Genomic DNA, 461,373 nt, shown 5'->3' on the forward strand with positions numbered 1-461,373 from the left:
TATTATCGTATCCCGGCTAACAGGACTGTCGAAGTACAAGAGAATATAATGATCTGAATTGACAAGCTATTTTATCAAATAACTGACGAGCTTATGAAACTCACCTTAGAGTATAGAGAGAAATAGTTAAAACATGCTGATCATACCAGCCTGCTTCCTTTACGGCTAATATGGAAGCAGGCTGTAGGCCGAGGAACCCCTAAATATCTAATTAGAAAGCACAAAGATATTCAGGAGCTCCCTACCCCATAATCAGTTCGCTTCACTCTTAAGTATAGAGGCCATATCACCGGACCAACGGCCGATTACTTGTGTTAGAGCTTTATTTAGCCCTGCCATTGAAGAGGAGTTGAATTTTTTAGCTTCTGGTTGGCTCAAGAACTCCTCATATTTCGCTAGGCTTGCATCGTCGAATCCTTGATAAGTTTGCACGAAAGAGAGAGTTACAAATTGCTCAACATTTTGACGCATCTGGGGCTTCATTGCCTCCATTTGTGCCTTATAAGCATCTAGATTGATCTCTTGGCCGGGAGCCATCACTGCCATCACTGCGGAATAGACAGCAATACCCGTAGAGACCTGCATCTCCATCGCTATATCGGTAGCACCAACAAGCTGATCAATACGAGTTGCCATTTCAACGCGCTTTGTGTCAGCCATCAACTGCTGTGCATTAGCCATCAAATTCTGGAATGCCTCTTCAGAGCTTCCTTCCTCTTCAGCCTTAGTAATTTTCTTACCGATATCTGACTCATACCAAGCCAATAAGACCTCAACATCTTTATCGGTCAGAGAAGTACTCAGTGACGAGCGCACTTCTTCCATAATGATGGACGGTAAAATTGTATTATCTGCACTTTCAAGAATCTTTTGCAGTTTATCCTGAGGAATTGGTGCACCTTGCTGTACGCCTTCCGCAAATCCAGATTTTACTAGCTCAGGAAACCCCTCAACCTGCTTGGTGAAACCCGATACAAGCAGAAGCTTATCCAAATTGTCTGCTTTATCGGCAGCCAGGCATAATGAGCAAAAGGTGCTGATGAATAAAGCAAATATAACTTTTACAGCTTGAGTTCCCATAGGAAGCCCCATATGAAAGTGAATTTGATCGCCATTATGCCGATTGACTCACAACAATCAATCAAAAAGCCCTAACCATTGCAAAACAGACGTACCACAGCTTTGCTATAAAGAGCCTAAATAACCCCCAACTCAGATAGTTTCTTTCTGGCAATTTCAATTCTTTTCTTTTGTACTTCCCGAAAACTGCTGCCATCTATGTTAATCGCAAAATAATGAATATTGTTATTGGACTCTACAATTCCAATATACCAGCCTAAAGCCTTATTTTTAGCTATTGGCCCTCCTCCTGTTTTTGCATATAACTTATAGGTATCAGTCTCCTCTACCAGCATCACTTCTTTAATTTTATCTATAGCTGACTGCGATACAGGTAATTGACCAGTAAATAAACGTTCCAGGAAGTCTACCTGCTCCAACGCGGATATTTTGATACTCTCATTGAGCCAGAAGGTATCAATACCAGACGAAGCATCCCGATTACCATAATTAAAACCTGCCAAATACTGATTCATTCTCTTAGCGCCAATCTCCGTTGCTAATTGCTGATAGATCGGAACCGCTGAATTTTGAAATGCTTCGCGAATTGTCAAAGGTCTTTCTGACCAGATTGTAGGCCACCACCCTTTAGCCGGGTATTTGTCATGATTATAGGTTAGCTCTTGTAACAGGTTCTCAACTAAACCCAAGTCAAGTGCAATAAGGGTATTTGGAACCTTAAAAGTAGAGAATGGTGTGAACTGCCTGGCTGCCCTCTCCCTATTAATTACCGTATATTCTGAGGTCCGACTATTCTTGAGCACAAAAGTACATAACTTGCTACATGAGCCCCCATCTTCTGCAATCACCGAGTTGCTGACACCAAAAACCAATATTGCAGCAGTGATAAACCATATAAAGTGTTTCAACCGGAATCTCCTTGATTTAGAGTGCGTGATACCCGAGGAACATCAATAAATTTAATCCGGATAAACTGGGTAATTAGCACACCGAAAAGTACCTTTCGGATATTGGGAGGAGTTACTTGGCAAGTCAAGTAACTAAGAGACTAACAAACAGTCCTTATTAAGTAATAACTGTACCATCATTTAGAATTTAGGAAATACTGCCAACTGAACAAACTAGGCTTGGCGTTTCCTATTGATAAACGCCAAACCTTTTGTGTAAAAAGCGAGCAAAATCTAGCTTTGGGCCATCTTAATTTCTGCGGTCTGAGTTATTCCCCATATCCCACAGAATTGGCTGATCGCCACCCATAATCGTTGAAGGCATTTGACCATTCCATTGCTGCGCGCGGGTATATTCAACCAAGGTATGGTTTCTGGCAATCGCATCAGCTTTTGCTTTAATCGCTGCGGCTTCCGCTTCCCCTTTCTCCAGAATCGCAAAAGCTTCCGCCTCGGCCTCTACACGAATCTTATGGGCTTCACCATCTGCTTTAGCTTTGGTGGCATCACGGCGCGCATTAGCAGTATTCACCTCACGTTGCGCTTCCAGTTTTTGACGTTCCAATTTATGCTTTTCGGCAGCCGCCAGGTTCAACTCTGTCTGCTTGGTTTCAATAGATTGGATGTACTTGGGAGGCAAGCTGATGCTCTCAATCTGTACATCTCCCAATTCCATAGGCAACCCCTTGGTTTCCTCCTCCAAGAGTTCCTCAATACGTCGAATTGCTGCATTCCGGTTCTGGATAATCTGCTCTGCCTTGAATTCAGCCAAACCAGCTTTACTGGCGCTTCTCAGCCTGGGATCGAGAATCCGCTGTTCAAATTGTTCTAAACCGCCATATTGCTTATACAAATCAATGGCTGCACTGCGAGTTACCGTCCAGTTCACCGCAGTCACTGCTTTTAACGGCATTTGTTCTGCAGTGGCGGCATTCATCGTCTCAACATTTTTCCGGGTTCTTACTTCGATTTCGACCACATTGTCCATAAATGGGACTTTCGTATGAATTCCAGGATCAACCTGTGAGATTGCCTTACCAAATCGCTTTACAATTCCTACGTGCCCCTCGTCAACCGTGAAAACAGTCCCCATGGCGATAGGAATAATCAGTAATGCAACACCAGCGAAAATTCCCTTCTTAAGATTTTCCACAAACTTTCCTTTAACTACTTACATCCAAAAACGGTTCTTAACTTCAAAGATGAATACATAAGCGGATATTCTTTAATCCCTATATTTCTAAACCAGAAGGGAGTACCAAATAAGCCCCACTAAAATTCACTCAAAATGACCCGCAGGATAATATAGATAATTTTTCAATAAAAAAAGTGTGACGTTTCACTTCCACATATCAGTGGAACGAACTCTTTGAACCGAAATATAGAAGTAAGCTTCAACTATCCAACCGTGATCTTGTTTGTAGATATTTAGCGCAAAATAAAATCGCACTCGAAATTTCATATGCTAGATATACGAATAAAGGCGGCCTTTTAAATTTGATCAAATAGTTGAAGAGAAACGAATACACAAAATATATGTCGCAATGTTTTGGCCTTTCATGAACAAAAGATATAGGAGAGATACGCCTAAACCCACTACCAGATGAGCATTCATTACTTATGTGGATTCGGTCATACCTCACCTAAGCAAGAATTGTGCGCCCAATAAAGTCTTACCAATCAATCAAGCTCTCAATCAACGCTATTATCCATTGGCAATCACTTTCTCTATCAATAAGTAGAGGCCTTGACAATGAGCACTTCAGATTCATCGGACAAAAATGGCCCTGTCGAGGCCACCCCATACAAGTGGCCATATAATGGGGATCTCAGGCCAGAAAACACCACTCTCGTGGTTATTGACATGCAGGTGGACTTTTGCAGCCCCGGCGGCTATGTCGACAAGATGGGATATGATCTGGAGGCAATGCGCAAGCCCATCGAACCCATCCAGCAAGTATTGAATGCGATGCGGGCAGAAAACTATCACATTATGTACACCCGGGAGGGGCATCGCCCCGACCTTTCTGACCTCCCTCCAAACAAACGCTGGCGCTCACGACAAATTGCTGCGGGTATCGGCGACCCGGGACCATGTGGACGTATTTTAGTCAGAGGGGAACCTGGTTGGGACGTGATCCCTGAACTAGCGCCCAAAGCTGGTGAGGTCATTATTGATAAGCCAGGCAAAGGTACCTTCTTTTCTACAGACTTCGGGCTAATACTCAAGCTTAAAGGGATCGATAACTTGATTCTCGTGGGCGTTACAACCGACGTATGCGTACACACCACCATGAGGGAAGCAAATGATCGAGGATTCGAGTGCCTGCTTCTATCAGACTGCACTGGGGCTACCGACATCGGCAACCATGAGTCGGCTCTCAAGATGATTACTATGCAGGGAGGTGTCTTTGGCGCTTATACAGATAGTCAGAAACTCCTGAAGGGACTAGCGGAAGCCTCTAATACCAGGTAAGTAAATCATGTATTGTTGTTGGGGAAGAGCTTGTTACTGAGATCGCTCTTCCCTAATGGCATTTTAAATCAAGCGGGCTCCGTAATTTTCAGATCGCCAGCATATGATAAAATGAACCCCACTAAAAACATGTGCACACTGACACTGAACTGATACTGCCCTTCACTCTCTGTTTCATAAGCCTTGACTTTGGGCCAAAGAAATTTTGGCAAAGCTATACCTAATAGCTTCGTTTTCGAAAACTGATATTCAAGTGCTCCGTTGACATTATGAGCGGTAAACTGCATTTCCAAAGGGCCGAGCCTTTCCACCAGATAATTTTTTTCTGAATAAAATGATGAGCTCATCTTGAACCCATCGAAATCTCTCACCCAATCCATCCGATCGGAAAAGTGTCCACAATCAACAACTAACTGCGAACTTGAACTCGCCTTCGGGAATCTAAATATTGAACAAATAGTATTCGCAATAACCCCACCTCGTTTGACGACAACAGAACCCTCATACCTCTTCATCCCAGTGTGTGCAAATTGCAACAGTGGAGATAATTCATTGAATGAGGACCCCATATGAGCGGAAAGTATGTTCAATATTCACTCCTATTCCTATTCACTTCCTTTACCCACAGTACCATCTATACAGGTAACTGGCAGGCTGCAAATATTCAACCTGCCAGCGCACTCTCATTCAACTCGATGACTAAATCAAGCTTATTTGCTATTCGCTCTCAGAATAGCGCTCATAGCCCGGTGGGCGTCAACGAACCCAAGCCCGGTGTTGTGATCACCTAGCCAACTGCGGCGAGCATTATCTTTCAATGACTTGCTCACTAGTTGAGCAGCTTCTACCCTGCTAAGGCCGTAGTAGTCTGCCATTTCAAGGAGCAATAGGCTGACAGCCGCTAGTTGAGGAGCGGCAAAAGAGCTACCAGACTCAAAGTTTTGACTGGAAGCTGAATATACTGCATCGCCGGCAATAGCAAAGCTCTGCTTAATAGCCAAGGGGTTGTAACCCGGAACCGTCGCCGTAAGTGAGATCTCATTTGAGAATGGCTGGAGGTTGATTGCAAAAAACAAATTCTCAGCACCGGCCTGCCCTTCATTCTGAGCAAGGAATGCCCTGATTAAATCCAGGTCATAGGTAAAGAAGCTGCCGAGTGGTGGTAGCTCCAAGCGCTCTCTGACATCGGTGTTGTTATGCTCAAGATCTGTACCTGTATTCCCCAGTGACTTGGTAAAAATCTTACTTTGTAAAATAGCGGAAAGATGCTCTGCAAACTCTGGGTCGAGTTGGTCATTGGTGATATGAAATGCACGGCTCATATTGATCACACTAATGTCATCTCGATACCGCATATAGGCCATTGCATCATTATAAGTTTTGCTCTCGGCACTAACGGGTACAATAGTCGCCTTCGGAGCAATATCCAAAATGATATCAATTACGGTGTTACCATGAAGGAAAGTGATGGGATCACCAAAGGCAACTTCCGCTTCAATATTGGGATACTGTTCGCGCTGCTCTTGTAAGCGTGTCGGATCAAACAAATCAAAAACAGCAATTACCATACCCTCGCCATCAAAGCGCTTAGTCAAAATTTGCTGTTTCAGTTTATAACCGGGCACATGGGGAAGCAGTAACTCATTAATCGCCAACCTGAATAGATTCAGGTCGGCAATAGCGGCATCAAATTCCGGCCTATATTGCTTCTGGTAATCTTCTGGCTGAAACGTGTATAGAAGCTCAGCTAATACAATAAATTCTGTGATTGACTGCCCCCACTTGTGCATCAGTAATTCTTCAACCATGTAGTGGGATTTTGCCATTCCCGAATATTGATCAAAATCAGCTGCCAGATACTCTTCAATAATTGGAGTTACCGGCTCTTCCCAAGGCCAGGGGGTTAATTCTTTCACAATCTCTAAGGAATCTCTGGCCTGCTCAATATCTGGGGTTGAAGCAAATATATTGAGGCTACCCAGCAACATTAAGATTGTTAGTATTATCCTATTCAAAACTATTTCCTTGTCATGAAAAATTATTAGATAGTGTTTGTAGGCTGCTACAAGCCACGGGATATAAATAGTCCCAGTGACAGGAAAAGCTCGCAGCCTGGAAATAGGATCACGAATGGTGTGGAAAGGCAACAAAGCAAATATATATAGAAATTACAAAGCTAATATCGCCCATAAAATAAAAGATATTCGGTTACCTCTGACATCAAAATCTAGAGAAAGTCTTACTCTGAATTTGGCTCCGCCTCATCTTCTAGTCAATGCAGAAGATCACTATCCCCCAAAGACTGGCGGCATGCACTTATAGCGGGAATAGCAGCTACAATTAATGTGCTTACCAGTACTAAAGCTAAAAGCACAATCGTATGTTCGCCTATAACAACGCCGTCCAAATAGATTCCAAATTTATCTGTCAGAATTGGCTCAACCAGCCAGCCTCCCATTATCAATCCAGAAACAGCAATTGTCGCACCTAAAAGTAAAACCAAAAATGCCTCAGTCTGGATCAATAGGAATAAAAACAAAGGGCCAGAACCTACAGTTCTCAGTAGTGCTATCTCCAGTCTGCGCTCGCGCATCGTGGAAAGTAGTAAGATACATAAGCCAAGTAATGCAGCCAAAACCACCATAGCTGAGACAAAAAATAATACCTTTTCTATACCACCGGATATCTGCCAAAGCTCCGATAGTGCAATGCCCGGCAATATTGCCAGCAGCGGCTCCTTCGAATATTCGTTTATTTTTCTCTGTACCTGAAATGTAGCTATAGGGGAATTAAGCCCGAGTAAGAAGGCAGTAATGTTATTAGGCACCAGATCATCGTGCTCCGCATCAGCACCATGAACGGCTTCCAGTCCCGCCAAGCTTACATAGAGTGCTCGATCTACTGGTGTACCAGTAGGCTTGAGTATGCCACTAACGATAAAGGGGTTTTCACCATGCTCTGTGAAGAGCGTTCCAACCAAACCGTGCGCCAATGTGAGAGTGTCATCAAGTTGGTAGTTGAGTTCCCGAGCGACCTCCGCCCCCAATATGACACTAAAAGTATCGATAAAATTCTGGCCGGTTGATAGCTCCAATGGCCTCTTATTCCCATACCGATAGTGATCGAGAAATCCCGTTGAGGTTCCCACCACCCTGTAACCTTGGTGCGAATCCCCCAGGGATAGGGGTATCGCCCAACGTACCTGGGGTAAGTGAGTAAGTTCCTGGTAGCTATCCCATGAAATATGATTGCTGGCATTCCCAATATGGAATACGCTGTATAACAAGAGATTCAATTGTCCCGTAGGTGCCCCAACAATAAGGTCTACCCCTGACACAGTTCGACTAAAGCTGTTTTTAGTATGGCTTCGCAACTGCTCGATCCCCAACATTAGAATCAAACTGATTGCTACAGACAATACGGCCAGTGACACACTACCCTTACGCTGCATCAGGCTTTGCCAAGCAAGTTTAAAAAACATCGGCTAAAGCCTCCGGTGCAGTGTCCCACTCGGGCCTAAGTTTCCAGGCAATATTTATTTCGCGCATATCCATAACCAGAGGGAAGTGTCGTTCCAAAGAGCTATCGTGGCTGACAAAGATCAGAGTGCATTTCTTTTGCTGACATGCAGTCATCAACAACTGGACAAAAGCATCTCTCGCTTCAGGGTCCAAAGCAGATGTAGGCTCATCAACCAGCAATAACTGCGGTTCATTGATCAATGCCCGCACGATTGCCACCCTCTGTTGCTGTCCGACACTCAAGCTGGCCACTTTCTTGGGTAAAATTTCCTCTCCTAAACAGAGTCCCGTTAGCAGCTCATTAACCCTGCCGCGAAAATCGCCACGGAAACCAGAAAAGTGGGTAGCGACACGAATATTGTCCTCCACACTCAAATAGGGAATTAGGTTAAAGCGCTGAAATACAACGCCAATATGTCTCGCCCTGAAGCGATCCCGCTTGCGCTCACTCAGTGTACCCAGTGGTTGACCCAGAACCTTAAGGCTTCCAACTTTTGTCGACAGAATACCGGCCAGGAGGTTCAGCAGTGTTGATTTACCACTACCGGAGCGGCCACGTAAAAATACCTGCTCACCGACAGGTACTGACCAATAAGGGACCTCTAAAACCGAAGGACCTGTACGATAGGCGAAGCGCAGCTGCTCCACTTCAACCGCTAGTTTCAATTTCGTAGTGAAAGCATTCATCTTGCACCTCATTTGCAGCATGGATTTTTGCAAACAGATATATAATGATATATCAAATCATTTAATACGATAAATAAACCCCAGCCATGAACAGATATCTCTTCTCATCAGCCTGCACCCTGGCAATCGTACTACTCGTAGCTGGCTGTGATAGCCCAGTTGAAACCAATCAAGTTTCAGCGCCAGTCGCTGAAGATACTCAAGTCAAACAGGTAAGTATCAGTTATCGTGAAGTCAGCTGGGAAGAGTTAATCCCAAAAGATGATCTGGATGCGTTACTCAACCCACCAGAATACATAGATGATATTGTTGAAGGCTCCACTGCCGACTCAATGCCTAACTCATCAGCTATTGCCACTACGAGCGAAAATGAAAGCCGCTACCAAGCCGCTTTGACTTCCACCCGAATAAAACCAGAGTTCGACAACCAACAGATACGTATTGCTGGGTTTATAGTTCCAATTGAATTCAATGACGAATTAACAATTTCCAATTTCCTTTTTGTTCCCTACTTCGGAGCCTGTATCCACCTGCCGCCCCCACCCCCAAATCAGGTTATCCATGGCAGTTTTCCTGAGGGAGTTCAAGTTGACGCTCTGTATGAACCTTTCTCTATAGAAGGGAAACTGAGAACATTGAAAATAGAAAGCGAGTTCGGAACTGCGGCTTACAGTATGGAAGTGGATAACATTCAACCTTACACAGAATAATGTCCCAGGCGAGCGCTGCTCACCCGAGGACACTACTTCATCGATTGCCGGCTATTGGCCCATCTCCCGAACCAGGTATCCGGCACCGTCGATATTCTCCATTACCCAGAGAATGTAAGCGATGTCGACATGAATCGCCCGGGTGCTATCGGTGAAGTCCCAATCAGCATTGATACTATCGTAGGTTCCGTCAAATACGACTCCCACCAGCTCGCCGCGACCATTCATTGTCGGAGATCCTGAGTTACCGCCCGTAATATCTACGGTACTTAAGAAATTAACCGGCACCGAATCCAGCTGCTTTTCATAGTAACGGCCATAGCTCTTCTTATCGATAGCTTCCATCAAAGCCTTAGGGGCATCAAAGGGAGCCTCACCTGTGTACTTGGCCTTAATGCCACGCAAAGTTGTAAAGGGTACAAAACCTTGCTTACCGTCATTGCCGTCAGCGGCCTTCTTAATCGTACCTGGTGGTGGCTCATAGCCTTTGACCAAACCATAGGTCACGCGGAGGGAGCTATTTGCATCAGGATAAACCGGCTTACCCAGTGAGTGGTAATAATCAATCAGCATTTCCATATACTGTGGGCGCAACTGAGCAAAGCGACCTTTCATGGACTCCTCATGCTCTTCACGCGTAAGCATGTCTTCGTACATGGCCACTGCCAGCTGGATAAACGGGTCTTTGCTCTCTATAAAGTCTTCAGGCTTTTTACCTATCCATGCTTCACGTACCTCGACATCGGAAAGCTCTGTTTCCTTATACATTTTGTCGAGTGTTGCCTCTAAGTCTGTATTGCCTTTGCCGATGTTCAAGAAACGATCAAAGCTGGCTATACGCTGCTCCTTCGGGAGTGCCTGGTAACGGTCCAGGAAGTAGAGCCAGATCTGTTTGTCGACTGATGGATGATAGCTGCGTTCAATACGACGCATGCCCTCTGTGAATCGGGTCAGATCCCTTTCCTGATAACCCGGCTTGCGCTTAGCATCAGGTTTTTCGTTCTCTTTAGCCAAACGATACAGTTTGCTCGCGGCACCCAGCATAGCTGAACGATCCATATAATCGATGGCGAGATCCTGTTCACGGGTTGATTCTTTTTCTACAACCAGTGCCTCAAGGTCATCAATAGTAGACTGGTATTTTTTCTGGCGGGCTTTGTCTGAATCCACCCAGGCCTGCAAATCTTTTTCCAGCTTTTCTTTACGCTGCAATAGATCGCTACGCTGGTATCCCTCCATCATGCCGGTAAAGTTTTTAGAGTAATTATTCAAGCCTGCCACGAGACTGGCATACTTTAACTCTGCATCTTTATTGTCGGCGGTAGCCGTACCAATCGTTTCTGACCACTCACCCAATACCCGCTGCATGTTTGGGTAATACCAATTGAAGTTACTTTCCACTTCCTGGGCGGTGCGATAGCGATTAGTGCGGCCAGGGTAACCGGCAACCATCACAAAATCGCCTTCCTTAGGGCCTTTTGCCGCTACGGGCAGGTAGTGCTTGGGCTCGTAAGGGACATTATCTTTAGAGTAATCGGCCGGTTTACCATCTTTACCCACATAGGCACGGTAGAAGGCGTAATCGCCGGTATGGCGAGGCCACATCCAGTTATCGATATCGCCACCGAACTTTCCGATCGAAGATGCCGGCGCATGGACCAAACGCACATCGCGGATTTCCAGTTGCTTGACCAGGTAGTAATTCAAACCGCCGTAGTAGCTATAAACCTCACAGCGATGCCCCGGCTCTTTCTCACACTCGGAAACCAGCGCTTTCTCTGCTTCTTCGATTGCGGCAAAACGTGCAGCACCATCCATCTCATCAGTCAGGCGCTCATTAACCTTATCCGTCACTTCGTTCATTGCAACGGTGACATAGACACGGGAGCCAGGTGCAGCAGGCAACTCTTCCGCTAAATCCCCGGCCAGGAAACCTTCCGCCAGTAAATCCTTGGATTCAGTTGAATTGTATGAAATTGAACCGTAGGCGCAGTGGTGGTTGGTAATCACCAATCCCGTGGGAGAGACAAAGGAAGCGGAACACCCCCCCAGGCTAATCACCGCATTCATAGGGAATTCAGTAAGCTTGGTCATGCTGGCTGGGTCCAGCTCGAGGCCATGACTGCGAAGCTCCTTGGACAATTCAGGCAACTGGTGAGGCTGCCACATCCCCTCGGTCGAAACACTTTCTTTCTCTGCAGCAAGGCTGGAGTAACTGGCTCCAGCGAGTAGTGCAGCAGTTGCAACCCCGTAAACAATAGAATTATTTATTTTCATATTTACTCAGCAATATTTAAATAATAACAGGTGAGCTTTGGATGTTTCCCAACACTAACCCTGTTTTTTGCGGCATAAACACCGAAAATTCACCTACAAACACAGCAAGCTGACAGAGTAACATACCCTCTTCGGCTGTAGACCAACACGAATCTGAGACCTTACTTGAAGCCGGCCAATCATCGCCATTATTTTCCTGGCTCTTCCACCCAATTTGGATAAACCACAAAGATACGATTGATACACTATATCATTTTAGATCCACCAGATCTGAGTAAAATGTAAGTTGCGCCGACAACAAGAAAGATATTTGCGATAAACAGTATGACCCTCTGTGAGATATCGCGAAGTAACTCACTACCCGTAAGCACATACCCGCACACCTCAGAAAGCCTATTCCTGTTACAACATCCACCGTCTCATCCCAACGACCGACATCAGCTCGATCATTTTGACTCCAAAACCCCTCTTCCTCTTCAATACCTGGAGGTTGCCTAATCTCACCAACCCAAATATGATACGTTATATCATCTCCACAACTGAAGATTGAACGCTTTCAGCCAGGAACCTCACTAACACCCTGCTCTCGCTCATTAAGAGCAAAGCAAATAAACAATGCGGAAAACATTTTCGCTAGCCGAATTTACTTAAGAGGAGCATATCTTGAGCCTGATTTACTCTAACGAAAGAAGCCGTGAGCCACTGATTACACAGGTAAATAATGCGGAGCTGGTTCCACTTGGAAAAGGAGTATCTGAGGTAAAGGAGCCAAATACCCGCCGGTCTGTGTCTGCAGATACCGGAGAAATTTTGGCAGATATTTTCCAAACTGATATCAATATGGCTATCTGGCAAAGAGAACTGCCCAAAGACATAGCCTATAATTGCCAATCTCTTCTAAATAGCGCTGTGCATCCCAACCGCCGGATTCTGCTTCCCACCACCAAGATTGACCGTCTCGCTGAAGTATTACCGGAGCTTAAGCCCTACCCGCACCTATGTGCTGATATCCAGCTACTGGCAGATATGTTCAGTTACCTGTTTGAGTTAAGCGGAGTCGGCATTCGCTTAACAACCTTAAGCGGTGCAATGTGCCCCAAATTTCACGTAGACCGAGTGCCTTGCCGATTGATTACAACCTATTTGGGCACCGGGACAGAGTGGCTGACACCAGACTCTATTGACCCTCATACACTCGACTTGAAGGCCAACCAGGAATTTCCTTCAACTTCCATCAATCACCTGGCATGCGGCTCGGTTGCCCTACTCAAAGGTGAACTCTGGGAAGGCAATGAAGGATTCGGCCTAATCCATCGCTCACCCAGTGTCGATCCCGGCCAACTGCGACTACTGCTCACTTTCGATTTCGGGTCCGCCAACGAGTAACTAGCGTGCACTTGGACGTAAAAATCTTATAAGGAATAACTCATGAAACTTACTGCGAACCTTTTCGCACTGATGACCCTATCTAACCTGGCCCATGGGATTTCCGGCCAGGTATTAGATTCTTCTGGAGAGCCCATCTATGGCGCTAGTATTGAAGTCGCGGGAAGTAGACAGCAGGCACAAACAGATGCGCAGGGCCGATTTTCACTTGAGGTGAATACTTCACAGCTCCGCGAGATCCATATCAATGCCCCGGGGCACAGCCATAAGACAGTAATTTTACAAGCTGGTCAGGATGAGCCCCTGAAGGTTACCTTGCAACACACTGTTATCGAACAAATTGACGTAACAGCCACACCATTACATGCTTCCACCATTGAATCAGCACAACCAGTAACAGTGGTAGCCGGCGAAGAGCTGCGTCGAAAACAAGCCTCCACTTTGGGAGAAACCCTCAAGAATGAAGTAGGGGTTCATTCCAGCTACTTTGGACCAGTAGCCAGTAGCCCCATTATCCGTGGACTCAACGGCCCCCGCGTTCTGATTACCCAAAATGGGCTCGATAGCGCCGATGCCTCCCGAGTTGGCCCAGACCATGTCGTCGCCACTGAGACCATTACTGCAGAGCAGATAGAAATCCTGCGGGGGCCTGCCACTTTATTTTATGGTTCAGGAGCCATCGGTGGCGTAGTCAATGTGGTAGATGAGCGGATCCCTACCTCTAGTGAAAACAGGACTGCTTATTCGCTGGGAAGCAATACCGTGGCAGATGAGCGCGAAGCCTCGCTGGCTCATACCGGCGGCAATGATCAGCTGGCGTATCACGTGGACAGCTTCTGGCGCAAAGGTGACGACTATGAAATTCCCACCTCAAGCGACTATGGCGAAGAATCCAGTGGGGTATTAGAGAACAGTGACTCAAAAAGCAAAGGGTTCAACATCGGTGGCAACTGGTTTTTAGATAATGGTTCAATCGGCCTTGCCTATGGACGCCTGGAGCGAATTAACGGTATTCCCGGGCACAGCCATTCGCACGCTGAAGAACATGAGGAACACGAGGAAGATGAGTCAGAGCATCATGACGAGCATGAAGAAGAGTTAGAAGTAGTCTCTGACTTGAAACAGGACCGCTGGCAATTGGCTAGCGAAATGTCACTGGATAACCCATGGTTGAGCGGCCTGGATGCCAGAATTGGCTACACAGACTACGAACATTCTGAGATCGAAAACAACGCTATCGGTACGACATTCAGTAATCAAACACTGCAAGCACGGGTCAACCTGCTGCTGCAAGATATGGCCGGCTGGCGTGGTGCAATAACCCTGGAAAGCAAAACCACCGATTTTGAAGCAATAGGCGAAGAGGCGTTCACTCCGCCGAGCACAACGGAAAGCTCAGCGATTGGGCTAATACAGGAAAAGCACACGGGAGAGTTCCTATGGCAGTTAGGAGCCCGAATCGAAAGAGTCACTATCGAAGCCACCGATGATGACTGGGAGGGGGGAAATCTCGATAAGTTAGCTTTCACACCCTTTAGCTTTTCTGCCGGCTTGGTCTGGGACATTGCCGCTAATTACAATGCCGGCATCTCTTTTACCCACGCCCAACGAGCACCCAGTGCCGCTGAACTTTTTTCTTATGGTCCCCATATTGGCACCAGCACCTTCGAAGTCGGCGCACTATTTAGACTGGATGACACAGAAGAGCCCTATTTTTACTACGAGAACAATGTTGAGGAAGAGGTTTCCAACAACATTGACCTCAGTTTTCGCCGGCATTCCGGAAATATCGGCTGGGTGCTGAATCTATTCTACAACCAGGTTGATAATTTCTACTACGAGCGAAATACGGGCTACACCAGCGAAGATATTGAAGAGCATGGTCACGATGAGGAAGAAGAGAGTCACAATCATGGCGAATTACCCGTTTATGTCTTCGATCAAGCTGATTCGACACTCTACGGGCTAGAAGCTGAATTTGCCTGGCAAATATCCAAGCCACTCACATTAACACTGTGGGGAGACACTGTTCGTGGAAAGTTAGATGACGGAGGTAACCTGCCTCGCACTCCACCTGCACGATTGGGCGGTATGTTAAGTTATAGCTCCAATGGATGGGATGCAGGAATTGAGATTACGCACGCGTTTGAGCAAAACAAAGTATCAGAACTGGAAACCAGCACCGCTGCTTACACACTTTTGAATACTGAGCTTGCATACACTTTTCAAGGAAGCCAACACGACCTCACCGTTTATCTGAAGGCTAACAATCTAACTGACGAGTTAGCTTACGTGCATTCATCCTTCCTAAAGGAACTTGCTCCACTGCCGGGGCGGAACTTTAATGTTGGATTGCGAGGCATGTTTTAGTCAGGGAAAGGCTTTAGTCAATCAATGAAACCACCAGCAGTAATCATTGCCGGTGGTTTTTCCATTTTATAAATTGCCCTCAATAAGAACTTAGAAAAATCCCTGCGTTTTCACAAGAACTTCCCTTAGGGCCCGTAGGCACCAAGAAAATAATTAGGAGTTATTATGACCCAGCCAGTAGTGCCAGAGAATTTCAATGCTTGGCTATATTGCATTACGGTAGAGTGCGGCATCGAACTAACACCAGAATTTGTTGATGAGCGCATCAATGCACTGCAGGACAACAAGAACTACCACACCCGTAATTTTATTCTCTTATACGGGCAAGAACACCACCAGAAAGTACTCAGCTGGTTTAAACAAGTACGTGAAGAAATATGACCCCGGAGACAACTAAAAACCACCAAAACCAATGGACACAATAGCCTCGACTGGCATTATGTGACTCCAGATTAATAGTTTTATAAGGAAACCCAAACACCCTACCCATCGATGCGGATAATTTAAGAAAGATTTACATCTAGCTATTACTCCAACCTAAAACAACCATAGCGACCTCAACTCAATTGCCTTTACAAGTAACAAGAAGCCGTTAATAACATCCAGAAATTGATACCAGAGATCACAGTTACTCAAACTAAAGATCTGAAACGGAAATTACGAAAATGAAACCCCTGATACCAAGTAGGGTTTTACGACTTGCTGCCCACAAAGCGCGGCCATTTAATCAAAAAATATAAAATAAAGAGTCGCATCTAGAGATTGCCATTAGCCGACTAAAACATAGTATTACAAATAGCACTTTTTTCTAACAGTTAGGTCCGCCATTCATTTATCATGGCTTCAATGCGATTCATTTAGTGCATTAACATTTAGAAAACAACTTCTAAGCATAAAAATAAGGAACAAAAATGCCACTAATGACCTTAATCCCTGAGGGGCAAACACCGGGTAGAAGAACACGTCTGTTAGCTGAAGCGATGGGGAATGCGAAACCCGCTTTCATGAACGGCACTCTGACAGGACCAGAGCTTTCCCTTTATACAAAACTAAGCAGTTTGCAATGCTGGGACGCTGCGCTCTACTGTGCCTGGAGCGCCAAGGGTGTAAACTGCCCTAGTGTAACCATGGACAACAAAAACTATAATGTTACTGGTAACAATAACTACAATAGAATTTTTGGAGCCACCCCCAGAACCCGATCAGTTAATACTCTGCACGATTTGATGACCTTGCCGGAGGGCTGCTTCGTTGGTTTTCTATCAAATTTAGGAGTTATGAGACATGTAATGATTCATACCTCAAATGGTCATGGAGCAGGCAATAAAAGTGACTGTGTTTTTACTGATGGAAATACAGGCGGTTGGGAGCTACTAGATATGGCTCATTTTTTTGGTAAAGATAGTAATCATAACGGCAATTCCCATACAACCATGATATATATGCCGGTAACGGGGCAAGTAATTTAACTTTTCTCAAGAGTGACGTATAGCCTATTGAGCTATTCTGCTCTTGACTGCATCAGTTCAGATTTGATCTGACAGTTACCGGTTTTCAAAAGGTCTTCTGTCAGGTCAACCCTGAACGATCAACTACAGAATTAGATACTATCTGACAAGTTTCCAGCTCATAAAGTGAACCCTACCTTACTCTCACCGGGCTTTAAGGTGTAGCTTTGAGTTCCCCTGCCATTATTGACATTCAATGTGTTCACTTGGTCCCGCTCTATCTCCATCAGCATTGATTGTTTAACGTTCAATTTTTTACTGGAAATATCTACCATAGGCACTTCCTGATATATCCAAATGTCATGAACGTCGGCTTCCATACCTACCCAATTAAGCTTCACCACCTCACCATTTTCCTGGCTAATCTGAAATCTTGAATTGACATAGCTCTCCATCTGTCTTTGTGCTTCATTCAACTCTTTACTGGCACTTATTGATAAGGCCTTTTCAATGTCAGCAACAAAAAAACGATGGGAAACCTCCAGCGTTTGAGTACGCCCGTTTACGGAGAGGTTGGTCAAACCAAAATGATAGCGATGTGCATTTGCCTGGAATGAAAATACCGAGGTTGTGACTATCACTAAAAAGGAAAGTAAAACTTTCATCAAATACTACCACTACACAATGAATGTTTCAGATGGATATTTTTAGTAAAAAGGACAAAAGTGCAGCCTCCAGGCCGACCGCCTGCGTGCTGCACTTTTTCCAAGACCTAATCTTCCTCTTTAAGCTCCTCATCCCAATCTTTCATCAAGTTACGCTGCTTTTCATCCTTAAATAGTTCCAGGCGTGACTTGATAATTCGACGTGGATAGAAGTTGTTCTCCACATTGACATCCGCTGTTTCCCAATGGGGATCGAGCACTACAGACTTAAGCACCTTGCTCTTATCCCTCACCAGCATTTTGGAGGTCTTCTTGGCATTGCGAGTCCAGATTTCAGCGGGGATACGCAAATCCTCAACACTCCCATCTTCATATTCCAGCCGCAGGAACAGTGGCATCACCAAGCCACCAATATTGCTAAAGTCCAGCACGTAGACATTACTCTCAACCTTGAGCATGTCTTTTTCCCAGTCCTCTAGATTTTCTAGTTTACTTTGGTAGCTATTGCGATCCGCATTAGAAACGTCAAACTCATCGTGAGTATTATAGAAGTCTTCCAACTCCGGCTTAGCATCGACGATTCGAGTCAACTTTTTCGCGCGATTTTCAATAACAGTGATAGTCTCGGGTTCCCGTTTATGCTGGGCGCGCTTCCAAGGCCCTTCCACTTCAGGATTTTGTGTACCAACGGTGTAATGATGTACGGCATCAAGGCTGATATCGACATTATCAGTGGTGTAGAACCATCCGCGCCAGAACCAATCCAGGTCCATACCTGATGCATCTTCCATAGTGCGGAAAAAGTCCGCAGGCATAGGGCGTTTGAACTTCCAACGCTGGGCATATTCCCGGAAAGCAAAATCGAACAACTCACGCCCCATAATGGATTCACGCAGGATATTCAGTGCAGCTGCAGGCTTACCGTAGGCATTGTTACCAAGCTGAAGCACAGATTCCGAGTTCGTCATAATCGGAACCTGGTTTTCACTCTTCATATACTCGACAATTTTTCGTGCATCGCCACGGCGGGATGGATACTTCTCTTCCCATTCCTGTTCAGCCAAGAACTGTACGAAGGTATTCAGGCCCTCATCCATCCAGGTCCACTGACGCTCATCAGAGTTGATGATCATAGGGTAATAATTGTGCCCCACCTCATGAATGATCACAGAGATAAGCCCATACTTGGTGCGGCGAGAGTAAGTACGCTTGCTGCGGTCCTCCTCATCAATTTCAGGGCGCGGACCATTGAAGGTGATCATGGGGTATTCCATTCCCCCCACAGGGCCATTGACGGAAATAGAGACCGGATAGGGATAGTCAAAACTGTAGCGGTTATAGATATCTATTGTATGAATAATGGACTCTGTTGAGTACTTGTCCCACAGTGGAGTGCCCTCTTCCGGGTAGAAGGACATAGCCATCGTATCGGTTCCACCCTTCTTGTAACCCTGTGCGTCCCACAGGAATTTACGTGACGAAGCCCAAGAAAAGTCACGTACATTCTCAGCTTCAAATACCCAGGTTTTACGCTTATTTGAACGACTTTTTTCGTTCTCCAGCGCTTCATTCTTAGTGACAATCATCACAGGCTTACTGGCTACTCGAGCCTTTCGCAAGCGCTCACGCTGCTTGGAGGTCAATACATCCTTGGGATTTTGAAGAACACCGGTTGCAGCAACGATATGATCTGCTGGCACTTCAATAGCAACGCGATAATCCCCAAACTCCAGCGCAAATTCGCCGCGTCCCAGGAACTGCTTGTTTTGCCACCCGCTAACATCGTTATATGCAGCCATACGAGGGAACCATTGGGCTATCTCGTATAAGTAGTTATCGTCGCGCTCAAAATATTCATAACCGGAACGCCCACCCAGTGCTTTCTGCTCAATAACCTTGTAAGCCCAGTCAATCTGGAAACTCACGCTGGAACCTGAGGCCAGAGGCTGGGGCAAGTCAATTCGCATGCCGGTATCGACAATAGTATGGCGAAGCTCCCTACCCCGAGTGTCGGCCACCTTGGTAATCTGGTATCCGCCTGGAAATTCGTCGGATACGACGGCACGACGAAAGCTTTTGAATGGAATGGTATCTGGAGCAATCGCCTCCATATCAACTGGCGTGGCCAAATTACCAGAGGAATTCGGCTTGAAACGGTTTTGATCCAGTTGCACCCACAAATAACGCAGGGTATCTGGTGAGTTATTAGTGTAAGTGATGGTCTCTGAAGCAGTTATCAGTTGTTTATCATCGTCTAGTGAAACTTTGATATCGTAGTCCGCTTGCTGCTGCCAATAGGCATGGCCCGGAGCGCCCGACGCTGTTCGGTAACTATTCGGTGTCGGCAGCAGTTCCTCCAGCTGGCGGAACTTATCACCGGTTACATTTAGGGGATCTGCGGCAAAGCTGCCCGAGGTTCCGGACATAGCAAGCCATGCCACAGTTAAGCGGCCGAGTAATTTTATATTCATTGGTTTACTTCAGAGATTTACGTCAGATTAAAACTTTACGGAATACGGCCGCGAAAAAATGACCGAATTTATGCAAAAATTTCTAATAAGCCAGGCCAGATTTGAATACCTGGCCATATAGCTATTTGGATTCGTAAAACACTTTTGTTTCGGTACCCTGGTTATCCGCCAGGGCAGCGATCCAGGAGCTCTCCATTGCATCCCAATCCAAACGCGCTTGGTTAATCGCCTCTACCCGGCTTTCCAATATGTCATCCAGCTCTAAAACTGTAAGCACTTTGTCAGCCTTATTAAATCCAAATACACCTTGCTCGGTAATAAATACCCCCTTGATTCTCTCAGCGTCAGTGCCACTGAATAGTGAAAAGAGCGCATCATAATCAAATATAAATTCAGGGCTAAAACGCCAGCCACAGCTGTAGTATCCCTCTCCGCTATTCTCTGAGCGGAGATAGCCACACTCCGGTAATAGCTCAACCTCATCCACCGCCTGGGTTACTGAGTGGTGGTGGTCACTCCCTGACGAGACCTGAAAACTGCAGGGCAGCTGGAGCCAATCCAATTCGATACGCCCTTGCTCCACCACTTGCAGCGGTTTTTCAGCGCCCTCACCTAAGAACGAGAGAAATCGCTGAAGGTTTTGCAAGTCTTCGGGGCCGTAGAGATCAGACTTATTAGCCACTACCAGATCAGCAACTTCTAATTGCTGCCGAAAAGTCTCACTACGTAAGTAGCGATTATCTTCAATACAGCGAGCATCGACCAAAGTTAGCGTACCGCGAAGGTCCAACACACCGCCGCGCACTGCATCAGACAAAGCCGCCAGCACCTCTCTAGGGTGCCCCAGGCCCGTCGGCTCAATTATTAATCGATGGGGCCTGGCCTTAGCCAATAACTGGTTTAAAGCGACCTGCATCGGCAAACCAGCAGCACAGCACATACAGCCGCCAGGTACCTCTCGAATATAAATATTGCCTTCCTGTTCTGGTTCAAAAAGTGCGCCATCAACGCCCACTTCTCCAAACTCATTGACCAGAACAGCCCAGCGCTCATCAGCGGGCTTACTTTCCAGGAGATGCCGGATAGCCGTTGTCTTGCCGACGCCCAAAAAACCAGTGATAACGTTGGCAGGTACCCCGCGTATTAACTGACTAGCTGCCACTAAGCTGCATCCCGGCTGCACTCATCACAAACACAATCCAGCTCCAATTGGGATGTCTGGAGATGATATCCAGCACTTTCAACCGTATCCCGCAATGCATCAATGACTTCGGGCCTAATGCCAATTTCCCGCACTTTGCTACAGCGATTGCAGATTAAAAACTGTGGAGTCTGGTGGCTGTGGTCACAGGCAATATGAGCACAGGCCAGGTACTTGTTTTCTGAATTGAGTTTGTGAACCAGGTTCTCTGCCGCCAGAAAGTCCAGCATTCGATAGACTGACATGGCGGGAATTGAGTCGCCAAAGTCACCATTGTAATGCTCCGCTATTTCATAGGCAGAGAGCGGAGTTTTTGACCGCAACAACACGGTAAGAACGTTCTTACGCTTTTCAGTCAGGCGGGCACCTGAACTGCGACAGGTTTGTTCCGCCACACTCAGGGTCTGTTTGATTTGGGATGCTTTCATAGCCTATTTCATTTGCAATTTGTTGTCTTTACCAGTGAGCAGTTCAGCCCCCTGACGACCGGAGCTGATCCATTGCACTGCAATCCCATGAATACCGGGAAACCTCTCAAACAGGGTAACAATGACACTGTTGAACTGTGCCAGATTATCACACTTGAATTGGTAACTAGCACGGAAACCACTGTGCACCGAGTTGTCACTGGTAACTTCTGCGCTATATGGCGCCTTAACTTCCACATTTAAGGGTTTGCACTGGGCACCGACAAACTCAAGAAAATGATCTGGCTTGGATAGTTCGTGAGCAACCTGCTCTAACCGCTGCTTTTGGGCATCGCTACGTGGCGCATGCTCAAATCCCACTAGATCAACTGTGGGTGACTCCAGCTCGATGATGATTTTGTCTGCTTCGGCCACCAGGTACATCATCGCCTTACCGTGAACATGATTTCCCATTTCCCCAGCGACTGGGCCGGCCCAAAACAACGCAACAAACAATGCTCCTGCAAGTTTCATGACCCTCACCTACTCGACTAAAGCATCCCGATAAATCAAGCGCAGGTTTACCCAGTGGGCAACAATCAATAAGCCTGCACCAAGAACACTGGCAACTAGCTCCCATACCCCCTCGAGATATAGCGCACCAACCAACAGCAATGCCCCGGAGAAACCAACAATCATTACCGCGTAGCGCTGATGGCGTCGGCAAGAGGCTGGGAAGCTGGCCAAGGCCAGAATTACCACGGGTACAAGCAACAGCAAGTGGAGAAACTGGTCCTCTTGTAAAGCACCCAATATCCCCAAACCTCCCAATAGCGGTAACAAAGGAGTCAAAAGACAGTGCAGCAAGCAAAGCCCAGAAGCCAAAATTCCTAAAGTATCTCTCACAACAATCCTTTTAATCTACGAGAACCCAAGACAACCACATACACTTCAATCAACTTAATGATATGTTATATCATAAATTTAATATTTCAAGTCAACACGAGCTATGCAACAGGGGATTCATGGAATGCCAAAAATCGGTGAACAAGAACTGCTGGGGATGCCTGCATCAGACTATATGAACGAAAAGCAATTACTCTTCTTCAAACAGCTTCTGATGGAATTGAGAAATGACCTGCTAGCCGAGCTTGCACACGGGCAACAGGCTATTGCTACCACGAAACTTGCCTTAGCTGATGACCTGGACCGGGCGACCGCAGAGCAAGAGAACCAGCAACATCTGCGCTTTACCGGTCGAAAGAACCTGCTGTTGAGAAAGATCCAGCGGGCTCTGGAGAAAATAAAAGATGGCAGCTACGGTTACTGCGAAATCAGCGGTGACCCTATCGGGCTGCAGCGACTATTGATAAGACTCACCGCAGAGCTTTCCTTTGAAGAGAAAGCTCGCCAGGAAATACTGGAGCGTAACTACAGTAAGCGAAGATAAGGGTCACCTTCTAAGAGACCACTAATATTTCTTTCATACAGCCCGATAGTTAAGCATTGTACCAAGGTGGGACAATCCACTGACCAAAGTGCCAGTCGCGGGGTACAAACCTTCCGTAGCCTTGCCCCAATCGGTCTGGCTTATTATTGGTAGGGTTCATTGCCCAGCCCTCTGCCAGAGTGACATTGACACCATTTATTCTGCACATTGCTATAAGCTCTCTGAAAGCCTGCAAAGTTTGAATGACCACTTCACTGCGAGCAGGAGTAAATGCAATAAGGGGTAAATCTATGTCATTCACATATGGGCGTGCGGCTTCATCACTGTGCCATAGCACATTTCTTCTCGGGAATGGCCCCCACTGCCCAGCTCCAGCTCTCGGGCTGCGGATACCACCGATAGTGGAATTGAGTGTCTGGCTTACTTCATAAATCCGATTAGTTATATTACCCAGCTTGGTGCCTTGCCTTTGGGTAGTGAAATTTCTCTCTAATTGGGTTTCGATATGCTGACGCTGCGACCAAGCTTGAGCAGTGCCGAGAATACGGCGATCATCTCCATATCGATCAAACTTCTTTGCGCCCCGCTTAAATGGCCAGATAGCAAACAGATCATAATCTCCAGTAATTGCATTAAGGGGGTGCTCATTACGAAAATGACGATGCTCCACGGGGTTGGTCATTGCCAGTAGCGGCTCATACATATCCTTGTACTTAGTGTCATACTGAACAACAATGTTGCCACGCTCCTGAATAAAGCCTGACTGCCTACTTTTTTCCTTATCGACATAGACACCCCACATGTCTCCCAAGCATGTGTTAACCCTGATAAGAGAGTAATGAAAAGTAATGCCACTGAGGTGGCTGGCTACACCTTCGTAACGATCTTGAGTTTTTCTTGTAACATTGATCTTTCCTGATTGAATAAGCCAATCAACCCGTTCCTGATGTAATCGAAGAGGTGTTGTTGATGCAGTCCAACCTGCACCAGACTGTAGATCAGTAAAGGCTTCTCGATGTTGATCACGGTTATAGGCCGCTTTTCTCATCCCGTGTTTATTTAACCGGGGGTCTCGTAATACAAAGCCTGCCATCGGCCCCCAATCACATGACTTCCCATGAATCCTAAAGCCCTTTGTGTCATATCCCTGCTCAAGTAATTGGGTACATGTTGGCCCTGTTGCGCGAACGATGATAACGCAACGGTGAGATGCTGCGGTGGTTTTAAATGCGTCTGCATGAGAAGCCGGGCAGCCTATAAGGTTTTGACGCAATGCAGCATTGTTAAATATAAGGTCCATGTATTAACTTCCTGTTTCGGGGCAGCCTACATATAAATTTCGATTAGCTAAATAAATGCTATTTATAGAAATTTATTACGATGAATGTAAAACTACTAAATCTATATTTTGTGCCTCTAAAAATAAGCACTAGTCCAATTACTATTATCAAACACGCCAAGGTAGAGATCTTGCCCATCGCCCTGACTTATTTATAGGTCTGTATCTGTGAACACAAACTGAATTAGTCTTTTGAATCCAATTAATAAAGCCAAATTCTTAGGAAGCTTGGCTTGAAAAATGCCCTACCCCAAATTCATACGCAAAGGAAAGGCTACCAAAATACCAAAGTCCGTGGATCGTATCACTTAAAGCATCCAAAGGATTTCCAGTTTGCTCTAAAACTTAAGCCTACACGCAGTTCGAACCCCAGCCTTTAGGTTTTGGACATATTTTTTTAGATTTTGGCCTTTTGAATTGAGAAGGGTCGGTTTAAACAACTGAAGCATCAGTACTAGACATATATGATATCCTGTAGATGAATATATTCTTGATAGATATAGTATTTACCAGATTAGAGAAGGGTGGCCACATCAGATCACGAATTATAACCTAAAGAAAAAAGACCCCTAGCTAGCCTCCGAGATCTTTTCCTAAAGGAGCGCAATTAATCTACCTATCTGAGTCAGAACAGAGCCTGTTATACACAAGAGGAATCGTTGGACTTTACGACATTAAACACCCCCGGACCCACCAAAATTTGAACACTAAGAAAATTGAGATTTATCAGACTATATCAATTACATTGCCGACTACCTGTCACCGTCTAAAATTCCAGATTCTGTTTTATCTCTATTGATGAGTACTTGTTGCTTTACACATCTAACTGACACCCAAAGTATAGCGATGGCTCCAATAAATGTAGTGGCTGCCATTGACAACTCTAGAGCAATCAACGTTAAAGAAATGACACTTATCGATAACAGCTTTAAATTTTTGATATGAAATTGAAGATAATCTTGCCTTAGAAGATCTTCAATTAAAAACAATATGAGAACCGCCAAACCAAAAGCAATTACTATAAATTCAAAGCTTCCTGTCGACACCCCTCGATAAAACGATATATAACATGACAAGCCAGTGACTGGGATAGCTGCAACACTTTGCATTGTATAATAGTCTGCGGAAGCCAGCCTCCAGAAGGTTGACCACTGACTACTTTCATCTTGTTCAAGCATGGTTAGTTTAATCGCCAAATATGGGACTGCAAGCAGCCCTCCGACAAAGAGAATAACAAAAAATATTCCCATAAAAATATCTAGCCAGCAAATTCAATTTCGATAGTTGATCTACAAAATAATACGCTGCGACTGAGTCTTCCTGCTGATAAGCAGAAAAACTAACCGCTTCTTCTCACCCGATTCAAATCATCACAAACCATCTCCATACCATCCAGCACCCGAAAAGTATGTCGCTGGATGATATCCGGTGGTACATGAAACAGGTTTCCCTCTTTAACTGCATTAATTCTTGGGTATGCTTCCCAGGCATCCAACCAATCTGGCCGCTCTTCTCCCATGCCGCTGGCGATAATTACTCTCGGGTCTCTATCGAGTACAGACTCAATACTAATCTTCGGTGCTAATACCAATGCACCGGCAAATATATTACGGCCGCCACAGGTTTCAATAACATCGCTAATCAGGTGGTCGCCATTAAGTGTTTGCAGTGGCTCATTCCAAACTTGATAAAAAACACTGACCGAATCCAGATCCTTATGGCTAAGCTGTATTTGATTCAGTCGCTCAAGCCACTCTCCGGCAGATTTATCTGCATAGTCACTTGTGCCTGCAAGTGTACCGAAGCGCTTTACATTCACAGCGATATCTTCAAGAGTGTGAGATTCAGATACGAAAACTGTAAAACCGAGATCCTCCAGTTTATTAATCATCTGATCGCCATTTCCCGATCCCCAGGCAACAATCAAGTCGGGATTTAGCAATAGTAAACTTTCATAATTTACCGCCTTATAGTTACCTATCTCCGGTAATTGCTTAGCCTGCTCGGGGTAGTCACTGTAGCTTACTGCAGCAATTAGCTTATCCCCGGCCCCGGCACTGTAAAAGTTCTCCACGATATTTGGCGCTAGCGCAACAATACGCTCTGCGGGTGCAGGCAGTTCAACCCATTGGCCACGGGCATCTTTTACCCGCACGGAATCATCCGCCCAAGTATTACTAACCAATAACAGATTCAAGGCTAAAACAACACGGACAATACTGCTTCGAGACATCTCTTTAACTCGACTATAACTAAGGAGCTTCTAAACAGCCCCGTAATTCACATTGGCAACCACTGCCACCCATAATATCAATATCGACAATTCACTTATCTCGACCAAACCGCCCAAACAATCGCCGGTATAACCACCAATAGTCTTATCCCACAGGCGACGCCAGAATAAGACCAGGGCAATCAAACTACAGACGATGCCTATGGCAATGGGAGTTGGCGCCGCTAAACATCCAATAGCAACTACGATTGCAACTACCGGCAATAGGTCCCATCGGCGCTCGGAGCCAGCGGGCGGTACATGGCCTTCAACACGTGCGTATTGTGAAACTCCTATTAAAGCCAGGGCCGCAGCCCTGGCTAACATAGGTGAGAGCACTAACGGCAGATAGACCCAAGCATCTTTTGTTACCGGGTTTATTAGCTCTAGCAGGATTGCTATTGCAGCAAACTTTATCAGTAGGAAAACAACAACAGCTGCTACCGCAATAGAGCCGCAGTGGGGATCGTGCATTACTCTCAGAATATGCTGACGTTGTTCTTCAGGATCGGCACACTTATGTCCAGCAAAGTAGGCATCAGTACAGTCAGCAAGGCCGTCGAGGTGTAGTGCACCTGTCAGGACCACCCAGAAACCTAATAGTATTGCGGCTTGTAACTGAGTACCTAAAGGAGTCAGAAGGTAGGCGGCCCCGGATAACAGTACACCAATCACCACTCCAACCAGGGGATAAAAATATATCGACCGCTTCACCGTTTCCTTGTCCACCTCCCGCAGCAAGCCCGCCACCGGCAGCCGGGTAAGAAATACCAGCGCATACAGAAATGCTTGGGATAGGTTGTACAACTTACGGGCAATAAACATAAGCTGACTGCTCTGGGTAGGAAACGGTAAAGGACTTATTGTCCGAATCGTATCTCAGCGATGCGGCAAACCCGTAATTAACTTGCAGTGAAATCATTTTCACTGGAAGCCAGTTATTCGCATATGCGAGCAACAATTTGATAACGCCACCGTGAGTAATGAGCAGCGGGGACTCTCCCGAATATTGCTGGGCTAGATTATCAACAGCTTGAAGAACTCTGGATCGAAATACGGGAAAGGGCTCACCTCCCGGCGGTGCGTGCTTTTCTGGGTCACGCCCCCAGGCTTCACACTGTGCTCGTTGCTCAGTCCAGATTTTATCGATTGACTGCCCCTCCCAATCCCCGAAACCAATTTCCCGGATATCAGGAACTTCAGTTATCGGCAGTTTTTTCTCTCGGGCAAGCTGGGCAGCAAAGCGTTGGCAGCGCTGTAAGGGTGAAGTAATAATCCGGTCCCAGGAGTCATCGAGCTCGGCAAGCCCTCGCAACATCTGCTCCCTACCCTCACTGGTTAGGGGCACATCGATCTGCCCGCGAAAAATATTTCCACCTTCGCAGGCACCGTGTCGTAAAAGATCAATCCGCAACTGGCACTCCTGCCTCACTGAAAGTGAACATTTTGTTATGCAGGTTCAGCGCTTGCTTGATAATACTGATGGCCAACACTGCACCTGTGCCTTCGCCAAGGCGCATATTGAAGCTCAGCAATGGCTTCACCCCCAGGCACTCGAGGGCCAGTTTGTGACCAGACTCATCAGAGAGATGGGCGTAGAGCAACCAGGGTTTCACTGACGGATTAATAGCACCGGCAATAGCTGCTGCGGCAGTCGCCATAAAACCATCAACCAATACAGGGACACCTCGCTGGGCACTGGCGACAAACGCTCCCGTTAAGGCTGCAATCTCAAAGCCACCAAAAGTTTGCAGAATAGCAAGTGGCGAGCCCAGCGCTGCCCGGTGCTGCTCCAAAGCAAATTCGATCAGTTCCACCTTGCGGGCGAGCACTGCATCGTCGATACCTGTTCCTCGCCCCGTAATGCTGCCAACCTCTAGCTCAAAAAGGGCGGCAAACATGGCAGCGGCGGAAGTGGTATTGCCAATACCCATGTCTCCGCCAATAAAACAATCTGCATCGGTAGACTGGCGGCGACCGGCATCAAGAGCAAGAGCCAGCTGCGCTTGGGTCATAGCTGGGTTACCTTGGGAGAAATCCGCAGTAGAGGGAGCTATAACTTCATCAATCAGGTCGGGGTGTTCAGCGGGGACCACACAACCCAGATTAATTGCGGCAAAATCAGCATTCTGCTCGCGGCTCAACACATTAATAGCCGCCCCACCCTCGCAAAACAGTTTCAGCATTACAGAAGTGACGGCCTGAGGAAATCGGGAAGTTCCCTGGGCTGCAACACCGTGATCAGCACCGAATACGCGCACCGACAAATTATTCAGTAGGGGTTGCTCCCTCCCCTGGAATCCGGCGAAATCCACGGCAATGCTCTCGAGCCGACCGAGCGCGCCTTGCGGCTTAATCAATTGCTCCTGGCGGGCAATCGCGGCATTGCGAGCACTCTGGTCCGGGGTTGGTGCAGGCTTATCGAGCCAACTGAGTTCATCTGTCATCATTATCAGTTTCAGGTAATTTTACTTTACAGTGAGCGGCAAACCTGCAATTGCCAAGGTGACGCTATCAGCTCGCTCGGCTAGTGCCTGATGAAGCCAACCTGCCGCATCCACAAATTCCCGCGATAACTGCCCAAGGGGCACAATACCCGAACCGACTTCATTACTGACAAAAATCCAAGGTGGGGTATTACCGTTAGCGAGAGTACGCTTCTGATCGATACATTGCAGAAGCGCCTCTTGCTCACACTCCCAGACGCCCTGATGAAGACAGTTGCTCAACCACAAAGTGAGGCAGTCCACCAGTACACAATGGGACTCAGGAGCGGTAACCAGAGCCTCGGCCAGTGCAGTAGGTTCTTCCAGAGTCTGCCAGCGATGATCGCGGTCTTCCCGATGTCGAGCAATACGGGTAGACATTTCTTGATCGCCCGCAGTAGCCGTTGCCAGGTAGCTAAGTCCACCATCGCTACTGCTGCTTAGCCACTGCTCCGCGCGCTGTTGCGCGAGCCGGCTTTTTCCACTGCGTGCGCCTCCTAGTACCAGATGCACACCACTGGCGCTAGACATCGGCAATCACCAGGGATTGACCGGTTACCGGGTGTGGCATCACCGTGACACTGTAGCCGTAAAGCTGCTGCATATTCTCCCCAGTCAATACATCCTCTGGATTTCCGTAGGCCATACTGCGCCCCTGCTTTAAGGCGAGGATTCTGTCGCTATAGCCGCTGGCATGGGCCAGATCATGGACCGTCATTACCACAGCTACGCCACTTCGCGCGAAGTCTCTAACCGCTCTCATCATTCCATATTGGTGTGCAATATCCAGGCTGGCAGCAGGCTCATCTAATAAGAGGAGCCGCTTTCCACCATCCTCTGCCCGCCAGACCTGGGCCATCACCCGAGCCAATTGCAAGCGCTGCTGCTCGCCGCCGGATAATGTTGGGTACAGGCGCTCAGACAAATGACTAACATCCAGCGCTGCCATGGCTTCCAGGCAGATTTCTCGGTCCCGGTCAGTGCCAGTGGAATGCGGAGTTCGACTGAGGGCGACCAATTCCAGCCCGGTAAAGGCAAATGTCAGTGGGTTATTTTGCGGCAGGACGGCAACTTGCCTGGCTCGATTGCGGGCGGACAACTTTGCAAAAGGACTGCCTTTAAAGTGGACCTGCCCGGAATCCATCCTGACTTCGCCGCACAGGGCACGCAACAGGGTCGACTTACCCGCGCCATTGGGGCCAATCACACAAATCAGCTCGCCGACATCTACCTCCAGGTTGATATCTTGCAACAGCGGCCGACTATCGACACTAACCGCAACTCCCTCCACCTGTAGCAGGGCCATTAAATTGCCCCCCTGCTTTTACGCAACAAGGAAACAAAGAAAGGCACTCCAATTAGTGCGGTGATCAGTCCTACCGGGATCTCCACCGGGGCAATAATGGTTCGCGCCAGGGTATCGGAAACTAGCAATAAACTGGCTCCAGCCAGGGCAGAAAGCGGCAGCAGCTGCCGGTGATCAGGTCCCACCCACAAACGCACTATATGGGGCACTACCAGCCCCACAAAAGCAATACTGCCGGCTACAGCAACCGAAGTGCCCACTCCAGCCGCAACAAGCACTATCAAACGGGTTTTTACCCGCTCCACATCAATACCGAGATGGCGCGCCTGGGATTCCCCCAATAAAAGAACATTTAGTGAGGTGCCGAAACGGGACATACTGGCAAGCAAAGCGCCCAGCACGGCCAAAACCAGAAAAGCGCGAGGATAGCTCGCTGCATCCAGCCCTCCCATAAGCCACAGGCTCATACGGCGCAGGGTGTCATTATCAGCAAAGTACTCCATTAACCCAATCAGGCTTGCGGAAAAAGCGGTAACCGCAATCCCCATTAGCAACATGGTGGCCACGGAAGTGCCATTAATACTTTTCGCCACTTTGTAGACCAGTGTCACCGCTAAAAGGCCGCTGAAAAAAGCAGCTATGGATACAACGGGCAAACTCCCAAACGCAGCGGCAACCTCCGCTCCTAGCAGAATGGCCAAACAAGCACCGAGAGAAGCCCCTGCGGTAACACCAATCAGGGATGGGTCAGCTAGAGGGTTTCGAAATAAGCCTTGTAACATTGCCCCGCAGATGGCGAGCACAGCACCCACTCCAGCCGCCAACAACGCCCTTGGCAATCGTATTACCTGAACAATATCCCCAGCGAGTCCACCATCGCCCTGGCCACTGATCGCGGCAATTAATTGTGAGGGTGAGAGATACACTGCACCTATAGCAACGGCAGCAGAAAAACTAAGGACAAGTGCTGTGGGCAGTAACCACCAGGCAATATTTAATGCTTTGATACGGGCAACAGTCACTGGGTATCCTCTTGCAGCACTGCCGTCTCCTTAGCTCCCTCAAATTGCTCGAGCCAGTTTCCCTGGATATTCTCGGCAATAGTCTCAGCCAGCCTGTCCAATTGTTGCTGTCGCTGTTCACCCACATCCAGCGGCGTAGAGTCTTTCAACCCACCCCAGGCAAAAAGTGCGCTCAGCGCTTCGGGTGAATCGAACAGCCCATGCACGTAGGTTGCGAATACCTGTCCATCAGCACTTATTGCGCCATCAGGCCTGGAGTCTCCGTCTTTATCACAGATATATACCGCTGGAGTTTGCAGAGCTACACCTTCTGTTATACCACAGTGGATTTCATAGCCATGAACAGGAGTAGCTTCTTTTACTTCATTTTCCAAAGCTAAAAAGCCGGTAATATTTTTCAGTGCTTTGACTGGCTGCAAGCGAGTTGTAAAATCCAGATAACCCAAGCCCGGTTCGTTACCCGGGGTATCCTCTACCCCATCCGGGTCCTGTACCTCGCTCCCCAGCATTTGCAAACCACCGCAAATACCCACGAGTTTGCCGCCGTAACGCAGATGCCGATCCAACTGTGCAGGCCAATCGTTTTCTTTTAAGTAGGCCAAGTCTGCCCGTACATTTTTACTGCCAGGAAGAATAATCCAGTCGCACTGAGGGACTGGTTCGCGGACACTGACAAATTGCAGATCGATATCCGGATGCAACCTCAATACATCGAAATCGGTATGGTTACTAATGCGCGGCAATACCGGCACTACCACTTTCAATCGAGCATCAGCGCCGCTCTGTTGGGTGCTAATGGCATCCTCCGCGTCAAGGTAGAGGTCATGGAGATAAGGTAAGACTCCGAGAACTGGCTTGCCGGTATATTCCTCTAACCAGTCGAGCCCGGGCTGAAGTAATTGCAGCTCGCCACGAAAGCGGTTGATCACAAAACCGACGACACGCTCTCGCTCTGAGGAAGACAGCAATTCGAGGGTGCCTACCAAGTGGGCGAACACACCTCCGCGATCGATATCAGCAATCAGTACAACCGGGCAATCAACGGCCTCGGCAAAGCCCATATTGGCAATATCGTTTTCCCGCAGGTTAATTTCTGCCGGGCTGCCAGCCCCTTCAACTAACACCAGCTCATATTGATCTTCGAGCCGTGCGAAGGAGTCCAGCACTGCATTTTGCGCGGTAGCTTTATAGTGGTGGTAATCCAGCGCCTGCATATTCCCCAACACTTTACCCTGGATAATAACCTGAGCCCCGGTATCTGAAGCGGGCTTAAGTAACACCGGGTTCATATCGCTGTGGGGGTCGATCCCACAGGCCTGGGCTTGCAGCGCTTGTGCCCGCCCTATCTCACCACCATCCACCGAAACGGCACTATTGAGTGCCATATTTTGCGGCTTAAAAGGTGCGGCACTGACTCCGCGCTGGGAAAAGTAACGAGCGAGCCCGGCCACCAAAGTACTCTTGCCAGCATCGGAAGTCGTGCCCTGAACCATCAACACGGACATAGTGAAAACAACCTAGTAATCTACGCCTTTGCGGGCTTTGATGCCCGCTTTAAAAGCATGCTTAACATCTTTCACTTCAGATACCGTATCCACTAGCTCCTGTAGCGCACTACCACCACCTCGACCAGTCACCACCAAACTCTGTTCCTGTGGCCGCTGGGCCAGAGTCTCCAATACTTTGGACTCATCTAAGTATTTGTAAGCGAGCATATAAGTGAGTTCGTCCAACACCACTAAGTCATAGGTGGTATCGGTGAGCATTTTTTCTGCCTCTGCCCAGGTTCTCTCTGCAGCAGCAATATCACTGGTGCGATCCTGAGTATTCCAGGTAAAGCCAGTACCCATTTGATAGAGAGTAACTTCCGGGCAATGGTTTTTAAGGAAAAGCTCTTCCCCAGATTGCTGTGCGCCTTTAATAAATTGCACAACGCCCACTTTCTGCCCGTAACCCAGTGCGCGTATCACCATGCCGAAAGCTGAGCTCGACTTCCCTTTGCCATTTCCAGTGAGAAGGACAGCAACTCCACGCTGGATATCGGCTGCTGCAATGTTGGCATCAACCTTCTCCTTGTGTTTTTGCATTACCTGCTTGTGCTTGGCATTTCGTTTTTGCTCGTCTTCCGACATGGCCACCTCAGTTCAAGAACCTATAAAAAAAGTGTTTTAGAAGCTGAATTCCACACCAGCATAACCGGCGAGGCCCGCAGTGTTATAGCCAGTGACTTCCACATAATCTTCATCGGTGAGGTTTTCACCCCGAACAAATACCGTCGTGGAGTTGTTCAGCTGATAACGGACACTGGCATCTAGCACTTGATAATCATCCAGCGAGGTGCCATCGCTATCTACCACATCCGCACTGGAACGCAGGTTCATAACAAGGCTCAAGTCACTGGTAGGCTTATAAGTGAAGCCGAGATTCGCCAAGTGCTTGGGACTGCGGGCTCGGGGAGAATCATCGGCTTCTTCAGCATCGGTGTAGGTGTAGTTGGCAGAAAGCAACAAACTATCAGTCAATTGCGCTTCGACAACAAACTCAGCGCCTTGGGACACGCTTTCTCCACTGCTTTGCAGGTAACCTGTGTAGTCGACCATATCGAATCCGATTTCATTCTCAATGACCTGTTTAAACAGTACGAACTCCAGGTAGAGAGAGTTTTCACCAAAGTATTCAACACCAAGATCCAGGCCTCGGCTCTCTTCCGGATTAAGAGACGGCAACTCTAATGGAGTAAAAGTTAACCAGTCGAATGCGGTAGCGTTGTAGTCAACTTCATATAAGCTCGGGGCACGGAAGCCAGTGCCGTAACTACTTTTTATTTTTACCGTACCGTTGGCAACATCCTCAAATAAATAGGCTGAGCTGGCGCGGAAGCTGTTGTAGCTGCCAAAATCAGAGTTATTGTCATGGCGAAGGCCAAGGGTGATATAAGCCTGATCGGCATAGCTTCCCTGATATTCGGAATAAACTGCCCACTGATCCCGATCCAGGTCTCCCGAAGTATCTTCACGATGCTCTACCCCGTAGACCATTCCATATTCGCGACTAAACCCGTAGGAACCGGTGAAGTTCAACTTTTCGATATCACCTTCCGCTTCATAAAAGGGCACGCCTTCACTGATATAGGTACGCTGCAAATCAGAACGTGCATAAGCCAACTCCTGCTGACCATCTTCGCCTTTATGAGCTAAGCTGACACGAACACTTTCCTGGCTGAAATCAAAGTTACAATCATCCTGAGAGGGCCAACCGCAGCGATCATACTCACCTGAAGCATCGGTATCCCGCGCCACAGCCTCAAGTCGCCACTGCTCAGAAATATTCCAACCTACACGGCCATGCAAGGTTTCATTATCGTAACCATCGTCATCTCTCAATTCCGTGTCATAACTACTGGTATTAAAACCATCGGTTTCTGCCGCCGCTGCAGAAACAAAATAATCCAGTGCTTCATTGGCTCCGCTAGCACTGGCATTGTAGCGTTCAGTATCGAAGCTACCGCCCTCAGCTGACACCTCAAAGCGCTGCCCTTCTCCCTCGCGACGAGTCGAGATATCCAGTACACCACCGGCATCGGCTCCGTAGAGCATACCTTGTGGACCGCGTAATAATTCCACGCGCTGCAAGTTGCTGCTCATAATATGTTCAATATGAGCCCCCGCCTGGGTACCGGTTGGGTCAGAAATGTCGATACCGTCTATCTGGACCAAGGTTCTGAAACCGGACTCTCCACGTACCCTCAAGGAGGTTGTCTTGCCCATACCACCTGTATTGGTAACAGACACGGAAGGCACACTGCGCAAAACATCGGCAAGGGACACCAATCCCCGCTCTTTTAGCTGCTCTTCATCCAATACAGTTACTGAAGTAGCTACCTGGCGCAGCGGCTCGCCCTGACGGGAGCTCACAACAACCACGGTTTCCAGGTCTGGAATTGAAGATTCGGTAACAGTGGATTCAGCAAAAGACGGCGCGCTCACGGCTGACAGTACAGCCAGGCTCAATATAGATTTTTTCAAGTTTCAACCCCTAAGACAAAAGCACATGGGATCGAGGGAGGAATAGCAATGCGGCACGCCGAAGCGCGAAAGATCGTATTGCAAGATGGTAGCCCTCCGCTCCATCGTGTTTAGAAAAGAGGCCGGTATCGGGCTTACCACTTAGAATACAGGTGGATCACCGTTGCGGGGGCAGCGCCGGATTTCCGGACTTCCCGTTTAACCTTCTCAGCCAATTCAGGGCAGAAGGCACCTCTAATCGTGGTCGCGAAACTAGTGGAAAGGTACCGGAAAGTCAACAGAAGCCAAAAAATGTGAGGGAAGCTTGTTCGTGAGTTGGGTATTCCCTCATTACATATGTACTAGTTATTCATGAGCAAGATTTCAAAAGCGCTTAGCAAGGTACCTTCACATAAACTGAGATCAACCTTGAGTTGCAGCCATAATAAAGAATTTATCAATAAATCATTCCGCTAACTATTATCAAATACTGCAAGCCAATCTGTGTAATATTTATCCGCATATTGACGAAAGAATGGAAACAACCAAGATGCACTTCTTTCATGAAGATTAAACCCACATCCATCATCAACAAGTACATCTTTGCCAACTATTCCGGAGAGCGCATGATGTAGAGCTGAAGCGCATAGTAGAAATTGCCCTATTGAATCGGCGATAGACCTAAAATCCCACCCCCCAACCCCATGCATGGCACGATATACCTTTGAATTTCGGTTGCTTTCGGCCAAGTCAACAATGATTGGATCTGCCCCCTCATCGGCGAATAAAAACCAAGTTTTATCCCAACCGGGTATTGGCTGATTATCAACCGGGTTGTAGTTATATCCATTCATCACCCATGACAAGCGCCTGGCACTATAAAGATCAATTGGATTGCCCACGCCATCAAGATATTGGCTGTGGGCAGGCGCATAGCGAACTATATACTCTTGAAACTCTTTCGGAAAAACAAAATCCCTTTCCTCTTGCAATCGAAAACAGATAGAGTTTCCACCTCCATGAAGTTCAAAATCTGTCTTTGAAAAACTATGGATCAACTCAATATAATCTTTAATATCCATACTACGTAACTCGCGAAACTACTTGCTGTATTTTTTTTGGGGGGGGGGACATATTAAGCAAAGGGTGCGGCTTACCCTATTCATCTAGCTGCTACCTACTTACCACCTTGCTTCTGACTGCATAAGGAATACTGTATATTTTACAGAAGCACCCAAAATAGATTTTTGTATATTCTTACATACATATTCCTATTTTGATGTGCCAACTAAAATACAACCAGCACCAACAATAGTGGAACCAAATATCCGACCGAGAAATCGACTTGAAGCCATACTCCTTGACCATTTCTTGGTACCGAAAGCTAACAAGGCATAACAAAATAAACAACTAAAAGATAATGCCATAAAAGTGAAGACCAGTAAGGAAAATTGAGGTAATAGTGGGTCGGATAACGAAATAAATTGTGGGAAAAGCGCGGTTGTAAATATTATCGCTTTAGGGTTCGTTAAGGCAATTAAGCCCCCTTGAATATACAAACTCAATGCACCTCGCCTAGCATTACAAGTTACATCAGAAGAATCCACTCTTCCTATTCCATTTTTCCAAAGCTTAACTCCCATATAAATCAGATATCCAGCCCCAACCACCTTTACCACAGTAAACGCCAAAGAAGAGTTAAGGACAAGTACACTCAATCCAATAACTGAAAGCCCGGACATAACAAACAAACCAGATATATTGCCCAATGCCGTGAACACACCTCCTCTAACACCATTCGATAGAGTATTGATAGAGACCAGTAGTGCCGCTGGGCCAGGGGTAGCAGTTGCCAAGAGTGCGATTGCGCAAAAGGCCAACCAATTTTCAAACGCCATTTAACTCACCCTAGCAACTATTACTATCTCAAGGAAATGGAAATCACTGACAGGGCTAACCTTACCTACCATATGCTATATAAACAACCAAGAGAGACCGAAGGAGCTAGCTATTTTAAACCAGTCTAAATTACCCCATCTCCAAAACTGAAAAGATAAAGAGCACTAACTTTATAGGAAACAATAGAGATCACTCAATTATCCTTACCCGGCCACTAAAAGCTCTCTTTATATACCCTTCAAATTTTATCAGCCATTTTTCGTCTGGCGGCGCACTATTCTTTATACGGCCGGTATTTACCAATGCAACCATCAGAAATTGGCAGAAAATATCTACAAACCTAACAACCAGCCACAAATTGGAACCTACGTACAACCTGAATAACAAAATATTTACCAGCAGTACTCTACAAGCCCTTAAATATATAAACGCCATCACATAACAAGGAAAACCATCAAACAAAATACTTGTATATTGAAAAATTATGCGTATACCATTCAATCGTGGTAAGTAATGTGGAATACCCTCACAAAATTAAGAAATCATTTATAGGGAACATTTATGAAAAGATTACTGGGCACAGGAATCATAGCAGCCCTCTTTTTTATCAGCTCTCACACAACAGCTGCAACAATGGAGTGCTATGTCGACACCATTAAGTTTGATACATACAGACCAAATGTTTGTTTCGCATTAGTATGGGGTGCGAATACAGCAACTGCGGCATTTAGAATAGAAGAAGATACGAGCAAAGTAATTAGTTCCGTAATTTGGTCAGATGATGCTCATAGTTGTGGAACCACTTCTGACAGGTATTGTTCTTTTACGATTCGTGCATTTAGGGCATATACCGCTAAGGCAACAATACTTTATCAAGATGGTTCATGGGACACAGCATCTGCTATCGCCTCATTTGAAGATGGAAGCTAAGTAATAATTTAAAATTAACAAAAAAGGGCATACTTGAACTATGCCCTTTTTATAGTTGTAGAAGAAAGAAAGTACACATTACTAACCAATACTACCTTTCCCCGACATGACCACCCAGCCTTAAAAGCATCCTCAATATAATCTGACTCCGTACTTATATAGGGTCAAAGTTCAACAAACAGTCCTTATCGACACACAATCAAACTATAGATAAACTTTATTTATCAAGAATAATATTAAAGCCACCATAGATTAACCTCTTACCATCAAATGGCATGGGGTTTTGATCTGGATTCATCCTCGGATCATCCATAACCGCCTGCCATCCAGAGTCTCGAACCTCTTTAGAAGGCCAGAGGACCCAGGAGAACACTACAGTTTCATTGCCAGCACACTTTACAGCCAAAGGAAAAGAGGTTAATTCGCCTTCTGGAACATCATCACCCCAAGTTTCAACAACCTTTAGGGCCCCCTGCTCTTTAAATACCTCTGCAGCAATTTTTGCATGCTTAATATATTCTTCTTTGTTATCTGAGGGTACAGCTGCTACAAATCCATCTGCATAAGACATTTTTAACTCCCCGACATTTTCTAATTTGATAAGTTACTATTTAAATTAAATACAGATTTGCAAAGCACTTCTACTGCCCTGATCTAGTGATAGCGATACCTCTCTATCACCAATTTTTCTTACGCCCTACATAGAGCACAAAATCAAATGCTATCACTCTTCTCTCTTGTGGTATTTTCCAAACCTCCCTGGCCTTACGGTAGGTCCGCTCCATAAATTCACCACCCGTGTCATCTATACATCTCCGCACAGCCGAAAAAGTATGTATAAAATTAAAAACTCATTCAGGTCCCAGACTGCCTCCATAGTTGGCTTCGAAATCTGTATAGCACTAAAAGGAAAGTCTATATCCTTAAAATGATTCCAGAGCAACTTGTTTTGTGGAGCCCAGTACGTCTCTATTGGACCCAAAACAAGTTCATTGAATATTTGAGCCAGATCTCCAACTAAGACTGGCCAGTTATAGCCCCAAGCTGAAAAAATACCTTTTGGTTTCAAAAGCCTTAGAACTTCGGGCCAAAAATCATCAAGGTTAAGCCAATGCAACGCCTGGGCTACACAAACCAAATCACAACTCTCATTTGCCAGGTCACACTGCTCAGCAGGTCCTACTTGATAGTGAATATTAGGGTGAACTTTAGCCGCTTTTATTGGCTCGGCGCTAATATCAGTTGCGTACACACTACCAAATAGTTTAGCCAATCCTATCGCTGCCTGACCACTACCGCATGCACAATCCCAGGCAAGTTTATTTGATGGAGCCAAGCTTGAGAGACACTTATAAAGCTCTGGAGGATAGGTTGGCCTAGCAGTCTTATAAAGCTCACTCTTGTCACTGAATAATTTGTGATGGTGCATTTCTGCCCCCGACAAATAAGGTTCTTTAAGCAGCCGCGGCAAGATAATATATATGAGCTACTATAGCTGCACCTCTTACCCTAGCTCTTAGGTCAAAATCAAAAAAACCATATTATTCTTATTTATTAGCAGCTGGGACCCCCTCCAAGCATTACCCTACCAATAACTTCTTGAGATGCAACAATTCATGTGAGACCAATACTGGCGCGATAGTGGACATCAATACTCCTGCCCAATACCAACAAACTACAAAATAGCGATACCTTGCCCTTCCGAGACATAATACGAGCATCATCTTCCAGGTAAAAACTTGACAGCTTCGATATCACGTATAATTTTCCGCCACTAGCTATGCAGACCAAATACACACTAGGAGTCATAATAGAACTTCGAAACAGCAATAGCACAAAATACTCTAAGAGCTTTGCTTCAACGGCCTTCTAAACAGGCGAAACATAGTCCTCCATCCAGGGCCAAAAATAAGCCAAAAAAATAAGAGTGCTTTGAAAATATCATCCCACATATAAAGTGCAAATGATTTATCTAGATTACCGATCATTCATGTCATTGCTCGAATGAGAGCTAGGGTGATTACGCAGGCTAACAGTGTTTTTATAAATACAATCAATTCATACCTTAACTTGGGCCAACCATAGTCGGGACTAGCCGGCTTGGACTCGCCGGTAAAATGCCTAGCAAAGATCATATCGGCCCATTGACTCAAATTACGACCAAAGACAACTGATAAAGCAATATAAGCAGCGCCAGGAGCATGAAAAATGTTGTAGTTGTACCACTTAGAATATCAAGTACTGTAGCGCTGAGCAGTACGACATCAACTATCGGAGTAAAGTACTATCAAGATACCCCGAAGCTACCAAAGGATAAGCCCATAGGCTTACCCCTCGGATGACCTTACTAGACAGGCTCGGGCTCTCTCAGCGGCCGTTGTTTTGCTACCGCAGCCGACTTATCAGGTAACGGCAAAGCGACTGGTACTTGCTGCGCCTGGCTGGTAGCCATTACCACAGTACTACCGTGACGTGCAGCGGTTACCAGCGCATCATTATCTGCAATGGCAGTCATAAAGCGCAACGCTTCGTCTGCACTGGTACCAGCGCTGGTGAGAACCTTAATAGCCTCGGCTGCACTTTGTGCATATACCCGTCGTGCCTCCCCCATTTTCTCCATACGAATCTTTACGGACTCGCCATCAGCTTTAGCCTTACCCACTTCGCGCTCCCGGATCGCCTCAGCCTCGTAGGTAGCGGCCTGCTTCTCCCGCTGCATTTCCATAACTTTGTTAGCCTGAACTTCTACCGACTTGGGAAGCCGCGGCTCATCTGATAATACATCGACAATCTCTACACCAAAGTCGTGGAAAAATTGGCGAAGGCGCTCCTTAGCCTTGTCAGCTATATGTTCTTTTTTGTTATAAACGTCTTCCAGCTCAATGCCATTGGCAACAGGAATAGCTGCATCTGTTGCAAACGACTTCAGCTGTGCCTGGTAATTCTCTAGATCATAGAGAGCTTTGTATGCAAGCTGCACATCCGACGACACCTGATGCTGAACCTTTAGAATCAAGCCAAATGTGACATGATTACTGGTCTTTAGACTCAACTCAACAGGGGTTTCGTGTAGAGCCGTTGAGGCTTTTTTGTCTACCCAGGAAAGGTAGGGAATAATCAAGTTGAAACCAGGGGTGGCAGTTTTCCAGTACTTACCAAGAAATAGCACGAAGTGGTACTGCTTTGGCTCCACTATCACGATGGATTTAGCTAGCAAAAAAAGTACTACAGCTCCAAGTATCGCAGGCCAAAAAGGTAAAAGTGTAAAGAGTTGTTCCGGCATATTTAAAAGCCCAGTCAGAATAAATTATATAAGATGTGCAAATTATCTTACTCAGCAAGGGGCAACCAATGGATAAGCAAATATCCCCCCTACTAAGAGCACTCACCCACAGCTTACATCAACTACAACATGCTGGCCACAAAGCTACTGTCCAAAACCCAACTGTAAGTCTACTACCCCCCCCCAGCAGGGTAAAAGCAAATGTAAAGAACTTCACTAAACCCGCTACAGACCAATAAACAACAATTTTCCTGGAAAAACCCTTAAATTAAAACCCGCACCAATAAAACTATTGTTAGTACAACTTACCATCACTTAACTATTCTTCTGCAACAAAGTATCCAAAATCAAATCTACAGTCATTTATCTTTAAGCAATTGTTTTTTGCGATTCAAGCCTATTCAAGTTACTTTACATGATATGGATGGGCTTTAAAAAGGAGGTACTTTGTGCCGGCTACAGAGCTCTCCAGAGTATTAGGTGCAGAGGAGGCTATGTTCACCGAGTTGGCAAGGCGAACTTGCGGGGGGACATTAGTAATCTCCTTTATCAAAGTACTCACCCCTCTTAGCGTTGAAAAATTGATAAGTGGTTTCGCATCGGCACATAAAATCTACCCACTTTTACAGGCAAGAGTTGAGTCCGGCAACAAGCTTCGATGGCGCTGCGACGTACCATTCGAGTCAATCCCAATTGAGGTTCGAAAATTGAAGGAGCCTCTTGATTTCGAGGCTGAATTCAATCGCCGGGGGAAGACGGGCCTTGATGTTGAAAAATGCACATATACACTTTCTTTCTATATCAATTCCCATGACGAAGTTGAATGGATCTCACTAGTCAGCAGCCACGCAGCTTTGGATGGCCGATCAGTGATGACTTTATTCTGTATTTTGGACATATTCTTTAAAGATGAAGGAACATTCAGGTTGGGCGGACAACCACTTTACGAAGCTGTCGAAAGCTACTTTAGCTCCTCTAAATACTTTGCCCATGAAAAACCATCTTCTCAAAAAGATGAACTTTTTAATTGGCCCGTAGAGGAACCTGCTTTTGTATCAGAACGTGAAGGTCATGCTATATATCGGCAATTTACGATTGCAGAAATTTCACAACTTGTAAAAATAGGGAAAAGTCACAAGGTAAGGCCAAGCGCCCTGTTTTGCGCCATTGCGATTCAAGCATCCAAAATATTACCCAACCATAAAGATTGGATAAAAATTTTACTACCCATGGATGTTCGTGAACTCTGCGGCACTGAAATTGGATTAAGTGCAGTAGGTGCTTTTTCATCAGCAACCACTCTTGAAATCATGCCCAATATAGATATAGAAGATACTTGGCAACTAGCGCGCCACTTACAGATTGAGCTTGATAAACAGGCGGAAGAAGGAGAACCATTCAAGTTCATGTTCCCCAAGAAATATAAACTCGAGGATATTATTGAATGGGCTCAGGATTATGAGGAAAAGAAATCTGTCTTTTCTGAAGGAATGTGTATATCTAATGTAGGCAGCATGAAAGCGCTTGGCACGGCAATGAAGTACTTTGAAATCATCACGGCAATTCCATTTCAAACACATGGGGCTCACCCTATCTCACTACTAACCTATTCAACGGTACGTAATTCTGTATTTATATTTTCGTACTGTGATCCACTCACAAAACGAGATAGTGTTTTGAACTTTGCAGAAAAATTCATCAACACTATCAAGAGGCTTTTAGAACCTGAGAACTAACCCTTGACTTGAAAAAACGAACAAAAGCAAAAGTAAAGCAAAGGCGCCCACTACTCCCTAATCAGCTGAGGCTACCCCAAAATAATTTCACCTTATGTACGATTCTCCAACAAAGAATCAATTGGTCACTGCAAGTGACCACCAAAAATCAATGTAAGGAAATATTGGCAACGCCAACCAAGTACAGTCAGTCATATCATATACATCTCACAGATTTCACCAAACATCAACCTTAAGCCAATAAACCATATAAAATTCAGTACTTGATTTTTAATGTAACCTACCAAAAGGAGGCGACATTACTAGCTTTATTGAAAGGCATACATGTATTCCAAAGGAGCTATTGCCCCATACCCCCACTCAAGTAATGCACCTCAAACCAGTCAACATTAGATCAAGCCACGACAAATCTTAGCCAACACTTATGTACTCCGAACATGTATATATAGATAAGCAAGTAATATTTAGGCATCAATATCTTTGCATCTTAACTTCTATTTTATTAAGTTTGACATTAAGTCAATCTGTTCTTGGAAAGAGCACCTATGTCCAGCCGAGAGCTCTCCAGGGTGCTGGGGCCTGAAGAAGCATTATTTACCGAGCTAGCCAGGAGAACTTGCGGGGGAACCTTGCTAGTTTCCTTTTATAGAGTTCTAATTCCACTGAGTGTTGAGCAACTTAAAACTGCCTTTTCTTTAATCCATAAAATTTACCCCCTTCTACAGGCTCGTGTTGAGTCAGGTGAGCAACTGCGCTGGTATTGCGACGTACCCTTTGAGGATATCCTTTTAGAGATAAGGGAGCTTTCAAAACCCATTAATATTGAATACGAATATACTCGCAGAGGTAAAACAGGACTCAATGTTGAAGCATGTACATATACTCTTTCCTTCTATCTAAATTCACTCGGTAAAGTCGACTACATATCTATGGTCAGTAATCATGCTGCATTGGACGGCCGGTCTGCCGGGATAATATTCTATATTTTAGATTTGTATTTTTTGGATCAAGGAAGATTCAGGTTAGATAGACAGCCGTTATACGACCCTGTTGAGACCTACTTTGATTCAAGCAAGCATTTCTCCAACCAGCAAACATCTGGAATTAAAGAAAATTTATTTAAACGGCCAGTAGAAGAAGCCGCTTTTGTTACTGAACGGGAGGGCCATATTTTATATCGCAAATTTCCTTTGGAGGAACTCTCTCACGTTGCAACTATTGGCAGAAAACACAAAGTAAGACCTAGTGCGCTTTTTTGTGCTATTGCCATCCAGGCATCAAACATACTGCCAAATCACAGAGAATGGATCAAAATATTATTACCCATGGATGTCCGCGACCTATGCGGCACCGGAATCGAGTTAAGCGTTATTGGTACCTTTTCTGCAGTTACTACTCTTGAGGTTACACCAGATATCGATATCGAGAACACCTGGGAGCTGGCAAAGCACTTACAGATTGAACTTGATCGGCAGGCAGAGTCCGGCGAATATTGTAAGTTTAACTTTCACAAGAACTATGATTTAGGGAATATTATTGAGTGGGTTGAAAAATACGAAACCAACAATCCCTACTTTCTTGAAGGATTATGCGTATCCAACTTGGGTAACCTGGAATCCCTGGGTGTGCACATGAATTTTTTTGAACCTATCATAGGTACCTCACTCCAAACTCACGGAGCCCATCCAATATCATTGAGCACTTATTCAACAGAAAAAAGTTCCGTTTTTGTCTTTTCATACTGTGAGCCACTGACAAAAAGAAATAACGCTTTAAATTTTGCTGAAAAATATATCAACAATCTAAAGAATTTGATATGAATCAGCTGCACATAAACTAGGCGTCTCAAGCTATCGAGTCACTTTCGGCATGTACCACTCTCAAAAACACAGCGCCATAAAAGCAATGCATTTAAACCATACGCAGTCTGTATATTAAACACTAAGATTATCTTACAGACTTATAGGGGAGTTTATTAGGACGCCGAACGACCTGCACTCATACCTTTTGTTTAGAGCGTCACTAGGAGTCAATAAATTAACTGAATCTTGCCTCATTGGTTCTACACCTACTTCACCTCTTTTGTGAGGTGAAGTAGGCAGAAACATCTACTTAATAGAGTTTTTAGCCATCTCGTTTCCTCCCCTGCCATGCACAATCCGATAAAGTAACGGAAGTACAAACAGAGTTAGAAGTGTGGAAGAAATAATCCCCCCAATCACAACCGTGGCCAGGGGCCTTTGTACCTCTGCGCCGGTACCCACATTCAATGCCATAGGCACGAACCCCAAGCTGGCGACCAGAGCAGTCATCAGTACAGGACGAAGACGAATCATTGCTCCGTCAATAATCGAAACCAAAAGCTCACCGCCCTGTTGCCGCAGCTGACGAATAAATGACAGCATTACCAGGCCGTTTAAAACCGCAACACCAGAAAGGGCAATAAACCCAACCCCTGCAGAAATCGATAGAGGCATACCGCGCAGCCATAGAGCTAGCACCCCGCCAGTTAGCGCTAAGGGAACTCCTGTAAAAATGATCAAGGCATCTTTGAATGAGCCGAAAGCCATTACTAGAAGACCGAGGATTACCAAAAGCGTCAGCGGGACAACGATAGAAAGACGCGTACTTGCAGATTCCAGTTGTTCAAATGTACCTCCATATACCAACCAGTAACCGGCAGGCAAAGACACCTGTTGTTGGATTCGGGCTTTTGCCTCCTCTACAAAAGATCCTAAATCGCGATCGCGTACATTCGCGGTTACCACTACACGGCGCTTGCCATTTTCACGACTGACTTGATTGGGAGCCGGTGTCATTTCAAGATTGGCTACTTCAGACAAGGGCACATAGCTACCTAGCGGGCTACCAGCGGGTAAAGGTACAGGTAAGTCACCAAGGTTTTCATAGTCCCGGCGCAGCCCTTCCGGCAGCCTTACTACCAATTGGAAGCGACGGTCACCCTCATAAATCAGCCCTGCAGATTCCCCACCAATTGCGGTTGATACCAAGTCCTGTAGGGTTTTCAGGTCGATACCATAGCGGGCAAGCGCTATACGCTTGGGGACTACAGAGAGAACTGGCAGACCTTCAACCTGCTCTACTCGAGCATCGGCTACACCCTCAATCCTATTTAACACACCCAGGATTTGATTAGACGAAGCGACCAGCTGGTCCAGGTCATCACCAAATACTTTGATGCCCAGATCTGCACGCACACCAGAAATCAACTCGTTGAAACGCATCTGGATTGGCTGGGTAAATTCGTAGTTGTTACCTGGAAGCTCTCGAACGGCTGCTTCGATTTCTGCCACCAATTGCTCCTGAGGCAGTTTTGGATCGGGCCATTGATTTCTGGGTTTCAGGATCACAAAGTTATCAGCCACATTCGGAGGCATTGGATCTGTAGCTACCTCTGAAGTACCAATTTTTGCAAATACCTTGTCTACCTGGGGGAACTCCTTAATGCGCTGCTCCAGTAGACGCTGCATTTCCACCGACTGCTCGAGGCCAGTCCCCGGAATACGTAAAGCGTGTAGTGCAATATCGCCCTCATTAAGCTGAGGGATAAACTCAGAACCGAGAGTAGTAGCTAGCCAACTACAAAACAGTACTAAAGCAAGAGCCCCTGATAGTACCAGCCAACGCACTTTCATTGCGGCAATTAAAAGCGGCTTGTACAGTGACTTAGTAGCAACAATCACCTTATTTTCTTTTTCACTGACTTTCCCGGTGAGAAAAACAGCAACTGCTGCAGGTACTACGGTGAGAGAAAGAACCAATGCAGCCAATAACGCCATAACCACAGTAGCGGCCATAGGGTGAAACATCTTTCCTTCGACACCAGTCAGTGTGAACAAAGGAATATACACCACCGTGATAATCAACACTCCAAAAAGGCTCGGGCGAATCACTTCATTGGTGGCCTGGAATACCAGCTCCAGTCGCTCTTGCAGAGGTAACTTACCGCCCTTGCGCTGTTGGGCTTCGGCGAGCCTGCGAATCGCATTTTCTACGATAATTACAGCCCCATCGACAATCAGACCGAAATCGAGCGCACCGAGACTCATCAGGTTGGCAGAAACACCGGTTTGCACCATACCAAATATAGTGGCAAGCATGGACAGCGGGATCACAGCGGCCGTAATAAAGGCAGCCCGAATATTTCCAAGCAGCAAGAACAGCACGACGACTACCAGCAACGCACCTTCAATAAGGTTTTTCTGTACTGTAGCGATGGCTTTGTCCACGAGCGTCGTGCGATCGTAAACCGCTTCCACCTTTACACCTTCAGGTACAGTGGATTTTACTTGCTCCAAAGCTTCCGCAACATTGCGCGCCACCTCGCGGGAGTTTTCCCCCACCAGCATCATAGCGGTGCCCAATACGGTTTCTTCACCATCTCGCGTAGCCGCACCGGTACGCAGCTCTTTACCAATAGCGACTTCAGCAACATCAGAAATTTTAACCGGCACCCCGGATCGGCTGGTAATTACTACGTCTTCAATTTCTCCGATATTCTGTAGTTGTCCCGGTGAACGCACTAACAGTTGGCGTCCATTATTTTCCAGATATCCAGCACCTCGACTTTCGTTGTTGCGACGCAAAGCCTCGGCAATGTCCTCCATAGATACGCCGAAGTTAAGCATCTGGCGGGGGTCCGGTGTTACGTGATACTGCTTGTTATAGCCACCGATAGTATTTAGTTCCGTAACCCCCGGAACGAGAGACAATTGCGGTTTAATAATCCAATCCTGAATCTCCCGCAGTGCAGTGGCGTCGTAGGGCTGGCCATTGGGCTGGGTTGCTCCGGGCAGAGCCTCCACGGTATACATAAAGATCTCACCGAGCCCGGTGGCAATGGGCCCCATTTCCGGCTCCAACCCAGGGGGCAGATTGCTCTCGATGGTACCCAGACGACTGTTTATCAAGTTTCGCGCAAAATAGAGATCTGTCCCCTCTTTGAAAACCACGGTCACTTGGGATAGCCCGTAGCGCGAAATCGAACGGGTGTACTCCAAGTTGGGAAGTCCGGCAAGTGCCGCCTCTACCGGATAGGTGATTCTCTGTTCAGCTTCTAAAGGCGAGTAACCAGGTGCTTCAGTATTAATCTGCACCTGAACATTGGTGATATCGGGGACCGCATCAATAGGGAGTTTCTGGTAACTCCAAACCCCTAGCCCCACCAGAATAAAAATTAGGGACAATACGAAATAACGCCGCTCAATGGAGAAGCGCAGGATGCTTTCAATCATCTTCTGGCCTCAATTAATGGTGGTGAGCAGCGCCGGGTTTCTCTATATCCGCCTTGATTAAGTAACTGTTTTCAGTGACGTAGCGGTCTCCAGAGTTGAGTCCACTTAATACCTCTGTAACCCTGCCATCGGTCCGCCCAAGTTCCAGTGGGCGAATCTCATAAGCATCCCCTACTTTTACAAACACAACGGTCCAATTGCGGAAGGGTTGTAGCGCTTGATTTTCCACCACTAAAGGCGCGGGACTCTCATTGGTGACAACATCAGCTTGAACCATCAGGTCTGTTGTCCAAATTTCCTCTGGATTCTCAATCATCGCGCGGGCTATTGCGAAAGGCGTGCCATTGCCCCCCGGTGCCAAGCTGACAATTGTCGAATCAAATGAGAGCCCATCGGCGGTAATAGAAACTTTTTGTCCGCGAGCAATTTGTCCCCGGCGAGTGGGGAATACTTGAAGCTCTGCCCATATTTGCTTGTAGTTCGCAATCGTAAACAGTACCCGGTCACCGCTAAACTCCCCTCGACTGGCCTGCTTATCGATAATCTGACCGCTGATAGGCGCTATCAAGGAGTAAGTTTGCAAGCTGTCATTGGACTCAATTGTTGCAAGCTTTTCTCCTTTCTGTATTGAATCTCCCAACGCTTTCTCAATCGTGACAACGGTGCCTGGATAACGAGCACGAACATGACTGAGGCTGCGATGATCGATAGTAGTTTTACCGTAAAGGGTAATACGCTCTTGAATAACTCCCGGTGCGGCTATCGCAGTTTTAATGCCGGCCTTTTCCGCCGTGCTTTCATCTATCTTTACTCTTCCTTCATGTGATTCAAACTGCCATTTGGCACGGCCTCGCTTGTGAATCAAAGAGAGCTCAATGTCGAATGAATGGGGTTCAGCCAGATGTTCTTGGCTGCGCCAGTAATCAATATTTGCATCACGGTATAAGGCAATATGTTGCGATTCACCCCCAAGTCGAACCAGAGTTAGGGTCAATTCTGCATTGTCCAGCGCTTTTCCGTCTTCCTGAATCCATGCGCGAAACTCAGCCTTACCACTCCGCTCTACCAGAGCCAGCTCAACCACAAGATCCCCCTGCTCTAAGAGGCGACCCCCATGTGGCCCTTTACTTTCTTCTTGATGATGCTCTCCACCGTGGGAGCCACTGGCATAACTAAAATTTGCCACCCACCCTTGAGGTACCAAAAGGATTAGGAACAGCATCGCTAGCTTAAAAGTTCTATTTAATCTGCTCATTTTTAAACTCAACTTCATCTACTGCTCTCGACAACCACGACACCCAATGGCCGGGCAGTTAACCTCTCAATTTCCGCTCCATACACATGAACAGAGCGTGCCGCCACAATTCTCGAGCGCTCAGCATCGAGCAATTCCTCGCGGGCAGAGATCAACTCAACATAGGAATAGCGCCCCCGGCGATAGGCCCGGTCAACCTCAGAAAGCGCCTTACGCAATGTGGGAATAACGGTATTTTGCATTTCGTCAACAATGGCCAGCGCTTGTTCACGGCTCGTTACCGCCAAGAAAAGCTGGGGATAGAGCTTCAGCAATGCCGCCTCTCTATCCAACTGAACCTGTTCCAGCTCAGCCATTGCAGAAATCTCTTTACCCCGGTTACGTCGCCCGGTAAAAAGCGGCACGTTAAAGCCAACAACAACAGCATTCTCATCATCTTCTTTGTCGTTCCGATAGCCTGCATACCAACCAATATCAGGTGTCGACTTCGCTTGTGTCAGATGCAGGTGAGATGCGCGCAAGCGCTCTTCAGAGGCAAAACGGGCAATAGAAGGGTTTTCCTGAGCCCGCTCGTACAGAACATCAAAGCTGGCATTTGGCTCAAATCGGAAGAGCACGCTGGAGTCAACTGCAAAGTCCTGGGTAGGTTGCCCCCACAGCGCGGATAGTGCGTACTTGTAGTAGCTCAGCATTCGCTCCTGTGCCTCGGCGGCCAAAATGGCATTCGCCAGTGCAGACTCAGCCCGCATGCGTTCAGCTATGGGGGACGCAGCAGCATTGACCCTTGTAGTTACAGCGTCCAACGCTTCTTGCGCCAGCGAGACCTTCTCTTTTTCCAGAATCAGTAATTCTGCGGCAGCGAGTACTTGCGCATAGCCACGAACCACCTCGGCCAAGACATCCAGTGCTGTCGCTTGCTCATCGGCAATTAAGAGGTCCCGCTGAGCATTGACAACATCGATTCGAGCCTGGCGTTTGCCCCCCAACTCAATAACTGATGACAAAGAAGCAGTCAGCTCAAGTTCCTTGTCATCATCATCATCGTCGTCACTTGGCGGACCGGGCCGGCCGGGGGAGCCTGAGCTTGAGCTTGAGCTTGAGCTTGATGAACCATCATCTCCGTATACCGCATACTCAGCTTCGAAACCAAAATCCCATGCAGGACGTAGGCCGGCTGTGAACTCAGCACCATCCAATGCCCATTGCTGGAGTGGAAAAACTGCAATCTGGGGATTTTGTGCCAGAGTTTTCTGTATTGCCTCTGGCAACGTCAATACTTCTCCCCTCTGCGCAGAGGTAGCTTGCGCAGACATAAGTAGAGCGGTCGTCAACAAAAATCTAAAGGATGTACGACCAATCACGCTCAGCGAGAGCGTGGAAAAAAAATCCATGGAATTCTCCCAAGTCACAACTCGATCATCGTGTGCGAGCAAAAGCTACATACTTCTATAGCGGCACACGCAGTATTTAACTAATCAGACTTGGGTTATAGGTGGGCGTAAAAGTGGAGAAAAATAACCTGAGGGCACAGCTGCACTGATTGTGTCACTGTAACTGATAGTGCCCCGAAGAAGAGGTTGATAAGACTGCCCCAAAAGCCCGGTTGCATTAATTCCGTGACAATGGCAACAGTGATTACAGAAATCCAACGTCGGTGTAGATTGCTCTTCACCGGAGGAAGGCAGCGAGAAAGTGACGGAACCCCCATCAGGCTCGTCAGTAGGAGCTACCCCCGGGAGTTGATCTGTATGATTTGAAGAGAAGTGGATGGTGATATCTTCTAGCTCATCATGACTGTCATAGAAGGCGCCAGCTGTCTGGAAAATCAGCAGCGCAATCAGTAAAAATGACAGACGAACCACATTCATAGGAGCAGGCTAGTATCAATAATGGATCGACTCTAGCAAACATAACCCAGAGCCTCAATTGAATACGGCAAAAGTTTTGTAAAACAACAGCTTATTGACCAGCAATTCTGGATAGCCAGTCTCGTTTCAATACTCGTTTTTACGCAACAGCAGGCGCGAAGGTTCTCCTCTACACTGATTCAGATGCCACAACTATGGCTATGTATTGGGAGGTACCGGTAAATGCTTGCTTTTCAACCCTTTGGTGGCTTGGCTAGGGCGCTGATTCTTGCAGCGACGGTGGCATTAGCCCCTGCGATTGTCGCTCAAAACCCGACACCACCCCCGCAATCCGATAGCACTGGCTCCCAAGGCCAAACCCCGCCACCAGGGCACCCCACTCAATCGACCGATGACAGCAATCCCCCCCAGCCACCAGGGCAAATGCAGCAAGGCAAACCTCCTCAAGGCCAAATGGGGGCCATGGAATCAAACGAGCCCCTAGACCCCAAGGCGATGGCAACCTTGAAACGAATGGGTGACTACCTCGCCAGCCTCAAAATGATGATGTTTAACGCCGATATATTCACTGAGGTCGTTCTGGAGAATCAGGAAAAGCTCCTGATTGGCGGTACCGTCAAATACATGGCAATGCCACCCAAGCAACTGCGTGTAGACCTGAAAACAGATTCTATTACCCGTCAATTCATTCACAATGGCGACAAGTTCACCGTGATTGCTCCCCGCGATGGTTACTTCGCAGAAATGGAAGCACCCCAGCCTACAGCGGAAGTTTTAACCAAAGCCGCCAAGGATTACGGCATTGAGATTCCTTTTGCCGACCTCCTCGAATGGGGAAGGAAGGAAAATGTTTGGTCCGGTATCAAAGAAGGCTTTCTGGTAAACCGGCCTATGGTTGACGGCCAAAAAACCGAGCACTGGGCATTTCGCTCTGAAAACCTGGACTGGGAAATCTGGATCAAGGCTGGTGACAAGCCTCTGCCCCTGCGTATTTCAACAGTAAACACCCGCGACCCCGCCAAGCCGCGCTTTATTGCCACCTTGAAATGGATGGAAGCCAAACCTGGTGCCGCCGGGCAATTTACCCCTTCCATCGACAAGCTCAAGCAGATTCAGTTTAAGAAGGCGGAACCCAATAAGGAGGCCACACCATGATGCATCGCAACGGTCAAAAGACGGGTTTCCTTGCACAACTGGTTGTGCCTGCTCTGGTCACGGGGGCACTACTGACTGCATTGGCCAGTCCCTCAGCCGAAGCCTTTGGTCGGTTTGGTGGTGGTGGGGCTCATTTCAATATTGGGGGACATTTTAATGGGATGCGTCCGATGGGTGGAGGCTTCCACGGTGGCTATGCCCCGGGGGAGTTTGCAAGGCGCTTTCCCAATCACCCCCCATTTCACCCCCATCATCCACCCTACCCACCGCCCCCTTGGCGCCCCCACTACTGGCCCTACCCGGGACCAGCATTTTGGGGTACGGCAGCAGCCGTAGGTGTCGGCGGGTGGTTATATACGTTGCCTCGCAGCTGTGTTGCAGTAACTGTTGGTAACGTTACCTATGAGCACTGCGGGTCCTACTGGTATGAACCGCACTTTGTCGGTGGCCATATCGCCTACCGCCCGGTTCGCCCTCCCCGCTAGGAACGCCAATATTGGATAAGTGGCCCCAAGTGCGAAATGCTATTTTTCGTTGTCAGCTTTCTCGGGGCCACCCTGAGCATAAGATTTGGTGATATGCCTGAGGGTCTTCATCTGCTTGCCGAAATTGCGGCAAGGTGTGCAAACCGCCAGATGTAACTTCAGGCTCGCCTTCTCGGAAATGAGCAGGTCCCTCTCCTGGGACTCAGACATCAGCTTCGTGGCTTCCCGGCAGGTCTTCATCATTGTCACTTCTCCACACCAAACCAGTTATCTTCCAGACACTCGCGCAAGCGAAGGCGCGCCCTGTGCAATGTGACATTTAAATTGCTAACGGTAATCTCCATGGCAGCACAGATCTCATGGCTTTCCAGCTCAATAAATTCCCTCATCATAAAGATCTGCGCTTGGCGCGAGGGAAGATGGCTGAGACAGGCCTCAAAGATCCGCCAGAAATGCTTATCGTGAATTGCCGACTCAGGATCAGCCCAGCGTTTGGGCTTTTCATCCTTCTGCCAGTGCCCCGTCTGATCAAACAGCTCATCGTGATCATATTCTTCCCTGTCCCCACGAACCAATTGATCCGCATCTACGAAGCGCTGCCTCTGTCGCAATATGTCGGCAATCTTGTTCTTGAGAATGGCGAAGACCCAGGTCTTCAAAGCCGAGCGACCGGAAAAGCTGCGCGAGTTCTTTAGGGCACCCATCAATGCTTCCTGAACAGCATCCTCAGCCAGCTGTGTATCCTGCAACTGCAAACTGGCAAAACGCAGCATCTGCTGGCGCAAATCCACCAGGAACTGCGAATTCTGTAAGGAATCCTCGGCGGAGGCTGTCGAAGCACTGGGAGCTAGGTGATCGCTCAATTACGTTCCCTCATAATATCGAAGCGGAGAGAGTCGATATTAACGAAAATAATGCGATTCTCTACAAACCAATTCCCACTGGCGCCAAAAGGCAATTTTGCTGATTCTGAAATATCTAGTGCATCATGCTGGTATTTTTGTGCCAATTGAGACTTTTCTGCTTTACCCCGCCTCTCGAGCCAGAATGAGTGAAATATCATGCCAGTATAGAGCTCTGCATCAGTTTCGAAAGCGGAAACCTTTGGCCAGAAGAACCTCTAACTCCTCAACTCTTCCGTGATTCCTCTGGTTTTTAGTCGAGGGAACCGCAGACTTGTTACACTTCCACAGCAAAATTACAAAGAGCGCCAATACCGGCGCAACTGCGCCTTTTTGGTTAACCCCCGCAATAGGTAAAGAGCCAATGCACGATTTAGTACAGGACTACTACGGACGCCAACTAAAGAACTCTTCAGACCTGAAGACCAATGCCTGTTGTGATCCCAGCGATATGCCAGAGTGGCTAAAACCATTGCTGTCCAATATTCATCCCGATGTCCTATCCCGCTATTACGGCTGTGGACTTGTCTGCCCTCCACTTTTGGAAGGCTGCCGGGTACTGGATCTTGGCTGTGGCTCAGGCCGGGATATTTACTTGCTCTCCCAGTTGGTAGGTCCAAAAGGTGAAGTAGTTGGTGTCGATATGACGGAAGAGCAGTTGGCTGTGGCCAGGCAGCACCAAGCCCATCACGCCGACAAGTTTGGCTATGACAATGTCCGCTTCCTGCACGGCTACATCGAAAAGCTGGAGGAACTGGAATTAGAGCCTGAAAGCTTTGATGTGATCATTTCCAATTGTGTGGTTAACCTCTCCACAGACAAAGATGCTGTTCTCAAAGGCTTGTTCCGGCTGCTGAAACAAGGGGGAGAATTTTACTTCTCCGATGTCTATGCCGACCGCCGCATTCCCCCCGCAATTAGCTCTGACCCCGAACTGTTTGGCGAGTGTCTTGGGGGCGCACTCTACTGGAATGACTTTCTGGAAATTGCTCAGGGCAGCGGCTTCCGCGATCCACGCCTGGTGGAGAGTCGGCCATTACTTATCACCAACCCAACCCTGGCCCAGCGCTGTGGATCAATTCGATTTTTTTCCGCCACTTATCGATTGTTCAAATTAGCGCAACTGGAAAAAGACTGTGAGGATTACGGCCAAGCAGTGATTTACAAAGGCACACTACCGGGCTCTGCCGATCAATTCGTTCTCGATGGACACCACATTATTGAGACCGGACGAGTATTCCCTGTGTGCGGTAATACTTGGAGAATGCTCGCAGAGACCCGTCTCGCACCCCACTTCGAGTTTATTGGCGATTTTTCGCGGCACTTTGGCCTGTTTCCCGGCTGCGGCAAGGAAATGCCATTTGCCAGCGACACTCCCGAAGCGGATCAATCGAGTACCCAGTGCTGTTAACCCTGAGCCTGGAAATGGGAGCCCCCTAACGGGCTCCCTTTGGAAACCCAACGACTGCCCCCAAAAAGTAGGGTATTTTTTTCTCCAGCCAATAACTGGGGCTCCATACCGTCCCATCTATAAACCCTACATGCCCCCCTCGATCACTCACCGCCAAATCGACAGCAGAACTAACTTCGCTGGTTACAGGTATCGCTGATGGACAAATAAAAGGATCATCAACGGCGTTGATAATCAAAGTCGGCGTGCGAATATCTTTGAGTAAAGGCTTACTGGATGCCTGGGTGTAATACTCATCCACATCACGAAAACCATGTAACGGCGCAGTGAAAGCATTGTCGAAATGCCTGAAATCGACAAAGTCCTCACTGCAATTGAGATCGGGTAAGGCCGCAGCCAACTGTGGGTCTTTCGCCTTATGAAGCAGGCTCAAACGAAGCCCGCTAATCAGGTGGCGCTCATAAAGGTGGGATATACCAGTGTTGATGTAGCGACTACAGGCATGGAGGTCCATTGGCGCCGAGACAGCAATCCCAGCGGCTACCTGCCCGCGGCCACCATCTTCACCTAACATTTTCAGAACAACATTTCCGCCCAATGAGAAGCCAACCACGGCAATCGTCATTAATGGAAACTGTTTCTTAAGTTCACTAACCAGCCAGCGAGGATCTTCAGTGTCACCACTGTGATAGGCCCTCGGCAACTTGTTAGGCACACCACCACAACCTCGAAAATGCATTACAGCGACCTGATAATGGTATGCCAGAAGGGTTTCCATCAGCCCCTGCACATAGGGCGACTCTACCGAACCTCCCAAACCGTGAAGTATCAATACCAGAGGATAATCGGGATCATTGCGTAGCGGCCTGGGAAAATGCAAAGAAAGGCGATCGCCATCAGGCGTTTCGTACCAGCGGCAATCTGTCTCAATCCAGGGGGTGGCGCGGTGAAAACGACTGAATACGGTCTGAATATGTCGATTGCCAAGGCCTGGGGCTGGAGAAAAAGAATTAACCATAGATTTCTATCAATAGTCGAAACAACCGGGGCTATCAGTTTCCTGCTGATGGTTTAGGGATTGTTGCCCCTTTCGTTTCTGGGACAAAAATCAGAAAAAATGTACCGGCGATCAGAGCAATAGCTCCCAAAGTAAGAAAAGCAACGCCATAGCCAAAATACTGAACAATATATTCCGCAGAAAAATTACTACATGCCGAACCAATTCCCACCAAGGCGGCCATAGCGCCCTGAGTAACATTGAAACGGCCCGTACCACGTGTCAGGTCGGCACACATTAAAATAATAATGACGCCAAATATACCATTAGCCACGCCATCCAGGGATTGAATTGCTACCAGGAAGTACGGATTGTCCGTAGACATAAACAACAGCGCCCGTACCGGATTGATAAAAAAACCGATAAGGAAGATTAGCTTGCGCCCCCAGGTATCCGCTTTGGCCGCACACAGAAAGGACATCAGCATCATCATAAACTGGGCGGCGATGATACAAGCTGATGTAAAGGCAATAGCTATATCGGCATTCGAGTTAATCGACAGTTTCTGACTCACCAAGGGCAACATCGCGGCATTGCCAAAGTGGAATAGAAACACGCTGACAGCCAAAGCGACCAGGCGCCTGTCAGACAGCAGTGACTTGAAGCCCGACGGCTGTGCTTTGCCCTCTAGATCCTTGTGCTCTCCGCCCCGAGCACGGATATGATCGATAGATTTTCCCGGAATAAAGGCTACCGAGATCGCCATAAGGGCACCCATAACCGCCATCAACCAGAACACCCCCTGCCCGGAAATAGTCAGGGCAAGAATCGCTGCAAGCCCAGCAGCAAAGACATTGCCCGCATGATTAGAGGCCTGGTTGGCACTGGTTTGATAGGTAAAGTTCTTATCGCTGGTAACCCCGAGTGTGATTGCCGCAATAGAAGGAGCCACGAAAGCAATTGCGCCTCCCATCAAAACCTGAGAGAGATAAATCAATGGCTTGTGGCTGGTAAATTCCACAATAGTGATAGAAACAATACCGATAATGATCCCGCAAGTGGCAATAAGCCCTCTCTTAAAGCGAGTACTATCGATAAATGCGCCAGCAGGTGTCTGCAGCAGTACAGTGGTTACCCCGCCAATTGCCAGGACAACCCCAATATCTCCCGGCTTCCAGTGCATGGCTGAGAGCAGGTAAATAGCCAGGTATGGTCCCAAACCCGCAACCACATCTCCAGCAAAGAAATTCGTAAAGAGAAGAGGTTTGTTTAAACTCTTATGAATGGCCTTGTTGGCACTCTGCTGCACTGGATAGAGCCTCAGAAAAATAGCAATGCTGAAAACCAGAGTAGCAGTTGGGACTAGCGACACTCGGATAACGATAGATGTCTATCAGCTTAACCGTTTCGGCAATCATCTTTATCCTAATAGCCGTGCGCCAATGGCTACCATCTGCCGTTCGTATCTGGCACATCATGACCCTTGGCGCAGTAGCACTTTTGGCCTTGAGGCAAATCACACTTAAAGATGCATTCTTTGCAGTGGATTGGGACTTAATCCTCTACTTATTCTCTGTATTTTCGATTGCATCCGCTCTGTACGACACAGGGATTTCAGCACAAATCAGCAGGCGAATACTCTCCCGTAAAAACCCCAATACCATACTGGCAAGCTATGTCCTGATCATGGCCGTCTGCGCCGCCCTTCTCACCAATGATGCTGCAGCAGTGATTGGTGTACCCATCGCTCTATTGATGGCTCGGGATATGAACTGGGGTGTTGTACCCCTACTTATTTTACTTTGTGCCACCGTAACGATCGGCAGCATGATCTCCCCAGTCGGCAACCCACAAAATATCTTGATTGCCAACGCAGGGCAGTTTGACAATATGTTTCTGGTATTTGCCGAGTGGATCTTTATCCCGGCAGCAATCACCATGCTGCTGTCGATTCTTTGGTTAAAAAGGTTTCTTAAAGTTGACGAACCCAGTCACAATGTAGGCATTCAGCATCGAGAGGACAATGAGATAGCACAAAAATGGCCACCTCTATTGTCGGCAGCCCTTCTGGTAATTCTAATTGCATTAGGCAGTGTACTTCATAACGTAGAAGGTATTTACCACCCAACCTTGGGTCAAATAGGCTTGGTCGCCTGCTCACCCATTTATCTGGCGAGTCATGAAAGAAGAAGAATACTGAGAGAAGTAGACTGGCCCACCCTCTTTTTCTTTATTTCTATGTTTATTGTGACCGGCTCACTACTCAAGTCCGGATCACTACAGTTTTTTCTGCACAAGAGCGGGATTAATCTGGCTGAACCTGAAACCGTAACTTTTGTCAGTTTTTTTGCCAGCCAACTGTTTTCCAATGTTCCCGTAGTGGAAATCTACCTGAATCTGCTACATGAACACGACACTCAAACACTTATGATGCTATCAGCCATATCTACAGTTGCTGGTAACCTATTTATAATCAGCGCAGCCAGCAATGTAATAGTGCTGCAGCAGGCGGAAAAATTTGGTGTGCAACCATTTAACTTCTGGCAGTTCTTTTTATTGATGTTGCCGGTAAGTGTTATCAGTGTGGCAGCGAGTTATCTCTATATTATTTGGTACAGCTCGCTACAGACCTAAAAACAAGAGCTAACTCTGGGGCTTCTCGACTCGGACAAAGGGGCGATAGTCTCCCCCTTCCAGCAGCAGATAAATATTGTAAGGTTCAAACTTTCCATCCACTTCCATTCCTGGGCTACCAACGGGCATCCCGGGTACTAATAGACCGATTCCATCCTCTGGAGGAGAGGAAATAAATTGCAGGATATGTTTGACGGGAACATGGCCTTCAAAAACATATTTGTTGTGCCACACCGCCGTATGGCAACCCTCCATCCCCCGAGGAACACCCCATTGCTGCCGAATTTTGGCCATATTCAGCTCAGAACTGGTAGATACGGCAATGTCGTTACCCCGTAGATAATCCACCCATTTGTTACAACAGAAGCAAAGCGGATGTTTATACACAATAAAACTATCGGCATCCCACTGTTTTTTTTCCTCCGCACCAGCAAAACTTGCTGGTGCGGCCAATATCACCAGTGAGAAAAGGAGACCTAAAACCTCCCTAGATAGCCTGGGCATAGTGAATAGCATAAGATTCAGAGGAATCAGTCCAGTGGCGAACAGGTTTAAAGCCGCCTTTCATCAACAGGGTATTAAAACTACTCACTTTATATTTATGGCTATTCTCGGTATGAATAGTCTCCCCTTCCGAAAAGACGATTTGTTCCCCAGCGATTGCGACGCTTTGATCCCGGAGGCTAACTAAATGCATTTCTACGCGTTGTCGCAATGGCTGATAGAAGGCGCGATGAGAGAAAGATGACAAATCAAAGTTGCCTCCCAACTCACTGTTAATTCGTTGCAGGAGGTTCTTGTTAAACTGCTCCGTAATATGCTCACTATCGTGATACGCCCTCTCCAGCACAACTGAATCTTTAACTAAATCAGTTCCGATAAGCAGGCCGTCTCCCGCTCTCAAATTTGCCGCAAACGTCTCCAGCAATTGCTCCGCCCTATCCGGCTCAAAGTTTCCAATTGTCGAACCAGGAAAAAACACCACACGTTTTTTTGACTCAATATTCGACAGATTGTCCCATACTTCGGCTTGAGTAAAGTCACCCACTTCCGGCCAGATAGAAATATGAGGTAAGCCTTTTTTAATTCGTTGCCCCGCCAGATAGAGAATCTCCGGGGAAATATCGATGGGATAGTATCCGCTAGGGCTTTTTAATAGATGCAGTAGGCCCTCTACTTTTTCGCAGTTGCCTGCACCGGGCTCCACCAGTAGCGCCCCTGGGCCAATTTCCTCAGCAATATCCGGTAGATACTGACTGAATATCTTCGCCTCAGTACGGGTTAAATAATAATCGTCTACATCACATATTTTCTCGAATAACTGAGAGCCAAGTTCGTCGTATAGGTATTTACACGGTAGTGTTTTCTGATCTCCGGCCAACCCCCGTAACACATCATTGAGAAATTCATGGTCTTGTTGTGAACTTTCCTGCATCGATGATACGGCTGCTTTCACATTTAGTCTCCTGCCAAACGGATACCGGTAAATTGCCACGACTGGTGTGGATAAAAGAAGTTGCGGTAACTGATCCGGATATGGTCAGCCGGGGTTGCAAAAGATCCACCGCGAAGAACCTTTTGGTTACACATAAACTTTCCGTTGTACTCCCCTACTGCATCCTCCCGGGCTCTGAAGCCCCGATAAGGTAAGTAAGCGCTGGAAGTCCACTCCCACAAATCCCCTAAGAACTGCGTTTGCCCCCGCTGCGCCTGCAATGGCCTAAAGTGACGTTTTTCCAGGAAATTAGCTGATGCCATCTGATTCGGCTGGCGTAAATGGCAAGCAGCTGCCTCCCATTCAAATTCAGTAGGCAATCGTTTTCCAGCCCAGGTTGCGAAAGCATCTGCCTCATAGAAAGAAAGATGGCAGACAGGCTCAGCTGGATTTAAGGGTAGCAACCCATAGAGGGAGTACTGATGCCAACCATCACTGTTCAGCCGCCAATAGGATGGGTGCTTTTGCTGATTTTTCTGCAAATGCAGCCAACCATCCGAAAGCCACAGCCGATGCTGTTCATAGCCACCATCCTCTATAAATTCAAGATACTCGCCATTGGTAACCAATCGGGAGGCAATCACAAAGTCATCGATAAACTGCTGATGCTCAGGGCCTTCATTATCAAAGCAGAAAGCATCCCCATCACTCCCTATCCCATAGAGGTCCTTGGGTATGCTCAACCATCGCAAAGGTTCCAGCGCCCCGTCTTCATCTTCAGGAAACATATCCCTGTATGCCGGTGCCATGGGGTTAGTTGACAGCGCATGCTTGATATCGGTCAATATCAATTCCTGGTGCTGCTGCTCATGATTCAACCCCAGCTGGACCAACGCGGCCAAATTTTCAGGAATCGGGTACTCACTGAGCATCCGGTGCATGGAGTCATCGATAAACTTTCGATATTCATAAACCTGGGCACTATCCGGACGCGAAATTAGCCCCCTGTTAGGGCGTGCAAAGGGGGTACCCAAACTGTTGTAGTAAGAGTTGAACAGGTGGTTGAAGTGTGGGTTAAATGTTTGATATCCCCGCAACCGGTTGGCAAGGATAAAGGTCTCAAAGAACCAGCTCGTATGTGCTAAATGCCATTTGGTAGGACTGGCATCCGGCATAGACTGTAGCTGCATATCCTCCGGGGATAACGGCAACGCAAGATCCTCTGTCTCTGCACGAACTTTCTGGTAATCACTGAGAAGTTGATGTTGTACTTCCTCTAAAGTTACTTCACCGACGTGTATTGCCATATTAGTAATCAACTGCGACACATTTCTTCTCTATTGAAATCATCATACGCAGTTTTAGGTGTAAACCTAGAGGCTAGCTATTCAACAGAAGGGTATATGCGCCAGTTTATTTTTCTCTTGAAGGGTCAATAAAAAAAAGGGCCGGATAAACCGGCCCACTCTCTCGTCATGCTGACAGGAATAACTTAATAAAATAGAGCAAAAATTGTTTTATGTAATATTTCTTTCAAAATTTAGACGCAATTTTCTCAATCTAAACGTTTTTTATAGGCTACTGCCGGAATAAGGGACTCTAAATAATCCCACAATACTCTTGTGGCCTTTAAATGCCCTCCCAAGGTCGACAACAGCACATCCCTGTGCCGTATTAACCCATGGGTTAATTAAAATCGGACAGTTAAATCCGCACCGTACATTCTCGGCATAAAGCGCCAAGCGGGACTGGCACCAATGGCTGCACCGGTACCACCATAACCGCCAGCAATTTCTTCATCCGTCAAATTTTGTATCCAGAGCGCTAAAGAATAACTATCTGAAGGGCTGTTCCAGGCCGCCCGCAGGTTGAACAACTGATAGTCTTCCACGATACGTGTCCGATCAGTAATCGAACCAATTCGCTCATCTGTCCAGTTATAATCGCCACGGAAAATAAACTCCCCGCCAGATGCAAGGTCCACTGTGTATTCAGCCATTAGGTTGAATTTATTCTCTGGCGTTGATACCCGAGACTGACCTACTTTCGAGTCCTCTTCAGTCTCACCAATGGCTTCGATGATCTGGTAGTCAGTAAACTCTGTATCCAGGTAGGAGTAATTACCGGCAATAAACAAGCTCTCTGTTACTGCCCACTGCACTTCGATCTCCGCCCCAGTACCCTCTGCATCCGAATTCCGCAGGTTATAACTAGGAATAGGAGTACCCACCAGATCCAACTCCTGCAAATTGTTGTATTCGTAGGTGTAAATAGAGGTATTCAAGCGTACTCGGTTGTCGAACAGGCTGCTCTTAAGACCAACCTCCAGGTTAACGACATCTTCCTGATCGAAAGACGACTCAACCCCGGGACCAAAGTTCAGGCTATTGAATCCACCGGCTTTAAAACCATCCGCCAGGGAGACATAGGTCATCACATCGTCATTCCAGCGGTAATCCAGCACTATACGACCGGAAAGGTCGCTCCAGCTATCACTCAATTTGGAGTCCAAAACCGGCTGGCCATTGTTGAAAAACACAATGCCAAACAACTGGGACCCCAAATCGACCTCAGGCAGGGTTACAGTGCCGATTACGTTGCCATCTCCGTCAACCAAGCGCACATCTCCGCCGGATAGTGACAGAGGAATACTGTTGCCATAAGCCGTCTGGATGGTGAAATCTTTTTGATCGTAGGTATAACGAGCACCGACAGTCAGGTCCATCTTATCGGTAAGGCTCCAGGTCATGTCGCCGTAAATAGCACTGGAACGGTAATCACCTGTGTTGCGAACGCTCTCCCCCCAATGTGCATCCGAGGCTATCCAGGGATTGAAGCCCGCCATCATCTGTCCGACTACATCTTCCGCATAGAGCATATCGCCGGTTATACCAGTGGCCCCTAACTGAGCGAGTAACGCATCCACCTGGCCTGTTTGCAGCATTAGGTCATAGACAAAGGAAGCGCTGGCAATTCCCTCCAACCCCGCCTGCTGCAGCTGCGCACGGGTGATAACCGCTAAGTCCTCTTGCTCGGTTTGGGTCAGGTCCGGATAGGCAGCCTTTACCCCTTCATAGACGGCGAAGGATTCCACCGATCCGGTAGTGAAATTGGCATAAGTGGTGTGATCCACCTCTTCTTCGGAGTAAGAAGCTCCCAGAGTCCATTTGATAGTATCTGTAGCACCATTGAGTCGGAACTCTTGAGAGAACTGGCTTTGATCATCAGTATTAGCTGACCCAAACATATAGTCCGGGTTGGCGGTACCATCCTCATCCTGCTGCAGGTGGGCATCGAATTCGCTGTAGGCAGTAATCGAAGTAAAAGTGAAATTATCGAAATCTTTGGTAATTGTCAGTGATGTGCCGAAGGAATCACGATCCTCAATAGTCGGGGTATCCAAGGCGTAGTCGCCAAAAACATCCGTTTCATCTTTAAGGCTGGGCACTATGGTTGTTCGCAAAGCGCTGCCTTGATCCATAATCCCGTAATTGGCGCGCCACAGCACCTCGGTATCCGTCGCCGGCTCCCACAACACAGAGGCGCGGTAGGTCTGAGTATCCTGATCCCCTACAGAGAATCCATTTGCTAAATTATCGGCAAATGGATCGCGACGATTTGTCGACGCCGAAAAACGGCCATATAGGTTGTCACTAATCTGGCGATTAACCAAAAGATCCGACGACTGGCGCCCATAATTACCGGCAGTTAGATTTAATTCCGTAGAGTCATCCGCCTGCGGTTTGGTGGTAATAATATGGATCGCACCTCCGGTGGCATTGCGACCGAATAGTGTACCCTGAGGCCCTTTTAGGACTTCAACCCTCTCAATATCGGTCAGCGGTATCTCGGCACCTGCACTGCGGCCGGTATAAACCCCATCCACATAGACCGCCACAGCTGGATCAGAGCCTATGGTCCAGTCATTAGTTTGCACGCCGCGAATACTGTACGTTGGCTGCAGGGCGGTATCATTGTGCATTTCCACGCCCGGCGTATATTTCCCCAAGTCAGTCAAATTTTTGACACCGGCTTCTTTTATATTTTCCCCGGTGAAGGCGGAAATCGCGATAGGTACGTCCTGTAGGTTTTCCGCTCGCTTCTGCGCAGTAACGACAACCTCCTCAATTTCCGCAGCGTGAACGTGAGAGCCGACAGCGGTGAGGAAAGCAATGGTTCCAGAAAGAATGGAAAGATTGAATCTACGGTTTGTTACATCTCTACCAACATCGTGCATCATCGCGTCCTCGCGTTTATTGTTATACAGCCTGATGTTTTCGATTTATTGTTGTTTTTGTTATTGCACGCCATCTTACGGTTGCGTTTTCATATTGAAAACCCTGCGATGACTTTTTTCTTGTGACCAGTCAGTTCTTCGAGAAATAGCAGCGAATGACAGGAAAATCCTATAATTTAAAGCTTGGGTTTTGTCACTAAAAGTTACTCCTTGTATCGCTTAGTAACTTTGCGAGTGAAATTAAAATTGCACAATAAAGTGCTACCGACATTAACTCAGAGATTTTGCGGCCACCACAATGACAACATTTCCATTTCTCAAGCGGTATATGACAGCACTAATTATCAGCCTATTGGGTTTGATAATTATATTTTTAATTGGCTCCTGGATCTGGCTCCGACAGAGCTTGCCTATTCTCGATGGAACCATTACCACGGGTAAATTAAAAGACCCAGTTGTTATCGAGCGCGATTCACAGGGAGTGCCATTAATTCATTCTGAAAACCGAAACAGTTCGGCCTTCGCATTGGGCTTTTTACACGCGCAGGAACGTTTTTTTCAAATGGATCTGTTGCGGAGAAGTTCTGCTGGGGAATTATCAGAATTACTGGGCGCGTCCACTATAAAACACGATCAAAAGGTACGTTTGCATCAATTTCGCCAGCGAGCAGAGCGAAACATTGCTGCGATGCCGGCGGAACAAAAGGCCCTTCTGGATCAATATATCAACGGTATTAATTTTGGCCTCAACCAGCTTCCCGCAAAACCCTGGGAGTATTTGTTATTGGGTCAGGAGCCGCGCCCCTGGAATTCTGCCGACAGCCTGTTAACTATCTACAGCATGTACCTGACGCTACAAAGTGAACGCGGTAGTTATGAACTTCGCGACACCGCTTTAGCCGAATTGCTTCCAGCAGATCTCTACGCTTTCTATTTTCCCCAAGGCGGGCGGTGGGACGCACCACTATTTGGAGAAGCACGAGAAAAGGTCAGCCTCCCAGAAACACCGATTTCTGCACTTTTAGATGAACAGGACACTATCGTTTATCAGGCGATGGAGAGTGATGACAAGATTTACGGCAGTAATAACTGGGTGGTCGGCGGTAATTTAACAGCGCACGGTGGAGCCATTCTTGCCAACGATATGCACCTCGGGCTGAGTGTTCCCAATATCTGGTTCCGAGCAGGCTGGAGCATACCAGGCACCAACCGATTTGTTCGTGGCGTAACCCTTCCAGGCGGCCCAATTATGGTTGCCGGAAGCAACGAATTAGTTGCCTGGGGATTTACCAACACCGGTGGCGACTGGAGTGACCTGATTCCACTGGAACTCAGCGAAGACGGCAATCAATATAAAACGCCTGAAGGCTGGAGGAATTTTGCCTATGAAACAGAATCTATCGCCGTCAAAGGCAGCGACCCAAAAACCATAGAAGTTCGCACAACTATCTGGGGTCCCGTTATCGGTACAAACCACGATGGCGTTCCTCTCGCATTCCGCTGGGTTGCTCACGACACTCTGGGCGGCAATATGAACTTGATTGATATGGAAGTTGTTCGCACCGCCGAAGAAGCTCTGGAGCTTGGCCCCACCATAGGCATCCCTCATCAGAACCTAGTGGTTGGCGATAGTAACGGCAATATTGGTTGGACTGTGGCTGGCGCTATTCCCAAGCGAGTCGGGTTTGATGGCAGTCGATCAATCAGCTGGGCAGATGGTAGTGCCTATTGGGACGGCTATTTAAGCCCCCAGGAGCACCCCCGCCTGTATAACCCGGAGTCCGGCCGAATCTGGAGTGCCAACGCTCGTATCGTTGATGGGGACTATCTCAAACTCATGGGCAACCACGGCTATGCGCTCGGCGCACGTCAGCAACAAATTCGCGAACGGCTTTTCGCTCAAGAAAAATTCAATGAGCAGGACCTTTTAAATATCCAGCTCGACGATCAGGCAGTTTTTCTCGAGCGGTGGCAGCAACACCTCCTCACCTTACTTGAAGATCAGCAAGACTACCGCGAGGTATATACACAGATTCAAAATTGGGGAGGCCGAGCCGCCATCGACTCCGTAGGCTATCGCATCGTTCGCAACTATCGCCTGAAGTTGATGGAGCTTACGACAGCGCCCATTTTGACTTACATGCGCCGCTATCAGCCTAAGTTTTCTTTCGGCCAACTCAAGCGCCAATTTGAATACCCACTTTGGGAAATGGCTCAGCAAGAGCCAAAACAGCTTCTCAACCCGGATTTTGAATCCTGGAACGCGATAAAGCTCGCCGCTCTGGATCAAGTACTGGAAAAAATGAATCGCAGCAATCAACCCCTTAAGCGTCAATCCTGGGGTGCTGAAAATACGGCAAAGATCCAGCATCCACTGGGCAAAGCAATACCACCGCTGAATTGGTTCCTGGCAATGCCTGCGGAGCCTCTCGCTGGAGATACCCATATGCCCCGCTTCCAGTCTCCCACTCATGGCGCATCCCAGCGCTTAGTGGTTTCACCGGGCCGGGATGCAGACGGTATTTTCCATATGGCCACAGGTCAGAGTGCTCATCCACTCTCACCATTTTTCGGCAACGGCCATCAGGATTGGGTAAAGGGAAACACTTCATCATTTATTGAACGCGAGCCTCGCTACCGACTCACGTTAAATTAGAGGTACCGCAGGGACGCTAAAGTCAGGCAGTCTCATCGAGAATTGCAAAAGACAGAAACGTGGTGAAGAAGGCAAGACTCACAACGAAAGGCAGCACTGGAAAGCACAACATCAGTGCCGCCGATATAATCCAGAGGTTTCTCACCCAACTCTTCTTTTGCTGGTAGTGGTAGGTGTAGCGCCGGGTGTGACTGTCTAGCTGTGCAGGAATTGCTATTTCACGGACCGGTGGGAGAAAAAAGCGCACAGCATTGGTGCAATAAAAGCGAATAAATGCAAGCAGCATATTGAACACCACTCTGAGAGTACCTTTTCAGTATAGGTACTCTCGGCGTCATTGGGTCCCTGCCTTAATCTTCTCGATTTGGCTGATACCACTGAAGCTTTTCATGCAAGCTCACTACCCCACCAATGATGGTGAGTGTTGGCGCTCGAACTTCACTGTTTTCAGCAAGGGCCGGCAAGCTGCTCAAGTCACCGACAACTACTCGCTGGTCTCGCGTAGTGCCCTTTTCAACCAAGGCCGCCGGCGTATTCGCATCGAGCCCGTGTTTAATCAATTCAGCACAAATAGTTTGTAACCCCGTAAGCCCCATATAGAAAACCAGGGTTTGTGCTGGGCCCGCAAGTTCTTGCCAAGGGAGGTCCAACTCACCCTCTTTCAGGTGCCCGGTAATAAAGCGCACAGATTGAGCGTGATCCCGGTGAGTCAGTGGGATACCGGCGTAACTGGCGCAACCAGAGGCCGCAGTGATTCCCGGCACTACCTGAAAGGGGATCCCCGCCTCTGACAACTTGTCTATTTCCTCACCGCCTCGACCAAAAATAAAGGGATCGCCTCCCTTAAGCCGCAAAACCTTTTTACCTTGGCTGGCCAGATCTACCAACAGCTGATTGATATCGTCCTGTGGCACCGCGTGGAAAGCCTTGCGCTTACCCACATAGATCCGCTCTGCATCCCGGCGCACCAACTCCATCACTTCCGGTGAAACCAGCCGATCGTAGAGAACCACATCTGCCTGCTGCATCAAGCGCAGTGCGCGAAAAGTCAGCAGGTCTGGATCTCCCGGACCTCCACCCACCAGGTAAACCTCACCCACCGGATTGGGGCTCCCCTGCCAGTCTTGGAGCGCATCCACCAGAGCCTGCTCGGCATCTGCCGGTTGCCCGGCCTCCATGCGGTTGGCAACGGGGCCGGCAAAAACCCACTCCCAAAAATTCTTGCGGCGAGACTCTGGCAGCGCTGCCTTAACCCTATCGCGCATTCGCGCCGCCAAAGTTACCAGCGGTCCCAGACCCGGCGACAGCAGAGCTTCGAGCTGGGCCCTGATTCTGCGTGCCAGTACTGGAGCCGCGCCACCACTACTGATACCGATCGATAGATCTCCCCGCTCCACAATGGCCGGAAAAGTAAACGTGCACAACTCTGGCGCGTCCACCGCATTGACCGGCAGGCGCTGAGCCTGGGCATCGGCTGAAACCTGTGCATTCACGGACTCGCTATCGGATGCAGCAACGACCAGCCCCGCTTTCTGTAAATGCTCGCTCGCATAAACTGATTGAAACCATTCCCCACCAGAATCAGTCACCATTTGCTGAAGCTCATCGGTAATTTCCGGGGATACCACCAATATCCGTGCACCCGCTTTGTGCAATAAACGAGCTTTACGGGTGGCAATGGAGCCGCCTCCAACAATCAAACAGGGATGATCTTTGACATCAAATGCGAGGGGTAAATAACGCAACTTCTTATTCCATCAAATAGCGGGCAAAGTGAAACTCATGACTACAAACAAAAAAGGGCGAACTCTACGCTCGCCCTTTTGGAGTGCTACGCTCAGGAAGCTGAGATCACTTCCTGGCCTCGCATATAGGGCCGCAATACTTCCGGCACCTCTATACTGCCATCCTCGCGCTGGTAATTTTCCAGAACAGCGATAAGGGTACGACCCACGGCAAGGCCGGAGCCATTCAGCGTATGCACCAATTCGGGCTTATTGGTTTCCGGGTTGCGCCAGCGCGCCTTCATTCGGCGCGCCTGGAAGTCACCTACCAGGGAGCAAGAGGATATCTCGCGGTACTTATCCTGGGACGGAATCCAAACTTCAATATCGTATGTCTTTCGAGCAGAGAAACCGATATCGCCACCGCAGAGAATCACTGTGCGGTATGGCAGGTTCAGCTTCTGCAAAATGGTCTCAGCATTTTGCGTCAGGGTTTCCAATGCCTCTTCAGACTGATCCGGGCGCGCCACCCAAACCAGTTCTACCTTTTCAAACTGGTGCTGGCGAATCATGCCCCGAGTGTCGCGGCCGTGAGAGCCAGCTTCAGAGCGGAAGCAGGTAGTGTGAGCAACCAATTTATGCGGCAGGCTAGCACTGTCTTCAACAATATGATCGCGATACATATTGGTGAGGGGCACTTCCGCAGTCGGGATCAGGTAGAAACCACGATCATCTTCGAGCTTAAACAGGTCTTCCTCAAATTTAGGCAGCTGGGAAGTGCCGTACAGGGAATCAGCATTCACAACAACCGGCACATTGGTTTCCTGGTAACCATGCTCTTCGGTGTGAGTATCCAGCATAAACTGTGCCAACGCGCGATGCAGACGCGCAACATCACCGCTCATTACCGCAAAGCGGGAGCCGGTTAGCTTCACTGCCATCTCGAAGTCGAGACCACCAAGGTGTGTGCCCAGGTCTACGTGGTCTTTAACTTCAAAGTCAAAAGTACGCGGCTGGCCCCAGCGGCGAACCTCTACATTATCGTCTTCACTCTCGCCTTCGGGCACTGAGGCATCCGGCAAGTTGGGAATCGCAGACAAGATTGCATCCAGCTCTCCCTGCAATTCTGTCAGTGCATGTTTGGCATCTTGCAACTCACCACCGAGGGACTCCACTTCTTTCAAAAGCGGGGCAATATCTTCACCATTCGCCTTGGCACGGCCGATATTTTTCGACTTGCTATTGCGCTCGTTTTGCAAACTCTCGGTGCGCACCTGCAATTCTTTGCGGCGTTCTTCAAGGGCTTCAAGTTTGGCAGTATCCAGTTCTACACCGCGCTTTTTCAGGGCAGCGGCCACCTGGTCCATATCCGTGCGAATCAGTTTGGGATCGAGCATCGTTTCCAGTTCGCCTGTTATCAGGCTCCTACAACAGAGAAGTTAAATTAAAAATACCGTGTCGCCAAAGCGACAGCAGCAGCGGTGGCCAACAAACAACCAACAAGGCTGCCGACAATATAGCCAAGGGCCACCAGCGGCTGGCCATTGTGCCACAGTATCAGGCTTTCGAGGGAGAAAGTGGAAAAGGTTGTCAGTGCGCCGAACATACCGGTCATCAACAGAAGACGCCATTCCTCCCCCAACATGGCGCGGTGAGCGATCAGTACATAAACAATACCGATCAAAAAAGAGCCTGTTAAATTGACAATGATGGTTCCTAGCGGAAACCGACCCTCAAATACCGGAAAGCTCCAGATACTCACCAGGTGGCGAAGAACTGCCCCAAGTGCGCCGCCCAAGGCGACTGCCAGCCACTGCATTTAGCTGCTTCCTCTCTATCTATTTAGAGTTTCTGTAACGCTGCCTGTCACTCTCGCGATTTAGTCGGCGCAGAGTCTGCAATTTTTCTGAAATTTTTAACTCCAACCCTCGGGGAACCGGCTGGTAGTACTCGCGCTCAGCAATCTCTTCGGGGAAGTAATTCTCTCCCGCAGCAAAAGCATCGGGTTCGTCGTGGGCGTAGCGATACTCCGCACCGTGGGACAGGCTTTTTGCCAGTTTGGTAGGGGCATTGCGCAAATGCACTGGCACTTCGTAACTGGGCTCGCGACGAACATCCGCCACGGCACGATTGTAAGCGGAGTAAACCGCATTGCTTTTTGCCGCAACCGCCAGGTAAGTAATGGCTTGGGCAATTGCCAGCTCGCCCTCGGGGCTCCCCAGTCGTTCCTGCACATCCCAGGCATTCAGCGACAACTGCAAAGCCCTCGGGTCCGCATTGCCGATATCTTCACTAGCCATACGCACGACACGGCGAGCGATATATAGCGGGTCGCAGCCTCCATCCAGCATCCGCACAAACCAGTAGAGCGCCGCATCCGGGTCAGACCCCCGCACTGATTTATGCATGGCGGAAATCTGATCGTAAAAATAATCGCCGCCTTTATCAAAACGGCGAACATCGGCACTGAGCACCTCGGCGAGCACGTCTTCATCGACAATCAGTCGCCCGGCCTCCTCTTTGGCCAGATCGCATGCCACTTCCAGCAAGTTCAAAGCACTGCGGGCATCCCCATCGGCAGCCCGGGCAATCTTGCCCAACACTTCTTCGGGAATGTTGACGCTCCGCTCGCGCAACTGCTGGTCAGTTTGCAGGGCGTAGCGCAGCAACCCCAACAATTCCTCTTCGGGAATACTGCGCAAAAGATAGACCCGGCACCGGGATAGAAGCGCATTGTTCAACTCAAAAGCCGGGTTCTCCGTAGTCGCCCCGACAAAAGTCACAGTGCCCTCCTCCACGTAGGGAAGGAAGGCATCCTGCTGAGCCTTATTAAATCGATGCACTTCATCGACAAATAAAATAGTGTGTCGGCCCGACTGTATCCGGTGCTGTTCAGCTTCGGCCACCGCCTGGCGAATATCTTTCACTCCGGCGAGTACCGCAGACAGAGTGGCAAATCGAGCATCGCACTCTTCAGCTAGCAACCGCGCAAAAGTGGTTTTGCCAACACCGGGTGGCCCCCACAAAATCATTGAGTGCAGTTGGCCGCGCTCTACGGCCTCCCGCAGAGGTTTGCCCTCCCCCAATAAATGCGACTGGCCCACATAGTGGGCCAGGGAATTCGGCCGCATACGGGCCGCGAGGGGTTGGTGGGTTTTGGGAGTATCGAACAGATCACTCATCTTTAATAATGTCAGTACCGGCCGGGGGCTTAAAATCAAATATAGAAGCGGATAGTTTTGGGTTCGCCTCCATACCACTGAACTGAATTTCAGTGGTTTGTCCCATACCATCGCGCACGGTCATTGCCGACGGCAAGCCATTTTTGGCAAATCGAATTTCCATGGCTTTAAAAGGGGCCGAGGGGTTCTTGGGGGTCAGCTGATAAACCCCTTCTTTCTGGCTCACATTAAACGAGCCTCGAATTTCCTCTACTTTGCCCCCCAGTAATAGGGCTGGGGTATCCTTAATACGGGCATCCACCGGGCGAACTGTCACCTGCTCCAGGTCCGGATCGTACAGCCAGAGCGTCTTGTTGTTTGTCACCAGTAACTGGGGGTAAGGCTCACCGGTTTTCCAGCGCAATTTGCCCGGGCGCTGCACAGAAAAGCTACCATTGCTCTTCTGTGTGACCTCACCGCGCTCGTCGATCAATGTCTGTTTGAAATTACCCGAAATCGCCTCCAACGGCTTGAGTAAATCGCTCAGGTCATCGGTGGCATCAGCCCAGGCCGCGCTGGCGGTAACACTGATTGAAAGCAGCAGACCCTGCAGAATTCTTTTCATAGTGGAGTCCCAACGTATTGATTTCCTTAAAGATTAACCCCGACTAAGTGAACAGTGGCTTAACCCGCCACTGCTCCAAGGGCCAAACTCGTATCAGGCTGGCGGCGGTGCCAGCACCTCTCGATTGCCGTTGTGGCCCGCCGCAGATATCACCCCGGCAGCCTCCATGGCGTCAATAATTCGAGCCGCGCGATTGTAACCAATCCGCAGCTGACGCTGCACAGAGGAAATTGACGCCTTGCGGGATTTAGTGACGAAAGCTACGGCTTCGTCGTAGAGCGCATCGGCCTCAGGGTCTTCATCCTCACCGCCTTCAGACTGTAATCCAGGCACGGGAATACTGTTATTACTATCGTCGACAATACCATCGATATAATCAGGCTCACCGCGACGGCCCCAATCCGCGACAACTTTATGCACTTCGTGATCGTCGACAAAAGCGCCGTGGACACGAACGGGAACACCACTTCCAGGCGGTAAGTACAACATGTCACCATGACCGAGCAGCTGCTCCGCGCCGCCCTGGTCGAGGATTGTGCGGGAATCCACCTTGGACGAAACCTGGAAACCGATTCGAGTAGGTACGTTGGCTTTAATCAAGCCGGTAATAACATCCACCGACGGACGCTGGGTTGCAAGCAGTAAGTGGATGCCAGCTGCACGGGCTTTTTGTGCGATTCGAGCGATCAGCTGTTCGACCTTTTTACCGACGATCATCATCATGTCGGCAAATTCATCAATCACGACAACAATGGCAGGCAGTGCTTTCAGGGCCGGTGCGGTTTGTTCATCTTCCGGCACGCTGGAGGCGGGATCTGGCTGCCAGATAGGATCGATCAGCGGCTCCCCGGCCTCTTCAGCTTCTTTCACTTTGCGGTTAAAGCCTGCGAGGTTTCTCACCCCCATTGCCGCCATCAACTTGTAGCGGCGCTCCATTTCTCCAACACACCAACGCAAACCATTGGCGGCATCGTTCATATCGGTGATGACCGGGGTCAACAAATGCGGAATGCCCTCGTACACCGAGAGCTCCAGCATTTTGGGGTCCACCAGGATCAGGCGGACCTCATCGGGCGTGGATTTGTACAGCAGGCTCAACAACATAACGTTGATACCCACGGATTTACCCGAACCGGTGGTACCCGCTACCAGCAAGTGAGGCATCTTGGCCAGATCGGCCACCACCGGCTGACCGGAAATATCGTGACCGAGCGCCAGAGTCAGCGGCGATTTGGCATTATCGTAGACATCTGCCGACAACACTTCACTGAGGCGTACCATCTGTCGATTTTCGTTAGGGATTTCGATACCCACAACCGACTTGCCTGGGATTACCTCGACCACACGCACACTGATCACCGCCAGTGAGCGCGCCAGGTCTTTTGCCAGATTGGAAATCTTGCTCACCTTTACACCGGGAGCTGGCTGAATTTCAAAGCGGGTTACTACCGGTCCCGGCAGCACAGATACCACTTCGGCAACAACGCCGAAGTCTTTCAGCTTAAGTTCCAACAGGCGTGACAGCGCTTCCAGGGATTCCCGGGAGAAGCCGGCCTTCTTGTTTTGATCTGCTGGATCGAGTAGACCCAACGGCGGCAGGGTTCCAGTAACCGGGCCACTCTTGAAAAGCTCTCGCTGTTTTTCCTTTGCTGCCCGAGGACTCTGCTTCGGCTTGGGGGCAGTGGGCTCAATCTTCGGGGGAATTCGTTTGGCAACTCGCTGTTTCTCTTCCTCCACAGCCGCCTTGCGCACGACAATCGCCTCTCTGGCCACCCTCCGCTCATTGCGCTTTTGGCGCCAGCGTTGATAGAAACTGCCCAGTAAGGCAAAAAAGCCGAGCACATTCTTGCCGATTGCCTCTGCCAATTTGAGCCACGACAAACCTGTAAAAACAGTGACACCGATAGCAAATATCGCCAGCAGTAAAATGGTTGCCCCTACATAGCCGAGGCTAGAACCCAGGGCAGACGCCATCGCACTGCCGATGATGCCTCCGTTGGTAAACGGCAATGGGTTTTCTGCGGGATCAAAACAAAGAGTCGCCATTGCCGCCCCGCTGACAAGAACAAGCAGCAAGCCAAATACTCTCAAAGCAAATAGCGGCAAATGGAAGCGGGCATTGCGATCGCGAAGAATGTGATAGGCCCGCAGACCAATCAGCAAGGGGAACAGGTAAGCCATCCATCCGAGCAAAGACAAACACACATCTGCCAGCCAAGCACCGGCTGGCCCAATGGCATTGTGCACTTGTTGGGTACTGCCAGTTTGCGACCAGCCCGGATCTTCTGCGCTAAAGCTTAACAGGCTAATGGCGAGCAACAGGGCACCAGCCAGCAAACTGATCAGGGCCCCCTCGCGAACGAGTCGGGCGATCAATGAGTCTGGCAATGCATTGCTCTCTGCAGGGCTTTTTTCAGTTGCGCTTTCGGCCTTCAATGGCTTACCTCAATAATGCTGTACTTTTTATGTCCACATGAACTTGGCGGTGTCTACCTGGGACCTGAATCCCCATGCCGCCCGACAAAATTCTGTATTGCTTACAGAAGAAAGCAACTCAATCAGGCTATTTTACAATCTACGCTTTCAGATTGCGCCTTACGATCCCTGACACCAAGTAGTTTTTTGTTGTTTGGCGGCAGTATCGAAAAACCTGGAGCGCTTCCTAGCCAGTATTCTCTTCTAAATTTATCGGTTTGTACGTGCGATAGATGCAATTTGGAATCATCATCGAGATATCCTGCCCTGAATCCTCCCAGCAAACCTCATCAATAATCGCCTGGGTAACTCTCTCGCGGAGGTAACTATTCAGAATTTCCAATTTGTATTGATCCCCGCCCAACTCTGTTTTTAATTTGTCTTGAGTACTATCCCGGTAATAGGTTCTGGATACCCGCTCTGCTTGCGAAAAGCCTGCATCGCTGAGCAATTGTAACAACTGGTCTTCCCGCAAAAAGAACCGATCCAAGAGCAACGATTCACGGTGTGTCAGCGCTGACAATTTTCGCTTTTGGGCACACAGTAAATCTTGGACCCCGGCAGACGCCGGCATCAAGTCCCAAACCAACAGCGGACCTCCCGGCTTCAAAACCCGATAACACTCCTGGAGAACCAGGGGCTGATCTTTATAAGGCACTTCGTGCAGGCCCATTCTGATTGCCACAGCATCAAATAATTCACTGGGATATGGCAAGTTTCTTCCGTCACCTATAGTGATATCGGCAGCTAGCAATTGAATATTTGGGTCAAGGTTTTCAAGCTGCGAAGGGTGGGAATCGCACAAGCTACATTGAATAATAACCCCATGAGCTTTGGCAAACTTAAGCAGGTAGCTACTCAGGACTCCCCTGCCACACATCAAGTCGAGAACTCGACAACCATTGCTGAGGCCCAGCGCCATAGCAAACTTCTCGAGTTCTTCTGGCTCACCCGCGCAAGTAACCGCCCCACCTCCTGTATCACCATATCCATCAGAGACAATTTCACAGCGTATTTGCAAGTTAAGCGCGGTAAATAGATCCAGCAGGTGGGGTGGGCCATGTAAGCTCGCCCGGTGATCGCCATCGGGCTCCAGATCAATGGAAAAACGCAACGAATAACTATCGTCGATAATTTCGGCTACGAAAGCCTGGGCCTCCTCACTAAGGGTCAGAAAAGTTTTAGGATGCCCCAACTGCTCTCGCTTCAGGTTTAAGGGTATGAACTTTCTTTTATAGCGCATAACGATCCTCAACCCACTAGGGTTTGGGCACTTACTCGAAGTCACTGGCCTCTATGACGCTCACACACTCAATACATCTAACAATCCGTAATTCTAATTTGTGACACTCCATTCTCCCCCTATCAAAGCCAGCAGCAGTTACCTCAGATTGGAACTTTTTTACATTTTTCCAGCTCTTACGGCCAGCTTTGGCGCAAACTCCGATTTGAGCCAAAGCTCTAGCAAGGTCAAAGAGAGTTGAATAGGTAGGATCAATCGAACAAATTAAGGCAAACTATTTCGCCGGATGGTAAATATCGCCTATTATATCGCCCAATTTAATAGTCTCGCCTGATCAAAAAATGGACGGGCATATGGACTCCCAGCCCATTGGGTAAACTTCGCAAATTGAGAGTTTTAAAGAGTACTTCATGAGCAATAACCATCATCGACTGATCATCCTCGGCTCAGGCCCTGCCGGCTACACCGCGGCTATCTACGCTGCACGGGCAAACCTGAACCCGGTTGTTATCACGGGTATGCAACAGGGTGGGCAGCTGACCACCACCACTGAAGTCGAGAACTGGCCGGGCGGTATTCCGGAGCTTCAAGGTCCGGACCTGATGGTGCAAATGCAGCAGCACGCAGAGCGCTTCGAGACAGAAATCATCTTCGATCACATCGAATCTGTTGATCTGAAACAGCGCCCTTTCACCTTGAAAGGCAACGAAACTTACACCTGTGACTCGCTGATTATCGCCACTGGCGCCTCAGCTCAGTACCTGGGCCTACCTTCTGAGGAAGCCTTCCAGGGACGCGGTGTCAGCGCCTGTGCGACCTGTGACGGATTCTTCTATCGCGACCAGAAAGTTGCTGTTGTCGGTGGTGGCAACACCGCCGTAGAAGAGGCCCTGTACCTCTCCAATATCGCCAGTGAAGTGACCCTGATTCACCGCCGCGACGAGCTTCGCGCAGAAAAAATCCTTCAGGACCGCCTGATGGATAAAGTGGAAAACGGCAATATCAATGTCTGCTGGCACAACACCCTGGACGAAGTGCTCGGTGACGACAACGGTGTAACTGGGCTGCGCCTGCGCAACACCCAGGACGACACCACTACAGAGCTGGACGTTTCCGGTGTATTTATTGCTATCGGTCACAAACCGAATACCGGTATCTTTGAAGGCCAGCTTGAAATGAATGGTGGTTACCTCATTGTGGAGAGCGGCCTGAACGGCAATGCCACTCAGACTTCTGTTCCCGGTGTATTTGCCGCAGGTGACGTATCCGACCATATTTACCGCCAGGCGGTAACTTCTGCGGGTACCGGCTGTATGGCCGCCCTGGACGCCGAGCGCTTCCTCGACGCCGAGAAGTAAGTCAAATCCCCGGGCAGAGCTTTTCTGCCCGGTATCCCCCCTCTACCGACAGGAGTCAGATCGTGGCAGGGAACACCCAAAGCCGCCTGATGTGGCTCGACCACACCGTTGTTGATTTTCCCCCAACTGAATTCGCACTGGATGACCCCAATGGCTTGCTGGCGGCCGGAGGAGACCTGACTCCCGAGTGGCTGGTTGAAGCCTATCAAAGAGGGGTCTTCCCCTGGTATTCAGATGACCAGCCGATCTTGTGGTGGAGCCCCTCCCCTCGCTGCGTGGTTATCCCGCAAAACTTTCGTATTGGCCGCACTTTGCGCAAAGTATTGCGCCGAGGAACCTTTTCGGTCACCTTCGACCAAGCCTTTCCCGAGGTAATTGAGGCCTGCCGTGCCCCCCGGGCGGATGAAACCGGCACATGGATCACCGATGAGATGTGCGACGCCTATATCGACATGCACCATCAGGGGTTTGCCCACTCAGTGGAGGTTTGGCGCGACGGTCAACTCGTTGGCGGACTCTATGGTATTGCGCTGGGGCGAGTGTTCTTTGGGGAGTCGATGTTTCACCGGGAGACAGACGCTTCAAAAGTCGCTTTTGTCCACCTCGTTCGGCAATTAGAATTGTGGGGCTGCCCACTGATCGACTGCCAGGTGAGCAATCCTCATCTCAGCAGCCTTGGGGCGGTGGAAATGTGTCGTAAGGATTTCGAACAACTGCTGGCAGACGGCGTTAAGCAGCCGCCTTTCCCGCAGCCCTGGAAGCTTTCGTGGACTTATGGGTAAATACTCTCAGCTGGATTCAGTGCGCCTATTGGCCACCCTGCCCCACCCCTGCGGTTACCTGCCGGATCGGGAGGCAACAACGGTGTTTGTCGATCCGCAAACAGAAGTGGATCAGCGTCTGTACAACCGCCTGTCAGAGCTGGGGTTCCGGCGCAGTGGTGCCTACCTCTATCGCCCCCAGTGCGCGACCTGTCGCGCCTGTATACCGGCTCGCGTGCCTGTGAGCCTGTTTGTCCCTGACCGCAACCAGAGACGCTGTTGGAAGCGCAACAAGGACCTGGACATATTCCATATCGAGTCCATCGATACAGATGAGCATTACGAACTCTACGCCCGCTATATCGAGCAGCGCCACGCCGATGGGGAGATGTATCCACCCAGCCGGGAACAATACCGCAGCTTCCTAAGCCAGGCTTGGGGGTCTACTCGCTATATTGAGCTGAGAGCCCGCGGCAAGTTGGTGGCAGTGGCGGTAACAGATATCCTGACTGCCGGGTTATCGGCCATCTATACTTTCTTCGATCCCGATGAGGACAAACGGAGCCTGGGCAGTTACTGCATCCTCTACCAGATCGAATGGGCCCGGCGCTTGGGACTACCTAATCTCTACCTGGGGTACTGGATTGAGAAGTGCCACAAAATGGCCTATAAAAGCCAATTTCGCCCCATCGAAATGTTAAAAGAAAACCGCTGGAGCCTTAAATCGCTCTAGTTCAACACACTCTCCCTTTGCTCTATCTTGCCTTTTCGTGCAAAATGCTCGCCCGTCAAGCCGCGGCTAGGCCAAAGAGCCTCCGGGGTAAAGGTCTGATCAAGTTATTGTAAGGTTGCTGCCGCATGGCAAAAGACGATTATATTGAAATGGAAGGCGAGGTGATCGACACCCTGCCGAACACCACTTTCCGCGTAAAGCTGGAAAACGGACACGTGGTAATTGCGCATATCTCTGGAAAGATGCGTAAAAACTACATTCGCATTCTCACCGGCGACAAGGTGAAAGTGGAGCTGACTCCATACGACCTGAGCAAGGGCCGCATTACGTACCGCGCGCGCTAATTCGCTCAGAGGTCAAATTCCGCAAGGCAATTTGACCTGAAATAAAAAAGCCACCTCTCGGTGGCTTTTTTATTGCCTGGCTGAAGCTAATTAACTTTAGGCGGGCACCGCCGTTTTAATCGCCAGCTCATCATCTTCAATAGTGACGCAAACACGCCCACCCTCTTCTGCCAACTCACCAAAGAGCACGGCTTCTGCCAAAGGCTTGCGCAGCTTGTCGCGAATCAGGCGGGACATAGGCCTCGCACCCATCTTCTCGTCATAACCCCGCACCGCCAGCCACTCTCGAGCCTCATCATCAACGACCAGTGTCACCTTGGAGTCATCCAACTGGGCCTGCAACTCAACGATAAACTTATCCACCACCGTCTTCACGACATCCAGAGGCAGAGAACGGAATTGAATAATATTATCGAGGCGATTGCGGAACTCCGGGGTAAACATCTTCTTGATCTCCTCCATTCCATCGGTGGAGTGATCTTGATGGGAGAAACCGATTGAACGACGGCTCATCACCTCAGCGCCCGCATTGGTTGTCATAATCAGGATGACATTGCGGAAGTCCGCTTTGCGGCCGTTGTTATCAGTTAGGGTACCGTGATCCATCACCTGCAAAAGCAGATTGAATACTTCGGGGTGTGCTTTCTCAATTTCATCGAGCAGCACAACACTGTGAGGGTGCTTGGTTACCGAGTCTGTCAGTAAACCACCCTGGTCAAAACCTACATACCCAGGGGGCGCGCCGATCAGGCGGGAAACCGTATGGCGCTCCATATACTCAGACATATCGAAGCGAATCAGCTCGATACCCATCACCTTCGCCAACTGGCGGCAGAGCTCTGTCTTGCCGACTCCGGTGGGGCCCGAAAATAGGAAGGAGCCGATGGGTTTCTCTTCAGAACCCAGGCCGGCGCGACTCAGCTTAATCGCAGTACCCAGGGCATCAATCGCGCTGTCCTGCCCAAACACCACCATTTTGAGGTTGTCATCCAGGCGTGATAACTGCTCCTTGTCAGAAGCAGACACGCTCTTGGCAGGTATTCTCGCCATCTTGGCGATAACCATCTCAATCTCACAAACCCCAATAACCTCTTTGCGGTCCTCTTCAGGCAGCAAAGATTGGTAGGCTCCCGCTTCATCGATTACATCAATGGCCTTATCTGGGAGGAATCGCTCGGTGATGTGACGACTGGATAGCTGCGCAGCAGCATCCAAAGCTCCATCGGTAAAGCGGACCTTGTGGTGATCCTCAAAGCAGCTTCTGAGCCCCTGCAATATTTGCACGGTCTCTTCCACTGAGGGCTCACTGACATCGATCTTTTGAAAACGGCGCGACAGCGCGCGATCTTTTTCAAAGATACCGCGATATTCAGTAAAAGTAGTGGAGCCTATGCAGCGCAATTGACCGCTGGAAAGTAGCGGCTTAAGCAGGTTGGAGGCATCCATGACGCCTCCTGAAGCGGCGCCGGCCCCGATGATGGTGTGGATCTCATCAATAAACAGTACCGCGTGCTCACGCTTCTTGAGTTCCGCCAGCAGCGCCTTAAAGCGCTTCTCAAAATCACCGCGATACTTGGTCCCAGCCAGTAGGGAGCCAAGATCCAGAGAGTAAATAGTGCTCTCTTTCAAAGGTTCGGGGATATCCTCATCGACAATACGCCGTGCCAAGCCCTCAGCAATTGCCGTCTTGCCGACACCGGACTCACCCACCAACAGTGGATTGTTCTTGCGGCGACGAGCGAGAACCTGCGTGACACGCTCCACCTCAGGTGCACGTCCCACAAGCGGATCAATACGGCCAAGAATTGCCTCTTGATTGAGGTTGGTGGCGTAGCTTTCCAGGGGGTCGGAACCACCTGGCTCAGCGCCCCCGCTAATTTCCTCATCTACCTGCTCAGGTGCAGTATCGGAACCGTGATGGTGATTGTTACCGCTGGAGCCAACTCGGGAAATTCCGTGGGTGATGTAGTTAACGACGTCTATCCGGGCAACACTCTGCTGCTTCAAGTAGTAAACAGCCTGGCTCTCCTGCTCACAAAAAATGGCGACCAGGACATTTGCCCCTGTAACTTCCTTTTTACCGGATGACTGGACATGGAATACGGCCCTCTGCAGGACCCTCTGGAAACCCAATGTCGGCTGGGTTTCTCGATCTGTATCGGCCTCCGGGATCAACGGTGTTGTGGAGTCCACAAACTCCAGGAGTTCACGGCGCAATGCACTTAAATCCGCCCCGCACGCATGTAGAACATCTGCTGCGGATTCGTTATCCAAGAGCGCCAGCAATAGGTGCTCAACGGTCATGAATTCATGCCGTTTCGCTCGAGCACCTTTGAACGCTAGATTAAGCGTTACCTCTAAGTCCTTGCTGAGCATCTAAACCTCAAACCCTAATCGCCAATATTTCCCGCCGACTCCGCTGGTAGGCGCGCACCCTTCGCCGGCGTTTATATCCTGGCTGATTCCCTTCAGGTGACGGGACCCTTTGTTCAAAGCAGTTTTTGTCAGAATCAATCCTCTTTGCTTTCGTCCGCTTCAATTTCACATAACAGGGGATGCTCATTCTCTTGAGCGAACTGATTGACCTGTGCGGCCTTTGTCTCCGCTATATCCCGAGTATAGACACCACACACTGCTTTTCCCCGTGTGTGAACCTGCAACATTAACTGTGTGGCGCGCTCCCGGTTTACTGAAAAAAACAACTCCAAAGTCTCAACAACAAAATCCATGGGGGTGTAGTCATCATTGAGCATAATGACTTTATACATCGGCGGCCGCTTCAGCTGCGGCGGCGCCTCCTCAAGGGCCAACCCACCATCGAAATCATCGAAGTACGGGTTGTCTCCATCGGAGTCACTGGAGCTTAGTTTAATGATTCGCGAAGTACTCATAACAATTATCAATGAATTCTATCGAGCCTGAAAATTGCACCCAATGCAACCTTCAATGACGTGACATTGTAACCTTATTTGACCTTTGACACAGCGGTCAGCGGGGAACCTTGACAATCCCCCTGCTGTTGACTACAAGAGGTAGTGACCGCTACATCAAACGTTAGTCGCAGATAGGATCGCAGCCGACTAACCAGCAGGTCAAATAAATATAAAAACTCTGTAAGGTGGCCAGGGGCCACTCAGGCAATTAGAGGGAATCGTTATGCCTACCGGTACTGTAAAGTGGTTCAACAACGCTAAGGGATATGGGTTTATTCTTGCAGATGAGGGAGGGGAGGATCTGTTCGCGCACTATTCCGCAATTCAGATGGAAGGCTACCGAACCCTGAAGGCCGGCCAGCAAGTCACCTTCGATATTATTCGGGGAGACAAGGGCTACCACGCTGCAAATATCTCCGCATTGACCTCCGAAACCACTTCACCCAACACTTCGAGCAAAAGCGAATCTGATGCAGTACACACAGAAAAGTCGAGGGAGAAGGAAGCGGAAGCTGTCGGCTAAGCGAGCCCAGCAAACAGACAATAAAAAAGCCCTTCACCAATGTGAAGGGCTTTTTTCATGGGGCTCGGACCAACTTAAAGCCAGCCCGGCCTCACGGATGTAGCTTAAGCCATGTGCTTGATAACTTCGTCACCAAACGCAGAACAGGACTTCAGCTCAGCACCGTCCATCAGACGCTCGAAATCGTAGGTTACGGTTTTGGCTTCGATAGCCCCTTCCATACCCTTGATTACCAGGTCAGCAGCTTCGTTCCAGCCCAGGTGACGCAGCATCATCTCAGCGGAAAGAATCAGGGAGCCCGGGTTAACCTTGTCCTGGCCAGCGTACTTAGGCGCAGTACCGTGGGTTGCTTCGAACAGGGCAACGTCGTCGGACAGGTTTGCGCCCGGAGCGATACCGATACCACCAACCTGTGCAGCCAGTGCGTCAGACAGGTAGTCGCCGTTCAGGTTCAGGGTAGCAATTACGTCGTACTCAGCCGGACGCAGCAGGATCTGCTGCAGCATAGCGTCAGCAATTACGTCCTTAACAACGATTTCCTTGCCAGTCTTCGGGTTCTTGAAACTGTGCCAAGGACCGCCGTCCAGCGGCTGAGCGCCAAACTCGTCGCGAGCCAGCTCGTAACCCCAATCAGCGAAGGCACCTTCTGTGAACTTCATGATGTTGCCTTTGTGTACCAGGGTTACAGAATCGCGATCCTGGTCCACAGCGTACTGGATAGCCTTGCGCACGAGACGCTTGGTACCTTCTGCAGAAACCGGCTTAACACCGATACCACAGTTCTCAGGGAAACGGATCTTCTTAACACCCATCTCGTCCTGCAGGAACTTGATAACTTTCTTAGCTTCGTCAGTGTCAGCTTTCCACTCGATACCAGCGTAGATATCTTCGGAGTTTTCACGGAAGATAACCATGTCTACCTTGTTCGGCTCTTTAACCGGAGAAGGTACACCGCTGAACCAGCGCACCGGGCGCTGACATACGTACAGATCCAGCTCCTGACGCAGGGCTACGTTCAGGGAACGGAAGCCGCCGCCTACTGGAGTGGTCAGGGGGCCTTTGATGCTAACAACGTAGTCTTTGATCGCTTCCAGAGTTTCGGCCGGGAACCAGTCGCCAGCGTAAGTCTCTGCCGCTTTCTCACCGCAGTAGATTTCCATCCACTCGATTTTCTTTTCGCCGCCGAAAGCTTTTTCTACAGACGCGTCGATCACCTTGCGCATTACCGGGGTGATATCCACACCGATGCCGTCACCCTCGATGAAAGGAATAACCGGGCGATTCGGAACATTCAGCGAACCGTCGGAATTGACTGTAACTTTTTCGCCGTCTGCCGGCACTTGGATATGACCCATATTGCGTAAACTCCCAAAATTCTATGACTTTTTAGGTCCAGCGTTGCTTGCACCGCTCCCCCGGGACCTTAGGGCGGGGATGAAAAACGGCGGGATTATAGCAGCCTCGGCTAATTTTTGTAGTTGGATTACAATACTCAATTTTTCTTATGGCAAAGATTATTCTCCTCAACAAGCCTTTTGGCGTATTAAGCCAATTTACAGATGATCTGGATCGCGCCACTCTGGCTAACTTTATCCAGCACAAGGGATTCTATGCGGCGGGCCGCCTGGACTACGATTCTGAAGGATTACTACTTCTGACTGATGATGGAGCGCTACAACATCAAATCAGTCACCCCAAGCGGAAGATGCCCAAGACCTATTGGGCCCAGGTGGAGGGTGACATTACTGATGATGCCCTTTATATGCTCAAGCAAGGGGTCGACCTGAAGGATGGCCGAACCGCACCTGCCAAGGCCAAGCGCCTACCTGATATGGAGCCCTGGCCCCGCACGCCGCCAATTCGCGAACGCAAATCGATCCCAACCAGCTGGCTGGAGCTGACTATCTCCGAGGGGCGGAATCGCCAGGTAAGGCGGATGACTGCGGCGGTAGGCTTCCCTACCCTGCGGCTAATCCGGGTGGCGATAGGCAGCTGGAAGCTCGACTCATTAAAGCCTGGCGAGTATCGAACGGAGGAGGTTTTTAGCGCTCCCAAGCCCCGAACAAAGCCGGCAAACAACCGCAATCGACCGCGCCGAAAGCGATAATCTATAACGGAAGATCAAAGCGGTCTTGGTCAAATGGGGCGTTCGCAGGTAAAATTCGCCCCCCTTTCATACCAGTGAAGTAGTGACTGTCCTTCTTATGCCTGATTCCACCCACAACAAACAGCCAAAGCGCGTCATCGTCGGTATGTCCGGCGGTGTGGATTCCTCTGTAGCCGCACATCTGCTGATCCAGCAGGGCTATCAAGTGGAAGGCCTGTTTATGAAAAACTGGGATGAAGACGACGGCACAGAATACTGTACCGCCAAGGCAGACCTGGCTGATGCCCAGGCAGTTTGTGAGAAATTGGGCATCAAGTTGCACACCGCCAACTTTGCTGCGGAGTACTGGGATCACGTATTTGAGTACTTCCTGGCAGAGTATAAAGCCGGGCGCACTCCCAATCCGGACATCCTGTGTAACCGGGAAATAAAATTTAAGGTCTTTCTTGAGTACGCCGAAGTGCTGGGTGCCGATGCAATAGCCACCGGGCACTATACCCGCCGCCGCGATATCGATGGCCGCACCTATTTATTGAAGGGCCTCGACGGCAACAAGGACCAGAGCTACTTCCTACATGCGGTGGGAGAAGCCGAATTTGCCCGCTCGCTCTTTCCTCTAGGAGAGCTGGAGAAGCCCGAGGTTCGCCGTATCGCTGAAGAAAACGGCTTTATCACCCACAACAAGAAAGACAGCACCGGCATCTGCTTTATCGGCGAGCGCCGCTTCAAGGATTTCCTCGAGCAGTACCTGCCCGCCCAGCCCGGCGATATGGAAACCCCAGAGGGTGAAGTCATGGGGCGCCACGCGGGCCTGATGTACCACACCATTGGCCAGCGCCAGGGGCTCGGTATTGGTGGCGTCAAAGGTGCAGGCGAACAGCCCTGGTACGTTGTCGGAAAAAACCTGGAGCGCAATGTATTGATTGTGGCCCAGGGTGCACACCACCCCCTGCTTTATGCAACGGGGCTGGAAGCAACACAAACCCACTGGATTAATGGCGCAGCACCGGGCAAAACTTTCCGCTGCCAGGCCAAGACCCGCTATCGCCAACCAGATCAGGATTGCACCGTGCACCTGCAGGACAATGGCGATTTGGTTGTAGAGTTCGACGAGCCACAACGCGCAATCACACCGGGACAATCTCTGGTACTGTACGATGGAGAAACCTGTCTAGGTGGTGCGGTGATCGAGAAAGCCACGGGAGTTGGCGCCGTAGTACCGGAAAAATACAAGAAAGATTAAGGAGTAATTTTGAATAACTGGCGGGATCAGGCACTGGCACTGGCAGGAATATTCCAATCCGCAACACTGGTGGAGCGCCTGGCCAAAACAGGCTCTGCACCGCAGGAACAGCTGGAAACCGGGGTATATAGCCTCTTCCAGCTCAACCCTGATCGCACTGAAGATATATTCGCCGGTGCAGACAAGCTGCTGCCCGGCTTAAAAGTATCGCAGCAAATACTAAAGACCCGGCAACACCCGGAATATACCGACGGCCTACGCTACGCCCTCTCGGTGATCTACCTGCAGCGACAACTCAGCAAGAATAATGACCTGCTATCAATCATTGGCAGCCGATTGGATAAGGCCAAGACTCAAGCAGAGCACTTCGAACTGACTCACGAGAATGTATTTTCCAACCTCGCCAGCATCTACAGCGATACGCTAGGTACCTTCCGCTTCCGGATTCAAGTACTGGGTGACTTCAATTACCTGCAACAGCAGCGTATTGCCAATCAAATTCGCTCCATGCTATTTGCCGGCATCCGCTCGGCAACCCTATGGCGGCAGCTGGGTGGGCGTCGCCTGCACCTTCTGTTCCAGCGCAAAAAGCTTTTGAATGCGACCAACGAATTGATCGCACATATCGAATCTATAGAACACTAATCCCGGAGATTTACTATGACAGTTGAGCTTTCCGCACTCACAGCGGTATCCCCTATTGATGGTCGCTACGAGAGCAAGACTGCCCCCCTGCGTGAAATTTTCAGTGAATACGGCCTGATCCGCGCCCGCGTTGAAGTGGAAGTACGCTGGCTGCAAAAACTTTCCGCACATAAAGAGATCGCCGAAGTTGAGCAGTTCGACGAAGCTGCCAACAAGCTGCTCGACAGCATTGTGGCCGACTTCTCCCTGGAAGATGCTGAGCGCATCAAGGAAATCGAGCGCACCACGAACCACGATGTAAAAGCGGTTGAATACTTCCTCAAGGATAAAATCAGCAGCAATGCCCAGCTGGCAAAAGTGAGTGAATTCGTACACTTTGCCTGCACCTCTGAGGACATCAATAACCTGTCCCACGCCCTGATGCTTCGCGCCGGCCGCGACAACGTCATGTTGCCTGCGATGGAAGCCCTGATTGACGCTATCGTAGGCCTGGCCCAGGACTTTGCCGACGTCCCCATGCTGTCCCGTACTCACGGCCAGACTGCCAGCCCGTCTACTGTTGGTAAAGAACTTGCCAACGTGGCCGCGCGCCTACGCCGCCAGGTAGCCCAGATTAAAGCGGTACCGCTGCTGGGTAAAATTAACGGTGCGGTAGGTAATTACAACGCTCACCTGTCCGCCTATCCCAATATTGATTGGGAGCAAAATGCTGAAGAATTCATTTCTTCTCTGGGCCTTAGCTGGAACCCCTACACCACCCAGATCGAGCCCCACGACTACATTGCTGAGCTGTTCGACGCTGTTGCCCGCTTTAACACCATCCTGATCGATTTTGACCGCGATGTATGGGGCTACATCTCCCTGGGTTACTTCAAGCAAAAAGTCGTAGCCGGTGAAGTTGGCTCCTCCACCATGCCGCACAAAGTTAACCCCATTGACTTCGAAAACTCCGAAGGCAATCTGGGTATCGCCAACGCCGTATTCCAGCACCTGGCAGCCAAACTTCCAGTATCCCGCTGGCAGCGCGACCTGACAGACTCCACCGTGCTGCGCAATATGGGGGTGGGTGCGGGCTACTCTGCCATTGCCTATGCCGCCACCATGAAAGGCCTGGGCAAACTGGAAATCAACCGCGAGCGCCTAGCGGAAGACCTGGATAATTCATGGGAAGTGTTGGCAGAACCGATCCAAACGGTTATGCGTCGCTACAACATTGAAGAGCCTTACGAAAAACTGAAGGCCCTTACCCGTGGCCAGGGCATCACCCGTGAAACCCTGAAAGTATTTATCGAGAACCTGGAGATTCCCGCAGAAGCCAAGAGCGATCTGCTGGAAATGACTCCGGCATCCTATATCGGTAACGCCGTAGAACAAGCTCGCAAAATTTAACCGAGCCCAGCTACCAGCCGCACCCAGTGCGGCTGGTCATCTTTTAAAAAATACAAAAGTACGCTGGATAGTTTCCGAACCTCAGAATATCCAGATACAAACCCCAGCCTTCTGACAGTGAGAGTTACCGTGGCCAGCCCCCTTACCCATCTTGGCGACATGCCCATCGAAGTTTTTATGCGTGACTACTGGCAGCAGAAACCCCTGCTGATACGCAATGCTTTCGCCAACTTTGAATCACCCATCTCGGGTGAAGAACTCGCTGGTATGGCCCTGGAGGAAGCGGTCGAGTCTCGCTTGGTATTGGAAAATGGTGAGAGCGGCCCCTGGGAGCTGCGCACCGGTCCATTCACTGAAGAGGATTTTCTCTCCCTCCCTAAAACCCACTGGACCCTGCTGGTACAAGCTGTCGATCAGTGGATGTCAGAAATTGCTGAACTAAAAGATTTCTTCCGCTTTATCCCCGACTGGCGGCTGGATGATGTGATGATCAGTTACGCCGCCGATAAGGGCAGCGTTGGTCCCCACTACGATCACTACGATGTGTTTCTTCTCCAGGCCGAAGGCAAGCGTTTGTGGCAACAAGGCCCCAAGGTGGATGAAAGCAATCCCCGCCTGGAAGGAACGCGCCTCAATATCCTGAAAGAATTCGAAGCAGAAAACAGCTGGGTACTAGAGCCCGGCGATATGCTTTACTTGCCGCCCCAATACAGCCATTGGGGAATAGCCGAAGGTGGGTGCACCACGATCTCTATTGGTTTCCGCGCGCCTTCCGCCGCGGCGATCCTCGAAGATCTCGCCGCTGAAATCGCTATGGATTTGCCGGACAGCCAGCGTTACACCGATGCCGGTGCTGAAGTGGCGAAAAACCCAGCGGAAATTGACCCCGCCTCTGTTGCCCGCCTGCAACAACAACTCGGCGAATGGCTGCAGCAGCCGGAGAAAATCGCCCAGTGGTTTGGTGCGGTTATGACCGAAGCAAAATACCCGGATACTGTCGCCCTGGATGCTGACGATGCTGCAGACTGGCGCGAACAAATGCCCCGGGGAGCACAACTGGTTTTAAATCCCGCTTCCCGCACCGCCTTTTGCCGCGAGCCAGCCACTTTGTTTGTTGATGGTGAAGCCTTCCCCTGCCCCCTGGCGTTTGCCGAGCAGTTTGCTGAATCCCATGAAATTTCCTGGGATGATATCGAAGCCTTCCCGGAAATAGCCGAAGACAGCGCCCTTCTCGATCAGCTGGTTGCACAGGGCACCTTGATCTACCCTCCTGAGGATTTCTGAGATGCCAGTAGCTATACGCCTAGCGGATTGGAACACTGACCGGGACGCAATTCGTTCAATTCGCGAAGCAGTTTTTGTACAGGAACAACAGGTACCTGCGGACCTGGAATGGGATGATCAAGAGGAGACATCCCAGCACTTCCTCGCCTACCGCGAGACAACTCCGGTTGCCACCGGACGCCTCACCCAAGGCGGAAAAATTGGTCGTATGGCTGTGCAAAAGTCTTCACGTGGGTGCGGCATCGGGGCCCAGCTATTACAAGCCATCTGCGAGCAGGCGAAGGAACAAAACTTTCAGCAAGTCCATTTACATGCACAGCAACATGCCGAGGGGTTTTACTTGCAGGCTGGGTTTGAGGTGGAAGGCGACGTGTTTTACGAAGCGGGAATTCCCCATATCAAAATGGTGCGCAGCCTGATTTGACCATTTTGAGGCCTGCCACCAGCAACCATATGGCAGGCCCGGCCCCACCTCAACTCTCTACTGGGGCATAGCGCTTCTCGACAAAGTGAGCCAAAGGCGCTATCCCCAACACATACACTATCCAAAGCCCGAGCCCCCAATAGGGATTGAAAAGGGTCAACAAGCACGCCAGGATACTGGTACACAACATCACCATGCTGACCACTAGTACACGGTGCGCGGATACGTTCGTTCGATTCGCAGCGACACACCACATACCCGCAATTGCTATAGCGGCCACCGCATAGCTTGCTGATAATAAGATCACTGACCAAACCTGGTCAGGATATTCCCCCATCAAACTTGCTGGAAAAGGAATAAACGCCACCGCCCCCAATAGCAAAAAGTTAAAACTGGTAAAGGCTACCGATTTAAATTGATGGTCCGACATCAGATGATTGTGGGTAAGCCACAGCCGGCAGAGAATTGCAAAGCTCAGTATCCAGGAAAAAAAATGGGGCAACTGCTGAAGAATATTGCTGTGGAAATCCTCGCCCGGCTTTATATCCTCCAGATCGGGAATCTGGATATTAAAAACCAACAGCGTCATAGCAATGGCAAAAACGCCATCACTGACGGCATTAATACGGCTAGCCAAGAAAGACTTTCGACGCATGGGCCACCATCGATTGCCAAGGTTGCATACTCATTAAAGCCCAGTCCCGAAGCAGGATCTCACCTCCAGTATCAAGATGCCAACAGCGTTCACACCACTCACATCCCTTCCACCTGATAACGAGCCACGGAATGTTTCTATTGGGGGGATAAAATTATATGATAACGACTTTTTAAGTGTATTCTTTTAAATAAAGGGTCTATTGAAGCTCCTCAATACGGCACCGCCTAGCAAATAGCATTCAACTTCAACAGCCGTTGGCGATACTTTGATCAAACCTAGCTGCCCGATCGATTTCAATCCTGCTTACTATCAACTACTTGTGTTCGGGCTACGGCTCCTAATTGCTCTAAGATCTATCTAATGCGACTTGTTTCATACCCATTTAAAACCCTAGCGCTTTATCCCTATTGGTCGCTGCAATCATAAGCAGGAGCTGAGGAGTGAAGCCCAAGGCCGAGACGTGGCAATAGACACCGATAAAGAAAAGCCTATGGGGCAGAAACACTTCCGCTACGCGTCTTGGACAGTTGCAGTCATATTTTTCAGCGCCAGCGTAACCAACTCAATCCTATTTGCCCTACTATCACCTAGCCTCACTCAAGAACTCAATCTCAACCATCAAAGCTTAGGGATGCTGGGAGGATATTACTTTGTCGCCTATTCTATTGGTCAACTGACACTTGGCTCACTATTGGGCCCTATAAGTCCACGGTATTTACTGAGTATCTCAGCCGCCCTCGCCGCTAGCGGCTGTGTAATTTTTGCCAGCAGTCATTCTTTCGGAACAGCCCTTACAGGGCAGCTCTTAGTCGCACTTGGATTATCCAGTAGCTTCTTGGGAGTTATCTATGTTATCGGACGGGATTTACCTAATAAGTTTTCACTAATGGCCGCTGTTAGCCAAGGACTAGCTAATTTCGCAGCAGCTTCACTCTCATTACTTATCGGTTTGTTAGATATCGAAGTCTCATTCCGGGAGCCCTACTTCATCGCAGCGCTATTTTTTATTTGCCTTGCTGTGCTGCTATTTATTTTTATTGGCAGCAATCAAAACTCTTCCCATGAACTCTCCGTAAAAAAAGCTACTCAATTTGAAAAGCTAAATTCATGCTTCAAATCAAGAGCTTTTTGGCTGGCCCTCACCTTCTACTCCTGCCTTTTCGGCGTAGTTATCGCCTATTCTGATTTATGGAATATACAGTTCCAAGTTGATTTTTTTCGTGAAACATCCAGGGAAAGTGCCCTACTCAATGCGATGATTTCAACGGGCATCATTATCGGCAGCTTTATTGTCGGTGCTTGGTCTCATTACCGGGGAGATTATGTAATTCCAGCGAGAACTTTTAGTTTCCTCTCAATTATTGCTGTCACAGCTTTACTGAGTATTCACTTGTCGGACTCCTGGACTTTGGCGGCAAATTTTCTCTTAGGGTTTGGCCTCAGCAGCTCAATTCTATCTCTCTCGATAGTGCAATCTGAACTTCCTGAAAAGGCGCACGCCATTGCCTCTGCCCTTATTGTAACTGGGGGCTTTGTCTTAGGAGGGGTAATTCAAACCCTCATAGGGCTCTCACTCGATCAAGATATAGAGTTCGCTTATATCCGCGCCCTCAGCGATTTATTAGCCAGACTTTTTGACTTTGCTCCACAACCCACACAGAAATTCTACAATTACCAAGCGGGATTTCAGCTAATCGGGATTGTCGTCCTCGTAGGCTGCATCAGCAGCCTACTCTTGAATAGCAAAAAGCTAGTCAAGAAATGAGGTCCTAAAATCGGAAGTTCGTAGTGCTAAGCCTGCGATTCGACGTCCTAAATGTACGGCTGTAAGTCGGTCCAACTTATGAATTTCACCAGCTCCCTCAGCGACAGCTACCAAGCCCGACTGACAACCACCCCGGTTTCTACCAAGGGAATCTTGACTCGGTAGAATATCCAGGGGAACCCACAACATGCCCATTTGTGCAGCAAAGACCTGTAGAGTCCTGATGGTACCTAGCTGATCACCGCTAAAATTACTACCAACAGTAAATCCTGCAGATAACTTATCCAGCCAGCACCGATCTCCATAGCGCTCACTTGCTGCATCCATAAATGCTTTGAATTGAGCGGAGACAGTACCCATAAAGGTCGGCGAACCCATTACTATGGCTTCACATTGATCCAACTGAGCTAATAATGACTGGTCTTCATAACGTCCGTGAAGAATGCTCTCTCCCTGAATCTCAAGGGCAACACCAATACACTTCTCTAGCGTGTTAACCCCCTCCACCACGGACTCCGCAAGAACTTTACTGCAACCAGATACAGAATGGTAAACAACCCCTACCCTCTTCATATGACTCGCTCCGCTATGCCGTCTGACTCAAATATCCGGCCTAACCTTTGATCAATTTCTCTGCCAGACGGCACTTCTATCCCAAAGATATCCAGTAAAGTAGCCCGAAGCTCATCAACATCCGCTAACATGACAACACTCTTGGAGCCTAAAAGTGGTTGATAGCTTAACTGTCTATTGAAAAGTGTATGCCGCCCCTCTGGGAAAGACCGAGCAACAATCAAGTGCTCTACAAACCTGGATTTAGGGTGCGTTGAACAATACCAACTACCAATTTTATAATCGCCATGAGTTTTAGGTTTCAAGTCAAAGCTGTACATAGGTTGCCAACCACTATCGGTTGTAACCTCTAACAGGTACTCATCATCTATTAAAGTAAAGCGGTAAACACCATGCGGTGTGCTCTGACGATCACTGGAGTCTAAATTGAGTGGTGCAGTCAAAGTGTTACTTCCAAATCCCGCATCTATCAGGAAGCGTGTACCCTCAAGCTCCACCATCAGAATCATATGCGACTGAGCGGGTTGATGCCCTATCGGCATTTGCCACAGTATCCGTGCGGCGAGGTTCGTAACTTTAAAACCGATTTGCCCTAACACTGCCCCTAATAAGGCATTTTGCTCGTAACAATAACCTCCACGTTTTTGTTGTACCAACTTGGCCTCAATAGATTCCAACTCAATATCCACGGGGCTTCCCAAAAATGAAGTGACGTTCTCGAATGGAATCGTACGGACGTGCTGGGTCAACAACTGCTGTAGACACTGCAAGTTAGCACCCGGGGCTCCATCAAAATTAATACGGTCTAAATATTGCTGCAAGTTAATACCAGGGGTACCCATCTCGATTGTCTCCTCAAAATCCGGGCTCATAAACAATAGACGGGAGCTTAATACCTAAACCTAACTTGAGGTCAATAGCTTTTTTTCATCTTCTACACTGCTTATCAATCAGAAATCAATCACAGCCAAAGCTCAGGAAGACCCCTAGCCAGCGTAATCTTCAATATTGCTAAACAATCAGGTAGCGACTAAGTGGAAATACTGTTTTTGGGGACATCATCAGGCACTCCGACCAAGCAGAGGAATGTTTCTGGTATTGGGCTATTAGAAAGCCTGGGAAAGAACTGGTATTTGATCGACTGTGGGGAAGGTACCCAGCAGCAGATTCTACATACTAACTTATCACTAAACAGGCTAAGTGCAATCTTTATCACCCATAAGCATGGCGATCACTGCTACGGACTCCCTGGTCTACTTGGTAGCTCAGGAATGCAACGAAGGACAAAACCACTGACACTTGTTGCTCCTGGGGCCGTCTATGATTGGCTTCTATCAACTCAAACAATCACAGAACTCTATCTTCCATTTGAACTCAACTTCATTCCTGTTGAAAATTCACCCCAAATAGAAATAGGACAGTTCACCACAACCACTATACAACTTTCCCACAGGGTCCCCTCTTATGCGTACAGTTTTACAGAAAGATATGTTGAGGTTACATTAGATACACAAAGTTTACTTACCACCGGTATCCCTAAAGGACCGCAATGGGGGAAGATAAAGAACGGTATCGATGTCGTTCATCACGGTAAAATATACACTGCAACGGACTTTATTCTAAAGCCGAGGCCTCCACGTAATATTATAATTTGCGGAGACAATGATAACCCTGAGCTTTTAAAAGATACCTGTGCCAACTGCAATGTCTTAGTGCATGAATCGACTTATGCAAAAGATTTGGCTCAGAAAGCGGGGCATGTAGGGCACAGCTATTCCACCCAAATAGCCTCTTTTGCCGAAGGCCTTTCAATTCCCAACCTGGTTCTCACACATTTCAGTACACGCTACCAAAAAGATAGCAAGGCGAGCTGCTCAATTGATACTATCAGAAAGGAAGCGCAGTTGATTTATAAGGGACAACTATATTTAGCTGAGGATTTTATGCATCTTTTTCTAGAAAAATCTGGGCAACTCGTCCAAAAACAGTAGGCAACTATACCCAAAGAACAGATAGCATTCATAAACGGATTCTTTGAGAGCATATTTCATTTTTTTACATAGTATATGTACTCAGATCAGACGAATAGACTATTAAACACTAGAGGAGATAACAGGGTTCACTTGATTAACACCTTTAACCATATCGCCAGAACAATTATTTTACCACAGTGCCATCGGTCCAAAATCCTGGCATAAAGGTCTTATCTTGATAACTCCATTTAAAAGGCAGAAGCTCATCACTATCTAAAATAACCTAAAGCCACACTTCCATATTTTTAATAGTACGTTTAATATTTGCCTCCATCTCCTCGCTAAGACTTTTAGGTATATCTTGCTTATCTATCCACTCATGGTAGCCATAAGTTTCGATAATGTCGGGCCACCAGACATTAGTGAGAAATTTATGCTCTGGAAAATTGAGGTAACGCCCCTGAGGCAAAATTGGTATTTCACGTAAAGCAATTTCCTTTTCATCTTCAGTATCAATGAAGTCATGCTGCCAAAACATTGAAAGGTCATCACTATCATCCGCAATGCGGGGATCTCGAAACCTGAGAGTAGAATCCTTAGGAAGAACAACAATAACACCAAACAAAGTGATTGCCGGAACCGTCTTCGATGTATTTAACATATATATAAACGAAGATCCAAAGGACCTATCGTAATACTGATAATCTCTATGATCTTTATTCCAAACTAATTTTCCAAATGCGAAAGGAGAATCAGAGTTAATACCTACTCTTATTTCATGAGATGCCAACCCTACACGATTGAGTAAATACTGTTTGATTTTTGAACTGCCGCTTTTAACCGTACGCAGGAAACCTTCCGCTAGCTTATCATTCCCTATAGAATAATGCGTTTTCATAGTAATTTCCTGGGGTTTATTAGAAGGGGAGCTACCCTACTCCACTGAAGCTAGCTTGAAATTATAGCTCCTCCAAAATTCAGAAAATCAATATAGTGACTAATAATACACCAGGCACTATTTGATTGAGAAACTGCCATTTTCTCGCACCGATTATAGTTATATGCCCTTCACTATACAGCTTGGCATATATTAAATATAAGACTATACCCCACAAACTGTTTAACCAGGCAATATTTAGTTATCCACTTTTACTATCACCTTCCCCAACATGTTCCAGTAAAATAGATTTACTCATACAGAATTCCTATATCTCCCTTCAGCTTGCAAGGGAACATCTGTATACTTATTAATTAATAAGTAGGACTAAGCCAATGGTTTCCCTAAGTGACCTTCCCAGAAAAAAAGATACCGAACCAGATCGAAAATTTATTGAGGCTTTAGCTCGTGGGTTGGATGTACTCCGAGCTTTTCAACCTGGTGATGGCTTCCTGGGTAATTTGGAGATCGCCCAGCGCACTGGCCTGCCCCGCTCCAGTGTTTCCAGGCTGACTTATACCCTGACGAAATTAGGCTATCTGACCTACTCTGATCGAATGGAAAAATATCAGCTGGGTAGTGGCGTTCTGGCTCTTGGTTATGCTTTTGTCTCAAATCTCACAGTCAGACAGGTAGCCAAGCCTTTAATGCAGGATCTGGCCAACTCTACCGGCACCGCTGTTGGTCTCTCTGATCGGGATCGGCTGGATATGATTTTTGTCGAATTCTGTGCTCCAGCAAATGTCACAACCTTTCGCCATGAAATCGGTAATCGCGTACCTATAGCTTCCACCGGCTCCGGGCGAGCCTTTTTGGCAGCACTCCCTCAAGAAGAACGGGAATATTTTTATGGCTACTTGGAGAAAAAAGCTGGTGATCAATGGCCAACGATCAAAGCCGGTATTGAAGAAGCGGTCAACAGCTACCAGCAGCGCGGCTTCTGCTGCTCTTTTGGCGAGTGGAATCGCGATGTCAACGGTATCGCGGTACCTCTCTCTTTAAGCCAAGGTCATATTTACACTTTTAATGCTGGCGGACCTGCTTTTAGGCTTAACCCGGAATTTTTAGAAAATGAGGTAGCTCCTCTATTGAAAAATTTGGTAGGCAATGTCGAAGCTATGTTAATTCGATATTAGTTGACTCAAACTCCAGATCTTCTTAACCAGTACAGCTACAGCTTGAAACGCAGTAGAAAGTTGAAAACTTTATCAAATCTTTGGCCATAAGGTGGTCGTAAAGGCACCGCCGCTGATTTTTTGGCTTGTGTAAAGATCGGTCGTAACTTTGAGAATTCCAAAAAACCCTCATAAGCGTGATATTGCCCCATGCCACTCGCCCCAATACCACCAAAAGGCAAATCTGCCTGGGAGACATGCATCGCGCAGTCATTGATACAAACACCTCCAGACATTGTGCTTTTGATAATCTTTTCCTGAACTTCCCCGCTAGAACTAAAAATATATAATGCTAAAGGCCTATCTTTACTATTTATGAAATTTATCGTATCAGACAGATTCCTATACGTAAGAATAGGTAAAATAGGGCCAAATATCTCCTCACGTAGCAGGCTCATGTCTTCTGTCGGGTTTAACACTAAGGTGGGAGCAATTTTTTGCAAACCTTTATTGTTTTCAACATCTAATAACGGCAGAACTGTAGCTCCTTTCTCCAGAGCATCCTTTAGACAAGTAGTCAGCCTATTAAACGCCTTTTCATCAACAATCGAAGTATAATCTTCTGAATTTAAAGATGGATACCATTTGGGTACAAGTCTCTTGGACGATTCCAAGAATCCTGAAAGTTTCTCTTCAGGAATCAATAAATAATCTGGAGCTACACAAGTTTGGCCCGCATTAAAGAATTTTGAGCTCAAAATACGTTCCGCAGCAATATTTTCATCAAAGTCGCCACATATTATGGCTGGCGACTTGCCCCCCAACTCTAATGTCACAGGAGTTAGGTGATCCGCAGCCCTCCGCATTACCACTTTTCCTACTTTGCCAGATCCAGTAAAGATCATGTGATCATATGCCTGGGCTGTAAACTCCGTGGCGCTTACTTCCGGAATAATAGCTACCAGATCCTCTGAAAAGAACCTATTAAATAGCTGATGTAATAATGCAGAAAGAGCGCGCGAGTTAGCAGCCATCTTGATCATACAGCGATTCCCTGCGGATATCGCACTCACCAAGGGCCCAACAGATAGAAGTAGTGGGTAATTCCAGGGGGTAACAATAGCAACCACCCCTTTTGGTTGAGGTAATACGCGATTTTTTACTCCTCGAAGTAGCAAAGGCACATGGCGCTTCTGAATTTTCATCCACTTTTTTAAGCGCTTACGAGTGTAACGAATCTCCTCGATACACCCATAGATCTCTGCAATTTTAGTTTCCTGGATGGCACGATTAGCAAAATCCTCGCTTATTGCCTTTGCTATGGATTTCTGGTTTTCCAGGATCAATTGTTCTAATTTTTTTAAACTTTCCAGGCGTTCCTGAAGACTCGGGTAGGAGTTCCTATTAAATGCATCCTTTTGAAGTTTAAAAACACTCTCTACTTTACCTATGCTCACAGATCTGGTGTGCTCGACAACTTTTTCCATGTGTGTGCCCTCGCAAAGTGGCAAGTAGAGAGTGAGTTTGGCCGTATAGTCAGTGCTTTATGATTTACAGCTTGGCAAATCGTAAAGTGTGGTAATCAGTACTGCCAAATAGGTACTGAGTTGTTGTTAGACGCTTAAAGTAGTGACTTACATCCAACTCCTCAGTAACCCCTATACCGCCATGTAACTGTATCGCCTCTTGACCGATAAACCGCGCAGCTTTACCAATACGGCTTTTTGCAGCGGATATCGCCTTAGGCGCAACTCCGTTATTGCTATCAAGCTGTAGCGCAGCCATCAACAATATTGAGCGCGCTTGCTCATACTCAGTAAACATATCCACCATGCGGTGCTGTAGTGCCTGGAACTTGCCAATAGGAACACCAAACTGCTCCCGCGTCTTAGTGTACTCAACTGTCTTCTTATAGATCCTTTCCATAGCTCCAACAGCTTCTGCACACAATGCCAACGTCGCTCTATCAACAGCCTTTTCTATAGCTCCTAAAGCCGCCCCCTCTTCCCCTATCAGATTAGCTATGGGTACTTTCACGTTATTGAATTTAATTTCGGCGGCACGGTGTGCATCCACAGTGGCATATCCATGCCGCTGAAGCCCTTCTGTATTAGGATCGACAAGTAGTAAGGTGATCCCCTCACGATCTCGCTGTGCACCGCTCGTCCGCACAGCAACTAAGAATTTATCTGCTACGTCACCATTTAGAACGACAGCTTTATGTCCATTCAGGAGGTAATTGTCTCCATCCTTTACCGCAGTCATGGCTATATCAGTAAGGTTATAGCGACTCTGTGACTCAGTAAAAGCAAATGCCAATTGCAATTGGCCTTCCATTAACATTCCCAGGAGTTCTCGCTTTTGCACCTCACTAGCGCAGTCAGCGATAAGACCACCACTGAGAACAACACTGGCTAGGAAAGGCTCAACCACTAAACCTCGGCCGAACTCCTCCATAACTACCATCAAGTCTACGGCGGAGCCTCCTAGGCCCCCATCATCCTTTCCAAATGGCACCATTAACCAGCCGAGTTCCGCAAATAGCTTCCAATTTTCCTTACTGAAGCCAATATCGTTACTCACTATTTTACAACGACGGTCAAAGTCATAATCCTGCTGGATAAACTTGCTCACACTGCTTTGCAGCATCCGCTGCTCTTCGCTGTAGGAAAAATCCATCGCTCAAGTCCTCTTTAGATGCTGCACTTACAGGCCAAGTACCCATTTACTGATAATATTTTTCTGAATCTCATTACTTCCGCCATAAATTGAGGATTTACGGTTGTTTAAGTAACGAGGCACACTGCTGGCAATAACACCGGGACCCACCCATTCTCCGTCAAACCCGCTCCTAAACTGCTCTCTCACAAACGGCATTCCGTAGTAACCCGCCGTCTCCATATACAGTTCATCGATAAGTTGAGCGACTTCGGTTCCTTTGATTTTAAGGATGGAAGATTCCGCTCCTGGGGCACCACCTGTACTTACCGCCGCAAGCGTACGTAGTTCAGTAAACTCCAGGGCCAAGAGATCAATTTCAACTTCGGCCAGTTTTTGGGCAAAAGCCGGGTTCTCAAGCAGACTACTTTCTCCATCGCAGGTCTCTTTGGCTAAATCCTTTAACGTTTGTAAGCGTTTCTTGGATTTTGCCACCCGCGCAATACCGGTGCGTTCGTGGGTTAGCAAAACCTTGGCGTAAGTCCACCCTTGCCCCTCCTCGCCAATACGGTTTTCTACCGGTACCCTCACATTATTGAAATGGACTTCATTTACTTCATGGTGACCACCCAAGGTCATAATTGGCGAAACCGTAATACCGGGGTGTTTCATATCAATTAGCAAGAAGCTGATAGCAGCCTGGTTCTTTACTTGAGGCCCACCAGTACGAACCAAACAAAATATCCAGTCTGCAAAGTGACCCAAGGTATTCCAGGTCTTGGTGCCGTTGACAATATACTCATCGCCATCACGGACAGCTGTTGTTTTTAAGGAAGCTAAATCTGAGCCAGCATTTGGTTCTGAATACCCCTGACACCACCAGACATTACTTGCCAGGATGTCAGGCAGAAATCGTTGCTTTTGTTCTTCACTACCGTAGGTAAAGATCACTGGAGCAACCATTTTTAAGCCGAAAGGAATCAACTCTGGTACACCATAGTTAGCACATTCGTCTGCCCAAATGTGTTTCTGAGTAGGTGTCCAACCGGTACCTCCATATTCAACCGGCCAATTCGTAGCTGCCCACCCTTGCTCATAGAGTATTTTTTGCCAGCGAACAAAATCCTCTTTCTCCAGGGGGATTTCCTTCAGGGTTTTCTCTCTAATATCTTCAGGAAGTTTCTCTTGGAGAAACTGCTGGACCTCCTGCTGAAAAGCTAACTCTTCGGGAGAAAAATCTATATTCATTCGCCTGCTCCTTTATTAGTCGGCGCATTGAACAGCAGCTCCTACAAACTGCTTCTATCACAATCTTGCGCAGCAAAAATACGCAATCTTTTGAAAGATCCCCGGTACAGGCGGAACTAGTGTTTAACAGATTCACCTCGACAAGTTACTTAATTGCCTTTGAATCGATCCCAACGATTTAAATTATTGGCGCAAAATACCTTTATCGAAATAAAAAACCGAGCATTTCTAGCGCCAATCAACTCCAGATAGACACACAAATCAACCGCTCGAAAAATAAAACAGGAAAAACCTCAACAGCATGGCGCCTTTTTATTTTTTATAAGTTTTTTTGCGCCATTTTCTATTAAAAAATGCATTAGGCACTTCTTAATAGGTAAAACACTAACACCTTATTCCGCAGAGTGGAATGCTGTATTCACTTTTGCTATGGTCGTCACCATAATAACCAAAGTGAGAGAAGCCCCCATGTCGATCACGCCCATTCAATCCTCCGATACAATGTTGCAGTCACTTGCTGAAATTCAGGAGTATGAAAAAGTCCCCCTTTCGCAGCGATACCCCTGGGAAAGCACTTTTGATTTAATCCGGCAATCTGCCCGCCTCTACCAACATGACTCGGCCATCGAATTCCTGCCAACGGCCGCACCTGACGAAGACACGGTTAAAGTAAGTTTCTCCGAGTTATCCCAGCGAGTGCACCAGACTGCCAATCTTCTTCACTCCATCGGTGTTGAGCCAACCGATACAGTGACTTTATTACTACCCAATTTGCCAGAAACCCATTTTGCACTTTGGGGAGGCCAGGCAGCAGGTATTACCAGCCCTATTAATCCGTTGCTGGAACCCGAACATATAATCGAAATTATGAATACCACCAAGGCTAAAGTCCTGGTAACTCTTGGCCAAGATCTTAGCGAGGAAATATGGGATAAAGTAACGCAAATTCTCGAGCAAGTTCCCACATTAAAAACTCTGTTACTAATCAGTAAAAAGCCAATTAGCAATACTCCAGTCCCAGCGGGTATTCACGCAGATAATTTTGTCTCAGCTATATCCCAACAGCCGGACGATCATCTAAAGAGTGAACGTTATATCCAGGGGAGTGAAACCGCTAGTTATTTCCACACCGGGGGCACTACTGGAAGACCTAAAATAGCCCGCTTAATTCACAGCAATATTGCCTTCGTCGCTCAATTAAGTGCTGATACGTCATCCAGTAAAGGGCGCTTCGCTACCCTAAGCGGACTTCCGCTGTTTCATATTTTCGGTACGGTTGTTGCGGGTATTGGCACCCTATTGGCCGGACGCACAATTGTTATCATGACACCCTCTGGTTTTCGCTCACCCAATGTCCTGCCAAATTGGTGGCATCATGTTGCGCGTTTTCAGGTGAAGGGCTTTGCCGCCGTCCCCACCATCCTCGGTGTATTGATGCAAATTCCAGTGGGTGACAATGACATCAGCTGTCTGACAGACATTGGCTGTGGAGCCTCCACCCTGCCAACGGGGTTGAAGAATGCCTTTGAGAAGAAGTTCAACGTCCTTGTCAGTAATGGCTATGGCATGACAGAGTCCAGCTGCCTTTTAGCTCGCCCTCCTACCGATATGCAAGCCTCTGAAGGCAGCGTCGGCCGGCGATTGCCTTATATGGAAATGAAAATTGCCGAAGTAGACGGTACCCGACTGGTTAGAACCTGCAATACAGGAGAGGTGGGCATAGTACTCGCGCGCGGGCCACATATTTTTTCTGGCTACTTATCAGAAGAGGATAATGCTAAAGCCTGGGTCGATAAGTCCTGGTTTAATACCGGCGATATGGGATATCTCGATGGAGATGGTAACCTGTTCTTAACCGGACGGGCCAAGGATTTAATTATTCGCGGCGGCCACAATATAGATCCGGCTCTGATCGAAGAACCATTATCCCGTCACCCTGCCGTTGCTATTGCCGTTGCAGTGGGTCAACCAGATGCTTATGCCGGAGAAGTTCCAGTAGCTTACGTTACCCTGTTCCCATCCACTAACCCGCCCACAGAAGAACAACTCATTGACTATTGCCGCAGCCAAATTTCTGAGCGTGCAGCCATTCCTAAGCGCGTGGAAATTATTGATGAGATTCCACTCACTGCTGTAGCCAAAGTATTCAAACCGGCTCTGCGCAATCGCGCTACCGAATATGTCGTAGGCCAGGCATTAGAGGAAAAAAGTATTACCGCTAAGTTTTCCGCCCACTTCGATACATCCCTTGGCCAGGTAGCAAAAGTTCAACTTGAACAAGCCTCCAGTAAAGCCGATGTAGAGGAAGCCCTGGAAAATTTACCCGTGGCTTTGGAGTTTGAATAAAAGAAATTACCGCATGACTCAATGCATTTAGAACTCCAATATCGGAAATTTCACTATGTCACATGCCTATATTTATGACGGCGGCCGCAGTGTTTTTGGTCGCCACGGGGGCAGTCTTTCCTGTATCCGGCCCGACAATCTGCTTGCCCATGTCATCAGGACCCTGACTGAAAGAAACAATTTTAACCCTCAACATTTTGAGGACGTTATTGCGGGCAATACCAATCAGGCGGGAGAAGACAGTCGCAACGTTGCCCGATTTTCAGGCCTGCTAGCAGGCCTGCCCATATCCACTGGCGGCATAACGGTAAATCGCCTTTGTGGTTCCGGCTTATCCGCTATAGCAGATGCCGCTCGCTGCATTCGCGCCTCGGAAGGAGAGCTATTTATCGCGGGAGGTGTCGAATCAATGAGTCGCGCCCCCCTGGTTCTCTCCAAAGCCAACAGTGCTTTTGATCGCAATCAGGTATTGGCAGATACGACCCTAGGCCCGCGCTTCACCAACCCAGACATTGTTACTGAGTATGGAAACCACAGCATGCCTCAGACCGCAGACAATATTGCATCAGACCTGAATATTTGCCGGGAAGAGTGCGATACATTTGCATTGGCATCACAAACTAAATACGAGTCGGCACGTACCGATGGCTTCTTTGTCGATGAAATTATTCCCATCGAAGTACCCCAAGGCCGCAAGAAGCCAGCGCTTCTTATCGATACAGATGAACATCCCCGTCCCAATGCAACATTGGAGCGACTTCAAGCCCTACCCGCACTTTTCGAAGATGGAGTGGTTACTGCCGGCAACGCTTCCGGCATCAACGATGGCGCGGCGGCACTCATTATTGGTAACACCGAAGCCGGCCAAGCAGCGGATCTAAAACCTAGGGCACGAATTCTCGCCAGCGCCATTGCAGGAGTAGAGCCACGGGTGATGGGGTTGGGCCCGGTACCGGCTACCCGTAAAGCCCTTGCCCGGGCGGGCTTGGAGCTTGGGGATATGGATGTAATGGAGTTCAACGAAGCTTTTGCAGTACAGGCTATGGGCTGCCTCAAAATGCTCGAAATTGATTATGCGGACCCACGGGTAAATCCCAATGGTGGTGCCATCGCCGTTGGTCACCCCCTGGGGGCCAGTGGTGCCCGTATTTTGCTGACAGCATTGCGCCAGCTGGAACGTACCGGCGGGCGCTATGCACTGGCCACCATGTGTATCGGGATTGGCCAGGGCATCGCCGTAATCATAGAACGCATATGAACCTGATTAGATGTAAATAAAACCGAGACCGAACAGTTGTCACTTAAGATCTGGAGATAGCAATGTCTAGTGTAAGTTATGAACTCATTGGCGATATCGGTGTAATTCGATTGAACAATCCCCCTGTGAACGCCCTTTCTCACGGCTTGCGTGAGGGTATTTGGGGAGCGATTAAGAACGCTCAAGGTGATGCATCAAAAGCCCTGGTGCTAGTGTGTGAAGGCCGAACTTTTATCGCTGGTGCCGACATTACGGAATTTGGCAAGCCACCACAGGCGCCCGCCCTATCAGAAGTGATTGAGGAAATAGAAAACTCCTGTAAACCAGTGATCGCCGCCATTCACGGCACGGCACTCGGCGGTGGATTCGAAGTGGCTCTAGCCTGCCATTACCGCTGTGCAATAGCATCGGCCAAAGTGGGACTGCCAGAAGTCAAACTGGGATTACTGCCAGGAGCCGGTGGCACCCAGCGCACCCCACGCTTGGCTGGTGTTGCCGCTGCACTGGAGTTAATCACAAGAGGCAGCCCAATACCGGCCTCTAAAGCCAAAAGTCTGAAGTTAATAGACCGGGTTATCGATGATGACTTGTTAGAGGGAGCCCTCGCCTTTACCCGTGAATTGATAACAAATGAAGCTCCTCTGCGCCGAGTCAGAGACATCGCAATAGATCCTGACAGCATTCCTGAGGGGTTATTTGATGATTTCCGCAAGCGCCTTGAAAAGAGATCACGAGGTCAGCTTGCACCGCAACATATTGTTACCTGTATAGAGGCCGCAGTTCACCAGCCTTTTGATCAAGGGCTTGCTAAAGAGCTCGACTTGTTTATCGAATGCCTGCTCTCCAGCCAATCGGCCGCCCTCAGGCATTTATTTTTTGCCGAGCGCACTGCAAGCAAAGTCACAGGCTTACCAAAAGACCTACCCACCAGGGAGATAAAGAGCGTAGGCATTATCGGTGGAGGCACTATGGGCGGAGGCATCGCCATGAACTTTGCCAATGTCGGTATTCCAGTCAAGCTGGTAGAAGTCGATCAAACTGCGATAAATCGAGGGCTAGCAGTGATCGACAAGAATTACACCATCAGCATGCAGAAAGGGAAACTCACAGAAGGTCAAAAAACTCATTGTCTCTCGTTGATTTCCGGCACAACTGACTACGCAGACCTAGCTGATGTAGACCTGGTCATTGAGGCCGTATTTGAAAATATGGAGCTCAAACAGGAAATTTTTGCCAAATTGGATCACTCCTGCAAACCCGGTACCATCCTTGCAACCAACACTTCCTACCAGGATATTGATCAAATCGCATCTGCAACCAACAGGCCTCAAGATGTTATAGGGATGCATTTTTTCAGCCCTGCCAATGTAATGAAACTACTCGAAGTGGTTCGCGGCTCGCAAAGTGCTGACGATGTAATTGCCACTGCCATGCAACTCGCTAAAACGATCAGGAAAGTACCCGTACTAGCGGGAAACTGTTACGGCTTTATTGGCAATCGCATGTTGCGCCCCTATGGCAGAGAGTCGCAGCTGTGTTTAATCGAGGGCTCAACCCCGGAGCAGATTGATTCGGTTATGCAGTCTTGGGGGATGGCTATGGGCCCTATGGCCGTTGGAGATCTAGCGGGACTGGATATCGGCTACAAGGCGCGCCAGGGCCTGAGCGAATCAGAAAGAGGAGGCCCCAAAACCTACTGTATTGCAGATGCCCTGGTTGAAATGGGCCGCCTGGGCCAGAAAAGTGGAGCCGGCTACTATCGCTACGATCCCGAAACTCGCGCTCGCAGCAGCGACCCGGAAGTGCTGGAAGTCATTGAGGCCCAAGCTAAAAGCCAAGGGGTAGTGAGGCGGGAAATTTCCGACGAGGAGATTCTAAACCGCCTAACTTTCGCGCTGATTAATGAAGGAGCCAAAATCCTGGAGGAAGGCATAGCCCAACGTCCGAGTGATATAGACGTTGTATATGTTTACGGTTATGGCTTTCCGCCCCATCGTGGAGGACCTATGCACTATGCCGACAGTATCGGCTTGAAGGAAATCTACGAAAAAATATGTACTTTCCGCCAGCAGCATGGAGATACCTACTGGACTCCAGCCCCTTTACTGGAACGGCTAGCCCAAGAGGGAAAAACATTTGCGCAATGGGCTGATGGCAAAATCTAAGCTTGTAAACTATAGGGGAAGTCAGCATGACTACTGGCTTCCCACTTTACCCGCTGCAGCCAAATAAAGAAGTTGTGTCACCATGAGTAGGCCTGATGCCTTAGTCGAAGTACAATCCCCACCAAGTCAGCCACTCCGAACGGATATCCAAAACTGGAAGGGCATTGGTTTTGCATTGGCTACCGCGCTGGTAGCAAGTACAGCGGCCGCAGCCAGCAAATGGGTGTCTACCGCTGTCCCCGTGCCATTAATTACACTCAGCCAATACAGTATCTGCCTGATACTGCTAACCCCATGGCTAGTGCGACAAACACCTCGACACCTTACCACCCAACACTGGAGAACCCACCTAATACGCGGTTTTGCTGGGTGGTTATGCTTTTTCACATATTTTTCTGCCCTAAGCAAAATTTCACTAATGGAAGCGGGACTATTGCGTAATGCAGCTCCCATTTTTGTTCCCCTTATTGCCTGGCTTTGGTCTCGAGCAAAAATCCCCATAGCCCACTGGCTACCAATCTTACTGGGCTTACTGGGGATCACCTTGATTCTTCAACCCAACGTGGACGGTATTAGTAGCGGCCATGCCTTCGGCCTGATTTCAGGGCTTACCCTGGCTGCCTCTATGGTCGGAACACGAATTTTGTCCCGTACCGACCGGCCCAGCCTTATATTGTTTTACTACGTATTAATCTCGTTCGCGTGCAGCCTGCCCCTGGGTATCTATTATTGGGAAACAATACCTTTATGGACACTCCCCTATCTTTTTTTTAACGGTGTCTCTGTACTCTTGGCTATCTGGCTGTACACCAAAGCATATAGCTATGCAAAACCCAGTGTGGTGTCGCCAATCAGTTACTTTGGTGTGGTTATTGCCGGACTTCTAGGTTGGCTCATTTGGCAGCACTTACCTAATACTATTGCACTGGTGGGGACGCTGATCGTTATCAGTGCAGGATTGCTCACAGTCTACCTTTCAACTCAGAAAACAAATTGTAGCGACCCATCATAAACTTACTTTCTAAGGTGAAATTGGATGAATTGGCAGAACAAGAAACAACCCCCGTTCAATGACCATCTAGGTATAACCATAGAAAATTGGCAGGAAGGCCATGTTGCAATCAGCGTAGAAGTACAACCGGAACACCTGAATACCCACGGTGTACCCCACGGTGGTTTTATTACAACATTAATCGATATCGCTGGCTCTTACTGCGGCCTCTACTGCCCCCACCCCAACCGCCGTCGTAGAGCCTTTACACTGTCTTTAACAGCAAATTTCACCGGTCAGGCCAAGACTAATCAACTCACTGCGATAGGTAAGCTAACGAGTACTGGACGAAAGATATTCTATTCATATACAGAGGTATACGACAGTGAAGGAACTTTAATTGCTACCGGCCAAATGACCATGCGCTATCGTGGTGGCAGTGAAACATTGGATGGTGAGCTGATTGATGAAAACGCTTTCGAAGTTTCTGAGTAGGTATTGAAAGCATTGTTGCGATCAAATCTAATTTCACACCACTCTCTTCTTGATTTAACTCTATTCTTCAGCGTCACCGATATTTACAGCGGCTTTTACGGCCTGTGCGGCTAAAGCAATGAATGGTGATCTATTTCAGGCTATCGTTCAGTAGGTAGATTTTGCCCCAATCAGGCCTCTGTTCTACAGGGAGCTCCAATTGCTATAGTTGAAGGCGTAACCTATCCCAGCTGCCCAAAAACCTGATGGTGATACACTGCAATTTGTCGAGGATTAAGAAGACCTTGGACACTTTAATTGTCGTTAGCAGTAAAGCCTGAATGGGCATTCATTAACCGCAGCTGTGCATCCCGTGCAGAAACTTCAACAACGTTAATAAGAGCCCTTCCATGTAAGCCAAAATTAGCTAAAGCCATTACACTTTTGTCTAGCTCCTCCGCTGAACAACATCCATACTCATTTTGTACAGCATTAACACTCTGGCTGCATAGGCGGCAGCAGCTCGTGCTTTGTAGTAACGCTCAACATCACCAGCCAAACGAAGCTCTCTCTGTGCTTCTATTTCTCTTAAATTTCCCTTTTTTGCACGTTATTCGAATTAAAGCCCAATCAAGAATCTCCATGCTCTTTAAGATCTCCCAATCGTCCTTTAAAATTTTTTTTTGCTTTGAAGTACTCCTCGCAATCGATTCGGTATTCTAAAGCGATCAACTTCATCGCAGAAATAGCGGATTTATGTGCGTAAGAAACCATTTGTATCGGATATACGCCTTTGGGGGAATTCAATAACTTTGGATACGTCACATCCATCAGCTGAGCCATTTCGCACACTCTGCGAGGTGTTAGCATATCTGATTTAATGTTGTATTTAACAGCAACCGATGAAAAAGTAACCCAACCAACCAGTAAGTTAGTGTATAACTGAGCCTCTCTATTTGGATCTATTCCTTTTTCAAGCAGGTCGTACATAAAAGCGAGATTGTTTTCATGTGAGGTTATCAAATCTCGAAACTCCTTATCTTCTGCATAAACTGGCCCAATCAAAACCAACATTGCCATTAAAAACAAAGAATATTTCATAAGTTAATTGCCTTTATACGTCATAACATAGGGACCACCAGAATTCTCTATTCTCATCCCAATTTGTGCTGCAATAGTCATCAAATTAGCTCCATCCTTAATTGTTCTGGTCATTTCCATCCCTTAAGATATCGTTGACACTACGAGTCGCTCAGTATTCCTTAGAAACGCCCGGATCAGTGTGCAATTATTAATCTGACCACGAGGCTCTATGAATTGTTAGATATGCAACTTAGGTAGAGGAAGGTTTTCTTCACCGACCAATACATATACAAATTTTTATTTTCCCTAATACTATGAAAATATTGATAGATATCTACACTATCAATTCAAGTTTTTCTTGTGTGCAGAAAGTACCTGTTGTATCTGCCATCCACCTCCGAGCGATAGATATACCTGCACCAGATTCGCTGCCACGGCACCAGTCGCCAAGGGAGATACTTGTGCCTCATCTCGCCCCCTACTCTTATCTATGGATATCCTGAATAATAAAATACTGCGTTAGTAGTGAGATTTACCTCACAACTAATATCCTCTAACTTTTACGATACTTATCCATACGATCTAAACTCCAACCAAGAAGAGAAGATTTTTCTTGCGCCAACAATGGCAGATCAGCCTCAATAAAACGCTTATATAATATTTGCACTCCCAAGATATGATTGAGCATGGCATCCAATTGAACCTTTTTTGATCGATGTAGGGCCGGTAACTTATACTCTTCAATTAAAGTATCTATTTCCGAGTATCGCAGCAATCCAGCTAAATTAACCTCCTTTGGGCTGAGAAATTTCTCAATAACTCGTTGCACCCAAGTCCAAGCTCCGGTAACGGTCTCTACCGGAGGAGCCATGAATGCAAACTTTTGCTTTTTATATAGAACATCCGGAAGAACTCCCTTCATCGCTTCGCGAAGAACATACTTTTCTGTAGTTCCGCTAATCCTGACCGATGGTGGGATTTGTATAGCAAACGCAGTCAAGTGATGATCGAGAAAGGCCGGACGGGTTTCAATGGAGTGTGCCATATCCACTCGATCACTTACCCAGCCCAATATCTGGGTCTCAAACATAGTTTTAATCCAAACATACTGAGCAACATCCAGCGGATGTCTACCTTCAAGCTGTGATAAATCTAGCGTATCAACAATTGCCTTCCCAGCATCATAACCAGATATTTCTTTACGCCACTCTCTGTTAAGCAGTTTTACTGCTTGATGATGACAGCTTAACCAAGATTGCAAGCATGTAGGGGTGAATCCTAAAATCCGATCCATTCCCTCTGATCGATAACTATCAATTGGCAACATAGCTCCCTTAAATAAGCTATTGCTCCTTTCTAGATGTTGCTGCCAGGTTCTTCGTTTGTTCAACTCAGTTTCAGATGTGCCATACAAGTAAAAATCTTTTTTAAATGCAGGATACCCAGAAAATAGCTCATCTGCCCCTTCCCCAGTTATTGCAACCTTGTAGCCATTAGACCTTACAGCTTTACTGAGCAAAAATTTAGCTACTGATAATGTATTGTAAAAGGTCCTTTCGGTATGCCAGATGGTTTCTGAATAATTTTCATATATTTCTTCATCAGTTACCTTTACTATGAATTGATTGACACCAATCTCACTCGCGGCTTCTTTTGCGATATGAGATTCATCGTAATCCGGATTTTCAAACGCTATCGTAAAGGCGGTGAGATCCTGCTGCGAAAACGACTGCCCTACCCCAAGCAAACTACCCGAATCAACACCACCTGAAAGATAATAGGTTACTGGGACATCAGCTTGAAGCCTCAAAGACACAGAGTCTATAATTTGTTCCCGCAGACCCTCAGTATAATACTCATCAGGCTTGTCACGAGCATACTCATCTGAAACCAAAAAATCGATATCCCAATATTTATGTTGAGTAACAGCCAGTTCAGTGTTGTCTCGCTTAACTTTTGTAATGCACCCAGGTTCAACCTGGAAAACCCCTTCAAAAGCGGTTGTTCCAGGAATCGATACCTGAATGAGCTGGTGATACACTCCATGCGCTGTCAGTCTTCTGTAGACATCAGGGTGGGCAAACAAACTTTTAATTTCAGAACCAAATACTAAACCTTTTTTGATTCTTGCCCAATAAAGTGGCTTCACTCCAAACCGATCTCTAACCAAGTAGAGGCAGTCCTCCATTTGATCGTAAACGGCAAATGCAAATTCTCCTCGAAGATGTTTAATAGCCCGAATAAGACCTAACTCTGCAATAAGATGTAAGATAATTTCGGAATCGCTTTTACTTAAAAAAGAAACTCCAGAGGCCCTCAGTCTGGCTCTTATTCGCTGATAATCATAGATTTCACCATTATGAACCAAATAGTAGCGACCATCTTCTGATACATAAGGCTGAGAAGCACGCTCTTCATTCAGGTCATTGATCGATAAACGCACATGACTCATCCCAAACCCTAGACCTGGAGGGTTTGTGAAACCTACACCATCCGGGCCACGGTGGAACTGGATAGCAGCCATATTCAGAAGGAGTTGACCATCCACAGGCATTGTACGCGCACTATGAAGAATTCCAGCTATTCCGCACATAGACGACACCCTTTATTGGGATCATTTCGAAACTGGAGAGGCTAGGCAATATCTACAATCTCACCAGGACGACCACAAATAGCCATTGCCAGGGCCATCCTGACGTATACACCACCTTTTGCCTGTATAAAATACCAATTATGGGAGGTATCATCCAGATCACTATCAAGCTCCGCCATTCGGGGTAAAGGGTGCAGCACAATGGTTTGTTTTTTCAAAGGAGAATTATTATCTATAAAATATTCAGACCCAAAATCTCGATGCCCCGCCGTTTTTAGGGATATAGCATTCATATAGACCACATCGAGTCTAGGAAGAATATCTCCCACCTTATCCGTTAACCTTATTTTTAGACCTTTTTCCTGAAGCATTGATAATTGAGCTTGCCGAAACGGTTCTTGTTCTTCCTCATCACAAATCACAAAAACCTCTGAGAAAAAATCAGGAAAATAGCTCATCATTATCAACAGACTTCTCGCCGCTCGCATTCGGGCTGGCGCACCAATTAAACCAATGGAGAATTTTCGTCCTTTTCCTGATAGAATATTGGGATTCCACTTTAGAAGTGCATATAGATCGATAAGGGATTGTGTGGGGTGTTCATCTACCCCATTGCCAGCATTGATAATTGGTATACTTAAATTATTGGACATAATTTTTACTGAATCTTCAGAAGAATCCCTTAAAACAACACAGTCACCATAATTACTTACCATCTCTGCAACGTCTCTTAAGCTCTCTCCGACACCAATACGTGTTGTTCCCTTATCTGTAATTGAAACAGTACTCCCTCCAAGTCGCAGCCAGGCGCTTTCAAAAGATAGCCTCGTCCTGGTGCTCGACTCAAAGAATGCGCTGATTAAGATTTTATTATTTAAATGACATGAGAACTTTCTGTTATCCAGCTCACAGCGAGCAGCAAGTCTGAGTAATTGCAATATTCCATCTCTATTAAGCTGACTGCTCGATATAAGACTTTTACCAGTTAGGGACTTTAAGTATCTACCCTGCTCCGGTATAGCCTCTACCAGAGCTTTTGCCATCAGACTTGTATCTTTGTCGAACGGAGCGCTAGTCACCATAACCAAAACCTAAATAGAATTTGACGGGACAATTATCGCTTGAATGATCTGTGTGTAGATAAAGCACTTACAATACGGTTACTTAAATTCATATATCTAGTACCACCATCAAACTAAGAAGCTTCAACCAATTTTATTGAACCTTGTTCCAATAGGGTGTTCTTTCTAGCATTTCCCGCTGAATGTCTTCCGGAAGAAGTTGAAATGGTGGAATTCCCTGCTGTATCTGCCATCCACCTCCGAGCGATAGATATACCTGCACCAGATTCGCTGCCACGGCGCCTCGCGCTACCGCCAAAATATCCTGCTGTTGAACATCTGATACCAGAGTAGTTATCACAGTATCAAATTCAACCTGACCATTGGTATATTGAGACAGGGAAATATCGACAGATCTCTGGGAGGCCTGGGCAGCCACCTCATAGTGAACTAATTGCCTTTGAGATTTTATATAAGCGACAATAGCGTTCTCCACATCAGCTTGTGCTAACAGTACAATTTGCTGATAGTCAGACACCAACTGCTGAAAAATCGCATCCTGTAGCCTGACATTGCTCCGAAGTCTTCCGTAGTTAAAGAGATTCCAATCAAATTCAATAAAAAGATCCCAGGCACTACTGCTGCCATTAAGTTGGCCGCCATTGATATCGATAGCCCCTATCTCCCCACCGATACTAAAATTTGGATAGAGTTCCGCCCTCGCAACGCCTATTAACTCACCTTGAGCTGCCAGCCGTCGCTCTGCTGCACGAATATCGGGTCGCTGCCTTAATAGATCCTGGGGCATACCAACAGTAACGACTTTGGGAATCATAGGTATGGATGAGGGAAAAGAGACTATGTACCTCAAACTATTAGGAGGTATTCCCAGAAGGACTGCCAGGGCATTTTCAAACTGCTGTAAGCTTATCTCCAGTCCCGGCACGCTGGCTTCTGTGTTACTGAGCAAAGCCTGCGCTTGCTCCGCATCCAGTGCACTGACCTCTCCTGCACGAAATTTGACTCTCGCGATCCTTAAACCCTCACGTTGTACGCGAATGTTTTCCCTGGCAACTTCTAGCCTGCGTTTCGTTGTGCGAATATTGATATAGGTTTGCGCCACCTGGGCAATAATAGAAACCAGCACACCATCATAGTCAGCTATGCTGGCTTCAAAATCTGCTGCGGCCGAATTAACCAGCCTTCTTAACTGCCCCCAGGTATCTAACTCCCAGGTTAAATTAAAGTTCGGGTAATATTCAGTCTGCAGATTGCCAGTGATCCCCGATCGAACATACTTTGAACGATCAATAAGTCCCTCAAGCTGCTGTGTTTGGGGATACTGGTTACCTATTGCAATAGCTAGCTGTTGCTGGGCCTGGAGAGCCCTGAGAGCCGCAGAACGCAGCTCCAGGTTATTCTCAATCGCAAGTGAGACTAATTCGTCCAGCGTCACATCTGAAAATGCCCACTGCCACCACAATGGGTTAACGGCTTCCAAGGTATCCAGTTTTGAGCTGGTTTGATAGATCCACTCACTTTCGACCTCTACCGGCGGGGGATGGTAATCTGGCCCCAGCATACAACTACTGCCGAAGATGAGCAGCAATGCCAACAGACACCCCTGTAGGCTCCGTATTAACCCTTTCCTGAAACTATTGAGATTGCACCGGTTCATCTTGCTCGGTGCCCGCAGAATTGCTCATTACTAGCACTGAGCTGGTAAATCCAACACGAAGCTTCACAGATTCGGGGACTTCTGTCAGATGAATCCTGACAGGAATACGCTGTGCAAGGCGAATCCAGTCAAATGTGGGATCTACCATTGGCAATAAGTCATTACCTGCAGTTCCATCTTTGCGGGCAATACCCCAGCCAATACTTTCAACATATCCTTCCAATTCTAGATGAGGATAAGCCATCAACTTCATAAACGCTTTATCCCCCGGAGCGATCCGACGAACAAAAGTTTCGCGAAAAAAACCATCAATGCGAAAAGTGCTTATATCAACTACAGAAAGTGCAGGTTGGTTGGCGACAGCCTGATCACCGTAACGAAAATCTATATTGGTAACATAACCAGTAACCGGAGCAACAACTGTTGTGTATTCGAGATTAAGCCGCGCCTGCTCCAGCAGCGCAAAAGCCGCACGAACGCCCGGGTTATCGGCTCCAAGCGCTCCCAATTGTGCTCTAACCTGCTCCAGCTCCGCTTGGGATTGCTCCAAAGCAGCCATAGATTCCACCAAGCTGGCTTCTGCACCCGCTCGATACTCAATTGTGGATTCATACTCAGCCTGAGCCGCTTGCAATGCCCTTACTGATGTCGCTCTCTGGGGTAGCAGTTCTCTCTGCCGATCATATTCAGCTTTGGTTCTTGCAATTTCCGCATCAAGCGCGCCGATATTACTTTTTGCCAGATCAATATTTGCTATTGACTCCCTAATCCTAGCCTCATAAGCGAGAACATTCTTGTTTTGCGCTCGGTATGTATCGAGAGCTTCCTCGTACTCTGCCTTGGCCTCTTCCAAGGCTGCTTCATATATTCTCGGATCAATCTGAAACAGTAGTTCCCCTGCTTTAATAAACTGATTATTCTTAATAGGCAACTCAACTACCTGTCCAGTTACCCTGGGAGTCACTTGAATAATGTCCGCCTGCACTTTTCCATCCCTGGTCCAGGGATTATTGAGATATCTCCAGAACTGGATAATAAGTAACAGCAGTGCTACAAGCACTATTGTTCCAGTAAAAATATATTTTCTATACCTAGCCACTACTATATTCCCAAGAATATCCTTCCTATAAAAATTGAATAAATTACACTGAGGGAGATAATAACAACCGGTGGATTGGCAAAATATCGGGATAAACGATACCGATCCAAGAGCCTAGCGGTTAACAAGGCCGCAACAACACCAAACAAAGCTATCACCAATATTGGTGATAGATAGAAACTGCCTATTGATATATCGTGCGGTACTCTTTCCATTTAAAACCCTACAGACATTAAAGACACCTTTCCTCACAGAAAGCCTTCCAATCCACAGTTTCTGAAATGCGACGAAACTCTACCAGATAGTTATTGATGCAGTGGGTAACACCCAAGAAATAAAGAAAGTTTGTTACACCCTCTCTGGATTTTTCACTACACTCCCTTAGCTCCATCAACTCACCGACATCAATATTTGCCCTTTCAAATATCCTCCTATAACCTCTTCGCAGGGATTCAATATCAACCTTTTGGTTGCCACCAGAAAAATAGATAAGTATTTTGCTTGCAAGCCGCCTCCATATAAATGCCTCGCGAAGTAATCTTTTAGGAGCCACAAAATTGATTTTTTTCTTATCTATCTTATATAACAGTTTAACCTGGTTGGATATCAACATAGCCAAACCTATAAGGCTTTGCATCTGGCTTCTGGTCATACCCCGCATTTTTTTATCAGAAATACCCTCCACCCAATAGAACACTCTCTTCCTTGAGATCATAATAATATTCAGGTGGTACAATATATATAACCGGAAAAACAATGACCTCCTCTTCTTTTTCGGAATATCTCCCTCCACCACTAGCCATGCGGCGCTATTGAGAATTCTATCAATACTTCTCTTCAGGTTTATTTCTGGGTGGGCAGTGAAGGGAATATTTCTTGAAACGGCCAAAATACAAAAAATTATTGCCAACACAAATAGATAATTTGTGTAAACCACAAAACTATACTCTTGGGAGTTGTTAAAATTAAAAATAATCTGGGGAAAGATAAGAACCAGGGTTCGAATCATCGACTGGGGCCCAAAGACCTTATTTGAGGAAAAGCTTACTACAAACGTCCATGCAAAAATCACGACAGCCAACGAATAAAATCCGTGCAATTTCGGCATTAGAAAGAAATATATAGGTGCCGACAATATGCACACTAAAATCGTGAAAACACAGGTTTCAAACAATTGAATTTTGGGGGTCATTGAGGCGAGAATACCTATTACCGTTATCAGTAATATAACCAGCAACCCACCAATCATGTCAGGGATAAAAAGATATGCCAGATAAGCGATCCACATTCCCATCTGAACACGGACAATATTAGTCAACCTGTCCGGGTCGGGCATCAAAGCTCCAAGCCAGCCTATGCCATCACTACTTACCTGTCTCGAATAGGAGTCACCCCGTGTTTGTATATCATTTACTGAATCAATTAGAGATCGGGTTTCAACCTCCAAGTCATTTAAGGATTTTCTAGTAACGGCTAAAGCAGCGGTTTCAAAGGTTGACAACCTCTTTACTTCTTCAATATTTCCTCGAACCACTCTCCCATTGGCACTATCTACAGGCCTTTCCCCTGAAAGGGCGCTTTCCACTTGCGCGAGACGTCCCTCAATGTCGGGCATGTATTCGTCGACACCAATAAGGTATTTCGATATACCCAGATCACCAGAGAGGGCTAAGCTTTCTTCCAACTTCAAGAGGGATTGCGTGACGGCTGTCGCAGATTGACCAAAGTGACCCCACTGCTTTCGACATTCCCACACCTCATAACTATCTGAACTCGCATCGCCAATAGCTGTTTGTAAGCGCGTATCAAGCTCTAAAAGAGCAACACGCTTTTTACGCCTAATCTTTATTTTCTCGCCACTTCTAACCCGGGAAAAACAATTGTCCGCAAATCGACGATGTTCTCTCAATAAATCCAAAGATGCTCTTCTTAACTCACCACGACTACAGTTAGGCCAGATCAAAACGGCTACCAATCCGTAGACAATTATTCCGAGCAGGGACTCCTGAATACGTAATACCCCAGCCTTGTAGGAGATAGAAAAGTCACCACCGGTCACATCCCACAATAAAAAGATGACATAACCACTTGTAAGCCAAAAGTACTGGTAGTTCGATCTCTGTAAAAAATAGACACAGATAGACACCCAAATAGATAGGGCGATCATAAACAACCAGCGATCCTGTGGAAATAACGCGACGATTAACCAGCCAGCTAGCAAGGCAAATAGCGTCCCTAAAATCCACAAAATAGCTCGATTTAGCGACTGCCCAAGATTTGCCTGACTGCAAACAATAACAGCAAATCCACCCCAAAAAGGTTTTTCCCAATTCAGGCCTAAAGCGATGGCATAAACGATTACTAAAGCTGTTGCTAGCTTAATCGACTCTTTAATATTGCGAGACAACTGCAAAGCTTTCTCCGGCCATTTCTACATGCTATTGCTTCACCATTTTGATCTTTGGCACAGCAACATTTATCTACCCTATATACAAACTGGATAACCAAAAGGGAGTATGGCATATAAAGAGGTAGAGAAATCCAAGACCTGGGGGCTTAGCTAAAACGTTCCGAGGCCTAACAATCCTCCCATTGGCACGAAATACAAATGCTGCAGCTAATAAAAATAAACGCCTAAAATACCAAAATGATTAGGTATATCTTCCAAGCTCTCTTATCGCAATCCTGAAGACCAATCCTTCCCCCATCTTCGCCCCACAACTTTAAATACAATAATTATAAATCCTTAAGGCATGAGGGAAATGAAGTATTTGCAGTGTTGCCAGACCAAACATTGGTGCCAGAGCTACAATCCGAAGCTTCATTGTCATCCAAAAGGTCGTCAAAACCACTGCCAGTCACAGTATTCCCACTAACCACATTATCCATATTTGGGATTACATAGGGACCATCAATAGCAATCCCTAAAACTTCGTTATTCTCAACAACATTACTGGCTATAACACAAAAAGAAGCACCTACAGTCTGCCCGTCAATTATTCTTGCCCCTAAGTTTATGGCTACCCCATTGCCCTCTAAATAGTTGTTTCCAATATAGGAAAAGAAACCAAAGACACCTATTCCATTTTCGAAAAACCCTGAGACACTATTTCCAATCGCAACATTCGCCACTCCCTCCAGTACAACACCCGAAGCCTGGACATTAGTGGTATTTAACAGGGTATTCTGTCGGATAAGATTACTATCAGTTTCCGCCAAAATGCCTGCACCACTGGATTCCTCGACGGTTACGCTGATTACTTTATGTAGGCCGCTCCCCGCCAATTCCAATCCGGTTTCACAATTACTGATAACTCCACCCGTCACAACTCCTGAGGTCCCCAGCATAAGTACCCCAACCCCATCAGTTGTGCATTCAATTGCGCCGTCACCAGACATTGCGAGATTGCCATCAGGACCCTCAATGGTAATTGCTGGGTCTTCACTGCAAGATAGCGGGTCAGTGAGCGCCTGCGAGTCAGTAATCGTATCTCCACATTGAACATCTGCTATTGCATAGGAGGAAAAAGCCGAAATCAACATTATCAGCCCCGCCAAATATCGCTTATTCGGAGAATTAGACATAGCTGGAGCCTCGACGTGAAGTTAAAATTAAGCTTCAGTGTCGGACTCCAAAAAGTAGCTTGCCATAAGAATATCTTCTCATTCTAACTTAAACGATAGAGATATATCTTATGACTAAAATCATAAAATCAATGACAATGCATCGACAATCGCCCTTATATACAAACCTAAAAACTAACCCAGCCTATTAATCAGCAACCACCCGCATAGCGGGTGGTATGGTGAAAGCCCCCAGAGGGGGCTAGTTACAACCCTGCCAGTCGCATCTGCTCTTGGCGGCGCTCTTCAACCTCTTGATTTTTGATGTACTCACACAGTAGCCCCGAGCCCAAAAGTGTCTTCCTGTGAAATTTCTCTGTACATGCTTGTACTTCCGAAATATCTGGATCGCAGATTTCCCTTTCAGAAACCCAATCGTATTGGAAACACTGAACTTCGGAAGAATCATTAACAACATATGGATGTGATCCTTCATTGCGTACTCCTCGACCAACTCAATGCCCTTTTGACGACATAAGTCTCGACATATTGCTCCAATCTCCCGCCTTAATGTCCCAAATAACGCTTTCTTTCGATACTTGGGCACAAACACCACGTGGTACCTGCAATAATGTTTCACGTAAGCTTGGCACTGCCAATCTCGCATATGGCCCCCTTATAGAACTTGCCGGTTCATGGAGGCCATATTTTTACTCTGCACGCCGGAACGGCAGAGCCCTGTCAAGTCTCACCGCCAGAGGCGGTGGTTTACCTAACTGTTAATTAACATACAACCAAAGAGCATATCCAGATTAAAAACTTAGTTAATCACGATTTGCTTTTTAGGAAACCGTATAACACCGTCGCTTTCCCATCGATAACTGCCTTCCACCTCCAGATTCTTTAGCTGAACCCCGTCAGGCATATTGATTCCTTTAATAAATCTGCCCGAATAATCCCAAAACCCCATATGACAAGGGTCAAATAAACCTTGCAACGATATATCTCCCGCAAATCCTGAAGAATCGTGTAGAAAACACCCTTTATGGGTACTCAGCGGATAATAAACAAAAAAGTCTGGAATACTCCCTTCACTATAGTAGGGACCAGTTGTCAATTTATTATTAGCAACAAGCTCCTTCAAATATTCTTCTGTAGGCCGATAAATTGCTAAAGGCCTACCCTCATATTCATAGATTTGCATCTTGCCTTTAGGGATTGAATAAACACTAACAGTCAAAGGCCCATCCGTTGCAGCAGATGGTTTCAAGCTTTCAACAAAGGGGTATAAAGAAAATAGTAAGCCGACACAAACCAACCCCCAGACACACCGAACAAGAATTTTCCTTTTGCTCATCGCAATTCCCTAAGATGCACTACCTAATTTTGCCTCAGCCACCCAGCTCAATAATGAACATTAAAGGTGGCAAGTTACGCAAGCCGAAGCCCCATAATACAACTTAAGAGTCAGGAGAGAACTAACAAAATTACCTGCGACAATCTGGATTAGCGCAGGGTAACAGAGCTAAAACCGATTAATAGCTGATGCAGATACCCCAAAATAAAAAAAGGCCCCAAATGGAGCCTTCTCGAACTCAACAAGCTCAGCAATTATGCATTTAGAGCTTTAAACTCGCGTCTACGGCGGTGCAGAACCGGCTCGGTATAACCATTCGGCTGGGCACAACCTTCGAATACCAGCTCACAAGCAGCCTGGAAGGCAACGCTCTTATCAAAGTTCGGTGCCATATCGTTATAATTGAAGTCGCCGGCATTCTGGCGGTCTACCACAGCAGCCATACGCTCCATGGTTTCACGCACTTGCTTTTCGCTAACGATACCGTGCTTGAGCCAGTTGGCGATATGCTGAGAGGAAATTCTCAGGGTTGCACGGTCTTCCATCAGGCCGACATCATTGATATCCGGCACCTTGGAGCAACCCACGCCCTGCTCTACCCAGCGTACTACATAGCCGAGAATACCTTGGGCATTGTTGTCCAACTCAAGCTGGATATCTTTAGCACTCCAGTTAGTTTCAGCCGCTACCGGAACCGTTAAAATATCTTCCAGCTTAGCGTGATGGCGATGTTGAATCTCTTCCTGGCGGCGATTCACATCCACTTTGTGGTAGTGCAAGGCGTGCAAGGTAGCAGCCGTGGGCGACGGTACCCACGCCGTATTGGCACCGGCCATTGGGTGGGCCAACTTAGCGTGCATCATGGCTGACATCTGGTCTGGAATTGGCCACATGCCTTTACCAATTTGCGCTCTGCCCTTCAGGCCACTGTTCAGGCCAACATCCACATTCCATTCTTCGTAGGCGTTAATCCATGTGGATTGCTTCATATCACCCTTGCGAATCATGGGGCCCGCAAGCATGGAAGTATGGATCTCGTCACCGGTGCGATCGAGGAAGCCAGTATTAATAAAGACTACACGCTCTTTCGCTTCGGCAATACAGGCTTTGAGGTTCACAGTGGTGCGACGCTCTTCGTCCATAATGCCCATTTTTACTGTGTAACGGGGCAGATCGAGCGCATCTTCGATTCGGTTAAACAGAGTATTGGCGAAAGCCACTTCCTCTGGGCCGTGCATCTTCGGTTTTACGATATAGATGCTGCCTTCACGGGAATTCTTGATCGGGCTCTCACCACGGAGGTCATGCAAAGCGATCAAGCTGGTGATCATGCCGTCGAGAATCCCTTCGGGGATTTCCTGGCCATCGCCGAACAGCACTGCATCGTTGGTCATCAGGTGGCCGACGTTGCGCACAAACATCAGGCTGCGCCCCGGTAAGGTAACCTGGTTGCCGTTCGGGGAGGTGTACTCACGATCTGCATTGAGCTTGCGCTCAAAGGACTTACCGCCTTTGCTAATGGTTTCCTTCAGGTCGCCTTTCATCAGACCGAGCCAGTTGCGGTAAACCACTACCTTATCTTCAGCATCGACAGCCGCTACCGAATCCTCGCAATCCATAATGGTGGTCAGCGCGGATTCCATTAGCACATCTTTAACACCGGCATCATCGGTTTTGCCGATGGGGCTCTCGCGATCCACCTGGATCTCAAAGTGCAAACCGTGCTGCTTCAGCAGGATGCTGGAAGGCTCTTCGCTGTCACCCAAATAACCAACAAACTGCTTGGCATCTTTCAAGGTGGCGATGTCGCCATTAGCCTGTACCACTTCCAGCAGCGAGCCATTGATGCGGTATTGCACCGCCTCAGCGTGACTGCCACAGGTAAGCGGGGCAGACTGATCGAGGAAGTTGCGTGCATATTCGATCACTTTAGCGCCGCGAACCGGGTTGTATTCCGTACTTTTTTCCGCGCCACCCTCTTCACTGATCACATCTGTACCGTACAGTGCGTCGTAAAGGCTGCCCCAGCGCGCGTTTGCCGCATTGAGCGCATAGCGTGCATTCATTACCGGCACTACCAGCTGAGGTCCCGCCAGGATGGCGATCTCTTCATCGACATTTTCGGTAGTTGCGCTGAATTCAGCAGGCTCGTCGGCGAGGTAGCCGATCTCTCGCAGGAAAGTCTGGTAGCCTTCCAGATCGCGGAAACCTTCAGGGTTGTCCGTGTGCCAGCGATCCAGGGTCTCCTGCAGTTCATCGCGTTTTTCCAGCAAGGCGCGGTTTACCGGAGCCAGATCGTGGACAATAGATTCCAATTTGGCCCAGAAAGCTTCGGCGCTAACTCCAGTTCCTGGAATCACCTCCTCGCAAACCAGGTTGTAAAGTTCTGGTGCGATTTGCAGATCGCCGATTTGGACTCGTTCCGTCATACCCAGGGCCTCTCATCAGATTGTTGGAATAGCGGCATTCTAAACAGCCATTTCCACATACCGCTAATTTATAGACACAATTCCCACTATTCATAGATCGAATTTTTATGACAAAGCAGTTGATGTGTGTTTGCCCGGACAGAACCGCGCAGACACAGCGCCCACCGGCAACATCGTTACAAAGCGCGGCCAATATCGAGAATTAAACGGCGCAGCCAGCGGTGCGGGGCGCTCTGCTGCAACAGCGGGCTCCAAGCCATTTTTAACTCCAAGTTGGGAATATCCAGGGGCGGATCACGCCTCACCACACGGGGATTATCACTGGCCAATTGGGCCAAGCGAGTGGGCACCGTTACGATTAGATCGCTCTGTTCAGCCAGCAGCATAGCTACCTGGTAGTGACGGGTGAAAACGGAGATATCCCGCTTCTCCCCCAAACGACCTATGGCCTCATCCACCCAGCCCAAGCGCTGTACATCTTCCGGGTTAACCCCGACACCCACCCCCATACCGGTCTTGCTCACCCAGATATGCTGGGCTTCCAGATAACTCTGCAGATTGTAATCCCGGAGTATCGGGTTATCGGCGCGCATCACACAGGAGAAGCTATCGCGCCATACGGTGGCCTGGTGAAAGCTCTGCGGCATACTGTCAAAGCGGTTGATCACCATATCCACCTTGCCCTGCTCTACATCCACAAAGCTCACATCACTGGGCGTCATGATATCCAAGCTGATACCCGGGGCGTCATCCCGCAGTTGCTTTAGCAGCGGCGGAATCAAAGTGGACTCGGCGTAGTCACTGGCCATGATGCGGAAAGTGCGGCGGGTATTGGCGGGGTCAAAATCCCGATTTGGCTGGATAACCCGATCAATGGAAGAGAGTGCTTCGCGCACCATCGGCTGCAATTCCAAAGCCCTTTCCGTGGGCATCATGCCCTCACGGGTGCGCACCAGCAACGGATCGTCAAACAGTTCCCGCAGGCGCTTCAGGCCATTACTCATGGCCGGCTGGGACAGCCCCAGGTAATTGGCTGCACGGGTCACATTGCGTTCGCGCAGCAGCACATCGAGGTAAACCAGCAGGTTCAGGTCAGCTCTTTCCAGTTGCATACATCTATTCGCCAAATCGATAGTGAAAATAAAATCAATAAATTAGGCAAATTATGCCACTCCTCCTAAGATACTCAACACCTAATCGCAGTCACCGTTTAAGGATTTACAGTCATGTCCACTTACACTCAAGACATCGACGCGGTAGCAAAGCTCCGTGAAAGTCATGGCAGCTCCTGGGACGCCATCGATCCCGAATCTGTTGCCCGTATGCGTGCCCAGAACAAATTCAAGCACGGCCTGGATATCGCCAAGTACACCGCTGATATCATGCGCGCCGACATGGAAAACTACGACAAGGACACGTCCAAGTACACCCAGTCCCTGGGTTGCTGGCACGGTTTCATCGGTCAGCAGAAGATGATTTCTATTAAGAAGCACTTCGAAGGCAACACTGACCGCCGCTACCTGTACCTGTCCGGCTGGATGGTTGCCGCTCTGCGCAGCGAATTCGGTCCTCTGCCCGACCAGTCCATGCACGAAAAAACTTCCGTAGCTGCTCTGATCGAAGAGCTCTACACCTTCCTGCGCCAGGCTGATGCCCGCGAACTGAACGACCTGTTCCGCGAAGTGGACGCCGCTCGCGAAGCTGGCGATAAAGAAGCTGAGAAAGCTGCCCAGGACAAGATCGACAACCACAAGACTCACATTGTACCGATCATCGCCGACATCGATGCAGGTTTTGGTAACGCCGAAGCAACTTACCTGCTGGCCAAGAAAATGATCGAAGCGGGTGCTTGCTGTATCCAAATCGAAAACCAGGTTTCTGACGAGAAGCAGTGTGGTCACCAGGACGGTAAAGTAACCGTTCCTCACGAAGACTTCCTGGCCAAGATCCGCGCAGTTCGCTACGCGTTCCTGGAACTGGGCGTAGACAACGGCGTTATCGTTGCCCGTACCGACTCCCTGGGCGCTGGCCTGACCAAGCAAATCGCTGTAACCAATAAGCCGGGTGACCTGGGTGACCAGTACAACTCCTTCCTGGATTGCGAAGAAATCGATGCTTCCGAGCTGGCCAACGGCGACGTAATCATCAACCGCGAAGGCAAGCTGCTGCGTCCTAAGCGTCTGGCTTCCAACCTGTTCCAGTTCCGCAAGGGCACTGGCGAAGCGCGCTGCATCCTGGACAGCATCACCTCTTTGCAGAACGGTGCAGACCTGATCTGGATCGAAACCGAGAAGCCTCACGTTCGCCAGATCGGCGGCATGATGGACGAAATCCGCAAAGTCGTTCCCGATGCGAAGCTGGTTTACAACAACAGCCCGTCCTTCAACTGGACCCTGAACTTCCGTCAGCAGGTATTCGATGCTTGGTCCGAAGAAGGTAAAGACGTATCCGCATACGACCGCGCCAACCTGATGAGCGCCGAGTACGACGACTCTGAGCTGTCTGCAGCGGCCGACGAGAAGATCCGTACCTTCCAGGCCGACGCGGCTCGCGAAGCTGGTATCTTCCACCACCTGATCACTCTGCCGACTTACCACACTGCGGCCCTGTCTACCGACAACCTGGCCAAAGAGTACTTCGGTGAGCAAGGTATGCTGGGCTATGTGAAAGGCGTACAGCGCAAAGAGATCCGCCAGAGCATCGCCTGTGTTAAGCACCAGAACATGGCTGGTTCCGACATCGGCGACGACCACAAAGAATACTTTGCTGGTGACGCTGCCCTGAAGGCTGGTGGTAAAGACAACACCATGAACCAGTTCGGTTAATCGACCGGTACGGTTTCAGTAAATTTGAGGCGGCACTTGCCGCCTCTTTTTTTGAACCCATTGGGTTCATCTCAAAGCACCGCAAGTTTGCCTACGCTTTGATCTCTGCAATTTTTATTACTTGGGCCGCTACTGCGGCCCTTTTTTATTTCGAAACTGAACTACCCCGGTTCTTTCCCTCGCAAAGACAACTCCTCGGCTAGCCTTAAAGCACCCTCGTTGAAATTCGCGCATCATGAGCGATCAAAATTTAATTCTGATATTCAATTGCGGCAGCTCGTCAGTGAAGTTTTCCGTGCTGGACCCAGATTCGGGTGCAGAACATCTTGCCGGTATCGCGGAAGCCCTTGGCACCCCCAAAGCCAAACTGAAGTGGCACTATCAAGGAACAGAAGACTCCCATAGGCTCGCGCTGGATAGCGATCACGCGGCGGTAATTAATGAGCTGGTAACACAGTTTGACCAGGCCTGGTCAGAGTTACAGGACGGGTTAAAAGCAATAGGTCACCGAGTTGTCCATGGCGGCGAACATTTCTCCAGCTCCGTTCTGATCAATCAGAAGGTGATGGCCTGTATCGAAGAGTGCTGTGATTTGGCCCCTTTGCATAACCCCGCTGCTCTCAAGGGGATCTACGCCGCCCTCGATGCATTCCCCCAACTCCCCCAAGTCGCCGTTTTTGATACCGCCTTTCATCAGCAAATGCCGAAGTATGCGTATCTATACGGGCTCCCCTACCCACTGTACGAAGAGCACAAGATCCGCCGCTATGGTATGCATGGCAGTAGCTATCAGTACGTTAGCCAACGGTGCGCCGAGCTAATGGGAAAACAGACGACTGAACTCAATATCATTGCTGCCCACCTCGGTGGCGGCGCCTCTATTTGCGCCATCAAACAGGGGCGCAGTGTTGATACGAGCATGGGGCTTACACCTCTTGAAGGACTGGTAATGGGGAGTCGCTGCGGCGATCTGGACCCGGGAATACTCCTCTACTTACAGCAAGCGCTGGGATATACCCAAGCCTCACTAGAGCAGCTACTAAATAGAGAAAGCGGTATGTTGGGCATATCCACCCTGAGCAGTGATTGCCGCGCACTGGAGCAAGCTGCCGAGAAAGATCATCAGGGAGCCAAACTCGCCCTGGAAATATTCTGTTACCGCCTGGCCAAATATATTGCTGCTTACATCATCCCCTTGGGTAGCGTCGATGCTTTGGTATTCACAGGCGGTATCGGGGAGAACTCCTCCGGGGTGCGAAGCCGGACCATCGAATGGCTCAAACCCTTAGGCTACCAGCTCAACCCCGAAGCCAATCAGAAAACCAAGTCGCAAGTAGAGGGCTTAATCTCTGCGCAGGAAACTCCCAACATCCTGGTAATCCCCACTAAGGAAGACTGGATTATTGCTCGGGATACATCGCGCTTGGTGCAGTCTTAAACATGCTGCGACACAGCAATGCCAGAACCCTAATGCTGGTTCCTCTGGAAGCGGGAGCCGGCATCACCTCTGTAAGCCTGGGTTTAATTCGGGCGCTAGACCGAAAAAGTATTGAGCTTCAATTTTTTAAGCCCGTCGCCGAGCCCCCGCCACCAGACGGCACTATAGAGCGCACCACTGAAATCTTGCGACAAACATCCAACCTAGCCATCCCCAGCTCACTGAGTGCCGAATATGCGGACTCGATGGTATCTACCGGAAAAATGGCGGATTTACTGGAAGAGATTCTCGCCCGTTTCAGACGAATCTCGGCGAAGGCTGAGGTTAACGTGATCGAAGGCGTGCTACCCAGCCGCGACAACCCCGTGACTAACCAACTGAATTATCAAATTGCCAAAACCCTTGATGCGGAAGTGGTACTCGTCGCCTGCCCATCTCCCGGTGCCAGCGATTCAGTCAAGCAACTTCGCGAGAGACTGGAATTTGCCGTTCGTCTTTATGGCGGCGAGGATGCAAAGCGCGTAGTGGGCTGCATCATCAATAAAGTGGGTCTGCCCGCGGAAATTATGGATACTCCCGGAGCTCATTTAATTGGACTGCATTCACAACTGGAATCTAGCAAAGAAAGCCCCCCTAGCCTGACCCCTGAGATACTTTCAAAGCAGATTCCACTGCGTATTGTCGGTTTTATTCCCTGGAATGCAGAACTGCTTTCCCCCCGTGCACTCGACCTGGCGCGGCACTTTAATGCAAAGGTACTCAATAAAGGGGAGCTGGAAACTCGCAGGTTGCATACCGTCACTTTCTGCTCCCGCTCACTGCCCAATATGTTGAGAAGATTTAAGCCCGGGGCCATGCTGGTAACTTCTGCCGATAGGCCCGATGTGGTTGTGGGCGCATGTTTGGCCGTGATGAATGGAGTCAAAATTGGATGCCTGCTATTAACCGGCGGCTACCATTTGGACAAAGCCATTTTGAAACTGTGCACCCCGGCCATGGAAACAGGCCTACCCATTTTACTGGTGCCTTCCAATACCTGGCACACGGTGATGTCACTGCAGACTTTTAATTTGCGCACCCCATCAGATGACAGAAATCGCGTGGACCGGGTGCAGGAATTTTTCGCCAGTCGCCTGGATGAGGAGTGGGTGGAATCACTGAGCCAACAAAGTGAAATCCCCAAACGCCTTTCACCCCCGGCATTCCGCTACCACCTCACGGAACTGGCCCGGCGCCGCACTATGCGGATTGTCCTACCCGAAGGAACCGAACCCCGCACCATTCGCGCCGCCCAGCTCTGCCTGGAGAGAGAGATTGCACACCCGGTTTTACTGGGCGAAGAAAAAGATATTTTCAAAATTGCTGAGCAGCAGGGGTTAAAGCTCAATAAAAAGTTGGAAATTGTCGATCCCAAGGCGGTGAGGGCACACTATGTGGAGCCCATGGTTGCCCTGCGTAAAAACAAGGGACTTACTCAAGTAGTGGCACTTGAGCAGCTACAGGATAATGTGGTTCTCGGAACCATGATGTTGGCATTGGGTGAAGTGGATGGACTGGTGTCCGGAGCTATTCACACAACAGCCAATACCATTCGGCCCGCCCTGCAACTGATCAAAACCGCCCCGGATGAAGAGCTGGTTTCCTCGATATTTTTTATGCTGCTCCCTGAACAGGTACTGGTCTACGGAGATTGCGCGATCAATCCCGATCCCGATGCACAGCAACTCGCCGCTATAGCCATTCAATCAGCAGATTCCGCAGCGGCATTTGGTATAGAACCCCGAGTCGCAATGATCAGTTACTCCACCGGCACATCCGGCAGCGGCAGCGATGTCGATAAAGTCCGCGAGGCCACCCAGCTGGCCAAACAGAAGAGACCGCAGCTAATTATTGACGGCCCCCTTCAATACGACGCCGCCTTAATCCGCAATGTCGCGGCCCAAAAAGCCCCGCACAGTCCCGTGGCCGGCAGGGCCACAGTTTTTATCTTTCCCGACCTAAATACCGGCAACACTACCTACAAAGCGGTTCAACGCAGCGCTGACTTAGTGAGTATTGGGCCAATGTTACAGGGGTTGCGCAAGCCGGTTAACGACCTATCACGGGGCGCACTCGTGGATGATATTGTGTATACCATTGCCCTCACCGCCATCCAGGCCCAGGGCAAACTTCACTAATTTTATTTACTCCCGGCGCAGGGGCCTGCGCTGGTCGATATACTCTTGTAACGCGGCCGCAACGGTATAGGCTTCCAGCCTGTGCTCATAGGTCTCTGTATGATCGTACCCCATTCGCTGTAAGCAGCGCTGGATATAGTCGGCACTTGAGGATTTATCGTGCCAGACCCGACGACCTTTAAAAATATTGGCCAACACTTTCCACCAACTTTTATCGGCGGAGCGCAAGTGCTGTAAGGCTACCGCTAGCAGGGCTTCCTCATCAGAGAAATCGGTACCCAGTGGATAGTGAGGCAGTTCCGCCAGGCATTTTTCGTCATTGAATACACTGGCGAGGTGTTCAGGTGTGTTTTTATTAAAACTCTCGGGAATCGAAAAGCTTTTTTCTATCTTCCCCGCGTGCTTGGCCTGCTCTAGCAATACAGCTTGAAAGCGGGTATCACAGATACTGAGCATGGCCACCATTACATCCCGGTCTGTTTTACCACGCAAATCGACTGCGCCATATTCCGTCACAACCACATCGCGCAAATGCCGGGGAATGGTCGTGTGAGGATATTCCCACACAATATTACTCTCGCAGATACCATCGCGCATTCGCACACTGGGGAGCGCAATAATGGATCGGGCCCCAGGCAAGTCCCAAGCCTGGGCGACAAAGTTATATTGCCCTCCCACCCCACTCACCACGTGGTTATCCACCAAGGCATCCGAGACAACCGCTCCCCCAAGAGTCACCATCATGGCCGAATTTACAAAGCGCGCATGCTGTCGCTGCGCCAGCTTTAGGTCTCTTTGGGATTGGAGGTCATTGGTAAAACTGATGTCAATCATATCGAGACCTGCACCCTCCTTAGGGTCTAGATCCCGCAACTCTCGATACATAAGTTCCGGCCCCAGATAGAAGCCGCCATGTAACCAGATCCCCCCAGCGATCTTTTTATTCAGGCAACTACCAATTAGACGGCGGCGCCCATGTTCGCTGTGAAGATCACACTCCTCTTCTTCACCATCAGGAGTCAGCAACTTATGGCCCCGCCAACTGTAGCTGGGGTCCACAATGCCAAGCTGCTGTAAAAAATCTGTATCTGCCACGGTTAAAGGGCAACTGATACGGCCAGCATTCTTTAATGCAAGCAGCGTTTCTTCCTGCACAGTATCAGTAATCTGATCGCTATCGAGCAGATGTTGAATTGTCACATCAGCGTAGACTTTGCGGGTCAGAACCCCCGCTCTGCGCAAATGGAGAAAACCGTGGGGCACCATTTCACTGGCCCCATAAAGGCCCCGCTTAAAGGTGCCAGTACATAGAGGCAGTTCCTCTCGGTAGCGCTTAGCATCCTCTTCCACCAAGTCATCCAGAATCCGGCAAAAGAGGGCGTTTTCCTTATGCCTCAAGCGCAGTACATGGCAAACCGCATCTCCCAGGGCGCCGATACCTACTTGAAGGGTTCCTCCATCTTCAACCAGGCTGGCGATATGGTAGGCGATGCTGTATTCGGTAAAGGTTACTGGCAGGGCCGGAGCCGCAAACAGCGGCGTATCAAAAGTTTCGCCTTTCAGCAAAAAGTCAAAAGCACTGGCCGGTAGCTCACTGCTTCCATGGATATAGGGCAGCTGTGTATTTACTTCACCCAATAAAAACAGGGGGTAGTCCTTGCGCTGAGCTGCCAGTTTTAGAACAGGCAGTGTCAGGTCTGGGTTGCAACTTAAACTGTACTTGTCTCCACACTCTGAAGGCGCCACCATTTGCGCAATAACATTAACCCCCCGACTGATCAACTCACCGGGTACCTGGGTATAATTTGCACTTACGTAGTGTTGCTGCGCATAGTTGTTGCCGAGCAGAGAACCGGGCTCCATAAAGAATTCAATAACCTTAATATTACCTGGCAGGTGCCCCTTTCTTCTCGCGGGAACATAGGCAAGATCTTGGTATTGACTGTAATGGGAGTCCAGGAGTGGCTGGATAAAGCGCCGGGAAATGTCGCTGTCACCATGGGGGCGCTCCAGCGTCAGGGCCGTAAATATGGTCAGTGAAATCGTATGATCTTCTGCCGCTCGAGCGTATAGTGTATTGGCGAAGTGGTTTGCCTTACCAAGCCCCAGCGGTAATGCCAGAACAATTTTCTTGCCCACAACTTCTAAGAGCTTATCGACACACTCCTCGGCACTGGTAAAGTTCTCGGGAGAATTCTTGTGCGCAGATTCCATCGGAGGTAGCTTTCCTCAAACCCTATTGGACTGTGCCCGCACACCCGCCCAAGTGCTCAAAGTGATCCACCTGAATTGCCTTCTCCACAGCATCTGCTGCGTCGTAGAGTATCTCGGCCTCTTCATCGCTGATTAGATTTTTCTTTAACCCTTCTTCCACGCTATCCCTGCTCAGCTTACGAATACCGCCTTTTTTTAATTTTTCACGAGCCCGTTCAGATGCGCATACCCGATCAAATGCCTGCTCAACAATATCCACTCCATCCCCGGGAGTTCCTAGAAAGACCCCACTGGTCAGCCGGTCGCGAGTCGCCGACGGTGTCAACAGTAATTCCGCGCAGGCCTTGGCTTGTCGATCCGATGCGGTATGAACACTGTGGCCCCAAGGCATGGTGAGGAAGTGCATTATTTGTCCAATAAATGGCCGGGGGAAATTTTGAAACACCTCCAATAAATTAACTTCGATCTTATGTAACCCATCTCGCATGGCAAATTCCAGCAGGGGGAGGTCATCCTTAGGGTGGCCATCATCATAAAAGCGCTTCAGGGTGCAGCTGAGCAGATACAGCTGACTCAAGACATCGCCCAACCGGGAAGAGATCAATTCTTTTCGCTTGAGTTCTCCCCCCAGGGTCATCAAGGAAAATTCCGTAACCAGAGATAGCACCGCCGAATACCGATTCAGTTGCCGGTAGTACTTGGCAGCGTGCCCTACGTTGCGGGGGCTGCTGGCAAACAAGCCCACCGTCCAGCCGTGAAAAATACCCCGACAGAGGGTTTTGAATTGAAACCACATATGCTTGGGCAGCAACTTATCCAGTTCGTCCAAACCCGCTTCATGATCCGGGTTTTCTGCCGCCAACATTTCCTTCAAAATATAGGGGTGGCAGCGAATTGCGCCCTGACCAAAGATCATCAGGCTGCGAGTGAGAAGATTGGCCCCTTCTACGGTAATTGCTACCGGTATGGCTCGATAGACATTACCCAGATAATTTAATGGGCCGTCCATAATGGCCTTTCCTGCATGAATATCCATTGCATCAATTATGGCCTGGCGTAGACCGCAAGTAGCATTGGCTTTCATAATCGCGGTGATCACCGCTGGCTTTCGCCCCTCATCCAGGGCACGGGTAGTCGTTTTGTGGGCGCTATCCAACACAAAAGCAATAGAAGCAATTTCAGCCAAGCGACGCTGCACACCTTCAAAACGGCCAACAGGTACATTAAATTGCTCTCTAATTCGCGCATAAGCACCGGTCAAACGCGCCGCCATTTTGGCCCCACCGGTAGATAGGGATGGCAGTGAAATTCCTCGGCCTGCGGCAAGGGCACTCATCAGCATCTCCCAACCTTTGCCGACATTCTCCTCCCCGCCAATAATCCAATCCATCGGCATAAAAACATCTTTTCCCCAGTTGGGCCCATTCTGAAATGCCTGCAGGGCTGGGAGATGCCTCTGACCAATGGAAACCCCCGGTGTATCCGTGGGCACCAGGGCAACCGTAATACCCAGCTCTTCTTCATCGCCGAGAATATGGTCGGGATCATAGAGCTTGAAAGCCAAACCTAGCACCGTAGCTATCGGGCCCAAGGTGATATAGCGCTTGTGCCAATTAACGCGCATACCGAGGACCTTTTCGCCTTGATACTCGCCGTAACAGACTACGCCATTGTCAATCATGGATGCCGCATCAGATCCGGCCTCCGGACTGGTCAGCGCAAAGCAGGGAATATCAGTGCCATCTGCCAGACGCGGCAAGTAGTAATCTTTTTGCTCTTGCGTACCGTGAGCCAGTAGCAGCTCTCCCGGGCCCAATGAGTTAGGCACCATTACTGTGACACCCACACAGGTACTGCGGGTGGTAATTTTGGTCACTATCTCCGCATGAGCTGTCGGAGAAAAGCCAAGGCCGCCATATTTCTTGGGAATAATAATGCCAAAAAAGCGATTTTTCCGAAGGAAATCCCAAACATGCTCCGGAATATTGCGATCCACATAGCTAATTTGCCAATCGTTGATCATTCGGCACAGCTCTTCGACTGGCCCCTCCAGGAAAGCCTGCTCCTCTTCATTGAGCGCAGGTGGACCCATCCCCAACAATTGATCCCAATGTGGTTTACCTGACAATAACTCAGCGTCCCACCAAACCTCACCCGCTTCCATCGCCTCCCTTTCTGTTTCAGAAATTGGCGGAAGTACTCGTTTAATAATTTTTAAAAGAGGCGCGGTAAAGAATTTTTTGCGCAATTCGCTCATTTTCACCTTCCATAGCGGCAGCCGTTGCAACAAACGCTGCCAATTCCCGCAGGGTCGAGAGAGTCATCAATGCACAATAATAGGAGACGTTTGATTGCAGGTAAGAATTCACAGAAGAAATCCATGCCCCTACCCGGATAGACATTTTATTTTTCAACAAAACCGGCGTTGTTTTTTTTAGGGCCATTGAAAAGTTATTGAGATTAGCTTTTTCTCACTCCGTCCACAGCAATTCGTATTGTGAGACTCCCTCACCCCCTTTCAATTAAATAACCATTTTTCCAGAGACTTAGCCTTATAACTTTTTGAAAGGGAAAGAAAAATAAACAAGGATTTTGACATGAAGCGATTAACGGCAATATCTCTCACCAGCATCAGCCTGATGCTCTCTTCATTAATTTACGCCGATCTTATCGGCGAAGAACCACGCTTAGACCCTGCAGATAGGATTAGCCAGGATGAAATTTCCCAAGGACAGCTTCACCTAGACGAAATACGTGAAGCGGGGATGATTATTTTCAGCACGCCTTTCAATCGTTACGACGGTTTTGGTGATGGCCCCCACGATTTTTCTGAACCGGACAACCACTCCCCCACCGGAGGTAACAGGCCCACCCTGCAAGGGAATGGCACATTTTTGCGGGTCAATGGCCTCGATGCGCAAAACTGCCTGGAGTGCCATACCGTCATCAGCAATCGAACAACGCCTCCCAGATTGGGCATTGGCGGAGGTGGAGGGTTCGGAACCAGCGTATTATTCCGCCCCGCCAATATCGATGTTATCGATGAAAACTTTGACGGTATCGCAGAGTTTGATGGGCGGCTGATTAATCCGGTATTTTTATTTGGCGCCGGGGGGATTGAATTGGTTGGCCGTGAGATGACCCATGAATTACAAAATCTTAAACAACACGCCCTCAATAACCCCGGCACCATCGTTGAATTGGAAACAAAATCAGTCAGTTTTGGGAGCATCATTGCCGACGAGTACGGCAATTTGGATACAACCAATGTCGAAGGCGTCGAGCACGATTTGGTTGTCAGGCCATTTGGTCGAAAAGGTGACAACGCCTCAGTCAGGGAGTTCGATGTCTCCGCCCTGGCATTTCATATGGGGATGCAGGCCTCGGAAGCCTTTGGCGGAGCAACAGCAGATGCTGATAATGACGGAGTCGTCAATGAAATCACCGTTGGGGACTTATCCGCACTGAGTATCTTTATTACCACCCTGGAACCACCATTCGATGTCGATGACAGAGAACACCGTGACGGCCGGAGGCTTTTCTCCGATATTGGCTGCGCCGACTGCCACCGCCCAACGATGGTCACCCAGAGAAGGACCCTCCCTTATAAACTTACCGGCTCTCCAGAAACTCCCTTTGAAGACATTTTTTACGAAGTGGACCTCACCAAGCAACCGACAAATTTTCGCCAAACCCGCAATGGCGGAATAGAGGTCGCAATGTTCTCTGATCTCAAGCGCCACGATATGGGCGAGGGGCTGGCTGAGAACGCCTTCTTCCAAACGGACCAGCAAAACCGTGAGTTTATTACCGCACGCCTTTGGGGAGTGGCCGATACCGCGCCCTATTTACACGACGGCAGAGCCACTACGTTGGCAGAAGCCATTTTTCTCCACGACAACCCCGGAAGCGAGGCCAGTAACGCAGCACAGAATTTCAAGTATTTAAGTGAAAATGATCAGAATAAGATCTTGGCATTTTTGATGTCCCTGAGAATGCCGGAGAACCCCGCTGATGATCTAATTGATCCCCGCTGAGTTGATTCTCAACAACTGGCAGCGCTTTTGGGCTGCCAGTTTCCAGACCTAATGGACTTACTGGCGTTTTTAGGTCAGTGCCTTACCCGCCACAATTACACCGTTGTTATCCGCGTAGAGGTACTCCCCCGGGCGGAAATCCACACCGGCAAAGCTAACCGCCAGGCCTCTTTCACCAATTCCCTTTTTTTCTGTTTTCATTGGATGGCTACCAAGTGCCTGCACCCCCAGATCCAGTTCCGCGATTTCATCTACATCGCGAATGCAGCCATACATCAGGATACCTTCCCAACCGTTGGCAACCGCCTTTTCTGCCAGCATATCGCCAAGACAAGCCCGCCGCATAGATCCACCGGCATCCACTACCAAAACCTTGCCCTGCCCCGGTTCAGCCACCAGTTCTCGCACCAGGGAGTTATCTTCAAAACATTTGATAGTGACAATCTGCCCACCAAAACGATCTCGGCCACCGTAATTGATAAACATAGGATCAACTACTCGCACCTCATCAGGGTAGGCATCACATAAATCGGGGGTTGACTTGAGCATCAATATTCTCGCAGCAATCTATGGAAGAGAAGGATAATAGCGGGAAAAAAGTAGAAGAGCTAAGAGGCAAATAAATACCGGGTATCACCACGATGGATAATACCCGGCCAAGCCTTCGCTGCCACGAAATTGAAACTAGTGTGTTACACGAACCGGCGTGCCTACACGCACATGCTGATAGAACTTTCTCGCCATATGTGGGGGCATACGCACACAGCCATGAGAAGCGGGGTAGCCGGGCACGTGGCCAGAGGCATGCAGACCGATACCGCCATTAAAACGAATGTAGTTATTCATTTTTGCTCCACGATACACAGTACCCGCAGGGCGACGATGCTTTCGAGTATTTACATTCGATCTCACGACTCTGCCAGTGCGTCTATCAACAAAACTGCCATAAATAGACGAGCGGTGATAAGGGTGTTTGGACAACACACGAAAATGTCCGGGGCGTGTGCTATAACCGCGCTTCCCCGAAGAAATACGGGAGACACCAACTAATTTCCCACCTTTATACAGATATGCGCGCTGCTCACTTAAATCAATTCTAATTGATGGACTACCACCCCTGGCTGCGGCGCGATCATCAAACCAATTAGATGCGCGTGGCTTTGCATCTGCCGGTGGCGATGCCATTAAAGCCATAAGGCACATCATCAAAAAGACATGAAGTATGGGGATTTGAAACTGTCTACTCGTTTGCATAGCTCACCTCACCGAGTCTGGGTACCCTGCCCTGAATCCAACAGATAAACAGTCTGTCGGTAATTTTCAGGTGCGCGCCAGTGGGGCCAGGGCCCACGGCGAACATTTTTACGGAGCACATTGCGCAATCTGTTTTTCGATTTACACGCAACCTTAAGACTCTTCCGATTCTATTGAGGCGAGCGGAAAGATTTAGAATGAATTCTTCTGTGTGGATCAGCTGATAGAGGTTTGTATTTTTTGGGTAATGTGTCGTTTAAATTTTTCAAACACAATTAGCAGAACAAAATCAGGTGTTTCCGGATTTAACTGCAACAACGGACTCATTTTCCACCAAGGCAAACACCGCTTCAGCAGAAAAATTACAGTTAAATATAGCGGGGGAATAATTGGGAAAGCGGCCCACAGTTGGGCCGCTTTAGGAGGAAAATTAACCTTCCTCGTTGGCCAGGAATAGCCAGGTATCTACTGCGGTATCCGGGTTCAGGGACACACTGTCGATCCCCTCATCCATCAACCAGCGGGCGAAGTCTTTATGGTCAGAAGGACCCTGACCACAAATACCTACATATTTACCCGCTTTCTTACAGGCTTGGATCGCCCTGGAAAGCAGTGCCTTGACCGCTGGGTTGCGCTCATCAAACAAATCAGCAACCAGGCCGGAGTCGCGGTCCAGACCAAGCGTTAGCTGGGTCAGGTCATTGGAACCGATGGAGAAACCATCAAAGTGCTGCAGGAAGTCTTCCGCCAGCAAAGCGTTGGACGGCAGTTCGCACATCATAATGACCTTGAGGCCACCTTCTCCACGGCGCAGGCCGTTTTCAGCCAGCAGACCGACTACTTCCTCAGCTTCTTCCGGGGTGCGGACGAAGGGCACCATGATTTCCACATTGGTCAGTCCCATTTCATCGCGGACTTTCTTCAGTGCACGGCACTCCAGGGCAAAGCACTGGCGGAAATCTTCAGAGCGGTAGCGAGCTGCACCACGGAAGCCAAGCATTGGATTTTCTTCGCTTGGCTCGTACAACTGGCCACCCACAAGGTGCGCATACTCATTAGATTTAAAGTCGGACAAGCGTACGATGACGCGATTCGGTGCGAAGGCCGCAGCCAAGGTAGCGATACCTTCCACCAGTTTTTCGACAATAAAGTCTTCTGGAGAATCGTATCCACCAATACGCTCGCGAATATTCTGCTGCAGATCTTCCGGCAGGTTATCCAGTTCAAGCAGTGCTTTCGGGTGAATACCGATCATGCGGTTGAGGATAAACTCGAGGCGTGCAAGGCCAACGCCCTGGTTCGGCAGATGGCTGAAAGCGAATGCTCGATCCGGGTTGCCCACGTTCAACATAATTTTGAACGGCAGCTCCGGCATTTCTGCAACTTCAGTTTCCTCGCGCTGGAATTCCAGTTCACCAGCCATTACAAAACCGGTATCGCCTTCCGCACAGGAAACTGTCACCGGTGTGCCGGTTTCCAGCAGCTCGGTTGCATTACCACAACCTACAACTGCGGGGATGCCCAGCTCACGAGCGATAATTGCTGCGTGACAAGTACGGCCGCCGCGATTGGTAACAATAGCACTCGCTTTCTTCAGGACCGGCTCCCAATCCGGGTCGGTCATATCGGTAACCAGGACTTCACCATCCTGCATCAGCGCCATATCTTCTACGGATTCAAGCTTGCGAACGGGGCCCGCGCCAATGCGCTGGCCGATTGCGCGACCTTCACACAATACGTCACTGCGCTCCTGCAAGCTGTAGCGCTCGATGCTGGTTCCCTGATCGCGGGAGCGTACAGTTTCCGGACGCGCCTGTACGATAAACAACTTACCGCTATCGCCGTCTTTAGCCCACTCGATATCCATCGGGCGTCCGTAGTGCTCTTCAATCTTGCGGGCCTGGATTGCCAGGTCTGTCAGCTCCGCATCGTTGAGGGCAAAGCGCTGGCGGTCTTCGTCTGCCACCGGGATAGTTTTTACGGAACGACCACATTCACCGCTCTCGTCGTAAACCATCTTGATCGCTTTACTGCCGCGATTGCGGCGCAGAATCGCAGGACGGCCCGCATCCAGGGCTGGCTTGTAGAGGTAAAATTCGTCCGGGTTAACCGCACCTTGAACAACTGTTTCGCCCAAACCAAAGGCTGCGGTGATAAAGATCACATCGCGGAAGCCACTCTCTGTGTCCAGGGTAAACATCACACCCGCTGCGCCAGTCTCACTGCGCACCATGTGCTGGATACCGGCAGACAGGGCAACGCCCACATCCGCATAACCGGTATGCACGCGGTAGGCGATAGCACGGTCGTTGTAGAGGGAAGCAAAAACCTCTTTTACTGCCTTCAATACAGCGTCGATACCGCGGATATTCAGGAAGGTCTCCTGCTGACCGGCGAAGGACGCATCCGGCAAGTCTTCGGCGGTTGCAGAGGAGCGAACTGCAACAGCAGTTTCCGCACCACCCAGGGCCTCATAGCCCTCGCGAATCTCTTTTTCCAGCTGCTCGGGGAACGGAGTCTGTAAAATCCAGTTGCGGATTTCATCTCCCGCCTGGGCCAGCTCGGTGACATTACCAACATCCAATCCTTGCAAACGCTCGGCTATACGCTGCTCCAGCTGTTCGTGAGCCAGGAAAGCCCTAAAGGCTTCTGCGGTGGTAGCGAATCCACCGGGTACGCTCACGCCGGCACCGGCGAGAGAGGAGATCATCTCGCCCAGTGATGCGTTCTTGCCGCCGACTTTGTCGACATCGGCCATGCCCAGTTTTGCGAAGTCGATCGTGAAGTTCGTCAAGTGAAGGCCCTCTAAAATTCAGGTTGAGTGGCGGCAGATTATAAGGATGAGTTTTGTAAAAAATAGCCCGTAAAAATTGGCCAAAATGTTGTAAATTTTCTACAAAAATTGCAAATCGCCAGAATAAAAGACCTTTGCCCCATTCCTCCCCTACAATAGCCCCCTCACGCCGACAAACTGAGAACAAACATGGCAAAAGACAAGCGCACGGCTTTTTTTATCTCCGACGGAACCGGTCTCACCGTCGAAGCGATTGGCCACAGCCTACTCGCACAGTTCCGCGATCAACAAGTTGAGCAGGTCACGCTTCCCTATATCGACTCCACCGAAAAAGTTAAACAGGCCCTGCAACGCATAGAAAAAGCAGCCGATGAATCCGGTTTACAGCCGATCATTATTACCAGCATTGTTTCTGACAAGATCCGGGAACAGCTGCACCAAAGCTCTGCGTTGATGCTCGATATCTTCGAGAACTACCTCACGCCACTGGCCAATCTGTTTAACCGGGATCCAGCGCAGATGGTCAACGTCTCTCACGGCATTGACGACAACCGTCGCTACACCGACCGGATTGAAGCAGTGCACTTCGCCATGGACAATGACGATGGCCGCAGAGTCAGCGAATTCCAGCAAGCCGATGTAATCCTGTTGGGCGTTTCCCGCTCCGGCAAAACGCCTACCTGCTTGTACCTGGCACTTCAGTTTGGCCTGCGCGCGGCAAACTACCCCATCACCGAAGAGGATATGGACTCCACCACCCTGCCCAAGATCCTGCGCCCGTTTCGCAACAAGCTGTTTGGCCTGACAATCGAGCCCGAGCGTCTGATGCAAATTAGACAGGAAAGGCGCGCCAACAGCCGCTACGCTTCTAAGGAACAATGTGAATTCGAGGTGCGCCAAGTTGAGCAAATGCTGAGGCGGGCCCAGGTGCCTTTCCTCAATGCAACCCAACTTTCGGTGGAGGAACTCGCCACCCGCCTGATGTCTCAGGCCGGTATTGAGCGCAGGATTGACTAAAGAGCCACACACCCTTTAATTGCCGCCGCAAAATGTGTAGTGTGCGCCGTCTTCCGGACTGCTGTAGCTTGATATGCAAATTGTCTCTCTGCCCTACTCATTAAACACGCCCGCCGCATTTGCGGCGATAGCGGATTTACCTATCCCCGTTTGGCTCGACAGCGGTCGACCTCTCGCGGAGGGTGGGCGCTATGACATCATTAGTGCCGACCCGATAAATACCCTCGAGTTAAGTGCCGACACGCCCGAGCCATTTGCCCGGCTGGATGACCTCGTGTGCGAACTCTGCCCTCAGGACAGGGACTCACAACTGCCTTTTTGCGGCGGGGTTATTGGTTACGCTGGCTATGAACTCGGTGTAGAGGGCAATTATCTACCGGCAGATATGCGCCCTACGGACTTGCCCGCAGGCTTTTTTGGTCTCTACACATGGGCCTTTATTGCCGACCACCAACTGGGCAGCAACCACCTGGTTTTCCACCCCGCCTGCCCCCCCCAGCAAGTTCGCGAATTGATACAGCGATTTAAAGCTATCAACTGGGAGACCACGCTTACGCCTGGGGACTTCCGGCTGCATTCACCATTTGAGCACGAACTGAGTGCAGATGATTATCGGGCACAAATTGAGCAGATACTGGAATATATCGCCGCTGGCGATATCTATCAGGCAAACTTTACCCAGCGTTTCAGGGCCCCTTATAGCGGCGATCTGCTAACCGCTTACCTGGCATTGCGCTCTCAAGCTGCCGGTCCCTTTTCTGCTTATATGGCCCTGCCCCATGGCAGCCTGCTCAGTATGTCGCCGGAGCGATTTATCCGAGCTGACGGCGCCAGTTTGCGCACGGAACCGATTAAAGGCACTGCAGCAAGACACGCTGATAAGATGGCCGATCAGCGTGCCGCTTTCTCATTGCAGAGAAGCCCGAAGGACCGGGCGGAAAACCTGATGATCGTCGATCTACTGCGCAACGATTTGAGCAAGCTGTGTCGCAGTGGCACCGTACGTGTTCCCGAGCTATTCCAATTGGCGAGTTTTGCCAATGTCCACCACTTGGTCAGCGTAGTAACTGGTGAGCTACCCGAAGAGTCAGTCTATAGCGAATTACTCGAAGCTTGTTTCCCTGGCGGGTCTATCACAGGTGCTCCAAAGCGACGCTCGATGGAAGTGATCAGGGAACTGGAATCCAGTCCCAGGGGGATTTATTGCGGCAGTATTGGCTACATCAGCAGCTGTGGCCGCGCTGACACCAATATCGCCATCCGGACCTTCAGTGCCAACGATGGACATCTAACCTGCGCGGCAGGTGGTGGGATCGTTGCAGATTCCGATCCCACTTCAGAGCATCAAGAGTGCTTGGCCAAGGTGCGCTTACTACTGGAAACAACTGAACAATTTTTGCAGTAGGCATCAAATCGCCGAAAAACGACTAAAAATTGGCCTATTTTGGCGCCTTTTGTAGCATCACTACAAATTTCAGTTATAAAGGTATCGGCGATTGATATTTCAAAGTTATTAGGGGTTCTGATAGATTCAGTCCATCTTGCCTTTAATGGCATTGCACTGGATCAAGGAAATTATCGTGAAGATCACACTGGTCAAGAAAATTCTCGCCGACGGCTCGCCCTGCGCCAAGTGTCGCGACGTTGAAGAAAAGCTGGAAGAAAATGGCCAAATGCAATTTATCGACCAGACACTTATCGCCGACGTGCGTGACCCGCAAAGCCCGGGCTTACAGCTGGCTCAGCAGTACAAGGTAGAGCGAGCGCCCTTCTTTGTCGTAGAGCGCGAAGGTAAGGAAGCAGAGATTTTCACTGTTTACTTCAAGTTCGCCAAAGAAGTGCTGCGCCCCCTGATCGAGATGGAGGCTTCATAGCCTTCATCCCTTAGCTTTATCGGCACTTCCATTCAGCAGCACCTCTAGTAAACCGGCAACTCCATATCGGCGAACAGCGCATCGACCTCAGAACGGGATGTCGCCTGTGCCGCCTGGTCAATCAGCTCACGGCTGAGATGGGGGGCAAATTGCTGGATAAACTCATACATAAAGCCCCGCAGGAAAATTCCCTTACGGAAGCCAATTTTCGTAACACTCGATTCAAATAGATCACTGGCATCGAGAGCCACAAGGTCCTCATCTTCGCCATCAACGGCCATATCGGCCACAATGCCAATTCCCAACCCCAGACGCACGTATGTTTTGATTACATCAGCATCGGCGGCGGTAAAGACTACCTTAGGTGACAACCCTTTCTCCAAGAAAGCTTCATCTAATTTGGAGCGGCCGGTAAACCCAAATACATAAGTGACTATCGGGTACTTCGCCACGTCCTCAAGGGATAGCTTGCTCACTTGGCAAAGCGGGTGATCTTTCGGTACCAGAATGCAGCGGTTCCAGCGGTAGACAGGCATCATCACCAAGTCGCTGAAAAGCTCCAGAGCTTCGGTAGCGATAGCAAAGTCTGCAGTGCCATCTGCCGCCATCTCAGAAATTTGCATAGGGGTTCCCTGGTGCATATGCAGGGAAACCTCCGGATAACGGCCTATAAAAAGCTTAATAATCGGGGGCAAGGCATAGCGCGCCTGAGTGTGAGTGGTAGCTACAGCGAGACTACCTTTTTTATCATTGCTGAACTCTTGCGCAACCTGTTTGATATTCTCCACTTTGCGCATAATTTCGCCGGCAGTCTTTAAGATTGCCTCCCCTGCCGGGGTTACCCTTGTGAGATGCTTGCCGCTGCGCGCGAAGATTTCTACGCCAAGCTCATCCTCCAAAAGTCGGATTTGCTTACTGATTCCCGGCTGGGAGGTATAGAGGCTCTGCGCTGTAGCAGAAACATTGAGGTCGTGATGTGCCACTTCCCAGATATATCTCAACTGCTGCAGCTTCATAGATCCTCCCTTTCATTAAGTTCGCTCATGGCCGAGAGCGAGTAATACCATTTTTTGATCGATAGTTATAAAAACTATCTTGAGTTATACGAGAAAAGAATAGCAGTGAATCAAAGCCAGGGCCAATGGACGGTTGAATATCCGTGGTAGAGACGAAAGTGTCAATCAACTTTGGCGGATCCCGGACTTTCTGTCGGCTTTATTTTCTAATAATTAGAGCTAAGCCTCTCGGATGAGGGCCGGGAAAAGTTCAAACATTATCGGCATAGAGAGCACTGAGTGATAACGTACACCTTTATCACTTTTGAACTTTTTATACCTCTGCATTTGCGATTCCATGAGGAACATGGCCCGTAGCCACATGCTCACCTGCAGAAACACAGTGACTAGGCTGATCATCAAAGAAGACATCGGCGCCAAAAGCCCGCAGGAACTCACCTTTAGGAAGCCCGCCGAGAAAAACTGACTCATCCACTCTAATATCCCAGGCGCGCAATGTCCTGATGACCCGCTCATGGGCCGGTGCGGAACGTGCCGTTACCAAAGCCGTTCGTATCGGGCAGGTATCCATCTCAAATTCAGCCTGCAACCTCTGCAAAGCCTCAAGGAATCCCTTAAAGGGCCCTCCCCCCAGTGGCTTCTGTGCTGAGGCACGCTCCGCCTCAGTAAAAGCAGCCAGGCCTTCCGTTTTGTAGACTCGCTCAGCCTCATCAGAGAAGATTACCGCATCGCCGTCAAAGGCAAATCGCAACACATCATCACGATATTCGCGGTTTCCTCCGGCAACCAAGGTTGCCGCAGCAACCCCCTGCTCCAACGCTTGGCGGACATCTACACCATCAGCAGACAAAAACAGGTTGCATCCAAATGGGCCAATATAACGGTAAGGGCTTCCACCATTGCAAAAGGCCGCACGAGTAATATTGAGTCCATAGTGCTCTATCGAGTTAAATACCCTTAATCCGGTATCGGCACTATTCCTTGATAGCAGGATCACCTCCACCCGTGGCTCACCGCCAAGAAGCTCATTGATCTTTAGAAACTTCTCAACCAGAGGGAATGCGTCCCCTTTTTCCAGAACATCGTTCTCACGCTCAACTTGATAATGAGAAAAGGCGTGCAATCCCTGCTCCTCAAATACCTTGTGGCTATCGCTAAGGTTAAACAGAGCGCGAGAGGAAATAGCGATTACTAACTTATCTGGACGCACAGCCATTAGAGAGCCTCTACATCGTTAATCCACCGACACCGCAGCTTCACTGAGGGCAGTGAGAGTCTACGACAAATCTCAAACTTATATTCCACAAATTGAGCGATATGTACAGATAAGAATGCCAGCCCTTCCCGATGTTACCTACAGAGCGCTGCACAAGTGTCCAGGGAGTCAAAGTTGCTTTGACTGCGGGATTAAGACGATGGAGCAAAACATTTCAAAATTCGAAATTGAAACCGCTCCAAACTACCGCGTGCATTTTTCTACAGTAAAGTTTTGGTAGAGTTAATATCCACCCCCATCAAGCTCAGAAAGGATTAATACTTTAATCCTTTAGTTTGACACCCCCTTAAAGAACCCAGATTAATACACCCCTTCAAACTTAACAAACATATAGCACCCCACTCATGCAAATTGAATTAAATTGAAGAATTTCGCACCGGAAATAAACAAAAATAACAAAACCACAGAAAGCTTTACCGTTTAAATACAACTCAAAAAAAGTTTGCCATTCAGAAAAAAGCTATAAACTAACCAATTAAAACCCCTCAAATAACCAAAGTTGCAAATATCTGAATTCGTGACATACACATCAAAAAAACAATTTGATCTTTCAAGTTTACATCCACTACAAAAAAATTATTGTCAGGAATAACAACAAGGGATATCGTTATTTCGCCTGACAACGGCAAACAACCCCCAAGAAAATTTTGCACATAAACTCCATACAGCTCTCAGCTCATAGCGCGAGATATTCTTGGGGTGTGATTCAATTGGCCGCTTAACCAGACAGCATTAACCACTGAGCGTTTATTTTATGCTCCCGGTTAACTATGGCCATTAAATTATAATCATAAAGAGAATTACTTAATGAAATATTTGTTAGGAGCCGCTAGCACACTCGCACTCGCTATTAGCGCCCAAGCGGCGGAGCGTATTAATGTCACACCAGAGTTACTTTCCAATCAGTCCCTAGCCTCAATCGCTGGCTCAGATATGAAGCTGGAAAAGGTTCGCGAGCGCACGCTCGCCAACGGGAGAACGGTTGCCCGATATCGGCAAACTCACAAAGGCATACCCGTTTGGGGGAGAACCATAACCAGTTCCAGGCAAGGCTTAACTGAAAAAGTGAGAGGCCACGTACTCTCAGGCCTAGAGCTGGAGGTACCTACCGCCCGCGCAACAATTGATGCCGATAATGCTATTGATCGAGCCATGAATCATCAGTTGAATCTACGTACTCAGGATGGTGATAGTAAAAAAGCCCTCTCAATGTCGTCCATGCGCTTCAACGCACAAAACCAGAAAAAAGAGCTCTATGTCTATGTCGATGAAAACGACCAGGCGCGATTAGCTTATTTGGTTAACTGGGTCGAATACGGAGATGAGCCGAGCAGACCGTTCTATTTTGTAGACGCACTTACTGGCGAAGTTATCAAGCAATGGGACGGCCTTGCCTTCCAGGATGCCACAGGCCCCGGTGGCAATGAAAAAACCGGGCGTTATGAATATGGAACGGACTTCCCTGCCCTCGAAGTTGACAATAACTGCTCCATGAACACTGCTAACGTAGAGACTGTGGATTTGAATCACGGTACAAGCGGAGGTAGCGTTTTCTCCTTCACCTGTCCGGAAAATGATTACAAAGAAATCAATGGTGCTTATTCCCCGTTGAATGATGCCCACTTCTTCGGCAACGTCGTTTTCAATATGTACAGTGACTGGTATGGAACATCGCCGCTCACACAAAAATTAAGAATGCGAGTTCACTACAGCAACAACTACGAGAACGCCTTCTGGGATGGCAGCCAAATGACATTTGGTGATGGCTTCACAACCTTCCACCCTCTTGTCAGCTTGGATGTATCCTCTCATGAGGTGAGCCATGGCTTTACTGAACAAAACTCCAATCTGACCTACGCCAACCAATCCGGCGGCATCAACGAAGCCTTCTCTGACATGGCCGGTGAAGCTGCCGAGTTCTACATGAAGGGCACTAACGACTGGATGGTGGGGGCCGATATATACAAGGCTGATGGCGCTCTTCGCTATATGGATGACCCCACCAAAGATGGCAGATCCATTGGCCATGCCTCCGACTACTATAGCGGCATGGACGTACACTACAGCTCCGGCGTATTCAACCGGGCTTTCTACCTGATCGCCAACTCAAGCGGCTGGAACACCCAAACTGCTTTCGATATTTTTGTGCTTGCTAACCAAACTTATTGGAATCAAAGCACTGATTATATTGAAGGTGCTTGCGGAGCCCTGTCGGCTACTGAAGATCTCGGATACGATACTGCAACAGTAATCGCAGCGTTCGACACCGTAGGTGTATCTACCAGCAACTGTGGCGATGATGGTGGTTCAAACTCAGAAGGCTGGGAAGAAACCAACTTATCAGGCCGCCGAAATAGCTGGCAGCACTTCACTCTGGATGTACCATCAGGCTCATCATCTTTGACCGTCGAAATGCTCGGCGGCAATGGCGATGCCGATTTGTACGTCCGTTATGGTGCCACCCCAACCAGCGACAGCTGGGATTGTCGCCCTTACGTAGACGGCAATAATGAATTCTGTAGCTTTAGCAATCCAGCTGCAGGCACCTGGCACATCAGTGTGCAAGGCTATATTTCATACAGAGGGGTAACTCTTTCCGCCCAGAGCCAATAATATTTAAGGCCGGTGCCGACACATTAGTGTGTCGGCACTCTCTATCACATCATTCAAAGACTAGCTTCCAAACCTATCTAACAAACTGTGGTAAAGCATCCCCAACACCAACCCCGGCCACCTCAATAAAGTGCCACCTGGAAACTCTACTTTAGGAAGAGAAGAAAACACGTTGTAACCCTCACTCTCCCCATAAATTGCATCAGCCAGAAGCTTGCCGGCAAAAGTCGCCGTAGGCACTCCATGTCCAGAATACCCCTGACTGTAATATAGGCCCGACTGCAACTGTCCTATACAGGGCATCCGATTCATAGTAATGGCCAGCGTACCCCCCCAGCCGAAATCAACAGCAGTATTTTCCAGCTGCGGGTAAACCCTCAACATATACTTGCGGACGAAACTGCGAATATCTTTAGGGAAACGCCTGGTGTAATTTTCCCCTCCCCCAAAAATTAAACGGTTATCGCCAGATAATTTCCAATAATTTATAACAAATAGAGTATCTTGCAGTGCGAAGTCATTGGCTATGATTTCCCTAGCGAGCCCCTCCGGTAAGGGCTCTGTTGCCAGCACAAAATTATTTATTGGCATTATGTGCCCCGCTAAGCGGGGCTCAAGATCTTTCAAGTAACCATTGCAAGCTAAAATCAACTTTTCGGCCTTCACCTTTCCTCGTGCAGTTTTCACCGTAAAGGGAGAAGAGCTCGAATACCCTTGCACACCACTACACTCAAAAAACCTGGCACCAGCAGAAACTGCTGCGCGGGCAAGACCTAATGCAAAATTGAGAGGATGAAGATGTAGCGAACCAAAATCCAGCTGTGCGCCGAGATATCGTTTGCTACTTACAAGCTCTCGAACTTCTTCTTTCTCTATATACTCAACTTGCCTGTAATCATATTTCTCTCTGAGTTCTTCAGTTTCATCCTGCAGATATTTATCGTGACTGGATTTTGCTGCAAGATGCATGATCCCGCGTTTTAAATCACATTGAATCTGATTCCTGACTATAAGACTTTCCACCAGTTGAACAGCGTTGATACTCAAATCCCAGAGCTGCTTAGCGGTGTCGAATCCGAACATGGCTTCCAGATCACCCTGACTTCGCCTTTGTCCAACACCGACATGTCCTCCATTCCTTCCTGATGCGCCCCAACCAATCCTATTAACCTCCAGAAGCACCACACGGTAGCCGCGCTCTGCCAAGTGCAAAGCACTGGAAAGTCCCGTATAACCACCACCAATAACGCAGACATCTGCCTCCACGTTACCTTCCAGGCATGGATACTCCTGAAGGTCGTTAGCTGTAGCGGCATAATAGGATTCCGTGTGCTCATCCAACCTATTCATCACCTTCATATTTCTACCAGATACCCTCAATGCCATTTAAATAAACGGCCCTGTTCCAATCGGCAGTATATAGTTCCTTTACACAGGAGGAATTATTTTCAGCGCAACGCTTTCCGGCACTGATCATAGAATTTCACTCAGGAAGAAAAAGTAAGCAATGGCTATCCAATGGATAAAATTACAAACTGGCTGGCAAATCACAATATTGCAGAAGTTGAATGCCTTGTTCCCGACATGTCAGGTAACGCCAGAGGAAAGTTCACCCCCACCGATAAGTTCTTAACTCAAGACAGCCGTTTACCGGAAAGCATTTTGGTGCAAACTGTCACGGGGGATTATGTCGACGAACACAATGAGCTTGTTGATCCAGCAGACACCGACATACTCCTAATCCCTGACCCCAACTCAGTGCGCCTAAACCCTTGGGCCAATGATCCGACAGCACAAATCATTCATGACTGCCATTCTCGAGATGGGGACCCTCACCCTATCAGCACCCGTAATATTTTAAAATTTGTCCTCGAAAAATATGCAGACAGAGGATGGAAGCCTATTGTCGCCCCTGAGGTAGAGTTTTATCTTGTAAAAAGAAACCTGGACCCGGATGAAAAGCTATCCGCGCCTGTGGGAAGATCGGGACGCACAGAAAAAACCCGACAATCCTATAGCATTGATGCGGCCAATGAATACGAGCCCATCATTGAAGACATGTATGATTTTTGTGAAGCTCAGGGGCTTGATGTCGACACACTGATCCACGAATCAGGCACTGCCCAGATGGAAATTAACTTTCTACATGGAGATCCACTTCATTTAGCTGACCAGGTCTTTACCTTTAAACGCACAGTGCGCGAAACGGCTCTGCGCCACGGCATTTATGCAACCTTCATGGCAAAACCGATGGAAGACGAACCTGGAAGCGCGCTGCACTTACACCAGAGTGTGGCGGATAGAAAAACCGGTGAAAATATTTTTGTCGATAATACAGGAAAAGAGAGCAATAATTTCTTGCATTTTATTGGCGGCATGCAGAAATACACTCCCGGTTTTATTAGTTTTTTTGCTCCAAATGTAAACTCCTATCGCCGCTTTACACCTGAAATGGCCGCACCCACCAGTCTCCACTGGGGTTACGACAACCGAACAACAGGCCTTCGGGTTCCCGACAGCTCGCCACAAAGTAAACGTCTTGAAAATCGTTTTCCCGGAGCAGACTGCAATCCCTACCTTGCCATAGCAGCTTCTCTTGCCTGCGGGTATTTAGGAATGACCAATAAAGTCGCACCGAGCGCACCTTATCAGGGCGACTGCTCCAAAGAGTCAATTACACTTCCCCGCACCCAGGAACATGCCCTGACACTCCTATCAGATTGTGATGAAGCAACAGAAATGTTTGGCAGTAAATTCGTAAAAGCCTGGAGCGCAATCAAGAGAAATGAATATGAAGAGTTTAATCGTGTGATCAGTTCGTGGGAGAGGGAATTTCTATTATTAAATGTATAAATAACCGTTCCACTAAAAGCTAACAGAAATAATAAACTGTTATCGCCAAATTTATTTTTTCGGAAAAAACAACTCATCTTTTCCACCTCACAGGCAGAACATCACTTCCTAATTTGTGACGATCCGAGCAAAAATATCGAAAACAATTCAAATATATTAGTTTGCCATCACCTTTTTGTTGCCTAGATGCGTATGCAGGGTAATCTCAAGTTGCCCAATTAATTAGGGCAACCGGTTTGAGAAAGCGAACGCCACTGCCGCTACCGCGGTCCCTTCCTGGCGACGGTTATCTTCTGCTGTCTTACCACATAAAAATCCAGCCTGTATTGGCCAACCAGATTTAATACGGTCCCCACAAGGGAAATACGGCTGTATACCGGCGGATTCATATATAAAAAAGCTATAAAAGGGAAAGCTAGCAATGAAGCATTTTGTAGGACTAAGCTGCACTTTAGCCTTGGCTATTAGTGCACATGCTGTTGAGCGCGTCCCCGCCACGGCGGACATGCTCTCACCACAAACTTTAGCTGCCACCGGCGGATCGGATATGGCGCTCGAAAAAGTTCGTGAGCGCACTCTCGTCAACGGCAAAACCGTAGCCCGCTACCAACAGACTCACAAAGGCATTCCTGTCTACGGCCAAACAGTAACCAGCTCCGGGCAGGGTCTGATTACTGAGGTTCGCGGCAATGTCATCACTGGGCTGGAACTGGAAGTACCCAATATCAAAGCATTTATCAATGAAGATAATGCTATTGAGCGGGCAATGGACCACCAGATCAACTGGCGCACGCAGCAGGGCGTTATCCAGGGAGCTTTGTCAGTTCAGGCTTTGAAGCTGGAAGCACATAACCCCAAAAAGAAACTCTACGTCTATATCGATGAGCAAGACAATGCCCGCTTGGCTTACCTGGTCAACTGGGTTGAGTACGGCGATGAACCCACACGCCCCTTCTACTTTATCGATGCAATGACTGGCGAAGTTCTCAAGCATTGGGACGGCTTGAACTTTGCACAAAATGCGACAGGCCCAGGGGGCAATTCAAAGACCGGGCGCTACGAGTACGGTACTGACTACCCCCACATGATTGTTGACGACAGCTGTGCCATGGATACGGACAATGTAGAAACCGTTGATATGAACCACAGCACGAATGGCGGTAGCATCCACTCGTTCACTTGCCCGGACAATGACTATAAGTCAATCAACGGCGCTTACTCACCACTCAATGACGCACACTTCTTTGGCGGTGTGGTCTTTGATCTCTATAGCGACTGGTACAACACATCACCTCTCACACAAAAACTGAGAATGCGGGTGCACTACAGCAACAACTACGAGAATGCCTTCTGGGATGGCAGCCAGATGACATTTGGTGATGGCCAGAGCTACTTCTATCCACTGGTTAGCCTCGATGTTTCCGCTCACGAAGTCAGCCACGGCTTTACCGAGCAAAATTCGGACTTGAATTACTACAATCAGTCCGGCGGTATCAATGAAGCCTTCTCTGATATTGCCGGTGAAGCTGCCGAGTACTATATGCGCGGCAGCAATGACTGGTTGGTAGGGGCCGAAATCTTTAAGTCCAGCGGAGCACTCCGCTACTTTGAAGATCCAACTGACGATGGCAGCTCCATCGGTCATGCCGATGATTACTACAACGGCATGGACGTGCACTACAGCTCCGGCGTCTTTAACCGGGCCTTCTACCTACTGGCGAATACCAGTGGCTGGAATACCCGCACAGCATTCGACCCCTTCGTTCTTGCCAACCAGATGTATTGGAGTGCCAATACTGATTTTGAAGATGGTGCCTGTGGTGTTTTCTCTGCAGCATCAGATTTAGGCTACGACACTGATGATGTTGTTGCCGCATTCTCCACGGTAGGCGTTTCCACCAGCAGTTGCGGTGGCGGCGGTGGTGGTGGCGGTGGTGGTAATGAAGGCGGAGAACTCGAAAACGGGGTTACCGAGACCGACATCGAGGGCAGCAGTGGTGATGAAGTTCACTTCACCCTGGATGTACCCGCAGATGCCACAGGCCTGTCTTTTGCAATGTCAGGCGGAAGCGGTGATGCCGACCTCTATGTTCGCTTCGGCAATGCTCCAACCACCAGCACTTATGATTGCCGTCCGTACACTTCAGGCAACAATGAAACTTGTGATATCGCTGACGCTGACCTACAGGGCGGAACCTATTACGTCATGGTGCGCGGCTACTCCTCCTTCTCCGATGTCACCCTGGTAGGCAGTTACACCGGTGGTGGTGGTGGCGGTGGCGGTAGCGACAGCTGGGAAGAAACCAACCTTTCTGGTTCTCGCAACAGCTGGCAGCACTTCACCATTGAGGTTGACGCTGGAGCTTCTACCCTGAGCGCCGTAATGGAAGGTGGCAGCGGAGATGCAGATCTCTATGTTCGCCACAGCCAAGAGCCTACCCGTACAGCGTACGACTGCCGTCCCTACCAGTGGGGCAATGACGAAAGCTGCACCATCAGTAATCCGGATGCTGGAACCTGGTATATCAGTATCCGCGCTTACTCTGCCTACTCTGGCGTTACCCTGAGTGCAAGCACTGAGTAATTGAGCTGATTTCCACCCAGCAGGTCTCTGCTGGGTGGTGGGCAAGCTCTAGACCGATCAAAGGATCGGCGGTGCACAAACAAAAAAGGCGGCCATATTGGCCGCCTTTTTTAATCAAACCCAGACAAATTATTTATGGCTTGGGTCTTTCCAGTAGTCCTTCACGGTATCTTTCATCTCCTTGGCCAACACAGTAATACCAAACAGGTTGGGCAAGGTCATTATCACAATGGCCACCGCAGAGAGGTTCCAAATAACTGTGGTGTCCTCAATCGCAGCCCAGAAGAATGCAATAACGTAAACTATTCGGTAAGGCATTACTGCCTTGGGGCCGAAAAGGTAAATCATTGAGCGGTCGCCGTAGTATGACCAGGCAATTGCTGTAGAGAAAGCAAACAGCAGAATTCCCAGAGTAACAATCAGACCACCGTATTCACCAAAGTAACCGCGCTGGAAGGCAAGATTGGTCAGGGCCACAGAGTGCACCAGGGACTTACCCCAAATATCCACATCTTCATTGGCAAACTTACCATCTTTCACATCCAGAACACCGCTGAAGCTGTCATCCCCCACACGGAAGTCCAGGTCTTCAGCAATAGAACGGGCATGGATGAGGGTAAAGTCCTGGCTGTTCAGCGGGTGGCCGTCAGTCACAACAATGGAGCCGTTATAGGCTTTAACATCACTCTCCTGACCGCTCAAATACTTGAACAGCTGCTCAACATCCTGGGTATTCTTCTCATCGTAGCTACCCGCTACAACGTAGGTATCTGCACCTTCAAACAGGTTCTCGTGTTTCTCAGTCCAAACACCAGAAGAAAGAATCACAAGTCCGGTTAAGGTACAGATGATAATGGTGTCGATAAAGGGTTCCAGCAGGGAAACCATACCTTCAGAAACCGGTTCGTCCGCGCGAGCGGCGGCGTGAGCAATAGGTGCAGAGCCCTGACCCGCTTCGTTGGAGAAAAGGCCGCGGTTCACGCCACGGTTAAAGGCATAGGCAAAGCTCGCACCCAGGAATCCACCTACGGCCGCACTGCCGGTGAAGGCATCGCGGAAAACAGCCCCAAAGGACGGCAGAATATTTTCGTAGTTGTAGATAATAACGCCCAAGGCACCTATTACATAGATAACTGCCATGGTGGGAACAATGGTGGAGGTCACTTTAGCGATTCGGGTAATACCGCCAATAATCACCATGCCCAGCAAAATCGCCAGGATGCCACCAGTCAGAGCCTTCTCGACACCGAAAGAATCGTGCATTGCCTGGGCAATATTGTTCACCTGGGGCAAGCTGCCGGTACCGAATGAACAGATAACGGTCGCGATTGCAAAGAGAACCGCAAGCCATTTCATATTCAAGCGACGCTCCATGTAAAACATGGGGCCACCCGCGTAGTAACCATCCGCTGCTTTAATACGGTATTTGTGTGACAGGGTCACTTCCACAAACTTTGTGGTCATACCCAGGAATGCGGTCATCCACATCCAAAACAGCGCAGCGGGACCACCGAGGAAAATAGCCAAGCCAACGCCACCGATATTACCGGTACCTACGGTACCCGACAGTGCTGTGGCCAATGCCTGGAAGTGGGAGGTATCACCCGGGTCTCCGGGCTTGTCGTACTTACCGCGTACAATCTTGATCGCATGCCCAAAATAACGAAGCTGCGGAAAACCAAGATAAATGGTGAAAAAGAAACCGACTCCAAGTAACACCCAGGGGAACCAAGGTGCTGAGCCGAGCATGCCGTCTATTAACAACAGCAGATTGTTAAAGGAATCCAAACTAACCCCCCACTACTCTGACTTATTTCTGTTTGTTTTATATACAGATACAACTGTAATTTGTTGCGCAGGTTAGCAGCTTACGCGGCACGAGAACAGTAATGTCGTATTATTCGGCCACTGGGAAGAAGTGAGTTCGGTGGGGGAAGAGGCCAAATTGCCCTCCGGTATGAATAAAAACCAGGTTATCTGAGCCCTGGTAATTTCCTTTTTTTAACTCCTGTAACAGACCATGAAATGCTTTGCCGGTGTAGACAGGATCGAGAAGAATCCCCTCCAGGCAAGCCAACTCTTTAATAGTTTGGTAAACCTCTGGCTCCGCCACCCCGTAAGCGGGACCTTTATAGTCGGCATTAACCAAAATCTTGAGGGACTCCAAATCAAGCGATACGCCAGACTGTGCCATCCACTGCGAAATATCCTCACGCACTTTCACTTGGAAATAATTTGCACTGTCGCAAACGGCGAAACCCGTAACATTCGTACCGGCTTCCAGCAAGTGGCACCCCAAGGTCAAACCCGCTTGGGTCCCACCGCTGCCAGTAGCGCATAAAATATGATCAGGCGAGAAGCCCCTATCTGCACAGTCTGCCAATAATTCCTGAGAGGCCGAAATATAACCCCAGATGCCTAAACCGTCGCTGGCGCCAGTGGGGATACAGAAAGACCTCTGCCCTCTGGACAGATACTCAGCAGCCCAGCTGTCAAAGAGGCTTTGTAAATTCCGGGAGTATTCCTCCGGTGAGTAAACCGCAATTTCAGCGCCTGCCAACTCATCCAGTAAAAGGTTGCCATCGGGATTTGCAGTGCACTCGCCACGTAAAATCAACTGAACCTTAAACCCCAAGCGAGCCCCCACCAAAGCAGTGGTACGGCAATGATTGGATTGAATTCCACCGCAGGTTATCAAGACCTCCGCTCCCACAGCCCGCGCCTTTGCTGAAACAAATTCGAGCTTGCGCAGCTTATTTCCGGACATTGCGGATTCGGTAAGATCGTCTCTTTTTATCCAGATTCTCGGCCCATTAAAAGGCAAGGAATAACGCTCAGTGATACGGTCCAGCGGCTGTAGTGGCGTTGGCAGATTTGCAAGGCGAACGCGATCGGGCAGCTTGATAGGCAAACTCTTCGGCAATGTGAGCACCATGTTAGCAATCTAAAAATGCGAGCAACTAAAAGCTGGCACCAACATAGGTGTACAGCTGGGGGATCAAGGGTCGTTATAAATCAAGGATACTTCAGCCGGAACTGAATTTATTGCCGTTTGCAGCCCCATACAGGCAGTCCGACAGGCGGCCACCATCCTCTCAATAGACTGCCTTGGTTCTTCTGATTCCACAAACACAAAGATATCTATGCCCTCGCAAAGCCCCTTATGAGGCTGGTCATCCGTGGAGTTTTGCAAGTTGTAAATTTCAGCTTTAAAGCGCATCTGCTGCTCCAGGCGCACACTATCAACCTTGAGCTTGACTGAATTAATGTATATAGAAATATGACTGAGAAAGCAAAATGCAATTCCTGCTGACAGATAATCTAGCGGAGCTGGGGCACTATCCGCACCACCTATAATACTGCCCTCGTCACATCGTAATTCAAACGCACTACAACCTGGCACACTAGCCTGAACAACCCCTGTTTTCAGAAACCCATCTCCAACAGAAGTTTTAGCGGAAAGATTTACCTGAAAATAGAAGCTTCCATCATCCTTCTGCGGCTCCTTTACCTGGACTTCCTGTAAAGTGGGCAATGATCGGACTTTTCTAACAATACTGATTTTTTCTTCTTTTTCACCCGTAAACGACATAGCACTCACCTGAGACTATCTATCAACAAGGTAAAATTAGACCAAGCCCTCAAAACATAAAGCTGGCAGCAATAAAAAAGCCCGGCAATTGCCAGGCTTTTTTAGTTACGACATTCAAAGATAAACCCTGAATAGGATTAGATCTTTTTAATCGTACCTTTGGGTAATACTGCGTGCACAGCTACTTTTTGGAACTTCAAAGACATGCTGTCTGCAACTTCCAATACGATGTAGTCCTCATCGACCTTGTCGACGCGGCCCAGCATCCCGCTGCTCATTACAACTTCGTCACCCTTTTTCAGAGCGCCAACCAGCTCTTGGTGCTCTTTCTGGCGCTTGCGCTGTGGGCGAATAATAAAAAACCACATGAATGCAAACAAACCCGCAAACATCAGCAGGGTTATCATCGGATTACCCTGTGCTGCCGGCGCCGCTTCCTGTGCCATGGCGGAGGGGATAAAAAAGCTCATGCAAAACCTCAAAGAGTCAGCCTATTAAATTGCCGCCAACTCTAACGGGTTTGCCCCGCCGAGGCAACGGATTGGGCCGATCCCGTAGAGACCGGCCAAACCAATCCACACTCAGAACCTCTGGCGGACCTGCCGGCGGTAGCCAGTAGGAGACATCCCGGTCCAGCGTTTGAACGCGCTGGTAAAACTGGTTCGATCAGAGAAATCGAGAATTCGTGAGATTCCATCAACGCTCAGCGCAGTATCTTTGAGGAAATGCACCGCGTGACGAAAACGAACATGGTCACGTAAAGATGCAAAACTGAGGTTGTGTTCCTGCAACCGGCGTTGCAGAGTCCGGGTGGACATACTTAGGTCGGACGCTACCGGGCGAATAGCGAGAGAGGCCTTACCGATACGCTGCTCCAGCACATCTATTACCCGTGCGGCAATACCAAAACTGGTTGCTTCGGGGGGGGCCAGCAGCTGGTCGAGAATATTCGGGTCTCCGGATATTCTGGCCTGCTGAAGTGATTTGTCTTCAGAGAGCGAAGTCTGGTCGGGCTGAGTATGGTTCATCGAGCTGCTCCTATTGAGTTCCGTGAGCCGCAGTTATTTTTCTATGTCCGCATCCAGCGAATCCCGGTTGCCCCTGCCCACACCAACACAACATCAACTTCGGCGGACGACTACGTGATGCGGGATGCACCAAAAAACAGACATCGAATCCTTCACAGAGATGTACAATTTTTAAACTAACCGCTCCGGCAATTCCCGCAGAGAGACTCTCTCTAGCCGGCGCACCTTTCCTTTACAACTGCCAGTATAGACCAAGAATTAAGAAAGCAAGGGGCGACAGTGCTTTTTTTCATCTTATTGTATACCAAGGGCCAAAAATACTTACTTTCGGTACCCACGTGTCGCCTTTGAGTCCGAAAGGTAGGGGCTACAGCAGACCAAGCACCAGTCCAGCCCCGCCCCTCAGAGTCTGGCAATTAATCCAGGTTCTCGCCAATCCAATTCAAAACATCAGTGTCATGGGTCTTGGTTTTAACTTTGTCGATAATATGGCGAAGGCGCCCACTCTTATCGATAATAAAAGTTGTTCGCAGAAGCCCCATGTACTCCTTGCCCATAAATTTCTTCAAGCCCCAGCAACCATATTTATCAGCAATCTTGTGTTCTTCATCAGACAGCAAATCAAAATTCAGTTCGTGCTTGTCGATAAAGCGCTGCAACTTTGCTTCTGGATCCGGGCTCACCCCCAACACAACAGTATTGGCTTTTTTAAATTCAGCCGCACTATCGCGAATCCCACATGCCTGAGTGGTACAACCGGGGGTAAGTGCTTTCGGGTAAAAGTAGAGGACGACATTACTTTTGTCACGAAAATCCTTAAGTGACACTTTCTCGCCACTTTGGTTGGTCAGCGTAAAAGCCGGAGCCAAATTACCGATCTTCGGAAAAGCCATCTGATATCCCCTGTGGAACAGTTAAGAGTAAAGCGGGGATTATAGCGAAAAGAAACAAACGAGACGCCAGTTCTATAGAGAAATCAGAACTGCTGCAGGCGAAACTCTTTCTCTTTCCTGGCACAAATGCCAAAACGACCTAACTTCTGCACCAGCTCCGCCTTTTCAGCTTCGGTGAGGAACTCCCCGACTTCAAGGCATCCCTCAGGACCACTAAAGTTAACCGAAGCCATTTCGGTAGCACTGCTCCCCATCCTTACGAGTACTGCCAACTTATCGCGGGCGAACTCCCGGTGATACACCGTTTGCTGCCTGAACCCCTTACAGCAATCCAGAATTACCAACTCCTCATTGATGCGTATTACTTCTCTGCGGGTCCCTTCGAGGTACACGTAGGTAAATAGGATGCCCAGCAGGATCATTTCAAGCCCGGCAAAGGGAAGAATCATCCAGGCTCCCGCCATCGCAAAAGCGAGACTGATTCCAAGGGATACCCCAACCAGGGAGAAAAACACCCACAGATTGCCGGAGAGGGACAGGGACTGGTTAGGCTGCAGCAGGATACAGGCGCAACGGGCGGTGTTGCGGCCAACTTCAGTGACCATAGCAGGGACATCCGGCAGATATATAAAATCAGTGTAGTGCCGATGGCGGCAGCTCACACGAAGATACTGACCGGGAAAGTTTCCTGGTCCGGGCCGGGGTTTACAAAATTCAGGCATAAAAAAAACCCACACCTCAGTGTGGGTTTTTGGGAGAGGTCTGCGGCCAAGGCCTGGGACCTGTCACTCCCTATTACGGCAGCAGGTGTGCTACTGCATCACGCTCTTCCGCCAGCTCCTGCTCGGTAGCAGACATTTTCTCGCGGGAGAAGTCGTTGATGTCAACGCCTTGAACAATTTCCCAGTCGCCGTCTTTGCAAGTGCAAGGGAAAGAGTAAATCAGGCCTTCCTGAATACCGTAAGAACCATCGCTGAATACAGCCATGCTGGTCCAGTCACCTTCAGCGGTGCCCAGAGCCCAATCGCGCATATGGTCGATGGCAGCGTTGGCAGCGGAAGCCGCAGAGGAAGCACCGCGCGCCTTGATGATAGCTGCACCGCGCTGTTGAACAGTCGGGATGAAGTCGTTTTCGTACCATTCCTGCTCCACTTTATCCATGGCTGCAGCACCGGAAACCTTCACTTGGTGCAGGTCTGGGTACTGGGTGGAAGAGTGGTTGCCCCAAATGGTCATATGGGTGATGTCGTTAACGCTGGAATCAGTTTTGTTTGCCAGCTGAGACAGAGCGCGGTTGTGATCCAGACGGGTCATCGCGGTGAAGTTACGCGGGTCCAGGTCTGGCGCATTGCGCTGAGCGATCAGGGCATTGGTGTTAGCCGGGTTGCCAACAACCAGTACTTTTACGTTACGAGAAGCAACGTCGTTCAGGGCTTTACCCTGTGCAGAGAAGATAGCAGCGTTAGCTTCCAGCAGGTCCTTACGCTCCATACCCGGTCCACGGGGACGCGCGCCTACCAGCAAAGCGTAATCTGCATCTTTGAACGCAACAGTAGCATCATCGGACTGAACGATACCCACGAGCAGCGGGAAAGCGCAGTCTTCAAGCTCCATAGCAACGCCTTTCAGCGCTTCCAATGCCGGAGTGATTTCCAGCAATTGCAGAATAACCGGCTGATCTTTGCCCAGCATTTCGCCAGAGGCGATGCGGAACAGCAACGAATAGCTAATCTGACCGGCAGCGCCGGTAACAGCAACACGTACAGGTGCTTTCACGATAGTTCTCCCTCGTTTGTAAGCGGCCGCATTATAGGGCCTCGCGAGTAAATTTCATCTTACACAAGCGAAATAGCGGCTCAATTTGTATGACAAAACCTCTCAGACTGTATTGGACACTCTTTGCGAGTGTTTATGTCAGCGCCAATTCCCGGTAACGCGCCTGCAGTGCCTTGTAAACCTGGTCACTGTAATCAGCAGCAGATGAGTCCAAAAGTCCGGCAATTTCCGCTAGGTGTTCATTGTCTTCACGGCCCGCCCAGTTTTTTACATAGCTGCCATCTTTGTAGCCGTTATCCTGACGGAATCGGTTGAGTACATTTTTACCAACATATCGCTGGTACAACTCAGCAAAAGACATTTCTGCATCGGCCAGTAGTTGAGCAAAGCCAGCAACGTCAAACTGTTTGGTGGCCAGGGTGTTCAAGGTGAAAGACTCGAGGTTTTCACGGAAATCACCCGCCGTACGCTCGGAACCGGCAAACTCCTTCAGCATGATCTCAGCCACTTCCTGCGGAGAGCCTTTTTGCAATTCAAGGCTCAAACCAAAATGCCAGATATCCACCAATTCAAGCTTCACCTGATCCATTTCTGGAAGTTGCTTCTTCCACCACTTCCAACCGTAATGGTCTAACAACTCTGCACTTTCTACCCAAATAGCGCGGTACCAGGCAAAGTTTTGCTCACGCCAGTTTTCATTTACTACTGTATTAATCTGGTCTTGCAGAGTCAGCATGACTTGCAACTGCTGCTTCATCATAGGGGAACATCCAATAGACCCGGATCAAACTGCCCGGGGGAATAATCTGAAAAAGTTTTCTGAGGTGATTTCGGCCAGCTCTTCGTAGGGAATACCGCGTAAATCAGCGATAAATTCTGCCACTTCACGCACATAGGCCGGAATATTGGGCTTACCCCGATAGGGCACTGGAGCCAAATAAGGGGAGTCAGTCTCAACGAGCAACCGATCCAAAGGCAGCCTGCGGGCGACATCCCGCAGCTCCTCGGCATTTTTAAAGGTCACGATGCCGGACAAAGAAATATAATAATTGAGATCCAGGGCAGCCTTGGCCATATCCCAGCTCTCGGTAAAACAGTGCAGAACACCTGCAGTATTGGTATTACCGTGCTCTTTAATGAGAGCGATAGTATCTTCCCGCGCATCTCTCGTATGCACAATAACCGGAAGCTCTGCCTGCCCTGCCGCTTTCAGGTGTGCAATAAAGCTTTGCTGCTGGATTTCCTGGGTGTCAGTGCTGTAGTAGTAATCCAGGCCTGTCTCCCCCAATGCAACAACATTGGGCTGGTTAGCCATTTCTACCAGTCGCTCAACATCCGCCATGCCAGAGTCGACATCCAGCGGGTGCACACCAACGGAACAGACTACGTCCTCGTAGCGGGATGCGATTTCAACAACCGCATCGGCGTTTTCCAAACTGATACCGACACAGAGGAACTTGCCAACACCGCGACTGCGGGCCAAGTCCAATACAGCATCCAGATCGCCATCAAATTTATCGAGCTTAAGTCTGTCCAGGTGACAGTGAGAATCAACAAGCATTAGAGAGTTACAACGTATGGGTTGGGCGGCTGGATTCTAAGGTTCCCGCCAAGTGAGTTTCAATCTTGTTTTGCGCGATATTGTCCTTATCGCCAAACTGAACTCCGATTCCGGGAGTGCGGTTGCCTTGAGCACCATTGGGGGTAATCCAGATCACTTTACCGGCAACCGGAATCTTTTCCGGCTCATCCATTAAGCTCAGAAGCAGAAAAACCTCATCGCCAAGGTTGTACGATTTATCCGTACTGATAAACAAGCCACCATTCTTTACGAAGGGCATATAGGCCGCATAGAGCACAGATTTATCCTGGATTTTCAGTGACAGGATGCCGTTGCGGGCACCGCCTCCCATGGCTTTCATGGACAACCTCAATGTTTATATTTCTAAATGATGCGCTAACTTATCTAAGCCCGCTGCCTGTGTCCAGGCAACGTCAATTACCCTACCCGACTTGTGCAAGACGCCTAAGCAAAAAGCTTCGCCCAACGAATAAATAATTCTTCCAGCAGCAAACGACGATTGGGGTTAGCTGTGCCCAGTAACCCTTTCCGCGCCTGAAGCAAATGATCGTAGAACGCAAATACTGGCTGCAAGCTTTGCTCACTCGACCCCGGCAACCTCTGCAAAAGAACCATTAGCTGGGCATCTCCACTGAGATCACAACTGCGAATCTGCACCATCTGGGTTAACCAGTGCTGCCAAAAAAGCAGTAGCTGAACCAATTCAACACCCTCGGCCGGTGTTTCCCAACGGCCCGCTGTAGAGACTGAACTTGCCGTACCCTGAGCTACAGCAACCAAATCTTTAAAAAACTGCTCGCGTACTTCTCTCGACTTGGGCTCGGCCAGCTCCGCCGCCAATAATGGTGCCCCGCCTGCCAGAGTTAAGACACGCTGTGCCAGCGGCTCTTCCAGTCCATTGCTGTATAGCCACTGTAGCGCCACCTCTCCAGTTGGGGGCGGAAAAGCTATAGATTGACAGCGACTTCGAATGGTTGGCAAAAGGCCTGTGGGCGCATCGGTGATCAACACAAAGATAACGGAGGGTGCCGGTTCTTCCAGGTTTTTCAACAGGGCATTGGCTGCGTTGACATTCATCGCCTCCGCCGGCGACAAACAAACCAGACGCGCCCCGCCCCGCCCACTGGTGCGGGAAACAAAGTTGCCCAGCTGACGGATCTGTTCCACTTTCAGCGGGCCACCGGGCTTTTCAGGTTCAACTTGCAGGAAATCAGGATGCGAGCCAGCCATCCACAACCGACAATCCTTACACTCTCCACAGGCCTGACCTGCCCTTGGTTGTTCACATAGGGCCAACGCGGTAAAAGCAGCCGCGAATTGTCGCTTTCCCAACCCCTCCGGGCCAGTCAGCAGCAAAGCGTGCGGGCAGCGGCCCGCCTGCAACTGCAAGCCCAACCGCTGCCATTGCTCGGAGTGCCAGGGAAGAGGTACCGGTATCGATTTATACTCAAAAGTTTCAGGCACAGACATCAGCCACAATTCTTATCATTTAAAAATAGATTCTGGGGCAAGATAGCTTAAAGCAACAGCTCCAATTGCTTGGCTAGATCCATCTGCACCTGTTCCAGAGATTGACCGGCATCCACAACCGCGTAACGGGCAGGCGCAGCTTCAGCTCGATCGCGATAAGCCGCACGCACCCGCTGAAAAAACTCCAGATGCTCACTCTCAAACCGATCCGCTTCCCCAGTGCGTGCAGCTCGCTGTAGCCCCACTTCTGGGTCGAGATCCAATAAAAGCACTTTATCTGGGCGCAAATCCCCTTGAACTGTCTGCTCCAACTGCTCGATCAATTGTCGATCCAGTCTGCGACCACCGCCTTGGTAGGCATAGGTAGCATCGGTGAAGCGATCACAGATCACCCAATCCCCACGTTTTAAGGCGGGCAGTATAACCTGGGACAGATGTTGCGCGCGGGCGGCAAACACCATCAATAATTCCGCCGTGGGATCAACGGATTCATCCCGTTTGGCCAATAACAGCTCGCGCAGCTGTTCTGCCAATGGGGTGCCTCCCGGCTCCCGGGTTTGGATAAAGTTAATATTGTGCTTTTTGAGCCACTCGGTGATGAAGAGTAAATTGGTAGATTTCCCCACCCCCTCTACACCCTCGAGGGTGATGAACTTGCCGTGCGACACTAATTCTTTCCTTTTGCCGGACTCGAGCGGTAATCCGCGCGCCTTTTCAGCTGATACTCCCGCACCGCACGATTGTGCTCTGTCAGAGTCGCTGAGAAATGATGAGATCCATCCCCTTTGCCAACAAAATACAAGCTCTTGCCGGGCTTTGGATTTAAAGCGGCCCGAATTGCCGCTCGCCCAGGTAGGGCAATCGGCGTAGGGGGAAGGCCATTAATAACATAAGTATTATAAGGTGTTGCCTGGCGCAGGTGTGTACGGGTCAGATTTCCGTCAAAGTCCTCACCCAAGCCGTAAATTACGGTGGGGTCTGTCTGCAAGCGCATACCTTTATTCAGCCTGCGTACAAAAACACCGGCTATTTCACTGCGCTCAGATGGCTGCCCTGTCTCTTTCTCGATAATTGAAGCCATGATTAAGGCTTCATAGGGCGACTTATAGGGCAGATCATCCCCTTTTGATTGCCACTCCTCATCCAGTACCTTCTGCATCCGATTATAGGCCTGACGCAGCAGCTCAATATCTGTGGTACCGGACCGGTAGACGTAAGTATCCGGGAAAATCCAACCCTCGACCTCATCCTCCTTTAAACCCAAAGCCCGGGCAGCGGCACTGACATTGCTCCCCTCTTCGGACTGAACGATTCTTTCACCGGAGCGGATTTGTCGCAGGGCCTGGCGAAAGGTCCAGCCCTCTAATAGCGTAATGCGATAGCGGGTAACTTCACCGCGATTCAGGCGCGCAATCAAGTCCCGGGCGTTACTGCCAAAGGGAACTAAATACTCGCCGGAATGGATTTCTGTTGTGCCCTCCCAGTAGGCATAGGCGAGGAGTATTTGCGGCCACTGGATTATCCCTTCGCCCTGCAAGCTTCGCAGCGTCCGGGACAAACTTCCGCCCTTTTCCACCTGAAGCGTAAGCCCATCTTGTGCAATTGGCAGGGGGGATTCCAAGGCTTCCTTTGCCACGTATAGAGAGGTAACTGCAACCAAGCAGGCTAATACCAGCCCACCAAATAACAGCTTCAACACTCTCCAAGCGAAACTCGCTTGCTTTTTCTTCACCACAATTTATCCAATATCAGCTTCTGTAGCTTGCGGGTCTCGACACCCACAGGCCAATTTTTGTAACCGATTACCTCTACTACCGGTAATACACCTCGAACACTGTTGCAGAGAGCCAGCTCATCGGCCTCACAGAGCTCGGAAAGCCCCATGTCTTCCTCTTGCCAGTGGATATGGCTCGAGAGCCACTGCCGCATCACACCATGAACACCACACCGGTGCAGGGATGGAGTCATCCACTTCCCGCCAAATCGGGCCAGGATATTACAGCGCAGGGTTTCGATGACCCTTCCCGCCGAATCCAGCATCAATCCATCGAGAAATTGACCCACCGGCAGCTCTGCTTTTGCCGCATTATATCGGTTACGGAGTAAAGTTTTGCAGCCCTGGTTCGAATTACTACCGATCGGCAAGCTCGTCGAACAAGGGAAAAGGCTAGTGCCCACCTGCCCCTCAGCAGTTTCAATCAGCGGCCGCAGCACCAAATCCCAACATTGCTGCCCGCGCACACTGCCAACACGCAGGCGCGCAATCGCCTCAGGCCAGCGACAGCCGGCTGTCAATTTTAACGTCGACTGCTCAATTTCTCCCAGACAGGCCTCATCCAACACTCCCGAACGCTCCAGGCGAGCGCGGTGGAAAGACCAAAGCGGTAGACCTTTGTTGTGACAGCGCATTGTTTCGAGGATTCCACCCGAGTAATCAGCATCATCTGGTAACTGATCAACGGCCAGCCCCCGAAAGTACATTTGAGGTAACTGGTACATGGAGCTCCCAAGGCAGGTGTGCCCACCTCGCGGTGGGCACGGGAATCAGACTCGCTTGAATATCAGTGACCCATTGGTGCCACCGAAACCAAAGGAATTGGATAGGACTGCATTGATTGCCATTGGCTGGGCCTCTTGGGGCACCAGGTTAATACCGGCACAGGCCTCATCCGGGGAGAAGAGATTGATAGTTGGGGGCGCAACCTGGTCGCGCAATGACAATACCGAGAAAACGGCTTCAATAGCGCCGGCAGCCCCCAGCAGGTGACCGGTCATCGACTTGGTAGAACTCACAGCGAGGGAGTCCGTCACCCCCGCGAATACTTTTTTAACCGCCAGGATCTCAGCTGTGTCTCCCAGCAGAGTAGAAGTACCATGAGCATTGATATACTGGATATCACTTGGGCTCATACCGGAATCTCTCAAGGCATTTTCCATTGAGAGAGCAGCGCCAGCGCCATCTTCCGGAGGAGAGGTCATGTGGTGGGCATCACCGCTCATACCAAAGCCAGCTACTTCTGCATAAATCTTGGCTCCGCGAGCGATTGCATTTTCGTACTCTTCCAAAACGAGTACCGCAGACCCTTCGCCCAGTACAAAACCATCACGGTCTTTATCCCAGGGGCGGCTAGCTGATTGCGGATCATCATTGCGGGTGGACAGCGCCCTTGCCGCACAGAAACCGCCGAGCCCTACCGGGGTGGTAACCATTTCTGCACCACCACATACCATCACATCGGCATCACCGTGCTGAATCGCACGAACTCCTAGGCCAATCGCATGGGTTCCTGTGGTACAGGCTGTTGTCACCGCCAGATTGGGGCCTTTGAGGCCATATTTAATCGAGAGGTTACCCGCAACCATATTAATGATGGCGCCAGGTACAAAGAAAGGTGATACACGGCGAGGGCCTTTTTCGGCAATCAGCAATGAATTATCTTCGATAGCCAGGATACCGCCCATACCAGAGCCAATACAGGTACCCACGCGCGGACCCAGCTCTTCGGTTACCTCCAGGCCGCTATCTTGCATAGCCTGAATACCGGCCACCAGTCCGTACTGCAAGAAAGTATCCATCTTGCGCGCTTCTTTTGCGGGCATGTATGGCGTGGGATCAAAATTCTTTACAGTAGCGGCGAAGCGGGTTGAAAAAGCCGAGACATCAAATGTCTCAATCGGAGCAGCACCATTAGCTCCCTGTAGTACCCCAGACCAAGTATCCTCTAGGGTGTTACCTAACGGGCTAACGACTCCCATTCCGGTTACAACAACTCTTCTTTGCGACACTGCGCTCCCCCCTGAAATTTTCTGCTACCGTCCTTCACCAATGTAGTTAAAAGAACAACATCCGGTCAGCAGTCACAATTCCGTAGTACCAATAACAAGAAAGCCGCGCTATGAAACATAGAACGGCTTTCAGAATCGCTCGGCTAGGTACAGCATATTGAGCTGCCCGTGCCTAAACTACCCAGCAGGAATTAACCAAGGTTATCCTTGATGTAATCCATTGCCAGCTGAACAGTAGTGATTTTTTCAGCTTCTTCATCGGGAATTTCAGTTTCGAATTCCTCTTCCAAAGCCATAACCAGCTCAACTGTGTCGAGTGAGTCAGCGCCCAGATCTTCAACAAAAGAGGCTTCAGGCTTAACGTCTTCTTCCTTAACGCCCAGTTGTTCAGCAACGATCTTTTTAACGCGCTCTTCAATGCTGCTCATGATTCAATTTAACTCCTAGTGGGTAAAAATCTGTTTTAGTCGCTATTGTTTTTCACCGTATCCAATGTTGTTGGTGATAACGACCGGCTCACACAGCTTTTGGATAATTCAGAGGCCATTGTACCCCAAGTTTTTCGGGATGTAATGTGCGGCCCCTCAACACCATCAGCAAAAACATAAATATCTCTAAAATCAATAAGTTAAAGAGACATTTTGAAACACAAACTACGCCATGTACATACCGCCATTGACATGAATTGTCTCGCCGGTGACATAGCCTCCCGCATCACTCGCCAGGAAGGAAACCACCGAAGCGATTTCTTCCGGCTTCCCGAGCCTCGCGAGAGGAATCTTACCCAGAAGCAACTCGCGTTGCGCTTCAGGCAAGACTTTTGTCATATCAGTATCAATAAAGCCGGGAGCTACGGTATTAACCGTGATTCCTCGGGAGCCCACCTCTGAAGCCAGGGAGCGGGCAAAGCCTCCCACACCAGCTTTGGTCGCTGCATAATTGCTCTGACCGGCATTACCCATACTTCCTACGACGGAGCTGATATTAATAATCCGTCCCCATCGCGCCTTGGTCATATCGCGCAGGCAAGCCTTACTCATGCGATAGACCGCGGTCAAATTCGTATTGACGACTGAATCCCACTCGTCATCCTTCATGCGCATCAACAAGTTGTCCTTGGTGATGCCAGCATTATTAACCAATATCGCAGGAGCACCAAACTCATTTTTTATCGCTGCATGAAGCTCGGAAACACTTTCCGCATTGCCCACATCCAGAACTTTACCGGCACCTGCGATACCGGCTTCTGCGAAGCGGGCGCTTATTTTTTCAGCACCGGATTCGCTGGTGGCAGTACCAATAACTGTGGCACCCATTCCACCGAGCATATCTGCAATTGCCGCACCAATACCGCGACTTGCACCTGTCACCAAGGCAACTTTACCCTCAAGGGACATCTGTAAGGTCATTCTCACTTATCCTTATTCGACTTCTGGACTACTTTTTGAGCGATTTATACCGCTGTAGCTCGCAGAGCTTCATTAAAGTTACTGGGGCTATCGATTGCGTGACAGGAAACACTTCGATCGACACGTTTGATCAGGCCAGACAAAACCTTACCCGGACCACACTCAACCATTTGCTCCACTTCGGAGCCAATAATTTTTTGTGCGCAGGCAGTCCAGCGAACCGGGCGATAAATCTGCTCGATCATCAGGGTCTTAATTTTTTCCGGATCCGATTCAAGCTCAGCGTGGACATTGTGCACGATGGGTATTTCTGGCGCGTTAAATTCTGTCGCCTCTATTTGAGGGGTCAGCTTTTCCGCCGCGGGACGCATCAGCTCAGTGTGGAATGGAGCACTGACCGGAAGAGGCATAGCCTTCTTTGCACCGGCAGCTTTACAGGCTTCGATGGCGCGCTGCACCGCCGCGCTACTTCCCGCAATAACAATCTGGCCGGGAGAGTTGTAATTCACCGCAGCGACTATTTCACCCTCAGCAGAAGCAGCACAAGCTTCTTCGACAGCTGCGTCATCAAGACCGATGATCGCAGCCATAGCGCCCTCCCCTACGGGAACCGCCTCTTGCATCAAGCGGCCGCGCTCGCGAACCAAATGAACCGCATCTTTAAATGCCAGAACGCCAGAGCACACCAGTGCTGACCACTCACCCAAACTGTGGCCGGCCATGAATGCAGGCTGGGCACCGCCGCGAGAGCGCCACATGCGATAAAGGGCAACACTGGAAGTCAGTAAGAGGGGCTGGGTACGCTGGGTGAGATTAATGGCTTCCTGCTCGCCATTCTGGCACAGGTCCCAGAGGTCATAGCCGAGCACATTGGATGCTTCGGCAAAAGTGGCCTGAATTTCAGGCGCCTCTTGGGCAATCTCAGAGAGCATACCTATTTTCTGGGAACCCTGCCCCGGAAAGACAAATGCGAGTGCGGCATTGGTCATAAGATATCCTTAACCTAAATGTGGCTGATTTCAGTAAGGGAAAACTGCTTTTTACCCTTCATCCATGGAGCGTCTTTCGCCGGATTGTGCCATAGCGGCATCGACCCTGGCTGCCAGGTCAGCATCGGCACACTCCTTCGCCGTAACCATCGCCCGATAAAAAGCTTCGCTGCTGGCACCGCCGTGACTCTTGATCACGTTGCCCTTTACCCCTACAAAGCTGGCGCCATTATAGCGAGCAGGTTCCACCTGTGTACGCCATTTTCGCAACAGCTTTATGGCCAATTGGCCAAAAAAACGCTTGAAACACCCTCTTTTCTCGATTGTGAACGCTTTTTGACCCATTAGTCGAATCACACCCTCGGCAGATTTCATCGCGACATTACCCATCAGGCCATCGCAAACAACCACATCTACCGAGCCGGTAAAAATATCATGCCCCTCAACAAAGCCAACATAATTGACCCCGGGGTCCGCATCGAGCAGTTCCGCTGCACGGCGTATTTCGGCGCTACCCTTATGTGCTTCCGCCCCAATATTGAGCAGTGCCACCTTTATATCCTTCACACTCTTGCGGGCAGTATGAATCCGCTGAGCCTCAATCCCCATACGGGCGAACTGAAGCAAATCCTCAGCACTGCAATCCACATTGGCACCAAGGTCCAAAAGATAGCAGGAACCCATACCCGAAGGTACAGACTTACCGAGCGCCGGCTTCCTAACACCTTGGATATTACCGAGAATACTGCGACTCAACGCCAACAAGGCGCCGGTATTGCCGGAGGTAACTGCAGCTTGCACATCTCCCGATGCAACACTCTTCAGGGCCATCGCCATGGTTGAATCGCGCTTATGGCGAACAGCCTGCAGCGGATTGCACTCTTGAGTGATGACTTGCTCGCAATGGATAATTTCGAGACGGCGGGTAACGCGGCGGCGATGGCGTTGCAGCTCTTGATGAACCAGAGCTTGAAGCTCTGCGCGCGGACCAAATAGCTTTAGCTGCGCTTCAGGGAAGTTTTGAAGAAATCTAATACATGCCGGAACGACAGAGCGGGGACCTAAGTCCCCGCCCATTGCATCCACGGCCAATCGCAATTGGCTGGACAAAGCTTACTCTTCTTCAGAGCCGCCGCTAACTTCGATCACTTTGCGACCACGGTAGAAACCGTCTTTGGTCACGTGGTGACGACGGTGCTTTTCACCGGTAGTCGGATCGACGGAAAGGGTAGCACCTGCGCCCAGCGCATCGTGGGAACGGCGCATACCGCGACGGGAACGAGTCTTCTTGTTTTGTTGAACAGCCATTGCTAGCTCCTAAAATAAACAAATTTCGCTGGAACCGGGGCGCCTACCGGCGAGCCCAAACTCATCGGGAAACCTAGGATTTACCCGACGAACCCTTCAACTGCTCCAGCACTTTAAAGGGGTTTGCCTGTTGCTCATCCGCCTCGGCAACCTCGTCACCAAAATGAAAGCTCTCCTTGGAGACACATTCTTCCTGGTGATAAGCCACCATTGGCAAATTGAGCAAAATTTCATCTTCAAGGATCTGGTGCAAGTCCAGCTCATCGCCGTCCTGGATCACCGGGTCCAGATCTTTGGGCAGGGCCTTACCCTGCTCCTCAGTCCATACGATACCCCAGCTAAACTGTGCCTCGATCTGCTCATGGACCGGTGACAAACAGCGCTGACACAAGAGGTCAACTGCAAGTTGAACCTTACCGCTCACCGTTTGGTGACCTTGCAAGTCTCGCTCAAACTGCAATTCAGCAGAAATCTCTCCGTGGACAGACTCAACTGCGCTACCAACCCGAGGCAGGGACTCCAACGGCAAAACACCATCGAGCAACTGCTCTCGCTGTACCAATTTCCGAGCATCAATGCTCTTTGGCAATACTGATTTAGAGGGGGCTATCGACATAAGCGCGCAATTCTATGGACTCACCTTAGCCTTGTCAAAACAAATCAGGCATTGCAGTATCGCCCGGTCACAAACCACTATTCGACTCAGCGGAAAATCCACCAGAATGCCCCACCCTCTGATACTAGCCTCCAGCTCTCCTTACCGCAGAACCCTACTACAACAGCTTGGCATCCCCTTTCAGCAGGATTCGCCCCATATAGATGAAGCACCACAGGCGGGGGAAGCGCCAGCTGCACTCGCCCTGCGCCTCGCCACAGAGAAAGCGCGCGCCCTGGCTGGCCGCCACCCGAAATCACTGATTATCGGTTCAGATCAAGTTGCCTCTTGCGACGGTCAAATACTTGGCAAGCCAGGCAGTAGGGAGCGCGCCATCGCCCAGCTGCAAGCCTGCAACGGCAAAAAAGTGATATTCCACACCGGCTTGAGCCTGCTGAATAGCGCAAGCGGAGAGCAGTTGGGCGATACGGAAACCTTCACCGTCTACTTTCGGCAGTTGAGCACAGAGCAAATTGAACGATATGTAGAGCTGGAACAACCTTACGATTGCGCCGGCTCTTTTAAGGTGGAAGGGCTAGGTATCGCCCTGTTTGAGAGGCTTGAAGGGGCAGATCTCAACACCCTGGTTGGGCTGCCACTAATCCGCCTTACCGATATGCTGAACCACTTTGGCATAGATCCATTGGGCCCGCAGGCCACCTAAAAGAGTGGCGGCCAGCGCAGCAGCTCAGAGAAACGATCGATAACAACCTTGGGGCCACACCCCTGCAGTCGGGTTGGGCAATGAGCGCCATAGCTCACCCCGATAGAGGGCATGCCGATCGCCGCCGCCATTTCCAGGTCGTATACGGTATCCCCTACCATTACCGCCTGCTCCGGACCGGTTCCGGTCTCATGTAGCAACTCATTCAGCATCAGCGGATCAGGCTTGGAAGCGGTCTCATCCGCACAACGACTGGCGGCAAACAAGTGGCCGAGGCCGTGCTCCTCAAATTCCCGATTGAGCCCCTGCCGACTCTTCCCAGTCGCTACCGCCAACTGGTGACCACCGCACAGCAACTGGTCCAGGGTATCCAGGACCCCCTCAAATAACGGCAAGGGTTCAACCCGGGCCGCCATCCACTCATCAAAGTAAAGTTGGCGCAACGTGAGTTTTTCCTCACTGGCAGCCTCCGGAAACAGAGAGGATATCGCCTCCGGCAGACCAAGCCCGATGATGTTGCTAACCGCTTCCGGGGCAAGCACCGACAAACCGGCTCTATCTGCTGCCCGCAACATACAATCGACGATACGCGCCTCAGAATTACAAACCGTCCCGTCCCAATCGAGGATTACCAACATAACAAAAGAACGCCCTACTCTTCCCTTAATCTATTCAGCACTGCACTCAGCTCCGCAGGGAGTGGAGCCTCCACCTCAACCTTGGAGCCATCTGGCAAAGAGCAGCGCACTGAAGCCGAGTGCAAAAAGAGACGCTTCAGACCGCGACCGCGAAATTCACGATTGACTTCGTCCGAGGTGTACTTGTTGTCGCCCGCCAAAGGGCAACCAACAAACTGAGCATGAACTCGAATTTGGTGTGTTCGCCCGGTGACCGGCTCTGCGGAAAGCAGAGTCGCCGCCTTAAATCTCTCAATCAACTTAAAGCGAGTCTCTGAAGGCTTGCCCTCAGGGTGCACTGACACCATTCTCTCGCCGCTTTTCAAAGTGTTCTTGCGCAAAGGTGCCTCAACAACGCGGCGACCTCGGGGCCACTTGCCCACCGCCAATGCCTGATACGATTTACCGATCTTTCCCGCCCGCAACTCCGACTGAACATGCTGCAATACCGCGCGCTTGCGGGCCACCATGATGGCGCCACTGGTATCCCGGTCAAGGCGGTGCACCAACTCAATAAACGGGCTTTGCGGAAACATCTGGCGCAAAACTTCAATCAGACCCAATCTGACACCGCTGCCGCCATGGACCGCAAGGCCCGACGGTTTATTGATCACCATAAGCCCGTGCTTGTCGTAAAGTATGGACTCTTGGATCAGCTGGCGCAGAGATTCACCTGCGAGAGGGGTCTCAGCCTGCTCGGCAACACGAATTGGCGGCACTCGCACCACATCGCCCGCCTTTAACTTGTATTCAGCCTTTATTCGTCCTTTATTTACTCTTACCTCACCCTTACGCAGGATTCGGTATATACGTGAACGCGGCACACCCTTGAGGCGCGCCTGGAGGAAATTGTCGATCCTCTGTCCCGCCAGCTCTTCAGGTACAGTTAAAAGCTGCACGCCGCCAGATGGATTCGAGGTCTTTGATGGGGTCTCGGCCGGAGCCTTCTTAGGGTGGGGTATACTTCGCATGACGCGCATCATAGCGTTGCCAGGGATACAATTGAAGCACCTCCCTGCCCATGCTATATTCGGCCGGCCTGAATTCGGCGTATTTTCGGTCAAAGGCGACTTCCCACATGAAGAGATAGCCGTGACCCCAACGAAAATACCCCATTCGGTCGGTGCGCGGGGATGCCGCGTCATTGATAAAACTTAGCCGTTGAGATGTCCCCCAATTACCAGAACCAGAGGGGAGCTCACCGGCAACAACAGCCCGCGGTTATGCGGGTAATTATCGCGAAGGTAAGACGGGCCGTGACCCGCAGCGCTTGAAAGGACGACTCAAACTTGCGTCCGGTTTTGCAGAATACGACGAGCCAGCAACCGAACTGGCAACCAGGGCAGCACAGCTTCCGCAAGCCTGGTAAAAAAATTAAGAAGAATGGGTATCAGCCAAAAGCTGAACTGCAGAACCTCTGATGATTGACGCAAACCTTGCCGCCCAGCATGAAACAAACCAAGGGGCGGCGCCCAACCCTGCTGCAGAAGCCTGCAGCATAGGTACAGGGCAGTACTAACAAAAGGTATTAAAGGTACCAACGGATAGCACAATAACAGCGCGTATCCGGAGTTTTTGCAGAGCGAATAATAGGCAAATGCCAGTCTCAACAAGCCGCATAGATCCATGGCGCGGTAGAGCTGGCATACCTTATTTTCCCTGCCCTGCCTGGTGGTCCTCTCCACCGGACAGCCAACAAGCAAGCCTGTGAGTAGCGGTGTCACGCCTTTGCGCAACGCAAGGAAAACGACACGCATGAAAAGAATGCTAATCAACGCAACCCAACCTGAAGAGTTGCGTGTTGCCCTGGTCGACGGCCAGTGGCTCTATGATTTAGATATTGAGAACCGAACCCGCCAGCAGAAAAAAGCGAACATCTACAAAGGTAAGATTACCCGTGTAGAACCCTCCCTCGAAGCTGCATTCGTCGACTACGGCGAAGAGCGCCACGGGTTCCTCCCCCTGAAAGAAATCTCTCGCGAGTACTTCCTCAAGCAGCCCAAAGACATCGAAGGCCGCATCAAAATCAAAGATGTTGTCAAAGAAGGCATGGAAGTTATTGTCCAGGTGGACAAAGAAGAGCGCGGCAACAAAGGCGCTGCCCTCACCACCTTTGTTAGCCTCGCCGGCCGCTACTTGGTGTTAATGCCCAACAATCCTCGTGCCGGCGGTATCTCCCGCCGCATTGAAGGTGATGAGCGCTCCGAACTCCGCGATGCATTGGCCAGTGTAGATGTCCCCTCAGGCATGGGCATCATCGTGCGTACCGCCGGCGTTGGCCGCAGCGGTGACGAACTGCAATGGGACCTCAACTACCTGCTGCAACTTTGGAATGCCATCAAGGAAGAAGCTGATACCTCCAAAGCGCCCCACTTCCTGTTCCAGGAAAGCAACGTCATTATCCGCGCCATCCGCGACTACATGCGCGATGATATCGGCGAAGTTATTGTCGACGACAAAGGCGCCTTTGAGCTGGCCGCAGAGTTTGCCCGCCAGGTAATGCCCCACTACGCCAATAAGGTGAAGTACTACGAAGACGCCATTCCGCTGTTCAATCGTTATCAAATTGAAAGCCAGATTGAGACAGCGTTCGAGCGCGAAGTAAAGCTCCCCTCCGGTGGCTCCATCGTTATCGATGTGACCGAGGCCTTGGTATCTATCGATATCAACTCCTCCCGCGCAACCAAGGGCGGCGATATCGAAGAGACCGCGCGCAATATCAACCTGGAAGCCGCCGACGAAATCGCTCGCCAGCTGCGCCTGCGCGATATGGGCGGACTGGTTGTAATCGACTTTATCGACATGCAGAGCAAGTCCAACCAGCGCGAAGTTGAAAAGCGCATGGAGAAGGCCCTCAGCATGGACCGCGCCCGCGTTCAAGTTGGCCGCATCTCCCGCTTCGGACTGCTGGAGATGTCCCGCCAGCGCCTGCGCCCATCCCTGGGTGAAACCACCTTCCGCGTTTGCCCCCGCTGTAGCGGTCAAGGCACTATTCGCGGCACCAAGTCTCTGGCTCTCTCCATTCTCCGCCTGGTAGAAGAGGAAGCGAAGAAAGAGCGCAGCGCCGAGATCCGTGCGATCACCCCGGTGAATGTCGCGACCTATCTGCTGAACGAAAAGCGCAAAACGATCTCCCAGATCGAGTCCCGCAATTCCACTCGCGTAGTAGTTGTACCCAGCGCGGAAATGGAAACGCCGCACTTTGAAGTTCAGCGCCTGCGTGACGATGACACTGCCACCCTGGAAACTTCCTACAAGATTTCTGGCACTGCCGAAGAGACAGTGACCAAGAAAGAGGAAAAGCCACAGCGTCCAGCTGCAGCACAAGCGGCCGTGCAGCAAATTGCCCACACCGCTCCAGCACCCACTCCGGAGAAAAAGGAAGAGCCTGGACTCTTCAGCCGATTGATTAGCGCTATCGCCTCCTTCTTCACCGCAGAAGAGGAAGAGCCGAAGAAGCATCAAAAGTCCAAAGGCCGTGGCAAGGACTACCAGCAGCGCAACCGCAATCGCAACCAGCGCGGAAATCGCAACAACCGCAGCGGCCGCCCCGCGCGCCGCAAGGATGATCGCCGCGAAGACAATAAGCGCGACGACCAACGCGAAGATAAGCGCAGCGCCAAGCTGGATGAGCATGACAGCGCCTCCGATCGCCAAGGTGAAGGTCAGCGCAGACGTCGCCGTCGCCGCAACGACAACCGCCGCAGCGACAACCGCGCTCAAACTGCTGAAGCCCAAAATACCGTTGATACCAACGAACAGGCTGGAGACACCTCCGATCAGCAACGCCCAGCACGTCGCCCGAGCAATGTGCGCGGCCGCCCTCAGGCGCGCCGTCGCGGCGGACGCCGCAGTGAGAACACCGCAGCAACCGCGGTAGCTCACAGCCAGGAAGAGCTGAATCGCGAAGTTCACGAAGCCATCGACGAAGCCGAAAACGAGGTCCGCAAAACTAAGGAAGTCGTAAAAGAGACTCGCACCGAGGCATCCAAACCCAAGGCCAAAGCGAAAGAGTCTCATAAGCCGCAGAGAGCTCCCAAGCAAGCAGCCCAACCCGCCATTACCATGCCGGTGCGAACTGCCCACGAGGAGAAACCTGCACAAGAGACCCCGAAGCCAGCAGCCCAACCGCAAAGCACCCCACAGGTAGCCAAAGCTGCCACCGCCGAGCCGCAGCAACCTACTCAGCCCAAGCCCAAAGCTACCCCGGTAGAAAAAGCAGCTGCGCCAGCTGCCGAGCAGGTCAAGCCTGTAGAGCAAGCACCAGCACGAAAAGCCACCACGGCAGAAGTTCCGGCTGCTCCCAAAGCTGAGGCCACTCCTGCCAAACCAGAAGTAGAAGCAGCAGAGGAAATCGTGCTTGAAGAAGCACAAGCTGCAGCTGAAGCTTTGCAGGAACAGGCAGGCACCAGCGAGCCGGAAGTTCAGGAAGAAATTGTTGCCGCCGAGCAGGCAGCTTCCGAAGAGGGACCGACCGCACCCAGCCAGGGACGCGCAGTAAATGATCCGCGTATCAACCCCAAACCACTGGGTGAATTCTCAATTGTTACTGAGCACCGCAAAGTGGGCTCCCAGCAGCCGCTGGATACCGCGCAACCGGCAGCAATTGAGCACAATCCGCGTGCCCTCGCCCGCCCGGCCAACGACCCGCGTATCAGCCGCAAGGCCGTGGAAGTTGATGCCAACGCAGATATCGATCGCGACTCTGCAGAAGCGAGCTAAGCGATAGCTGCCAAGCCGCCCCAGCCAATGGCCGGGGCGGCCTTATCAACCTGACAGTAAGCCTTGAGCTGGTCAATAAATCACCTAACTTATTGAACTATATAAAAAAAATCAAAATGGCGCTTGTACATCCCCGGAAGCCATGTATAATGCGCAGCACAATTTGGTGGGGTGGCTGAGTGGTCGAAAGCGGCGGTCTTGAAAACCGTTGACTGTAACAGGTCCCAGGGTTCGAATCCCTGCCCCACCGCCATTATTCATACAGAAAGCCCTGATTTTTCAGGGCTTTTTTGTTTCTGCTATTTTTATCCCCCCACTTGTTCCCCCACTTAGCTTTTGCTAGTCCGCAACGTTTCAGATGACGCAAACTCTATACGATACGCGCCAACTGCGGCAGCGCACCAACGTCTTTATCATCTACCCCTTTCCGTGAACATTAGGTCGATTTAGCTCTTTTGCAGGCTCCACGAGAGCCCGCCCATTAACCTTACAAAGACCTCATACGCTTACGCAGCAGCTAGATCGTAATCTCCGGTAGCTGGTCCCACTGAGTCGTATAGGCTGGCGATCGATGCTCCTGCCTCATCTTCCACTTCTTGTCGATACCTTCAGCCCCCAGAAACAAGGTGCCCCGGCCAAACCGTTGATTGATCTGGTCCATGGCCTGCATGGTCTCATCTGATCGTATTGGCTGGCCCGTGGTGAACATGTCGCCCTGGCCCAGTGAGCGGGGGATAAGCTCTACCAGCCCTACCCCCGCTTTCAGGAATCTATGTCCCTGCAGGAACAGCTCTGTAATGGCGCGCTTTACCAGCTGCACTATCAGCCGTGTGTCATCCGTGGGGTATGGGCTTTGTACCACGGTGCTGCGGCTGTAGTAGAGCGGCTCATGGGGTGAGGTATGCAGGAAGACATGGATAGACTTTACCAGGGAGTCCTGGGCCCGCAGCTTCTCCGCCGCCCTGCTCGCGTACAAGGTAACGGCCTGCAGTATCGGCTGCAGATCGGTGAGCTTTTCGCCGAATGAGCGTGTGCAATAGATCTGTTTCTTGGCCGGTGGCTGCTCTTCCAGGCTTAAGCAACTAATGCCATTTAGCTCTTCTATCGTGCGCTCAATATTTACATTCGTATGGCTGCGTAGAATTTTCGGGTTGGCTTGTGCCAAGTCATAGGCTGTCTTGATACCCAGGTGCCCAAGTCGCCTTGAAAGGCGCCTGCCTACACCCCACACATCACCCACTTCAGTGCGTCGCTGCAGCCATTGCCACTTTGCGGGGGAGTCCAAGACGCAGACGCCCTGACATTTGGGGATCTTCTTGGCAACTCTATTTGCCAGCTTGGCCAGGGTTTTACTGGGAGCAATGCCAACGCCCACCGGCATGCGAACATCCCGCCAGAGGGTTTGCCTTATTTGCTGGCCGTAATCCAGTAGACACTCTTGCAACCCATGCAGATCCAGAAACATCTCATCGATGCTATAGACTTCAACCTCTGGACTGTACTGCTTCAGCGTTATCATTACCCGGTGGGAAATATCGCCGTACAGGGCGTAGTTACTCGAGAAGATCTTTACCCCGTGCTTTCGCAATAGATGCTCAATCTTGAAGAACGGCTGCAAGTCGGGAATACCTAACACTTTGGCTTCTTTCGAGCGAGCCACCACGCAACCATCATTATTGGAAAGGACTACCACCGGGAGCCCGCGCAGGTCGGGGCGGAATATCTGTTCGCAGCTGGCATAGCAGCTGTTGCAATCAACCAGTGCCAACATCAGCAGGACCGGTGGTACCGCACGGAAGCCTTGACCACTCCCTCAACAATCAATTCCTGCCCCTCCCAAATGGGAATCGGTGCGTATTTGTCATTGGCTGATAGCAGGCGGCCCTGTTGGCGGTCGAGCACCTTGCACGTTAACTGCCCATCCAGGGCAACCACCACCACATCTCCGTGGATTGGTGTTAATGATCGGTCGACTACCAGCAGGTCCCGGTCAAAGATGCCGAGGTTCTGCATAGAGTCGCCGTTGGCGCGGGCGAGGAATGTCGCCGCCGGGCTGGTTATCAGGTGTTGATCCAGGCTCAGCGCCGCTTCTTTGTGGTCATCCGCTGGCGAAGGAAAGCCGCAGCTAACGCCACTGCCGTATAGAGGGGAAAGTTTCATGTGCTCTAGCAATATACTGTATCTTTATACAGTGTATTAGCGAGCACCCACTAAAGACAAGTAGCCAGTGTGACTCCAGGGCCTCACAGGTACTTTTGTACTCAAGCCATCTCGGCGCCGCCACCTCCTTTTGACTCAACCGAATAGATAACACCTTGGATAATGGTGCTCACTTCCTCACCTATCAGCTTTAATACGGCATCCATTCCCGCCAAATCGGGGCAGCCTGTTACCCACTCCAGGGCCACACACAGATTTGTGACTCGCTGCAATTGTCCCATTTGCGCTTTTATAGGCATGCTCAACTCCTTGTAACTATTAGCCCTATCTCAACCTTGTGTCACCTAACACCGGTTATCTTTATTGCCTTATGACGACAAGTCGCCAAACGCACCTCGATATTTGAGGCCGGATCACTAGCCGATCACCTGCGCAACGCACGGAAACAGGAGAGGATGACGATTGCACAGCTGGCAAGGCAGCAGGGGCTTGTGTTATCTCAAATTTCGAAAATGGAAACGGGCGTACAAAGAATTCCGGCGGACCTGCTGCCGGTATGGTGTGAGGCGGTTGGGATTACTTTGGCGGAGGTGTACGGGGTGGAGAACCTGCACCACTTTGCACAGATTCCATTCCCGCCTTTTATTGCTCGACTTTATTCGCAACTACCGGAGAATTTTCGCAAGCATATTCATCCGGTCATTGAGAGTAGATACCAACTCTGGAAGAGGTTGGGAGTAGTGGTAGGACAGCCGGTTACCCTAACTGCCCCCACGCAGATCCGGACGTGCGGAACTACCGCATCCGGCTCTTCAGTAATATATTCGCTCGTGTAAAGCACGAACCCTAATACCAGTCCACAAGTATACTGCGTTTGTATACTCGCGGTGGCTTTAGCCCAAAATATCCCAGCATTTCCTTTAGACTATTCCAGTTATAACTCTTGCGCTGACTCCGTCGATTGAGCCATTTGTGTATGCTGTGTAGAACATAGCTGTACAAACGGGACAAGCTTCGACTGTTGTCTGGCAGACCGAAGTAGTTCTGGAAGCCTTGTAGCTTGCGCTTCAGTGTGGGCAGCCATTCTCTCAGACGCTCACTGCGCTTGGCTTTGATCCAGTGGTAGAGCGCTTCCATTGTGCCCTTCTGTTTCTTTGCGGCAGTCCGGCGCCTGAGCCTGGGACGTTTGTTGACGTCCAAGCTCCAGTAGAACTCAAAACCCAGAAACTGGAACTGCCGTTTTCGGCCCGGATGGAAGCGGCTAAAGCGCTTCAGGTGCGTTTTCTCGGGGGCTAACTGCAGGCCAAACTTGTTCAGCCGTTGCGGTAGTACCCGGTAAAAGCGCTCTGCATCCGTTTTCAATTGGAAAGCCGCTACATAATCATCGGCGTACCGGATTAGCATGGCTCTGCCACGCATACGCGGCTTAACCTTCTTCTCGAACCACAAATCCAGGACGTAGTGCAGATAGATGTTCGCCAGTACCGGACTGATCACGCCACCTTGCGGGGTGCCTGCTGCCGCTTTACTGAACTTACCATCTGGAGTTTGCACGCGCACCTTAAGCCACTGTTTAATCAGTGTCAGCAGGGCTTTGTCGTCGATACGAAGGGCTAGCATGCGCAGTAACCAGTCGTGATCCAGCTGATCAAAGAAGCCTTTAATATCGGCTTCAACGATGTAGCCGTAGCCTTTGAATTGCAGGTTTAAGCCAAGGCTATGTACGGCTTGGTGGGCGCTTTTCCTGGGGCGGTAGCCGTAGCTAAAGGGCAGAAAATCCTGCTCCCAGATACTTTGCAGTAGCTGCGCTACGCTCTGCTGCACCAGTTTGTCTTCCACCGTAGGCAGCCCCAGTGGGCGCTGCTTGCCGTTGCCTTTGGGAATCAATACCCGCTTAATCGCCTGGGTACGGTAGCGTTTGTCACACAGCCGTTGATGTAGGCATTGGATATTTTGCGGCAGACCTTGCCGGTAAACTTCGGTTGTTACTCCATCAATACCGCAGCGGGCCTGCTTGTTGAGCTGGCCCCAGCTTTGATACAGCAGGTTGGAATTTAGCAGTCCGTATAAATTCTGAAACCTGTGCGTGGGGTGGCTCTGTGCTTTAAATGCGATGGCGTGCAAGGCGGTTGTCATAGTGTATCCAGCCCTACTTTGTCCGGACTATGTTTCTGTTGCACACCGATATTACTGTCAGCCCCTTCGCCATGTAAGCGGCTTTCCCGCTCTCGGACTACTATGAGCTGATCCGACTTCCGAGTGGTCTTCGTTGGTTTCACCATTAGGCTTAACTTCCCTACCTGCTCCTTCAGGAACCTGCTCGGATCTCTCAAGTTCTCAATACCTCTCTTTCTACATGCCATGGCTTGATAACCCCGCCGATCCGCCACAACCTCACCAATGCGGTTGCTTTGCCTGGACTTCGATGGCGTTACACATCTCGTCGATCGGAGCTCACTTTATTATCGGAGCGATACCAGCACTTCAGGATCACGATAACCCCTATGGCCTATAGAATTCTCTGTGTACGCTTCACATAGTTTGTTCACAGTGAGAAAAAAATGAGTATATTTTTTTTCCTTCTGCTCCGCCCTACGCGCAACACTCGATACGGGTGGCTGGTTAGGCCTTACCCGACAGGGACTTCCACCCTGCAAGAAGCATCAAGCTTAGCTTGACGCACTAACGCTCCCAACAGCGGCTGAGCGTAGCGAGGTCCAGCCCCGGAGAGTCGATGCCACTTGGCCTTGTTAACCAATTTTACGCTCCAATTCTGACCGAAGGGCTTTAAACAACACTTCAATCTCATTACGCTCAAAACCCAAGATAGAATGGAACTTAGTTACGTTTAGCGCAGAAGCTCCATACAAGATTTCACCGAATGAACTATTTATGGCTAATGCACACTCATATGAGCACTCCGATATACTTTGTGGCCAAGCGGCGCTTATCGATTCCAGCGTTTCTTTCTCAAAGCCAAACAAAGTCGGACATTCCGAGCCCCACTTTTCGATCCAGTATTCAAATGCTGCCGCAATAATCGTATTTTCTCTCTCAGAAATCATGCTTTATTTTTTGGTTAACGCTACGAGCATAGGCGAAATGTGCAGCATTTTGTCCCATGCCTTGCTTTGTTAACGCTTAAGTTCTCTGATGGTAAGCCGTTTCCATTTACCTGTGAGTGCGTAGGACTCTCCCTGGATTTCGTAGCTTATATTGCATGGTAATTCGGACGGACCATATATTGATGTGACATCTACGATAGGGCTAGATAAGACCACTGCCCCTGATGCCACCCTAATTGCTTGAGGTTGGTACTGCCTAGTGAAGCTTCCTACCCCTTCCCCAATAACTAAATTGGACAGCTGAACTGGATCCTCACTATGATTTCGGATATAGACTTCATTCACCGAGAGAATAGTGTCCGGGGATGAGAGGTACTTCTCTTGGCTCGGGGAAAGAGCATATGTATTTGGTAGGCGCTCTTTACCCAGGGTGATGAATGCGTCAAAGCTGATGGTATTGTCTTCTGAGTAGATAAGACACTGAAAATATTCACTGTATTCTACGCCCGAAGAATCTACCACCTGACCGCTTTGTGTGCACCCATAAGCGAGCAACAGAAAGAAGATAATACTGAGGGATCTAACCACCAATCTATCCATGAGTGTTAACGCCACTAGCAAAGGCTGAGGAGCCTAAGCGACGAGGTCCAGCACGAAGCGCGAATTTGTCTAGCTTTGTTAAATGTTTTACAGGAGATTGTTGTTTTTTGCATATGCGTACATCAACTCTTCCAAGTCGTTAGGATATTTATAAAAATCAGAATCTAGTGAATCTAATTTTAAAGCCCCACTTTCCTCAAGTGCCACAAGTTCCTGTTGACGAACTTCTCGGTCTTTAGGTGGACCCATCTCACCAAAACTAGCATTCGCCGCTTCGACAATGCTAGCCGTTTTTGACGCACCAATTTTATGCAAAGACGCAACAGTTTCGCTGGAGATATCTCCAGCGGAATTCCAAAAGAACTGATTAAACCCTCCGTTATTCACTTCCGCTTCCAACACCCATACACTAACTAGCACTAGCTCATGCTCATTTAGACTCTCTGATCCAGTCTCCAAATACTTATCAATTATTGGATTAACTAGCCCCATCAACTTGTCAAATTGTTCTGTCATAGCTCTCTGTACATTTAACGTCGTGCTCTGGGGAAACCGGAGCGTGGCGTAGGTTTGGCCCTAGCAGCACTTTGTCAGGAGCTCCACACATCACTGAGCCTGAACATTGAATTGCAGCTTTTTTCTAGCAGATCAATATTATTCCTCACGAGTTCGATTTTTTCTCGCATATTTTTCTTATACTCTTCATGGCTTACCTCCCCCACTATATAAACCCACTCCTCCCAGTCTTCGTCTGAGACTGGCGATCTGTTAATTTCTTTCCAGAACATCTCATTGGCCCCAATCTCGTCTGAGGCTAAAAGTTCGAGAATATCTATTACATTTCCTTTCGTGAGAAATCTAAAAGCTGCGTCCACAATAAAATCAGCAGTCGGTGTTTCCTGGCGGAGCTCTTCATCATATAGCTTTTTAAAATTTTCAAATTCTTGATCCATCGAGACTCCTAACGCCGCCAACACGGTCCGAAATGTAGCAGCGAAGCTGCGGAATGTAGGTCCAACCTAAGCTTGCTTGGGCGTTGCTTGCTGCATTTATTAGGCATGGGCTACTCTCCGAACTCGATTAATTTGAGGAGTTCACCCTCGCTCTTTGCGATTACCTCTTCGGATTGTGCCTGATGGCACCAATAGAATATATAGCCACCACAATGCCTGACCAAAAAATTGCCGTTATCATCAACTCCGATCAGGGTTGATTGCTTACCTTTCCACCAGTCTGCTTGTAAGGGGCGCCTATCCTCTTCCCGAAGTAAGCAGGCTAGTTTAATCTGCTTGCCAGAGAATTTTATGGTGCGTTTAATCCCAAGATTACTTATCGCTTTATCTAGAGAAGTCATGGATTCGTTTACTGCCTAACGGGGCGGCCGAAGGCCCGTAGCAACCTGCTTGTACTTGCTAAGCATTGCAACGCTATAAGCCAGAATAAGTTTGGAAAACCTCATGACCTTTGTAGTCCCCTCGCTCATTTAAGTTGATATATATTTGAATGGCACATTCATAGAATAGCCAAAGAAATATAGATTCAACGTTACAGTCAGCCTCATTTTCTCGTACTACGGCCTGATATCTAAAAGAATACTTATCGTAAGAATACACAATGTTAGCTGAGGCTAAATATTCTTCAATTACGTCCTTACTATCGCCTTGCGATAGATTAGCAGAAATACTTTCCTGTATTTTCTTGACTGTATTAAGACTATTCCCCCAAGCAGGATTGCTAATTATTACTAGTGCTAATATGGTAGCTATCCTCAATGCTCTTCCTTGAACGCTTAACAGTGTATTCAAAAGCAGCTGAAATATATCACCCATCACTATACCCACAAACTTCCTTCGACCACGATATAAAAAGCCTTTAAGTAACATTAACCTATCGACAGTTGGCACCAATGTACATAAATGGGTATATTGCAGCTGCATTATACCCAGACATTTTGGGTGCCATATATATTTTTGGAACCCCCTTAAAAGTCAAATAGTTAACGCCTTTTTTTCCTGTGCATAGATGAGGATGCTTTTGATCCCAGATATACAAAGTAGGCTAAGTGACTTGGTTATCCCAGAAAATATTGTTTAACGCCGCCAGCATCTACCAGCCGTTGCTGCCGTTAATATACAGCAGGCCGTCCGCCTGATTCAGCGCAACCTTTGCCGGGAAAAATTGCCAGTAGCCAGGGTCCGCCACGTAGCGGGCCAGCTGGCCGTTTTGGTTTGCCCACTCATTGCTACCGGTGGCAACTATGTAGCGGTCGCCATCGTCGGGGGGATCGTTTTGGATGCCCTGCACTTCGATTTGCAGAAGCGCGTAAGTTCATTGTTACAAACACCCCACTCACCATCATCATCCGCATAAACTCGCTCACCGCAGTTAATTGCAACCATACTCACCCACTCGGAATCGCCATCACTGCAATAGAACTATGCACGACCATGCGATTCGCCACTTCACCAATGCAGTCAGAAACAAGGCCCGCTGCCTCGTCAATCACATTGACCGCCTGCCCTGCATCTGTGGTGAGTGTCTTCGTTGTCACATAGACCCGATCCATCGGGCATCGGTCTGCACGCTGTTCTGATCATCAATCACGGCAATAACGCACTTGAGCACAGCGACGGCTTGAGCTTCGGAGCTTGCGGGCTCAGCCTTTTGCGTGATTGCAGATCGCACAATCGTACCAGTACAGTGGCGGTCGTCGATGATGTAGGCAAATTGCCAAGCCTGGCACTCTATAAACAATATAAATATAGGAATTTCTTACTAAACTAGTTATCCCTATATGTTTAAACTTTATTCCCAGCTTTTTGAGATCATCTTCCTAAAGATAACTACCGCAATCCAGCCCTATACTTCCCGTGTCACCTCTATTTTACCTAGACAGCCAGACAAGCAGTAGGAACTCTCTAAGGATGAAATCCTATATTGGTGACTCCACTTCAACTTTAATGACAAAGATTTGAGAGCATTCTCCGCCTAATTAGCTGTTCAGCTGAGTCCCAAATCGATCAACAGTCTGTAACAAAATTAATCGCTTGATTTTTAAGGGATCATCATGAAAGCTTTCACCCCGATAGCGGCAGCTATCTTCTTAGTAATTAGTGGGTATTCATTCGCAAATGGGAATACTGCCATAGTGAACCAGAATGGAAATGGTAATATGGCTAACCCGGACCAAAGTGATCCCGCAACGATGGACAGTTTGATCGCAATCACCCAGGATGGTGATTTCAACGAATCTGCACCGGTACAGGAGAATGCCACTCAAAATGGCACTATTATTCATATTCAAACTGGAAATCTAAATACCGCTCCTGCCTTACTACAAAATAACAGTGACTCTACCCAGATTACGGCAATTCAGCAGGGCAATCTTAATGAGGTAGGCATGTCGCAAGTTGACTCTCAGTTAAGTACTGTTTTTGTTAACCAAATTGGGGATACCAATAGCTATGGCGGTGCGCAGATAATGTCAGATAGCGATACTATTTCTGTATTGCAATCTGGAGATTCCCAAATTTCCGGTAATACTCAACTCAATACCTCCTTTAACAGTTTTATAGTGAACCAGACAGGAATGGCCAATAGTGCTATTGGTTTCCAATCTAGCGGTACCTCAAATACCTCAGTTATGATCCAGAATGGAACTGCTAATATCGCTGGCATGGCTCAAAACGACGGCGACTTTAATAGCTTACTTATTCAACAAGAAGGAGATAGCAATGATGGCATTGTTACACAGTTAAATAATTCAAATAACAATACTGTGAGCGTATTCCAATCAGGCATGATGAATATGTCGGAAGTTAATCAAGATGCTTCTGATTTTGGCATAGTTGATACCAACCAAACTGGCATGATGAATATGGCACTAACCAATCAGACGGGGATATCCAACTTTGCCAGTCAATCCCAGATTGGCACATCTAATGTGCATGAAATCGGTCAGGCAACATCCGGTAATTCTGCAACTGCCCTCCAATCTGGTACTGGCAATATGGGCGTGATTTTTCAATAGCGGATAAGGTTGACGATTCAACACTGTACTCCCTATTAGCAGCTATGGGTGTTTGACTGTTTTTGGGTAAAAGAGATGCTTTTTAAATAGGTATAACGCGCCCAACAGGGGCGGCTGGAGCGAAGCGGAAGCCGTCCCGCGGAGGGCCGTAGGACCGGAGCATCCTGCTTGGGTTTGTTATGGTACATAGGACAATGAGACCGAAAGGAGTAGGGCTAAAAAACCTACCACATATATAGAAAATAAAACCAAAATGGACTTACCCAGTTTCTCTAGGCCCGAATCATCCATTTGGCGCCATTCTCGCCTAAGGAGAAACTTCATGAAAGCAATGTTATTAGAAATAGAATTGTTCATAATGAGGCTGGGCTTTCCCATAGCTTCGTATTTTTCGGAATGCCTCGTTTCTAATATTTTAAATAGACGATAGCAAAGAAAAAACCAAACTAGCACCGACAGAAGCAAGCCCACAATAAGAATTGGTTGAATTTCCTTCACCTTACTCTCCGAGATCCATAACGAGGGTGTAGAAAAACTCAGCCCTCTTTTCGTATTGTGCTTCTACGTGAAAAATAGCCTACTCATCAGTGAAAGCTAGATCAGAATTCACGTAGAATCACCATTTATGGTTAATATTTGATCACAACTAAGAAAGCAAAGACATAAATTAGTTTTTCTACAGCCTGAACACTAAGCTAACGGGCAGTAACGTAGCGGCATAATCGCGAAGCGCCGCTGCGTTACTGTCCCAGTGTGGCACGCAGTGCTACACGTGTTAAGCGCCTTGTTATACGTTACAGCTAAAATCATCTACTACACCCCACACTATTGCCGCCATAAACATACACCATGTAATTAGGATTAAACGTCGTCTCATGCCAAAATTTGATACATATCTTGCCTCTGGTACATGAGGCACATTCATGGGTAACTTTAAGAAGAAATTAATATTTAAATTTACTAAATAGGTAAAGCTAAGAAACAGAACAAATGGCCTACCTTTATCTGCGGGGCAGGAATAATGACTCGCTGCCAAAATTGCAATGACTAAGTAGGATAGGAGTAAAATCCATTTAAGAGCTTTGTTGTTCATTTTATCCGAAGCGTATAATCGGGATAGGGAGGCACCTCACGATGCCTCTCCTCCCACACCACCAGGCATACGGATCGCGTACCATGGCGGTTCAATTCTATTCCCCTTCCTATCTGCCAATTCCGGCAGCCCCAAGCTCCTAAAGTATCTATTTGGCAATGCTCTGTAAAGGGCAGGACTTTTGCTTAGCCTCCATGATCCATGTGCTGATTTGGCCGTGTTCCACGCTAAAAAGCGATCAACACCCAGCCTTCTTAATCTGCGGTAACCACTACGTCCCCATTGCTTCCATAAATAACATCGCAACTTCCGCCTTATCCACTTGTCCAGATCTTTCAGAGGGCTCAGTACTTCACTGATGTCAAAGTACGCTTTCCAACCAAGCAGGGTCTTCTTTAACTCCTCTATGATCTGAGTAAACTTGCGGCCTCGTGTTCGGCGGGTGACCATTCTGATCTTTGCCTTCAATTTATTCATCGATGATTCTGATACCTTGATCCGGGCATCTTTCTTCAGCAATCTAAATCCTAGAAAGCTCCGCTTCCAGAAGTGATCATCTGCACTCTTCTCAGCATTTACTGTGAGCTTCAGCTTACATTTGATGAAGTGCGTAAGGCTTACTTTTATCCGCTCTGCAGACCGACGACTTCCCACCAGTATTTGAAAATCATCGGCATATCGCACAAAACTGAGTTGCCGCTTGTGCAGCTCCCAGTCCAGTTCATTAAGCACAATATTAGCTAGAAGCGGAGATAGCGGCCCACCTTGCGGGACGCCTTTTGTTGTAGCTATTACCTTGCCGTCGACTACCGTTGGCGCTTTTAGGTATCGGTTTATCAACCCCAGCACATCAGCCGGTATTCCACTTTGCTTCAGTGTTAGCATGAGCCTGTCATGATTCACTTCATCAAAGAAGGATTTCAAGTCCATATCGATCGTCCAGCGCTTTCCTTGCCGGACAAAGTTTTGAACCTGTCTAATCGCCTGGTGTGCCGATCGATTTGGTCTAAAACCAAAACTAAGAGCATGAAACTTCGGCTCCCATTGCTCACTGAGTATCTGTGCGATAGCTTGTTGGATCAACCTATCTTGCACAGTGGGTATACCCAATGGACGCAGGCCTCCATTGCCTTTTGGTATAAAGACGCGTTTCACCGGTTGAGGACGATAGCTACTACTTAACACCTTGTGTCGGGTAGCAATCCAAGTCTGCTTAAGATGTTCCGGCAACTGTTTTACCGTCATACCATCGAGACCTGGCGCACCCTGGTTACGAGAAACTTGTTGTAATGCTCGAAACAGATTATTCCTATCTAGAATTCGCTGCATTAAAAGAGATGGGAAATTGGACAATGTATGATTAAGTTTCCAGTTTGATGTTCACCCCCCAAAAAAAAATATTTTTTTCCTGGCAACTAAGTTACTTGTCAGATGCAGTCATCAAGCTCTGCATTAATAATACTGTCCAGAATTGTTCAGGCCGTCAGTAACACGAAATCTACCTACTATGCCCTCTGCTGACTTCTATGGGTCGGTCAAAACCAATCTCTCAGTTTTCAGTTATTCCATTAACAACCCATAGACCTCCCAGGGTAAGACATTTAACTTTCTTCACGTAGATGCTGGATTTATAAAACGCAGGCCAGTTGTGGATGGAGAGCTTTATGGTCACGTGCCCACTGGCTCCACCTGCGTCACACCTCATATCCAGTTCTTGTTCATCACCCCGTGAATTTGCGTTGGGCTTCCTCCAGCCAATACCTCGCGATATTGACCTTGCCCTTTCGTTAACCTTCGGCTCCACGAATACCTGGTAAGAGGACTTCCACCTCTCTAGTTAAATGCCATGCCTGGCAAACACGCCGCTAGCATGGGCGCAGCTTTAGCTGCGTCCAATGCCTTGCTTTGTTAACTGTTTTACCTATATTCAACGTAAATTTCCCCAGAGCCTATCGGCAACTCTTTATTCAAGATCTCAATTAGATCAATGACACTATCAGTTTGCTCTAGGTCTTGATACTCACAAGCATACCAAGCAATGAATTTTGCCCCTTTATATATTAACTCTCCTAATAACTTTCCAAGTTGAGTAGAACTTAAAGGATCGCCTTGTGACAACTGAAGTCCAGCTTCGGAAAATATACTGTCTGTAGTATCACCAGTTTCATCTAAAACTGCCCATGCATGAGACTGATCAATACCGTAGTAGTCGACTACTTCACCGAATACTTCCTGTGCTTCGCTGGCAGGCACAAAAGTAATGTCTGAAACATCAGTTGTAGGCTTGAGATCTATAATTGCGAGTAAAAACTGGCTCATGTTCGAATACAGTTAACGCCGCCATAACCGGCGGGAACGGAGTTGGTTTAGTTGTGCTAGCGTAGCGATAAAGCACAACTGAAGCAACGCAGTGAGCGTCAAGCCCGTGTGCGGGCGGTGGTTGATGGCTTTGTTATGAGGCTAAAATTTGGGCTTAAAGTAGATACCTAAGCCGAGTGTGGCCACAGCCAAACCAATGAATACCTGGACAAAAAGGCTAAAAAAGAAATCCATAGCACCATGGGCGAGTGTAATTTCGATGATACCATTCATCTTACTTGCGTAAGTAAAGCTACCATCAATTGAATCGATAATAGTTAGCATGCTTAGCAAGAAGCCTGCTAAAGCTAGGGTTGCGCCGCCGAATTTATCTCTCATAGTGAGTGTGCGTTATAACGCTGAGTGCAGGGGCAGCTGGAACGCAGTGTAAGCTGTCCCGGCGCGCAGCGCCCTTGCTGCCACGTTTTGTTAGGTGCTTTTGCAGATGACCAATACACTGACATTTCCACCTTCATCATAATATGACAGAGTTTCCTTAATATACTTACAGTCGCCATGCTGTGACATATTTGTATTTATATATCTATCGATGTCGGCATAGTACTTCTCAAAGCCGTCAACATCATCCGCAGATGTGAATCGATGGCGGGTGTATACAAAGTAGTAAGCTCCCTCGCCATGCTTAATAACCGTTCGCTCTTTTTTAGAAATGGAATCAAGCTCAACGTGATACGGGGTATTTGAGCAAGCCATGAGAGCAATCGTTATAAAGAGTAAGAATATTCTTCTAGTCATGATTTACGGTTGCACCTAAAACGCTTAGATAACCTGCACTGCAGGCGGTAAAAAAATGACTTGGCATTGAATTTAGGCCGAACTAAAGAGGCCCATTCCTGCAGTGTCTGGTTCATCGCCATGTTGTACATTCCCGCCGGCACTATCTTGCCGAGCCGCCCTCTTTATAAAGGAAATTCCTTTTTTCGCCTTAGACCACACTCTGCCAGTCAACTTTGTAGATTCATGGCACTGCCCACACTCTACCACCAGATCTTGGATTTGCAATCCAGCTGGGAGTCGTTGATCTTTCATTAAACCCACTTGATTACTACATAGATCTTGCTTTTTCTTATTGCACCCAGCATATAACCCATAACTCCGTACCATGTGTTTTCCTATTGGAGGTATGTGCTGCAAGACACGTCTTAAGAACTCCTGAGGCTTTAATCTTAGTCGCTTGCGTCGCTGGTCACGGTGATCAAAATAACGAAATTCCAGCTCCTTATGATCCACGTTTAATATCTGCTTTGGCTTCAGCGGGCCACCTTTGATATATCGTGAAAAATACAGAAGCACTCCTTGTCCATGCTCATATCGATCCTGAATACGAACTGACCATTCTTTGCGATAGCAAGCTTTAAAGAGAATATCAAACTGGCCAATGGGCCAACTGGGAGGCAGCTTGATTAGCCCAGCACGATACTGCTCTAGTAACAGCGCTTGAAACTTTCCCCTATAAAGACTCTTAACCACTCGCACAGGTAATAAATACTCACCTGTTTCTTTCCAGTTTTCTCTTAAAGTCAAACCGCCAGCGGTGATCAGGCAGTGTATATGTGGATGTAAAGTTAACTGTCTTCCCCAAGTATGCAGAGCCATAAGCATCCCGGGGGTTACGCCGTGATAGTCCTTACTTGCCATCAATTCAAATAGCGTTTCTTTACTCGACAAAAAGAGTATATCTGTAAGCTTCTCCTCGTTGTATTGCCATATCGGCAGATACTCATGAGGTATAGTAAAGACCACATGAAAATGTTCTGTATCAAATAATTTACGACGCTGCTGATCAACCCACTGGAGCTGTTTTCTGCCTGAGCAAAGGGGGCAACTTCTATGCCTACAAGAATGATGCTGCTCAGTGACATGGTTGTGCTTACAACGATAATAACTGCTTCCCATCGATTTTGTACGGCATTCTTGTATCGAGGAGATAGCCTTTAAATTTTTTAGTGGTTGCGCAGTTTTAGATAAATAACCACTGTACGCAGAAAATATATTTTGCAATACCCGGTTATGCATTTTCTAAAATGCCTCTTATAATTTAAAAGTGGCACCACTCCCGCGCAGCGGGTTTGTACAACGAAAATAGATATGCGGAACCGTTAAGAAAGTTGGCAGTGCCTTTGCGCAAGCAAAGGGAATGACAACTTTTAGGTTTCCGCATAATCGGGTTGTTATTTGTTGCTCGTGGCACTGTGTACAAATTCACTACAAATATCTTTCTTTTATTGTCTACCACGATTCGGAGAGAGAAACTAGCAGCACTAGGTTCGCGGCCTTGCTTCGAAGCGGCTGTGCCGTCCGCATTAACTTCGTTATGCGAGCGTCGCTGAAGCTTCGAAGCTTACATGAAGGTCGAACCGTTGGCTATGGGCTTTCCCGCCAATACTGTTTTTTTATACAGCAAACTAATAATCACCTGCTATCCTTTATTGACCCCCCGCAAAACTGGAGCGAGCGACCAATAACAGTTAATTCAAAAGAAGCGTCTTTATATCACCCTTCTATATAATTCTACTCACTTCTTTCAAGATAACCTCAAAAACCCAATAATATCAGGAAGTCAAGAGCTTTGACATAATTCTCAACAGGTAGATATAAAGCAGGCGCTATATATCTACCTGCTTTTTCTGCTCTTAATAACATTATCAACCCTATAAAAATCAAAGAGATAGATCGTCATTTCCAGAAATAGGAGAAGCTTCTCTTGAATTCTGATATATAGAGCAAGCCTCAACTGTCTTAACCGCCTTTATTCCCGGGCAACTAACCGTGCGCTTAGTCTCAAATAGCTCTATCGCTCTTACCTGGCTTACGCTGCTCAATGACAGGCTCCGTCAACTATTCACCACCTGCTATCTTGCTTTAAGCAGCAAAGCTGAAGCTGGGGGGAGGAAGTGGTTATGTCTGTCATGTGCCGTTTAGCCCTTTTGGCAGTAGTTTTTGTAGATCTGATGGGTCAGGGATTGCTGTTCCCGATCATCAATGAATTGGTTATGTCGACAAAATTCCAGTTCCTACCTACTGATACGCCACAATCAACTCGGCACTTGTACTATGGAGTTGTGATCGGCAGCTTCTTTCTGGCGTGGTTTATTGGGTCCGTATATATCGCCAAACTGTCTGACAGTATCGGACGCAAAACTGCCATGGTGCTGTGTCTGGTGGGGGCTATGGCCGGATACGCGATCACTGTTCTCTCTTTGCTAAGCAATAGCCTTTGGCTTCTTATTCTAGGACGAGTGATCAGCGGCTTTACTGCGGGAAACCAACCTATTGCTCAAGCAGCAATGATTGATGCCAGCCAAAGTGAGCTGGAAGCCTCCAAGAACCTAGGGTTATTGGTAGCCGGAATGAGTGCTGGGGCTGTAGCTGGGCCGATTATGGCAGGAGTCCTGGCAGACAGGGAGCTATTGGGGAGCATAGCCAGTATCCAACTGCCCTTTTACTTTGCTCTGGTACTTGTCGCTATTACTTTGTTTTTGATCCTGACCTTTTATCACGATACCCGGCAAGCCCCGATGCAGCTTAGGCTTCGCTTTCTGGATCTATTTACTCAGTTTATACATCTGAAGGACCGTCCTCGGGTTGTCCGACTTTGCCCTGCCTACCTCTGTTTCATGCTGCTGCATCTCAGCTTTTATATATTTATCACAAACTATTTAAGCAGTAGATTCCAAGCAGGCCTGCTAATAACCAGTATGGCCATGCTGACTATGGGTATTGCGGTGGCAATTTCCAGCCTCTTTATGGTCAAGCCTGTTTTGTCCCGCTGGACTAAAGCCCTGGTAGTTACAGTTTCCGCCTTAGTGATGGGAGCGAGCGCGTTAGTCTTCGTATTCAGCAGCCATATTTGGCTATGTTATCTCAGTGTGTTCTTCGCGTACCTTTGCTTTGGGCTCGCTTACCCCGCCCTCTTGAATATATTCGCCAATAGTGTCGATGAAACGGAACAGGGTTGGGTGATGGGAATAGCTACTGCGGGCTTCACGCTGGTAGCAAGCTTGATTTCACTCGCGGGGGGCATGGCAATGGAAGTTGATATCCGCTTACCGTTTTACATTACAGCAGCTGCATCGATATTAGTATTTGTTTTAATCCGCTGGAGCTGGCGCAAACTCCCTGGCGTAGCAAAGTGAAAAACCAGGCAAATATGTAACCGACCTACTCTGCCAGTGACACCAGACATGGGCCCATCAGGGTAAACTGAAAGGCCCATAACTTTAAATCTCGCCCCTCATTAGTTAATGAACCGCCTGCTCTCTAGCTAATCCACAGTCTATAGGGTTATTTACCTCCCCACTTAAATCTAGAATACGGGCGATCCACCATATAAATGGCTCAACCTGACCGCTTAAGGTGCAGCTACCTGTACAAATATCATCAAGCAGCGACTGAACATCGTGAAGCCGCAAGGCCGTGACAGACCTCTGGTTTCTTAGCGTTACTGAGCAAAAAGGAACGTCGTTGACCGAGAGATCGCTCAAGGTTACTTTGCCACCATCAATTAAAATTCTCACCGGCTCAAACTGTTCAGTAACACTCACGGACAAGCACAAGTTGGGCACGGGGCTGGATAGTCGATTGATATATTCCTGTAGGAATTTAGAAAAGGTATTTGCCCACTCACCAATTTCAGCGAGGGCTTGCCCCAAATCCATAGCTTCCTCTTTTGCTTCCTGGGATCGGGCATCAACCTCTTTTTCAGCCTCAATAAGAGCTTCCACGGTTCTATCAACATCCTCCCTGGTGTGAGCTGCCGAGCAGATCAGCCTCAGGCGGCCACGGCCGCTCTCAACTATCGGGTAAGTGACAGCCGAGGTTTGAATACCGCGCTGATAAAGCGCTTGGACTATCCCGTATAGTTTATCTTTATCCTTAAAATGGGGCGTGATAATAGGCCCATCACCTGTTCCCAAGTCGTATCCGGCCTGCTCGAATTTCCGGCGCATATAGCGGGTCGTATCCCACAATCGATCACGCAGTCCATCGTCAGATTTAATCCGACGCAAGGCAGTCAATGCGGCTGCAATATCTGCAGGGCTGATAGAAGCCTGAAAGATATATGCCCTGGCTGAGGACCTCAGCAAGTCAACGTACTCCTTACTCGCAGCAACCACACCCCCAAGGCTACCGAGCGACTTACTGAGTGTTGTCATAATAAAGTCAACTTGATCAGTAATACCTTGAGCCGCACAGATACCGGCACCACGCTCACCATAAAAACCGAATGAGTGTGCCTCATCAACTAAGGTCAAGGCGTTGTATTTCTTTGCTGCACGTACGATTTCAGCTACCGGCGCAGCACCTTCCCCCATACTGTAAACGCCCTCGAGAACCACTAGCGTCGTTCGGTAGGGAGACGCTTCAGATTCCAGCACCGACTCCAGATCAGAGGCATTATTGTGTTGGAAAGTTCTAATTTTGGCACCACTGAGACGGGCACCGTCAACAATTGAGGCATGGCAAAGTTGGTCTATAACCACAACATCATCTTTACCTAATATTCCTGCCACCACCCCAACATTGGCCGTATAACCCGTTGGAAACAAGCAGGCTCCAGACTTGCCCACCAAATCAGCAAACTCCGTTTCAAATTGGAGGTGAAGGTCCGTCAGGCCCGATGCCGCCGCTGAAGTGCCCATTCCTGTTCCGAAAAGCTGTACAGCAGATGATGCTTGTTCGATAACTTCTTTATCCCTATTCAAGCCAAGGTAGAGATTGGTCGTCCAAATAATTGCATCCTGGGTATCATCGTTATAAACATCTGTAACAGTGCCGTGGGTCCCACTACCTGTCCGTAAAACCTTACTGTAAGGATTCCTCTTCTGGTTGTTAGCCATGGCTATCACCGCCTGCACCAACTTACTTTTGTCAGAAGCAGACCAGGATGACGCCTTTGCGGCCTGAAAAGTTGGATGGCTCAACTGGAGCTGGGACTGGAAGTTAGCCAGCGCATCAATTTCAGATTTGGCAACCTCATTAGCTGACTCACTACTGATCTTACCTTCCGTCAAATCAAGCATATAGCCAGCCAATAGCTTCGGCGTGGGATAATCGAAGATTGTTTGCGCAGATAGGGCGTGTCCAATGCAATGACTCAACCGGCTGGCCAATTCTAATGTTGTCAGCGAATCCAGGCCCTGCTTGTCGAAGGCTATCTCTGGGAGCACAACCTCCGGATCTGGGTGGTTCATGATGGAAGCCATCTCACCGCGGATAATCGAAGTAAAAATTGCCTCGCTGTCTACTGATAAACCTGCGAAGTGCTCGCCCATTCCACGGCTTCGATTAATATCATCGTTTGCAGCCAAACTGCTTTCAGTTGGAACGACAAGCTCCGCTTCAAGGAGGGCCAATCGTTTACGATCCAGCTTATTGTTAGGTAGCAAGGGTAACTCTTGCAGGTGCTTGACAAACTGGGGGACCATATATTTAGGAAGGTGCTGTTCAAGAAACTCTTTTACTGCTACCTCGGTGATTGTCTTTTCGCTAGCAACAATATAGGCCACTAGAATCTTTTGCCCCGCCCCGCCATCTATAACGGTAGTAGCGGCAGCATCAACGCCCGGTATAGATTCAATTGCCGATTCTATTTCTTCAAGTTCAATACGATAGCCCCTAATCTTCACCTGGCAATCGGCGCGTCCCAAGTATTCTATTTCTCCATTTGCTGTCCATCGGCACAGGTCTCCCGTTTTATACAAGCGCTGATCGGAAATTCGGGGGTTGGAAGCTTGCTGTATAAAACGTTCCTCCGTCAGATGCTCATCATTTAAATAGCCCCGAGCTAGCTTGTCACCAGACAAATACAACTCCCCCTCCTCGCCGGGAGCAACTGGCTGTAATCTCTCATCCAAAATATATGCGCGTGAACTTGAAACCGCCCTTCCAATCGTAATTTGGTCGCTATCGGGGCTAACTTCTGTATAAGTTGAGTAAACCGTGTCCTCTGTGGGGCCATAAACATTAACTATCCGCAATTGTTCAGCCGCCGCATATATTTGCTCGACCAGGGATTGCTTAAGTACTTCACCCCCAAAAATCAGGCAACGCACTCCCTGAGGCAATTTGTCTATCGAAAGTAAAGCCTGAACCGCAGATGGAACCGTGATACAAGTTCGCACTTGCTCTCGAAAGGGAAGTTTTGGCAGCTCCAAAATATTCTTCGACAATATAACTCGGCCGCCCAGAGAGAGAGTCCCGATAATTTCCATCACTGAGGGGTCAAAGCAAACTGAGGTCGAAGCCAAAACGCCTTCTAGCTCTCTATCGCTCAACAGCTCACTCATGGACTTACTGAGTGCGATAAGGCTTCGGTGTTCGATAGCAACCCCTTTCGGGCTTCCAGTAGAGCCGGATGTGTAGATTACATAGGCTAAATCACTCGTTTGCGCTCTGGTATGTTCCGGTAAAAATTCCGGTGCCTGCTCTCGCAACTCATCGATCCATACCAGTTCTTTCACGCCAAGGCATAAGTTTGCGTTTTCGTCACAATCGACGATTGCTGCGGCAGCTCTGGAGTGCTCGAGCATATATCGTACCCGCTCTAGCGGATAAGTTGGGTCCAATGGGACATAAGCACAACCTGCACGCATTACGCCAAGTAGAGCCGCGACCAGCTCCCAGGATCGACTCATACAGACACCAACCAAGGAACCAGGCTCAACTCCTCGATTTACCAACTCAGCAGCAATTCCATCGACCCGTTTCATCAGACGAGCGAAACTTATTTCTGTGTTGCCATCGATAATAACGACTTGATCAGGGTTCTTTAGCTTCTGTCTTTCGATCAAATCGCAAACTGTATCTCCTGATGATACAGCGCCCATTTCTCCCGATTCAAAATCTAAGGACTGGGCGTTATGTTTGTTTATTGAGCTGCACACTGAACATTACCTTTTATACTTATTAAAATCCGAAAACTAACTTTCAATTCATTTCTCTGTCTTTCAAATTTGGTCAAAATTTTCTGTTATTTGAATTACTTAAAAATCAGTTACTAAGTTGGAAGTATGCCGGGAAATAATTTCATAACATTGAACTGGAGCAGTATTTCAGCTACCGCAGTTCCAGGTCATAAAGGAAAATTAAATGAAGGTGGTATTCAGGGAGATAGAAACGCAATTTGGAAACTGATAGTTAAATATCAGTCATAAAATTAAATTTCTGAGGAAAAAAGCCGGTAAGAAGATACCGGCTACTATTGAATTTATTTCTGTACGATTGCACCGCTACGACCAAAGCGAGCGATGATATTTTTCAATCTTGCAAACAACTGGGGAATATCTTTACCCATCATTAAATAGAGACAGGGTACCAATAACAATGAGATCGCTGTGGCTGCGAGTATTCCATAGCCCAGCGAGATCGCCATTGGAATCATAAAGCGCGCTTGCACCGAGCTTTCAAAGATCATCGGCATTAAGCCGCAGAAAGTTGTTATGGTGGTCAATACGATCGGGCGAAAACGCCGCGCTGCCGCTCCCTTGATAGCGCTTTCCAAATCAGCGCCATCATTTCGGAGACGATTGCTGTACTCAATCATTACCAGAGTATCGTTAATCACAACTCCGGCCAGTGCCACCATACCCAGCAGACTCACCATACTGAGTCCATACCCCATGCCTAAGTGGCCAAGTAACGCGCCAATCACACCAAAGGGTATCGCCACCATTACGATCAACGGCTGTACGTAACTCTTTAAGGGAATTGCCAATAGCAAGTACAGCACCGCCATCGCAAGGGCAAAGGTCATCGCCAAACTCGCCAACCCCTCTCGCTCCTCCGCTTGGCGTCCCTCATAGGAAACGCTAAGTCCCGGGAATTCAGCTTTCAATTGGGGGACCACACTTTCATTCAGCTCATTAATGACGAGTGTCGCTTGGTCACTGGGCTCCACATTGGCGGTAATCGTTGTAACCCTGCGGCCCGCCCGGCGATTAATCGTGGCATAGGCGCGCCCTTTATCAATTTTTACCAGATCTGGCAGGGGCATCCAAAGTCCATTGCTTGCCCGGATCATAATGCTATTCACATCATTGATATTGGCCCGCTCATCCTCAGGCAAACGCACCATGACCTTCACCTGATCCCGGCCGCGCTGTTGGCGCAGGGCCTCAGCCCCGTACAACGCTGCCCTCAACTGGCGACCAATATCCTCCGCAGACATACCCAAACTTTTGGCCGTTTCAGTCAGCGTAAGGTCCAGCTGGGTTTTACCGAGGGAAATACCGGGATCGATATCACTGACATTGGGGAATTTCTCCAACTCATCCCCTAAACGTATCGCAGCTTGCTCCAAGGTATCCGTGTCGGTATGGCGAAGCTCCACGGTTAACGAGGAGCCAGCGCCGGGACCGCCACGGTCAGAAGCTGTTGTCGCGCTAAGCGCACCGGCAATGGGCCCCACTTCCTGGCGCCAGGCGCGAATAAACTCACCGGTGGAAAAAGGGCGCTCATCTGCGGGAACAAAGAAAGCGTCCACCATAATCGCGTCATCGCCCATCAAACCGCGAATACCCAGGAAGACCTTTTCTTTATCGTATTGCTCGAGCACCCTATCGGCGGCAGTAATAATCTGCGAGCGCGCTTTTTCCAGCTGGGATTGAGCCGTTCCGGTGGGAAAAGTGACGGCAAAGCGACCGGAGTCACGCTCCACCCTGGGCATCAAGGTGAAGCCCATACGGCCGCTAGCCGCATAGCCGCCAACCACCAGCAGCGCCGCTACCGCCACGGCAATAGTGGTGTAACGGTGCTTGATACATATATCCAGGAAGGGTCTAAAGCGCTGCTGTACAAAACGATCCAATCCCCGCGCCAGTATTTTCTGCCGCGCAGCAAAGCGGCGCGCCCGGCGACTTTTATAACCGCGACGAGAGTGGGCCAAGTGACCGGGCAAAATAAACAGGGCTTCCACCCAGGAAATAATAAATACCGAGCCCACCACAAAGGGAATCACACCAAAGATCTTGCCCATAAAGCCGGGTAAGGCCATCAATGGAAGGAAGGCGACAATGTTGGTCAGGATTGCAAATGTGAGCGGCACCGATACCTGCCGGGCACCGGCAACGGCAGCCTCCAGATTGCTGTAGCCTTTTTGTCGCCACTCGTGGATATTCTCACCGGCAATAATTGCATCATCCACCACTATTCCAAGGGCGATAATAAAGGCAAACATACTTACCATGCTGATGGAAATATCCAGCCCAGGCAGGAATAGCAATGCCCCCAGGAAGCTGGTAGGAATGCCCAGTGTTACCCAAAAAGCCAACCGCAATTCCAGAAAGGCTCCGAGCACAACAAATACTAATAAGAGCCCAATAAAACCGTTCTTCAGCAGCAGGGTCAGACGCGCTTTGAAAATTTCCGAGTCGTCATCTCGAACTGTCAGGGTCACCCCCGGAGGCAGGCTTGCCCTGACCTCATCAACGACTTCATGGGCAGCCTCACTGACACTCATTGGTGTCTGGTCGCCCACCCGGTAGATCTTGATGCTGATAGCTGGCTCGCCGTTAAACACCATATTGCGCGCTTCTTCCTCAAGCGCATCGCTGATATTGGCAACATCCTTTAAATAAACGGCACCGCCACCAATGCCTTGGGCAATAACAATATCGCCGAACTCACGAGCCCAATCGCGGCGCTCAGTCACCCGGACCAATATCTCCCCTGCATCAGACTTAACACTGCCGCTGGGAATATCTACCGCTGCATTTTCTACGATGTTTGCCACTTCCAGCAGGGTAAGCCCATAGCGACGCAGGTCATCGCGGCGAATCTCGATCGCCACTTGCAAGTCCCGCATCCCTCGCGCTTCCAGCTGGGTAATACCACTGTGGGCTTCGAGCTTATCGTAAACCTGCATCGCCAACGCACGCAGGTTGTGCTCGGTAAGATCGCCGTGTAATACCAGATCCAGCACATCCCGTTTGCGCTCGGCCAGACTAACCTGGGGCTGCTCAATATCTGTGGGGAAGGTGGTAACAGAATCGATAGCCTGCTGAATATTCTGGTACACCAAGGCAGCATCAGCATCGCCTTCCAGCTCCAAGGTTAAAGAGGCACTACCCTCATTGGCCCTCGCGGTCATCTCTTTGATACCTACCAAGCCCTGCACCGCCTGCTCGGCAGCCACCAGTACACCGCGCTCGACCTCCTCAGGGCTGGCACCGGGATAGGAGATGGACACGCTCACAGTATCCAGGCTGAATTCCGGGAAGACTTCCTTTTTAACGATGGTCGAAAAAATCAAACCACCAATCAAGAAGACCAACATCAACAAATTGGCAGTTACGTGGTTGCGCGCCATCCAGGCGATGGCGCCCGTGCGGATATCGACCTTATCTTTGGATCTATTCTGCTCAGTCATCTGCGCCCCCAGCGTTGGGTCCACCGGGGCCGCGTCTTGGCGGGCGTTCCGCAGAGGCAGCCGCATCTATCGGCGGGCGCTGCTGGCGATTACTGTCTCCGGCAATTCGCACCGGCATGCCTTCAGTAACGGTTACCAACCGGGTCGTCACTAAGGCTTCTCCGCCGCTGAGCCCCTGCTCCAGGACTGCAAAGTCGCCGCTCATATAGGCCACTTCTACCGGCAGAACCGTGGTGCGGTTCTCGCGAACCACCCACACATTGTTGCCGTCTTGCAACGCAGTGAGGGGGATTCGCACACGCTCATCCTCACTTTGGGAAACGATCTCTACTTTCGCCAGATCGTTGAGAAGCAGCTGCGGCTGGGACGGATCCTGTACGGAAAGCGGGTCTTCCAGCTCTACCAACACACTGGCGAGACGACCCTGCTCTTCCAGTACCGGGATAACCCGGACAAACTCACCGCGGCGGTAGACGCCCTGCGGCCACTGGCTGCCGTAAATTCGAACTTCAACATCACCGCGTCCGAGCCGGTGCAGTTGTGACGCGGGAATCTCAACGGCTATCTGGAAACGGTCGGCACTAGCAAGACTGTAGAGAGTATCGCCTGGAGAGACGCGATCACCGACGTCGGTATCACGCTCAACTACCAGGGCATCAAATGGGGCGCGAATCTCGGTAAGCCGAAGATCGCGTTTAGCCAAGGCCACATTTGCCTCTGCGGATTTTACTGCCGCCTCTGCTGCTGCTCTCTGAGGCTCGCGCAACACCAGAGCCTTATCCGTTCCAGACAAGGCTGTGCCAAGAAGCTCGTATTCCTCTTGAGCAACTTGCTGCTGTCCTTGCTCCTGCTGCAATTCAGCACGGCGTTCGGCGAGGGCACTCTGGGCAGTCATCAGGGCCAACTGGTAGGGCTCCTGATCAATACGCAACAGCACCTGCCCTTTTGGCATTACGGCTCCGGGGCCCAGATCATAGTCGAGCCATTGCACCTGCCCCTGTACCTGGGGCTCCAACTCCGCTAACTCACGGGCACTCACTTTACCCAGCGCGCTCAGGGTTACAGGAAAACGACCCTGCTCAGCAACAGCTACATCGACTGTCGGAGGAGGTGATTTGCGTTCACCGCGACTGACCGACGGTTTTTCCCGCATCATCCAGTTGAAGGCCAGGAATGCCAACACCACCAACACTATGGGGATCAGCAGGCGCCAATTGAATTTCTGCAACATCAGTTATTTCCCTCCAGGTACAACTCCAAATCCACTGGCTCGGGGGCTGGAAGATCCGCCTGGGGGATCCCGCCGGAAAGCGCGCGGTAAAGTACTACTCGGTTTTCAATCAGTTCGCGCTCGGCAGACAAGATTTGTCGCGCCAAACTCTGTTGTTCACTCGTCGCGGTCAACACATTGAGGAAGTCGATGGTTCCCCGCGCATAGGCGCGGCTTTGGCGCAGAGCCAAAAGGTCTGCGAGACGCTCACGCTCACGTAGATGGTTGAGTCTCTGCTCGATCAGGCTCTCTCGAATCAAGGCCTGCTCTACTTCAGACAAGGCTTCATTAACTGCACTGCGGTAGAGCGCCCAGCGCTCCTGCAGAACGGCGTCCTGTTGCTCCCGGGCCGATGCCAGGGCGCCACCATCAAAAATCACCCCCTCAATGGAGGCTGCAATGGCCAAAAGCCAGTTTTCAGTCACATCGCTAATTAAACTGGTGCCATTGCTGGCTACCGCAGACAAACTAAATACGGGCAGTCGATCGGCCCAGGCCTCATCGGCTAAGTGATAGCCCTGTAAAAGGTCTCGCTGCGCCTCAACGACATCCGGGCGGCGCAATAACAATTGCGATGGCACGCCGGTCTCTGGCAGGGCTGGTAATGCCGGCAACCCGGCCTGTTCGTGAATAATCCTGCTAAGTTCCTCGACATTGATACCCAAGAGCACCGCTAACTGTACTCTTAGAGTTTCGGCATCCGCTTCCGCCTCATCCAGTTCCTGCTGTGACTGCTGGACCAGCTGCTGTTGCTGCAAAACATCGGCTGCACCTGAGACGCCGCGACCAAAGCGCAGTTCCAGAACCTTCAGGCTTTTGCGATTGATCTCCAGCTGTTGTTGCAGCAAATCCCGCTGCCCCCACTGCTCCCGCAACTCCAACCAGGTAGCTGCCACCTCGCTCGCCAGGGTCAGGGCTGCCGTCTGTAAATTCTGTTCCTGGGCCAGGTAAGCCGCCTCTGCTGCACTGGCACCGGCACGGACCCGCCCCCAAAGGTCCACTTCATAGCTGGCGGCGATACGGGTACTCCAACTATTGCCCTCCGCAGAGGGGTCGGTGAACTCACCGGAAGAGTAGCGCTGCTCAGTATTTTCAATACTGGCGGTCAGTCTTGGCCAAAGGCCCGATCGCGCTCCCCGCGCAGTGGCTGCGGCCTGCTCCAATCGCCAATAGGTAGCCTGAATATCCGGATTATCTTTCAGCGCCAGCTGTACCAAATTATCCAACTGCGGATCTTCCAAATCTCGCCACCAGCGCAAACTCGGTGCGACGGTACCCGATGCACGAAAAGATTCTGGTAACCCTAAATTTTCATCGGGTTGAATGGTCTCAATTGGCTGCGAACTACAGCTGACAAGCAGCGGAACACAAATTGCCAAAATACGGTAAAAGGACAAGGAATATCACCGAAATTAAACGTTTAATCGTAAAAAATAGAGATTTATTGCGTGCATTATCCGCCCCCCAAAATCGCTCGCAATGCGTTTTACTCTTGTTTACAAAGCATACGTAAAATCAGGCAAAAAATTGCTGCCCGCAGGAGTGCCGAAAACCGACTACTTCGGTATGATGCGGCACACTAAACTGAATAGTCATCGGGGTTTGACGCGGAGCTTATCCAAAAAGTCTCCCCTCTGTACAAAGGTGCTCGGCCTTCTTCAGCCGGCCCCCTTGGACGCTCCGGTGGAATTAATAACGGAAGTAGAAGAGACAAACCATGAGTAAACATCAGCCACTCGCCCATTGGGACGATATTTTGCTGCTGGACCAACAGCTGACCGACGAAGAGCGCATGGTGCGCGACACGGCACGTGAGTACTGCCAAAGCAAACTGATGCCCAGAGTTCTCGAGGGTAACCGCCACGAAATCTTCGATCGTGAAATCATGAACGAGATGGGTGAATTGGGCCTGCTCGGTTCCACCATCGAAGGCTACGGCTGCGCCGGTCTCAACTACGTTTCCTACGGCCTGGTGGCGCGCGAAGTTGAACGCGTTGACTCCGGCTACCGGTCCGCCATGAGCGTTCAGTCCAGCCTGGTTATGCACCCGATTTACGCTTACGGCAGCGAAGAGCAGAAGCAGAAGTACCTGCCGAAGCTGGCATCCGGCGAATGGGTTGGCTGTTTCGGCCTGACCGAGCCCGATGCGGGTTCCGATCCCGGCGGCATGAAAACCCGCGCTAAGAAAGTCGATGGCGGCTACCGCATCAGCGGCTCCAAGATGTGGATCACCAACAGCCCAATCGCCGACGTTTTCGTTGTTTGGGCGAAAGATGACGACGATATTATTCGCGGCTTCGTGCTGGACAAGGGTATGGAAGGCCTCTCCGCACCGAAGATCGAAGGCAAGTTCTCACTGCGCGCCTCCATTACCGGTGAGATCGTGATGGACAATGTGTTCGTTCCGGAAGAAAACAAATTCCCGGAAATTGGCGGACTGCGCGGCCCCTTCGGCTGCCTGAACCGCGCTCGTTACGGTATCTCCTGGGGCGCCATGGGTGCCGGTGAGTTCTGCTGGCACGCCGCTCGCCAGTACGGCCTGGACCGCACCCAGTTCAACCGCCCTCTGGCTCAAACCCAGCTGTTCCAGAAGAAATTGGCGGACATGCAGACCGAAATTACCCTGGGCCTGCAAGCCTCCCTGCGCGTAGGTCGCATCATGGATGAGAACAAGCAGTTCGACCCCACCATGATTTCCCTGGTTAAGCGCAACAACTGTGGTAAGGCACTGGATATCGCCCGTATTGCTCGCGATATGCACGGCGGCAACGGCATCTCCGACGAATTCCACGTAATTCGCCACGTGATGAACCTGGAAGCTGTAAATACCTACGAAGGTACCCACGACGTACACGCATTGATCCTCGGCCGCGCCCAGACCGGCCTGCAAGCATTCGTGTAAAACACGCCTAGTTCGATGCTCACGGTATTTTCCGTGGGCATCGCCCTTATCCCATCACTTCTTATCTCCTTACATCTACCTCGCCCCCCAGGTTGGTAGCACAAAAGCATTAAACTAAAGTTCGGAATAATCACGCAAAAAGGCGGCGCATAGACTGTGGAGCAGTATTAAATTATTACCCACACCAAGCAAAGTACTGCACCGAAAAAAACGTTTGGATTTAAAGTAAAAATAATTTGAGAGCAGGCCAAAACTCACTGTGACCATTTACGCACCATCGAACCGCGAAACAAGTAAAGACAGCCCTCAGCAATTATTAAACTCTCAATAAAGGTATAAAAAGGAAGTTTTGAAAAGCGCGGAAAGCCCAAACAGAGAGCCCAACAAGCTGAATAAAATTATTACCCCTCCCCTAACTTCCCTCCACATCAACAATCTCCTGCCCCGGATTTCGATCATTTAATTTCACTACACAAAGAGCAATACCCAGCAACACGACAAAAGTCGCTACCCACTCGACAAATGTAAGATATTCACCAAGGATAATTGATGAGCCGATTATTCCCACAATAGGAACCAGCAACCCAAATGGTGAAACGCAGGCAGAGGAATAGCGACGAATTAAATCACCCCATAAAATATAACCAACCAATGTCACCATGCACACTTGGTAAACAATTGAAAACCAACTGGCCGTATGCGCCTGGAAAAAGAAAACCCAGGGAGTATGGCTCTCATAAAATATCGACAAGACCAAAAGAGGTACCGGCGGCACCAATGAAGCCCAAACCATTAAATGAAGTAAGTTAACTCCTGGCATCCTGCGGAATACAATATTCGCTATCGCCCAAGACAGCCCCGCCCCCATGATAAGAATAAATCCCACTATCGTTGTCGACCCACCTTTATCGGCATAGTAGAAGAATACCGAGAACCCTACAGCCGCTATTACCAAACCCAAGCATTGCTGCATATTTATCTTATCGCCAAACAGCATTGCGAATAGCAATAGGGTGAATGGCACCTGTGACTGCATTAGCAATGACGCTACACCCGCTTGAATGTCAGCCTTCATGGCGTAGTACATCAACCCCAGAGAGAGAAACTCTAAGAAGAAGCCGAGCGCAACAACATTGAGGATCGAGGTCTTGGGGAATGGACAAAAGAAAACCAGAGGAACAGCGACGAGCGTGAAGCGAACCGAAGCCAATAACATTGGCGGGAAGTCGGCCAGCGCCACCTTGGTTATCGGGTAATTCAGTCCAAAAATTGAGACTGCCAGCAAAGCCAACAGTATGCTTTTATACGGCATCTCTACAGCCAGTGAACAATGGACGTAACCAAAGGGTAGCAGCCTCCATTAGTCTTCTGCGCCTAATGGGCCCTTTGTCATTGTTTCAATAGCTCCCTGGTACCCATCTATTGCGGCGCCTCACACTTCTCACCAGTAGATCGCTGCTCAATTCCCTTTGCGTAGACAGAAGTGCTATTCTCCCCTGCCCGCCAATCTCTGGATGTAACGATGATATGGATGAGCTGCTGCACTGGTTTGAATTGATCGGTATCGCGGTCTTTGCCTTCAGCGGCGTACTCGCCGCCGGCCACAAACAGATGGATTTATTTGGTGCCGTGGTACTCGCCTGCGTCACCTCTATTGGCGGCGGCACCGCCCGGGACATTATTCTCAACGTCCCTGTATTCTGGCTTGAGCACACCTATTACCTGTGGATCGCCTCAATTACCGGTGTAGTAAGCTTTTACCTGATACGCTATCTAAAGGTCCCTATGCGCCTGCTAATGGTGGCAGATGCCATTGGACTCGCCGTTTTTGTGGTGCTCGGAACCCAGAAAGTACTTGAACTGGGCTATTCCGCGACCATCGCAATCGTGCTCGGCGTAATGACCGGTACTTTTGGCGGGGTGATTCGGGATGTGCTGTCCGGTGACATTCCACTTTTACTCCGGCGAGAGATCTATGCCACCGCTGCCCTTACTGGGACAGCCATACTCGTTGCATTGGACAATGTAGGGTGGCTACCCCATGAGCTGGTGGTGGCTATTGCTGTATTTGTGACCTTAGCGATTCGCCTCGCGGCATTGCGCTGGAATATCTCCGCGCCAGTGGCACGCTTCGGCAAGCACTGACCCGCTCACAGGCCTGGAACCATAAACCAATACTTAATAGCAGTCACAGGAATAATCTAAGTGCAAAAAGCCCGATTGCGCATACTCCTCATCATTCTCTTTTCCATGGTGATTGGAGCCTGTGAGCGCTCGACAGACTCTGCCCAAACCGGTCAATCCCCGCAAAAACAATACGCTCGCCTGGTAGCAAAGCCCTGCTGGTTCAAAACCGATGAAACCTGGCCTTTCACCCAGTGTTTCATGATGGAGGTGCCGGAAAATTATGCCCACCCAGAAAAGCGCAAAATCCGCTTTCCGGTCGTACGCTTCCGCGCCACAAACCCCGATCCCAAGAAAATCCCCCTACTCCATCTAGGCGCCGGAGGCCCCGGAGCCAGCATGGGGTTAGAGCCCGAGAACGCCAGCGATTGGTTGTGGCTTAACTATGCCGCCATGACAGTAGAAGACGGCCGGGATCTGTTTGTTATAGATCCCAGGGGCACCGGTATGGCCCAGCCACGCCTCACTTGCAGCGAGTTTATCGAAGATGCCGATACCGCCTTCCGGCGCAACCTGTCTCCGGAAGAAGAGGCCCGTGTTTTCTCTTTCAGTATGGAGCGCTGTTACAGTCGCCTGAGCAAAGGTGCCGACTTGGCCCAGTACAACAGTTCTGTGATCGCCAGGGATGTAGAAGAGCTGAGAAAAACCCTCAAGCTCAATAAATTCGATCTCTACGGGGTGTCCTACTCCTCCCGCTACGCCCTGACTGTGGCCCGCGACTTCCCAGAGTCAGTGCGCACCCTGGTGCTTAACAGTGCGGTCTTCCCCAATATTGTCTACACGCAGCAGCTCCCACAGGACTCCCTGGCGGCCTACGAACGCGGCCTGAAGCATTGCATCGAAGACGAGAAATGTAACAGTCGCTATCCCAATTTGCGCCGCAGATTGGAAAACCTGATCCAGACCTTAGACGAAGAGCCGCGCACCATTCCGATCAAGCACCGCTACTCAAAGCAAAGCTATCCCTTTGTGCTTACTGGACAGCGCTTGCTGAGAGTTCTATTCCAGGCGCTGTATAACGAAAACTTCTACAGTGAACTGCCCAAGATGATCGAGGGCCTGGAAAATGAGGGCGATGAAGGGCTACAGCCGGCCCAGGATGCCATCGCACACTTTATGGAGATCGTACTGGACCCCTACTTTGGGGATGCAGCCGGCGTTAGCCACTTCTGCTATGAAGAGGCCCCCTTTGTCGATTTTGATCAGGCCAGGGCCAACGCTGCAGACACCGGCATTCTCGGCGGGGCCGTGCGATCAGATTTAAATTTGCTGCAGCTACAATGCCGCATCTGGGCAATCCCCTCTGCTCCTCTCACTGAGTCAGAAGCCATCTCCACCCCAGTTCCAGTGATAGTGTTACACGGCGGCCTGGATCCGGTACTGGCTGCAGATGATGTCGATATCGCACGCAAAGAGCTACCGAATCACCAATGGCTGCTATTTCCCAACCTGGCTCACGATATTATTTCCGCAAGCAACTGCGCGGAGCGGGCTGTAGCGCGCTTTCTCGACAACCCCGCCGAAGATCAAACCGAAACCACCATGACTTGCCGCAAAGCAGAGCTGGCAGACCAGATTTCTACCGAAGAAGAGTCTGAGTCCCAGCAAGAAGCCGAACAACAGGCCGTTGAACCCCAAGCAGCAGAAGTCCCAGCCCCGGAAAGCGGCCAATAACCAAAAACAACAGCTGAAGTTACACGACAAAAGCGGTATCAAGGATTGAGGAAAGGCCGATGGAGAGCAACAACAACCCTGCCCTGATTGAAGTTGCGGATTTGGTAGAGCTCAAAAAGACCGGCGAACCCGTAATATTGGACTGCCGCTATAGCCTGGCGGATCACGATAGTGGTGAGCGGGACTATCGGGCAGGCCATATTCCCGGTGCCCATTACGCCTGCCTGCACCGTGACCTCTCTGCCCCTGTGCAACGCTACGGCGGCCGCCACCCAATGCCGAGCGCTGCACAGTTCCAGGACTACGCTCGCAATCTGGGAGTCGATAGTGACACACAGGTAATCGTCTACGACGACAACCGCCTGGGTTTCGCTGCCCGTGCCTGGTTCCTGTTTTTCTTCTTTGGCCACAAGAAAATCAGCATTCTGAATGGCGGTCTAAAAGCCTGGCTCGATGCAGGGGAGGCATTGGACACAAGCGAGCCCACTCGATCCAAGCAAGGAAACTTCAGCGCACAACCAAAAGAAAATCTTTTGGTTCATTACGAGACTATCAAACAAAACCTGGGTAAAGCACCCTGGCAGTTAGTAGACGCCCGGGACAGTCAGCGCTTTGAAGGAATTGAAGAGCCTATCGACCCGATTGCCGGACATATACCCACCGCCATCAACCAGCCCTGGCAGAACATAACTGACAAAAACAATGGGAAAGTGAAATCTATTCCCGAACTCAAAGAGCAATTCGGCAACTTGGCGGACGGCAAACCGCTTCTCAATTACTGCGGCTCCGGAGTTACTGCCTGCGTTAATTTCTATGCACAATATTTAGCTGGTCGCCACGACTCACTACTCTATCCAGGGAGTTGGAGTGATTGGTGTGCACATCAATAAAAGAAAAAATCAGAACTCCTTAGCACACACAACTGTCAAGGGGTTCATTTAAGTAGATACAGCGTATCTTGTCCAAACTATATGGCTATAAGGTAACGAGGCCAAAAAAGATAAGAGACAGAGCCCGGCATGAGGGTTAGCGGTCGGAAGTACAATTCTAAAAAGCTAGAAGAAAAACCCAAATATAATAGCTAAATTTAAATTCAGCCCACACTCTAAAAATCCTCAGCCGACTAACGTAAATACTTTGGTAAAAGAATCCGCAGCTATAGCCATCACACCAAATGTGAAATTATTCTTCTCATTACAATGAATACTTTTGGTACATACATTAGAAAATATCTCAGCCCTCACCAAGCAGAACAAAGCGGATAACCCACACTGCGCCTCCCTTCAAGCATCTCTTGATACTGCCAATGATATTGTAATATTTTATCGCCACTCGAGATTGCGAACAATTATCAAAAGCCTAATGAAATATTCTTTTCACCAAGCCTGTGCAACAAATTGAACTACCAGACGCCTCTAAAATTAGCATGCCTCTCAGTTCCGAGATCTATTAACAGATGATAGAATGCAGCCGTTTTGAACATGCCATTAAAATTTATAGATCATGCTTTCAGCGGCAAAAGATGGCTACACAGGTCTCAGGAGAGTAACCCGAACTGATACTTGCGCACCAATTATTGTCGGCATCAGCTTATGGGAAGAACTGGCTGGAAATTGAAACAACTGTGTTTGCCTTGCCAGATTCTAATATCTATAGATCTCAATCATAAGGAGATTAATCGTGAGATACAGGAAAGCATAGCTTTACATCATTCAGAAGAAAGGTGGTGGTTAGAGCATGCACCCTAAAATTAGTAAGTAAAGGCACCTGACGTCACAACCTTAACTAACTCTGGTTGTGTAGCAAGTGCATTAAGCGTTATGTGATATGAATAACACGCGTAGTATATTCTTGAAGTATCTGTCATTTTTAAGCATATTATTCCCTTCCATTTGTTTTTCGGGTAATTACTTACCTTTAAATAGCAGTTGCGATGGATTCCCTAAAGTTGCTGTAGGTAGCATCAAAGGAACCTGTATTGGGATTGTCAGTCAGTTCTCAGGTTTTAAGAAGCCCCGTAAAGCGATCCAATTGGGCAAGCGCAGTCTCCTTATAACCGATATGGGCGGATGGTCCGAGGGTAAGGGAATCCTCTGGCTCCTTGAGTCCTCTGATGATCATTTAAAAGGAAATGTCACAGTTACCCCTCTGTTGCATGGGCTCAATATGCCTCACGATATTGAGATGGACCCCAAGGGACGTATTTTAGTGGCAGAGACTAATCAGATTCGTCGGCTAGAGTTAGTAGACAACCAAATTGTTTCTGATGAGGTAATAATTGGAAACTTACCTCACAAGGATTCGCTGCATCCTTTAAGTAATTTCGTTCAGCTACCTGACAACTCACTGTTAATTAACTTTGGCTCAAGAACTGACCAGTGTGAGCATCATATAACGGATGGTAAGTGTAATGAGCTAGACGAGAACGGACTCTGGCAATACAGCTATAAAAATTCTACCGATAGCTACTCCGCAACAGGAAGACAAATTGCAAATGGGTTAAGGAACTCAATGGCCCTGGTGGCCCACTCTTCCGGGGTAATACTACAGGCAGAAAATAGCAGTGATGTGAAGGATGCTGATGAGCCCTATGAGGAAATCAATATAATCAGGGAAGATGGATTTTATGGCTGGCCCTACTGCCTGAATGAAATGTTTGATCAAGGCAAAATCAAAAATGGTTGCCATGTCAAGAACTACCACCCTCCCTATACACTTCTGCCTCCCCATGTCGCCCCACTAGATATGCTATATAGCCAATCCAGTAAAATACCAGCGCTAAATAATAGACTTTTAATGAGCTGGCATGGGTACCGTGTGGTAGGTAATCGGTTGGTTGCCTATGATATCAATCATAATGGGCTACCCGTTTTAACCGACAAAGCATGGTTTAACCGTGATCCTATCGCGCCAAGCACAGAGTGGACACGCCATCCATTTGCCCCCCAGGGGGGAATGTCACAACAAGCTCAACACATCGAAATTATCACTAACTGGAATCAGGTAGATAACCTTCGCCCCGAAGGCGCACCGGTGGGCTTAGTTATGCTTATGGATGAAACATTATTAATCGTCGATGACAAAAATAAAGCTATTTTAAGGCTTGCTGCTGGAGAGTCATATATAAGTGAAGAGCCTATTACTGGCGACGATAACATTGAAGCTGAAACTATGGCCACAATTTTGGACAAGCACCCGAACCTTAAAAATACCCTAATTGAACACTGCGCCTCATGCCATGAAGATATAGCTAAATCACCGGAAAAGCTGTTAAACAACACCAGCGGCTGGCTTAAGCCTACAGATGGAGTCATGAATATCGAACTAGCGCTATTCAACCCGGTTCGCCCAATGCCTCCATCATCCACAATGAGCAAAGAACAAAAACAACAATTGATCAATAGCATTAAGTCTATTTTTGACTAACTGTTTCCGCGAACACCTAAGAGAAGCGAAGATATAACCATAAACCCAGGGTCTGCATTTCTTATTGCGAACAACATAAAATATACGCGACACTAAGAAATGCAACCCTTTGGCATTCGGAAAAAGCACCTTAGGAAATCAGTTAAACTTGACAATAACAGGCAACTATGAACCTTTGCCTTTGGGCAGCTATACCAACTTAACAGAACAGTAACAATATACACTTTTGAAAAAAATTGCAGCAAAAGGGAGTTTAAGACCTTGATTAGTTCACCCACAAAATGGGAATACAAAAAAGAAACCCAAAAAGTCATAGGCGACATTGACAACTCAAACGCTAGTATTATTGTCAATGTAGCAAAAAATTCCCCTGCAGATAGTATTGGATTAAAGAAGGGTGACTTTATCCTCAGCTTCAATGGGGAACCATTGATAGCTCAAGATGAAATTGACTTAACCTACGGTAGAGGAACTGTGAATTACCGCTTTTATTCACGCGGTGATCACACAATATTAAATGTCAAAGCATCCCCAGTCCCTCTCGGGGTTATTACTGAGCCGAGTTCAAATTATATCCTAAAGGAGTTAAAGACTGGCAGCTTCCCTGGCTGGGAGGGATTTCGCTTGCTATGGAAACGCAGAGATTGGGAGAGACTGCTTGAAGCAAGCGAGGCCACATATTCAGACACAAGTATTAGCCGAATAATTAGAAAAGCATTTAAGAATTTCGGGAAAAATGCTGGAATGCTTTATAAAGGTGCATCACTTTTTGAAACAAACAGGGAAGAAGAAGGTATCCATCTAATTTCTGACTTCATCGACAATCAACTATCAAGCTATGAAACATTTGAGCATGCCATAGCCTATTTTTATGCCTCTAAGTGGTGTGAACTTAGGGGGGATAAGGAAGGTATTGAACACTGGCTGTTAGCCTCAGATAGAAGCAATGCTGGTGAGTTTGAGAGAATCTCTCAAGAAACTTACCTGAAAGGATTTGATCCAGCTCCCAAGAGGTATAAATGGATAAATAAAGAATTTCCGAGCAGCTATATTCTTGAAAATATAGGTAGCGGAGGTACCACCTCTCTTACTGAGTCATTGGCGAGACTAGATGCCAGTCAACTTTTACCCGTTTGCGTGATGCCATTCTATCGAGGTAATGGGCCTTACAATGATGCACTAGGCTGTTATGGAAGTATGTTTGAATATATTTCCGATAAAATTGCTCCTATGCACGTCATTTTGGATTCTCCTAAAAAAGAAGAAGGAGAAGAATGGCGCTACGAAAATGAGGAAAAACTCATCAATAATGGCGTTCCTTTTGAACTCCTATATGATCCGGAAAGTTCGATTTCTAAATCCCTAGATCTTGAGTATTCACCAGTATTTTATCTTCTAAACCAGGAAGGTTTTATTGTTTATGAGGGCGCGCTCAGGAAGGCCTATGACTACTGGGACACACTAGAGTGCATTTCAAGCAACGATAATTGAGAGAAATAGCTTTTCCATAATTTCGACCTCTCCTTGCACCAAAACTGATAGAGAAACATCAAAAAAAACAGAAAAATACCCTACGATGTAGCCCTCTTCAAAACGGGCTACATTCCTGCTATTGGCAAGATAAGCCTAACTTTTAGTAAAGACCGGATAGTGTTCACCTTTAGAGCCCTCCCACACTCCACCAACGCTTTCACCCATTAACTATTAAATATTCTTCCTGCGTAACAGATCACACTTAATATTCCTGGCTCTCCTACAAATAATCACCAAGCCTTATAAATATGCGCATCAACCAATCCATCACTTGCAAACTGAATAATCCACCCAAAAAAATAAGTCATTACAACTATAAAAAGTTTAGGTACAAGAACAGCCCTCCAGCAGAGGAGCGCACTCTATTACGCTTCAATTCGTGCACTTACCACATATTCATATTCGCTGGTCGCGCTGGACATCTTATCTTCATACGAAATCAACCACATCAAAACTAGCACAGGAAAATATTTTTTATTTAGCAAGCTTAGTAATTGGTACAAACACATGATTTAGGCGGGCGGTCAAATTATGTCCACACCCATCAAAAATATTAAATCACCAATCATACCAACTAAAAAGTTACTATTTCTTTACGCATTACCACCCCCATTGTATCATTTGATATTCATAAAATAGCGGAAAACACTTCGACTAATGCACTTGGCTACAACAAAATCACATTATTCTTTGTTCCCGGGAGCACTGAAGAAGCAAAACTTTCTGTGTGCAACCAACTCAACACAAGCCTCATGATATTAGAGAAAATCTATATTCAACCCACTGTTCAGGCTACAGTCACCATAGGCAAGGTTTCTCCAGGTCTACCAAAGGGGTCACAAAATTATATCCTTGACACAGAAAGGCTCATTTACTTGCAATCACACTTTAATAAACCCTGCAACTAGGATGAGTTAAGCCTAATGCCGCTAAAAAGCCACCCTTCTCTCTACGTTGAATTCCAAATAAACAGCTTATGGACTGCTTTGAAAACTAGTCGCCTTGTCGCCAGGTAAATAACGAGCAACATTAGTAAGGAGGGTAATTGAGCATGCAAAGGAATAGATGGCACTTAACCTCAACCATTCGACGTCAAAAGCCTCAAGAGAGTTTCAGGTAATGAGAGCCTCAATAATTTAAGGAAAACAAATCAGAAATCAATACATCATTAAAATTATGCTCTCATAATTTTACCTGTGATCTCTCTAGAGAGAGCACATTAAGAATGTGTGTAACACCACATGCAAAATGGACATACACACTTGGGGATGGAAAAGTAGATATATATGAACAATCGACACAAAGAACAGTGGGAAAATTTAGGAGCTTGCGATCCATATTGGGCTGTTCTCTCAAATCCCTCGAAAAAAAATGGAAAATGGGATAAGAAGACTTTCTTCGAAACAGGAGAAAAGGAGATAGGTCAGGTTTTCGAAAACCTTCGGCAGAACAATATGGAGCTACAAGGGGGTACCGCTCTGGACTTTGGGTGTGGTGTAGGGAGACTTAGTCGAGCTTTATCCAGAAGCTTTGAAAAGGTAGTTGGAATTGACATCTCAAGCTCAATGATTGCCGAGGCCAAAGTTCAACATCGCAACTATTTAAATATACAATTCATTCATAATACGGCCTGCGATCTTTCAGTAATTTCAGACTGCTCTATTGATTTTTTGTATAGTAATATTGTCTTGCAGCACATGCCCCCAAAACAGCAAATTTCATTTATCAAAGAGTTTTGCCGAGTACTCCGCCCTGGCGGAGTGCTCGTTTTTCAAACCCCCTCTAAGCACGACCTTACTGTACCCGTCGGCTGGGTTCACTTTCTGGTTAGCAACCGCATTTTAAACATTGTCAGAAGAGTAAAGTATGGACGAAATGGGGTCATGGAAGTTCATGTACTTGCCAAACAGCGCATACTGGGTGTGCTTAATGACCATGGCCTTTCAGTAAAAAAAGTAGAAAAATATGATTCTTCAGGAAAAGGCTTTAGAAGCTATAGGTACTATGGCGTAAAGAGCTAGGAATTTTATAGAATGGACCATTGCTCCGCCTGTGCCTGCGATATGGTCCACTGTATAATTTTTGTAGGTTTTATCTAAACACCCAGCAGGTTAAATATCCTTATCTGCGTAATTTTCAAGACCTTACAGAAATGCTTAGCAACATAAGGATATAGCAGTCCTTGATATGAGCTAAGAGGGAAGTAGTATGAAAGTTTTGAGGGTAACGATAAATACTAACCGGGCCTTGCATTAACTAGATTGTAACTAGTAAGCAAGGCCAACATAGAGTATCACAACTATATTTCGGGTTAGAAAAACTCAATCACTGATTAGCATAAGTGAACCTGACCTTAAATAAAAAGTTTTACTCCGGATGCCCATGAGGCTACATATTTGATAACTTTGTGAAAATCGTCATTAGAAATTCATACGCGTGATAAACTGCCATACAAAGTCAGCAAGAATGTAATCACACCTTCCAAATTCGATCGATCTTCCATAAATCGAATTTATGTTCCGCCCGATAATGCATATTACTGACCAAGTGAAAGAAGAAGTAAAAATCCTCTTTATCTTCAAACCAAAACTCCCCAAAGTTCGGATCAAAGAAACAGGCACCCTGCTTTTGCCCGCCAAATGACTGAGCACCAACCCAAGCAGCTACCGCATGAGCGCCCTGACTCTGGTCTCGACTAGAGCACATTTCAATCAACGCATAGGCGCCATTAATCTGTTTAAGCCGCTGTCGCAAGGAATCCCTGTTTGATCTTCCGGTAGCTGAAGAAAGCACTCTCAACCGATTTAAAAGCAACCAGGCCCTATGAGAAGCTCGCCAGTTGGCACTTTGCACCCAGGCTTGCTGTTGTGCCGCTATTCGTTGGTATTTCCCCATATTGAAAGGGATAAATCTTCGCTGATCCCAAACGCCACCCAAGTGATTTACTAAAGAGTCGTCATAAGCATGATACTTAATCCAGTGTGAAGCCAACGACAAACAGATTCCACTGCCAGCAATCTGTCGGATATTCAAAACAGGAAATGATTGGGAAAAATCCCAAGTACATACTCCATCCAACTGGCGCGCCATAGAGTAAACGCTGTACATAAAAGGTCCTACGAATAAATTATTGTGACTCTGTACTTAAGGAGCCTATGAATAACTACGCGGATAGAGTGAAATCCCCTTATTAACCGCAACCACTTCTGCTCAAGGTGAAAGTGAGGCTCAAGGGTTCTTTTCCCCGACGCAGGAGTTGGAACTTTACGCGCCAGACCCACCGCCGACTTTATGATTTGGGCGCAAGTTTTTAGATTTTGGTCATAATTTAATGACAACCAAATACAGGGAAACAAATTCAGAGAAGGCAGGAAAAAGACAGAAAAGTGGAGGGGAATTGACTGTGTTCAGCGTCACAACAACAGGCAGCACTCACCGCGCCGCCTGCTTCTGCAATCTAACAATTTTTAGTCGTACATAGGGTTGCGAAGAATAGGGCAAACCGCGTCTTCATTCTTAGCCATATATTGCTGGTGGTACTCCTCGGCGTAGTAGAACGGTTGAGCCATGCTAATTTCGGTGGTGATTGACCCACGATCTTTGGCGTCCAACGCTTCCTGCACAGCCGCCCTGCTCGCTTCCGCCTCCTGTTTCTGGCCTTCGTTCAGGCAGAAAACACAGGAACGGTACTGGGAGCCGATATCGTTACCCTGGCGCATACCCTGGGTTGGGTCATGGTGATCCCAAAAGATTCGTAGGAGTTCTGCGTAGCTCACCTTTTTGGGATCAAAGATTACTTTCACCACCTCCGCGTGCCCGGTACGGCCGGTGCAGACTTCATCGTAGTTCGGGTTTTCAGTGGCTCCATCGGTGTAGCCAACGGCAGTGGCAAACACACCATCCGTATCCCAGAACACATGCTCTGCGCCCCAGAAGCATCCCATACCAAAAATGGCGACTTCCAGGTGCTCAGGGAATGGCTCTTTAATGGTGTTGCCATTTACAAAGTGGGTGCCACTGATCTCCATCGGCTGGGGCCGACCGGGCAGCACCTGGTCCGCATCGGGTATCTGAAATTTGTCGTATTGCATACTGTTTTCTCAAGTGCAGGTATTTTCTTTTGTCAGGATAGCTCTAAGGCGCTTATCCTCCCAGATCAAGTAATATTAATCCGCGAATCAAGTAGTTAAGAGGACTCTATGATACGCAGAACAAACATTGGCAGATCAACACTATAAGGAGTCGTCATTGGCGCGCTTAATCTTACTGATTTTAATCGCCATCGGTGCCTGGTATCTCTGGCAAAAAATCAAATCTAGCTCACCGCAGGAGCGGCGCAAGCAGATTTTTATGGCCTGTATCGCCGGCGTCGCCGCAATAGTGGTTGTGCTGGCTATCACCGGGCGCCTGCATTGGGTAGGAGCGGCGCTCGTGCTCATTCTTCCGGTGTTGGGCCGTTTGCTCGGTCAGCTCTCCCGTTATTTACCCTGGTTGATGCCACTGTTTGAAAAGTATTCAAACCGGCGCCCAAATCCAGGGGCCACTCAACATCCGCCGCCACACAACAGCGAGGGCCCGCCACTCTCGGAACACGAAGCGCGCCGTATCCTTGGCGTTGATGCCGATGCTGGAAGAGATGAAATCATTAGTGCACACCGCAAATTAATCCAAAAACTCCACCCAGATCGCGGCGGCAACGATTACCTGGCATCGCGTATCAACGCCGCCAAGGAGTTGCTACTGAGCATTCTTGGTTAAACCTTACAAAGCAGGTGGATATACCTGGCCAATTGCCGATAGGGGTCCACCTGGGAGTATTCAAGCTCCTTTTCCACAATGGCCGACGCGGGCAACTTTTCCCGGATTGATGGCGTCATAAAATCGTGGAAGCAGCGGATGCCGCTGTGACAAGCTACGGAAAAGCCCGCTTCGGTCAACCAGTCTTCCACCCATTCCGGCAAAAGTGGATTCTGTGGAGTGAGGCTGCCAGGGTGGCCACCCCAGTTATCCCCTTCAATATTGCGGTCCAGCTGGCGAAAGCTGCCCCGCTGTAATAGACGGAACTCAAGGGCACGCCGATTGTAGAAAGTGAGCGAAAGATGCCCTCCAGGCTTTAACAGGCTGCGCAGCTGCTGCAATGCCTGTTGCGGCTGTTCCAACCATTCCAGCACAGCGTGACAAATTACCAGGTCTGCGTCCTTTAACGCTTCTATTTGCGGCAGTTCTTGTAGGGGTTTATGCAGCAAGGTCATTTGCTTTTGCAGATGGCGCTGGCGAATTTCCGCATCTGCGAGTTCAAGCATCTGCGCAGAAATATCTGCGAGAAAAACCTCGTGCCCAGCCTCAGCCAGATCCATGGCAAAGTGGCCCTGGCCACCCCCAGCGTCAACGATTTTTAGAGTGCGCTGCTCGCTCCCCAACAGCGGCGCCAGATCCCGGTTGAGCACTGCCAGGCGGATATCCCCTTTAAGGCCGCCATAGATACGGTTGCGAAAACGGTGAGCGAGATCGTCAAAGTTTCGATCTTTATGCAGGCTGTCACCCATCGGAGCCCTCACCTTGCAAAGCCTCATTGCATCGGCGGCGGTTCTCAGCGAATTTGCGCTGTAGCGCCTCTTCCATATCAACCCCCAGTACAGCTGCCAGTTTGCTCAAGTACATCTGAATATCCGCCAGTTCAGCGGCAACTTGCTCGGCCTTGTCGCCTGCCATTAGATTCTGGATATCTTTATCGCTGCACCATTGAAAGTGTCGCCCTAACTCTGCAACTTCCACAGATAGCGCCATGGACAGGTTTTTTGGAGTATGCAGTGACTGCCAGCCGCGCATTTCAGCGACTTCATCAAAAGCCGCCAGGATTTCACGGTCTTTCATCAAATTTTTTCCTCTGCTGGCGCTCCAGCCCGCCCTCCCGGGCCGCCAAAATTGAATTCAGTGCGCGGGACAGAAACTCACGCCTGTATAAAACACAGACAACAAACAGATAGCCGGCAACAAACAGGATTGGGTGGATAAACCAGCCCAGCACTGACATTGAGAAATAATAAGAGCGCAGACCGTAGTTGTAACTGTGGCCCGCATGGTCGATCACCTTGGCTGTACTGATGGCAAACCGGCGTCGCTCTTCCTCAGATAGATCACCGGTTTCCGGCGGCGGTGCTGCACCAATGAGCACATTGGCGAAGGAGTACTGGCGCAGTGACCAGGTAAAATTGAAAAAGGCGAAGATAAAAATCAGGATCAGCAACATCACCTTGAGTTCAAACTGCTCAACGGTGGTGGGCTCCGCAAAAGGCAAACTGGTGAGCACTTCGATGGCGGCCTTGTTCGCCGTCAAAGCCGTCACTAAACCCGCCAGGATAAGAATGCTGGTGGAGGCAAAAAAACCAATGACCCGCTCCAGGTTACTGAGAATAGCGGTATCCGCCATGCGCATATCCCTATCGAGCATACGCATCATCCATTCAACGCGGTACCACTGAAGCGATGAAGTAAGGCACCAGGTTTCTTTGGCTTTTTTTCGCGCAAAAACAGTGTAACCCACCCATGTGATAAAAAAGCCAATGACACTGGCAATATCCAACCAGGACAACCTCTAATATCTCCGTGTTCGTCTACATTTATGCCGTAGCTTCGGCAAGCGAAGTCTTCGCCCTACTGGCATCCTTGTCAACACTGTCTTTCCGATGTGTGCAAGCGGTAGAATAGCGCCCTTTCGCCGGCAGCAGTGGCCGGCCAGAAAATTCATATAACTCCAGGGAGCTGTCTTTTGAGCAACTCACATCCTGCATTTGAACTGGTTACCAGCGCAGATATTGATTCTCTCGGCGTGCGCGTCGAGGAATACCGACACATTACGACCGGTGCCCAGCACCTGCACATCGCCGCAGACAACTCGGAAAATGTTTTCCTTGTCGCCCTGCGCACCGTGCCCGAAGACTCCACCGGTGTCGCCCATATTCTTGAACACACAGCCCTGTGCGGCAGTGACAAGTACCCGGTGCGCGATCCCTTCTTTATGATGATCCGGCGTTCACTCAATACCTTTATGAACGCCTTCACCAGTTCAGATTGGACCGCCTACCCGTTTGCCAGCCAGAACCGAAAGGATTTTGACAACCTTCTCGACGTCTATCTGGATGCGGTATTTTTTGCGCGCCTGGACCCGCTGGACTTTGCCCAGGAAGGCCATCGCCTGGAATTTGCCGAAGCGGATAATGCGAGCAGCGAGCTCGTCTACAAAGGTGTCGTGTTCAATGAGATGAAAGGTGCCATGAGCTCCGTCACCTCGCAGCTGTGGCACACCCTGAGCAAATACCTGTTCCCCACCACCACCTATCACTACAACTCCGGTGGCGAACCTACTGATATTCCAAAGCTGAGTTACGAGCAGCTGGTTGCCTTCTACCGCAGCCACTACCACCCCAGCAACGCCACCTTTATGACTTTCGGTGATATTCCCGCAGCGGAACACCAGGCCGCGTTTGAAGAAAAAGCGCTGCACAAATTCGAGAAACTCGACAAGACCATTTCCGTTGGGCGCGAAGACCGCTACCAGGCGCCGCTGAAAGTCGAAGAGCACTACCCGTTAAATGGCGAGCCTCTGAAGGCCAAGACCCATATCGTATTGAGTTGGCTGCTGGGTGATGTCACCGATCTTGAAGAGGCCCTGACCGCACACCTGCTCGCCGGCGTACTGCTGGATAACAGCGCTTCACCGCTGATGAAGCTGCTGGAAACCACCGACCTGGGCACTTCCCCTTCGCCGCTGGTTGGCCTGGACGATTCCCAACGCGAACTGGTGTTTGTCTGCGGTATTGAAGGCAGCGAACGCGAAAGTGCCGACGAGCTTGAGCAACAGGTTCTCGACGTGCTGAGGGACGTGGCGGAAAACGGCATCCCCTACGAACAGGTAGAAGCCAGCTTGCACCAGCTGGAATTACAACAGCGAGAAATTGGTGGCGACGGCTACCCCTTCGGCTTGCAATTGATTCTCACCGCATTGACCGGCGCCACTCACCGTGGCGATGCCATCGGCCTGCTGAATATCGATGCCACCCTGGAGCGACTGCGCGAGCAGATCAAAGATCCGAAGTTTATCGCCAATAAAGCCCGTGAACTTCTGCTGGAAAACCAGCACCGCGTACGTATGGTTCTGAGTCCCGATGAGCAGCTGGCTGCGCGCCGCGAGCAGGCGGAGAAAGACCAGCTGGCGGAAATCAAAGCCGCTCTCAGCGACAAAGAAAAAGCACAGATTGTCGAAACCGCCAAAGCCCTGGCCGATCGACAAAACCGCGAGGACGACGCTTCTATCCTGCCCAAGGTCGGCGTGGAAGATATTCCCGCAGAGCTTCCCGATGTCGAAGGCGAAGCAATAGAGTTGGGTCCACAGAAGTTGACCCGCTATAGCGCGGGCACCAACGGCCTGGTTTACCAACAAATGGTCTGCGCGCTACCGGAATTTACCGAAACCGAAAAACAACTGCTGCCCTACTACTGCCAGGTACTGAGCGAAGTTGGCCTGGGTGAAAAAGACTACCTGGAAGTCCAGCAGTGGCAGACCAGCGTGGTTGGCGCCTTGCACGGTTTCACCAGCAGCCGTACTGCCATCGACGACCTGGATCACCTGTCCGGCCACTTTATCCTGTCCGGTAAAGCGCTGGCTCGCAATCAGGGCGGCCTGACCGAACTGATGCAAGCCACTATGGAGCAGGTGCGTTTTGACGAGCACGCCCGCATCAAGGAACTGCTACTGCAAACCCTCGCCCGCCGCGAACAGGGTGTTGTCGGCAACGGCCACGCCCTCGCCATGGCTGCCGCCAGCGCCGGCTACAACCGCGCCGCCTGGGAGAGCCATGCCAGCGGTGGTCTGCTGGGATTGCGCAACCTGCGAGCCCTGGTTGGCGGACTGGAAAAAGAGGAAGGCCTGCAAGACCTTTCCACCCAATTCCAGGCTATCCACCAGAAAATCCTCGCAGCACCGCGCCAGTTCCTGCTGGTGGGTGAAGAAGAGAAAATTGGCGATTTCAGCCAGACACTGATGCCGCTGACCTCTACTTCCAGCATCGCCGCAGCCAACCCCGCTGCACCTTTCGAACGCAAACAAATCGAGGAACTCTGGGTTGCCAACAGCCAGGTGAACTTCTGTGCCAAGGCCTACGCCACTGTGCCTATGTCCCACCCGGATGCGGCACCGCTGTCGGTTTTGAGCGGCTTCCTGCGCAACGGCTTCCTGCATCGCACTATCCGCGAACAGGGCGGCGCCTACGGCGGCGGAGCCGGCCACGACAGCAATATTGGCGTATTCCGCTTCTACTCCTACCGCGATCCCCGTATGGGTGAAACCCTGGAGGACTTCGACGCATCCCTGAAGTGGCTGGCCGAAGAGAAGCACAAGGAAGAACAGGTTGAGGAAGCGATCCTCGGCGTCGTCGGCGGTCTAGATAAACCCGGCTCCCCCGCTGGTGAAGCCAAGAAGAACTTCCACTCGGGCCTTTACGGCCGCACCCACGAGACGCGCCAGCAATTCCGCAAGCAGGTTACGGAAGTTACCCTGGAAGACCTGCAACGCGTCGGAGCCACCTATCTGGACCCGAGCAAGGCCAGTACCGCCATTGTTACTGGTCCCCAAGGTAGCGAAGCGGCAGCCAAACTCAACTTGAAGGAAGAAAAGCTCTAACTGGAGCTCGACGATTCCCCGGCAATTTGTCCGGGGAAGCTCTGCGGCGCCGGCCAAAACCGGCGCCGATCTATCGCCGTTATCCTCTAGCGAAGTTCCAATGAGTAAACACGACAATATTTATGCAAACCCACTGGGCCAGGTAGCCGGCTTCGAGTTCGATCGCCAAGTGGTGCAAGTTTTTCCCGATATGATCAAGCGCTCCGTGCCCGGCTACACCACGATCGTAGCCATGATCGGCACGCTGGCAGAGCGCTACGCCCAAGCCGGAAGTCGCTGCTATGACCTGGGCAGCTCCCTGTGCGCGGCAACCCTGGCCATGCGCCATCGCATTCCCGCTGCCGACTGTGAAATCGTCGCCGTAGACAATTCGCAAGCCATGGTTGATCAGGCGCGCACGGTCCTCGAAGCCGATAGCGGCGAGGTTCCCGTTCAACTTATCTGCGACAACCTGCAAAACGTAGCTATCGAAAATGCCTCGGTGGTAGTGCTCAACTTCACCCTGCAATTTATTCCGGTGGAAGAGCGCGAAGAAATCCTGCAGAAAATCCACGATGGTTTGCGCCCCGGCGGCATTCTGATTATTTCCGAGAAAGTGGACTTCGCCGATAAAGCCCATAACGATTTAATGATCGAACTGCATCACTCCTTTAAAGCCGCCAACGGTTACAGCGCGCTGGAAATCGCACAGAAGCGCTCTGCCCTGGAGAATGTATTAATTCCGGAAACCCTGGATACCCACCGCACACGACTGAAAAATGTCGGCTTTACCAGTGTCGATGTCTGGTTTCAGTGTTTTAATTTTGCCTCTTTAATCGCCATCAAAGGCGCGCCGGAAAAGTAAGTACCCCGTGATCGACTACACCCAACTCTATCAAGGCCTGCAACACGTTCCCGCCCTGCGCACCTGGCTGGCCCAGCTGCCAACACAGGTGGCTGAAAACCTGAGCCCTCATCGCTGGGGCGACCTGCCCGATTGGCGTGCAGCGGTGGAAGCCCTACCGGAAATCACGCCCTCCGCTATCGAACTCAACAGCAAGGTCAGCGCGGGCACCGCCGCCGATGCCAGCCCGGAACAACTCGAAGCCCTGGAGCGGGAGCTGCGCAAATTGCACCCCTGGCGCAAAGGCCCCTGGGAGTTATTTGGGCTAAATATTGATACTGAGTGGCGCTCCGATTGGAAATGGGATCGGGTACTTCCGCACTTGGCACCACTGAAAAATCGACTGGTGCTCGATGTGGGCTGTGGCAATGGGTACCACTGCTGGCGATCCTACGGTGCCGGCGCGCGCCGGGTCATCGGTATTGATCCTTCCGCCAAATTTGTCGCGCAATTTTACGCGCTGAAAAAATACCTTGGCCAGGAAGCACCAGTGGATTTGTTGCCCCTGGGTATTGAAGCCCTCCCGGCAAACTTGCGCGCTTTCGATACCACTTTTTCCATGGGGGTGCTCTATCACCGCCGTTCACCCATGGATCACCTGCGCGAATTGCGCGAGACCCTCCGCCCCGGCGGCCAGCTTGTACTGGAAACATTGGTTATCGACGGCAAACTGGGCGATTGCCTGGTACCCGAAGACCGCTATGCAAAGATGCGCAATGTGTGGTTTTTCCCCAGCTGTGCCACCCTGGAGAGCTGGTTGCGCAAGTGCGGTTTCCGCAATCCCAGGACCGTAGATTTGAACACCACCAGCCTGGAGGAACAGCGGCGTACCGACTGGATGTACTTCGAATCCCTTGCAGATTTTCTCGACCCGGAATCGCCAGACAAAACCGTGGAAGGTCACCCCGCGCCCAAGAGAGCGGTTTTGGTCGCGGAAGCGCCGTAGCTTGTCTATACGCTTAAGGTCTGGGAACTCATAAATTCCGCAAAATTTGCTGCTAATAGAATTTTGTACGGAATGGGGAGCACCATCTTGATTGTTGCGACTCATAAGGCAAAGTGCGCCCCTAAATAGTGCAACTATATCCTTTAGGGAGGGCTGCCGCAGGATGCAGCCCGGCGCAGAGAATATTTATGAGTATTAGCGTTTTTGAGCTTTTCAAAATTGGGGTTGGCCCTTCCAGCTCCCACACGGTGGGCCCTATGGTCGCTGCCCGCCAATTCGTGCAGGATTTGCAAGACCGTGAACAGCTGCCCCGCACAGACCGCGTACAAGTCCATTTATATGGCTCGCTGGCCCTGACCGGGGTTGGTCACGGTACCGATATGGCGGTACTGATGGGGCTTCTGGGTCAATCTCCAGACACCATTGATGTCGACTCGATTGACGAGAAAATGGCGCAAATCCAGAGCGAGCGCCGCCTGTTATTAAACGGTGACCAGGATATCGAATTTATTCGCGAGCGCGATCTGGTTTTCCATATGGAGGAATTTCTTCCCCAGCACTCCAACGGAATGACCTGCCAGGCTTACGCTGGCGAAGAGCTGCTATTCGAGCGCAGCTATTTCTCCATCGGCGGCGGCTTTGTGCTCTCTGAAGAAGATTTCGCTCACAAAGAGGAAATCGCCACCCTTCTGCCCTATGACTTCAGCAATGCAGAACAGCTGATGAAGATCTGTGATCATCACGGTTGGACTATTGCCGAGCTGGCCATGGAAAACGAAAAAGCCTTCCGCAGCGAGCAGGAGGTCAAAGACCGTTTGTGGAATATCTGGAAAGTAATGGATGCCTCTATTGAGCGAGGCTGCCACCAGAATGGCATCTTGCCCGGCGGCCTCAATGTTCGCCGCCGCGCTGCCGAACTCTACCGGGAGTTGAGTAAACAGAGCCCGGAAGAGCGCAACCACGGCCTCGCCATCCTCGACTGGGTTAGTCTTTTTGCCCTCGCCGTCAATGAGGAAAATGCCGCGCGCGGGCGCATCGTCACCGCACCCACTAACGGTGCCGCCGGTGTGATTCCCGCCGTTATCGCCTACTACGTGGAATTTGTACACGACAGCAAAATTCACGGTGAATTGAAAGACCAGGTAGTGAAATTCCTGCTCACCGCTGGCGCTATCGGTATGCTGTTTAAAAAGAATGCCTCTATTTCTGCCGCTGAGGTGGGCTGCCAGGGAGAAATCGGCGTAGCCTGCTCCATGGCTTCTGCCGGCTTGGCCGCCGTAGAGGGCGGCACCAACCAGCAGATTGAAAACGCTGCTGAAATTGGTATGGAACACAACCTCGGCCTTACCTGCGATCCAATCGGCGGGTTGGTGCAGGTTCCCTGTATCGAGCGCAACACCATGGGTGCCGTAAAAGCCATTAACGGCGCACGCCTGGCCCTGCGCGGTGATGGCGCTCATATCGTACCGCTGGACAGCGTTATCGAGACGATGCGTCAAACCGGTATCGATATGCAGAGCAAATACAAAGAGACCTCTCTCGGCGGACTCGCGGTAAATGCTGTGAACTGCTGATATTTTTCGGCAGGAGCACAAATCTGCTCCTGCCGCTTTTAGCCCTAAAGATACCAAATTCTTTTTGTGGCATATCTCCAACGAACTCCCACCGGTCTTTAAAAGTCACTGATTAAATATCAACGAGCGATGAGCCCCAACACCTGCCATGGTACCGGATGCAATCGCAAAGGTTCCGCTTTGCATCGGGTTGGATAAATCCCCAGCAGCAAAAACTCCCTTTACAGAAGTTTCCTTAAAGCCATCCACCTTCACAATCCGCCCGGTAAAAGACTCCTCCAGCTCCAACCCCAATTGATCGATAAACGGAGAGGTCAACTCCGCTTTGGGGCTCACGTAGAGACCCTCCAGTGGCAACTTGCGGCCATCCGCTAAAACAACTTCACGTAAACTATCCCCCTCTCCCTCCAACTGCGTAATCGGGGCTTCTTCCAGCATTACTCCCCGAGCCAGCAGATGATCGAGCACTTCCCCCTGCGGATTAAACTGGCCCTGGGTAAACAAGGTAGTTGCGCCCCAATCGGGAATCATCGCCGCCTGGTGGAAAGACAGCTCACTGGTAGCCAGCACACCTAAAGGGCGATCACTCAGCTCATAACCGTGGCAATAGGGACAGTGAATCACACTCCTACCCCAGCGCTCCTTTACCCCGGGGATATCAGGTAGCTGGTCCGTAATACCCGTTGCAAGAATCAGCCTCTTCGCTTTAAAAGTGGCACCTCCCTGTGCAGCGACAACAAAACCCTCTTCCTGGACATCCACACTATCCGCAGCCCCTTCAACCAGCTGGAAGCTCGGATAAGCTTGTAGTTGAGAAAGCGCCGTGGTTCGAATCTCCTCTGGTGTCTTTCCATCCAGGCAAAACACGCCGTGAGACGCTTTTGCAAAGCGGTTTCGAGGTCTCTTAGCATCCAGTACAACGACCTTACGCCTTCCACGAACCAGCTGCATCGCCGCAGATAAACCGGCAAAACTTCCACCGATGATTAATACATCCGTATCCATAGTCACCTCTCCAATATCATGTAACTTTTATTGTTACACAAAATTTCGAACCTAGACAATACACGTAACAGAAAAAGTTTCGTGATAAACTACAGGACGGAAACCTAGGTGATTTATGCGTAAAGACAGCCGACTATCCAGGGCACTTCATGTCCTGATTCATTTAAACATGACCGACAAGCCGGTTACTTCAGACAAGATGGCAGCTATGCTCCTCACCAATCCAGTGGTAGCTCGCAGAACCATGGCGCTATTGCGTGATCAGGGGTACGTGCGCTCCAGTAAAGGACACAATGGGGGCTGGTCACTCGCGAAGCCCCTGAATGAAATTACACTTCTGGATATCCATAAAGCGCTGGGAGACAACTCAGTTTTTACCATAGGCCTCACAGACGAACACACTAACTGCGTTATTGAACATGCCGTTAACGCCACATTAAAAGATGCAATGAATGAGGCAGAAAGTATTTTGCTCACGCGATTTGGTGAGATCACTCTAGACCTGCTCGGGCGAGATTTCGAACCTCCAGGAGCCTCGAAATAACTACTATAGCCAGACGGCCAGCGAGGCTACGTTGCCTATAATGCTCCCCAAACACCCACTTCTGCCAGAAATTTAGCAAGCGACTTGCCCCTCAAATTGAAAGCCTGGGGGCTCATTAAATATTTTTTCCGTCAAGAGAATTTGGAAACCCTAGGTATTCCTTAAGAATAATAAAACTAAATTTATGGCATCCCTGTTATCTAGTTTACATAGCAGGCTGCAACTATCCAAATCGGAAAAATAGTATAAACATTTTCAAGGGCCTTAATATAAGTTAAATTATTTTGCAGCAAAAACCCAAACACACCCTTAAAAATCCCCACAAAGAAACTAGAACTTTGACCATTAAAACAATTAAAAAACCTCCCCCAAAAACCAACCAAAATATGAGCAGACTCACCTAGCAATCACCCATTAAAAATGGCTTATAAAGATTTATTGTAAAATAGTCGCCAATAAGAGCCTCACCTAATAACTACAATATATCCTACCCTGCCAAACCTTAAGAAACCTAACTTTAGAAACCCGAATAAAATCAAATAAAAAACAGATAGTAAATTACCAATCATACTTTTAAGAAAAACGACTATTGAGACAGAATGCAAAATTGATGCGAGATCTAATTAGCCAGGAAACTTACTCGCCATCAATAACTTTCAAATCAATAATGGAGATACAAATGATTAATTTTCGAAAATCGTATAAAATAAGCACTTTTACCGCAATTCTGTTTGTTGCATCCAACAGCGCAACTGCTGTCAATTGTGGTGATACTATTACAACCCCTACTGTACTTACAGAGAATCTTACCTGCCCGATAGACATAGATAACCAAAATGGTCTCATTGTTGAAGGTCCTTCAGGGAGTCTATATATGAATGGGTATACGCTAACATGCAATCTTGACAACCTCCCACTATTTACCGATGCAGCGGGTATTCGTATCACCGGCATGGCATCTCTTGTTACTGATGGAACGGTAAACAACTGCAATTATGGAATATTTGTAGTTGGCACTGGATTCCATACCATTTCAGATATGACAATCACTAACAGCTTAGAAGATGGCATAGATCTAAGAAGCGACAATAATACCGCCATAAAAAATCATATACAGTTCAGTGGTGAAGATGGTATCGACATGCAGGGAGATTTCAGTAGCGTTATACAGAATTATATTGAATTCAGTGACCGTGACGGCATTGAGGCCGATAATGATTTCGGTACAGTGGCTTTTAACTTCGTAACAGGCAGTCAGAGAGCTGGAATAGAGATGGAAGCCTCAGACAATAATACGATAGTACAAAATACAGTAATGAATAATGGTGATGGTATTTCCGGAGATTCTGGAGGGATTGTAATTACCAGTCAATCTTCATCTAATAACTTAATACTTGGGAATACTGCCGAGAACAATCTACCCTTCGACCTAAAGGATAGAATAGATCCAAACTGTACAGGCAGCAACCAATGGGTTGCCAATAATTTCGTAACTGCTGATCCAGCCTGTCTGGAATGAACTACCTGTATTTCGAAATCCAGCATCACCACTTATTAGAGGGGTGGTGATGCGGTTTTAAGTATTATTATTAAAGCGACACATTCTACCCAAATGAGGCAACAATCACCCACCTAACTAATCTTGAGTCAATAACAATCCTAGGAGCTAAGTGTGACCAACTGCAGCAATGGATTCAATCGCCACTTCGCAAGCTCCCAAAGGCTAAAAAATCGCGCAAAGCAGAGAGTTCCAAAATTCTCCTATGAGTACTTAATAGAGGGCTGTATGGATGATATTGGCTTATGCCGCAATCGCCAAGCATTTGCCTCCGTAAAATTCACTCCCCAATATATCCGTCCAAACTCTACTCCGAATTTAAACTGTGAGCTTCTTGGGAAGTTATACAGTGCTCCATTTGGCATAGCCCCCATAGGGCTACAGGGGCTTATGTGGCCAAATGCACCTGTCATACTCGCTAAAGCTGCATACGAGCACAATATCCCATTCATTCTCAGCACTGTATCCTCAGAAGCACTAGAGCGAATTTCTGAAGTCTCACAGGGAACAGCCTGGTACCAACTCTACAACCCAACAGACCCAGCCATTCTTTCTGACCTGTTATCCCGACTAACCTCTGCCCAATATCAACATTTAGTCATTACCATTGATGTTCCTACATTTGGCTTACGCCCCAGAGACTTCCACAACGGGTTGGCAATGCCACCGAAGTTGAATGTAAAAAACATCTGGCAAGCGATACTCAGGCCAAATTGGAGCCTATCTACATTGCGATACGGTCTCCCTAAATTTAAAAATCTAGAGCCTTACATTGATACCGATAACAAAAAACTTGAACTAACCGAGTTTATGAACACCACAACTATGGGCCCACTGGATTTTGACAGTGTAAAACGCATAAGAGATCTATGGCCCCATAAACTTATTATTAAAGGGATAATGAGTGAACCCGATCTTCAACAAGCGATTAAACTCGGGACAGATGGAGTCATTTTATCCAATCACGGTGCACGGCAACTTGATTTAGGCGAAGCGACTCTCCCCTTACTGGGACGGTTTTCCAGCTATCAGGATAGGATTTCCTTGGCTATCGATAGTGGAATCAGATCCGGTGTGGATATCGCAAGTGCTTGTGGCCTAGGGGCAAACTTTTGCTTTCTGGGAAGATTTTTTATGTATAGCGTCTGTGCCCTTGGCAATGAAGGAGCCAATCATGCAATTTACCTACTTAAAGCTCAGTTAACTCAGGTTATGCAGCAAATCGGAGCTACTAATCTTGAAGGCATTTGCGGCAAGGTAGAACTAACCAACAGATGAAAAGCTCAGGCAGTTCATCCCGCCGAGTCGTGTAAGCCGAAAGCTTATACTGTTACCGCATTTTCCAATTCTTTTGGATACCCTTCCCCCTAGAAATAGTGCTCTTCGGCCAATACGCTGGTCAATTCAATCAATGGTTTGCATAATTTTACTGGCCTTAAATGGCTGCCCCAAGCAAAACAAATCACCTCGCCCCAATGAACAGGGAATTAACTCCACTCCAGCTTTAAAGAATCGACAAACCTGTCGAAATAGCCCCGGCACAGCCCGCTCTACTAGCCGCACTATTTGCCAGGTATCATCGGTTGGATATGGGGTTTATACTACAGAACTACAGCTGTAATAGGTGGATTCGTGAAGAACATGAAGGAACTATGTCTTGCATTGGCTCAGAAGAGTTTACCAACTAGTGAAACCTCTCCCAGTTAATTCATCAAGACTAATTATCTCTCTCTACCATTAACTAGCCTAGCCTGATAAAGGTATGTTTCACCGTATCTGTCACACCTTAAATAATCCCCCCAAATAACACTTGCTGCAGATTATCTTTTGGTGCCACCCTGCCCCTCTGATAAATCACTCGCATACTCGTACATTTGCATAACGACTTCAGAGAGAACCCAGCTAAACGACAACCTTGAGTTTCAGCCAGCACTCCAACTATGCGATACTTCCGCCCCAAAAGAAGTGAAAAGAAAACAGGGAAGACCCATGACCAAATTCACACTAACTCTGGCAGCGGTTTTATTGGCTGGCTGTAGTTCAGTCACTCAGCTCTCGGAAAAAACGGCAGGGGAAATCAGACAGGCGGTATCTATACAAGCTAGTGGGGAAAATTCTGGTACTCAGTTCTCAGGGCCGAAATTACAGGCCACTACTGATGGCTCTGACCTGAACCTCTACTACTACAACCTCCGCGCATTTGAACCCGCTGCTAACGAGCCAACGAAGTACCATCTACAGATCCATATCACCTATCGCAAGGCGTGGCGTCACTATGAGTCTGCGGAGTTAAATGGCGGACAACCAGTAGAGACAGCCCCTATTAACAAAAATGTCCTTCAATGCGTAAGTGGCAATGAATGTATGCTTGAAGAGATCCTGGATATTGCTCTCACTGAGGAACAAATACAGGCTTCGGTGCGCAATCGAGATAAACTCAAACTTAAACTGAGAGCAAGATCCGGGCACAGCTCTACCATTGAGGTTCCAGCAACCTACTTGCTTGGTTTTTACGCTGCGGTTGCCAATTACGAGGGGTGACTACCACTCTCCGTAGGCAATAAATGTTGACTAAGTGCTCTTTTGTGGGGTCTGAGAGCTTCCTGCCTGGCAATATGCCTGTGCAGTCTCCGCCAGACCCTCACCTAAGGCCACCGGGGGGGTCCAGTCAAGCAACTCTTTGGTTTTAGTGATATCCACTTGTAGTGAACCGCACAAGCGCTCGGCAACTGCCCCCTTTCCTATTAGCTTCAGCGCACTGGTGAGTGCGAATTGGGGAAGAGGCAATAGTCGAGCATCACATCCCATGGCATGGGATAAACCACGCAACAAATCTGTTACCGATACATCCATATCATCGGATACCAGAAATACCTGGTTTGCCGCATTGGGATGAGAAATACAAACGCGGATCAGGTCGATTAAATTGCCGATAGATACCAAGCTTCGGTGATTATGAATAGCCCCTAGTGGCAGTGGGATCCCCTTGGTAAGCCAACGCATCATCGCTTGGAAGTTCGCCTTGACCCCAGGGCCATAGACCAGAGGTGGTCGGATAATAACAACTTCCATCTCCGTAGACTCAGCCAGCTCAAGCAGTGCGTCTTCGGCCTCCTTCTTTGAAATCCCATAGGGATCCGTAGGATCACATTGTTCATCCGCATTAAATGGCAAGCGGTTGTCGGTAGACTCCCCATTAACCTTAATAGAACTAAGATAAATAAAACGTCTAACACCGGATGAAGCCGCCTGCTGTGCCAACTTGATAGTACCCCCGACATTCACCCGACGGAATTCCTCCAGAGGGTTAGCAGAGGTCTCCTCCATTACATGGACGCGCGCAGCGGTGTGAATGACTGTATCTATATCGACAAGCGCCTGTGCCCAATCCGTATTGCTTGACAGGTCACCGATCTGAAAGCCGCCCTCAACATCGCGGCGATACACCGGCAAAACCTGGTAACCGTCTTTGCGAAGGTGCGGCAAGAGTGCGGTTCCCACAAAGCCACTAGCGCCGGTTAGTAATATACGTCCTTTCAATGGGGGCCTATTTCTCAGCTGTAGAATTCACGTTAGTTTACACGGACCACTTTTTCGACACACCTTTATCTCGTCAACTACATAGTGAGCATGACAAACTATCCAAGCATCGCTGGCTATTAGAACTCTATTCAATACCACAAAGGCGTTCTTTGTCAGTAATAGCATTTTTAAGCCGAGCCCGGACATTCTTCAGGGCTCTCCCATGTGGAGCTTGAGTATCCGGCCTGCCCCAGCGGGCTTCCCAAGCCTCCCTGGCTTGTAAACAGGCTTTCGCTTGCTTGTACTTCCAATTCGCCTCCTCGCAAAGAGACAACCCTTTAGGTGACTGCCGATCGCAAATCTGGTGGTATTTTTTATGGGCTATCTTTTCCTGAAAGTTCTTGGCAGTAGCACCTTCAAAGTGGCGGATCGGTGGTGTTTGGATTTTTCTATCCGGGCGCACCTGCTTATCCATAGTACTATCCAGATGGAGCATTCGAAAAAATGTAACTCCCAATAGCTCCTCATTAGCATATTGATCATCATTGGAGCTGGTTAATAGCCCTGGAGGATGGGGAGTTGCAATAACAAGAAGTGGCACAGCCAGCATGAAAAGTAGCAACGTCAACAGCAGCAAGAGTGGCCGCCCAGTCAAAATCTGTGTTGGCATTTAAGTCTGGAGCCTCCCTAAATAATCTACCTACGGCTGTGAATTCCGTACTGTGAAGGCCAAATGAACAACACACAGAAGTTTAGTGAACCACCTTATCACTCCCAAATAGCCTGAAGCTCAGGCACTAGCTATGAACTACTGTACCCAATAAGTCAACACAACAGGCAAAATAAAAATGCTCATAATAGTTGAGAGGAAAATAATACCGGATATCTTCGGGGTATCTTGGGGGCGATAAATAGATATCCAGAGGTAAGTACTAACAGCGCATGGCATAAGGGATTGCAGAATAAGCACCCCTCGCATAGCACCCGTAAAGTTAAACAGATTTATCAAAATAAGCGCGACGGCGCCACCGAGAATTATGTGCCCAATAGCAAAGACCAATCCAATCTTAGTATCACCCAGCTTAATTTGGGCCAAGCTATGTCCGAGGGTCAACAACATTAGAGGGGTTGCCATACCGCCCAAAATATTAAGAGATGACATAACGGGCTTTGGTAAACTTATATTGAAAATCAATGCGACTATAGAAAAAACCACACTGTAAATTGCTGGGCTAAGCATAATTTCCTTGGCCGACCAGCTACCCGATGTTACTCCAGGAGCAACCACAAAGAAAAAAATCATTCCCACAACAACAAAAGCAATTCCGTATAGAACTCCCGCATGTCCAAATGCTAACGCACATACTGCGAGGCCGATATTGCCTACATTGTTCATACTTAGACAAGAAAAGTAAGTACGTATATTTTGCCTAAATAAAGATAAGAATAGAAGGGCTAGCACTGACATCAACGAGTACATCAGGAAGGCGGCCAACAGCATCCATAGAAATCTACCCAATACTATCTGCTGGCCCAGCATATGATCCAATATCAGCGCCGGATAACCAATATGGGCCATTAATTTGGATACCATTTTGGAATTTAATTCTTGCTTACTTGCTGCAAACAGGTATCCAATAAGAACGCAGATAAATACGGGAATAATAACTTCAAATACGTTTTCAAATAGGGTTCTCATCGAACATCAAACTCCCTCTGCCCTACTTCTCAGCACTGCGTAACAAGCACCCCTTTAATACGTTGACAGCCCCACCAGAACACACAAAAAAAATCGATAATATATTTACCTTCTAATATCCCACAGAATTAAGCAGGCAAAATTGCGATGTTCTGACAGATTTTCAAGTCAGAAACTGCAACCATAAAAAATGCCTATAAATTCAACTGCAACTCCTTAAGGTTTAAGGTCGGAGTGATCCATATTTCAGCATCAAAGGCAGCAAAAAATTTTTCATTATAGGTCATCAGCTGATCTTGACAGTTCTCTTCAAAAATAAAAATTGCTGCACGCTTTCCTTGCTCCAAAAAGAAGTAGGAAGCCTCAGGATTGGCTGAGGCGATAAAATCATTCATCGCCACAGACATACTATCATCAGCAATGGACTTGTTGCCGGCCTTTGCCGGTATCAGGATTTTCATTAATAAGCGCATTTTGATCCTAGCAGTTGTCGAGGTTGCAGGATCAAAACATAGTCTTTTCACTGTCCAGCTGCGCTGTATTAAGCGACAATTCTCGGAGTATATCAGTGGTAATTTACAACCGATATTCAGTAAGTAGCCATTTCCTTCTTGCCAATAGTATTACTACCTGAAGGCGTCATCGAATCTCTACAACATTCCCCAGGGAAGGGAAAACATGACTTAGGTAGTCACCAAGTCACTGGGATCGCTCCCTTTCTTTGGCTTACGCTCAGTCCACTTAATCCATTTTAAGTCCTCTACCATAGTTGTATAGATGACCGGCACCAAAAATAGTGTTCCAAAAGTGGCCAAGATAAGGCCGCCAATTTGCGCAAAACATAATGGCCGCCAGAGGGGGCCTCCGTGAATAGCTAAGGGAATCAAGGCGAAGGTAGTCGCCGCAATAGTGATTAAAATAGGGCGCAGTCTAAGAATACCTGCATCAAGTAATGCCTGACGAAGCGAATCTCCTGCAGTATGACGCATCTCAATAAAATCAAATAGGACAATAATATGACTGACAATGACGCCTATTAGACTCACTATCCCTAAAAACGCCATAAATCCAAATGGCTGACCAGATATAAACAACGCTACTAGTGCACCCACCATACCTAATGGAACCGTGGCGAACACTACCAGAGGCTTTATCAAACTACTAAATTGGAATACCAAAGCAAGGTATATTGCACTGGAGGAAACAGCCATGATCATTAGTAATTGCAAGAATCCATGACGAGTACTGGCTGCATCTCCAGATATCTGCAATTGATATCCAGCAGGCAAAGAATTTGAGAGTTCTTTTAACTCTTTTTGAACACCAGACATAATATCTGATGAAATGAACCCGGAATATGGAAATGCATAAACAGTAATCGTTCGAAACTTTTCCAATCTATATATTCTTTCTGTCGAAAAGAGAATGGAAGTGGTTGCCACTTGTCGCAATGGAATATGAATATCGCTATCAGATGCGAATACATATAGATTATTGACATCCTCCAACTGTCCACGCTCCGCCAATCGAAGCTGGGCAACAATAGGTATTTCCTTATCTCCCTGACGCAAGGTATCCACTGTAGACCCAGTAAAACCTGAAGACGATGCCAGAGCGATATCAGCATTGGTTACGCCCGACATCTCAGCTCGATCTTCTAGCACATTCATATTCATTACTAGACTTTTTCCTGCCCAATCAGCGCGAACCACACGAGCATAAGGAGATTTCTCAATAATTTCTTTAACTTTTGCAGCATATTCTCGCAGAAGTGCTATATCCTTCTCCTCCTCCAAAGACCCAACAGCAACTCGCCCAGAAACTCTTATCTCAACAGGGTGATCAACAGTACTTGTTTGTAGCTGGCGAACATCTAACTCCGCTCCAGGGATTCGTTCAGAAAGAGCAGCCTGGATAATTGGAACTAGAATAGGTGTCAGATACTTATCACTTAATCGAACGATAATCTGCCCATAATTGGATTGCTTTTGTTGAGGATTAGAGGTGTACCAAAAACGTGGCGCCCCACCACCTAAAGTGCTGCTAATCCCCTCCAATATGGGTCCATCACTATTTTTTACATACTCCCGCTGATACTCTTCGATAGTTTCTCTAATTATTTCCTCTGCGACCTTTGCTACATTATCCGTTGCATCAATACTCGCATCATTTTGCAACCAGACATCAACATAAAATAAATACTGAACATCAGCGGGAAAGAATGCATTCCTCAACTGGCTTTTTATAACAACACCCAATACAAGGATGCCTAAAGCAATTAATATAACAATCTTTCTGTTACTTATAGCCCAATCTGCTGTTCGGTAGTAGTGCCCGGTAAGCCCCTCTTTCCGCCGCACCTCCAAGCTGCGCTCCGTTTGGTCCGGCGGGCGTAATAACGTATTCCCAAGAAAAGGGATAAATGTCATGGAAACAATGCGGGATGCAACCAAAGCACAAACCATCACAATAGGAAGACTATGCAGAAAATCCCCCTGGTTACCCGTTAGCAATAAAAACGGCAAATACGCAACAATATTTGTCAATGTCGCAAAGAAAATCGCCTTAGCCAGCAAAGTTGGGCCCAACCAAGCAGCAATAATAGAGGGTTTACCGGATGCCATTTGTCGTTTAATCGCGTCACTCGCAACTACTGGATCATCTACCAAAAGGCCCAGAGCTATTATTAACGCAGCAATTGACACCTGTTGAATATCAATCCCCAGCAGTTGCATAAATCCAAAGGTCATTGTCAGTGTTACTGGTATAGATATCATTAACAGTACAGCAGATCTCCAATCTGAAAACCCGATAAACGCAATTATCACCACTAAAATAATTGCCTCTATCAAAGCTTCTAGAAAGAGGCTTACACTCTCTCGCACTTGACGCGGCTGATCAGAAACTCTTTCAATAATAAGGTCTTTTGGTAAATCAACCTTAACCTTTTCCAAGACTGTGCTTACATTGCGACCAAGCTCGCCTATTTGTTTGCCATCCAACATCTGCACAGAGAGATTTATGCTGCGGCTACGCTGCCACTCTCCATTTTCATCTTTATTTACATAGTAATTTAACAGGGGCGGTGGTGCTTGATACCCCATAATAATATCGACAATTCCTCGCAAATACACCGGCGTTCCTGTATCACTCAAAGCTACCGGGACATTGGCAATTTCTTCATGGTTATTAAATTCACCACTGGGCATAATCGCGATACCCAAATCATCCGAAATAATGGTGCCGCCGGGAATAGTTGTATTGCGGGAATTTAGAATAGGGGCAATCATATCCGGTCGCAGCCCATAGGAGGCCAACCTCTCCTGCGAATACAGCAGCTTCACTTCTTGGGTGAGTACGCCAGTTCTTAACACCCTTTTCACTTCAGGAATGGCTCTTATATTTGCTGCAATAAGATCAGAGAAATCATCAAGTTGACGATAGCTATATTTCGCACCTGCCACTTTCATTAAATTGTCACGAGTATTGGCCAGGTTACGAACTACGAAAGGGTCCCAAGCATCGGGAAAAAAGCGCTGGGCACTTAGCCTATCGGATAGGTAGAGCTTTGTAGCCGCTAGTATTTCACTGTTACTTTTATCAGATAAAAAATCCACCCCAAGGTAGCCAGCCCCATTTAATACTTCAAAATTCGTTCCGTATCCTTGGGCCTCCAGCCAGTTAGCAAAAATCCATAGGCCTGTAGCAGAGTACGTATCTGCTAAAGACAAAGGAAGGGCAACAACAATACTCACCCGTCCCTTACTATTTGACTCTTGCCCTCGAACCTCTGAAATACCTTCCCTAATATCCTCCGCACGCAATGTAATTTCAGTTGGCCCTGCACGGGGACTAGCAACACTGAGTAATATAGCTGCAGTATCACCAAACTCCGAGTTCAGAGAAATTTTGCTAGCTCCAGATGGTAATTGCTGCTGAGCATCAATCAGCTTCAGATTTAGATCATTAAATGCCTTGGTGACATCGGTTTTCGGTGCTAACTGCGCTTGTACTATAGAGACACCATTTAATGTAAGGGACTTTATTGCAAAGGTCCGTGAATCCGGCTCGTGGAGATATTCACTCTGCGCTATCGCCTCTTCAACTTTTCGAGTTACCAACTCTTCAACTCTTACTGCAGATTGTCCACGCCAATGAGTTGTTGCTACAGCAATACGCACAGGAATATCTGGATCTTTGCTTTTCGGCATAAAGAGATATGCAACTACCCCCCATACCAGGATAGTGACCAGCAATGCAGCGGAAATACTCGGGTTGTCTACAAAAAAACGTGCAGTATTGAAACGGTGGTGACTTTCCGCCTCAATAATTTCTGCCTGTCTTTTTTCTTCCTGATCTGTCATTCCCTAGCCCTCAAGGCACGACAATTATAGCTTCCCCATCTCTGAGCTGGGCAGCACCAGTTGATACAACCTCCTCGCCCTCAGTTAACCCCTGGATAATGACAATATCATTGCCAACCACTTGCCCCGGGAGCACTTTTCTTAGTTTTGCTCGCAATAATTCCTTGTCTCTTTCCAGCACAAATACAGCGAATCCTTTAGATTTACCAGGATGAGCTACTAAACATGAGAGCGGTATGACGACCCTATCTGGAGGTATCGGTATTTTATCCAGCGCCAAAGACATAATCATTCCTACCCGTAATTGCGCTTTTGGATTGTCAACAGTGACCGTAATTGCGAAAACTCTGGTGCGGGGATCAGCCATGGGCGAAACTTCAGTGATCATGCCCTTGAATGTAAGGTCTGGTAAAGACTCTGTACGCAATGACACCACACTGCCCAGTGGAGCATAACTCAACACGATGTCCGGTACGGAAAATACAACCTTAACGCGGGAAATATCAGCCACAACGAAGCCAACCGACTGCGAGTGAACCAATGTGCCCACCTCTATGTTACGCTGCAGGATAATTCCAGTCAGCGGAGAGCGCAGTACGGTATCTCGTAACTCTTCCTCTGCCCTGTCCAAATGGGCCTTACTGCCAACTACTGCCGCCTGCGCAATTTCATACTCTTCCCTGGCTGAATCATAATCAGGCGCGGTAATACTAGCAGTGGCAAAAAGCGCAGTTGCCCGTTTGTAATTGAGGTCAGCTTTACGCCTCTCTGCTTCTGCTTTACTCACATTTGCAGCGGATTCCACCACGCGATCTCTATATTGCTCGTCATCAATCTTCGCCAATACTTCATGGCGTTTAACGTAATCCCCTCCTTGCAGCAAACGAGTCTGCCCGAGTGCCTTTCGCGAGGGTATTACACGTACATAGCCCTCTGTACGAAATGCTACATCAACTTGCGTATAAGGATTGACGACTGCAGAGTAGGGATAACCAGCTGCAGCGTCTTGCGAACGGGCAACAAAAACTTCCACCGGTGTGGGCTTTCTCTCCGGTGGTTGGCGGTGGCAACCACCAACCACCACAAATATAGCGATAATACAGAGGCTGATAACGCGCATTTATCACACCTCCCCCACCGACCTTTCATATTCAGCCAGGGTTCCCCATACAGACAGTACCGCGCGGTTGTAGTCGCTATTCGCACGAAAAAGCTGTTTTTCCGCCTCCAGGACATCACTCAGAACGGCAGCTTGCTCACGGTAGCGATTTGTCATTACCCGCACTTTCTCCCTATAAGCTGCCTGTAATTCCCGCGCAACCCCCACAGACTCCTGAGAAGTACGCAAGCGACGCAAACTCTCACGAACCTCTATTTCTATTCGATTTCGAACCTCCTCAGACTTCTTTTCCGCTTCAAGAATTTTATTGGCACGACTGGACAGTTCATCCCGTTTCCGCCCCCAATCAAAAAACTCCCAACGCATTTCCAAAGCAATAAAAGCTTCGGCATCGGGTATCAACCTGACGTCATAGAGCTTTAGATATTCAATATTCAAATCGATATCGGGGATGTATTCAGACTTCTTCACATCGTAACTATATTCAGCCCGTTCAATCGACAGCTCTGATTCAGCGAGATCTGGACGCTGCTCAAAGGCAAGCCCTAAAGAGGTTTCGACATCGAACGCTAAATGATGAGGGTTTGGAAGGCTCTGAATATTGAAGGGGGTCTCAACATCCCGGGCCATCAACGCATTGAGACGCTCCTTCGCTGTCGCCATCTCATCGGTAAGGCGCTGGCGCTCCAGCCTGCGCTGGGCCAGGCGTGCTCGCACATCCAAAAGTTCATACTCGAGGGCAACTTGTTGTGCAACATAATTCCCTACAAGTTCACTCAATGAGGTAAGGAAGATAATGGCTTCATCCACGGCCTGTAAATCACCAAGGATTCTGCCAATTTCAAAATACTGGATCTTGGTGAGGTAGCCTATATCCTGCTGCACCAAGCGAACCTTTTCCTCCGCCATTTCAGTGACAACATACCCCTCACAAATCTCTAGCTCTATTGTGTATAGCTGTGTGATAGGTTGGGTCGCGCTGACAGAGAAGGTCTTGGTCACACCTTCCTCTGATGTGATCTCTATATCCCTAGGAGGGATAGGGCCTATCGGAGAATTCTGCACAAAAACGCCACGATCAAAGGTGTACCTCTGGCGTGTTAAGTTATCGATTATCCCTGCATTCATTTCCAGCCGGGGATAGCGCTTTGTTTTTAATGCCTCGACGTCATCCCAAACCTCATTAACTTCAAGCGCAGCCGCCTGAACCCGTAAATTAGCTGTCACTGCCAAATCGACGGCATCTTCCAGGGTCAAAACCGGCTCGCTGGCATAGCTCCAGGCTCCGCCGCCAGTCAGCAGTATTGCGAGCGCGCACTCGAACAACGGCCACCTCTATTTCCAGCAACAATTTAAATCTGCTCACTGCGCAAATAAATTTAGGATCGAGTAAGTATATCTGTTGACAGCCACTGCCCGGACTGCTGACCCCAGACTGGCGGATTCCTATTTGTCCCCTTGGACAATATTCACATTTTTAATAACTCAATAAATTTATATTCCAACGACTCGCGACTAGAAATTCATTTTTGAAAACACCAGCACCTTTTAGAGCGGACAGCCCCCTCCCATCAGTTTTCCGAACAGAAACTGTGTAGACGCCATTAAGAAGCATCACCTGTCGCGATCCTTTAGCTAGGCTAGTTAATGGCGGCAATCAAAACCGTATTTCTTTGGTTCCGTGGAAAACCCTATGGCGGTGAAGTTTATTCCTCTATTGATTCTCGCGGTTTGCACTATCGCCGTGGCTGGGGTGTTGAGCTTATTGGTTTATTTTGACCTGGATGATCAGATTATTGAGCTGATGCAGTGGCTCAATGAGCAGGGCTGGCAGACAAGTTTGCTATTTATCTTAATTGTGGCCGCAGCAATCGTCTTTTTACTCCCTGGCGTCATTTTTACCATGGGGGCGGGGTTCGTATTTGGCGTTATAAAAGGAACTCTACTGGTTATTGCCGGCACCGTACTCGGGGCAACCCTCGCATTTCTTATTGCCCGCTACCTTCTCGGCGAGAAGCCCTCTCGGTGGGTTATGTCTCATATCAAGCCCGCGACTGTTGGTGAAGTAATTCGTCGCGAGGGCTGGCAAATGATTATGTTGACCCGACTGGTTCCCCTATTTCCCTTCAAGTTGTCGAACTACTTCTTTGGACTGACTCCAGTTCGACTGCGTGACTTTGTGATCGGAAATTTCCTTGGAATTATCCCTCTTACATTGCACAACGTTTACATCGGCTCCATCGCAGCAGATCTCACCTCCCTGGGCAAGGTTGAGGAGCGCACTCCAATTCAGTGGGGATTTTATATTGCCGGATTCGCCCTGGCCGTCATCGCACTAATCGGGCTCACCCGAATGGCTCGCCGTGCATTGAAAAGAATTATTAAAGAAGAGGATCTCTGATGCCTTGGATGAAATGGCTACCTTGGCGCTTCTTCGTACGCCGCTTTGCCACCGCTCACGGTTTCCTTGATCCACTCACATTGATGGCGCATCTACAGCGCTTTGCCGAGCCTTCAGAGGTGAGTGAGCCCATCGAGCTGCTACGCGCAGGAGCGGTATTCCACGCTCGAGCACTGATCAACAGTAAAGTCATACAACACAACCTGGACTGGGTGTGGCCCTACTGGATTCAGCGCCAGTTCGATCCCTATGACAAGTCGTTTATCCCCCGGGCTTTTTCCATTAGCCACTGTAATTTGAGCCATCGCAACTGGACTGCTGTAGGTATACCCGACTGCGAAGAATTGCCGATTGTCGACCCCCGAGGCCTGCTTACACCCCACTACGATGGTTGGTCTATCGATGTCTGGGTCATCAGTGATAGCGGTGAAGAGCTAATGCCTTCCACCCTCGGCTTCTGCAACCAGCACCAGGAACTGGGAGATGATATTGCAATAGTTACCGAATCCCATCGTCGGGGTCTGAAGTTGCACAATAGGGCCTCAGTGAGCCTGCTCCAAGGCCACCCCCGCAGTGTGCTTGAACTCAATGCCCAGTGCCCGGGAGGCGGCTGGTTAATGGTGGTCTTGCGCCCCTGCAATCCGGAGGGCGTCAGCTTTGTTCACAAGGTTCGCCTGGGCGATAGCGGGCGCAATTGGCTTATTGAAGACAAGTCTGCAGTGGAGTTCAGTCAACCGGTGGACAAACACCTGGCATCCAATTACAAGCGTGGCGATATCTACCTCCATCTCCGAGACAAAGAGAGCAATCGCGAGGGGCTCTGCGATATTGGCATGGCCTCCGCTGCTGCTATGTTTCGTATCGAAGACCGAAAATCCCGCAAGATTGAGGTTGCTATTCCCCTGGTCACAGAGGAGAGTAAGCAGCGCTCTCCCCTTTGCTGGGAACACGTGCTGGAAGGTCACTGCGCCCTGACCGTTCCCGACGAAAAGTTTCAGTTTCTCTACGACTCAGCAATACGCACCCTTATTCTCCATTCTCCCAAAGATGTCTACCCAGGCCCTTACACGTATAAACGGTTTTGGTTTCGGGACGCGGCATTTATGATTCAATCGCTGCTTTATGCCGGACTGACAAACCGCGCAGAAAGAGCTCTGGAGCAATTTCCCCACCGGCAAAAGCGGGATGGTTTTTTTCACTCCCAGGACGGCGAATGGGACTCCAATGGTGAAGCCCTTTGGATCTTCAATCTCTATTGTGAATTAACCGGTAAACCCTTAAAGCAGCCGTGGTGCGAGCCTGTCGTCAGGGGTGCCAAATGGATTATCAACAAGCGCCTGCCGAATGATGGCAGCCCCTGTGGGGGCCTGCTCCCTGCGGGATTCAGTGCAGAACACCTGGGGCCCAACGACTGCTACTACTGGGACGACTTCTGGGGCGTCGCCGGTCTGCAGAGTGCCGCCAGTATTTGCACGCGCGAAGGTATGGATGACAACGCCCACCGCTTCAATACCGCTGCCAGCGACTTCCAGCGCACTATCGATCAAAGCTTGCAGGATGCGCAGGACCGCCTGGGCCGCCCCGCGATGCCAGCCTCACCAAACCGGCGCCTGGATGCCGGTGCCGTAGGGTCAATCGCCGCAGGCTATCCCTTGCAACTCTACCCACCAGAGGACCCGAGGTTGGTAGACCTGGCGGAATACCTGATGGAAAAGTGCTTTGTGAGCGGCGGGTTTTTCCAGGACATGATCCATTCCGGCATTAACGCCTACCTCACTCTCCACATTGCCCAGGTATTGCTTCGCGCTGGAGATGCCCGCTGTATTGACCTTATGCGCAGTGTGGCAGAACTGGCATCGCCAACAGGGCAATGGCCGGAAGCCATCCACCCCCATTCTCTCGGCGGATGCATGGGGGATGGACAGCACGCCTGGGCAGCGGCTGAGTGGGTGGCGATGCAACGCAATTGCTTTGTCCGCGAAGAGCAGGACGCTCTGGTTCTCATCTCCGGGCTACCCCCCGAGTGGCTCAAAGGTACTGACTCAGATCAGCCCATCCGCTTTGGGCCCGCGCCAACCCGGTTTGGCTCGGTCACCCTGGAGATTCAACCAGGCTCCACGCCAACGGTCTCTTGGGCTGCCGATTGGCATGGGAAGCCCCCACCTATCGCCATTAAGGCCATCGGCTTCCGGCCAGTGCTGATCACCGACGAATCACAGAGTGTGGAGTTGAGCCCCAAGTGAATATCGTGATGCTCACCAACACCTACTTGCCTCACGTGGGCGGCGTTGCGCACTCCGTCGCCGCGTTTAGTGAGGAATATCGCAAACGTGGGCACAAAGTACTGGTGATCGCACCTGAGTTCCCGCAAAAGTCTGACGATGAAGAACATGTTCTGAGAATTCACTCAATCCAGAACTTTAATGGCACCGACTTTTCCATGGCGCTGCCATTTTCAGGGGTTTTGAATGATGCGCTGGATAAATTCCGTCCGGATATCCTCCATGCCCACCACCCTTTTCTCCTGGGGCTGACTGCCCTACGTATTTCGCGAGAGCGCGAGCTACCGCTCGTTTTTACCCATCACACATTGTACGAGCACTACACCCACAATTTGATGGGAGATTCACAAGCACTCAAACGCTTTGTAATGGAAGTTGCCACCCGCTTCGCCAATAAAGCAAATCTGGTCTTAGCCCCAAGCCTGAGTATTGTGAGACTTCTCCGGGAGCGAGGGGTACAAACTCCAATCGCGGAAGTCCCTACGGGAGTGCACCCAGAGCAATACGCCCATGGAAAAGGAAATAAGCTCAGGAAAAAACTGAAAATACCCGCATCAGCATTCTTGTTGGGACACTTGGGCCGCTTTGGGAAGGAAAAAAACTTGGTTTTTCTTTGTCAGGCCGTCGCCAAATTTTTACAGGAGTATCCATCCGCACACTTTCTTCTCGCTGGCAGCGGCCCATTGGAAGATCAGCTCCAGCAGTTTTTTACCGACAAAAAATTAATGCAACGTGTACATATGCCAGGGAAAGTCATTGGCGATGCCCGCCGGGATGTCTACAGCGCGATGGACACCTTTCTATTTACTTCCACTACTGAAACCCAAGGTCTAGTGCTGTCTGAGGCAATGGCCTCTGGAGTTCCCGTGATCGCCCTGGAAGCCAATGGATCGAGAGATATATTGAAGCAAGGTATTAACGGCTGCCTGGTAACCAAAGAATCGCTGAATGATTTTGTGGCGGCGATACGTTGGTTCCACAACCTGCCTGATGACCGCCGCCAGCAGATGATCAGGGAAGCCAGAATTACGGCCCAGGACTTTTCCATGAATAGCTGTGCCCAGCGTGCACTGGATCTCTATCAACCCCTCGTGCACTACAACTGGCCGCTCGATAACTCTATTTATGCGCGATGTATACGCACTGGAAAATTAATCACCATACAGTGGGAGATTTTCGAGGGCTTCACAGAAGCCGCAGGCGCAGCCTTGAATCAACCACCCAAGCGTTAGTCCAGAAACCATGTTAAGCCGTATCGGACTATCAATCAGACGCTGGCGCCGCCGACTCAGTCGCAGCGAGTGGATTACTCGCTTACTCGGACTATCCACCAACCCAAACAGCCCCCATGCCCCAGGGCTAATTTTGATCCAGATTGACGGACTGGCCTACCCCGAACTTCTCAAAGCACTGGCCCGAGGGCGAATGCCGTTTCTGAAGCGGCTAATTAGAAAAGAACACTATCGCCTGGAGCATATGTATCCGGGAGTCCCCTCGACAACTCCTGCGGTGCAAGCCGAACTTTTTTATGGAGTGCGCCAGGCCGTACCTGCATTTGGCTTCCTCGTCCACGAAACGCAAAAACTCGGACGCATGTACGATCCTGAGGTTGCCGCCCTGGTCGAAAAAAGAATTAAGACTCAACACCGCGATCCTCTGTTGCGAGGGGGCAGCTGTTATCTCAGCCTATTTAAAGCCGGAACAAAAACCGGTGAAGCGCACTTCTGCCCCGCCGACCAGGGATGGGGCCCGGCCCTACGCGAAGCCAGCCCGATGGCAATCGCCATCCTGATTGTCACCAATATTTGGAGCCTTGTTCGCACCACTGCATTAATTTTGATTGAACTGGTTCTATCCCTGATTGATTGCGTACGCGGGATTATCGCCGGCCAAAACCTGATTAAGGAGTTGTTGTTTATCCCCACACGGGTAGGCATCACCATTCTCACTAGAGAGCTGTGCACCATGGGGGTAAAAGTTGATATCACCCGCGGCCTGCCGATTATTTATATCAACCTGCTCGGTTACGATGAGCAATCACACCGGCGCGGGCCAAAGTCAGCATTCGCGCACTGGGTGCTAAAAGGCATAGATAGTGCGATAGCCAAAATCTGGAAGGCTGCACACAGCTCCGAACGGCGGCACTACGATGTGTGGATTTTTTCAGACCACGGCCAGGAACAAACAGTGGCCTATGAAGAGGTCAACGGGCGCAGTCTTGGCGATGCCCTCTCGGAAGCTCTATCCAATTTACCTTCAGCGCCGAAGATCAAATCTACCACCATCCCCAAAAAGGTCCGTTTCGAGCGAGCTCGACTGTTCGGCAGTGAGTGGATGGACAAAAGCAGCATCGAAGAGGAATCCACGCAAGAGGGCGATAGAACGCCTACTGCCATAGCGGCCCTGGGCCCAATCGCCATGCTGTACAACATTGATCTGAACGGTACCAGCCGGGCAGATGCCGCCAAAAGGATGGTGGAGCAAGCCAAAGTGCCCCTAGTACTCTACCTGGAAGACCCATCCTCCCCCGCTTCCTCACCAGTGCATGGGTGGTGGAAAGATGGCCCCATCAAGCTTCCTGAAGACGGCCGCAAATTGATGGGGGACGAACACCCCTACCCGGTTGAAGCCTCAGAGGATATGGCCAGCCTGTGCCGGCACCCAGACTCTGGCGACTTTATGATGTACGGCTGGTGTGCCGGTATGCGGCAACCCATGACTTTCGCCATGGAAAATGGCAGTCACGGCGGCTCAGGCCCCAATGAGACCCATGCCTTCGCCCTGATGCCAGAGGATATCCAGCCCCCAGACCCCAGTCGGGGCTACTGGCGCCCGCAGGATCTGCGCTCCACAGCCCGCGCCTACCTCCGTGGCGCCCGCCCCATGAAGGTAGATAACCACAGGATGCCAAAAACTGTTTTGCGCATCATGACCTACAACGTTCACAGTTGCCGAGGGCTGGATGGCAAGCTCTCCCCACAGCGAATTGCCCGGGTAATTGCCCGCTATCGCCCGGATGTGGTGGCATTACAAGAACTGGATGTCATGCGCAAACGCACCGGAGGCCTCGACCAGGCCGAAAGACTTGCTCGTCTACTGGCAATGGACCTGCACTTCCAGCCCACTATAAATATGAAAGAGGAGCGCTACGGTGATGCGATCCTCACCCATCTCCCCGCCCGGCTCATCAAGAAAGGGATTTTGCCCGGCCCTCCCTCCGGCAAAGGGGGGCTTTTTAACCCTGCTGCAGACGAACCTCGCGGAGCTGTTTGGGTGGAAATCGAGGCCAATGGCAAACCTATCCAGATTATCAACACCCACCTGGGGCTATCCCGTGCAGAGCGGCTGCGTCAGGTAGATGCCCTTCTCGGCCCCGAATGGCTTAGCAATCCCCGCTGCACCGGAGAGCGAGTGCTGCTGGGAGACTTCAACGCGCTACCCAACTCTGCCGAGTGCAAGCGACTCGGAGGCTATCTCAGGGATGCCCAGGAACAGGCGCCCCGCCACAACCCCAAAGGGACCTTCCTCAAGGTCCGTATCGATCACATGTTCCTAAGTGCGGGACTCAATGTGAAGCGGGTACGGGTGCCCAGGACATCGCTGACCCGCCAAGCCTCAGATCACCTGCCATTGATCGTGGATATCGACCTACCCATCAAGGGTGGAAAGTAATCGATCTCGGTTTATCGAGCCCCACACTCTTCGCACCCTCCAACCCGAGCGATAACACTTGAAAAATGCCCCACAGCCCCCACAATAAGCGGAGAATATTTGAATAAATCCTTTAAAAATATAGGGTTTTTGTGAATTCATAGAGACTGGCAGACGGACGCTAAAAGGGTTTTCCCGACTTGAAGGTCCCCACTGCGAGCTATATGATTCTTCTATCACTTAATAGCAGGAGTCGCTAAATGCAACCGCAAGCTTATACTCAAACCCGCGCACTGGATCGCTCGGAATCGGCGAAGGTGTTGCGCAATACCTATGCCCTACTGGCAATGACCGTTCTCTTCAGTGCCATTACCGCCGGTATTTCCATGTCTATTGGCATGGGTCGTGGCATGAGCCTGGTCTGCTCCCTCGGAGCCCTGGCCCTCATCTGGTTCGTATTACCGCGCACAGCAAACTCCGCCGCAGGCGTTGGTGTTGTATTCGCATTTACCGGCTTGCTGGGTGCCTCCATTGGCCCATTGCTTAACCACTACCTGGGCATGGCTGGCGGCGGTCAGATCGTTATGCAAGCCCTGGGCACCACTGCCCTGATCTTCTTTGCCCTGTCTGCCTACGTACTGACTACCCGCAAAGACTTCAGCTTTATGGGCGGCTTCCTGGCCGTTGGCTTGATCGCAGTACTGGTATGTTTCCTGGGCGTTATCATCGCTGGCTTCTTCGGCATCCACATGCCGCTGTTTAGCGTGGCCCTGAGCGGCGTTGTTGCCCTGCTGATGTCTGGCTTCATCCTGTACGACACCAGCCGCATCATCAATGGTGGCGAGACCAACTACCTGATGGCAACCGCCTCCCTGTACCTGAACATCTTCAACCTGTTCACCAGCCTGCTGCACATCCTTGGATTCGCATCCTCTGACGACTAAGCATAAGCATCAGCTTTGTTGAGCAAGTCACAATGCCCCGCACCGCGGGGCATTTTACTATTTGGCCCCCTATGAAGTTTTCCCTAGCCATCTACTCAGCCCCCCACAGCACCCAGTCTTCATCCAGTGCACTCCGGTTTGCCAAAGCCCTTCTAGAGCAAGGCCACGAAATTTATCGAGTGTTTTTCTACTGCGACGGCGTGCAAAACAGCAATGCCATTGCCGCACCTCCCCAGGACGAAACTGATCTGACTTCAGAGTGGCAGGCACTGGGCCACCAGCACCAATTGGACCTGGTAGTTTGTATTGCCGCTGCCCAACGTCGCGGCGTGCTGAATCAGAGAGAGGCCGAGCGTCTGGAAAGACCCGCCGCCAACTTGGCAGAGGGTTTTGAGCTGGCTGGCCTCGGCCAACTCACCGACGCTGTCGCCAATTCCGATCGCCTGATTACCTTTGGAGGTTGAGCATTGAGCACTAAATCATTGGCCCTATGCCGCACCGCCCCCTACGGCAATGCCCTGGCGCGGGAAGGTATCGAAGCTGTACTGGCAGCGGCGGCGATGGAACAGGACATGGACCTGCTATTTCTCGGCGATGGGGTATTCCAGTTGCTGGACCAACAATCACCTGCGGATATCGGCCAGAAAAGCCTGCGACGCAATTTGCAGGCTCTGCCGATGTTTGGCATTGAGCAGTTTTTCGTTTGTGAGAAAAGCCTCGCTGAACGCAATATCAGCCTGGAGCAGATCCAGGTTGCCGGCGCAGAGACTAAAGCCGTAAAAGACACCGGCTCACTGATCGCCGCCTACCCCACCGTATTGAGCTTCTGATATGACTTTGCATATTGTCAGTAAATCCCCTTATACCAGCAGCGCCCTTAAGGAATGCCTGGGTGCTTTTGCTCAGGACGACTCGCTCCTGCTTATTGAAGATGGTGTCTATGCGCTGAGGCATGAGGCTCTGGAAACAGTGCCAAGTACCCAAATTTTCTGCCTTGAAGCAGACGCTACTGCCCGAGGCCATCAGCAACTTGCAGTAAACATGGATAGAGTGGAAATGATCGATGATGCGCGCTGGGTACAGCTCTGTACCGAGCATCAACCCATAGTCAGCTGGTTTCGGTAACAAAAAATGAGCAACCTAGTAGTCAATGGCCAGGAAATCCCTTTGGACAAAGAGGGTTACCTGCGCAAGCTCAGCGACTGGAGCCGGGACGCCGCCCTTCAGTTAGCCAGTGCTGAGGGTATCGAGTTAACCGAGGAACACTGGCAAGTTATTGAGCTGTTACAAGAATTCTACCGTGAATTTGAACTCTCCCCCGCTATGCGCCCGCTGGTGAAATATGTTGGCCAGCATCTCGGCGCAGAAAAGGGCCGCAGTATTTACTTGATGCAGCTCTTCCCCCCAAGCCCAGCTAAAGTGGCCAGTAAAATTGCCGGCTTACCTAAGCCAACCAACTGCTTGTAGTCCCCTCACTACACTTGGCCAGGTAAGCTAGAAACAACCTGGCCGGCAGACCGCCTAAGTGAACTTAATCTAACCAACCTATAAGGCCAGCTCTCTTTCTTGAGTTATTTGCCCCTTGGGCTCAAATCCATATGTGCTGCAAACAACGCCCATGACTCAGGGTCCCAGCAGTTTGCTAAACCTAACCGGGCAGAGGGCTTCCAACTCCAACCTTTTGCCGATTTAGCTCGGCGCACGGGGTGTCCAAATCGTGTACCCCTAAAGCTCCAACAAACTCATATCCTCCACGTTAACTGTTGCCCCACAAAGTACCAAAGCCTCACGAAAAACTTCAAGATCGCGGTGAAATCCGGTTGGGCCTTCAGCGTGGCAGCGTAGCCGATTACCCTGCTGTTCAAATTCATAAAAAGTAGGACGACTATAGTTACACCAGTCGTCCAGCACTTTATCCATTAAAGCCAGGGAGTCTGGGTTAAGAGCTTCCAACCGCTCTTCGAGGTAAGCGCCCAGCTGTCCATCACACAAACCTTGAATTAAAACTATCCAGTCTGACAATCGGGCCTGTGGGACATTAATATCAATAGCAAATTGATTGTCACTCATACTCAGCAACCACCTCTTGCCAGATTTTTTTAATACTAGGATCTACTGGGTTATTAGCGATATGATTATAAAAACGTTTTAAAAAATCTATTTGCTGTGATTGATCATCCAATATGACTTTCGGGTTAAAATCAAAATAATTAATCAAGAAGCGTCTTATAAAATATATACAATACTCAACAGCCTTTGAATCGGAATTGTTGAGGTCACCAAGAGCATCCAAACAAGAAAAAAAGTAGTCTAGGCGCTCCATCAGGAGAGTTGGATAACCCTTACGCAAGTAACTCCCTATACATCCACACATTCGATCAAATAAATCATAAGGGTCAACATCCAACTCTACTACCTTCTGCTCTCTACCGATAGGGACCCGGCTTTTAACCAACGAACGGAAATATTTAGAGTGAAAATAATCGAAGAATCTTAGCCGTGACTCCTGACCCTAAAAAAATTTTTCATAATCACTTGTTAAACTATCGTAAAAATATCGTTCAAAAGCCTCAGGCTTCACTCTTTCATCCATAAAAGCAAAATCCCAGCCCTCTGCATTTTGTAGTGGAAAGTACAAAACAATAGATCCACCACGAGCCAAGTCAAAATCTTCACACACTCCTGTTAAGAAAGCATTTTTTATTTTAAAAACCCTATCTCGGCGGTTGTCCTCTTTTAAAAATGCTTCAATGGGCTTCCAACGTTCTAAACGTTGAGATAACCACTGAGGGTCTTTTGTAAATTCTCACCAAATTCTGGACATCCATCAAAGAAGAAGTATAAACCGCCAACACCATTGACAAAAGAGTGTAAACCTACAAAATACTGGACATCCATCCAGTAAATACGCGCACAACCAATGACTCTACCGCGGAGCAACCAGATATCTCTTGACGCAACACCCTATTATCACTGCGTATCCCGCTGTGTACGGCGAGCATTCCTTTGTGGTCGGGATATTGTATCTGGGAAAGATTATGATTATCGACGTGAGTGGATCGAAAACCGTATGCATAAGTTGGCTGAAGTTTTTGCCCTGGACCTTGCCGCCTATGCAGTAATGAGCAATCACTACCATGTGGTACTCTACATTGACAAAAAATCTGCCGATAAGTGGTCTCTTTTCGAGGTGATTACTCGCTGGCAAAAAATATTCAAGGCCTCTAATTTGGCCCAGCGCTATCTAAACGGCGATGCTCTTGATTCCTGCGAGCTTAAGGCACTAGAAGGTATCGTTTCGATATGGCGAGAACGCTTAATGGATATCAGCTGGTTTATGCGCTGCTTAAATGAAGCTATCGCTCGCCAGGCCAATGCTGAAGACAAGTGTACAGGCCGCTTTTGGGAGGGCCGGTTTAAGTCCCAGGCTTTGCTGGACGAAAGAGCCCTCGCCGCTTGTATGGCCTATGTAGACCTCAACCCTATCCGTGCCAATATCGCCAAGACTCCTGAAGATTCTGATCACACATCGATTCAACAACGTATTCGTGCAGCAATCTCAGGTGAGCAGCACAAAAGTTTGCTGCCGCTTGTGGGTGACGAGCGTCAAAATATGCCAAAGGGTTTACCCTTTCAGTTAGATCACTATCTGGAGCTAGTCGATTGGAGCGGGCGGCATCTAGACCCTAGAAAGCGCGGAGCCATCGCCGAAAATATCCCACCCATCCTCGAACGGCTGGGAATTTCATCTGAACACTGGCTTTATCTCAATCGAAACTTTGAAAGCCGCTTTAAAGCTTTGATAGGGTCTGCTGAGGCCGTACGAAGCGCTTGCAATCAGCTGAATAAACGCTGGGTACACGGCATAAATGATTGTCGACACTACCTTTCTGCAACACCCTGCTAGTCCCCTCCGATTCTCTCGATACTGTTTTCCATGCTTACCCATAACCGCAGTTTTTCTAAGGCCAGCATTGATCTTCAGCACTTCATCTCAACTTAACTAGCAAACAGAAAGAAACAGATACTGGGGCTAGCGCTAGCAACACTGTTAACGCCTTTCTCCAATCTATGGGTGTCCTAAATTGATTCTTAATCTATGGGTGTCCTAAATTGATTCCCTCCAATCTATGGGTGTCCTAAATTGATTTTCCAAAGCACTGGCTTTATCTCAGTCGTAATTTTGAAAGCCGCTTTAAGGGCTTGGTAGGGTCAGCTGAGGCCGTAAGACACGCTTGTAGGCGACTCAATAAACGTTGGGTACATGGCATAAGAGACTGTCGGTGCTACCTTTCTGCAACACCCTGCTAACTCCCCTCCACTCTCTCGATACTCCACTCTGTCGATACTATTTTCCACTTTATCTAAAACCGCAGTTAGTCTAAGCCCAAGCATAACTCTTCAGCACTTCACATCTACTTAACTAGCAAACAGAAAGAAACAGATACTGGGACTAGCCCTAACAACACTGTTAACGCCTTTCGCCAATCTATGGATGTCCAAAATTAATGAAGAGTGTCCGGAACTGTGTGATACTTTCCCTAGTCTATGGGTGTCCAGAATAATACTCCAAGAATTGCCACAGCTACGATTTAGGATGATTTATATGGGACAGCCCCAACTAGAATCTGGGCATGAATTACTACTGGTCTTTTACTTATACTTCCATTAACCTATAGTCACTCTGGATAATTCGCATTATATGCAAGCAACTCTTGAAATCCAACATTGAAAACGAACAGCCACTCAGTTATTAGGTACACAGCGAGATTAATCGCCCTCCCTCTTCTTACAGCAAAATTAATTTTTCTTGCTGCAATTTCAAATATTAGCAATAATATTATCGGATTTTACAGCTTCATCATCCTTCTTATTATCCCTCTATTAATTTCCACACCTAAAACAATATATAGCAGCTTTAATTATGTTTTAAAATCGCGCAAAACATCTAAGAATAAACTATTCCAGCACTGGATAAGCTTAAGCCTATTAATTATACTGCTTACATGTACCGTACATTTCAGAGCTAGCCTATTAGGTTTTGATCTCTACATAGTCAAAGCAAATTCGATGCTCCCAACACTAAAATCAAATGACGTTATACTAGTAGATACACGGAAAAACACAATTAAAAAAATAGAACCGGGGGATATTATTTTATTCAGAGCTCCTATGCGTCCAGGCACAATTTATATCAAACGAGTAGTAGGCCTTCCAGGTGAGAGACTTTTCGTCTCCCCCAATAAAGTCGAACCTACGTCCGGGAGTAAAAATAAATACCAACCCACTATAACTGTTAACACTAAAAACTACTTCGTGACAGGTGACAACTTAAAGCAAAGTCGTGATAGCCGGCATTTTGGCACCATCAAAGAAAACCTAATAATTGGAAAATCCAAGTTCATTATAATTAACTATTCATCGCCTTTTAAATCGCTATTTAATAGATTTGCAATACCACTTCATTAAAAATAGCCATTTACACTTAGCTCAACTCAACATCAATAGAAAATTGGTAGTCTTGTCCCGCACCAGGGTACATTGCCATTTGGGCAAAATTTTCGCTCAAATTATCTGCCCAAGCTCTTAATTTTTCCTCTGCACCAGAGGGTAAGGCGTCCCTATCCACAACAACTTTAATCTTACCTTTATGGGATTTATCTGGGGTCATTAAAGGAACTCCCGAAGGTTCACCATAGGTATAGGCATATTCTGCTATTAAAACTGCGCCTAGTCGCCTTAGGTCATCTATAGAATTACAACTAATTGTAACTAAGTAGACCCTTTCACCTAATGAATCTTCCGTGACAAGCAATGAACTAGCCAGTTGTTTTTCAGTGTCAATACGACCACCAAAACAATCCTTTTCTACAACAAGTAATCCACTCCTAGCAAATTTTAATGTTGGATGATCCAATCGTAACTGGATACAAATATTCTCATCAGTCTCATAAGGGAGGCCAGCCAAACAAAATTTACAATCATTAGGTAGCTTTCCAATTGATATTAGCCTATTGGCAGCCAAACTATATCTATACAGTATTCGCGTTTTATTTGAACCGACTAAAATATCATTTCCATTTGGAAAAACAATTATCTCATTACCCAGCCCCAACTCTATTGACTGTATAAACTCTCCGGTTATTCCATTCAAGACAATGATATTGCCATTAAGAACCAAGAAATATTTATCCCCTTCCATAAAGGAAAATTCTGGCTCACCCTGATAAGTATATTCCCACACCACTTCGCCTCTATTGCGCGACAAAGCTATTACCTGACCTATATCTTCACCATATACTAACCCTCTATTAACAACCACTAGGTCATCAATGAAATACAGCCCAGACAACTTTCCAACATTTAAAGTTCTATAATCTCGATTAGAAAATAGGTCGACCGACCATTTCATTTCAAGCTTCAAATCAAAAGCTAATAAGCACCCCCCCTCGGTTGTAAAAATAATATTGCCATCTGTTGAAGCACCTATATACCCCCCCTTTATTTTCAAGCAGTCGTCATCTTCCAAATTCAAGACTGCAAGGTATTTTTCCCTCCAAGACCTGTAAATAACACCCGCATACAGACCTTTAATAGATATTGGATTATGAACTAGCAATTCATTTTTAAGGTCTACTTTCCCATCTTGAAGAAGATGAATTTCGCCTGATTTTGACTTAACTATAATTTCATCTTCAACATAGCTCCAATTATCTAAGGTTGCCGTGGAATTTATATACTGAACAGAGTGCCCACAAACCTCATATATTGCAAAACAGTCCTCGGCAAGAAATGAGGAACCTTTTTTAAAGAACTTACCAAGATCTCCGTAAAACCAAAATATATTCATATTTACCAAAACTATGTCAGTCTACAACCTTAAAAAATTCATCGCCATTACGACGCATTGAATCACTAAGAACTTTCATGAAATCCCCCCAGGCTTTTTCATCTCCGGCCTTAACGTCAAGAACTTTACTGAAATATGCTCTATTTTTATCAACACCATCAAGAACATCATCAATCATTTTATTGACACCACCAAGGGAGTCAACAGCTTCCTTCTTAACATACCATTGAACTCCATGAAAAGCTTCAATCCCTAAATCTTCGCGCTTTGTTGTAAATAAGATTATATCTTTATAGATTTGACTTCCCGGCTTGCTCAACTGATTAGCCATCCATTTCCCGGTGCCTATTGTTCCACCATCTTTCAGATAAATTGTACGGCCCCATCCTTTCAGCTCAATATACTTAACCTTTCCATTCACATCTTTGGACTTAAAAACCAAATCAACTTCTCGGGTTCCCGATTTGCCAGTAGCAATTGTCACTCCTGTCGCATCATTGATATCAATTTTCTTTTCAATTGCCACAACTGATAGACCAAGCTCCTGTGCTTTAGCAATTTGCTCAAACATCATGGCTGCAGCTTTCGCTGTTGAAGGACTTATTGAGAGATATCCAAAAGGGCCTTGTGTGCTAGCTAATGTACGCGACAATTCTACCGAATCGTCTGCTTCATCAAATAGTTTTTTCCAGTTAATACGCTGCACCGAATTAAACAAATCTGCTCGGGCAGCATTACTTCCAAGTTTTTCAGCAGCAGCTACCATTGCTGCTGTTGCTCCCGACACTTCATCGGCTCCTTGAGGACCGTATTTCACGGCCATCACCAAGGCCTTCATGGCTTCTTCTCTATTCTCAATATTGCCCAGTTTAGCGTTACTCAAACCTCGCTCTAACGCCGTAATCGCACTAGCAAATAAACCTGACATTTCCTCTGCAGAAATATCATTTCGCTTACCAAACTCAATTGTCTCGCGTGCCAAGTCTTCAAAAAGCTTAATAAAACTTTTAGTCGGGGCTGCATGGGCAACCTTCAGAAATGAATATTGATCTGCAAATGCAACCTGCTCACCAGACTCAACAACTAATCTCTGAATGTAGCTAAGCACGTACTCAAAATTATCAGGTGTAATCGCATTTTGGAAAAAATTAATCATTTCATCTCCCATAAGGGAGAACGCGATATAAACCTCCAAGAAAGAAACGGTTGTTTCTAAAGACACCTTGTCACTGTTATTCTTTAGGCCGTTATAGACTTTTGTTAGGTGTGGCCCAAGAGCTTTCATCATGGGCGAACTTGCATCATATACCTTTGTTGCTATTTTTCCTGCAGCAACTAGGCCGTCGATCACAGTAACTATAACGCCTGGCACCCCTCCGGCCAGGTAACCACCAGCAGCCCCCAAAGAGGTTAAAATTCCAATATTTGAGAGAATATGAGTTACTTGATTGTAGTCAGCGGAACCTGTCAATTGATATATTTGCTGTAATCCGGCATCGCGAACATCACCTAATAGCAGTAAGCCCGCAGCTAATTCTCCTGCTTTAAATGCGATACTGTCACCACCTACACCCAATAGGAACCCAAGTGCAAAGTCACCTTGTAATTTATTGGCATAATCAATAGCACTCGCAGTCTTTAGCAAAAGCTCACGGGGTGTATTATCTAATGTCACTCCACCTTCAGTAACTTGATCAGGAATGAGCATATCTGGAATAGAGATAGGAACATCCCAAAACACATCTGGTTCATGAAGTTCAGCGAAAGCAAAGTCAATTAATTGCGACTGGGATGCTTCAGCCACTACACTGGATGCCACCCTATTGCGTAGTACTCCCATTTGAGCGGTCGATTTAACTAAAACTTGAGCCTGGCTATCCGATCCAATTGTTACAGCCTTTCTTGTACTCCCATCATTAAATGTCATTAATATTGGAGCTGTCCAATCAAAGAACCTAAAATGCCACTCTGTTAACGCCTTTCTCCAATCTATGGGTGTCCTAAATTAATTTCGAAAGAAACAGATACTGGGACTAGCGCTAGCAACACTGTTAACGCCTTTCTCCAATCTATGGGTGTCCTATATGATATCCATTTCTTAAAACTAAGAGCGTCCGGAATTGCGTGATACTTTCCTCTAATCTATGGGTGTCCAGAAAAATTACCAAATCCGTAACCGACAGAAAACCTTAATAAGAGGAAACTGCCGGCTTTAAAGCGTTTCCTCTAATTGATGGGTGTCCAGAATCCATTCTTCTCATAAAATAATTCGCTATTTATGGGCGGGCACTAACTAACGTTTCCAGGGATCTTCAGGATGAATATCTCCTGCCTTAACTCTAGACCAAATGGTTTTAATCTCTTCAACAAACTCACGCTCATCCAGTATCTTACGTATCTTGTGGGCAAAGCGACTGCGACAAGTATCACCTTCTTTAACAGTATCAAAGTTGTGGATGCGCCAAAAGCCTTTCTCTATACTAGGAAGCCCCCTTAAATCATAATCACTTGGCGATACAAAGAAATCACTTTCTTTTACAGATTCGTACCACCAATTAAGTGGCTCATCATACTGAAAGAGAAAACCTTCTCCCACTGGCAGCAAGTCTTCAATAGCAAGCCAAGCTCCCATAGTCGCAACGGTCTGTAGTCGCTCTTTGGGCATTGTATATATTTGCTTTCTCCCTAACAACGTCTCACTGGCCAGTTCATATTCAGTAATGTTTCTATCGCCCATCATCACATCAAACAATAACTCCCCTTTTCCTTCAATATATGGAAATCTAACTTCTCTCATATGGCGATAAGGACACGCAGGAATATTAATCTGAGAATCGAGAAAGTTACCAAATCCCACTCTAATATCAGAAAGCGTAACTTGATCAGAAGCCATATAGGAGTTTCGTAGTTCAGTTAGAACCTTATTATCCCATGAGGGGTGAAGCCAGAGCATCATAAATAAGTCTAAGTGACGTGACGCATCATCCCAATATTTATAGGCTTTCCAATTTGGCATTTTCCCCCTAAAGTAAAAATCCTTTATTGGATTACGATTCTTCTTTTTAGGCTTGTAAGCCTGAATCATAAACTCAATGACTGGCCAATACTTCTCACGACTGGCAACCCACTCTGGGTTATCACGTCGCCAATAAGAAGTATCGATTTTTATTAAATCAGCTGCCATATTAAACGACCTTACATCCAGTCTGGGTCAGTAATAGAATTAACGGCATCAATAAAATCCTCCATCCCCAAATTTTTTTCATCATTTAGCCGAACAACTATATCAGTGAAATAACTAGTTGTATCACGCAAGATTATTCTTTGCGAGCTAGTCATTCGACATGCGGTCTTGGTGGCAGACGAATTTTGCGCCAGATTTTCATCATAGTAACGCTTGATATTTGGAATGTTGGGTTTATAGCAAAGCCAGTCTTGTGCTTTTTTTTCTTCAGTAACAGTTGGAGCAGTTCCTTTGTATGTACTTGACGTCCAATTCTGAAAATACCATGTGTATTGACTATTAGGCGTCATGCCTAGCGATACAGGGGTGATTAAATCACGATTAACTGAATCTGCAGTCAAAAAGATATTGTTTAGCCTTAAGTCATGGAAAAACTGGCGATAGTAGGACTGCTTATTAGTCAACACATTCTTAAACTTGGAGGGAGAAAATGTCGATTTTGATAGAGATTTTGTCTCAATCCATTCTTCGCCGCCATCTTCCGACTCGACAATAACATCAACTCGACGCTTATAGGGATCACCGAAACGCTGACCTTTTACCAAATAATATGCAGCTCGCTCTTGCTCAACACCTAAAACCTTAGGGCCATTACCTAGTTGATTCATAGCATGGTAAAAAGCTACTTGCGACAATTGAAATAGTGCGCCGTTATACTCGTTTCGACTATTCGAGAAGGCTGCCGCAATCAGGCTGAGCAATTTCTTTTCATCCCCTACTTTCAACCGCTTTTCATTGTATTCTTCTGCAAGGTACGCAATGGAGAAGAGTACAAACCACCGATTGATACGCCAATTCTTACTATTGCGGACAAATGAAGGAATTTTCTGTCCACCTATTGCTGCAAAGTAACGTGACAATGTACCGGAACTAAGTACAATTTTTCTTAAGTTCGGAAACTGCTTCAGAGTCTTCCACATTCGAGTAATTTTAATTGCCTTATTGGCAGGAAATTTCGAGCTAAACTTTTTAACTCGAGCAATTATTTTCTGACCAATAGCCTGCCGTGGAGACAGCTTCTGAGCATGAGCACTAGCAACCAGCCAGCTTAACGGGTTTTCTGCTACCTCAAACTGCTGTGCAGGTTGTGAATGCAAAACTAGCTCGTCGATTCCACCTTCAAGTATTACCGTATCAGCAATCACCTCCACCCAAACCCATAAGTCATCTTCACTTTCAATAGCGTCCATCATGAAGGTAAAGACTTCGGGATCTTCATAAAGCTCAATAGCAATTAAAATAAATGGCAACAGATCTGATAGTTTCTCGGTCTTACCACTCAACCCAGACTTCACCGCCGTGCCTATCGCACCAGCAAAGTGTTTTGCTCCCGGGAAGCGATTCATACCATCCACAACTTTTTTCAAAGGTGTAAGCAAAGGCTTCAAGGGCTTGGCAATTGGTATAATCGTAGCAGCACCTAATGAAGCAAACGCCAAGGCTGTTGGGTCAAAGTTTTCCCAATCCTGATTGTACAAATAGACTAGTTGCTCACCGATCACCATAAAGTCTTCATAGGGGATCAAGTAACCAACCGTACTCTTTACGCCATCCCAAACGCCTTCCCAGCTCCAGGCATGGGCAGCAGGTATAATGGAACTTAATGGTAAGTTAACCGCGGCAACCGGCTGCTGGGGAGATACCGTGAACAAATACTTCAGGGCTATATCTTCATAACCGGCTTTGGTTAACAGGGCGGCATAGTTGCGCTGAGTATCCATGATCAGCGCTACACGCATGCTCTTCAGCTGGCTATTGGCAACTGCATTGCCTAAGTTACCTAAGCTCTTCACACCCAACGTTTCAGAAGCGGCTTGTAAGATGACTTCGGTGCTGCCATCTGCAAACGTGATCAGCGGCTGGCTGCCAAAGTCATAAACGCGGAAGCCGCGCATAACAGCATCCAACCCGCCGATGGAAATTTGACCAGACGCATTAATGATGCTGCCGACTAAAGTGTGGTTATATACCGTACCATCCACATATAGTTGTAATTCCTGGCCGGTGACTTTAGCTGCTACGCTGTGCCACATCGACGGCACTGCAGTCGCTTCAATAATTTCTGTACCAGAGGTAGTGGTTACACTTAAGACAAACTTGTTAGCGCTGTAAGCCAGCTTTAATGCGCCACCAGCATAATTGACGATATTACCACTGCCTTGTGGTTTGATATCCAGGCGGAAGCCTCGATCCTCCTTAAAATCCAACTGACTGTTAGTCGCAATGGTTAACCTGCTGGAAGATTTAAATTGTGCACTTCGCCCTGCGCCCAGAGGATGATCATAGACAATAGCGATATCTTCGATTTGGCCGGGATTTAATCCGTGATCATCACTAAATTGACTGTCCACAGTACCGGAATCTATCTGATTCATTTGCAGAGAAAGCAAAGGCTCTAGGTTTGGATCGGCCATATCGCCAATAGTGACGGTGTCGCCCACCTTGCCGTTTACGCTGACTGTAGCTTCGGTTTGATAGTATGCGGTTGTCACCACACCGTAAGCATCGAAGTCAATAACGTCCGCGCTGGCCTCATCTGCGACCAGCATAGTATCTTGGGCGTTAATCGATTGTTCAGTTAAACTATCAACCCTATACGCTTGACTGGTTATAGCCACATATCCAACTTGTGCGACCCATTTATCATCCAGTTCATTCAAACCGGCGGTGAACGTCGTGCGGACCTGACCATTAATGTCGGTAACCAATTCTTGCTCGGCAAATAACCCCTTGCCAGCAGATAAGCTCACTGGCACACCAGCAGCAGAAGAGCCGTCTGGCTTGGTAACGGTTGCTGTAATACCAATGGTTTCCTGCTTGGCCAACACCGATTTATCAGGGGTAAATGTAATCGACAACGGATCAATGGCCAGGTTTGTTGTCTCTGTGATGCCGTCGGCTTGCACCGTAATAGTGGTCTCGGCCTTGGAGAACTCTCCACCGGCAAACACTACATAAGCATGCCCATCTTCAGTAGATAGATTCTGCTCTTTGACTACTAAGCTATCGGCAAAACTCAAGCTGAGATCAGTACCATCTTCCACCAGATTCTTAGCAGCCGTACCGTCACGGACATAGATATCCAGTCGTACTTCACCCTGATCCAATGCCACAACACTATCAGCAGACTTTATGATTTCTATAGATGCCGGTTTGCCTGCAAGCACTTCCACAGTTTTCCAGGTGGCGTCCGCAGTTGAAGTGCTCGTTGCCCCATCACGTAACGCAACTGAAACGAAACCTTTTGCTCCTTTAACTGCCGGTAGCGTTAAAGTGTTATCAAATAAACCAAATTCATTACTGGGTTGAATCCCCTGTGCAAAGCTACCATCGCCGACAACATTCCAAAACATACGGGATTCCGTTTTGGCCTCCTCACTACGGTAGGCATAACCTAAAATACCGGCTTTTAAATCAACAGTTGGATCATCTGCCGTTACGTAGTACGTATCATCAGTTTGGTTGTTATAGCCAATGGTGGCAGGCTCAACATAAATATATTCGAAAGCATACTCCCAAAGCACATTAGCCGAATCATTATTAGAGTAAAGCCGAATACTTAAGAAGTCCTCCGGGTCGAGAGCAGCAAAATGCTCAAGATTAGTAAACACAATATTGGCATTACTATCGAGAGTCGCCTCGATTTCCTCCTCACCAAAGGCAAATACCAATTGCTGGCCAGCGCCCAAAAATGGCATCGCTTGAAACTGTTGCTCTACCATGCTGTAGGCAAGTTCCACGATATCATCACCATTAGCAATCGTGGGACTTTCCTCAGGGAGAATATCAATCGCATCGTTGGTTTCTTCATCAGCGATGCGATAAATATTTTCCATTTCCAGGTCGTATAAACTGAACTGCATCTCCGGGCGATAGAACCACTGATAAATAGGTTCCTGCTCGTAGAGTGTACTGTTATCAACATTTTCATCGCGCTTTAATTTGCGGTATTCGTTGTACTGGCGAATAGTGGAATCTTCATCCAAAAGGGGCACAAGGAAAGGCACATAATGTTTGGGCCGGTACATTAATGGCCCCTCTTCTGCAGCACCAGTAGTACTAAAGTCAGGGTTTTCGTTCTCCGGTTCACCATTAATCTGAACATAAAAATGTTCAGAGGAGGCGTAGTCTCCTTTTAGGCGCACAGTTTGCAAGTGGTGGCCGGGTTTAATGGGGAACTGGGCCAACTGGCCGCCGTCGGTTGATACTGTTTTGTTGCCAGTAATTTTTGCTAATCGGCCTGTGTAGCCATACTCACCCAACTCTTCGGGTAACGGTGAGCCATCGTGATCAAACCACTCGGTCGTTATCGTGATAATAGTATCGCTGGTGGTGGCGGCGCCTTCGTAGCCAATAAGGTATTCATTCTCATCACCCTTTGTCAGGCCTGCATCAACGGTGTATTGCCGCTCTGCTTTCACCTTAAGGTTCGGGGGACGCATCACCAGATCGTCAATATCTATAGAAATTAGCCCCGGAATACTGTAGTCCATAAAGGACGTTTCTACTTGTCCGATATAGCCTGTTTTACGGTTGATCGCGATAATGGAAAGAGGCTCTTCCGGGCGCAGATGGTCTGCATTGCGCTCGTGAAGTTTCGGGTTCATATCTGCTCGGCTCTGGAAGTCACTAAAGCTTAGCGACGTTGGCAATGACCCATTTCTAGTTTTCGGGCCACGCACCAGCATTTGATAGAAAATTTTTCCCTCATCTGTATCTACGCCGTCATTACTTCGAACTGTAAACTCCTGATTGCGAAGTCCACGCCGGTGGGTGATGAGCATGCCATTAGACTTACGGAAAACATAAAGATCGGTATCTTTATAATCTTCCTCGGAAATAGTTTGCAGCAGTCCCTGGTGATTATAGTCTGGCTCTCGATCAGCCAATCGTACAAAATCGGGCTGACTTGCATCCTCAGTCACGGGCAGATCCGGGCTATTACTGCCAGAACTTAAATAAACCCCCTGCAAAGAACCTTCCTCATCGCGAACAAAGCGTTCTTCAGTGGTATAACCACCCGAACCATCAGGCACTTGTACCTCTTCAATGTTACCGAGGACACTGCGATCAGGTTCATCATCGCCATCAAAGTCATAATTTTTCTGGGCGATTTTTTTCAACTCCGGCTCTTCAAATTGATAGGTTGTATTACTATCAATAGGTATTGGGGCTCCTTCTGAATGGAAAGTACTTGAGGACGGATTAGCAAGATAGCCCTGCCCTGCCAGCATCGCAGTATCCACTAAGAAATTAACTCTCGTATTTACATCGAATGAATTAAATGCGGTATATCCATTACAAAAATCATAGGTTGTTAACACCATATGAAAATTGTTATGACGAGCATTACGAGGATTAAACTGTCGGTAACGCATCTTTGCGTATACAGGCACGGTATATTCGAAGAAAAATCCCGGACACGGTACTAGGAAAAAGATAGCCTTATAAAATCCATCCTCACTAGTTACTCCATATCCGTGAATATTTCCCGCGGGAACTTCAATAGTGACATTTGGAATACCGTTGTAGACTTCATCATTCTTCAGGAACTTTGACCAGTAGAGACCGACTCCATCTTCGTCACCTTTAAAATAGCCTGACTTAAACCCGATGGTGCCCTCGGCCTGATCCAGTACATGACCTTCTTTACTAATAAGCAGTGAGTTTATATCTTCTCGTACATCTTGAGGGTCAGTTAAATCGATCGGTGCTTCAAATAATATTGGGCTGATATTTTCTATCAGGAGTTGATCTTGATGGCGAACCAAAACCGACAAGGTAGATTCCTGTAGCTGAGGCACATTAGTGAGGGGCTTTCCATCACGCGTCGTAAACTGCATAGTTCGATACGCATCACGGCTAAGTACATAAGCTCCGCGCGCGATAGTATCTCCAAAATCTTCATCCACCTGATTAAAGTTTTTAAGAATATCTCTATAGCGATATCCAGACATCAGGTTTGCATCGAGATATGCACCAGAAGCCTCGGCAATCTCTCGCGCTTCCTCACCTAACTCATCAAACTCTACATAAGTAGGAAGACCATTTTCGGTAAGGATCACTGAACGAGCCATCACATGACCCGAGCGGAAGCGGACAATATCCATTCCATAATTTGCCCAAAAAGGAGCGGGGCCGAGTCCTGGTAGGTAGGCGTTGGCGCTTGGCGTACACACCAGGCCAAACACGAAGGTTAACAGAGCAAAATACCATTTGCTTTTCGCTTTTTTTATTCCAAGCATGCGGTCACTTCCTGCAAACACTGCTCATTTACTCCTGTTAACTCTTGCTTCTCTGGATGCCGATACTCACCCTCCCCTGAAGATCAACTCTCGCTTTAGGGGCAAGCAAATACCAACCGGGGTATTTTATTGGGTAAAAACCATTCAAATCATTGGTACGCTGAATGAGTCTTTTTTAGTTTTCTAGCAAATAAACGCTGACAAGCACTTCATAGATGCCGGGCTGACCAGAGTCACTGGCGATGAAGTCGTAATCAATTTTTCAAAATCTACCCCCTGCAAGACATTATTTCCTGCAAGGGGTAAACGTGAAGTCCGCGAGTCGGTCACTGTCCAGACTCCTGCGATACCGCACCATCTTGTGAGTCATCTGTCTGCAACAAAGTGGCCAAAACGGTGTAGCTAATTTCACCATCTGCATATTGTTGCAATTTCTCTTGCGCTGAGTCAGGTACCAATACATAGGCCAGGTAATCAAGCACAGGAACTTCGATCGGTGAGAGGCTTTCGATGGTTTTATTATTGATTTTACCAACACCGACTGGAATCATCATGTCTTGTCCCGGATCTTTCGCCATTAACAGCACCAGCTTTCCATCATCTGGCAAATAGTCGTAACTGCCATTGAGCGAGGGTGCTTTCATACTAAGCTCCAGAGTACCGTTTGTGGTTATTCCCTGGGGTTGTAGACCATAGGCCCAGTTAGATTGCAGGCCGCTGATGGCTGGCAGGGTCAGATCCTGTGCACGTAACATATTGACATGCACACCACCCTCATCAGCACCACTTGGGAATCTGAGAGCAGTGTTAGCTAAGTCGAGGGTCAGCTCTCCGTTAGCCAATACCGCAGTGCTACCACTCACTAGGTTCTGAAATGGCATCGATTTGTTGAGGGCGGCAAGTTTAATCACCCCTGCACTGTTTAGCTCACCATTGGCAACATTGACCTGCCTGCTAATTTCACCAAAACGACGGTCCGCTAGATTAGGGTTAATACTCAATCGATAGAGCCCGCCCTTTATGGCATTAGTAGCGTTGTCCCCGTAGCCAAAGCTGAAAGCCCCCTCACTGTCAGTAACAGTATCGCGGTTTAACTCATCGATACGGACCTTTACATTTTCAACCGGTTGGCTAAATTGATCGAAAACTACGCCCTCAATCATGGTGGGCAGAGGCCTGATCTGGAACTGGAACTGGTTGATCTTTTCCTCTTCGTCCTGTCCGTAAATATCTACACCGCGGTACTTTACTTCTACCTGTACTTGACCGTCATAAGCGAAGTCACGCTCGGGGTAAAACGCATAGATATTATCGCCAGGAAGCTGGGATAGCCCACCAGGTACGATTGACTGTTGGCGATGGACCTCCTGAAGAACAGATCCTTTGGCCATAAGGAAATTAGTCCCCAAAGGATCATTATTGACATAGGTTTTCCCGTGAGCCGTTTCTGTCACGGTTAGTGTCATTTTTTCAGGGTTAAAACCTTTATTGAAATAGAGAATAACAGGTTCGTTAGGCTCTATACCGGTAGCCAAATTAACCGGCTCTGTGCGTAACAGCTCGAGCGGTGCGGTATAACGGTTTTCAACTACAAAGCCCCGGTTGGCAAAGCTCATAGATTCAAGCTCTTCAAATCCAGAAGAAACAAAGAGCTGTAAAACATAGTTTGCAGAATCTGCGGGTATTTCAATTTCACCAGTGACCACGCCATTATCGTGCAGGGTCATATAAGTCACATCATTCCAGATTATAGTGACTACGGGCTCTGTAATTTCATCCTCATCCATTTCCGAAACTTTGCGCACACGACCGAACACATAGGGATTATCGGGAAGATTTTTTACACGCGCCAGAATCTGCAGATCATAGTGTGTATCATCTACTAAAAACTCACTATTGATACGAGGAGCGATTATATCAATCTCTGTATCACGCATAGGCTTTAAAAGATAGTTTTTAACCGAGGTATTGCCTGCCTGATCAAATGCCTTGACTTCGATGGGTGTTAAATCACCCTGACTTTGTGTGGAAAGGTCTATTATCGCCTGGAAGATAAATTGATTTTCCTGTTCACCAGGATAAACATCTACTACCTGACCGTTAACAGTTAGTGTTGAGAAGTTGGTATCAGTTACCAAACCTGCCAATTCGAAAGGATTATCAAAAACCCTCCAATAACCGTCTTCCGTCAAACTGGTTTCAATGACCGGCGGCTGGTCATCAAAATAATAGGTGTTAGATTCGGTCAAGCTTTGTCCATTTAAGGACTGTGCTTCAATCACTACATCTACAGAAGGCTGACCGGAGAAATCGATTAGATTGCTGAAATTAACATAGGTCGAGCCTTCATAGATGGACACAGGCTGCCCATTGATACTTACATTGGTCAGAGGGTAGTCAGCACTGACCGCACCGGCGACCATAAAAGAGTCGCTGCTAACCGTCGCACCTGGGGTGGGGGTCAGAGACTCCAGCACTGGTGGATTGAGCACACCGTCTTTTTCATATTGCAATGTAAAAGCAAGTTCAGATTGTTCACCCCCGGCACTGGCCACGAAGCTAAACTTATTATCACCCTCTACCAGACTTACATCGGTAAGGGCAAAACTGTAACGTCCCTGTGCTTCCTCTATCAGACCGATCGATTGGCCGTTGACCAGCAAAGAGGTCTCCGCCAGGCTCAGTACGGTAGTCAGTTCCCCTATCAGGTTCACCTGATCAACATTGACGATCTGCCCATTGATATGGCTTGAGACTGAAATAACCGGGCGATTGATATTCGCTCGCTGCACGACAAGCACCGTATAATCCGTGTTATCAACGATGTCCGTTGCACTCACCTTCACTCGGTTTTCGTCGAACTCGATGGGTACACTAGCGCTAAAGCTTCCATCCTGATCAACAAAAACACTGAAGCTCTGCCCTGGATGACGGTCAGTAGAAACCACCATTGATTGCACACCTTGAGCATCACTTACTGTGCCAGTGACAGTAATTAAATCCTCCGTAGTCACCAACGGATTATCTCCATTGATTACAATAGAAGGAGATTGATCATCCCATAATAATTCAAGGGTGACTGCAGCCTGCTGTTGAATACTTCCACTGACAGCGCTACCAATAATTTGCCAGGCACTAGTCGCTGTCGGCCGAGGCAGCGTAACGGTAAAATTCTGTCCGTCTACATCGGCGACTATTTCCTGGGTATCTAGCACAGCCTTAATCGTCACACTGCCCAGGGCGTTTTCGAAGCTGCCCTCAACTACAATCGAGGGATCTGCATTTGGCCCACTGAGTGTTTGGTATTGCCCTTCACCCACCTCTGACATATTTGCTAATGCCATTACCAAGGCATTGGGCATAGCAACAGTTTCACGTGCAGAGCTTGGTCCATGCTCTGTGACCGATGCGGAGTCAATGGGGTTGGTAAAGACTAGGCGGGTCTGGATTGCGTAATCATAAGAACTACCCAATTGCACTGCATCATCAAAATACGTTTTATCTGTGGTAACCGCTAACTCGCTTAACTCCCCGCCAGTGAGTCCACGTAAAACCACAAATTCTCCGTTGTGGGGGGAGCTCCAGGTCAAACGCACACCGGAGGGCTCCTGAACAGCACTAAAAGAATCCACTGCAGTGCTGTTATAGGCAATAAATGTCGTACTCATATCCGACTGCGCACTAGCAATACCCGTATCAGTTTGGTTGATCGCTATATATTCATAGGCTTTGCCATTCTGCACAGAGGAATCTGTATACTCTGTGGCTGTGGCAGGTAAGCTAGTAAGTGTTGTAAAACTGCCGGTACCGTACTCCCGACGCAGCAGTTCTATAGTTGCGACATTGCTGGTGACGACATCTACTGCTGTCCAGTCGATAACAATAGCCTCATCGGCTACCTGGGTATTCAGGTCTGTGAGCTTCTCCAATTCAGTACGATTAGGATCACTGGGATAGGCATCTAGCGCATCAATTATGCCGTCTTCATCGGAGTCAAGGCCGAGCAAGTTAGTAATTGGTTGCATCGGACCATCGTCGAACTCGTAGGAGAAACTCAATATCGGGTTAGCGTGCTCAGAGAGTACTTCAATTTCAAATTGATATTCACCAGGTGTCCAATACCTGCCCTCGCCATACGTGTATATCGTATTTTGATTTAGATTGGCGTAATTAAAAAACTCTTCACTGACATTATTTTTTGTCACGGTCATGCGCATGGCAACGTGGCGTAATTGGGTAATTATCAGATAGGAACCCGCCTTGCTGATTTGAAAAGTACCGCTGTAAGTAATCCCGTAATTAGCACTGTCAATATCAGGAGCCGGAGATAAATCCAGGCTGTTCATCTTGCCAACATCCAGCGGTATCAACGTAGTAAAGTCGGGGAATGGGCTGAAGCTGCCTTCATAGTATTTATAATCCACCACACCACTTTGGGGTTCTGGTGTGGTATCGGTGGTGGTGACATTGACTATTTCAGTATTACTGAAAATTTGGTAAGAGTTGCCAGAGCTTCCGTCCGTTAGGGTTTGCACATTAAATACTTGGTAATCAATACTGGCATTGGCGGCAGCATCCGTATCAAGGTAAGTACTTTCAGTGCTGGCTACCGTGGCAATAGTGTTATAAGTCCCACCATCAATCGAGCGAGCAATAATAAACTGACTATCAGAATCAATATTGGCCGCACTCCAAGTTAAACTCGCACCGGTTTGATCGCTTGTACCTGTGAGGTTGCTGATGCTTGGAAAATTTGCCGGAATATCAACCGCAATGGCCACTCCCTCAGCTGCACGAGTGCCGTCGGCCATCACTGACTCGATAAAATAGCTATAGGTATTGCCCGGTGTGGCTGAGGTATCGGTATAGCCCGGAGTCCCACGATCCACATTTTGCAACCAGTTGTAGTTTATAAAGCCGTTGACAGGAATACCGCTGAAAATATTGTAGGTGGCGACTAAGGTGTCGTTAGCAGGAACTACTTCCCATAACAATTCGACAGAACCATCGCTGAGCTTAGCACTCAGGTTCGCCACTGACTCCAATTCCGAGCGCGATGGATCGTTGGGATATACATCGGCATTATCGCCCACATTGTCATTATCTGAGTCTGTGGTTTCATTAGGGTCATTAGGGAAATCATCATCTACATCCGGCACCCCGTCATTGTCAGAATCAAGGTCTGGATCTGGATCTGGATCTGGATCAGATGACTCTTTAAATAGCAAATCTGCCAGGGGTTTAGTGCCCGAGGGAGTGATCACCTGAATATCAATAGAGGGGGTCCCAGTGATTTTATGAAAATCTATACTAAAAGGATAAGTTCCGGAACCAATTGATATAACTTTACTCGTATGAACTTCGGTCCCACCTGATTGTGTATACTTAAAATCTAAATTATTACCAGCCCAAACTTCTTCATCTGTAGCACCCTCGTAAGTTGTCACAATCTGGTAATTACCAGCCTCAGTGAGGGAAAGGTGTCCCTGATAGCGAATGCCGAACTCGTCGGCAGTAGCACCTGGTGGAACTTCAATAGTGGTAAGATCACCACTAGCATTAGGAGTTAAATTACTTAAATTTGGTAGATATGGGGGGGTCGATATATATTCAAAGTACTGATACTTAACACCGGGAAACTCATCTTCATAAAAGGTGAGATCATCCAATGACGCCTCGCTGTGCCCACCATTAATAGTGGAGTAAACCAACTTGATATCACCATTACCCACATTATCTAAGAATTCAATAGTGAGATCTAAGTTAGCTGGATACCTTGTATAAGCATCGGAATAAATAGCGTGTAATGTATTTACATCTGTGTCCTCAACAACTACAGAGTGACCATAGTTCAATAGAGAAACCCGAGCCTTTCCCCTCACTCCAATCTGAAAGTAATAGGCATCAGATGTATCAACTATCACCTCTGTTTTGAAATGGTAAGCATAGCCCTGTGTCACTTCTCTCGATGACAGCGATAAACCACTAAGTGTCCCCGCTTTTTTTGGAACCAATGTGGATAAGTCAGGAATGTCAGTGAAGCTTCCTTCATGGTATTCGTACCTATATTTTGCTGCCTCAGCATCAACTGCTAGAGCCGAGGCAAACACACAACAAAGTAACCCCAGCAACATTCCTATTTGTCTATTACGACGCATGAACGTATCCACAAAAACACCCTAAAGAAAAATAATCCGGGCCACAGCCGACCAGGTTGTTATATCCGTTATTGATTTTGTTCGCCGGCCGATGGTTGATATTGAATCTCCATCTCTGCCATGGCTTCCTCGGCCGCTTTTTTAATAGCCTTGCGAAGTTGTACGGGGGCTAATTGTTTTCTTATTTCACTTCTAACCTGCGCGAGGGGCTTAGGTTTGCTTGTAACCACTTCAGTGACCCTCACGACTGCAGGGGCTTTGCGCATAAAAAAGACTTTGGATACATCCCCCTCAGAAAGTGGGTTGATCACGCGCTCAAACTCCGCTGCCATAGTGCCCTGTACAAAGGCACCCGCCGAATAGGCTACCGGGAGTTTCTTCGCCTCCAATAGCTTGGCAAAAGCCTGCCAATCCTGGGTTTCTACTTCACTGTTTGCGGCGAGTGTGAGCTGGGCCATAATGCGGGTACGCTCGGCACTGCTGATATTGCCTTTGGCTCTCAGAATTTCGTAACGCTTTTGGACCTTAGCACCATATTGATCCTGGTTATCCTGATAGTAGGCTTCCACCATTGCCTCGGTGACAGGCTCGGGAGTAATGTTTTCTTCCAGATATTTCTTCGCCAGCAGTTCATCCCGGTAAGCTGCCACTTGATGATCCAAGGTGACTAACTCTTGTTCGCTGAGTTCTCTTTCTTTAGCAAGCCCGAGAGCTTTGGACATCACCAGACTTTCAAGTATTTTTTCACGTGCCTTTTCGTCTATTTGAAATAGCCCGGCACTGCCGGTGGTACGTTCAACCGCTAAATCCAGATCAAGCTCAGTAATAGAGTGACCTTCCACACTGACCAAAACATCAGGATTTGCGGTGATGGAATTTTCCACTTTGGCTTTTTCTTCTTCACCGCCACATCCTGCCAGCAAGCCCAACGAAAGCGCTGAGGCAATTACCGTTTTATTCATTACACTTCTACTCATTTCTGCGCAACAGGGACAGCTTTTAGCAGTCGCTCTATTTCAGCGTCTTTGGCGTTTTTGCGCAGCTGGTAGCGAATATCACCTTTAACCTTGTTAAAATGGCTTTTAATGACAGCCGGACCTTCATCTAGCCGAACCAGGTGGTAACCAAATTGTGTCATCACCGGCTCACTGGTCTGCCCCGCTTTTAAAACCTCAAAGGCTTGTTTTGCAAACTCAGGGCCAATAGCGCCCTCAGAAATCCAGCCCAGGCTCCCCGCCCGCTTCTTAGAAATTGCATCTTCGGAGTATTTTTCCACCAGAGACTCAAAGCTCTCTCCACTCTCCAATTCACTGTGAATTTGGTGGGCAAGTGTGTACTTAGCCTGGCGTTCCTGCTCTGTAGCCTGCCCTTTTACGCGGACCAGAATATGAGATACTTTTACTTTTTTACTCTCATATTTTTCAGCATTGGCCGTGTAGTAATTACCCACTGCCTCTTCACTGACCTGCTCGTTGAGGTACTCCTCAAAATACCTACCCATTAATAGATCTTTGCGAGACTCATTCAGCTCTGCATTTACCTTTTGCATATTCAGGTTGTTTTTTCCTGCCGCCGCATGCTGCTCAATGGCCTGTGCCAATGCTTCGCGACGTAAAAACTCTTCCTTGTGACGCTCCACGACATCTGTGCGGTTCTTATCTACTCTTTTTAAGGTCAGGTAATCATCAAATTGCTGTTGAGTAATTTTTTTATCTCCTACAGTCGCAATTACGACTTCAGAGTCACCTTGACCACAGCTTGCAGTTGCTATAACCAATGCAAACAATGCACATTTTTTAAGCGTCATACCCCAGACATGTCTATTCATTCTCATACTCCATACTCTATCTACTAAGCCACCGCACGACTTAACAAACAGTCACGCTAGCCAATTTTTTTTAATTACGTTTTTTTCACGTATAAAAACGGATGGCAGAAACTTCATTTTGGCGGGCAGTGTAAAGTCATAGCGTGAATAATCAACACGCAATACATAATTGCTGATTTAATGCACTTATTGTTTTTAAAAACACCTATTACCCCGCAGTACTTGGGACTATTTTACAAATCTATTGCCCTATAGTTACTGTAACGTCCATATATATCCGTATCGTCTCCACGTGCCAGATCCAGTTGATTTTTAATCCCCTCTTCCTTGAGGGCTAAATCATATTGAGAGCTCAATTATTAAAATTGTTCTGCCTCACTGCGCAATTATTTTCTTTGCTGTTAACTGACTATTAGCATCAACAGATAAGCCACTACTGTCATGCACTATGACTACGTCATCACCAAAGCTCACATGGGCGCCTTTGGTAATACTGATCTGATTAAACTGATGCAGACCAACCAACTTTTTATTAAGGTAAGCAGTCAGATCCAGTTCAGATTTCACCACTATCGCATTCTGGCTATTGCTCTCAATCAGTAAGCGCGGCACTGATTGATCATCCTGGTCGATATATTGATCAGCATCCAACACCACTTCGATACCTTGTAACCCGAATGCAAGATCATTATCTGTGGCTATCCAATTTGCATCGCTGACATGCAGCTCCCACTCTTTGGAACCCGGAGTGGTATTTAGGGCAACTACATCAATAATCTCGAAATAGCCCACGCTGCGAATCGGTGTGCGTCCACTATCATCTATTTTATTTTCGTTATCGACGATTAAGTCACCATACTGGTCACCGGGCTTTTTGAGATAGACGCTTCCCGCTCCAGAAACATCGCCCGGGAAGACGCTGCCGGTCAGGTAGGACCCTTGGAAGGTGAAACTATCGCTAACGTAAACACTGACACGGCCACCGCCACCCACTGCCGTATTGTCATTGACAAAATCACTAGCTCCACCGCGAATACGCAGTTCCCCTGTAGCAGCACCATCAAAATGTTTCACATTGAGATGAATACTGCCGCCGGCGGAATAGTTTATTGCTTTTGCATCAGCGTTAATCACACCATCGAGTGTGAGTTTATTGGCCACCAGTGAGATGGCACCCCCACCGCGAGAAGTTGACAAAGTAGAAGCTGACCCCGCAAATAGGGCATAGCGGTAGTCACCATAGGTGCAATCCGTTGTCGCCCCCGATGACATTCCTCCATGACATCCGAAGCGGCTGCTGATGTTGTCACCATAGGGTCCAGCATCCTTATTAAGATGGCCAAGCGCCTGCACATCAATACTGGAGGTGTTGTCGATGAACACATCACCTATGACATTTAGGCGCAGCGCATTCCAGTTACTACCATCGCGGGAACGGAGGTGACTGTCACCGGAGAGGATTAAATCACCACCCACAAAGAGCGTATCTTCAAGGCCTGCACGGATTTCGGCTCCAACGACCGCTTCCAGGTTGGCTTCGATATGAACACTTTGGCCAATCAAATCCAACTCTGCACTGTCTGCGACATAGAGTCGTCCCAGCACGGTAATGGTGTCATCGGCTTCAAGAGTGAGCGCTGTACTCGTGCCACCAATCTCAAGATCACCGGTTATCACAATACCCTCTGCATGCAGGGAGTGAGCCTGTGCATCGGTGAAGCTCAATTCGGGGGTATAGAGCACATGGTTGATAACAACCCAGTCACTATTCAGCCCTAGGTAGTCGATAAGCGCGGTGGCGCGTTCAGACAGAACCACTCCAGTTGAATCATCGAATGTCGAGCCGGGAAGATCATCAACATTCACTAGATCGTCACCAAACGATAGGTGTCCGCCATCGACGATGTTGAGCGTGGCCAGATTGTGCACCCCGATTAACTTGTTACCGACCAAGTTCGCCTGGGTTAAGTCATCGGCACTCTCCACTTCAAAGCTCGAACCGGTGTTGGTCAGGACACGCAATAACGGGGCTTGATCGTCTTCGGCATCCAAGCGCACCAGGCGCCCAACGATACCCGCACCATTTTCCCCATTTGCACTGGACCACACATTGTTGGCGATAGAGATACGGTAGCGGTTGTCCTCGCTCAGTTTCTCAACCGCAGTTATCTCGTGCTCACCGACAGAGGGCACAGTGGTATTGGCGACACGTTTGCCGGTTTGCAGATGGCCGCCATTGTCCACCCACAGGTGCCCGCTGCTCTGGGCGGGTGATTTCACAAACACCGTGCCCGCACCGCCGACATCGCCCTGGTATTGGCTGGCCACATCCACCGTGATGCGACTGGTATCAGTTTGATCCAGGGTTACCGCATCGATAAATGGCGTAATGATTGAAATACGTCCACCGCCAGAAATACGGTTGCTGGTGGAACTCAATGAGTAGCCGGTACCTCTTGCAGTAATACGCCCCTGTCCCTGCAGTGAAGCTGTTTCGATATGCACCGAACCGCCAGCGCCACCGGGATAGGAGCTGCTGCTCGCCTGGCCACCATCGACATCAACCAAGCCGTCGAGCTGTACGGATGGGGCCTGCAGTATCAGCACACCGCCACCGCGGGCACTGCTGTATCCGGCCCCCGGTTGCGCAGCGTATTCGTAAGAACCGTAACTGCAGGTCACAGTTTCTACATTGGAGCGTGCACCGGCGTGACAACCCTTGCGGCTGGAGTCGGAACCACTGCCATCGTTGCCGAGGCCAGCCAGATCCACCACCGCGTTCTCACCGATAGTGGCTGTCCCCGCTACGGTAATACGCAGTGGGTAAGCCTCCAGGTAAGAAGACATCGGATTTGGTTCTGTAGGCGTGGTCAGGGTGGCATTGCCTTCCAGCAACAAATTCCCCTGTACAACAATGGTTGAATTGATACCGAGGCTCAGGCTGGCATCACTCACGGTAAGATCGCCGGCAATCACGACATTTTCACCGGTCAACGTCAGCGTGGAAGCCGGACTCAAGGTTAAATCACCGTTAATATTCAGCGCCTGATCACCGAGTATTTCGTAGCTGGCATTGGCACCGATGGTGATATCCCCGTCGACATCGATACTCTGTACGGATAGAGAGCCACTACTATTTTCCGGCACAGTAATGGCACCGGCGTAGGTCAGCCCATTGTAGGTATATACATAAGGGTTGGCCTGTAACCAAAGCTCTGTCGCCGTTGAGCTTGCAGAGGCATCAATACCACTTAACTCGCCCAGAATAGAGTTAGCCGTATCGAGAATTTCCAGTCGATCATCACCAAAGCTCACGTAGGCTCCGTTAACCACACTTAAGCGATCCAAGCGGCGCACACCTAACAGGCGTTTGCCACTTAAATTCAGCGCAGAAAGATCATCGGTGGATTCAATCACAAGGCTTTGATACTCACCGCGCAGAACACGATACACCGGCGCATCTGCATCATCGGCATCGAGAGTCACATAAGTTCCCGCAATGGAGAAGGTCCAGAAATCATCGTGGGAATTAGTGCTCCAACTGTAAGTATCAACACTGATTTTCCACGCATTGTCTTCACCACCCACCGCATCGACAGCGGTAATAGTTGCCTCGCCCACAGAACGAGCATAGACACCCGGTTTATGAGCCCGAGTACTTCCGTTATCAACAATCAAGTGTCCATAACTTTCTGCGGGTGTTTTGATAAATACCGTACCGGCACCGGCGACCACTGCACTGTTGTTGGCGAAGTCGCTGGTAGTGGAGACAAAAATTCCACTGCCCGGCTGCTGCCAATCAATCACTGCGGAGTTGTTGGTCCAGATACTGATACGGCCACCGCCGGAGATTTCATTGGTCTGGGAGTTGAGATCGAAACCTGCCCCCTTGGCCTCAATGGAACCTGTTCCGGAAATAACCGGTACATCAATATGCACACCGCCACCAGCGCCACCGAGATAGCTCGCCGAACTTGAGGCCTTACCATTAGCGTTGATTACACCATTTAAGGTCATCTCCGCCGCACTCAAAGTGAGCAGGCCACCACCGGCGCTTTGCAGGGTCGCACTCGAGGCACTGCCTTCACCACCACTGCCAGGCTGAGTCGCACGTTCAAAGCGTCCGTAACTGGTGTTGGTGCCGGAACTATTCACACCACCGTGGCTATAGCGATTAGAAGTGCCAGACATCTGGAAGTTGTAGGATGCAGGCGCACCTTTACCTTCGAGATCAATCAAACCGTCGGTCTCGACAGTAACTTTACCGGAGACAATCAAGTCCAACCCGAACACATAACGGTGGGAACTGTTTTGATCGGCAGGTTCTGCACTGAGTACCGCGCCGCTGGCAATGGTGAGGTCACCATTGATTTGCCAGGGGCCGCGAATAGCCGCAGTTAGTGAAGCACCGCTGCCAATACTCACGTTACCGTTGACTGTAACACTCTCGTAGACATCCAGGGCCAGTTGCGTATTGCCATTAACCGTTAGATCACCGTCGATTGTCAGGTTTATTCCGGAGAGATACTGGGCTCCAGCATCATTCAGCAACACACTGCCGCGATGATTTTGATCGTTGACATTATTAAACGCAGCAACCATTCCTAGAGAGCGTGGCGACAAAGTAATCGCACTCACTTCATCAACAATCGCATCAGCCAAATTGTTAACGCGAATCTTATCGTCGGCAAAATCCAGATGCGCACCGCCAGTTACCCGCACACTGTCAAAGCTGTGTACACCCACCAAGCGACGCTGATCCAGCGGGCGATTGGCAAACCAGCGTGACAAGTGGGTGCTGGTAGCCACGGTAATGGATTTGGAAGTGTGCTCGACAATTTTGAACAAAGTCGCGCTATCGTTTTCTGGCTCCAGGCTGATCCAACGCCCTTCAAATCCGGAAGAATCGATAGTGGTATTTTTCAGCTTGATTACCCAATGATTGATTGCCTGGGTATCTACAAATTCCACGGGTTTATCGGTATCAATCGTGATCTGATCGATCTCGTGTTCACCGATAGCATCCATGGGCGTAGAGGGCAGAATCACTTCGCGACCGCCGTTATCGGTAATCAATAACCCGTGAGTATCTGGGTTTGAATCGCTGGCGATATAAAGGGTTCCCGCACCGGCAATATGACCTTCAGCCCCACTGCCAAGTTGAGCTCTTGCTGCCCACTGGCTCAGGTCGCTGACAAAGCCTGTGGTATTGGCACTAAAGATGGCGATACGGCCACCGGCACCACTGTGAAGCTTGTCGATATCGTTGTAGGTATTAAAGCCCCCTTGAACCGACAGTGATCCAGTGCCGCTCAGTGTTGCCACTTCAATGCGAATACCACCTCCTGAACCAGGATAATCGTATTTGTCATCGAAAGTACGACCATTGGCTTCGATGCGGCCGGCGAGGTTCAAGGTTGCAGCATTGATGCTGATTAAGCCACCACCGTCACCCAGGTCGTAACCAATTCCAGGCCGGCTTACATCAAAGTAAGAACCCTGGATACAATCATGACCGTCATCATCGCTATCGCTGATCATGGAGGATAAACGTATGGAACTCATTCCGCCGTAACAACCGTAGGAACCGCGATCTGCCCCAGAGTAATCCCAACCTTTGCCCGTGAGATCGATCAAAGAGTCAATATCGACATTGATCTCTCCGAGTACCTCTAACAACAGTGGATAGTCTTCTCTGTCACTGGCCGGATTGATATCCGTATTGGGCACCGTAAGCGTCGCCTGAGTGAGATCAATATTACCTCCCACCATCAGCGGCTCTTGTAATCCAAGCGAGAGATTAAAGTCAGTATCGCTATCCTCTGGCGCACCGGTAATACTCAAGTCGCCCGTGATCGCAAGTTCATTGGCCTCGATAGTATTGTTAGTGCCCTGAACGGAGACATTGCCATCAACATAAATATCAAAGGTACTGTCGACAGTTACATTACCGAGGATGGTGATGCTGTCGGCAATGATTGCCGTAGTGAGATTAACGGTTTCGTTTTCCCAAACGATATCGCCCATATCCACTACGTTGTAGACAAGGATATCTATTGATGCAGAGCGCGAGCCGAAGGTCGCAGTCATTTCGGTGCTACCCACACTGACTGGGCTTACAACACCACTATTCAGTACTGCAACCGCTCCATCGGCAATACTCAAATCAATACCGAACAAGGCTACATCTGTAACATCAATAGTTTTCTTCTCACGACTAATATCGATGACAGCTTCCAACTGATACTGAGGCGCAGACACTGATGCATTCAGATCAATGCGCAGCTCGCTGCTGGTAAAGCGCAGTTCAGAAATATCATCGGCATTGAGGGCCCGAGACGCACTGTCATTGGGGTCACTGCCCGCATTCCTTTCCGCTAGATCAGATATGCCATCGCCATCACTGTCCCACAGAGTGGGATCAGTGCCGTCGCTGACTTCCTGACCATCTTCGATACCATCACCGTCACTGTCTTTATCTGTGAGGTCAGTGCCAAGGCTTGCTTCAGTCGCATTGTCGAGGCCGTCACGATCGTAATCTTCTGCTCCGTCCGGGGTGCCATTGTTATCCGAATCGCTCGACAGCGGGTCGAGGCCATTAATGCTAGCTTCGATTTCGTTGGCAATACCATCCTGGTCGTAGTCTTTGCCGTACTGCAACACTTGAATAGCGCGCGTGTTAGCAACTTGCAGGTCGCCTTCAGGCAAAGTACCACCCAGCTGGATCATGACGTAAGTGCCATCATCAAGCCCCGTATCGGAATGGTGAGGCATAACCATCGTGGGCTTCAGGTAATCCAGTACAAAGGTGTCATCATCAATTTGTACAAAGCCGTCGGAAATCTGCTGGTAGTCAAACTCGCTGCTTGACGGCAACAGGTTGAATTCCACCAGACTATCTTCCATGGCATAGCTCTGATCGAACTCATCCATAGCGATATGCGGTGTACAAATGATTTCTTCACGCGGTAACAACACCTCGCCGTCATCAATACGCTCAAGATTTGAGTCATTAGAATCGATGATATAGCAGTGGTTAAAGCTCAGCGGGTCTTGCGCGTAGAACACAATACGGCCCGGCTCCTCCAGCAATGCCTGCCCACTGACTACCGTACGAGTTTCGGCATCAAGTAAAGTCAACGCAAACTTGCTGCGGTTGGTTGCCACCATCTCTTCGCTCAGGTTCATCACCAGAGGAATATCGAGGGACTCGTGCACCTTCTCAAACTCACTGGTAACAATATGCGGCGGTGTTCTGGCGAAGACCACATCATAGGTTTCCACAGCGAAGGCTGCCGCCGGTTGAGTGTCCGCCGGTGTAATAGCGCCCATAGTCAGGGTAACCGTTTCAGCGATAGCATCACTCAAGGTGAATTCAGCCATACCATTAACGACATCCAACTCCATACTCTGGGTGCTGTTGGCAAAGGCTGCTGAACCATCAACTGTTACAGTAACTTTGTAGCTGGCTGCTACGGTCGTGTTATTAACATCCAGTGTGGGCACACGGTTACCGTAACTATCCACGAGTTCCAAGCGCACAATCGCTTTTTCGCCCTGCTCAAGCTTATCCATATAACCGTTGTAGATATCTTCCACACCGACCTGTACGAATCTCCACGCAGTTGCTTCACCGTTAATCACGATAACAGGCACGCTGTTGATCGCCACGGGATCGCTGGCCTCATTGGCATCGTGATCGTAACGACTGGTCAGTGCAAGGCGATCGTCTTGGGGGTAGCTCAATTGAGCTGGGTAAGTTCCAGCGCTAATACCGGCGCTCACTTCCAGCGTTGATCGACCGTGATACAGGGTTACCGTGGCCTGCTCGCCGAGGAAGTTGTTATCACTATCGAGCCAGCTTTCCACCGTAACACCTTCAGCAATGGCAAAGTGGAAACCATCTCCCGGGAGGTGCACACGCACTTGGCGCTCACTGTCGTGGGCAACGATATTGCCGTAGGTATCTCGCGCAGTAAGCTTGATATCAAATAGGTCAGATGCCTGAACCGGTGGCAGATAATCCACATCCAGGTAGTGGGCATCGGCGGCCAGAACTTCCACCCATTGGCGGGCAGCACTGATATAAGTGTGATCCTGCAGGCTTGCCTGCAATTCAACCTGCCCGGACTTGGTGAAACCATACCAGGAGAAAGGTGCAAGGCCCTGTGCATCTGTAATCACAGTATCCGCAGTAATAGACTCACCGTCGGCGGTATTAATTGTCCACACCACTGATTGCCCGCTTACAGGTCTGCCTGCCGCGTCTTCAACACGCACTTGGTGAGTAGCTCCGTCTTGCAGACTGAACACACTGGGGTTGATATGGCTTGTACCCGAATTATCAAACACCAGTAGGTTCGGTTGCTGTGTCAGCACAACAGAGATTAATTCACCTTCAGCACTTTGTCCCATCGCATCAGTAACGCGAAGTTTGAGGAACAAAATATCGTTCGGCAGAGCCAGGCTTGGCACTTCTACCACATGGTTAAGTTGCGCCGGGCACTGTTGGTTGAAGCCCTCTCTGCACAAGTTTTGCCATTGATCACCACCGTTGCCACGAACCATCAGGTCAACCTGCAGTCCGTACAAACCACGATCATCCACTGTCTCTAATCCGTTGAGAGACAGCTTTAACAAATCGCCGTAGAAAGAGTTATCCGCAACAACAACGTTGAGGCCGTCCAATACCGGGGCTGTATCAGGTAACAGCGTAATTGGACGGGTGATAGTCGTGCGCTGATCAAAGCTGTCTACCAACGTCACTTTTACATCGGTTGCCAAAGATTGGCTCAATCGTGTCACAGCCGATTGTGTGGATACCGTCAATTGCTCATTGATAGTGGTGACTCCGTCAAACTCAAAGCGTTTGAAGGAACCTTCCAACTCAACTTCAACGGCTGATATTCCCAGGTCATCGTTGGCGGCCACAGTAAGATCGAGATCAGCTCGTTCAACGAGTTGTGTAGGCGTTACCAGATTATCCATCACTGGTTTCGTATCCAGGGTTGTGGAAATAGATTTCTGCACAACCTCTGTTCGACCCACATTATCTGTAGCCACTGCTTCAAACACATAGGTTGTGTTGAGCGCAGGAGAAGCTTCGGTATAAACCAGCTCTCCGGCTTCGAACTGCGCAGCAACAACATAACCATCGCGTGTAAGTGTGACGAAGTCGATTCCACTACCTGAATCAGCAACACTCAAGCGCACAGTGACAGGTCGTGCGGGTGGCACAATGTTTTCGGCCAACCACTCGCCTTCGATATCCATAGAGACACTCGGAGGCAATTCATCCACGAAGCGTTTCATTTCCACCACGTTGGATTCTGTTTTATTGCCGAACACATCAACAGCGCGAATCTTTAAATGCAATCCAGAATCTTCTACCTGATAGTTCTTGTAGATGACATAGTCTGGGCCATAGTGCTTGCCGATCAACTCAAACTGCGCGGTCTCCGGTGACTGCGGGTCGTAGTTGGAGGACTGATAAAACTCCACTTGCTGTACCGGATGGTCACTGCCTCGCACATGGGCGCGGATAGTCAGGGGCTTGGGTACAAAGGAAATTTCATCGGCTTCGATTTCAGCGAAGAAACTGTTAACAGGAATATCGGTTCCCTGCAGCCACAAAGTGCGTACCGCCGAGGTTACTGTCTGCCCGGAATAAGTCTCAATTTGAGCTAGTAACTCGAAGGCATTACCGTTAGGCAGGTTGGCTGGAACCAGAATATTGGCATTAAATGGTGCTTCATTAACTTCCGCTACCAATTCCCCATTAATGGTATAGGCAACCGCACTGACACCGCGGGTATCAGCAAGGGCAATATTCAATTTATCCCCTGGCTCAAATACACCATTGTGTTGCGGGGTTACCACCGCCGGAGAACTCCACGGATAACGATTATCCAGTTGCAACAACTGATAACCATTGCGCTCCATGCCCACAATCATCTGCTGATTGTTCACCGCCATCGCAGTGATATTGAAAGGCAGCGTCGCAATGGTAGTGATTGATTGCCACTGAGACAGAGAAACTTCTGCCACAGTTACACCATGGGTAATAAAGACTCGATCACCTTCCACTGCCAGGGCCTGAATGGCGGCAGGCGCACTCAACTGCACGGTCTGATTGAGACCCAGATCATAGCGATAAAGCTCACTGGCTACCGCATAGACAAGATAATCTTCATTAGCCGCCAGTAAACGTAATTCTGAAGCGGTGCTCAAACGAGTCTCCGGCTCAAGATCAACAGCGTTGACTGTCTGGTTAAACCCAGCTAACTGCAGCAAACGCCCACCACTGGTGGCAACAAATAAATTGTCATTAATCAGGGCAAGCGCGGTAACGGTATCCCCTTCACCCACCGCCATTGATTGAGAAGAACCACCGTCCAGGGCGCGCCAGAAAATAGACTCACCGCTGGAAGCGACAATAATATCTTGCGCCACAATAAATTGATCGAATTCAGCACCGCTAAACAGCGTTTTGGGCTGTACCAAACGAGCGGATTGATCAATCTCAGGCTGCACTTCGATAATACGTTTTTGCGAAGCCTGCAAGGCGTAAAGCTTTCCGTTATACCACTGTGTTTTTGTGGTGTTAGCCACATAGGGCGACGGATAAACAGACTCAACCGTACTATTGTTAAGTTCAGCTCCCCAGATTAATCCATAATCTTCAGCACCAGCACTAAACATACCTTCGTAGATACCGACATCTACTACACGACCACCTTTTAAGGTCGGCGCGTAATAACTGTAAGCAGGCTTAGTCGCCGTCGAGAGCAACAAATCATCAGCTTCCGCAAGACGCAATTGTCCTGCATGCAGCACGCTGCGTTGCAATTGAGAGCCCAGTGCATGGTGGGTTTTACCTAAGACATAGGCCTGTTGCGGTTTGGTAACATCAATCCACTGGATAGACTGATCCGCCGTTGAAAGCGCCAACAACTGATTCGGCAGCCCCAAAAGGCGATCGACAGGCAAAGCACTTGCTTCCAGCTCACCAACTTTTTCAATATTCCCATCGTTCACCAGCCACAATTGTCCGGCTTGCTCAGCGATATAAATACCCTGGGGTGTAACAGCCATAGCACTGAGGGAATGATTGCGCAGCCAGGTTTTATGGGTGCTGAGACTGCTGGTAAAGGAAACCAGCTCAGCATCACTCAACACATACCAGTGACCATCGCGGTGAATCACATCCACAATATCCCCGGAAACCACCGTATCGGTTATAGCTTCCAGTGCATTGCCTGTGACTTCAAAGAGTGTCACACGGTTGCCCTGCACTGCGATCAGTTGATCGGCAAAGTAAGCCAAGTGATCAATGTGCCCAGTAATAGCGTGATCGCCGAGTCGAATAAAGTTTTGCTCCGGATCAACAAACATCACACCGATATTGTCGAGGGCAACCAGTATACGATCATCGATAAAGCTAATGGCCGTCACTTTGGCATCAAACTGCTTCACCAGTGCGCCACTCTGATCAAAGAGCTGATGATTGCGCGTGTAGTAGCTGCGACCCACTCCGTTTAAGAACAGATCAAAGTTCTGGTCAACACCACCCAAACTAAACTGTGCGGGGGTTACAACTACAGCCTTTTGCTCAACAGTGGTGGAATTACCCAGACCGTCATCGATAGCCGCTTTCACGGTTAGGCTTTCAGCACTTTGAGGAACTGTAAACTCGAGGCTCTCGCTCCCGCTCGCAATCAATACCTGGTTGTGATCGTAAACATTAATTTCTGTGCTTGCGCCGAGAGCAATGTCACTAACAATACGCAGATTTAGTTGAGCACCGCCCAGAACCGTTGGCCCCATACCACTCAGGGTCAAGGGCAGGCTGACTTCTTTCGGCAGGATTCGCAGGCCGATCTCATCCTCGACATAATCGAATCGATCACCCCAGTATGCGCGCACTCGCAAGGTGTAGTTATCCTGCTCGGCCACGGCAAAGAGTCGCAGATCAAGTTGACCGGCGGCATTTTGCAGCAGAGTGCGAGTCACCAGGTTGCCATCAAAATCAAACAGCGCAACTTCAGTGTACTTAAAGTCATCTGCGATCTGAGGCTGGGTAAATAACGCGTGGAAATCTACTCTTAGGGTTTCACCTTCAAAGAACTGCTGGTTATTTTGCGGCGAAACAATGGTCAGGCTTCCCTGAGTGAAATCATTATCCACCAGGTTAAGACTGCTTAGCAGCGGTGTTTCACTTTCCACCGTCGTAGTCAGCACACTTAATGATGTTGCTTCCGGCAGAGTCAGCCATCCCGCCAGCCCCTTATCGGTGGCGCGTAATACCAGAGGGTTAGAGTCGAGATCCACTGACGTTGCTCGCACAGTCATTGCCTCAGCCCAACTTGCCGTCATCGGTATCAGCGCACCTTTAACCACGGCGATATTGGACTCCGGCGTAACCAAAGGCATCGCAATAGCTACCGCAGGTACAGCAACATTAGTCGTGTAATTTGCTGACGGTGCCATCACCTCGATAGTCAGAGTCGTGGCTGTAAGGTTTCGGCGCTCAACCGCAAGCAGTTGTTTGCCGTCAAACCAACGCCTGGAGAACTCAACTGGATTGCTGTTCTCGTCGTAGATTCTCACCGCGCGGAAGTGGTGATCTTCGGGCATATTGCCCACTTCAATCAGCAGTACACCCGGGTGTTCAGTGAGGGTTGCACTGAGAGTCACACTGGTTTGTGGATCCGCAAAGGAATTTGCATCCACCCGGTCAGAATAAATGGACAGCAAACCATCCAACGCCGAGCGCATCTCGAGGGATTTACCCTCGGCAGACTCTCCACTGAGCCAGCCGCCCAGCTGTCCACTTTCGAACACAGCCCAGTATTGTCCCTGCCCTTGCTTAGACAGTTTCACCAATACTCGAGAATCATCACTAATAGCGCCGGCCGTATTGAGTTGTTCAATTTCACCAAACTCTGGGTAGTGATGATCGATGGCGAGATTATTATCAGATAACCAACGACCAAACGTGAGGTCGCGGTTTTTCCAGTAAATAATCTGCTCACCGTTAACCGCAAAATCATCGGCGCTCACTGCCGTCATTGCCACTTTCAACAAGCGGGCATCAAGGTTTTGCGTGTTCTCATACAGGGTCAGACCACTGTTTGAAAGAACAAACAAGCGGTTGTCCTGTACACGGGCGGCAAGCACAGGTTCACCGTGGCTAACGCCCATGACACTGTGCCACTGCCCCTGCTCCAAACGGGACACCGAGAAGCTCTGCCCCATTTGCACAAATACATCGCGACCGTTTGCTCCCAGGTAATCCCCCCACAAACGCGTCGGTGTTGCCGGGGTCAGTGCGTGATCCCAGAAGTGAAGATAACGATTGCCTGATTCAACAACTACAGCTACAAGCCCACTACCGGTGTAGTCCAGTGATTCCAGGTAACCGGAGCCTTGGGTTAGCAGTGTTTCAGTGGCAGTCGCCAGGCGGAAGCCTTGCGGCTGGTTAACGGCAACTACCAGTCCGCGCCCAGGCCACTGGGCTGTATCAACAATGCGTTCATCGACGCTATTGATAGACACCAACGTTGTGGAAGTGCCGGTCAGGTAGGGGCGCTTGCTCAAAGACTCGACAATCTGCTTAACATTTTGAGACAGGTCCACCAAGTCGGCGGTGACATCAACAGAGTTATCAGCACTGTTAATCGCTACCCTTGCCGAAGTCTCTGCCATAGGTAGAACAGTGGTATCTGCACCGTCAGTAACACTTACCTGAGAAGACAGATCAAAGTCTTGCATCTGCTCCGGTTGATAAGCCTCAACCCAGATACCTGTGCCAGAAAGAACCGAAGTAGCCGGACTGATAGCAAGCTCGATATTTTCATCAATGCCCGTGTCATTTTGCACATTAATCAGCGAGCGATGAACCAGTGTACCGTCGGTAAGTTTCAGCAGTACGACGCTGTCGGTGGTGACCTGCGGCAGTGTCACAGCAACACTGAAGCGTTCAGGATCATTGTCACCCCGCGTGAGATGCACAGGAGAGCTGTCAGCCTGGCCACCGAGTTCAAGGTGCAGGTAGGCGTCGTTGACGCGCTGCATCAAGACTTCAAACTCAAGCGTTTGATTCTCGCGCAGGGTTGCACCCTGAACCGGATTCAGTATCACTAAACGCGGCTCTTCGCCTTCGGGATCGTAGGGCTTGAGCCTAACCAAACTTGAGAGCTGCTCGTTGTCATTCTGGTCAACGGCTTTAGCCTGCAGAGTGACAGGGTTTTCAGTAGTTGCTGTAAATCGATATTCAGCAACATTTGTCAGCAACTCAAAAGCACCGCCATCGCGGGATACCGAGACACTCTTGATACCAAAGCGATCGAAGCTCTGGATTGCCACTCGTGTCTCTTCATTCAAGACAATGGTGTCACCGTCCTGGGGCGAGACAATACTGACCTCGGGCTTGGTTACATCCTGGGTCAGATCATAGCTGTCATCAATTAACTTAATACCAGTTTGTGCGTAGGTTAAGCGCAACTGCACATCAATGCTGGTGCTCGGAGCAATATCGCTTAACTTAGGCTGCAGGTACTGAGTGCTGACCTTCAGCGTCTGGGAGTCAGTCAACTGCGTTGCGGCATCGAGCCACTGATTATTGATATTGATCTTAGCGTCGGTAATTAAGTCCACCTCACCACTGATGGTAAAGCTCATTTCCGTAGACGCTATCTCTTCTGCTACGAGAGGTGAGATGCGCGAGACATTCAGTACAGGGTCTACCACCGCGACGCTCAGGTCTTCAGTGATGGCATTGTTAGCGCTATCGGTAACTTCGGCACGAATGACGAGCGTACTACCAGCAGTTTCAGCCACATTGAACTGATACTGACTATAGACAGAATTCCAACTGGTAAAGCTGGCACCACCATCCAGCGAGACGCGTACACGGTACTTCAGATTTTCATCTGTGTTGTCTTCGGCATCAATGCTGACCTGATAGGTTTTACCGCGCACCAACTGACTGGCACCACTCAGTACTTGGTTATCACTCAGTCGTGTAATTGCAATGTTTCGCGGCTCCAAAGTATCCGGAGTGCTCAATTGCTGACTGTACATGCCAGCGGCAATGGCTCCGCTATCAATAACCTGATTGCCCGCCACATCGGCAAGACCAAAAAGTGTTATTTCATATTGACTGTTGTCGACAAAACCAAAGCTCGGTTTGAAGCCCAAGCGCAGTGAGTTTTCAACAACCACCACATCAAACTGGCTACTGACATCACTATCGGGTTGCGCCTGATAGGATTTATCTTTGGCAGTAACCTGATAACCGCCCACGGCAATATTTTCATTAAAGCGCAGAACCAGGTCTTGGCTTTCGCTCAGGGCTTGGGTATTTGTCAATTGGGGACGAGTATCATCCACAGAACTCAACAATTGAGTCGCAGCCACAGACTCTCCAGAGCCAGTTGACACCACCACTACCTGATATTGCCTTCCCGGCTGAGTTGTCGGGCTGACAAAGGACACTCCATCAGCAATTAATTCGTAGTCCAAACGATTACTTGCATCGGCCACATATCCTGCATTTGCCTCAAAGAAATGAACATTAATTTGGCCGGTTAGACCAATACCGGTAACCGAAATAATGTCCTGGCCACTGTCGCTGACAAACGCTGCTCCTGCCGGGTTGTTACTTGTCAGGTTATTAATCAGCAGTGCCGGCGTTGCCAGAACGGCTCCGGGCAGCTGCTGGACCTCGGTGTTATCTCCCGAACCGATAGTGGCAATTAAGTTATAAACGCCCGCTTGGGCAAGGTTAGCGGAAAAGCTCAGCTCACTATTGGCGCTGTTAATGGTCCAATCAATGGGGGACAAAGTGAGGGAGCCGAGTTTGATTTCGCTGATTCGATTGAGTTGTTGGCCATAGAGAACAAACTCCTGACTAACACCTGCCACCACGTGGGACGGCGACAGACGACTCAGTTCTGTATTTTCACTGTCGAAGAAAGGCGCACTAGCAAGTCGCCAGGGTAAATCAAAAATAACCCGCCCGCCGTCTACCGATTTTCTCGGCTCATTAAACAGTGCGATGTCGTACTCAGCAGCCATCGCATATCCGCTACCGGTAATCTGGTAAAGCAAGTTATCGCCATTGAGCTGAGTGTAACCGTCCAACTCCTGGCTAACACTGTCTGTAACGGTAAAGACAACATTGCGCCAAGCTTCCAACTCTCCGCTGACTCGTCCCTGTACCAGACTCTGGTTTTGTAAAACAATACCCGGTTCCAGTGCCCATAGGTTTGCCATAGGTACAACGGTATTAACCAGAGAATTATTTTCAATCCAGCTCAGCTGTTCTCCACGGAAGATTACAGTTTCAGATGATAGGTTCGAACCTCCGGTAAAAGCTGCAATGGGTCGCAAGGACAACTCATCATTACTTGCACTGCCCAGGTCAACAATATGGTTTTCATCGGCAAAGATGGCCATAAGCTCGCCGCTGACAGCCAGTGCTCGCACAGAGCCCAATGTTGAATCCAAGGCGACGGCAAATTCAGCAACTCCAAGACTTGCCAGCAAAGCAAACTGTTCATTGCCGCTAAAGCTAAATGCCTGTACGTGGGATTGGTTTGCCACTAGCAATCGCTGGTCGGCCACTACCAGTTTATCTGCCCCACTTAGCGCAGTCGCGTTAGCTAGTACTGCGGTAAAGTCTTCGCCGTTATAAACAGACAGATCTGAGTTATTCAACACAAAGACTAGGTGACGGTAGGCAGCGATAGCATTTGCGTCGGCACCACTATCACTTAGCTGTGATGCGAAAACCTGCCCGGTGTACACGCTGCCACTACTATTAAAGTCTCCTTCGGTAACCACCAGTACATCATTGCTCAACACCAGAGCACTATAATCGCGACGCTCGGCGTTTCGAATTCGATTGACCTCTTGCAATTGATAAGGATTGGTGTAATCGACAATCGTGATATCACCATCCCTGTGCAGTGTGGCAATAAACTGATCACTAATAGCAATTCCAGTTGCTTCTTTCACCAGGTTTAGGGTGGCAAGTTTTGTGGGCTGCGCACTGTTGCTGGCCAGCAACAGGGTCAACACATTTCCATCGATCACAGCCTGGAAATCTCCAGCCTGTGCTGCAGCTTCTACACCTGTCCACTGCACAGCGGAGTTCAATCCCACCGACAGAGACTGATCAATAACTACATCGGCACGTTGAGGCTCGTTGTAAACTTCTACCGTCAAAGGCCCAACAGTGTTGGCAGGCAAGCGCAGCCCCAGATGACGATCATCGAGCAGGCGAAGATCAATAGCACTTTCTCCATTGATCTCTACCTTCGTGAATCGGTTAAGCCCTTTACCTTCGATGGCAATAAAGGCATCGCTGTTAAAGTCGAAGTGTTTCTGGCTCAACTGGTATCGATTGTTTAAGTGATCGTAAGCACCGATATTGTCGATACTTGGATCGGCCACAAATATAAACTGTGCAGGCCAGTAATCACTTAAATTCCCATTAATTACCTCAATGGCTGCGGCCTGATTATTTTCGGGCTGCACAGCGAGCGCAGGTACAGTAAAGCTCAGTTCACCGTCATTGAGCACATTGAGGTTCGTTACCAGCACACCACCGATTTCAACCCCAGTGCCAGCATCAAAACCGCTTCCCAGGACAGTGACTTCGGCACCACCACGCCAGGAGCCTATGCTTGGCTCAACATGACTAATTTGTGGTGCGATATCATCGGTCGCAACAAATCGATAGCGATATTCACTACTCAATGTTTCACCGTGGATATCGCGAATACCCGAGGACAACCTCACCCAGTAGGTCTCGCCGGCAACCAGTGCACTGTCGCTGATAAAGCGCAAGCGCGTGCCCTGGTTATTGACCGTAGAGGAAACCGTGCCGCTGAGTTTGATACCACCGCTAGACACTTCAAATAACTGCTCACCGAGAGACTGTATTTGCCCAGAGTCTAGGATACGATTGAACTGCACTTCAATATTTTGACCCAATGGCAGCAAGCCATTGGCACTCGGCAAATGATCCACGATCGTCACACGATCGTTAACGATGGTATTAACACCGCCTCCGGGGCCGGTGAAAGCTTCACTGGTATTCAGTGGGCTTTCTGCAGGTTGCCCATCGACATAAACAAATCCAGTACCGGCGTAAAACGCGCTCCCCTCAAAAGCAAGATCGGTAACTGCACCTGTTACGGAGAAGTAGTGATCAATTTCAACCGGCTGGTTGAACTGCTCGTGCAACCAGGGAGATATATCAAATATCTGTACATCGCCATGGCCAGCGGAAACATAAAGTGTCTGCCCGAAGAGCATTATGTTGCCCGCGAAGCTGTTACCGTTTTTCTGCAGATATACCAGGCGCAGGTCGGCACGGGCTCGAGGCTTGGCTTCACTAAGGTCGTAAACCTGTACTGTGGCGTTACTACCTGTGGAAACGAGGAGGTAATTATCAATTACCAGGAGATCTTCACCGTGAACGATGTTTGCCCCTGCATCTTGCAAGGCAATTCGCTGATCAATGGCAAAGCGGCCACTGGTCAACTCTATAGCCAATACCTCGTGGGTTTCATTATTAATCGCCCACAAATGCTGCCCGTTCACACGCAGTTGGTGAATCTGTCCACCCAGTTCAGCGCTGTCGATGGTATGCAGCGCCTCTAGAGTTTGCTGCGCATCGTAACGGTAAATGGTAATGCCATCAGTATGGGAAACGTAGAGCAGTCCCCGCTCCGCAGTCATGGCAATGACTGAATGCGACATTAAGTAAGTCTCAAGCAGGAACGGATCACTGGCCAGACTGATATCAAAGTGCAGTATATGGTCGCCACCGGCAACCAGCAGGTGGTTGCCGTCAATTTCCAAATCACTGAAGCCAGCCGGATTAACGGTAGACTTATAGAAGTACGGGAAGTCACCGTTATCGGTAGATTTCTCAACGGCAATAGGATTAACCGGATCAGAAACATCCACCACCATCAACTTCGCAGTCGCTGTGCTGAGATTACCTCTAACATTGCCCTTCACATCGAAGGCTTCATACTCGCCACCAGTAGCTATATAGAGCAATTGTGTACCGCTCTGATCAGATTGCTCCTGAACCTCGGTGTGCAATGCGAGTGCCGATACCGGACTTGCCGATTCATTGTCTAGCGCCAGTTCTCCAGTAGGCTGACCGGCATAGAAATATTCCACCGGCGATACAGCCACCTCATCCAGGAACTGCTCATTGACAACCGTCACACGGGCGTAACCGAAATCACCAGATGGCATCTTCACGGTAATTTTGTGGGATGCGATCACGTCAATGTCATTGGCCAGTAGACCATCGACATAAACTTTTGTCGTGGGGTTAAAGCCATAACCGAAAATATCCACCGTATTGCCGCCGGACGGTGGGCCAATCAACGGGTAAATATCGTCAACTTCCGCACGAGGCAGTACTACCAGTGCACCGATCAGTTGTCCCTTCACCTGGGCACGCGTAACAGTAACGCTCAAGGGCGCCACTGTAGATCCGGTGAAGAGCGCAGGGATCTGAATGGTAATTTCCGTATCATTCAGGGTCAGAATATCTTCTGTTGACAGGAGTTGCCCACCAATAGAAATTTCCAAATCGCCCTTAACTGAACCAAAGCCTGCACCGAATATTTTTGCACGCTCACTGCCATCAGCATGTATGTAGCGGCCCATTAATTCATCGGCCAGGGACAAACGCGAAACCTTGTCAATGCTTGGCTTAGTGCCATCGAGCATTTCCAGCTCAGTGGTATAAGCTGAGATCATCTTGCGGCCACTGAGTCCGACAATATTGTCGACACTCAAAGTCAGCTCACCAGCCCCAATCACACCTTCTCCCGGTAGAGTCAAAACTACTTTACCGCCGGTGATAGTGTTGATTGCTTCCAGTTGTAGCTCTGCCGACCACTCAGCATCAACACTATCTTTCAAGCTGATATCACTCAGCGAAACAGCATCGGTATTGATGTGATCGTTAAAGATAATTTCGACTTGTTCATGGGCAGACACTTTGGCACCACTGCCCGGTCTGATATCGGCAACTGTCAGGTTACCGGAGCTTACTCGAGTCAGGCCTTGGCTATCGCCAAACATGACACCGCCATCGAGCACAGACAGTACTGTATTGGCCTCAACGCTCTGCCAGTAGCTAGTCTGGTAGTGTCCATCCTGATCGGCCTGCAGCATCAGGTACTCTCGATCAGTGGTTAGCAAAATTTGCCCCTGCTGTACCAGTAAGGACACGCTGTAAATATCTTCACTCACACCTCGATCAATGGTCTGCACGTGGTATTGCGATCCGTCTTTTGGATCGTCAAATACCGCGAGCATCAATTGTTGACCGCGAGCAAATACTACGTAGAGCTTTTCATTCCAAAAACTGACCTGAACAGGTTTCCCCTCTAGGTCGCCTTCACTAAAGACAAGTGTGGCGTAGCCTTCGGGTTGTGTGAATGTTGGAGTAGCCACATCAAAGAATCGGATAAAGCCATCGCCAAGTTCACTGGCAGCAGCAACAGCCAATACATTGGAAGCGCGATCCAAAGCAACGTCGTTAGCGGAATACCCTGTCAAGGCAACACTTTGCACTGCAAAGGGTGCTGTCTTATCGGCGATATCAACGATAGTAAGTCCGCTCTCGCCATTTGCCAGGTATGCAAGCTGATCGTGAAGCTCTAAACCAAATACCGGCGCGCTGAGACGCAGATAGCCCAGGCGATCAACATTATCCACCACATGAGTATCTAAAATATCCAGACCGTAACGCATGGTATAAGGACCATCGATACCGTCCCGTACGCCGATAAACAAGGTCTCGCCTTGAGCCTGCATCGCGCCCATTACCATGGGCGGATAGTTGGGAAGATCTGCCTGGTGGCCTAAGTCGTAAACATAAACATACTGCCCTACCAGAACTTCTTCGCCATCCATCACCATGTAGACATCAAACAGTAAATCGTTGTTGTCCAACAGGTTGGAATTAACAATGCCTGGCACACGGAATTCAAACTCCTGAGGCGATACAACATTGTCAAACAGATTCAAGCTGTAGGTAATTTCATCAATCTGCTGGGTAGAAAGCTCGTAGTTATTCTTCGAGCGCATCAGCACTTTCGCACCAGGCAGCATTACATTGGCACTGGAAGAAATTTTCAGCCTTGCGCCACCGGAGGCAGGACCAGACTCTTCACTCAAGGTAAAGCGAGTATCGCTGTCTAGTGTATCGGCTAAATAAATAGCACCCAGGTAACTGTCTGTAAATTCTCCTGACTCCACTCTCAGACTGTACATACCCGCATCAATAGGCAGCTGTCCGATAGATACAGTGGAAACGGTTAAGGTCTCACTATCCATCCAGGTATAGGGCACCTGGAAATTATCCACATACACTTTGACATTAGTGCTATCGAAACCAGAGCCTTTTATTGTTACCACATCGTCGCTATTGCGATGGAAAGCTCCCCCTGACACCGTGTCAATCTGCGGGCGCATAGTTGCGGCATCTGCCACACCGAAGATCACATTGAACGGTGCCCACAGGCTTCCACCACGTAGGTTATCAGCACTGAGCACACTCAACTGATAGCGCTCACCGGCGACCTTGTTAAAACTGACCTCAAACTCAAGATTGCCGTTACTTTGCTCACCAACAGGGGTAACAGTAACCGATTCCTGAGATTGATCGGACAACCGGGTAACTACCACAGCGCCGGAAATTGAGAGAGAGTCAGCGGCCATAGATTCGTTGAAAGTGACCGTGACATTTTCATTGGGCAATACGAATCCGCCGCGTTCAACAGAACTTTGCACCACGATAGCACCAGGAAGTTCAAGCGTGGTCAAACCAGATTCACCTGAGGCGGCTACCAATCTTTCCTTGTAGTAGCTGAGTGCTTCGATACGCTCGCGGTTACCGGCTGAAATCAATTGCGGCTTAAGAGGCTCAGAGATGTCATAAACCAAGACACCGCCATAGTAACCTGAAACAAACAGGGTCGAACCAAAGACATCGACGTTATAGGGCGTGATGGCATTGGACTGAATATTTTCATTAATGGCGATATGGGCACGTTCCTCAGGATAGGACTTGTGCAAAATAATCACACCGCCGTCATTCAAGGCCACAATCAAGTAGTCACCAAAGCTGGCAATGTCCATGACATTGTGGTCGAAGGCATATTCACGGGTTAACGCTGAATCAAACAGATGTTGCGCCATGATTTTACTGGACCCCGAGTCATACGGTTTCCCAGCAGTCAACGTCGAGAAGTTAATGCACTCATCGCCCGTGAGCCATTGATGACCCCGGTAATCACCACCGGCATAAAGCCACTGATCATCGCGATAGAATCCGTAGGCGCCTTGCAGATCAAATTTTGGCTCCAACGTGATGGGATCACTGTAATCCCCCCAATAGGCCAGCTTCAATGCACTCTCTGCAGTTTTAGAATCGTCATGTTCACAGGCAGATACCAGTTTCAAATCCGCTACCCCTTTACCAGCAATTGCATAAAGTGCGTTACCAGACTTGATAAAACGGGTAATTAACTCATCCTTTTCAAATGCGGTGGTCAACAATTGCAGACCGTTCTGATCATCCACATTGAGTCGCGCCACACCATCTAGACCATTGGCTACATAGAGTCGCTTGCGCTCGACCAGATTTTGCGCATCCTGGCCTTCTTTCTCTGCCAAGAGCTTAATTTGTAGAGAATCAAGGCTGCTGGGAACGACCTGATCGCTAAGCGAATCAAGCAATTCCTGCTCTTCTACAGTGCGAAACTCGAGACGACTCAATCGCAGGTAGAGCGGAAGATCTCTATAGACACTATCTGCCGTAGGACCAGACACTAACGCTGGAGCACCACCAACCAACAGAGGGTTGGCCGCTTCCTGAATATCAAAACTTGCTGCACGATTCGATTCCGGCAAGATTTCATTTTGATAATTAATGGTGTCATAGGTATTAAAGAAGTACCCACCGCTGGTGAGTGCTACACCAGTGGAGTAATCAATCTCGATATCTGTTGGCGCAACCGTATCGGCCTTGGTTTGCCCCAAAAGCTTCATACCGTAGCCGAAACCATTTTCTTTCGACAGCTCCGATTTTTCACCATAACGGTTAACTGCACGCAGAGTATGTCGTCCAGAAATACCCGCGGGAGTGATTACCCGCATTAGCTCAGAAGATAATATTTCAACATCCCTGGCCGGGGCATCGCCAATAAATACCTGGGTGCCATCCATGACAGTATTTCCAGGCTCGAAACCACTGCCGATGATTGTCAGAACGGTGCCGCCTTTTACCGGCCCCCACATCGGATTACTCTCGGCAATTGTAATAGGTGCATCAACTACCACAGCACCGCGAATACTGGCGTACTGAGTGACAGTGCCCTGACTGACTTCAACGTGAACATCCAGCAAACCAGGCGTACTGATTGCAGGCACATTGATGTACAAAATCGCTACACGGGCATCATTGGGATCAGGCTGAATACTTTCAATCTCGGCTTCATAACTACCTACGTAAACCCTCAATTGATCAACATTTTCCACCAAGCCAATACCGGAGAGCGTGAGTATTTGCGGCTCATTGATCCGTATACGACGGGGAACAACACTATCAAGCCTTACAATCTGTTCTTCAGCTTCACGGTAAACAAAATTCAGGGCTACATCGCGTGCTAATTCATAGAGCACAGTGTGTACACCGCCGGTAAGCTGTTTAACGTTAGCCAGCCCTTTACGTGCGGTGACAAAGATTTGAGCACCATTATCCAATTGTCCGGAATTAGTCAGCGTGAGAATGGCATCGTTATTAATGATCTCAGTACTGAAATCCAGGCGTTGGTAATTAGCATCTCTGATATCAAAGTAATTGAGATTATCGGGCCACTGATCAATTGCTTTGTTAAAGCGCAGGCGGATTTTTCTCTCGTTATTGCTATCGAGAGAAACAATGCTATCCACAGGGTCGACACTGTGGATTTTCAATACCGCATCGGGGAAGACCTGAATAACCCGTGCCAAGCTATCGGTGTGATAACCAATACCCACAACGCCGTAGGGTGTAGCGATGGCTTGATCCAGGTAATAGCTCTGGTTAACGCCAAAGCCATCTATTATTAGGGGATTAGCTGCATCGCTAATATCAATAGCGCTGATACCATCGCGTCCACGTACCGCATAAAGCATATGGCCTTGGACGGCGATATCATAAACACTACCCAAGCTAGTAATACGTTGTCGAATTTCCGGGTTGGTTCTATCGCTTAGGTCAATTACTAAAAGACCCTGCTCACCCGCTGCAGCATAGATGATACCGTCTTTATACAATAGCTTGGATGCCTGCTGCTCAATACGCCCAACCACTGTAAGACCGGCGCCGGTACGCTCGACTATAGCTATACTGCCTTCAGCATCGTTGGGTTCGAGTTTGAGCTGAGCAAAATTAAAGTTGCCACTAGCCAGCGCATAAGCTTCTGCACCTTCACTACTAGCAACGCCAGTATCAAGGGCTATGACATCAATAACATTATCATTTCTAGCCCCTGCACCATTGCTGTCAACTGCAAGGGTTTCGGCTAAATAAAGCTTGGTATGCAAATGGGCATCGAGTAAACCAAGGCCCGTCTCCCCAAGTGCCATCGCAACCTTTTTATTCACCGCTTCAATACCGCGGGCAAAATCAGCGGGCAACTCCATCTCGTTAACGATAGTGGTTTCAGTGATATCATAATCATCGAATGAAATCACAAACAGCCTTGCCGTGCCCTCATCAGTATGGCCGCTGGAATCCTTTTTAGCCGCGCTGACAAATACGCGATCATTACCCTGTTCGAAATAACTGTCGATACCGAGGGCATGGTAATCATTGGGTAGCTCTACTTGAGCCAACACACGATCATCAAGCCCATCATCGTTAAAATCAATTAACTCTAATAGATCTTCAGGGTCGAGCTGACTTTGTTCACCATTCTGGCCGCCAGTCCATGTTGAAGCGTCGATATTGTAAACCACCACACCTGTGGAGCCTTGTGCCGCAAATAAGTAGCGGCCACTAGGATCAAGTACCGCATCATTAATACGGTCGAAATCTTCTGCATCTAGTGCTATTTCTGATTGATTAGGTTGCAAATATTCATAAACGTCGTGGAGTACGCCTACTTTGCCATCGGCCAGTTCAACCTGAATATCAATTTTGCCTATGCGCCCGGACGGCATCATCAAATCTAAGGTGTTGCTGTCAACAACCTGTATCGCTTGCGGATCAAGTAAGACGCCACCAACCGTTACCCTCAAGGTATCTGACTGGCCGTAGAAGCCAAAACCTTCGAGGCGGACTCTATTGCCACCTCCAGCAGGACCGTTATTTGGGGTAACTCCCACTAAAGTCAAAGGCTCTATATAGCGAATAGCAGCAATTCTCTCTGCTTTAAACCCCCGAGAATCAGTAACACTCAATGTCGCCGGTCCGGCTGTATTGGCCGGTGCCTGAATGCGATAAGTGGTTATATCACCAGACGTTTCACTGCTGATTTTGACCGCTGCTTTTCCTGAGATTGTGAATTGCGGATCTACAGCTTCTTTCAAACTGACATCGATCTGCCCTCCATTGATACTCACCGAGCTTGGGGAAATATCAATTATTTCAATCGGTAACCCTGAACCTACTGTAGTAAAGGCAACCGTAGCATTAACCAGCCCCTGGGTGCGACGGCTATCACGTACATCGCTTACCTCAATGCGGTATGACGTGTTCTGGACCAAAGGCTGTGTCGGTGTAATAACAACTTTCTTCGGCTCAGTTTGGTCAATAGCGGCACTAAAGTCTTTTTCAATACCTTGGGCAGAACCGTCCTCTTCGATTAGCTTAAGATAAGTTTCAAGGTGGGATTGCTCAGTCTCTCCGTCCGGGATTGCCAAGGTCCTATTGAACGTAAGCGTTAAAGCCGTATCCGTGGAGACATACTGGTCACCGGCTTGAGGTTGCGTATCTACTAAGTCGAGGGTCAGTAAATCACTCAAAGTTAAACGGGAATTATAGGTGTTTGAACCAAAGCCGTTTTCTACGGTCAGCAAAATGCCATCGTCGCTCAGCAAGGTATGTTTATTACTAGAGCGCTCTGGCATACCCTCGAATGAACTACAACTGTTGCTGATTACATCAAGTAAATAGATATTGTCTGCTCGACTAACATCAAAAATCGGCCAGTAGTTATCACACTCTTCTTTCGTCTGATAACTAAGGTGACTTACTGCAAGTGTTCCTTGCGCCATCAAACTATAGTTATCACCACGCAGATCAAATCCATTAGCAGACCAATTACCCAGATTGATCAGGTTATCGCTATTAGTTTGGGTCCACAGTGCCAGGCTCTGTTGCTGTTTAGCCGTAACGATATCATTGGTCAGCGTGTTATCAGTAAAGGGGTCATGGCCATATTGAGCAATCTGAGCAATTGTAGGCTCCGTAAGGTCGAATATAACCCTCGCATAACTGTGACCACTAAAGCCATTAGTTTGTTGTATCCAGTGTAATTGCGAATTGCGCAGTGAGAGATCAAAAATTCTGGGTTGCTCAACATTCCCATTAATCACTACATCTTTAACACGAGCCACCATTTGTGGAGCCGTGGGCACACTGATATCGAATAATGCTATACCTTCATAACGAGAGGCGACAATCAAGAAATTATCACGGCCCAAAATAAAACTGGGGGCATCCACGAAAGGCATGGGCAACTGCGCGATAATTCCGCGGTCTTTCTCAGCTACAGTAGCTGGATCACGGGTTTCTCGATCATAAATAAACAGCCAGCTTTTATCTTCGTAATCAGTTTCTACATTGGGGAAATGTTCACCGATAACACTCACATAGACGTGGGTATCACTGAGCCAGAAACCGCGAGCAGTGACATCCTGTGGCAGGTTGTAATAACCCAACTGATGCATTGGAGCGGCAGTTGACAGATCGCTTCGATCATAATTGATCAGGCTCAGCCATGCTGGTGCGAGAGAAGACTGTATCTGGTCGCGGCTAAATACTGCCTCACGCGCCAGCGAGCTGTCTTTTGCATCACCCAGCACATAAATCAACTGGCGAGAGCTGTCGACGAAAAGATCGATAATATTACCTGGTGGTAGGATACCCGGGTCGGGAATATTTTTGCCAGATGTAGAGGCGGTCGGTATCTGACGATCGAAAGACAGCTGGCCGTAAAACAGTGCTCGCGGTAGTATCGCCACCTCACCTCGCTCGTCTTCAATTTCCAGATCCACAAAACCTCGATAGGTACCGAAATCTGCGGTGGTCCAACTCATCCGTTCAGCGCTATGAAGCACCAAACGGTCGCCGTCAACGCTGTCACTTACCAACTGGTCACGGCTACCTGACGGATAGGCTCGAAGGGTAATCTCAGGATTAAAGCCGTAGCCAATAATATCTACCTGATTATTTTCACCTCGCTGGGAAGCATCCACGACTCCAGGCGTGACAAATGAAAGCTGTAATTGATCGATATAAGTAAATACACCAATAGTATTCGTAGAAAGTCCAGCATCATTGATTATTGTAAGCGCAGCAGGGCCTGCATAGTTGGGCACAGTACGCGCTATAATTTTCTCGTGAGGATCTTCGGTAGTTGGCGCTTCAACGGCAAGTACATTAATCAGCTGACCGCCAAGATAGACCTGTGGCGTGTTACCCAGATGTTCTCCACGAATAACCACCTGCGTTCCACCAGCAATATCTCCAGCATTCGGAGTAATGGAGTGGTAGATGGGAGCCTGTGTACCAGCAATGGAAACCGTTGAAAATTCAAACTGGTAATTATTTACCAGAGCATAGCCAGTCAATGGCTGTAAGCCTTCCTTCACTTCAACAATATAAGTGCTGTCTTGGGCAAGTTCGCCATTGGGCACCAATTCTACAATGCGATGGTGAGGCTGACTGTTGCGAGAGGCAAAACTAAATGTAAATTCGCTACTTACATCTTCACCCATAATTACTTCGGCACCAGCCTGGGTAAAGCCTTTGTAAACCGCAAAATAATTATCAAGCGCAACCGCAGGGTCCAGCGCAGCTGACAATTCCACTTCTATTTTAGCGGTGTCCGTGCTGATTTGAATGCTATCAGCTGCCGGTGAATGACTAATTACTGTCAGCTCGGGGAAATCTATGGCCTGTAGACCTTCTTGCCCTCCGGCAGTATGTAATTGACCTCGAGCAACGAGTAAGTCCCTGCCTCCAGGTAACATTTCACTGGCAGGACGATGGGTAACAACAGGCACGGTAAAATCATCACCACTGCCTATGGCAGCTACGTCAATAATTTCAATAATACCGTCAGTCGCTGTGCCCTCCTCATCAACATAATAAACATTGGCGTAAACCTTATTGCCAACAATAGATACGTCAAAGACCCCGGCGTTATTTCTGTCACCGCGGCTAGGTGTCAAATCCAAAGAAGTCTGCACCACAGGACTCAAGGGGTTGGTAACATCAATCGCAGTAACCTCTGCTCCTGTTGCACCAAGAGAATTGTGAGCGAGATTTGCCACCCAGAGCTGGTTGCCCTGCTTGGCCATACGGTTTGCGATACCAAAGGTATCGGCACGCCCCACAATAGGCATTGCAGGGTCGGTAATATCAACGACTACTACACCTTCAAGGCCTGCAGCGATATAAGCATAATCACCATCCACCAGCACATCGCGGGCTTCGCCATTGGGCTTAATATAAGCCACACGGTAAGGGGCACTAAGGTCACTAATATCAACAACCTGCACTCCACCGCGTCCGTTAGCAATAAAGGCAAGATTATCTTTGCGGGCAACACCTAATGCTTCTGGATAAGGCAAACTGAAACGGCTACTGAGCATATAAGGTAAGCCAAACTCGCCTGCTTCATTGCGCTTGTTAAACAGCAGTAGCTCAGCACCTTCCTCTTCGTAAACGGCACCAGTATCGGAATTACTGGCAATCGTTTGACGCAATTTACTGACATACGCAGATTGCTCATCGCATTCAATTAAACATGGCGAACTAGATTTAGAGGCTAAAACAAAATCACCGTCGGCATGTATATCAGTAATAGTACCCCGGAAAATTTCGGCTGCGCCGTTTAATAGTGAAGAGAAAATATAACGTTTGCCATCACTTGTGGCATCGGTTTCATCTTCCGCATCGGCAAGGAAAATCCCAGTATAACCTGTGTATGGTGCTGCCCAAGGATTAGAGGTAATACCCTCCGGTAAGAACGGACTGTGCACAGACCAGGCACCTACCATCGCCCCTTCACGGGTATCACTTTGATAACTTTGTACCGATGAGAAATAGACCGATTCATTCAAGGAAAGAGGCAGAGAAGTGGCCGACCAAAAACGTCTTTCCGCAATAGGCAGACCAATCTCATGTAAAGTTTCTTCACTCACCTCATGGCTTTGGGTTTTAACTGTGGTAACCACTCGCACTCGCTCGTTACGTGCGGTTGTACGCTGCAAGATACTGCCTTCGGTGATTTTCGCCCAGTAGATGTAGTAGTGATTATCCGGTTCGCTCAATGGCAAGGTCGCGGTGCTTTCATCGCGGCTGTCATCTCTAAACAGGTTTGTTTCGAATTGAGCCAATACCGCGTATTCACCAGTTACTGTCTGGTATTCTCGATACCATGTCTGGGTAACACTGCGTTCAGATTCATCGCCTATATCCTCAATGCTAACCGCACTGAGCACCGTTTCTGCGGTGGTAAGAATTTCCCGATTAAAGGGGTTCAATACTCGCAGCTTAGGCCGCACCGTATCTTCAATTTTGCCGATGCGCACAACCTGCGAAGAAGCACTGTGTCCAGCGATATCGTAAGCTACTGCCTGCACTAAAAACCCACTGAGCCCGGCCGGTGGATAAATTACTGCATGGTAAATAGAGTCTTGCCCAAAAGCACTGCCGGTTTCATTGTAAGGGTTGTATAGAGTGGACATAGGCTGGGAGTTTACATAAACCACTACACGGTCTATGCCCTGCTCTCCCAGATCGTCAATAGCCTCTACAAACACTTCAATAGGTTCACCGTCGATAATCACCGACTCATCATTGGCCGGTTGCACGATAGTGACTTCAGGTGGTAAGTCTTCCACCACCTCCAGCACTTGAGTTAAATCCGAAAGCGCACCTTGATACCCGTCTACGTCTGTAGCTTTGGCCTTCAGTTTTACTTGAGCACCCACCTGTTGTGGGGCGCGTAAAACAAACTGGAATGGTGAGGCACCATCCTGGCTGTGTAATTGATAATCGTCCGTATTATTTTCGCCTAAACCGACGGCCTGATAAAGGCTGGCCATTTCCACACCGGCTTCATCATCACTGGCAATCACTTCAACCAAAACTTCTCTACCTTGGGTAACAGAGTTCTGATCAACCAGCTGGTTGCCCTTTCGATCAAGGATACGGATACCATTGACAATAGGTGGAGCGTTTCGCCTGAGAGTTACCGGCAATGTTTCCGTACTTACATTACCCGCTCCATCAAAAGCGGAGACTAAAAGCTGAAGGTCAATTTCGCTGTCATTTGCAGCTTCAACACCGAGGTAGGTTTCAAGTGTGCCCAGCGCCAGTACTCCCGCGTAGGGAGCACTCATCAGGTACTGATCGTTAATGATCTCACTGGTTTCCAGAACATTGTTTCCGTTGCGATCAGCCCCCAAGGCTACTCGCACGTAATTAACTTTTACATTGTCTTGAGCATTGACACTGAAAGGTAAGGCACGTTTCTCCACTACGGATGCACCACTGAGAGGTGCATCAATCACTAATTCTGGGGATGTTGTATCCTGCAATACATGAATACTTACGGGTTTTACCGTGCTGATTACACGGGGTTCGCCTTCTAAACGGTATTCGGTCACCGTTGCATTTAGGGAAATATCTTTTCCAGCTTGGCCATAAGGCAGGTCGAGAATGAACTCAAAAGGAGCACGCGAATCAGAAAAACTCTTATCACCGGTGATAAGGCCATTGGCGTTAAGAACTACTCGCTCAATGCCTACATCATCGATAGCATTGACCTGAACCAATACCTTTTCGCCTTCAATTCGCTCATCCCCATCAGTAGGCAAGGCGATGCTGATAATCGGCGGCTGGTCCTCTACCACATTGACCGTAATAGTTTCTTCAGCCTGATGCACATCGAGATCACCATAAGTGGCACCATAGGTATCCATGGCTTCCACAGTAATAGTTACGCGGTTGTCGTCATTAAGCTGATAGTCAGGCAATGTAACGACAAAGTTGTAAGGCGCTTCGTTGAGTTTGACATTTGTCAATTCAACATTATTGGCATTGCGGGCAATTAACCGTACTTGCTGGATACCCACATCATCAAAAGCGGTGACCTGAATCGGAATCTGATTGTTTTCCACCACATTGTCACCGTCGAGCGGTTTGACAATATCCACCACTGGACGCTCATCTTCTCGAATTCGGTATTTTACTTCTCGTATGTTTTCAAGGCCCTGAGCATCCTGCACGATAACCTTCAACCAAATATCGAACTCTGGATTATCCTCCAGTCTTTGATCCGCGAACTTAGTGGCAATATCACCAAGCCGGTCTACGGCAATACGAGTTTTATAAATCGGCGTATCAATATTGACCGTAGTAACTGCCTCATGATCCTTATCAGCAATCGACTGATTACGTTTTACCGGATCGCCGTAGGGAAGTTTTATATATTCCCCATCATCTTTACGGGCACCATAAGTGGCAAATAGGGCGATGCTATCTACCTTGACATTGTCGTAGCCCCGGTAGTGCACATCGAACATGGCTGCTTCAATCGGCGAATAGGAAGCCTCCGGCTCTGTAACCAACACTTCTGGATAAATGGTATCAGCCACACCTATCACTGAGATCTGATGCGTACCAACTGCTCCGTCGGAATCAGTAACTTTGGCCACTAAAGAAACACGTCCATCCACACCAATCAGGCTAGATGGGAATTTAAGTTGCCAAGTCGAATTTATGCTATTTGGAGCTTCATCATAGGCGAAATTTCTCGCTACTAATTGCCCATATTTTTGTTCAAACTCATCATAAATTGAATTAAAGGCCTGCTCTCTTGCTTCCGGATTTCCACCCTGATGACTAACACTTCCACGAGAATAGCTGCTAACTTCAATGTTGTTAGCATAAAACGCTACCGAAGATTCAGGCAGAGGACGATCATCAGCCTGCACAATTCCTACAGCAAGAGTAAAGGTGCCTGCAACAATAGACTGGTTGTCTGCCGGTGAGGTAATCCGAACTGCCGGAGTAACGTTTTGTTGTGGGTGTACTATAAAGCGGCGTACTGTTTGCTGGTCCAGGCTGTCAGTTACAATAGATTCATATTCAGTGGGTACACCAGAGTCAAATACATGGCTAACAGTAACACTGTCTCGCAATACATGATTGCTGGGGCAGGCCTGACTGTAGACCTTTTCATAAATTACCGAACGCTCCCCAGTAGGTAATACCTGTACGAACTGATAGGACTTTAATCCTGCGTCATCCCCAAGATCCAATTCAAAGACCATAGAGGAATTAGGACGCACCCAAAATTCGCCGAAGCTCAATTGCTCTCGGTTTTCAATCGCACGCCCACCAGAGGTGAATTCTGTCAATTGGGCAGTAGGCACTTCATTAGTATCTACCAGTAACACGCGACGGTCGCTGTGCGTGTTGCCCATTGCATCCTCTACAAGCACAGAAAGCTCGAAGTCACTACCGGGGTTAAAGTAAGTCGGGACATCATAAACCAGACGGTAGACAGACGTTCCTACAGCCCCACCAATTGTACGGACAACCTGTCCGTTGATTAGCAGTGACGCGCGCTTGATGTATTCACTATTATCTGTAGCAGTAAAGTCCACTTCAAGGCGCTGGGCTGGCACCACAGTTTCGCCAACGACTGGAGATTCTATTTCAACCTCCGGTGCGATAGTGTCTTCAGCGTGAGCGCGCAATGCCAGAGGTATAATTGTTTGTGGACCGCGCTCGTCTGAGAATCTATCAGCCGCTAAACCAAAAATTAATGTCGCCTCGATTTCCCGGGCATCAGGCACTAAGAGAAGGCTGCCAAACTCCGTTTCAAACGCGGTATTACCGTCGGTGTTGCCAACTATGTTGCTGGAATGATAGCGCCTCCCAACAGCAATATAACTTTGACCGTCATTGCTGCCATCATCATTCAGGTAAGTAGAAATCCGAAATGCATCTGTAGTAACACTACGATTTTTTCCAGATGCAGACTCATAGTTTCTACCATTTATTTGGTTATTTAGATCTACACGAATTTTTTTAACATAATTAGGCAGTATTGCAGAATCACTGGAAAATATCGGCGTAATTTCCAGGACCATAACATTCGGCGCAAGCACAGAATAGAGTGGTAATACCGCATTATCCCAGGTTGTCTCCAACACGGGCTCAATACAGGTGTCATCACTGTAACCAGTAATTTTATAAGTGACATTGATATCGGCACCAAAGTCCAATTCAAGCTTATTATCACTGTGTACGTTGGAGAAATAGTGAGTAAGCCCATGGGCTTCTATAGAATCGTCTTTTATTTCCAGCAGCACTTCACCATCGATAGCGATTTTACCGCTGACGCCCTGTGCTTCCGGGTAATCAAACTTTAAGTAGGGACGATTGTGAGCAGCATTGATGCTTACCACTTCCATACTGGGAGCACGCTCGGCAGGCTGATCCGTAGGCATCAACTGGGAGAAACTGGTATAAACCGCCAAGAAGTCAAGCTCTGAGTCATGAGCAATATAATCATCACCAAGACTAAACTGATGGAAGCCGGCTCCACCACGCAACCAGTCGGTAGCAGGGAAGTCCTTCACCCCCACTAACGGCGGCTGGTCAGGTAGGATACGCAGTACGTGGGTTGTTACTGCCTCGTTACCAGCGGTATCTATCACTTCCATTACCAGACTTACCGACATTCCTTCCACCGGAATATCTGTAAACTGAGACAGGTCTAATATTATTGTGTCGGTATCAGGAGAGCGTCCAACTGTCAGGTTACGCACATTCAATGCGGAGCCTGTAGCAAGAGGTGATGCCTCACTACCGGCTACATAAAGGTTGTAGCTTTCAATACCCAAATCATCACTGAGCTCAGCTATAACAGGTACCTTCTGTCGCTCCACTAGATCTTTTACTGGGCTTAAAAAGTTTACTTCTGGTTTATTAGTATCGGCCTTAATGGTGAGGCTCTGTGTATTGGAATCAGTTTTATTAACACCTTTATCAGCTGCTCTAATTAAGAACTTAAATGTCTCACCAGTCCGTGAAAACAAGGATTGATCGACAACCACCTTACCTTCAAAATTAGTGTAAAACCGCTCAGCGGCAATGATTGTGCCAACTGTAATAGGATCAGGAACTTCTATACTTTCAATTCGATCCTTTCGTATCAGGTTTTCCCAACTGAGGGCTATTTCCTCACCATCTTCAGCAATCAATACCGGCATCAGCTCGCTGATATAAAAGTTATCGTTGGCCTCACCCTTAACTTCAAAACTATAACTAGGCAAAACAGACAATGGCTGATCAGGCTTCTCCATTGTCACAAAAGGAGCTTCCTCATCATCAAGGATATCTAACTCCACAATTTCGGTAGTGGTTAAGCTGGTATTATCAGTAGCCCTGACACCAAGCTCCCAAGGCTCGCTGGCATTGAGGTTAGGTACCCGGGTATTTACGCTGAAAGTGTGACCATCAATAACATTGATATTTTGAAGCACCTGCCCGCTATAATTTTCCAGGATTACTTCTGTGTCGCCCTGTTTTGCGTAGAAATCAATGTTAGTAAGCTGCTTATCATCTTCAATAAATGCGACAATAGAGAATTGCTCACCTTCGTACAGCCTTGAGCCAGAAGCTGGTGTACGTATTATTACCCGTGGTGGCTGTTCAGCCTCCACGTCATAGGTAAATACCTCGACTGCCTGATTAGAAAACTCATCAGTCAAGCTTATCTCCACTGCCACTTCAGTGGTATCAGACGCAACCGTGTAAGAAAAGCCCAAAGTCTCGACCTTACCGTCAACTGTGGGTGTAGTAACAGACTGGCCGTTGATTTTTACAGAAGCACTTTGCAAGTAAGAGTTGTCACGAGCTGTTGCATCAAAGCTAATGTTGCTTCCTTCGTATAAAGCCTGCCCAATAGTTGGACTATTGATAATCGCTACAGGGGGCTTTTCGTCTTTACTGATCAAGACTTGCTTAACTAAGCTTTCGGACGCTTGGTTAAGACTGTCGTAAGCGGTGATCGTTAATACCAACGTTTGCTCAACATTGGAGAGATCAAGACTAGCCAGGTCGACTGTAAACCCTGCATCTACTAAGGCGCTTTTAACAGCATCGTTAGTATCTTTGGGCAGCGCTTGTCCCGGCAGATCAAACTCGACTTCTACCCGGTCAACTGTCTTATCATCTTCAGCAAATACATTCATATTGATTTTGTCGCGCACATAATATAATGCACTATCAAAATCAACTTGCTTAATAATAGGCTTGCTATCGGGAATTACTCGGAATGTAACCACCGTTTCACTTTTATTGCCCACCTCATCCAGCGCTGTCACCGAAACGACGTAATCGTCGAAATCAGAACTTTGATTGGCTAAAAACGCTGGAATGTTGGCAATTCGGAATGCACTGAAACCATTAAAACCACCAGATACTGCCTCAGGCCTAAAGCTATCGCCAGAGACTATGTCAGTATCTTTACCGGTTAATATTAAACGCTCTCCTTCGAGCCGGAAGCCCCTCAGCTCAAGTTCGGTGACAGCGACATTATCATAGCCTGTTACTTTAAAGACCACCTCAGTTTGCTCAGAAACAGTAGCAACTGCTTGCTGACCATCAAGGCTTTCCAGTGCTGGGGACACTACATTAATAACGGGGCGTTCTTCATCTTGCCCCAAGGTCACCTGAACGGCCTGACTAACTGCAGATTGTTCAATAGTATCAAAAGCCACTGCGTGGATATTTAACTGGCGCTCGCCGTGCTCCACAATGGGCGTCTCATAAACAACTGAGAAAGGCGCCTTTGTATCGGTACCCACAAAAACCTCATCAACATAGAAATCTACTTTTTCTACATTGATGTCGTCACTTGCTGATGCTCGCAACTCCATTGGTAAACCGGATACAAAGGAGGCGCCCTCAGTAGGGTGAGAGATAGCAACCGTAGGTGATTGGTCTGCTTTTACAGGAATACGCAAATTCTGTGAGAAACCGATGTCCAGGTGATAATCTATTGCCCGGGCCTCAATATCCAGTGTTTCTCCTAACAATTCACTGGGGACAAAGTAAGTAAAGTCTTGCTGTACACTTGCAGCGGAAATATCCACATCCGTGCCGACACCACTTTCTCGGTGGAAAAAAGAGTCGACTCGCTCGTTATTTACATATACTTCGATGGTAGTGCCGGCATTCAAGGTATCATCGGTCACTTCAACACGAATAGGCAGCTCGTTTTCGACGGTAGCAATACTACCCACTACAGGCGCGATAACCCTAACACTAGGTTCTTGATTGGCAACAATCCGAATTAGCTTTGAGGGCGAATTCTCACTGTTATTGTAAACATGGATTTTCGCAGTAACAGAAGCCGATGTCTCTTCAACAGCAATATCTTTAATATCACCTTCGGCGCTCCATATTTCATAGAGCACTTTCTCTCTTGTAAAACCAATTAGCTCCTCTCGAATCTCAAAACCTGCAAATAAACTTTCTGCAACTTTCAAGTCGTCGGAGAAGAATTCGATTCGCTCAATACCCGAGCGCACATCGCCAAACAGTTCCGATAAGATCCCAAGACGATGGGAAATCTGATAGCGTATACGGCTTTTTTCTACAAATCGCTGGTTGTTTACGGGGTATTCGAATTCATAGGCAGGAATATTACCTTTATACTCCTTTGAGACCGTCACGGATTGAGATTGACTGATTCCTTTTTGACCGACCGTATCAATAGCCTCAGCGTACAGGGTTAACATTTGCCCAGTCATAGACTCATTAATCGGCAAAGTAATCTCGTACGGAGCAGCCTCCCTTTCCCCAAGTACAGATCCATTTAGATAGAAACGAACACCCTCTACACCAACATCATCCTCAACCGCCGCTTTAACAATCAGGGAGTCTCCAACATTGATTTGCGAAGGTAAATTAAGCTCTACATTCGGCACTGCATCTTTTGCTGTAATATTGAGTTCTAATGAAATCTCTGGAAGGTCTTTGAGCCTAATTTCAATAGAAGCAGGGGCGTCTTCGGGAATAACGGCCTGCGACTTGATGGTTTTGCGAAAACCATCCACGATAATGATATCTTTTAGATCATCACTAATAACGGTTTGAAGTGCTAATTGCTGGCCAATATCAGCCTCAGAACCATCATTAAAGACGGCAAGAAATTCCGGTAGACCCACGGGGGTATTGAGAGCCTGTAGCGCTAGCGGCTGCCCTTCAGCAATATCTTTAGGTTTCAGACCAACAATTTCTTTGTCATAGTTCACCTCAACCGGAACGGTGAGAGGATCCAGGTCGCGGTAACTCACCGATATTGTGACTAACTCACCGTCTGTTTCTTGTAGAGGATAAACTACCCCTCCAGGTGTTACCGCAACCAAGTCCGGATGGGAGGAACTGTAATTAACTCCGGTACCCACACCTGGCATAGGCACCAACCCTCTGAACTCAAAGTTCACGGTAGGTACCACAACAGCTGTCTCTAGAGCATTACTAAAGATGATATTCTCCGGTACCGCAGAAATACTGAGTACCTGCTCCTCAATCGATTCCCCTGTGAAGGCTATTTTTGAAAAGCTTGCTTGATTTCCAAAGGCATCTACTGCGTAAACATCAGCCAACACCAAGGCATCTCGCGCAATTTCTGCATCATTAAGAACCCCCTCTAAAGGTAAAGAGAGAGTAAAAACTGATTGATTGTCAGCTATGGGGTATACGCGCTCGACCCCATCAGTTTGTGCAAAAGCGCTCTGTTTAGCCTTATTGACAATTCCACCAGCATTACGCAAATCTGATGCGCGTATACCTGACACTGAAAAGCCGATATAACTGATATCAGTATCATCAGAGGCAACAACGGATGTAACGAGATACTGCCCCTGTAAAGTTGATTCAATAGCAACTTCATGAAACTGAAGGTTCGGACGAGCATCTTCGCTTATGAATTGTTCTTGATACGTAAATTCTGTACCGTCAATCAAAGTTACAGAAACAGTTGGATTTAGGCTTTGCGTCCCAGATAACTCAATGGGAAACTGACAACCAAGCGGTGACTGCGCATTAGGGTTAGCATCACTGGCAGTTAGTGAAAAACTCTGCCCCTCAGAACTATATTGTAGTTCTGCCAGCTGACTACAGTTATCTACAGCCAGAGTATAGGAAGCAACTCCCTGACTTGAAAGGCTCTTATTACTACGTAAATCTAAAGTTGGCTGAGCACTCGACGCTGCAAAACTTATCGATGCCAATGCTAAAATAAAAGCAACTGACATGATCCAGCGTCCCTTTCCTACCTTACCCATCGAAAGTCTTCCCTTCCACAACCAACTATTTTTCAATCAGTTTTCAGGCTGCTTAATATTTTTGCATCCAACTATTAGCAAAAAATATTTAAACAACAAGTCAAATCTAAAACATCAACGGCCTATAGCCGCCCCACTAATCCTGCACGAATGTCACAAGTTGTAACAAACCAAAATAAGTAAAAAGCAAAAATCATTTATTGCCTTTCGGGGCGAGGCACCTTACCCGAAATAAAAAAGTATTGATACTGCTTAAGCGCCAATTTTCCCTAACAAATTCCCTCATAAATTCGCCTGAGCTTTGAAAAATTGCGGAAATTTTCTTCAACTCGTAAGTAGTCAAGCGGATAGTATCCATTCAATCCTGTAAATAGAGACGTTATGCACACGCTAGCCTTCAGCACATAAAATACACAAGCGAAGATTAATTTAAATCAAGTTGGGACTGACTTTATGGTTGACACAAACAAAAATACAAACCGCAAAGAGGTTTTCGAAAGTCTGCTGCACATAATAGGGGATTCATGCACTACTTTTTAGTCACAAGGTTTCGCGCTTTCAGAAGACAAAAATAAGCACTACTGATTAAATTTAAATCAACAGCTCAAAAACCAAACAACCAGCAGGGAAAATATGCCATCGTGAAAGTCAATTACTCCCGAAGTTGGCAGAAAAAAATTACTCGCAAGAACTGATGTTAGAAAATGACGAGTGAGCCCTCGCTTACCTCAATTACAAAATGAAAACACTAGAAGTTTTAGCAGGGCCTCATCGATTGACTTTTAGTTAAATTTGAAAAGGAATAGGAAATAAAAGCTTTTCAATAAATATACCGATGAGATTATCGTCCTCCCTTATACCCATCGCCTATTTTTCAAGCTAAAGAAAAAGTCGGAATCACATGAATAACAACACTGAGCGAACATCATTCAGTAGAATTGTGACGTAGTTAACACTGGGGGCGTGTAGCTATCGCAGTCTTGAACATGTACCGAATAAACAATTTCTTATTGGAGAAGAAATATTCAACTACAGCAGTGCAAATGTGACACGATCATTTTTCCATCCACTTTCAACATGCACCACCATGAGCAACCTTGAAAGATCTACAACAAGAGTGTTGGGTTTGCATCACTACCCAGGATAACGCCGACAAGAAATGGAGCCGGCTGCTGCATGGGCATATATAAAAAGCACCTTCTCTTTGAACTACTATATGCAAGCTAACCCCACCATTCTTGAAACAACTATTCTCACTTTCCATTTGCCTTGCACTACACTCTCTCCCCTTGCAGCGGATAAAGCGAATAGATACCCTCACCTGTAGACAGCCCCTAACATATACCTCATTGACATAAATAGATCAGCACTTCGAAAGTGGAAAAGAACACCCGCTTAATTGATAAAGCAATCTTCCAAAAACTAACAGCTGCTACGGGAATAATTATCAGCCACCTAATAAGGCTTACTATTAAACTTTCACCCTCTGGCCAAATTTCTTGCTTGGGCTCGACTTACCCTCACAATACCACCGAAGATTTTGAGCAAAAGCTTCCCTCCATCATCTAATCTAAATACCACCAGACCGGCGCCCGGGCGCACCAACCCACTTCTAGATGTTACCCAATGCCAAAATTGTATTTCGGGGTCGTTGGCACAGGAGAAATCGCAGACTTTACCGCCCGAGCCATCAGTCAGGCTGGCAACGCCAGACTTTCCTCCGTTGCCAGCAGGCGGTACACAAGTACCAAAGAGTTTGCTCGCGAACACGGGATTCCCAATGACTACCCGGATTGGAGGTCACTGGTAGAAGCGCAAGATTCGCATGCCATTTACGTAGCTAGCCCCACCACCAGCCGTAAGGAAATCTGCCTCGCGGCACTGGCCAACCATAAGCATCTTCTCTGCGAGAAGCCTTTTCTCAATACTGCCTCGGTCGACAAAATTGCCGCCCGGGCTCAGCCTGAAGGATTGACATTTATGGATGCCACACATTTCACTCACTAGAGACTTTGCCGCAGGCTATATTGGTTACTATATTTGTAACAGCGCAATAATTTAAAAAAAGTTTGCCGATAAAAACGCAGACGAGAAAGCCAGATCTATCTTACAAGGCGCCTTTCCAAATCATAATATTGAGCAAATAGCAATTGATGGAATTGCCTCTGGTGGTGGCAGTATTCATTGCTCTACACGACAAGAAATAATTATTTAAGCATCAATTTACCAGGAACTCATCAAGCATAACGTATAGATCGCTAACATTATTGATAAAGGAGCACAAATCTGTAAAGCACCAGATATATAACAACACTAATGCTCGTGCAGACGATGGCCCTACCGCGAAGCACCCAGGCACCTCTTAACACAACGCATTATTACCATCGCGCATCCCACCGTATGCGGCAAGTACTCCTTTATCGTCGAGATACTGTATCCGGGAAAGATTACCAGTATCGACGCTAGTGGATTGAAAATAGAATGTATAATTTGCCTGAGGTTTTTGCCCTGGATCTTGCCACCTATGCAGCACTGAGCAGTCACTACCATGTGGTACTCTACATTGATGAAAAATCTGCAGATAAGTGGTCTCTTTTCGAGGTGATTGATCGCTGGCAAAAAATATTCAAGGCCTCTAATTTGGCCTAGCGCTATCTAAACGGCGATACTCTTGATTCCTGCGAGCTTAAGGCACTAGAAGATGTCGCTTCGATATGGCGGGAACGCTTAACGGATATCAGCTGGTTTATGCGCTGTTTAAATGAGTCTATCGCTCGCCAGACCAATGCTGAAGACAAGTGTACAGGCCGCTTTTGGGAGGGCCGGTTTAAGTCCCAGGCTTTGCTGGATGAAAAAGCCCTCGCTGCCTGCATGGCCTATGTCGATCTCAACCCCATCCGTGCCAATATGGCAAAAACCCCAGAAGATTCTGATCACACTTCCATTCAGCAGCGTATACGTGCAGCAATCTTGGGCGAGCAACCCAAAGAGCTACTGCCACTTGTAGGCGGCGAGCGACTGAATATGCCGAAGGGGCTGCCCTTTCAGTTAGAGCACTATTTGGAGTTAGTGGACTGGAGTGGCCGGCATCTAGACCCTAGAAAGCGCGGAGCCATCGCTGAAAACACTCCTCCTATCCTAGATCGGCTGGGCATATCACCAATACACTGGCTTTATCTCAATCGAAACTTTGAAAGCCGCTTTAAAGGTTTAGTAGGGTCTGCTGAGGCCGTACGAAGCGCTTGCAATCAGCTGAATAAACGCTGGGTACACGGCATAAATGATTGTCGACGCTACCTTTCTGCAAAACCCTGCTAACTCCCTTCCACTCTCTCGATACTGTTTTCCACATTTATCTAAAACCGCAGTTAGTCTAAGCCCAAACATAACTCTTCAGCACTTTATCTCAACTTAACTAGCAAACAGAAAGAAACAGACACTGAGACTAGCGCTGGCAACACTGTTAACGCCTTTCTTAAAACTAAGAGTGTCCGGAACTGTGTGATACTTTCTCTAGTTTATGGGTGTCCAGAATAATTCATTACTATTAAAACTAGCAACTCCCCCCAATCTATGGGCATCCAGAATAGTGTTATTACGGGAAAAGTCCGTTGGTTAGTTCGGGATGGCTGTATGCCGACCACCCCTGATAACTCTAGCTGGTAAAACTAACCTCAAGCTGTAAGTCCTTTGGCTCACCATTGGCATAAGCTTTATTCACAAGCTTTGCGTCATTGGCAATTTCATGCAAAGAAATCTCTAACGCTTTTTTCTGCTCGGCATCCAGAGCATCACAATTTTTAAATACTATTTCTATCTGACCGCCAAAATCATCACTATAAGTTTGATTCTCACCGCCTGCCACATATTGTACTGCATGGCAAGTAATAGCATCTTCTAAAATAGCCAAACTCTGACGGATAATAGTAACGTAATCATGACTGGCATCAATGGAAAACGACAATATAAATAGCTGTTCACCTTCTGGATAGCGCTCCTGCTCATTATAGATAGGATGCTCTATTTCAATCTCAAAATCATCGCTACTTAAGAAAGATGTCTTAGTAAAAGGGACAAAATATGCTTTCTTTAACAAAGGATTCCCAGTGGATGCATTACATTGCAATACCAAATAATCATTTGATTCAGCAATAATCAGGGGGTAAAAACCATTTTGAACCACTTTCTTTTTCTTCAAAAGATCTAAAGAGTTCACATCGTATAAATATAAGTGAGGATCTGATTCAAACCCGACATAAAAACAGTTATCAGACATCAAATGTGCCGAAATCCTTCCCGGCAACTCAACACACTCTATAGCTCCACTCAAATGATTCCAAACTAAAATTTTTCCGCTCGAAAAAATTAAATACTTATTATCAACCTTATAAACTGAAAAAGTATTAGAGCCGATATCCTCATATTCAAATTGTATATTGAATGTGCGTAAATCAAGAACCTTTAGATCGTGCCTCGCCCCCAAATTACTAAAAAATAGATACGATTCAATTTGGATACACCCCGAAGGGACTTCTGGATCATCATATTCGAATGATGCCAATTCATTGAAGGCAATGTCATATTTAACAAAAGCATTTCTTTTTTGAAGATCAAACACTAAACCCCCTTCGATCTCACAAACAAAGGAGGCTCTTCTCTCCTTAAAAAGACAAGTCTCACCATCTAATTTCGAGATAATCTTATAAGACCCTCGACCTAAATTTAAAACCTTATAGGTTTTTGTTATTTTAGCGTTTAGCGAAAGCTTAAACTCTTCGTCTTCAATTCTAGATAGCTTTTCGTAAGTATAAGAATACCATTCACCCGCCATTGAAACCAACCAAGCATTCTTATCTCTAGGATCAAGCTGTATAGAATTAAAATAGCGATTGAATTCGACAAGCCTAAATTCGTTACAATCTCCAAGCCATTCGATGTAAGAATTCAATCCATCTACAAGAATACGATTATCATTCCCTACCGGCCTGATCCAAAATGCCCCCGGGATTAGAAATGTATTTACAACCGCCATAAGTGACTACTCTTTATTCAATGGCTTTAGCGCTAGCTATTATTTTCTCTAAAATTTCGGGGATCATTTTTATGGACACCCATCAGGCAGAAAGTATAAACTGCCAATCACATTAACAAAAGATCGTAAACCTACAGAATACTAGATATTCATTAAGAATTTTACGGGTACAATCGATCCCCTTCCCTCGAAGCACTCAGGCATCTCTTGACGCAGCCTATTATTACCACTGCGTATCCCACCGTGTACGGCGAGCATTACTTTGTGATCGGGATACTAGATTTGGGATGGATCTCAAGTATCAGCGCGAGTGTACTGCAAGCCATATATGAGCTAATTGGAGCTTTTTCCTTAGATCTTTACCTCCATCTCAAGCGAAGCAATCACTTCACAAACTGATACACAAAGCGATTGCCCCTATTACACACGACAATATTTTAAGCCTGCTATTGTTTAGTCCCAACTAGGAGCAAACTCCGGGTTGGCGATACGTTCACCAGCCTCTAAAGCACTAATTTTCCGCATATCTTCATCTGTTAACATGATCTTAAGTGCTTCCAAGTTTGCATCCAGATTCTTGCGTTTTGTTGAGGAAGGTATAGTTACAAGCCCTTGTTTCAATTGCCACGCAATGGCAATTTGAGCTGGGGTTACGTTGTAGCGCTCTGCAATTTTTAATAGCACATCATCAAACATAACTTTTCCCACCGCTAACGGCATGTAACCCGTCACCGTAACACCTCTCTTCTGGCAATGTTCAATAGCCACAGTATTTTGCAGGTACGGATGTACTTCAATTTGATTGGTGTAAATCTTGCCCTCACCCAAAATATCAATGGCGTTGTCTAGCTGTTTGATTGTGAAGTTTGAGACACCGATGTGCATGGTAAGCCCTTTTTGTTGACACTGGGCTAATAACTTAAGATAGGTTTCCATGGAGACCCTCCCATCTTTTTCTGGCCAGTGAATTAACAATAGATCGACCGATTCAACCCTTAATTTGTTAAGGCTATCTTCTACGCTGCTTATGAATGCGTCTTGCGTTAAATTATCCAGCCACACTTTTGTAGTAATAAATAGTTCTTCGCGGGGTACTCCACTTTGCTCAATGGCGATTCCAACCTCAGACTCATTGCCATAGATTTGTGCGGTATCAATATGGCGGTATCCCGCTTCAAGTGCCTGTTTAACCGATTTAATGGCGACATCACCTTCTAAACGGAAGGTACCCATTCCCAGACTTGGTAATTTATTCATAGCGCTTCTCTCTTAATGGTATTTAACAGGTTGTTTCTCAAATTTAATAAATCGGCTTACGCCATTTTTAATTGACCATATTTATCCAATGACCCAGATAATCGGGTAAGTATCAGTGCCAAAATCACGATTATGCCTCCGACCCAGGATGTATCCATGAGTGACATATCCTCAATGAGGATGCCGCCCAAGATTGAACCTAGTGCAATACCAATGTTAAAAGCTGCAATATTGAGACCTGATGCTACATCCACTGCATGTGGCGTATATTTTTTGGCAAGCTGCACAACATAAACTTGCAGCCCTGGGACATTGCCAAATGCAAACGCGCCCCAAATTAGAATTGTCAATACCGACGTGATGGGATTGGCTGCGGTGAACGTAAAAATAAACAAGATAAAAGCGAGTGCGGAAAATATAATGGATAGCGCCCGAATAGGCCCTAAGTTATCTGCAAGTTTGCCACCCAAAATATTACCAACTGCTACCGAAAAGCCATAGACCAGCATTATTAATCCGATAGCACCGGTCTCAAATCCAGAAACCTGCTCTAAGATTGGAGCTAAAAATGTGAATACGGTAAAAGTACCCCCATAGCCAACGGCAGTCATTGCGTACACTAAAAGTAATCTTGGTTGGGTTAACACACTGAGCTGCTGAGATAACCGTGCTGGCGGCGACTGTTTGAGATTATTGGGCACCAACAGCGCACTGCCAATTAATGCAAGCACCCCCAAACCCGCTACCGCAATGAAGGTTGCTCGCCAGCCAAAATGTTGGCCGATCCATGTACCCAAAGGTACACCAGTCACAAGTGCAACCGTCAGCCCGGTAAACATAACGGCGATGGCACTAGCTTCTTTGTCTTTACTCACCAGCCCTGTGGCGATAGTCGAGCCAATTGAAAAGAAAACACCATGGGCAAGGCCCGTCAAAATACGCGCCGTAATCAGCGAACTATAACTGGGCGCCATCCATGCCAAAAGATTCCCAAGCACGAACAGCGACATCAGTGCCAACAGCACATGCTTCCGCGGCCAACGGCCGGTTAAGGCCGTTAACACCGGCGCGCCCACGGCGACTCCAACAGCGTACAAGCTGACCAGCAATCCAGCTGACGGCAATGAAATACTCAAATCTTGAGCAATGATGGGCACCAATCCTACTATCACGAATTCGGTGGTCCCGATCGCAAAGGCACTTAGCGTCAGCGCCAACAATGCAATAGGCATACTCTTCTCCAGGAGCAATAATGTTGCGCCGGAGTATGCGGGCTGATAATTTTCTTAAAAACCGCAACACTATCAAATCACCTTTGCAAATATGGCAATAATCTCGCGTACCGAAGATCTAGAAATTTTCCTGGCAACCATTGACTCTGGCAGCTTGTCTGCAGCCGCGCGCGCACTGGATATTCAGGTTGCACGGGTATCCAGGGCCTTGAGCCGCCTGGAGTCAGAACTAGACTGCACCCTGCTAAATCGGACCACACGCAAACTGGAGCTAACGGAGGAGGGGCGCCTCTTCAGCGACAGGGTGAGGCAAGGGCTGCAATGTTTAAGCCAAGCGGAAGACACGCTGAAAGAACTGAAGGAGCAGCCGTCAGGGCGGCTGCGAGTGGATGCGGTGACGCCGTTTATGATTCACCAATTAATGCCACTACTACCTGAATTTCAACGAGCCTATCCACACATAGAGTTAGAGCTTGTCAGCAATGAGAGCATTATTGATCTCATTGAGCGTCGAACCGACGTTGCGATTCGAATTGGCCCCTTAAAAGACTCCAATTTGCATGCGCGTTTTTTAGGGCGAAGCCCTTTATCCATTGTCGCCAGTCGGCAATATCTAGAGCGCTACGGCTCCCCTAACCATATTAATGAATTAACCAACCACAGGGTCATCGGCTTTACTCAATCCACACATCTTAATAGTTGGCCCATCGGAAAAGGCGTTGACGTAAAACCGAATATCAGTAGCAGCAACGGAGAGCTAATTCGCCAAATGTGCCTGCAAGGGGAAGGCCTGGCATTATTATCGCATTTCATGATTAAGAAAGATTTAAAATCAAAGAAGCTAATAGAAATACTACCGGGGAGTGTATCCAAGCAGAACCAGCGCGAACTCGTCAACGCCGTTTTCTATCGCAATACAGCCCTATCTTCTCGTATTCGTGCTTTTTTAGACTTTATTGAACCGCGCTTAACTCTTGCATAGGAAATCAATGAAAATGCAACACCAGTACATTCAAGTCACAACGGCAAAAAGACCTAATCATGCGCTTTTAAATATCCTGAAAAATCAGCCTGCTTCACTTTATTTTATAAAACTCTGAAACCATTACCCTTAAAAGTAAGGCCAAATTTTAGAACCAAACACAAAACCAGCTGAACAATTTTTACTTATTCTAACCTCTACTAAACTGATCCCTGCCATCCCTCAATCTAACTCAAGGCATCCTTCAATGGCGAGCATACGTTTCGGAGTTGTTGGCACAGGAAAAATCGCTGACTTTACCGCCCGAGCCATCAACCAGGCAGACAGTGCCAGCCTTTCCTCCGTCGCCAGCAGACGGCACACACGGGCCAAAGAGTTCGCCTGCGAACACGGGATTCCCAATGTCCACCCGGATTGGAGGTCACTGGTAGAGGCGGAAGATTCGGATGCCATTTACGTGGCTAGCCCCACCACCAGCCGCGAGGAAATCTGCTTCGCGGCACTGGCCAACCATAAGCATCTTCTCTGCGAAAAACCTTTTCTCAATACTGCCTCGGTCGACAAAATTGCCGCTCGGGCTCAGTCTGAAGGGTTGGCATTTATGGATGCCACACATTTCACCCATCACCCTCGCACGGCCAGAATTATTCAGTGGGAAAAAAAATATCTGGGCCCGGTTAATAGAATTCGCAGCGCCTTTTTTGCCTCTATGATGGACCGCAACAATATTCGCTTCGATTCACACAAAGAGCCCACTGGCGCAATCGGGGATATCGGTTGGTACAACATGCGTGCAATCGTTGAATACATGCGCCCCACAGGAGCAATAAAGGCAATTTCAGGAGCGATAAAGCGGGACTCACAAACAGGGACCATTATTAGCGGTGCGGGCCTGATTGAATTTGCCAGCGGGCAAACTTCAACTTTTGAGTTCGGATATGACTCAGGCGTTTGGCAAATGGACCTGGACATTCTGGGAGAAAGCGGCCTGATCCAGCTAGACGACTTTGTACTCGACTGGAGAGACAGCGCTGCCTTTTACAATCCTGAATATACGCCAGAATTTGTGGTTCGCCGGGGGCTGGCATCGCCAGATAAGTTCGAACACCAGCAAGTACCAATAGAGCAATCGCAGGCGGTACAGATGATCGAAGACTTCTGCCGCTTATTGAGCCCTAATAACGAAGTTGGCCGTATCCAGGCAATCGAGAGGGCCCGCGCAACCCAGTCATTAATCGACCAGTACTGCCTGGCAGTTGGCGTAGCTGTCTAGCTATCGCCACCAGCGCGCGGTATTGAATCAGATATGGAGGATAACGTGCCGAGCCCCGTGGTGATGACGGTGCTCCCAAAGGTAGATCCCCTGCCAGGTACCCAGCATCAAGCGCCCCTTTTGCACTGGAATGGACAAGCTGGTCGCAGTAAGGCTGCATTTGATATGGGCCGGCATATCATCTGGCCCTTCAAGGGTATGGGTATAAAGCGAGTCATTTTCCGGCACCAGTCGATTGAGCCAATTCTCAAGGTCACGGCGCGCACTGGGGTCAGCATTCTCCTGGATTAGCAAGCTTGCAGAGGTGTGCTGTATAAAAAGTGTACACAACCCCTCATCGGGAGCCTGTTCACTGACCCAATCAACTACACTGCCGGTAAACTCGTGAAGCCCCTGCCCATGAACCGGAATTTTTATCTCACCTATTGCCATACGGTTTCCTATATAATTCGCGCCCGCTTTTTGTACTGACACCGCATTGTAATATGGCACTGTACCGCGTTAATACTGACGACTACCCACAACAGCTTCAAAACAAGGCCGAGCGCCTGCAAGAGGCTTACAGCAGGTTCACTGACCTGGAGCCGGAACTTTTCCCCTCCCCACCCATTCACTACCGTCTGCGCGCCGAATTCAAGGTGTGGCATGAGGGAGGTGTAGCCAATTACGCCATGTACCGCCAGGGTGAGTACAAGAAGCCCTTTATCATCGATGAGTTTACCGTCGGCTCTGAGCTGATGAACCAGTTGATGCCGAAGGTGCTGGCTGCTGTCAATAATAGCGAAGTCCTACGCAAACGCCTGTTCTCCGCCGAGTTTCTTACCACGCTGAATGGTGATGCGCTGATTACGCTGATCTACCACAAGAAACTGGATGAGACCTGGGAGCAGGAAGCCAAAGCACTCCAGGCACAGCTGGGATTCCCGATTTTGGGGCGCTCACGCAAGCAAAAAGTGGTTTTGGAACGTGACTTCGTTACCGAAAAACTGGATATCGATGGGAAAACTTACCAGTACAAACAGGTAGAAGGCAGCTTTACCCAACCCAATGGAGAGATCTGTCGTTCCATGATCCAGTGGGCGAGAAGTGCCTGCGGAGACAGTGATAGCGATCTGCTGGAGCTCTACTGTGGCAATGGCAATTTCACCATCCCGCTCAGCGAGAAATTCCGCAAGGTCCTGGCCACTGAAATCTCCAAGGTATCGGTAAATTCGGCCCAGGAGAATATCGCCAACAACCAGATCACCAATCTGGATATCGTACGCCTATCCAGTGAAGAGTTTACCCAGGCCATCGATAAGGTACGCCCCTTTCGCCGCCTTAAGGATATAGATCTGGATAGCTACGACTTCTCCACCGTCCTGGTTGATCCCCCCCGAGCGGGTTTGGATGAAGACACCTGTGCGATGGTCGCCCGCTTCCCGAGAATCCTGTATATCTCCTGCAATCCGGAAACCCAATTGGAAAACCTGGAGTCGCTGACCAAAACCCATCGCATCGAGCGCTTCGCGCTCTTCGATCAGTTCCCCTATACCGACCATACTGAAACAGGTTTATTGTTGGTGAAGAAGTAATCGCTTCCGTTATTCCTCTACCCCACCCCGGCGTGCTATTATTTCGGCGCGCTGGGAGCTTCTAAATAAGCTGCTCCCCATTAAGCGAATCTGCGATCCAAATTCAAGGCACCACAGCCCCGGCAGTGTTTTATAAACGCCTCTTCTATGCCCAGGGGCTCCTGGCAGCAAAAACAGTATCCCACTCTCATAGTCAAATGATTAGCAAAATTTTTGCTGTAGAGCATGGGCAGCTTAAGTTCCCTTCTCAGCGCCTTTACTAAGCTTGCAGTAATGCGCCCCTCAGGAAAATCCCGTGCTATTCCTTGAATGTTCGACAGAGTCTTAGCAGAAAACTCCCAAACTTCACCACAGTGGTCACAGGAAATTATCATTTTCCAATTTACTCCGCCTTTCCAAAGATACAATTATTTTAGTCCCAAAGGCTGAAGTATTTTTTCCATCTGTTTAAAGGAAAGGCGACACAGCAAAGAGGGAAACAATCTTTCCAGCCACCACAGCAACTTAAGTTTTGCTGGCACAACAATAATTTCTTTGTTCTTTGCTATTTGAGACAAAGCCTTTTCTGCAAAAGCACTAGCAGATATTGGCCCCAGAGGCTCGAACATTTCTGCCTGCTGTTGAGGAGGAATGGGGGTTGGCATCCGCCCATTGACGCCACCTCCCTGCAAAATCGGCGTTGATACTGCCCCGGGACACAAAACACTCACTCGAACACCGCAGGACTCAGCTTCAGGGCGAATAGCCTTTGATATTGCCACCACAGCACTCTTGGAGGCTGAGTAGGCGGCCATTGCTGGCGACGGAACTAAAGCCGCCATTGAGGCAGTATTGATAATATGGCCAGAGCCTTGACGCTTCATAACCTGGAAACCACATTGGAGCCCATGAATAACGCCAAACAAATTGATATCAATCGCCACTTTCCAATCTTCAAGATTATGATCGGAAAAATATCCACCCACCCCTATACCAGCATTGTTAAAAAGGAAATCTAACGGAGATATTTCACTAATGACCTGAAAAAATTGATCAAAGTTACGAACATCCAAGTGAACAAACGATGCTCTCCCACCGGACTCCTGTATTTGGCTGACAACCTGCGTAGCGAGGTCCTGCTGGATATCCGCAATAATGACTTGAGCCCCAAATGCTGCCAGTCGACAGGCCAAGGCCGCACCGATTCCAGAAGCACCACCGGTAATCAGTGCCGTCTTGCCACTGAAGTAAGATACCTGATCCATAAGCGCTTTCCCTTCCTTGCTTTTACCACTTTATACCCCAGTTTCTGCTATCATCGCGCCCGCAAAACCTAAGGGGTGGCCTTGCCTGAGATGTCCGGGGATCAAATTGGTCTGTCGCGACAAACCCTTGAACCTGATCCGGTTAATACCGGCGTAGGAATAGGTAGACAAAGCAAAACCTCCCCACGTCGCACTCCGGGTCTCTTTCACTGCCGTTATTCGAGAGAGAACCATGAAAAAACAGTTTCCCACCCACCCTATTGCCTGGTCTGTCAGCCTTGCCAGCAGCCTGTTCGCCGGTATCGCCACCGCTAATACCGCAGGGACCGGGCTTGAGGAAGTGGTGGTTACGGCACAGCTACGGGAAACCAACCTTTTGGAGCTTCCTTCCAGTGTTACCGTACTGGATGAAAGCGCGATCGATGCGCGGGGCGCGGCCAATCTGGACCAGCTTTTGAACATGGCGCCCAATGTGAATTTTTCCTCTGGCGCCTCCAGGGGACGATTTGTACAGATTCGCGGCATTGGTGAGCGCAGCCAGTTTATCGATCCAGTAAACCCCTCAGTTGGCCTGATCATCGACGGTATCGACTTTACTGGCCTGGGGCTCGCAGCCAGCACCCTGGATATCGATCAAGTGGAAATCCTGCGGGGCCCACAGGGCACGGTGTACGGCGCTAATGCCCTGGCCGGCCTGATCAACATGACCAGTGCAGCACCCACCAGCGAGTCGACCACCAAGGTGTCCGCCGAGCTGAGTGAGTACAATGGACAGAGTCTGTCTGCGGCTACCAGTGGTTCTTTGAGCGATGCTCTTGGCTATCGATTGGCTGCCAGCAAACGCAAATCCGACGGCTATACCGAGAATGTATATCTCAACCGCGATGACACCAGCAATATTGATGAGTCTGTACTGCGCGGAAAGCTGGCCTACTCCCCGTCCGACGATTTAAAGCTGGGCGTTACCCTCTTCTATGTCGACGTTGATAACGGCTACGATGCTTTCTCTCTCTATAACACTCGCGAAACCCAATCTGACCAGCCCGGCTGGGATCGCCAGGAGGCCCTCGCCGGCGCATTGACTGCTCAATGGTCTGGTAACGAGAACTTTACCCTAGAAGGCACCCTCAGCCTCGCCGATTCAGATACAGAATATGGCTACGATGAGGATTGGAGCTATATCGGCTTTCATCCCTGGGAATACAGTTCCACGGATAATTACCAGCGCGATAAAGACAATATCAGCATTGACCTTCGCGCACTCTCTACCGAAAAGTCCAAGTTATTCTGGGATCGCAGCCACTGGGTTGTGGGCCTTTATGGCCGCACGGAGCGCGAGGACCTGAATCGCAACCAGAGCTTCCGCAGCACTTTTGATACTGAAAACTCTGCCATCTACGGCCAGCTCTCTACGGAAATCACCCCTGCGATCAACTTGATCACAGGTCTGAGACTGGAAAGACGCGAGGCCGATTACTCTGATTCCTATAGCATCGATGCAGATAATGGAGAAAATCTGTGGGGCGGCAATATCTCCCTGCAATACCATTACACCGACAACACCCTACTCTATGCTACGGTTTCCCGGGGCTACAAAGCCGGAGGGGTAAACGGCAGAATCATCTCAGAATCAACAATCAACACTGAGATCAACAGTGACATGTTCGAGTTCGATACCGAACATATGCTCAACTATGAATTAGGTGTTAAAGGCAGCTGGCTGGAGAATCGTTTGCAAGCTCAGGTTGCGGCTTTCTACCAGGATCGAGATGACGTTCAGGCCAAGGTTTCTATTTTTGACTCTGAAGAAAAATCATTTAGTGACTACCTTGCCAATGCTGCTGGCGGAAATACAGTGGGTCTCGAAGTAGAATTGAACTATCAAGCTACCGATACCCTACGCTTTTTCGCTTCAGCCGGCTGGTTGAATGCCGAATTCGAAGGCTACGAGAGCAGCTCCCATGTCGATGCCCGCGATGACAGCGCCGAGGTCAGTTTGGCCGCTGTCGATCTGGATGGCCGCGATATCGCTCACGCCCCCAACTACCAGTTCTTTACCGGTACAGAAATCGATCTGCTTCCAAACCTGATCTTGCGATTGGAGCTTGAGGGCAAAGACGAATTCTACTTCTCAAATAGCCACGACGAAAAATCCACAGCCTACGAGCTGGTTAATGCTCGCCTGACCTACCAGGGAGATAACTGGGATGTTTCCCTGTGGGGAAGAAACCTGACTGACGAAGATTACTATGTGCGTGGGTTCTACTTCAGCAACCAGGGTGGCAATAACCCTGCTAATGGCTACGCACCCGAGCCCTACTATCAGTATGGTGAGCCCCGGATTGCCGGGGTAACAGGCACCTACACCTTCTAATCACTCAGTGACTTTGGGGCAGCGCTTCGCTGCTCCAAAACTCTCTATCAAGAGGGGAATTATGCAGCTCTCTGTCGAAATCAGTATGTATCCGTTAAAGGACGAGTACATCTCGGCTATTCAAGCGTTTATCGCACAGTTAAACAGCCACCCAGAACTCAAGGTAATCACCAATACAATGACTACTCAGGTGTTTGGCGATTACGATCTATTGATGGATGTGCTCAAGTTGGAAATGCGCAAATCCTACGAACAGTTTGGCCGCGCCATTTTTGTATGTAAGTTTATTGACGGCGACCTGGCCCCGGGAGAAGCGCATGTTTGACCAGGATATCAGCACCGCAATCAGCGCTTCGATTGCGGCCATGTCCCTCTGGGAAGTAGCCGCTGTAATACTGGCTCTGGCCTATTTGCTTCTAGCCATGAGGGAGAAAATCAGCTGCTGGTATGCCGCCTTTGTCAGTACGGCGATCTACCTGTTTCTGTTTTGGGATGTCAGCCTGTTAATGGAGTCTGCGCTACAGGTTTTCTATCTGCTGATGGCAGTTTATGGCTGGTGGCAATGGCGAAATCACCGCAACCGGCAAGACGATTTAAAAATCCATCGCTGGAGCGGAAAAACCCACTCAATAGTTATTGGCGCTACCCTGATACTGACTTTACTGATCGGCTACCTGCTGGATCGCAACACCAGTGCCGCCCTCCCCTACCTGGATTCATTCACGACTCTGGGGGCAATCGTCACCACCTATATGGTCACCCGGAAGGTACTGGAGAACTGGCTTTACTGGATTGTCGTAGACGGTGCTTCAATCTATCTCTACCTGGACAGAGAACTCTACCTTACTGCCGTATTGTTTATGCTGTACCTGGTGCTGGTTGTGATTGGCTATTTCCAGTGGTTGGCCATTTTCCGAAAAGAGAAACAACAACCCGGTAGCGCTCCTCAAACAATGGCAGCGGCATAGTGACCAACTGATATGAGCCAGGACTTGAGCAACATCATCCCCAACGATTGGCATCATTGGAGCAAGGCCCGGCCCACGGTGGTCAGGCCCCTGGCTGGGGGGCTGACCAATAACGCCTTTCTGGTTGAGTCCGCCGATCAGCTGATGGTGCTGCGGATAAACTCCAGCATCAGCGATCAGCTCAATCTCGACAGGGCTGCTGAACAGCAGGCGCTGCAAGCTGCCACATATTCCGACAGCTGTGCCCCTTTGGTTTACTGTGACCCACATTACCGATATTTGCTGACCCGCTATATTGAAGGCACTCCCTGGGATAAAAATGTCGCCCACAGTTTGGAAAAACTTGCCGATCTGCTGCGCCGTATACACGGTTCCCCTGCAATTGATGCCCAATTAAACATCGGTGAGAAAATCTCAAGTTACAGGCAGTTTATCGACAAGCGAGCCAGTTATTTCCACTTGCTCGACACACTGCAAGAGAAACTTCCGCAATTAATTGATGCTGCTTATCGGATGGGCGACGAAATTTGCCTGTGCCACAACGATCTAACGGTTGGCAACCTGATCTGGGCTCCCTCTGACAAGCTATACGCTATCGACTGGGAGTACGCGGCAATGGGGGATAAATTCTATGACCTCGCTGTTTTGGTAGAGGAACACAACTTGAATCAGCGAGAGCAAAATAGTTTACTGGAGTGCTATCTTAATCGCACTGTGTCACCTGAAGACAATCAACGCTTGGAGTTATGGCAGCTGATCTACGGTTACCTTTGTATTCTCTGGCACGGGGTACAATGGAGTAACCAAACCCAAAGGTCCCCGGAGCAAGGGAGATATATCGGGAAAAAAGCCCAACAGTTATTGAAAGGCCTATCGGCTCACAGCCTCAGCTGAGTAATCCCTGCTAGAATAGGCCCAATCCCCAAGAAGCGACTTTCAGTCACTGCGGCGCAATCCAAGTTGCTGTAGAAGTAATTCAACTAGGGCCCGACTCGGCTAAAATACCCCCCCTTTTTTCACACCCCTAAAATAACCACAGAGGTACTCCTGTGATCAGATCATTTTTTGCAATACTACTTACCTTGATCGCTATCAACGCACAAGCGGTAGAGAAACCCGAGGGTTTTAAAACGATAGACGGGCTGTTTGCTGCGCTTTCAAACCTGGACCACCAGGCTATGCGAGACGGCGTCAGCGACGATTTTATACTCCTTGAGCACGGTGAAGTCTGGGATATTGAAGACCTTATCGCCGTAATGAAGCCCAAGCCCTCAAAGCTGGAAAGAATCAACTACTTCAGCATTATCAATTTTGAAGAGCGTGAGAACCTGCTGACCGTCAACTACTGGACCAAGTCCATTTTTAAATCCGAGGATGGCAATAAAGAAGCGGTGTGGTTGGAAAGCGCCATTGTTAAGAAAATCGATGGCAAGTGGCTAGTAGCCCAATTGCACTCAACCCGCCTGCCCGCAGAGAAATTCCCCAAAGATGTCCAGTTTGAGCAGCAAGTCCTATAATAAAATGCCTTACAGGCCCTGATCGCACAGGGCCTATGTCCATTTGATCTCTCTCAGGTCCCTCCCAACTGGAACAACTACCGGATTTCAAAGCTTCCAAGTGCTAGTATGTGACTCTAAATTGCATATTAGTCTCCAGTTCTAAAGGGCCACTCAATGAAGCTTAAAGTTTACCTCTCCGGCGAAATCCACTCCGATTGGCGTACGCAAATTATCGAAGGTTGCCAAAAAGAAGGGCTGGATATCTCCTTCTCTTCCGCAGTCACCAACCACGACGCCAGCGATGCCGCTGGTGATGGCCTGGGTGAGGAGCAAAACGCTTTCTGGCGGGATCACAAATCAGCCAAAGTTAACGCAATCCGAATCAAGCACCTGATTGAAAACTGTGATTTGGCGGTGATTCGATTTGGCGAGAAATACAAACAATGGAACGCCGCATTTGATGCGGGCTTTTGTGCAGCCTTAGGCAAGTCCTATATCACACTTCACGATGAATCCTTGGTGCACGCACTCAAGGAAGTGGACGGTGCCGCCCAGGCCTGGGCACAGACCCCCGCACAGGTTGTCGATATCCTGAAGTACTTAACCACTCAGGCCTAAAGAGCTTCTGGATAGCAAGCCGGCAGGCATCTACTGACAAAACTGCACAACCCGTAGGTGCCGCCAGCTAAAAGCCGTAATTAAGGACACCGGCATAGTTCGGCCGAGAGGCTGCCTCTGCTGATGGGTTGTGCACTAGCTCGCCGCTACGATTGATCGCATAGATTTCTGCACCGCAGTGCTTGCAGAATGCCTTCTCCCGTAAAGCCCCCTCTTTAAAGTGGTATTTGCGCAGTGACTTTTCAGGATCGCTGATATGGATAGCGACTTCAGTATCAGCGTGCCCCCTTTGGCCCGCTGGTACTAACAGGGCATCTATAAGCTTGTTGAAATGAATCGCTCCACAATGACAAGTTAACGGATTCATAGCCTTATCTCCCTGGTCGATTAGTATGGGGAAGCAGTTTACTATTTACTTTAATTTAACAAAGGGGATATATTGAAAAGATCTTTTAGCTTTAAGGAAACAGTCTGTGCGCAGAGAGTACGACAAATACCACTTGATCAACGTTTTTTGCAGTGTTGTTGATCACGGCTCCTTAAGCAAAGCTGCCAAGCACTTGGGCCTGTCTACGCCCACCGTAAGCAAGACTCTCGCCCAACTTGAACAGGCCCTTGGCCAGGTATTACTCAATCGCACCACCCGGGCGATCGCTGTCACAGACGCCGGAAGGATTACTTACCAGAAAGGGCAAAAAATAATCAGCTCATTCACCGAGCTGGAAGACCAGATTGCAGAGGCAGCAACACTCACCCGAGGAAAATTAAAACTCACTTTTCCGGAAACCCTCGGCTTAAAAGTATTTAGTCATATCTGCAATGATTTTCAGAAAGCAATCCCCGATTTCAGCTTGGAGCTTATCTTCAGCCCCTATCACCTGGATTTAATCGAGGACGATATCGACATTGCTTTTCGCGTCTGGGAAACCCTGCCCGATTGCCAGTTTTACGCCCAGCCCCTATTTAGTATCCGCCCTATTTTTATTGCCGCGCCGACCTATCTGGAAGAACACGGCTGCCCCAAATCCATTGCCGAGCTCAGCCAACACAACATCATGCTAACCCGCCTCGACGGCCTGGAAGATGGCTGGTCAATTGATGGGAAGTTCTACCAATTCAATGGAAATTTAATTTCCAATAAAACTTTCCATACCCGAGCAGCCGCATTAAACGGGAATGGCATTGCCAAGCTTCCCTCCTATTTTTGCCAACGGGATATCAAAAAGGGGCGACTGGTAGAGGTACTCCCTGACTTGGAGCGAAAAGATAAAACTGTAGGCGCTATCTATAAAGTAAAGCGAAAAGATTCAAAGAAAATTGACGTGTTTTTGAACTTTGCACAAGAGCGCTTGCAGGAGTATGACTTTAGCCTGTTTGATAAGTGAGAATGTGCCGCTAAAGAACTCTGCAGCGATTAGAGATCCTCTGTGAAACACTCAGCTGTTTAGCACCACATTAGGTGGTACCATAGAACAATAATAAGCGGCTTGCTACTAGGGCTGAAGAGAGTGAAAACAATACTCTCGAAATACACTGTAGATACATCCCCTCTCCTTTATTGGTAAAGCCGCACAACAGTCATACATTGGAGATTGAAGTGACAATCACTAAAGAGGTCGAACAAGGCCAAGCTGTCTATTCCAAACCCGTACTTTGGCTTTATGATATGTGGGTTCTGGGCATATCAAACCGCTTTATTTGGAAGTGTCCAACTCCTGGAATACTAGAGCACTTCAATCGAAATATATCTTCCAACCACTTGGATGTAGGTGTCGGAACGGGCTACTTTATGGATAAGTGCCATTTCCCCTCCAACAAAGTCCGCCTCGCCCTGATGGACCTGAACCAAAACAGTCTGGATATCTCAGCGCAAAGAGTGGCTCGGTATAATCCAACACAGTTCCACTGCAATGTCCTGGATAAAATTACTTTAGAAACTGAAGTTTTTGATTCAATCTCCTTAAATTACCTATTTCACTGCCTTCCCGGCAAGCTATCAGAAAAACTGGTTGCGCTGGATAATGTCGCAACCCTGCTATCGGATTCAGGCACCGTATTTGGTTCCACCATCCTGTCCGAAGGCGTACCGAAAAGTGGAGCTGCCAAGAAATTAATGGCTATCTACAATAGGAAAGGAATATTTTCTAATACTCAGGATTGTGAAGAGGACCTCAATACATTCCTTGCCAGTCGATTTAAGGAGTACAAAATAGAAGTTCGCGGGTGTGTAGCACTATTCAGTGCGCGGCATAAAATCACTGGCTAGAGTATCTAAAGGGCACTTATGAGGATGAAGTTCTCGTTTAAGCTGGGGCTGAGAAATCCGCTGATATTCGTTACCTTGTCAGCTTTAGCAGTAGTTCCCAATTATTGCCTGGGCCTGCATTTCAGTGTGTTTGAAGATAAATTTGAGTGCATTGATATTCACAATTCTCTAAACTGTGCACGGTCAATCGAAAGTGGATTGAGTGATCAGGTCAACCATATCCAGCGGACGCAACCAGGGCACCTGACTATAACCCTGAATAGCGGGAAATCACTGACCTACACAGATGTCCTTCCCGCTAATAATCCCGCAGAACATATAGCCTACTCTGCAATTGATCAAATAACTGATTACCTGCTATTGATACATCAACAGCTCTGGGAAGCACACTCCTATATTTTGCTCGACTTGAGAAACGGCCATGAATATTCTCTTGCCGGCTACCCTTTACTGTCTCCGCAAGGCGGATATCTTTTTGTTGCCGAACAAGACCTGGATGCCGGTTTTAATGAAAATGCCTTACAAGTTTACAAGCTATCTGAAAATACTTTGGACTTGCTATACGAGCTAAAGCCTGAAAACTGGGGACCAGAGCAAGCTGACTGGACAACAGAGAATGCGGTCTCTTTTATTAAAAAGCAGCTTAATCCCAACTACCTTTCAAGTAAACACCAGCCGTTTTATATTGAGACTAAAGCTGTACTTTCTATTGCCCCTGATAGCCAGCGTGTAAACATTCGATATTTTGATTAAAATACCCCTCTTTAATGTACCCGAAATATCTTGGAGCTATTTTGACAGTCAATTCAGATCTCTCGATATTATTTGTCTGCCTCGGTAATATTTGTCGTTCCCCCTTAGCCGAAGCCGTTTTCCGCACCAAGGCACAGCAGGCGGGCATTCCTGTTTCCGTCGACTCTGCGGGCATTATCAGCTACCACGCGGGTAAGCGACCAGATCCCCGAACTTTGGCTATTGGTGAAGAAAATGGCTATTCATTTGAAAATAGCTACGCTCGCCAGGTAGCCACCACCGACTTTACAAAATATGATCATATCTTTGCGATGGACAAAGATAACCTGGAAGCACTGCAATCCTTACAGCCTGATTCATCAGGCGCCCAACTAGGGTTATTTTTATCAGTGTTGCAAGATAGTGATTTAGCTGAAGTGCCCGATCCTTACTATGGTGGTATTGAAGGGTTTCAACATATTCTCCAGCTTATTGAACAAGCATCTGATGCATTTATCGAGCAGCTTAAAAGCAGAGAGTAAGCAAAGCCCCCACAAATTCTACCGGGCTTGTGGGGGGAAACTTTCCTCCAAGGCAGACCTATCCCACATTCCCTTATCGGCTGCGGCTTCATAAGTACTCTGCAAAAAATCAAACAGCTCCTCATCAGGGGAGCGTGAAGCTCTCACCGCATCATAGGGCAGCAAGAACTCACCCAGATCTTTGGAATAGTAAGCTGAGGCGGGCGCGACCCTTGCTTCGGGAAATCCTTGGGGCTCAGGGTAAGTATATGAATAGAAGCAAGCACCATCTACACCACCGCCACCAGGCCAAAAACCGACACTGCTAACTTCATGGGAGTAGGCTTCCCTGGCCACCCAGTCGGGAAAGTGTGGAACGCCTCCAGGGTGCGGAGGCGCCTCCCTGCCAGAAAAACGGGTAAGTGCTAAATCAAAACTTCCCCAAAAAAAATGAATTGGGCTGCACTTGCCAATAAAGCGACTGCGAAACTCAGTGAAAACCCGATGAATTTGCACCAACGCCTGCCATAGTTGTTGAGCATATTCAGGATCATACTCGTAGTTATCCTGATCCCTCTCAAAGGGTATCGCGTCCGCCACTTCGGATGGCATAGTGTTAATCTCAACCGGTATACCTAGCTGCTTGAGTGCAGCCATCACTTCCCAGTAGAAATCAGAAACTGTGCGGGACTCCAAAGGTAATACCCATTCTCCCCCCTCAGTGGTCAATAGCTTCAACACGTGATGATAGAAATCAAAGCCAATAGAAAACGACCGCCCTCCATAAGGGATAAGAGATGTCTCCAGCCCTCTGGCGGTAATATATAAAGGAACATGCCAGGAGTGATTGATCCAAGGGGTTTGTACCAGGCGAATCTTGCCAATAACTTGCATCCACATATGCAGGGTGGCAATCGTATTTACCGACTCAGCGTAGGGTAACTCTGGCCAGTCTTTACTCTCAGACCGATTCTTTAAGTTGCTCACTATACGTGCTCCATCTATCCTTTGACTCGCTCGATACCTAGTGCCTTCTGTTAACCGCCAAGCTTAGACCACTAAAAATACCCCGTCCGCAAAAAACTAAAAACAGATAAACAGCTCTCTTTTGATCATTGTGAAAGACTACTTTAAATTCAGACTCGACAGCCAAGCAACAAGCATTATCGAGACCCCATAGAGAACAATAATGATAAGGGTTCCGATAGTGTTGATTTTTGTTAGCGTTCCTGACTTGTCAGACAACCAAATATTAAAAGCTCTAGTGATCAGCGGCATCGCCACCCAAGTAAGCGACGCAACAATTAATAAGTTGATAAAGAAGTTAGTCGTCGCAAAGGGCCAACTCTCTACCAAAGGTAGCAACCACATCGTAATAACCATAACTATCGGATATAACATCAATAAAATGAGCATGGCCATTTTCCACTGCGAGGGCGCGGTGTCTTGAGCTAGGCCACGAGCCCGAGAAAACCAATCCTCAAAGCCATGCCCTATCCGCTTTATTTTTACATCTTCAAAAAACCCTTCACCACGTTTTACCAATCGCTTATGTTCATCAGAATTAAGCCAGTTATCTAAATGCTTATTGGAGTCAAATCGAAATATTGCAACCCACTCCTCTTGAACCCCCTTTATTGGCTTAGTTAGACCAGCACCCAAGAAGCCTGGATATTTTTTAAGTGCTTTATCAATTTCTTTCTGCCACTGCATATATTCACGAAAAAATTCAGGCTTCACTTTTTTGGATGTCACAATCGTTACGGGCACTGTTAGTTGATCTGCACCAGCGATAACTTGAGATACTACTTCAACCGAGAATTTCTTCTCTAAAAAAGCAATTAGATCTTTAAGTAAGTTATTTCCAAGAAACGTTTCAAGGTGAGCAACCGTATCAAATTGAAATATTTGCACCCACTCATTTTGGATATTAGAAACGGGCTCTAACAAATTCACCTCGAGCAGCCCATCACAACCTAGCGCAACATCCACCAGCTTCTGATGCCATGATCGATACTCATCCCCCAGGTACTTTGGCACCTCCTGAGACAATACGAGACAAGCACTGGAACCTTCTTCCATTATCTGGCAGCAGCCTCCGGCGGATGAACTAGAGATCAAAGTATTATGCAAGCAGAATGTACTTGTGCTCATTTTTGCGAACGAATGCTTTTGCTGAAAACTATCGCAACAAACAAACTTAGACGAAATGTCAGGACTGACATCAAGGGTAGCATTTGGGAAGTAACGCTCCGTACGAATGACGGAGCGGTCTGCAGAAGTGTCGCCTATTTGGGTGACACTTCCGCTAGAAAAATAAATGCGCGAGCAATCAGCCAGTCAGGCTTTCACTAACAACCAGTACTTTGCCGTCACGCCCGCCTGCCGCAGCTATTCGTACCGCTTCTTTAATTTCAGACAGAGGGTATGTGCCATGAACTGGTGCAGATAACTTACCTTCCGCTACAAGCTTTGTGATAGTGCCAAAAACTTCCTGTTGCCGCTCTGGGGATGCCGAGCCGAACCATTTGGCCAACCAGAACCCGCGCACGGTGATATCTTTAAAGATGATCATCCCCGGTGCGATAACGCAGGGTTCCCCACTAAGCGCGCCATAATTCACTAAGGTTGCGCCATTTGACAGAGCTTCGCCCATGCGAGCAGTTGCCATTCCACCAACAGCATCAATGCCTAGCTTGATCTCAGCACCACCAGTAGCCTCAGCCACTCGCTTACCCAGGTGCTCACCATCCACGAGAACCACATCAGCGCCTGCGGCCTTCATCGGCTCAATCAAAGACTCACGGCGGACAACATTGATCACTTTCAGGCCCCGCAACTTGGCCAGGGTTGTCAGATAAGACCCCACCCCGGAGTTTGCGGCATTTTGAATAACCCAATCCCCCTCCTTGAGATCTACAAATTCGCTCAACAGCAAGTAAGCCGTTGGCGGATTAATCGTTATCATGGAAAGCTGTAGGGGGTCTACATTATTCGGGAGCGGAATCAGCCCCTGGGCATTGGCCACCATATGTGTAGCCCAGGTGCCGCTTCCTACCGGCAGGAGAACGACCTGGCCAATGGCTGGCGCGGTAACATTAGGTCCATGTTTGACGACCTTGGCAACACCTTCATTGCCTCCAACCGCAGGAAGAGGAGGCAACATCCCATAATCGCCCGTCAGGGTCAGAACATCTGAAGGGTTAATTGGAGCTGCCAGCATCTCCAGCAACACCTGCCCCTCTTGAAGTTCAGGGGTATCAAAGGACACCGCCTCAATAACATCCTGCGGCACTGGTCCGCGCTCTTGATATTCCGCCTTTAACATATCGCCGTATCCTTTTTCCGATTGATTATGAACAACGACCTTCACTCTGTACAAAATGTACCATGAACACTAGAGTTTGACGCTTATTAACAGTGGGGCCATTTAGCTTCCTCCTGATAAATCAAACCCATTTACAAATCGCCATTTGGATCTACTTATGTGTGGTTCAAGCTAGCAATTTCAAGTCAGCCGCTTGAAGATACTAAAAAGGGAGAAGGGAAGAATACACCGCGCTTGGGACCCTATGAGGCATGGATGCCGATTAGGAGCTTACAGGGATGTATTCACAGCGTGTCTCGAGTGCGATGTATTCTTCCCTTCCACCCCAGTAGTAAGCCCAATGAAGTAAATTGCAGCAGCGATAACAATAAGCAGAGAACAAGTTAAATTAAGCAGGCCGGACTAAATAACGGCACTTTTGTGTTCTACCCGATCAATTACCACCTTAAGCACCGGGTCCGCAACAGCAAGTGCAGGGTCAGGCTCTATCACAGAAGCTAGAATGGTATAATTCCTGCCCTTTATTGTTTCGAATACATGCAGTGTCTTTCCCATTGTTGACCCCCAAAATCCTGAGGCCTTGTCACCGCTCTTACCCACTGCAACCTCAACCCCCTCCTCTAAAATTGCCCAATCGATAGCCAGCGTTTCAGAATGAGCTTTATACTTTTCCCTATCAAGAAATTGAATACCCAACCGACAATTTTGCTCGCGAAAATCAAGCACCCTTTCTGTCTGCAACTCCAGCTCGTAGGGCACACTTAATTGCGATCGGAAGTTAAATTTACTTCTCCACTTTTTTGTAACATCAACAGGATACTCAACCGCTATCCATTTATATTTTCTATAGGAAACAGTTGCATATACCAGAATCAAAACCGCAACAACAACTAACACCAGCGCTGATTTAATGGTTAATCCCACACCTCTCCCCCAAATACTTTCCTTAATACGTCACAGCTACATCCCTTGAGGCCCAAGCAGAACCAAGAAAACACACAATGCAAGCCAAACTTAGCATTTCGCAGTACCCAAAAGCAGGCAAGCACATACTAAAAAGGGAGAAGGAAAGAATACACCGCGCTTGGGACCCTATGAGGCATGGATGCCGATTAGGAGCTTACAGGGATGTATTCACAGCGTGTCTCGAGTGCGGTGTATTCTTTCCTTCCACCCCAGTAGTAAGTTGCCAAATGGCGCTCTCCAACACTGCTCAAAGGACAATTATTTAAATTTATTAAAATAATCATCATGGAAAATAAAATATATAGCAAAACGTACCAGTTGGGAGTAGAGTCGTAGAGGCATCCCTAAAATAATCATTTAGATAGTTACAAGATGTATTTCAAAAAAATTACAAAAAAAATTTTAATTTTCCAGGAATTCATCCTGCCTCGCTTACAAAATATACAACCTGACCAAAGAGAACTTTTCAGTTCAGAAATTCTAGGCAAGTACAGAACACTATTATCAAAATCATATCGATTAATACCTTTAGCTTTATGCTGCTTACGTATTAATTTCCATTTAAGAAACTTCAAAAAGTCACAGCCTTTCTCAGCCACGATAATTCGTATTGCGAGCAGGACAGGAGAATAACAATGGGACTCTGCATTGACTCCAGTAATATCACGTTTATCACACAAGTAAGGGCTGCCCTTAATACTCTTGTCGGCGGTGTCGGTACCGCACTTACCTATACACAGGAGCGATACCGAACCGGGGGGCGACATGTGCTGCGAATTACAGAGGGAGTTGGTATTTTGACTGCAGCTGGCTTGAGGGCAAACAGCACCACTTTGCTACGCCGACTAATTACCAGCCGCCATGACACCAGAATTACTGAGCACCACGCTCTCGGATTTCGTCCCGACCAGTGGCTGATGGATCAGGTATGGAGCGGCTTTAAGAGCTACCTCCCACTAGTAAGCCCGGACAGAGGCTTTATGGCCAAAGTGATGAGCAGCGGCTCCAGCGGCGTTGTAATGTGGAACAATACAGTCCTGCAAACCGCCAACCTGGCCAACAACGGCACCGTGGCAATGGGGAATTGCCCAAGCTATATCACCCTGGCCCATGAATTGGTCCACGCTGACCGCTGTAATCGCGGGCGATACCTGTCGGGCAGTGCAAATTCCACTTTCCTGGCCGATGAACGCCAGGCTCCCATGGGTAGAGTGCTCCGCCAGCAAAATGCTCCCTTAACCATGGCCCGCATTGCCAATGGCGGCCTAAATATTGTTTATAACAATATAACTATCCCGAACCGCAACAACCTGATCTCAACCAGGACTAGCGGCTGGATTTGGGTAGGTGGCTCCATGGAATTGCGTGAGGAGATCGCCACTGTCGGGCTCAGTGACGATGACGGTAATGTACCTACTGACCCGCTAGCCATTAGCGAAAATATGATTCGGGCTGAACATGGCGTAGCGCAACGGATGAAGTATGGCCAGATCAGAAACCTGAACTAATCTCGCACATATGGGCCCCGCAAGCACCAAAACCTGAGGCCGCTCCACCAAAGCAAACTGACAGATATGATCTGTGTACCTACTGCTAGCAGTATTAACTTATGAGATATCGCTAGCAGCAGGTTTCTTGCCTTCCCCGCTTTGCATATTGCATCCGACCACAGCATGTCGTTATGCTTTGGCGGCTAGAATCACACCTTCCCTTTGTCTGGAAGGTACACAGAACACCTTGGTCAACATACAGCCAGATCATAACCATGATTGATTATGCCCTTGTAAAACACGTCCACATGACCGCCGCAGCGCTCAGTATCCTGCTGTTTACCATCAGAGTGGGATTGGAGTTCAGCCGCAACACCGGCTGGCGAAATGGCCCTCTGCGCTGGGTGCCACACCTCAACGACACCTTGCTGTTAGCTGCGGCTGCCGGATTGGTAATTCTCGGCAGCTGGAACCCGGGCACATCGCCCTGGCTAGGTGCGAAAGTAGCCCTGGTATTTGGCTACATTATTGCTGGCGTCTTTGCTTTGCGCCCCAACTTTTCCAAGCCAATTAGAATCACTGCCTGCGTACTTGCCTTCCTGCAAGTAGTCGCTATTTTCTATCTGGCGATGCACAAGCCCAGCTTGTAACTGGATGGCATTGAGCACTCTTGGTATCAACCTCAAACTGGTATCAACCCCAAACATCGTGCTCAATGCCTTTTATTTTAAATTTACTTCCATTGAACACCGGCTCTCGCACCCCGGAAGACAACTGACTCTCGTAATCTGCCATTACCTTAAAGGCCACACCAGACAAAAGTAAGATGGCTATAAGGTTTGCCGATGCCATAAAACCCATCGAGACATCGGCCATACGCCAAAGAAAGACAAAGTTTTCTGCACTTCCCGTATCTGCCACCCAAGCCCCAAAAAGTACGAACATCAAAAACAATAGCCGATAACATAAGATGGATGTTCGGGTATGGTAGAGGTAATAAATATTGGTTTCGCCGTAATAGTAGTTACCGATAATTGATGTAAAGGCAAAAAACATCAATGCCGTAGCAATAAAACTACTTCCCCAGGTACCCACCTCGCTCGCCAGTGCGTCTTGAACCAACTCAACCCCTTCCAAATTACCGACCATAAAGACATCTGCCACCAAGATAATTGCTGCCGTGGAAGTGCAGATAATAATGGTATCGAGAAATACCGATGCCATTTGCACGTATCCCTGCACCATTGGGTGTTTTACATCTGCAGCAGCAGCGACATTCGGCGAGGAGCCAAGTCCAGCTTCATTGGAAAACAGGCCCCGCTTGATTCCATTGGCCACCGCCGCACCAAAGGCCCCCGCCCCAGCCTCCTGAAACCCGAAGGCATTTGCCAGAATTTCCAACAGCACCCCAGGTAATTCAGCAATATTGGCGACCAACACATAGAAAGCTACCAACAAGTAACCAATTGCCATAAAAGGGACAACAATACCGGCAAAGCGCGCAATTGAACGAATACCGCCAAAAACAATAATCCCGGCAAAGAGCGCAATAAAAAAACCCACCCATAAAGGGCTTACACCCCAAGCTCCATACAATGAGGCAGCCATCGTATTTGACTGCACAGCATTAAAGGTAAATCCGTAACAAATCATGAGAAAAACTGAAAAAGTCAGGGACAGCCATTTCCACTGTGGTCCCAGCCCCTTTTCAATGTAATAGGCAGGCCCGCCGCGAAACGCCCCGGGAACATCGCCGCGCTCTTTGTAAGTTTGCGCGAGAGTATTCTCCACCAAACTGGTAGCCATCCCCAGCAAGGCCACCAGCCACATCCAAAACACCGCTCCGGGCCCGCCAGCGGTTATAGCCACAGCCACACCAGCAATATTTCCGGTGCCGATTCTCGCAGCTGCGCTAGTGGCAAATGCCTGAAATGCGGTTACTGAATTTTCATTTTCCTTATGGATACCACGAATCATGACTTTGACCATATGACCAAAGTGACGAAATTGTATAAAGCGAGTGCGAATAGAAAAGTAGAGCCCCGCCGGCAGCAATCCTAAAATCAAGATTCCAAGCCACCAAATACCACCGACGCCACCCCAGGCAAGCAGGTTTGCCCACTCGATTAGGGTAGTGAAATGATCCAGAAACCCTTGCATTGACCACTCCCAGGACAACTTATCGTTATTAAACAAATCTGTTATTTGGCTCTAAGACTAGCAGGCCAATCTACTAGTCACCTTGGAGTTAATGCTGGAAAAACAGAGCCCATCGGCTCCGTATGACAGAGCCGCATCAGTATTCTGATGCGGCCCAAAAGGAAGAAAAGTAATAGCTGACAGTCTACAGCCTCGGAAAGTAATTCCGCAGCAAGGGGCCGGACGCAAACATTGGCGCATGCTGCTTTTAGCAGAAAATCTCTCGCGCCCGGCTCGGTGACACCACCTTTCTCCCAGTCTCTTCAGCTACAGCCGCAAGAGCCTCAATCAATTGACCATTCCCTGAAGTTCGCTCTCCTCCCGGCAAGTAAAAGGTATCTTCAACTCCTGTGCGCAAATGGCCGCCCAATTCTGCAGTCTTGCGATGCACCGGCCAGATTTCCTCACGGCCGATCACTGTGCTCTGCCATAAGCTGCCGGGCTTCATATATTTTGGAATAATCTCCAGTAAATTGGGGTCGGCAGGCATACCTGAAGCCACTCCCATCACCAGGTTGTAGTTGGGCTTATCCACCATCCCTACATCCGCATACATTCCCACAGAGCGAACGATACCGATATCAAAGCACTCAAATTCCGGGCGGGTACCGGTCTCCCGACAAACTGCCAACAGCTCCTCTACCTTATCAACCGGGTTATCAAATACCATGGGTGGCCAAGCCCAGGTGCCGTTGGATCGCGCCTTTAAATAGTTCAGGCTTCCCGCATTACAGGCGGCAATTTCCGGCTTACCGGCACGCACACAACTCAAGGGGCCTTGCTGATCCCGTCCGATAGTGCCAGTTGAAAAATTTAGAATAACGCCAGGGCATTTATCGCGAATTGCATCGGCAATTTCCAAGGCTATTTGCGGGTCCCAGGTGGGTAAATGGCCTTTATTTTCCTCTTGCGCGCGGAAATGAACATGCATAACGGAAGCCCCCGCATCGTAGGCTTCACGGGCGGATTCCGCCATTTCCTTGGGGGTTACCGGGACCGGGTGCTGCTGGGGGTTGGTAAGCACTCCGGTTAGGGCGCAAGTAATCACCACTTCATCAGACATCGCTGGCTCTCCTGAATTATCTTTGTTAAGGCCGCTGTTTACAGGGCTATCCAGCGTGTGCGCGTCGCTCCGACAACACCAACTGATCGTAAAAGGACCAGAGCGAGTGGAAGAGCTGATTCTGGATAGTGCATCGACAAAATACAGCACCAAGCGCTTGCTTGGTTATACGAGACTATCATAGGGCCCCCGCCAAGGCACCTTGTTTCCCCGGATTCATCTCGGCAGAATGCGAAAAAACCCAATAAGGAAGTAAGTACCTCATGAGCGAGACTATCACTCCAACCATCGCCCCTTACGGCAGCTGGAAATCTGCAATCAACGCAGAACTTCTCGTGGAGGGCAGCGTTCGCCTGGCAGAAGCCTATTTAGTAGATGGCCGCTATTACTGGCTGGAGTCCCGCCCGTCTGAAAAAGGCAGGAATGTACTGGTGCAGCATTGTCCAAAAAATGGGCGCAGAGATCTCACCCCCGCCCCTATCGCCGTGCGCACCAAAGCCCATGAATATGGAGGCGGCAGTTATCTTGTTTACGGTGACACCGCCTATTTCGTACTGGCAGAAGATCAGCGCATTTATCGCATGAAGCTCGACAATGCGATCCCCGAAGCAATCACCGCAGAAAATAGCTCCCGCTACGCCGATCTGATTATCGATCCCCTGAGAAATCGATTAATTTGTGTCGAGGAAGATACCAGTGGCCACCAGCAGGGCGAGGAACCCCGTGCGCGCATTATCGCGGTAGACCTAAACAACCCACTGGCTAATCCACCGACAATCCTTCAAGAAGGCGCAGACTTTTATTCGAACCCAACCCTGAATTCGGCCGGTGATCGACTCGCATTTCTGCGCTGGCACCACCCTAACCTCCCCTGGGACGCGACAGAACTTTGTATCGCCAAACTCGATCAGGTGGGGGATATCGGTGAAGTCACCCAAGTAGCCGGCGGTGAGAATGAATCCGTCTTTCAGCCCCAGTGGTCTCCTGAGGGCGAACTCTGCTATGTCTCTGATCGCAACAACTGGTGGAACCTATATAGGCTGGGACAAAGCGAACCCTTGTGGAAAAAAGAAGCAGAATTCGCCACACCACAGTGGGTATTTGGAATGTCCACTTACGGCTTTATTAGCCCCACGGAAATCCTCTGTACTTACACCCAGAATGGCACTTGGCACCTTGGAAAGGTCGACATAAAAAGCGGAGAGCATCAAACTCTTCCCCAGCCTTATTGTGATATCGAAAGCCTGCACTGTGAAAATGGCAGCGGGGTGATGATTGCCGCAGGTGCAGAGAGTTTTCCCGCTGTTATTAGCTTTAACCAAAAGACGGGTAAAACGGAACAGATTGCCAGTAGCAATAGCAGCTCGCTGCCAACCGATTTGTTCTCCATCGCTCAAGCCGTCACTTTCCAAGTGGATAATCGCGCCGTACACGGGTTTTATTACCCACCCCACAACCCCAACTTCCAAGCACCTAGTGGCGATAAGCCACCGCTGATTGTATTTAGTCATGGAGGCCCCACCGGCGCTACATCAGCGGGCCTCAGCCTGAAAGTTCAATACTGGACAAGCCGGGGATTTGCCATTCTGGACGTAAACTACTCCGGCAGTACCGGCTATGGCCGCAAGTATCGGGACCGCCTCGCCGATAAATGGGGCATCTATGACGTGGAAGATGTCTGCGCCGGTGCAGAATACCTGGTAGAAGATGGGCTCGCCGACCCCAATCGCCTGCTGATCAAAGGTGGTAGTGCCGGCGGTTACACAGTGCTGGCAGCGTTGACCTACCACGATACCTTTAAAGCAGGTGCCAGCCATTATGGAATCGGGGAGTTGAGCAGCCTCGCCAAAGACACCCACAAGTTTGAGTCCCGCTACCTGGATAAACTGGTAGGGCCCTGGCCTTCCGCAGAAAAAGTCTACCTTCAGCGCTCCCCCATTAACGATGTTGAAAAGCTGAATTGCCCTGTGATTTTCTTCCAGGGCATGGAGGACAAGGTAGTACCACCCACCCAAGCCGAAACCATGGTGGATGCCCTTAGGGAGCGCGGTATTCCGGTGTCTTATATTACATTTGCCAATGAAGGGCATGGGTTCCGCAGTGGCGACAGTATCAAGTTGGCCCTGGAGGGAGAGCTGGAATTCTACAGCCGCATATTTAATTTCCCGCTCGCGGAACCCAGCCCGGGAATTACCATCGAAAACCTATAATTAAATAATGTTGCATTAAAAAGAGTTTAAAAAAATACTATGGGAAGATGGAGACCGCCGCGTCCACGCGGCTCCCGCTACATCACCGCAGAGGGCGCGCAGCGTATGCGCGCCGAAGTTAAGCACCTCTGGGAGGAGGAGCGCCCCCGGGTAACCCAGGCAGTTAGCGACGCCGCCAAGCTGGGAGATCGCTCGGAAAACGCAGACTATATCTACGGTAAAAAAAGACTGCGGGAAATCGACAGCCGCGTGCGCTTTCTAACCAAGCGCCTGGAAGAGATCACTGTTGTAGATCGAATACCAGACGATAAGGAAAAGGTTTTTTTTGGGGCCTGGGTAACGCTTGAAGATGATGAGGGAGAGAGCGTTTGCTACCGCATTGTAGGACCCGATGAATTCGATGTAAAAGCAGGCTTGATATCTATGGACTCCCCCGTTGCCCGTGCCTTATTAGGGCGCAAGCTCGATGATGAAGTGGATATCCGGCAGGGGGAAAAGTGGCAGACTTTTTATATTACTGACATTCATTACGAGGAGTAGAGATCTTGGCTTTCTCAAATACTTAGTTTGAAGGAGTCAATTTAGCAATCCCATAATTAAAAAGGCTTATTCCACAGAAATAAGCCTTCAAAACTAAACTGCAAGAACATCTTCAGAGATTATTATAATATTGAATCACACCAGCAGTGCTTCCACCAGAAAAAGCAGATTTAACCTGCTCTGAACTCATTCTAATTTTCAAATCTGCATTGTTCACATTGAGCTCAATAAACAGGCTTCTCGCTTGGAAATAGGCATCATTCCACTCGGACACCGCTTCGTTGAGGCCATTAATAACTGCTGTATAGTTTGCCCCCTCTTCATCAGAGATCGCAGTTTGAATATCACTTATCGCACCGGAAACATCACTTTCAAGTGTTTGCCACTCTTGCAATACGACCTATAAATAATCTTCAACTTGCTAGGTTTCTTCTGCTAGCTGCTCAATGCTCAATGCTCTAAGACAGTATTTGTAAAGTGGATACATCATCAGTGATCAGGTCCATCTCTACCTGTTGACCCTGAATACTCTTTTGATCGGCAGCAATTTTTGCAGCAACCGCCGGCCCTATCACAAACCAGGTCAACAAGCCTTCCGGAAAAGCCACGATAGAAGCAACCGTGCCCAGAGAGATAGCAGTGGCATCGGCAATACCCAGCGCAACGATGCTGGCAGTCAGGGATTTAATATCTGCCTGTAAATTCTTGATATCCTGCTTTAGATCAGCAACTTTCTGCTCTTCAGCCTGGGAATCCTTTACAGAATTATCGAGGTAGGTTGCTTCTTATAATGAATCGCAAGCAAAAATACATTTATATTCACATTGCTGCTATCAAATCAAACCCTCTAGTTCAGTAAGTACCGATCAGAATCACTCAGTCTGGCAACTATCTCCGTCAAATGCTGCAATCAAATCCAAGGCACCCCCAACCTCTTTATATATGATTAGCTTCCGACTATAAGAACCCAGCAGCCATGAGCCGCAGGCCACCCAGTAAGTGACTTCTCTTGAGGTAACACAGAAGACACTTTGCGCATCAGATACACGCCAAAATAATCGTCCTTTGGAAAACCCTCTACTCTCGAGTCTCAAAACGCCAATATTATTCTGTTTAGCCCATTGAAGAATTTGCGCCCTGAAAAACTCGGATCTAATCGGCATTAACAAATAGGGAACCACACCCAATAGGGCCAATAAGGCCACTATTACATTGTTCCCCAGAGAGGGGCTAAACACATAGGCCAGCTTCCCCAAAGTTACCGATATTATTAATACAATAAATGGACGCATATTCACTGCCGCCAATTTCAGTTCCCTTTAGAAAGAATGGTAGATAAATATGCAGAGACAAGATTTAGCTACAGGGCGATCGAGTGATCCCGAGTTGGTTACCCGCGTTATAGCATATTGAGACTAACAGGTAGAGATTGGTCGCATTGAGGCCAAACTCGTTAGAGCTTGACCCGCAGAATGACTGCCTAACGATAGAGCAAATACACAATAAAGTACTGGAGCAATTTAGTTGCTCTCGATTAAACCCAGCATTTCTTTTGCAACCAGCGCAGACGAAGGTAAAAACATTGTAGAAACAATACGCTGATCGGATATGACATCATGCTTATCTGCAACATTATCCTTATTAATAATAATGGCTCCATTCTCTCGAAGGCGCTCCTCTACCAAGAACGGTAATAAAGTACCCTGCTTAGCCCAAGACTTCTCTTTTTCTGTGGAGTCCGGGAAACCGGCAACCTTCTTACCCTTTACCATATAATGGCCATCTTTCAGCTTCACATCGGCAAACGCACCTGCCCCATGGCCACAGCTGCCCACAACTCCCCCTTTCTGGTAAATCCCACCCATAATATTAGGGAGCCTCTGAATAACTCCGTGATACCTCTGGCATGCAGAGCGGTTCACAATCAAGGCGCGGCTTCGCAGGAATGTCTAGACCTTTCAAGAAGTCGCAACGCGGAGTGTGAATCGCTCTGCAAGCCCCGAAGGGCGGGCCTTGAAGGCCACAGCTGCTGCGTTGCAGCTCTTGCCAAGGGCTACGGCCATTCGCGGCGAGCTGCGCCTAACATCTGCAGCCTTCAAGACCCGCAGAGGCATTATGGAGTTATTCAGAGGCTCCTTAGCAGCTCACGATTAGATGCCACATCAAATAAGGTTCCATAGCCTCCACCGATATAAACAGCTGCATAATTCTCTATAACTACTTGCTCAGGCTTTAGTGAACTATTAGCCCGCTCTAAAAAACCTTCATGTTTGATGGTGTAACTACTAATTCCCAGTGGATCCATCATAAACGGGACCACCCCACCTTTTGGCGAAACAAAGTCCACGTCATACCCATGGGAAACAAAAATATGGTAAGGCGGAGCGTACTCCCACAAATTATTTCTCGCATCATGCTTCTCCGGATCACCCATATCCTGAAGATTAGAAGCAACGATTAGTATCCGCTTACTCTCAGCTGCTTGTGACGGTGTAATAAAGCCCATCACAAGAATTATCATAGAGCAGATAAGGCTACAGATTTTTGCCGTTTTTCCCACGTTCAACTTCCCCATTCGAATAACTTTGATACGAAATAGATAGATTACATGAGTAACGTACAACCTTGACATAAGATCGATAGTTTGCAGGAGAAAAGCGATATAGCGAGGTCAGACTGCCCCTGAAGTAACAACGGCCAACATTTCTATAGCGCCAAGCCTACCACCACAAAGTTAACACCCTATTACCGAGCAGCCCTAATAGTTAGGGCAGTAACAACACCCCAAATCCAATTGAAAAATAACACCAGGACTGGCGTTAAGACTCCCAACTCAAATCCGGCAACACCCTTCCCAGCCATCATAGGGAAAACTACAAACAATTGAAATGCAGAGGGAAAAAAACTAAGAAGAGCTCCTTTTACAAGTAACTTTGATGACCAGAACGGAAGAATAAATAGCAGTCCCCACAAGCCACCCCAAACAATACGAGGATAAAGCCACTCAGGAGATAGAGGAGGAGCAATTGATACGCCAAAAGCGGCATTAATCCCCAACTGGCCAAATAGCCACACCGCAATACTGTTTGCCAAAGCACCGAGACTTCCGGCTGCGAAGAATATCAGTAGGTTTTTCATCTCCCTCTCCTAGAGTTGTAGGAACACTGCAATATTTATTCGCGAATCACACCACAATATAGAAGAACCATCGTCACTCAACGGAAAATAGCCTAACGCACGAATCACAGCCCCACCCGAGATGACTGAGTAACTTTTCTACTTTACCTACCCAATAATACAGAGCATAAACCAGATTTATCTTGAGTACGTCTGCGTACCAATTAGACACAGCAGAAACGCCAGAAAAATTAGATAAAGCACTAGCCCCCTACTTCTCAAGAATGACTACTTAAAAAATATTTTCAATTTGAGAACCAGCAATATCCGCTGATCGTTTTTGCAACTAATCCCGAAAGAAAATAACTAGCTTCTCAAGCGCCAAATTTATTTAATAGATAAGTGGTACGCTTGTATTTATTTTATAAATCAATTAAAACTAAATAGGAACTAGTACTTATGAAAGTGCCATCAGCAGGAGTGCTGTACCCGATTTTATTAGGATTGGCGATTCAGTCAGCGACGTCTCAAGCCCAGTCCTTTGATGAGAGCGCCTATATTGACAGGCAGCTGCAATATATTGAGGAAGGAGTCACCTCTACCAACGATACTGCCGTCGTACTTCAGGCATACACCGGTGATGATCTCAACTGGGATGCGCTAAATAAGAACCTGGATGTACTCCGCAACGGCGGCAAGAAAAATTCTGACTTCACTCTCACCCGCCTAATCCGCATCTTGTTCTTCCGCCCCGAAATAAAAGACGAACTCTTTGCCGCACTCGACGGCTATCACTTCTGGTTTAAAGAAGGCGGGACGGGTGACCATGTCTTTGCTTCAGAAAACCATATGATCATGTACACCTCTGCCCAATATCTCCTCCAGGAGAAATATGGGGCATTTGAGGACGACAGAACTTATAAGCGCCTAAAGCGCTATCTGGAAGTGAAGAACCAATATGGTTTCTATGAGTTCTACTCCCCTGTTTACTACCCCTATACCCTCTCGGCACTGCTAAACCTCGTAGACTTTGCAGAGGATGAGGAAATCCGTGAACTTGCAATCGGCGCTGCTCATCGCTTGCTGCAAGATATTTTATTGGTGACCAACGACCAGGGGATCAACTTCGCCGCAGCCGGGCGCAGTAATGACGGCTACCGCCGCAATGGATCCGGAGGGAATATCAACCGGATTATCTATCTCCTGACAGGCCTGGGCAAAGAGTCAGTACGCACCCCCAGTCCCGCCGGCGTAATGCTCGCCACATCCGGGTTGGAAATCACCGATGAGGTTTTCGAATATTTCGGTAAAGATCTCAACATAAATTATTCAGTCGGCCATTCGCTGGGGGATGCCAGAAACGAGATCTATGCAGACTTTCCCCGGGAAGAGCGCGTACCCTTCTATTGGAGCCAGGGAGCCTACTTCCACCCCGATGTCGCAGCGGATACCGCCTGGTTCGCCAGCAAATACCAACTCGGAGGTTATGAGGGGCTCAAAGCATTTGACCAGTTCCTGGGACTATCAGAAGCAGCCGCCCCTGCGGCCGCCAAGGCCGGGGCTGTATTCAGCCGCAGCTCTGTCCTCTCCTCGGCCAACTTCTCCATGTACAAAGATGGCGGAGTCATGATGCACTCCATCCAGAATTATTGGGGAGGCCGCCAGGGCTACCAGCAAACCCCCTGGATAGCCACCACCGGTTCCCAATCTATCTGGGCAAAAGTCGGTGACGGCAATAGCACCATGCAAAATGACCACCTGCCGAAAATAAAGCAGGTAAACAATGTCGCCGTGATCCAATACAACCCCTACCCGGAGATAGAACTGTTTCACTCCGGCGGCTCCGATGTCGCACTACAGTGGCCCGAAGAGTTCGAGGAGGAGTCCCGCAGCGGTAACTGGAAGTTTGGTAGGGAAGATGATGGATACGTGGCCGTCCGCTACCCCTGTGGCAATGGTGACTCCAACACTGTGACCTGCGATTGGAACGAGCAGACCTGGGTCGTCATTATGGGAAGTGAAGAGCGCTACGGCAGCTTTGATGCTTTTAGACAGAAAGTACTCAATGAGGTCAGTTACGATGCCGACTGGGAATGGCACGGCTCCTTCTGGAAAGGCACCTTGAAGTATGTGTACGATTCAGATGTAAAGTTTGATGGAACCGATATCAGCTTAACTTGGTAGCACCTAATTAAGCTCACGGGAAGGGGATACCCCCTTCCCTGCCTCCCTGCGCCCTCAACCAAATTATCCTCCACAGACCACCAATCCAGCCTCTCTCCATTAATATTTAGTTGACAGAGTCAACCAATATCAATAAAGTTGACACTATCAACCAGTTAGCATGGCGCCATGAAAGATACCGCAATCAATGAATCCCTCCACCAGCTTATTCACGCCTACAAACGGCGTTTGCGAGCTGGCATTCAGGAGCAGCAAATTGGCTTGCCGGTGAGCCATATACGGGTACTCAAAGGCGTCTTCAAATTTCCTTTAAGTACAGCCCGGTCAATTGCCCAACGGATGAATTTGGACAAAGCCCAAGTAACACGAGTGCTAAACGACCTGGTGCACTCAGGGTTAATCGAAAAGACCGACAACCCCAATGATCGGCGCAGCCAGTTTTTGACACTAACTACAGACGGAATAAGCACGCTGGAAAAAGTAAGCGGACAAGAAACTGAAGTGGCCAGGCAAATGACTCGCAACTTGAGTACTGAAGAGCTAGAAAACTTCGCCCGCATTGCCAGCGTTATGGTCGCCAATATGAAAGAGCACTCCACCCCTGACGAAAGGAGCTAAACCCTATGGCCGAGAAAGTTACCAGAGAATTGGTCGTTATTCGCAGGACACAAGTTACTGAAAATATGCTGCGCATCACCCTCGGTGGCGATGATCTAAAAACTCTCGCCCCCAATCAGGAAAGCGCCTATATCAAATTTCTGTTTCCACAAGCTGGAAGCGAGCGCCCGCTATTGCGAAGCTATACCATCAGACACCAGCGTGAAACTGAAATTGATATCGACTTCGCCCTGCATGAACACGAAGGGCCCGCTCTAAGCTGGGCACTTAAAACACAGCCCGGCGATACGATCTTAACCCGCGGCCCCGGCCCCAAAAAAATGACCAATCCCGAGGCAGACTGGTTTTTACTATTGGGGGACATGACTGCACTGCCAGCCATCAGCGTAAACCTTGCGGAGCTACCCAAGGATGCAAAGGGATACGCATTAATTGAGGTCTCCAGTGAAGCTGATATTCAGGAGCTAGAACACCCAGAGAACCTGCAAATCCAATGGATTATCAATCCGGCTCCATCCGGCGAGAAACTCCTGGAAAAATTACAGGCTCTAACCTGGCTCGATGGACAGGCCTCCGTATGGGCCGCCTGTGAATTCGACAGCATGCGCACCCTACGGCAATTCTTTAAGCAGGAAAGAGTAATCCCCAAAACCCATATTTATATCTCCAGTTACTGGAAAATTGGGCAGTCGGACGAAGGCCACAAACTCGCCAAGCGCATGGACAATGAAAAGATGGAAGGACAGGGATAACTTATAGATAGGCGGGAAGAGAAAGCCTTCTGATTATAGGCTTTCCCTACTCAACAGAAACAGGCCTATCTAACCGATACCAATAATTAGACAAAAAACCCCGGGCATCGGGTTTAGATATCTGCCTGATAATTTCCGGGGCACCCGACCTACAGCGCCATTCATACATAGAGGCACGGCCAGCCACTACCGCAGGAACGGTCCCGGAACTTTGATTATCTTTGCAATATGAAAGCATCGCACTACTCGGCTCCCGACTGGTGTCAGCTTTCTCATCACAGGGGAGATTAGCCCCAACAAAGCAGGCAAAGACATTTCCATCCATACATCGCCAATAGGTCCCCCTCGCGATCCAATCTTCAGGCGCTTCTGCACCGAGATTGGCCGCTCTTCTGATACCATCAACGATTTCCTTTGGCATAGCTTGGCCGGCAAAGCGCTGAACTGGGTTATCATCGTTTACCACCGCCGCACAGTAGTCGAAAGGACTAGTGAGAACGCTTACCTCTCCCACTTTTTTATCTATAGAGTTAGCGTAATTTATTGCAGCAAAGAAGAATACAAAACCTAAAACTGTTGCACCCAAGTTTTTCTGCATCAATACTCTCCTCAAATAAAAAACAAGCCAACCACCTAACTGAAGATTCAATACACCATAAATATCAGAAGCATCCACTTTAGTTTGATCAAACCTACCCCTTAAGGCCGAACAAAAAGTGTTACACATAAGTTGCTTTTTCAAACTGACAGTAAAAAAACCACTACCACAAATCAACCAATAAATCCAAAAGCGATACCCGAATAAAATTTAAAAAGAAAAAATGGGGACGCCTAAAAAAAACAATCTAGAAAAAGACAGAAAAACTGATATATTTCTTAAAAATTCGAACCGGAGACTTCCATTGAGCCAAGATCTGCCACCCTCTGCCAAAGGTGTACCCAACTTAGAACTGCCCCAATGGATTAATTGCCAAGAACGCTTGCCCGAGCAGTCCGATGCGACCTCTCGCGGTTACGTCCGAGTTATATGGAAATCCACCAACAGCTCTAATGGTGTTATTACTCGCACCTGGGAAGTTGGCATGGACCACTATGAAAATGCCCACAATTATCTGGGTTGGATGCCTATCTCAGTCATTGTTGAATCTACCGAAACCCATGAAAGCGAACAGTTCAGTTCTGACAGGTATGAACTCTTCGACAGATGCTGGTAATGCACAGCGCACGAGCAGCAACTACAAATCCCTCACTCTAAAAAGGGGCAACCAAACAGGTCAGCCCCCTCCAAGCCAGATTCTAACTCACTGATTGACCCCGCCCATCACTGAACAGCAAACAACCAATCCAACTCCTCGTAGTAAAAACGAGCTTTCAGCAGCATCCCATTGACTACAATCATACTGCGCCTGCCTATATCCAATTGAGAGAATCTGGCTAAGGCTCCGCAAGAATCATCCTGCATTTCGCTGTTCAATCTTATCGACGCCAAAATGTTAGCAAGCTTGCCATCACCCAATTCTTGCGAAGTGGTCTCAGATACTATGACGAGCGGCCTGACTCTCGGCAGGATACTTGCCTTTTTGATTGCGCTTCTCAGTTCAAATCTCCCATCAATGCAGTGAATAGTGTTCAGCCATGCCCCAAATTGTTGAAAACGTCAATGCCAAGCAATCACCCTCTTTCTCCTTAGATAACCTGCTAAAAAGCGACCTCTTTGAGCGTGAAAATAGCTATCTCGATTCGAAGTATTTCGGAATGAAAGGAGAAATTAATCAGCTGTTGATTACTGAAACAGCCAAAGATATGGGAATGCAGGTCGACTATTACTCCAAAGATTTATACAAGATTACATATCAAGAAAAATATGTACTCTTTTGTGGAAACTCTGCACTGGTATCTGAGGCCTATCGTGCTTGCGCTCAACAGAAGCATCTGACGAAAGACTTGCTTGCTAGGAATGGTGTCCCCGTGGCAGCAGGTCGGGTCTTCGACGATATCAAAGCTGCAACAGACTATTTCTCAACACTTCACTACCCTGTGGTCATAAAGCCAGTTACGGGTAGTCATGGCCGGGGTATTACCACGGGGATCACATCGGTCGATGCATTGCAAGATGCTTGGAAAACCGCCAGCGCCAAATCAAATAAAATAATCATCGAGCGTCATATCAGTGGCTGCGACTTAAGAGTGAATGTTATCGGGGGATGCGCGGTGTCTGCTTGCCTGAGAATTGCTCCCAACGTCATTGGAGATGGAACGCATAACATCAACGAACTAATCTCGGAGAAAAAAAACAGCAAAAGCAAACGCAATCCAAAGTATCGTGTGGACTCGGAGTACATACTCAGAACAGAACTGCTGGATGTGAATGGTATTTCCCGTGAATATGTGCCTGCTGAAGGAGAACGCATCTGGTTGGCGGGCGTAGCAAATATTTCTGCGGGAGGAGAAAGTATTCAGTTATTGGACAGACTCGACACTGAGGTCATTCAGGTTGCAGAGCGTGCAGCCAGTGCGTTTCCTGGGATTTACTATGTTGGAGTGGATATTATTGTCCCTGACTACTCTTCCGAGACAGCCAGCTCTCCCTATGTGATCGAAGTCAATACAAACTCTGCAACCTCAACACCAGTTTTTCCTGATTTTGGTAAACCGATCGACCTCCCAAGGCTACTTCTGGAATATCTATTCAGTGCCTCCGGGCCAGCCCGCACCATTCAGCACGTCGAGAAAGGTCAGTATTGTCCCGAGTTCCACCCTATACGACTAGCGGCACCATGGAACTATCCATTCTACACACCAAGATTCAGAAACCGACAAAACGTGCTGATCAGCTTGGCTGCGTATAAATACGATTTGAAGCCCTACAACATCAGCACCAGTATCTCTGGTATCGTATACGGCGACAAACATGTCTTGTTTCATCAATCGACCCCCGATGTTGTGCCTCAAGTTGCGCGTCGTGCCTGCCTAAACCGTGTATTACGAAACAACAGGCTAAACGAAGCAGGGATCAATACGAGCTTGACTTCAGCCACTCATGATCCTGGTAAAGTGCCTTCTCGGCTCCGAAAATTTCGTGTCCTTACCATTGGCGGACAGGTTGTTGCCGCATTGGAAAGAGGGATAGAGCCAATCCGCAATTATGAAAGTAATAACATTGAGACACACCAACAGCGCTTCGGAGAATTTTTTCGCGACGTCAGTGAAATATTGCATGCAGATTTCGCATCAATTGCGACCCAATCTGTAGAGGCTCTATTTAATCCACTAATTGCGGGAGTCGACATAGTCGCAGAAGACATTAGTCGGCCATTACCATCTCAGTACTGGATGGTAAGCCAAATCACATGTAGCCCCTCGCTAGATTGGCATTACTTTCCCACTTATGGTGTTGGGCGCGATGTCGCCTCGGCATTGCTACTGCAACTCTTTCCCAAGTTGGAACAAACCATAATTCAGTTGCAGCACTGGAGAATCAGGGTCAAAGGAAAAGTTCAAGGTATTGGATATCGAAAGTGGGTTCAACGTTCAGCATTTAGCAAGGGCATCGTCGGAAAGGTATTGAATAGACCTGACAAAAGCGTAGAGATATGGGCGCAGGGCTCTCATACCGCCCTTGCCGCGTTACTTGACCAATGTGCATATGGCCCACATGAAAAGCCAAGCTTCGATATCGATCTGGAACCTCTCCCCATCACCGAATATCAAGGCTTTCGGGTTGATCACTCAAGTTCTGCCGCACATCCTGGAACTTCGCTGAAAGAGTGAAGTTCCAATGACCGTCAGCCACTACTCAATACAATGAAGCTGGCGTATGTATCCGCCACAGACCGACGCTATGTCGCGTAGCCTCGCCGTATTGAGAGCTTCTTTCCCGGGACTCAAATCAACCGGGGAGACCGTCATCACCTGGCTTCTCAGAAAATCATCACAATCCTCAACGCCCCCCTTGTTCCTGTAGCAGCAGTAGAAAGCATGAGCGCCATGTATTTATTTCACTCTCCGCTTTTAGTAACAGTTGTTTTCTGCCTGAAAAAACCTCCCAGAAAATGCAATAAATAAATACCCGCCGCTCAAGCGAGGCTGTTTACCTAAGTATTTCGAAACTGCTACATCACTGAGAAAAGCTGACAGAAATCCTATCCCACAAGTCAGAATTATTTGGTAAACGCGCCAAGGTGAAAACCTATAAAAATCAATCCAACTAACCCGCGCTATTTGAGAGACCTAATCGGCCTTATATTGACTAACCACTACCAAAAGGCACTAACCACCTGTAGTAATCCCCGCCCTTTTAGTCGAGGAGGATTTTAAACCACAGCCCTTTGCTTTAAGATCGCTTGAAACAACTGATTAGGAGGTTTTTATCAAGCCGAGTGGCCAGTTCTATTAACTAACCCAGCCTTTTAGTAAATAGAAATATAATTAGCCACAAAGCTACAATCTCACTTTTTGCAGTAATAGCCGCCATTGGATAGACCACAGCCAGCGAATGGAAAATAAAAAGGCCAGCACAATATAAGTCTTTGCTGGAAAGTGCTAAGCGCATCTAAAACATCTTTTCTTTCAAAAGGCTGCGCATACTTTTCATCTGAAAACTGTCAACAAAATGCAACCAAAACTCAAACTGAATTATTTACTAGCTTTCAAATGAATTCACTTTAAGCCTTAAAATTTTGACACCCCTGGGTATCAGAAAGCCCTAATCCAAAAACCCTAAGGAGGTTTATCATGGAAATGAACTTTAAAGATAGAGGATTTCTCTCAACGTGGCATTTAAATATGGTCACCTTTGATAGAGAAGATAACCTGTGGTGCGTTGGAACTTCAAATAATATCGGAAAGTGGAATTCAAGAACTTTTGGCCTCGTTGACAAAAAAGAGTACAACCAATCCTGGGATTCCAAAATGATTGCATTTGACAAGTCAAATGCAATGTGGGGTGTTGGGACTAAAGGTAATCTTGCCAAGTGGAATACCACCACTGGAGCCTGGGAGGAACCAGACATTGAAAAGCCCTGGGATCTAAAAATGATTGCCTTCGATAACGCTGGGGAAATGTGGTGTGTTGGCACTGAGGGCAATGTAGGCAAGTGGAACCCAATTGACAACAAGTGGGATAATCAGGGGGATCTTGGCGGCTGGAAACTGGATTGGATTGCCTTTAGACCCGGTGACCCAAGAGGTGATATCTACTGCGTGGGAACCAAGGGGAACCTGGGACTCTACGACCCCAAATTTCCGAATGACACTTTCCATATTGCATCCAATTTTGAATGTAAAAGTCTCTATTTCCATGAAATATTTGGGTACTGTGTCGGTACTGAAGGCAATATGGGTGTCTCAATTTAATAAGCAATAACTTTATCTGCTGGAAAATATTCATTATTTTCAAGCTATTTGGCTGCCCCACCCAAAGTGCTCCTCTGAGCCTTTTTGGGTGGAGCGTGGTACTTATCAAGTAAATAATCCAACAACTAGATACTCCCCTAACCAAACCATTTTCCAACCAATAAATGAAGCTCTCAGTGGGTTTCAAGAGCTGGACAAGTGGACCTCCCACTTCGCAGTGAAGGGAAGCTGTTCTCGCAAATGACATCGTCCTCCTGAACGACTCACCCTCAGTCTCCATCAGGTAAGCACCACGCCATTGCATCGACCATGCCAGTAAGTACGAATCCTGCTATATCTCCAAACACAGCCACAGCGAGATATTTCGTCGTTTAATGAGTCAAGTAGTATTCAAGGGGAAAAGCAAATAAAGACGACTAGATACTATGACGAATTTGATTCTGGGTGATACCCTGCCTTTTTCACCTACAAGCGGATAAATTGTCTAAATTCTCTTGTAGATCGCTGTCACAGTACGGAAAGCCGACATGCAAAAATCACCCTGGGTAGAAAACGCCATCGCAAAAGCGGATGCACACTGGCAGGCATCCAAGTCCACCATTGAAGGAAAAGTATTCAGTGATGTACAGGACAACCAGGGCCTTCAGTATGTCGATATCGTGATGGAAGGTGGCGGTATGCTGGGGATCGCCCTGGTGGGATATACCTATATTCTGGAGAAGGCGGGAATTCGGTTCCGCAAAATTGCGGGAACCTCGGCGGGTGCCATCAATGCGCTCTTCTTGGCAGCGGCCGGCACACCGAGCACTGGCAAGAGCGAAAAGCTCTTGGGTATCCTGGCCAATGCGGACTTTGCCAGTTTTGAAGATGGCGAGCGCTATGCGCGCAAAACGGTACAGCGCCTGCTCAAGGGCAAAGGCTTGATAAGTAGTTTGGCATTGCACCCCTTCGATTCTATCCGCACCTTGCGGCACCTGCTCAGACATAAGGGGCTAAATCCGGGAGATACCTTTACCCAGTGGTTACAAACGGAGTTGAAACAGCTGGGCATTACCAACACCGCACAGCTCAACCAGAGAATTAACCAGTTCCCACAGCTCCTGTACCGCGGCACACCGGACCACCTGATAGGTAGCGGCGAGGTTGCTCTGGTGGCAGCGGATATCACTACCGAGACTCGCGCAGTGTTTCCAGCCAAGGCGCCGCTCTATTTCGATAATCCGAGCGCCGTAAACCCCGCAGAGTTCGTGCGTGCCTCCATGTCGGTACCCGGCTTCTTTAAGCCCTACACCGTAAAGGGCATCCCCCAATTAAGTGAGTGCAATACTGTCGCCGAGAATTGGCGCAGCATTAAAGGCATCGGTGATCCCAAACGTTTTTTCCGCGCTGGCTTTCCCAAAGATATTGAATTTGTCGACGGCGGCCTTGTCTCCAACTTCCCTTTCGATATCTTCCATAAACCCATAGGCACCCCCAAATTGCCAACATTTGGGATCAAGTTGGAAGTGGATCTGTACCAGCCAAAATCAGATAAGGTAGGAAGGTTTGCGATGGGGCTGATCAGCACTTGTCGCAATATGCTCGACAACCATGTGCGCGCGAGCTTGAACGCGGAATACCATGCGCTGGTAAAAGAAATTCCCATCAACCCCACCGATACCGGAGAAAACCCGCACTGGCTGGATTTTTCCATGCCGGACCACCACTGCGAACACCTGTTCCTATCTGGCGTCAATGCAGCAATTGAGTTTTTGAATCAGGGATTCCACTGGGAGGATTACTTGGTGTTGCGCCAGCCAGACTCCTTCTATACCGGGGAAAAGCTGGCTTAGAGACAGGCCCGAAGCGATAGTCGCAAGGGGCCCAGCGCTCTTATTTAGAAAGAGCGACGACGATAAGAGCGGTAATCTGCACGCCAGAAGTTACGCTCTAGCAAACGCTCTAAATGCTCGCGGCTCACCTTGGGCGCAACGCCATCCAATTGCGCCTGGGCAGCCACTGCCCTGGCAATATGCATGCTCACTTCGCGAATATCATTCAGGTGTGGCAATAAGGCACCCTCGCCATCTTTCACCACCGGCGCCTGCTCCGCCAGGGCGTTGGATGCTGCCATCAACATACTGTCAGTCACTTTCGAAGCACCGGAAGCAATCACGCCGAGGCCAATGCCCGGGAATATGTAGACATTGTTACACTGCGCTACCGCATAGTGATGACCATCGATTTCTACCGCTGCAAAGGGGCTGCCGGTAGCTACCAAAGCCTCGCCCTTGGTCCAGCTGAATATCTCAGTTGGAGTCGCTTCAGCCCGGGAAGTGGGGTTTGAAAGTGGCATCACCAAAGGTCGGCGGTGCCCCTTGTGCAAAGCTTCGATTACTGGCTGGGTAAACAGGCCACCCTGCCCCGAAACACCAATCAGGATGCTGGGCTCAACATTACCGATCAATGTCTCAAGGTTCCAGCTGGACACTCCATCGTACTTGCTCGGGTCCTGGGCCAGAGCTGCCTGGAAGTCGTGTAGGCCTTTCATATCGGAAGTCACAAGCCCATAGCGATCGAACATAAAGATCTGTTCGCGAGCCTCGGCATCGGATAGACCGGCCTGCACTTTTGCACTGACGATTTGCTCGGCAATACCACACCCGGCTGAGCCGGCACCCACGATCGTCACCTTCTGCGCGGCGAGGGTTTCTTGCCAGGTCTTACAGGCAGCCAGGATAGTACCCAGTGCTACAGAAGCCGTGCCCTGAATATCATCATTAAAACAGCACAGGCGGTCGCGATAGCGCTCTAACAACGGCGTGGCATTGGTTTGGGCAAAGTCCTCAAACTGAACCAATACCTTGGGCCAGCGACGCTTTACCGCTTCAATAAATTGCTCCAGGAATTCATCGTACTCTTCCTGGGAAATCCGCTCATGGCGCCACCCCATATACATGGGATCACTCAGCAAAGTGCGGTTATTGGTGCCAACATCCAAGGTGACAGGCAAGGTATAAGCCGGGCTGATACCGCCACAGGCGGTATACAGAGAGAGCTTGCCAATAGGGATACCCATGCCGCCGATACCCTGATCACCCAACCCGAGTATCCGCTCGCCATCGGTCACCACAATAACTTTGACGTTCTCTTTAGTGGCGCTGCGCAGAATATCGTCGATATATTCCCGGTCCGGATAGGAGACAAATAATCCCCGGTGGTTGCGATAAATACTGGAAAACTCTTCACAAGCTGCACCTACAGTGGGGGTGTAGATAATCGGCAGCATCTCTTCCGTATGATGTTCGATCAGATAGAAGAACAACGTCTCGTTATCATCCTGGATTCCCCTCAGGTAGATATGTTTTTCCAGGCCAGTCTTGCACTGCTGGAATTGGAGGTAAGCGCGCTTGGCCTGCTCCTCAATCGTCTCAACGGTATTCGGCAGAAGACCGACCAAATTAAACTCGAGACGCTCTTCCAGGCTAAATGCGCTGCCTTTATTGAGCAGTGGTATTTCCAGTAGGGAGGGACCTGCATGGGGGATGTAAAGTGGACGCTTTTCGTTGTTACTCATATGCCTGCTTTTGCCTATCGCCCGAAGCGATGATTATTGCGTAGCCATATTTCAATATGACTGAATTAGCCAACCATGTTCTTGAAGTTGCATAAATGTGCTAACTCAACTGGAGCCGAAGACTATCTATTGTGCCGATAGATAACAAGGCCCCCGGTGTGGCCCAATTCGCGAATACACAGAGTCGCTCAACTATGCTAGCTGTAATTTATCTTCTCTTCGCAACGAATTCTTTTAAGTTAAAAAGCGATCCGACACATTCAGGAAATGGAGCCGCCATCGATGCACAAGAGCAAAGCTGGATTAACCCTGCTCCTCTTTATTCTTGTACTCAGCCTTTATAGTTGCAGTAAAAAGCCCGACGGAGATAAAAATATAAATTCAAACGCCCGACAGACAGAGGACGCCACCCCAGAAAAACAACGGCCGCTCACGGCGATGGCACCGGAGATAGAAGCGGAACTGGAAGCTCAACGGGACAGCGATAAACGCATCGCTCGCAATGTCTATTTTGGCGATACACATGTCCATACTGGCTGGTCGGTAGATGCGGGGTTGGATGGCGCAATTCTTACTCCCGATGACGCCTATCGATTTGCCCTGGGAGAAACTGTTACCTCCAACAGCGGACTGAAAGCCAAGCTCAGCCGCCCTTACGACTGGTTCATGATCACCGATCATTCAGACGGTATGGGAGTTATCAGCGAGATCGTCGATGGCAATCCGGAAATGATGTCCAATGCCACCTTGAAGAAATGGCACGAGGCATTAATTTCAGGCAGCGAAGAAGCGACCAATGAAGCAAAAAGTGAAGTCATCGTGCTTCAATCAGAAGGCAAACTGCCTGAGCAGGTAATGAACCCCAAATGGATGAAATCCGCCTGGGAAAAAACCGTTGAAGCCGCAGAGAAATATTACAAACCCGGAGAGTTTTCTACCTTTATCGCCTTTGAGTGGACGGTTAACGCCGATGGTGGCGACAACCTGCACCGCAATATTATTTTTCGTGATGGCGCAGACCGCACTAAGACCCTACTTCCCCTAACTACCTTTGATACCGAGAACCCGGTAAAACTCTGGGAGTGGATGAAAGCCTACGAAGACAAAACCGGCGGGCGGGTGCTCGCCATCCCCCACAACGGCAATATGTCTAATGGCCGTATGTTTATCGAGCGTCAGTTTGATGGCTCCGAACTCACTCCAGAGTGGGCACAAATGCGCGCCCGCTATGAACCCCTTTATGAGCTGGTGCAGGTAAAGGGACAAAGTGAGTCCCACCCTGCCCTCTCCCCGGAAGATGAATTTGCCAACTGGGATCTGTGGGATAGAGGCAACCTGATCTTAAAGCCCAAGCCCCCCGGTGCCCTGCAATACGAGTACTGGAGGGAGGCACTCAAGTCTGGCCTACGCCTGGAGGAGAAGCTGGGCACCAACCCTTTCGTGCTAGGCGCAAACGCAGCCACCGACACCCATACCGGGCTTTCGACACCGGACCAGGACAACTTCTTTGGCAAGTTCAAGACCCTGGAACCCAGCAACAAGGAGCGCTGGGCATTTCCCCTGCTCAAGGGGGTTGGTGGAGAGTACTTCGGCTGGGAACAAGCTGCCTCAGGCGTTACGGGAGTCTGGGCCAACGAGAATACCCGGGAGGCAATATGGGATGCGATGTACCGCAAGGAGACTTTCGCCACCACAGGCCCCCGGATCTCAGTTCGCTTCTTTGGAGGCTATGACTATAACGATGAGGATATTCACGGTGATCTGGTCGCCAATGGCTATAAAAAAGGCGTGCCAATGGGCGGGAAGCTACCTCAAGCCAGTGAGGGACAGGCACCGACATTCCTTATCGCAGCACTGAAAGACCCTGAGGGCGCCAACCTGGACCGTATTCAAATCATCAAGGGCTGGTTGGATAGCAGCGGACTCACCCGGGAGAAGATCTTTAATGTGAAGTGGTCTGGAAGCCGTAAACTGGATACCGAGGGAAAACTACCCCCGGTTGGGACTACTGTGGATATGAAGACGGCGGAATACACCAACTCCATCGGCTCCCCTCAGCTAGTCGCGGTATTCAAAGATCCCGACTTTAACCCCAAGGAAAGAGCCGTCTACTACCTGCGCGCCCTGGAGATACCCACTCCCCGATGGACTCTATTTGACAAGGTACGCTTCGGTATTGAAATGGATGAAAAAGTACCCCTTACCCAGCAGGGGCGAGCATTCAGCTCGCCAATTTGGTATTCACCCTAGAGTTAAGGACCCGTATATATACGCGATTCAATTACTTGATGGATATGGCTATCTGGACCTCGTTTCCATCCACATACTGCTCAAAATCTGTGGTGAAAGCTCGCTGATGGGGGCAATCCTCCACAGCGAAATAACTCCAAACCTCGCCCCACAAATCAATGGCGACCTGAGGCATTTCCCCTTTGGCTGAAAACATCAGGTATTTGCCGGGCAGTATTTGAATCGACTTGAAATCCTCAGACATATCCTTCGACAACATATCTGAACATGCATAGACATCAAAAAAACCGTTATGGTCAGATTCGTAGTTGGAGTAAACACCAAATACCTTAGGGTTGCCCCTTAATTTAGGGGCCGCCTCTGCGCCGAAGCGTTCCCACATTGGCGTTATCTTTGCTGTTTTTGGGTCAGACTCATTGGCGTTCTTAGTGCGGGTATAAAAACCCACTAATTCCAGGCCTTCTAATTCTCTAACTTCCATTTCTATGGACCAATTATTTAGTTATTCGTAGAGTGCCGAATACTATAACAGCTCTCCGGGAACTGGCCAGGCGCATACGGTCACAAGAAATCACAAGTACCTTTTCAAGCTGACTTTACGGATTTCTGCCTTACCTCTGAAGGGGGGTACCCATACATCGATTTATAAAGCTGGGTAAAATAAGATTGACTTGAGAATCCGCTCTCCAGAGCTATATCGACTAAACGCTTATTGGTAGTCTTCAACTGAATATCAGCATGTTGTAACCTACGTTCGTTAATCCAAGCCTTTGGTGACTCAGCTTTAAAGACTTGGCCAAACTTATTCTTGAATGATGTAAGACTCATCCCAATCTGTTTAGCATAATTTGCTACAGACCAGTGCTGAGTAGCATTTTCCTCCATAAATCGGCGGAAACGCTCGTTCACCGGATTAACCTGCCGAAGCAGCTCGTCAGCTAAGCGACAACCGCAAGCACCCTTCAGCTTTAAGAGAAGTAATTCTTCCAGCTTTAAATAATTCAAACTCTCATCATTTAACTTGCTAAATGCACTCAGTGAGTCCAAGGTAAAGCGTGTCAGATCGCACTTTGGAAAAACAAAAGGCCCACTTTTGGGGAACGTTGTCACGCTGGATGCAAGGGCATTCTTTGCTTTAATCAGTACGCGAGAGTGTCGCTCATAAAATCGTGTCAGCATGACCGGGCTGATACTCGCACAGATGATTACTAGGTCTTCTCCCTCAGACAAATTATCAACTGTAACATGGCTCATTTCACCCGATAGCCAGATCTCCCCCGAAGCCATAGGGAATTCGCAAGCATCACTATTGATATCAGCAACACCTGAAATCACCATTGTCAGATTAAAATCTGAAGAAAACCCAATTGAAACATTTCCATTTGGTGAAACAAGTATCTTTTGAAACCGAAACAAGTCACCTAAATACTGACTTTCAAATAAGACATTTTGCCTTATGTGAGTGTCCAAATCCTTTTGGCGAGGGGCAATCATGGAATTCACCACTAAATTTACTTCTTCTGTATCTTTACGCTTCACCTGACTCAGCTGAAGCCAAGCTCCAATCACGACACTTTTGTTTCCACTGTGCTCAGGGAGCACTCATCAAGAGATCCGTGCACGGGGTGCGTGGTCACCAAGGGGGAGACAAAGCCGCTTTCGAGTTCAGCCATTAAAACCCACAATCGTTGAATTGAGCGTTTGAAGAATCATTTGAAAGGCGGATACAGCGAAACTATTTGCAGGACTAAAGTGCCAACCTCTTTAGGAAGGGCAACTTTATTAGCCAGGATAAGGGGAAGGTCTCATAAATTAACCTATAAACAGGAACATACAATCCTGCACTACTTAGCGGGCCCTTCCAAAATTCAATTATTCTTCATGCGCGACAAAGCAAGTAGACACCCCAATGCACCCTTTACATTTATTTACACTACCTTAAACGGAACAAGAGGAGTCTCTGAGAGTGAGGGATTGTGAGGTTTAAGCATCGCCTATTCTATTAGAAATAGTGTCACCATATGAAAATTACTGACTTAAAAACCCTAAGTATTCATTAGCAGCCCGGTGGTAATGAGAGACCTCAGGTATTTGGCAAAAGATATCTAAAACAGGCCCCATAACCATCTACTGGCTTTGTAAATTATGGAAAACCCAAACAATTTGCCTGATTAAGCCCCTCACTCTGGTGTAATCACCCAAAAACCGCTAGGTAATCACAAAGATACTGCCGGGTAATGCAGCTGTTAACTTAACTATCTTTAAACTTAATAAACATTTGATTTGTACCAGGTATGATTTTTTTCTAAAATGTGAGAAGATAGCTTTTAACAATATCCCTCGGCTCGTCATGACGGACTCTGCACCAAATAGGTGCCATGGAACCAAGTGGAATATTTATTGATAAATTGAGAGAAGTTTTATATATAAACTATGCAAGCGGATAAGATCATACCCATACTTAACTTCTATATTTCAATTATAGATTAGTATTTATCGAGATCTTTTCTGTTAACTCTTTAATTTGCCAGTATTAGTAATCAGCAAAACACCCTAAACCAATAAACTCTTAAGCCTTTGAGATTTATGTCAACTAGTTACTCTAAAGAATTAAATCGGCTTGCCCAACTTATGTGGGAGCAAGAAGCGGAGTTGGAGCTTAAGCCCCAGGAAGAGAAAGAAGCAGCTACTGAAAAACCCTCAGTCAACAACGCTCCTAATGACGTTTTTTGGGGCAAATGGAAAGGGCGATATATCGTGGTAATGCGCTATATATCGGGTAGAACAACCTCCAATGTTAAGCTCCCCAATATATATGCCGATGAGGCCGATGCCCGCTCTGCCGCCCTCGATATCATTCGAAAATTTCCAGAAGCATCTATTCGCTATCTTTCAGCTAAAGAACTGGCTGTTTACCTATAGCCAACCCTTAAGAGCTTTAGTTGTTGGTTTTTGAGCAGGGTGGCTGCACTGCAGAACCGCCCCCTCATATTATTTTTATAGGTCACACTATCGGCGATTAATGCTTTGATATAAATTGACGAACTTCCTCCACAAATACATTGGAGGCAGGCTCACGCCCCAGGAGTAAGTGACCGTCGCTATTGAGACCAACAAATCGAGCGCCAGGTATAGCAGAAGCAATTTCACAGCCCGTCTGAACAGGAATACGCTGGTCCCCTAGTGAATGGATCACTAAAGTGGGCACATTAATCTCTTTGAGCTTGTCCCGCACATCAATACTGCCAAAAACCGATAGGAAGCGGACTGCATTTTCCGGCGAAGTAGTCAGCCGCTGAAACTCATTAAACCACTCTAATTCGCTGGCATTCGCGCTTGGCATAAATGTCGTGGAAAAAATCTGCCGATAAGCAGGATTATCCTGTCCCCAGCCCGTCGCTGTCAGGGTCATTACTGCTTCGCGCTCTTTTATCGTGGCCTCACTGGCACCTATTCGCCAACCTGCGTGATAACCCCCAAACAAAATCAGCTGCCTAACACGCTCTGGATGCCTTACTGCATATTCAATAGATACTGCCGCTCCTTGCGATATACCTAGCAAAGTAAAGTTATCAACTTCACAGGCATCGACGACTGTCTCAAGGTCTGTAACAAACGACTCAAAAGAGATATTTTCAACTTCCCAATCCGACAGGCCATTCCCACGCTCATCGTAACGAATAAACTGGTGGTCGACAGAAAGCTCCCGAAACAATGGACTCCATATGGGAGAGTCCCAGTCATGCTCTAAATGACTCAACCAGTTTGCGGCTTTAACTATTGGAAGCCCCTCTCCCATCTTGGCATAGGCAATACGCACACCATCGCTGGCCGTACAAAACTCAACCTTCTGTTGAGTTAGCAGTTTACGCCCCGTAGCTAAATCATCACCGGATTTCTGAACTACCGACTCACAAAGCCTGCAGGGCGACCATGTAATGCCTGCTTTGCGGAATCTGTCAGCAAGCCTTGTCCGTTCAAACTCCACTTCACTACTCAATCCCAATGAGCTCAACAAATGCAGTAACTGCGTTGCAGCGTTTGGGTTATAGGGCTCCAATGCCACCCAGCTGCGGGCCCAAGTTAACTGGTCCGGTATAGGAACACCCGGGTGAGAGGACAAGCGGGACAGCACCCTCCCTTGCAATTGAACAATCTCTTGACGTTCAGACAGTAACCACCGCTGAAATAGTTCTTGATCGGGCAGATCGATCCCATCCAGGAAAGGCTCCTGCAGCTGTCGATGGATATCTTCCAGCTCTACTGCCAAAACGCCGGGGGAATCAAGCTTGAGTGCTATTTCGGCAACATCAATACAAATGCCTTCCGTATCCAAGCTGACACGCTCTCTATCAGCAATGAGGCGCTCTATTTCTGGGTCGTTGACAATGGATCGAATTTTACTCAAAGACCAGCGCAGGGAGGCACGCGGATCGTCAGGGAGCTCCCAGAATATCTCACATAAGCGATCCCTCCTGTGAGGTCTCGCAGCCAACAGTAAGAAAGCCAAAAGTGCTCGAGTTTTTCTTGAGGGTGGTAGATTAACAGGGCTGCCATCACGGGAGACAAGCAAGTCGCCCAGCATTTGGATTGAGATTCCCATTGATAAGTTATTAACCCCTGAAATGTAAGGTACTAGCATTTCTCAGAGAAAGGCGCCGGTGATTTTCTCAAGGATAATTGTTAGCTGCAAACACCGCTCGCGAAAGATGTGAAACCCTCTGCCAAAACCCCTTATTCCGAGTCGCCTGGCAATGACAGTATAAACGCCGCTGTGAGGCTTATCCCTACCCCAAAAAGCGTACTCCGCTAGGTTTCTTTGAGGGCCTAGACTGAAATTGAAAGATTGGTCTAATCCGACAGCCTCTTCAAGAGATACTGAGAACGCCAAAAATAGACCCAAGAAAAGGGCTGAATACACCTGAGCTAGGCGAACATATCATCGGCAATTATAAAAAAATAAAAAGTATTGAGAGGCCAAGTGACCATATTGAAAGTGAGTTAAAAACCTATTTTTACAAACTCAAAACCATGTCACCGCAAGCCTTATAATTCAGGCCAATAGTCGGAGCTTTGACTCACAAAGGCCCTTCAAGGTTTATACTAAGACACGCCCGAAAAACGGAAGGTCAAAATAAAAACTGTATAAGCCTAAAGTAGAAGGGAGAGCGGCTCCTCTAGGTTTACAACCCGTAGACACCCTACCCAACTACCCAAAGTGCTCTTCAAATGCGCAAGCGCTAACTCACAAACCCTAATTTATCTGTCGCTATGCACAAAGATATCAAACCCCAAAGCCCTTGAAGTTCTATACAATCTAGAATCACTGTGATAATGCTCATACCACTTTCTAAATTGTGCATATTTCAGAAACTTAAACTCACCCTTATTGGGGTCAAAAAAGTAGCTTACCTTATCCGCAGATGGCTCAATGCGAAATGCCATCGCATGCCCCCACCCAGTACCTGCAGTTCTCAACATACAGTGGATGGTATTAGACTGCTGCTTGAAGCAATCTTTGGATTCAAGAGCATCAAAAGACGCAGCAAACTGATCTTTCAACGAAGGACTTTTCTTCTTCTGTGCAATACCGCTACCCGCCTGCCCAATATTGCGAAACCCCTGAGATTCCAAATATTGTTTAGTCTCCTTAATCATCTCAAAAGATGTGCTAGGCCTACCCTCAGTTCCATTTGCAAACTTAAATCGATACATAGAGGCAAATCTCTGAGCGACCACGGCTATTTTTGTATCATCAATACTGCCACCGGTAGTTAACGCATCCTGAAGCCCCGACTGAAGGGCTTTACTGACCCAGCTAACTGACAGAGCCTCACAAATCCCACCCTTGGTATGCGGATGCTTTTTGGTAATTTTTGAATAGCTTCCCTGACTGAACTTCCAGGTTAACTGCCCACCGTAATTGGACGCACTTGCATCACTATTCAGTAAACTTGGCATTTTTTATCCTCACATCACAACCGAATATTCGGCTTTATTTATATTATCCGGGCTTTATGCAAGCAATGTGCAAATTTAGTGATTAATTATTATTAGAAAAAATATCACCCGAACATTTCCTTTAAAAACCACGACAAAATTCAAAGAATGCACCTCAACCGATCAACTCATCACAAGAAAGTGACAAACAAAACACTGAGGTATCACCCACCTTTAAGAGAACCTTAAAATTAAAACGCAGCTTAGCAATGACTATATTAGTTTGAATGGTCGAAAATATAACGTTTTCAACATGCTATATTTTTACAGACTACAAGTCCACGATAAGCGATCAATGTCGCCATCAGGCAAAACAACCACAAAATAATTACTGTTATTTAAAATTCACTATAGGCAACAAGGTATTTCGGTTTACTTAAGGGGCCTCTGAATAGAGACTGGTTTTAAATATACTTATCAGTACAGCAATTTGACTAAACACCCAGTTAATTTTAAATCAACACATTGATTTAATTACCCTCGGTAAACAGGCACCAATCCGTACCTTTCGCTACACCGCATAACGTACTCAAAAGAGACATAAACAAACGATCAGAAGTAAGAATCAATGAACTTGGATCAAAAAGGCTAAAGAGCCACTACATCGTGGCTCTTTTTTGTCTCGGAGGGATATTGCTACTGTTGTGCTCCATACACGCCAGGGGAAGTTTTAACCTAGGGCGGAAGGAGTAAATACTGGAAGCTCTGGAAGCAACATCAGTTACACGAGAGAATCTTAAGTATCCTGGCGAACCACTAAACTGCCAAAACCAATCAATAGGCCACCACTAAAACGCTGAACCCATCTTTGCATATTCCCACCAATGGAAGCCACTTTCCACTTCGACAACATAGTCGCAAGTGCCAGAAACCACAGGAATATTATTGATGCATGAAGTGAGACCAGCAGGAAAGCCTCATAGTAACTAGAGCTGCCAACTGAGATAAACTGCGGAAAGGCCGCGAGATAAAACATCGATACCTTGGGGTTAAGAATCTGGGTTAGAAAGCCCTCACCAAAATTTCGGTATGAGTTCCCAGGAGCTGCTGTAATTGGTGACAATTCATCCCCTGTATCCTTCACCGAAGATTTTGACAGCGTGGCTAATATCGTTTTCACACCCAAATAAACCAAGTAGGCAGCCCCAAGATATTTGATAATTGTATAAACCTCAGACGACTGCAATATAATCGCCGACAAGCCCAAAATTGAAATGGCACCATGGGCAAATGTTGCTGAAACCAGCCCAAAAATATTCTCTACTCCGGGCCTCAGCCCCCTACTAGCTACTGTTTTAAGAATCAGGACGCTGTTCGGCCCTGGTGAAATAACCAACAAAAGAGAGATTGCAGCAAATGCGAGGATTTCATTCATAACAATAAACACCTTAAAGAAAGCCAGTGGATAAGGGGTACATCTAAGGGGTATATCTAAGGAGGTCGCCGAGCCAAGGGTTGGCTCGGACTAAGGTCAATACAGGTAAGTTGCCGTACCGGTAGCAATCAATTCATCCGTGTCGTTAATCAACTCCATTCTCGTTACAACCAGCTTGTTACCGGTGCGCAGAATTGAGCCATGGCAGAGAAAGTGTTCTCCCCTGCCCGGCTTTAGGTAGTCAACACGCATGTCGACCGTACCCAGCTTTAATAGGCGGTCCACTTTTTCTTTCCAGTGCACATCTCCCAGATGCTGGTAGGCGGCGACCATTGCGGTCAAACCACCAACCGTATCCAGGGCGGTGGCAATTACGCCACCGTGCAGGATGTTCTTCCACACATTGCCGATCAACTGTGGGTTCAGTTCAAAGCCTGCGGAAAGTGTGAGCGCCTCCAGGTCCAGGTCGCGCATCTCAAGTCCAATTTGTTGATTAAAAGGAATCTGCTCAAAAAATTCCTTTACCAACGCCTGAAACTCACTGGGTGAGGGTTCTGTCATAGGCGGGCAACCCGGTTGAGCCCATCCAGCGCAGCACTGCGATATGCCTCTGCCATGGTGGGGTAGTTAAAGGTGGTATTAACGAAATAATCGATTGAATTATTCGGTGCTGGCTGTTTCATAATGGCCTGGCCAATATGCACAATCTCAGCTGCCTCTGCCCCAAAGCAGTGAATGCCCAGGATTTCGTGAGTCTCGATATGGAACAAAATCTTGAGCATGCCTACGCGCTCACCAGAAATCTGCGCCCGCGCAGTGTGCTTGAACAGTGCGCGGCCCACTTCGTAGGGTACTTTGGCTGCGGTTAGCTCTGATTCGGTTTTACCTACAGAGGAAATCTCTGGAAGGGTATAAATCCCGGTAGGCGCATCTTCAATTACTCGATGGCCACGGCCCGCAATCGCTGCTGCAACCGCACGCCCCTGGTCATAAGAGGCACTGGCAAGGCTCGGCCACCCAATCACATCACCTACCGCAAAGATATTTTCAATTTCGGTACAGTAGTGATCGTCAACGCTCAATTGTCCGCGATGGTTCGCTTCCAGGCCGACATTCTCCAGGCCGAGGGAGCTGGTGTTGCCAGTACGGCCATTACACCAGAGCAGTGCATCCGCATGAATACGTTTGCCGGACTGCATCTCCATAATTACGCCCTGCTCATTGGGCAGTACCCGCGCATACTCCTCCTGGTGGCGAACAGTCACGCCCATATCGCGCAGGTGATAGCTCAGTGCATCAGAAATCTCATCATCAAGAAATTCCAGCAGGCTGTTACGGGTATTAATCAAATCCACCTTAACGCCGAGGCCAGCGAAGATAGACGCGTATTCACAGCCGATAACACCAGCACCATAGATCATAATGGAGTGAGGGGTGTGCTGCATGTCCAGGATCATATCGCTGTCGTAGACCCGTTCGTGATCAAAGTCTACATCGGCGGGGCGATAAGGGCGTGAGCCAGTAGCAATAATAAATTTCTTCGCTGTAATAGTTTCCGCCGCACCATCGGGCATAAGCACCTCGACAGTATGTTCATCGCGGAACTTAGCTTCGCCGACGATCAGCTCAACCCGGTTGCGGGCATAAAATGAAGTGTGCATTTCCACCTGATAGGAAATGACTTTATTCACCGTCTGCATTACCTGGGGGAAAGTAAGGCGGCGGGGTTCACCCAATGCGCGAAAAACGCTCTGGGTGTTATAACGCATCAACTGTTTGACAGAGTGGCGCAGCGCCTTGGAGGGAATGGTACCTTTGTGAGTACAATTACCACCAACCACTTGGCGCTTTTCAATAACCGCAACGCGCATGCCCTTTTTTGCTGCGCTCATTGCGGCGGCCTCTCCAGCCGGGCCAGAACCAATTACTACCAGGTCAAACTTTTGCTCTGCCATTAAATGCTCTAATTCTATTTTCCAAACGGAGTCCACAGCGCGCTAACGCCATTTACTCAATACTAAATATACGGTTATCGGCACCACTTGTGCCAATGACATAAAACAACAAGCCCGTTGATCACGGGCTTGTTGGAGAGAGAAAGCTTACTTGCGTTTAGATGCGTCGTAAGCGAGACCTTCGGCAGTCATCTGCTGCTGTCTTTGCCTCTCCTGTTCCTTTTCACACTCATCGTCATCGCCACCGCAGACTGTGCAATCCTGCTTCATGCCGATATTGTTGAGCCCGCCACAAGTTCCCTTTAACGGTTTGTTCTGAACCATGGCCCCGATCGCCATACCGGCAACAACGAGTAACATGGCCACAAAGGCAAATATGAAAATTGTCACTTCTCAGACCTCTCTACATAAGGCTTAAATCCAGAGCTAAAACGCTCTTCGAAACCTGAATCAGTTTTCACCACCATAAAGACGGCTACATTATCTCTTTCTGCCAACGCCATGCCGGCATCAGCACCGAGGACATTGATCGCGGTAGCCAGGCCATCGGCTTCTGCACAGGTGTCGGCAATAACGGTTACCGATGCCAATTTGTGCTTAATGGACCGCCCGGAGCGTGGGTCAATGCTATGGGAGTAACGAACACCATCCCTTTCGTAGTAGTTGCGATAGTCTCCACTCGTAGCTACTGCCTTCCCACTCACCGCGATTGGCTCCTGCAGCATCTGCCCTGCCACGCTGGGTACTTCAATGCCAATTACCCAGGTCTTACCCTTTGGATTCACACCCTTAGTTCGCAGTTCACCGCCAATTTCGACCAAGTAGTTTCGAATACCCAGGTCTTCCAATAGCTCGGCAACCCGATCAACGCCATGGCCCTTGGCAATCGCTGAAAGATCCACCTCAACCGGGCGGCTTTTGATAACAGTGTCTGGCTTACGGGTCAGGGTTAACGCATCGGAACCGACGACGGTTAGCAGATCGGCAATGTCTTTATCTGAGGGGATATGCTCCGGTTCGGGCTGGGGACCAAAACCCCACAAGTTGACCAGAGGGCCGACCGTCACCTCGAAAGCGCCTTCACTGCGGCGATAAATATCCAGGGACATTTCCAGTACATCTGCCAAGTGTTGGCTAACCGGGATCGCCTGCCCTACCGGGCTTTGGTTAAAGCGCATTAACTCAGAGTCGTCGATATAGGTCGACATCTCCTGGTTGACCTGTTGCAACTCATCGTCGATCAACTGCTGCAACTCACCCTGCTCCAGCCCAGAGGGCACCTGAGCGACGGTGATGTGATAGCTGGTTCCCATGGTGCGGCCAGCCAACTGCCAGGACTCCGGCGAAGGAGCACAAGCCGATAAAATTACAGCCGCCCAAAGCAAAAACAGGGCCGTAAAGACGGGCCCTGTTTTTGAGTTTGTCGGGCCTGTGATTGCTTTTAGCAAGCTAAGCCCTCCAATTATCCGCCGAAGTCATCCAGCAGGATGTTTTCATCTTCTACACCCAAGTCCTTGAGCATATTGATGACTGCCGCGTTCATCATGGGCGGCCCACACATGTAGTACTCACAATCTTCCGGAGCCGGGTGGTCCTTCAGGTAGTTTTCATATACCACGTTGTGGATGAATCCGGTGTAACCGGTCCAGTTGTCTTCCGGCTGAGGATCGGACAGAGCCACATGCCACTGGAAGTTATCGAACTCGGAAGCCAGACCGTTGTAGTCATCTTCGTAGAACATCTCGCGCAGGGAGCGCGCGCCGTACCAGAAGCTGATCTTACGGGTGGAGTTCAGGCGCTTGAGCTGATCAAAGATGTGTGAACGCATTGGCGCCATACCGGCACCACCACCGATAAATACCATCTCGTTGTCAGTTTCCTTGGCGAAGAACTCACCAAAGGGACCGTACACCTTAATCTTGTCACCTGCCTTCAGGCTGAATACGTAGGAAGACATCTGACCCGGCGGAATGCCCTCAGTGCGGGGCGGCGGAGTCGCGATACGGATGTTGAACTTAACAACACCTTTCTCTTCCGGGTAGTTAGCCATGGAGTAAGCGCGAACCACAGGCTCGGTCACTTTGGACTCCAGCTTGAAGAAGCCAAAGTGCTCCCAGTCGCCACGGTACTGCTCTTCGACATCGAAGTCAGCAAACTTGACATGGTGAGCCGGAGCTTCCAGCTGTACGTAACCACCAGCGCGGAAGTCAACGTTTTCACCTTCGGGCAGACGCAGGGTCAGCTCTTTAATAAAGGTGGCCACGTTCGGGTTGGATTCCACAGTGCACTCCCACTGCTTAACACCAAACACCTCTTCCGGCACTTCGATTTCCATGTCTTGCTTAACCGCAACCTGACAGGAAAGACGCTTGCCTTCTTTTGCATCGCGCGGGGTAAAGTGAGCCGCTTCAGTCGGCAGCATATCGCCACCACCGGAATTCACCTTACAGATACACTGCGCACAGCTGCCGCCGCCGCCACAGGCGGAGGCCAGGAACAGGTTGTTGGCAGCCAGAGTTTGCAGCAGCTTGCCGCCGGCCGGTACGGTGAGAGTCTTCTCACCGTTAACCAAGATGTTGACGTTGCCGGTGTTTACCAGGCGCGAGCGGGCCGCAAGGATCACCGCTACCAGCGCCAATACGATGACGGTAAACATCGCTACGCCGAGGATAATTTCAATACTCATTCTATTGTTTTCCCCGCTTAGATATCGATGCCGCCGAAGGACATGAAGCCCAGGGACATCAGACCAACAGTTACGAAGGTGATACCCAAGCCTTTCAAGCCATCCGGAACGTCACTGTACTTCAGCTTTTCACGAATACCTGCCAGAGCGGTAATCGCCAGTGCCCAGCCGAGGCCGGCACCGAAGCCATAGGCAACACTCTCGCCAAACGCGTACTCGCGCTCAACCATGAACAAGGAAGCACCCATGATGGCGCAGTTCACGGTAATCAGCGGCAGGAATACACCCAGCGCGTTGTAGAGAGCCGGTACATATTTATCCAGGAACATCTCCAGGATCTGTACCAGTGCCGCAATTACGCCGATGTAGGACAACAGGCCGAGGAAGCTCAGGTCCACGTCGGGGTAACCGGCCCAGGCCAGTGCACCGTCTTTCAGCAGGTAGGTGTAGATCAGGTTGTTCACCGGTACTGTCAGAGTCAGCACCACGATAACCGCAACACCCAGGCCAATAGCTGCCTCGATCTTCTTCGATACCGCCAGGAAGGTACACATACCGAGGAAGAAGGCCAGCGCCATGTTTTCAACGAAAACGGCGCGGATAATCAAAGAAATATAATGTTCCACGGATTAGGCCTCCTGCGCTTGGGAATTAGGCGCAATCTTGAACTCATCTTCTTCCACCTGTGCCGGTTTCCAGGCACGGATTGCCCAGATGAACAGGCCGATCAGGAAGAATGCACTCGGCGGCAACAGCAGCAGGCCGTTGGGGATATACCAACCGCCGTTGCTCACGGTAGTCAGGATATCTACACCGAACAGTTTGCCGGCGCCGAAGAGTTCACGAACCACCGCGAGACCGATCAGGATCACACTGTATCCCAGACCGTTACCAAGACCGTCGAAGAAGCTGGGCAGCGGCGGGTTCTTCATAGCGAAGGCTTCCGCACGGCCCATTACGATACAGTTGGTAATGATCAGACCAACGAATACAGACAGCTGCTTGGAGATGTCGTAAGCCAGGGCCTTGATCAGCTGGTCTACCAGGATTACCAAAGAGGCAATCACGGTCATCTGTACAATGATACGGATGCTGTTCGGGATCTGTTTGCGGATCAGGGATACCGCAACGTTGGAACAGGCCACAACCGAGGTCAGTGCGATACACATTACCAGGGTAACCTGCAGCGAGCTGGTAACAGCCAGTGCAGAACAGATACCCAGGATCTGCAGCGCGATCGGGTTGTTGTTAAAAATCGGCTCTAGCAGAGTATCTTTAATTTTCATGCTTATGCCTCCCCTGCTTTCAGGTTTTTCAGGAAGGGACCATAACCCTGGTTACCCAACCAGAAGTTCACCAGGTTGCTAACGCCCTTGCTGGTCAGAGTTGCACCAGACAGACCATCTACTTCGTGAATCGCGTCTGGGCTGTTGGGGTTAACCTGACCCTTGATCACGGCGATATCCACGTCGCCCTGGTTGTTGAAGACTTTCTTACCAATCCACTGGGCCTTCCAGTTGGGGTTGTCAACTTCACCACCCAGTCCCGGAGTTTCCTTGTGCTCGTAGAAGCCGAGGCCCGCTACGGTGTCGAGGTTGCTCTCCAGAGCGAGGAAGCCGTAAAGAGTGCCCCACAGGCCATAACCGCGAATCGGCAGAATGATCTTGTCCAGCTTGCCGTCTTTCTCTACCAGGTATACCTCTTTGGTATTTTCCCGGCGGATAATTTTGGCAGTGTCCTCGTCAGCAGGCAGTTTTTCACTGTCAGACGGGATCTTGGCAGCAGCGCGACCACTGCCACCAGCCGGAGCCTGATCGGTAAACTTACCGGTATTCAGGTCGACGTATTTGATTTTTACGTCGGCGAAGGCCTTTTCGACTTCCGCTTTATCAGCGTGAGAGTCTTTCAACAGGCCGCCAGCCATCAGTACGTTGCGCTTCATGTCCAGCTCGGCATTCGCCTGCTGGGCAGGCTTCAGCATTACCGCAGCGGTGGATACCACTACGGAGCACACCAGGCACATTACCAGCGCGACAATCAGAGTACCGGTTACGGAATCTTTATTAGCCACGTGCCAACCTCCGTTTGATATTGGACTGCACCACAAAGTGGTCAAACAGCGGAGCGAACAGGTTGGCGAACAGAATCGCCAGCATCATGCCTTCCGGGAAGGCCGGGTTCACCACACGAATCAGGACAACCATCACCCCGATCAGGATGCCGTACCACCAGCGACCGGTGTTGGTCATCGCAGCGGATACAGGGTCCGTAGTCATAAAGATCAGACCGAAGGCAAAACCGCCCACTACCAGGTGCCAATACCAGGGTACCTGGAACATCGGGTTGGTCTCGGAACCAATCATGTTAAACATGAAAGAGGTGGCCATCATGCCCAGGAGAGTGCCGGCTACGATGCGCCAGCTGGCGATCTTCATGCCCATCAGGATTACGCCGGCAATCAGGATAGCCAGGGTAGAAGTTTCACCAATGGAACCATGGATCTGACCGAAGAAAGCGTCGAACCAGGTTACCTGGCCAACAGCAGCATTGACGATACCGTTCTGGATACCTTCGCTGGCCATAACAGACAGCGCAGTAGCACCGGTATAACCGTCAACCGCAGTCCAAACCGCATCTCCAGACATCGCTGCCGGGTAGGCAAAGAATACGAAGGCACGGCCGGTAAGAGCCGGGTTGAGGAAGTTCTTGCCGGTACCACCGAATACTTCCTTACCGATCACCACACCGAAGCTGATGCCCATAGCCACCATCCACAGAGGCAGATCCGGCGGACAGGTCAAGGCGAACAGGATGGAGGTTACAAAGAAGCCTTCGTTGACTTCGTGACCGCGCACCGCAGCAAACAGGACTTCCCAGATACCGCCCACAATAAAAGTGACCGCATAAATAGGCAGGAAGTACATAGCGCCGTAGACAAAGTTGTCCCACAGGCTAGCTGGGTTGTAGGAAGTCAGAGCGCCGATAATGGCGTGACGCCAGCCGGACAGATCCGGGTTGGTCATACCTTCCAGAATGGTGTTGGACTGGAAACCGATATTCCACATACCGTAGAACGCCGGGATCATGGCACAAGCCCAAACGGTGATCATAATACGCTTCAGGTCGATACCGTCGCGCACGTGAGCAGTGGTTTTGGTCTTGTCTGCCGGCTGGAACAGACCGGTGTCAATCGCTTCAAACAGGGCGTAGAACTTTTCGAACTTACCGCCTTTGTGAAACTTGGGTTCGATCGAATCGAGGAATTTACGCAACATACTTACCCCTCCTTCTCAATACGGGTCAGGTTGTCCCGCAAAATGGGGCCGTACTCGTACTTGCCCGGACACACAAAGGTGCACAACGCCAGATCTTCTTCGTCCAGCTCCAGTGCGCCCAGCTTCTGCGCCATTGCAGTATCGCCAACGATCAGGGAGCGCAGCAACTGAGTGGGCAGTACATCCAGCGGCATGACTTTCTCATAACTACCGACCGGTACCATGGCACGCTCAGAACCGTTGGTGCTGGTGGTGAAGTTGAACAGCTTGTTCTTCACCAGGCGCGACAGATAAATCGGGAATACAGAGAAACGCTTATTACCAGCACGCAGATAGTGCAGGAACGGACGCTCATCGCCCTCTTCCAGTACAGAAATCTGGTTGTGGTAGCGACCCAGGTAAGCCATCGGGCCAGCAGCGGTGCGGCCACCGAATACAGAGCCGGAGATGATGCGATCGTTATCGCCTTTCAGCTCATCAGAAGTCAGGGTTTCCAGACTGGCACCGAGGCGGGTGCGCAGCAGACGCGGCTGCTTGACCTGAGGGCCTGCCAGGGAAACGACACGATCGGTAAACAGCTTACCGGTGGTAAACAGTTTGCCTACAGCGATCACATCCTGGTAATTAATGGTAAATACACTGCGGTTGCCAGAAACTGGCTTCAGGTAGTGGATGTGGGTACCGGACAGGCCTGCCGGATGGGGGCCGGCAAAGGTTTCGCGGCGAATATTCGCTGCGCTCGGTACTGGAATATCCGCATCCGGAGCAGTACAGACGTAAGTGGTTTCTGCCAGCTTGGAAAGAATCTCAACGCCCTGGGAGAAGGCTTTGGGATTCTCAGCAATCACTACTTCTGGATTGGCTGCCAGAGGGTTGGTGTCCATCGCATTGATAAACACAGCTACCGGCTCAGCGTCCAGGGCAGGAACGCGGCTGAACGGGCGGGTGCGCAGTGCGGTCCACATGCCGGACTCAACCAGGTTTTCAACGACCTGTTCGCGAGTCAGACCAGACAGTTTATCTGCGCTGTAGCTTTGGAACTGTTCCGCTGCATCGCCGTCTATGCCAATCACGACGGATTGCAGAACACGACGAGCGCCACGGTTAATCGCAACAACACGACCGGCAGCAGGCGCTGTGTAGCGCACGCCTTCAGTTTTTTTGTCGCTAAACAACAGCTGACCAAGATTGACGCGATCCCCTACAGCCACTGCCATTGTCGGCTTCATCCCGTGATAATCGGGGCCGAGAACAGCAACGGTCTTGATCGCAGGTCCTTTTTGAATGACCTGCTCGGGCGCGCCGGATATGGGTAAGTCCAATCCCCGACGGATCTTTCTCATACGCCTATGCCTAAGTTTCTAGTTTAAAAAAATTGCAATAGGACCCACCGTCCCATGCCTGGGATGACGGGTCCTATTGTGGAATTCCGTGCTGCGAGGGCTTATGCCGTATCACCCGTGAACCGGGAGGAAGGAAGCTGACTAATTGGTTGTGCGCGCTAACTTCTCGGCGCACGGCCGCCCCGCAAAATCGCGCGCATTATAAAGACGGGCCAGAGTCATTACCAGCCTGGAAAGTCGTTAAGTGGCACTAAGATCGGAAATTTCTGTTGAAAAAACAGGGATTTGGGGAGGCATGGCGCGGCGACTGGGACAGTCGCCGGAACCCCGCAGTCGGCTCTGGGTACCGACTGCGGCAAGGAGGCTTGACGCCTTAGTCTTCTTTGGGGAACTGCTTATAACGAACGCCAGCCATATCTTCCAGGCAGCGAACTACCTGACAGCTATAACCAAACTCGTTGTCATACCAGCAGTAGAGCACAGCGTTCTTGCCATCCACGATAGTCGCAGTGGAATCGAATACGCAGGCAACGCGGGAGCCAACAAAATCGCTGGACACCACTTCCGGGGAGTTGGTGAAATCGATCTGCTGACGCAGCGGCGAGTGCAGTGCCACATCGCGCATATATTCGTTCAGCTCTTCCTTGGTGGTCTCTTTACCCAGGTTCAGGTTAAGGATCGCCATGGAAACATTAGGGGTCGGAACGCGAATTGCGTTGCCGGTGAGCTTACCTTTCAACTCGGGCAGCGCTTTGGCAACCGCCTTGGCAGCACCAGTTTCAGTCAGAACCATATTCAGCGCTGCTGCGCGACCGCGACGCTCACCTTTGTGGTAGTTGTCGATCAGGTTCTGGTCGTTGGTGTAGGCGTGTACGGTTTCTACGTGGCCGTGCTCAACGCCGTAGCCATCCATCATCGCTTTCAGGACAGGCACGATGGCGTTAGTGGTACAGGAAGCGGCGGACAGTACCTTGTCTTCCGGCTTGATGTCGCTGCTGTTGATACCGTAAACGATATTCTTGATATCGCCCTTGCCCGGTGCAGTCAGCAGCACCTTGGAAGCGCCTGGGCTCTGCAGGTGCTGGCTCAGACCTTCTTCATCGCGCCATACACCGGTGCTGTCAACGATTATCGCATCGTCGATACCGTGCTGGGTGTAATCCACTTCCTGAGGGGAGTTGGCGTAGATGATCTTGATTTCGTTACCGTTACAGATCAGGGAGTTGGTCTCCTCGTCCACACGGATAGTGCCCTGGAAGGCGCCATGTACGGAGTCGCGGCGCAGCAGAGAAGCGCGCTTCACCAAATCATTGGGGGCCTTGCCCTTGCGCAGTACGATAGCGCGCAGACGCAGAACATCACCACTACCAGCCTTGTCGATCAGCAGGCGGGCAACCAGACGGCCGATACGACCAAAACCGTAGATCACAACATCTTTGGATTCGGGCAGAGGCTTGCCGGCACCCGCTGCGTCGGACAGCTCTTCACGTACAAACTCGTCCACAGACAAGCCGCGATCGTCGCGCATGTACTTATTGGTCATGGTTCCCAGGTCGATATGTACGGGACCCAGCTCCATCTTGCAGATGGCTTCCAATACAGGGAAGGTTTCAAACTCGGAGAGTTCATTTTCCTCAACCTGACGCACGAAACGGTGCGCTTTCATAATGCTCAGAACTGAGCGATTAACCAGGTTGCGGCCGTACATATAAATACCGACGTTGCTCTCACGGTTGAGCTTTCCAATCATCGGGATCATGGATTCAGCCAGTGCTTCACGCTGTTTCCAGTCCTTGAAAAAGTCCGCGGGCTTCGGTCGCTTCTGAGTCACTATCGGACACCTCTGCAATGTATTTAGTAGGCAAGAAATACGGCCTTGAAACCACTCAGGACCGCATGGCTGCGCATTATAGTGTTCGCTTTACACTGCGCAACTGAGCAAAAAAGAGCCAAAAAAATGTAGTAAAACTACCTTTTTGTAGTCCACCCGAGCGACATTGCGCAATCCATAAAAAAGCGTAGTTGTTCCCGACTGGAAACACAGGCAGGGTTAACATTCCCTGCAAGCAAAACTGTTCGCGGCTACAATAGCCGACCTCGAAGACATCTCGAATGAATGCGCGGATATATAAGGAAAGATGACAGAAATACAGCCCCTGACCCCACCGAAGTTTCGCTCCTCCAGTGACCGACAATTTTGGGGACAACTGCATGGCGCAGCTGCCGCGCTCGCCATCCTCAACGCGGCACGCAATAACAAAGCGCCCACCCTGTTAATCACAAAGGACAGTCTCGAAGCGCACCGTTTAGAGGTGCAATTGAAATTTTTTAACAAAGCGCGGCGAGATAAGGGGGAAAACGGGGAGCTGGAAATTTTCCATTTTCCCGACTGGGAAATTCTCCCCTACGACACTTTCTCTCCCCACCAGGACATCATCTCGGATCGCCTTGCCACCCTCTACCAGCTGCCGAAAATGGGGGCCGGGATCGTCATAATCCCAGTCAGCACCCTGATGCACCGGCTACCGCCCTGCAACTATATTGCCGGCAATGCGCTGATACTGGAGGAGGGGCAGCAGTTTGATATCGATATCCAGCGGAGACTACTGGAGCAGGCCGGCTACCACTGCGTAGACACCGTCTACGAACACGGCGAATTCGCTGTGCGTGGCTCACTGATGGATATTTTCCCAATGGGCAGCCCCCTGCCCTACCGCATCGATCTGTTCGACGATGAAATTGAATCCCTGCGCACCTTTGACCCGGAAACCCAACGCACCATCGACAAGGTGAAAACCATTCACCTTTTACCTGCACGGGAATTCCCTTTGCACAAGGCTGCCCTATCAGGATTCCTGCAAAATTGGCACGGTGAATTCGATAGCGATCCCAGCCAAGTGCCAATTTACCAGGATATCAGTGCAGGAATTGCCCCGGCGGGCATTGAGTACTACCTGCCCCTGTTCTTCGATGGCAACTGCTCAAGCCTGTTCGACTATCTGCCCGAGGGCAGCCAGGCATTTTTACAGGGAGATATCCAACAGCCGCTGGACAATTTCTGGCGCGAAGTCAGCAACCGCTATGAAAGTCGTCGCGGCGACCTGACCCGTCCCATATTGCCACCGCGCCAGATTTTACTGGAGATTGATGAGCTTAACGGTGCCCTGAAGTCCATGCCCCGGGCAATCTTCTCTGCGGAGAGTCTTCCGGAAGCCCAGGGCAACTGTAATTTTGACACTTCCGTACCCCCCTCACTGCCAGTAGATGGCAAGTCAGAACAACCCCTGGCTGCACTGGAAAGCTACCTGATGGAATACTCCGGTCGGGTGCTATTTTGTGCTGAAAGTAGCGGGCGTCGCGAAGCGCTGCTGGAGCTATTAAAGGGCATACGGCTCAGCCCTCCCAGCTTCCAAAGTTGGCAGGACTTCCTCGCCGCAAAGGACACTATCGGCATTACCGTAGCCCCCATCGATCAAGGGCTGCTGCTTGAGGACCCGCAAATCAACTTGATCGCGGAACCGCAGTTATTTGGTGAGCGGGTACTGCAGCAACGCCGCCGTAAAAAAGCCAAAGATGAAGCGGACAACGCGGTTAAAAACCTGGCTGAACTGCGCATGGGCACTCCCGTCGTTCACATCGATCACGGCGTTGGTCGTTATCGCGGCCTACAGCACCTGGAGATCGACGGGCAACCGGCAGAGTTCCTGACCCTTGAATATGCCGACGATGCCAAACTCTACGTGCCGGTAGCCAGCCTGCACTTGATCAGCCGCTACTCCGGTGCCGATGAAGCCCTGGCCCCGCTGCACAGAATGGGCAGTGAACAGTGGCAAAAAGCCAAACGCAAAGCCGCCGAGAAAGTCCGCGATGCAGCTGCGGAGCTGCTGGATATCTACGCCCGCCGCGAAGCCCGTATTGGCCATGCCTTCGATAACCCTCAATTGGCCTACCGGGAGTTTTCCGCAGGTTTCCCCTTCGAGGAAACTCCAGATCAACAACAAGCCATCGAGGCAGTTCTGGGGGATATGCTCTCAGATAAGCCGATGGACCGACTGGTTTGCGGCGACGTGGGATTCGGTAAGACAGAAGTGGCCATGCGGGCTGCATTTGTCTCGGCCCACGCAGGTATGCAAGTGGCCATGCTGGTTCCCACCACCCTGTTGGCCCAGCAACACTATCAATCCTTCCAGGATCGCTTTGCCGATTGGCCGATCAATATCGAGGTGATCTCCCGCTTCCGCTCTGGCAAGGAAGTGGACAGCGTGAAAGAGAAGGTTGCCAGTGGCAAGGTGGATATCCTGGTTGGCACCCACAAGCTGTTGCAAAGCGATCTGGACTTTAAAAATCTCGGCCTGCTGATTATCGACGAAGAACACCGCTTTGGCGTCCGGCAGAAGGAGCGCCTCAAGAGCCTGCGCTCCGAGGTGGATATCCTCAACCTTACCGCCACCCCTATTCCCCGCACCCTAAATATGGCCATGGCCGGTATTCGCGATCTATCGGTGATCGCCACCCCACCAGCGCGGCGTCTCTCTGTGAAAACCTTCGTGCGCGAGCGCGATGATGCCTTGGTAAAAGAGGCTATCCTGCGGGAGATCTTACGCGGCGGTCAGGTGTATTTCCTGCACAACGAAGTCAAAAGCATTGAGCGAATCGCGCGGGAGCTACAGGAGATGATTCCCGAGGCCCGTATCGGCATAGGCCATGGCCAGATGCGCGAACGGGAGCTGGAACAGGTGATGAGCGACTTCTATCACAAGCGCTTTAATGTCCTGGTCTGTACCACCATCATCGAAACCGGTATCGACGTCCCCACAGCCAACACGATACTGATCGAGCGCGCAGACAAGTTCGGCCTGGCCCAGCTTCACCAGTTGCGCGGTCGCGTGGGGCGCTCGCACCACCAGGCCTACGCCTATCTACTGACTCCCAACAAGCGCTCCATGACCAATGACGCCGTGAAGCGCCTGGAAGCGATTAGCGAGGCCCAGGATTTAGGTGCAGGCTTTACCCTGGCTACCCACGACCTGGAAATTCGCGGTGCAGGCGAACTGCTAGGTGAGGAACAAAGCGGGCAGATTCAGAGTGTCGGCTTCAACTTGTATATGGAGATGCTCGACAAGGCAGTGAAGGCCATTCGCGAGGGCCGCACACCGAATATTGACGAACCCCTCGAATCCCCTGCGGTGGACGTCAATCTGCGGGTTGCTGCGCTGATTCCCGAGGACTACCTGCCCGATGTCCACGGCCGTCTGATCATGTACAAACGCATTGCCAATGCCACCGACGGGCAGCAACTGAAAGAACTTCAGGTAGAGATGATCGACCGTTTCGGGCTACTGCCGGAATCGGTAAAACACTTGTTCCGCACCACGGAGATCAAGTTAAAGGCCGAGAATATGGGCATCCGCAAACTTGAGGCCTCTGCGGCAAGAGGGCGTATCGAATTTGCGGAGAATACCCGTGTAGATCCGCTCACTTTGGTTAAGATGGTGCAAACCCAGCCGGGACGCTACCAGCTGGCCGGCGCCAACCAACTGAATTTCAGTCTCGATGAGGAGGGTACTGATCGCAAGCTCCAGGAAATTAACGAAGTTCTGGAAAAGCTTGCACAGTGATACCATCCGGCAGGCAGCAGCGGGAGCTGGCGGCAAAACTAATTAGTCTCCTACTCCCGCTTAAACGGCCTGTCGGCAATGACACCCTCGGCACCCAAATAGAATTGTTTAAGTGGTAAACCCATGAAAAGGATAATTAGCCTCTGCTCAACCCTGGCGCTCACGCTGGCAGCAACCAGTGCCCAGGCCGTCAACTACGCTGGCAATACTTTCGAAATAGAAATGATCGTATTCGAGCGCCCCCAGGGGATGGAAAGAACCGCAGAGACCTGGCCGACGGCACCCCGTCTTCAGTATCCATCAAAGTGGATCGACTTTGACACCCTGCGCACCCCAACTCAGCCAACAGAGGATGAGGTGCTATCGCTTGAAGACATCATCTCGAGCCCAGAAACGAGCGGCCCAGCCGATATTGAATCATCGGAGCTTGAGGGCGACGCATCTACTAGTTCGCAGAACTCTGAGCAAGCACAAAGAAACTTGCTGCTAAGACCTGTACCCAGGCTGCTGGACAACAAAGCCGCCGCAATTTCCAGGGCTGGTGACAGGGTCCTGTTTCACAAGGCCTGGCGCCAGGTTATAAATACCAAGAGAAACTCTCCGGCCATTCTGATTGATGGCGGCAGCCAGCTCAGCGGCCACAGCCAGCTTGAGGGATCTATCACCCTGAGTGTCGCTCGCTATTTACATATCAGTACTAATTTGTGGCTCAGCGATTTTTATACGCAACCCGGGGAACACAGTATTCTTCTTCCTCAGCGCCCACAAAATAAAATCGAAAAGCCACTACAAATCCTAACCGGCAATTACAGTGATATTGAAAATTCATATTCACAAAATAACGGGTTTGATATCGAAAATAGTCAGGGCGCAATTAACACAACTGAGCCACTCACACTGGGCGAGCCGGAATTTATAAAAGAAGAGCCATTATATGTAGCCCATGCTGCAAGACTGCAACACGAGAGACGTTTGCGTAGCGGACAACTTCATTATATCGACCACCCTGCATTTGGCATTCTTATTGAAGTGCGCACTGTAGCCAAACCCAAAGAAGACTCGCAAAATATGAATATACTTAATTCCGACCAAGAAAAAGATAACCGCACAGAAAGTTAATTTATTTAAATAATCGACTTTCGCCAATCGCCCCTGCAAATCTTGCAGGGGCGATTATTTTAAATATACCTTTAAAACTCTTCACCTCAAACGAATTAATTTCACCATCACTGCAAGCACACCCCACCCAGCCGATATTTAATCAATTTATCTTTAATCAATTTATCTTTAATCAATTTATCTTTAATCAAAATACTGCCAGCAAACAAGCAAATACCGCCACCCCACAACAACATAAAATTGCAATCAGTGGGCCAATATTCCGGAAGTATTAAAATAATAATTAGCACAGCGGTATTGAGCACAATAAACTCACTCATATACACACAATTACATTGGGGACTTTAGGTGGGGTGGGATATGACCAAATCTACAAAGAGGGACACAAATGCAACTTAAAGAAGAAAAGCCTATATCCACTGCAAAGTAGCAAACAAAAAAGCGGATCATAAAGATCCGCTTTTCAGAGGCGCTGACAGGGCCGGCGTCAATCGAGCCGCAGGACCCTACACGACAACAGTTCTTTCAACGAGTGATCTATAAATCACTCACAGGGAACAACATCTTCCGCCAGCAGTCCTTTGTCACCTTGTTGCATTTCGAACTCTACCGCCTGCCCCTCATTAAGGGTTTTGTAGCCCTCGCCGCGAATGCTGCGATAGTGAACGAAAATATCTTCAGTTCCTTCTCCACAGGTGATGAAGCCATAACCCCGTGCGTTATTAAACCACTTCACTGTACCTGTAACGCGATCACTCATTGAGAAAACCTCATTATTGTTATTGCGCCTACCTCTTTTACCTCACTGCTCAATTCGGCAAGAGGGGCAAACGCCACCCCATTGTTAACAAACTGCTCCATGCAGAATGCTATCTTGCTTAATCCGATGAGCATATACTCAAAGGACGTACCCTGATTCTTAGATAAAACAGCGCCAGTGTCTAGTTTTCTATGTGAAATAAATACTACGTTTTTCCCAATATGCGTAATTAACCGTCAAAATCTTCAATAGTGCTCAATTAGAAACTAATCATTTGTACCTTATTGCACTCCCATTCCTCAACTGTCTAACGCGGCCTCTCGCGTTAATGAAGGTATATCGGCAATATGTAATGTTGAGGTTGGGAATGCACAGGATGCCCCATATCCCTCAATTATTTTAAGAATCGTTAATAGAACATCCTGTTTTACTTCATGATAACGAACCCAATCGGTAGTGCGGGTAAACGTATATATAAAGAAATCCAAAGAAGAGGAAGCAAAACTATTAAAATTAACAATAAGCGTACGATTAGAATCAATTTCCGGATGTTCCTGTAACATATTTTTAACATCCGCCACGATTGCCGCCATATGATGGGCATCTTCATAACGAATACCAATCGTTTCAAAAATCCTACGATTTAACATACGGGAAGGATTTTCTACCGCAATCTGGGTGAAGATGCCATTGGGAACATAGACGGGTCGCATATCAAAAGTGCGGATTCTGGTCAGGCGCCAACCGATATCTTCCACGGTCCCCTCAATCTCCTTATCGGGGGAGCGAATCCAGTCGCCCACCGCAAAGGGCCGATCCAGATAGATCATCAGGCCGCCGAAAAAGTTTGCCAGCAGGTCCTTGGCCGCAAAACCGACAGCCAGTCCGCCAATACCACCAAATGCCAAAACACCGCTGACGCTATAACCCAGGAACTGCATGACCACAATTCCCGCCGTGATCACGATTGAGGCCCTGACCAGTTTGCCGATCGCACGTACCGTAGTGGCATCCATCGGCTTGCCCATATAGCGCGGATCGCACAGATTGTGTTCCACGCTGTGTGAGAATCGCCAGGCAAACCAGGCCATCACCAGGATCAAGCCTATTTCCCGCGTCGGTGCAGCCAGGGAGAATATCTCGGCTCCAGTGGCGTCCCCCGCTCGCTGGGCAGCGACAGTCAAGCCCAGCAGCCATACCAGTACCTGCCCGGGAGGGGAGAGTGCCCCAACCAAAGCATCATCCCAGGGATTAACCGTCTTTTCCGCCTTAATGGCCATGCGCTGCACAAACCGGCCAAATAACCAGGCCAACACCCCAGACGCAAGTACTATGAGGAAAACAGAAACTATCCAGACCCGGTTCTCACCAAGCCAGGACAACAGCACGCTCTCAACGGACTCCACTCGAACCCCTCCGCTTTAACCAACAATCAGTAATATCCGTACAGCGCCTTCTCAATAGACGACAGATTTAAACAACTTATCTCAACGCATTATGGAAGCTAACCACTCCCTGGTTCTGTGCCGCCGCGCACTCTTCTCAAGCTCCTCCCAGGAGCCGATCACCGGCCTGCCACCCATGGCCGACAACCGATGAGTAGACTCCGGTTTGGGCACAAAGGTATCCAGTGCCGCCAGCGCCTCAAAAGCGCCGACACGATTGTTGCATACGATACCCATATCACAACCGGCTTCCAGGGCTGCGCGAATCCTATCGCCATAGCCTCCGGCCGCACCCGCCCCTTCCATAGACAGATCATCACTAAAAATCACTCCATTGAATCCCAGCTGTCGCCGCAATACATCCTGTAGCCAATAGCGGGAGAATCCCACCGGCTGGCTATCAATGTTGATGAAGCGGATATGGGCCGGCATCACCGCAGTAAGTTCCTGGGTTCCAATACAATCGATAAACGGAAGTGCATCGGTTGCCAAGACCTGATCCAACGAGCGCTTATCCTCTGGCAACTCCACATGACTGTCTTCCAGCACGTGGCCATGCCCCGGAAAATGCTTGCCTGTCGTGGCCATTCCCGCTTCGCGCATTCCTTGGATAAAGGGGCGAGCCAGTGCGGTTAACTGGGCGGGGTCGGGGCAAAAACTCCGATCGCCGATCACCCTGCTGTGACTGTCATCCGCATCCAAAACCGGCGCAAAGCTAAAATCCACGCCTACAGCCAGCAACTCTGCGGCCAGCAGCCACCCCACATCCTGCAATTGCTCGTTACTGGCGACAGCACTAAGGGCCTGCATTGAAGGTATTCGCGTAAAGTCATCGCGAAACCGCTGAACCCTGCCACCCTCCTGATCTACCGCTAGCAGGATCTCTGGTCGCACCGCACGGATGGAGTTAACCAATTGGATAAGCTGCTGGCGATCCCGATAGTTTCTCGCAAAAAAGATCAGCCCGCCCACCATCGGATGCCGAAGCAACTCACAGTCTTCCTCGGTGAGTTCAAGCCCCTCGATATCCACCATGACCGGTCCGGGTGGTAAAGACATATTAAGTTCCTTATCGATTTAAGAGTGCGCCCACTAATTATCTACCTTCAACATGGCCGAAGCAGCGGGTACCAATCGCTCAAGAGTCTGGGTCAGGGTACTGTCAGAACCGAAATCCTCCCGCAGGATAGCCTCAATCGCATCGTGGCTCGACAGTGTGAAAATGGTCGCTCCCAGCATAAAGTAGAGGCGCCAATAGAAAGTTTCTGGGTCCAAGCCCGGTAGCGCTTCAGCCAGCAATCCAGCAAAACGACGGTAAGTATCCCCGTATCGAGATACGATAAATCGACGCAAATGCCCCTGGAACTGGGTATAGGCCAATCCTAAAAGACGCATAAATCGCTGTGGATCCTTTCCCTCCAGCCCAAGGCTTCCCAACCCAACTCGATACAGGCATTCGATCAGCTCCTCCACCCCCAGGAGCTGCCCCAGGGCAATACGGCGATCAAGCTCTTCTTCCAGAGCGTTAGTGAAAGGCGTTAAAAAGCGTTCAAATACCGCCTGTATCAATTCTTTCTTGGAGCCGAAATGGTAGTTAACTGCCGCCAGATTAACCCCGGCCGTGCTCGTAATTGTTCTCAATGAGGTTTCAGGAAAACCCCGTTCAGCAAACAGCACTTCCGCTGCATCGAGTATCCGGCTGACCGTATCTATCTGGCTCATAAGTATCAAACCACCATTTAAAACATACGTTTAATCGACGCCAGAGTAGCACATTCTCACTGATCTAGAGCCCGCCAGCTAAGCTCTCCACCCAGCAAGGTGCAAGAGTAAAATAACAGGGAAAAGTATGTCAGGCGGCAAGATCAATACTGCTGGAGTTGATCTCCCGCCAACTTATGCAAGTACGCCACCCCACCAGCCGGCATAGCCTTTTAGTCCGGAGGCAGCTTTAACAAAAATAACTTTGAAAATTTTTTCGGTATTTTAAGATCGCCCGAATAATTATTCTTTCACCTGCATATATTTCATAATCAGGGCCGCAGCCTCCTCCACACTATCAACGATATGAAAAAGGTCTAGATCACTGGCATCGATACAATCGCGCTCTAACACTGTATCTACCAACCAATCGTACAGCCCGCTCCAGTAACGCTTACCTACCAACACAATTGGGAAACGCCGCACTTTCTGCGTTTGCACCAAGGTAAGAGCTTCAAACAGCTCATCCAACGTGCCGTAGCCACCGGGAAGTCCAACGAATCCAAGTGCGTGTTTTACAAACATAAATTTCCGTACAAAAAAGTATCGGAAGTTCAAACTAATGTCCTGATATGGATTTGCCGCCTGTTCAAAAGGCAGCTCTATGTTTAACCCAATTGATGCGCCGGGCTGCCCGAAAGCCCCTCGGTTACAAGCCTCCATCAGCCCCGGCCCACCACCGGTAATCACGGGGATCCCTTCAGCCGCGAGCAACTCTCCCAACTTTACCCCCTGCTGATATTCAGGACTGTCCTCTGTAAATCTCGCCCCTCCAAACACTGTCACTGCACCACCTAACGCTATCAGCCGCTCTATCCCATCTACCAATTCAGACTGAATACGAAGCACTCTCCAGGCTTCCGGCATTTTTGCATCCAACATTATTTTTCCCTCTTTGTCAGTTCCTTCAACGCTTTCTTCTCTCCTTGCTTTCTCCATCAATGTAGCAGCTCACAAAGACTAAAACCTGAGGATTGCGCGAACAATAAATCTGTATATAATTCCAGCAACTGTATATAAATACAGAAAACTAGGTAAATCTATGACCAATCTCACCGCTCGTCAGTCTCAGGTTCTCGACCTGATCAAGTCCTACCTGGATGAAACAGGCTACCCGCCAACGCGGGCAGAAATTGCCCAGGAGCTCGGCTTCCGCTCACCCAATGCCGCCGAGGAACACCTGAAAGCGCTCGCCAGAAAAGGCGCCATTGAGATGGTTGCCGGCGCTTCCCGAGGCATTCGAATTCCGGATCACCAATCCGGCTTGCCGATTGTGGGTAGAGTAGCTGCGGGGAATCCCATACTCGCCAGCGAACATATTGAAGATTATTGCGACTTGCCCGCGAGCTTCTTCCATCCCCCCGCAGATTATTTGTTGAGGGTGCATGGTATGAGTATGCGAGATGCGGGCATTCTCGATGGAGACTTGCTGGCAGTGCAAAAGACCGAGCAGGTGCGCAATGGCCAAATCGTGGTTGCCCGTATCGATGATGAAGTCACTGTGAAGCGCTTTCGCCGCAAGGGAAATCAGGCAACCGTTCAGTTGCTACCTGAAAATGATGACTTTGAGTTAATTCAAGTCGATATGAGAGATAAGAACTTTGTGATTGAGGGATTAGCCGTAGGGGTTATTCGCCAAACGCCTTAAGCCCCTAAAAACGACAACAGCGGCCATTGGCCGCTGTTGATAAGACTCGAACTAACGCTGATGTTAGTGAATAGTATGATTTACCGGCATTAAATCATCTTCTTCCTCGAAGTAACCAGCCTCAAGATCGTCTAGATTTTGTACGGCTTCAATGCCCGCTTCCAACATAGCCCTTGCCACAGCAACCTTGTTCTTGCGCAGAAACTGAAGGCTTTCTGCAGAAAAAGAAATGCTTACCAAAGGGTCCTCTTTATGGCCAGCACGACGCAAAGCTACATCGCCATTAGCCAGCTCGATTATTTCAAAAGTTTCGGAGGACATTCGCTTTTCCTTCACGGCACAACAGTTTGCGCCCAGTGTACCACAGGCTTGCGATAAGTTTCATTCATCCAATTTGAGGGCTTCTGGCTCCTGACTTTCGAGGCAGTCTATTACCAGCACGCGGTATCAAAGGATTATCTAAACCACTGAAGAGATCACAAGAGAAGAGTGAATTGCTTTGCACATTGCACCGGTTGGGGATTATGTCGAGTGGGCCACAACTGCTCTATTGTGACTCACTCAAAGGACAGCGGACTTTCCCGCAGAGGTGCACCTAATATCAACAACCTTCAAAATTCGCAGGAATATTACGAATCTATTCAGAAGTTCACCGAGGTCGAGTAAGCGTATTAGTTAACACTCATCCAAGTGAGCGCGCTGCCTCACCACCAATTCATTCAGCGAGCTATGCCACTGAAGCAATAACTCTTTGGACAAAGGTGCAAACTCGGGCTTGGCAACTTCGTTGTGTAGCGGGATTAAATTAACCTGTTGCTGTTTTTCATCAGCACCCACAGATATTTTCTGCTGCTCTTCCCAGGCGTAAAGCATATGGGATAACCAACTCTGCGGGTCGCCGACCAGGCCGGATAGCTCATTGGCCTCCGCACTAGCCCTACCCTGAACGCCCAGCGCATCAATGATCAACTGCGGAGACTCCGGTTCAAATCCCAGCTGAAGCTGGGCGGCCTGCTCTGCCAGAAAGGCCCGATAGGCCTTGCACAACTGCATCAACGCTGCCTCTTCCAGCGCATCGCGCTGGAGAGGCAAGTCCCACGGCTGTTGCAGCAACAGCTGGCTCTTGCGTAGAGCCGAAGTGACATGAATCGTGTAAGAGTTACTCATTACCTACTTCTTTGCCGCTGTCTTTTTAGCTGCCGGTTTCTTGCGCTTGGCAGCAGTGCTCTTGGTGGAGGCCTCTACTTTCCAACCACCATCGCGATAAAAAGCACGCCAACCGGTCGCCTTGCCCTCTTCCTCAGATTGAATATATTGCTCCTGGGTTTTGCGGCTAAATCGAACTACGGTATCCCGCCCACTGTCATCTTGAGTCGGTGCAGAGAATAGGAAGCTGTATTTTGGATCGATCTCACTCTGGTGAGGCAGCAGCTCTTTAACCAGGGGCGCACGGGTCTCACGGTTTTTCGGGAACTGGCTGGCAGCCAGGAATAGACCCGAGGCACCATCGCGTAGGATATAGTGATCCTCCACTTTGATACAGGCCAATTCCGGCATGGGAACCGGATCCATTTTCGGTGGCGCCGGCTGCCCATTTTTCAGCAGCTTGCGGGTGTTTTTACAGTCTTCATTGGTACAGCCGAAGTACTTGCCAAAGCGACCAGACTTCAACTGCATATCACTGCCACACTTATCGCACTCAATAATGGGGCCGTCATAGCCTTTAATTTTAAAAGTGCCCTGCTCAATCTCGTAGCCATTGCAATCCGGGTTATTGCCACAGATATGCAATTTACGCTGCTCATCTAACAGGTAGCTATCCATAGCCGTGCCGCACTTGCCGCAGCGGCGCTTCTCCCGCAGCAACCTGGATTCAGCTTCCTCGTCCTTATCCGCATCGACCGCCTCATCACCAGAAACCAGGTTCATGGTATTGGTACAACGCTCTTTTGGCGGCAGTGCGTATCCAGAGCACCCCAGGAATACACCGGTGGAGCCAGTGCGGATCTGCATATGGCGGCCACATTTGGTGCACTCGATATCGGTGTCTGTCGGCGTATTGCGACGCATACCTTCATCGGCAGACTGGGCTTTTTCCAGGCGCCCGGAAAAGTCCTGATAAAACTCATCGAGCAGTTGCTTCCAACCCTTATCGCCGTCGGCAACCGCATCCAGGGATTCCTCCAGGTTTGCGGTAAATCCGTAGTCCATCAGGTTCTTGAAGCTTTCGCTGAGACGGTCGGTAACAATATCCCCCATTTTCTCAGCATAAAAACGACGGTTTTCCAAGCGGACATAACCGCGATCCTGGATCGTGGAAATAATGGAAGCATAGGTGGAGGGGCGGCCGATACCGCGCTTCTCCAGCTCCTTAACCAGGGCCGCTTCACTAAACCGCGCAGGCGGCTTAGTAAAGTGCTGCTTGGGATCCAGCTGTTGCAGGGATAGCTTTTCGCCGACCTTCACATCAGGAAGCACCAGATCTTCATCTTTTTTGCCGCTCGGTGGCGCAACTTTCAGGAAACCATCGAAACGAATTACTCGACCCCGCGCACGCAACTCAAAGTCACCAGCGCTGACCACGATTGAAGAGGAAGTAAATTGGGCGGGCGTCATCTGACAGGCCACGAACTGCTGCCAAATCAGGTTGTATAACCTCTCCGCATCCCGCTCAACCCCGGACAACATATTTGGGGCGATACGAACATCGGACGGGCGAATCGCTTCGTGCGCCTCTTGAGCGCCCTCTTTACTGCTGTAGCTATTGGGGCTTTCTGGAAGATACTTATCGCCGTAATTCTCGGCAATATAATCCCGTGCAGATTCCACAGCTTCTTTACTGAGGTTGGTGGAATCTGTACGCATGTAGGTGATATGACCGGCTTCATACAAGCGCTGGGCCAGGGTCATGGTCTTCTTCACACTGAAGCCGAGGCGGTTACTGGCCGCCTGCTGCAAAGTGGAAGTAATAAATGGTGCGCTGGGCTTGGAGCTGGTTGGCTTATCGTCACGGGCGGAAACAACAAACTCACTGGACTGAAGCTGCTTGGCAGCACTCATTGCCAGCTCTTCGTTGGTAGGACGGAAAGCCTCACCAGCCTGCTTTTTCACCTCGAGGCGCAGCTTGGAAGCCTTTGCCGTCGCCGTATCGGCAAACAAGGTCCAGTACTCTTCCGGGATAAACGCGCGAATCTCCCGCTCCCGCTCAACTACGAGGCGGACCGCAACAGATTGCACACGACCCGCAGACAGGCCCCTGGCCACTTTTTCCCACAGTAGAGGGGACACCATATAGCCAACGATTCGATCGAGGAAACGGCGCGCTTGCTGGGCGTTTACCCGATTAATATTCAGACGGCCGGGATCTTTAAAGGCCTCCTGAATCGCAGACTTGGTAATTTCATTAAACACTACCCGGCGGTAGCGATCGTTATCGCCACCAATTGCTTCACGCAAATGCCAGGCAATTGCCTCTCCCTCGCGATCCAAGTCCGTTGCGAGATAGATATGATCGGCGCCTTCGGCGAGTTTTTGTAACTCACTCACCACTTTCTCTTTACCCGGCAGTATCTCGTAGTGGGCTTGCCACTCGTGATCCGGGTCGATCCCCATACGCTTAATCAGCTGATCGCGGTTTTTCTTCCGCTTATAAGCCTCTTTCGCCTCGGGGGAAAGCTTGCGTGTTTCCGCTGCACGACGGGCGCGCTCCTTTGCGTCAACCGGCTGTTTATTGCCCCCACCTGTGGGCAAATCGCGAATATGGCCGACACTGGACTTCACAACAAAGTCCTTGCCGAGATATTTATTGATGGTTTTCGCTTTGGCCGGTGATTCGACGATGACCAGTGATTTACCCATAAGCCTTTGATTTCAAATGAAAATTTACTGCTATTGCAAGTCTTTCAAGCCCTCTTATCGGGCTTGTGCTGCGCGAATATATAAGCCTCACTTCAAGCGCGGTCAAGCAAAGCTGACAATTTTCCACTCACAGTCACCAAAATTGGCACTGGGCAGTCCGCCTAAATGCGACTCAGTAGACGCTCTTTTACACCGCTATTACGGCAATCAAGACAGCCCCTCAGTCGCCGCGCGCGAACTCACTTTTCGAATAGCTTCTTCTATTAAGGGGGTGTACTCATCGAGCGACGCCATTAGTTTCTGGAAGGCTTGTTTGCCTCCTGACTCCGGCCACTGAATACCGAGACCCACTGGTGTTGCAGTAATCGCACAGGCGTCCCGAGGGATTTTTTCCAGTAGCTCGCGCAAATATTTCCATGCCCCTTGCGGAGCTGGCTGGCCATCAGCCCAATCCCAAACACCGGAAAAATTCAGCTCGTGCTCAATCCGTTGTTTATCCAAAACCCACCCCACACTCAGGCCTTTACGGTTCTGCCAGCGGTGATAATAGACAGCTGCAGTCCCATCACCCAACGCCGAAGGCAGCGCTTGGATTTGTACGGTAATGCCAGCCTGGGCCGCCCGGCTACGCAAATCTGCAAGACGGCTGTCACGGGCATTGGGCTTTAGCCACATCACCGGCCCCAGCACCAAAGCGATGGCAAATCCGACGATAATCACCGGCAACCAATCAGACATAACCACTCCTCATCAGTGGAAAAAAGTGACTATTGTGCGGTGTTCCGCGTGATCTATGTCAATCGGTTTTTTTTGCGGTAGACTCAAAATAGGTGTCACAAGGGTGTTTTTCACAGTCAATAAAAGGGATAGGAGCAGGTAAATTATGGCGAAATACCGACACATCCTCGTGGGCTTGGACCTGTCAAAAGAGTCTTCCCAGGTACTTGATAGGGCCGCTGATATGGCTGAAGCATTTGGTGCAGAGTTAAGCTTACTTCACGCCATTGAGCCCCTGACTTTTGCCTATGGCGGCGACATCCCAATGGACCTCTCCGAGGTACAGGACCAACTACAATCCCAGGCCAAGGAGCAATTGCAAAAAGCCGCCGATCGGCTGGATATCCCCGCAGATCGCCAGCACGTAATACTCGGCCAGCCATCTACTGAGATTCATCGCTTAGCCAAAGATATCGAAGCCGACTTAATCATTATTGGCAGCCACGGTCGTCACGGCTTAGCGCTATTACTCGGCTCCACCGCTAACGGCGTTCTCCATGGCGCCAAATGCGACGTTCTGGCGATTCGGGTACATATGGAAGACGAATAATCCTTCAAAATTGGGGAGGGGGAAGCAGCAAGAATTGCAGCTTCCCCTTCAACTTAGTCGTCTCCCCCCTCCAGCTCTGACCAGCGTTCAAATGCCTCTTCGAGCTGGGCCTGCCTTTCCGTCAGGGTGTTCAGCTTAGCCTGCACCAACGCCTGCTCCTGCTGATAAAAACTGGGGTCGGCAACCTCTTGCTCAATAGCCCCTATCTCTTCTTCCAAAGACTCAATTAAGGCGGGCAGGCTATCCAGCTCTCTTTGAAGCTTATAGCTCAGTTTCTTTTTCTTCGCTGGAGCCGCCTCCTGGGACTGGGGCTTTTCCTTTGGTTTACTAGCAGCTGGCTTAACTTCTTTCAGCTCAGCGACAAAGCTGCCACCTTGGCGCACAAAATCCCCATAACCACCCACGTATTCACGGATGCGGCCATCCCCCTCAAATGCGAGGCATGAGCCCACCACATTATCCAGGAAAGCACGGTCATGGCTCACGAGCAGAACCGTTCCGCCAAAGTCCAGGAGTAACTGTTCAAGCAGCTCCAGGGTTTCTACATCCAGGTCATTGGTGGGCTCGTCGAGCACCAAAATATTGGCGGGCTGGCTAAACAATTTTGCCAGCAAGGCGCGATTTCGCTCTCCACCACTCAAAGCGCTGACTTTAGTACGGGCTTTAACACCACTAAAAAGAAAATCAGCCAAATAAGACATTACGTGGCGGCTTTTACCACCAATAGTCACTGAGTCGCGCCCTTCTGCGACATTATCTAGCACAGTCAAATCGGGATTCAGCTGATCCCGGCGCTGATCGAAATAGGCCACTTGCTGCTTGGTACCCAGGCGCACACTCCCCCCCTGGGACTTTAGCTCTCCCAGCAGCAATTTGATCAGGGTACTTTTGCCGACACCATTGGGGCCTATTAGGCCAACGCGGTCTCCACGCATCAGCGTGAATGATAAATCCCTAATCAACGGTTGCTCATCGGGGTAAGCAAAAGTGACGCCCTTCAACTCAGCGACCAATTTGCCGGACATCTCACCGCTATCCAGGGCCATCTTGGCTATACCCTGCTGGGACCGGCGCGCCTCCCTTTGGCGACGCAGTGCTTGAAGCGCTCTTACCCGCCCCTCATTACGGGTTCGGCGCGCTTTAATTCCCTGCCGAATCCAGGTTTCTTCCTGCGCCAATTTTTTGTCAAACAAGGCCTCGTTTTTTGCCTCCTCTTCGAGAAGCTTCTCTTTTTCTTCCTGGTAACGATCAAACTTGCAGCGAAAAGTCCGCAAGTGTCCACGATCCAAATCCCATACGCTGGTGGCCAAACGTTGTGCCAATGCACGATCATGGCTCACAAACAAAAGAGCGCCACGATAGCTGGCAAGGAAATTCTCAAGCCATTCAACTGCAGCAATATCCAGGTGGTTGGTTGGCTCATCCAGTATCAGCAGATCAGGCTCCACCACCAAAGCGCGAGCCAGAGCAGCACGGCGCTGCCAGCCACCGGAAAGGTCGGCAACCTTTTCGTCTGCATCAAGCCCCAAACGATCTAATACACTGTCCACTTTCGGCAGCAGCTCCCAACCGTGAGCCGCTTCGATTTTGGCTTGTAGCTCTGCTGTGGGGGAGTCCCTGTACGCCGACAAAACAGCGCCTATTTCGCCCAACCCCATAGCCACATATCCGTATACAGAGTCGGCGCAATCGGCAGGTAACTCCTGCTCCAAAACCGCTTGAACCATACCGCTGGCACGAACAATCTCGCCGCTGTCCGCGTCAACTTGCCCCGCGATCAAGCGCAACAGGCTGGATTTCCCCTCCCCATTACGCCCCACAAGGCATATACGATCTCCACGCTCAACTTTTGCGCTGACATTGTCTGCCAGTACCTGGGTCCCGTAACGAAGACTGACCCCATCCAATAGAAGCAACATAAATAGGCACTACAATTATCAAACCCGAACCTCAATCCCGCTGATGAAAGAAGCGAAGTCGGCTCTTTCGGGTTCTGTGAAAAATCAGCTATTTTACGCGTTTTTACCGTATAGTCAGTCATAGCTGGAAACACACGTCCAACTGAGGTAATTGAGATGTCAGCTGACGCAAAAGGAATCGCGCTTCTTTCTGCCCTAATCATCACCTGTCTCTGCACAGCCGTGCCCACAAATGCACAACCTGTTCAGGCAACCGCTATCGCACCGGAAGTATCCGAAGATGATCGTGCGGCGCAGAGAGAAAAGCTGCGCCAGGCCCGGCAGGCGATAAAATACAGGGATCGACGGCAACTTCGAGCACTTAAAGCTGAGCTCAAAGATTATCCCCTCGCTGCTTATATTGACTATTGGGCGCTCAGTGAAAAACTGCACCAACTGCCCTTAAAAGAAGTTGATCAATTCCTGGAGAGCAACAGAGGCACGGCTATTGGCGACTGGATGATGGTCAGGTTGTTGCGCCAACTCGGTAGTCAAAAAAAGTTCTCGACTTACCTGCGCTATTACCAACCTTCGCAACATAGTCGCACCTCCCTCCGCTGCTATTACGCCGATGCCCTATCGCGCCGAGACGGCTATCAGGCAGAAACACAGCAGTTGATATCAGAACTCTGGCTTGTTGGACGGTCCCAAGTCGAGGAGTGTGACCCCGTTTTTGCCCGCTGGATGAAAAACGGCGGCTTGACGCAGGAACTCGCTTGGAAGCGGCACCTGCTGGCAGTCGAAGAAGGCAACCTCGATTTGGCACGCTATATCGCCAAAAAAATGACGCCACCCCAAGCAGAGAAAGCCAAACTTTTACGCTCGGTCCATCGCACCCCACAGAAGCTTCTCACTGACACCAAATTCGCCTACAACCCACTGGAATATCGCGATATCGTGTTGCACGGATTGCACCAATTGGCGAAAAAAGACGCTATCAAAGCGGAAACTGCCTGGCACCGCTATCAGGCCAGCTACTTGTTTTCCGATGCCCAGCAAGAAGCCATGTTCAAGCACTTGGCGCGTCAATTTGCTCGCCAGGATAATATGCAGCGCTTACAACAGCTGGTTGAACATCACACAGTGACCGATGGCCGCACCATCGAGTGGCTAGCCAGACAATCCCTACGTGAATTAAATTGGCAACAGGTCGCGTTCTGGATTGACCGCCTGCCTGAGGAGAAACAACAACTCGACCGGTGGGTATATTGGAAAGCCCGCTCACTGGAAGAACTTTATGGCACAGGAAGTTCCGAAGCCTCCTCCCACCTTTACCGCAAAGCCGCCCGCAATCGCAGTTACTACGGTTTCCTTGCCGCTGATACCTTGGGGCAACAGTACAGCTTTGAGCACCGGCCTGCACCAATCACTCCCATTCAAGTGCAGGAGATGGCAAAGCGCCCCGAACTGCAGAGGGCCCGAGAATTACAAGCGATAGGCGAACTATTCCATGCCCGAAGGGAATGGAGCTATGCCACAAGAGCTATGGACCACCAGGAATTGCTTGCGGCCGGCAAAGTAGCTAGCGCCTGGGGTTGGTACCATAAATCAATCCAGTCAGTGCTTGCGGCTGACTACCTCGACGACTTGGAACTGCGATTCCCACTCGCCTTTTCCGATATTGTTCACGATGTGAGCAAACAGGTTGGTGCCCAGAGCTCGGCACTAGAACCATATCTGATTTACGCTGTGGCACGACAAGAGAGCCACTTTAGCCACGATGCAAAATCCAGCTCCGGGGCCCTGGGACTTATGCAATTGCTCCCATCGACCGCAAAAGCTACTGCACGCAGAGCGGGGGTGCGCTATCGACGCAGCTGGGACCTTTTGAGCCCCAATACTAACATTGCGCTGGGCAGCTTTTACTTAAGTAGCTTACTTAACCGCTTTGACAATAACCGCTTTCTGGCAGCCGCCGCCTATAATGCCGGGCCAACCCGCGTAGCGGGATGGCTAAAAGAGACCCGAAAACAGCTGCCCTATGATGTGTGGATTGAAACAATTCCATTCCGGGAAACGCGTAATTATGTGCAGAATGTACTCGCCTATTCGGTAATTTACGCCTACCGAAGCGGCACCAAGCTGCAACTATTAAGGGAGAGTGAAGCTGCGAGCCGGCTGTAATTTAAAGCCGCTCCTTCAGCCAATCTTGCAATTGCACCTGGTCAAACGGCCAACCGCAAACATCGTCGAGGTCTCCAAGGCCAACCACCGGAATGCGGATAGAAAAGCGCTCCATTAACGCTTCATCCTCGGCGATATCCACCTCGCGAAGACGCAAGTTGAATTTTTCCAGCGCAGGCCAAATTTCAATTTTGGCTTTTTCGCACAGGCCGCAACCCAAAGTGGTGTAGAGCAAAAGCTCTTTTATATCGCTCATCCAAAACCCCCCTGGCTGCTGCCCCAGAGATATCCCACAACACTTAGCGCAAGCCCCACTATTAAAAGCCACGTTTTACTTTTAGCCTTCGGCTTATCGACTTCCTCAGGTACCTCCTCGGACAGACTGGGTTGCACCGCATAGGGGACTGTATCGGCTTCTCCAGAGACAGAGGTAGAACTGGGCAATTCGAACTCCGGCAAAGCCGGGCGTACAGCCGTGCGGTTGTTATCGTCAGCTGGGCCGACAATTGAAAAACTTAAAGTGTCGAGTCGAAGCTCATCGCCCCTGCGCACTCGACTCTCACTAACCTTTCTATTATTGACAAAGGTCCCATTTGCCGATCCTAAGTCAATAACGAACAGTAAGCCCTCCCTTACTTCGAGACGAGCGTGCCTACGCGAAAGATGAGAAAGCGAAAAAGTTATATCACACTCATCGGAGCGCCCAATTACCGCACTCTCTTTCACAGGGAACACCTTTCCTGCAATAGCCCGGTGATTGGCTCTTAGCGCCCAGGCAACGCCCTGATTCGAAGCAGCCTTAGGGGGGCCAGACTTGAGCTTAGTTACCTTCGGGTCGATTACCTGGAGTAAACGGCTGCCCACTTTGACCTGATCGTTTATTTTTAACTGGCACGGTGTACCAGTTGGCTGACCATTAAGCAAAACACGGGCCGCGCCCGACAAATTGTGCAAAGTCAGAACATCGCCATTAACTGCAATTTTAAGGTGCGACTTCGCTACGGAATCATCGGTAATACACAAGTCACTACTCTGCGCCCGCCCCACAGTTACTCCCGGCGATACCAGCCATACGCTCTGGCTGAGATCATTGACATCACAAAGTTTGAGCATCGAAATCGCTCCTAAAGCCAAAATGGCCGTGTGAAATTGGCCAATTATTGAAGACAGTGAGCTTAACTAATGTTAAAAAGCAGCCGAAACACTCACTTTTATTGATAAAGTTGAGTTTATCATGGGCGATATCATTAGCGTGTGATTCGGTTTGCAGCTTAAAATGGCCCAAAGGTCTAGTATTTAACAGATTCAGCGATGACCTACAAAGTGATCGGCAACTTGAATAAGCCGAGAGCACAACAGGGAAGAGGCGTGTGATTACCGGAGGGTTATCACCGTTAGAAAGATTAAATAAATTACAGGTAGTTGCACGCCAGTGAGTGAAGCCAAAGTACGCGAAGTATCACGGCACAGCGGGATAGTTCAGCATAGCAAAGACGCTACACGCAGTGCCGGCGCAACCCATACCGGCTATAAGCGTGAACAGAACGAAGATGCCTATTGGGCTGCGGAAGACAAAGGTATCTGGGTTGTAGCCGATGGCCTTGGCGGTCACCACGCTGGTGAACTCGCGAGCAAAACTGTTGTTGAAGAAATCCAAAAGTCAGCGGAAACTGACAAGCACTACGAGCGTGCCTTGCAAAAAGCGCACGCCCTTTTACTGGGCGATGAACAAACCACAGCCAATATGGGCTCTACTGCGGTCGTTGTTGCTGAAGAGGGTGACTACTTTCATATCTACTGGGTTGGAGACAGCCGCGCTTACCTCTGGGCTCCCGAAGGCACAACAGGGAAGCTCACCCAACTAACCAGCGACCACTCCTACGTACAGATGTTGATGGATTCAGGCGCTATCAACTCCGAAGAAGCCGCAATTCACCCCAACCGGCATGTAATTACCCGATGTATCGGCGGTAGTACCAACCCCAAACTCGAAGTAGACCGAGTCTCCTATCGCTGGGCAGCAGGACAGAGACTACTCATCTGCAGCGATGGACTTAGTTCGGAAGTACCAGCAAACTCAATCAACCAGATATTGACGGAAAACAGTGATACCCACAGAGCAACAGAACTTCTAATCGCTGCAGCATTGGATGCAGGAGGCAAAGATAATGTCACTGTTCAGGTCATAGATGCCCCATCCACAGCGCAACCTTCTTCTACCGCATCCCTCACCCCAATTAGCGAGCCCACCCTGCCCGGCTCCACACTCAGAAAGTATCGCCCCTTCATTCTCCTCTTCACAGCCGCCTTAGCCACCGCAGTTGCCTACGGACTTTCAACTCTGCTTTAAGATAGGGAAAGCACTTCATGGAAGTCGTCAATAGCGGCACCTCTTCACTGCAGATACCGGGCTACCGCATCCTCAAGAAGATCAATCAGGGGGGAATGTCCTCAGTCTACCTGGCTATACAGCGCAGTGTGGGCCGGCAGGTGGCACTAAAAGTTATGTCGCCAGTACTGAACGCTGATCCAATCTTCAGTGAGCGGTTCCAGCGGGAAGCAAATATCGTTGGGCAGCTGTCACACCCAAATATCGTCGGTATTCACGATATTGGCCGCTACCGCAGCCTGAACTATATCGCCATGGACTACATGCCTGGGGGCTCGGTTGCAGAGCGTTTAAGCAAAGGTGGGCTTGAGCCTCTTGAGGCGCTTAATGTTGTGCGCCAAATAGCCATGGCCCTAGACCACTCCCACAGCAAGGGGTATGTACATCGAGACCTGAAACCGGAGAATATCCTGTTTCGCGAAGACGGATCGGCCGTACTCAGTGATTTTGGGGTTGCCCGGGCTATCGCGAGAACCACCCGTATGACTAACAGCGGGATGGTTGTGGGAACCCCTCACTATATGAGCCCGGAACAAGCTCGCGGAGCAGCGGTTGACGGTCGTGCCGACCTGTATAGCCTGGGAGTTGTTTTCTATGAAATGCTCACAGGAGCCGTGCCCTATCAGGCAGACGAAGCCGTCGCCATTGCAATAAAGCACCTCACCGACCCAATACCGCGACTGCCAGCCCGATACGCACTTTATCAGCCTCTACTTGATCACTTCCTGGCCAAAGATCCGGATAAGCGATTTCAACGCGGCCTGGATATCGCCGATGCCGCAGATGATTTGGTTGCAGCCCTCGCCGGAAAGCCGGCCAACCAAATCAGCCAGCTCAACAATTCAACTTTAAAAACTTCCAGCTTGGCAAAAGCGCTTGTACTGACCATTTACGGCAGTGTGGCAGACCAACTCGGGAGAGTTGCTTCCAGTTGGAAACGGAAGGAAACGCCCGAGAAGCCAGAGCGTAAGGAGCAGGAGACTGTTGTACGCCTGCGGCAGTTCCTCGCTGAGCCAACAAAACACAAGCGCTCCTGGCTTATGAGCTGCTTTATCGCTCTTGGCCTCACCTCAACCTGGGGCCTGTATAGCGTCGTTGATCACAAGGCCGGCTGGCAACTTGGACTACCTATATTGGACGGCGCTGCCGATTTTACAGCTGCCACCCTACTAGGTACCGCGGAGCAGCCTGCCAATATTGCTCCAAATTCAAATACAGAGTCTGCGCCAACTGAATCAACAGCAGATGTCCTAAACTCACAGGTACAAGTTACCCAGCTAAATCTACCTTCCTCGCTCAATACAGATGCACAACTCCCCCTCAGTGGTAATCAGGCACTGATTGCCAGGAGTAATATTGAGCCCCCAAAAGTACTCACGCCTGAACCTGCAGAGCCAAGAGCAGAGAACCAACCCAAGCTGTACAGCCTAACGATTAACACAAAGCCATCTGATGCCCGTGTGCGGATTATGAATATAGCCCCCCGCTACCAGCCGGGGCTTGAATTAAGCCCAGGCAAATATGATGTTGAAGTGAGTAAGCGGGGCTTTAGTAAAGTTCGCCAGTGGGTCTTGCTGGAAGAACAAAACCTCGAAGTGGCGGTCGAGCTGGAACCTGCCTACTTTATCGGCAAGCGATTTCAATCTGAATTGTCCTCAGGTGGCCTGGGCCCGAAAATGGTCGCTGTGGGAGCAGGCAGCTTTACCATGGGCAATAACCAGCGGCGATTGGCCAGCCCTGCGCACAGGGTAAATGTAGAGCAGGACTTTGCTATATCCATCTATGAGGTCACCTTTGCCGAATACGATCGTTTTGCCGAGGCCACCGGTAGTGCTAAACCCAGCGATGCAGGCTGGGGGCGCGGAGATAGACCGGTAATTAATGTGACCTGGCGGGACGCACAAAGGTATGTGAAGTGGCTGTCAAAGGAGTCTGGCAAGCAGTATCGGCTGGCCAGTGAAGCCGAGTGGGAGTACGCAGCCCGGGGAGGCAGTACCCACCAATACTGGTGGGCTTCCAGCGACGTCCGGGGAAAAGCGAATTGCCGCAGGGGTTGCTCTAGCGAATTTACAAAGCTGTTCAGCATCAGTACAGCTCCCGTAGGGCATTACCAGGCGAATCCTTTTGGCCTTTTTGACACTGCAGGGAACGTGGCTGAGTGGGTGGAAGACTGCTACCAAGCTGGATACAACCCCGCAAAAACCACATCAAAATCAGTAAAGATTAGCGGCTGTCAGCTTCACACCGTGAGGGGTGGATCGATGCGAGACAGCTCTAGCAAGATATCTTCTGACTATCGAAAAGGCCTAAATGAAACAGCGCGCGCCAAGGATGTTGGGATACGTGTTGTGATGGAATTCGATCAATAAAATCTAAAATACAAGAGGGAACTTCAGTGCAACGATTACTTCTCACCCTTTCTTTAATGTTACTTGCCGGCTGTAACGGTATAGAGTTTAAAACAAACGCTGGCCCATATATTTCCGGCAGAGTTAAATCCGCGCTAATAGAGGAATACTCTCTGGCTGAGATCCATCAGAGCAACGGAACATTACTCGGCAGTGTATCAGCTAATAGCTGCCAAACCCTACTTACCGACGATAAGCCCAGACCGGAATCCATCAAAAAATCACTAAAAATCAAAACCCACGATATGGGCGGCAATGCCATAGTTTTCGAAGGTTGTTATAGAAAAGATTCTGCGAGTTGCCTGGAGTTTATCGAATGCAAAGGCCTTGCTTATATAATTCCAAAACACAACGAGCAAGAACCCAACAACCCACCAAACACTCCCAATCGCGCATTTTGACTTTGTGCTGATGAGCCGACTGATTTATATACTTTTAGAGAACTAACGCAATACCTGCAGACCTTAGGGACTGCAGGTATTACATATTACTTGCTGTGAATACGCTTAAACTAAAGCGTCAAAGCAAATGTAGTCAGATTATTCAAGCCAGTTTATTTTACCCGTAGCTCCCAAACATTGTGAATTTTTGGGTTGCGCTGAAAGTCCTTATCCAAAAGGTTCAGCTTCTCTACCGAATATTCACTGGAAACATCCTCGTCCATCTTAAAGCTGCGCAAGTTGTTGGAAAACACCAAGCGACCTTGAGGCGACAACAGGGACATACACTGACGAATCAATTTCCCGTGATCCCTCTGAATATCTAATACCCCGCTCATCTTCGCAGAATTGGAGAAGCTCGGGGGGTCCATGAATATTAAATCGTAATGGCCTTTCCTGTTCTGTTGAGCAGATTCAAGCCACTGCAAACAATCGGCCTCGACCAACTGATGGCGATAAGGATCCATGTTATTAGCACGGAAATTTTGTCCCGCCCAGTTTTGATAGGTTCGCGACATATCGACACTAGTGCTCTGCTTGCAACCACCCAGAGCCGCTTGGACTGTCGCACTGGCGGTATAGCAGAAAAGGTTCAGGAATGTTTTACCGGCAGAAATCTCTCGCAGATATTTGCGCACCGGGCGATGATCCAGGAAAAGCCCTGTATCCAGGTAGCTCCACAGATCTACCGCCAACTCAGCACCATACTCCCCAACCCAGAGTTCCTTTCTGGATTCCGTCTGCTTCTGGTACTGACTTCCACCCTTACCTCCGCCCTTGTGGCTGTGGCGACGGCGTTCTTTAATACTGATATTCGCGCGAGGCAATTCGAGCACGGACTGAAGGGCCCTTAACAAATCGCGCAAGCGCCCCCGAGCTTTCTCTTCCTCGATAGTGGCCGGCGGACGATACTCCTGCAAATGCGCGTACACGGCGCCATCCAGGGTTTTATAGATATCGATCGCCGCAGCATACTCAGGCAAGTCCGCATCGTAGAGGCGGTAACAATCCACGCCACTCCTCGCGGCCCATTTACCCGTAGTGCGCAGATTTTTGCGCAAGCGATTTGCTACCATCTCCGCCTGGGGTGACAACTTCGGCCCAGCAGCTTCACTCGCCGCCGCCCCACTTTGCGCACGAACCTCAAACATCAGCAACTGACTGGGGATACTGCCATTGTATAGCTGGTACTGCTTATGAGAGCGTAAACCGGTGGCATAACCCAGTTCCGGATTGCCGGTAAACACACCGACCAACCAGCCCGGGAACTCCGCCTTTAACTGCCGCCCCAGTTCAAAATAGGTCTCCCGCAGAGCTTCCTGCTCACCCAAGCGCTCACCGTAGGGCGGGTTTGTCAAAACCAATCCCGCTTTGACTTCTCTATGGCTCGGTACCCTAAACCCTGCTACTGGGCGGCAACTCACTCGCACCTGGCGCTCCAGACCGGCCCGGGCAATATTAGCCTCAGCCGCAAACAAGACTTTCGCATCGGCATCGTAACCGCGAATCTCTGGCAGTTCGCGCGCCAGGCCAACGCCTTGACGCTGCAATGCCTCTTCGCGAAGCTCGTTCCAAATATCGCTTTGATGGTTCAGCCAGCGCTCAAAACCAAAGCTATCCCGCATTAATCCCGGTGCCATATCCGCAGCGATCATCGCCGCCTCCACCAGAATAGTGCCCGAGCCACACATCGGGTCGAGCAAGGCTCCACCCTGCTCAGCAATCTTTGGCCAGCCGGCTCGCAGCAACAGTGCTGCCGCAAGGTTCTCTTTCAGTGGGGCTGCACCGATATGGGTTCGGTAGCCACGGCGATGTAGGCTATCACCGCTTAGGTCGATGGCAATATCCAGCTTATCCCGGTGCAAGCGCAGGGCAACCTTCAAATCTGGATGATGTTTATCAATACTTGGACGGGCTCCCGACTGGCGGCGAAGGCGGTCGACAATGGCATCTTTTGCTTTTTGAGCACCGAACTGACTATTGCGGATCTCTCGATTGGTCCCAGAGAATTGCATCCACAGTTTGCCCGAGGGGCGAATGTGGAACTCCCAGGGTTGCTCGGCAACTGCTTTGTAGAGGTCTTCAGCGGTGGCTACATGCACCTGCGCCAAACGCAACATAATGCGGTTTGCCAAGCGACTCCACAGACAGCAGCGGTAAGCCAGCTTCAGGGAGCCGGAAAAATACACTGCCGCCGGCTGCTCCCTTACAGACCCTGCACCCAGGTCGCGTAATTCATTAGCGAGCAGTCCCTCTATTCCCTTGGGACACGTAGCCGTAAACTCAAATTCTTCGGTTTGTAAATCTGTCAAAATACTTACTCATTAAGCTCCTCCTGTGGAGGAAGTTTTGTGCGCCAATAAAGACCGCCCACTTAAAGCTGCCGGCAACGTCTGCGCCGCCAGTACGCACAAATAAAACTTGGAGGCAAAACCTTTACCGCCCCCAACTAGGGAAATTGAGCATTATCGCCTTGCCCAAAAGAGGACGATTATCCCATTTTGTGGCAGAAGAGAATACGCCCTGCCGTTAATTACTACCTGCCCCATAAGTCATACTGTCAACTAGAGATGTTTTCCGATTCCCACGCAGCCACTTTACTCTTACTAATAAGGTGGATTGGGTCGGTCCGTTCAAAGACTTATTTCCTTCACTAAAATTCATTGAGAGACACCCCAAAATAGAGCCGTTTGCGAACCTGCCGACAAACTGTCCACAGACCGACAAAGTAGAGGTGCCGTATACGATGAAACGCCAAAAACGAAATCACGCCGACAGGGCATTTTACAAGGGCTATTTGGCAGCCCTGAACAACAAGTCTATGGATAGCTGCCCATTTGTCGAAGAGGATCCTCATCAGGAGTGGATCAATGGTTGGCGTGAGGGGCGGGAAGATTACTGGAATGGCTTCGACAGAGTGACCAAGGCCCAAAAACTGGAGATTTATGGCGCCGTTTCTACCGACATCCAATACCCTGACGGGTGGAGCACCATTTAGAGATGGCGAGGGGGCTTATCGTCAAAAGCCCCCATTTTCCTAGCAGTCAGCAACTGATACAGCTTACCCTTGCTCTGTTCGGCGACGCTCCAAAGCAATTGCCTCTGCCGCCTCACGAATCAATTCAGGCCCCCGATAGATAAAACCGGTGTACATCTGTACGGCAGTCGCCCCAGCACGAATTTTTTCAGCCGCACTGTCACCATCAAAAATACCGCCAACCCCGATAATCGGGATCTGCTTGCTCAACTCTTTCGATAACAGCTCGATGACCTTGGTGGATTGCGCTCTCAGGGGTTTTCCGCTCAAACCGCCCTCTTCGCTACCATGGGGCAGCTTGGCGACTGAAGACTTATCGATCGTCGTATTGGTAGCGATCACCCCATCGATATCGTACTCACACAGCGCCTCGGCTATCTGCGCCACCGCATCGCCTTCCATATCCGGGGCAATCTTGACGGCAACAGGGACGTAGCGATCACTCTTTTGAGCCAGCTCCATCTGCTTGTCCTTGATGCTGCCCAGCAAGCGATTGAGACTGTCACCAAACTGGAGGTCACGTAGCCCTTTGGTATTGGGAGAAGAAACGTTGGCAGTGATGTAGTCGGCGTAGCGGTACACCTTCTCCATACACAGGCAGTAGTCATCGGCGGCCTTTTCCACTGGAGTATCAAAGTTCTTACCCACATTGATCCCCAAAACACCGCTATAACGGCGCTTTTTCACTCTTTCAATCAGGTAGTCAACACCGAGGTTGTTAAAACCCATACGGTTAATAATCGCATCGGCCTCTTCCACCCTAAACAGCCTTGGCAGCGGATTGCCGGGTTGGGGGCGCGGTGTCACGGTGCCCACTTCAACAAACCCGAATCCCAGGGCTCCGAAACCATTAAAGGCCTGCGCATTCTTATCCAGACCAGCGGCCAAACCAACCGGGTTGGGTAGAGTGAGCCCCATCAACTCGACCGGATCATCCGGGACCGACTTTTTGTACAGGGACATCAAACCGAGGCGCTCTGCAGCGCCAATGGCATCAATCGACAAATGGTGGGCCCGCTCAGGGTCAAGCGCAAACAAGGCTTTACGCAGTGTTGAATACATACCTTTCCTTACGTGGGGAGGCGAACCCTTCAGAAAAACGAAGGGCTCTATCTTGTGATGACGATACTACAGGGGCCTTTGAGCGGCCCCTGGGCTCTATTCCGCTACTGTTCTGCCAGAGTTTCCCGGTCCGCAGTGGCGTGGGCGAGATACATTAGCTCGCGCAAAGCCACAGTGAACATGGCAAAGTCACCGACAGAGGTAGACTTCAACTCGGCAATCATATTGTGCCAGCGTTGAATTGCGGGCGCCATGATAGCGCTCCAGCGGGACATTGCACCCTCTACATCAAGATTTTCAGCCTTGCCTAAGCGGAGAATGTTCACCGCCAGTGTCGACAACTGGCTGTCCAGGTCATCCATACTGGTCTCCCGGGCCTGCGCCTGCCAGAAGCTGTCTACCGGCAAGTCGACGATCAGATTGCCAAACCAATGCAGGTTCAACTCATCCGACAGCCTGAAGTAAACCGTGGCAACTTCCTCTACGGGCGTATCGCTAGCTCGCGCCGACTCGGAAATACCCAGTGCCGAGTAGAGGTAGGTGGGCGACGCCGACAGCAGGGCCAGGGCCTCTGGCACCCCTGCTTCCAGGAGCTTCTGGTAGCGCTGTTCCCATTCGTTAAGGGGCTCGCCACTTAAGACCTGCGGCAACGCTGTAATAACCCGCTGTACCGGCTCCTGGAACAGCTCGCAGTTGGTAGCTGGCTCCAACTCATTGCGGCGATTGCGCAGGAACCACCGGGTTGCCCGGCGCACACGGCCTATCATCGAGTTCAGCAGTTCTGTTTGCAGCTCTGCTGGCACCTTGTAGTCCAGCGCAGCCAGCTGCTCCTGGAAGTCGTGCATCTCGTACACATCGCGGGCGCTGACGTAAGCAGCAGTTACATCGTTCACATCGGCGCCAGTAGCTGTACCGATACGGTTGTAGAAGGTGATACCCATACTGTTAACCATCTCATTGGCAACCTGGGTAGCCACAATCTGGCGCAACAGCGGATGGTCATAGACTTGGTCGCGATAACGCTCGACCAATTTTTCCGGGAATGCAGACTCAACCGCAAAACGCACCCGCTCATTGTCGGTGATTTGTGCATTTTGCAGCTCTTCTTTCAACTTGACCTTAACGTATGAAATTAGAACCGATAATTCGGGGCGGGTCAGGGACTGCCCTTTGTGCTCGCGTTCAGAAATCTGCTCGTTGTCAGGAATAAACTCCAGCGCGCGGTTCAATCGGCCGTCGTCTTCCAAAGTGTTGATGGTTCTGCGGTACTCGTCCAGGCGCTTGGCAACCTGATATTCCGCCACACTGAGGGCAAAAGTTTGCTCATAGTTATTGTGCAGCACCAATTCACCGACAGCATCGGTCATCCCATCCAGTAGCTCATTGCGCTGCTTTTCAGTCAAATCACCCTGAGCAACGACTTTATCCAGAAGGATCTTGATATTTACCTCGTGGTCAGAACAATCCACACCGGCCGCATTATCGATAAAGTCGGTGTTACAACGCCCGCCATTGAGAGCAAACTCAATACGTCCACGCTGGGTCATACCCAGGTTGCCGCCCTCGCCAAAGACTTTGGCACGCAACTCCCGACCATCAACGCGCAAGTGATCATTGGACTTGTCACCAACTTCGGAGTCCGTCTCGGTAGTAGCCTTAACATAAGTGCCAATACCGCCATTCCAGATCAGATCCACCGGCGCTCTGAGCAAGGCACTAATCAGCTCGTTGGGGTTCAGTTGATCCTGTTTGATATCAAACGCTTCTTTCATTTCGGGCGTAATAGCAATGGCCTTGGCGCGACGCTCGAAGATACCACCACCTTTGGAAATTAATTTGCGCTCGTAATCTCTCCAGCTCGACCGGGGCAACGCGAACAAACGCTGGCGCTCTTTAAAGCTGGATTCTGCATCCGGATTGGGGTCCACAAAAATATGCAGGTGGTTAAAGGCCGCTTTCAGGCAGATATGCTCAGACAGCAACATGCCGTTACCAAAAACATCTCCACCCATATCGCCAATGCCGACAACAGAGAAGTTTTCTTTCTGGACATCCACCCCCATCTCACGGAAGTGGCGCTGCACCGATACCCAGGCTCCACGGGCTGTAATACCCATTTTCTTATGGTCGTATCCCTGGCTGCCACCGGAGGCGAAAGCGTCGCCCATCCAGAAGCCATACTCCCCGGCAATGCCGTTGGCAATATCTGAGAAAGTCGCCGTCCCTTTATCCGCAGCTACTACCAGGTAGGGGTCATCCTCATCCCGACGAACAACATATTTGGGCGGTACAACTTCGCCATCTTTTAGATTGTCAGTGATATCCAAAAGGCCGCGAATAAAGGTTTTGTAACAGGAGATTCCCTCTTCCATCATGGCTTCGCGGCTGCCATCGGTAGGCGGACGTCGAACGACAAATCCACCTTTTGCACCACTGGGGACAATAACTGCATTTTTCACCGCTTGGGCTTTTACCAGGCCCAGAACTTCTGTGCGGAAATCTTCCAGTCGGTCAGACCAACGCAGGCCGCCGCGAGCGACTTTACTGCCGCGCAAGTGCACACCTTCCACGCGAGGGGAGTAAACAAAAATCTCAAACTCCGGGCGGGGTTCGGGAATGCCGGGAATATCCCGGGGACTGAATTTGATCGAAATATAATCCTTGGGCTGCCCTTCATCATCCACCTGGAAGAAGTTAGTGCGCAGGGTCGCCAGGATTAATTCCAAATAACGGCGCAGAACCAAATCTTCATTCAGGTTATCAACCGTATCCAAACCATCGTGAATTTTAGCGATCAAGCGCTCGACACGGGGCTGCTCCTGCTTGCCGGTGCTTAAACGGGGATCGAACATCGCCCTAAACAAGGCTACCAGGTTGCGGGTGATATCCACGTGGCTGGCCAGGGTAGCGGCAATATAGCTCTGGCTGGCACCGGACTTGGTTTGCTTCAGGTAACGGGCGTAGGCACGAAGCATGGATACTTCGCGCCAGTTAAGGCGGGCGGCCAGCACCAGGCGATTGAAGGCATCGCTTTCCGCCGTGTGATTCCAGATCGCCGCGAACGCATCCTGGAACAGGCCACGGGATGCCTGCGCATCAATTTTGGTGGGCAGACCAAATTCCAGATGGAATTCGTGCATCCACACATCGGTATAGCCACGGGGGCGAATCGTATAGGGGAATTCACCAATAACCCGCAAGCCCAAATTTTCCAGCACGGGAATCACGTCGGAGAGCGTCAGGCCGCTGCCCCAGTTGAATACCTTGAACCGCAGACTGCCCTGAGCGGCCCCCACCGGCTGGTAGAAACTCATTGCCACCCGGTTGTCTTCACTGAGGCTCTGAACGGCTGCTACATCCTGCACCGCAATACGAGGCTCAAAGTCTTCACGGTACCCTGCCGGGAAGGCGCGGCCAAAAGTACGATAGAGACGACTGCCCTCTTCTTCCCCGCTATTTTCAATTAGTGATCTTTGGAAAACATCTTCCCAGGAGCGGGTAATATCCACAATTTGCGCCTCCAGCAGCGCGACATCAAAATCAACAGGCTCATCGGGGGACACGCGGAAAACAAAATGGACCCGCGCAAGAATGGATTCGGAGAAGAAAGTGGTGAAGTCCGAGTCCTTCGCATTAATCGCTTTGGCAATATGCGCGCAAATCACCTCGCGCACATCACTGTTAAACAGCTCACGGGGAACATATACCGTGGCAGTAACGAATTTACCAAAGGGATCGCGACGCATAAACAGACGAAGGTGAGCCCGCTCATTTAACTGCAGCACACCCATTACTACGTCAAACAGCTCTTTGGTGCTGCCCTGGAAAAGTTCATCCCTTGGGAAGGTATCGAGAATCCGGCGCAGGGCTTTGCCATCGTGCCCCTGTCCGGAGAGACCGCTAGACTCGATGATCGAGGCCATCTTGCGGCGAATAATCGGGATTTTCGCCGGGCTCTCGGTGTAAACCGGCGAGGTATAAAGCCCCATAAACGCCGCTTCACCAATCACCTCACCATCGGTGTTGTAGCGCTTAATCATCACGTAGTCCGAATAGGCCGTGCGGTGCACCCGGGACTTAACGGAGGACTTGGCAAATGTCAGGTAATTGGGCCCTTGGTAGAAACGCTGCTTGCCCTCACTAAAAGAGGTTTCCAGCATCGGCGCGGCTTCTTCCAGCTTTTTGAAAATACCGAGCCTGCGGTCTTCAACTTCATTGAGGATTTTTTTATCCCCGACAACACTGAACTCGTATTCGCGATACCCCAGGAAGGTGAAGTTACCGTCGCGCATCCATTGTAAAAATGCACTGGCTTCCAATAGGTTGGTGTCTTCGTCTGGAAGTCCCGCCTGTAACTGCCCCTCCATTGCGCTGCAGGTTTCCAGCATCGGGACATAGTCGTCCACTACCAGCTCCACATCGCCGAGTACGTCTTTTAAGCCAGTCATCATGCCTGAAGCGAACTCAGATGAAGTGTCGTGATTAATCTCGACATAAATCATCGCTTCGTTCGTAATGCGCTTCCCTTTTGCCTGCGGCTTTTCACCCAGCAACTCTTCCTCTGGCGGCAACAGGCGAGTCAGTTTCCCCTTGGCATCGCGTTCGACTCGAACTACCGTACTCTTTATCGAATGAGTCACTGTATTTCGGCGATTGATCTCCATGCGAATGGAGTCCACCAGGAATGGCATATCCCGCTGCAGCACACCAATGACCGTATGCGAGCACTCCCAACCATCGTCTTCAAGGCGGGGGTTAAAAACCTTCACCTTGGGTAGGCCGCCCGGGCGCTGTTGAATAAAGTTCCACCAGGTGTATATGCAGCCATAGACGTCAACAAGGCGACGACCGGCCAGATCCTCTAAGGGGTACTGATTGAGGAACTGCTGGGCAAAAGCCACAACGGGTTCGGCTTCGCTGGTCAGCTTGTCACGAATCAGCTCGCAAATCTGCGCAACTAATTCTTCACGGCTGTCGGTAATAACCGTCGCCATATTCACGGGGAACCTCCCAATCTCATTTTTGTCACATCGAATCCAAACACTGTAGATCCGAAAAGGTCATCATCTCAGCCCATACGCAGCTGCAGGGTCGAGTCCTAAAAATTACACTTTCAGTCAGACAGTGAGGAGAAGTCCATTCCACCTCAGAATCTAGTCGGCTCGGCAGAGGCCTACGTCTCAAGAGTTGCCTCTTCATTTGGTGCCGCTAAAATCATCAGTCGCCACCTTCTCGGCGGCGACTATATATAGATGGTAGAAAGCCAGCCAGGTCCGTGCGGCGGCTAAATTCTCAGAAGAAGAGATACTATGGAAGCAAACCAGACTATTAGGGATCATATCGCCGCTTTGGGCGATTGGTTGGAAGAGCAGATTATCGGTCAAGAGAGATTGGTTAACCGATTGCTGATCGCCATGCTGGCCGATGGCCACCTTTTGGTGGAGGGAGCGCCAGGCCTGGCCAAAACCAAGGCCATTAAAACACTGGGCGAAGCTATTGAGGGTGACTTCCATCGCGTTCAATTTACGCCAGATCTGCTTCCGGCGGATATTACCGGCACCGACATTTACCGGCCGGAAACCGGAGAGTTCCATTTTCAACCAGGTCCAGTGTTTCACAACCTGATACTGGCCGATGAGATTAACCGCGCGCCAGCCAAAGTTCAGTCGGCGCTGCTCGAAGCTATGGCAGAACGGCAGATCAGTGTCGGCCGAAAAACTTATCCCCTTCCCCAGTTATTTTTGGTAATGGCTACCCAAAACCCTATTGAGCAGGAAGGGACTTATCCTCTGCCAGAGGCACAATTAGATAGATTCCTAATGCAGGTAAATCTTGCCTATCCCAATGCGGAGGCGGAAGCAAAAATCCTGCGCCTGGCCAGATCCGAGGCTAGCCTTGGCGAAAATCGCCCCACTGAAATTATCAGCCAAGAAACCATTCTTCAGGCGCGCAACCAAATTCTGGAAATGCAGATGGTTGAGGCCGTGGAAACCTATACTGTCCAACTTGTCATTGCTACTCGCGAGCCGGCGAAGTATGACAGCGAGCTGGCGTCATGGCTAGATTTTGGTGCAAGTCCGAGAGCAACAATTGCATTGGATCGCTGCGCGCGCGCTCACGCTTGGCTCGCCGGGCGCGATTATGTCACCCCAGATGATGTGATGAATGTCGCTCCCGATATTTTACGCCACCGACTCCTGTTGAGTTTTGAGGCGGAAGCGGCGGGAATTACTACCGACCAGGTAATTGAGCGATTACTTCAACAGGTGCCTGCGATCTGATGTCCGCTGAAGCATCCCCAACTGAGCTCGAACTGCGCGGGGCTTATCCCGAAGTAACGCCGTTGGTACAAATGCGCTACGCCGCACGGCAGTTGCAATTATTCAAACCGCGCCTGGCCCGCAGTGATCAGGCCGGCAGCCTGCTCACTCGCTACCGCGGCCGCGGCATGAATTTTGAGGAAGTGCGGAACTACCAGGCCGGCGATGATGTACGCTCCATTGACTGGCGCGTAACAGCTCGAACCGGCCAAACCCACACCAAACTTTACCAAGAGGAGCGCGAACGCCCGGTAGTTATCCTGTTGGATTTGCGCTCGCCGATGTTTTTTGGCAGCCAAAGAGCATTTAAATCGGTGACGGCAAGCGGCATCGCTGCGGCGCTGGGTTGGGCTGGTTTACAGCACAGCGATCGGATCGGGGCGCTACTTTTCTCCGACCGGGAAATAGACACAGTGCGCCCGCGCCGCAGCCACCACGCCGTACTTTCGATGATTCACAGTACGGTTGCCCGCGCTGCGGAACTGAGCAGCCCCGTCCCCGAACAGGGCAGCCAAACACTAAAAACATTGCTGGAGGAAGCGCGAAGAATCGCACGCCCTGGAAGTGCGCTCTTTTTAATCAGTGATTGCCATGATCTCGACGAGAGCTGCTCGCAGCCACTCTACCTTTTATCCCGTCATGCCGACCTGCAGGTGCTGAGGGTATCGGACCCGCTGGAGCAACATCTGCCCGGCCAATCCCTCACTATATCTGACGGTCGCCAGCGCACATTCCTTCATGCCGGCAATCGGCCGGTTCACGAACATTTTGCCGAAAAGCAAGCCCGAGCCCGCGCCGAGGTTGAACAACTGTGCCGACGTTATCGGCTGCCGTTGCTGGACTTTGATAACACCCAACCGCTTATTCCAGCACTGATGTCCGTCTACGGCTCGCGGCAAAGAAATAATGGCTGGCAAAATACGAGAAGGCCCAAGTAGTAATGAGTTTGAAAGTGCAGAAAAAGCTAGTCGCCAATGTTTTGGCGAACCAAGGAGCGAAGGCAAAACGCACTGGCAATTTAATTGAGGGCCAGTCGTGATAAAAGGAAGTCTTCTGGCAAAACAAATACAATCCCCAACACCGCAAGCGCCTTCGCCCGAGGCCCAGGAATTGTTATCGCAACTCCGCGATATACAAGAGCCCAATGCGGTTAATTGGTGGCCACCCGCTCCAGGCTGGTGGATGTTGGCCGTATTAATTCTTGTCTGTGTGGCCGCCGCTGTCCTATGGTGGCGGCAGCGGCGCAAAAAAGTTGAACGCAATCGCTATCGTGTCGAAGCAGCTTCACTGCTCGCCGCAGTAAATACTGAGGAGGCGGATGCAGTACCAGAAATTAATGAAATACTTAAGCGAGTGGCAGTTACAACCTATAGCCGTACAGAGTGCGGCAATCTTATCGGCACAGCATGGGTCGAATTCCTGAAAAAGTCAGCCCCACTCGAGTGCCCCTCTGATGCGCAACAAGCACTCGTCGAAAACCTCTATCGCGGCAGCTGTGACCCAGACAAAAACCGAGTGCTACAGGAATATGCCATTTTATGGGTGAAGCAGCACGGACAACCCACAAAAAACAGCCCACAACACCAGGGCGGGGAGGCCGCGCATGTTTGAATTCGCCTGGCCATGGGTTTTCTTTTTAGCCCCATTCCCGCTACTCGCCCGCTGGCTGCTACCCCGCTCCAAACCCATGAGCAGCGCCCTGAAGGTACCATTTTATTCGGAGCTATCCCAACGCGGCGGCGGCGAACAAAGCAATCTGCTCAATCTGTTTTTGCTGATTCTGATCTGGCTGCTTTTAATTAGCGCCGCAGCCCGCCCCCGGTGGTATGGGGAGCCGATATCTCAACCCAGCAGCGCAAGGGATCTCCTTATTGCCGTAGATATTTCAGGCAGCATGGAAACGCCCGATATGGTAATTAATGGCCGACCGGCGATGCGTATCAATGCAGTAAAACAAGTGGTTGGTGACTTTGTTGAACGGCGCAAAGGTGACCGTTTGGGGCTGGTACTGTTTGGTACTCGCGCCTACCTGCAAGCCCCACTTACCTACGACAGAGAGACGGTAGAAACTCTACTAAAAGAGGCCCAGATCGGCTTTGCTGGACAGGGAACTGCCATCGGCGATGCCATTGGGTTATCGGTCAAACGCCTGACCCAACGCCCCGCAGAGCAACGCGTGCTGATACTCCTCACCGATGGCGCCAACACTGCGGGGGAAGTCTCCCCGCTCAAAGCTGCCGAGCTGGCACAACAAGCGGGCATTACGGTTTACACCATCGGTGTAGGTGCCGACGAAATGGTTCAACCTGGCCTTCTGGGGAGCCGTTTTGGCAGCCGTAGAATTAACCCTTCGCGAGATCTCGACAGCAAGACACTCAAGGAAATTGCCGACAAAACCGGAGGCCGCTATTTCCGCGCCCACAATCCGCAGGAGCTGGCAGAAATCTATGCCGAACTGGATAAATTAGAACCTGTCGAACAAGAAGCGGAAAGTTACCGCCCCATGAAGTCCCTGTTCACCTGGCCCCTTAGTATCGCCCTACTGCTGGCTGGAATTTGGGCCCTGATTCCCCTGGCGAGCAATTTTCAGCTCCCTGCCAGACGAGAAGAGGTAAGTCGTAACAATGGAGGTCAAGCCCAGTGAATATGCTCGACCTAATCCAATCCTTCCACTTCCTGCGCCCTGGGGTTCTGTGGCTGCTAATTCCCGCAGCACTACTCTGTTGGGGGTTAGCAAAGATGGTGCTCAACAGCGCTCAACTGCAAAAGGTCATAGACCCAGATCTGCTGCCCCACCTTCTACTGCGCGGTGGCAGTAAAAGACCCTGGTTATTCGCATTAATATTTGCGCTGCTGGTCGCGATGATTATCGCTCTGGCCGGCCCTGCCTGGCGCAAGCTGCCAACCCCGGTGTACAGCAACCAGGATGCCCTGGTCATACTGCTAGACTTGTCACCGTCCATGATGGCGACAGATCTCTCACCCAATCGACTAACCCGCGCCCGCCTTAAAATTTTGGATATTTTGCGCCAGAGAAAAGACGGCCTCACCGCACTCGTCGCCTATGCTGGAGAAGCCCATGTCGTCACCCCTCTTACCGAGGACACGGCTACAATCGCCAATCTGGTACCCGCGTTATCGCCCTCAATCATGCCAGTCCCCGGCAGCAATATCGAAATGGCCGTCGATACCGGGATTCGCCTGTTAAAGGATGGAGCCGCAGGACGCGGGCAATTACTTGCCGTTACCGACGGCATAGACTCAATGGCCGCCGATGAGGTCGCCAAAGATCTGTCCAACGCAAAAGTTGAAATGAGCATACTCGCCGTGGGCAGCGGCGAGGGCAGCCCCATCCCACGGGGGAATACCGGTGGATTTGTGACTGATAGTAAAGGGGCCATCGTCATCTCCAATTTCGATGCCAGTGAGCTTCGCCAGCTCGCCCAGTCCAGCGGGGGGCGTTTTGCCAAAATTACGGTAAATGACAGCGATATCGACTATTTACTGCCTCAAACTGACAGCCCGCAACAAGCGCAGCTCACTGAAAGGGAGTTCGACCAATGGCGGGATGAAGGGCCGCTATTACTCCTTTTAATACTACCTTTTGCAGCCCTACTCTTCCGTCGGGGAGCTCTGGCATGCGCCCTGCCCTTACTACTACTAACTGGAATTTCAAGTGAAAGCCAGGCTATTGAGTGGCAGGATTTATGGCAACGCAAAGACCAGCAGGGCCAGCGCCTACTGGAAGAGGGACAGCCGGCAGAGGCCGCGCAAGAATTTCACAACCCCGAATGGAAAGGCACTGCCAACTATCGCGCAGGCAATTACGCAGAGGCCCAGGAGAATTTCGCCCAAAGTAATAATTCACAGAGCTTGTACAATCTTGGCAACAGCCTGGTGCAACAGGGGGACTACGATAAAGCTATCGAGGCTTACGATGAAGCCCTGCAAAAGCAGCCCGAGTTTGCCGATGCCGAGCACAATCGAGAAATTGCTGAAAAGCTGAAAGAGCTGCAAGAAAAACAGCAGCAATCCCAACAGCAGTCCGGTGAACAGCAGCAAAGCGAGCAGGAACAGAACCAGCAAGACCAGCAGCAGAGCCAGGAACAACAGCAAAACCAAGAGCAGCAAGCTGAGAACAACGAACAGCAGTCCAGCGAGCAGCAACAACAGGGCAATAATCAACAGCCCTCTGGTTCATCAGAGCCCTCTGAGCAACAGCCCCAAGGTGAGGAGCAGCAGGGCTCCCAAGAAAAGGGCCAGGAAGAGCAGGAGAGCGAACAACAACAGCAAGGCGAACAACAGGGTGAAGAACAGCCGCCGCAAGGGGAATCGCAACCTACTGGCGCTGAAGAAAGCCCTCTCGACCAGGAAACCCAACAAGCCCTGGACCAATGGCTCCGTCAAATTCCCGATGATCCAGCCGGCCTGATGCGCGAGAAGTTCAAATACGAGAGCCTGCAAAGGCGCCGTGCCTATCGCAGCGGAGAGTGGGAGCCACCGGAAAATGGGGCGACACAAAGATGGTAAAGAACAGTAGAACAATGTCGCTGGATTCAAGGACACTGATTTCAAAAATGCCTATGGACGCAATCATTAACAACCGAATAAAACTTTGGAGCCTCCCACTCAGCCACGCCTTCGCTTTGCTACTTCTTGCAATAGCACTTTGTCTGTCGACACCGGTTTTAGCAAGCGATCTCAGCGCAACGGTCGATAGAGATAAGATTGGAATTGATGAGACAGTCAATTTACGTGTGCGCTATTCAGGAGACAAAAGTGGTGGACAACCGGACTTTGACTTGTTGGAACAGGATTTCGATATTCTCTCACGCCAACAGTCCAACCAGTATCGCGTTATCAATGGCCGTGCAGAGAGTTTTGTCGAGTGGGTACTGGCGCTAGCCCCCAAACGGGAAGGCAAACTGTTTATCCCCTCTTTTAACTATCAAGGAGAGGTTTCCGATGCGGTTCCCGTCACGGTCACCGAGGCGCAAAGTGGACCTAACGGCGGTGAAAAGCAGGCTTTTCTGGAAGTAACACTCGACAAGGAAAAGGTCTATGTCCAAGAGCAACTGCTGGTAAAAATTCGCCTGTACACCACTATCGGCTTACACGATATCGCAACAGAACCTCTCAAGGTTGCCGGCGCTCATGCAGAAAAAGTCGATGAGCAGCGATATGAGCGCAAGCTCAATGATGTGAGCCATGCGGTTTTCGAAGTTACCTACGCCGTTTTCCCTGATAGCTCAGGCAAGCTCAGCATCCCCGCACTAACCTACGTGGCCATCGCTGGGCGCAGGGACCCCTTCTCCCTATTTAATCGCAACAGCCAAAGGCTTCGACTTCGCTCCCAAGAGAAGCCTATCGAAGTGCTGCCAAAACCCGCTGACTACTCTGGCAGCCAATGGCTGCCCGCTGCCAGTCTCGGCATTGTTCAAAGCTGGAGCCAGGACCCGGACACCTTTGCCGTAGGCGAACCTATTACCCGAATTCTTACCGTACGTGCCGAAGGGCTCAGGGCCGCACAGTTGCCCCCACTTCCCAAACTCAACGTGGATGGCCTTAAAACTTACCCCGATCAACCGCAACAAGAAGACCAGGTTGGGCCCAACGGCGTTACCGGAAGCCGTATTGAGACAACCGCGATTGTGGCTACACAACCCGGGGACTACGAGCTTCCTCCCGTCACTGTGACCTGGTGGGATACAAAAAGCCAACGACAACGCACCACTCAACTACCGGCATTCCGCTTCTCAGTTTCCGGTACTGCTGCTGCAGTAACCAGCGACAATGAAACCAGTGCTAAAGTACCTCAGTCAGCTACACCCACCGAACAAGTCGGTACTGTGAGCCATTTTTGGCGCAACCTGGCTATTATCGCGATTGCCTCTCACTTACTGTGGGTCCTGTACTTTTTCTTTCAGAGGCGCAAACCCGCCCAGCAAATACCGAGCAACCACACCCAGGCTCCCGACTTACAACGTGAATCCCGTGCCCTTAAAAAAGCTCTGGAGAGTGAGAACCCCATCCATATCCAGCAAGCCACTTTAAAGTGGCTTACTGCAAAGTGGCCGCAAGTAAATGGTAAGAGCTTGGCTGAGACCGCGAGGCAACTGAACATCCCCGAGCTGGATCAGCTCCAAGCAGTTCTGGACGCCGCTATTTACAAGTCACCGGCTAGTCCTTTGGACATCAATAAGGTGAAAGCAATAGTCGACTTACTAGTGAACGCGAAACCTGAAAGTGAACCCAGTGAAACGGATAGCGCCCTGCCCTCACTGTTCTCTTAACAGGAGCCACTTCAAATCAAACAGGGAAAGGTTGGCCTTCACCGCCTATGGGTAAGGCCAATTCCTGTGTATTCGAGCAGTTTAAGAGGTACTTTAAATAGAATCAGGAAAAAGTTTGTGTAGATATGATTTTCTTTGCAAGCCCTAACAATTTCCAGGTTTTGATGAATCCGCCCCCAAACGCCCTGGGAACTAACACCCCCTTCACGCATTTTCACAATGCATTTTGGCAAGCGCCTGAAGCTGATTTTATCCCGATAAAGAAAACGAGCTAGCAATTCAAAATCTGCCGCAACACGGTAGTTGGTTTTATATAAACCTAGCTTTTTGTAACAGTCTCGCCGCACAAAAAATGTAGGATGGGGTGGCATCCAGCCCCAGCGAAATTTAGACACCCTAAATTTACTGGAGCCATAAAAACGCACTCTTTGGCTTAAGTTGTTGCGAGCCACAATCTCCAGATCTGCATAGACAGATTGGGCTCCCGAAACCAAAAATTCATTAACAACATTTGAAATTACACGATTATCAGAATAGACATCATCAGAGTTAATAGTGCCGACTATATCGCCAGACGCCATGCATATGCCTTTATTCATAGCATCATAAATACCCGAGTCTTTTTCAGACACAACTGCCGCGACTTGGTCTTTAAACTCAGATATTATCTCTAGCGTGCCATCAGTAGAGCCACCATCAATAATTATATGCTCAATATTTGCATAATCTTGAGCCAACACGGATAGTATTGTGTCGCGAATGGTGTCAGCACTATTTAGACAAACCGTTATCAGGCTTATTTTTATCACAAAAATTCTCAAGTTGTCGTTTCGTGAAAAGTAAAACCTCTTCTGAGAACTTTAGTACAAATCAGCAACCACCCGCATAGCGGGTGGTATGGTGAAAGCCCCCAGAGGGGGCTAGTTACAACCCTGCCAGTCGCATCTGCTCTTGGCGGCGCTCTTCAACCTCTTGATTTTTGATGTACTCACACAGTAGCCCCGAGCCCAAAAGTGTCTTCCTGTGAAATTTCTCTGTACATGCTTGTACTTCCGAAATATCTGGATCGCAGATTTCCCTTTCAGAAACCCAATCGTATTGGAAACACTGAACTTCGGAAGAATCATTAACAACATATGGATGTGATCCTTCATTGCGTACTCCTCGACCAACTCAATGCCCTTTTGACGACATAAGTCTCGACATATTGCTCCAATCTCCCGCCTTAATGTCCCAAATAACGCTTTCTTTCGATACTTGGGCACAAACACCACGTGGTACCTGCAATAATGTTTCACGTAAGCTTGGCACTGCCAATCTCGCATATGGCCCCCTTATAGAACTTGCCGGTTCATGGAGGCCATATTTTTACTCTGCACGCCGGAACGGCAGAGCCCTGTCAAGTCTCACCGCCAGAGGCGGTGGTTTACCTAACTGTTAATTACAATGTCTGACATTCGATCAACATAAAATACTTCTATACCAGTCGTATGTTTTCTTTAACCCTACCCCCAAGGAAGTCTGGGAAGCCCACCCCAACTTCGATAGCTTTGAGGTGTCTAGCAACTTCCGCGGCACACCATCAGGCATTGACCTGTCAAATGTAATATTTCCCTCAAACCCAATGATCTCGGCGATTAAATAAGCCAGCTCCTTAACAGTACAATCCACCCCAGTACCCACATTTAGGTGGGAGCACATAGGCTCTGTCACGGATCGATATACTCGATCTTCCAAACCCATTACAAACACCAACGCATCAACCATATCCTCTACATACAGAAATTCTCGTCGAACATCACCACTCCCCCAAACCCTGACATTCTGCACCCCTTCATTTTTGGCCTTATGGAAACGATGTATTAATGCAGGGATAGCGTGTGAATTTGCAGAGTCAAAGTTGTCATGTGGACCATAAAGGTTTGTCGGCATAACACTGCGATAGTTACGTCCATACTGCCTTGAGTACGACTCGCATAACTTAATTCCGGCAATCTTGGCAATAGCGTAAGGCTCGTTAGTCGCCTCCAACCTGCCCCCAAGCAGGTCCTGCTCCCGTATCGGTTGGGGGGAATCCCTTGGATAAATACAAGACGACCCAATAAACAGCAAATTTTGGATATCGGCCTTGTGAGCCTGATGGATTACATTGCACTGAATCATCAGATTCTGGTAAATAAAATCAGCTGGGAGCTTGCTATTCGCCAATATGCCCCCCACCTTTGCCGCAGCCAAATAAACAGTATCAATCGACTCCGAATTAAAAAAATCAGAAACAGCATCAGCATCTGTCAAGTCCAGCGAATCTCGAGGGCAGGTAATGACTTCACAGTTTTTTACCGGTTTCAGCCTCTGAATTAATGCCGAACCAACCATGCCCCGATGACCTGCGACAAAAACTCTCTGGGAGTATTTCACTACCTACTCCTCAAAAATAGGCTCAGTGCGATAACCATTCCCAGCCAACAACAAATTCCGCTTCGCTTCCCTCAAATCATACTTAACCATCTCCCCAACTAAATCTTTCAAGGTTGTTTTAGGTGCCCACCCCAGCTCTTGCCGAGCCAATGAGGCGTCACCTACTAGTGACACCACTTCTGTCGGGCGAAAATAACGAGAGTCCACTTTAACAATTACATCTCCACACTTAACTGCTGGAGCATCTTCTCCCACAATTGAAGCAACAACACCTACCTCTTTCTGCCCCTCTCCATGAAACTCTACCTCTATCCCCAACTCTTGAGCACAATTACGAACAAAATCTCGAACGGAGTATTGCAGCCCTGTAGAGATGATAAAATCCCTAGGACTTTCTTGCTGCAACATCAACCATTGCATTTCAACATAGTCTCTAGCATGGCCCCAGTCCCTCAGTGCATTCAGCTCCCCCAAATACAGGCACCGCTCTAAACCTTGGGCAACATTTGCCAAACCCCGGCTTATCTTTCGAGTAACAAAAGTTTCACCACGCCGTGATGACTCGTGATTAAATAAGATTCCATTGCAAGCATATAAGCCATAGGCCTCGCGGAAATTGACCACGGTCCAATAAGCAAACAACTTTGCAATTGAGTATGGAGAGCGAGGGTAAAAAGGAGTGTTTTCATTCTGAGGGGAAACTTTGGCAGCACCATAAAGCTCCGATGTTGAGGCTTGATAAAACCTGGTTTTATCCAACCCCAGAAGACGCATCCCCTCAAGTATTCTGAGGGTTCCAAGCCCGTTCACATTTGCAGTATATTCAGGGCATTCAAAACTGACCGCAACATGAGACTGAGCACCCAAATTATAGATTTCATCAGGCCGCACCTCCTGAAGAATTCGGGTCAAATTATTCGTATCGGTAAGGTCTCCATAGTGAAGAAAAAACCTTCTACTATCATCTTGCGGCCCTTGGTACAAGTGATCTATGCGGCTCGTATTAAATGAAGAGGACCTTCTTTTAACCCCATGAACCTCGTACCCTTTCGCCAATAAAAATTCAGCTAAATAAGAACCATCCTGGCCTGTTACACCCGTTATTAATGCTTTTTTCATGTCTCAGCCTGTTAGAATTATTGGTATACAAGCTCACCTCTTCACAATCAATACCGCCCAAACATTTACAAAGATCAATGTCGCTCAGGTTTCGCCCCTAACATCAAGCGAGCCATCTCCCGTATTTCAACCCCCCACAACCTTATCTGAACGAAAGTTGCCATCAATCTATAACCAATATAAATTTCCCTTTTCCTCCAAAAAAATACGACCACCCTTACCGGCGGAAGAAGGGTATATAGAATCAGCTTAATCCTCCCTACCCCTTGAGAGAGGAAAAACTGCCCTCCCTTTATCCGCCTTGCTTTTGTCGCTACAGATTGCCAGGAACATCTAACTCGATGATGGACAAAAGCGGATTTCAGAAATAAGACTTGGTGCCCTTTCACCCTCAACCTTCTGCAAAACTCAAAATCACCACTCGAAAAGAAATTCTCACTAAAGCCGCCAAACTTCAGAAACAAAAACCGATCAACTACCATATTCGCTGTAGCCGCAACTCCTGCAGATACGTAAACCTCTTGTGGTATCCCTCTCATAAAGTCATAGACTTCATAGATATTGGAGAATCCATATTGCTTTTGACTTCGCACATCACCGGCAAATAACTTTACACTCCCCCCCCAACACCCAACCGCCCTATCAATTCCAGCTATCCACTTTGAATCCGGCAGGCAATCAGCATCCGTAAATATAAGCCAATCTCCTTCAGCTAACTCTGCCCCTTTGTTTCTTGCCGCATAAGACCCAGGCTTTTTGCACTTTCCTGTCTTAATCTGAAAACTTTCCCCCCCTAAAAAGGATGGAGAATTCCCGTCATTTGATATCAGCACAAGCTCAAAAAGGTCTTTTGAAATGACTTGAGACTCCAAGCAACAAACCAACTCCTCAATGAAGTGCCACTGCTGATAGACCGGAACAATCACGGAAAATTTAACCCGCATAGCAGCACCAATTGCAGATATTGTTAGACATTTGAATCATCACGCGCTGACTAAACGATTAGCACAACACTTGGAATTAGCAACCTACAACATTGGCCAACAAACAGGATGGGCGGGGATTTCAACAACTGGATCAGGAGAGAGATAGATAGGAACTTCGACAGCAGCCAGGGTAGTTAGAACCTGACAACCTTAAGGGAAGACCGAAACAATCAATGAGAAAATAAATTTGGATAAGTCTTAAAGTCCCACAACCTTGAAACCGCAGAACACAAACATACTTCAGGGAATAGCCAGAGACCCGCCCGAAAAGAGAATGATGTAGAAGCTAGCGCTATAAAAAGATGAACCAAAGCCAGCTACCCGTTGATAGCAGCCTCCTCCAACACCTTCAAGGTGGCTTCCGCTGCTCGATCCCAAGAAAACTCTTTTACCCGAGCGCATGCAGATTCCTGAAGGCTATGGACCAAATCCAAATCTGAATGCAGCTGATGGATACCATTAGCCATGCTAGAAACCGAAAGAGGGTCGACTAAAATAGCTCCACCTCCAGCCACCTCCCGCATAGCTCCAGTATTAGAGGTCAAAACCGGCGTATTCTGCGAAAACGCCTCAACAATAGGCAGCCCAAACCCCTCATAAATCGAGGGGATAAGCAAAGCTCTGGCATTATGATACAAGCCACTTAACTCGTGATCAGGCACATAACCCCGCACCTTTACCATTTCTCCTAAACCCAACCTCTCAATAACTTCACTTAATCGAGGCAGCCCCCAGCCTTGCCCACCACAAACATAAAGCGGCAATGCTCCTTGAGTAGCCATATCCAAGTAAGCTCGATATGCGGCCAGCAGGCGCTCCAAATTTTTCCGGGGCTCCAGAGTACCGACGAAAAGGAAATACTCCCCATCAATGCGGTCGTCAGTATTTTCCAGGAAAGGTGCTTCGGGAATAACAACAGTCTTACCCACAGACTTCGGCATTAACTCTGTGAGCTCATCGGCGGTAAATGCTGATACCGCTATCACCGTTTGCGCCGAGTTTACCGAAGGGGGCATCAATCCACGCTCTAGGTGCTTACCAAATACAGACATAGTTTCAGGAAAGCGCGCCCAAACCATGTCGTGAATCGTCACCACCCGGCTTACTGAAGACGGTATCATCAGCGGTAAATGATGCCTGGGGGACCAGAATACCTGCAAGTCATCATGCCTAGCCCAGGATGGGAAGCGGGCTTGAGCAAAAAGAGTACCCAGTGATTTACGCCCAACCTTCCCTGTACGTACGACCACATTAGCTACATCACAGAGCCTCTCAGGCAGCGGCGCATCACTATAAAGGAACCATTCATGCCCGCTTTGTACCATACGCTCAATGAGGGCTTCCGTATAACGGCCAATACCTGTAGTAACAACTGACAATGGTCTGGCATCAACACCAATCCTAAGCACAGGAACTCCTATCGGAGTCAATCACCTCACTACCAACATCAGACCCTAGAACTTCCCGATAAAGCTCTTGATACGATTCTCGCATCTTCTCGCCCGTGAACAGGGCCTCATAACGCTGGCGAGCTGCAGCCCCCATTATCTTGGCTCTTTCAGGGTTGGAGCTGAGGTCATTCATAGCCGCCCGCAGCGCGGCGCTATCCGCTGGAGGTATCACGTGGCCAGTTACACCATTCTCATTTACAAAGCTTGTACCGGTGCCTATCTCACAACTTATCAGGGGCTTACCGGCCATAAGCCCTTCAATCAAGGTGACCCCGAAGGCTTCAGAACGCAGATGAGAAGGAAAAACTACAGCACCACATAGTCTATACAATGCTGCCTTTTCTTCATCGGATACAAACCCCAGAAATTCAACGTTATCCAGGCCCTGCTTAGAAACAAGAGCGCGCATACGCTCCTCTTCTGGTCCCGCCCCCGCAATCAATATGCGGCAGCCCGCCCCCTCAGCCGCGCGAACCAGGTATTCAAGGCCTTTATAGTAACGAAGAACACCGACAAAAAGCATGAAACCCCGGCCATAGGTGCCCTCAATACGCTTCAAGTCATCTTCACGCGGGGGCGGCAAGGTATCCTCATCAACCCCCAAGGGAATCACAGAGACCTTATGCTTCCAGCGCTGCAAAACAGGGCTTGTTGCCACATACCGCTCTGAAGTGGCTACGATACGATCCGCTTTGGCAAAGAAACGATTCATAAGAGGGGTATAAAGCTTAAGCAGCCACTTCTGTCTCACCACATCTGAATGGTAAGTCACGACTAAAGGGCGCCGCTTGCCCGCAAACAGATAGGCAAGATCACCAAAAGGCCAAGGAAAGTGCAAGTGCAACACTTTCGCTTTGCTACGCCATACATCCAGTAGCAAACCAGGTCCAAAACACATTGACTTGAAAGAAAACCAGCGGCGGCTTGCCCGAACTTCCAAGCCCGGCTCAATCTCATAAGAGCCTGGCTTGGAAGAGAGTGCTAACACCTCACCTCCCGATCTCGCCATCTGAAATATGGCCTGTTCCAGTCCCCCCTGAGTTTCAGGAAGGAACGTCCTATAACAGTGAGCTGCGGTTACTTTTTGTACCAAAACATATGGCCTTTACAAATTCAACGTACTAGTTTACAGCATGTAAGCTGTTGTTTCTAAAGCTTTTACTATATATTTGGCGCTACTGTGCCTTTATAATGCCACCTCTATTTGTAACCGTAACACCTGGATGCTTAAGAATCACCTCAATATTGTCTGGCTCAGAGGCGTCAACGCCTTAAAGGCAGACATGGAAAATACCTACCTGGGAACCATTTGGTGGGTAATGGAACCGCTTCTTCTCACAGGGCTTCTCTACTTCGCATTTTCATCTGGCTTTCGAGGAAATACCGGAGCGAATTTCCTGGTATTTCTCCTCTGCGGCATGCTGCCATTTAAGTGGTTCGCATCCTGTATCAGCAACAGCTCTGAATCAATAGTGAATAACAAAGGGATTCTCGGGCAGTTTTACTTGCCCAAGTGGATATTCCCATGCTCGATTAATCTTTCGATGTTTTTAAGGTTCATGTGCGTTTTACCGATACTTCTCGGCACTGTTTGGCTATCTGGACTCCCGCCCTCCAGCGCGTGGGTTGGGCTAGCTCCGGTAATATTCTCTCAAGTAATTCTTAACCTCGGCTTAAGTCTACTTGCTGCAGCCACTACTCCTCTAATACCAGATCTAAGGCACTTGGTGCCTCTATGTGTAACCGGGGTTCTTTTTACATCAGGAATATTTTTTGACATTAGCAGCCGTCCTCCTGAAGTCCAAGAGCTGCTACTACTAAACCCCTTTGCTGGAGTTTTTAATAATTACAGAATGGTTTTGCTGGAGAATCAAATACCTACGCTTGGAGATTTTACATACCCGCTCATCGTTGGCGTTCTTTCACTATGTTCAGCACTTGCTTTAATCAAGGCCCTTGATAGAACTTACCCAAGAGTATTGCTATGAGCACGCCAATATTAACATTCTCAAGTGTAGGGCTTGCCTACCGAGGAAGATTAAGTTTTTTCTCAAAACAGAACTGGGTTTTGAGAAATATTTCTTTTGAGCTTCGTCAGGGTGAAACCCTTGGAGTTATAGGGCGAAATGGTGCGGGAAAATCAAGCCTACTTAAATTATTCGCTGACATAATTACACCTAATGCAGGAAAAATTCACCGCCCCGCTCATGTTAAGTCACAACTCCTATCGCTCGGTCTTGGCTTCAACAAAAAATTGAGTGGAGTTGACAATGCTCTTATGGCTCTTGTAACCCAGGGTAGCAGCATTCGGAATGCCAAAAGATTGATCCCTGTTATTACCGAATTTTCTGGTCTTGGCGACATAATTAGAGAGCCGGTTGGTACCTTTTCTGCAGGTCAAAAGGCTCGCTTGGGATTTGCAACTGCAATTCACTCCACACCTGATATATTACTACTTGACGAAATTCTAGGCGTGGGCGACAAGGAGTTTAAGAAAAAGTCTGCAAGAGTTTTGCGAGAGAAGGTTCAATCCAACCAAACCGTTGTCTTGGTTTCACACTCAATTCAGACCCTACGAAACCTTTGCGATAGAGTTTTGTGGATAGAAGATGGCACTGTTAAACGGATTGGCGCTGCCGAAGACATATTAAGCATGTACGAGGCTGAGGCAACGACCATATGAACATATATGTACATATTGGTTCAGATAAGACCGGCTCTACCGCCATACAGTCTATCCTTAGCCAACATAGAAGCCATTTAAGATCTTTAGGGATTGAATATCCCAAGCTGCCCGACAAGCAAGATCATCACGAATCCCTTGTTCATGAGCTTAGAGTCGGACAAAAAGGAGAAAGCTGGCATGAGCTTGAAAAAATATTCTCTAAAAACCCCTCACATGTAATATTAAGTGCAGAAGCTTTTTGCACCTTAAAGAGAGAGGAAATAAAAAGATTCAAAGAATGGCTAAATCAGCCCAACGTGAAAATAATTGCTTATTTACGCAGAGCTGATGAGTACTTGGAATCTGGCATATTACAGCGACTAAAGAGTGCAAAATCATTAGCCTCTTTTAAGAAACAGTATTTCAGCGCCAAATATTTGCCTACAATATTTGACCCATATGTTTTTAATGCTGCCTTTAAAGTTCGCTTTATCAAAAAGTGGGAGCGGTCATATCAGACCAGCATTATTGTTCGCCCTTATGACAAGATACAATGGGAAAAACAAGATCTCATTTACGACCTATTAACCAAGCTGGGCTTGAGTGCAGCTTTAAATATTATTAAGTCGACCAAGATCAACCGCAATGTCACACCGAGCATTGCAGGGATTTATGCAACTTCGATCCTATCTCGAAATAGGCTATTAGGTCTTCGCCACCAATTTAGCGAGGCTCTCGCAAGAGACTCAAAGCTCGCAAAAAGAGGAGCTCTTTTAAGCTGGAAAAAACGCGCTACTGCAAGAGCGCTAGCAACCATATATCTCCGCTTTAGACAACCTTCTAAGAAAATCGAGTTTTCACCTGGTGAGACACCAAAATCCGAAGGCCTCCCTAAATTAACCAACGTAATTGGTGAGGCCGAAGATATTATTGCAGGCTACTTGCTCGAAATAAACAAAAAGAAAGTTAGGCTGAAGCGCAGAGTAAATCGCCTCTCAGCAAAACTAGACAAGTAATTTATATACAGCAATAAAGGTTATATTAGCTTGACCTCAGACACTAAAGAAAACTCAATCTTTAAACCAGAAGTTGAGATTGTAATTGTTACTTACAATCGAAGTATAGAATTGCTTGAACAGCTACAGCTCTTACAGCAACTAGATTATCCGAAAAGCGCTTATAGTATCACTATTGTAAATAACAACAGTACCGATGACACGCTAAATACTATTAATCGCTTTATTCAGGGTTTAGGTTCATCAGAACCAAGGTTCAAGCTTTTAGACCTCTCTCAAAATACTGGCGGGTCTGGAGGTTTTAGCGAGGGTATCAAGCATGCTCTTCATAGAGGTGCCGCCAAGTATATTTGGCTTTTAGATGATGATGCCACTCCAAATAAGGAAACCCTCAACAACTTAGTTAGCACAGCAGAGAACAAGCTTGGAAGCTGTATTGTTGGGGGAGTGATTCTTGATAAAGCAGACCCCAGTATTGTTACAGAAGCTGGCGCGCGAATTAAGTGGTGGAAAGCAAGACAGCAGCTTCTTTTCAATAGAGAGAAAGTAGAGAATCTTCCTGACAAACCTTTTGAAAGTGAATATTCCTCTGCTGCATGCATGCTAGTACCCTTGGCGGCAGCAAAAAAGCTTCAATCTTTTGCAAATTTTTTCCTACATTTTGATGATGTTGACTGGTGTCTTAGAGCCAGCAAGGCTGGCTTTCCGACTGTAATAGAGCCAACCGCATCTGTCATTCATCCGTCAAAGCTCAGCGCCTCTCGGCCAGGTATTAGATACTATGATGTTAGAAATTTTCTCTTTGTAGCTTCCTGGCACTACAAGCTAGCCACCCCATATCTTTTTATTAGGTTCTTATTAAAAGGCTTTTTTTCTCTCTTATACCCTAAATCAAGATCACAAGGCAGGGAAATCCTTAAAGCTTTATTAGACTTCACAACAAATACTCGAGGTAAAATGCAATGAATGAAAGCAATGATACTATCGCAATTGTAGGAGCGGGATTTTCTGGTGCCGTAATAGGAAGAGAGCTTGCAGAAGCAGGATATAATGTTGAGATATTTGAATCCAGAAGTCATATAGCGGGCAATTGCCACACCGAGCGTGACAGTGAAACCGGTGTCATGGTTCACAAATATGGCCCCCACATTTTTCACACTGCAAATGAAGAAGTTTGGAGCTACATTAATAAATATACGGAGATGGTGCCCTACAAAAATCGCGTAAAAGCGGTTTATGATGGCGACGTATATAGCTTACCCATAAATTTACACACAATTAATCAATTTTTCGGGAAAACCCTCTCCCCAAAAGAGGCTAAGACTTGGATTGAATCCAAAGCAGATCTATCCATTGAAGCCCCCGAGACTTTTGAAGAACAAGCACTTCGTTTTGTAGGTAAGGAGCTTTATGAGGCATTTTTTAAAGGCTACACCCAAAAGCAATGGGGACTTCACCCCTCCGAACTGCCCGCCTCAATTTTAAAGCGCCTTCCAGTACGCTTTAATTATGACGACAACTACTTCAACCATCCATACCAAGGGATGCCCAAAAATGGTTACACTGAAATCGTAGCCAAAATTCTTGACCATAAAAATATTAAAGTGCATTTAGAAACCTCATTTTCCCCTGAGGCAAGAAAGAATTACCGACACACTTTCTGGTCTGGTCCTCTCGACGCATTTTTTAATTATCAACATGGGCGCCTGGGATACAGAACCCTTGACTTTAAACGCAGTGTTGAAGAGGGAGATGCGCAGGGAAATGCTGTAATTAACTACACCGAGGAAAAAGTTCCATTTACACGGATAACTGAGCACAAGCATTTCGCACCATGGGAAGAACATGACAAATCCGTAATCTACCACGAGTATTCAAGACTGTGTGAAGAGGGAGACATACCCTACTACCCTATTCGACTTGCTGGCGAGATTGAGATGCTGAAAACTTATGAGGATTCCGCCGCCACCATCCAAGACGTCACTTTTGTTGGAAGGCTAGGAACTTACCGCTATCTAGATATGGATGTTACGATCGCAGAAGCGCTAGAAGCAGCAAAAGCATTTCTAAACAGTTCCAAAAAAAATTAACAAAAATCTATAGTTATTAACAGCGGCACCTCAAAGCATGAGTAGGAATATTCACTCAATCGTCCCTCCTAATGAAAGCGCCTCTAGCGAGGTGTCGCTATACCATAAAACCTCGGGCGACGTTAGCTATAAAACGCACCCCTCAAGCTGGGAGTTGGGGAAATTTTCAAAGCTGTCTTTTGATACATATTTTAATGTGTTTAGCCTTGGGAAATGGGAAAAATATTGCAACTTAAAGACTCTCTATCTGCAGATTTGCGGGTCAGGAAACTTTATATGTCATGTAATTTGCACATCAAAAAAACTGGGTAAAAAAAACCTCACTCAAGAGGAGTTTAACTGGAACAATAGATCTACGAAGACCCTTGAAATAGATTTACAAAAAGCAAAGGGCTTCGAGTTAGCCTATATTAAGATCGAAACATTTGATGCCGCATGCAAAATCTATAGCCTGTCATTTAACACTGCTCTTCCCCCTGCTAAACAGGCCTCTCTCGCAATTATTATGCCGACCTACAAACGAGAGGAGTTTGTCATGAGCAATATAAAGACTATTAGCTCACTGCGAGACAGGTTGCAACCAAATGTGATTATTGATCTTCTTGTAATAGATAATGGAAGAACCCTAGGGAAAATTGAAACCCCTTCAGTTAAAGTAATCCCAAATAGAAACTATGGTGGCTCAGGAGGATTTGCCAGAGGAATTTTGGAAGCCAGCAATTCCACTTCAGTATATAGCCATATTGTTTTGTGTGATGACGATGTAGAGCTAGAACCTTCAATTTTTACCCGCCTGCAAGCATTTTATAGCTACTGTGCCAATGACTCACTGGGTGTAAGCGGCAGTATGTTACGGCTCGACAAAAGAAACATCCAACATGAAAATGGTGCAACCTTAAACAAAGACGCCCACTTTATACCCATAAAAGGTAATATAGATTTAAATAAGCCAAACAATCTTTTAAAAAATGATGAAGAAATAAAAAAGGAGTATGCTGGCTGGTGGTTTTTTTCTGCACCCACCAAGAAATTTTCTGAACTTGGCCTACCAATACCAGTTTTCCTTAAGTGGGATGATGTAGAGTTTTCCATAAGAGCCTCAAAAAGAAAAGTCAAAATAATTGATTTCAATGGTATTGGTGTATGGCACGAACCATTTGAAAACAAATACTCTTCATCAACTTTTTTCTACGAGGAGAGGAATTCCTTCATTGCCAGAAGCATCCATGATCCAAATTTTAGCTATGCAGCACTATGCCGCAGACTTTTAAAAACAGCCCTAATTTTGTCCCTTGGATACAGGTATGATTCCGCTCGAAAAGCTATTGATGGCACTATAGCTGCCTTAAAAGGGTTTTCACACCTTCATGACATTTTACCAGATGATCTGCATGCTGAGCTGCTCGCCTCACAAGAGGATGTAGCACGGCCGAGCAGAGATTATAATACGGACGTTAAAGTCCTTAACAGCAATAGCGTTAATCCATACCAGCGAATACTATCTAAAATTACCTTAAACGGGCACCTTCTTCCCTGCTTCCCCCTTCAATCAAAAAAACCGATAGATAGGACAGGGTACAAAGTAATAGGGGCCTACGATCTTGATTACACAAAAAGTTTTTTGGCGCGCAATGTAATATACACCCAGGAAGCGCGGGTTTCCGAATTCACAGCGCAACGAGATACGGTTAAATTTTTAAAAGTACTTTTTCAGGCATTAAGTGTCGCATTTACCTCATACACGAAATTTAAAAGGGCAAAAAGGAGCTACATAGAAAACTATGAACTCATGACATCTGAGAGATATTGGAGAGATTTTTTGGGGCTAAAGTGACCCTTAGTTGTAGTAGTTCAGACTTGATCTGACAGTTACCGGTTTTTCAGAAGGTACTCTGTCAGGTCAAATTCAGTTTACGAGTTTCTCCTTCCAGATACTTTTACCCTCTTCAAGGGTTACCATCGGTGTGCGACCACAACACTTTTTACCCTGATGAGTTCGATCATTATTGTAATATACGAGCCATTCGTCCAGATCCTTTTGTAGCTCTTCTATTGATCCATAGATCTTTCGTCGTAACGATGGCTGGTAGAACTCTTGTAATATAGTTTTATGGAAGCGCTCACAGATACCATTTGTTTGTGGGTGCCTGGCTTTTGTCTTGGTATGTTCTATCTCGTTGATATTCAAGTACAACTGATAATCATGCTGCTCCAGCTTGCCGCAATATTCAGTACCGCGGTCAGTCAAAATACGCAACACCGGCAGATCATGCATGGCGTAAAACGGTAATACACGATCATTCAGAAGATCTGCTGCTGTGATTGGCGTCTTAGTGGTGTACAACTTGCAATGGGCTACCTTTGCATAGGTGTCGACATAGGTTTGTTGGTAAACACGCCCAACCCCCTTAAATGTTCCTACATAGAAGGTGTCCTGAGAACCTAGATAGCCGGGGTGTTGAGTATCAATTTCCCCGCAGGCTTCATCATCATGTCGCTTTCTTTCCAAGGCCTGAACCTGCGACTCCGTGAGGATTAGCCCCTCCTTAGCCACCTTGGCTTCAAGTGCTTTTAATCGTAACTTGAAGTTAGCCAGGTCGTTCCGTAACCAGATACTCCGAACACCACTAGGGGACACGAATACGCCACGTTTACGTAGCTCATTGGAGACTCGAACCTGTCCATGGGCAGGCTCTTGGAGGGCATAAGTCAACACGGCCTCTTCAATTGCTGTGTCAACACGGTTCTTGTGGTTAGGCACCCGTCGACTCTTTTCAAGAAGGGCGTCCACACCGCCACTTGAAGCAGCTTCCTTGTACCGATAGAAAGTGTCTCTCGAAACACCAAGCATCTTGCAAGCTTTTGAGATGTTGCCAAGCTCTTCTGCAAGATTGAGCAATCCGGTCTTGTGTTTGATGATACGATCATTAGTATGGATCATGGGGTTTATCCTTGGTTTTGTTTTTAGGTTTAGGCACCTTCATCAAAACCGGTAAACCCCTCTTTTTCAAGAGGATGTGTCAGATTTGGTCTGAACTAATACACCTTAGTTCAGTTTATGGTGTTCAACTATTCCCAGATAGTAAGTTAAGCTTTTTTCCGGCTTTTGCAGGCGATACCCCTTCATTGTGTTGGTGGGGACACTCCCGATTGCAGCAAGTTATCAGATAATGACTGATGTCTCGGTTCGCTTCTATTAAGGAGCTGTTACCGAAAGAGGGTATCCACTCACTCTTCAGGCTCCAAAACACTCTTTACATTGGTGTATTATATGAACTATTCCATATTATTTCAGCAGCTTCCGCACCGACTCATACTCTGGGTCAACCGATAACGCCACCATCGTTGGCGAAACTGGCGACCCCCGAAACATAACTCCATAAGGCTTTCCTTGCTGCTCCCAAGCCTTTCAGTACTTTTATAGTTAATGCTGTATCTGCGTGTCCTGAGAGAGCCCATCCAACGATAGGGCAAGCATGCATTTTATAACGGCAGCTAGGTAACAGTAGCTTGAACCCGTCCTGAGAGAGCCCATCCAACGATAGGGCAAGCATGCATTTTATAACGGCAGCTAGGTAACAGTAGCTTGAACCCGCCCAGATATAGGTAATATCGCAGTCAAACTTAATTGGGTTTCTCTACATTTAACTGGCGTCCAAGTTTATTTGATGTATTTAAGTCCTCTACAATTATTTCTTATACCTATAAGGATCAAGCCAAGCTCGCTTCACTCATGAGCCTTCGGACTTTAAAGCGATCAATTGACATCCGGCTCACAGAGTAAAGCTAAAATTGTGCGGTTTCCAACAGAGTTACGACTAAGCTCGAAGAGCTCAATGGCCTTGGAGCAAAGTTGCATTCTGTGTAGTGGTCTAATCCTTCCGGACACTTCGCTAAGATGGTAAAACTACCAGGCGAGGTGAAGTATGACAACAAAAGGTACACGTCGGCATTTCAAGCCGGAATTTAAGAAAGACGCCGTAGCGCTAGTCTCTGAGCAAGGGTATTCAATTTCTAAAGCAGCAGAGGCTGTAGGAACAACAGCCAATAACCTGCGACGCTGGATAAAGGAACAGAAGCAGGAAGAAGACGGTGTGAGGTTGGATGTAGGCGAGCGCGCAGAATTAGAGCGATTACGACGTGAAAATAAGCAGTTGCGGATGGAGAAAGAAATCCTAAAAAAGGCCAGCGCCTTCTTTGCGAAAGAAATGAAATAAAGTACAGCTTTATTGAAAAACAGCAAGGCAGCTTTCCTGTTAGGGTGCTCTGCCGGGTAATGCAGGTAAGTAAGACTAGTTATTACGATTGGTGTTGCCGTGGTAATAGCTCAATAGATGCTCAAACATGGCAACTATGCCATCGTTTGAAGGCCCTATTTGCAGAATCTAGACAGAGTCTCGGAAGTCGTCGGTTAATGAAGCTGTTACGTAAAGAAGGCTTTGAAGTCGGGCGCTATCGAGTCCGCAAGCTCATGAAAAAGCTAGGCTTGGCAGTAAAGCGCAAGAAGCGATTTACACTGACGACAGACAGTAAACATCACCTGCCTGTCGCAGAGAACCTTCTGAATAGGGAGTTCTCACCGAGTGCTAAAAATCAAGTTTGGACGACTGATATTACATATATTTGGACTTCGCAGGGCTGGCTGTACTTGGCGGTAGTGATTGATCTCTATTCGCGCCGGATTGTTGGTTGGCATCTAGATCGCAAGATGGAAACGGCCCTGATAACTCGTGCGTTGATGATGGCTGTCAATTTGCGTACGCCCCCAAAAGGTCTCCTGCATCACTCTGATCGTGGCAGTCAGTATGCCAGCCATACCTACCAAATGTTATTGAGTCAGCAGGGGATGGTGTGTTCAATGAGCCGTAAGGGAAATTGTTGGGACAACGCACCGACTGAACGTTTCTTCAGCAGCCTGAAGCGGGAGTGGTTAACGGGAAACCTCTATCCGACAAGGGAGGATGCGGTAGCAGATGTAAGAGCCTATATTGCTTATTACAACTCACGCAGAATACATACAACACTGGGAGATCTAGCCCCTATCGAATTTGAGGAATGTGCTTAAAGAAGTGTCCGGCTGGAGTTGACCACAACACTGGCTACATCATCGGAATTATTCTTTTTCCTATATTCGTAATAGCATGATTGGAGCACTTCAAACACTATACATGCCGGCTCCACGGGCTTCTGTTCACTAAATCGGTCTATCGGCGTGAATGATCCGTCTGATCGAATATGAACTACTACATATGAAGAGAGCGGCAGTTTTTTGTGTCTCATTCCCCCCTTCCTGCGATTGACACGGACTTCAAATTCCTTAATTTCCTGTCATGCAGCGGTAAGCGCTTTTCTTATAGGCGCCCCTCCAACACACTCTGCTTCTAGAGCGACGGATAGCTGCTGTACCGACATCCGGGCCGCTAGGGATTGAATAGCCTTGAGCTGCAACCAAGTGGGCAGTATTTAATTTTTAATAGTTCAGACTTGGCTCGATAGTTACCGCTTTTTCAGTGGGTGCTCTATCAGATCAAATTGAGTTTACGAGCTTTTCTTTCCAGTTACTTATTCCATCTTCAAGAGTTGCTATCGGTGCTCGACTGCAAAACCTCTTACCCTGATGGGTCCTCGCATTATTGTAATATATGAGCTATTCGTCCAGATTCTTTTGTAACTCGTCTATTGATCCATAGATCTTGCGGCATAATGAAGGTTGTAGAACTCTTGCAAAATAGTTTTATGGAAGCGCTCACAGACCCCGTTAGTTTGTCGATGCCTAGCTTTTGACTTGGTGTGTTCTATCTCGGTCACTCGCAGGTATAACTTGTAGACGTGTCGCTCCAACTTGCCACAATATTCCGTACCGCGATCAGTTAGGATACGCAGCACTGGTAGGTCATGCATGGCATAAAACGGTAGTACAGCCCTGCGCCGCAGTGATTGGCGCCTTGGTAGTGTACAGCTTGCAATAAGTCACCTTTGCATAGGTATCGATATAGGCTTGTTGATAAACACCTCCGACGCCCTTAAATGTTCCTACTTATAGGTATCCTGCAAGCCTAGATAACCTGGGTGTTGAGTTTCAATTTCACCACAGGCTTCATCATCATGCCGCTTTCTTTCCAAAGCTTGAATCAGTGACTCTGTAAGGATCAGCCCCTCCTCAGCAACCTTGGCCTCAAGTTCGTTTAATCGCAATTTGAAATTAGCTAGGTGATACCGTAACCAGATACACTGAACGCCAGTAGGGGAAACAAATACACCGCATTTACGCAGTTCATTGGAAACTCGAACCTGCCTACGAGCAGGCTCTTATCAAGAAGGGCATCCACGCCGCCATTTGAAACGACTTTCTTGTACCGGTAAGAAAGTGTCTCTCGACACACCCAGCATCTTACTAGCATTAAATATATCGCCGAGTTCTTCTGCCAGATTTAGTAATCCGGCGTTGTGCTTGATAATGTAATCATTAGCATGGATCATGGGGTTTATCCTTGGTTTTACTTTTAGATTTAGGCACCTTCATCAAAACCGGTAAACCCCTCTTTTCAAGAAAATGTGTCAGATTTTATCTGAACTAATCCATCTAATTTAAATTCGGGAGAAAAGGGTCAACGTTATCTGCTAGCTGAACAGCCCTATCTTCGGTGGCAATTTTACCACCTAAATTGGTGCTCGGACTTAGCAGGCTACTACACTTAAAACCTTGAAAAATTTGGAACCTCTACCTAACACAAAAGAAAAGTAAAATCAGACCTTGATAGAGTCCCGCAAACATCCATGAGGGGCGAAAATATGCCTTTCGGGCGCCAGGAACTTTGACTTTGATTCATCCCCCCCTCCTAAAGTCTTGCCCTAACAGTTTTATGTGCACCTAGCTGTAGGAGAGCTTTTTTCATTAGCGCTTCCTAACCCTTCATCTAATAAAGCAGCAAAATCTAACTGAAAAACTCCCCCGCCCTGCAGAAACCAACTTCATCCTACCCGTTAGATAACCTCAATCAGGAGTATTGCTCTTTTTTATTTCAGCTAAAGCCAATCTAATCTCAGCTAGCTCTTTTTTTACGCCATTCTCAAAATCATCACTTGAGGCAAGCATGTATCCTTGCAAGATAACTTTACTCTCAATTTTCTGTAATTTCTCCATTATCTGATTATTTGAATAATTGTCAGAGCCTACAAATTTTCGGCTTTGTGCAATAGCTTTTTTTACAAAGAAGGGGGAGTGGTGATAGCAGTAATTAACTGCTTGCTTAAAGGTGGAAAAAAAGCCTTCTCTTCTGAAGAAAGCAACTGCACGAGAGACGACCCCCTTCCTGTCTTTAATTTTCCCTGCCAACCTTTTTTGCCCTGCAAGACTCATTGCGCTACGAACTAAGCTTCGCCCCTTTAACCCCATACTTTCCGACATTATTACTTTTGTCATAACAGATTTATCATGAAGCAATAAAGCCGTCGCCAGAGATTCAAGCACCCTTGACTTTAAATCACCCTTAATCGAATCATAAATCCAGCAACTATTGTTAGCCACCCATAGAATCAGATCCTCCCTAAACTCTGAATATTTTCCAGATTCTTTCAACCAATTAAATATAGTTTCATGATGCTGATACATTGCTAACAACCTTTCATCGCCAGCTGACATCGTTTGCCCAGCACGATTCATACGATGATAACAAAGACAATCATCAATTAGAGCGAAATTCTTAGCCGCAGTCACACAGTACCAATGGAAGGGGTTGTCCTCATAAAAATAATCCCCTTCGGGGAAAAATATATCATTTTCTTCAAGAAAGCTTCGAAGATACAGCTTCCGCCAAGGAACAGGGTTTAACTTGAGAATTTTTCTCCGCTCGTCATCACCTGATACAGCGGTATTTATAGGGAGCCCGGAAAGCCAGTATCTCTCATCACTAGCTTCATAAAACGAGGCGGTTTCCTCATCAAAGTTCTTAAACTTTCCAATTGTAACTTCTGCATTATTGGACCTGGCTGCATCCACAAGACGCTCGAACATGAAGGGTTCACACCAATCATCGCCATCCACAAATCCAACATATTTCTTAGTGGCTTTACGTAGCCCTACATTTGCTGCCACAGCTACTCCTCCGGGAGTATTCTCAGGCAACAGAACGGGAATTATTCTCTCATCTTTTTGAGCATAACTTCTAATTAATTCTGGAGTAGAGTCAGTTGAACCATCATCAACAACTATTATTTCAATATCTGTTAGAGTTTGATCCAATACACTTTGTAAGCAATGGTCGATATATTTTTCGATGTTATATGTCGTAACGATCACTGAAACCATAATATTAGCTCTTATTTCAACCCCAACTTAAATCGCATAATTTCATTTGCCACACCTGGCATTCTCTCAGAGATCCTTAAAACATCCAGCCGCCCCATACTAGAAAAACTCTTCGAAAACTCAGCTTTAAAAAATTCCCGGAGATCGCTATCCAAACGATCACGCCCCCAAGAATACAATTTGATTTTAAAAGACACAAAAAAATGATAAAATTTCTGCTTCAACTCCGGGGAGTCTGAAAAATACTGCTCCAACTCTTGAAAAACATCAAGCATAGCCAACCTTCTTGAGTCAGAAATATTCGTCACCTGGTTAGCCTGGGGAGAGACACGGTGCCCACAAAAAGGCGCTGACAAAAATGATATTCTGCCCGCATTCATAAGGAGCATCCAGTGCCCCATAACATCATTATGCACAAATGTATTCGAAAATTTCAGACCAATTTTTTTCGCATAATGAGTAGATATCAATTTATTCCATGGATAATTAACCAGCCCCAACAAGAAATCATGACTATTAATGGAGACACAGCCAGAAAAATTCTTATCTATCCGGTCAAATATTCTTTGATCCTCTCCGATCATTCCCATTTTTCTATCATCGTCGTTATGGACCAATTCATATTCCATCAACAATACTTCACAGCCTGTCTCATCTGCTTTTTGTACTGCTTTATCTAACATTCCGGGATATACAAAATCATCTGCATCAAAGAAAAGTACATATGGCTCTTCTACAAACTTTAAAGCTTGATTTCTCCGGTATCCGGCACCCCGATTACTTTCAGCTACGAGTATCTGATGCGGCACGTCATTTCCCTGGAGATACTCAGTAACTTTTAAGATAGTATCATCAGTGGAGAGATCGTCAGCAATATAAAATTTAACGCTTACTTCGTTTTTTTCGTGAATGGAACATACAGCGCTAACAATGCGATCCATTTCGTTATATACAGGGATAACGACACCCACCTGGCAACTTGCCATCTTATCTCCTTAGCGATCAAGGCAACTCTAAAATCAACTTTTGATTTGATTAGTCAAAGCCCTAAATTAGATCTACTTTTCACTCAATATTAATTCCCACAAAAAACCTTCAGCAATCCTTATACCAACCCAACTTGGAGCGACAAGTCTCATAAAAATTATGATTGATAGGATGTATTAGTGTAAGCCTGTGAGGCTTTTTGTGAATCCTAATAATATCACCCAACTCTGTATTCACTTGATCATGTCCATCACAGGTCACATAAGGTTTAGCGCTATTACGCTCACTTACTACAAGCTTAAATTCACTACTACCCTCCACAACAATAGGACGGCTACTAAGCGTATGGGGATTTAACGGCACTAAAACAATGGCATCGAGTTTAGGATGCATTATTGGCCCCCCACCAGAGAGTGCGTAAGCAGTAGAGCCCGTGGGAGTAGATATAATCAGCCCATCTGACCTCTGGGAGTATACAAACTGCCCATCAATATAAAGATCAAACTCAATCATTCTAATAAATTCACCAGGATGCAGAACTACATCATTTAAAGCTGCTCCCCTACCAACGCATCTCCCATCTCTCGTTACAGACATGTCAAGAAGAAAGCGGCTTTCTGCCATATACTTCCCAGAAAGAACTTCACCCACTTTTAACTCAACCTGATCCGGAGTGATGTCAGTAAGAAATCCCAGTCGCCCTCGATTAATACCTAAAATTGGGACGCTAAACTTTGCCAAAGCTCTCGCCGCAGCAAGAAGACTCCCATCTCCCCCCACCACAATGACCAGGTCACACAGTTCTCCCAGCTTAGCTTTTGACGAAACCCTATTATTATGGTCTGGGACTGCAGTAGCTGTACTCTCTTCCAAAACAACGGAATAACCGCTTCTGTCGAGATACGCCATTAAACGCTTCAAAGAGGCAACCGCACTCTCACTTCCTGTACGGCCAATGAGACCTATATTTTGAAACTCTGACATACCCCCCCTCTTCCTTTAATCTACCGACCCGACACGAATTAAAAAGAAAACCGACCAAATTCAACCAGTTCTAGCTTCATCCAGCTACTGATCTCAACATCGTTACATACAATAAGCTTCCATAACTTTTGTATTCGCTGAAATTGAGTCCATCCCTTTGGGATGCTTCTCCCCAAAAAAACAAAAGGCCATCTTGCGCCCGCTCACATGGGTTGGGCAACGACAGCTACATTGTTACCGGTAATATTCAAGCAACAAATCCCGCAGTCTAAAAAGAAAGCACGAAATACCTTTGTGATCTTATTACTAAACATGAGCACCATATGGTGCTATATCCTACCTTCCCCATCATCACAACCAGTGAGACAAATCCCTTCCGATCAAGCCAGATAAAGATTTAACATCTTCGATGTAATAATCTTTCAATTTTTCCCGAGCATTTTTTGTTAATTCAGGTATATCACTCCAACCAGACTCTTTCCGCTTTTTTACAATTTTTTTCTTCTTAGCGTTTACATAGAAACCCATTTCTTTCTTGGGAATATCATTCTCAAGACCCAAATAATTCATAACGCTTTCTATAAGCTTCTCTTTATTATCCAGATCATCATATAGATAGAACTTAATATCTGGAAAATATTCCAGCCAGTATTTGGCAATTTCATAATATCTCCCAAGTGACAGCATGCTGTAGTCATCCGAAAGATCACTAATTTCCTTTACGTATTCAAAGCGCCCCTGCATCATATGATGTATATACGCCGACTCGTATCTGGCTACCGGATCGCGAAACAATACAATCATTTTAGGCTCCCCCAGGAGGGATTTTATGTTTTCAGGTATGTTAGCCCGCTTATTCGGCAACCTAAAATAGTGGGGAGTACTCTCCATAAAATACCGGACATTTTCTGAGGCGCCTTCAAAATTTCGCTCATACTCATCAATTTTTTGTTGAAAATTTGGCTTGTTAAAAAAATTCAACTCCTTCGTCTTCGAGCCAAAGATTTGCTCTGATTTTGACAAGCAGTGATGAAGCCAAGTAGTACCTGATTTTTGGCAACCGGCGATAAGCAAATTTGGTAACGTCAAGGAGACACCTCAATACTTAAGAAATATGACCGCAAGGACTAGCGAAACTCTTACAACTCTACCCTTTACATGGCCATCAAATTCAATAGTTAAAACACCCCCCGATTAGCCGAGACAGTGCTGACCTTTGATTGCCAATAAAGCAATCCCACTACGCAAAACAGCAGGCAACTAGCCCGCTTTGCGTTTCCAATTATTTTTGCATTGAAATTGAAAAAATAGTAAGACACCGCCTTAAATATCTATTGAAAACAACATGTTGTACCATTTTGCCATTATGTCATACTCAAGAAGAAGGGTCGAACTACCCCCCCCTCACATAAGACCTCGCCTTCCCTGCAGCCCTCCAGAGTGAACCACCAGGACTTTGCTCCCCTTCAAAATCCGGCCATTCCTTGCACCTAGAGAAAGAGCATATAATAGCTTTCCGATATAAACATGCTCGACGGGAATACCTGTATCCCGCTCAACCTTGTATAAAAAACTTGAAAGCTCTTTTGGGCACTTCGCATACCCCCCGCAATGCCCGCCTGAAAGTAATCCTGCCCCTTCAACACCAATCAAGTCACCCTTGAGGTACTCTTCAACACTGGTGCGATATAGAGCCCCTGAAATGGATTCACCTGACATCGCCAGCCATCTGTCAACACTGTTCGCTATACTATCGCCGGCACTCAACACCTCAACCCCAATCACAGGTATATCATGCAGCCCACCCACAAGGCCGGCGAAAGTAGCCCCCGTCCCGCAGGCGACCCAAACCTGATCAAAATTGACTGGGGCACTCTCTTTAATAACCCCACCGAGCAACTCAGCACCCTTAACGCCCGCCCAGCTCGAGCCACCCTCCGGTATAAACAATGCTGACTTATAATTCTCCCCGACAACCTCCTTTAGAAAGCCCTCCTCCCACCTGCGGTGGTATAGGGACTTCTTCACAAATACCAACTGCATTCCAAGGCGCTCGGCGTCCTGTAACGCTGCACTTAACTCTTTGGGTCGCCACCCTCGCACAATTCCAACCGTTTTAAACCCAAAGCGAACCCCTGCTGCGGCTGTCGCATGAATATGGTTGGACCAAGCGCCTCCGCAGGTTATTACGGTATCCAACCCTTGAGCCTTAGCCTCCAGAAGGTTGTATAGGAGCTTGTAGGCCTTATTGCCGGAGATTAACGGGTCTAGAGTGTCATCTCGACGCACCCAAACCTCAATACCGGGGAATAAGGCGCTATTGACCCTCTCATACGGCACCCTTAAAGCGGCGAATCTGAAAGCCTCTTCACTCAATTCAAACAAATACCTAGATAGCATCAAACCTAGCAACCACCACCCAAATTAGCGACCAATAATCTTCTGACATGTAAATTAGATCATGCAAAAACTTCAAGTTAAATATTACAGGCCACCCCACAGGTGGTTAGAGCCCTGCAGGTTTTTTACTAACGCAGATGGGACCAAAGAGAGAAGCTGGAGCCGCACACCAATTCTACAGGCAAGCATCGGCAGCTTGGGTTTATAGGCATTCATATAGAGAGAAGAGGGAGCAGAAAGATCGATCACTACCCTAGATACAGATACAAAAAAGCCCTCACATGTGAGGGCTTTTTTGTATCTGGCGGACCGGACGGGACTCGAACCCGCGACCTCCGGCGTGACAGGCCGGCATTCTAACCAACTGAACTACCGGTCCTCGGTAGTAAACTTCCTCTATGGAAGTTGGTGGGTGGTACAGGGGTCGAACCTGTGACCTACGGCTTGTAAGGCCGTCGCTCTCCCAACTGAGCTAACCACCCGGTGCTCTTTGCTATAGGGGCCGTGCCCCCTTGAGCGAGGCGCATATTACCCGACTGTAGATTCCTGTCAACAATTTTCACGCCAAATAATCACGTCCGATTAATTTCCATCCGATTCGTCTGGTAAAGAGACAGGAACTCCCCTCATTTCAGCCTCTTCAGTACTTGCTCCCTGCAAGACCTTACCCTGCCGATAGTCTGGGTCTAGCAGATGCCCAGCTATCTTCACAGGTATCCCCCTCGGTATCAGCTGCTCTTTTGGGCGGGCCAAGTCTTGCTCGTTGTAATTACAAACACCGGTAGGAAATATTCTCTTTAGATCTGCCACACGACTGGAAATTTCCTCGGTGAATGGACCGTAGATCCCCTTCGCCAGCGCCCGCTCAACCGGCTGCAGTGCGCACTTAAAGACATCATCAGTCACCGGCGCCCCCGCCACTTGCCTTGACGTACTATGAATCGGGTATACCCTCATACACTTCCCGGGAGCCTGGCTATTCCAAGGCCCATTCCAGACCTTGTCTCCAGACGCCAGCAAATTTCCTTCCTTGTCAAAGCACCGGTCATTGGCGTCATCCGGGCGGTTTTCCACTACACCTTTACCTGGGTTTTCTATGATGCTCTGCATCCAACGGTCAACTAAATCCAGCGCCTCATGCAGCGGGTTGTAACCTTTGTCACTCATCCAAATCAGTTGATTCTCCGCATGTCCACGGGCACGCCGAATACGCTCGCGTGCAGAAAAAGAGGCAGAGCTGTGGTGCATATCAGGCTCTTTATCGAGGTAGTGCCGCAAATCAATAATGGGGATCTCTACATCCCCCAGGAATACGTGCCCGGAACGATATATTCCATTAATAGCCTCCAGACTTGCGCGGCTGCGCTTCGCCGGCTTTTGGAGTGTTCCCATATTGAGGTTTTGCTCGCTCCAAAGGGACAAGCGAACCGGAAACATATTCCCATTCATAAACCACAACTGCTCTTGGCTCTGGTCTTCTGGCGCTTTCCAGCCACCTACAGCAGCATTGACACGTAAAAATGTATCTATATTGATTTCGCCGTTCACCAGGGCTTTCAGACCGTACTGCACCCCCTCATTGTCCCAAGAACTATTTGCGTACCCTGATGCGTTTGCACCATAAAACTCGCGAAGGTCCTCCCAGTGCGTCCAATGCACTTTTGGGACAACCTCAGCAGCGAAACTCTTAGCAAAGTGAACAAAGTTAGGGTTATTAACCAACGGTACTAAGCCTCGCCACCCTTCGACGCATTCAGTGGTTCCCTGCATCCTATCTCGGTAGCGACTATCAAAAATCCCAGCAAAAAAGCTCAACACTCCAAATTTACTTGAACCATTCTCACTGGCAGCTAACCCCTGGATAACCGTGCGCTCCTCTGCTTTTTTCCAGCGTTGATTCTGCCTATCCACAATGTCAAAGAAGTACTCCAGTGGCTCACAGTCGAAGGCATAGATTGTTTGGGACACCATATCTGGGTAGGAATACAAGGGGATAGCGGCATCTAAGAGGCCCGGTGCATTCTGCGCAAATAGATACTGCTGGATCGCTCCACCTGACCCCCCAATGCCAACGGTGTACATTGGCTCCCCATATAACGATACAAATTGCTTTTTCACCCTACGAGCAGTGTCTTCTGCCAGCCACATGTTGTAGTGGTTTCTAGTCTGATTGGCGGTCGAATAGACAATCGCATAACCGCGCGCAAGCTCATCCATTCTGCGCGTGGTGATATCTCCTTTGTTGATTTTTCCCTGGCGCCCTCCAATGCCTACGCCACCACGAAACTGATAGATCAGCCGCTTATTCCAGTTACTACCACTTGGCCTACCTGCAGACTCACCCTCTCCCCTTAATACTGCTATTGCATAAAAGTGACGGTTGATTGTGCCTGTCTCTACGCGAACAATAAAATCTACCTGCTTCCCGTTTACCGTCACCTTATCGATATCATTTCTGGCCTCATGCATATAGTGAAACTGGCCATCAGTGGTGCTACGGTAAAAATAGGTAACCTCTGTAGCGTGACTGCAATCCCGGCTATACCCAATAACCTCATTTGTCTTCCTGCCCTTATCATTTAGAGCAAAGATAGGCACCCCTTCCCCATCCTGATTGTCTACCAGGGGCTGCTTATTTGTAATATTGTTTTTCCCGCAATAAAGAGGGTACCTGGCTGGGCCACTGAATAGAGTCTCTACAGGCCCTACTTCTCCCAAGCCAATAGGAAATGGGAAATATTCAGGCGGGCGGGACATCATACGGGGGTGAGGGCCGGAATAAGCTGGCGCAGGTTGATAGTCCAACACCCCTTCAGGAACCTTCAACACCGGAGCATCTACGCTCCCGTGGACTTTTGGCAGCTGGCTATACCCATACCAAGCTGCTGCCCCCAGGCCCACTAGCACCAAGAGCAAAATAGAGAGTATCCAGCCTCTCCTAACGGACATAAGCGCCTCCACAGGAAACATCACTTTCTGTACAGCTTGAGTATATGAACGGATGTCCCAGGCTACTGACAGTTGGCGCCAAGGAAGACTTAAAGAGAGGCAGGACTTGTAGAGCGGTGCGCAGAAGCGCAAATATCTTTGGGACAAAAACAAAAAAAGGGGATCTAGTGATCCCCCTTTCGAAAGCAGTACCGCCTAGTCTTTAGCGATAATGCCTTTTTCCTGAAGAGTGGAGAGAATCACTTCTACTTCCTCTTCAAGAGTCATTTCAGCAGTATTCAGGTGCAATTCTGGTGAAACAGGTGCCTCATAGGGATCATCAATACCAGTAAAACCTTTGATCTCACCTGCGCGAGCTTTCTTATACAAGCCTTTGGGGTCGCGTGCCTCAGCCTCTTTTAGCGGGCAGTCTACGAACACTTCCATATACGGAAGATCACCTGCTTCATGCATCTTTCTTACTAAATCGCGATCTTCACGGTACGGACTGATAAAACTGGATAAGACAACCACGCCAGTATCCGCAAACAACTTGGAAATTTCGCCTACACGTCGGATATTTTCCTGGCGGTCCTCTGCAGAGAAACCGAGGTTTGAATTGATACCCAAACGAATGTTATCGCCATCTAGACGGTAGCTGAGCACGCCACGAGCAGCGAGAGCCTTCTCTACAGCAACAGCCACAGTACTCTTACCAGAGCCCGAAAGGCCGGTGAACCAAAGAGTCACGCCTTTGTGGCCAAGGAGACTCGCCCGGTTTTCTCGGGTCACATCACCCTCATGCCAATGGACATTGGTCGCTTTTTGCTCAACTGTAGCTGTCACTGATTACTCCAAGTCTTGAATACAATCCTAGTGTCACAGGTATCAAGCATTTCACTGCACTCTGTGCCAATACCTGCCTGTGATATGGGCGCTAATTATCGAGTATTTGGGCGGTAAGCGTAAAGCCCTCTGTTATAACGTGTCAATTCAACTCAAAGTCTTGAGTGCATAAGCAGCAAAGTGGCATTGTTCTAATAGTGGGGCCGAATGGGCAAAATAACCCTATAGCCAGGACTTTTTTGCTTGGAATCTGCTCCAGTGGTACTACTGCAGGCAGTATCATTTAAACCATTCTGCCACTACCATCCCTTCGTTACGCGAAGGCTGAGTGGGACACCAGATTGTTACACTAATCCATCTATAACTAGGTACTTCTATTAGCTATTGAGTGAGATAAAGAATGGAGTAAGAAGTATCACTAGTCACAAACGCTCGCAACCAATACCCATCTACATATTTTGTAAACCTATAAATTCTCACCGGAGATGTAAGCTCCTTTTACTCGCTCCAATGAACAATATGCCGTTGAATCATCATTAGTTGAGGAGCCAAAAACAGGTAGGAAAACTTGGCAAGGAGACTCCTTTGCAATGCTACCCTCCTTAACCTCAAGCAAAGAAACTTAGGAGCATCACTACCCTTTTGGACCAGCTAGGCAAACTAAAGTAGACCATTCAAATCCATAGACAATTGGTTATTACAGTTAACACAAAAAACTATTATTCCTTACAACCCGAATACAATAAAATTGTATGAGATTAAACTTGTCACCTGCCGATAAAAAGCATCATTTAATTTCAAGTCATCGACACCCTCAAATTTTTCACACGACGCGAATAAACCCCCGACAACTGCGCAGGTTTTCTCATTCATCATATTTGTGGCCGGCTACCGAGTGACGCGCTTTAATCTAGTTAAAAATACAAGTTCCATGGTAATCTGTGGGCCTGAATCGAGAAAAAACAGCCCTATATTTCTTAGGGTCTATAGCCAGTAAAGGAGGATGCTCAACGATGAGTAAAGGGGTTTTAAATAGATTTAAAATTCGCAAAGGAAAAATTTTTGAAGCCCCGCTAGAAGAGGCATTTGGTCGCCTGGTTACTCCTTTTGAAGAATTTATTCATCGCCAAAGCAGCAGTGGTATATTGCTAATGCTCTCTGCGCTTATCGCTCTGATTGTTGCTAACTCTCCTCTACAAGAGGCTTACAAGCATCTACTTCATATGCCTATTGCGGTAGGTGCAGGAGACTGGACATTTTCCCTTTCCCTACATCACTGGATCAATGACGGCCTAATGGCCATCTTTTTCTTTCTAGTCGGCTTGGAATTAAAACGAGAGTTTCTTGTGGGAGAACTCTCAGATCTCCGTCAGGCAGTACTACCTGTGATGGCCGCTATCGGCGGCATGGTAGTGCCAGCCCTACTATACAGCTCCCTTAATTTAGGTACCGAAGGCGGTCCAGGCTGGGGTATCCCGATGGCAACAGACATTGCCTTTGCGGTAGGCTGTATTGCACTACTAGGCAACCGTGTACCACGAGCAGTAGTGACCTTTTTGGTCGCACTGGCGATCGTAGATGACTTAGGGGCAATTCTCGTTATTGCCATCTGGTACACAGAGCAAGTAAACATGACAGCGCTCATCGCATCAGGTGGCCTGGTTGTAGTGCTCGGGCTACTCAATGCTGCGGGTATTCGCCGATCCGCAGCCTATGTCTTTGTTGGAGGTCTATTGTGGTACGGACTTCACTCAGCCGGTGTCCACGCTACTCTCGCTGGTGTCATTACCGCTATGGCATTACCTGCCAAGCCAAAATACGATCCTGTAGCATTTAGCACCTTCGTAAAAGATATCATTCGCAGCTTTGACCGCTGCTTCCGCCCAGGTGACAAGATTATCGCTAACGACGATTTACGAGCTCGCGTAATGGGCTTGGGTAATGGCGTGAACTTAGCCCAATCTCCGCTACAACGCATGGAGACTCGCCTGCATATTCCGGTCGGGTTTGTAGTGATACCTATCTTTGCACTAGCTAACGCGGGAATTCCGGTCGACAGCTTCAGCAGCTCCGAAGCGGTACTCAACCCGGTCACTCTCGGAGTAATCTTTGGCTTGGTGGTCGGTAAGTTGCTTGGGATTGTAGGGGCCACTTGGGTAGGTTGGAAGCTAGGCTGGGGCCAATTACCCAAAGCGGCGAATTTCCAACATATTGTCGGTGTAGCATTGCTCGCAGGTATTGGGTTCACCATGTCCATTTTTATTGCCGAACTAGCATTTAGCTCACAAAATGAACTGCTTATTCAGGCGAAGGCCGGCATTCTGTTAGCATCGGTTATCGCTGGGACAGCTGGCTTTTTGGTGCTGCGTAACGCTCCTGCCTCAGAAGACAATGAAGTCAAGGGCGAGGAGCCAGATTACCCAGCCCAAGCTACTTCCAATTAAACAGCAACAATCAAAGTAGGCCGGGCAAACTCCAGTTGCCCGGCCTACAAAAAGCGTCATCACGAATAATGAACGAATAGAAGGCAAACTTTGAGTCGACTATGTCCCTATAACTTAGATTCGAACCAAAGTTACATCACAATGTGCATAGTTCACTATGCTATTAGCGGTAGAACCAATCAGGGAGCTCAAACCTTTCTTGGAGTGAGTTCCCAGAACTATCAGATCCACCTTCCTTTTTTCAGCTTCCTTACAGATAACCTCATAAGGCTTTCCCACTTTAAGGGCCCGATTTCTCTTGCTAACCCCAAAGTCTTCCGTAATCTCCTCAAACTTCGGAATTGCACTCTCTTTCAGCTCTTTTTGATAATCCTTGGGCAGGAAGCTATAAGGCAGTACATTTAAAACTACTAGCTTGCTATCAAATTTCTTAGATAATTCTACCGCTTTAGACAACACATACCTCCCTTCTTGAGACGCTTCTATAGCGCAAAGGATAGTATTGTACATATTCCCCCTCCAGTATATTTGACTAATAACAACTGAACTTATCGAGCACCGATTCCTCCACAGCTTAAATGAAAAGAGTTCGAAGCACAAAGAGGGAAAATTAAAAAGTCAACTTAATGCCACATATTATCTATTCAATCCGAACGAACTAAAACCCGATTGCGCCACAACTCTCAAACAGCCATAGGAGGTCAGGAGTTATCATTTTCTTGACTAAACCTCCTGCGAGCTTTAAAAAATTAAAGATCGAGAAGATATAAGCAACAAAGGGGATAGAGCGCATCTTTGCCCAAGCAAACAATTTTTACGGCGAGCATCTTTATCCACGCAGATGATATCAATAAAAGAACACTTAATTTCAGAAAGATGTATACCTATTAACGTCTCATTTACAGCCTTAGTCCTCTTCTATTTTGGCACAAGTCTATCTCACCCCTAGAGCTGACTATATAGCTTAAGATAACTATGACATTACATTCGCAGCCCTGCCCCCTAAATAAATCTTAATTTTTTAAGCCAATTATTTTCCCTACAAGATTTGTATTACAAAGAGCGGTGCCACCCAAAGGCCGAAAGAAATCTGATATGAAAGCCTCATGTGTAGCGGCTATGACTTTTTGTTAGCTGTCTACGCGTTAATGAGATTTACTAGAAAGTAAGGGGCTCTTTTGACTTGCACAATGGTAGTAGTAAAGATTCAAAGTAGTAGTTGCAAATACCCCTATGGACTAGAAGACACACCCAATTCCCCCTCGACTGTATATGCACGCGGCAATATTAGCTTACTTAAGTAGCCTAGCATTGCAATAATTGGATCCTGAGATACGACAAAAAAAGGAATGAAAATAGCTCAAAAAATGGTCAACCATATTACTCCTAGAAAAAATGTCGTTGTCAGTGGGCTAACTCTCGGAATTGACACAGCAGCATGTAGGGAACGCTAGCTTCTAAAGGTGGAACAATTGCAGGCTCACCTACGCATTGCATACAGCAAACCCATGGTCGAATTATCGACTAGCAATGTAAGTATTAGAAAGTGGAGGCCTGTGGGTATCAGAGCACACATCCCCAACAGCACTTTTTTGTATGCCTGAATAGATTGCAGCTAGGCCCTTCCCAACCCTCACTAATTCTTGAATCTGAAGTTTCGGGAGGCTCAATGAAGTATGTAGATTTCTACCTCCAAGCCAAACGCAAGCCCTTTGCCGTTGATTCACACACCAAGGAGAGCCTGCTTAACCCGAACTGCCCTGACACCTAAAAGCTTATCAATGCAGGGAAAACTATAGCCCTCCGGACAAAAGTAGATTACTCACTACTGAATCCATAACTTACCCTAAAAGTTAAAATTGTAGTGGTCTAATCCTTCCGGACACTTCGCTAAGATGGTAAAACTACCAAGCGAGGTGAAGTATGACAACAAAAGGTACACGTCGGCATTTCAAGCCGGAATTTAAGAAAGACGCCGTAGCGCTAGTCTCTGAGCAAGGGTATTCAATTTCTAAAGCAGCAGAGGCTGTAGGAACAACAGCCAATAACCTGCGACGCTGGATAAAGGAACAGAAGCAGGAAGAAGACGGTGTGAGGTTGGATGTAGGCGAGCGCGCAGAATTAGAGCGATTACGACGTGAAAATAAGCAGTTGCGGATGGAGAAAGAAATCCTAAAAAAGGCCAGCGCCTTCTTTGCGAAAGAAATGAAATAAAGTACAGCTTTATTGAAAAACAGCAAGGCAGCTTTCCTGTTAGGGTGCTCTGCCGGGTAATGCAGGTAAGTAAGACTAGTTATTACGATTGGTGTTGCCGTGGTAATAGCTCAATAGATGCTCAAACATGGCAACTATGCCATCGTTTGAAGGCCCTATTTGCAGAATCTAGACAGAGTCTCGGAAGTCGTCGGTTAATGAAGCTGTTACGTAAAGAAGGCTTTGAAGTCGGGCGCTATCGAGTCCGCAAGCTCATGAAAAAGCTAGGCTTGGCAGTAAAGCGCAAGAAGCGATTTACACTGACGACAGACAGTAAACATCACCTGCCTGTCGCAGAGAACCTTCTGAATAGGGAGTTCTCACCGAGTGCTAAAAATCAAGTTTGGACGACTGATATTACATATATTTGGACTTCGCAGGGCTGGCTGTACTTGGCGGTAGTGATTGATCTCTATTCGCGCCGGATTGTTGGTTGGCATCTAGATCGCAAGATGGAAACGGCCCTGGTAACTCGTGCGTTGATGATGGCTGTCAATTTGCGTACGCCCCCAAAAGGTCTCCTGCATCACTCTGATCGTGGCAGTCAGTATGCCAGCCATACCTACCAAATGTTATTGAGTCAGCAGGGGATGGTGTGTTCAATGAGCCGTAAGGGAAATTGTTGGGACAACGCACCGACTGAACGTTTCTTCAGCAGCCTGAAGCGGGAGTGGTTAACGGGAAACCTCTATCCGACAAGGGAGGATGCGGTAGCAGATGTAAGAGCCTATATTGCTTATTACAACTCACGCAGAATACATACAACACTGGGAGATCTAGCCCCTATCGAATTTGAGGAATGTGCTTAAAGAAGTGTCCGGCTGGAGTTGACCACAACACTGGCTACATCATCTGTATTAGTTCAGACCAAATCTGACACATCCTCTTGAAAAAGAGGGGTTTACCGGTTTTGATGAAGGTGCCTAAACCTAAAAACAAAACCAAGGATAAACCCCATGATCCATACTAATGATCGTATCATCAAACACAAGACCGGATTGCTCAATCTTGCAGAAGAGCTTGGCAACATCTCAAAAGCTTGCAAGATGCTTGGTGTATCGAGAGACACTTTCTATCGGTACAAGGAAGCTGCTTCAAGTGGCGGTGTGGACGCCCTTCTTGAAAAGAGTCGACGGGTGCCTAACCACAAGAACCGTGTTGACACAGCAATTGAAGAGGCCGTGTTGACTTATGCCCTCCAAGAGCCTGCCCATGGACAGGTTCGAGTCTCCAATGAGCTACGTAAACGTGGCGTATTCGTGTCCCCTAGTGGTGTTCGGAGTATCTGGTTACGGAACGACCTGGCTAACTTCAAGTTACGATTAAAAGCACTTGAAGCCAAGGTGGCTAAGGAGGGGCTAATCCTCACGGAGTCGCAGGTTCAGGCCTTGGAAAGAAAGCGACATGATGATGAAGCCTGCGGGGAAATTGATACTCAACACCCCGGCTATCTAGGTTCTCAGGACACCTTCTATGTAGGAACCTTTAAGGGCGTCGGACGTGTTTACCAACAAACCTATGTCGATACCTATGCAAAGGTGGCTCATTGCAAGCTGTACACCACCAAAACGCCAATCACTGCGGCGGACCTCCTGAATGACCGTGTACTACCGTTTTATGCCTTACATGATCTACCAGTGCTGCGTATCCTAACTGATCGCGGTACGGAGTATTGTGGCAAATTGGAACAGCACGACTACCAGTTATATCTAAGTGTGAACGAAATAGAACACACTAAGACAAAAGCCAGACATCCACAAACTAATGGAATCTGTGAGCGCTTCCATAAGACCATTTTACAAGAGTTCTACCAACCCTCATTACGCCGCAAGATCTATGGATCAATAGAAGAGTTACAAACGGATCTGGACGAGTGGCTCACATATTACAATAATGAGAGAACTCATCAGGGTAAGAAGTGTTGCGGTCGAACACCGTTAGCAACTCTTGAAGATGGAAAAAGCATCTGGAAGGAAAAGCTCGTAAACTGAATTTGACCTGACAGAGCATCTCCTGAGAAACCGGTAACTGTCAGATCAAGTCTGAACTACTACAGCTTATTACAACTCA

At 48.6% G+C, this 461,373-nt stretch carries 350 protein-coding genes, 3 tRNA genes, 3 pseudogenes and 2 riboswitches (1 of these 358 only partly in view); of the genes and pseudogenes, 134 read left to right on the plus strand and 222 right to left on the minus strand.

Annotation, left to right across the window (positions count from 1 at the left end):
- Positions 1-57, plus strand: the final stretch of a protein-coding gene (locus ACJJIZ_RS14725; RefSeq protein ID WP_444913938.1) for a potassium transporter Kup. 1,833 nt of this gene lie to the left of the window's left edge; only the last 57 of its 1,890 coding nucleotides appear in the window; the start codon falls outside the window, past its left edge; it ends in the stop codon at positions 55-57.
- Positions 58-252: 195 nt separating this feature from the next.
- Here the strand turns inward: ACJJIZ_RS14725 and ACJJIZ_RS14730 are convergent, their stop codons facing one another.
- The 3 genes from ACJJIZ_RS14730 to ACJJIZ_RS14740 form a co-directional block, all read right to left on the minus strand.
- Positions 253-1,080 (minus strand): DUF2059 domain-containing protein, encoded by an 828-nt coding sequence (locus ACJJIZ_RS14730; RefSeq protein WP_444908159.1) that lies wholly within the window; start codon positions 1,078-1,080, stop codon positions 253-255.
- Between the two features lie 116 nt (positions 1,081-1,196).
- On the minus strand, positions 1,197-1,988 hold the full coding sequence (locus tag ACJJIZ_RS14735; RefSeq protein ID WP_444897471.1) for a penicillin-binding transpeptidase domain-containing protein: 792 nt from the start codon (positions 1,986-1,988) through the stop codon (positions 1,197-1,199).
- A gap of 289 nt (positions 1,989-2,277) precedes the next feature.
- Positions 2,278-3,180, minus strand: a complete 903-nt coding sequence (locus tag ACJJIZ_RS14740) for a prohibitin family protein (RefSeq protein ID WP_444913939.1) — start codon at positions 3,178-3,180, stop codon at positions 2,278-2,280.
- A 600-nt stretch (positions 3,181-3,780) separates the two neighbouring features.
- Here ACJJIZ_RS14740 and biuH point away from each other — a divergent pair.
- Positions 3,781-4,503 carry a biuret amidohydrolase gene (gene biuH, locus ACJJIZ_RS14745; protein WP_444908157.1) on the plus strand — a complete coding sequence of 241 codons (723 nt, stop codon included), beginning with the start codon at positions 3,781-3,783 and terminating at the stop codon, positions 4,501-4,503.
- A 68-nt stretch (positions 4,504-4,571) separates the two neighbouring features.
- On the opposite strand, the gene ACJJIZ_RS14750 is transcribed toward biuH, so the two are convergent.
- The 4 genes from ACJJIZ_RS14750 to ACJJIZ_RS14765 all read right to left on the minus strand — a co-directional run bounded on the left by ACJJIZ_RS14750 (position 4,572) and on the right by ACJJIZ_RS14765 (position 8,711).
- Positions 4,572-5,093, minus strand: coding sequence for a DUF4166 domain-containing protein (locus tag ACJJIZ_RS14750; protein WP_444908156.1), 522 nt, complete (start codon positions 5,091-5,093; stop codon positions 4,572-4,574).
- Between the two features lie 120 nt (positions 5,094-5,213).
- Positions 5,214-6,518, minus strand: a complete 1,305-nt coding sequence (locus ACJJIZ_RS14755) for a S8/S53 family peptidase (protein WP_444908155.1) — start codon at positions 6,516-6,518, stop codon at positions 5,214-5,216.
- Positions 6,519-6,775: 257 nt separating this feature from the next.
- Positions 6,776-7,984 (minus strand): ABC transporter permease, encoded by a 1,209-nt coding sequence (locus tag ACJJIZ_RS14760; RefSeq protein ID WP_444913940.1) that lies wholly within the window; start codon positions 7,982-7,984, stop codon positions 6,776-6,778.
- Positions 7,974-8,711, minus strand: coding sequence for an ABC transporter ATP-binding protein (locus ACJJIZ_RS14765; protein WP_444908153.1), 738 nt, complete (start codon positions 8,709-8,711; stop codon positions 7,974-7,976). The genes ACJJIZ_RS14760 and ACJJIZ_RS14765 overlap by 11 nt, the downstream gene beginning before the upstream one ends.
- Positions 8,712-8,797: 86 nt before the next feature.
- Between ACJJIZ_RS14765 and ACJJIZ_RS14770 the strand changes: the two genes are divergently transcribed.
- On the plus strand, positions 8,798-9,421 hold the full coding sequence (locus ACJJIZ_RS14770) for a DUF3299 domain-containing protein (protein WP_444908152.1): 624 nt from the start codon (positions 8,798-8,800) through the stop codon (positions 9,419-9,421).
- A 51-nt stretch (positions 9,422-9,472) separates the two neighbouring features.
- Here ACJJIZ_RS14770 and ACJJIZ_RS14775 read toward each other — a convergent pair whose 3' ends face one another.
- Positions 9,473-11,698: a S46 family peptidase gene (locus ACJJIZ_RS14775; RefSeq protein WP_444908151.1), complete on the minus strand. Its 2,226-nt coding sequence runs from the start codon at positions 11,696-11,698 to the stop codon at positions 9,473-9,475.
- Between the two features lie 663 nt (positions 11,699-12,361).
- Between ACJJIZ_RS14775 and ACJJIZ_RS14780 the strand changes: the two genes are divergently transcribed.
- The 4 genes from ACJJIZ_RS14780 to ACJJIZ_RS14795 all read left to right on the plus strand — a co-directional run bounded on the left by ACJJIZ_RS14780 (position 12,362) and on the right by ACJJIZ_RS14795 (position 16,923).
- Positions 12,362-13,084 (plus strand): DUF1826 domain-containing protein, encoded by a 723-nt coding sequence (locus ACJJIZ_RS14780; protein ID WP_444908150.1) that lies wholly within the window; start codon positions 12,362-12,364, stop codon positions 13,082-13,084.
- A gap of 42 nt (positions 13,085-13,126) precedes the next feature.
- Positions 13,127-15,454, plus strand: a complete 2,328-nt coding sequence (locus tag ACJJIZ_RS14785; RefSeq protein ID WP_444908149.1) for a TonB-dependent receptor — start codon at positions 13,127-13,129, stop codon at positions 15,452-15,454.
- A gap of 165 nt (positions 15,455-15,619) precedes the next feature.
- On the plus strand, positions 15,620-15,835 hold the full coding sequence (locus ACJJIZ_RS14790) for a hypothetical protein (RefSeq protein ID WP_444908148.1): 216 nt from the start codon (positions 15,620-15,622) through the stop codon (positions 15,833-15,835).
- Positions 15,836-16,365: 530 nt separating this feature from the next.
- Positions 16,366-16,923 carry a hypothetical protein gene (locus ACJJIZ_RS14795; protein WP_157953999.1) on the plus strand — a complete coding sequence of 186 codons (558 nt, stop codon included), beginning with the start codon at positions 16,366-16,368 and terminating at the stop codon, positions 16,921-16,923.
- A 158-nt stretch (positions 16,924-17,081) separates the two neighbouring features.
- Here the strand turns inward: ACJJIZ_RS14795 and ACJJIZ_RS14800 are convergent, their stop codons facing one another.
- From ACJJIZ_RS14800 to ACJJIZ_RS14825, 6 genes are all read right to left on the minus strand, one after another.
- Complete coding sequence (locus ACJJIZ_RS14800; RefSeq protein ID WP_413662158.1) at positions 17,082-17,567, minus strand: DUF6702 family protein; 486 nt, start codon at positions 17,565-17,567, stop codon at positions 17,082-17,084.
- Positions 17,568-17,674: 107 nt separating this feature from the next.
- Positions 17,675-20,038 carry a M1 family metallopeptidase gene (locus tag ACJJIZ_RS14805; RefSeq protein WP_444913941.1) on the minus strand — a complete coding sequence of 788 codons (2,364 nt, stop codon included), beginning with the start codon at positions 20,036-20,038 and terminating at the stop codon, positions 17,675-17,677.
- 121 nt (positions 20,039-20,159) lie between these two features.
- Positions 20,160-21,200 (minus strand): CobW family GTP-binding protein, encoded by a 1,041-nt coding sequence (locus ACJJIZ_RS14810; RefSeq protein WP_444908146.1) that lies wholly within the window; start codon positions 21,198-21,200, stop codon positions 20,160-20,162.
- The gene (locus tag ACJJIZ_RS14815; protein ID WP_282933007.1) at positions 21,200-21,667 is read right to left on the minus strand and encodes a Fur family transcriptional regulator; all 468 of its coding nucleotides are present in this window, start codon (positions 21,665-21,667) and stop codon (positions 21,200-21,202) included. The genes ACJJIZ_RS14810 and ACJJIZ_RS14815 overlap by 1 nt, the downstream gene beginning before the upstream one ends.
- Positions 21,668-21,670: 3 nt before the next feature.
- Positions 21,671-22,180: a ZrgA family zinc uptake protein gene (locus ACJJIZ_RS14820; protein WP_444913942.1), complete on the minus strand. Its 510-nt coding sequence runs from the start codon at positions 22,178-22,180 to the stop codon at positions 21,671-21,673.
- A 9-nt stretch (positions 22,181-22,189) separates the two neighbouring features.
- Positions 22,190-22,552, minus strand: coding sequence for a MerC family mercury resistance protein (locus ACJJIZ_RS14825; RefSeq protein ID WP_444908144.1), 363 nt, complete (start codon positions 22,550-22,552; stop codon positions 22,190-22,192).
- A 124-nt stretch (positions 22,553-22,676) separates the two neighbouring features.
- Here ACJJIZ_RS14825 and ACJJIZ_RS14830 point away from each other — a divergent pair, with 124 nt between their 5' ends.
- A complete protein-coding gene (locus tag ACJJIZ_RS14830) occupies positions 22,677-23,096 on the plus strand; it encodes a TraR/DksA family transcriptional regulator (RefSeq protein ID WP_444913943.1) in 420 nt (139 codons plus the stop codon).
- A gap of 49 nt (positions 23,097-23,145) precedes the next feature.
- Here the strand turns inward: ACJJIZ_RS14830 and ACJJIZ_RS14835 are convergent, their stop codons facing one another.
- From ACJJIZ_RS14835 to ACJJIZ_RS14900, 14 genes are all read right to left on the minus strand, one after another.
- Positions 23,146-24,396 carry an anthrax toxin-like adenylyl cyclase domain-containing protein gene (locus ACJJIZ_RS14835; protein WP_444913944.1) on the minus strand — a complete coding sequence of 417 codons (1,251 nt, stop codon included), beginning with the start codon at positions 24,394-24,396 and terminating at the stop codon, positions 23,146-23,148.
- A gap of 791 nt (positions 24,397-25,187) precedes the next feature.
- Positions 25,188-25,685, minus strand: coding sequence for a hypothetical protein (locus ACJJIZ_RS14840; RefSeq protein WP_444913945.1), 498 nt, complete (start codon positions 25,683-25,685; stop codon positions 25,188-25,190).
- A gap of 89 nt (positions 25,686-25,774) precedes the next feature.
- Positions 25,775-26,668 carry a cobalamin-binding protein gene (locus tag ACJJIZ_RS14845; RefSeq protein ID WP_444913946.1) on the minus strand — a complete coding sequence of 298 codons (894 nt, stop codon included), beginning with the start codon at positions 26,666-26,668 and terminating at the stop codon, positions 25,775-25,777.
- A gap of 30 nt (positions 26,669-26,698) precedes the next feature.
- The gene (gene cobS, locus ACJJIZ_RS14850; RefSeq protein WP_444913947.1) at positions 26,699-27,532 is read right to left on the minus strand and encodes an adenosylcobinamide-GDP ribazoletransferase; all 834 of its coding nucleotides are present in this window, start codon (positions 27,530-27,532) and stop codon (positions 26,699-26,701) included.
- Positions 27,516-28,121, minus strand: a complete 606-nt coding sequence (locus ACJJIZ_RS14855) for a histidine phosphatase family protein (protein WP_444913948.1) — start codon at positions 28,119-28,121, stop codon at positions 27,516-27,518. Before ACJJIZ_RS14855 ends, cobS begins: the two co-directional genes overlap by 17 nt.
- The gene (gene cobT / locus ACJJIZ_RS14860) at positions 28,111-29,157 is read right to left on the minus strand and encodes a nicotinate-nucleotide--dimethylbenzimidazole phosphoribosyltransferase (protein WP_444913949.1); all 1,047 of its coding nucleotides are present in this window, start codon (positions 29,155-29,157) and stop codon (positions 28,111-28,113) included. Before cobT ends, ACJJIZ_RS14855 begins: the two co-directional genes overlap by 11 nt.
- A gap of 18 nt (positions 29,158-29,175) precedes the next feature.
- A complete protein-coding gene (gene cobU / locus ACJJIZ_RS14865) occupies positions 29,176-29,724 on the minus strand; it encodes a bifunctional adenosylcobinamide kinase/adenosylcobinamide-phosphate guanylyltransferase (protein WP_444913950.1) in 549 nt (182 codons plus the stop codon).
- The gene (locus tag ACJJIZ_RS14870) at positions 29,717-30,499 is read right to left on the minus strand and encodes a heme ABC transporter ATP-binding protein (protein ID WP_444913951.1); all 783 of its coding nucleotides are present in this window, start codon (positions 30,497-30,499) and stop codon (positions 29,717-29,719) included. Before ACJJIZ_RS14870 ends, cobU begins: the two co-directional genes overlap by 8 nt.
- Positions 30,499-31,521 carry a FecCD family ABC transporter permease gene (locus ACJJIZ_RS14875; protein ID WP_444913952.1) on the minus strand — a complete coding sequence of 341 codons (1,023 nt, stop codon included), beginning with the start codon at positions 31,519-31,521 and terminating at the stop codon, positions 30,499-30,501. The genes ACJJIZ_RS14870 and ACJJIZ_RS14875 overlap by 1 nt, the downstream gene beginning before the upstream one ends.
- Positions 31,518-33,026 (minus strand): cobyric acid synthase, encoded by a 1,509-nt coding sequence (locus ACJJIZ_RS14880; protein WP_444913953.1) that lies wholly within the window; start codon positions 33,024-33,026, stop codon positions 31,518-31,520. Before ACJJIZ_RS14880 ends, ACJJIZ_RS14875 begins: the two co-directional genes overlap by 4 nt.
- A 12-nt stretch (positions 33,027-33,038) precedes the next feature.
- Positions 33,039-33,653 (minus strand): cob(I)yrinic acid a,c-diamide adenosyltransferase, encoded by a 615-nt coding sequence (cobO, locus tag ACJJIZ_RS14885; RefSeq protein WP_444913954.1) that lies wholly within the window; start codon positions 33,651-33,653, stop codon positions 33,039-33,041.
- A gap of 36 nt (positions 33,654-33,689) precedes the next feature.
- Positions 33,690-35,546 carry a TonB-dependent receptor plug domain-containing protein gene (locus ACJJIZ_RS14890; RefSeq protein ID WP_444913955.1) on the minus strand — a complete coding sequence of 619 codons (1,857 nt, stop codon included), beginning with the start codon at positions 35,544-35,546 and terminating at the stop codon, positions 33,690-33,692.
- Positions 35,547-35,649: 103 nt separating this feature from the next.
- Positions 35,650-35,797: riboswitch (cobalamin riboswitch) on the minus strand.
- 201 nt (positions 35,798-35,998) lie between these two features.
- Positions 35,999-36,607 carry a hypothetical protein gene (locus tag ACJJIZ_RS14895; RefSeq protein WP_444913956.1) on the minus strand — a complete coding sequence of 203 codons (609 nt, stop codon included), beginning with the start codon at positions 36,605-36,607 and terminating at the stop codon, positions 35,999-36,001.
- 189 nt (positions 36,608-36,796) lie between these two features.
- A complete protein-coding gene (locus ACJJIZ_RS14900; protein ID WP_444913957.1) occupies positions 36,797-37,423 on the minus strand; it encodes a LysE family translocator in 627 nt (208 codons plus the stop codon).
- Positions 37,424-37,985: 562 nt separating this feature from the next.
- Between ACJJIZ_RS14900 and ACJJIZ_RS14905 the strand changes: the two genes are divergently transcribed.
- Complete coding sequence (locus tag ACJJIZ_RS14905) at positions 37,986-38,354, plus strand: hypothetical protein (protein ID WP_444913958.1); 369 nt, start codon at positions 37,986-37,988, stop codon at positions 38,352-38,354.
- Between the two features lie 217 nt (positions 38,355-38,571).
- Here ACJJIZ_RS14905 and ACJJIZ_RS14910 read toward each other — a convergent pair whose 3' ends face one another.
- The 3 genes from ACJJIZ_RS14910 to ACJJIZ_RS14920 form a co-directional block, all read right to left on the minus strand.
- The gene (locus tag ACJJIZ_RS14910; RefSeq protein WP_413662197.1) at positions 38,572-38,925 is read right to left on the minus strand and encodes a DUF1428 domain-containing protein; all 354 of its coding nucleotides are present in this window, start codon (positions 38,923-38,925) and stop codon (positions 38,572-38,574) included.
- Between the two features lie 234 nt (positions 38,926-39,159).
- Positions 39,160-39,783 carry a class I SAM-dependent methyltransferase gene (locus tag ACJJIZ_RS14915; RefSeq protein ID WP_444913959.1) on the minus strand — a complete coding sequence of 208 codons (624 nt, stop codon included), beginning with the start codon at positions 39,781-39,783 and terminating at the stop codon, positions 39,160-39,162.
- Between the two features lie 918 nt (positions 39,784-40,701).
- Complete coding sequence (locus ACJJIZ_RS14920; RefSeq protein WP_413662199.1) at positions 40,702-41,637, minus strand: SPFH domain-containing protein; 936 nt, start codon at positions 41,635-41,637, stop codon at positions 40,702-40,704.
- Positions 41,638-42,086: 449 nt separating this feature from the next.
- Between ACJJIZ_RS14920 and ACJJIZ_RS14925 the strand changes: the two genes are divergently transcribed.
- The gene (locus tag ACJJIZ_RS14925) at positions 42,087-43,373 is read left to right on the plus strand and encodes a hypothetical protein (protein WP_444913960.1); all 1,287 of its coding nucleotides are present in this window, start codon (positions 42,087-42,089) and stop codon (positions 43,371-43,373) included.
- A 545-nt stretch (positions 43,374-43,918) separates the two neighbouring features.
- Entirely contained in the window at positions 43,919-45,193 is a 1,275-nt protein-coding gene (locus tag ACJJIZ_RS14930; protein ID WP_444913961.1) for a hypothetical protein, read from the plus strand.
- A 288-nt stretch (positions 45,194-45,481) separates the two neighbouring features.
- Here the strand turns inward: ACJJIZ_RS14930 and ACJJIZ_RS14935 are convergent, their stop codons facing one another.
- The 4 genes from ACJJIZ_RS14935 to ACJJIZ_RS14950 all read right to left on the minus strand — a co-directional run bounded on the left by ACJJIZ_RS14935 (position 45,482) and on the right by ACJJIZ_RS14950 (position 51,751).
- Positions 45,482-48,628 carry an efflux RND transporter permease subunit gene (locus tag ACJJIZ_RS14935; protein ID WP_444913962.1) on the minus strand — a complete coding sequence of 1,049 codons (3,147 nt, stop codon included), beginning with the start codon at positions 48,626-48,628 and terminating at the stop codon, positions 45,482-45,484.
- A gap of 13 nt (positions 48,629-48,641) precedes the next feature.
- On the minus strand, positions 48,642-49,883 hold the full coding sequence (locus ACJJIZ_RS14940; protein ID WP_444913963.1) for an efflux RND transporter periplasmic adaptor subunit: 1,242 nt from the start codon (positions 49,881-49,883) through the stop codon (positions 48,642-48,644).
- Positions 49,884-49,897: 14 nt separating this feature from the next.
- Positions 49,898-51,274, minus strand: coding sequence for a TolC family protein (locus ACJJIZ_RS14945; RefSeq protein ID WP_444913964.1), 1,377 nt, complete (start codon positions 51,272-51,274; stop codon positions 49,898-49,900).
- An 84-nt stretch (positions 51,275-51,358) separates the two neighbouring features.
- Positions 51,359-51,751, minus strand: a complete 393-nt coding sequence (locus tag ACJJIZ_RS14950; protein WP_444913965.1) for a hypothetical protein — start codon at positions 51,749-51,751, stop codon at positions 51,359-51,361.
- A gap of 222 nt (positions 51,752-51,973) precedes the next feature.
- Here ACJJIZ_RS14950 and ACJJIZ_RS14955 point away from each other — a divergent pair, with 222 nt between their 5' ends.
- Together ACJJIZ_RS14955 and ACJJIZ_RS14960 are read left to right on the plus strand one after the other, a co-directional pair.
- Positions 51,974-52,906, plus strand: a complete 933-nt coding sequence (locus tag ACJJIZ_RS14955) for a DUF2092 domain-containing protein (protein WP_444913966.1) — start codon at positions 51,974-51,976, stop codon at positions 52,904-52,906.
- Positions 52,903-53,391, plus strand: coding sequence for a hypothetical protein (locus ACJJIZ_RS14960; RefSeq protein ID WP_413662207.1), 489 nt, complete (start codon positions 52,903-52,905; stop codon positions 53,389-53,391). The genes ACJJIZ_RS14955 and ACJJIZ_RS14960 overlap by 4 nt, the downstream gene beginning before the upstream one ends.
- Positions 53,392-53,430: 39 nt before the next feature.
- On the opposite strand, the gene ACJJIZ_RS14965 is transcribed toward ACJJIZ_RS14960, so the two are convergent.
- Together ACJJIZ_RS14965 and ACJJIZ_RS14970 are read right to left on the minus strand one after the other, a co-directional pair.
- Positions 53,431-53,634 (minus strand): zf-HC2 domain-containing protein, encoded by a 204-nt coding sequence (locus ACJJIZ_RS14965; protein ID WP_444913967.1) that lies wholly within the window; start codon positions 53,632-53,634, stop codon positions 53,431-53,433.
- A gap of 2 nt (positions 53,635-53,636) precedes the next feature.
- The gene (locus tag ACJJIZ_RS14970) at positions 53,637-54,254 is read right to left on the minus strand and encodes an RNA polymerase factor sigma-70 (protein ID WP_444913968.1); all 618 of its coding nucleotides are present in this window, start codon (positions 54,252-54,254) and stop codon (positions 53,637-53,639) included.
- Positions 54,255-54,657: 403 nt separating this feature from the next.
- Here ACJJIZ_RS14970 and ACJJIZ_RS14975 point away from each other — a divergent pair, with 403 nt between their 5' ends.
- Positions 54,658-55,704: a methyltransferase domain-containing protein gene (locus tag ACJJIZ_RS14975; protein WP_444913969.1), complete on the plus strand. Its 1,047-nt coding sequence runs from the start codon at positions 54,658-54,660 to the stop codon at positions 55,702-55,704.
- A gap of 25 nt (positions 55,705-55,729) precedes the next feature.
- Here ACJJIZ_RS14975 and ACJJIZ_RS14980 read toward each other — a convergent pair whose 3' ends face one another.
- Together ACJJIZ_RS14980 and ACJJIZ_RS14985 are read right to left on the minus strand one after the other, a co-directional pair.
- Positions 55,730-56,722, minus strand: a complete 993-nt coding sequence (locus ACJJIZ_RS14980; protein ID WP_444897503.1) for a hydrolase — start codon at positions 56,720-56,722, stop codon at positions 55,730-55,732.
- A gap of 34 nt (positions 56,723-56,756) precedes the next feature.
- Positions 56,757-58,010 (minus strand): MFS transporter, encoded by a 1,254-nt coding sequence (locus ACJJIZ_RS14985; protein WP_413662210.1) that lies wholly within the window; start codon positions 58,008-58,010, stop codon positions 56,757-56,759.
- Positions 58,011-58,087: 77 nt separating this feature from the next.
- Between ACJJIZ_RS14985 and ACJJIZ_RS14990 the strand changes: the two genes are divergently transcribed.
- Positions 58,088-59,335, plus strand: a complete 1,248-nt coding sequence (locus ACJJIZ_RS14990; RefSeq protein WP_413662211.1) for an ArsB/NhaD family transporter — start codon at positions 58,088-58,090, stop codon at positions 59,333-59,335.
- A gap of 9 nt (positions 59,336-59,344) precedes the next feature.
- Here the strand turns inward: ACJJIZ_RS14990 and ACJJIZ_RS14995 are convergent, their stop codons facing one another.
- The 4 genes from ACJJIZ_RS14995 to ACJJIZ_RS15010 all read right to left on the minus strand — a co-directional run bounded on the left by ACJJIZ_RS14995 (position 59,345) and on the right by ACJJIZ_RS15010 (position 65,010).
- Positions 59,345-59,794: a DUF411 domain-containing protein gene (locus ACJJIZ_RS14995; protein WP_444916207.1), complete on the minus strand. Its 450-nt coding sequence runs from the start codon at positions 59,792-59,794 to the stop codon at positions 59,345-59,347.
- Positions 59,795-59,822: 28 nt separating this feature from the next.
- On the minus strand, positions 59,823-60,791 hold the full coding sequence (gene egtD, locus ACJJIZ_RS15000) for an L-histidine N(alpha)-methyltransferase (protein WP_444897507.1): 969 nt from the start codon (positions 60,789-60,791) through the stop codon (positions 59,823-59,825).
- A 2-nt stretch (positions 60,792-60,793) separates the two neighbouring features.
- On the minus strand, positions 60,794-62,098 hold the full coding sequence (egtB, locus tag ACJJIZ_RS15005) for an ergothioneine biosynthesis protein EgtB (RefSeq protein WP_444913970.1): 1,305 nt from the start codon (positions 62,096-62,098) through the stop codon (positions 60,794-60,796).
- A 362-nt stretch (positions 62,099-62,460) separates the two neighbouring features.
- Positions 62,461-65,010, minus strand: a complete 2,550-nt coding sequence (locus ACJJIZ_RS15010; RefSeq protein WP_444913971.1) for a TonB-dependent receptor — start codon at positions 65,008-65,010, stop codon at positions 62,461-62,463.
- A 325-nt stretch (positions 65,011-65,335) separates the two neighbouring features.
- Between ACJJIZ_RS15010 and ACJJIZ_RS15015 the strand changes: the two genes are divergently transcribed.
- Complete coding sequence (locus tag ACJJIZ_RS15015) at positions 65,336-67,663, plus strand: penicillin acylase family protein (protein ID WP_444913972.1); 2,328 nt, start codon at positions 65,336-65,338, stop codon at positions 67,661-67,663.
- A 22-nt stretch (positions 67,664-67,685) separates the two neighbouring features.
- Here the strand turns inward: ACJJIZ_RS15015 and ACJJIZ_RS15020 are convergent, their stop codons facing one another.
- The 8 genes from ACJJIZ_RS15020 to ACJJIZ_RS15055 all read right to left on the minus strand — a co-directional run bounded on the left by ACJJIZ_RS15020 (position 67,686) and on the right by ACJJIZ_RS15055 (position 76,891).
- Positions 67,686-67,949, minus strand: coding sequence for a hypothetical protein (locus ACJJIZ_RS15020; protein ID WP_282933064.1), 264 nt, complete (start codon positions 67,947-67,949; stop codon positions 67,686-67,688).
- 64 nt (positions 67,950-68,013) lie between these two features.
- A complete protein-coding gene (cysG, locus tag ACJJIZ_RS15025) occupies positions 68,014-69,408 on the minus strand; it encodes a siroheme synthase CysG (protein WP_444913973.1) in 1,395 nt (464 codons plus the stop codon).
- A 92-nt stretch (positions 69,409-69,500) separates the two neighbouring features.
- Complete coding sequence (gene serS / locus ACJJIZ_RS15030) at positions 69,501-70,784, minus strand: serine--tRNA ligase (RefSeq protein ID WP_282933066.1); 1,284 nt, start codon at positions 70,782-70,784, stop codon at positions 69,501-69,503.
- Positions 70,785-70,831: 47 nt separating this feature from the next.
- Positions 70,832-71,206, minus strand: coding sequence for a fluoride efflux transporter CrcB (gene crcB / locus ACJJIZ_RS15035; RefSeq protein ID WP_282933067.1), 375 nt, complete (start codon positions 71,204-71,206; stop codon positions 70,832-70,834).
- Positions 71,207-71,225: 19 nt separating this feature from the next.
- Complete coding sequence (locus tag ACJJIZ_RS15040) at positions 71,226-72,569, minus strand: replication-associated recombination protein A (protein WP_413662219.1); 1,344 nt, start codon at positions 72,567-72,569, stop codon at positions 71,226-71,228.
- Positions 72,562-73,173, minus strand: a complete 612-nt coding sequence (gene lolA, locus ACJJIZ_RS15045; protein ID WP_444913974.1) for an outer membrane lipoprotein periplasmic chaperone LolA — start codon at positions 73,171-73,173, stop codon at positions 72,562-72,564. The genes ACJJIZ_RS15040 and lolA overlap by 8 nt, the downstream gene beginning before the upstream one ends.
- A gap of 93 nt (positions 73,174-73,266) precedes the next feature.
- On the minus strand, positions 73,267-75,609 hold the full coding sequence (locus tag ACJJIZ_RS15050) for a DNA translocase FtsK (RefSeq protein WP_444897513.1): 2,343 nt from the start codon (positions 75,607-75,609) through the stop codon (positions 73,267-73,269).
- A gap of 226 nt (positions 75,610-75,835) precedes the next feature.
- On the minus strand, positions 75,836-76,891 hold the full coding sequence (locus ACJJIZ_RS15055) for a methyltransferase domain-containing protein (protein WP_282933071.1): 1,056 nt from the start codon (positions 76,889-76,891) through the stop codon (positions 75,836-75,838).
- A gap of 410 nt (positions 76,892-77,301) precedes the next feature.
- On the opposite strand from ACJJIZ_RS15055, the gene trxB reads away from it, so the two are divergent.
- The 4 genes from trxB to infA all read left to right on the plus strand — a co-directional run bounded on the left by trxB (position 77,302) and on the right by infA (position 80,087).
- Positions 77,302-78,249: a thioredoxin-disulfide reductase gene (gene trxB / locus ACJJIZ_RS15060; protein WP_282933072.1), complete on the plus strand. Its 948-nt coding sequence runs from the start codon at positions 77,302-77,304 to the stop codon at positions 78,247-78,249.
- An 89-nt stretch (positions 78,250-78,338) separates the two neighbouring features.
- Positions 78,339-79,031, plus strand: a complete 693-nt coding sequence (aat, locus tag ACJJIZ_RS15065; protein WP_444916208.1) for a leucyl/phenylalanyl-tRNA--protein transferase — start codon at positions 78,339-78,341, stop codon at positions 79,029-79,031.
- Positions 79,024-79,743: an arginyltransferase gene (locus tag ACJJIZ_RS15070; protein WP_413662222.1), complete on the plus strand. Its 720-nt coding sequence runs from the start codon at positions 79,024-79,026 to the stop codon at positions 79,741-79,743. Before aat ends, ACJJIZ_RS15070 begins: the two co-directional genes overlap by 8 nt.
- A gap of 125 nt (positions 79,744-79,868) precedes the next feature.
- A complete protein-coding gene (gene infA / locus ACJJIZ_RS15075) occupies positions 79,869-80,087 on the plus strand; it encodes a translation initiation factor IF-1 (protein WP_010130378.1) in 219 nt (72 codons plus the stop codon).
- A 96-nt stretch (positions 80,088-80,183) separates the two neighbouring features.
- On the opposite strand, the gene clpA is transcribed toward infA, so the two are convergent.
- Together clpA and clpS are read right to left on the minus strand one after the other, a co-directional pair.
- Positions 80,184-82,463 (minus strand): ATP-dependent Clp protease ATP-binding subunit ClpA, encoded by a 2,280-nt coding sequence (clpA, locus tag ACJJIZ_RS15080; protein ID WP_413662223.1) that lies wholly within the window; start codon positions 82,461-82,463, stop codon positions 80,184-80,186.
- 134 nt (positions 82,464-82,597) lie between these two features.
- Complete coding sequence (gene clpS / locus ACJJIZ_RS15085; RefSeq protein WP_444913975.1) at positions 82,598-82,978, minus strand: ATP-dependent Clp protease adapter ClpS; 381 nt, start codon at positions 82,976-82,978, stop codon at positions 82,598-82,600.
- A gap of 265 nt (positions 82,979-83,243) precedes the next feature.
- Here clpS and cspD point away from each other — a divergent pair, with 265 nt between their 5' ends.
- Positions 83,244-83,543, plus strand: a complete 300-nt coding sequence (gene cspD / locus ACJJIZ_RS15090) for a cold shock domain-containing protein CspD (protein WP_413662225.1) — start codon at positions 83,244-83,246, stop codon at positions 83,541-83,543.
- A 104-nt stretch (positions 83,544-83,647) separates the two neighbouring features.
- Here cspD and icd read toward each other — a convergent pair whose 3' ends face one another.
- Complete coding sequence (gene icd, locus ACJJIZ_RS15095) at positions 83,648-84,898, minus strand: NADP-dependent isocitrate dehydrogenase (RefSeq protein ID WP_020415259.1); 1,251 nt, start codon at positions 84,896-84,898, stop codon at positions 83,648-83,650.
- A 149-nt stretch (positions 84,899-85,047) separates the two neighbouring features.
- Here icd and ACJJIZ_RS15100 point away from each other — a divergent pair, with 149 nt between their 5' ends.
- The 6 genes from ACJJIZ_RS15100 to ACJJIZ_RS15125 all read left to right on the plus strand — a co-directional run bounded on the left by ACJJIZ_RS15100 (position 85,048) and on the right by ACJJIZ_RS15125 (position 90,635).
- On the plus strand, positions 85,048-85,650 hold the full coding sequence (locus tag ACJJIZ_RS15100) for a pseudouridine synthase (protein WP_444894067.1): 603 nt from the start codon (positions 85,048-85,050) through the stop codon (positions 85,648-85,650).
- 97 nt (positions 85,651-85,747) lie between these two features.
- The gene (gene mnmA / locus ACJJIZ_RS15105; RefSeq protein ID WP_413662228.1) at positions 85,748-86,893 is read left to right on the plus strand and encodes a tRNA 2-thiouridine(34) synthase MnmA; all 1,146 of its coding nucleotides are present in this window, start codon (positions 85,748-85,750) and stop codon (positions 86,891-86,893) included.
- Positions 86,894-86,899: 6 nt separating this feature from the next.
- On the plus strand, positions 86,900-87,538 hold the full coding sequence (gene hflD, locus ACJJIZ_RS15110) for a high frequency lysogenization protein HflD (protein WP_413665869.1): 639 nt from the start codon (positions 86,900-86,902) through the stop codon (positions 87,536-87,538).
- A 15-nt stretch (positions 87,539-87,553) separates the two neighbouring features.
- Positions 87,554-88,927, plus strand: coding sequence for an adenylosuccinate lyase (purB, locus tag ACJJIZ_RS15115; protein ID WP_413662229.1), 1,374 nt, complete (start codon positions 87,554-87,556; stop codon positions 88,925-88,927).
- A gap of 129 nt (positions 88,928-89,056) precedes the next feature.
- Complete coding sequence (locus ACJJIZ_RS15120; RefSeq protein WP_444913225.1) at positions 89,057-90,211, plus strand: JmjC domain-containing protein; 1,155 nt, start codon at positions 89,057-89,059, stop codon at positions 90,209-90,211.
- Between the two features lies 1 nt (position 90,212).
- The gene (locus ACJJIZ_RS15125) at positions 90,213-90,635 is read left to right on the plus strand and encodes a GNAT family N-acetyltransferase (RefSeq protein ID WP_444913976.1); all 423 of its coding nucleotides are present in this window, start codon (positions 90,213-90,215) and stop codon (positions 90,633-90,635) included.
- A 49-nt stretch (positions 90,636-90,684) separates the two neighbouring features.
- Here ACJJIZ_RS15125 and ACJJIZ_RS15130 read toward each other — a convergent pair whose 3' ends face one another.
- Positions 90,685-91,290 carry a TMEM175 family protein gene (locus tag ACJJIZ_RS15130; RefSeq protein WP_444897520.1) on the minus strand — a complete coding sequence of 202 codons (606 nt, stop codon included), beginning with the start codon at positions 91,288-91,290 and terminating at the stop codon, positions 90,685-90,687.
- A gap of 493 nt (positions 91,291-91,783) precedes the next feature.
- Between ACJJIZ_RS15130 and ACJJIZ_RS15135 the strand changes: the two genes are divergently transcribed.
- Positions 91,784-93,058 carry an MFS transporter gene (locus ACJJIZ_RS15135; RefSeq protein ID WP_444916209.1) on the plus strand — a complete coding sequence of 425 codons (1,275 nt, stop codon included), beginning with the start codon at positions 91,784-91,786 and terminating at the stop codon, positions 93,056-93,058.
- Here ACJJIZ_RS15135 and ACJJIZ_RS15140 read toward each other — a convergent pair.
- The gene (locus ACJJIZ_RS15140) at positions 93,044-93,631 is read right to left on the minus strand and encodes a flavodoxin family protein (protein WP_444913977.1); all 588 of its coding nucleotides are present in this window, start codon (positions 93,629-93,631) and stop codon (positions 93,044-93,046) included. The genes ACJJIZ_RS15135 and ACJJIZ_RS15140 overlap by 15 nt on opposite strands.
- The gene (locus ACJJIZ_RS15145; RefSeq protein WP_444913978.1) at positions 93,628-94,473 is read right to left on the minus strand and encodes an arylamine N-acetyltransferase family protein; all 846 of its coding nucleotides are present in this window, start codon (positions 94,471-94,473) and stop codon (positions 93,628-93,630) included. The genes ACJJIZ_RS15140 and ACJJIZ_RS15145 overlap by 4 nt, the downstream gene beginning before the upstream one ends.
- A 192-nt stretch (positions 94,474-94,665) precedes the next feature.
- Between ACJJIZ_RS15145 and ACJJIZ_RS15150 the strand changes: the two genes are divergently transcribed.
- Complete coding sequence (locus ACJJIZ_RS15150; protein ID WP_444913979.1) at positions 94,666-95,622, plus strand: ribonuclease Z; 957 nt, start codon at positions 94,666-94,668, stop codon at positions 95,620-95,622.
- A gap of 265 nt (positions 95,623-95,887) precedes the next feature.
- Here ACJJIZ_RS15150 and ACJJIZ_RS15155 read toward each other — a convergent pair whose 3' ends face one another.
- Positions 95,888-96,502, minus strand: coding sequence for a hypothetical protein (locus ACJJIZ_RS15155; RefSeq protein WP_444913980.1), 615 nt, complete (start codon positions 96,500-96,502; stop codon positions 95,888-95,890).
- A 374-nt stretch (positions 96,503-96,876) separates the two neighbouring features.
- Between ACJJIZ_RS15155 and ACJJIZ_RS15160 the strand changes: the two genes are divergently transcribed.
- Entirely contained in the window at positions 96,877-97,677 is an 801-nt protein-coding gene (locus tag ACJJIZ_RS15160) for an IclR family transcriptional regulator (RefSeq protein ID WP_444913981.1), read from the plus strand.
- Positions 97,678-97,712: 35 nt separating this feature from the next.
- Here the strand turns inward: ACJJIZ_RS15160 and ACJJIZ_RS15165 are convergent, their stop codons facing one another.
- The 3 genes from ACJJIZ_RS15165 to ACJJIZ_RS15175 form a co-directional block, all read right to left on the minus strand.
- A complete protein-coding gene (locus ACJJIZ_RS15165; protein ID WP_444913982.1) occupies positions 97,713-99,143 on the minus strand; it encodes a coniferyl aldehyde dehydrogenase in 1,431 nt (476 codons plus the stop codon).
- A gap of 64 nt (positions 99,144-99,207) precedes the next feature.
- The gene (locus tag ACJJIZ_RS15170) at positions 99,208-100,335 is read right to left on the minus strand and encodes an acyl-CoA dehydrogenase family protein (RefSeq protein WP_444894078.1); all 1,128 of its coding nucleotides are present in this window, start codon (positions 100,333-100,335) and stop codon (positions 99,208-99,210) included.
- Positions 100,336-100,362: 27 nt separating this feature from the next.
- Entirely contained in the window at positions 100,363-101,562 is a 1,200-nt protein-coding gene (locus tag ACJJIZ_RS15175) for an acyl-CoA dehydrogenase family protein (protein WP_413662241.1), read from the minus strand.
- Positions 101,563-102,030: 468 nt separating this feature from the next.
- Between ACJJIZ_RS15175 and ACJJIZ_RS15180 the strand changes: the two genes are divergently transcribed.
- The 5 genes from ACJJIZ_RS15180 to ACJJIZ_RS15200 all read left to right on the plus strand — a co-directional run bounded on the left by ACJJIZ_RS15180 (position 102,031) and on the right by ACJJIZ_RS15200 (position 108,817).
- A complete protein-coding gene (locus ACJJIZ_RS15180; RefSeq protein ID WP_444913983.1) occupies positions 102,031-103,908 on the plus strand; it encodes an acyl-CoA synthetase in 1,878 nt (625 codons plus the stop codon).
- 55 nt (positions 103,909-103,963) lie between these two features.
- Positions 103,964-105,166, plus strand: a complete 1,203-nt coding sequence (locus ACJJIZ_RS15185; RefSeq protein WP_444913984.1) for a 3-oxoadipyl-CoA thiolase — start codon at positions 103,964-103,966, stop codon at positions 105,164-105,166.
- Between the two features lie 62 nt (positions 105,167-105,228).
- Complete coding sequence (locus tag ACJJIZ_RS15190) at positions 105,229-107,331, plus strand: 3-hydroxyacyl-CoA dehydrogenase NAD-binding domain-containing protein (RefSeq protein ID WP_444913985.1); 2,103 nt, start codon at positions 105,229-105,231, stop codon at positions 107,329-107,331.
- Positions 107,332-107,413: 82 nt separating this feature from the next.
- Entirely contained in the window at positions 107,414-108,343 is a 930-nt protein-coding gene (locus tag ACJJIZ_RS15195; protein ID WP_444913986.1) for a DMT family transporter, read from the plus strand.
- Between the two features lie 24 nt (positions 108,344-108,367).
- Complete coding sequence (locus tag ACJJIZ_RS15200; protein WP_444913987.1) at positions 108,368-108,817, plus strand: PaaI family thioesterase; 450 nt, start codon at positions 108,368-108,370, stop codon at positions 108,815-108,817.
- A 609-nt stretch (positions 108,818-109,426) separates the two neighbouring features.
- Here the strand turns inward: ACJJIZ_RS15200 and ACJJIZ_RS15205 are convergent.
- From ACJJIZ_RS15205 to ACJJIZ_RS15260, 12 genes are all read right to left on the minus strand, one after another.
- Positions 109,427-109,897 (minus strand): hypothetical protein, encoded by a 471-nt coding sequence (locus ACJJIZ_RS15205; protein ID WP_444894085.1) that lies wholly within the window; start codon positions 109,895-109,897, stop codon positions 109,427-109,429.
- A gap of 535 nt (positions 109,898-110,432) precedes the next feature.
- On the minus strand, positions 110,433-112,472 hold the full coding sequence (asnB, locus tag ACJJIZ_RS15210; RefSeq protein WP_444913988.1) for an asparagine synthase (glutamine-hydrolyzing): 2,040 nt from the start codon (positions 112,470-112,472) through the stop codon (positions 110,433-110,435).
- 41 nt (positions 112,473-112,513) lie between these two features.
- Entirely contained in the window at positions 112,514-113,515 is a 1,002-nt protein-coding gene (locus ACJJIZ_RS15215) for an aspartate/ornithine carbamoyltransferase family protein (protein WP_444913989.1), read from the minus strand.
- 172 nt (positions 113,516-113,687) lie between these two features.
- Positions 113,688-115,148, minus strand: coding sequence for an efflux transporter outer membrane subunit (locus ACJJIZ_RS15220; protein ID WP_444913990.1), 1,461 nt, complete (start codon positions 115,146-115,148; stop codon positions 113,688-113,690).
- 40 nt (positions 115,149-115,188) lie between these two features.
- Positions 115,189-116,271, minus strand: a complete 1,083-nt coding sequence (locus ACJJIZ_RS15225; RefSeq protein ID WP_444893662.1) for an HlyD family secretion protein — start codon at positions 116,269-116,271, stop codon at positions 115,189-115,191.
- A 41-nt stretch (positions 116,272-116,312) separates the two neighbouring features.
- Positions 116,313-116,525 (minus strand): DUF1656 domain-containing protein, encoded by a 213-nt coding sequence (locus tag ACJJIZ_RS15230; RefSeq protein ID WP_353057030.1) that lies wholly within the window; start codon positions 116,523-116,525, stop codon positions 116,313-116,315.
- Positions 116,526-116,542: 17 nt separating this feature from the next.
- Positions 116,543-118,723, minus strand: coding sequence for an FUSC family protein (locus ACJJIZ_RS15235; protein WP_444913991.1), 2,181 nt, complete (start codon positions 118,721-118,723; stop codon positions 116,543-116,545).
- Between the two features lie 323 nt (positions 118,724-119,046).
- The gene (locus ACJJIZ_RS15240) at positions 119,047-119,853 is read right to left on the minus strand and encodes a right-handed parallel beta-helix repeat-containing protein (protein WP_444893660.1); all 807 of its coding nucleotides are present in this window, start codon (positions 119,851-119,853) and stop codon (positions 119,047-119,049) included.
- Positions 119,854-120,136: 283 nt separating this feature from the next.
- Positions 120,137-120,541, minus strand: coding sequence for an IS200/IS605 family transposase (gene tnpA, locus ACJJIZ_RS15245; RefSeq protein ID WP_444913664.1), 405 nt, complete (start codon positions 120,539-120,541; stop codon positions 120,137-120,139).
- 153 nt (positions 120,542-120,694) lie between these two features.
- Entirely contained in the window at positions 120,695-121,231 is a 537-nt protein-coding gene (locus ACJJIZ_RS15250; protein ID WP_444913992.1) for a Rieske (2Fe-2S) protein, read from the minus strand.
- Between the two features lie 254 nt (positions 121,232-121,485).
- On the minus strand, positions 121,486-123,660 hold the full coding sequence (locus tag ACJJIZ_RS15255; RefSeq protein WP_444913993.1) for a malate synthase G: 2,175 nt from the start codon (positions 123,658-123,660) through the stop codon (positions 121,486-121,488).
- Positions 123,661-123,836: 176 nt separating this feature from the next.
- Positions 123,837-124,772 (minus strand): LysR family transcriptional regulator, encoded by a 936-nt coding sequence (locus ACJJIZ_RS15260; RefSeq protein ID WP_108733532.1) that lies wholly within the window; start codon positions 124,770-124,772, stop codon positions 123,837-123,839.
- A 114-nt stretch (positions 124,773-124,886) separates the two neighbouring features.
- Between ACJJIZ_RS15260 and ACJJIZ_RS15265 the strand changes: the two genes are divergently transcribed.
- From ACJJIZ_RS15265 to pta, 3 genes are all read left to right on the plus strand, one after another.
- The gene (locus tag ACJJIZ_RS15265) at positions 124,887-126,485 is read left to right on the plus strand and encodes an isocitrate lyase (RefSeq protein WP_282932507.1); all 1,599 of its coding nucleotides are present in this window, start codon (positions 124,887-124,889) and stop codon (positions 126,483-126,485) included.
- 235 nt (positions 126,486-126,720) lie between these two features.
- A complete protein-coding gene (locus tag ACJJIZ_RS15270; protein WP_444913994.1) occupies positions 126,721-127,923 on the plus strand; it encodes an acetate kinase in 1,203 nt (400 codons plus the stop codon).
- A 2-nt stretch (positions 127,924-127,925) separates the two neighbouring features.
- The gene (gene pta, locus ACJJIZ_RS15275; protein ID WP_444913995.1) at positions 127,926-130,100 is read left to right on the plus strand and encodes a phosphate acetyltransferase; all 2,175 of its coding nucleotides are present in this window, start codon (positions 127,926-127,928) and stop codon (positions 130,098-130,100) included.
- A 6-nt stretch (positions 130,101-130,106) separates the two neighbouring features.
- On the opposite strand, the gene ACJJIZ_RS15280 is transcribed toward pta, so the two are convergent.
- From ACJJIZ_RS15280 to ACJJIZ_RS15290, 3 genes are read right to left on the minus strand one after another with little or no spacing between them, the layout of a single operon-like run.
- On the minus strand, positions 130,107-132,314 hold the full coding sequence (locus ACJJIZ_RS15280) for an acetyl-CoA hydrolase/transferase C-terminal domain-containing protein (RefSeq protein WP_444913996.1): 2,208 nt from the start codon (positions 132,312-132,314) through the stop codon (positions 130,107-130,109).
- A 22-nt stretch (positions 132,315-132,336) separates the two neighbouring features.
- Positions 132,337-134,571 carry an acyl-CoA dehydrogenase gene (locus ACJJIZ_RS15285; protein ID WP_444913997.1) on the minus strand — a complete coding sequence of 745 codons (2,235 nt, stop codon included), beginning with the start codon at positions 134,569-134,571 and terminating at the stop codon, positions 132,337-132,339.
- Positions 134,519-134,758: a hypothetical protein gene (locus ACJJIZ_RS15290; RefSeq protein WP_444913998.1), complete on the minus strand. Its 240-nt coding sequence runs from the start codon at positions 134,756-134,758 to the stop codon at positions 134,519-134,521. Before ACJJIZ_RS15290 ends, ACJJIZ_RS15285 begins: the two co-directional genes overlap by 53 nt.
- 153 nt (positions 134,759-134,911) lie before the next feature.
- On the opposite strand from ACJJIZ_RS15290, the gene ACJJIZ_RS15295 reads away from it, so the two are divergent.
- Positions 134,912-136,351 (plus strand): di-heme oxidoredictase family protein, encoded by a 1,440-nt coding sequence (locus tag ACJJIZ_RS15295; RefSeq protein WP_444913999.1) that lies wholly within the window; start codon positions 134,912-134,914, stop codon positions 136,349-136,351.
- Between the two features lie 69 nt (positions 136,352-136,420).
- On the opposite strand, the gene rraA is transcribed toward ACJJIZ_RS15295, so the two are convergent.
- From rraA to ppsA, 3 genes are all read right to left on the minus strand, one after another.
- Positions 136,421-136,900 carry a ribonuclease E activity regulator RraA gene (rraA, locus tag ACJJIZ_RS15300; RefSeq protein ID WP_413662263.1) on the minus strand — a complete coding sequence of 160 codons (480 nt, stop codon included), beginning with the start codon at positions 136,898-136,900 and terminating at the stop codon, positions 136,421-136,423.
- Positions 136,901-137,035: 135 nt separating this feature from the next.
- The gene (locus ACJJIZ_RS15305) at positions 137,036-137,605 is read right to left on the minus strand and encodes a L,D-transpeptidase family protein (protein ID WP_444914000.1); all 570 of its coding nucleotides are present in this window, start codon (positions 137,603-137,605) and stop codon (positions 137,036-137,038) included.
- Between the two features lie 430 nt (positions 137,606-138,035).
- Positions 138,036-140,399 carry a phosphoenolpyruvate synthase gene (gene ppsA, locus ACJJIZ_RS15310; RefSeq protein ID WP_282932498.1) on the minus strand — a complete coding sequence of 788 codons (2,364 nt, stop codon included), beginning with the start codon at positions 140,397-140,399 and terminating at the stop codon, positions 138,036-138,038.
- 189 nt (positions 140,400-140,588) lie between these two features.
- Here ppsA and ppsR point away from each other — a divergent pair, with 189 nt between their 5' ends.
- The 3 genes from ppsR to ACJJIZ_RS15325 all read left to right on the plus strand — a co-directional run bounded on the left by ppsR (position 140,589) and on the right by ACJJIZ_RS15325 (position 143,290).
- Positions 140,589-141,416 (plus strand): phosphoenolpyruvate synthetase regulatory kinase/phosphorylase PpsR, encoded by an 828-nt coding sequence (gene ppsR, locus ACJJIZ_RS15315; RefSeq protein WP_444896986.1) that lies wholly within the window; start codon positions 140,589-140,591, stop codon positions 141,414-141,416.
- Positions 141,417-141,489: 73 nt separating this feature from the next.
- Positions 141,490-142,821, plus strand: a complete 1,332-nt coding sequence (gene pabB, locus ACJJIZ_RS15320; protein WP_444908069.1) for an aminodeoxychorismate synthase component I — start codon at positions 141,490-141,492, stop codon at positions 142,819-142,821.
- 175 nt (positions 142,822-142,996) lie between these two features.
- Positions 142,997-143,290, plus strand: coding sequence for a hypothetical protein (locus ACJJIZ_RS15325; protein WP_444896984.1), 294 nt, complete (start codon positions 142,997-142,999; stop codon positions 143,288-143,290).
- Between the two features lie 44 nt (positions 143,291-143,334).
- On the opposite strand, the gene cysB is transcribed toward ACJJIZ_RS15325, so the two are convergent.
- Positions 143,335-144,306, minus strand: coding sequence for an HTH-type transcriptional regulator CysB (cysB, locus tag ACJJIZ_RS15330; protein ID WP_282932493.1), 972 nt, complete (start codon positions 144,304-144,306; stop codon positions 143,335-143,337).
- Between the two features lie 313 nt (positions 144,307-144,619).
- The gene (locus ACJJIZ_RS15335; protein WP_413662270.1) at positions 144,620-145,522 is read right to left on the minus strand and encodes a 5'-nucleotidase; all 903 of its coding nucleotides are present in this window, start codon (positions 145,520-145,522) and stop codon (positions 144,620-144,622) included.
- Between the two features lie 867 nt (positions 145,523-146,389).
- Between ACJJIZ_RS15335 and ACJJIZ_RS15340 the strand changes: the two genes are divergently transcribed.
- On the plus strand, positions 146,390-148,195 hold the full coding sequence (locus ACJJIZ_RS15340) for a M4 family metallopeptidase (RefSeq protein ID WP_444908067.1): 1,806 nt from the start codon (positions 146,390-146,392) through the stop codon (positions 148,193-148,195).
- A gap of 60 nt (positions 148,196-148,255) precedes the next feature.
- Here the strand turns inward: ACJJIZ_RS15340 and ACJJIZ_RS15345 are convergent, their stop codons facing one another.
- Positions 148,256-149,545 (minus strand): NAD(P)/FAD-dependent oxidoreductase, encoded by a 1,290-nt coding sequence (locus tag ACJJIZ_RS15345; RefSeq protein ID WP_444916210.1) that lies wholly within the window; start codon positions 149,543-149,545, stop codon positions 148,256-148,258.
- Between the two features lie 168 nt (positions 149,546-149,713).
- Between ACJJIZ_RS15345 and ACJJIZ_RS15350 the strand changes: the two genes are divergently transcribed.
- Together ACJJIZ_RS15350 and ACJJIZ_RS15355 are read left to right on the plus strand one after the other, a co-directional pair.
- On the plus strand, positions 149,714-151,048 hold the full coding sequence (locus ACJJIZ_RS15350) for a glutamine synthetase family protein (RefSeq protein WP_444914001.1): 1,335 nt from the start codon (positions 149,714-149,716) through the stop codon (positions 151,046-151,048).
- 421 nt (positions 151,049-151,469) lie between these two features.
- Complete coding sequence (locus ACJJIZ_RS15355; protein WP_444896982.1) at positions 151,470-153,632, plus strand: M4 family metallopeptidase; 2,163 nt, start codon at positions 151,470-151,472, stop codon at positions 153,630-153,632.
- A 129-nt stretch (positions 153,633-153,761) separates the two neighbouring features.
- Here ACJJIZ_RS15355 and ACJJIZ_RS15360 read toward each other — a convergent pair whose 3' ends face one another.
- The 22 genes from ACJJIZ_RS15360 to ACJJIZ_RS15465 all read right to left on the minus strand — a co-directional run bounded on the left by ACJJIZ_RS15360 (position 153,762) and on the right by ACJJIZ_RS15465 (position 172,081).
- A complete protein-coding gene (locus ACJJIZ_RS15360) occupies positions 153,762-155,420 on the minus strand; it encodes an alanine/glycine:cation symporter family protein (protein WP_413662275.1) in 1,659 nt (552 codons plus the stop codon).
- A 109-nt stretch (positions 155,421-155,529) separates the two neighbouring features.
- Positions 155,530-156,567, minus strand: a complete 1,038-nt coding sequence (locus ACJJIZ_RS15365; protein ID WP_444914002.1) for a D-cysteine desulfhydrase family protein — start codon at positions 156,565-156,567, stop codon at positions 155,530-155,532.
- Between the two features lie 63 nt (positions 156,568-156,630).
- Positions 156,631-157,224, minus strand: a complete 594-nt coding sequence (locus ACJJIZ_RS15370; RefSeq protein WP_444908065.1) for an OsmC-related (seleno)protein — start codon at positions 157,222-157,224, stop codon at positions 156,631-156,633.
- Between the two features lie 137 nt (positions 157,225-157,361).
- Positions 157,362-157,694, minus strand: a complete 333-nt coding sequence (yajC, locus tag ACJJIZ_RS15375; RefSeq protein ID WP_282932486.1) for a preprotein translocase subunit YajC — start codon at positions 157,692-157,694, stop codon at positions 157,362-157,364.
- Between the two features lie 111 nt (positions 157,695-157,805).
- Positions 157,806-158,252: a helix-turn-helix domain-containing protein gene (locus tag ACJJIZ_RS15380; protein WP_020415217.1), complete on the minus strand. Its 447-nt coding sequence runs from the start codon at positions 158,250-158,252 to the stop codon at positions 157,806-157,808.
- A gap of 416 nt (positions 158,253-158,668) precedes the next feature.
- Positions 158,669-159,145 carry a thioredoxin-dependent thiol peroxidase gene (bcp, locus tag ACJJIZ_RS15385; protein WP_282932483.1) on the minus strand — a complete coding sequence of 159 codons (477 nt, stop codon included), beginning with the start codon at positions 159,143-159,145 and terminating at the stop codon, positions 158,669-158,671.
- A gap of 83 nt (positions 159,146-159,228) precedes the next feature.
- A complete protein-coding gene (locus ACJJIZ_RS15390) occupies positions 159,229-159,867 on the minus strand; it encodes a DUF2244 domain-containing protein (RefSeq protein WP_413662277.1) in 639 nt (212 codons plus the stop codon).
- Between the two features lie 73 nt (positions 159,868-159,940).
- On the minus strand, positions 159,941-160,921 hold the full coding sequence (locus ACJJIZ_RS15395) for a malate dehydrogenase (RefSeq protein ID WP_444914003.1): 981 nt from the start codon (positions 160,919-160,921) through the stop codon (positions 159,941-159,943).
- 133 nt (positions 160,922-161,054) lie between these two features.
- Positions 161,055-161,678, minus strand: a complete 624-nt coding sequence (locus ACJJIZ_RS15400) for a dUTP diphosphatase (RefSeq protein WP_444908414.1) — start codon at positions 161,676-161,678, stop codon at positions 161,055-161,057.
- Between the two features lie 27 nt (positions 161,679-161,705).
- On the minus strand, positions 161,706-162,482 hold the full coding sequence (locus tag ACJJIZ_RS15405) for a TatD family hydrolase (protein WP_444914004.1): 777 nt from the start codon (positions 162,480-162,482) through the stop codon (positions 161,706-161,708).
- A gap of 7 nt (positions 162,483-162,489) precedes the next feature.
- Positions 162,490-162,843, minus strand: coding sequence for a PilZ domain-containing protein (locus ACJJIZ_RS15410; protein ID WP_413662279.1), 354 nt, complete (start codon positions 162,841-162,843; stop codon positions 162,490-162,492).
- Between the two features lie 104 nt (positions 162,844-162,947).
- Positions 162,948-163,973, minus strand: a complete 1,026-nt coding sequence (locus ACJJIZ_RS15415) for a DNA polymerase III subunit delta' (protein WP_413662280.1) — start codon at positions 163,971-163,973, stop codon at positions 162,948-162,950.
- Positions 163,974-164,020: 47 nt separating this feature from the next.
- Positions 164,021-164,641, minus strand: a complete 621-nt coding sequence (gene tmk, locus ACJJIZ_RS15420) for a dTMP kinase (protein ID WP_282932477.1) — start codon at positions 164,639-164,641, stop codon at positions 164,021-164,023.
- On the minus strand, positions 164,641-165,672 hold the full coding sequence (gene mltG, locus ACJJIZ_RS15425; protein WP_444916211.1) for an endolytic transglycosylase MltG: 1,032 nt from the start codon (positions 165,670-165,672) through the stop codon (positions 164,641-164,643). Before mltG ends, tmk begins: the two co-directional genes overlap by 1 nt.
- A 29-nt stretch (positions 165,673-165,701) precedes the next feature.
- Positions 165,702-166,472 (minus strand): aminotransferase class IV, encoded by a 771-nt coding sequence (locus ACJJIZ_RS15430; RefSeq protein ID WP_444914005.1) that lies wholly within the window; start codon positions 166,470-166,472, stop codon positions 165,702-165,704.
- A gap of 45 nt (positions 166,473-166,517) precedes the next feature.
- The gene (gene fabF, locus ACJJIZ_RS15435) at positions 166,518-167,759 is read right to left on the minus strand and encodes a beta-ketoacyl-ACP synthase II (RefSeq protein WP_444914006.1); all 1,242 of its coding nucleotides are present in this window, start codon (positions 167,757-167,759) and stop codon (positions 166,518-166,520) included.
- Between the two features lie 191 nt (positions 167,760-167,950).
- Complete coding sequence (gene acpP / locus ACJJIZ_RS15440) at positions 167,951-168,187, minus strand: acyl carrier protein (protein ID WP_020415205.1); 237 nt, start codon at positions 168,185-168,187, stop codon at positions 167,951-167,953.
- Positions 168,188-168,412: 225 nt separating this feature from the next.
- Entirely contained in the window at positions 168,413-169,156 is a 744-nt protein-coding gene (fabG, locus tag ACJJIZ_RS15445) for a 3-oxoacyl-ACP reductase FabG (protein ID WP_444894745.1), read from the minus strand.
- Positions 169,157-169,212: 56 nt separating this feature from the next.
- Positions 169,213-170,157 carry an ACP S-malonyltransferase gene (gene fabD / locus ACJJIZ_RS15450; RefSeq protein WP_444913259.1) on the minus strand — a complete coding sequence of 315 codons (945 nt, stop codon included), beginning with the start codon at positions 170,155-170,157 and terminating at the stop codon, positions 169,213-169,215.
- A gap of 51 nt (positions 170,158-170,208) precedes the next feature.
- A complete protein-coding gene (gene plsX / locus ACJJIZ_RS15455) occupies positions 170,209-171,267 on the minus strand; it encodes a phosphate acyltransferase PlsX (protein WP_282932473.1) in 1,059 nt (352 codons plus the stop codon).
- A 3-nt stretch (positions 171,268-171,270) separates the two neighbouring features.
- A complete protein-coding gene (rpmF, locus tag ACJJIZ_RS15460) occupies positions 171,271-171,465 on the minus strand; it encodes a 50S ribosomal protein L32 (RefSeq protein WP_108733564.1) in 195 nt (64 codons plus the stop codon).
- Positions 171,466-171,538: 73 nt separating this feature from the next.
- Entirely contained in the window at positions 171,539-172,081 is a 543-nt protein-coding gene (locus ACJJIZ_RS15465) for a YceD family protein (protein ID WP_444896972.1), read from the minus strand.
- A gap of 106 nt (positions 172,082-172,187) precedes the next feature.
- On the opposite strand from ACJJIZ_RS15465, the gene ACJJIZ_RS15470 reads away from it, so the two are divergent.
- Positions 172,188-172,784, plus strand: coding sequence for a Maf family protein (locus ACJJIZ_RS15470; protein WP_444914007.1), 597 nt, complete (start codon positions 172,188-172,190; stop codon positions 172,782-172,784).
- Here ACJJIZ_RS15470 and ACJJIZ_RS15475 read toward each other — a convergent pair.
- Together ACJJIZ_RS15475 and rluC are read right to left on the minus strand one after the other, a co-directional pair.
- Positions 172,781-173,422: an HAD-IA family hydrolase gene (locus ACJJIZ_RS15475; RefSeq protein ID WP_444914008.1), complete on the minus strand. Its 642-nt coding sequence runs from the start codon at positions 173,420-173,422 to the stop codon at positions 172,781-172,783. The genes ACJJIZ_RS15470 and ACJJIZ_RS15475 overlap by 4 nt on opposite strands.
- 14 nt (positions 173,423-173,436) lie before the next feature.
- Positions 173,437-174,432, minus strand: coding sequence for a 23S rRNA pseudouridine(955/2504/2580) synthase RluC (gene rluC / locus ACJJIZ_RS15480; protein ID WP_444914009.1), 996 nt, complete (start codon positions 174,430-174,432; stop codon positions 173,437-173,439).
- A gap of 784 nt (positions 174,433-175,216) precedes the next feature.
- Between rluC and rne the strand changes: the two genes are divergently transcribed.
- Together rne and ACJJIZ_RS15490 are read left to right on the plus strand one after the other, a co-directional pair.
- On the plus strand, positions 175,217-178,183 hold the full coding sequence (rne, locus tag ACJJIZ_RS15485; RefSeq protein WP_413662287.1) for a ribonuclease E: 2,967 nt from the start codon (positions 175,217-175,219) through the stop codon (positions 178,181-178,183).
- Positions 178,184-178,348: 165 nt separating this feature from the next.
- A tRNA-Ser gene (locus ACJJIZ_RS15490) sits at positions 178,349-178,436 on the plus strand.
- Positions 178,437-178,700: 264 nt separating this feature from the next.
- Here ACJJIZ_RS15490 and ACJJIZ_RS15495 read toward each other — a convergent pair.
- The 3 genes from ACJJIZ_RS15495 to ACJJIZ_RS15505 all read right to left on the minus strand — a co-directional run bounded on the left by ACJJIZ_RS15495 (position 178,701) and on the right by ACJJIZ_RS15505 (position 180,642).
- On the minus strand, positions 178,701-179,954 hold the full coding sequence (locus tag ACJJIZ_RS15495; protein ID WP_444914010.1) for a Y-family DNA polymerase: 1,254 nt from the start codon (positions 179,952-179,954) through the stop codon (positions 178,701-178,703).
- On the minus strand, positions 179,954-180,343 hold the full coding sequence (locus tag ACJJIZ_RS15500) for a LexA family protein (RefSeq protein ID WP_444908054.1): 390 nt from the start codon (positions 180,341-180,343) through the stop codon (positions 179,954-179,956). The genes ACJJIZ_RS15495 and ACJJIZ_RS15500 overlap by 1 nt, the downstream gene beginning before the upstream one ends.
- Positions 180,344-180,444: 101 nt before the next feature.
- On the minus strand, positions 180,445-180,642 hold the full coding sequence (locus tag ACJJIZ_RS15505) for a hypothetical protein (protein WP_444914011.1): 198 nt from the start codon (positions 180,640-180,642) through the stop codon (positions 180,445-180,447).
- A 129-nt stretch (positions 180,643-180,771) separates the two neighbouring features.
- On the opposite strand from ACJJIZ_RS15505, the gene ACJJIZ_RS15510 reads away from it, so the two are divergent.
- On the plus strand, positions 180,772-181,179 hold the full coding sequence (locus ACJJIZ_RS15510; protein WP_444916212.1) for a helix-turn-helix domain-containing protein: 408 nt from the start codon (positions 180,772-180,774) through the stop codon (positions 181,177-181,179).
- 10 nt (positions 181,180-181,189) lie between these two features.
- Here the strand turns inward: ACJJIZ_RS15510 and ltrA (ACJJIZ_RS15515) are convergent, their stop codons facing one another.
- The 8 genes from ltrA (ACJJIZ_RS15515) to ACJJIZ_RS15550 form a co-directional block, all read right to left on the minus strand.
- Positions 181,190-182,479 (minus strand): group II intron reverse transcriptase/maturase, encoded by a 1,290-nt coding sequence (gene ltrA, locus ACJJIZ_RS15515; protein WP_444914012.1) that lies wholly within the window; start codon positions 182,477-182,479, stop codon positions 181,190-181,192.
- A gap of 614 nt (positions 182,480-183,093) precedes the next feature.
- Positions 183,094-183,408, minus strand: a complete 315-nt coding sequence (locus ACJJIZ_RS15520) for a hypothetical protein (protein ID WP_444914013.1) — start codon at positions 183,406-183,408, stop codon at positions 183,094-183,096.
- A 687-nt stretch (positions 183,409-184,095) separates the two neighbouring features.
- The gene (locus ACJJIZ_RS15525; protein ID WP_444914014.1) at positions 184,096-184,524 is read right to left on the minus strand and encodes a DMP19 family protein; all 429 of its coding nucleotides are present in this window, start codon (positions 184,522-184,524) and stop codon (positions 184,096-184,098) included.
- Positions 184,525-184,598: 74 nt separating this feature from the next.
- Complete coding sequence (locus ACJJIZ_RS15530; RefSeq protein WP_444914015.1) at positions 184,599-184,961, minus strand: hypothetical protein; 363 nt, start codon at positions 184,959-184,961, stop codon at positions 184,599-184,601.
- A gap of 474 nt (positions 184,962-185,435) precedes the next feature.
- Positions 185,436-185,837 carry a hypothetical protein gene (locus ACJJIZ_RS15535; protein ID WP_444914016.1) on the minus strand — a complete coding sequence of 134 codons (402 nt, stop codon included), beginning with the start codon at positions 185,835-185,837 and terminating at the stop codon, positions 185,436-185,438.
- Positions 185,838-186,114: 277 nt separating this feature from the next.
- Complete coding sequence (locus ACJJIZ_RS15540; RefSeq protein ID WP_444916213.1) at positions 186,115-186,324, minus strand: DUF2793 domain-containing protein; 210 nt, start codon at positions 186,322-186,324, stop codon at positions 186,115-186,117.
- 85 nt (positions 186,325-186,409) lie between these two features.
- Positions 186,410-186,559, minus strand: coding sequence for a hypothetical protein (locus tag ACJJIZ_RS15545; RefSeq protein ID WP_444914017.1), 150 nt, complete (start codon positions 186,557-186,559; stop codon positions 186,410-186,412).
- Positions 186,556-186,762 (minus strand): hypothetical protein, encoded by a 207-nt coding sequence (locus ACJJIZ_RS15550; protein ID WP_444914018.1) that lies wholly within the window; start codon positions 186,760-186,762, stop codon positions 186,556-186,558. Before ACJJIZ_RS15550 ends, ACJJIZ_RS15545 begins: the two co-directional genes overlap by 4 nt.
- A 313-nt stretch (positions 186,763-187,075) precedes the next feature.
- Between ACJJIZ_RS15550 and ACJJIZ_RS15555 the strand changes: the two genes are divergently transcribed.
- Positions 187,076-188,038 (plus strand): hypothetical protein, encoded by a 963-nt coding sequence (locus ACJJIZ_RS15555; RefSeq protein WP_444914019.1) that lies wholly within the window; start codon positions 187,076-187,078, stop codon positions 188,036-188,038.
- A gap of 1,129 nt (positions 188,039-189,167) precedes the next feature.
- Here the strand turns inward: ACJJIZ_RS15555 and ltrA (ACJJIZ_RS15560) are convergent.
- From ltrA (ACJJIZ_RS15560) to ACJJIZ_RS15580, 5 genes are all read right to left on the minus strand, one after another.
- Positions 189,168-190,460: a group II intron reverse transcriptase/maturase gene (gene ltrA, locus ACJJIZ_RS15560; protein ID WP_444916214.1), complete on the minus strand. Its 1,293-nt coding sequence runs from the start codon at positions 190,458-190,460 to the stop codon at positions 189,168-189,170.
- Between the two features lie 588 nt (positions 190,461-191,048).
- Positions 191,049-191,450, minus strand: coding sequence for a hypothetical protein (locus ACJJIZ_RS15565; RefSeq protein ID WP_444914020.1), 402 nt, complete (start codon positions 191,448-191,450; stop codon positions 191,049-191,051).
- A gap of 141 nt (positions 191,451-191,591) precedes the next feature.
- Positions 191,592-191,828, minus strand: a complete 237-nt coding sequence (locus ACJJIZ_RS15570) for a hypothetical protein (RefSeq protein WP_444895876.1) — start codon at positions 191,826-191,828, stop codon at positions 191,592-191,594.
- A 90-nt stretch (positions 191,829-191,918) separates the two neighbouring features.
- A complete protein-coding gene (locus tag ACJJIZ_RS15575; RefSeq protein WP_444914021.1) occupies positions 191,919-192,245 on the minus strand; it encodes a hypothetical protein in 327 nt (108 codons plus the stop codon).
- A gap of 72 nt (positions 192,246-192,317) precedes the next feature.
- Complete coding sequence (locus ACJJIZ_RS15580) at positions 192,318-193,511, minus strand: IS91 family transposase (RefSeq protein WP_444913467.1); 1,194 nt, start codon at positions 193,509-193,511, stop codon at positions 192,318-192,320.
- Positions 193,512-194,410: 899 nt separating this feature from the next.
- Between ACJJIZ_RS15580 and ACJJIZ_RS15585 the strand changes: the two genes are divergently transcribed.
- The gene (locus ACJJIZ_RS15585; RefSeq protein WP_444914022.1) at positions 194,411-195,646 is read left to right on the plus strand and encodes an MFS transporter; all 1,236 of its coding nucleotides are present in this window, start codon (positions 194,411-194,413) and stop codon (positions 195,644-195,646) included.
- 105 nt (positions 195,647-195,751) lie between these two features.
- On the opposite strand, the gene ACJJIZ_RS15590 is transcribed toward ACJJIZ_RS15585, so the two are convergent.
- From ACJJIZ_RS15590 to ACJJIZ_RS15605, 4 genes are all read right to left on the minus strand, one after another.
- A complete protein-coding gene (locus ACJJIZ_RS15590) occupies positions 195,752-199,303 on the minus strand; it encodes an amino acid adenylation domain-containing protein (protein WP_444914023.1) in 3,552 nt (1,183 codons plus the stop codon).
- A gap of 416 nt (positions 199,304-199,719) precedes the next feature.
- On the minus strand, positions 199,720-202,878 hold the full coding sequence (locus tag ACJJIZ_RS15595) for an efflux RND transporter permease subunit (protein ID WP_444914024.1): 3,159 nt from the start codon (positions 202,876-202,878) through the stop codon (positions 199,720-199,722).
- Entirely contained in the window at positions 202,871-204,109 is a 1,239-nt protein-coding gene (locus tag ACJJIZ_RS15600; protein WP_444914025.1) for an efflux RND transporter periplasmic adaptor subunit, read from the minus strand. Before ACJJIZ_RS15600 ends, ACJJIZ_RS15595 begins: the two co-directional genes overlap by 8 nt.
- Entirely contained in the window at positions 204,109-205,545 is a 1,437-nt protein-coding gene (locus ACJJIZ_RS15605; RefSeq protein ID WP_444914026.1) for an efflux transporter outer membrane subunit, read from the minus strand. Before ACJJIZ_RS15605 ends, ACJJIZ_RS15600 begins: the two co-directional genes overlap by 1 nt.
- 320 nt (positions 205,546-205,865) lie before the next feature.
- On the opposite strand from ACJJIZ_RS15605, the gene ACJJIZ_RS15610 reads away from it, so the two are divergent.
- Complete coding sequence (locus ACJJIZ_RS15610) at positions 205,866-207,050, plus strand: acyl-CoA dehydrogenase (protein ID WP_282932536.1); 1,185 nt, start codon at positions 205,866-205,868, stop codon at positions 207,048-207,050.
- A gap of 412 nt (positions 207,051-207,462) precedes the next feature.
- On the opposite strand, the gene ACJJIZ_RS15615 is transcribed toward ACJJIZ_RS15610, so the two are convergent.
- Positions 207,463-208,362: an EamA family transporter gene (locus tag ACJJIZ_RS15615; protein ID WP_282932535.1), complete on the minus strand. Its 900-nt coding sequence runs from the start codon at positions 208,360-208,362 to the stop codon at positions 207,463-207,465.
- A gap of 215 nt (positions 208,363-208,577) precedes the next feature.
- On the opposite strand from ACJJIZ_RS15615, the gene ACJJIZ_RS15620 reads away from it, so the two are divergent.
- The 6 genes from ACJJIZ_RS15620 to ACJJIZ_RS15645 all read left to right on the plus strand — a co-directional run bounded on the left by ACJJIZ_RS15620 (position 208,578) and on the right by ACJJIZ_RS15645 (position 217,888).
- On the plus strand, positions 208,578-209,195 hold the full coding sequence (locus ACJJIZ_RS15620) for a trimeric intracellular cation channel family protein (RefSeq protein ID WP_413662328.1): 618 nt from the start codon (positions 208,578-208,580) through the stop codon (positions 209,193-209,195).
- Positions 209,196-209,255: 60 nt separating this feature from the next.
- The gene (locus tag ACJJIZ_RS15625; RefSeq protein WP_444914027.1) at positions 209,256-210,908 is read left to right on the plus strand and encodes an alpha/beta hydrolase; all 1,653 of its coding nucleotides are present in this window, start codon (positions 209,256-209,258) and stop codon (positions 210,906-210,908) included.
- A gap of 59 nt (positions 210,909-210,967) precedes the next feature.
- Entirely contained in the window at positions 210,968-211,798 is an 831-nt protein-coding gene (locus ACJJIZ_RS15630; RefSeq protein WP_444914028.1) for a sulfurtransferase, read from the plus strand.
- Positions 211,799-212,735: 937 nt separating this feature from the next.
- Complete coding sequence (locus ACJJIZ_RS15635) at positions 212,736-214,334, plus strand: PQQ-dependent sugar dehydrogenase (RefSeq protein WP_444914029.1); 1,599 nt, start codon at positions 212,736-212,738, stop codon at positions 214,332-214,334.
- A gap of 261 nt (positions 214,335-214,595) precedes the next feature.
- A complete protein-coding gene (locus tag ACJJIZ_RS15640; protein WP_444914030.1) occupies positions 214,596-215,825 on the plus strand; it encodes a PDZ domain-containing protein in 1,230 nt (409 codons plus the stop codon).
- A gap of 1,328 nt (positions 215,826-217,153) precedes the next feature.
- Entirely contained in the window at positions 217,154-217,888 is a 735-nt protein-coding gene (locus ACJJIZ_RS15645; protein WP_444914031.1) for a class I SAM-dependent methyltransferase, read from the plus strand.
- Between the two features lie 451 nt (positions 217,889-218,339).
- Here the strand turns inward: ACJJIZ_RS15645 and ACJJIZ_RS15650 are convergent, their stop codons facing one another.
- Positions 218,340-218,975 carry a YopT-type cysteine protease domain-containing protein gene (locus ACJJIZ_RS15650; protein ID WP_444914032.1) on the minus strand — a complete coding sequence of 212 codons (636 nt, stop codon included), beginning with the start codon at positions 218,973-218,975 and terminating at the stop codon, positions 218,340-218,342.
- A 359-nt stretch (positions 218,976-219,334) separates the two neighbouring features.
- A complete protein-coding gene (gene msrA / locus ACJJIZ_RS15655) occupies positions 219,335-219,958 on the minus strand; it encodes a peptide-methionine (S)-S-oxide reductase MsrA (protein ID WP_444914033.1) in 624 nt (207 codons plus the stop codon).
- Positions 219,959-220,115: 157 nt separating this feature from the next.
- On the opposite strand from msrA, the gene ACJJIZ_RS15660 reads away from it, so the two are divergent.
- Positions 220,116-220,625, plus strand: a complete 510-nt coding sequence (locus tag ACJJIZ_RS15660) for a DnaJ domain-containing protein (protein ID WP_413662336.1) — start codon at positions 220,116-220,118, stop codon at positions 220,623-220,625.
- Here the strand turns inward: ACJJIZ_RS15660 and ACJJIZ_RS15665 are convergent.
- Genes ACJJIZ_RS15665 through ACJJIZ_RS15675 form a run of 3 tightly spaced genes read right to left on the minus strand, consistent with a single transcriptional unit; the run spans position 220,622 to position 222,459 of the window.
- Positions 220,622-221,413 carry a methyltransferase gene (locus tag ACJJIZ_RS15665; RefSeq protein ID WP_444914034.1) on the minus strand — a complete coding sequence of 264 codons (792 nt, stop codon included), beginning with the start codon at positions 221,411-221,413 and terminating at the stop codon, positions 220,622-220,624. The genes ACJJIZ_RS15660 and ACJJIZ_RS15665 overlap by 4 nt on opposite strands.
- Positions 221,406-221,741, minus strand: a complete 336-nt coding sequence (locus tag ACJJIZ_RS15670) for a nucleotide pyrophosphohydrolase (RefSeq protein WP_444914035.1) — start codon at positions 221,739-221,741, stop codon at positions 221,406-221,408. The genes ACJJIZ_RS15665 and ACJJIZ_RS15670 overlap by 8 nt, the downstream gene beginning before the upstream one ends.
- Entirely contained in the window at positions 221,728-222,459 is a 732-nt protein-coding gene (locus tag ACJJIZ_RS15675) for a DUF599 domain-containing protein (protein ID WP_108733516.1), read from the minus strand. Before ACJJIZ_RS15675 ends, ACJJIZ_RS15670 begins: the two co-directional genes overlap by 14 nt.
- A 177-nt stretch (positions 222,460-222,636) precedes the next feature.
- Here ACJJIZ_RS15675 and ACJJIZ_RS15680 point away from each other — a divergent pair, with 177 nt between their 5' ends.
- The 4 genes from ACJJIZ_RS15680 to ACJJIZ_RS15695 all read left to right on the plus strand — a co-directional run bounded on the left by ACJJIZ_RS15680 (position 222,637) and on the right by ACJJIZ_RS15695 (position 228,949).
- On the plus strand, positions 222,637-225,546 hold the full coding sequence (locus tag ACJJIZ_RS15680) for an insulinase family protein (RefSeq protein ID WP_444914036.1): 2,910 nt from the start codon (positions 222,637-222,639) through the stop codon (positions 225,544-225,546).
- A gap of 100 nt (positions 225,547-225,646) precedes the next feature.
- The gene (gene cmoA / locus ACJJIZ_RS15685) at positions 225,647-226,390 is read left to right on the plus strand and encodes a carboxy-S-adenosyl-L-methionine synthase CmoA (protein WP_444914037.1); all 744 of its coding nucleotides are present in this window, start codon (positions 225,647-225,649) and stop codon (positions 226,388-226,390) included.
- A gap of 7 nt (positions 226,391-226,397) precedes the next feature.
- Positions 226,398-227,375 (plus strand): tRNA 5-methoxyuridine(34)/uridine 5-oxyacetic acid(34) synthase CmoB, encoded by a 978-nt coding sequence (cmoB, locus tag ACJJIZ_RS15690; protein ID WP_444914038.1) that lies wholly within the window; start codon positions 226,398-226,400, stop codon positions 227,373-227,375.
- A gap of 188 nt (positions 227,376-227,563) precedes the next feature.
- Positions 227,564-228,949 (plus strand): L-serine ammonia-lyase, encoded by a 1,386-nt coding sequence (locus ACJJIZ_RS15695; protein WP_444914039.1) that lies wholly within the window; start codon positions 227,564-227,566, stop codon positions 228,947-228,949.
- A 105-nt stretch (positions 228,950-229,054) separates the two neighbouring features.
- Here ACJJIZ_RS15695 and ACJJIZ_RS15700 read toward each other — a convergent pair whose 3' ends face one another.
- Positions 229,055-229,954: an NAD(P)/FAD-dependent oxidoreductase gene (locus ACJJIZ_RS15700; RefSeq protein ID WP_444914040.1), complete on the minus strand. Its 900-nt coding sequence runs from the start codon at positions 229,952-229,954 to the stop codon at positions 229,055-229,057.
- Between the two features lie 115 nt (positions 229,955-230,069).
- On the opposite strand from ACJJIZ_RS15700, the gene ACJJIZ_RS15705 reads away from it, so the two are divergent.
- Positions 230,070-230,498, plus strand: a complete 429-nt coding sequence (locus ACJJIZ_RS15705; RefSeq protein WP_444914041.1) for an Rrf2 family transcriptional regulator — start codon at positions 230,070-230,072, stop codon at positions 230,496-230,498.
- A 636-nt stretch (positions 230,499-231,134) separates the two neighbouring features.
- On the opposite strand, the gene ACJJIZ_RS15710 is transcribed toward ACJJIZ_RS15705, so the two are convergent.
- Complete coding sequence (locus tag ACJJIZ_RS15710) at positions 231,135-231,344, minus strand: hypothetical protein (protein ID WP_444914042.1); 210 nt, start codon at positions 231,342-231,344, stop codon at positions 231,135-231,137.
- A 28-nt stretch (positions 231,345-231,372) separates the two neighbouring features.
- Between ACJJIZ_RS15710 and ACJJIZ_RS15715 the strand changes: the two genes are divergently transcribed.
- From ACJJIZ_RS15715 to ACJJIZ_RS15725, 3 genes are all read left to right on the plus strand, one after another.
- A complete protein-coding gene (locus tag ACJJIZ_RS15715) occupies positions 231,373-232,017 on the plus strand; it encodes a right-handed parallel beta-helix repeat-containing protein (RefSeq protein ID WP_444914043.1) in 645 nt (214 codons plus the stop codon).
- Between the two features lie 153 nt (positions 232,018-232,170).
- Positions 232,171-233,334: an alpha-hydroxy acid oxidase gene (locus ACJJIZ_RS15720; RefSeq protein ID WP_444914044.1), complete on the plus strand. Its 1,164-nt coding sequence runs from the start codon at positions 232,171-232,173 to the stop codon at positions 233,332-233,334.
- A 711-nt stretch (positions 233,335-234,045) separates the two neighbouring features.
- Positions 234,046-234,597 (plus strand): hypothetical protein, encoded by a 552-nt coding sequence (locus tag ACJJIZ_RS15725; RefSeq protein WP_444914045.1) that lies wholly within the window; start codon positions 234,046-234,048, stop codon positions 234,595-234,597.
- Between the two features lie 30 nt (positions 234,598-234,627).
- Here the strand turns inward: ACJJIZ_RS15725 and ACJJIZ_RS15730 are convergent, their stop codons facing one another.
- The 7 genes from ACJJIZ_RS15730 to ACJJIZ_RS15760 all read right to left on the minus strand — a co-directional run bounded on the left by ACJJIZ_RS15730 (position 234,628) and on the right by ACJJIZ_RS15760 (position 244,087).
- Positions 234,628-235,596 (minus strand): UDP-glucose 4-epimerase family protein, encoded by a 969-nt coding sequence (locus tag ACJJIZ_RS15730; protein ID WP_444914046.1) that lies wholly within the window; start codon positions 235,594-235,596, stop codon positions 234,628-234,630.
- 127 nt (positions 235,597-235,723) lie between these two features.
- On the minus strand, positions 235,724-236,248 hold the full coding sequence (locus ACJJIZ_RS15735) for a hypothetical protein (RefSeq protein WP_444897625.1): 525 nt from the start codon (positions 236,246-236,248) through the stop codon (positions 235,724-235,726).
- 138 nt (positions 236,249-236,386) lie between these two features.
- Positions 236,387-237,277, minus strand: a complete 891-nt coding sequence (locus ACJJIZ_RS15740; protein WP_444914047.1) for an AEC family transporter — start codon at positions 237,275-237,277, stop codon at positions 236,387-236,389.
- Positions 237,278-237,471: 194 nt separating this feature from the next.
- Positions 237,472-237,801 (minus strand): hypothetical protein, encoded by a 330-nt coding sequence (locus ACJJIZ_RS15745; protein WP_444914048.1) that lies wholly within the window; start codon positions 237,799-237,801, stop codon positions 237,472-237,474.
- A gap of 159 nt (positions 237,802-237,960) precedes the next feature.
- On the minus strand, positions 237,961-241,641 hold the full coding sequence (locus ACJJIZ_RS15750; RefSeq protein WP_444914049.1) for an efflux RND transporter permease subunit: 3,681 nt from the start codon (positions 241,639-241,641) through the stop codon (positions 237,961-237,963).
- A gap of 10 nt (positions 241,642-241,651) precedes the next feature.
- The gene (locus ACJJIZ_RS15755; RefSeq protein WP_444897629.1) at positions 241,652-242,761 is read right to left on the minus strand and encodes an efflux RND transporter periplasmic adaptor subunit; all 1,110 of its coding nucleotides are present in this window, start codon (positions 242,759-242,761) and stop codon (positions 241,652-241,654) included.
- 3 nt (positions 242,762-242,764) lie between these two features.
- A complete protein-coding gene (locus ACJJIZ_RS15760) occupies positions 242,765-244,087 on the minus strand; it encodes a TolC family protein (protein WP_444914050.1) in 1,323 nt (440 codons plus the stop codon).
- Positions 244,088-244,454: 367 nt separating this feature from the next.
- Here ACJJIZ_RS15760 and ACJJIZ_RS15765 point away from each other — a divergent pair, with 367 nt between their 5' ends.
- From ACJJIZ_RS15765 to ACJJIZ_RS15805, 9 genes are all read left to right on the plus strand, one after another.
- Positions 244,455-245,162, plus strand: a complete 708-nt coding sequence (locus ACJJIZ_RS15765; protein ID WP_413662359.1) for a TVP38/TMEM64 family protein — start codon at positions 244,455-244,457, stop codon at positions 245,160-245,162.
- Positions 245,162-247,405, plus strand: coding sequence for a glucosidase family protein (locus tag ACJJIZ_RS15770; RefSeq protein WP_444914051.1), 2,244 nt, complete (start codon positions 245,162-245,164; stop codon positions 247,403-247,405). The genes ACJJIZ_RS15765 and ACJJIZ_RS15770 overlap by 1 nt, the downstream gene beginning before the upstream one ends.
- A complete protein-coding gene (locus tag ACJJIZ_RS15775) occupies positions 247,402-248,676 on the plus strand; it encodes a glycosyltransferase (protein ID WP_444914052.1) in 1,275 nt (424 codons plus the stop codon). The genes ACJJIZ_RS15770 and ACJJIZ_RS15775 overlap by 4 nt, the downstream gene beginning before the upstream one ends.
- Before the next feature lie 10 nt (positions 248,677-248,686).
- Positions 248,687-251,116, plus strand: a complete 2,430-nt coding sequence (locus tag ACJJIZ_RS15780) for an endonuclease/exonuclease/phosphatase family protein (RefSeq protein ID WP_444907991.1) — start codon at positions 248,687-248,689, stop codon at positions 251,114-251,116.
- 239 nt (positions 251,117-251,355) lie between these two features.
- On the plus strand, positions 251,356-252,039 hold the full coding sequence (locus ACJJIZ_RS15785) for a Bax inhibitor-1/YccA family protein (protein ID WP_444897635.1): 684 nt from the start codon (positions 251,356-251,358) through the stop codon (positions 252,037-252,039).
- A 71-nt stretch (positions 252,040-252,110) separates the two neighbouring features.
- Positions 252,111-252,503, plus strand: coding sequence for a sulfurtransferase complex subunit TusD (gene tusD / locus ACJJIZ_RS15790; RefSeq protein WP_192879334.1), 393 nt, complete (start codon positions 252,111-252,113; stop codon positions 252,501-252,503).
- 3 nt (positions 252,504-252,506) lie between these two features.
- Positions 252,507-252,869, plus strand: a complete 363-nt coding sequence (tusC, locus tag ACJJIZ_RS15795; protein ID WP_444914053.1) for a sulfurtransferase complex subunit TusC — start codon at positions 252,507-252,509, stop codon at positions 252,867-252,869.
- Position 252,870: 1 nt separating this feature from the next.
- The gene (gene tusB / locus ACJJIZ_RS15800) at positions 252,871-253,164 is read left to right on the plus strand and encodes a sulfurtransferase complex subunit TusB (RefSeq protein WP_444897638.1); all 294 of its coding nucleotides are present in this window, start codon (positions 252,871-252,873) and stop codon (positions 253,162-253,164) included.
- Positions 253,165-253,170: 6 nt separating this feature from the next.
- Entirely contained in the window at positions 253,171-253,506 is a 336-nt protein-coding gene (locus ACJJIZ_RS15805) for a TusE/DsrC/DsvC family sulfur relay protein (RefSeq protein ID WP_444914054.1), read from the plus strand.
- A 258-nt stretch (positions 253,507-253,764) separates the two neighbouring features.
- Here ACJJIZ_RS15805 and ACJJIZ_RS15810 read toward each other — a convergent pair whose 3' ends face one another.
- The 3 genes from ACJJIZ_RS15810 to ACJJIZ_RS15820 all read right to left on the minus strand — a co-directional run bounded on the left by ACJJIZ_RS15810 (position 253,765) and on the right by ACJJIZ_RS15820 (position 254,701).
- Positions 253,765-254,109, minus strand: coding sequence for a hypothetical protein (locus ACJJIZ_RS15810; RefSeq protein ID WP_444914055.1), 345 nt, complete (start codon positions 254,107-254,109; stop codon positions 253,765-253,767).
- Positions 254,102-254,446, minus strand: coding sequence for a hypothetical protein (locus ACJJIZ_RS15815; protein ID WP_444914056.1), 345 nt, complete (start codon positions 254,444-254,446; stop codon positions 254,102-254,104). Before ACJJIZ_RS15815 ends, ACJJIZ_RS15810 begins: the two co-directional genes overlap by 8 nt.
- Before the next feature lie 105 nt (positions 254,447-254,551).
- Positions 254,552-254,701 carry a hypothetical protein gene (locus tag ACJJIZ_RS15820; RefSeq protein WP_444914057.1) on the minus strand — a complete coding sequence of 50 codons (150 nt, stop codon included), beginning with the start codon at positions 254,699-254,701 and terminating at the stop codon, positions 254,552-254,554.
- 258 nt (positions 254,702-254,959) lie between these two features.
- Here ACJJIZ_RS15820 and ACJJIZ_RS15825 point away from each other — a divergent pair, with 258 nt between their 5' ends.
- A complete protein-coding gene (locus tag ACJJIZ_RS15825; protein WP_444914058.1) occupies positions 254,960-255,946 on the plus strand; it encodes a transposase in 987 nt (328 codons plus the stop codon).
- An 821-nt stretch (positions 255,947-256,767) separates the two neighbouring features.
- Positions 256,768-257,508: a signal peptidase I gene (gene lepB / locus ACJJIZ_RS15830; RefSeq protein ID WP_444914059.1), complete on the plus strand. Its 741-nt coding sequence runs from the start codon at positions 256,768-256,770 to the stop codon at positions 257,506-257,508.
- 16 nt (positions 257,509-257,524) lie between these two features.
- Here the strand turns inward: lepB and ACJJIZ_RS15835 are convergent, their stop codons facing one another.
- From ACJJIZ_RS15835 to ACJJIZ_RS15870, 8 genes are all read right to left on the minus strand, one after another.
- A complete protein-coding gene (locus ACJJIZ_RS15835) occupies positions 257,525-258,889 on the minus strand; it encodes a PQQ-binding-like beta-propeller repeat protein (protein ID WP_444914060.1) in 1,365 nt (454 codons plus the stop codon).
- A gap of 16 nt (positions 258,890-258,905) precedes the next feature.
- Complete coding sequence (locus ACJJIZ_RS15840) at positions 258,906-260,816, minus strand: hypothetical protein (RefSeq protein ID WP_444914061.1); 1,911 nt, start codon at positions 260,814-260,816, stop codon at positions 258,906-258,908.
- Between the two features lie 366 nt (positions 260,817-261,182).
- Positions 261,183-262,073, minus strand: coding sequence for a hypothetical protein (locus ACJJIZ_RS15845; protein ID WP_444914062.1), 891 nt, complete (start codon positions 262,071-262,073; stop codon positions 261,183-261,185).
- 11 nt (positions 262,074-262,084) lie between these two features.
- On the minus strand, positions 262,085-268,399 hold the full coding sequence (locus ACJJIZ_RS15850) for a hypothetical protein (protein ID WP_444914063.1): 6,315 nt from the start codon (positions 268,397-268,399) through the stop codon (positions 262,085-262,087).
- A gap of 305 nt (positions 268,400-268,704) precedes the next feature.
- On the minus strand, positions 268,705-274,536 hold the full coding sequence (locus ACJJIZ_RS15855) for a hypothetical protein (protein ID WP_444914064.1): 5,832 nt from the start codon (positions 274,534-274,536) through the stop codon (positions 268,705-268,707).
- A gap of 68 nt (positions 274,537-274,604) precedes the next feature.
- Entirely contained in the window at positions 274,605-275,498 is an 894-nt protein-coding gene (locus tag ACJJIZ_RS15860; RefSeq protein WP_444914065.1) for a peptidylprolyl isomerase, read from the minus strand.
- An 11-nt stretch (positions 275,499-275,509) separates the two neighbouring features.
- Positions 275,510-276,364: a peptidylprolyl isomerase gene (locus ACJJIZ_RS15865; RefSeq protein WP_444914066.1), complete on the minus strand. Its 855-nt coding sequence runs from the start codon at positions 276,362-276,364 to the stop codon at positions 275,510-275,512.
- 375 nt (positions 276,365-276,739) lie between these two features.
- Positions 276,740-315,007, minus strand: a complete 38,268-nt coding sequence (locus ACJJIZ_RS15870; RefSeq protein ID WP_444914067.1) for an Ig-like domain-containing protein — start codon at positions 315,005-315,007, stop codon at positions 276,740-276,742.
- Positions 315,008-316,633: 1,626 nt separating this feature from the next.
- Here ACJJIZ_RS15870 and ACJJIZ_RS15875 point away from each other — a divergent pair.
- The 4 genes and pseudogenes from ACJJIZ_RS15875 (at position 316,634) to ACJJIZ_RS15890 (ending at position 318,325) form a co-directional block, all read left to right on the plus strand.
- A complete protein-coding gene (locus tag ACJJIZ_RS15875; RefSeq protein WP_444914068.1) occupies positions 316,634-317,014 on the plus strand; it encodes a Gfo/Idh/MocA family protein in 381 nt (126 codons plus the stop codon).
- A gap of 70 nt (positions 317,015-317,084) precedes the next feature.
- Positions 317,085-317,222: pseudogene (locus ACJJIZ_RS15880) on the plus strand (agmatine deiminase family protein); the annotation flags it as partial.
- 266 nt (positions 317,223-317,488) lie between these two features.
- The gene (locus ACJJIZ_RS15885) at positions 317,489-317,656 is read left to right on the plus strand and encodes a hypothetical protein (RefSeq protein ID WP_444914069.1); all 168 of its coding nucleotides are present in this window, start codon (positions 317,489-317,491) and stop codon (positions 317,654-317,656) included.
- Positions 317,657-317,755: 99 nt separating this feature from the next.
- The gene (locus tag ACJJIZ_RS15890; RefSeq protein WP_444914070.1) at positions 317,756-318,325 is read left to right on the plus strand and encodes a hypothetical protein; all 570 of its coding nucleotides are present in this window, start codon (positions 317,756-317,758) and stop codon (positions 318,323-318,325) included.
- A gap of 337 nt (positions 318,326-318,662) precedes the next feature.
- Here the strand turns inward: ACJJIZ_RS15890 and ACJJIZ_RS15895 are convergent, their stop codons facing one another.
- The 3 genes from ACJJIZ_RS15895 to ACJJIZ_RS15905 all read right to left on the minus strand — a co-directional run bounded on the left by ACJJIZ_RS15895 (position 318,663) and on the right by ACJJIZ_RS15905 (position 322,528).
- Positions 318,663-320,039: a hypothetical protein gene (locus ACJJIZ_RS15895; RefSeq protein WP_444914071.1), complete on the minus strand. Its 1,377-nt coding sequence runs from the start codon at positions 320,037-320,039 to the stop codon at positions 318,663-318,665.
- A gap of 453 nt (positions 320,040-320,492) precedes the next feature.
- On the minus strand, positions 320,493-321,296 hold the full coding sequence (gene dkgB, locus ACJJIZ_RS15900; RefSeq protein WP_444914072.1) for a 2,5-didehydrogluconate reductase DkgB: 804 nt from the start codon (positions 321,294-321,296) through the stop codon (positions 320,493-320,495).
- Between the two features lie 56 nt (positions 321,297-321,352).
- Positions 321,353-322,528 carry an MFS transporter gene (locus ACJJIZ_RS15905; RefSeq protein WP_444914073.1) on the minus strand — a complete coding sequence of 392 codons (1,176 nt, stop codon included), beginning with the start codon at positions 322,526-322,528 and terminating at the stop codon, positions 321,353-321,355.
- A gap of 91 nt (positions 322,529-322,619) precedes the next feature.
- Here ACJJIZ_RS15905 and ACJJIZ_RS15910 point away from each other — a divergent pair, with 91 nt between their 5' ends.
- Positions 322,620-323,510, plus strand: coding sequence for a LysR family transcriptional regulator (locus tag ACJJIZ_RS15910; protein WP_444914074.1), 891 nt, complete (start codon positions 322,620-322,622; stop codon positions 323,508-323,510).
- 247 nt (positions 323,511-323,757) lie between these two features.
- Positions 323,758-324,783 (plus strand): Gfo/Idh/MocA family protein, encoded by a 1,026-nt coding sequence (locus tag ACJJIZ_RS15915; RefSeq protein WP_444914075.1) that lies wholly within the window; start codon positions 323,758-323,760, stop codon positions 324,781-324,783.
- A gap of 27 nt (positions 324,784-324,810) precedes the next feature.
- On the opposite strand, the gene ACJJIZ_RS15920 is transcribed toward ACJJIZ_RS15915, so the two are convergent.
- Positions 324,811-325,215 (minus strand): secondary thiamine-phosphate synthase enzyme YjbQ, encoded by a 405-nt coding sequence (locus ACJJIZ_RS15920; protein ID WP_108733595.1) that lies wholly within the window; start codon positions 325,213-325,215, stop codon positions 324,811-324,813.
- A gap of 53 nt (positions 325,216-325,268) precedes the next feature.
- On the opposite strand from ACJJIZ_RS15920, the gene trmA reads away from it, so the two are divergent.
- Entirely contained in the window at positions 325,269-326,357 is a 1,089-nt protein-coding gene (trmA, locus tag ACJJIZ_RS15925; protein WP_444914076.1) for a tRNA (uridine(54)-C5)-methyltransferase TrmA, read from the plus strand.
- Between the two features lie 407 nt (positions 326,358-326,764).
- Here trmA and ACJJIZ_RS15930 read toward each other — a convergent pair whose 3' ends face one another.
- A complete protein-coding gene (locus tag ACJJIZ_RS15930; RefSeq protein WP_444914077.1) occupies positions 326,765-327,601 on the minus strand; it encodes an SDR family NAD(P)-dependent oxidoreductase in 837 nt (278 codons plus the stop codon).
- 61 nt (positions 327,602-327,662) lie between these two features.
- Positions 327,663-327,778, plus strand: a riboswitch (TPP riboswitch).
- A 55-nt stretch (positions 327,779-327,833) separates the two neighbouring features.
- Here ACJJIZ_RS15930 and ACJJIZ_RS15935 point away from each other — a divergent pair.
- The 6 genes from ACJJIZ_RS15935 to ACJJIZ_RS15960 all read left to right on the plus strand — a co-directional run bounded on the left by ACJJIZ_RS15935 (position 327,834) and on the right by ACJJIZ_RS15960 (position 333,060).
- Positions 327,834-329,975 (plus strand): TonB-dependent receptor, encoded by a 2,142-nt coding sequence (locus ACJJIZ_RS15935; protein ID WP_444914078.1) that lies wholly within the window; start codon positions 327,834-327,836, stop codon positions 329,973-329,975.
- 61 nt (positions 329,976-330,036) lie between these two features.
- Positions 330,037-330,300 carry a hypothetical protein gene (locus ACJJIZ_RS15940; protein ID WP_444914079.1) on the plus strand — a complete coding sequence of 88 codons (264 nt, stop codon included), beginning with the start codon at positions 330,037-330,039 and terminating at the stop codon, positions 330,298-330,300.
- Positions 330,293-330,943, plus strand: coding sequence for a nicotinamide riboside transporter PnuC (gene pnuC, locus ACJJIZ_RS15945; RefSeq protein ID WP_444914080.1), 651 nt, complete (start codon positions 330,293-330,295; stop codon positions 330,941-330,943). The genes ACJJIZ_RS15940 and pnuC overlap by 8 nt, the downstream gene beginning before the upstream one ends.
- A gap of 12 nt (positions 330,944-330,955) precedes the next feature.
- Complete coding sequence (locus ACJJIZ_RS15950) at positions 330,956-331,837, plus strand: phosphotransferase (protein WP_444914081.1); 882 nt, start codon at positions 330,956-330,958, stop codon at positions 331,835-331,837.
- A 155-nt stretch (positions 331,838-331,992) separates the two neighbouring features.
- Positions 331,993-332,460 (plus strand): nuclear transport factor 2 family protein, encoded by a 468-nt coding sequence (locus ACJJIZ_RS15955; RefSeq protein WP_444914082.1) that lies wholly within the window; start codon positions 331,993-331,995, stop codon positions 332,458-332,460.
- A 156-nt stretch (positions 332,461-332,616) separates the two neighbouring features.
- Entirely contained in the window at positions 332,617-333,060 is a 444-nt protein-coding gene (locus ACJJIZ_RS15960; protein WP_444914083.1) for a YtoQ family protein, read from the plus strand.
- A gap of 67 nt (positions 333,061-333,127) precedes the next feature.
- On the opposite strand, the gene ACJJIZ_RS15965 is transcribed toward ACJJIZ_RS15960, so the two are convergent.
- Positions 333,128-333,427 carry a GFA family protein gene (locus ACJJIZ_RS15965; protein WP_444914084.1) on the minus strand — a complete coding sequence of 100 codons (300 nt, stop codon included), beginning with the start codon at positions 333,425-333,427 and terminating at the stop codon, positions 333,128-333,130.
- 106 nt (positions 333,428-333,533) lie between these two features.
- Between ACJJIZ_RS15965 and ACJJIZ_RS15970 the strand changes: the two genes are divergently transcribed.
- From ACJJIZ_RS15970 to ACJJIZ_RS15985, 4 genes are all read left to right on the plus strand, one after another.
- Positions 333,534-334,445: a LysR family transcriptional regulator gene (locus ACJJIZ_RS15970; protein WP_444914085.1), complete on the plus strand. Its 912-nt coding sequence runs from the start codon at positions 333,534-333,536 to the stop codon at positions 334,443-334,445.
- 212 nt (positions 334,446-334,657) lie between these two features.
- Positions 334,658-335,326, plus strand: coding sequence for a class I SAM-dependent methyltransferase (locus ACJJIZ_RS15975; protein WP_444914086.1), 669 nt, complete (start codon positions 334,658-334,660; stop codon positions 335,324-335,326).
- 24 nt (positions 335,327-335,350) lie between these two features.
- Entirely contained in the window at positions 335,351-336,079 is a 729-nt protein-coding gene (locus tag ACJJIZ_RS15980; RefSeq protein WP_444914087.1) for a hypothetical protein, read from the plus strand.
- A gap of 41 nt (positions 336,080-336,120) precedes the next feature.
- Positions 336,121-336,600 carry a low molecular weight protein-tyrosine-phosphatase gene (locus ACJJIZ_RS15985; RefSeq protein WP_444914088.1) on the plus strand — a complete coding sequence of 160 codons (480 nt, stop codon included), beginning with the start codon at positions 336,121-336,123 and terminating at the stop codon, positions 336,598-336,600.
- Positions 336,601-336,618: 18 nt separating this feature from the next.
- Here the strand turns inward: ACJJIZ_RS15985 and ACJJIZ_RS15990 are convergent, their stop codons facing one another.
- The 4 genes from ACJJIZ_RS15990 to ACJJIZ_RS16005 all read right to left on the minus strand — a co-directional run bounded on the left by ACJJIZ_RS15990 (position 336,619) and on the right by ACJJIZ_RS16005 (position 340,831).
- Positions 336,619-337,566, minus strand: coding sequence for a DUF5996 family protein (locus ACJJIZ_RS15990; RefSeq protein WP_444914089.1), 948 nt, complete (start codon positions 337,564-337,566; stop codon positions 336,619-336,621).
- 138 nt (positions 337,567-337,704) lie between these two features.
- On the minus strand, positions 337,705-338,661 hold the full coding sequence (locus ACJJIZ_RS15995) for an antibiotic biosynthesis monooxygenase (protein WP_444914090.1): 957 nt from the start codon (positions 338,659-338,661) through the stop codon (positions 337,705-337,707).
- A 250-nt stretch (positions 338,662-338,911) separates the two neighbouring features.
- Complete coding sequence (locus tag ACJJIZ_RS16000; RefSeq protein ID WP_413662400.1) at positions 338,912-339,907, minus strand: zinc-dependent alcohol dehydrogenase family protein; 996 nt, start codon at positions 339,905-339,907, stop codon at positions 338,912-338,914.
- 402 nt (positions 339,908-340,309) lie between these two features.
- Positions 340,310-340,831 carry a hypothetical protein gene (locus ACJJIZ_RS16005; protein ID WP_444914091.1) on the minus strand — a complete coding sequence of 174 codons (522 nt, stop codon included), beginning with the start codon at positions 340,829-340,831 and terminating at the stop codon, positions 340,310-340,312.
- Between the two features lie 677 nt (positions 340,832-341,508).
- On the opposite strand from ACJJIZ_RS16005, the gene ACJJIZ_RS16010 reads away from it, so the two are divergent.
- Both ACJJIZ_RS16010 and ACJJIZ_RS16015 read left to right on the plus strand, forming a co-directional pair.
- Positions 341,509-342,381 carry a M91 family zinc metallopeptidase gene (locus ACJJIZ_RS16010; protein ID WP_444914092.1) on the plus strand — a complete coding sequence of 291 codons (873 nt, stop codon included), beginning with the start codon at positions 341,509-341,511 and terminating at the stop codon, positions 342,379-342,381.
- A gap of 257 nt (positions 342,382-342,638) precedes the next feature.
- A complete protein-coding gene (locus tag ACJJIZ_RS16015; RefSeq protein ID WP_444914093.1) occupies positions 342,639-343,013 on the plus strand; it encodes a SirB2 family protein in 375 nt (124 codons plus the stop codon).
- A gap of 43 nt (positions 343,014-343,056) precedes the next feature.
- Here the strand turns inward: ACJJIZ_RS16015 and ACJJIZ_RS16020 are convergent, their stop codons facing one another.
- Both ACJJIZ_RS16020 and ACJJIZ_RS16025 read right to left on the minus strand, forming a co-directional pair.
- On the minus strand, positions 343,057-344,523 hold the full coding sequence (locus ACJJIZ_RS16020; protein WP_444914094.1) for an alanine/glycine:cation symporter family protein: 1,467 nt from the start codon (positions 344,521-344,523) through the stop codon (positions 343,057-343,059).
- A 247-nt stretch (positions 344,524-344,770) separates the two neighbouring features.
- Positions 344,771-345,625 carry a beta-keto acid cleavage family enzyme gene (locus ACJJIZ_RS16025; RefSeq protein ID WP_444893532.1) on the minus strand — a complete coding sequence of 285 codons (855 nt, stop codon included), beginning with the start codon at positions 345,623-345,625 and terminating at the stop codon, positions 344,771-344,773.
- Between the two features lie 263 nt (positions 345,626-345,888).
- Here ACJJIZ_RS16025 and ACJJIZ_RS16030 point away from each other — a divergent pair, with 263 nt between their 5' ends.
- A complete protein-coding gene (locus tag ACJJIZ_RS16030) occupies positions 345,889-347,835 on the plus strand; it encodes a S9 family peptidase (RefSeq protein ID WP_444914095.1) in 1,947 nt (648 codons plus the stop codon).
- 39 nt (positions 347,836-347,874) lie between these two features.
- Positions 347,875-348,375 carry a transcription elongation factor GreB gene (gene greB / locus ACJJIZ_RS16035; RefSeq protein WP_444914096.1) on the plus strand — a complete coding sequence of 167 codons (501 nt, stop codon included), beginning with the start codon at positions 347,875-347,877 and terminating at the stop codon, positions 348,373-348,375.
- 112 nt (positions 348,376-348,487) lie between these two features.
- Here greB and ACJJIZ_RS16040 read toward each other — a convergent pair whose 3' ends face one another.
- The 5 genes from ACJJIZ_RS16040 to ACJJIZ_RS16060 all read right to left on the minus strand — a co-directional run bounded on the left by ACJJIZ_RS16040 (position 348,488) and on the right by ACJJIZ_RS16060 (position 351,513).
- Positions 348,488-348,769 (minus strand): hypothetical protein, encoded by a 282-nt coding sequence (locus tag ACJJIZ_RS16040; protein WP_444914097.1) that lies wholly within the window; start codon positions 348,767-348,769, stop codon positions 348,488-348,490.
- 64 nt (positions 348,770-348,833) lie between these two features.
- Positions 348,834-348,983: a hypothetical protein gene (locus ACJJIZ_RS16045; RefSeq protein ID WP_444914098.1), complete on the minus strand. Its 150-nt coding sequence runs from the start codon at positions 348,981-348,983 to the stop codon at positions 348,834-348,836.
- A 912-nt stretch (positions 348,984-349,895) separates the two neighbouring features.
- On the minus strand, positions 349,896-350,240 hold the full coding sequence (locus ACJJIZ_RS16050; RefSeq protein ID WP_444914099.1) for a type 1 glutamine amidotransferase family protein: 345 nt from the start codon (positions 350,238-350,240) through the stop codon (positions 349,896-349,898).
- Between the two features lie 260 nt (positions 350,241-350,500).
- Positions 350,501-350,935, minus strand: a complete 435-nt coding sequence (locus tag ACJJIZ_RS16055) for a type 1 glutamine amidotransferase family protein (RefSeq protein ID WP_444914100.1) — start codon at positions 350,933-350,935, stop codon at positions 350,501-350,503.
- A 185-nt stretch (positions 350,936-351,120) separates the two neighbouring features.
- On the minus strand, positions 351,121-351,513 hold the full coding sequence (locus ACJJIZ_RS16060) for a hypothetical protein (RefSeq protein WP_444914101.1): 393 nt from the start codon (positions 351,511-351,513) through the stop codon (positions 351,121-351,123).
- A gap of 438 nt (positions 351,514-351,951) precedes the next feature.
- Here ACJJIZ_RS16060 and ACJJIZ_RS16065 point away from each other — a divergent pair, with 438 nt between their 5' ends.
- From ACJJIZ_RS16065 to ACJJIZ_RS16075, 3 genes are all read left to right on the plus strand, one after another.
- On the plus strand, positions 351,952-353,676 hold the full coding sequence (locus ACJJIZ_RS16065; RefSeq protein WP_444914102.1) for a hypothetical protein: 1,725 nt from the start codon (positions 351,952-351,954) through the stop codon (positions 353,674-353,676).
- 168 nt (positions 353,677-353,844) lie between these two features.
- On the plus strand, positions 353,845-354,294 hold the full coding sequence (locus tag ACJJIZ_RS16070; protein ID WP_444914103.1) for a MarR family winged helix-turn-helix transcriptional regulator: 450 nt from the start codon (positions 353,845-353,847) through the stop codon (positions 354,292-354,294).
- 5 nt (positions 354,295-354,299) lie between these two features.
- Complete coding sequence (locus ACJJIZ_RS16075) at positions 354,300-355,046, plus strand: siderophore-interacting protein (RefSeq protein ID WP_444907950.1); 747 nt, start codon at positions 354,300-354,302, stop codon at positions 355,044-355,046.
- A 46-nt stretch (positions 355,047-355,092) separates the two neighbouring features.
- Here the strand turns inward: ACJJIZ_RS16075 and ACJJIZ_RS16080 are convergent, their stop codons facing one another.
- Positions 355,093-355,644: a hypothetical protein gene (locus ACJJIZ_RS16080; RefSeq protein WP_444914104.1), complete on the minus strand. Its 552-nt coding sequence runs from the start codon at positions 355,642-355,644 to the stop codon at positions 355,093-355,095.
- A 304-nt stretch (positions 355,645-355,948) separates the two neighbouring features.
- On the opposite strand from ACJJIZ_RS16080, the gene ACJJIZ_RS16085 reads away from it, so the two are divergent.
- From ACJJIZ_RS16085 to ACJJIZ_RS16100, 4 genes are all read left to right on the plus strand, one after another.
- On the plus strand, positions 355,949-356,260 hold the full coding sequence (locus ACJJIZ_RS16085) for a DUF551 domain-containing protein (protein ID WP_444914105.1): 312 nt from the start codon (positions 355,949-355,951) through the stop codon (positions 356,258-356,260).
- 421 nt (positions 356,261-356,681) lie between these two features.
- Entirely contained in the window at positions 356,682-358,817 is a 2,136-nt protein-coding gene (locus ACJJIZ_RS16090; RefSeq protein ID WP_444914106.1) for an acylphosphatase, read from the plus strand.
- A gap of 963 nt (positions 358,818-359,780) precedes the next feature.
- Positions 359,781-360,401 (plus strand): ligand-binding sensor domain-containing protein, encoded by a 621-nt coding sequence (locus ACJJIZ_RS16095; protein ID WP_444914107.1) that lies wholly within the window; start codon positions 359,781-359,783, stop codon positions 360,399-360,401.
- Between the two features lie 527 nt (positions 360,402-360,928).
- The gene (locus tag ACJJIZ_RS16100) at positions 360,929-362,233 is read left to right on the plus strand and encodes a patatin-like phospholipase family protein (protein ID WP_282932345.1); all 1,305 of its coding nucleotides are present in this window, start codon (positions 360,929-360,931) and stop codon (positions 362,231-362,233) included.
- 44 nt (positions 362,234-362,277) lie between these two features.
- On the opposite strand, the gene ACJJIZ_RS16105 is transcribed toward ACJJIZ_RS16100, so the two are convergent.
- The gene (locus ACJJIZ_RS16105; RefSeq protein ID WP_413662420.1) at positions 362,278-363,957 is read right to left on the minus strand and encodes an NAD-dependent malic enzyme; all 1,680 of its coding nucleotides are present in this window, start codon (positions 363,955-363,957) and stop codon (positions 362,278-362,280) included.
- Positions 363,958-364,239: 282 nt separating this feature from the next.
- Between ACJJIZ_RS16105 and ACJJIZ_RS16110 the strand changes: the two genes are divergently transcribed.
- Positions 364,240-366,207 carry a DUF3604 domain-containing protein gene (locus ACJJIZ_RS16110; protein ID WP_444914108.1) on the plus strand — a complete coding sequence of 656 codons (1,968 nt, stop codon included), beginning with the start codon at positions 364,240-364,242 and terminating at the stop codon, positions 366,205-366,207.
- Between the two features lie 31 nt (positions 366,208-366,238).
- On the opposite strand, the gene ACJJIZ_RS16115 is transcribed toward ACJJIZ_RS16110, so the two are convergent.
- Complete coding sequence (locus tag ACJJIZ_RS16115) at positions 366,239-366,688, minus strand: GyrI-like domain-containing protein (RefSeq protein WP_444914109.1); 450 nt, start codon at positions 366,686-366,688, stop codon at positions 366,239-366,241.
- Between the two features lie 104 nt (positions 366,689-366,792).
- Positions 366,793-367,746: a helix-turn-helix transcriptional regulator gene (locus tag ACJJIZ_RS16120; protein WP_444914110.1), complete on the minus strand. Its 954-nt coding sequence runs from the start codon at positions 367,744-367,746 to the stop codon at positions 366,793-366,795.
- Between the two features lie 1,047 nt (positions 367,747-368,793).
- Here ACJJIZ_RS16120 and ACJJIZ_RS16125 point away from each other — a divergent pair.
- Positions 368,794-369,129, plus strand: coding sequence for a hypothetical protein (locus tag ACJJIZ_RS16125; protein WP_444914111.1), 336 nt, complete (start codon positions 368,794-368,796; stop codon positions 369,127-369,129).
- Between the two features lie 97 nt (positions 369,130-369,226).
- Here ACJJIZ_RS16125 and ACJJIZ_RS16130 read toward each other — a convergent pair whose 3' ends face one another.
- From ACJJIZ_RS16130 to ACJJIZ_RS16195, 14 genes are all read right to left on the minus strand, one after another.
- Complete coding sequence (locus tag ACJJIZ_RS16130; RefSeq protein ID WP_444914112.1) at positions 369,227-370,810, minus strand: bifunctional AfsR/SARP family transcriptional regulator/alpha/beta hydrolase; 1,584 nt, start codon at positions 370,808-370,810, stop codon at positions 369,227-369,229.
- Positions 370,811-371,466: 656 nt separating this feature from the next.
- Positions 371,467-372,168, minus strand: coding sequence for a YopT-type cysteine protease domain-containing protein (locus ACJJIZ_RS16135; RefSeq protein WP_444907936.1), 702 nt, complete (start codon positions 372,166-372,168; stop codon positions 371,467-371,469).
- Between the two features lie 775 nt (positions 372,169-372,943).
- A complete protein-coding gene (locus ACJJIZ_RS16140; protein ID WP_444914113.1) occupies positions 372,944-373,582 on the minus strand; it encodes a LysE family translocator in 639 nt (212 codons plus the stop codon).
- A gap of 96 nt (positions 373,583-373,678) precedes the next feature.
- The gene (locus ACJJIZ_RS16145; RefSeq protein WP_282932335.1) at positions 373,679-374,143 is read right to left on the minus strand and encodes a thioesterase family protein; all 465 of its coding nucleotides are present in this window, start codon (positions 374,141-374,143) and stop codon (positions 373,679-373,681) included.
- The gene (gene sthA, locus ACJJIZ_RS16150; RefSeq protein WP_108733649.1) at positions 374,140-375,537 is read right to left on the minus strand and encodes a Si-specific NAD(P)(+) transhydrogenase; all 1,398 of its coding nucleotides are present in this window, start codon (positions 375,535-375,537) and stop codon (positions 374,140-374,142) included. The genes ACJJIZ_RS16145 and sthA overlap by 4 nt, the downstream gene beginning before the upstream one ends.
- Before the next feature lie 147 nt (positions 375,538-375,684).
- Positions 375,685-375,927 carry a (Na+)-NQR maturation NqrM gene (nqrM, locus tag ACJJIZ_RS16155; protein ID WP_444914114.1) on the minus strand — a complete coding sequence of 81 codons (243 nt, stop codon included), beginning with the start codon at positions 375,925-375,927 and terminating at the stop codon, positions 375,685-375,687.
- Complete coding sequence (locus ACJJIZ_RS16160; protein ID WP_444914115.1) at positions 375,924-376,985, minus strand: FAD:protein FMN transferase; 1,062 nt, start codon at positions 376,983-376,985, stop codon at positions 375,924-375,926. The genes nqrM and ACJJIZ_RS16160 overlap by 4 nt, the downstream gene beginning before the upstream one ends.
- 14 nt (positions 376,986-376,999) lie before the next feature.
- Complete coding sequence (gene nqrF / locus ACJJIZ_RS16165) at positions 377,000-378,223, minus strand: NADH:ubiquinone reductase (Na(+)-transporting) subunit F (protein ID WP_108733652.1); 1,224 nt, start codon at positions 378,221-378,223, stop codon at positions 377,000-377,002.
- Between the two features lie 17 nt (positions 378,224-378,240).
- Entirely contained in the window at positions 378,241-378,849 is a 609-nt protein-coding gene (nqrE, locus tag ACJJIZ_RS16170) for an NADH:ubiquinone reductase (Na(+)-transporting) subunit E (RefSeq protein ID WP_020413086.1), read from the minus strand.
- 3 nt (positions 378,850-378,852) lie between these two features.
- Positions 378,853-379,509 (minus strand): NADH:ubiquinone reductase (Na(+)-transporting) subunit D, encoded by a 657-nt coding sequence (locus tag ACJJIZ_RS16175; RefSeq protein WP_282932331.1) that lies wholly within the window; start codon positions 379,507-379,509, stop codon positions 378,853-378,855.
- Positions 379,510-379,511: 2 nt separating this feature from the next.
- Positions 379,512-380,294 carry a Na(+)-translocating NADH-quinone reductase subunit C gene (locus ACJJIZ_RS16180; RefSeq protein ID WP_282932330.1) on the minus strand — a complete coding sequence of 261 codons (783 nt, stop codon included), beginning with the start codon at positions 380,292-380,294 and terminating at the stop codon, positions 379,512-379,514.
- Positions 380,287-381,498, minus strand: coding sequence for an NADH:ubiquinone reductase (Na(+)-transporting) subunit B (locus ACJJIZ_RS16185; RefSeq protein WP_108733655.1), 1,212 nt, complete (start codon positions 381,496-381,498; stop codon positions 380,287-380,289). The genes ACJJIZ_RS16180 and ACJJIZ_RS16185 overlap by 8 nt, the downstream gene beginning before the upstream one ends.
- Before the next feature lie 2 nt (positions 381,499-381,500).
- Positions 381,501-382,841: a Na(+)-translocating NADH-quinone reductase subunit A gene (locus tag ACJJIZ_RS16190; protein WP_413662429.1), complete on the minus strand. Its 1,341-nt coding sequence runs from the start codon at positions 382,839-382,841 to the stop codon at positions 381,501-381,503.
- A 373-nt stretch (positions 382,842-383,214) separates the two neighbouring features.
- Positions 383,215-384,675 (minus strand): glyceraldehyde-3-phosphate dehydrogenase, encoded by a 1,461-nt coding sequence (locus ACJJIZ_RS16195; protein ID WP_444916215.1) that lies wholly within the window; start codon positions 384,673-384,675, stop codon positions 383,215-383,217.
- A gap of 304 nt (positions 384,676-384,979) precedes the next feature.
- Between ACJJIZ_RS16195 and mfd the strand changes: the two genes are divergently transcribed.
- A complete protein-coding gene (gene mfd, locus ACJJIZ_RS16200) occupies positions 384,980-388,459 on the plus strand; it encodes a transcription-repair coupling factor (RefSeq protein WP_444914116.1) in 3,480 nt (1,159 codons plus the stop codon).
- Positions 388,460-388,582: 123 nt separating this feature from the next.
- Positions 388,583-389,578 carry a CsiV family protein gene (locus ACJJIZ_RS16205; RefSeq protein WP_444914117.1) on the plus strand — a complete coding sequence of 332 codons (996 nt, stop codon included), beginning with the start codon at positions 388,583-388,585 and terminating at the stop codon, positions 389,576-389,578.
- Between the two features lie 107 nt (positions 389,579-389,685).
- Here ACJJIZ_RS16205 and ACJJIZ_RS16210 read toward each other — a convergent pair whose 3' ends face one another.
- The 6 genes from ACJJIZ_RS16210 to ACJJIZ_RS16235 form a co-directional block, all read right to left on the minus strand.
- Positions 389,686-389,898, minus strand: coding sequence for a hypothetical protein (locus ACJJIZ_RS16210; RefSeq protein ID WP_444914118.1), 213 nt, complete (start codon positions 389,896-389,898; stop codon positions 389,686-389,688).
- 224 nt (positions 389,899-390,122) lie between these two features.
- On the minus strand, positions 390,123-390,338 hold the full coding sequence (locus ACJJIZ_RS16215) for a cold-shock protein (RefSeq protein ID WP_020413094.1): 216 nt from the start codon (positions 390,336-390,338) through the stop codon (positions 390,123-390,125).
- Between the two features lie 299 nt (positions 390,339-390,637).
- A complete protein-coding gene (locus ACJJIZ_RS16220; RefSeq protein ID WP_413662432.1) occupies positions 390,638-391,744 on the minus strand; it encodes a mechanosensitive ion channel family protein in 1,107 nt (368 codons plus the stop codon).
- 81 nt (positions 391,745-391,825) lie between these two features.
- Positions 391,826-392,842, minus strand: a complete 1,017-nt coding sequence (gene nagZ, locus ACJJIZ_RS16225) for a beta-N-acetylhexosaminidase (protein ID WP_444914119.1) — start codon at positions 392,840-392,842, stop codon at positions 391,826-391,828.
- A gap of 33 nt (positions 392,843-392,875) precedes the next feature.
- Positions 392,876-393,505, minus strand: a complete 630-nt coding sequence (locus ACJJIZ_RS16230) for a TetR/AcrR family transcriptional regulator (protein ID WP_444914120.1) — start codon at positions 393,503-393,505, stop codon at positions 392,876-392,878.
- A 282-nt stretch (positions 393,506-393,787) separates the two neighbouring features.
- Positions 393,788-394,426, minus strand: a complete 639-nt coding sequence (locus tag ACJJIZ_RS16235) for an LOG family protein (protein WP_282932322.1) — start codon at positions 394,424-394,426, stop codon at positions 393,788-393,790.
- Positions 394,427-394,586: 160 nt separating this feature from the next.
- Here ACJJIZ_RS16235 and lexA point away from each other — a divergent pair, with 160 nt between their 5' ends.
- On the plus strand, positions 394,587-395,192 hold the full coding sequence (gene lexA / locus ACJJIZ_RS16240; RefSeq protein ID WP_444893501.1) for a transcriptional repressor LexA: 606 nt from the start codon (positions 394,587-394,589) through the stop codon (positions 395,190-395,192).
- 63 nt (positions 395,193-395,255) lie between these two features.
- On the opposite strand, the gene ACJJIZ_RS16245 is transcribed toward lexA, so the two are convergent.
- The 4 genes from ACJJIZ_RS16245 to ACJJIZ_RS16260 form a co-directional block, all read right to left on the minus strand.
- Positions 395,256-395,513, minus strand: coding sequence for a hypothetical protein (locus ACJJIZ_RS16245; RefSeq protein WP_282932320.1), 258 nt, complete (start codon positions 395,511-395,513; stop codon positions 395,256-395,258).
- Positions 395,514-395,867: 354 nt separating this feature from the next.
- Entirely contained in the window at positions 395,868-396,359 is a 492-nt protein-coding gene (locus ACJJIZ_RS16250) for a DUF6586 family protein (RefSeq protein ID WP_444914121.1), read from the minus strand.
- Between the two features lie 3 nt (positions 396,360-396,362).
- Complete coding sequence (gene topA, locus ACJJIZ_RS16255) at positions 396,363-399,050, minus strand: type I DNA topoisomerase (protein ID WP_444914122.1); 2,688 nt, start codon at positions 399,048-399,050, stop codon at positions 396,363-396,365.
- Between the two features lie 207 nt (positions 399,051-399,257).
- Positions 399,258-399,788, minus strand: coding sequence for a hypothetical protein (locus tag ACJJIZ_RS16260; RefSeq protein ID WP_444914123.1), 531 nt, complete (start codon positions 399,786-399,788; stop codon positions 399,258-399,260).
- Positions 399,789-399,933: 145 nt separating this feature from the next.
- Between ACJJIZ_RS16260 and ACJJIZ_RS16265 the strand changes: the two genes are divergently transcribed.
- Positions 399,934-400,377: a universal stress protein gene (locus tag ACJJIZ_RS16265; protein WP_282932316.1), complete on the plus strand. Its 444-nt coding sequence runs from the start codon at positions 399,934-399,936 to the stop codon at positions 400,375-400,377.
- Between the two features lie 53 nt (positions 400,378-400,430).
- Here the strand turns inward: ACJJIZ_RS16265 and ACJJIZ_RS16270 are convergent, their stop codons facing one another.
- Complete coding sequence (locus ACJJIZ_RS16270; protein WP_444914124.1) at positions 400,431-402,296, minus strand: ATP-binding cassette domain-containing protein; 1,866 nt, start codon at positions 402,294-402,296, stop codon at positions 400,431-400,433.
- A gap of 156 nt (positions 402,297-402,452) precedes the next feature.
- Here ACJJIZ_RS16270 and ACJJIZ_RS16275 point away from each other — a divergent pair, with 156 nt between their 5' ends.
- Complete coding sequence (locus ACJJIZ_RS16275; RefSeq protein WP_444914125.1) at positions 402,453-404,459, plus strand: transglycosylase SLT domain-containing protein; 2,007 nt, start codon at positions 402,453-402,455, stop codon at positions 404,457-404,459.
- A gap of 1 nt (position 404,460) precedes the next feature.
- Here the strand turns inward: ACJJIZ_RS16275 and ACJJIZ_RS16280 are convergent, their stop codons facing one another.
- Both ACJJIZ_RS16280 and ACJJIZ_RS16285 read right to left on the minus strand, forming a co-directional pair.
- Entirely contained in the window at positions 404,461-404,715 is a 255-nt protein-coding gene (locus ACJJIZ_RS16280) for a glutaredoxin family protein (RefSeq protein WP_444914126.1), read from the minus strand.
- On the minus strand, positions 404,712-405,572 hold the full coding sequence (locus tag ACJJIZ_RS16285; protein ID WP_444914127.1) for an FHA domain-containing protein: 861 nt from the start codon (positions 405,570-405,572) through the stop codon (positions 404,712-404,714). The genes ACJJIZ_RS16280 and ACJJIZ_RS16285 overlap by 4 nt, the downstream gene beginning before the upstream one ends.
- 319 nt (positions 405,573-405,891) lie before the next feature.
- Here ACJJIZ_RS16285 and ACJJIZ_RS16290 point away from each other — a divergent pair, with 319 nt between their 5' ends.
- Genes ACJJIZ_RS16290 through ACJJIZ_RS16300 form a run of 3 tightly spaced genes read left to right on the plus strand, consistent with a single transcriptional unit; the run spans position 405,892 to position 409,657 of the window.
- Complete coding sequence (locus ACJJIZ_RS16290) at positions 405,892-406,809, plus strand: PP2C family protein-serine/threonine phosphatase (RefSeq protein ID WP_444914128.1); 918 nt, start codon at positions 405,892-405,894, stop codon at positions 406,807-406,809.
- A 17-nt stretch (positions 406,810-406,826) separates the two neighbouring features.
- Positions 406,827-409,217, plus strand: a complete 2,391-nt coding sequence (locus ACJJIZ_RS16295) for a bifunctional serine/threonine-protein kinase/formylglycine-generating enzyme family protein (RefSeq protein WP_444914129.1) — start codon at positions 406,827-406,829, stop codon at positions 409,215-409,217.
- Positions 409,218-409,243: 26 nt separating this feature from the next.
- Positions 409,244-409,657: a hypothetical protein gene (locus ACJJIZ_RS16300; RefSeq protein WP_444914130.1), complete on the plus strand. Its 414-nt coding sequence runs from the start codon at positions 409,244-409,246 to the stop codon at positions 409,655-409,657.
- 152 nt (positions 409,658-409,809) lie between these two features.
- Here ACJJIZ_RS16300 and rlmKL read toward each other — a convergent pair whose 3' ends face one another.
- Positions 409,810-412,008, minus strand: a complete 2,199-nt coding sequence (rlmKL, locus tag ACJJIZ_RS16305; protein ID WP_444914131.1) for a bifunctional 23S rRNA (guanine(2069)-N(7))-methyltransferase RlmK/23S rRNA (guanine(2445)-N(2))-methyltransferase RlmL — start codon at positions 412,006-412,008, stop codon at positions 409,810-409,812.
- A gap of 434 nt (positions 412,009-412,442) precedes the next feature.
- Here rlmKL and rmf point away from each other — a divergent pair, with 434 nt between their 5' ends.
- On the plus strand, positions 412,443-412,694 hold the full coding sequence (gene rmf / locus ACJJIZ_RS16310; RefSeq protein WP_108733677.1) for a ribosome modulation factor: 252 nt from the start codon (positions 412,443-412,445) through the stop codon (positions 412,692-412,694).
- Between the two features lie 63 nt (positions 412,695-412,757).
- Here the strand turns inward: rmf and ACJJIZ_RS16315 are convergent, their stop codons facing one another.
- Both ACJJIZ_RS16315 and ACJJIZ_RS16320 read right to left on the minus strand, forming a co-directional pair.
- The gene (locus ACJJIZ_RS16315) at positions 412,758-413,795 is read right to left on the minus strand and encodes a quinone-dependent dihydroorotate dehydrogenase (protein WP_413662444.1); all 1,038 of its coding nucleotides are present in this window, start codon (positions 413,793-413,795) and stop codon (positions 412,758-412,760) included.
- A 104-nt stretch (positions 413,796-413,899) separates the two neighbouring features.
- Positions 413,900-418,795, minus strand: coding sequence for an NAD-glutamate dehydrogenase (locus tag ACJJIZ_RS16320; protein WP_444914132.1), 4,896 nt, complete (start codon positions 418,793-418,795; stop codon positions 413,900-413,902).
- A 309-nt stretch (positions 418,796-419,104) separates the two neighbouring features.
- Between ACJJIZ_RS16320 and ACJJIZ_RS16325 the strand changes: the two genes are divergently transcribed.
- The 6 genes from ACJJIZ_RS16325 (at position 419,105) to ACJJIZ_RS16350 (ending at position 426,408) form a co-directional block, all read left to right on the plus strand.
- Positions 419,105-420,076: an AAA family ATPase gene (locus ACJJIZ_RS16325; protein ID WP_282932305.1), complete on the plus strand. Its 972-nt coding sequence runs from the start codon at positions 419,105-419,107 to the stop codon at positions 420,074-420,076.
- The gene (locus ACJJIZ_RS16330; protein WP_444907919.1) at positions 420,076-421,053 is read left to right on the plus strand and encodes a DUF58 domain-containing protein; all 978 of its coding nucleotides are present in this window, start codon (positions 420,076-420,078) and stop codon (positions 421,051-421,053) included. Before ACJJIZ_RS16325 ends, ACJJIZ_RS16330 begins: the two co-directional genes overlap by 1 nt.
- A 97-nt stretch (positions 421,054-421,150) precedes the next feature.
- The gene (locus ACJJIZ_RS16335) at positions 421,151-421,726 is read left to right on the plus strand and encodes a DUF4381 domain-containing protein (protein ID WP_444914133.1); all 576 of its coding nucleotides are present in this window, start codon (positions 421,151-421,153) and stop codon (positions 421,724-421,726) included.
- Positions 421,719-422,759, plus strand: coding sequence for a vWA domain-containing protein (locus tag ACJJIZ_RS16340; protein ID WP_444914134.1), 1,041 nt, complete (start codon positions 421,719-421,721; stop codon positions 422,757-422,759). Before ACJJIZ_RS16335 ends, ACJJIZ_RS16340 begins: the two co-directional genes overlap by 8 nt.
- A gap of 2 nt (positions 422,760-422,761) precedes the next feature.
- On the plus strand, positions 422,762-424,645 hold the full coding sequence (locus ACJJIZ_RS16345; protein ID WP_444916216.1) for a VWA domain-containing protein: 1,884 nt from the start codon (positions 422,762-422,764) through the stop codon (positions 424,643-424,645).
- Positions 424,639-426,408 (plus strand): BatD family protein, encoded by a 1,770-nt coding sequence (locus ACJJIZ_RS16350; RefSeq protein ID WP_444914135.1) that lies wholly within the window; start codon positions 424,639-424,641, stop codon positions 426,406-426,408. The genes ACJJIZ_RS16345 and ACJJIZ_RS16350 overlap by 7 nt, the downstream gene beginning before the upstream one ends.
- Positions 426,409-426,446: 38 nt before the next feature.
- Here the strand turns inward: ACJJIZ_RS16350 and ACJJIZ_RS16355 are convergent, their stop codons facing one another.
- The 7 genes from ACJJIZ_RS16355 to ACJJIZ_RS16385 all read right to left on the minus strand — a co-directional run bounded on the left by ACJJIZ_RS16355 (position 426,447) and on the right by ACJJIZ_RS16385 (position 433,391).
- Positions 426,447-427,217: a glycosyltransferase family 2 protein gene (locus ACJJIZ_RS16355; protein ID WP_444907915.1), complete on the minus strand. Its 771-nt coding sequence runs from the start codon at positions 427,215-427,217 to the stop codon at positions 426,447-426,449.
- Positions 427,218-427,328: 111 nt separating this feature from the next.
- A complete protein-coding gene (gene tnpA, locus ACJJIZ_RS16360) occupies positions 427,329-427,733 on the minus strand; it encodes an IS200/IS605 family transposase (RefSeq protein ID WP_444913664.1) in 405 nt (134 codons plus the stop codon).
- Between the two features lie 136 nt (positions 427,734-427,869).
- Entirely contained in the window at positions 427,870-428,826 is a 957-nt protein-coding gene (locus tag ACJJIZ_RS16365) for a GDP-L-fucose synthase family protein (RefSeq protein ID WP_444907914.1), read from the minus strand.
- 3 nt (positions 428,827-428,829) lie between these two features.
- Positions 428,830-429,945, minus strand: coding sequence for a GDP-mannose 4,6-dehydratase (gene gmd, locus ACJJIZ_RS16370; protein ID WP_444907913.1), 1,116 nt, complete (start codon positions 429,943-429,945; stop codon positions 428,830-428,832).
- Positions 429,946-430,019: 74 nt separating this feature from the next.
- Positions 430,020-430,889, minus strand: coding sequence for a glycosyltransferase family 2 protein (locus ACJJIZ_RS16375; RefSeq protein ID WP_444914136.1), 870 nt, complete (start codon positions 430,887-430,889; stop codon positions 430,020-430,022).
- A gap of 359 nt (positions 430,890-431,248) precedes the next feature.
- The gene (locus ACJJIZ_RS16380; protein WP_444914137.1) at positions 431,249-432,340 is read right to left on the minus strand and encodes a glycosyltransferase family 4 protein; all 1,092 of its coding nucleotides are present in this window, start codon (positions 432,338-432,340) and stop codon (positions 431,249-431,251) included.
- A complete protein-coding gene (locus tag ACJJIZ_RS16385) occupies positions 432,333-433,391 on the minus strand; it encodes a glycosyltransferase (RefSeq protein WP_444914138.1) in 1,059 nt (352 codons plus the stop codon). Before ACJJIZ_RS16385 ends, ACJJIZ_RS16380 begins: the two co-directional genes overlap by 8 nt.
- A gap of 214 nt (positions 433,392-433,605) precedes the next feature.
- Here ACJJIZ_RS16385 and ACJJIZ_RS16390 point away from each other — a divergent pair, with 214 nt between their 5' ends.
- Genes ACJJIZ_RS16390 through ACJJIZ_RS16415 form a run of 6 tightly spaced genes read left to right on the plus strand, consistent with a single transcriptional unit; the run spans position 433,606 to position 439,987 of the window.
- Complete coding sequence (locus tag ACJJIZ_RS16390; protein WP_444914139.1) at positions 433,606-434,370, plus strand: ABC transporter permease; 765 nt, start codon at positions 433,606-433,608, stop codon at positions 434,368-434,370.
- Complete coding sequence (locus tag ACJJIZ_RS16395; protein ID WP_444914140.1) at positions 434,367-435,065, plus strand: ABC transporter ATP-binding protein; 699 nt, start codon at positions 434,367-434,369, stop codon at positions 435,063-435,065. Before ACJJIZ_RS16390 ends, ACJJIZ_RS16395 begins: the two co-directional genes overlap by 4 nt.
- A complete protein-coding gene (locus ACJJIZ_RS16400; protein WP_444914141.1) occupies positions 435,062-436,063 on the plus strand; it encodes a hypothetical protein in 1,002 nt (333 codons plus the stop codon). Before ACJJIZ_RS16395 ends, ACJJIZ_RS16400 begins: the two co-directional genes overlap by 4 nt.
- 30 nt (positions 436,064-436,093) lie before the next feature.
- Positions 436,094-437,029 (plus strand): glycosyltransferase, encoded by a 936-nt coding sequence (locus ACJJIZ_RS16405; protein ID WP_444914142.1) that lies wholly within the window; start codon positions 436,094-436,096, stop codon positions 437,027-437,029.
- Positions 437,026-438,153 carry a UDP-galactopyranose mutase gene (gene glf / locus ACJJIZ_RS16410; protein ID WP_444914143.1) on the plus strand — a complete coding sequence of 376 codons (1,128 nt, stop codon included), beginning with the start codon at positions 437,026-437,028 and terminating at the stop codon, positions 438,151-438,153. Before ACJJIZ_RS16405 ends, glf begins: the two co-directional genes overlap by 4 nt.
- 37 nt (positions 438,154-438,190) lie before the next feature.
- Entirely contained in the window at positions 438,191-439,987 is a 1,797-nt protein-coding gene (locus ACJJIZ_RS16415) for a glycosyltransferase family 2 protein (RefSeq protein WP_444914144.1), read from the plus strand.
- Positions 439,988-440,059: 72 nt separating this feature from the next.
- On the opposite strand, the gene ACJJIZ_RS16420 is transcribed toward ACJJIZ_RS16415, so the two are convergent.
- The gene (locus tag ACJJIZ_RS16420) at positions 440,060-441,094 is read right to left on the minus strand and encodes an IS481 family transposase (protein ID WP_444913809.1); all 1,035 of its coding nucleotides are present in this window, start codon (positions 441,092-441,094) and stop codon (positions 440,060-440,062) included.
- A gap of 985 nt (positions 441,095-442,079) precedes the next feature.
- Here ACJJIZ_RS16420 and ACJJIZ_RS16425 point away from each other — a divergent pair.
- A protein-coding gene (locus tag ACJJIZ_RS16425) for an IS3 family transposase (protein ID WP_444914145.1) occupies positions 442,080-443,218 on the plus strand; the annotation gives its coding sequence in 2 pieces (ribosomal slippage) (positions 442,080-442,329 and positions 442,329-443,218; 1,140 coding nt in all).
- Between the two features lie 462 nt (positions 443,219-443,680).
- On the opposite strand, the pseudogene ACJJIZ_RS16430 reads toward ACJJIZ_RS16425, so the two are convergent.
- The 10 genes and pseudogenes from ACJJIZ_RS16430 to cysC all read right to left on the minus strand — a co-directional run bounded on the left by ACJJIZ_RS16430 (position 443,681) and on the right by cysC (position 454,606).
- Positions 443,681-444,633: pseudogene (locus ACJJIZ_RS16430) on the minus strand (helix-turn-helix domain-containing protein).
- Between the two features lie 514 nt (positions 444,634-445,147).
- Positions 445,148-446,461: a glycosyltransferase family 2 protein gene (locus ACJJIZ_RS16435; RefSeq protein ID WP_444914146.1), complete on the minus strand. Its 1,314-nt coding sequence runs from the start codon at positions 446,459-446,461 to the stop codon at positions 445,148-445,150.
- Between the two features lie 11 nt (positions 446,462-446,472).
- A complete protein-coding gene (locus ACJJIZ_RS16440) occupies positions 446,473-447,447 on the minus strand; it encodes a glycosyltransferase family A protein (protein WP_444914147.1) in 975 nt (324 codons plus the stop codon).
- 109 nt (positions 447,448-447,556) lie between these two features.
- Positions 447,557-448,432 (minus strand): NAD(+) kinase, encoded by an 876-nt coding sequence (locus ACJJIZ_RS16445; protein ID WP_444914148.1) that lies wholly within the window; start codon positions 448,430-448,432, stop codon positions 447,557-447,559.
- Positions 448,433-448,783: 351 nt separating this feature from the next.
- Positions 448,784-449,521 carry a sulfotransferase family protein gene (locus ACJJIZ_RS16450; protein WP_444914149.1) on the minus strand — a complete coding sequence of 246 codons (738 nt, stop codon included), beginning with the start codon at positions 449,519-449,521 and terminating at the stop codon, positions 448,784-448,786.
- Between the two features lie 315 nt (positions 449,522-449,836).
- Positions 449,837-450,808, minus strand: coding sequence for a 1-aminocyclopropane-1-carboxylate deaminase/D-cysteine desulfhydrase (locus ACJJIZ_RS16455; protein ID WP_444914150.1), 972 nt, complete (start codon positions 450,806-450,808; stop codon positions 449,837-449,839).
- Positions 450,809-451,134: 326 nt separating this feature from the next.
- Positions 451,135-451,211: transfer RNA gene (locus ACJJIZ_RS16460), tRNA-Asp, on the minus strand.
- A gap of 27 nt (positions 451,212-451,238) precedes the next feature.
- Positions 451,239-451,314, minus strand: a tRNA-Val gene (locus ACJJIZ_RS16465).
- Positions 451,315-451,414: 100 nt separating this feature from the next.
- Positions 451,415-453,781, minus strand: a complete 2,367-nt coding sequence (locus tag ACJJIZ_RS16470) for a DUF6351 family protein (protein ID WP_444914151.1) — start codon at positions 453,779-453,781, stop codon at positions 451,415-451,417.
- A 195-nt stretch (positions 453,782-453,976) separates the two neighbouring features.
- Entirely contained in the window at positions 453,977-454,606 is a 630-nt protein-coding gene (gene cysC / locus ACJJIZ_RS16475; RefSeq protein ID WP_444914152.1) for an adenylyl-sulfate kinase, read from the minus strand.
- Positions 454,607-455,619: 1,013 nt separating this feature from the next.
- On the opposite strand from cysC, the gene nhaA reads away from it, so the two are divergent.
- Positions 455,620-457,050 carry a Na+/H+ antiporter NhaA gene (gene nhaA / locus ACJJIZ_RS16480; RefSeq protein ID WP_444914153.1) on the plus strand — a complete coding sequence of 477 codons (1,431 nt, stop codon included), beginning with the start codon at positions 455,620-455,622 and terminating at the stop codon, positions 457,048-457,050.
- Between the two features lie 114 nt (positions 457,051-457,164).
- Here nhaA and ACJJIZ_RS16485 read toward each other — a convergent pair whose 3' ends face one another.
- Positions 457,165-457,560 carry a universal stress protein gene (locus ACJJIZ_RS16485; protein ID WP_413662467.1) on the minus strand — a complete coding sequence of 132 codons (396 nt, stop codon included), beginning with the start codon at positions 457,558-457,560 and terminating at the stop codon, positions 457,165-457,167.
- An 836-nt stretch (positions 457,561-458,396) separates the two neighbouring features.
- On the opposite strand from ACJJIZ_RS16485, the pseudogene ACJJIZ_RS21980 reads away from it, so the two are divergent.
- The 3 genes and pseudogenes from ACJJIZ_RS21980 to ACJJIZ_RS16495 form a co-directional block, all read left to right on the plus strand.
- Positions 458,397-458,504 (plus strand): annotated as a pseudogene (locus ACJJIZ_RS21980) (hypothetical protein); the annotation flags it as partial.
- A gap of 469 nt (positions 458,505-458,973) precedes the next feature.
- A protein-coding gene (locus ACJJIZ_RS16490; RefSeq protein ID WP_444905442.1) for an IS3 family transposase occupies positions 458,974-460,112 on the plus strand; the annotation gives its coding sequence in 2 pieces (ribosomal slippage) (positions 458,974-459,223 and positions 459,223-460,112; 1,140 coding nt in all).
- Between the two features lie 147 nt (positions 460,113-460,259).
- Positions 460,260-461,294 carry an IS481 family transposase gene (locus ACJJIZ_RS16495; protein WP_444914154.1) on the plus strand — a complete coding sequence of 345 codons (1,035 nt, stop codon included), beginning with the start codon at positions 460,260-460,262 and terminating at the stop codon, positions 461,292-461,294.
- Positions 461,295-461,373: the final 79 nt, after the last annotated feature.

The sequence above is a fragment of the Microbulbifer maximicatervae (SeqCode) genome, from assembly GCF_052467225.1.

What these genes read in the sequence shown, in the direction of transcription:
- ACJJIZ_RS14730 (WP_444908159.1), bottom strand. Translation starts at nt 1,080, where the DNA reads ATGGGAACTCAAGCTGTAAAAGTTATATTTGCTTTATTCATCAGCACC.
- biuH (WP_444908157.1), top strand. Translation starts at nt 3,781, where the DNA reads ATGAGCACTTCAGATTCATCGGACAAAAATGGCCCTGTCGAGGCCACC.
- ACJJIZ_RS14760 (WP_444913940.1), bottom strand. Translation starts at nt 7,984, where the DNA reads ATGTTTTTTAAACTTGCTTGGCAAAGCCTGATGCAGCGTAAGGGTAGT.
- ACJJIZ_RS14765 (WP_444908153.1), bottom strand. Translation starts at nt 8,711, where the DNA reads ATGAATGCTTTCACTACGAAATTGAAACTAGCGGTTGAAGTGGAGCAG.
- ACJJIZ_RS14770 (WP_444908152.1), top strand. Translation starts at nt 8,798, where the DNA reads ATGAACAGATATCTCTTCTCATCAGCCTGCACCCTGGCAATCGTACTA.
- ACJJIZ_RS14775 (WP_444908151.1), bottom strand. Translation starts at nt 11,698, where the DNA reads ATGAAAATAAATAATTCTATTGTTTACGGGGTTGCAACTGCTGCACTA.
- ACJJIZ_RS14785 (WP_444908149.1), top strand. Translation starts at nt 13,127, where the DNA reads ATGAAACTTACTGCGAACCTTTTCGCACTGATGACCCTATCTAACCTG.
- ACJJIZ_RS14790 (WP_444908148.1), top strand. Translation starts at nt 15,620, where the DNA reads ATGACCCAGCCAGTAGTGCCAGAGAATTTCAATGCTTGGCTATATTGC.
- ACJJIZ_RS14795 (WP_157953999.1), top strand. Translation starts at nt 16,366, where the DNA reads ATGCCACTAATGACCTTAATCCCTGAGGGGCAAACACCGGGTAGAAGA.
- ACJJIZ_RS14800 (WP_413662158.1), bottom strand. Translation starts at nt 17,567, where the DNA reads ATGAAAGTTTTACTTTCCTTTTTAGTGATAGTCACAACCTCGGTATTT.
- ACJJIZ_RS14805 (WP_444913941.1), bottom strand. Translation starts at nt 20,038, where the DNA reads ATGAATATAAAATTACTCGGCCGCTTAACTGTGGCATGGCTTGCTATG.
- ACJJIZ_RS14815 (WP_282933007.1), bottom strand. Translation starts at nt 21,667, where the DNA reads ATGAAAGCATCCCAAATCAAACAGACCCTGAGTGTGGCGGAACAAACC.
- ACJJIZ_RS14820 (WP_444913942.1), bottom strand. Translation starts at nt 22,180, where the DNA reads ATGAAACTTGCAGGAGCATTGTTTGTTGCGTTGTTTTGGGCCGGCCCA.
- ACJJIZ_RS14830 (WP_444913943.1), top strand. Translation starts at nt 22,677, where the DNA reads ATGCCAAAAATCGGTGAACAAGAACTGCTGGGGATGCCTGCATCAGAC.
- ACJJIZ_RS14835 (WP_444913944.1), bottom strand. Translation starts at nt 24,396, where the DNA reads ATGGACCTTATATTTAACAATGCTGCATTGCGTCAAAACCTTATAGGC.
- ACJJIZ_RS14840 (WP_444913945.1), bottom strand. Translation starts at nt 25,685, where the DNA reads ATGGGAATATTTTTTGTTATTCTCTTTGTCGGAGGGCTGCTTGCAGTC.
- ACJJIZ_RS14845 (WP_444913946.1), bottom strand. Translation starts at nt 26,668, where the DNA reads ATGTCTCGAAGCAGTATTGTCCGTGTTGTTTTAGCCTTGAATCTGTTA.
- cobS (WP_444913947.1), bottom strand. Translation starts at nt 27,532, where the DNA reads ATGTTTATTGCCCGTAAGTTGTACAACCTATCCCAAGCATTTCTGTAT.
- cobT (WP_444913949.1), bottom strand. Translation starts at nt 29,157, where the DNA reads ATGATGACAGATGAACTCAGTTGGCTCGATAAGCCTGCACCAACCCCG.
- cobU (WP_444913950.1), bottom strand. Translation starts at nt 29,724, where the DNA reads ATGTCTAGCGCCAGTGGTGTGCATCTGGTACTAGGAGGCGCACGCAGT.
- ACJJIZ_RS14870 (WP_444913951.1), bottom strand. Translation starts at nt 30,499, where the DNA reads ATGGCCCTGCTACAGGTGGAGGGAGTTGCGGTTAGTGTCGATAGTCGG.
- ACJJIZ_RS14880 (WP_444913953.1), bottom strand. Translation starts at nt 33,026, where the DNA reads ATGTCCGTGTTGATGGTTCAGGGCACGACTTCCGATGCTGGCAAGAGT.
- cobO (WP_444913954.1), bottom strand. Translation starts at nt 33,653, where the DNA reads ATGTCGGAAGACGAGCAAAAACGAAATGCCAAGCACAAGCAGGTAATG.
- ACJJIZ_RS14895 (WP_444913956.1), bottom strand. Translation starts at nt 36,607, where the DNA reads ATGGATATTAAAGATTATATTGAGTTGATCCATAGTTTTTCAAAGACA.
- ACJJIZ_RS14900 (WP_444913957.1), bottom strand. Translation starts at nt 37,423, where the DNA reads ATGGCGTTTGAAAATTGGTTGGCCTTTTGCGCAATCGCACTCTTGGCA.
- ACJJIZ_RS14905 (WP_444913958.1), top strand. Translation starts at nt 37,986, where the DNA reads ATGAAAAGATTACTGGGCACAGGAATCATAGCAGCCCTCTTTTTTATC.
- ACJJIZ_RS14910 (WP_413662197.1), bottom strand. Translation starts at nt 38,925, where the DNA reads ATGTCTTATGCAGATGGATTTGTAGCAGCTGTACCCTCAGATAACAAA.
- ACJJIZ_RS14915 (WP_444913959.1), bottom strand. Translation starts at nt 39,783, where the DNA reads ATGCACCATCACAAATTATTCAGTGACAAGAGTGAGCTTTATAAGACT.
- ACJJIZ_RS14920 (WP_413662199.1), bottom strand. Translation starts at nt 41,637, where the DNA reads ATGCCGGAACAACTCTTTACACTTTTACCTTTTTGGCCTGCGATACTT.
- ACJJIZ_RS14930 (WP_444913961.1), top strand. Translation starts at nt 43,919, where the DNA reads ATGTCCAGCCGAGAGCTCTCCAGGGTGCTGGGGCCTGAAGAAGCATTA.
- ACJJIZ_RS14935 (WP_444913962.1), bottom strand. Translation starts at nt 48,628, where the DNA reads ATGATTGAAAGCATCCTGCGCTTCTCCATTGAGCGGCGTTATTTCGTA.
- ACJJIZ_RS14940 (WP_444913963.1), bottom strand. Translation starts at nt 49,883, where the DNA reads ATGAGCAGATTAAATAGAACTTTTAAGCTAGCGATGCTGTTCCTAATC.
- ACJJIZ_RS14945 (WP_444913964.1), bottom strand. Translation starts at nt 51,274, where the DNA reads ATGGATTTTTTTTCCACGCTCTCGCTGAGCGTGATTGGTCGTACATCC.
- ACJJIZ_RS14950 (WP_444913965.1), bottom strand. Translation starts at nt 51,751, where the DNA reads ATGAATGTGGTTCGTCTGTCATTTTTACTGATTGCGCTGCTGATTTTC.
- ACJJIZ_RS14955 (WP_444913966.1), top strand. Translation starts at nt 51,974, where the DNA reads ATGCTTGCTTTTCAACCCTTTGGTGGCTTGGCTAGGGCGCTGATTCTT.
- ACJJIZ_RS14960 (WP_413662207.1), top strand. Translation starts at nt 52,903, where the DNA reads ATGATGCATCGCAACGGTCAAAAGACGGGTTTCCTTGCACAACTGGTT.
- ACJJIZ_RS14965 (WP_444913967.1), bottom strand. Translation starts at nt 53,634, where the DNA reads ATGATGAAGACCTGCCGGGAAGCCACGAAGCTGATGTCTGAGTCCCAG.
- ACJJIZ_RS14975 (WP_444913969.1), top strand. Translation starts at nt 54,658, where the DNA reads ATGCACGATTTAGTACAGGACTACTACGGACGCCAACTAAAGAACTCT.
- ACJJIZ_RS14980 (WP_444897503.1), bottom strand. Translation starts at nt 56,722, where the DNA reads ATGGTTAATTCTTTTTCTCCAGCCCCAGGCCTTGGCAATCGACATATT.
- ACJJIZ_RS14990 (WP_413662211.1), top strand. Translation starts at nt 58,088, where the DNA reads ATGTCTATCAGCTTAACCGTTTCGGCAATCATCTTTATCCTAATAGCC.
- ACJJIZ_RS15010 (WP_444913971.1), bottom strand. Translation starts at nt 65,010, where the DNA reads ATGATGCACGATGTTGGTAGAGATGTAACAAACCGTAGATTCAATCTT.
- ACJJIZ_RS15015 (WP_444913972.1), top strand. Translation starts at nt 65,336, where the DNA reads ATGACAGCACTAATTATCAGCCTATTGGGTTTGATAATTATATTTTTA.
- ACJJIZ_RS15020 (WP_282933064.1), bottom strand. Translation starts at nt 67,949, where the DNA reads ATGCTGCTTGCATTTATTCGCTTTTATTGCACCAATGCTGTGCGCTTT.
- serS (WP_282933066.1), bottom strand. Translation starts at nt 70,784, where the DNA reads ATGCTCGATCCCAAACTGATTCGCACGGATATGGACCAGGTGGCCGCT.
- crcB (WP_282933067.1), bottom strand. Translation starts at nt 71,206, where the DNA reads ATGCAGTGGCTGGCAGTCGCCTTGGGCGGCGCACTTGGGGCAGTTCTT.
- ACJJIZ_RS15040 (WP_413662219.1), bottom strand. Translation starts at nt 72,569, where the DNA reads ATGAGTGATCTGTTCGATACTCCCAAAACCCACCAACCCCTCGCGGCC.
- lolA (WP_444913974.1), bottom strand. Translation starts at nt 73,173, where the DNA reads ATGAAAAGAATTCTGCAGGGTCTGCTGCTTTCAATCAGTGTTACCGCC.
- ACJJIZ_RS15055 (WP_282933071.1), bottom strand. Translation starts at nt 76,891, where the DNA reads ATGCGCTATAAAAGAAAGTTCATACCCTTAAACCTGAAGCGAGAGCAG.
- trxB (WP_282933072.1), top strand. Translation starts at nt 77,302, where the DNA reads ATGAGCAATAACCATCATCGACTGATCATCCTCGGCTCAGGCCCTGCC.
- aat (WP_444916208.1), top strand. Translation starts at nt 78,339, where the DNA reads ATGTGGCTCGACCACACCGTTGTTGATTTTCCCCCAACTGAATTCGCA.
- ACJJIZ_RS15070 (WP_413662222.1), top strand. Translation starts at nt 79,024, where the DNA reads ATGGGTAAATACTCTCAGCTGGATTCAGTGCGCCTATTGGCCACCCTG.
- infA (WP_010130378.1), top strand. Translation starts at nt 79,869, where the DNA reads ATGGCAAAAGACGATTATATTGAAATGGAAGGCGAGGTGATCGACACC.
- clpA (WP_413662223.1), bottom strand. Translation starts at nt 82,463, where the DNA reads ATGCTCAGCAAGGACTTAGAGGTAACGCTTAATCTAGCGTTCAAAGGT.
- clpS (WP_444913975.1), bottom strand. Translation starts at nt 82,978, where the DNA reads ATGAGTACTTCGCGAATCATTAAACTAAGCTCCAGTGACTCCGATGGA.
- cspD (WP_413662225.1), top strand. Translation starts at nt 83,244, where the DNA reads ATGCCTACCGGTACTGTAAAGTGGTTCAACAACGCTAAGGGATATGGG.
- icd (WP_020415259.1), bottom strand. Translation starts at nt 84,898, where the DNA reads ATGGGTCATATCCAAGTGCCGGCAGACGGCGAAAAAGTTACAGTCAAT.
- ACJJIZ_RS15100 (WP_444894067.1), top strand. Translation starts at nt 85,048, where the DNA reads ATGGCAAAGATTATTCTCCTCAACAAGCCTTTTGGCGTATTAAGCCAA.
- mnmA (WP_413662228.1), top strand. Translation starts at nt 85,748, where the DNA reads ATGCCTGATTCCACCCACAACAAACAGCCAAAGCGCGTCATCGTCGGT.
- purB (WP_413662229.1), top strand. Translation starts at nt 87,554, where the DNA reads ATGACAGTTGAGCTTTCCGCACTCACAGCGGTATCCCCTATTGATGGT.
- ACJJIZ_RS15125 (WP_444913976.1), top strand. Translation starts at nt 90,213, where the DNA reads ATGCCAGTAGCTATACGCCTAGCGGATTGGAACACTGACCGGGACGCA.
- ACJJIZ_RS15130 (WP_444897520.1), bottom strand. Translation starts at nt 91,290, where the DNA reads ATGCGTCGAAAGTCTTTCTTGGCTAGCCGTATTAATGCCGTCAGTGAT.
- ACJJIZ_RS15135 (WP_444916209.1), top strand. Translation starts at nt 91,784, where the DNA reads ATGGGGCAGAAACACTTCCGCTACGCGTCTTGGACAGTTGCAGTCATA.
- ACJJIZ_RS15140 (WP_444913977.1), bottom strand. Translation starts at nt 93,631, where the DNA reads ATGAAGAGGGTAGGGGTTGTTTACCATTCTGTATCTGGTTGCAGTAAA.
- ACJJIZ_RS15145 (WP_444913978.1), bottom strand. Translation starts at nt 94,473, where the DNA reads ATGGGTACCCCTGGTATTAACTTGCAGCAATATTTAGACCGTATTAAT.
- ACJJIZ_RS15155 (WP_444913980.1), bottom strand. Translation starts at nt 96,502, where the DNA reads ATGAAAACGCATTATTCTATAGGGAATGATAAGCTAGCGGAAGGTTTC.
- ACJJIZ_RS15160 (WP_444913981.1), top strand. Translation starts at nt 96,877, where the DNA reads ATGGTTTCCCTAAGTGACCTTCCCAGAAAAAAAGATACCGAACCAGAT.
- ACJJIZ_RS15165 (WP_444913982.1), bottom strand. Translation starts at nt 99,143, where the DNA reads ATGGAAAAAGTTGTCGAGCACACCAGATCTGTGAGCATAGGTAAAGTA.
- ACJJIZ_RS15170 (WP_444894078.1), bottom strand. Translation starts at nt 100,335, where the DNA reads ATGGATTTTTCCTACAGCGAAGAGCAGCGGATGCTGCAAAGCAGTGTG.
- ACJJIZ_RS15175 (WP_413662241.1), bottom strand. Translation starts at nt 101,562, where the DNA reads ATGAATATAGATTTTTCTCCCGAAGAGTTAGCTTTTCAGCAGGAGGTC.
- ACJJIZ_RS15180 (WP_444913983.1), top strand. Translation starts at nt 102,031, where the DNA reads ATGTCGATCACGCCCATTCAATCCTCCGATACAATGTTGCAGTCACTT.
- ACJJIZ_RS15185 (WP_444913984.1), top strand. Translation starts at nt 103,964, where the DNA reads ATGTCACATGCCTATATTTATGACGGCGGCCGCAGTGTTTTTGGTCGC.
- ACJJIZ_RS15190 (WP_444913985.1), top strand. Translation starts at nt 105,229, where the DNA reads ATGTCTAGTGTAAGTTATGAACTCATTGGCGATATCGGTGTAATTCGA.
- ACJJIZ_RS15195 (WP_444913986.1), top strand. Translation starts at nt 107,414, where the DNA reads ATGAGTAGGCCTGATGCCTTAGTCGAAGTACAATCCCCACCAAGTCAG.
- ACJJIZ_RS15200 (WP_444913987.1), top strand. Translation starts at nt 108,368, where the DNA reads ATGAATTGGCAGAACAAGAAACAACCCCCGTTCAATGACCATCTAGGT.
- ACJJIZ_RS15205 (WP_444894085.1), bottom strand. Translation starts at nt 109,897, where the DNA reads ATGAAATATTCTTTGTTTTTAATGGCAATGTTGGTTTTGATTGGGCCA.
- asnB (WP_444913988.1), bottom strand. Translation starts at nt 112,472, where the DNA reads ATGTGCGGAATAGCTGGAATTCTTCATAGTGCGCGTACAATGCCTGTG.
- ACJJIZ_RS15215 (WP_444913989.1), bottom strand. Translation starts at nt 113,515, where the DNA reads ATGGCAAAAGCTCTGGTAGAGGCTATACCGGAGCAGGGTAGATACTTA.
- ACJJIZ_RS15230 (WP_353057030.1), bottom strand. Translation starts at nt 116,525, where the DNA reads ATGGAAAGAGTACCGCACGATATATCAATAGGCAGTTTCTATCTATCA.
- ACJJIZ_RS15240 (WP_444893660.1), bottom strand. Translation starts at nt 119,853, where the DNA reads ATGTTGATTTCGGCTTTTTCCTCCTATGCAATAGCAGATGTTCAATGT.
- tnpA (WP_444913664.1), bottom strand. Translation starts at nt 120,541, where the DNA reads ATGCGAGATTGGCAGTGCCAAGCTTACGTGAAACATTATTGCAGGTAC.
- ACJJIZ_RS15250 (WP_444913992.1), bottom strand. Translation starts at nt 121,231, where the DNA reads ATGAGCAAAAGGAAAATTCTTGTTCGGTGTGTCTGGGGGTTGGTTTGT.
- ACJJIZ_RS15255 (WP_444913993.1), bottom strand. Translation starts at nt 123,660, where the DNA reads ATGACGGAACGAGTCCAAATCGGCGATCTGCAAATCGCACCAGAACTT.
- ACJJIZ_RS15260 (WP_108733532.1), bottom strand. Translation starts at nt 124,772, where the DNA reads ATGCAACTGGAAAGAGCTGACCTGAACCTGCTGGTTTACCTCGATGTG.
- ACJJIZ_RS15265 (WP_282932507.1), top strand. Translation starts at nt 124,887, where the DNA reads ATGTCCACTTACACTCAAGACATCGACGCGGTAGCAAAGCTCCGTGAA.
- ACJJIZ_RS15270 (WP_444913994.1), top strand. Translation starts at nt 126,721, where the DNA reads ATGAGCGATCAAAATTTAATTCTGATATTCAATTGCGGCAGCTCGTCA.
- pta (WP_444913995.1), top strand. Translation starts at nt 127,926, where the DNA reads ATGCTGCGACACAGCAATGCCAGAACCCTAATGCTGGTTCCTCTGGAA.
- ACJJIZ_RS15280 (WP_444913996.1), bottom strand. Translation starts at nt 132,314, where the DNA reads ATGGAATCTGCGCACAAGAATTCTCCCGAGAACTTTACCAGTGCCGAG.
- ACJJIZ_RS15285 (WP_444913997.1), bottom strand. Translation starts at nt 134,571, where the DNA reads ATGAGCGAATTGCGCAAAAAATTCTTTACCGCGCCTCTTTTAAAAATT.
- ACJJIZ_RS15290 (WP_444913998.1), bottom strand. Translation starts at nt 134,758, where the DNA reads ATGGCCCTAAAAAAAACAACGCCGGTTTTGTTGAAAAATAAAATGTCT.
- ACJJIZ_RS15295 (WP_444913999.1), top strand. Translation starts at nt 134,912, where the DNA reads ATGAAGCGATTAACGGCAATATCTCTCACCAGCATCAGCCTGATGCTC.
- rraA (WP_413662263.1), bottom strand. Translation starts at nt 136,900, where the DNA reads ATGCTCAAGTCAACCCCCGATTTATGTGATGCCTACCCTGATGAGGTG.
- ACJJIZ_RS15305 (WP_444914000.1), bottom strand. Translation starts at nt 137,605, where the DNA reads ATGCAAACGAGTAGACAGTTTCAAATCCCCATACTTCATGTCTTTTTG.
- ppsR (WP_444896986.1), top strand. Translation starts at nt 140,589, where the DNA reads ATGGCAAAAGACAAGCGCACGGCTTTTTTTATCTCCGACGGAACCGGT.
- pabB (WP_444908069.1), top strand. Translation starts at nt 141,490, where the DNA reads ATGCAAATTGTCTCTCTGCCCTACTCATTAAACACGCCCGCCGCATTT.
- cysB (WP_282932493.1), bottom strand. Translation starts at nt 144,306, where the DNA reads ATGAAGCTGCAGCAGTTGAGATATATCTGGGAAGTGGCACATCACGAC.
- ACJJIZ_RS15335 (WP_413662270.1), bottom strand. Translation starts at nt 145,522, where the DNA reads ATGGCTGTGCGTCCAGATAAGTTAGTAATCGCTATTTCCTCTCGCGCT.
- ACJJIZ_RS15340 (WP_444908067.1), top strand. Translation starts at nt 146,390, where the DNA reads ATGAAATATTTGTTAGGAGCCGCTAGCACACTCGCACTCGCTATTAGC.
- ACJJIZ_RS15345 (WP_444916210.1), bottom strand. Translation starts at nt 149,545, where the DNA reads ATGAATAGGTTGGATGAGCACACGGAATCCTATTATGCCGCTACAGCT.
- ACJJIZ_RS15350 (WP_444914001.1), top strand. Translation starts at nt 149,714, where the DNA reads ATGGATAAAATTACAAACTGGCTGGCAAATCACAATATTGCAGAAGTT.
- ACJJIZ_RS15355 (WP_444896982.1), top strand. Translation starts at nt 151,470, where the DNA reads ATGAAGCATTTTGTAGGACTAAGCTGCACTTTAGCCTTGGCTATTAGT.
- ACJJIZ_RS15365 (WP_444914002.1), bottom strand. Translation starts at nt 156,567, where the DNA reads ATGGTGCTCACATTGCCGAAGAGTTTGCCTATCAAGCTGCCCGATCGC.
- ACJJIZ_RS15370 (WP_444908065.1), bottom strand. Translation starts at nt 157,224, where the DNA reads ATGTCGTTTACGGGTGAAAAAGAAGAAAAAATCAGTATTGTTAGAAAA.
- yajC (WP_282932486.1), bottom strand. Translation starts at nt 157,694, where the DNA reads ATGAGCTTTTTTATCCCCTCCGCCATGGCACAGGAAGCGGCGCCGGCA.
- ACJJIZ_RS15380 (WP_020415217.1), bottom strand. Translation starts at nt 158,252, where the DNA reads ATGAACCATACTCAGCCCGACCAGACTTCGCTCTCTGAAGACAAATCA.
- bcp (WP_282932483.1), bottom strand. Translation starts at nt 159,145, where the DNA reads ATGGCTTTTCCGAAGATCGGTAATTTGGCTCCGGCTTTTACGCTGACC.
- ACJJIZ_RS15390 (WP_413662277.1), bottom strand. Translation starts at nt 159,867, where the DNA reads ATGCCTGAATTTTGTAAACCCCGGCCCGGACCAGGAAACTTTCCCGGT.
- ACJJIZ_RS15400 (WP_444908414.1), bottom strand. Translation starts at nt 161,678, where the DNA reads ATGAAGCAGCAGTTGCAAGTCATGCTGACTCTGCAAGACCAGATTAAT.
- ACJJIZ_RS15405 (WP_444914004.1), bottom strand. Translation starts at nt 162,482, where the DNA reads ATGCTTGTTGATTCTCACTGTCACCTGGACAGACTTAAGCTCGATAAA.
- ACJJIZ_RS15410 (WP_413662279.1), bottom strand. Translation starts at nt 162,843, where the DNA reads ATGAAAGCCATGGGAGGCGGTGCCCGCAACGGCATCCTGTCACTGAAA.
- ACJJIZ_RS15415 (WP_413662280.1), bottom strand. Translation starts at nt 163,973, where the DNA reads ATGTCTGTGCCTGAAACTTTTGAGTATAAATCGATACCGGTACCTCTT.
- ACJJIZ_RS15430 (WP_444914005.1), bottom strand. Translation starts at nt 166,472, where the DNA reads ATGTACCAGTTACCTCAAATGTACTTTCGGGGGCTGGCCGTTGATCAG.
- acpP (WP_020415205.1), bottom strand. Translation starts at nt 168,187, where the DNA reads ATGAGCAGCATTGAAGAGCGCGTTAAAAAGATCGTTGCTGAACAACTG.
- fabG (WP_444894745.1), bottom strand. Translation starts at nt 169,156, where the DNA reads ATGTCCCTTGAGGGTAAAGTTGCCTTGGTGACAGGTGCAAGTCGCGGT.
- fabD (WP_444913259.1), bottom strand. Translation starts at nt 170,157, where the DNA reads ATGACCAATGCCGCACTCGCATTTGTCTTTCCGGGGCAGGGTTCCCAG.
- rpmF (WP_108733564.1), bottom strand. Translation starts at nt 171,465, where the DNA reads ATGGCTGTTCAACAAAACAAGAAGACTCGTTCCCGTCGCGGTATGCGC.
- ACJJIZ_RS15465 (WP_444896972.1), bottom strand. Translation starts at nt 172,081, where the DNA reads ATGTCGATAGCCCCCTCTAAATCAGTATTGCCAAAGAGCATTGATGCT.
- ACJJIZ_RS15470 (WP_444914007.1), top strand. Translation starts at nt 172,188, where the DNA reads ATGCCCCACCCTCTGATACTAGCCTCCAGCTCTCCTTACCGCAGAACC.
- ACJJIZ_RS15475 (WP_444914008.1), bottom strand. Translation starts at nt 173,422, where the DNA reads ATGTTGGTAATCCTCGATTGGGACGGGACGGTTTGTAATTCTGAGGCG.
- rluC (WP_444914009.1), bottom strand. Translation starts at nt 174,432, where the DNA reads ATGCGAAGTATACCCCACCCTAAGAAGGCTCCGGCCGAGACCCCATCA.
- rne (WP_413662287.1), top strand. Translation starts at nt 175,217, where the DNA reads ATGAAAAGAATGCTAATCAACGCAACCCAACCTGAAGAGTTGCGTGTT.
- ACJJIZ_RS15495 (WP_444914010.1), bottom strand. Translation starts at nt 179,954, where the DNA reads ATGTTGGCACTGGTTGATTGCAACAGCTGCTATGCCAGCTGCGAACAG.
- ACJJIZ_RS15500 (WP_444908054.1), bottom strand. Translation starts at nt 180,343, where the DNA reads ATGAAACTTTCCCCTCTATACGGCAGTGGCGTTAGCTGCGGCTTTCCT.
- ACJJIZ_RS15505 (WP_444914011.1), bottom strand. Translation starts at nt 180,642, where the DNA reads ATGCCTATAAAAGCGCAAATGGGACAATTGCAGCGAGTCACAAATCTG.
- ltrA (WP_444914012.1), bottom strand. Translation starts at nt 182,479, where the DNA reads ATGACAACCGCCTTGCACGCCATCGCATTTAAAGCACAGAGCCACCCC.
- ACJJIZ_RS15520 (WP_444914013.1), bottom strand. Translation starts at nt 183,408, where the DNA reads ATGATTTCTGAGAGAGAAAATACGATTATTGCGGCAGCATTTGAATAC.
- ACJJIZ_RS15525 (WP_444914014.1), bottom strand. Translation starts at nt 184,524, where the DNA reads ATGACAGAACAATTTGACAAGTTGATGGGGCTAGTTAATCCAATAATT.
- ACJJIZ_RS15530 (WP_444914015.1), bottom strand. Translation starts at nt 184,961, where the DNA reads ATGGATCAAGAATTTGAAAATTTTAAAAAGCTATATGATGAAGAGCTC.
- ACJJIZ_RS15535 (WP_444914016.1), bottom strand. Translation starts at nt 185,837, where the DNA reads ATGGGTGATATATTTCAGCTGCTTTTGAATACACTGTTAAGCGTTCAA.
- ACJJIZ_RS15555 (WP_444914019.1), top strand. Translation starts at nt 187,076, where the DNA reads ATGAAAGCTTTCACCCCGATAGCGGCAGCTATCTTCTTAGTAATTAGT.
- ltrA (WP_444916214.1), bottom strand. Translation starts at nt 190,460, where the DNA reads ATGCAGCGAATTCTAGATAGGAATAATCTGTTTCGAGCATTACAACAA.
- ACJJIZ_RS15565 (WP_444914020.1), bottom strand. Translation starts at nt 191,450, where the DNA reads ATGAGCCAGTTTTTACTCGCAATTATAGATCTCAAGCCTACAACTGAT.
- ACJJIZ_RS15570 (WP_444895876.1), bottom strand. Translation starts at nt 191,828, where the DNA reads ATGAGAGATAAATTCGGCGGCGCAACCCTAGCTTTAGCAGGCTTCTTG.
- ACJJIZ_RS15575 (WP_444914021.1), bottom strand. Translation starts at nt 192,245, where the DNA reads ATGACTAGAAGAATATTCTTACTCTTTATAACGATTGCTCTCATGGCT.
- ACJJIZ_RS15585 (WP_444914022.1), top strand. Translation starts at nt 194,411, where the DNA reads ATGTCTGTCATGTGCCGTTTAGCCCTTTTGGCAGTAGTTTTTGTAGAT.
- ACJJIZ_RS15595 (WP_444914024.1), bottom strand. Translation starts at nt 202,878, where the DNA reads ATGACTGAGCAGAATAGATCCAAAGATAAGGTCGATATCCGCACGGGC.
- ACJJIZ_RS15600 (WP_444914025.1), bottom strand. Translation starts at nt 204,109, where the DNA reads ATGTTGCAGAAATTCAATTGGCGCCTGCTGATCCCCATAGTGTTGGTG.
- ACJJIZ_RS15610 (WP_282932536.1), top strand. Translation starts at nt 205,866, where the DNA reads ATGAGTAAACATCAGCCACTCGCCCATTGGGACGATATTTTGCTGCTG.
- ACJJIZ_RS15615 (WP_282932535.1), bottom strand. Translation starts at nt 208,362, where the DNA reads ATGCCGTATAAAAGCATACTGTTGGCTTTGCTGGCAGTCTCAATTTTT.
- ACJJIZ_RS15620 (WP_413662328.1), top strand. Translation starts at nt 208,578, where the DNA reads ATGGATGAGCTGCTGCACTGGTTTGAATTGATCGGTATCGCGGTCTTT.
- ACJJIZ_RS15630 (WP_444914028.1), top strand. Translation starts at nt 210,968, where the DNA reads ATGGAGAGCAACAACAACCCTGCCCTGATTGAAGTTGCGGATTTGGTA.
- ACJJIZ_RS15635 (WP_444914029.1), top strand. Translation starts at nt 212,736, where the DNA reads ATGAATAACACGCGTAGTATATTCTTGAAGTATCTGTCATTTTTAAGC.
- ACJJIZ_RS15645 (WP_444914031.1), top strand. Translation starts at nt 217,154, where the DNA reads ATGAACAATCGACACAAAGAACAGTGGGAAAATTTAGGAGCTTGCGAT.
- ACJJIZ_RS15650 (WP_444914032.1), bottom strand. Translation starts at nt 218,975, where the DNA reads ATGTACAGCGTTTACTCTATGGCGCGCCAGTTGGATGGAGTATGTACT.
- msrA (WP_444914033.1), bottom strand. Translation starts at nt 219,958, where the DNA reads ATGCAATACGACAAATTTCAGATACCCGATGCGGACCAGGTGCTGCCC.
- ACJJIZ_RS15665 (WP_444914034.1), bottom strand. Translation starts at nt 221,413, where the DNA reads ATGGGTGACAGCCTGCATAAAGATCGAAACTTTGACGATCTCGCTCAC.
- ACJJIZ_RS15670 (WP_444914035.1), bottom strand. Translation starts at nt 221,741, where the DNA reads ATGAAAGACCGTGAAATCCTGGCGGCTTTTGATGAAGTCGCTGAAATG.
- cmoA (WP_444914037.1), top strand. Translation starts at nt 225,647, where the DNA reads ATGAGTAAACACGACAATATTTATGCAAACCCACTGGGCCAGGTAGCC.
- ACJJIZ_RS15695 (WP_444914039.1), top strand. Translation starts at nt 227,564, where the DNA reads ATGAGTATTAGCGTTTTTGAGCTTTTCAAAATTGGGGTTGGCCCTTCC.
- ACJJIZ_RS15700 (WP_444914040.1), bottom strand. Translation starts at nt 229,954, where the DNA reads ATGGATACGGATGTATTAATCATCGGTGGAAGTTTTGCCGGTTTATCT.
- ACJJIZ_RS15705 (WP_444914041.1), top strand. Translation starts at nt 230,070, where the DNA reads ATGCGTAAAGACAGCCGACTATCCAGGGCACTTCATGTCCTGATTCAT.
- ACJJIZ_RS15710 (WP_444914042.1), bottom strand. Translation starts at nt 231,344, where the DNA reads ATGAGACCATTTTGGTTATCTATGTCTATCGGGCAGGTAAGATTCTCT.
- ACJJIZ_RS15715 (WP_444914043.1), top strand. Translation starts at nt 231,373, where the DNA reads ATGAATGGGTATACGCTAACATGCAATCTTGACAACCTCCCACTATTT.
- ACJJIZ_RS15725 (WP_444914045.1), top strand. Translation starts at nt 234,046, where the DNA reads ATGACCAAATTCACACTAACTCTGGCAGCGGTTTTATTGGCTGGCTGT.
- ACJJIZ_RS15735 (WP_444897625.1), bottom strand. Translation starts at nt 236,248, where the DNA reads ATGCCAACACAGATTTTGACTGGGCGGCCACTCTTGCTGCTGTTGACG.
- ACJJIZ_RS15740 (WP_444914047.1), bottom strand. Translation starts at nt 237,277, where the DNA reads ATGAGAACCCTATTTGAAAACGTATTTGAAGTTATTATTCCCGTATTT.
- ACJJIZ_RS15750 (WP_444914049.1), bottom strand. Translation starts at nt 241,641, where the DNA reads ATGACAGATCAGGAAGAAAAAAGACAGGCAGAAATTATTGAGGCGGAA.
- ACJJIZ_RS15755 (WP_444897629.1), bottom strand. Translation starts at nt 242,761, where the DNA reads ATGCGCGTTATCAGCCTCTGTATTATCGCTATATTTGTGGTGGTTGGT.
- ACJJIZ_RS15765 (WP_413662359.1), top strand. Translation starts at nt 244,455, where the DNA reads ATGGCGGTGAAGTTTATTCCTCTATTGATTCTCGCGGTTTGCACTATC.
- ACJJIZ_RS15770 (WP_444914051.1), top strand. Translation starts at nt 245,162, where the DNA reads ATGCCTTGGATGAAATGGCTACCTTGGCGCTTCTTCGTACGCCGCTTT.
- ACJJIZ_RS15780 (WP_444907991.1), top strand. Translation starts at nt 248,687, where the DNA reads ATGTTAAGCCGTATCGGACTATCAATCAGACGCTGGCGCCGCCGACTC.
- ACJJIZ_RS15785 (WP_444897635.1), top strand. Translation starts at nt 251,356, where the DNA reads ATGCAACCGCAAGCTTATACTCAAACCCGCGCACTGGATCGCTCGGAA.
- tusD (WP_192879334.1), top strand. Translation starts at nt 252,111, where the DNA reads ATGAAGTTTTCCCTAGCCATCTACTCAGCCCCCCACAGCACCCAGTCT.
- tusB (WP_444897638.1), top strand. Translation starts at nt 252,871, where the DNA reads ATGACTTTGCATATTGTCAGTAAATCCCCTTATACCAGCAGCGCCCTT.
- ACJJIZ_RS15805 (WP_444914054.1), top strand. Translation starts at nt 253,171, where the DNA reads ATGAGCAACCTAGTAGTCAATGGCCAGGAAATCCCTTTGGACAAAGAG.
- ACJJIZ_RS15810 (WP_444914055.1), bottom strand. Translation starts at nt 254,109, where the DNA reads ATGAGTGACAATCAATTTGCTATTGATATTAATGTCCCACAGGCCCGA.
- ACJJIZ_RS15825 (WP_444914058.1), top strand. Translation starts at nt 254,960, where the DNA reads ATGACTCTACCGCGGAGCAACCAGATATCTCTTGACGCAACACCCTAT.
- ACJJIZ_RS15835 (WP_444914060.1), bottom strand. Translation starts at nt 258,889, where the DNA reads ATGAATATATTTTGGTTTTACGGAGATCTTGGTAAGTTCTTTAAAAAA.
- ACJJIZ_RS15840 (WP_444914061.1), bottom strand. Translation starts at nt 260,816, where the DNA reads ATGACATTTAATGATGGGAGTACAAGAAAGGCTGTAACAATTGGATCG.
- ACJJIZ_RS15845 (WP_444914062.1), bottom strand. Translation starts at nt 262,073, where the DNA reads ATGGCAGCTGATTTAATAAAAATCGATACTTCTTATTGGCGACGTGAT.
- ACJJIZ_RS15855 (WP_444914064.1), bottom strand. Translation starts at nt 274,536, where the DNA reads ATGCGTCGTAATAGACAAATAGGAATGTTGCTGGGGTTACTTTGTTGT.
- ACJJIZ_RS15860 (WP_444914065.1), bottom strand. Translation starts at nt 275,498, where the DNA reads ATGAATAAAACGGTAATTGCCTCAGCGCTTTCGTTGGGCTTGCTGGCA.
- ACJJIZ_RS15865 (WP_444914066.1), bottom strand. Translation starts at nt 276,364, where the DNA reads ATGAATAGACATGTCTGGGGTATGACGCTTAAAAAATGTGCATTGTTT.
- ACJJIZ_RS15870 (WP_444914067.1), bottom strand. Translation starts at nt 315,007, where the DNA reads ATGGGTAAGGTAGGAAAGGGACGCTGGATCATGTCAGTTGCTTTTATT.
- ACJJIZ_RS15875 (WP_444914068.1), top strand. Translation starts at nt 316,634, where the DNA reads ATGCCAAAATTGTATTTCGGGGTCGTTGGCACAGGAGAAATCGCAGAC.
- ACJJIZ_RS15885 (WP_444914069.1), top strand. Translation starts at nt 317,489, where the DNA reads ATGTATAATTTGCCTGAGGTTTTTGCCCTGGATCTTGCCACCTATGCA.
- ACJJIZ_RS15890 (WP_444914070.1), top strand. Translation starts at nt 317,756, where the DNA reads ATGCGCTGTTTAAATGAGTCTATCGCTCGCCAGACCAATGCTGAAGAC.
- ACJJIZ_RS15895 (WP_444914071.1), bottom strand. Translation starts at nt 320,039, where the DNA reads ATGGCGGTTGTAAATACATTTCTAATCCCGGGGGCATTTTGGATCAGG.
- dkgB (WP_444914072.1), bottom strand. Translation starts at nt 321,296, where the DNA reads ATGAATAAATTACCAAGTCTGGGAATGGGTACCTTCCGTTTAGAAGGT.
- ACJJIZ_RS15905 (WP_444914073.1), bottom strand. Translation starts at nt 322,528, where the DNA reads ATGCCTATTGCATTGTTGGCGCTGACGCTAAGTGCCTTTGCGATCGGG.
- ACJJIZ_RS15910 (WP_444914074.1), top strand. Translation starts at nt 322,620, where the DNA reads ATGGCAATAATCTCGCGTACCGAAGATCTAGAAATTTTCCTGGCAACC.
- ACJJIZ_RS15915 (WP_444914075.1), top strand. Translation starts at nt 323,758, where the DNA reads ATGGCGAGCATACGTTTCGGAGTTGTTGGCACAGGAAAAATCGCTGAC.
- ACJJIZ_RS15920 (WP_108733595.1), bottom strand. Translation starts at nt 325,215, where the DNA reads ATGGCAATAGGTGAGATAAAAATTCCGGTTCATGGGCAGGGGCTTCAC.
- trmA (WP_444914076.1), top strand. Translation starts at nt 325,269, where the DNA reads ATGGCACTGTACCGCGTTAATACTGACGACTACCCACAACAGCTTCAA.
- ACJJIZ_RS15930 (WP_444914077.1), bottom strand. Translation starts at nt 327,601, where the DNA reads ATGGATCAGGTATCTTACTTCAGTGGCAAGACGGCACTGATTACCGGT.
- ACJJIZ_RS15935 (WP_444914078.1), top strand. Translation starts at nt 327,834, where the DNA reads ATGAAAAAACAGTTTCCCACCCACCCTATTGCCTGGTCTGTCAGCCTT.
- ACJJIZ_RS15940 (WP_444914079.1), top strand. Translation starts at nt 330,037, where the DNA reads ATGCAGCTCTCTGTCGAAATCAGTATGTATCCGTTAAAGGACGAGTAC.
- pnuC (WP_444914080.1), top strand. Translation starts at nt 330,293, where the DNA reads ATGTTTGACCAGGATATCAGCACCGCAATCAGCGCTTCGATTGCGGCC.
- ACJJIZ_RS15950 (WP_444914081.1), top strand. Translation starts at nt 330,956, where the DNA reads ATGAGCCAGGACTTGAGCAACATCATCCCCAACGATTGGCATCATTGG.
- ACJJIZ_RS15960 (WP_444914083.1), top strand. Translation starts at nt 332,617, where the DNA reads ATGAAGCTTAAAGTTTACCTCTCCGGCGAAATCCACTCCGATTGGCGT.
- ACJJIZ_RS15965 (WP_444914084.1), bottom strand. Translation starts at nt 333,427, where the DNA reads ATGAATCCGTTAACTTGTCATTGTGGAGCGATTCATTTCAACAAGCTT.
- ACJJIZ_RS15980 (WP_444914087.1), top strand. Translation starts at nt 335,351, where the DNA reads ATGAAGTTCTCGTTTAAGCTGGGGCTGAGAAATCCGCTGATATTCGTT.
- ACJJIZ_RS15995 (WP_444914090.1), bottom strand. Translation starts at nt 338,661, where the DNA reads ATGGAAGAAGGTTCCAGTGCTTGTCTCGTATTGTCTCAGGAGGTGCCA.
- ACJJIZ_RS16000 (WP_413662400.1), bottom strand. Translation starts at nt 339,907, where the DNA reads ATGTTAAAGGCGGAATATCAAGAGCGCGGACCAGTGCCGCAGGATGTT.
- ACJJIZ_RS16010 (WP_444914092.1), top strand. Translation starts at nt 341,509, where the DNA reads ATGGGACTCTGCATTGACTCCAGTAATATCACGTTTATCACACAAGTA.
- ACJJIZ_RS16015 (WP_444914093.1), top strand. Translation starts at nt 342,639, where the DNA reads ATGATTGATTATGCCCTTGTAAAACACGTCCACATGACCGCCGCAGCG.
- ACJJIZ_RS16020 (WP_444914094.1), bottom strand. Translation starts at nt 344,523, where the DNA reads ATGCAAGGGTTTCTGGATCATTTCACTACCCTAATCGAGTGGGCAAAC.
- ACJJIZ_RS16025 (WP_444893532.1), bottom strand. Translation starts at nt 345,625, where the DNA reads ATGTCTGATGAAGTGGTGATTACTTGCGCCCTAACCGGAGTGCTTACC.
- ACJJIZ_RS16030 (WP_444914095.1), top strand. Translation starts at nt 345,889, where the DNA reads ATGAGCGAGACTATCACTCCAACCATCGCCCCTTACGGCAGCTGGAAA.
- greB (WP_444914096.1), top strand. Translation starts at nt 347,875, where the DNA reads ATGGGAAGATGGAGACCGCCGCGTCCACGCGGCTCCCGCTACATCACC.
- ACJJIZ_RS16050 (WP_444914099.1), bottom strand. Translation starts at nt 350,240, where the DNA reads ATGGGTGGGATTTACCAGAAAGGGGGAGTTGTGGGCAGCTGTGGCCAT.
- ACJJIZ_RS16060 (WP_444914101.1), bottom strand. Translation starts at nt 351,513, where the DNA reads ATGAAAAACCTACTGATATTCTTCGCAGCCGGAAGTCTCGGTGCTTTG.
- ACJJIZ_RS16065 (WP_444914102.1), top strand. Translation starts at nt 351,952, where the DNA reads ATGAAAGTGCCATCAGCAGGAGTGCTGTACCCGATTTTATTAGGATTG.
- ACJJIZ_RS16070 (WP_444914103.1), top strand. Translation starts at nt 353,845, where the DNA reads ATGAAAGATACCGCAATCAATGAATCCCTCCACCAGCTTATTCACGCC.
- ACJJIZ_RS16075 (WP_444907950.1), top strand. Translation starts at nt 354,300, where the DNA reads ATGGCCGAGAAAGTTACCAGAGAATTGGTCGTTATTCGCAGGACACAA.
- ACJJIZ_RS16080 (WP_444914104.1), bottom strand. Translation starts at nt 355,644, where the DNA reads ATGCAGAAAAACTTGGGTGCAACAGTTTTAGGTTTTGTATTCTTCTTT.
- ACJJIZ_RS16090 (WP_444914106.1), top strand. Translation starts at nt 356,682, where the DNA reads ATGCCCCAAATTGTTGAAAACGTCAATGCCAAGCAATCACCCTCTTTC.
- ACJJIZ_RS16095 (WP_444914107.1), top strand. Translation starts at nt 359,781, where the DNA reads ATGGAAATGAACTTTAAAGATAGAGGATTTCTCTCAACGTGGCATTTA.
- ACJJIZ_RS16100 (WP_282932345.1), top strand. Translation starts at nt 360,929, where the DNA reads ATGCAAAAATCACCCTGGGTAGAAAACGCCATCGCAAAAGCGGATGCA.
- ACJJIZ_RS16105 (WP_413662420.1), bottom strand. Translation starts at nt 363,957, where the DNA reads ATGAGTAACAACGAAAAGCGTCCACTTTACATCCCCCATGCAGGTCCC.
- ACJJIZ_RS16110 (WP_444914108.1), top strand. Translation starts at nt 364,240, where the DNA reads ATGCACAAGAGCAAAGCTGGATTAACCCTGCTCCTCTTTATTCTTGTA.
- ACJJIZ_RS16115 (WP_444914109.1), bottom strand. Translation starts at nt 366,688, where the DNA reads ATGGAAGTTAGAGAATTAGAAGGCCTGGAATTAGTGGGTTTTTATACC.
- ACJJIZ_RS16125 (WP_444914111.1), top strand. Translation starts at nt 368,794, where the DNA reads ATGTCAACTAGTTACTCTAAAGAATTAAATCGGCTTGCCCAACTTATG.
- ACJJIZ_RS16130 (WP_444914112.1), bottom strand. Translation starts at nt 370,810, where the DNA reads ATGGGAATCTCAATCCAAATGCTGGGCGACTTGCTTGTCTCCCGTGAT.
- ACJJIZ_RS16135 (WP_444907936.1), bottom strand. Translation starts at nt 372,168, where the DNA reads ATGCCAAGTTTACTGAATAGTGATGCAAGTGCGTCCAATTACGGTGGG.
- ACJJIZ_RS16140 (WP_444914113.1), bottom strand. Translation starts at nt 373,582, where the DNA reads ATGAATGAAATCCTCGCATTTGCTGCAATCTCTCTTTTGTTGGTTATT.
- ACJJIZ_RS16145 (WP_282932335.1), bottom strand. Translation starts at nt 374,143, where the DNA reads ATGACAGAACCCTCACCCAGTGAGTTTCAGGCGTTGGTAAAGGAATTT.
- sthA (WP_108733649.1), bottom strand. Translation starts at nt 375,537, where the DNA reads ATGGCAGAGCAAAAGTTTGACCTGGTAGTAATTGGTTCTGGCCCGGCT.
- nqrF (WP_108733652.1), bottom strand. Translation starts at nt 378,223, where the DNA reads ATGAGTATTGAAATTATCCTCGGCGTAGCGATGTTTACCGTCATCGTA.
- ACJJIZ_RS16175 (WP_282932331.1), bottom strand. Translation starts at nt 379,509, where the DNA reads ATGAAAATTAAAGATACTCTGCTAGAGCCGATTTTTAACAACAACCCG.
- ACJJIZ_RS16185 (WP_108733655.1), bottom strand. Translation starts at nt 381,498, where the DNA reads ATGTTGCGTAAATTCCTCGATTCGATCGAACCCAAGTTTCACAAAGGC.
- ACJJIZ_RS16190 (WP_413662429.1), bottom strand. Translation starts at nt 382,841, where the DNA reads ATGAGAAAGATCCGTCGGGGATTGGACTTACCCATATCCGGCGCGCCC.
- mfd (WP_444914116.1), top strand. Translation starts at nt 384,980, where the DNA reads ATGACAGAAATACAGCCCCTGACCCCACCGAAGTTTCGCTCCTCCAGT.
- ACJJIZ_RS16205 (WP_444914117.1), top strand. Translation starts at nt 388,583, where the DNA reads ATGAAAAGGATAATTAGCCTCTGCTCAACCCTGGCGCTCACGCTGGCA.
- ACJJIZ_RS16210 (WP_444914118.1), bottom strand. Translation starts at nt 389,898, where the DNA reads ATGAGTGAGTTTATTGTGCTCAATACCGCTGTGCTAATTATTATTTTA.
- ACJJIZ_RS16215 (WP_020413094.1), bottom strand. Translation starts at nt 390,338, where the DNA reads ATGAGTGATCGCGTTACAGGTACAGTGAAGTGGTTTAATAACGCACGG.
- nagZ (WP_444914119.1), bottom strand. Translation starts at nt 392,842, where the DNA reads ATGTCTTTACCACCCGGACCGGTCATGGTGGATATCGAGGGGCTTGAA.
- ACJJIZ_RS16230 (WP_444914120.1), bottom strand. Translation starts at nt 393,505, where the DNA reads ATGAGCCAGATAGATACGGTCAGCCGGATACTCGATGCAGCGGAAGTG.
- ACJJIZ_RS16235 (WP_282932322.1), bottom strand. Translation starts at nt 394,426, where the DNA reads ATGTTGGATGCAAAAATGCCGGAAGCCTGGAGAGTGCTTCGTATTCAG.
- lexA (WP_444893501.1), top strand. Translation starts at nt 394,587, where the DNA reads ATGACCAATCTCACCGCTCGTCAGTCTCAGGTTCTCGACCTGATCAAG.
- ACJJIZ_RS16245 (WP_282932320.1), bottom strand. Translation starts at nt 395,513, where the DNA reads ATGTCCTCCGAAACTTTTGAAATAATCGAGCTGGCTAATGGCGATGTA.
- ACJJIZ_RS16250 (WP_444914121.1), bottom strand. Translation starts at nt 396,359, where the DNA reads ATGAGTAACTCTTACACGATTCATGTCACTTCGGCTCTACGCAAGAGC.
- topA (WP_444914122.1), bottom strand. Translation starts at nt 399,050, where the DNA reads ATGGGTAAATCACTGGTCATCGTCGAATCACCGGCCAAAGCGAAAACC.
- ACJJIZ_RS16260 (WP_444914123.1), bottom strand. Translation starts at nt 399,788, where the DNA reads ATGTCTGATTGGTTGCCGGTGATTATCGTCGGATTTGCCATCGCTTTG.
- ACJJIZ_RS16265 (WP_282932316.1), top strand. Translation starts at nt 399,934, where the DNA reads ATGGCGAAATACCGACACATCCTCGTGGGCTTGGACCTGTCAAAAGAG.
- ACJJIZ_RS16270 (WP_444914124.1), bottom strand. Translation starts at nt 402,296, where the DNA reads ATGTTGCTTCTATTGGATGGGGTCAGTCTTCGTTACGGGACCCAGGTA.
- ACJJIZ_RS16275 (WP_444914125.1), top strand. Translation starts at nt 402,453, where the DNA reads ATGTCAGCTGACGCAAAAGGAATCGCGCTTCTTTCTGCCCTAATCATC.
- ACJJIZ_RS16280 (WP_444914126.1), bottom strand. Translation starts at nt 404,715, where the DNA reads ATGAGCGATATAAAAGAGCTTTTGCTCTACACCACTTTGGGTTGCGGC.
- ACJJIZ_RS16285 (WP_444914127.1), bottom strand. Translation starts at nt 405,572, where the DNA reads ATGCTCAAACTTTGTGATGTCAATGATCTCAGCCAGAGCGTATGGCTG.
- ACJJIZ_RS16295 (WP_444914129.1), top strand. Translation starts at nt 406,827, where the DNA reads ATGGAAGTCGTCAATAGCGGCACCTCTTCACTGCAGATACCGGGCTAC.
- rmf (WP_108733677.1), top strand. Translation starts at nt 412,443, where the DNA reads ATGAAACGCCAAAAACGAAATCACGCCGACAGGGCATTTTACAAGGGC.
- ACJJIZ_RS16315 (WP_413662444.1), bottom strand. Translation starts at nt 413,795, where the DNA reads ATGTATTCAACACTGCGTAAAGCCTTGTTTGCGCTTGACCCTGAGCGG.
- ACJJIZ_RS16325 (WP_282932305.1), top strand. Translation starts at nt 419,105, where the DNA reads ATGGAAGCAAACCAGACTATTAGGGATCATATCGCCGCTTTGGGCGAT.
- ACJJIZ_RS16330 (WP_444907919.1), top strand. Translation starts at nt 420,076, where the DNA reads ATGTCCGCTGAAGCATCCCCAACTGAGCTCGAACTGCGCGGGGCTTAT.
- ACJJIZ_RS16340 (WP_444914134.1), top strand. Translation starts at nt 421,719, where the DNA reads ATGTTTGAATTCGCCTGGCCATGGGTTTTCTTTTTAGCCCCATTCCCG.
- ACJJIZ_RS16345 (WP_444916216.1), top strand. Translation starts at nt 422,762, where the DNA reads ATGCTCGACCTAATCCAATCCTTCCACTTCCTGCGCCCTGGGGTTCTG.
- ACJJIZ_RS16350 (WP_444914135.1), top strand. Translation starts at nt 424,639, where the DNA reads ATGGTAAAGAACAGTAGAACAATGTCGCTGGATTCAAGGACACTGATT.
- tnpA (WP_444913664.1), bottom strand. Translation starts at nt 427,733, where the DNA reads ATGCGAGATTGGCAGTGCCAAGCTTACGTGAAACATTATTGCAGGTAC.
- gmd (WP_444907913.1), bottom strand. Translation starts at nt 429,945, where the DNA reads ATGAAAAAAGCATTAATAACGGGTGTAACAGGCCAGGATGGTTCTTAT.
- ACJJIZ_RS16375 (WP_444914136.1), bottom strand. Translation starts at nt 430,889, where the DNA reads ATGCGGGTTAAATTTTCCGTGATTGTTCCGGTCTATCAGCAGTGGCAC.
- ACJJIZ_RS16385 (WP_444914138.1), bottom strand. Translation starts at nt 433,391, where the DNA reads ATGGCGAGATCGGGAGGTGAGGTGTTAGCACTCTCTTCCAAGCCAGGC.
- ACJJIZ_RS16390 (WP_444914139.1), top strand. Translation starts at nt 433,606, where the DNA reads ATGCTTAAGAATCACCTCAATATTGTCTGGCTCAGAGGCGTCAACGCC.
- ACJJIZ_RS16395 (WP_444914140.1), top strand. Translation starts at nt 434,367, where the DNA reads ATGAGCACGCCAATATTAACATTCTCAAGTGTAGGGCTTGCCTACCGA.
- ACJJIZ_RS16400 (WP_444914141.1), top strand. Translation starts at nt 435,062, where the DNA reads ATGAACATATATGTACATATTGGTTCAGATAAGACCGGCTCTACCGCC.
- glf (WP_444914143.1), top strand. Translation starts at nt 437,026, where the DNA reads ATGAATGAAAGCAATGATACTATCGCAATTGTAGGAGCGGGATTTTCT.
- ACJJIZ_RS16415 (WP_444914144.1), top strand. Translation starts at nt 438,191, where the DNA reads ATGAGTAGGAATATTCACTCAATCGTCCCTCCTAATGAAAGCGCCTCT.
- ACJJIZ_RS16420 (WP_444913809.1), bottom strand. Translation starts at nt 441,094, where the DNA reads ATGATCCATACTAATGATCGTATCATCAAACACAAGACCGGATTGCTC.
- ACJJIZ_RS16435 (WP_444914146.1), bottom strand. Translation starts at nt 446,461, where the DNA reads ATGGTTTCAGTGATCGTTACGACATATAACATCGAAAAATATATCGAC.
- ACJJIZ_RS16440 (WP_444914147.1), bottom strand. Translation starts at nt 447,447, where the DNA reads ATGGCAAGTTGCCAGGTGGGTGTCGTTATCCCTGTATATAACGAAATG.
- ACJJIZ_RS16445 (WP_444914148.1), bottom strand. Translation starts at nt 448,432, where the DNA reads ATGTCAGAGTTTCAAAATATAGGTCTCATTGGCCGTACAGGAAGTGAG.
- ACJJIZ_RS16470 (WP_444914151.1), bottom strand. Translation starts at nt 453,781, where the DNA reads ATGTCCGTTAGGAGAGGCTGGATACTCTCTATTTTGCTCTTGGTGCTA.
- nhaA (WP_444914153.1), top strand. Translation starts at nt 455,620, where the DNA reads ATGAGTAAAGGGGTTTTAAATAGATTTAAAATTCGCAAAGGAAAAATT.
- ACJJIZ_RS16485 (WP_413662467.1), bottom strand. Translation starts at nt 457,560, where the DNA reads ATGTACAATACTATCCTTTGCGCTATAGAAGCGTCTCAAGAAGGGAGG.
- ACJJIZ_RS16495 (WP_444914154.1), top strand. Translation starts at nt 460,260, where the DNA reads ATGATCCATACTAATGATCGTATCATCAAACACAAGACCGGATTGCTC.